The sequence below is a fragment of the Streptomyces syringium genome, assembly GCF_017876625.1.
GTDB classification, from domain to species: Bacteria; Actinomycetota; Actinomycetes; order Streptomycetales; family Streptomycetaceae; genus Streptomyces; species Streptomyces syringius.
The window spans coordinates 1,830,133-2,291,505 of sequence record NZ_JAGIOH010000001.1 but is presented as its reverse complement, the minus strand read 5'-3'; the positions used below and the strand labels follow the sequence as shown (position 1 = coordinate 2,291,505).

The window sequence follows — 461,373 nt, the reverse complement described above, 5'->3', positions numbered from 1 at the left end:
GAGGAACGGCTCGCTCACGGCCGCGGCGTTGCAGCGGTTGTGCGTCCCCTCGTGGACCAGGGCCTCCGCGAGCCGTACCGGACCGGGCAGCCCGGCACGGGTCGGCGAGAGACGTCTGCGGTTGATCAGAACGGCACCGTGCACGGTGAAGTCGGTGTAACCGTCGATCGCCATGCCGTCCAGCAGCGCCACCTGGGCGACCACCGTCCGCAGTTCACCGAGCATCCGCGGCCACACGGTGCCCAGCAGTCCGAGCGCGTCCGCCAGGACGGCCCGGTCGGCCGCGGACCACGCCCCCGGTGAGGCGGTGACCGGCTGCCCGTCCGCCGCCGTGCGGTCCGGCAGCCGGGCCAGTGCGCGCGCCAGGCTGCGGGCGAGGTGCGGGTGATCCGCCGGGTCCACGGGGTCGAGCGGTTCCGCCGCCGGGCTCCGCGGCGACGGCCGGGCCGGCCCGCCGGTAGGGGCGGACCGCCGCTCGCGCTGTGCGCGGTGCACCGCCTCCACGGCCGCGGGGTGCGGGGGAATCGTCCATCCGGCAGCAGGCTCCGGCAGTCCGGCCGCCGTCGCGGCCTTCAGCAGGAGGCGCCGCAGGGCGTCCTGGTCGTCCCGGGCCGAGGAGCGGTCGGGCTCGACGTCCAATCCTGGTCCTCTCGCCGGGATGTCGTGGGCAGCGGCCGGCCGGGTGGCTGCCGGCAGGCCGCCGGAGTACGGCCGTGGTGTGCCGTGCTCAGTCCTCGAACGGTATGTCGATCATCAGCGCGAATTCGGGGAGTTCCTCGGCCGGTACTTCCTCGATCTCCACGATGTCCTGGGGCATGTTCACTCCCTGAGTAGTGAAGGGGGTCGCGGTCGCGGGTGCACCGGCGCACCGGCACATCCGCTTGTCATCGTGCAGCCCGGAGGCGGTGATCGCCATGGCGCGCGGGCGGCCGGACCGGTCAGGGGCCCGATTCTCGGCCAACCTTCCGCCGGCCGCTCCGCCGGGTGAGTTCACAGGGGCTTGTGTGCCATGAGGGAGAAGGACAGCGGCACGGAGGGGATGTCGTCGGGAAGGTGCCACCACCCGTCGTCCCGCTGTTCCAGGAAGGGGAACATGGGCCAGGCCACGAACGGCCGTTCATGGAGGTGGCCGATGGCGAGCCCGGCGGCCACCAGGGACGTGACGATGGCCCCCATGCCGTGCCCCCAGCAGTACTCCCAGCCGTCCGCGTCGGTGCCGGGGGCCGCGTGCGGCCTCCGGTAACGCCAGCGCAGCGGCTCGCCGGGGCTGAAGTACCCGTGCCGGGCGCACAGTTCGCGCGCGTCCGCCCGCTGGTCGAAGAGCCAGGCGGTGGGGTGCGCCTCGAAGAGGTGGAAGCGTCCTCCCGGGGCGGTGAACCGGGCGACGATCTCCGCCCACCTCCCCAGGTCGGGCAGCCACCCCAGGGTGCCGTGCGACATGTAGACGACGTCGAACGTCCCGTCCAGGTGCTCGGGGAGGTCGTAGACGTTCGCGCACACGAAGCGGGCCGAGGGCGCGATGGCCCGGGCCAGGGAACGCGCGGTCGCGGTGCCCTCGGCGGAGAAGTCCACCCCCGTCACCCGCGCGCCGAGCCGGGCCCAGGAGAGGGTCCGCACCCCCATGTGACTCTGCAGGTGCAGCAGCGTGCGGCCGGACACGTCCCCCACCTCGTCGCGCTCGACCCGGTGGACGCGCACGCCGCCGCGCCGGAAGCCGTCGAGGCCCGAGCGGGCGGAGGCGGCCTTCCGGGGGGTCCAGCTCTCCCACTGCCGCCGGTTCTCCGCCATGTAGACGGCGGGGTCCTCGGCCACGGCCCGCTCCCTGCCGGTCACGCCGGACGTTCGTACACGGAGATGTGGAAGGCGCTCGCGGAGGTGAAGGGGGCGCCCGTCCAGTCCGCCCAGCGCTCGCGCGGCCGCAGCCCCGCCAGCCGGGCCATCAGATCCAGCTCGGACGCGGCGGCGTAGCGGAAGGACACCGTCGTGCGGTGCATCTCCACACCTCCCGCCGCCCCGCTCGCCAGGACGATGTAGTGGGAGCGGTAGCGCTGCTCGGCCCGGTCCATGTCGCGGAAACGCAGGACCGTTTCACCGCCGCGGGTGGACAGCACCTGGCCGTCGGCCGGCGCGCCCTGCGCGCCCGAGGAGAGGGCTTCGGGGACATGGGCGTCGAGGACGAACAGACCGCCGGGCCGCAGCAGCCGGGCCGCGTGCGCGAAGCAGTCCACTTGGGCGTCCTGGGTGGGCAGTTCGGCGAAGGCGCCGTTGACGACGTACACGAGCGCGTAGGGGCCCCTCGCGTCCGCGGTCCGGAAGTCGCCGAGGGTGACGGGGATGTCCCGCCCGCCGGGCTTGGCGCGCAACTGCTCGACCATCGCGGGTGAGATGTCGACGCCGTGCACCTCCACCCCTCGCGCGGCCAGGGGCAGGGCGACCCGTCCGGTCCCGATGCCCAGTTCCAGGACGGGGCCCGGACCCGCGGACTTCGCGAGCCCGGCCAGGGCCCCGGCCGTGTCCTCGGTGACACGGTCGGAGGGGGCGAACCAGGAGTCGTAGCGGGTGGCGAAGGCGGTGTAGTCGGGCGGGCCGGAACCGGTCATCTTCGGGCCTCCTCAAGGGATGCGGGCGGGTCAGCCGAGGGGGTGCGGCAGTGCGTCCGGTGTTCCGCCGTCGCCCGACGGCAGCGGCCGCGTCCCGGGGGCGATCAGCCGGAGCACCGTGACGCCCTCGGCCCGGATCCGCGGGGTGTCCGTCTCCACCAGCAGGACGTCCTCACCGGTGTACGCGGCGAGCGCGGCCGGACCGTCGTCCGGCCCCGCCCCCGAGGGCACCGCCGGCGACCGCGGGCGGTCCAGCCAGTGGCCCAGGCTGTCCTGGCGGTGGAACGTCCACAGCGCGTGCTCCAGCGCCGAGCGGGGCGGAGTCCGGCCGCCCCACCGGTCCCAGGTACGGACCGCGGCGGGGCTGGTCATGCTCCACCGGACCATCAGCGCCTCGTAGGCCGCGCTCACCACGGCCGACGCGCGGTGGCGTGCGGGAGCGCACCGGGCGCCGAAGCTCTGTGCCGTGCAGTCGCCGGCGTGCACGCACACCACGGCGCAGACCGTCCCGCCGGGTGCGGGCAGCGACAGCACCGTGGCGCGCTCTCCCCGCCGCTGAAGTACCTCCCGCACGGGGGAAGGGAGATCGGCCGGAAGCGCGGGCGCCGCGTGCGGGGCGGGCGCACCGGGCTCGTACCAACTGCGGCGGATCAGGTCGCGTTCGAGGATCTCCCGGGCCGCGTGGCCGGCGGCCTCCCTCCGGTCGGGGTGGGCGCCCAGACCCGTGGAGCCCGCCCCGGCCCACGCCGCGCAGCCCGCGGGCGGCCGGTGCCGGAGGTACACCGCGCCCGCCGGGACCAGCAGCTCCTCGCCCGTGAGCAGGGACCGGGCCGTGACCCACAGGCCGCGCGCCGCACGGTCGCCGGTGGAGCCGGAGAGCGCGGCCGGGTCGAGGGCGGGCACACCGCGCCGTCGCCAGTCCTCGTAGGAGCCCAGCCACCGCGCGGCGCTCTCGGCCCGCCGTCCGGCCAGGATGTTGCCCATCCGCTCCAGCAGCTCGCCCCGGGCCCGCCGGGCCACGTCGGTACGGTCGTCCCCCGCCGCGCCGCCCACGATGACGTCGGTTCCGCTCGCGCCCGCGCCGCCCGCCGGGCCGAACTCCGCCGACCGCGCGGCGGTCCGCGCGAAGACGACGCCCGGACTCTCCGCGAACGGCGTGAACACCTGCGGCTCCCAGCGGCGCACAGGGGCGTGCCCGAGCGTGGACATCGCGCCTCCCGGCACCGTCCGTGCGAGTTCCCTCGTCGCCACGATTGGACCAAAGGCCCCGGCCGCGCACAACGGTGCGTCCGCGGCTCCCGCGGCGTGAACGGGCGGCTGGTGACGCCCCGTTGAAGGAACCGCGGGAGTGGGGCACGGTGAGAGCAGCCGGTCCGGCCCAGGGCGTGCCGGAGCCGCGCGTCCCGTCCATCCGCCGAGGAGGCCGACCGTGACAGCCGACGGCACCGACCGGCCCCGTCCCGCGCCGCCCGCCCCCTCGCACCGCACGAAGCCGAAGGTCTTCGGCATCGGCCTCTCGCGCACCGGCACCACCTCACTCACCAGCGCCCTGCACACCCTGGGCTTCGACGTCGTCCACTACCCGGCCGACCCCGCCACCTACGCGACCCTGCTGGCCGGCACCGCCCGCTTCCCGCTGCTCGACCGGTACGACGGGATCACCGACATCACCGTCGCGCACTGCTACCAGGACCTGGACCTGCTGTGGCCGGGGGCGAAGTTCGTCCTCACCGTCCGCGAGGAGGAGAGCTGGCTGCGCTCCTGCCGGAAGCACTGGGAACGGCCCGTCGAGAGCAAAGCGCACCGAGGGCAGGGCTACGTCGACCTCCAGCGCTTCCTGCGGGCTGCGGTGTACGGCTGCCACGCCTTCCACCCCGAACGGTTCCGCCGGGTCGTCCGGCGGCACGCCGCCGAGGCGGCCCGCCACTTCGCCGGCCGGGACGACGACCTGCTGGTGCTCGACATCGCCGCCGGCCAGGGGTACGAACGGCTCGCCCCCTTTCTCGGCGTGCCGGTACCGGACGAACCCTTCCCGCACCGCAACCGGACGGCTGCCGACGGGAATCCGCACTAGGAAAGGACCACCGTGCCCCTTCCCCCCTTCGCCACCGACCCCGAGGCGAAGATCGACGCGGAAGGCGACGTCTACGTCGTCTCCTTCCCCAAGTGCGGCCGCACCTGGCTGCGGGTCCTCATGGCCAAGGCCATCTCGGAGGCGCGCGGGATCCCCATGGAGGTCTGCCGGGACCTGACGCTGACCGACTACAGCGCGGTCGACTCCGCCGTCCCGCGCATCGTCTACTGGCACGACGACTTCGTCGCCTGGCGCACCCCGGCCGAGCTGTCGTGGAACAAGGACTTCTACCACGACCGGAAAGTCGTCCTCCTGGTCCGCGACATCCGGGACACGGCTGTCTCCCGCTACTTCCAGCGGACCCACCGCAAGAAGCCCCCGTACGACCGGGGGATCGGGGACTTCCTGAGCGAGGAGGAAGGCAGCGTCAAGACCTGCCTGACCTTCTGGAACATCTGGCACGCCCGGCAGGACGTCCCCGCCTCGTTCCTGCTCACCTCCTACGAGAGGCTGACGGCGGACACCGCCGGGGAACTCGGGCGCGTCCTGGAGTTCTGCGGCCTGCCCCCGGCCGGTGAGGAGACCCTGCGCACCGCGGCCGCCTTCGCGGACTTCAAGGCCATGCGCGCCATGGAACTCTCCGACGCGCTGGGCACCGACAGGCTGCGCCCCACCATCCCCGGGGACCCCGACTCGTACAAGACCCGCCGCGGTGTCATCGGCGGATTCCGCGACTACCTCACACCCGAGCAGATCGACTACGTGGACGACGTCACGCGCCGGATTCTCGCACCGCAGTGGCAGCCCGCGGCCTTCGCGGCGGACGCAGCTCCGCACCGCCTCGACCCGACGCCGTGACCGGCCTGCCCAGCAGCCGTACCTCCGGCAGCAGCAGCAGCGGCAGCACCGCCAGCAGGGTGATCAGTACCGCGCCCAGGCCCAGCGTCTCCCGCAGCCCGAGCACCCGGGTGGCGGGGGACGCCGCCAGGTAGCCGAGCGGCACTGTCACCGCCTGGCCGAAAGCCGAGTACGCCGTGACCCGGCCCAGCCGGTCCGGGGGGATCACGTCCTGCAACAGCCCCGTCCACACCGTCGTCGACAGCGACGCCGCGGCTCCGGCCGCCGCCGCGGCCAGGACGAGACCGGCCGTTGCGGTGTGCAGTGCCATCGCCGCCGGCGGGACCGCCATGACCGCGGTGCCGGCGCAGGCCACCACCCCCACGCCGCGCGGCCGCCACCACAGCGCCACGGCGGAACCGCCGACCATGCCCGCGGCGAAGCCGGACATCACCAGGCCCCAGGCGCCGGCGCCGCCCAGGGCACGCTGCCCGTACACCGGCCCCAGGAGCTGGTAGCCGGCCATCCACACCGGGAGGACCAGAGCCGACTGCCACGTCATGACCACCAGCCAGCGCCGCGACCGGAAGTCGGCCCATCCGTCGCGCAACTGACACCGGAACGCCGTCCGGGGCGCGGGCGCGGCACCACGGACGGCCAGCGGCGCGAGCAGGACCGCCGCGCCGGCGAACGACAGGGCGTCGCAGGCGATGACCGACGGCGGCCCGGCGGTCACCACCAGCGCCGCGCCGACCGCCGGCCCGCCCACCCGCGTCACGGTCTGCCCCAGCCTCAGCAGCGCGTTCGCCGCGGGCCGCGTCCGTGCCGGAACGATGTCCGCCAGGAGGCCCGAGGACGCCGGCATGAAGAACGCCGAGGCCGCCCCGCACACCGCCGCCAGCAGCGCCAGCTGCCACAGGCGGGCGAGGTGTGACCACAGCAGCAGTGCGGCACCCGCCTGGGCGGCCGCGGAGACGGTGTTCGCGGCCACCATGATCCGGACGCGCGGCCACCGGTCCGCCGCCACGCCGCCGAAGAACAACAGCAGCGCCTGCGGAAGCGTGCCGCACGCCAGCACCAGCCCCAGACCGCCGCCTTCCCCCTCACCGGGCAGCCCCAGCACGGCGAACGCCAGGCCGATCGGCGCGATCGCCCCGCCCGACCAGCTCAGCAGACGAGCCCCGAAGTGCACACGGAAACGCGGCACGGCCAACGGCGCCCACGCCTGGCGAGCCTTCCCCCGCACAAGCCCGGCCCCTTCCCACGGTCTCGACCGGCCCGTCCCCGGCCCTCCTTAGCGATCAACGAACCAGGGGGCACGGCGACATGGCTTGTGGGGTCGTGGAGGGCTTCGGGTCAGGGGCCGGGACGGCGGCTACGCCGCTTCCACCACATCCGCGCCGCGCGCGGCGCGCATGCGCATCGCGTGCTCGTCCGTCCGCTCGTCGTACGACATCAGCTTCGGCAGCGTCAGGGCCAGCAGCCCCACCGAGGCGACGCACGCCAGACCGCCCGCCCACACCGAGGTGCGGACGTTCGTCAGGGTGGCCATGCCGCCCGCGCGGACCTGGCCGAGCTGCGGGCCGACCGAGTACGAGAGCAGTTCGATGCCGGCGAGGCGGCCGCGCAGCTCGTCCGGGATCGTCTGGTCCCAGATCGCCGAGCGGAAGAGTCCGCTCACCATGTCGCAGCCGCCGGCCACGGCCAGGAACACCAGCACCAGCCAGATGTTGTGCATCCCGCCCGCCAGCGCCATCGCCAGCCCCCAGCCGGCCGCCGCCAGCACCACCATCCGGCCGTGCCGGTGGATGCGCGACACCCAGCCGCTGGTCAGGCTCACCACGAGCGAACCGACCGCACCGGCCGCGTACATCAGGCCCAGCGCCCAGGGGGCGTCCAGGTCGTCGGCCAGGAACGGGTAGATCGCGGTGGGCATGGCGAAGAACATCGCCGCCATGTCGACCGCGTACGTACCGAGCAGCTCCTTGCGGCGCCACGCGTAGCGCGCGCCCTCCATGACGCCGCGCAGCGACGGCTTGTCGGCGTCGTGGGAGGCGGGCGAGGCGGCGAGGCCGACGGTGAGGGCGAGCGAGACCGCGTAGGACACGATGTCCAGGACGTACGCCCAGGGCAGCCCGGCGAAGGCGATGATCACGCCGGCCAGGGACGGGCCCGCGATGGCGCCGATCTGCCAGCGCATCGAGTTCAGGGCGATGGCGGCGGGCAGCTGCTCGTGCGCGACGATGCGCGGCACGATCGCCTGCAGCGCCGGGCGCTGGAGCCCGGTCAGCGCGCTGACCAGCGCGGCCACCACGTACAGGGGCCAGACGAGGGGGTGCGGCAGCAGGGTGTTGAGCAGCAGGATGCCGGACAGGACACCGAGTCCGGCCTCGGTCCACAGGATCAGCTTCCGCCGGTCCATGGCGTCGGCGAGCGCGCCGCCGTGGAGACCGAAGACGATCAGCGGCACGAGTTCGACCGCGCCGACGGCGCCGACCGCGAGCGCCGAACCGGTCAGCTCCTTGAGCTGCAGCGGTACCGCGATGAAGGTCAGGGAGCTGCCGAGGACCGTCACCAGCCCCGCCAGCCACAACCGGCGGAAGTCGGGGGAGGCGTGCCAGGGGGTCAGATCGGGCAGCAGGGCGCGCAAGCCACCGGAGGAGGGCTCAGCGGGCCCAGCGGGCTTTGCGGGCCCAGAGGGCTTTGCGGGCCCAGAGGGATCGGCGGGAGCGGCGGACGCCGGAGGTTCGGAGGGGGGATCGTGCTCGGTCACGGGGGACCATGGTCCACGCCAGGACGTTGAGGAGCAAACGAGTATTCGACTCGTCACTACCAGCGGGTCGGCGGCGGTGCGGAGAGCTGCTCCGCGAGCCGGGCGAGCCGGTCGAGGAAGCGGTGGCGACCACGCGGCGCGGGCGGCGCGTTCTCCCCGGCGGCGGCGCTGACCAGGTGCTGGACGGTGTCGAGATCGAGCTCCGCCGCGGCCGGCACGGGCAGCGCGTCGTGCGCGAGCGCGCGCAGGTCGCGGCCCTCGTCGCCGCCCGCGCCGTCCAGGGCGAGCACGGTCGCCCCGCCGCGCCGCGCGTCGTGCACCCGCTCCAGCAGACCCTCGCCGGGCTCCTCGGCCGTCACCACCAGCAGCGTCTCGCCGCGCCGCGCGGCCTCCAGCCGGCCGAGCCCGACCGCGAGATGCGCGGGGACGCCGTCCGGTACCCGGTGCCGGACGAGCGTGGGGGACAGCTCCGGCAGCCCGGACCAGGCGGCCTCGTCGTCCAGGTGCGCGGCCAGGTGCCACGGCTCGTACCGCGGGCTGCCGACGAGGAGCAGCCCGCCGCCGTGCCGGGTGACCGAGGTCCGTAACGTCCCCGCGAAGTGACGTGTGGTGCGCAACCACTCGGTCCCGGCGAGCGCTTCGCGCAGCAGCGCGACCCGTACGGCGTCCATGCGCCCGCATCCTGCCGCAACCGTCGCGCGGGCAACGCGCGTTACGCGGGTCCTCACCCGTAAGGGCGGCACGGCCCGGACGCGGCGTCCGGCCGTGCACACGCCCGTGACGTGCGTGACGGCGGGGGTGCCGGGCGGCCGGCGGAGCCCGGCGCGGGCCCCGCGCTGAGCCGGATTCCCCCCACCGCGGCGGTGGCCTTCCGGCGGATTCCGCGCCGCCCCGCCGACCCTCGCCGGAGGCGGAACGGCAGCGTGACAGTATCGCTGTCATGACTACTCCTGATGACGTGAAGAAGGCCCCCGCCAAGGACCCTTGGGACCTGCCCGACGTTTCCGGCCTCGTCGTCGGCGTGCTCGGCGGCACCGGTGACCAGGGCCGCGGCCTCGCCTACCGGCTGGCCAAGGCCGGCCAGAAGGTGATCATCGGTTCCCGCGCCGCCGACCGGGCGCAGACCGCCGCCGAGGAGCTCGGCCTGGGCATCGAGGGCGCCGACAACGCCGAGTGCGCGCGCCGCAGCGACGTCGTGATCGTCGCCGTGCCGTGGGACGGCCACGCCAAGACCCTCCAGTCGCTGCGCGCGGACCTCGTCGGGAAGCTCGTCATCGACTGCGTCAACCCGCTCGGCTTCGACAAGCAGGGCGCCTACGCCCTCAAGCCCGAGGAGGGCAGCGCCGCCCAGCAGGCCGCCGCCCTGCTGCCCGAGTCGCGCGTCACCGCCGCCTTCCACCACCTGTCCGCCGTGCTGCTCTCCGACCCGGAGATCGCGGAGATCGACACCGATGTGATGGTGCTCGGCGAGAAGCGGGCCGACACGGACATCGTCCAGGCCCTGGCCGGCCGCATCCCCGGCATGCGCGGCGTCTTCGCCGGGCGGCTGCGCAACGCCCACCAGGTGGAGTCCCTGGTCGCCAACCTGATCTCCGTGAACCGCCGCTACAAGGCGCACGCGGGCCTGCGGGTCACCGACGTCTAGGGCGTGACCGGCGTGCCGGGGCCCGTGAGCCCGCCGGCTGATCCACGAAGATCCGCCGGACGGGCCCCGGGCCGCCCGGGGGCGCGGGGGACACCTGGGAGATAATGGGCGGGATCCACGCACACGCGTCCGCCGGACCAGGAGCCGCCCCCATGCCCCGCCTCGCCCTCTACGCCCTCGCCGTCTGCGCCCTCGCGCTCGCGGCGGCCGTCGTCTCCTTCGCGCGGGGCAGCTGGCTCGGCGTCATCTGGATCCTGCTGCTCGGCGTCTCGTCGAACATCGCCTGGTACTACGTGCGCAAGGAGAAGAACGACCGGGCCGCCGAGCAGGCCGGCAGCGCGGGGTGAGTGGTCTCACAGACCGACGTCGACCGAGGTGAGCGGCGGGATGTCCGGCGTTCCCTGCCAGAAGCGGAACAGCTCCTGGCCCCAGTAGGTGTCCCACTCGGTCACTCCCAGGCCGCGCAGAATCGCGTCGATCATGTCGAAGAAGGCGTGGTTGACCCCGGGGATCCAGAGGAAGCCGAAGACCGCGATCAGGCCGAACGGCGCGAAGGGCTCCACATGCCGCCGCAGCTTGTGCGACAGCCACGGCTCGATCACCCCGTAGCCGTCCAGGCCGGGCACCGGCAGGAAGTTCAAGATCGCCGCCGTCAGCTGGAGCAGGGCCAGGAAGCCCAGCGCGTAGCGGAAGTTGTCCGGCACCCCGTCCAGGGCGTCCAGCCAGAACGGCGCGCTGACCACGGCCGCGAACAGCACGTTCGTCAGCGGGCCCGCCGCCGAGACCAGGCTGTGCTTCCAGCGCCCCCGGATGCGGTGCCGCTCGATGAACACGGCCCCGCCGGGCAGGCCGATCCCGCCCATGATCACGAAGATCACCGGCAGCACGATGCTGAGCAGCGCGTGCGTGTACTTCAAGGGGTTCAGGGTCAGATAGCCCTTGGCGCCGATCGAGATGTCCCCGCCGTGCAGGGCCGTGCGCGCGTGCGCGTACTCGTGGAGACAGAGCGAGACGATCCAGCCCGAGACGACGAACAGGAAGACGGCGAAGCCGGGGCTCGCCGAGAAGTCCGTCCACACCGCCCATATCGAGACCGCCATGATGGCGACGAGGGCGAGGAAGACGGGGCTCACACGCGCCTCGCCGCGGGTCGCTGTGGATGCCATACCTGATGCTCCTGTGATTCGGGGTGGTACCGCCGGGGCGGTGGAGGACGCGGCCCGGGGCGTACGAACGTACCGGGCGACGTTACTTGCTCGCCCCGGCGTGGCGTACCGCCTTGTACGCGCCGGGTGAGAATGGGTCCGTGCGCTATGGCATTCTCGGCACCACCCAGGCCCATTCCGCCGACGGCCGGACCACCGCCCTCGGCGGCTCCCGGCTGCGCGCCCTCCTCGCCGCGCTGGCCCTGCACCCCGGCCGGCCCCGGCCCGCCGAAGCGCTGATCGACGAGGTCTGGGGGGCCGCGCCGCCCGCCGACGCCCAGGGCGCGCTGCAGGCGCTCGTCGGACGGCTGCGGCGGGCGATCGGTCACGAGGCGGTGGACCTCGTGGCCGGCGGCTACCGGCTGCGGGCCGAGCCCGACGACGTCGATCTGCACCGCTTCCGCCGGCTCGCCGACGAGGGGGCCCGCGCCCTCGACGACGGCGACCCGGCCAAGGCCGCGGTCCTGCTCGACGACGCCCTCGCGCTGTGGCGCGGCCCGGCCCTCGCCGACCTCCCGGACTCCGGGGCCCTGGCCGTCCGCCACGAGGCCCGCCGCCTCGACGCCCGCCGTCACCGCGCCGCCGCGGCGGTCGCCCTCGGCGACGCGGCGGCGGTCCTGCCCGAGCTCGCCGACCTCTGCGCCGCCCACCCCCTGGACGAACCCCTCCAGGCCCTCCGTCTGCGTGCCCTGCGCGCCGCGGGCCGCCCGGCCGAGGCCCTCGCCGCGTACGAGCGGATCCGCACCTCGATAGCCGACCGGCTCGGCACCGACCCCGGCCCGGAGCTGCGGGCCCTGCACACCGAACTGCTGACGCCCGAGCCGCTGCCCGAGGCGGCTGCCGAGGGGGAGCCGACGCGGGGCGGGGCGCGGCGCGTCGCCGGGCCCGGTGCGGGAGCGGACCCGGGACCGGGCGCCCGCGAAGCGGCGACGCCCGGCGGGGCCGGCGGGGCCGGCGGCGCCGAGGCCGCCGAGCCCTCCGGCGCCGGGACGCCCGTACCGGCACCGCCCGTGCTCCCGCCGCCCGGCAATCTGCGCGCCCGGCACACCTCCTTCGTCGGCCGGGAGGAGGAGCTCGCCCTGATCCGGGGAGACCTGGCGCGGTACCGGCTCGTCACCCTGCTCGGGCCCGGCGGGGCCGGGAAGACGCGGCTGTCGCAGGAGGCCGCCGAGGCCGCCGCGCGGGCGGACGGGGCCTGGCCCGACGGGGTGTGGTTCGCGGAGCTCGCGCCCGTCGACGACGGCGGCACCGTGCCCGAGGCCGTGCTGACCGCGCTGGGGGCCCGGGAGACCGTCGTGCGGGGCACCGCCGCCGAGGGGCTGCGGGCCGCGACCGACGCGACCGCGCTCGACCCGGCGGCCCGGCTCGCCGAGCACTGCGCGCACCGCCGCATGCTGCTCGTCCTCGACAACTGCGAGCACGTCATCGACGCCGCCGCCCGGCTCGCCGAGTCGCTCCTCGCCCACTGCCCCGGCGTCACCGTCCTCGCCACGAGCCGCGAACCGCTCGCCGTGCCCGGCGAGTTGGTCCGGCCCGTCGAGCCCCTGCCCGACCCCGTCGCCCTGCGGCTCCTCGCCGACCGGGGCGCCGCGGCCCGCCCCGGCTTCCTGCTCGACGACGACCCCGCGGCGTGCGCCGAGATCTGCCGCCGCCTCGACGGCCTGCCGCTCGCCATCGAACTCGCCGCCGCCCGGCTGCGGCTGCTCACCCCCCGCGGCCTCGCCGACCGCCTCGACGACCGCTTCCGGCTGCTGACCTCCGGCAGCCGCACGGTCCTGCCGCGCCAGCAGACGCTGCGCGCCGTCGTCGACTGGTCGTGGGACCTCCTCACCGGCCCCGAGCGCGCCGTGCTGCGCCGGCTGTCGGTCTTCGCCGGCGGCTGCGACCTGTCCGCCGCCGAGGAGGTCTGCGCGGCCGACGGCCCCGACGCCGTCCACGGCCGGGACGTCGCCGCCCTGCTCGGCTCCCTCGTCGACAAGTCGCTGGTGGTCGCCGCGCCCGCCGCCGACGGCCAGATGCGCTACCGGCTGCTGGAGACCGTGGGGGAGTACGCCGCCGAGCGGCTGGACGAGGCGGGGGAGCGGGCCGCGGCGGAGCGACGGCACCTGGTCGCCTACCGCGAACTGGCCCGTACCGCCGACCCGTTGCTGCGCGGCCCCGAGCAGCGGGTCTGGCTGGAGCGGCTGGAGCGGGAGCACGACAATCTGCGGACCGCGCTGCGGCACGCCGTCGCGGCGCGGGACGAGCACGAGGCGCTGTGCCTGGTGCTGTCCCTGGGCTGGTTCTGGCAGCTGCGGGACCACCGGACCGACGCCCGGACCTGGGCCGAGGCGGCGGCCGCGCTCGGCCCCGACCCGTTCGCGGCGCCCGTCGCCCCGGCCCCGCCGCTGCTCGTCCCGTGCACGGCGGCGCCGCCGCCGATGCCGCCGGACCTGCTGGAGGAGGCCCGGCGCGGGGTGCGGCTGGTGGCCATCTCCAACATGGAGAGCGACATGCGGGTGTTCGAGGACCCCCGCATGCAGACCAGGCTGCGCGGCATCGTCGAGGCCTACGGGGGCGGGCAGCCGCAGAACTGCCGCGTCCCGGGCATGGCGTGGATCTACGCGGCCCTGCTGACCGGTCACGCCGACAACCTCTACGCGATGATCGACGACGGGGTGGAGCGCTGCCGCCGGCTCGGCTACGACTGGGAACTGGCCAACGCCCTCCAGCTGCGCGCCAAGCTCTTCAACGACAGCGCGAACCGTTCCGCGCAGGGCAGCCGGGACGCCGACGAGAGCCTGGAGATCTTCCGTCGTATCGGTGACTCCTGGGGCGTGGCCGAGGCGTTGTCCGGGCGCGGCGAGGCACGCGAACGGCGCGGTGAGTACGAGCTGGCGGCGGAGGACTACCGGGAGGCCATCGACAGCGTCCGGGAGCTGGGCTCGACCGCCATGGTGCCGATGCTGCGCGGCCGTCTCCTCGAGGTGCGCACGGAGGCGGGGCTCGTCGACGCGGAGGAGGTCAGGCGCACGCTCCACGAGATCATCGGCGAGGCGCAGCGGGTCAGCCCCGACGCCGCTCTCTTCGCCCGGCTCCAGCTCGGCGTGCGGCTCGCCCAGTACGGTGACACCGCGGCGGCGCGCGAGGTCCTCGAAGCGCTGGAAGCGGAGTTCGAGGGCCGGGCCATCGAGATCCTCGCGAGCACGATCTGCGGGCTGGTCGCCTGGGTCGACACCCTTCAGGGCCGCCCGTCCGAGGCGCTGCCGAGGCTGCGCAGGGCGCTGGTGCACGGCGCCGAGCCCCTGTCCCAGCTGATCGCACCGCACCTGGTGATGGTGCAGTTGCTGTACGCCGCCCACGCCCATGTCGCGTTCGGCGGCGAGGATCACGCGCTGACGGCGGCCCGGCTGCTCGGCGCCAGTGTCGCGCTGCGCACCCCGGGCGTCCATGTCGCGTCCATCGAGCGGGAGGTGCGGGCGGCGACGGAGGCCGCGGCGCGCGCCGCCCTGGGCGACATCGCGTACGAGCGCGGGTACGCCGAAGGCGGCGGCCTCACGCTGGAGGAGGCCACCGCCCTCGTGTGACGCGCCCCCGGGACGCCCCCGGCACCGCCGGGCCCGGCCGTGCCGCTCAGTTGGTCTTGTTGCGGAACTTGGAGATCGCGATCGGCGCGGTCACCAGGGTGATGGCCGCGGCCCAGGCCAGCGTCATCCACACCGAGTCGGCCACCGGGCCGCCGTTGATGAGATTGCGGGAGGCGTCGGCGAGGTTGGACAGCGGGTTGTAGTCGGTGAACGTCTCCAGCCAGCCCGGCATCTTCTGCGTCGGTGCGAAGATCGAGCTGCCGAACTGCAGGGGCATCAGGACGATCATGGCAACCCCCTGGACGGCCTGCGCGGTCTTCAGGGTCAGACCCAGCAGAATGAAGATCCACATCAGTGAGGCGCCGAAGACCATGGCGAGCGCCACCGCCGCGAGCAGGTGCAGCACCGAGGTGCTGATGGTCAGGCCCAGGATGAAGCCCATGACCAGCAGGATCGTGGTCGCGATGAGCATCCGCCCGACCTCGACGACGATCTTCGCGATGAGGACCGACGACCGGGCTATCGGCATCGTCCGGAAGCGGTCCATCACCCCCTTCTTGAAGTCGTCGTTGACCCCCGTGCCGACGGCCATGGCGATGTTCATGCCCATCATCGCCATCAGGCCCGGCACGAGATAACTGACGTACTGCTGCTCGTTGCCCTTGCCGGCGATGTTGCCGCCGAAGACGTAGGTGAACAGCAGGATGAAGATGATCGGCATCAGCACGGCGTCGAACATCGACTCCGGGTCCTGCTTGATCTGGAGCAGATTGCGGCGGGCGAGGGCCCCGATGTGCCGCACATTGGCCCGCAGGCCGATCCGGCCCTCGCCGGCCGGCGCCTTCACGGGCGCCTGAATCGTCGCCGCGCTCATGCCGCGACCTCCTGGAGTTCGTCGGTACGGTCCTGCGGCGCGGTGCTGTCGGAGGTCTTCTGGCCGGTGACGGCCAGGAACACCTCGTCGAGGCTGGGCAGATGGGTGCTGATGCCGGCGATGGCGAAGCCCCGCTCGCCCAGCAGCCCGATCACGGCGGTCAGCTGCTCGTCGCTGACGATCGGGACGTTGACCACGCCCTCCGCCGCGTCGGCGGTCGCGCCGGCGATGCCGTCCAGCCCGGCCTGGGCCACCGCGCCCACCATCCGGGGCAGTTCGGCCGGGTCCGCCGGGCGGATCTGCAGGGTGCGCCCGCCGACCTTCGCCTTGAGCTCGTCGACCCCGCCGCCGGCGATGACCCGGCCGCGGTCGATGACGGTCAGCTCGTCGGCGAGCTGCTCCGCCTCCTCCATGTACTGCGTGGTGAGCAGCACGGTGACACCCTCGGAGACCATCCGCCGGACCTCTTCCCACACCTCATTGCGCGTGCGGGGGTCGAGGCCGGTGGTGGGCTCGTCCAGATAGAGCACCGACGGCAGGCCGATCATCGAGGCGGCCAGGTCGAGCCGGCGGCGCATACCGCCCGAATACTGCATGGCGGGCCGCTTGGCGGCCTCCGTGAGCGAGAAGCGCTCCAGCATCTCCGCCGCGCGGCGCCGGGCGTCCTTGCGGGAGAGGTCGAGCAGCCGCCCGATCATGTAGAGGTTCTCGGTGCCGGACAGCTTCTCGTCGACCGAGGCGTACTGCCCGGTCAGGCCGATGACCCGGCGCAGCTGCCGGGGCTGGGACACCACGTCGTAGCCCGCGACGCGGGCGCTGCCCGCGTCGGGCCGGATCAGGGTGGACAGGACTCGCACGAGCGTGGTCTTGCCCGCGCCGTTGGGGCCGAGGACTCCGAGGACGGTGCCCTCGCGCACGTCCAGGTCGACCCCGTCGAGGGCTTTGGTCTCGCCGTAGTGCTTGACCAGCCCCCGGACCTCTACGGCGTTCCGGCCGCTTCCAGGGATGTCGTTTCGCGTCATGGAAACCACAGTGCCAGGGGGCACTGACAGCGCGCCGATATTTAATCGACAGCCCGCCGACACCTCGCCGCTCGCGGTGTCCTCAAGCGCCGGACGGGCTGCTGTGCTGTGTCCTCAAGCGCCGGACGGGCTTTCAAGCCCGTCCGGCGCTTGAGGACCCGGGTCCGGGGCGGAGCCCCGGTCTAGTGGAAGGCGTGCTCCTCCGCCGGGTACAGCCCGCCGACCACGTCGGCCGCGAAGGACTTCGCCGCGCCGCCGAGCACCTCGCGCAGATTCGCGTACTGCTTGACGAAGCGCGGCACCCGGCCCGCCGTCATGCCCGCCATGTCCGTCCACACCAGCACCTGGGCGTCGCACTCCTGGCCGGCGCCGATGCCGACCGTCGGGATGTGCAGCGTCCGGGTGACCTCGGCGGCCAGCTCGGCCGGGACCAGCTCCAGGACGACCGCGAAGGCGCCCGCGTCCTGGACGGCCTTGGCGTCGCGCAGCAGCTGCTGCGCGGCCTCCTCGCCACGGCCCTGCACGGGGTAGCCGCCGTAGGCGTTGACGGACTGGGGGGTGAGGCCGATGTGGGCCATGACGGGGATGCCGGAGCGGACCAGCAGGTCGATCTGGTCGGCGGAGCGCTCGCCGCCCTCCAGCTTGACCGCGCCGACGCCCGCCTCCTTCACCAGCCGGGTGGCGTTGCGCAGCGCCTGGACCGAGCCCTCCTGGTACGAACCGAAGGGCAGGTCGCCGACGATCAGGGCGCGCTTGGTGCCCCGTACGACGGCGGCCGAGAGAAGAGCGATCTCGTCCATCGTGACGGGCACGGTGGAGTCGTAGCCGAGGTGACAGTTGCCCATGGAGTCACCCACGAGCAGGACGGGGATGCCGGACTCGTCGAAGACCGAGGCGGTCATCGCGTCGTAGGCGGTGAGCATCGGCCACTTCTCGCCGCGCACCTTGGCTGCGGCGATGTCGCGGACGGTGACGCGCCGGGAACTCGTACCGCCGTACAGCGCCTTCGGGTTGGCGGGGCTGCTGTCGGGCCGGTTCTCGGCTTTCGAGGCATGCGTCATGGCAATGGCTCCTGTGAAGTGTCTCGAGGCGCCCTCACGGCGTCCCCGGATCACCTCCCATGCTGACACGCCGCACGCGGGCGGGGAAGGGAACCCCCTGCGCTGGTTGCCGGGCCCGGCGGCGGGCACCCGTTCGCAAAGACTTTCCAATACGAGACGGTCTCGTATCGAAAAGGTTTATGGTGGTGTGCATGGCAGCTTCTGGCGACCCCGCCCCCTCCGGACCTCCCGGCCCCTCCGGTACCCCCGGCGCGGCACCGCCCCGCCGGGTCCCCGAGGCGGTCCACCGCAGACGCTGGGCGATCCTCACCGTCCTGCTGTTCAGCCTGCTGATCGTGGTGCTGGACAACTCGATCCTCAACGTGGCGATGAAGACGATCGCCGCACCCGCCCCCACCGGACTCGGCGCGACGCAGAGCCAGTTGGAGTGGGCGATCAACTCCTACACCCTCGTCTTCGCCGGGATACTCTTCACCGCGGGCCTGCTGGGCGACCGGCTCGGCCGCAAGAAGGTGCTGCTCTTCGGCATGGTCGTGTTCGGCATCGGCTCGGTGCTCTCCGCGCTGGCCGGCTCGCCCGGCGAGCTGATCACCTTCCGCGCGGTGATGGGCTTCGGCGGTGCCTTCGTGATGCCCGCGACCCTCGCCATCATCATGAACGTCTTCGAGCGGGACGAGCAGCCCAAGGCCATCGGCATCTGGGCGGGCGCGGTCGGCCTCGCCATCGCCATCGGCCCGGTCACCGGCGGCATCCTGCTCGAACACTTCTGGTGGGGCTCCGTCTTCCTCGTCAACGTGCCCATCGTGATCGTCGGTCTGATCGCGATGGTGCTGCTCGTCCCCGACTCCAAGGACCCGAAGCCCGGCCGGCTCGACCCGGTCGGCGTGCTGCTGTCCGTCGTCGGCCTGGTCCTGCTGGTCTACGGCATCATCAAGGGCGGTCAGCTCGCCGACTTCTCCGACCCCGAGGTCTTCGGCACGGCCGGCGGCGGTCTGCTCGTCCTCGTCCTCTTCGTCCTGCACGAGCGGCGCAGCGCGCACCCCGCCATCGACGTGCGCTACTTCCGCAACCCGGCCTTCTCGGCGGCCGTCACCTCCATCGCGCTGGTCTTCTTCGCGCTGATGGGCACGACCTTCTTCATCGTCTTCTACACCCAGAGCGTGCGCGGCTACAGCCCGCTGGAGAGCGGCCTGCTGCTCCTGCCCATCGCCGTCGCCCAGATGTTCTTCGCCCCGCGGGCCCGGCTGGTCGTGGAGCGGTTCGGCGCCCGCGTGGTGTGCACCGTCGGCATGCTGCTGGTCGCCGCGACCACGGCGGGCTTCCTGCTGCTCGACCAGGACACCCCGATCTGGGTCCTGGAGGTGCTGTTCTTCTTCCAGGGCACCGCGATGGCGCACATCATGCCGCCCGCCACCGTCTCGATCATGCAGTCGCTGCCGCGTGAGAAGGCCGGCTCGGGCTCCGCCGTGAACAACACCTTCCGGCAGGTCGGCGGCGCGCTCGGGGTCGCCGTGCTCGGCTCGCTGCTCTCCACCACCTACCGCGACGGCATCTCCGGCACGCTCGACGACGTCCCCGGCCTGTCGGACTCCGCCCGGCACGCGGCGGGCGAGTCCATCGAGGGCACCCTCGGCCTCGCCGAGAAGCTGGGACCGTCCGGCAAGGCGCTGGTCGGCCCCGCCCAGGACGCCTTCATCCACGCCATGCACATCACCGTCACCGGCGCCTCTGCCGTCGCCCTGCTCGGTGCGGCCGTCGTCGCGCTGTTCCTGCCGGGCAAGGCGGCGGCCGCGGCGGCCGGCCGGTCCCGGCCGGAAGCCGAGAAGGAGCAGGCGGGAGCGGACGCGTGAACGGGCACGTCGAAGGAAAGCCGGGGGAGGGCGTGAGCGCGGTCGCCGAGCGGCGGGGACGCCCCCGCAATGCCGCCGTCGACACCGCCGTCATCGAAACGGTGCTGCGGCTGCTGGAGGAAGGCGTGACCATCGGCGATCTGTCGATGGAGCGGATAGCCCGCGAGGCGGGCGTCGGCAAGGCCACCGTCTACCGCCGCTGGGCCGGCAAGGAGGCGCTGATGCTCGACGTCATGCGCTCCCTCGACAACGTCCGGCAGCCCCCGGCCGCCGGGGAGTCGGTCCGGGACGACCTCGTCACCATGCTGGAGTTCATGCGCCGCCGCGGCCTCGCCAAGCGCTCCTCGGCGCTGCTGCGCACGGTCGTCGCGCAGATGCAGGCGCAGCCGAAGCTGTGGAAGGAGTACCACGACACCGTCGTCACGGCCCGCCGCGAGGCACTGCTCGCCGTGCTGCGCCGCGGCACGCTCACCGGGGAGATCCGCGCCGACCGGGACCTCGATCTGCTCGCCGACCTGTTCGTCGGCCCGATGCTCACCCGGGCGATGCTCCACGAGTGGAAGGAGATGCCCGAGGGGCTGGCGGAGCAGATCGTCGACACCGTCCTGGAGGGCGCGCGGCCGCGGGGTGAGCGAGCGGGGGAGCGCCCGGCTCGGAGCTGACCCTGCTCGCGGTCGGGCCCGACCGCGGGGCGCGGCGAATATGCCCGTTGTGTCACAGCAGGCCCGCACAGCCGCTCGACAGGAACCCGGGCGGGCCAAGCCCTCGTCCTCCAGACCGGCTCCCCTGCCAGGGGCGCCGCGGAGAAACCCGGCCCACGGTGATCACTTATCGTCAGGTGGCGGGGACGCAGCAGCTGAAGAGTTAAGGACGACGGATGTCGCAGGCGTACATGGAGGAGACGGGCCACGACGGGCCGGGCCCGGAGCGCACCGGATCCAGGTTCGAGCACTTCGTGAGCCAGTGGCGGGACCGGGATGTCTGGCGGCGCGGACTCGTCGTCGCCGCCTTCGCCGCCCTGCTCGGGCTGCTGATGCTCTTCCACTCCGGGCTCCCCAACCGCGTCGGCAACCTCGGCAGCCTCACCGAGACCTTCCTCCCCTGGCTGGGCCTCGGCATTCCGGTGCTGCTCGTCCTCGCCGTGCTGCGCCGGTCGGCGACCGCCCTGGTCGCGCTGCTGCTGCCCATCGTCGTCTGGGCGAACCTCTTCGGCGGGCTGCTCAGCGACAAGTCGGGCAAGGGCGGCAACCTCACGGTCGTCAGCCACAACGTCAACGCCGAGAACCTCGACGCGGTCGGCACCGCCCGCGCCGTCGCCGCCTCGGGCGCCGACATCGTCGCGCTGGAGGAGCTCAGCGACGCCTCCCGGTACGAGCGGGCCCTGGCGGGCACCTACAAGTACCACTCCGTGCAGGGCACCGTCGGGGTGTGGAGCAAGTACCCGCTCGCCGATGCCCGGCCGGTCGACATCCACATGGGCTGGACGCGCGCCCTGCGGGCCACCGTCAACACTCCCCAGGGCCCCGTGGCCGTCTACGTCGCGCACCTGCCTTCCGTGCGGGTCAAGTTCAACGCGGGCTTCACCGCCGGCCAGCGCGACAACAGCGCCGAGGCGCTCGGCCAGGCCATCGCGCGGGAGCCGGTGCGCAAGGTCGTCCTGCTCGGCGACCTCAACGGCACGATGAACGACCGCTCGCTCGCGCCCATCACCTCGCAGCTGCGCTCGGCACAGGGCGCGGCGGGCGACGGCTTCGGCTTCAGCTGGCCCGCGAGCTTCCCCATGGCCCGCATCGACCAGATCATGGTGCGCGGCATGGACCCCGTCTCGGCCTGGACCCTCCCCGAGACGAACAGCGACCACCTGCCGGTGGCCGCCCGGGTAAAGATCTGACCAGCTGTTCACCTTTCCGTCAGGGGCGGGAACATTTGGTCCGAGAGGCTTTGTTCCGGAAGGGAACATCCTCTGAAAGGTCTTCCATGCCCCTGGCGCTGCTCGCCCTGGCGATCTCCGCGTTCGGCATCGGCACCACCGAGTTCGTGATGATGGGCCTGCTGCCCAATGTCGCCGACGATCTCGGCACCTCGGTGCCCACCGCCGGATACCTGGTCTCCGCCTACGCCCTCGGCGTCGTCATCGGCGCCCCGCTGCTCACGGCACTGGGCTCGCGCATCCCGCGCAAGCGGATGCTCGTCCTGCTCATGGGCCTCTTCACCATCGGCAACCTCGCCTCCGCGCTGGCCCCCTCCTTCGGGCTGCTCGTCGTGGGGCGGGTGCTGGCGGGGCTGCCGCACGGCGCGTTCTTCGGCGTCGGGGCGGTGGTCGCCGCCCGGCTGGTGGCCGAGGGACGGCAGGCCCGGGCGGTCGCGACGATGTTCCTCGGCCTGACGGTCGCCAACATCGTCGGCGTCCCCAGCGCCACCCTGCTCGGCCAGCACCTCGGCTGGCGCGCCACGTTCCTCGTGGTCGCGGGCATCGGGCTGGTGGCGATGGCCGCGCTCACCCTGCTCGTCCCCCAGCTCCCGCGCGAACGGCACGGGGGCCTCGGCCAGGAACTGCGCGCCCTCGGCGACCGGCAGGTGCTGCTCGGGCTGCTCACCGCGGTCTTCGGCTTCGCCGGGGTCTTCGCGGTCTACAGCTATCTCGCGTCGATGATGACCGAGGTCACGGGCTTCTCCGAGACCTCCGTCACGCTCGTCCTCGCCCTCTTCGGCATCGGCATGACGCTCGGCGCCCTCGTCGCCGGCCCGCTCACCGACCGGGCGCTGCGACCCACGCTCTACGGGTCGCTGGCCGCGCTGGCGGCCGTGCTGGTCCTCTTCGACTTCACCGTGCACGTGAAGTGGGCGGCCCTCGCGACGGTCGTCGTCCTCGGCGCGGTCGGCTTCATGACCACGACGCCGCTGCAGATGCTCGTCATGAACAAGGCCCGGCACGCCCCGACCCTGGCCTCGGCCTCCAACCACTCGGCCTTCAACCTCGCCAACGCCGGCGGGGCGTGGCTCGGCGGCGTCGCCATCGCCGCGGGCTGGGGCTGGACCTCCCCGACCCTGGTGGGCGCGGTCCTCGCGGTGATCGGCCTGGCCATCGCGGTGACGGCGGGACTGCTCGACCGGGGCGGCCCGGGTGCGTCCCGGCTGGTCGCCGCGGGCAGCGAGCGGATGCCGGAGGGGGAGCGCGTCGGCTGACGCGGCCCCCCACGCGGGGCGGACACCCGTGCGGGATGCGCATCCGTGCGGTGGCCGGGGACGGCGTCGGCTCATGGGTGGGCCGGCCACCCCACGACCCCCGAGGGGCGGTCGCGGCGCGCCGCCCTGCCTGCGCCGCCCCGGGTGCATCCCGGCTGACGCGGTCACCCGCGCGGGGCTGTCGGGAGGACGGCGTCGGGCCGGGCGGCCTCGCGGCCCGGCCGAAGGCGGTGCGCGGCCCGCCGCGCCCTGCCGTTCCCGGCGCCCTTCGCTCAAGCCGACCGCACGGGCCTCGCCGGCCGCCAGACGTTCTCGATGACGAACGAGACCATCGTGCCGCCGTGGCGGCTCGGCTCCACGGCCCAGGCGTCGGTGAGCAGATCGACGAGCAGCAGTCCCCGCCCGCGCGGGTCGTCGTCACGCGGCTGCCGTAGCCGGATCCCCTCCGGCGGTCCGCCGCTGTGGACGTCGACGCGCAGGCCGTCCCGCACCCGCCACCAGTCGACACGGACCTGCCGGGCGCCGTCCCCCTCGGCACGCTCGACGTGGTCGACCGCGTTCGTGACCAGTTCGGAGACCAGCAGGACGCAGTCGTCCACCGGGAAGCCCAGGCCATGGGCGCCGGTGAGCTCGCGGAACAACCGCCGGACCAGGGCGACCGACTCCGGCACCGCCTCCACCGTGATGCAGCCGAGCGGCTCCGGTCTCACGCCGGTGCCGACGATGCTGGCCACGCGCGCCATGCCGCCTCCCCTGATCGGTGCGATGCACCCACCTGCACCCACGGGAACGTCTCTAGACAACTTCCAGTGAAGCGGGCATCTCTAGAGATGTCAACGGTGGCCCCGCGCCTCACTTTCCCGCCGCACGCCGCCTAGGGTGGTCTCTAGAGATGACGGGGGTCGTCTTCGAGGAGAGCACGAGGAGGCGCGCAGTGACCGAGCCGAAGTACCGGCGGATCGCCGCCGCGCTCAGGGACGCCATCGCCGCGGGCGAGTACGGCCCCGGCGACCGGCTGCCCGGTGAGAACGACCTGATGGCCGCCCATGGCGTGGCGCGCATGACCGCCCGCCAGGCCCTCGGTGTCCTCCAGGGCGAGGGCCTCGCCGAGGCCCGCAAGGGCGCCGGGGTGTTCGTGCGGACCGCCTCCCCGCTGCGCAGGCTGAGCATCCAGCGGCTCGCCCGGCGGCAGTGGGGCTCGGGGCACTCCGTCTGGGCCGCGGACGCGGCGGGCCGGGACCTGGTCGTCGACCAGGTCGCCGTCGACGAGCAGCCCGCCCACCAGCGCATCGCCGCCGTGCTCGACGTCGCGCCCGCCGCCCCCGTGTGCGTCCGCCGGCGCCGCTACGTCCTGGACGGCGAGCCCGTCATGATCTCCACCTCGTACCTGCCCACCGCGCTGGTCGCGGGCTCGCCCATCACCCGGCCCGACACCGGGCCCGGCGGTACGTACGCCCGCCTCAAGGACCTGGGGTACGAGCCCGTCCGCTTCCGCGAGGAGATCCGCTCCCGGATGCCCACCGCCGAGGAGGTCAGCCGCCTCGGCCTGCCGGGCGGCACCCCGGTGATGCTCGTCTGCCGCACGGCGTTCACCGCGCGGGGCGACGCGGTCGAGGTCAACGAGATGGTCATGGACGCGAACGCCTATGTGCTGGAGTACGACTTCGAGGCGTAGGCGCGCCCGCGCCCGTGCCCCGCTGACCGGTCAGCCGACGACGGTCCGGTAATGGGTGGTCAGCCGCCCGTCCTCCGCAAGGATGTGGAAGGCCAGCGCGGGCGGCTGGTCGAGGTGGACGTGGGCGGCGGGCCCCTCCGGGTCGCCGTGCCGCTCCCAGGGGAGCCGGAGCGTGGAGACGACCCCGGGAGCCACCAGCAACGGCCGCCCCGCGAAGGTGGTCGCCGCCGGGGTGTGGGCGTGTCCGCACACGAAGCCGGCGATCTGCGGCCGGCGCTCCACGAGGGCGGCGAGCCGCTCCTGGCCGAACTGGCGGATGCCGTCGACGAACGGCGTGTGCAGCGGCACCGGCGGGTGGTGGAAGCCGACCAGCGCGGGCAGGCCCACCGGGGCCCGGCCCAGGACGCCGTCCAGCCAATCCAGCGTCTCGTCCTCGAGGAAGCCTTCGTCCTTGCCCGGCACCGAGGAGTCGCACAGCGCGATGACGCAGCCGGCGGTGTGCAGCACTTGGTTGACCGGCGCCCCCGAGCCCGGCTGCCCCAGCAGGAACTGCCGGAACGCCGTGCGTTCGTCGTGGTTGCCGGGGCAGACCAGCACCGGGTGCCGGGATACGAGCAGTTGACGAGCCTGTTCGTACTCGGCCGCACGGGCGTGGTCGGCGATGTCCCCGGTGACGAGGACGGCGTCCAGGTCGCAGGGGAGCCGTTCCAGATAGTCCATGACGGCCCGGGTGCGCTCGGCGCTGCGCCGCCCTCCGTCGAGGTGGATGTCGCTGAGGTGGGCGATGATGATCACCGTTGTGGTCCCTTCTTCGCGTGGTACGGATCTGCGCGGGGCGCCCCTCCGCCCGGCGCCCCTCACGAACCTAGAGGGCGACCGGACCATGGTTAAGATCCACTTTCATGCCGAAAGACTGGTCCGGTTCCCGCCTCGACCTCCACCTCGACATCGACGTGGCGGGCGGGCGGCGGTCCGGCCTGGAGGCAGCCCTGCGCGCGGCGGTCCGGGAGGGCCGGCTGGCCGCCGGGACACGGCTGCCGTCCACCCGTGGGCTGGCCCGCGAGCTCGGGCTGTCGAGGGGCACGGTCAGCGCCGCCTTCGGCCAGCTCACCGAGGAGGGCTACCTGACCACGCGCCCGGGCTCGGGCACCACCGTGGCCGACGTACCCTCCCGCGCCGTACTCCCCGCCCGGCACCGGGAACCCGCCCCCACCGCCCCCCGCCACGATCTGCGCGCCGGACTCCCCGACGTCAGCGCCTTCCCCTCCCGGGCCTGGCTCGCCGCCACCCGCCGGGTGCTCGCCCGGGCCCGTCCCGAGGTCTTCGGCGCCGGGGACCCGCAGGGCCGGATGGAGCTGCGTGCCGCTCTCGTCGACCACCTGGGCCGCACCCGCGGCGTGATCACCACCCCGGACCGGGTCGTGATCACCTCCGGTCACTACCAGTCCGTGAGCCTGCTCGGCGGCGTGCTGGCCGCGAACGGCACGAGCGCCGCGGCCGTGGAGGACCCCGGCCACAACCTCTACCGCGAGGCCGTCCGCCGCGCCGGGCTCACCGCGCTCCCCCTGCCGGTCGACGGCCAAGGGGCCCGCGTCGACGCCCTGCCGCGGAGCGCCGGCGCGGTGTTCCTGACACCCTCCCACCACTACCCGACCGGTGTGCCGCTGCATCCGGGCCGCCGGCAGGCCGTGTGCGGGTGGGCGCGCGCCACGGGCGGACTGATCGTGGAGGACGACTACGACGGCGAGTTCCGCTACGACAGACAGCCCGTGGGCGCCCTGCAAGGCGTCGCCCCCGACCACGTCGTCTACTGCGGCACCGCGTCCAAGACGCTCGGTCCCGCGCTCCGGCTGGCCTGGCTGGTCCTGCCGCCCCACCTGGTGGCACCCGTCGTGCGGGCCAAGCGGGAAGCCGATCTGTACACCGAGACCCTGGGCCAGCTCGTCCTCGCCGACCTGATCACCACGCACGCCTACGACCGCCACATCCGCGCGGCCCGTCTGCGGTACCGCGGGCGCCGCGAACTCCTCCTCGACCGGGTCGCCGCCATCGGCGGCCTCACCGCCCACGGGGTCCCGGCCGGGCTGCACGCCCTGGTCACCCTCCCGGCGGACGGGCCCGCCGAACACCGGCTCCTGGCCGCCTGCGCCCGCCACGGGCTCGCCCTGCGCGGCCTCTCCGAACTCCACCACGACCCCGCGGGCCGCCCCCAGGGCCTGCTGATCGGCTTCGCCGCCCCGTCCGACCGCGCCTACCCGCGGGCCCTCGACGTGCTGTGCGGCGTCCTGGCCCGGTCCATGCCGGGCCAGGGCCTGACTCCCTGAACCCTCGCGCCCGGCGCGATGTCGGTGGGGCGCGTCACACTGGGGGTATGTGCCGCAGCATCAAGACGCTCAGACCGCCCATGACCCCCGAAGTGGGCGAGGAGGACATCAGGGCGGCCGCCCTGCAGTACGTGCGCAAGGTGTCGGGCTTCCGGGCGCCGGCCGCGCACAATCAGGCGGTCTTCGACGAGGCCGTGGACGCGGTGGCCGATGCCACCGCGCGCCTGCTGGACGGGCTGGTCGTGAAGTCCGGCCCGGCCCGCGCCTGAGCTCCCGTCAGACGCGCCCGCGTCGGACGCGCCTCAGACGTGCTCCCGCCAGGCGTTCGTGATCGGCAGCCGGCGGTCCTTGCCGAAGCCCTTCGCGGAGATCTTCGTGCCCGGCGGGTACTGCCGGCGCTTGTACTCCGCCGTGTCCACCAGCCGCAGGATCCGCGTGACCAGTTCCGCGTCGAAGCCCGCCGCGATGATCGCGTCCCGGCCCTGGTCGCGGTCGACGTACAGCTCCAGGATCCGGTCCAGCACCGGATAGTCCGGGAGCGAGTCCGTGTCGACCTGGCCGGGGCGCAGCTCGGCGCTCGGCGGCTTGGTGATGGAGTTCTCCGGGATCGGCGGGGTCTCGCCGCGCCCCTCCGCCGCCTGGTTGCGCCATCGGGCGAGGCGGAAGATCAGGGTCTTGTAGACGTCCTTGATCGGGCCGTACGCGCCGACCGAGTCGCCGTAGAGGGTGGAGTACCCGCAGGCCAGCTCGGACTTGTTGCCCGGCGCGAGCACGATGTGGCCCTCCTGGTTGGAGAGGGCCATCAGCAGCGTGCCGCGCAGCCGCGACTGGAGGTTCTCCTCGGCCAGACCGGTCAGGCCCAGCGCACCCATGTACGCGTCGAACATCGGGCCGATCGGCACCGTGCGGAAGTTCAGGCCGGTGCGCCGGGCGAGGTCCTCGGCGTCGCCGAGGGAGTGGTCGGAGGAGTAGCGCGACGGCATCGCCACGCCGTGCACGTTCTCCGCGCCGATGGCGTCACAGGCGAGGGCGGCGACGAGCGCCGAGTCGATGCCGCCGGACAGGCCGATGATGACGCTGCGGAAGCCGTTCTTCACGACGTACGCGCGCAGGCCCTCCACCAGCGCCTTGTACACCTCCTCCTCGTCGCCCAGCCGGGGCGCGAGACCGCCCGGCGTCTCCGGCTCGTACGCCGGGAGCGGCTCGGCCGAGAGGGTGACGTGGTCGATGCGCAGCCCGTCGTCCACGACACCGGAGGGGGCCTCGGCCGCGGCGGCCGGCAGGTCGAGGTCGATCAGCACGCAGCCCTGTTCGAACTGCGGGGCACGCGCGACGATCTCGCCGTCGCGGTCCACGACGATCGTGTCGCCGTCGAAGACCAGCTCGTCCTGGCCGCCGGTCATCGCGAGGTACGCGGTCGTGCAGCCCGCTTCCTGGGCGCGCTTGCGCACCAGCTCCAGCCGGGTGTCGTCCTTCTCGCGCTCGTACGGGGAGGCGTTGATCGACAGCAGCAGCCCGGCCCCGGCGGACCGGGTCGCGGGCACCCGGCCGCCCTCCTGCCACAGGTCCTCGCAGATCGCGAGCGCGACGTCGACGCCGTGCACCCGCACCACGGGCAGCGTCTCACCGGGCACGAAGTAGCGGAACTCGTCGAAGACGCCGTAGTTGGGAAGGTGGTGCTTGGCGAAGGTCAGGGCGACCCGGCCGCGGTGCAGCACGGCGGCGGCGTTGCGCGGGGCGCCGGCGGGCTGGCCGAAGCGGACACTGCCCTGCTCGCTGCGGTCGAGATAACCGACGACGACGGGCAGCTCCCCGAGGCCCTCGGCGGCGAGGCGCGCGGCGAGCGCGCGCAGCGCGGCCCGGCTGGCCTCGACGAAGGAGGACCGCAGTGCCAGGTCCTCGACGGGGTAGCCGGTCAGCGCCATCTCGGGGAACGCCACGAGATGGGCGCCCTGCTCGGCGGAGTGCCGGGTCCAGTGGACGATCGTCTCGGCGTTCCCGGCGAGATCGCCGACGCGGGAGTCGATCTGGTTCAGGGCGAGACGAAGTTGAGGCACGCCGTTCAGTGTAATCGTCTGTCTGACGCAATGTGGGGTGGAGCGCGGCCGGGCCTGCGGCCGGCAAAGGGGACGGAGTGCCCGCCCGGTTCGGTGTTGCCGCCCTGATCGCTCTTGGGACCGCCGCGGCGGCAGGCGACGGCCGCGGGCCCGCCGGGGGGCGAGGTCCTTCCCCTGTCGGCGAGACGGGTACTGAGGTTCGGGACAGGCCGTCCGCGCCGGCGGTGTGCGCGTCGGCGCGGACGGGCGGTGCCGCCGCTACTTCCGGTAGCCGAGGAGCGTCATCATCCCGGACTCCGCGTGGTAGACGTTGTGGCAGTGGACCATCCACCGGCCCGGGTTGTCGGCGTCGAAGTCGACCGCCAGCCGCCGCCCCGGCAGGACGATCGCGGTGTCCTTGCGCGGCCCCCGCCCGGGCAGGGCGAAGGTGTGTCCGTGCAGGTGCATGGGGTGCCACATCTCCGTGTCGTTGACGAAGACCAGCCGGACCCGCTCACCCGACCCCACCAGGTAGCGGGGCTCCGGCGTGTACTTCCTGCCGTTGATCGCCCAGTCGTACTTCGCCATCGAGCCCGTCAGCCGGAGCGTGATCGTACGGTCGGGGCGGCGTTCCCCGAGCGCGACGGAGCGGTCGGCCCGCAGCCGGTCGGCGGTGAGCGGCGCGGCCTCCAGCTCCTTGGGGCGTACGTCGGCGTCCGGCGCCGCGCCCCCGCCGGTGCGCAGGAGCGCCAGCGCGGACCGCTTCTTGCCCTCGGCCAGCGCGGTCAGCGGGAAGACGCCGTCCTTCACCTCGACCAGCACGTCGTACCGCTCGCCCATGCCCAGCAGCAGCGCGTCGGCCTGCCGGTGCTCGACGGGGAAGCCGTCGGTGTGCGTCACCGTCATACGGTGGCCGCCGAGGGCGACCCGGAAGGCCGTGTCGCCACCGGCGTTGACGAACCGGATCCGCACCCGGTCGCCGGGCTTCGCCGTGAAGGTCTCCGGGTCCTCGGGCGTGCGGCCGTTGACGAGGTAGTGCGGGTAGGCCACGTCGCCCGCGTCGCCGCCGAGGAGCGGGCTGGTCGCGCCCATCATCATCCGGGACGGGCCGGAGGGGGAGGGGGACGGCTCGGCGGACGCCGCCCTCTTCGAGGCCCTCGATGTCATCGACATGTGCGACATGTCGTGCCCGCCGTGGTCCATGCCGCCGCTGCCGCCGCCGTGGTCCATGCCGCCCATGCCCCGGCTCAGCTCCGCGAGCACCGCGTCCGGCGTGCTGCCGTCCACCCCGTCGACCCAGTCGTCCAGGACGACCACCCACTCCTTGTCGTACGCCAGCGGCTCCTTCGGGTCCTCGACGATCAGCGGCGCGTACAGCCCCCGGTCCTGCTGGGTGCCCGAGTGCGGGTGGAACCAGTACGTGCCCGGGTGGGCGACGGCGAAGCGGTAGTCGAAGGACGCCCCCGCCTTGACGGGCCGCTGGGTGACGCCCGGCACGCCGTCCATGTCGTTGCGCAGCGCGAGTCCGTGCCAGTGCAGGGACGTGGGTTGCGGAAGGTGGTTGGCGAGGGTCACCGCGAGCGTGTCGCCCGCGGTGACGCGGATCTCCCGGCCGGGCAGCCGGTCGCCGTACGCCCAGGTGGTGACGGTACGGCCGCCGAGGTCGAGCCGGGTCGGCGTGGCCGTCAGGGCGATCTTCCGTACGGGGCCGCCGCCACGCTTCGCCTCGGCGGCGGCGACCTCCTTCCCGTCCGGGGAGACCAGGTCGGCGGTGGGCGCCGGTGCGGCGGAGGAGCCGCTGTCCGAGCCCTTCGAACAGGCGGTGAGCAGGCTGCCGCCGGCAGCGGCGATGCCCGCGCCGAGGACGGCGCGGCGGGTGGTCGTGCGCATGGGAGTGCACCTCGTGAGGTTGTCGGTCGGGTACGGGTGGGAGCGCGTCCGCCGCCTGCGGGGGAGCAGGGGCGGGCCGCGGCTCTACACGCGCAGGACCGACAACCGGGCGAGGGCTTTGTGACGGGGTGGCGGTATGGGCCACAGGGTGCGCAGGAGGAGGGCGCGGGCCGCGGGGGCGGCCGCGCCGGACCGGCGGCGGAAGGCGGCCAGGCCGAGGAGGAGGGCGACGGCCCAGCCCGCGGCGAGCACGGCGAGACAGACCGACATGGGGTCCATGCCGCTGTGCGGCGGGGCATCGGTACGGGGCGCGTCGGCCGCCGGGTCGGCCACCGCGGCCGGTGCGGTGTCGTCGGCCCGGGTGTGCGCGGCGTGGGCCGGCATCGTGTCGGCGGGCATCGCGTGTGCCGGCATCGCGTGGGCGGCGGACCGGGCCGCTGCCGGGCCGGGCTGCGCCGAGCCGTGCTCGCTCGGGTGACCGAGGGTGTGCATGGTGATGATGCCGAGGAGGAGCGCGGCGAACAGCAGCAGCCGGCCGCACCACGCGGTGGCCTTCCGCCGTTCGTCCATCACGAGCCTCCACCGCCCCGGAAATCCTCGCCCGCACCCTACCCCCTCGGGGTATCGGCGGCCGACGGGAGGGTGACGGATGTGCGCGGAGGGGGTCCAAGGCCTGATTATGGGGCGATTCGATTTCCCCCTCCAGTTCCCCTCTCATTTTCATTTTCTCGCACGGCCCGAAGGACGCTCCACCCATGACCCTCACGGAACCGGCCCGGGAGACCCCCGCCGCCGGGGCCCCTTTGACCCCGTCCGCCCCGCAGGCGCAGCAGTTCATCTCATGGGTGACCCTCGCGATGATGACGACCGCCTCGGTCGCGAACCTGCGGCCCTCCCCGTCCATGGCGCTGTACGGGCTGGCCGCCGTCTTCCTCTACCTCGTCCCCGCCGTGGTCTTCCTGCTGCCCACGGCCCTGGTCTCGGCCGAGCTGGCCTCCGGCTGGACCGGCGGGGTCTACCGCTGGGTGAGCGAGGGGCTGTCCAAGCCGCTCGGCTTCCTGGCCGTCTGGTGCCAGTTCGCCATGACGATCGCCTACTACCCGAGCCTGCTCGCCTATGTGGCGAGCACGTTCGCGTACGTCATCGATCCGAGGCTCGCCGACAACGGTCTCTACGTCGCCGTCGTCATCGTCGTCATCTACTGGGCGGGCGTGTTCGTCTCCTCGCGCGGCACCAAGGCGGTGGCGGGGCTCGCGGGCATGGGGCTGGTGATCGGCACGCTGATCCCCGGCGTCGTCCTCGTCGTCCTCGGCCTGGTCTTCCTCGCCCAGGGCAACCCGTCGGCCGCCCCCATGGACTCCGGCCACTTCCTCCCGCCGTGGACCGGGCTGGCCAGCCTGGTGCTGATCGTGGGCAACTTCCTGTCCTACGCGGGCATGGAGATGAACGGCGTGCACGTCGCCTCGCTGCGCGAGCCCGGCAAGCAGTTCCCGCGCGCGGTCTTCGCCGCCACCGGTCTCGTTCTGCTGATCTTCATCCTCCCGGCGCTGGCCATCAGCTGGGTCATGCCGGGGGAGGACCTCAGCCTGACGGCCGGAGTGATGCAGGCGTTCCAGGGCTTCTTCGACCACTTCGGCGTGGGCTGGCTCACCAAGGTCGTCGGCGTGCTGCTGGTCGCCGCCGCGCTCGGCGGCATGCTCACCTGGCTGGCCGGGCCGGCCAAGGGACTGCTGATGGTCTCCCGCCAGGAGGGCTATCTGCCGCCCGTCCTGCAGAAGCTCAACCGGCGCGGCGTGCCGATGAACATCATGGTCGCCCAGGGCGCGCTCACCACCCTGATCGCCCTGCTCTACGCGTTCATCCCCGATGTCTCCAGCGCCTACTGGATCTTCTCGGTCATCACCACGCAGATCTACCTCGTCGTCTATCTGCTGATGTTCGCCGCCGTCGTCCGGCTGCGGCGCACCCAGCCCGACCGGCCGCGCGGCTTCCGGGTACCGGCCGTGCGGCTCGTCGCCGGCGTCGGCTTCGTGGCCTCCGTCGCGGCCATGTGCATCGGCTTCGTACCGCCGGAGCAGTTCGGCGGCGGCCCGCTGTGGCGCTATCTCCTCACCGTCGGCGGCGGCCTGCTCGTCCTCGGCCTCCTGGCGCCGTTGGCGTTCCTGAAGCTCCGCAAGCCGCATTGGGTGGCTCCGGAGCATCGCGCGTAGGCCTGTGCCGGCGGTTCTCCGGCTGCGGACCCTGGGGTGTGCACCTCCGCTGCGCGGCGGTGTCCTCAATCGCCGGACGGGCTTGATGTGGCTGAGCTCAGCCGAGACCAGCCCGTCCGGCGATTGAGGACGCGCCCGCAGGGCGCCCGCCGCCGCAGGCGGCACAGACAGCCCGCAGCCGCAGAATCGCCCGACCGGCCCAGGTACGGTCATCCCAGGTCAAGGATCCGCTCCACGACCCGCGCCCCGCGCCCACGCGGCGGTGTGAACGACGAACCTCCAGGGGGCGACGGGGATGAAGCGGCCACCAGGGCGCATGCTGCGGGTCGGCGGAGTGCCGCTGCACGTACTGCGCGAGGGCTCCGGACCGGTGTGCGTGCTCAGCGCAGGGCTCGGCATGGGCTGGTTCGACTGGGAGCCCGTCGTGCCGCTGCTCACCGAGCACCGCACGGTCGTCCGCTTCGACCGCCCCGGGCTGGGGTTCAGCGCACCGCCCGTCGAGCCGCCCACCGCGGTGGGCGAGGCCGCCCGCATAGCGGGCGTCCTGGACGCGCTGGACCTGCCCGGCCCGGCGACGGTCGTCGGGCACTCCCTCGCCGGGTTCCACGCCGAGGCGTTCGCCCGGCTGCACCCGGAGCGCACGGCCGGGATCGTCCTCGTCGACGGCAGCGTGGAGGAGGACGTCCGGCCCATCCCGGCCCGTGAGCTGCGCACCGCCGCCGCCCACGCGCGCGGTCACGCCGTCGCCGCCACCGGGCTGCCCCGTGCCCTGGGCCCCGCCCTGCGCCGGCTGGCCGTCCGGGTCTCCTCCGTCAAGCGCCACGACCCCGCCCCCGACGAACTGGTGCGCCGCACCTACGGCACCGGCCGGGTGGCCCGTGCCCTGCTGATGGAGAACGCCCGCTACTACGACGTGGCCGCCGAGCTGGACGAACTGCGGGCCCTGCACCCGCTGCCGCCGGTGCCGGTGACCGTCCTCGCGGCCTCCCCGGGCACCGGCTCCTGGCTGGAGCGCCGCTGGCTGGAGCGCCAGCGCGCCCTCGCGGACCGCCTCGACGCCCGCTTCGAGGCGGTCGCCCCGGCCGGTCACCTGGTCATGTTCGACCGGCCCCAGTCCATCGCGGCCGCCGTCCTCGCGATGCCGCCCGTACGGGCCTGAGGGGCGTCACGGAGTCAGCGCCGTCCGCAGCCCCTCGGCCAGGGGCACGCACGGGCCGAACGGCAGCCGGCCGACCGCGCTCGTCCACGCGGGGTGTGCGGCCTCGGCGACCTTTCCCGGGTTCAGCACGGACGCGCCGCCCAGGGTGCGGGCCACCGTCAGCGCCAGGCGCACGGGGATGTGGACGACCCGCGGCGGGCGTCTGCCGAGCACCTCGGCGGCGGTGGCCCCGATGTCGTCCCACAGGTGCTCGACACCGTCACTGACGTGGTAAGTCGCGCCGGGCACACCGGAGTCGGCGGCCGTGAGCAGTGCGCGGCACAGGTCCTCGACGTGGAGCAGCGAGTAGTGGCGCGGGCCCGGCCGGCCGACGGCCGGGAGCAGCCCGGCGCGTACGGCGGTGGCCAGGCGCGGCAGGAACTCGCGGTCGCCCGGCCCGTAGACGATCGGCGGGCGGACGACCACGGCGGGCACCCGCCCGGCGCCCCCGCGCAGGGCGAGTTCGCCGCCGAGCTTGCTGCGGCCGTACGCGGAGACCGGGGCGGGCGCATCGTCCTCGTGACGCCGCCGCCCGGGGCCGACGGCGGCCAGCGACGAGCAGTAGACGAGCCGCGGCGGCTCCGGCCGGGCGGCGACGGCGGCCAACAGCCGCTCCGTACCGACGGTGTTGACCATCGTGTAGAGGCGCGGGTCGGCGGCCTTGGTGACCCCGGCGAGATGGATGACGCGGTCGACACCCCGCACGGCCGCCGCCAGTCCCTCACCCGTGACGAGGTCCCCGCGGACGGTCAGGGACCCGAAGACGCGCCCGTCGCGGCGGACGAGGGCGGTGACGTGGTGGCCCCGCTCGAGCAGGTGCCGGGCCAGATGCCTGCCGATGAAGCCGGTGGCCCCGGTGATCAGGTACCTCACCGCTTGTCGCCCCGCCCGCCGGGCGCCGTCGCGGCGCCCGTCCGCCGCGGTGTGTCGTTGATGTCTGGCATGTTGCCCTTCGGCCTCCGTCGGGTGATGGTTCAGGGTGAGGGGCGGCCCCCGGGCCCGAGGCCGTGCGCCCACGCCGCAAGGGGGGCAGGGAGGATCCGCACCCGCAGCCTGCCCCGGCCGGTCCGTTCGCCGCCGGACCATCGGGCCGTTTCACCCGCCCGTGGCGCTCGTGTCGCGTTCGACGGCCCGCTTCTATAGGGTCACGGCGCCGCGGGGCCGGTGCTCGCCGTAGGTCACCGGCGGCTACGGAACGTAGGGCGGGGGAGTGCGGGCCGATTGCGGGTCGACCAAGATCAGGGCGTGTCCCACAATGGAGACAAGTCGCACGTGCTCCGGGGTGCTCCACGAGTACCCGGGGCGCGGGCGGACGGGCAGTATGGGGAGAGAGCGGTACACCCAGGTGACGCGGGACGTTCAGACGCCTGTACGCAACGCGGTCGAAACCGTGTGGTGGGATGCTCATGTGCCCCCGTGCTCCGCGGCCTGGGAGCAGGGGGCCGAACCGGCGAGGATTGGTGGAAATGGATAAGCAGCAGGAGTTCGTGCTCCGCACCCTCGAAGAGCGCGACATCCGCTTCGTGCGGCTGTGGTTCACCGATGTGCTCGGCTATCTGAAGTCGGTGGCCGTGGCACCCGCCGAGCTGGAGCAGGCCTTCGACGAGGGCATCGGCTTCGACGGATCGGCCATCGAGGGCTTCGCCCGGGTGTACGAATCCGACATGATCGCCAAGCCGGATCCGGGCACCTTCCAGATCCTGCCCTGGCGCGCCGAGGCCCCCGGCACCGCCCGCATGTTCTGCGACATCCTCATGCCGGACGGCTCGCCCTCCTACGCCGACCCGCGCTATGTCCTCAAGCGCATCCTCGCCAAGACCTCCGACCTCGGCTTCACCTTCTACACCCACCCCGAGATCGAGTTCTTCCTGCTCAAGGACAAGCCCGTCGACGGCACCCGCCCGGTGCCCGCCGACTCCTCCGGCTACTTCGACCACACCCCGCAGAACGTGGGCATGGACTTCCGCCGCCAGGCCATCACCATGCTCGAATCGATGGGCATCTCGGTCGAGTTCAGCCACCACGAGGGCGCCCCCGGCCAGCAGGAGATCGACCTGCGCTACGCCGACGCGCTCTCCACCGCCGACAACATCATGACGTTCCGCCTCGTCATGAAGCAGGTCGCCCTGGAGCAGGGCGTGCAGGCCACCTTCATGCCCAAGCCGTTCTCCGAGTACCCCGGCTCCGGCATGCACACCCACCTCTCCCTCTTCGAGGGCGACCGGAACGCGTTCTACGAGTCCGGCTCGGAGTACCAGCTCTCCAAGGTCGGCCGGTCCTTCATCGCCGGACTGCTGCGGCACGCCGCCGAGATCTCGGCCGTCACCAACCAGTGGGTGAACTCCTACAAGCGCATCTGGGGCGGCTCCAGCCGCACCGCGGGCTCCGGCGGCGAGGCCCCCTCGTACATCTGCTGGGGCCACAACAACCGCTCGGCACTGATCCGCGTCCCGATGTACAAGCCCGGCAAGACCGGCTCGGCCCGCGTCGAGGTCCGCTCCATCGACTCCGGCGCCAACCCCTACCTGACCTACGCCGTGCTGCTGGCCGCGGGCCTGAAGGGCGTCGAGGAAGGGTACGAACTCCCCGCCGGCGCCGACGACGACGTCTGGGCGCTGTCGGACGCCGAGCGCCGCGCCATGGGCATCGAGCCGCTGCCGCAGAACCTCGGCGAGGCCATCGAGCTCATGGAGCGCAGCGAGCTGGTGGCCGCAACCCTCGGCGAGCACGTCTTCGACTTCTTCCTGCGCAACAAGAAGCAGGAGTGGGAGGAGTACCGCTCCGAGGTCACCGCCTTCGAGCTGCGGAAGATGCTGCCGGTGCTGTAGGCACGGGTTCGGGGTTCGGCGGGGCGAGCGGACGAGAGGGTTGTCGATGACGGTGCCGCAGGGGCGTCGCAGCAGCGCGTACACCCGGCTGCTGAAGTACGGCTTCACCGACGCGGCCGCCGCCGAGCGGCTGCTCGACGCCCCCGAGCTGGCCGCCGTCCGGGACGACACCGCGCTCCTCGACGCACTCGGGGCCACCGCCGACCCCGACCTCGCGCTGCACGGGCTCGTCCGGCTCGTGGAGGTCCTCCAGGCGCGCGACCCCGGCCGGCGGCAGGCGTTCCTGGACACCCTCGCCTCCGCCAAACCGCTGCGCGACCGGCTGCTGGGCGTGCTCGGGGCGTCCGAGGCGCTCGGGGACCACCTCGTGCGGCACCCCGACGACTGGCACGCGCTCGTCACCTACGAGGCGGCCGATCTGCACCCCACCACACCGGAGTTCGAGAAGGCCCTCGCCGAAGGGGTGCGCGGCGAGCGCGGCGCCGGGCTCGCGCCCGCCGACGCGCTGCGCGCCGCCTACCGCCGGGCCCTGCTGGCCATCGCCGCCCGCGATGTCTGCGGCACCACCGACGTCGCCCAGACCGCCGCCGAACTCGCCGACCTGGCCACCGCCACGCTGCGCGCCGCCCTCGACATCGCCGAGCGGGAGCAGCCGGCCGACGCCGCGGCCTGCCGGCTCGCCGTCATCGGCATGGGCAAATGCGGCGGCCAGGAGCTGAACTACGTCTCCGACGTCGACGTCATCTTCGTGGCCGAGGCCAGGAGCGGCACCGCCGAGGGCATGGCGGTGCAGGCCGCCACCCGGCTCGCCTCCCGGATGATGCGGGTCTGCTCCGACGTCACCCCCGAGGGCACCATCTGGCCCGTCGACGCCAACCTCCGCCCCGAGGGCCGCAACGGTCCCCTCGTGCGGACCCTCTCCAGCCATCTCGCCTACTACCAACGCTGGGCCAAGACCTGGGAGTTCCAGGCCCTGCTCAAGGCCCGCCCGGTGGCCGGCGACCTCCAGCTGGGCCAGGAGTACGTGGACGCCGTCGCCCCCCTGGTGTGGCAGGCCGCCGAGCGCGAGAACTTCGTCACCGACGTCCAGCAGATGCGCCGCCGCGTCGTCGCGAGCATTCCCGCCACCCAGATCGACCGGGAGCTGAAGCTCGGCCCCGGCGGGCTGCGCGACGTCGAATTCGCCGTCCAGCTCCTGCAGTTGGTGCACGGCCGCGGTGACGCGACCCTGCGCGGCGGCAGCACCCTCGGCGCGCTGGCCGCGCTCGCCGCCGGCGGCTACGTGGGCCGGGCCGACGCCGCCTCCCTCGACGCCGCGTACCGCTTCCTGCGCACCATGGAACACCGCATCCAGCTCTACCGGCTGCGCCGCACCCACCTCGTCCCCGAGGAGGAGGCCGATCTGCGCCGCCTCGGCCGCTCCCTGGCCCGGACCTTCCAGTGGCCGAGCGGCAAGGAGCCCGTCGACGAGCTGGGCAAGGAGTGGAAGCGGCACGCCCGCGAGGTGCGGCGGCTGCACGAGAAGCTCTTCTACCGGCCCCTGCTGGACGCCGTCGCCCAGCTGGAGCCCGGCGAGATCCGGCTCAGCCCCAAGGAGGCCGGCCACCGGCTGGAGGCCCTCGGCTACGCCGACCCGGCCGCCGCGCTGCGCCACCTGGAGGCCCTGGCCTCCGGCGTCAGCCGCAAGGCCGCCATCCAGCGCCATCTGCTGCCCGTGCTCCTCGGCTGGTTCGCGGACTCCGCCGACCCCGACGCCGGACTGCTCAACTTCCACAAGGTCTCCGACGCGCTCGGCAAGACGCCCTGGTACCTGCGGCTGCTGCGCGACGAGGGCGCGGCCGCGGAGAACCTCGCCCGGGTGCTGTCCGCCGGGCGGCTCGCCCCCGACCTGCTGCTGCGCGCCCCCGAGGCCGTCGCCCTGCTCGGCGACCCCGAGGGGCTGCGACCGCGCGGCCGGGAGCCGCTGGAGCAGGAGGTGCTGGCCGCCGTGGGCCGCGCCGAGGACGCGGAGGCGGCGATCGTCGCGGTGCGCGGCGTCCGGCGCCGCGAGCTGTTCCGCACCGCGGCCGCCGACATCATCGGCGCGTACGGCGGGGCCGGCCCCGACTCCGGGGCGCACGCCGCCGAAGAGCACGGCTTCCGCGCGTACCGGGCGGGCGAGGCGGTGGGCGCCGGTCCGCGCGCGGCCGTCGACACCGTCGGCAAGGCCGTCTCCGACCTCAACGCCGCCACCATCGCCGGCGCGCTGCGCGCCGCCGTCCGCGCCGAGTGGGGGGACACCCTCCCCACCCGCATCGCCGTCATCGGCATGGGCCGCTTCGGCGGGCGCGAACAGGGCTACGGCTCGGACGCCGACGTGTTGTTCGTGCACGAGCCACGGGACGGCGTCAGTGACGAGGAGGCCGCCAAGGCCGCCCACGCCGTCGCCACCGAGATGCGGCGCCTGCTGCAACTGCCGACCGCCGACCCGCCGCTCCTCGTCGACGCCGATCTGCGGCCCGAGGGCAAGACCGGGCCCATGGTGCGCACCCTCGCCTCGTACGCCGCCTACTACCGCCGCTGGTCGCGGGTGTGGGAGAGCCAGGCGCTGCTGCGCGCCGAGCCCGTGGCGGGCGACGCGGAACTGGGCGCGCGGTTCGTCGACCTGATCGCCCCGCTGCGCTACCCCGCCGAGGGGCTGGGCGAGGACGCGGTGCGCGAGATCCGCCGGCTCAAGGCCCGCATGGAGACCGAGCGGCTGCCGCGCGGCGCCGACCCGACGACGCACACGAAGCTGGGCCGGGGCGGGCTGTCCGACGTGGAGTGGACGGTGCAGCTGCTGCAGATGCAGCACGGCTGGGCGGAGCCGGGGCTGCGCACGACGCGCACCCGCGAGGCACTCGCGGCGGCCTGCGCGGCGGAGCTGCTGAGCACGGAGGACGCCCGCATCCTCGACGAGGCGTGGGTGCTGGCGACCAGTGTCCGCAACGCCGTCATGCTGGTCCGGGGCCGCCCCGGGGACACCTTCCCGGGCGATCCCCGCGAGCTGGGCGCCGTGGGCCGCTACCTCGGCTACGAACCGGGGCACGTCGGGGAGATGCTGGACGACTACCGTCGTACGACGCGACGGGCCAGGGCCGTCGTCGAGGAGCTGTTCTACGGGGCGTAGGCCTGGCCGGCCAGCCGGTCTTGGTCTTGGCGGGCATGCGTCCGCCTCTGCCGGCCGTGGCGTGCGCACCACCGCTGCGCGGCGGTGTCCTCAATCGCCGGACGGGCTGCATCTTGCAGCCCGTCCGGCGATTGAGGACAAAGCTGGTAGGGCTGACGCTAGCGCCGCGTCGACGCGTCGGCGGCCGTCACATGACGGGTCAGCCGGTGCGGGAACGCCCGGTACCAAGCGTAGGACAGGCCGAAGCCGAAGGCGAGGCAGAGCAGACCGCCCACCGCGTCCAGCCAGAAGTGGTTGGCCGTCGACACGATGACGACCAGGGTCGCGACCGGGTACAGCAGGCCCAGCACCCGCACCCAGACCGCCCGTGCCAGCAGGGCGATGGTGATGCCGCACCACGTCGACCAGCCGATGTGCATCGACGGCATCGCCGCGTACTGGTTGGACATGTCGGCGAGATTGCCCGAGGCCATCGAGCCCCAGGTGTGGTGCACCACGACCGTGTCGATGAAGCCGCCGCCGTTCATCAGCCGTGGCGGAGCGAGCGGATACAGGTAGTAACCGAGCAGGGCCACACCCGTGGTGGCGAACAGGATGAGACGCGCGGCCGCGTACCGCCCGGGATGCCAGCGGTACAGCCACACCAGCACACCGATCGTCAGCACGAAGTGCAGCGTGGCGTAGTAGTAGTTCATGCCCACGATCAGCCACGTCACCGAATTCACGGCGTGGTTGACGGTGTGCTCCACCGCGATGTGCAGGGACTGCTCGGCCTGCCAGATCCAGTCGGCGTTGCGCAGGGCGGCGGCCCGCTGCTCCGGGACCGCGTTGCGGACAAGGGAATACGTCCAGTAGCTCACCGCGATCAGCAGGATCTCGAACCACAGCCGTGGCCGTCGCGGTGAGCGCAGACCCGCCAGGACGCGCCGGTCCGAGGACGGCCGCTCCAGGCTCTCCCCGCTGGGTGGCAGGGTGGCCGTCCGGCCTTCCGCGGTCCTCACTGTCGCTTCACCCATAGGGAAACAGTCTGCCAGATAGCCGCCGGGCGCAGATCATCCCCAAGTCTGGTCTTCCCCGCTTTGCGTACTCTTCGTGACGGTCGTCCCGGAATCGCGACGAGGCCCTGGTACAGAAGCCGTTGAACCCCGAACCACCAATTCCGGGAGGAAAACGAACTCGCTGTGCGGGGCCGGGGTGCCGCCGATCTCCTCCAGCAGCGCCCGCACGGCCGCCTGGCCCATCGACTGGACCGGCTGCCGGATCGTGGTCAGCGGCGGATCCGTGAAGGCGATGAGCGGCGAATCGTCGAAACCGACCACCGAGACGTCGCGCGGCACCTCCAGCCCGTGCTGCCGGGCCGCCCGCACCACGCCCAGCGCCATCATGTCGCTCGCGCACACCACGGCCGTGCAGCCGCGGTCGATGAGGGCCGCGGCGGCCGCCTGGCCGCCCTCCAGGGAGAACAGCGAATGCTCCACCAGCCGCTCGGCCTCGGCCTCCGCCACCCCGAGCTGCTCGCGCATGCTCAGCAGGAACCCCTCGATCTTCCGCTGTACCGGCACGTAGCGCTTGGGCCCCAGCGCGAGACCGATGCGCCGGTGGCCCAGTGCGGCCAAATGGGTGACGGCGAGCTTGACGGCCGCACGGTCGTCGGGGGAGACGAACGGCGCCCGCACCTTCGAGGAGAAGCCGTTGATCAGGACGAACGGCACGCCCTGGCCGCGCAGCCGCTCGTAGCGCTGCATATCGGCGGAGGTGTCGGCGTGCAGCCCGGAGACGAAGATGATGCCCGCGACCCCCCGGTCGACGAGCATCTCCGTCAGCTCGTCCTCCGTCGAACCGCCCGGGGTCTGCGTCGCCAGCACCGGGGTGTACCCCTGGCGGGTCAGCGCCTGCCCGATGACCTGGGCGAAAGCGGGGAATATCGGGTTGTCCAGTTCGGGGGTGATCAGACCGACCAGCCCCTCGCTGCGCTGCCGCAGCCGCACGGGCCGCTCGTAGCCCAGCACGTCGAGCGCGGCCAGCACGGACTGGCGGGTGGAAGCGGCGACCCCAGGCTTTCCATTGAGGACGCGGCTGACGGTTGCTTCGCTGACACCCGCCTGGGTCGCGATATCGGCTAGCCGGGCGGTCACAGGACTGGACCTTACCCGTCGCATCTCAGACTGCCCACCAGACGCATGAGTCGGAAGGCACCCGCACCGTGCCCCCGGTGAACTCGAGGGCGGCGGTGGCGAGCACCGGGCGGCCCGGCACGGGCAGTTCCGCCTCGGCCTCGCCCGTGTTGAGCGTGCACACAAAACCCGGACGGGAGAACGCCAGCACCCCCTCGGGCGCCTCCAGCCAGGTCATCTCCCCGTCGCCGAGCCCCGGCAGCTCATGGCGGAGCGCCAGCGCCGAGCGGTAGAGCTCCAGCGTCGAGCGCGGGTCGCCCGACTGCGCCTCGACCGACAGCCCCCGCCACTCGGCGGGCTGCGGCAGCCAGCTGCCGCCCGGCCCGAAGCCGTACGGCGCCTCCTCGCCCGACCACGGGAGCGGCACCCGGCAGCCGTCGCGGGTGCCGTCCTGGCCGTTCCCGCGGAAGAACGCCGGGTCCTGACGGACCTCGTCCGGCAGCTCCACGACCTCCGGCAGCCCCAGCTCCTCGCCCTGGTAGACATAGGCGGAGCCGGGCAGCGCCAGCATCAGCAGCGCCGCGGCCCGGGCCCGGCTGCGGCCCCGCTCGCCACCGCCGTAGCGGGTGGTGTGCCGCACCACGTCGTGATTGGACAGCACCCAGGTCGTGGGCGCCCCGACGGAGCAGGTGGCGGCCAGCGACTCGTCGATGACGGTCCGCATCGCGTCGGCGCCCCACGCGCAGGTCAGGAACTGGAAGTTGAACGCCTGGTGCAGTTCGTCCGGGCGTACGTACAGCGCGAGCCGCTCGGAGGTCGGCGCCCAGGCCTCGGCCACTCCGATCCGCTCGCCCTCGTAGGAGTCCAGCAGCCGCCGCCAGGAGCGGTGGATCTCGTGCACCCCGTCCTGGTCGAAGAACGGCAGCACCTGCGCGCCGATCAGCTTCGCCTGCTCCTTGCGGCCGATGTCCGGCAGCCCCGGCGCCTTGACCATGCCGTGCGCCACATCGATCCGGAAACCGTCCACGCCCAGATCCAGCCAGAACCGCAGGACCGAGTCGAACTCCTCGCGGACCTCCGGATTGTCCCAGTTCAGATCCGGCTGCTCGGGCGCGAAGAGATGCAGGTACCACTCGCCCGGGGTGCCGTCCGGGCCCACCGTCCGGGTCCACGCCGGACCGCCGAAAACCGACTCCCAGTCGTTGGGCGGCAGCTCGCCGACCGCGCCCTTGCCCGGCCGGAAGTGATAGCGCTCGCGGGCCGTCCCCCCGGCCCGGTCCGCGAGCGCCGCCTGGAACCACACATGCCGGTCGGAGGTGTGGTTGGGAACGATGTCCACGATGACGCGCAGCCCCAGCCGGTGCGCCTCGCGGACCAGGTCGTCGGCGTCCGAAAGATCCCCGAACAGCGGGTCCACGGCCCGGTAGTCCGCCACGTCGTAGCCGCCGTCGGCCTGCGGCGAGGCGTAGAACGGCGTCAGCCACACGGCGTCCACCCCCAGCGAGGCCAGGTGCGGCAGCCGCTCGCGGATCCCCCGCAGATCACCGATGCCGTCGCCGTCACTGTCGGCGAACGAGCGCACGTACACCTGGTAGATGACGGCGCTGCGCCACCACTTTTCCGGCCGGCGGGCGGCGGGTACGGCGGCGTCGCGGACGGAGGGCGCGAGGTCCTGGGTCATGTACTTCCCTATCGGGTGGGCCCAACCAAGGGGGCTGCGATGCGTAAGGCGATGCGGAGGAGCTGTGCGGAGCTGTGCGTAAGAGCGGTGCGGGAACGGTGCGTGAGAGCCGTGCGGACGTACGCGAGCGAGTCGGCGAGCAGGGGTACGAGCGAAAGTGGTACGAACTGCTCAACGCGCGGTCACGCGACCGGTGACGGATGGAATCAGCCCTTGGTGCCGCCCGCGGTCAGTCCGGCGACCAGGTGCTTCTGGGCCAGGAAGAAGACGAGCCCGGCGGGCACGGTGATGAGCACCGCGGCGGCCGTCATCAGGCCCCACTCCGCCTTCTGCTGGCCGACGAAGGTCTGCAGGCCCACCGCCAGGGTGTAGTGCTTCTCGCTGCTCATGAACTGGGTCGCGAAGGCCACTTCGCCCCAGGCGGTGATGAAGGAGTAGAAGCCGGTGACGGCCAGGCCCGGCCGGGCGAGCGGCAGGATCAGCCGCCAGAACGTGCCGAACGGGCTCAGTCCGTCGACCCGGCCCGCCTCGTCGATCTCGGCCGGAATCGTGTCGAAGTAGCCCTTGAGCATCCACGCGCAGAACGGCACCGAGATCGAGCAGTACGTCAGGATCAAGCCGGTGTAGGAGTCGAGCAGTTCGAGCCGGCCGAGAATGTTGTAGAGCGGCACGATCAGCACGGCCATCGGGAACATCTGGACGACCAGGAAGGTCCACATCAGCGGCCGGTGGCCGGGGAAGCGCATCCGGGAGACGGCGTAGCCCGCGGTCGCGGCGACGAGCACGCCGAGCACGGTCGCGCCGAGCGCGATGATCACGGAGTTGCCGAACCAGGTCAGGAACTCGGTGTTCTTCAGGATGTGCGTGTAGTTCGAGAGCTCGAAGCCGACGAACTTCGTGGGCTCCTGCCAGCCGTCGCGCCCGCGCAGGGAGACGAAGACGACGAACAGGACGGGGAAGACCGAGACCAGGGACGCGACGACCAGCGCCGTGTGCAGGGCGACGGACACACCGCGCGAGCGCTCACCGCGCACGCGGGACTTCACGGGTCCGGTGGTGCCGGAACTCATCGCGCTCATCGCACAGACTCCTGTCGGGAAAGCATCCGGCGGTAGAAGACGGCGAAGACCAGCAGCAGCGAGAGGATGAGGATGCCGTAGGTCGCCGAGCCCGCGTAGTCGCGTACGCCCTGGAAGGCGAGCCGGTAGGAGTAGGTCACGAGGATCTCGCTCTCCGAGCTCGCGCCCTGCCCGATCAGCAGGTAGATCACCTGGAACATGTTGAACGTCCAGATGACGCCGAGCAGGATCACCGTGCCGCTCACCGGCCGCAGCCCGGGCAGCGTCACATGGCGGAACCGCTGCCAGGGCGTCGCCCCGTCCATCTCCGCGGCCTCGTGCAGCTCGGCGGGTATCGACTGGAGACCGCCCAGGATCGCCACCATCATGAACGGCACGCCCAGCCACACGTTGACGGCGACGGCCGACAGCTTCTGCAGCGTCTCGTCACCGAGCCAGTCGACCGGCCCTGCTCCCAGCTTGGCGAGAAAGGCGTTCAGGACGCCGTACTTCTCGTTGAAGATCAGCCGCCAGGAGAACGTGGCGACGAACGCGGGCACCGCCCACGGCAGGATCAGCAGCACCCGGTACAGCGAGCGGAACCGCATCTTGCGGTTGAGCAGCAGCGCCAGCCCGAGGCCGATCGTGTAGTGGAGGAAGACGCAGGACGCGGTCCATACGACGGTCCACGTGAGCCGGGAGTAGAAGTGGCCCTCCTGGCCGGAGAGCACCTTCCAGTAGTTGTCCAGGCCGACGAACTGGTACGTCGACGGAATGTGGTTGACGCCGATCGTCCGGCCGATGTTGGCCTCGTTGGCGTCGGTGAAGGACAGATAGATGCCCCGGCCCAGCGGATAGCCGACCAGCACGGTCAGGACCACGACCACCGGCAGCACCATCGCCCAGGCGTACCAGTGGGTGTCGAACGAGCGCCTGGCGCGGGTGAGCAGGCCGGGCCTGCGCACCTGTCCCTCGGGCGGGCTTCCGGTCTCGGAAACGGCTGTGGTCATGGCTCGGCGGCTTTCCTCGGGGAGGGAGGGGTTCGAGAAGAGGGAGAAGAGAGAGGGGAACGCGACCGGTCCGGCCGGCCGGGGGCGTCGTCGGAGCGCCCCCGGCCGCACCGGAGTACCTGGAGGGCGGGCCGCCTACTCCTGGATCGCGTAGTCCTTCAGGAGCGCGGACTTCCAGGCCTTGGCCGTGGCGTCCAGACCCGCCTTCGGGTCCTCCTTGAGGGTCAGGATCTTGGTGTAGTGCTGGAGCCAGTCGGTGAACAGGTCGCCGCCCTGGGGAATCGCGGGCCGCGGGTGGGCCTTGTCCAGCGCCCGGTAGTAGGCGTCGCGCACCGGGTCCGACAGCACGGCCTTGGTGTAGGCGGACTTACGGGTCGGCAGCACACCGATGGTGGTCGACGCCGTCTCCTGCTGGGCCGCCTCGGTCATGAACTTGGCGAAGAGGTACGAGGCGTCGAAGTTCTTCGTGCCGGCGTAGACGACGAGGTTGTGCCCGCCGACCGGGGCGCCCGCCGTGCCGGTGGAACCGGCGGGGACGGCCGCGATGCCGAGGTTGTCCTTCGCCTTGTACGCCTCGCCGCCGAAGATCTCCTTGGTCGCCCAGGGACCGTCGATCAGCATGGCCAGCTTGCCGTTCTTGAAGTCCGTCTTGAGGTTGTTGTACCCGTCGGTACCGGCCGGCTTGGGCGCGGCGCCGGACTTCACGAGGTCGACGGCGGTCTCGATGCCCTTGCGGGAGGCGGCGTCGGAGATGGTGATCTTCTTCTTCTCGACGTCGACCATGTCGCTGTTCTCGCCGTAGAGGAAGGGCAGCGAGTAGTAGCTGTCGGGGTTGAGGCCGATGCCGGCCGTGCCCGTCTTGTCCTTGATCTTCTCCGCGGCCTCCTTGACCTCCTTCCAGTTCGTCGGCGGCTTGTCGATGCCGGCCTTCCGGAAGAGCTCCTTGTTGTAGAGCAGCCCGAGGGTGTCGGTGACCTGCGGGACGCCGTACGTCTTGCCCTGGTACGCGGCGTTCTTCAGCGGCCCTTCGAGGAAGTCGTCGGTCTTGTCGAGGGCGGGCGTGCCCGTCAGGTCCTTGAGGTAGCCGAGCTGGGCGAAGCCCGCGGTCCAGCCCACGTCGGAGCGGAGCACATCGGGGGCGCCCTGGTTGGAGGAGGCGGCCGTCTTGAACTTCTGCTGTGCCTGGTCGAAGGGCACGTTGACGTAATTGACCTTGATCTTCGGGTACTTCTTCTCGAAGTCCGCGACCAGCTTCTTGAACGTCGGTGCCTCATTGGTGGCGTCCGAGGTGTCCCACCAGGTGATGGTGCCGCTCACGCTGCTCGGATCGCTCGCCGCCTTGGAGCCGTCACCGGCGCCACCGTCGCTGTCACCGCCGCACGCGGTCGCGGTGAGGGCCAGCACGCCGACGAGGGCGGCGACCGATATGCCTCTTCGCATAGGGGATCTCCTCTTCAAGGAGGCCGACCTGTCGCGGGCGGCCCGAGCTGAGGAGGAAGCTAACAGGCTGCAATCTCTTGCGAAAGACCTTGCAAGAAGGAAACGGGGAGATTTCCGGGTCGTAACCTGACTGTGTCCAAAGGCTTGACCAGCGACGGGGCGGCTCGTACGGTCCAGTGCGCGGCAAGTGACCGCTGACGTGCGGGCGGCCTTGCAGCAAGAACCGCAAGAACCTTCATGGGCCTTACGGGCGCGGCGCGTTGCCCTCGCCAGGCCGTGTCCCACCGGCTTCCCCGCCTCGTGCTCCTCACCCCCCAGGAGAACCCATGGCCCCCACCGCCATGCCCACATCCCCACGCAGGGCCCTGTCCGCAGCCCTCGCCCTCGTCGCCGGCGCCCTGCTCTGCGCCCCTCCGGCCCGGGCGAGCGCACCCGGCGACCCGGCCGAAGGACCCGCGACGGCCGTCCTCTTCGAGTGGACCTACGACTCGGTCGCCAAGGAGTGCGCGGACACCCTCGGCCCCGCCGGCTACGGCTACGTCCAGGTCTCACCGCCCCAGGAGCACATCCAAGGTCCCCAGTGGTGGACCTCCTACCAGCCCGTCGGCTACCGGATCGCCGGCCGCCTCGGCGACCGCGCGTCCTTCGCCCGCATGGTCGGCGCCTGCCACACGGCCGGCGTCAAGGTCGTCGTCGACGCCGTCATCAACCACATGGCCGCCGGCTCCGGCACCGGCACCGGCGGCTCGTCGTATACGAAGTACGACTACCCCGGCACCTACCAGCGCCAGGACATGGACGACTGCACCGCGGTCATCACGGACTACCGCGACCGCGGCAACGTCCAGCGCTGCGAACTGGTCGGCCTCGCGGACCTCGACACCGGCGAGGAGTACGTCCGCGAGCGCATCGCCCGCTACCTCGACGACCTGCTGTCCCTCGGCGTCGACGGCTTCCGGGTCGACGCCGCCAAGCACATCGCCGTGGAGGATCTCACCGCGATCAAGGCCAAGTTGAGCAAGCCCGGCGTGTACTGGAAGCAGGAGACCATCTTCGGCGCGGGCGAGGCCGTTCAGCCCGATGAATACCTGGGCAACGGCGACGTCCAGGAATTCCGCTACGCCCGCGACCTCAAACGCGTCTTCCAGCACGAGCGGCTCGCCTACCTCAAGAACTACGGCGAGGGCTGGGGCTACCTCCCCACCGGCAAGGCCTCCGTCTTCGTCGACAACCACGACACCGAGCGCGGCGGCGACACCCTCAGCTACAAGGACGGCGCCGACTACACCCTCGCCAACGTCTTCATGCTCGCCTGGCCCTACGGCTCACCGGACATCCACTCCGGCTACGAATTCACCGACCGCGACGCGGGCCCGCCGAACGGGGGCAAGGTCACCGCGTGCTGGCAGGACGGCTGGAAGTGCCAGCACAAGTGGCCGGAGATCAAGAGCATGGTGGGCTTCCGCAACGCGGTACGCGGCACGGCGGTGACGAACTGGTGGGACAACGGGTCCCAGGCCATCGCCTTCGGCCGCGGAAACAAGGGCTACGTCGCCATCAACCACGAAACGTCCCCGCTGAGCCGCACCTTCCAGACGTCGCTGCCGGGGGGTGAGTACTGCGATGTGCAGAGCGGGCGCCGCGTGGCGGTGGGAGCGGATGGCCGCTTCGCGGCCACGATCGCGCCGAACACGGCGCTGGCACTGCGCGCCGGCGGAACTTGCCCCTGACCCCGGGGATCCGCCCCGGACCCCGGTCCTCAATCGCCGGACGGGCTGAGATTCAGCCCGTCCGGCGATTGAGGACAAAGGGGGCCTGGGGGCTCGCCCCCGGTTACGGGAAGGGGCGGGTCAGGGGAGAAAAACCACGTCCCAACGCCAGCCAAAGGAGCACGTTCCGTGAGACGCCTGGCCACCCTGGCCGCAGCAATCGCCCTGGCCCTACCCCTCCTCGGGACGGGCCCGGCCCAGGCCGCCGCCCCCACCCCCGCCGCCGGGGCCAAGGTCCACTGGATCGACAAAAACACCCTCGCCTGGCCCAAAAACCTCGGCAACCCCACCCACCCCCACCGCCTCACCCACGACCGCGGCAGCTTCGCACTCACCCCCCGGCCCGGCGGGCTGTCCGCGCAACAACGCGCGAAATACCCGCACCTGGCCGGCTACGACGCCTTCCGCGTCGACGCCCACGGCCAGGAGCGCACGGCCCTCACCGGCCGGCTCGTCGCCGAGACGGACGGCGTCGCCACCGGCGTGCAGATACCCGGCGTACTGGACGACCTCTACGCCGCCGCGGCCACCAAGGCCGAGCTCGGCCCCCGCTTCCGCGGCGGCCGGCCCACCCTCTCCGTCTGGGCACCCACCGCCCGCCGCGTCGCCCTGGAACTCGACGGCCGTACCGTCCCCATGCGACGGGACGCCGGCAGCGGCGTGTGGAGCGTCACCGGTGCACGCGACTGGGCCGCGAAGCCCTACCGCTACGCCGTCACCGTCTGGGCCCCCTCCGTGGGGAAGGTCGTCACCAATCACGTCACCGACCCGTACTCCACCGCCCTGACCGCCGACTCCACCCACAGCCTCGTCGTCGACCTCGCCGACCCCGCCCTCGCTCCCGAGGGCTGGTCACGGCTGCGCAAGCCGGCGGCCGTGCCGCTGCGCGACGCGCAGATCCAGGAACTGCACATCCGTGACTTCTCCGTCGCCGACCGCACCTCGGCCCACCCCGGCCGCTACCTCGCCTTCACCGACCGGTCCTCGGCAGGGATGCGGCACCTGCGGTCGCTCGCTGCCGCCGGTACCTCCTACGTCCATCTGCTCCCGGCCTTCGACTTCGGCACCGTCCCCGAGCGGAGCGCGGACCAGGCCACCCCCGACTGCGACCTCGCCGCCCTGCCCGCCGACTCCGAGCGCCAGCAGGAGTGCGTGGGGAAGACGGCGGGCCGCGACGCGTACAACTGGGGCTACGACCCGCTGCACTACACCGTCCCCGAGGGCAGCTACGCCTCCGACCCGGACGGGCCGCGCCGGACCCGTGAGTTCCGGCAGATGGTGCAGGGCCTCGCCGGAGCGGGGCTGCGGACCGTCATGGACGTCGTCTACAACCACACCGTGGCGTCCGGGCAGGACGCGAAGTCCGTTCTCGACCGGATCGTCCCCGGCTACTACCAGCGCCTCCTCGACGACGGCAGCGTCGCCACCTCCACCTGCTGCGCCAACACGGCGCCCGAGCACGCGATGATGGGCAAACTCGTCGTCGACTCCGTCGTCACCTGGGCGAAGGAGTACAAGGTCGACGGATTCCGCTTCGACCTCATGGGCCACCACCCCAAGGCCAACATCCTCGCCGTGCGCAAGGCCCTCGACGCCCTCACCGTCGACAGGGACGGCGTCGACGGGAAGGCCGTCGTCCTCTACGGCGAGGGCTGGAACTTCGGCGAGGTGGCGAACGACGCCCGCTTCGTCCAGGCCACGCAGAAGAACATGGCGGGCACCGGCATCGCCACCTTCGCCGACCGCTCCCGCGACGCGATCCGCGGCGGCGGCCCCTTCGACGAGGACCCCCGTGTCCAGGGCTTCGCCTCCGGACTGTTCACCGCCCCCAACGGCTCGCCCGCGGGCAGCCCCGACGAGCAGCGGGCCCGGCTGCTGCACGCCCAGGACCTCATCAAGGTCGGCCTCACCGGCCATCTCGCCGACTACCGCTTCACCGACTCGAACGGCCGGGACGTGCGCGGCGCCGACGTCGACTACAACGGTTCGCCCGCCGGTTACGCCGCCGCCCCCGGCGACGCCCTTGCCTACGCCGACGCCCACGACAACGAGTCCCTCTACGACGCCCTCGCCTACAAGCTCCCGCCCGCCACCCCCGCCGCCGAGCGGGCCAGGGCACAGGTCCTGGCCATGGCCACCGCCGGGCTCTCCCAGGGGCCGTCCCTCTCCCAGGCCGGCACGGACCTGCTGCGTTCGAAGTCCCTGGACCGCAACTCCTACGACAGCGGCGACTGGTTCAACGCGATCCACTGGGACTGCGCCGACGGCAACGGCTTCGGCCGCGGACTGCCGCCCGCCGCCGACAACCGGTCCAAGTGGCCCTACGCCCGGCCGCTGCTCGCCGACCCGGCCCTGCGCCCCGGCTGCGGGCCGATCCGGGCCGCCTCCGCCGCCTACCGGGACCTGCTGCGCATCCGCACGACCGAGCGGGCGTTCCGCCAGGCGACCACCGCCGACGTCCAGCGGACGCTGTCGTTCCCGCTGTCCGGCGCCGGTGAGACGCCGGGCGTCGTCACGATGCGGCTGGGGAACCTGGTCGTGGTCCTCAATGCCGCACCGCACGAGGCGACCCAGCGGATCGGGGCGCTCTCCGGGACGGACTACGCGCTGCACCCCGTGCAGGCGCGCGGCTCGGACCCCGTCGTCAAGTCCGCCTCGTACGCACGGGAATCGGGCACCTTCACGGTCCCGGGCCGCACGGTCGCCGTCTTCCGCCGGGGCTGACCGGCGCCGGGAGGCAGCAGAAGGGCGTCAGGACGGCTGCGGCGCGAGCGCGGCCAGCCGTCCGACCAGGTCCCCGAAGGGCCCGTCGGCGGGCTCGTCCCGCAGCACGCGGCGCAGCACGGCCGCCATGTCCTCGTCGTAGGCGGCGCTCACCGCCGTGAGGGCCGCGAAGTGATGGACGAGCTGCAACTCCAGCTCCGCACGGGCCACCGGGCAGCCGTCCAGCCAGAGCAGCGCCGTGGTCTCGGCCAGCGAGATCCAGGACCGGACGGCCAGCTCCAGGCGCGGCGCCGGGGCGCGTACACCCAGGTGCTCGATCATCTGCTCGTACGCGGCCCGGCGCACCCCGTCGATCAGGGCGTTCGCCCGGCCGGTGCCCGCCGCCGGGCCGCCGCGCATCAGCGCCGAGAACCCCGGCCCGTGGGTCTCGACGAAGTCGAAGAACCGCCGCATGACGCGCAACAGCCGGGCCCCCAGGGGGCCTTCGCGGGGCTCGTCGAAGAGGGAGGTCAGCTCCTCGGCGGCGCGGCCCAGGGCCGCCTCGTACAGGCTCTGCTTGCCGGGGAAGTAGTGATAGACCAGCGGCCGGGAGATGCCGGCCGCCTCCGCTATCTCGTCGATGGCGACATCGTCGGGGCAGCGCCTGCTGAAGAGGTCGAGCGCCACCGCGATCAACTGCTCGCGTCGCTGCTCGACGCCCATTCTGCGGCGCACCCCGGTCGTCATGCGGTCATCCTAATGCCGACGCGCGGCGGCCCACCGGGCGAGAAAGCCCGGTGGGCCGCGGGGCGGGCGCCGCTCACCGCAGAGTCGTGAGCTTCTTCCCGGCGGTGGTCAGGGCGCTCAACTCGGCGTGCGCGCCCGCCCGGGCCGGGACGGCCAGCAGGGCGCCGCGGGTGCTGCCGCGCACCCCGCCCGTCGCGGTGACGGAGGCGACGTCGTCGCTGCCCGCCGCCAGCGCGTACCAGGCACCGGCCTTCGACTTCCACAGCACGCCCGCCAGGACGTGCGGATCGCGGGCCCCGCACGCGGCGGAGTCCTCGGCGCGGGCGACGACCGTTCCCGGCGCGCCGGGCCGGGCACCGGGGACCTGGAACTGCGCCTGCACCCGGCTGCCCGGGCCGCGCCACGTCTCGGCCCGGACGCACAGCCAGGCCGCGCTGCCCGCGCCGCCGGGCAGCGGCTGCGTGGCGAACTGCCAGGCGTTCACCGACCGGACGCCCTGTGAGCGGACGGTCTGCAGATGGCAGGCGGAGTGCGCCCAGCCGGCCAGCGCCCGGTCGCCCGCCACATCGCGGGGGGAGCCGGGGGCGCCGACGGTGAGCCGGGCGGGGACCAGCTCACCGAGGTCGGTCACCAGCCGGCCGCCGAGCCGCAGCGCGGGCCAGGCGCGGCAGCCGCCGGCCGGGGCGGGGCTGGGCATCGCGTCGGTCACGCCCTCGGCGTCCCGGTGCAGCGGCCGCCCGGCGCCCGTCGGTGCGAGCAGATCGCGCACGGCCGCGTCGGTCACCCAGGGAGCTGTCAGATAGCGGACGTTGCCGTCGGTGCGGCCGACGACGACCGCGGTGGAGGTGTCGGCGTCCGCCGCGTCGGTGCGCGCGAAGTCCAGCGCGGCGGCACCGGCCTCGCCGCTCCTGGCCTCCGCGTAGCGCACCAGGCGCAGCCCGTCGTGGAGCAGCACGACGGCCGCCGCGTCGACCTCGCCCGCGTACAGCAGCTGGGGCGGCCCGGAGGCCGGGCCGACGGGGGTGCCGGGTGTCGCCGTGACCCGCACCGCGCGGCCCGGCCGGGCCCAGGCGGCGAGCGCCCGGCGCAGCAGCTCCCGGTCGCCCGTGCGGTCACCGCGGGCGGGCCAGGTGGCGAAGCCGGGGCGGTCCGCGCTCTTCCAGGCCGAGGAGGTGGCCTGGGTCAACCTGGCCGGGTCCAGGGCCGCTTCGGCCGCCGCGTTCTGCGCGTACGGGGGCGCGGCGGCGCCGTCCCGGCCCCAGCCGTCACCGGGCAGGCCGAGGAGCGTGGCGCACACCACGGCCGCGGCGGCGGCCGCGAGCGCGGCCCGGGTGTGCTGGCGGCGGCGCATCAGATCCGTCGGCCGGGCCTGGAGGGAGCACGGGTCGAACTCCACCGACTCCAGCAGCGGGGTGTCGCGGCTGCCCGCCGGGGTGCGGACGCGGTCCGCCTCGGCGAGCGCCGCGCCCGGGTCCTCGACCCCGGCCGCGGACAGCACCCGCCGCACGTCCCGGTCGTCGGAGAGCTCCAGTCCGCGCAGGACGTACGCGGCCCGGCCGGGCCCGGACAGCGAGGAGAGCGCCTGGTCCAGGGCGAGTTCGTCGGCGCCGCCCGAGCGGGGGAACAGCCGCAGCCCCCACACCTGCGGCAGCAGCGGCGGGAGTTGGCCCGGGCGCGGCGGCTGCCAGCGGCCCCGCGGCCGCCCCGCGTCCAGCGCGGCCCGCAGCACCCGCTGGCGGACGTAGGTGTAACCGGGCTCGCTCGGCACGCCGTCGGTGCCACGCGGAGCCGGTACGGTCAGCTCCGAACCGCCCACCCGGTTGCGCGGCAGCGACCGCTGGACGAGCGCGTGCGCGGTCAGCACACGGCGGTTGCGGCCCAGGGCGGGCGGCAGCACCAGATACCCCAGCCGCACCAGGCGAGGGTAGTGCTCGATGAGCGCGGCCTCGGCCTGCTCGACGTCGACGGGGGCGATGGACCGGGGGCGGGGGGCTGTCGCTTGCTGCTCCACGATCCATAGAACGAGTGAATGGTGGGATGGTCACCTCACCCGTGCCGGGGACCGGCCGGGCGCCCGGGGCTGCTTCAGGCGACGTAGCGGGCGCGGATCCGGTCGACGGCGTCGTCGGGGACGCCGAGCCCGTCGCGGACGTACGCCTCCACATCGCCGTGCGTCCGGTACATCTCCTCCAGCGCCGCCGCGAGGTAGGCGGGGCGCACGCCCAGGATCGCGTCGGCGATGCCGGGGTCGCCGCCCGCCGCGGTGAACCGCTCGGTGATCGGCGCGAAGGCCTCGCGCACGGCCGGGTTGACGTCGAGGTACTCGCGTTCGGCCGTGGCCTCGTCCGCGCCGAGCAGCAGCAGGATCACGGTGGCCGCCCAGCCGGTGCGGTCCTTGCCGGCCGTGCAGTGGAAGAGCAGCGGGCCGCAGTCCGGCTCGGCGAGCGCGGACAGCAGCAGCCGGTAGGCGTCACAGGCGGCCTGGGAGGAGACGAAGGCGCGGTAGGAGTCGCAGAGCAGCTTCTCCGCCTTGCCGCCGCCGAGATGCTCCTCGGCCAGGGCGGGGCTGCCGAGCACCGACTCGATCCGGGCGGGCACCTGATCGCCCTGGACGGCGGCGGCGAAGGCGCCGGCCAGCACGTCCGCGACGATCAGCCGGGCGCCGTCCGGCACCCGGTCGGGCCGGTCGCGCCGCTCGTGCTCGGTGCGCAGGTCCACGACCGTGTGGATGCCGAGGGCCGCGACGGCCGGGTCGGCCATCGGGTCGAGGCGGTCCAGCTGGCCGGACCGGAGCAGCAGGCCGGGGCGGACGGCGGAGTTTCCGGCGAGCGCGATACCACCGAGGTCGCGGAGGTTGACGATGGTCGAGACATCGAACTGGTGTGGCATGCGCACGGCTCCTTTATCGGATATCTACCGATATTGTGACGAACAGTGGCCGAGCGCGCGACGCCGCCCCTGCCCATAGCCGACGCCGAGTGCCAGCGCGAGGAAATGCCCCAGGTCGGTGAAGTCGGGGCGATGAGCGCCACCGCGCAGCAGGGGGCGCGCGCCGAGCGCGAACAGCGCGGCGTACGCGCCTGTGCGCACCGGTCCGCGCGGCAGGGTCGTGGCGAGGGCGCCCACCACGGCGTTGAAGCCGTAGCTGGTGCCCACATCGATCGCGGACCGCGTGCGCGCCCCCGCCCGCGCGCCGCGCAGCACCCCGTACACCACCAGCGTCGCGCCCACGTGCCCGAACACGAAGGCCCCCGCCGCCCACCAGGCGCCGTGCGCGTACTCCGCGTAGCCCAGGACCGCCAGCAGGAGCAGCGCGTACGGCAGCTCCATCGGCTCCTCGACGACCAGCGCGCTGGTGGCGAGGGTGTGCCGGCGGCCGCCCCGCAGGTTGTCCACGTTCGTGGAGCAGTACCGCAGCACCCGGTCCCGGACGGCGGGCGTGAGCAGTCGCCCCATGGCGTACGCGCCGAGCTGCACGCCCCCCACGTACGCGGGCGCGAGGCGCGGCAGCCGCGGAACGGGCGGCCGCGCCCATCGGGGTGACGGTCCGGGGGCACCGAGCGCATCAGGGGAACGACTCATCCGGCCATGATCCGTGGTGGCCGCCCCGGCCGCCAGGAGTGCGGCCGAACCCGGCGCCGTTCCCTCAGCCCAGCCGCCAGCCGCTGAAGTACGCCGTCCCCCGCTCGCCGCTGCCGTCGTTGCCCGCCGTCATGAACAGCCCCACGTCCAGGTCCCGGGCCGCGCCCGGGACGGTGACGGACGCGACCGTCCGCCAGGTCGCGCCCTCGTCCGTGGAGCACTCCGCGGTGAAGCCGCCCGTGGCCGTACGGGTGAGACGGAGGTGCACGGGGGCCTTGAGGCCGGTGATGCGGCGGTAGCCGTCGAAGGTGCCGTCGCCGTTGGTGTCGTAGGACAGCACGACGCCTTCCGCCGGGGTGACGGCGAGATTGACCGCCCCCGGGGAGCGGCCCGCCAGGGTGTTGCGCACGATGATGCCCGTACGCGCCCAGCCGCCCGTGTCGGCCTGCTCGTCGACCCGGACCGTCGCCGACCCGCCCACCGCCAGGGCGCCCGGACGGTAGACCACGCCGAAGGCCTCCGTGCCCTTCCACAGGTCGTCGCCCGAGCCGTCGACGGCGAAGCGGTCGTCCCCCAATTGCCCGAAGACGGCGGCGTTGTCGGTGAAGGTCCGCCATCCGTCGGCGAGCGGGCCCGCCACGAACAGCGTGCCGGTCCGGGCGGTGCGGATCCGGCCTTGCCCCCGCGGCCCGTAGCGCGCGCTCGCCTCGTACGGCAGCGGCAGCAGCGGGCGCTCCAGCGGCCCGGCGGGCGCGGTGACGCTCCAGCGCGCCGTGCCCGTGGCGCCCGGCGCGAGGCGCTCCAGCGACGTGGGGCCCTGCGGGCGGGCCTGGAGGCCCGAGACGCCGAGGTCGACGCGGCCGGTGGCCCGCAGGCCGTTCACATTGGTGAGCGCGACGGTCAGCGTCGCACCCCCACCGGGCGGCACGGCGGCCGGGGCGGGCGACGTGGTCAGCGTCCCCTGGTACGGGGCGACGGCCAGGGTGTCGTGGACCCGCAGAGCCGTGCGGTACGGGTCGGCCACCGGACGCAGCGGGTACTCCTTGCGCTCCCGCGTCCACGGCTCCTCCACCGCGAACCAGTCCACGGCCCGCGGCGCCCGGTCCTCCCGCAACGCGTCCTCCAGCTCCTCCAGCCACCGCCGCCAGCGCGGCAGATAGAAGTCGCCCATCAGCCCGTGCCAGTCCCGGTTCGCGTACTCGTGCAGCTTGCCGCCGTCGGACGTGGCCCGGCCGCCCCACACCGTGATCAGCACCCGCGCCGTCCGCTCCAGCTCCGCCGCCTCCGCCGCGTCCGACCCCATCGTCCTTGCCGCCGCCGTCCACGGCCCGAGCAGGAAGTCCCGGTGGGCGCCCGCGATGTCGTCGGCCAGCCGCATCAGCCGCAGCCACAGCGCGGACAGCGCCCGGAAGGCCGGCAGGTCCTTACGGTCGTACGCGTTCCGCAACTGGGGGAGGAGCTGCCGGCTGCGGTGCGCCAGGGCCTGCCGGGCGACGTCGACCAGGTCGTAGCGGTACGCGTCACCGCCGCGCAGCCCGCCGGCGACGCCCAGCAGCCCGGTCAGCGCGGCGTCGAATCGCGACGGATCGTAGGACAGGGCGCTCGGGGCGTACTCGCCGGCGCGGTTGGCCCGCAGGTCCGGGCGGGCGGCGAAGAGACTGTCGTGGGGGTCGCTGCGCTCGGGCGCGCTCTGCCGGTAGGCGGTCTCGCCCAGCACGGCCCAGGCCTCCCGCGCACTGCGGTCGCCGCGCCCGTACCGCGCGTCGGCGTACGCGGCGAACCACCCCTGGCGGTCCGGGGCCGTCTCCTGCCAGGCCAGGTCGGTGAAGTACGCGAAGGCGGCCGGGTCGCGGTCGGCGGCCTCCGGCATGTACGCCGTGCCGGCCAGGGCGCTGCCGGGCTTGTCGCGCCACGCGAAGAACTTCTCGTCCCAGATGTGCGTCCGCGCCCCCAGCGTCGTCCGCCCGCCGAAGTTCGGTATCGAGCCGAAGGCGTACGGGGTGCCGCCCCAGTCCTTCTCCCGGTCGGTGACGGACCGGTAGCGGTCGGAGGCGCCGTCGACGATCAGCATCCTGCTCCGGTCGACCGCGCCCAGCAGCGCGGGCAGCGGATTGTCCTGCCAGCCGAGGATCACCCACGTCGCGTCCGGGTGCGCGGTGCGCAGCGCCCGCTCGACGCTCCGCGCGGCGTCCGCGACGGGCACACCGCCCGCGGTGCCGCCCTCGTGCAGCAGATCCATCTTGAAGTGCGCCGAAGGGCCGAGCAGTTCGGCCTGGTGTCGGTAGAACGACGCGGCGACCGCGGCGAACGGGGGAGTGCGCGGGTCGAGCCAGTCCGGGCGCTTGAAGCCGTGCCAGATGCCCTGCGGGACGACCCGGGCCCCCGGATTCCGCTCGGTGAACCCGTCGGGCACATGCCCGTAGTAGCCGGGGAAGACCGGCGCCATGCCCAGCTCACGCAGCCGGTCGGCGATGCGCCGCCCCAGCGCGGCGCGCCGGTCGATGAGCGCGGGGCTCAACGGGCCGCCGAAGCCGCTGAGGTTCTGCAGCAGCCACCACGGCTGGTGCGAGGGCGCGGGCAACCACGCCCGGGCCTCGGCGTCGCTGTACCCGAAGTCCATGAGGACCCGGTGGTAGACCGCCTCGTGCCCGGCGATCACCAGCACCTCGTTGCAGCCGTGCAGGGCGAGGACGTCGATCATCCGCTCCCAGTACGGCCAGTCCGCGTACGGGAAGGTGTAGCCGTCGTTGGTGTCGTTGAGCGCGAAGCGGTGCCGCAGGCGTGTCGACCGCGCCAGCGGCCGGGCCGGGGCGGGAAGGGTGCGCGGCAGCGCGGGCCGTCTCGCACGCCAGCCGAGATGGACCCGGCAGACGTCCCGCAGATACCGGTGCACCCCGGTCAGCAGCACCCCCGCACTGGTGCCCGCCACCTCGATCTGCCCCGCCTCGCCGGTGACCTCGAACCGCTCCTCGCCGCCGGTCAGTGCGCGCAGCAGGAACTGCTCCGCGTGCTCCCCGAGCAGCCGCTCCAGCGCGGCCCGCGCCGGGGCGACCTCGAACGGCCTCGCCGCTTCCCCGGCCGCCGCGGGGGTGAGGGCACCGACGGCGGCTCCCGCGCCGATCGCTCCGGCGGTACCCAATAACAGGCGTCTCGACAGATCGGACATGGCGCTCCCCAGTGTGCGAATGCAACAACGGACGCATGCGCAGCGCACGGTAACTGCCGTTACGGGGCACAGCAATGGGGTGCGCGATGGCTTTGTGCGGTGTCGTCGGCACCTCCGCTGCGGTGTCCTCAAGCGCCGGACGGGCTTGCTGTGCTGTGTCCTCAAGCGCCGGACGGGCTTGATGCGGCTGAGCTCAGCCAAAACCAGCCCGTCCGGCGCTTGAGGACGCGCCCGCAGGGCGCTCGCCGCCGCAGGCGGCAGAGGCAGCCCGCCGTCAGCAGGACAACCCGCCCCGGTCGAGGTACGCCAGTACGGCCAGCACCCGGCGGTTGTCGTCATCGGACGGCGACAGCGCCAGCTTGGCGAAGATATTGGAGGTGTGCTTGGCGACGGCCCGCTCGGTCACGAGGAGCTGCGTGGCGATCGCCGCGTTCGACCGCCCCTGCGCCACCAGCTCCATCACCTCGCGCTCCCGCGGGGTCAGCTTCCCCAGCGGCTCGTCCCGCGAGCGCCGCGTCAGCAACTGCGAGATGACCTGTGGATCCATCGCCGTACCACCCGCCGCCACCCGCCGGACGGCGTCGACGAACTGGTCCGCGTCGAAGACCCGGTCCTTCAGCAGATACCCGATCCCGCCACTGCCGTCGGCCAGCAGCTCCCGCGCGTACAACTGCTCCACGTGCTGCGACAGCACCAGCACCGGCAGCCCCGGCGTCCGCCGCCGCGCGGCCAGCGCGTACTGCAATCCTTCGTCGGTGAACGACGGCGGCAGCCGGACGTCCACGACCGCCACATCGGGCTTCAGCTCCACCAGCGCGCGGCCCAGCTCCGGCCCGCTCTCCACCGCCGCGGCGATCTCGAAGTCGTACGCCTCCAGCAACCGGACCAGCCCGTCCCGCAGCAGGAACAGGTCTTCGGCGATGACGACGCGCACGCGAACTCCACGATCGACGAGAACGAACGCCCCCATCGTCGCCGATGCCGTTCCCCCACGGCACTTGGGGCCGGGCCGTCACGAGAGGACGCAGGGGATCTCCATCGTGACCATGGTGGGCCCGCCGGCCGGACTGCTGACGGCCAGGACGCCGTCGAAGGCACCCAGCCGGCGCTCGACGCCGAGCAGCCCCGTACCGGCGGCGACGCTCGCGCCGCCGCGGCCGTTGTCGGTGACGGCGATGCGCAGCGCCCCCTCGGCGTGGTGCGCGTCGATCCACACCCGGTCCGCGCCCGAGTGCTTGGTCGCGTTCGTGAGCACCTCGCTGACCGCGAAGTACGCGGCAGACTCCACCGGTTCCGCCGCACGGCCCGCCAGCTCGACATCGACCTCCACGGACAGCGGCACACGCAGCGCCAGAGCCCGTACCGCGTCGGCGAGACCACGCTCGGCGAGGACCGGCGGGTGGATGCCGCGGACGAGGTCGCGCAGCTCGGTGAGGGCCTCGGCGGAGTCGGCGCGGGCGGCGGCCAGCAGCCGCTTGGCCTGGGCCGGGTCCTTCTCGACCAGCGCCTCGATCGTGCCGAGGCTCATGCCCATCGCCACGAGCCGGGCCTGCGCGCCGTCGTGCAGATCCCGCTCGATGCGGCGCAGCGCGGCGGCCGAGTCGTCCACCACGTCGTGCCGGGACTCGGTGAGGTGATCGACGCGCAGGGCGAGTTCCCGCTCACGGGTGGGGCGCAGCAGCGGCTCGGCGAGGAGGAAGTGGGCGCGCAGCAGGGCCGGGCCGGTGAACAGGCCGACGACGCCCAGCGTCACCCCGGCCGCCGCCGCCAGGTAGGCGGTGTCCTGGCCGGTGACGGGCACGAAGAGGAACCAGAAGGTCCCGTCGGTCCGGACGAGCGGCTTCCACACCCCGCTCGCCACCACCACACCCCACGGCGCGTACAGCAGCATCGCGGCCGGAAGCAGCGCGAGCACCGCGCCGAGCGTCATGTCGACCAGCAGCCACTGGAGATCGCGCCAGGTCGCCTTGTCCTTCAGCAGCGCCGAGCACAGCTCGACCTGCCCGGCCACCCCACCGCGCCGCGCGGGCAGCGGCCGCCGGTACGGGGTGGGGATGCGCACCCCCGCCCACTCGGCGGCCTGGACGCGGCGCAGATCGGCGAACGCCCGCACCGCGCCGAGCACGACCGGGGTGGTCAGCACGCCGATCCCCAGCAGCATGAAGCTGATCGACACCACCGCCAGCGTGAACAGCACCACCGACCCCACGATGCCGAAGACCGCGAGCCACAGCCCCCGGACCCCGGCCAGCAGCGCACTGCGGACCCTCATCTGTTCCGTCTCCCCGCATCCGTCCCCGGGGCCCGGCCCTCGCGCCCCGCCCCAGTCTGCGCGCGCGGGACCTGCCGGTCACTGGCGCCACCCGGCGGGCCGATGGTGTAGCCGGCACCACCCCCTCGCCCGCCCCGGGGACGAAGCCGACGCGGGCTCAGAAACCGATCGGCGGCGCGTACTTGTAGCCCACGCGGCGGACGGTCACGATCGACGCCCGGTGCTCCGCCCCCATCTTGCGGCGGAGCCGGGCGACGTGGACATCGACGGTACGGCCGTCGCCCACGTGACCGTAGCCCCAGACGGTGGTCACCAGCTGGTCGCGGGTGTGCACCCGGTGCGGGTGCGCGACGAGGTGGGCCAGCAGCTCGAACTCCAGGTACGTGAGGTCCAGCAGCCGGTCCGCGACCCGCGCCGTCCGCTGCTCGGGGTCGATGCGCACCAGCGCGTCCCCGTGCGTGGCGGCCGTGGGGGCCTCGGGGGCCGGCTGCTCGGCCGGTACGAGCACCAGATAGCCGACCATCGGCGGCTGGCCCGGCAGGTTCGGCACCGTGTGCGGCGGGGCGGGCAGCCAGGTGGCCCCGGAGTGCAGCAGCTCGGCGACGGGCGGCACCTCGTCCGGGGCGACGGCCCGCAGTCGATGGCGGTGCGCGGCACCGACGGCGGCCGGGACTCCGGTGGGAACGACGGCCGAGGAACCGACGGTCGCCGGGGCGGCGGAAGGGGACGCGGCCAGGGTTCGGAGGTTCGTCATGGAGAGCTCAGCTCTTTCGCGCGAGAGACCGTCGAGGGGTCGTGCTGATGCGCGGGGCCGTTGGCCGGAACTGATGACCGGCGGCTGACTTCGACGTGGGGGTCAGCGGGAGGAGTGGGCCTGCGCGGAGGTCGCGCGGCAACACACTCGGTCGAAGTCGTGGTGCTGACGGGAAGGCCAGAAGGGCTCGAGGTCGCTGCGACCCGTCGCGGTGTTCTGATAGCTGGCCATGCCCCCTATTGAAGCATGACCTGCGACGGGGCAGCAGAGCCCTCCGGCACTCCATACGGAACCTTGGTGATCGGCGGGCGGCCGACCGGGGTCCGGCGAAAAGCGGAACGTGCGGCTCAGTACGTGGGCAGCCGCTTCCGCCAGTCCAGCGGCTCGATCTCTATCGCCTGGCCCGGGTCGCCGTCCCACACCACGCCGAGCCCCGCCTCGACGAGCGCGGCCGCGACCTCACGGCCGATCGAGGCGGTGTCGTCCTTGCCGTCGGCGCCGTCGGCGTCCTCACCCGTGCCGTGGTGGACGCCGTACCGCAGACACAAGGCGCCGCCCTCGACGGCCCGTTCGGTGTCCTGGTAGTGGAAGAAGACGAACCCGCGGTCACCCTCGGCCGCCTCCGCACCGATCTCCGCCAGGCCGCAGTTCCCGCAGCAGGTGAAGTGCATACGGGCGGTGATGCCCTGCTCCGCCAGCGCGGCGAAGGCGGTCTCGACCCGGTCGGCGTCCGTCACCTCGGGCCACGACGCCTGCTCGGCCAGCCGCTCGCGCCACAGCGGACCCACGATCCCGCGCGCCGCGGCCACGGACACCGGGGTGTCGCCGTCCTCGTAGAAGTAATCGGACACCGCTTCCGCGATCTCACCCGGCAGCTCGAAACCGCTCCGGACCAGCACCCCGGCGTGCTCCTCGGCCTCCTCCCGCAGCTCGGGGTCGAGGGCGTCCGCCGCCCGGGCGTCGGCCTCGTCGTCGAAGTCGTCCGTGGCATCCGTTGCACCCGTGGCATCGGTCGCCGAGCCGCCGTCCCCCTCCTCGTCCTCTTCCTCCGCGGAGAAGTCCACCTGCTCCCAGTCGTGCCCGCCGGTCCAGCCGTCCTTCTCCAGGGCCCAGCCCACGAACACCGCCACGACATCCTCGACGTCGGTCATCCGCGCCGCGAAGTGCCGCTCCTGCGAGCCGTCGCGGTACTCCACCTCGTAGGCGCCACCGCGCTCGTGCCAGGTCTGGATGTAGTAATCGGCGTCGCCGGACGTCCGCTCGACCACCGCGAACCGGTCGTCCTTCCCGCCCAGCCGGCCGATCACGGTGGCCAGCTCCTCGGCGGTGATCCCCGAAAGGACTTCGCCGGGCTCGGTGTTCACGGTGATGGGCAGCATGGGTCCCCCTCGCTTTGAGGGCCGCTCATGATCAGCAGCCCACGTAGGAGCATCCTGACATCCCCCACTGACAGTTCCGGCCACGAGGCCCCGGCCCGTGTGCACGGGCCGGGGCGGTGGGCCGGGTGGGGCCGACGGCTCAGCCGGCGCTGCCGACGACGGGGTAGTGGTCGCTGAGGTTCGTGTACGTGTACTGCTTGCCCCAGCTGGAGACGGTCCACGGCGCGGACGACTCCTTGACCACGTCGTTCCCCCACGTCGCGGGCCGCGCGTGGCCGTTGCGGTGGAGGACGTAGTCGAGGTCCTCGCGCCCGTCCGTCGGGTAGCGGTAGGCGGCGATCGAGTTGTCCTTCGTGTCGAAGGAGTACGGGTGGCCCGTGCGCGCGGTCGTGGGGGCGAGGTCGCCGTCGGCGAGCATCGACCGGTACTCCGCGCTGTGCGAGTCCACGTTCAAGTCGCCCGCGACCATGACCTGTTCGCCCGCCGGGATCTTCTTCGCGTCCAGGAACGCGTCGATCTGCCGGAACTGCTTCGCGCGGTCGGCGGCCGCCTCACCCGCCTCGCAGCCGCTGTCCGTCGACTGCGCGTGCGTGCCCACCAGGTGGACCTTGGTGCCGTTCACGTTCAACACCACATACGCAAAGCCCTTGTTGGACCACCAGTCCGCACCGCAGGCGTCATGGAAGATGACCTGCTCCTTGCGGACGATCGGCCACTTGCTGAGCACGGTGACGCCGCCGTCCTCCGGCGTGGTGGTGGAGTAGTCGCCGCCGGTGGCGTCCCAGCCGTCCTTGCTCCGCCCGACGACCGGGGTCTGGTACGGGTACTGGCCGGCCGCATCGGCCTTGAGCGCGTCGGAGGCGCCGTTGTCGAACGCCTCCTGGAGCACGACGACGTCGTTGCCCTTGAAGAAGCCGGCGGCGGGTATCGCCTTGGCCCGGTGGTCCTGGCCCCAGTTCGGGTAGAGGCCCTTGTCGAACAGGAAGGTGTTGTAGGTGAGCACCTTCACCTCCGGCACGGCGGCGTCCGCCGGAGCGGCGGAGGCCCGAGCCGTCTGCGGCAGGCACACGACGAGCGCGGCCGAGGCGAGCGCGGCGGCGAGGGCGGAGGACTTCGTGAACGGCACTGCGTCTCCCTGTGGGGTGGGGGCCCTGGGCGGCTGGGATCCGGATGGGACACCGGTGGGGTGTCGAGCCGTCGACATCCCATCAGCCGCACTTACTTCCAGGTAACCCCCAGGTGATCAATTCACCTATGGAAGCCGTCGAATTCCCCTCGGCGTCACATCGCTCACCATTTCCCCACAGCTATCCCGCTGTTCCGTCGCGTCGCCATCCCTTCGGAGCTATCCCTTCGGAGCTATCCCTTCGGAAAGCTGAACCCGTACCCCTCCTGCTTGAACCAGGGCAGCAACTGCTCCAGCGCCTCCATGGACTGCGTACGGTCCCCGCCGCCGTCGTGGAGCAGCACGGTGGGCCCGTTGGGCAGCTGCTCCTTCACGGACCGGACGATGCTCGCCGTACCGGGCCGTTTGTAGTCGCTGGGGTCGACGCTCCAGCCCAGACTGCGCATGCCGTACGCCGCGGCGATCTGCCGGCTCGCCGGGGTGAACGCGCCGCCGGGGGCGCGGTAGTACCAGATCTTCTCGTTCCCGGAGGCCTCGTCGATCATCCTCTTCGCGTCGAGGATCTCCTTCGACTGGTAGTCGACGGCCTTCTTGTCCATGGCGACGTCGTGGCTGACGGAGTGGTCACAGAGCCGGTGCCCCGCCGCGACGATCTTCTTGACCAGATCCGGGTGGGCCTTCGCGTTCGGCCCGGTGACGCAGAAGGTGGCCTTCACGTCGTACTTCGCGAGCAGCTCCAGCGCCTTCGGGGTCCACCTCGGGTCGGGCCCGTCGTCGAGGGTGAGGGCGACGACCTTGCCGCTGTCCTCGGCCTCCCGGACGAGGTCCATGTTCACCTTCGGCGCGGGCAGCGAGGGGTCCGGCGTGGAGGTCTGGCCGGGCTCGGGGGTCCGCAGCGGCGCCGGACCGGACGGACGACGGCTCTCGGCGGCGCCCGCCGAAGTATGGAAGGAGAGGGCGACCACACTCGTCAGCGCGGCCGCTATCGCCGTCGCGGACGCGATCATGCCGGCACGCTTCATTCGTACCCCCCGGATTTTGTTGTTTTCCTTTTCCGTCATGTGGCTGCCCAATCCGTGCATCTCGTACGCCTCTTGCCCCTTCGAGGCAAACATGGGAAAGGAGGGGAAAAGGGGGTAGTCATCATTCCGTCACGGAATGGGTACCGGGGCATCATCAATCGGGCCAAAACCCGTTCCGTAAGGGCTACGGTGTCCTGATGGTGCGTGTGCGAGAGATGACGGAAGCCGATATAGAAGCCGTCTCCGGGATCCGGGTGACGGGATGGCAGACGGCGTACGCGGGCGTGGTCCCGCAGCCGTACCTGGACGCGATGACGGTCGAGGACGATGCCCGGCAGCGCAGGGCGTGGTTCACGCGCTCGCGCGGCCAGGCGCTGGACCTCGTGGCCGTCGACGACGGTGCCGGACCGGTGGGTTGGGCGAGCCTGGGGCAGTACCGGGGTGAGGGCGAGGAGCGGCCGGGGGAGCTGTACGCCCTCTACGTCCGCCCGGACGTGATCGGCACGGGAGTGGGCCGGCTCCTGCTCCAGGAGGTGCACCGGCACGCGGCGGCCCGCCGGTTCGACAGCATGCTGCTGTGGGTGCTCCGCGACAACCCCCGCGCCCGCCGCTTCTACGAAACGGCGGGCTACACGGCTGACGGGGCGGTGCAGAGCGATCCGTACGGCGAAGTGGAACTCACCGAGGTGCGCTACAGACGGCCCCTGTGACCCTTTCCGCCTTAACGCGCGGATTCAACGCGCGGACCGGGTGAGCGCATCCCGTACGGCCTCCTCGGTGCGCGCCACCACGGCCGAGCCGTCGTCCGCGGTGATGATGGGCCGCTGGATCAGCTTGGGATGCCGCGCGAGCGCCGAGATCCACCGCTCCCGCGCATCCGCCTCGCGCGGCCAGTCCTTGAGCCCGAGCTCCTTCGCCTCGGCCTCCTGCGTCCGCGTGATGTCCCAGGGCTCCAGCCCGAGCCGGTCGAGGACGGCGCGGATCTCGTCCTCGTGGGGCACGTCGTCGAGGTAGCGGCGCACGGTGTAACCGGCCCCCTCGGCATCGAGCAGCTTGATCGCGCTGCGGCACTTCGAACAGGCGGGATTGATCCAGATCTCCATGCCGACCACGGTATCGCGAGGGCCATGAAATACCGTCTGAGCTGGGGCGATTGTCAGTGCCAGGCACTAAAATGGGGGGTGTTGAGAAGGGCGCAGACGCCCCCTGTCAGGAGGAAGCCGATGCCCATAGCCACACCTCTTCCGAACCTGCCCAGTGTTCCCACCCTGCCCAAGAAGCGCCTGCCCGCCGGGCACCCGCGCACGTGGTACGAGTCGCACAACCGCCGGCTGAAGGCGATGCGCCTCGCCATCGCGCTGCTCCACTCCGGCGTGTACCGCCCCGAGCAGGCGGACAACCGCAGGATCCGCAGGGTCGCCGCCAAGATCGGAGTGCACACGCCCTCCAACACGACCTGCCGCATGGTGCGTTCGCTCATCCCGCGCGAGGAAAACCGCTGACCGCTGAGGTCCGCTGTGCGTTGATCGGCCCTTGCCCGCCGGAGGGGCAAGGGCCGAGCCGGGTGTCGCTCAAGGACACCCCTCGCTGAACTTCACCGCTTCGAGCCGCACGGGCTGCCCGTCCAGCTTGGCGCCCGCCGCAGGGTCCTGCGCGCAGACCTGCCAGTTGGACTCGACAAGGACCATGCGGCCGCTGCCGGAGGCGTCCTTCACCGTGAGGCTCGTCGAGCTGTCGAGGGCTTCCCGCGCGACCTTCACGGACTTCCCGGTGAACCCGGGCATGGTGCCGCCGGCCTTGGAGGGCGGGCGCTCGCCCGAGTCGTCCTTCGCCGGACAGTCCTCGGTGAGCTTCACCGCGCCGAAGTCCACCTTGGTGTCCGTCGCCCGGGTCCCGGGCGCGGGGGTCTGCGAGCAGACCTTCCAGTTCCGGTCGAAGGCCTGCGCACGACCACGGCCGAGCGCGTCGTGCGAGGCGAGATGACGGAAGCCCGCGGACTGCGCCTGGTCCTGCGCGGACTGGAGCCCCTTGCCTGTGAGATCGGGGAGAACGGCGGTGTCGCTGCCACCCTTGGCCTGTGCGGGTTTCGTGGCGGTGTCGGAGCCCTCGCAGGCAGTCAGCGTGAGCAACGCCGCCGCGGCGAGGAAGGCGAGGACCGAGCGGGTACGCATGGTGCCCCATCATGCGTGAAGAAAGCGCGACGCGGGGGGAAATGGCGAAGGTGTCTCCGGGGCGCGGGCTCCTGGGTAAAGAGCCCTCGGACGGCCATGCCGCGGGAGTAGCGTGCGGGTCCCGATTCGCAGGGACCGTGCCGCAGGGGGAGAGCCAACCGTGCAACAGCCCTACCCGCATCCGTACGCCGTGCCACCGCCCCGGCCCAGGCCGAAGTGGCAGCACCCGGTGCTGATCATCAGCCTCCTCGTCTTCCTGCCGCCCGTCGGGGTCTTATGGGTGTGGCTGAGCCGCTGGCCGAGACGCAAGAAGATCGTCGCGACGGTCCTGTCGCTCCTGTGGTTCGCGCTGATGCTCGCCTCCGATCCACCGGCCGAAGGCAAGAAGACGGACGCGGCCCCGAAGCGGGTGACGGCGGTGACGAAGCCGAGCGCGAGCCCGACGCGATCGCCTTCGCCGGAGCCGTCCCCTTCGCCTTCCCTTTCCCCTTCTCCGACCCCGAAGTCGACGCCTACCGAGAGCCCGAAGCCGAAGCCGCTGGTTCGAGCGGTGGACAGGCGCTGGACGTCATGCGAAGCGGCGTGGAAGGGCGGCGTGCCGCGCGACTCGGGCCTGACGCGTGACGAGCACCGGGGATACAGGTCGGCACTCGACGCGGACGGCGACGGCCATGCCTGCGGCGGCGACTACCCGGAGGTTCCGGAGGAACCGGAGGAGGAGCCCACGGTGGCCGACGACAGCGGGGGCTCCTCCGGGGGCTCGTCGGGTGGCTCGTCCGGTGGTGGCAGCGCCTACTACAGCAGCTGCGCGGCAGCCCGCGCCGCCGGCGCGGCCCCGATCCACCGAGGCCAGCCGGGCTACCGCGCGGGCCTGGACCGCGACGGCGACGGAGTCGCCTGCGACAGGTGACGAGCGGACGCCGCAAGAGTCTCGCAGCCGACAAAGAGGGCACCTTCGTGTCTCAGCTTCCGGCGGACCAATTGCCCTCTTTGGCGAACACCTCGTCGAAGATCTGCCGCACGCGTTCCTGCTCCTGTGCTGAGACCGAGCCCCTGCGGCGCTCGTAGTCAGCCAGGTACCCGTCCAGGAGCCGACCTCGCAGCTTACGCTCGCGCCGTGATGAACGCGGAGATCTCACGCCTGCCCATCATCCTGCAGATTGGATCTCCCAACAGAGTGCAACGAGGCAGCCAGGATCCGGCAGACTTCAACTCGGTGCCCCTGGTCGCAGCCTTCCAGAAGCCGCTCCAGGCATCGAAGCACCGCCATGTCCCGCCCGCAGCGCGTGATGACACCCAAGGCCGCGCACGCCGACACTCCGAGCACCAGCACAGACAAGCTCATGAGCCGTAGTGCTTCCTGATGCGCTGAGCAATCTTCTCCCCCTCGCGCCCGTAGAAGCACGAACCGTGGCGATTCAAGATCACTGTGCGATCGCCGAGATGAGCAGAGTAACGAGAGATCAACTCGATCGCTCTCTCTCGTGGCAAACCGTCAGCGAAGCCGTGAGCCAAGAGGTTCGCGCAGAGGGTTTCTACGGTGTCACCGCAGCACCACTCGATGACAAGATCGCCGGAGTGATGCGTGTAGCAGTTGGCGAACCCGTGTGGTTTCGCTGTCCTGTTGACCAACCCAGGCCAGCGCAGAATTCGACTCAACAGCACATCGCGTACCCGCAGGTCCACGATTGCTCTTGAGTCCGCCCACTCCGCAGCCTCCTGCCTTTCGTTTCGAGTGAGGACGCCGGGTACTCGCTTCCATAGAAGCACCTCGCCATCGCGCGCGGACGGCAGACGCATGGCGCCGTGATCGGCCCGCATTACCGTGACCTGCGCCGAGCTGAGCGCGTCGTGGAGAGCCACCCGCCTGTTGCTCCCCCGGATGCGAAGCCCGGGGACTCCGCGAATGCCTCCATAGAAGTGATCGAATCGTGGGAGGAGCTCACGGAGAACCTCGTTTGCCATATTGGACTCTAAGATCAGCTTCAAGCCTTGATTCTCTGGTTGCGCTTCTTCCACGCCAAGGAGGGCGCCATTGAGCTGACGATCCTGGAAGCTGCTTGCCAACACATGGGCCACGTGCGCTTCCAGGCGGCTCTGCTGCGGGTTGGGGGAGTCCTCGACAGAGGACCCGAGATAGACATTGGCCTGCTGCGCCAGTCTGGAAGCAGCCGAGAGCGTGAGTGACGTCTGGGCACGGATCTTCTTGGCCAGACGGTTGGTGTTGCGTGACCTGGACACACGTCGCCCCTTCCACTTGCCGCCCGGCGACGACAGGAGAGACAGATCGGATGTCCTGATGCGTACTGACTGCCAACTGCGGGTGACTCTCAAGAGCCCACTGCTCGCCCCGGCGCCGGGACCGGATATAGCGAGACACGCTGCCGCAGCAGCGTTGAGCTCACGGTACATCACCATTGCTCCAGCGAGACGGTGAACTTGACGGTTCCATGCCGGGCGGATGTGCCGCGATGCCCTGCCGACGCGGGTACGACGGCGTTCGATCCGAGCCGTTCAGTCCCCGGGGTCACAGACCCCTGCCGAGTACGCGGCGTGCCAGGAGCTCTCCGGTACAGGGCTGAGCGCCGCATACCTCGGCCGGGCCGGTGCGATCCACATGGCTTGTTCGCGACCTCCTCTGCGATGGACGGGAACGGTACATTTCGCAGCCATGAGGGGGATTCGGTCGTACTGGGGGTTCCTGGCAGCTGCTCTATTGGTTGTCGTATGGGGCAAGGGCGGGGCCTGGCAGATTATCTTCGTTCTGTCATTGGCGGTCAGCGCATGGGCGTTGTTCCAGGTGCCTGTGTGGTGTGGGGCCGTGAACCGCGACGGGCGCACGTACTGCCGAGAGAACGCTTCTGGGCTCTTGATGGGATGCAGGCGCCGCCAGCACCGGTGGCAGAAGCTGAAGATGGTGGTGGCACGTAGCAAGGCCGGTGATGTCTCGCGCGCGATCTTTCCAACCGCAAAAGACAAATTCGCAGCGTTCATTGCGGTTGGCGGGCTGGCGTCAGCCATCGCGGCTGTTGTGGTACCTGTGATCGTGGACAAGGGGTAGGGAGCCGAGGGCCCCGAAGGTCGGGTTGGACGCGGAGAAGCACTGAGCCCCGCCAGGGCCCGATGGACAATGGCGGGGCTCAAGGAGCGCTGTGCAGCTCTGGCGGCCCCCGACTTCCGGCTCTCAGCGCGCACGAGGGAGGAAGCGGTGGGCGACCAGCGAAAGGAGTCAGGAGCCCGCAGGCCAGAGGCCCTTCAAGGGGCTTCCTCCCCGAGTCACCCGACCACCGGAATTAGAAGTCGAAGTACAGGTTGGGAACCCGTCTGGCCTGCACTGATGCCCCTCTTGCGTGCGGGTCGGTGCGCAACCAGTGCACCGTGGGAAGTGCTTAGAATTTGCTACCGGGCGGCCTTGGCGCACGGTGAGTTGGTATGGGGGACAACCCTGATACGGGCGTCCTCCAAACGGACACTTGTTTTGCGGCGGGTGCTGGGATCCCAAAATTCGACCCGGTCGCCGGACTGCCCGAAGATCACCACCGGATGGTTGTGAGGAGGCGGAGTCCCGTAGTACGGCGCTTCGGAAGAGATCGGCTCCACACACGCGTACTCGGCTCTCACACCGAAGTACTCCGGAATGTCCCGGCCGGTCACGGCGAGCGCGCGGTTCTCCGCGCCACTGCGTGCCGCGGTGATAAGGATGACCAAACTGAACATCAGGCCCATGCCGATGCCCACGGCAATCGGTGCCCAAGACAGCCACTGCCCCTGGACCCGCAGGGAGGGCGTGAGAAACCGCATCCACCCCATGAATGCTACTGGCAGCAGTGACGCAGCGACGAACACGCACAGCACCCAGAGCCCCGCCTGAAGGTCGCCCATCCCGATCCTCTCCGCTGCAGGGCGCACCCCGAACGCCGACAGGTACGCGCGCTGCACGAGCGTCCCGAGCCAGGGCACCAGGGGAACCATGAGAGGCACTGCCAGTGGGACGAGCCACGGCACTGCGCGGTGTGTCGGGGTACGCCGTATCGCCAGTACCGTGCCGCTCAACAGGTAGCCGACGATCAAGATCACGAGTGAACCGCCGACCGACGGATTGTCCGCGCCGATTGCGGGCCAGAGCCCGGCGCCGAGCAGGCCGATCGCCGCCAGGGTGACTGCGAGCGCCAGAAAGGCGAGGGCGTGCCAGCCCTGAGGCCCCGCCGGTCTGTCGATCTGATGGACGTCAGGGTCTAGCCGCCGTGCTTCGAGCGGGTGGTGCGACAGTGCAGCCCGGGCGGCACGTCGGGTGCGCGCCAAACGGCGTGCCCTGGGCTCATCGAGTTGGGTTGGGACGCGGACGAGCCGGACGGTGCCTGCGTGCGGATCGTGTCCACCGGTCCTGTAGGCCACGTGGAGTGCGTGGACCAGCCAGCGGCTCACCGGTCCACGCCTGCCCCGCAGATGCCACTCGATCTGTGGCTTCTGGATGCCCTCGACCAGTGTGGCGTCCAGGCAGTGTAGAGAGAGTTCGGCGTTCTGGGTCAGTGTGTCCAGGCTTGCGACCGCCTGTTGCACCGCTGTCTCGCGGACACCCCGGATCCGGATCTCGATTATGCGCAGCGTCCAACCCGCGTCCGGGGTTGCTGTGGTCTCACCGGCCAGCGGCTCGCGTACGGGCCAGCCCATTGCGTCGCACACCTGCTGGAGCAGGTTCAGCTCCTCGGGGCGGTCCAAGACCTGAGTGATGGTATGTATGCGACGGTTGAAGGGGAGCCCGAGCGTCACGACCGGCCCGCCGGGGCCAGGGTCAGGCTGTGAGGTGGAAGCCGGTTGGGCTGAACCCGTTGTGGAAGTCGGCGTGCTCATAGGGGAATTCTGCCGTCAAGGCCGCCGCCACATCCCCTGCCAGCTCCTGACCAAAGCCGGCGCCTGCCAAGAACTCGATACCGCCGAGCGCCCTGCCGAGGTCCTTACCAGGCGCATCACCACCCAGCCGAGCAGACGCAGTCAGGCAGCCACGTCCGCCGTGTGTCCGCGGCCTACGGCCACAGCGGTGGGCCCAAGGCCTGAAGGCCGCGAGCGATACCGGTAGCGGACAACAGTGGCGGAGGTGCCATGAGGTACCTCCGCCACCGTGTCACTTGGTTCAGGCAATCAGCTCTGTGACCTGCATGAGAAGGTCGGTGTTCGCCTTCACGTCGTGTCCAAGGGACAGGGGCTGCCGGGGGAGCTCGCCGAGGAGTTCGAGCAGGGGTTTTGTGCCGGGAATGTCGTCCGGGAGCAGGCCGAAGACATCGGGATACCGGTCCTCGGTGCCGACGGTGAAGAAGTCGCCGGCGCTCACCCTGCGGTCCTCGTCGAGAAGGGCAGGTTCAGCGCCGGGAGTGATCCGGGGGAAGAGGATGCGGGCGGCGTGTCCTTCGGTGGCCAGGGTCAGGCCGAGCCAGGTCGCGAGTTGGTCGGGGAAGAACTGCGGCTTGAGCTCCTTGCCGGACTCCTTCCACAAGGGTGTGCGGCTGCCGGAGTGGAGGGCGTCGGTGACCATCTGGTGCTGGGTGGGGTGGAGCTGTTCGCCCTCTTGGACGCGGTCGCGGACCTGGTCGTACCAGCCGAGGGCATCGAGAAGGCCCAGGCCGATGGCGGCGGCCGAGGGCCAGGGCAGGACCCGCAGCCGGTCCCCGTCGGGGCGGATGAAGACGCGGTCGTTGGCCAGCAGCTGCCAGCCCGCCCGGGCCAGCAGGAGGGCGGTGGTGGTCTTCCCGGCGCCCTTGTCGCCCAAGGTCAGCACGGCCTGCCCGTCGCGGACGACGGCGGAGGCGTGCAGGATCGACCAGCCGTCGGCCAACAGCCGGCCGCGAACGACCTCGCGGGCGAGACGGGCAGCGGCCAGAGCGACGGGGATGTCCTCGCAGCCGTAGATGTGCAGCGGGCCGCCGGGCTCGGCCCGGTAGGCGGTCTTGTCCTCGCGCTGCGAGGCAAAGACCGTGCCCTCATCGTCCCGGCCCAGGAGCATCCGGGAGCTGGCGTAGACAGTCTCTTCGCCGGAGCGGTCGGCCACCTGCTGGGCGATCTCGGTGACCCTGCCCGGGTTGACGTCGGCGATCACCTGAGGGCCGTCGTCCTCGGTGGTGCTGGTGGCGCTCCACCAGGGGCCGAAGTAGCGAAGGGCCCATTCGGTGACCACCGTGCTGTTGCTGGTGACGGTCGCGGCCTGGGTAGCCGTGGCGATGCGGGTAGCGGTCCTGGTCACTGCGGTTTCTCCTTCCCGTGAGTGTCATGCGGGGACGTACAGGCGGGCCAGCGGCTGATAGGCGTGGCGGAGCTTGGCGTCAACGGTGGCCAACTGCCCGGCCTCGGCGGGATCAAGGCCGGGGAGGCACACGGTTGGGGATCCGGCGGTGAAACGCAACGGGATTCCCCTCCACCGGCCCTCGTGGTTGACGGACAGTTCCACCACCCTCGCCGAAGGGCGGCGATCACCGCCTCGGCCCGCGTTGATCCGCCGGGGCCGGTCGGACAACTCCTCGCGGACGTGCCGCTGCGGCACCGACTCACAACCACCGCCCGGTCACCGTGCCCCGGAGCACGACTGAGCCCCGTCGCTGTCCCATGGGACAGCGACGGGGCTCAGTCGCACTTCGTGATTTCGACGAGACACCAGAAGGCGTCCCGGGTCAGAGGCCCTCAATGGGCCTCTTCCCGGTCGTCGAACCGTGTTCTTAGATGTCGAAGTACAGCTCGAACTCGTGCGGGTGCGGACGCAGCTGCATCGGCGCGATTTCGTTCGTGCGCTTGTAGTCGATCCAGGTCTCGATCAGGTCGGACGTGAAGACGCCGCCCGCCTGGAGGTACTCGTTGTCGGCCTCGAGGGCCTCGAGGACCGCCGGGAGGGAGGTCGGGACCTGGGGGACGCTCGCGTGCTCGTCGGGGGCGAGCTCGTAGAGGTCCTTGTCGATCGGCTCGGCCGGCTCGATCTTGTTCTTGACGCCGTCGAGGCCCGCGAGGAGGAGGGCCGAGAAGGCGAGGTACGGGTTCGAGGACGGGTCCGGGGCGCGGAACTCGACGCGCTTGGCCTTCGGGTTCGAGCCCGTGATCGGGATGCGCATGGCGGCCGAGCGGTTGCGCTGGGAGTAGACCATGTTGACCGGGGCCTCGAAGCCGGGGACCAGGCGGTGGTAGGAGTTCACCGTCGGGTTGGTGAAGGCCAGCAGCGACGGGGCGTGCTTGAGGATGCCGCCGATGTAGTAGCGGGCGGTGTCGGAGAGACCCGCGTAGCCCTGCTCGTCGTAGAAGAGCGGCTCGCCGCCGGTCCACAGCGACTGGTGGACGTGCATGCCCGAGCCGTTGTCGCCGAAGATCGGCTTCGGCATGAAGGTCGCGGTCTTGCCGTTGCGCCAGGCGACGTTCTTCACGATGTACTTGAAGAGCATCAGGTCGTCGGCCGCGGCGAGCAGCGTGTTGAACTTGTAGTTGATCTCCGCCTGGCCGGCCGTGCCGACCTCGTGGTGCTGGCGCTCGACCTGAAGGCCGGCCGCGTCCAGCTCGAGGGAGATCTCGGCGCGCAGGTCGGCGAAGTGGTCGACCGGCGGGGCCGGGAAGTAGCCGCCCTTGTAGCGGACCTTGTAGCCGCGGTTGTTCTCCACCGCACCGGTGTTCCAGGCGCCGGCCTCGGAGTCGATGTGGTAGAAGGACTGGTTCGCGCTGGTCTCGAAGCGCACGTTGTCGAACACGTAGAACTCGGCCTCGGGGCCGAAGTACGCGGTGTCGGCGATGCCCGTGGAGGCGAGGTACGCCTCTGCCTTCTTCGCCACGTTCCGCGGGTCACGGCTGTACTGCTCGCCGGTGATCGGGTCGTGGATGAAGAAGTTGATGTTGAGCGTCTTGTCCTTGCGGAAGGGGTCGAGGCGTGCGGTCGACAGGTCCGCGCGAAGCGCCATGTCGGACTCGTGGATGGCCTGGAAACCGCGGATCGAGGAGCCGTCGAACGCCAGCTCCTCGGCCGGGTCGAACGCCTTCGCCGGGATCGTGAAGTGCTGCATCACGCCGGGCAGGTCGCAGAAGCGGACGTCGACGAACTTGACGTCCTCGTCCGCGATGAACTTCTTGGCGTCGTCGCCGTTCTGGAACATCCAACTCCTCCTAGCCCGGCCGAGAGCGGTCGGGGTTGCTTCGGTGGCGCAGTCCATGTGCGGGTGACGCGCTGGGGCCGACCCTAGAGAGACGGGATTTCCCAAGCATGACCCATTTGTTTCGCCGAGGTTAACCGGAGCGGGGCCCTCTCACGGCGGGGACAGGCTGACGGCCGACCCGGGCCGAAAGGAACGTATGCGGTCGCAGTACCGTGGACGGGTGGACAACAGGCAAGCAATCGGCTCGTGGCTCTCGGGTCCCCGCGCCGCCGCGGAGGAAATGGGCGTCGAATTCGGCTACCGGGGCGAAGGCCTCGGGCTGCCGGAGAAGGGACCCGGGTCCGTCGCCCCGCTCGGGCGGCGTTTCGGGGCCATCTTCATCGACTGGGCACTGTGCATGCTCATCGCCTACGCGTTCCTCGCGGACGGCGAACCCCAGCGGGCGGGCAACTGGGCTGTGCTCATTTTCGTCCTGCTCAGCCTCCTCACCGTCGGGACGGTCGGCTGCACTCCCGGCAAGCGCCTGCTGGGCCTGCGGGTCGTCGGTGAGGACGGCGGGCGGCTCGGCCTGCCCCGGGTGCTGCTGCGCAGCGTTCTCCTTGCCATCGTAATCCCGGCGGTCATCTGGGACCGGGACACCCGCGGTCTGCACGACCGGCTCGCCCGTGCCGTCCAGGTGCGGATCTGATCCCAGACCCCGGAAGGCAACGCAAAAGGGCGGGGCGGGAACCGAAAGGTTCCCGCCCCGCCCTTTTGCGTGTAAAGACCCTCAGCGGCCCTTCGGCATCCGCATGCCCTTCGGCATCGGACCCTTCGGGATGGGCATGTTGCTCATCAGGTCGCCCAGCGCCCGGAGGCGGTCGTTGACGACCGTCACCTGCGCGCCCGGCAGCACCCGCGGCAGCTTGAGCATCGTGGTGCGCAGCTTCTTGAGCGGCACCTGGCCCTCGCCGTCGCCCACGACCACGTCGTGCACCGGCGTGTCCGCGACGATGCGCGCCATGCGCTTCTTCTCGGCCGCCAGCAGGGTCTTGACCCGGTTCGGGTTGCCTTCGCCGACGAGCACGATGCCCGCCTTGCCGACAGCCCGGTGGACGACGTCCTGGCTGCGGTTCATCGCCACCGCCGGAGTCGTCGACCAACCACGGCCGATGTTCTCCAGCACTGCCGCCGCCGCTCCCGGCTGGCCCTCCATCTGCCCGAAGGCAGCACGCTCGGCCCGTCGCCCGAAGACGATCGCCATCGCGAGGAAGGCCAGCAGGAAGCCCAGGATGCCGAGGTAGACCGGGTGGTCGATCAAGAAGCCGATGGCGAGGAGTACACCGAAGGTGACAATTCCCACAGCCGCGACGACAAGACCGACCTTCGAGTCGACCTTCTTGGTCATCTTGTAGGTCAGGGCGATCTGCTTCAGTCGCCCGGGGTTCTCGGATGTTTCCTTCCTCGCCATGTAGCGAAGTTTACGTGGCCTGCGGACCCGGGGCGGCCACGGCCTCCAGTACGTGCTGAGCCTCGCGTCGGTCCTTGGCCCGACGACGGTCCTCGAGCACCGCGGTCCAGGCGTTCCTACGGGCGGTGCGCTGGCCCCCGCGCAGCAGCAGACCCTCCAGGGCGCGCAGGGCGCCGGTGACGGACGGAGGTCGTACGGAGAGCGTGGCGGGAAGGGCGGAAGGCGGTGCGGAAGCGGCGCGTACGGTCGCGGCCTGCATTGGCGAAGTCCCCTCGGAAAACGGAAGTGGGAATGAGGCGCGGGGGGCTGGGTGCTGCTGTGGGTGCTTCTATCGTTACGGAACGGTGTTACCAATGGATGACCTGTTGGTCAAACACCTATGAAACGTTGACGCGGCCCGCACCGCCCCGCGCTCTTGCGGGGGGTGCGGGCCGCGTTGTACGGCATGCCGGGGGAGGGGTCGGGTGGTCAGACGGCCTGCGTCGACGCGACCGTCTCGCGCCGCTCGATGGCCTGCTGGAAGAGCCGGCCGGCGCGGTAGGAGGAGCGGACCAGCGGCCCGGACATCACACCGGAGTAGCCGATCGCGTCGGCCTCGTCCTTGAGCTCCACGAACTCCTGCGGCTTCACCCAGCGCTCGACGGGGTGGTGCCGGGGGGAGGGGCGCAGGTACTGGGTGATGGTGATCAGCTCGCAGCCCGCCTCGTGCAGATCGCGCAGCGCCTCGCTGACCTCCTCACGGGTCTCGCCCATGCCCAGGATCAGATTGGACTTGGTCACCAGGCCGGCCTCGCGGGCCTTGGTGATGACCTCCAGCGAACGCTCGTAGCGGAAGCCGGGGCGGATGCGCTTGAAGATCCGCGGCACCGTCTCGACGTTGTGCGCGAGCACCTCGGGGCGGGCGGAGAAGACCTCGGCCAGCTGCTCGGGCACCGCGTTGAAGTCGGGGATCAGCAGCTCGACCTTGGTGTGGCCGCCCTCGCGCTCCGCCGTCATGGCGTGAATCTGGCGCACGGTCTCCGCGTACAGCCAGGCGCCGCCGTCCTCGAGGTCGTCGCGCGCGACGCCGGTGATGGTGGCGTAGTTCAGGTCCATGGTGACGACGGACTCGCCCACGCGGCGCGGCTCGTCGAGGTCCAGCGCCTGCGGCTTGCCCGTGTCGATCTGGCAGAAGTCACAGCGCCGGGTGCACTGGTCACCGCCGATGAGGAAGGTGGCCTCGCGGTCCTCCCAGCATTCGTAGATGTTCGGACAGCCGGCCTCCTGGCACACGGTGTGCAGGCCCTCGCTCTTCACGAGGTTCTGCATCTTGGTGTACTCGGGGCCCATCTTCGCCCGGGTCTTGATCCACTCGGGCTTGCGCTCGATGGGGGTCTGGCTGTTCCGGACCTCCAGGCGCAGCATCTTGCGTCCGTCGGGTGCGACAGCGGACACGTCCGGCTCCCTACGACTTCGATTCTTCGGCGGACACCAGGGTACGCCCGTTAATTGTGCGTCTTTACGTGCAGACCAACCTGGGGAGACCGGGGGCCATTCCCCGGACTGATCCCAGCGGGTTCTCCGACCGCCGCTCCGGGCGGTCGTCGAGGGGCCCGACCCCCGTCGTCACACCGCCCGCGGCAGGGGTTCCGCCGACTCCAGGATCTCCCGGAGGTGCTTCTCCACCACCGGCAGGACCTCGGCGACCGGTACCTGCCGGCCCAGCTCGTTGGAGAGCGAGGTCACGCCCGCGTCGCGGATGCCACAGGGCACGATCCGGTCGAACCAGGTGTTGTCGGGGTCACAGTTCAGCGAGAAGCCGTGCATCGTCACGCCCTTGGCGATGCGGATGCCGATCGCGGCGAGCTTGCGGTCCTCCCGGCGCTGGCCGGCGTTGGACGGGGCGTACTCCGGGCCGTTCAGCCGGGGGTCGAACTCCTCGTCCGTCAGCCGCGGGTCGAAGTCCAGGCTGAGGCCGCCGAGAGCCGGGCGGTCGGCCACCGGGTCGCCCAGCACCCACACCCCGCTGCGGCCCTCGATCCGGGTGGTCTCCAGACCGAAGTCGGCGCAGGCGCGGATCAGCGCCTCCTCCAGGCGCCGCACGTGCGCGATGACGTCCACCGGGCGCGGCAGCTTCAGGATCGGGTAGCCGACGAGCTGACCCGGGCCGTGCCAAGTGATTTTTCCGCCACGATCGACATCGATCACAGGAGTGCCATCCAGGGGGCGCTCGCTGTCCTCCGTGCGCCGTCCCGCGGTGTAGACCGCCGGGTGCTCCAGCAGCAGGCAGGTGTCCGGGAGCTCGTCCGCGAAGCGGGCCGCGTGCACCCGTCGCTGCTCCTGCCAGGCCTCCTGGTACTCGACGGCGTCCGCTCCGAAGCCCAGGTGGACAAAGCGCAGCTCACTCACGGCAGCTCCTCTTCGAACCATTTCGAACCTTGCGTGGTCTGTCTCGGTGTTCCCGCGCCGTTTCCCGCGCCCCTGCAACTGTACGGCCGGGGTCCGGCAAGCCTGCGGGCGGCCGACTCCGGGAGTGGTCCGGGCACCCCCAAGATCGACCCGGACGGCCCTCCGGGCGTATTTGATCTGTCCTCACACGATCGGATGAATGCGGGGCGAAGGTGGCGATCGGGGCGGCGGACGACGCTAAATTCACGCCGTTCCAGAGGGCGATCAGGGAGACCGGCAGGCTGATGACGGAACGACCCCCACAGCGCATCCCCAACCGTCAGCTCGCCGCGCTCATCGCGGAGGCCGGCTTCTCCAACGCGGGGCTCGCTCGTCGTGTCGATCAGTTAGGGCTGGAGCACGGCCTTGACCTGCGATACGACAAGACATCCGTCACCCGGTGGCTGCGCGGGCAGCAGCCGCGCGGCACGACCCCGGCGCTGATCGCCGAGGTCTTCACGCGACGGCTCGGGCGACGGCTGTCCGCGCAGGATCTCGGGCTCGACGCGTGTGCGCCGGTGTACGCCGGTCTCGAATTCGCCGCGTCACCCGAAGAGGCCATTGACATCGTCAGCGGGCTCTGGCGCAAGGACTCCGGGAGCCATACCGAGCTCCGGAAGATCGCGTTCACCCCCGCCGGGCTGGTGGTGCCCAGCCGCGACTGGCTGATCGGCCGGGCGGACGAGCGCGTGGCCCGCGGCGGCCCGCCGCCCGCGGCGGACACCGCCCGGGTGCCCCTCCAGGCGCGGGGCGCGCCGCCCCGCCAGCGGAGCGCCGAGCGTGGGCCGGGCGGCCGGGTCTCGATGGGCGACATCGCGGCCCTGCGGTCGGTGGGCGAGCTGTTCCGCACCCTCGACCACGCCTACGGTGGCGGCCACGCCCGCCAGGCCCTGGTGCGCTATCTGGAGCACGAGGCCGAGCCGATGCTCCGCGGCACCTACGGGGAGGCCATCGGCCGGCGGCTGTTCGCGGCGGCCGCGGACCTCACCCGGCTCGCGGGCTGGACGTCGTACGACATCGCCGCCCACGGGCTGGCGCAGCGGTACTTCGTCCAGGCCCTGCGGCTGGCCCAGGCCGCGGGCGACCGGGCCTACGGCAGCTATGTGCTGGTCACCATGAGCCGGCAGGCCGTGTACCTGGGACACGGGCGCGAGGCGGTGCAGCTCGCGCGGGTGGCGCAGCAGGGCGTGGGCTCCGGCGCACCGCCCGTCGTCCAGTCGCTGCTGCACGCCGTGGAGGCGCGCGGACACGGCGTGCTCGGCGAGGTGCGGGCGTGCTCGGCGTCGCTCGCGCGGGCCGAGCGGGCCCTGGAGACGTCCCGGCCGGGTGACGACGTGCCGTACTGGGCGCGCTTCTTCGACGAGGCTCAGCTCGCGGACGAATTCGCCCACTGCCACCGCGATCTCCAGCAGTACCGCGCGGCGGCGCAGCACGCGGAGCGCTCGCTCCAGCTGCGCAGCGCCTCCTACGCCCGCAGCAGGCTCTTCTGCAAGGTGGTGCTGGCCTCGGCCCGGCTGGGCCTCGGCGAGCTGGAGCAGGCATGCGCGCTCGGTGTGGAGGCGGCGCAGCAGGGCGCCGAGATGCGCTCGGTCCGGGCGCTGGAGTACATCCGCGACTTCGAGCGGCGCCTGGAGCCGTATCGCGATGCCGCTCCGGCGCGGGCGTACCGGGAGAAGGTGGCGGCTCTGTAACGGTCGCCGTCCGGCGGTGTGCGCACCACCGCTGCGCGGCGGTGTCCTCAATCTCCCCCAGCTACCGCTGGGAGGTGCCCCCAGCGGGCTGCTGTGCTGTGTCCTCAATCGCCGGACGGGCTTATATAAGCCCGTCCGGCGATTGAGGACGCGCCCGCAGGGCGCCTGCCGCCGCAGGCGGCAAAGACGGGCCGCAGTCGGCACGACGGCCCGTAGCCGGGATTCGCCGCCAGGCCTACGCCTACGCCACCTGCAAGGTCTGCGCGTCGAAGTCCGACCGGATGCCGAAGTCGCGGAGCACCGCGTGGGCGGCTCGGCGGCCGGAGTGCAGCGCGCCCTGGACGGTGCTGGTGTCGCGGTGGTCACCGCAGACGTACAGGCCGTCCAGGATCCGCACCGGGCGGCGTACGTCGTGCGGCGCGGGCATCGCCGGGACCGCGTCCGGGTCGTGGTGGGCGGCGAGGAGCCGCCAGCCCGTGGTGGACGTGCCGTAGACGCGGGCCAGCTGGGCGCGGGCCGCCCGGTCCAGCTCGGCGACGGGCAGCCCGGCGGCTGCTCCGAGCACCGTCGAGGTGATCAGAGGCCGGCCGTCGGGGGCCCGTGAGGGGTCCACCTCGCTGGCGACCGTGGTGTGCGCGACCGGGCCCCGGCCGGTGGTGAGGATGAGCGACGCGTCGCGCAGCGGCGGTGCGTCGGCCGTGTGGTGCAGCACCGTCACGGGGTGGAAGTCCGGCAGCCGCAGGCCCGGGATCAGCTCGGCGGCGGCGCGGGCCCCGGTGGCCACGATCACCGAGCGGCAGCCGATCTCCCCGTGCTCGGCCGTGCTGACGGAAGTGGTGCAGGCGGCCTTGGCGTGGATGTTCGTCCGTACCGTACCGGGCGGCAGCGCCGCCGCCAGCAGCTCCGGGACGCTGTCCGCGCCGCCCGCCGGCAGACACAGCCGGCCCCGCGCGTAGCCGCGCAGGACGAGGTCGGCGCAGCGGCTGGAGGTGGTCAGGTCCGGGTCGCACAGCAGGGACGTCAGCAAGGGGCGCAGGAAGCCCTCGACCGTACGGGCCGGCAGGCCGCGGGTGGTCAGGGTGTCGGCGGTGGGCCGGTCGGGCCGGGCGAGCATCCGGTTGGTGGACAAGGTGGCGAGCCGGGCCAGCGCCGCGCCGAGCCGGGCCTGGTCGAGGCTTCCGCCGCGCGGTGCCCGGGCGGCCGTGGCGAAGGCCCGCGCGGTGGTGAACGCGCGCCGGGCACCACGCGGTTCGCCGGTGCGCTGGTTACGGCCTCCGCTGTGGACGAGCACACCGGGGGTGAAGGGACGCAGGGCGAGGGCGCCGAGCCCGGGGGCCAGCAGTTCGGGGAAGGAGGTATTGAGCAACTGGCCCGTGCGGTCGAGCCGGAAGCCGTCGACCGTATCGGTCGTCATCCGGCCGCCCACGTACGGAGCGGCCTCCAGGACCGTGACGGTCACCCCGGCGCTGGTGAGCTGATGAGCTGCCGAGAGACCGGCGAGGCCGGCTCCGACGATGACGACGTCAGCGTGCTGTGCGGTGTCGCGTGCGCTGCTGAGCACGTGCCCTCCCGGGATCGGTCCGCTCACTCGGGGGCCTGATGCCCTCAACGGGCGGCGGGGAAGCGCGAGTTTGCCTCGACCGTAGAGAGAAATTCGGTCAATAACAGTCGCGCACAAACAGGGCACGGTCGCACAGCGGTCGCACGCCGCACAGTCCGCTGCCCGGACCCCCGTTCAGGAACTCTGAGCGCGCCCGGGCTCACACCGGTGGCCCGCGCCGGTGTTCCGCCAGGTAACGGCCGTGCGGAGCGGTCCAAACGTCAGCGTGGAGCCGTCAGCGCCGCCCGCAGCGCCCCCTCGATGTCCGGGAAGGCGAAGTCGAAGCCGGAGTCCAACAGCCGCCGGGGCAGCACCCGCTGACTGGCCAGGACATCCGTGGACAGCTCGCCCAGCGCCAGCTCGAGCGCGGGGGCGGGCACGGGGAACGGGGTCGGGCGGCGCAGGACGCGGCCCATGGCCGCCGTCACCTCGCGGTTGGTGACCGGGTCCGGCGCGGTGAGATTGACGGGCCCCGACAACCCCGGGGTGTCCAGAAGGTGGCGCAGCGCGGCGATGTGGTCCCGCAGGGCGATGAAGCTCCAGTACTGGCGGCCGCTGCCCAGCCGTCCCCCGAGGCCCAGCTTGAAGAGCGGGAAGAGCCGGCCCCACGCGCCGCCGCCCCGGGCCACGACCAGCCCGGTGCGGGCGAACACCGTCCGTACGCCCGCCTCCACGGCCGGGCCGGCCGCCGCCTCCCACTCCTGGCAGAGATCCGCGAGGAAGCCGTGGCCGGGGGCCGTGGCCTCGTCGACGGCCCGGTCGCCGGTGTCCCCGTAGATTCCGATCGCGCTGCCGCTGATCAGCACGCGCGGCGGGGCGGGGAGGGCGGCGAGGGCCTCGGCGAGCGTGGCGGTGCCCAGCACCCGGCTGTCGCGGAGCTCCCGCTTGTAGGCAGCGGTCCACCGGTGGTCGCCGATGCCCGCGCCCGCCAGGTGCACCACGGCCTCGCACCCGGCGAGGCCGCCGGTGTCGACCCGGCCGCCCTTCGGGTCCCAGGTGACCTCGCCCTCCCGCCGCGGCGGCCGGCGTACGAGCCGCACCACCTGGTGGCCGTCCGCCTCCAGGGAGCGCAGGAGTGCCGTGCCGATGAGCCCGGTCGAGCCGGTGATCGCGATCCGCATGACGCCCATCCTGCACGGAATTCCGGGCAGGGGGTGGGTACCCGGCCGGGTGCGTGGCACAGTGATCGCATGCCCGAGCCGGTCATCCGCCCCGCCACCCACGATCCTCGTGGCGGAATCGGAGTCCGCCGCCCCCCGGCTCGTCGGCTGTCTCCGGCTCGCCCCCGCGCGGCCGTGGCCCGACCGGGGTCTTGCCGCCTGCGGCGGCGGGCGCCCTGCGGGCGCGTCCTCAATCGCCGGACGGGCTTATTCGAGCCCGTCCGGCGCTTGAGGACACAGCGCAGCAGCGTCCGCTCACCTGCTCCGCCGGACAGCGCCTACGCCCTGAACCGGTCCCACAGCCTGGGGAACCGTTCCTCCAGCACCGCCTCGTCCTCCAGGTCGAACGGCGAGCCCATCGGCTCGGCCGGGGCGCTCGGCAGCCCCAGGTCCGGGGTCTGTGCCCCCGTCAGCTGCTCGTACGCCTCGTCCGCCGCGTAACCCAGGTCCTCCGCGTCGCCGTCCACCTCTTCGTCGAACTCGTCGAGGAGTTCCGCGAGGTTGTCCGGATCGTGCACCGCGCCCTCGAAGACCTCGCGGCCCTGGCCGATGAGCCAGCAGCGGAAATAGTCGAACGCGTCATCGCTCGCGCCGTTCAGCAGTACGGCGGCCGCGCCCCACAGATCCCAGAGGTACGCACGGTTGTAGCGCGCCTCGAAGTGCCGGGCGAAGTCCACCACGCGGTCGGGGTCGAGCTGCACCAGCCGCTCGACCAGCAGGTCGGCCTGATCCTCGGCGTCACCGCCGGCGGCCTCGCGCGTGCTGTCGACCAGCTCCCAGAACTCCGTCTCGTCCATCACGCCACCAGCATCGGGCCTGGCACCGGGCGGCGCACGCGGAGCGGAGCGGATGCGGCCGTGTCGTTACGTCCGGCTCGTAGGCCCTCGGCCGTGCCCCGGGTGACGGAGGGGGGCGGGGGGAGGGGAGACGACGGGGACACGGCAGGGGCGCGGGAGGAAACGCCGGGAAAACAGGACGGAAGGTGTCGGGTATCGCTGACAGGGTCGTCCTGACGGAGAACGGCGGAACGAGAGGACCAAGACGTGCAGTCGCAGAGTGCGCAGGCCGGAGACCTGACGGGCAGGATCGCGCTCGTCGCGGGCGCGACGCGGGGAGCGGGCCGGGCGATGGCCGTGGAGCTGGGCCGGGCGGGCGCCACCGTCTATGTGACCGGCCGCAGCACGCGGGCGGGGCGCAGCGAGGTGGACCGGCCGGAGACCATCGAGGACACCGCCGAGCTGGTGACGGCGGCGGGCGGCACCGGCATCGCCGTCCCCACCGACCATCTGGAGCGCGAGGCCGTGAAGGCCCTCGTCGAGCGGATCGACGAGGAACAGGGGCGGCTCGATGTGCTGGTCAACGACGTCTGGGGCGGCGATCACCTGATCGAGTTCGACACCAAGGTGTGGGACGTGGACCTGGACAAGGGGCTGCGGATGCTGCGGCTCTCCGTCGAGACGCACGCCATCACCAGCCATTACGCGCTGCCGCTGCTGATCCGCCGGCCCGGGGGACTGGTGGTCGAGGTGACCGACGGGACGGCGGAGTTCAACAAGACCTACCGTGGCAATCTCTTCTTCGACCTCGCCAAGAACGCCCCGATCCGGATGGCGTACGGCCTCGCGCAGGAGCTGAAGGAGCACGGCGGCACCGCCCTCTCGATCACTCCGGGCTTTCTGCGCTCGGAGGAGATGCTCGACCACTTCGGGGTCACCGAGGCCACCTGGCGGGACGCGATCGAGAAGAGCCCGCACTTCGCCATCGCGGAGTCCCCGGTGCTCATCGGCCGGGCCGTCGCCGCGCTCGCCGCGGACCCGGACAAGGCGCGCTGGAACGGCGCCTCCCTCTCCAGCGGCGAGCTGGCCGAGGTCTACGACTTCGACGACGCGGACGGCTCTCGGCCGGACTGTTTCGCGTACTTCAAGGACGTCGTCTTCGGGGGGAAGGAGGCGAGCGCGGAGGAGTACCGCTGAGACGTGCCCCGCGGGGCCCTTCCCCGGCCCCGCCGTCCCTTCCCGTAACCGGGGCTCCGCCCCGGGCCCCGGTCCTCAAGCGCCGGGCGGGCTGGATGTCCCCCGCCGCCCGGCGTACAGCGCCGCGCCCCTCGCCGCCGCCTCCGCGCAGCGGGCGCGCAAGTGCGGCGGGCCCAGCACCTCCGCCTCCGGGCCGAGGGCGAGCAGCTGCTCGTACGCGACGTCGAGGCTCTCGACGGGCAGGGTGACGGTGATGCGCCCCTGCCCGTCCGGGCCGGCCGCCTCGGCGAGGGACTCCCGCGCGGCCGCACGGTCCATCGCGTACGGCAGCCGACGGACGCCCTCGGGGGTGAGGCGCAGCTCCACCCGCTCGCGCAGCAGCGACCGGGTGAACTGCGCCGCCCGCTCGTCCCAGAACGCGGGCAGGTCGAAGTCGTCCGCGCGTGCGAAGCGCTGCTCGCCGACGGCGACCGCCGTGAAGCGGTCCACGCGGTAGACCCGGTGGTCGCCGTCCGCCCGGGCCGCCAGGTACCAGACGCCCGCCTTCAGGACGAGCCCGTACGGCTCCAGCTCCCGCTCCACCTCGGTGTCCGACCGGAGGTAGCGGGCGGTGATCCACCGGTCGTCCCACACGGCGTCCGCGATGGCGGGCAGCAGCTCGGGGGGTTCGGCGGGCTGCCACCAGCCGGGGGCGTCGAGGTGGAAACGCTGGGCCGCGCTCGTGGGGGCGTCGCTCAGCTCGGGCAGCAGGGCCGCCGAGACCTTGAGGCGGGCGGCGGAGGCGGCGTCCGCCAGGCCCATCTCGCGCAGCGCCGACGGCACCCCGGACAGGAACAGCGCTTCGGCCTCGGTGCGGCCCAGACCTGTAAGGCGGGTGCGGTAGCCGCCGATGAGGCGGTAGCCGCCGGTCCGGCCGCGGTCGGCGTAGACCGGGACACCGGCTTCCGACAGGGCCGACACGTCCCGTGCGACCGTGCGCTCCGAGACCTCCAACTGCCGCGCCAGCTCGGCACCCGTCATCGAGGGCCGGGACTGGAGCAGCAACACCATCTTGATCAGCCGGGCCGCTCGCATGAGGACATCATGGCGGCCGGTACTGACAGTGAGGACAGGACCCGTGCGCCGGCCAGGGCAACGGATGACGTACGGGTTCCTGTCCTCACCCTTGAGCTGCGCCGTGTCACAGGACAGGGCGGCATGGCGCAGCTCAGTTCAGGGGGTGGGGTGATGCGTCCCGCGGAGACGATACGCCCCTGATCGATGATCGATCAATGCCGGATGCAGGAAAGTTTCCCACGATCACGGGGGTGGGCACGAAGGCGGGCCCGGAGGTGGCCCGGAAAAGGGCCCGCACAGGGCCGGGAAACGCCCGCTCAGACCCGGGGCGCGCAGCTCAGCACATGGGTCCGCAGCAGCTCGCCGATCCGCGGATCGCGCCGCCGGAACGCCGCCACGATCTCCGCGTGGTCCTCCGCGTGCGCGCGCGGCTCCGGGCTCAGCCAGCGGATCGAGAGGGTGGTCCACACCTCGATGCCCAGCGACTCCCAGGTGTGCAGCAGGACGGAGTTCCCCGCGGCCTTGACGATCTCGCGGTGGAAGGCCACCGTGTGCCGCACCTGCGCCTCGCCGTCGCCGGCCCGGTCCGCCTCGTACAGCGCGGCCACCTCCGGCTCCAGGGCCGAGACGTCCTCGGCCAGGACGGGGGCGGCCAGCTCGGCGGCCACCTGCTCCAGGCCCGCCCGCACCGGATAGCTCTCCCGCAGATCGGCGGCGGTCAGATCGCGGACCCGGACGCCCTTGTTGGGTGCCGACTCGATCAGCCGCAGCGACTCCAGCTCGCGCAGCGCCTCACGCACCGGCGTCTGGCTCACCAGCAGCTCCGCCGCGATCCGGCGCTCGACGATCCGCTCACCCGGCTGCCAGCGCCCGCTGACGATCCCTTCGAGGATGTGCTCGCGGATCTGGTCGCGCAGCGAATGGACGACGGGTGGGGCCATGGGTGACGTGCTCCTCGGGCGGGCGAGCGGTGGCTCGTAGCCCCATTATCGCGGCAGTACGGGCAGCCGGGGACATGCGGGGCAGGGCGGGCACGGAGAAAGGGCGCGGCCCCGGCTCGTACGGATACGAAGACCGGGGCCGCGCCCTCGAGGCAGCTGCCTCATGAGACTCAGAGACCGATCTCGGCCTCGAACTCGGCAGCCTCCAGGAGCTGCTTGACCGTGGTCAGGTAGCGGGCCGCGTCGGCGCCGTCCACCAGACGGTGGTCGTAGGAGAGCGCCAGGTACGTCATGTCGCGGATGGCGATGGTCTCGCCGAGCTCCGGGTGGTTGATGACCACCGGGCGCTTGACGGTCGCACCGATACCGAGGATGCCGACCTGGTTCGGGGGCACGATGACCGTGTCGAACAGCGCACCGCGCGAGCCGGTGTTGCTGATCGTGAAGGTCGCGCCCGACATGTCGTCCGGGCTGATCTTGTTGGTGCGGACCTTGCCGGCCAGCTCCGCCGTCTTCCGGGCGATACCCGCGATGTTGAGGTCGCCGGCACCCTTGATGACCGGGGTCATCAGGCCCTTCTCGGCGTCCACCGCGATGCCGATGTTCTCGACGTCGTGGTAGGTGATCGTGCCCTCGTCGTCGTTGATCCGGGCGTTGACGACCGGGTGGGCCTTCAGCGCCTGGACGGCGGCCTTGACGAAGAACGGCATCGGGGACAGCTTGACGCCCTCACGGGCGGCGAAGGCGTCCTTGGCCTTGTTGCGCATCCGCATGATCTTGGTGATGTCCACCTCGACCACGGAGGTCAGCTGAGCCTGACCGTGCAGCGCCTTCATCATGTTCTCGCCGATGACCTTGCGCATGCGGGTCATCTTGACCGTCTGACCGCGCAGCGGCGACGCCTCGACCGCGGGGGCCTTCGGCGCGGCGGCAGCGGCGGCCGGCGCCGGGGCGGCGGCGGCCTGCTTGGCGGCCTCGGCGGCGGCGACGACGTCCTGCTTGCGGATGCGGCCACCGACGCCGGTGCCCTGGACCGTCGCCAGGTTGACACCGTTCTCGGCGGCGAGCTTGCGCACCAGCGGCGTGACGTACGCGCCGTCGGCCTCGGCACCGGAGACCGGGGCGGCCGGAGCAGCCGGGGTGACCGGGGCGGCGGGAGCGGCCGGCGCCGGGGCGGCGGCGGGCGCGGCGGCCTGGACCGGAGCAGCCGGGGCTGCGGCGGGGGCGGCCTGGACCGGAGCGGGAGCCGGGGCGGCCGGAGCCGGGGTGGGCTCGGGCTGCGCGACCGGAGCCGGCGCCGGAGCCTCGGCCGGGGCGGCCGGGGCGGGGGCGGCGGCAGCGGCCGGAGCGGCACCCGCGACACCGATGACGGCGAGCTTGGCGCCGACCTCGGCGGTCTCGTCCTCACCGACGACGATCTCGAGCAGGGTGCCCGCGACCGGAGCCGGGATCTCGGTGTCGACCTTGTCGGTGGAGACCTCGAGCAGCGGCTCGTCGACGTCGACGCTGTCGCCGACCTCCTTGAGCCAGCGGGTGACGGTGCCCTCGGTGACGGACTCGCCCAGCGCGGGGAGCACGACCGGGGTGCCCTCGGCGGCACCGGCGGGAGCCGCCGGAGCGGCCGGAGCCTCTTCGGCGGGCGCGGCCGGGGCCGGGACCTCGGCGACGGGCGCCGGGGAGGACTCGACCTGGGCGGCCGGGGCCTCGGCGGCGGCCGGGGCCGGCTCGCTCGGGGCGCCGGAGCCGTCGTCGATGATGGCCAGCTCGGCGCCGACCTCGACCGTCTCGTCCTCGGCGACCTTGATGGAGGCCAGGATGCCGGACGCGGGGGCCGGGATCTCGGTGTCGACCTTGTCGGTGGAGACCTCGAGCAGCGGCTCGTCGACCTCCACTCGCTCACCCTCGGCCTTGAGCCAACGGGTGACGGTGCCCTCGGACACGCTCTCGCCGAGCGCCGGCAGGGTTACGGAAACCGCCATGGTTGCGGTTGCTCCTTACGAATAGTGCGGATGGTCTAGCGCCCGGACTTAGTCGTGCGAGTGCAGCGGCTTGCCGGCCAGGGCCAGGTGGGCCTCGCCAAGGGCCTCGTTCTGCGTCGGGTGCGCGTGGATGAGCTGCGCGACCTCGGCCGGCAGCGCCTCCCAGTTGTAGACCAGCTGGGCTTCGCCGACCTGCTCACCCATACGGTCGCCGACCATGTGGACGCCGACGACAGCACCGTCCTTGACCTGGACGAGCTTGATCTCGCCCGCGGTCTTGAGGATCTTGCTCTTGCCGTTGCCCGCGAGGTTGTACTTCAGGGCGACGACCTTGTCCGCGCCGTAGATCTCCTTGGCCTTGGCCTCGGTGATACCCACGGAGGCGACCTCGGGGTGGCAGTACGTCACCCGGGGCACGCCGTCGTAGTCGATCGGCACGGTCTTGAGACCAGCCAGTCGCTCCGCTACCAGGATGCCCTCGGCGAAGCCGACGTGCGCGAGCTGGAGCGTCGGGACGAGGTCACCGACGGCCGAGATGGTCGGCACGTTGGTCTGCATGTACTCGTCGACCAGGACGTAGCCGCGGTCCATCGCGACGCCCTGCTCCTCGTAGCCCAGGCCCTGCGAGACCGGGCCGCGGCCGATGGCGACGAGCAGGATCTCGGCCTCGAACTCCTTGCCGTTGGCCAGGGTGACCTTGACGCCGTCGGCGGTGTACTCGGCCTTCTCGAAGAAGGCGCCGAGCGAGAAGTTGATGCCGCGCTTGCGGAAGGCGCGCTCGAGCAGCTTGGAGCTGTTCTCGTCCTCGACCGGGACGAGGTGCTTGAGGCCCTCGACGATGGTCACGTCGGTGCCGAAGGACTTCCACGCGGAGGCGAACTCGACGCCGATGACGCCGCCGCCCAGCACGATCGCGGACTTCGGCACGCGGTCCAGGACCAGGGCGTGGTCCGAGGAGATGATGCGGTTGCCGTCGATCTCCAGGCCCGGCAGCGACTTCGGCGTGGAGCCGGTCGCCAGCAGGACGTGGCGGCCCTGGATGCGCTGGCCGTTCACGTCGACGGAGGTCGGGGACGACAGACGGCCCTCGCCCTCGATGTAGGTCACCTTGCGGGAGGCGACCAGGCCCTGCAGGCCCTTGTACAGGCCGGCGATCACGTCGTCCTTGTACTTGTGGACGCCCGCGATGTCGATGCCCTCGAAGGTGGCCTTGACACCGAACTGCGCGGCTTCACGAGCCTGGTCCGCGATCTCACCGGCGTGCAGCAGCGCCTTGGTGGGGATGCAGCCGTTGTGCAGGCAGGTGCCGCCAAGCTTGTTCTTCTCGATCAGGGCGACGTCCAGACCCAGCTGCGCTCCGCGCAGGGCAGCGGCGTAACCGCCGCTACCGCCTCCGAGGATCACTAGGTCGAAAACGGTGCTGGCGTCGTTCGCCACGTCACGTCCTCCATGCATGGAATACGCCGGAGCCGGTCGTCGATGACCGGGCGGCGGCTGTTGTTCGGCCGCTTTTGCTTCGGCCCTGGGTCAATGGGGCCCTGTCCTGCCGAGACAACATCTTCGCACTTGTTGACGGACGGCGGGACGCCGGGCCGGGCTGTGGGGCGACGGATGCGTCACCTTCACGGGTTACTCGCGCGTACGAGTGTGTGGATTTCGTTAAGGGCGAACGAACGCCCGGCGACCCCGAGCGGAACACGCCCGGGGTCGCACGGATGTGCGAATGGCTCAGCCGAGGTCGCCCGCGGCGGTGCGCTCCGCGAGCCGCACCAGGGTGCGCACCGAGGATCCGGTGCCGCCCTTCGGGGTGTAGCCGTACGGGGCGCTCTCGTGGTACGCGGGGCCCGCGATGTCCAGGTGGGCCCAGGTGATGCCCTCGCCCACGAACTCCTTCAGGAAGAGGCCCGCCACCAGGCCGCCGCCCATCCGCTCGCCCATGTTGGCGAGGTCGGCGACGGGGGTGTCCATGCCCTTGCGCAGCTCGGCGGGGAGCGGCATCGGCCACGCCTGCTCGCCGACCTCCTCGGCGATCTCGTACAGCGACGTGCGGAACGCGTCGTCGTTGGCCATGACGCCGAACGTGCGGTTGCCGAGCGCGAGGACCATGGCGCCGGTGAGGGTGGCGACGTCCACGATCGCGTCGGGGTTCTCCTCCGAGGCCCGGGTGAGGGCGTCGGCCAGGACCAGCCGGCCCTCGGCGTCGGTGTTGAGTACCTCGACGGTCTTACCGCTGTACATCTTCAGCACATCACCCGGGCGGGTGGCGTTGCCGGACGGCATGTTCTCCGCGAGGGCCAGCCAGCCCGTGACGTTGACCTCCACGCCGAGCTTCGCGGCGGCCACGACCGAGGCGAAGACGGCGGCGGCGCCGGCCATGTCGCACTTCATGGTCTCGTTGTGGCCGGCCGGCTTCAGGGAGATGCCGCCCGAGTCGTAGGTGATGCCCTTGCCGACCAGGGCGATGGTCTTCTTCGCCTTGGCGTGGGTGTAGGCGACCCGCACCAGGCGGGGCGGGTTGAGGGAACCCTGGCCGACGCCCATCAGGCCGCCGTAGCCGCCCTTGAGCAGCGCCTTCTCGTCCAGCACCTCGACCTTGAGGCCGTGCTCCTTGGCGGCGGCCTGGACGGCCGCGGCGAAGGACTTCGGGTGCAGGTCGTTGGGCGCCATGTTCACCAGGTCGCGGGCGCGGTTGACCTCTTCGGCCACGGCGACGGCGCGCTCGACGGCGGCCTTGGCCGCCTTGTCACGGGGCTTGGCCCCGAGGACCGCCACCTCGGCGAGCGGCGCGCTCTTGTCGGCGGCCTTGGCGTCGCCCTTCTTGGCGGAGCCGTTGCCGTTGCCGCGGTAGGCGTTGAAGGAGTACGCACCGAGCAGCGCACCCTCCGCGACGGCCGAGACGGCCTCCGCGTCGTCGACCGGCAGGGCGAACGCGGCCTTCTTGGTACCCGACAGCGCGCGGGCCGCGACACCGGCGGCGCGGCGCAGCGCCTCCTCGTCGTAGCCGTCGCCCTTCGCGGGGACGTCACCGAGGCCGACCGCCAGCACGAGGGGGGCCTTGAGGCCGGACGGAGCGGGGAGCTTGGTCACTTCGCCCTCGCCGCCCGCGGCGCCGAGGGTCTCCAGAACGGCGGCCAGCTTCCCGTCGAACGCCTTGTCGACGGCTTCGGCGCCGGGTGCGACGACGGGGCCCTTCGGGCCCTTCGCCACACCGACGACGACGGCGTCCGCGCGCAGCGTCGCCGCACTGGATGTGCTGAGAGTCAGAGCAGTCACGGTGGTTGGGTCCCTACTTCCGTTGAGTTTTGACGGCCGGGGGGTGGGCGGCCGCACCCTGCGCATCGTATGCGGCACGCCCGCGCCGCCGGGGTCCGGGCCAGCCGGGCACGCGCGAGCGTATCCCCGCCGGGCCGCGACGGGTTCGCCCGTGACCGCACCGATTTGCCGGATCCGCCGGCCGCCGGGGCCGGCGTACGTCGGACGGGGAGGGAACAACGGCGGTGACGCGCCTGTTCCGGCCCCGCGTCCGCCCGGCCGGCGCGGCGCGTCAGCCGAGCGCCAGCGCGAGCAGCGCGACCGTCGCCGACGTCTCGGCCAGGGCGCCGAAGACATCGCCGGTGACGCCGCCGAAGCGCCGCGTGCAGTGCCGCAGCAGCAGTTCCCCGCCGGCCAGGGCGGCCAGCGCCGCGGTACCCGCCCGCGCCGCCTCGAACGCGAGGGCGTACGGGCCCTGGTGCGGTTCCTCGTACGTGCCGAGGAGCGCGCCCGCCGCCGCTGCCGCGCACACGGTCAGCGCCGCGACCAGCAGCGCCGAGCGCCCGGACACCACTCCCGCGACGGCGGCCCCGAGCCCCTCCGGCCGCGCCGGGGGCACCCCCGCACGGGAGGCGAGGGTCAGGGCGCAACGCGCGGCGAGGGCCGCGACCAGCGCCGCGAGGGCGCCGCGCGCCCAGCTCCCGCTGTACAGCTCGTGGAGGGCGGCCACTTGGCCCAGCAGGGTCAGCAGCAGGGTGACGACGCCGAAGGGGCCGATGTCCGACTGCTTCATGATCCGCAGCGCGTCGGCGGCGGGCTTGCCGCTGCCCAGCCCGTCGGCGACATCCGCGAGACCGTCCAAGTGGAGCCCCCGGGTGAGCACCGCCGGCACCGCCACCGTGGCCACCGCGGCGAGCATCGGCCCGGCGCCCAGCAACAGGAACAGCGCCCCGGCCAGAGCCGCGAAACCGCCCACGACCAGGCCCGCCAGCGGTGCCGCCAGCATGCCGCCGCGGGCCGCCGGGCGATCCCAGCGGGTGACGCGCACGGGCAGCACGGTGAGTGTGCCGAAGGCGAAGCGGAGGGCATCGCCGGGCGTCGCGGGGGCGGGCCGTGCCCCTCCGGGGTCAGGTCTCGTGTCGGTCATCGCGGGCAGGGTATCCCGCCCGCCTGGGGCAGTAGGTTGCCGATAGGGCACGTATCGGGAGCGGGAGTCATGGGTCACTGGTTGGGCCGCAACATCGTCGAACCGGGCAAGCTGCCGCTGCTGCTCGCGCTCACCGCGTTCGTGATGACGTTTCTGGTCACCCGCGTCATCACCCGGCTGATCCGGGCCGGCAAGGGCCCCTTCCGCAACGTCAGCGGAGGCAGCGGCCTGCACGTCCACCATGTCGTGCCGGGCGTCGTGCTGATGGTGGTTGGCGGCTTCGGCGCGGTCGCCGCGGGCCGGCACGGCTTCGCGGCGGCGGTCTGCGCCGTGCTCTTCGGCACCGGCGCCGGCCTGGTGCTGGACGAGTTCGCGCTCGTCCTGCACCTGGACGACGTGTACTGGACGGAACAGGGCCGCAAGAGCGTCGAGATCGTGGTGCTGACGGCGGCTCTGGTGGGGCTGGTGCTCGCCGGCTCCTCGCCGTTCGGGGTCAACGAGCTGACCCCCGACGAGCTGCACAACCGCGGCCTCGTGGGGACCACCGTCGGCATCAACTTCCTGATCGCCCTCTTCGCCCTGGTCAAGGGCAAGCCGCGGATCGCACTGATCGGGGTGCTGGTGCCGTTCGTCGCGATCGTCGGCGCGGTGCGCCTGGCCCGGCCGGGCTCACCGTGGGCCCGGCGCTTCTACCGCCACCGGCGGCGCGCCCTGGCCAAGGCCCGGGCCCGTGCCCAGCGGCACGACCGGCGCTGGGAGGCCGTGCGCAACCGGCTTCACGACCTGGTCGCGGGCGCCCCGGACCGCTGACCGCCCTTGGGCGTGTCCGTGAAGTCATGCCCGGCTCGCGATGCCCCGCCCGCTACCGCTGGGGGTACCCCCAGGCACGCGCGCTCGCCGCGTTGCCGGGCTCGCCCGAGTGCGTCCAGTGCGAGGGCGACCCTCCGCCTCGCGAGCGCACGCACCATGCGCCGCGGGCCCCGCCCTTCGGGCGTACGCCGCGACGTCGCGGGCCCACCCGCGTCCCGGTCCCGGTAGTCGTCCCGCCGCGGCTTGCGCCGCCGCAGCGCCTCCTCCGCGCCGCACAGCACCAGCATCGCGGCCACGGCGGCCACATGCTCCTTGCCCGCCAGATTGGGCTTGACGACGGCCTCGCCCACCATGGCGAGCACCACCAGCGCGCAGGTGAACCAGGCGCGGTAGCGCCAGGTGACGTACACCGCGAGCCCGACGACCGCCGCCGACGGGCCGGTGTCGATGACCTTGGCCGCCTCCGGCGGCAGACCGAGGACGGAGTCGGGGCCGATGTGGATGGCCAGCCGGGCGTACATCGTGCCGGCCAGCGTGGCCACGTACGCGACGGCCAGCGTGCGCCACTTGCCGAGGGCGATCTCGGCGATGCCGAAGACGATCAGCACCTGGGCCAGCGCCCCCCACACCGGCAGGTCCAGCGCCGGGACGAACAGCGACAGCGGCGTGCGCAGCAGCGCCAGCCACCAGGGCAGCCGCGCCTGCACCGAGCCGAGCTTCTGGACCGGCTCGAAGCCCCAGGGCTGGTTCTGGACGATCTGGAAGACCGCGGTGAGGGCCACGGCCGCCAGGGTCATGGGAACGGCCCCCAGCCGCTTGGCGACCAGCGCGTCCCGGACGGTGCCGACCAGCGGACCCCACTCGGTGCGCGCGGCGCGGCGCAGCGCCGCGCGGTTCATCGCCGGCTCTCCAAGTGCTTGCGGTTGAGCCACTTGGGGAGGCCCGGGGCCTCGAGGAAGCCCTCGGCCCGGGCGCTGGAGACGCCGATCCGCAGCAGGTCACTGCTCTTCTCGAACAGCATGAACCGAGGTTCCCAGATGGGGCGGTATTTCGCATTTGCTCGGTACAGCGATTCGATCTGCCACCAGCGGGAGAAGAAGCTGAGCAGCGAACGCCACGCCCGCAGCACGGGACCCGCCCCGAGCTTCGAGCCGCGCTCGAAGACCGACCGGAACATCGCGAAGTTCAGCGACACCTGGGTGATGCCGAGCCCCTTGGCCTGCTGGAGCAGCTCGATGACCATGAACTCCATCAGGCCGTTCTCCGACTGGCGGTCACGCCGCATCAGATCCAGCGACAGCCCCTCGGGCCCCCACGGCACAAAGCTGAGGACCGCGCGCGGTTCACCCTGGCCGTCGCGGCATTCGAGCATCACGCAGCGCCCGTCGTCCGGGTCGCCGAGCCGGCCCAGCGCCATGGAGAAGCCGCGCTCGGTCTCCCCGTCGCGCCAGTCGTCGGCGCGCAGCAGCAGCTCGGCCATCTCCGCCTCGGGGATGTCCTCGTGACGCCGGATCCGGACGGTGTAACCGGCGCGCTTGACCCGGTTGTAGGCCTGGCGGACCGTGCGCATGGCGCGCCCGTCGAGGGTGAACTCGGCGGTCTCCACGATGGCCTCGTCGCCGATCTCCAGGGCGTCCAGGCCGTGGCGCGCGTAGATGGTGCCGGCTTCCTCGCTCGCCCCCATCACGGCCGGGATCCAGCCGTGCTCGCGCGCCTCGGCCAGCCACGGCTCGATGGCGCCGGGCCAGGCCTCGGGGTCGCCGATCGGGTCACCGGAGGCCAGCGACACCCCGCCGACTACGCGGTAGGTCACGGCCGCCTTGCCGGTGGGGGACCAGATGACGCTCTTCTCGCGGCGCAGCGCGAAGTAGCCGAGCGAGTCGCGGTCGCCGTGCTTGTCGAGCAGGGCGCGCAGCCGCGCCTCGTCCTCGGGGGTGAGCGGATCGGTGGCCCGGCGGGCGCGGAAGGCCGCGAAGACCACGAGGAGCAGCAGCACCATGCTCATCACGTTGATGAAGACGTCGACCCAGCCGGGGATGGAGATGCCCCGGTAGCTGCTGTCGTCGGCGGCCAGCGAGACCAGCCGCATGACGCCGTAGTGCCAGCGGTCGAGGAAGGTCGAGCGGTAGTCGTCGGTCGCCTGATTGGTCGCGGTGACCAGCAGCGCGGCGATCAGCGAGGTGACCAGCAGCCCGCCGGCGGCGACGGCCGAGGCCAGCTTGGGGTTGGCCCGGTCGCCCTTGGCGTAGAACTCGCGGCGGCCCACCAGCAGCGCGACGACGAACGCGGCGGTCGCCACCAGCGAGAACCAGTTCAGCGGGTGCCGGTTGAACTCCCGGAAGAACAGCGCGACGGCCAGGATCGCCAGCAGCACCCCGGACAGCACGAGGTTCAGGATCCACGAGGCGCGCTTGCGCCGGCGCAGGGTGACCGCCATGACCCACGACCACAGCGCCGACGCGAAGCCCGCCGTCAGCAGATAGGGAGTGAAGAACTCCTCCACGTTGTGCCGGCGGATGTCCGCGCCGAACGACACCCAGACGGCGCTGAGCAGGTTGACGAACGTCACGGCACGCAAGTACCACACCGCGAACGCGGCGGCGCGTCGTGGCCGGGCGCCGCTACGGGCGCCGTCCTCCGGAGTCACGCGGACTTCTCCCATGAAAAGTGAGCATATGGGGCACCCTCTACGGGGAAGTCCGAAGCGCGACGACGAGGTCGGTCAGGTGCGCTCGGGGAGTTCCGCCGCCAGGGCCGCGGCCGCCTGCACCAGTGGCAGAGCGAGCAGCGCCCCTGTCCCCTCGCCCACACTGACGCCGTGGTCGAGCAAAGGGTTGAGCGCCATCCGGTCGAGCGCCTTCGCCTGCGCCGGATCGCCGCTCGCCTGCCCCGCCAGCCACCAGTCGGGGGCCCGGAACGCCACCCGCTGGGCGACCAGGGCACACGCCGCGGAGACGACGCCGTCGAGGATGACCGGGGTGCGCCGCACGGCGCTCTGCAGCAGGAAGCCGGTGATCGCCGCGAAGTCCGCGCCGCCGCTCGCGGCCAGCAGCTCCAGCTGGTCACCGAGGACCGGCCGGGCCCGGCGCAGCGCGTCCCGGATCGTGGCGCACTTGCGCATCCACGCCAGGTCGTCGATACCCGCGCCGCCACGGCCGGTGACCACGGAGGCGTCGGTGCCGCACAGCGCGGCGATCAGGGTGCCGGCCGCCGTGGTGCCGCCGACGCTCAGGTCGCCGAGCACGACGAGATCGGTGCCGGAGTCGGCCTCCTCGTCGGCGATCGCCATCCCGGCGCGGAAGGCGGCCTCCGCCTCCTCGGCGGTCAGCGCGTCCTCGATGTCGATCCGGCCCGAACCGCGCCGCACCCGGTGGCGGGTCACGTCCTCGGGCAGCTCGGCCGGGTCGCAGTCGAGCGACATGTCGACCACCCGCAGCCCCGCGCCCAGCCGCCGGGCCAGGATCGCCGCGCTGCTCTCACCGGCCAGGGCGGCCCGTACGAGCTCCACGGCACCGCCCGCCGGGCCGCCGGAGACCCCCAGCCCGGCGACCCCGTGGTCACCGGCGAAGACCAGCAGCCTGGCCCGCTCGACCGGCTTGACCGGCACGGCTCCCTGCGCGGCGGCGAGCCACTCGCCCAGCTCGTCCAGCCGCCCCAGCGACCCGGGCCGCGGGCCGATCCGCTCCCGCCGTTCCTCGGCGTCCCGCCGCACGCCGGAGTCGGGCCGCTCGATCAGCGTGGCGAAGTCATCAAGATTCAGACCGCTCATCCGTCGAACATTACCTGTCGGGGACAGTGGATCTCCGGCTGCGGGCCGTCTTGCCGCCTGCGGCGGCGAGCGCCCTGCGGGCGCGTCCTCAAACGCCGGACGGGCTTGATTTCGGCTGAGCTCAGCCAAAACCAGCCTGTCCGGCGTTTGAGGACACCGCCGCGCAGCGGAGGTGCGTTCGACACGGCCCGCGGGGCAGCCCTACGCCCCCGCCGCTGCCCGCAGCGGCAAGGACGCCCTCACCCGGAAGCCCGGGGCGCCGCGTTCGCGGGGCCCCGCCTCGCAGCTGCCGCCGAGGGCGGCCGCCCGCTCGCGCATGCCGATCAGGCCGTGGCCCCCGTGGTCCGCGCCGGCGGGGGCCGCACCCGTCGTGAGGTCGGTGCGGCCGGCGCCGTCGTCGAGGACGGTCAGCAGGAGGCTGTCCGGGGCCCGCAGGAGGGCGACCTCGGCCCGGGCGCCGGGACCCGCGTGCTTGTGGACGTTGGTCAGGGCTTCCTGGAGCACGCGGTAGGCGGCCAGGTCGACGGCGGCCGGCAGCGGCCCCACGACGTCCGCCGCCCCGGCGGCGCCGGTGGCGGTGGCCGGCCCGTCGGGCAGGGTGGAGGCCGCGGCGACGTCGACGCGCAGCCCCACCCGGGCGAAGCCGTCGACGAGCTGGTCGAGGACGCCGAGGCCCGGGGCGGGCTCGGTGGGCGCCTCCGGGTCGCCGTGCTGGCGCAGCAGGCCCACGGTGGCACGCAGCTCCCCCAGGGCCGAGCGGCTGGCCTCACGGACGTGCGCGAGGGCCTCCTTCGCCTGGTCGGGGCGGCTGTCCATGATGTGCGAGGCGACCCCGGCCTGGACGTTGACCAGCGCTATGTGATGGGCGACGACGTCGTGGAGCTCGCGGGCGATGCGCAGCCGCTCCTCGGCCACCCGGCGGCGGGCCTCCTCCTCACGGGTGCGCTCGGCCCGCTCCGCCCGCTCCTCGATCGCCGCGATGAAGGCCCGCCGGCTGCGCACGGCGTCGCCCGCGGCGGCGGCCATGCCGGTCCAGGCGAACAGGCCGAGGTTCTCCTGCGCGTACCAGGGGCGGACGCCGAAGAACATGACGGTGCCGGTGAGGACGGCGACGGTCACCGCGGCGATCCGCCAGGCGGTGGGCCGGTCGGTGCGGGCGGCGACGGTGTAGAGGGCCACCACGGCGGCGAGCGCGATCTGCGTGTGCGGCGGGTCGTCCCCGGTGATGACGGTCTCCAGCAGGGTGAACGCACAGGTGAAGGCGAGGACGGCACGCGGCATCGGGCGGCGCAGGACCAGGCCCGCGCAGGCGAACAGCGACATCACGACGAAGTAGGGCCCCGGCCGGTGCGCCGAGGCGTGCGGGCCCACGTACGCGCCGAGGAGGACGATCGTGAGGACGGCGGCGGCGAGGGCCGCGTCGGCGGCATAGGGGTGCGCGCGCAGCCAGCGGTGCGGGCGGGCGAGACCTGTGGTGGCGAGGGAGGTCATCGAGGGTCCCATCAGGAGGGCCCGGTGCCGGCGCGTCCCGCGGGACGTCCGCGGCCCGATCCCGCCGCGCCCCCGTCCCTGGGAGGGGACGGGGGCGCGGGGAGGTGCCGGAGTGTGCCGGGGCCGCTTCGGCCGGACGAGCGGGGGCGGACCGGGAGCCGGGAGGTCAGCCGGGGATGAGACCGTCGTCGCTGAGCATCTCGCGCACCTCCGACAGGGAGGCGTCGGGCGCGGGCAGAATCAGCTCGGAGGGCTCGAGGGAGTCGTCGGGCAGCGGATCGCCCAGCCGGCGAACGGCGTCGAGCAGCGCGCCCAGCGTGCGGTGGAAGCCCTCCTCGTCACCGCTCTCCATCTCGGCGAGCAGCTCGTCGTCGAGCGTGTTCAGCTCCACGAAGTGGCTGTCGGCCAGCTTCAGCTGCCCTTCCCCCATGATCCGCACGATCATGACGGTCTCCCTCGGTCGGGTGCGGTGCTTAACCAGTGGCTTACCGGGTGTCCTACTGCTTGTCGAACCGCGGCTGGTCCTGGGTCGTCTGCGGCCGCCCGGCCGCACCGCCCTCGATGGCCTGCTGCCCGGCGCTGGTCCCGCCCGCCAGCTCCGCCTTCATGCGCTGGAGCTCCAGCTCCACGTCCGAGCCGCCCGAGAGGCGGTCCAGCTCGGCGGTGATGTCGTCCTTGGCCGTGCCCGTCGGGTCGTCGAGGGCACCCGAGGCGAGCAGCTCGTCGATGGCACCGGCGCGCGCCTGCATCTGCTGGGTCTTGTCCTCGGCGCGCTGGATGGCCATGCCGACATCGCCCATCTCCTCGGAGATGCCCGAGAAGGCCTCGCCGATCCGGGTCTGGGCCTGGGCGGCGGTGTAGGTGGCCTTGATGGTCTCCTTCTTCGTGCGGAAGGCGTCGACCTTGGCCTGCAGACGCTGCGCGGCGAGGGTGAGCTTCTCCTCCTCGCCCTGGAGGGTCTGGTGCTGCGTCTCCAGGTCGCTGACCTGCTGCTGCAGCGCGGCCCGCCGGGACAGCGCCTCACGCGCCAGATCCTCACGGCCGAGCGCCAGCGCCTTGCGGCCCTGGTCCTCCAGCTTGGACGACTGGCCCTGCAGCTGGTTCAGCTGGAGTTCCAGACGCTTGCGGGACGTCGCCACGTCGGCGACTCCCCGGCGTACCTTCTGGAGCAGCTCGAGCTGCTTCTGGTACGAGTAGTCAAGGGTCTCGCGCGGATCCTCGGCCCGGTCCAGGGCCTTGTTGGCCTTCGCGCGGAAAATCATCCCCATACGCTTCATGACACCGCTCATGGGCCTCGCGCGCCCCCTTCTGACGGACTTTTCGGCTCCGGCACATCTCTCAGAACCCACAGTACGGGCCCTGCTTCCATTACCGCACTGTTCGGGCCCGGATGCGCTCCTCCTCCAGGACGATCACAAGGTCGCCGCCCTCCGGCGCAAGGAGTAGACGTACCCCCGGGAAGCGGTCGGGGGCCCGCCGGGGAGCCGCCGGGGGAGCCACGGGGAGCACCGCCGTTGCCGGATCGTTCCCCATGGGGCTGGGGTACACACCTGGATACCCGTACCCTTGGGTTTTGTGTTCCGAAGCCGTTCGAAGGATGAGCAGGCCGCCGCCGCCAAGGTGACCGCGGACCAGCCCCAGCAGCCCCGTGACCCGCAGGCCCCCAAGGGCCGCCCCACCCCCAAGCGCAGCGAGGCGACCTCGCAGCGCCGCAGCCTGGCCGGTACGCCGACCAATCGCAAGGACGCCGTCAAGCGTCAGCGCGAGGCCCGGCGCGCGGACCTGGCCAAGCAGCGCGAGGCCCTCGCCAGCGGGGACGAGCGCTTCCTGCCCGCCCGCGACAAGGGCCCGATCCGCCGCTTCGCGCGCGACTTCGTGGACTCGCGGTACTCCGTGGCGGAGTTCTTCCTGCCGCTCGCCGTGGTGATCCTGATCCTCAGCATGATCAACAAGGGTGACTTCCAGTCGCTCGTGCTGCTGCTGTGGCTCGTCGTGATCCTGCTGATCGTGATCAACTCCGTGATCACGGCCATGAGCCTCAAGCGTGCCCTCAAGCAGCGCTTCCCCGACGAGAACCTCCGCGGCGCGGTGCCGTACGCCCTGATGCGTACGCTCCAGATGCGCCGGCTGCGTCTCCCGAAGCCGAAGGTCAAGCGCGGGGAGCGGCCCTGAGCGCCCTGTCGGGCTTCGGCGGCGGTGCGCAGGGCTGGCTGAGCGGTCTCGGCGGGTTACGGAACACCGTCCGCCAGGAGCTGGTGGCCCGCCAGCTGGACGAGCAGATAGCCGCGCGTTTCCCGGTCGGCCGACGGCTGCGCGTGCTCGACGTGGGCCTCGGCCAGGGCACGCAGGCACTGCGGCTGGCCCGCGCCGGCCATGAGGTCACGGGCCTGGAGTCCGACCCGCGCATGGTGGCCGCGGTCCGCGAGGCGCTGGCCGCCGAGCCCGAGGGCATCCGCGAGCGGGTGCGGCTCATAGAGGGCGACGGCCGGGACACCGGCGCGCACTTCCTCCCGGGCGCCTTCGACATCGTGCTCTGCCACGGCGTCCTGATGTACGTACCGGAGCCGGACCCCATGCTCGCCGGCCTCGCCCGGGTGCTCGCGCCGGACGGCCTGCTCTCGCTGGTCGTCCGCAACGCGGACGCGCTCGCGCTGCGGCCGGGGCTGAGCGGGGACTGGGAGGGCGCCCTGGCGGCCTTCGACTCGCCCGCCTACACCAACCGGATCGGCCTGCGCGCGCGGGCGGACCGGCTGGAGACCCTGACGGCGACCCTCGCCGGGATCGGCGCACCCCTGCATGCCTGGTACGGCGTGCGTGTCTTCACCGACCAGGCGCCGGACGATTGCCAGCCGCCCCCGGCCGAGGAGCTGGAGCGCGTCCTGGCCGCGGAGGACCGTGCCGGGCGCACCGACCCGTACCGCCGGGTCGCTGCGCTCTTGCACCTGTGTGGTGTCCGGGGTTAGCAAAGCGCCGGACGGGCTGCTGTGCCTTGTCCTCAAGCGCCGGACGGGCTGCTGTGCCTTGTCCTCAAGCGCCGGACGGGCTTGGCGGCTGAGCTCGGCCAAAACCAGCCCGTCCGGCGATTGAGGACACCGCCGCGCAGCGGAGGTGCGGGCGCCCCCGCTCCGGCGCGAGCCGGTCAGGCGTCCGCGGCCGCGCGCAGGCTCATCACGTAGATCTCCGTGTCGTCCTCGAAGAGCGTCACCCGCTCCGCGCCGCCGTCGAGCAGTTCCTTCCAGACCTCGCCGATCCAGGACTCCGCGTCCCCTTGCGTGGTGAACTCCTCCGGCTCCACCGCGGGTGACGTCTCCGTCCCGTCGGCCTTCTCGAACCGCCACGACCACACCATGTCCGCCTCCTGAGTTCTGCCTGCGTTCCTCAAGTGCCACGTGCTGTGCAACGCAGCCTAACGGTCCGTAAAGGACGTGAAAGGGTGAGCCCCGCGCGCCCGTCGCGCGGGGACGCGAGACGATCGACCTGTGGAACTGACTCTGCTCGGCACCGGAGCCCCCGACGGGCTGCCGCGCCCCGGCTGCCCCTGCGCGTCCTGCGCCACCGCCGTCGGCGACGAGGCGCGGGCCGCGACCGCGCTCCTCGTCGACGGGGCGCTGCTCCTGGACCTCACCCCGGGGCCCGCCTTCGCCGCCGCCCGGGCGGGGCGGTCGATCGCCGGGGTGCGGCAGGTGCTGCTCTCGCATCCGCACGACGGGCCCGCCGTGGAGTTCCCGGCCGGGCTGCCCGCGCCGGGGCGGGTGCCGGACGGCCGTGAGCTGGCGGTGATCAGCGGGCACCGGGTCCGGGCGATGGCCCTGGACGCGCCGGGCACCGGATACGAGGTGACGGGCCCGGAGGGCGAGCGGCTGCTCTATCTGCCGCCGGGGGCCTCCCCGGCGGGGCTCGCGCCGCTGGGCTCCCCGGGCCCGTACGACATGGTGCTGCTCGACGTCCTCGGCCGGCCGGACGCCCTGGCCCGGCTGCGGGAGACGGGGGCGGTCGGCGCGACGACGGACGTGCTCGCCGTCCACCTCGACCACGACGTGCCGCCGGGCCGTGAGCTGCACCGCAGGCTGGCGGCGCTCGGGGCGCGGACCGTGCCGGACGGCACGACGCTCGTGGTCGGCGACTACCACGCGGTGCCGGATCTGCCCCGGCGGACGCTGGTGCTGGGCGGGGCCCGATCGGGCAAGTCGGTGGAGGCCGAGCGGCGGCTGGAGGGGTTCCCGGACGTGGTCTACGTCGCCACGGGCGGCACCCGCGAGGGCGACCGGGAGTGGGCGGCACGGATCGCCCTGCACCGCGAACGCCGGCCGGGCTCCTGGCGCACGGCCGAGACCTGCGACCTGGTGCCGCTGCTGGCGGAGGACGGCCCGGCCCTGCTGATCGACTGCCTCGGGCTGTGGCTGACCGGCGCGATGGACTCCGTGGAGGCCTGGGACGACGCCGTCTGGGCGAACGGCGGCGCGCGGGCCCTGGCCAAGCGCGTCGCGGAGCTGGCCGCGGCCGTCCGGGCCACCCCCCGCACGGTCGTCCTGGTGAGCAACGAGGTCGGCTCGGGCGTCGTCCCGGCCACCGCTTCCGGCCGTCGCTTCCGCGACGAGCTCGGCCGGCTGAACACCGCGGTGGCCGCCGAGTGCGAGCACGTCCTGCTGGTGGTGGCGGGCCAGGCGCTGCCGCTGCGCGGCTGACCCCCAACTCCGCCCGGAGCCCCGGCATCTGACGGGCACGACGCTGCGTAGGCTGGGCGCATGACTGTGCCCAGCGGCGACCGGCCCGTACGCCCCATCCGAGTCCTGCTCGCCGACGACCAGGCACTGCTGCGCAGCGCGTTCCGGGTGCTGGTGGACTCGGAGCCGGACATGGAGGTGGTGGGGGAGGCCGCGGACGGGGCGCAGGCGCTCGAACTCGCCCGTTCCCAGGCCCCCGACGTGGTCCTGATGGACATCCGGATGCCCGGCACCGACGGCCTCGCCGCGACCCGCGCGATCTGCTCCGACCGCGCTCTCGCGGAGGTGCGGGTGGTGATGCTGACGACGTTCGAGGTCGACGAGTACGTGGTGCGGTCGCTGCGCGCGGGCGCCTCGGGGTTCCTCGGCAAGGGCGCGGAGCCGGAGGAGCTGCTGGCGGCGATCAGGATCGCGGCGGCGGGGGAGGCGCTGCTGTCACCCGCCGCGACGAAGGGGCTGATCGCGAAGTTCCTGGCGCAGGGCGGGGAGTACGACGGCCCGGCCGGTTCCACCGTGCGGCTCGACGTCCTCACCGGGCGGGAGCGCGAGGTCCTGGTCCAGGTGGCGGGCGGGCTGTCCAACGACGAGATCGGCGAGCGGCTGACGGTCAGCCCGCTGACCGTCAAGACCCATGTCAACCGTGCGATGGCCAAGCTCGGCGCCCGTGACCGGGCGCAGCTGGTCGTGATCGCGTACGAGACGGGGCTGGTGCGGCCGCGAGGGGACTGAGCCGTGCCCTCGGGGGCCGGACGGGCTTCGAGCCCGTCCGGCCCCCGAGGACGGCAACCGCTACGGAAGCGCCAGCATCCGCTCCAGGGCCAGCTTGGAGAAGCTCGCGACCTCGGGGTCGACCTCGATCCGGTTCACGACCTTGCCGTCCGCCAGCGACTCCAGCGCCCACACCAGGTGCGGCAGGTCGATGCGGTTCATGGTCGAGCAGAAGCAGACCGTCTTGTCGAGGAAGACGATCTCCTTGCCCTGGTCGGCGAAACGGTTCGCGAGCCGGCGGACCAGGTTGAGCTCGGTGCCGATGGCCCACTTCGACCCGGCCGGGGCGGCCTCCAGGGTCTTGATGATGTACTCCGTCGAGCCGACGTAGTCCGCCGCCGCCACGACCTCGTGCCGGCACTCGGGGTGCACCAGCACGTTGACGCCCGGGATGCGCTCGCGCACGTCGTTGACCGAGTCCAGCGAGAAACGGCCGTGCACGGAGCAGTGGCCGCGCCACAGGATCATCTTCGCCGCGCGCAGCTCCTCGACGGTCAGGCCGCCGTTCGGCTTGTGCGGGTTGTACAGCACGCAGTCGTCCAGGGACATGCCCATGTCGCGGACGGCGGTGTTGCGGCCCAGGTGCTGGTCGGGGAGGAAGAGGATCTTCTCACCCTGCTCGAAGGCCCAGTTCAGCGCCCGCTCGGCGTTGGAGGAGGTGCAGATCGTGCCGCCGTGCTTGCCGGTGAAGGCCTTGATGTCGGCCGAGGAGTTCATGTACGAGACCGGGACGGTCACGTCGGCTATGCCGGCCTCGGTGAGGACGTCCCAGCACTCGGCGACCTGTTCGGCGGTGGCCATGTCGGCCATCGAGCAGCCCGCGGCCAGGTCCGGCAGGACGACCTGCTGGTCCTCCGTGGTCAGGATGTCCGCGGACTCGGCCATGAAGTGCACACCGCAGAAGACGATGTACTCGGCGTCGGGCCGGGCGGCCGCGTCGCGCGCGAGCTTGAAGGAGTCCCCGGTCACATCCGCGAACTCGATGACCTCGTCGCGCTGGTAGTGGTGGCCGAGCACGAAGACCTTGTTGCCGAGCTTCGCCTTGGCCGCGCGGGCGCGCTCCACCAGGTCCGGGTCGGACGCCGCCGGCAGATCGCCGGGGCACTCCACACCGCGCTCGCTGCGGGGGTCGGACTCACGGCCGAGCAGCAGGAGGGCGAGGGGCGAAAGAGAAGGAGCCTGGACATCCAAGGGTTGGGCGGTGGTCACGACACGCACCCTTTCTGTTCTGCGGACGGCCGATCCGGCCTTGTCGTCAAGTTGACGCTATCTATCATAACTGCTTCACGTCAGTTTGACGATGACGATCGCGTCGATGTGACGCATTCCCGATCCGGCGGGCTGTGTGCGAGCATGAAAGACGGAAGTCAGAAGTCCAGGCCCGGAATGAATCCGCGGCCTCGCCGGTTGCAGCCGACGGCAAGCAGTCCGCACCGAACCCGGGAGTGAAGCAGATGTCCGTTCAGGACGAGAAGACCACTGTGAGCGACGGCATCCTCCTGTCCGACGCCGCCGCCGCCAAGGTCAAGGGCCTGCTCGAGCAGGAAGGCCGCGAGGACCTCGCGCTGCGCGTCGCCGTTCAGCCCGGTGGCTGCTCCGGCCTGCGTTACCAGCTCTTCTTCGACGAGCGCTCGCTCGACGGTGACGTGGTCAAGGACTTCGACGGCGTCAAGGTCGTCACCGACCGGATGAGCGCCCCGTACCTGGGCGGCGCCTCCATCGACTTCGTCGACACCATCGAGAAGCAGGGCTTCACGATCGACAACCCGAACGCCACGGGCTCCTGCGCCTGCGGCGACTCGTTCAGCTAGTCGGGCCGGGCCGGGCACCCCGGTCCCCAGCCGTACGTACGAAGGCGGCGCCCCCATCGCGGGGGCGCCGCCTTCGTACGTACGGGTCCGGAGCTACTTCGCCTGCTTCTCCGCCACGCGCTCGCCGCTCTTGGCGTCCACGACCTTCCGGTCCTCCAGCGGCTCCTCCAGCGTCACCGTCTTTTCGAACGACTTCGCCATCATCACGCAGACCTTGCCGGGCTCCTTCTCCGTGCCCGTGATCTTCACCTCCACCTCGTCCGAGGACTCCTCGGCGGAGGCGGAGAAGTCACTGCACACCCCGCCCCAGAAGCGCAGGGTGAGCTTGTCGCCGTCCACGGTGTAGGACTCCACCGGCAGCGGTCCGGACTTCGGCGGGACGGACGACGGCTTTCCGGTCGGGCCGTCGGGGCCGGCGCCGGCTTGGCGATGAACTTCGGGTCCACCGCCGGCTGGGCGATCGTGATCGTGCCCTTCTTGTCCGCCTTGTCGGTGCCGGGCTGCTGGACCTGGAAGAGCCACGACGGCACCAGCGCCTGCCGCCCGCCCACCGAGTGCGTGGCCAGCGCGAACGAGGCGCCGCGCACCAGCGCGGGCTCCCGCTGCTTCGTCGCCCCGGGGTCCGTCTCCGGGCACGGCGGGGTCGGCTGCACGGCCTTGTCGCCGCTCTCCCCGTCCTGCCCGTCCGCCCCGTCCTTGCCGTGCGGGACCGCCGACGCGCAGCCGCCGATGACGACCCGGCCGGTGCCGCCGCCCTTGTTCAGCTCCTTGAGCGCCTCCGCGGCCGTGATCAGCGGGTACGTGGCGCCCTTCTTCGGCATCTGGAGCGCTCCGCTGCCGCCCACCAGCTGCGCGTCGGCGCCGACCTTCAGACTGGTCTGCCAGCCGTAGGTGGGCACACCGCCGAGCACCGGCTCCGCCGTGACGGTCCGCACGGCCCCGAAGAGCCCGCTCGCGTCGATCTTGGCGTCGTCCTGGCCGAGCTCCTTGAGCACGGGAGCGGCCGCCTGCTTGGCCTTGTCCTCCGACACGGGCCCCTCGGCGCCGTCCGAGGGCGAAGGGGAACCGCCGTCCCGGAAGGACGGGCACGGCTTCGACGCCGTCGTCCCCGAGGGGTCGGCGCCGGACAGCTCCATCGTCTTCTCCGGCCCTCCGCCCGACGGCGGCACACAGGGCTTGCCGCCCGGGATGCCGTACCGCGAGAACGACCAGTTGCCCGGCCCCGTCCGCTGCACCTGAAGGGTCGGCCCGGCCGCGTCCGGCGTGCCGCCCACCTGCCACACGTCCTTCTCCAGCCGGGGTGTGCCCGACACCTTCAGCACCTTCGCCAGGGCCGCCACCTCGCTCCGGCCGACCTCGCGCCCCGGCAGATGGACGGCGGCGGTCCGCGGCCCGTCGGGCAGCTTCCCCTCGGCCCGGTACCGGACGCCGTTCGGGTCGGGCTCGCCCACCGCGATGCCCCGGGTGGGGCCGCTGCCCCCGCCCGCCCGGCCGTAGCCGTCCAGGGCGAGCGGCGCCGGGGCGCCGTTCTCACCGGGTGTGCCGGGCGGGCTCGCGTCCTTGCCGTCGGCCGCGGTGGTGGCCCAGTACGCGCCGCCGCCACCGGCCAGCAGCACCGCCGCCGCCACCGATACGACCGCCAACGGCGAATGCTTCCGCCGGCGCTTGCTGTCGGGGGTGCCGCCTTCGGTGCTCACCACATCGCTCCTTCGCTCCGCTCAATGTGTGTACTGCGCCATCCCCCGTGAGGGGGACGCCGCTTGGACGGAACACAGGAGCGAGCGGTTCCACGAAGCCTTCCGGGCGGCCCCGGGAGCCGTCAGTCGCCGTAGTCCGACATGCCGTCGATCAGCCGTGCGGAGGCGACGGGCACCGCGACGCCGTGGATGCGCGACGGCGGTACGGGCGCGGACGCGGGGGCCGGGGTGCTGCTCGTCCAGTGCGGTGCCATCGCCGCGCAACAGCCGCGCAGCTCCGCCAGCGACTCGGGATCGTTCGCGGAAGTGAGAGTGACGTCCTTCACAGGGTTCGGCATACCCGCACCGTAAGCACCGTACGGCACACGGAGAAAGGCCTACTATTTGGTAATTTTGGCCGCTCAGTGGCTTGAAACGAGCACGGCGACGGTATCCGGACCCGGTAGCGTGGTGTGGCTCTTCTTGTTTTTCTCCTTATGTCACCTCGCCCCGCAGGGAGCAGACCAGCCGTGCGTATCGCAGTCACCGGCTCCATCGCCACCGACCACCTGATGACTTTCCCCGGCCGCTTCGCCGATCAGCTCGTGGCGGACCAGCTGCACACCGTTTCGCTGTCCTTCCTCGTCGACGAGCTCGACGTCCGCCGGGGCGGCGTCGGCCCCAACATCTGCTTCGGCATGGGCGTGCTCGGTCTGCGCCCGGTGCTGGTCGGCGCCGCCGGCCAGGACTTCGCCGAATACCGCGCGTGGCTCGACCGGCACGGCGTCGACACCGCGTCGGTGCGGATCTCCGAGGTCCTGCACACGGCCCGCTTCGTCTGCACGACGGACACCGACCACAACCAGATCGCGTCGTTCTACACCGGCGCGATGAGCGAGGCCCGCCAGATCGAGCTGCACCCGGTCGCCGAGCGGGTCGGCGGGCTCGACCTCGTCCTGATCGGCGCGGACGACCCCGAGGCGATGCTGCGCCACACCGAGGAGTGCCGCACCCGTGCCATCCCCTTCGCGGCCGACCCCTCCCAGCAGCTCGCCCGCCTGGAGGGCGACGACATCCGCCTGCTGATCGAGGGCGCCACGTACCTGTTCACCAACGAGTACGAGAAGGCCCTGATCGAGTCCAAGACGGGCTGGACGGACGCCGAGGTCCTCGCCAAGGTCGGCACCCGCGTCACCACCCTCGGCGCGCGCGGCGTCCGCATCGAGCGCACCGGCGAGCCCGCCATCGAGGTCGGCTGCGCCCAGGAAGAGGCCAAGGTCGACCCGACGGGCGTCGGCGACGCCTTCCGCGCGGGCTTCCTCGCGGGCCTGACCTGGGAGCTCTCCGTCGAGCGCGCCGCGCAGCTGGGCTGCATGCTCGCGACGCTCGTCATCGAGACCCTCGGCACCCAGGAGTACGAGCTGCGCCGCGGCCACTTCATGGACCGCTTCGCCAAGGCGTACGGCGAGGACGCGGCCGCCGAGGTCAAGGCTCACCTGGCGTAACCCGGGGCTCCGCCCCGGACCCCGGTCCTCAAACGCCGGACGGGCTGCAATGCAGCCCGTCCGGCTGCGCCCTAGACGCGACGCCGCACCACGTACGCCGCGCCCCGCTCCGCCGGGCGCTCGCCCACGTACTCCTGGTCCCGCATCGCGCACCACGCCGGGATGTCCAGCCGGGCCGCCTCGTCGTCGGACAGCACCGTGACCAGGCCGCCCGTCGGCACCTCGCCGATGACCTTCGCCAGCTCGATCACCGGGATCGGGCACCGCTTGCCGAGCGCGTCCAGGACCAGCTCCGGGGTACCGCCGGCCGCGGCCGGGGCCCCCGTGGGCGCACCCAGCTGTTCCCGCACGGACGACACCACCCGGGGCAGCACCTCCAGGAAACCCTCGACGTCCTCCTCGGTCGTGCCCGTCGGCAGCGACACCCGGATGTTGCCCTCCGACAGCGCCCCCATCGCCCGCAGCACATGGCTCGGGGCCAGCGTGCTGGAGGTGCAGGAGGAGCCGGAGGAGACGGAGAAGCCGGCCCGGTCCAGGGCGTGCAGCAGGGTCTCACCGTCGACATACAGACACGAGAAGGTGACCAGATGCGGCAGTCGCCGCTCCGGGTCGCCGACGACCTCGACGTCCGGTACGAGCTGTGGCACCCGCTCCCGGATCCGGTCCACCAGAGCCCGCAGCCGGGCCCCTTCGGCCGCCGCCTCCTGCCGTACGGCCCGCAGTGACGCGGCCGCCGCGATGATCGCGGGCAGGTTCGGGAAGCCGGGCGCCCGGCCCGACTCCCGCTCGTCCGCCGGCCCCCGCGCGGCGAACCGCACGCCCTTGCGCACGGCCAGCAGGCCCACCCCCGACGGCCCGCCCCACTTGTGCGCGCTCGCCGTCAGCAGGGACCAGCCGCCGGTGACCGGACCCCAGCCGAGCGACTGGGCGGCGTCCACGAGCAGCGGCACCCCCGCCGCCCGGCAGGCCTCGGCCACCTCGGCCACCGGCTGCTCCGTGCCCACCTCGTGGTTGGCCGACTGCAGCGCGGCCAGCGCGGTGTCCGGGCGCAGCGCCGCCGCGAACGTCCCGGGCTCGACCCGGCCCGTACGGTCCACCGGGACCTCGGTGACCGCGCCGCCCGCCGCCTGGAGCTCCGCCGCGCTCTGCAGCACGGCGGAGTGCTCGACGGCGGACACCGCCAGATGGCGGCCCACGCGCCGGCGGCCCGCGAGCGCCCCGGCGATCCCGTCGTGCAGGGCGCGGGTACCCGATGGGGTGAAGACGAGCTCGTCGGGCCGGCAACCGACGGCCTCCGCCGCGGCCTCGCGCGCGGCGTCCAGCAACAGCCGGGCCCGGCGGCCCTCCCGGTAGAGCCGCGCCGGGTCGGCCCAGCCCTCGTCGAGGGCGGCGAGCAGCGCCTGACGGGCGACGGGGTGCAGGGGGGCGGCGGACGCGGTGTCGAAGTAGGGCACGTGAGGAACGCTAACGCGCGGCGCGGCGGAAGCCGCGCTGCGGCGAGGAAGCGGCAGCCCCCGCCGGGGGAGCCTCTTCCCGTGGTGTCACCCGTGCACACGTGTGCGGAATGCGCGCCGGCCCCGTCCGCGGCCGATGGGACGGGGGGCCGGGGTGGCGGTCACCGGGCCTGCGGTGGGTCTCGCGCGCCCGCCACACCCGCCACCCCCGCACGGCCTCCGGCATCCGCTCCGTCGGTGACGCAGCCGCAGGTCGCGGCCGTCTGACGGTCCTCCAGATGGCCCACGGAGCCCCAGATTCCATCCCTTCGGGGAGTGACCCGGCGCGTTGGGCACCCTCCCCGCGCGACCCCAAATAGCGTCCAGTAGGGTTTGGTCCGCATAAACATCCAAACCCCTGCCCGCAGCGGGCCGGCGACCGACCCGAGACGGCCGCAGCCGGCCGCACGGGCGAGACTCTCGGGAAGGCGCTACGTGAGTCCCAACGGCTCCGACCGCTCGTCGCGGCGCCCGGTGCGGCGGAAGCTGCTGCAGGCGCTGGCCGCGGGCGCTGTCCTTGCGACCGCCACCGGTTGCACATCGAAGGACTTCCCCCGCCTCGGAATGCCCACTCCCGTCACGGAAGAGGCGCCGCGGATCCTCTCCCTGTGGCAAGGCTCTTGGGCCGCCGCCCTCGCGGTCGGCGTTCTGGTGTGGGGCCTGATCATCTGGAGCGTCATCTTCCACCGGCGCAGCCGGAGCAAGGTGCAGGTCCCTCCGCAGACCCGGTACAACATGCCCATCGAGGCGCTGTACACCGTGGTCCCGATCATCATCGTCTCGGTGCTCTTCTATTTCACCGCGCGCGATGAGAACAAGCTCCTGACCAACCCCGAGAAGCCGCAGCACGTCATCAACGTGGTCGGTTTCCAGTGGAGCTGGGCGTTCAACTACATGGAGAACGTCGACGGCAACGCCGCCACCCCGGCCAAGCCGCTCCGCGAGAACAAGGAGCTGGACGCGATCCCCGACCGGTTCCTGAAGAAGGCACCGGCCGGCGCCGAGGGCGTCTACGACGTCGGTGTCCCCGGTGACCGGAACCCGCAGAACAACAACCCGGGCCCCACGCTGTGGCTGCCCAAGGGTGAGACGGTCCAGTTCATCCTGACCTCGCGGGATGTCATCCACTCCTTCTGGGTGGTGCCCTTCCTGATGAAGCAGGACGTCTTCCCGGCGCACACCAACAGCTTCACGGTGACTCCGAACAAGGAGGGCACCTTCATGGGCAAGTGCGCCGAGCTCTGCGGCCAGGACCACTCCCGGATGCTCTTCAACGTCAAGGTCGTCTCTCCTGAGCGTTACCGGGCGCACCTGAAGGAGCTGGCGGCAAAGGGCCAGACCGGCTACCAGCCGGCGGGCATCGCGCAGACCCCTCACGCGAAGAACGCGGAGACCAAGAACAAGTGAGCATCCTCAACGAACCCCAGGGTGCCGCCGCCGCGACAGCCACGGCAGCACCGCCCGTACGCCAGAAGCAGCCCGGCAGTAATGTGATCAAGTGGCTCACCACCACTGACCACAAGACGATCGGCACGCTGTACCTGGTCACGTCGTTCGCGTTCTTCTGCATCGGCGGCGTGATGGCGCTCCTCATGCGCGCCGAACTCGCCCGTCCCGGCACGCAGATCATGTCGAACGAGCAGTTCAACCAGGCGTTCACGATGCACGGCACGATCATGCTGCTGATGTTCGCGACGCCGCTGTTCGCCGGATTCGCGAACTGGATCATGCCGCTGCAGATCGGCGCGCCCGATGTGGCGTTCCCGCGGCTGAACATGTTCGCCTACTGGCTCTACCTCTTCGGCTCGCTGATCGCGGTGGCCGGCTTCCTCACCCCGCAGGGTGCCGCCGACTTCGGCTGGTTCGCCTACACCCCGCTGTCGGACGCGGTCCGTTCGCCGGGTGTCGGCGCCGATATGTGGATCATGGGTCTGGCCTTCTCCGGCTTCGGCACGATCCTCGGTTCGGTCAACTTCATCACCACGATCATCTGCATGCGCGCGCCCGGCATGACGATGTTCCGCATGCCGATCTTCACGTGGAACGTCCTGCTGACCGGTGTCCTGGTCCTGCTGGCCTTCCCGGTGCTCGCCGCCGCGCTGTTCGCCCTGGAGGCGGACCGTAAATTCGGTGCGCAGATCTTCAACCCGGCCAACGGTGGCGGACTGCTCTGGCAGCACCTCTTCTGGTTCTTCGGACACCCAGAGGTGTACATCATCGCGCTGCCGTTCTTCGGCATCATTTCCGAGGTCATCCCGGTCTTCTCCCGTAAGCCGATGTTCGGCTACATCGGTCTGATCGCCGCGACGATTTCGATCGCCGGTCTGTCGGTGACGGTGTGGGCGCACCACATGTACGTCACCGGTGGTGTGCTGTTGCCCTTCTTCTCCTTCATGACCTTCCTGATCGCGGTCCCGACCGGTGTGAAGTTCTTCAACTGGATCGGCACCATGTGGAAGGGCTCGCTGTCCTTCGAGACCCCGATGCTGTGGGCCGTCGGCTTCCTGATCACCTTCACCTTCGGTGGTCTGACCGGCGTCATCCTGGCCTCGCCCCCGATGGACTTCCACGTCTCCGACTCGTACTTCGTGGTCGCGCACTTCCACTACGTCATCTTCGGCACCGTGGTGTTCGCGATGTTCTCCGGCTTCCACTTCTGGTGGCCGAAGTTCACGGGCAAGATGCTGGACGAGCGCCTGGGCAAGATCACCTTCTGGACGCTGTTCGTGGGCTTCCACGGCACGTTCCTGGTGCAGCACTGGCTGGGTGCCGAGGGCATGCCGCGTCGCTACGCGGACTACCTCGCGGCCGACGGCTTCACCCTGCTGAACACCATCTCGACGATCAGCTCGTTCCTGCTCGGTCTGTCGATGCTGCCCTTCATGTACAACGTGTGGAAGACCGCGAAGTACGGCAAGAAGGTGGAGGTCGACGACCCGTGGGGCTACGGCCGTTCGCTGGAGTGGGCGACGTCCTGCCCGCCGCCGCGGCACAACTTCCTCACCCTGCCGCGGATCCGGTCCGAATCCCCGGCGTTCGACCTGCACCACCCGGAGATCGCGGCTCTCGAGCTCGAAGAGAACCTCTCCGCGGATGACAAGGCCCTCGCGGGTGGCAAGGAGGCCGGCAAGTGAAGATCCAAGGACGGATGTTCATCTGGCTCGCCGTCTTCATCCTCGCCATGGCGGCCGTCTACGGCGTGTGGTCGAAGGAGCCGGTCGGTACCACGGCGCTGTTCATGGCCTTCGGCCTGAGCATCATGATCGGCTACTACCTGGCGTTCACCGCGCGCCGGGTGGACACCGGTGCCCAGGACGACAAGGACGCGGACGTCGCGGACGACGCCGGTGAGCTGGGCTTCTTCGCCCCGCACAGCTGGCAGCCGCTGTCCCTGGCCGTCGGTGGCGCGATCGCCTTCCTGGGCGTCATCTTCGGCTGGTGGCTGATGTACTTCGGAGCGCCGATCATCATGATCGGTCTCTTCGGCTGGGTGTTCGAGTTCTACCGCGGCGCGGACCAGAACCAGTAGGTTCACCGCACGTCGGCGATCGGGCCCCGCACACCTCGGTGTGCGGGGCCCGATCGCGTTTGCACCCGTTCGGAGTCACCCCGCGAGCCCCGCCTGGCGTTCCTCCCTACCGTGGTGACCATGAGCCACTCACCTCGACGCCGCACGGCGCTCGCCTGCGCCATGCTGGCGATTCCCGTGGCGCTGGGGGCCGCCGCGTGCGGCGGCTCGTCCAACCCCCTGGCCGCCAAGCCCTACGACGCCACCCGGAACGTGTCCCTCACCAGTGCCCGGGAAGGCAAGCCGGCCGACCCGAGCAAGCCGCTGGAGGTACGGGCCGAGCACGGTGACAAGATCACCGACGTCACCGCGACGGACGCCGCCGGGCGGTACGTCAAGGGCGAGCTGGCAGCCGACGGGTCCAGCTGGCACAGCACCGGCGCGCTGTCCGCCGGCGCGCACTACACCGTGCGCGTCAGCGTGGAGGACGAGGAGGGGGCCCAGGGGCGCCGGACGCTCGGTTTCGACACCAGCGCGGCCGACCGGCTGCTGCGCGTCACCTTCGGCCCGCAGAAGGGCACCTACGGCGTCGGACAGCCCATCACCGCCGAGCTCAGCGCCCCCGCCCCGGACCCCGCCGCGCGGGCCGTCATCGAACGCACCCTGCGCGTCGACTCCACCCCCGCCGTCGAGGGCGCCTGGCACTGGGTGGACAACCGGACGCTGCACTACCGTCCGCGCGAGTACTGGCCCGCCCACGCCACCATCGACGTGCGCTCCGGCCTGAACGGCATCAAGGTGGGCGCCGGTCTCTACGGCGGCCCCTCCACGCCCCTGAGGATCACCACCGGCGACCGCATCGAGGCCGTCACGGACGCGAGCGCGCACTACATGACCGTGCTGCGCAACGGCCAGCAGATCCGGTCCATCCCGGTGACCACCGGCAAGCCCGGCTTCGCCACCCGCAACGGGGTCAAGGTGATCCTCGGCCGGGAATCCTTCGTACGGATGCGCGGCACCAGCATCGGCATCGCGGAGGGCAGTTCGGACTCCTACGACCTGCCGGTCCACTGGGCCACCCGGGTCACCTGGAGCGGCGAGTACGTGCACGCCGCCCCCTGGTCCGTGGGATCGCAGGGGGCGGACAACGTCAGCCACGGCTGCACGGGGATGAGCACCGACAACGCCAAGTGGTTCTTCGACACCGTCAAGGTCGGCGACATCGTGAAGGTCATCGGCAGCACGGGGGAGACGATGACGCCGTTCGACAACGGCTTCGGCGACTGGAACATGCCCTGGGAGACATGGCGCAAGGGCAGTGCCCTCGTGGCCGGGAAGCAGGACGGGAGCAGCCCCGCCGATGCGGCCCGCCTGCGACCGAGGGTGTGACCGAGGGCGCAGGCGGCGGCGGGCCCCGCTGGGCCCGCCGGGGCCTGCGGGCGTGCCCTCAGCCCCGGGCCTCCTGCACCGCCGGTTCGGCGCGCAGCAGCCCGGCCAGGGCGTCGGCGAACGCCACCGGGTCCACCGGGTGCGTCACCACCGCCTCCGCCCGGCTCCAGGTGGCCAGCCAGGCGTCCTGCGGGCGCCCGATGAGCAGCAGCACGGGCGGGCAGCGGAAGACCTCGTCCTTGAGCTGCCGGCAGACGCCCATGCCGCCGGCGGGGGCCGTCTCGCCGTCCAGCACGCACACGTCGATGTGCCGCTCGTCCAGGGTCTTCAGGACGGCGGGCAGGGTCGCGCACTCCACGTACTCCACCGGCGGCACATCGGCCGCGGGACGCCGTCCCGCGGCCAGCCGCACCTGCTCCCGGGTGCCCGCGTCGTCGCTGTAGACCAGCACCGTGGCAGTCGGCTGCATCGTTCCTCCAGGCTCATGAACAGGCTCGTGAACAGAAGTGCGGACAAGCGTGCGGGCGGATTCCCGGGGACGGGCGCCACCTGGCGGATGCTACTCCGCGAGCGCCGCGCCGGAGGAGGGGTCGGCATCGGGGAAGATCGGCCGGACGTGCCGTCAGCACCGGTCGCGACGGGGCTCGCGGAGCCCTGCGGAACGTCTGCTTCCCCCCTTTGGGGGACGCTCGCAATGGGCCGTACGAGCAGGGCATACGCTCTTGACACACCGAACGGCACCCCCCGGAGTGAGCGCGAGATAAGGGACCGACATAATGTCGGTCGTGGCGACAGCAACAGCAGTAGATACCGGGCACGCGCACCCCTCGGTCAACCGACCGAACCTCACCAGCGTCGGAACCATCATCTGGCTGAGTTCCGAGCTGATGTTCTTCGCGGCCCTCTTCGCGATGTACTTCACCCTGCGATCGGTGATGGGCGCCGACCATTGGAAGGAAATGGCGGACAGCCTGAACCTTCCGTTCTCGGCGACCAACACCACGATCCTGGTGCTCTCCTCCCTCACCTGCCAGCTCGGTGTCTTTGCGGCCGAGCGCGGCGACGTGAAGAAGTTGCGCACATGGTTCGTGGTCACCTTCGTGATGGGTGCCATCTTCATCGGCGGCCAGGTCTTCGAGTACACCGAACTGGTCAAGAAGGACGGGCTCTCGCTCTCCTCCGACCCGTACGGCTCGGCCTTCTACCTGACGACCGGCTTCCACGGCCTGCATGTGACGGGCGGTCTCATCGCCTTCCTGCTGGTCCTGGGCAGGACGTACGCGGCCAAGAGGTTCACCCACCACCAGGCGACGGCGGCCATCGTCGTGTCCTACTACTGGCACTTCGTCGACGTGGTCTGGATCGGGCTCTTCGCCACGATCTACTTGATCAAGTAATCGGTCCCGCACCGGACCAACAGTCCAGCATCGACGCAGAAGATCCTGACACCGGGGTAATCCGTGAAAAAGCTCTCCGCACGACGACGCCATCCGCTGGCGGCGGTCGTCGTCCTACTCTTCGCGCTGGCGGTAACTGGGGGGCTGTACGCCGCGTTCGCGCCCGCGGACACGGCCAAGGCCGATGACACCGCCCAGTCCCTTGCCATCGAGGAGGGCAAGAAGCTCTACTCCGTGGGCTGCGCAAGCTGCCACGGCACCGGCGGTCAGGGCACCACCGACGGCCCGAGCCTGGTCGGCGTGGGTGCCGCGGCCGTCGACTTCCAGGTCGCCACCGGCCGCATGCCGCTGCAGCAGCAGGGCGCCCAGGCGCCCAAGAAGAAGGCGATCTACTCGCAGGCCGAGATCGACCAGCTCGCCGCGTACATCGCCTCGCTCGGCGCCGGCCCCTCGGTTCCGTCCAAGAGCCAGTACAGCCCGGACGGCGCGGACATCGCCAAGGGTGGGGAGCTCTTCCGTACGAACTGCGCCCAGTGCCACAACTTCACCGGCAAGGGTGGCGCTCTCTCGAACGGCAAGTACGCCCCGCCGCTCGACGATGTCGACCCGAAGCACATCTACGAGGCCATGCAGACCGGCCCGCAGAACATGCCTTCCTTCCCCGACACCACGATGACGGAGAAGAACAAGAAGGACATCATCGCGTACCTCGACACGGTCAACAGCAGCAAGTCGGAGAGCCCGGGCGGCCTCGAACTGGGTGGGCTCGGCCCGGTCAGTGAGGGTCTGTTCGCGTGGATCTTCGGTCTGGGTGCGATGATCGCCGTCGCCATCTGGGTCGCGGCCCACACCGCTAAGGCCAAGAAGTCATGAGTAGCCAAGACATTCCAGAAGAGAACCTGCCGAGCACGCAGGGCGACGCGCACGCCACCGCCGTAGCCGTCGCGGGCGACCCGTTCGCCGACCCCGGCCTGCCGCCGCACGAGCACCGCATCCAGGACATCGACGAGCGGGCCGCCAAGCGCTCCGAGCGCGTGGTCGCGTTCCTGTTCGTCCTGTCGATGCTGGCGACCGTCGGCTTCATCGCCTCGTACGTGACCCTGCCGGTCGACAAGATCGTCTACATCTTCCCGCTCGGTCACATCAGCGCGCTGAACTTCGCGCTGGGCATGACCCTCGGTGTGGCGCTGTTCTGCATCGGCGCGGGCGCGGTCCACTGGGCCCGCACCCTGATGTCCGACGTCGAGCACGCCGACGAGCGGCACCCCATCGCCGCCGAGCCCGAGGTCAAGGCCAAGGTCCTGGCCGACTTCAAGCAGGGCGCGGAGGAGTCGACCTTCGGCCGGCGCAAGCTGATCCGCAACACCATGTTCGGCGCGCTGGCCCTGGTGCCGCTCTCCGGTGTGGTGCTGCTGCGCGACCTCGGTCCGCTGCCGGGCACCAAGCTCCGCAAGACCGCCTGGTCCGCGGGCAAGATGCTGATCAACCAGAACACGAATCAGCCGCTGCGCCCCGAGGACATCCAGGTCGGGTCCCTCACCTTCGCCATGCCCGAGGGCATGAAGGAGGAGGACCACGACTTCCAGAAGGAGATCGCCAAGGCGTCCCTGATGATCGTCCGGCTCCGTCCGGAGAACATCAAGGACAAGCAGGAACTCGACTGGTCGGCCGACGGCATCGTCGCGTTCTCCAAGATCTGCACGCACGTCGGCTGCCCGATCAGCCTGTACGAGCAGCAGACGCACCACGTGCTCTGCCCGTGCCACCAGTCGACCTTCGACCTCGCCGACGGCGGACGAGTGATCTTCGGCCCGGCCGGTCACGCGCTTCCGCAGCTGCGGATCAAGGTCAATGACAAGGGCTACCTTGAGGCCATGGGCGACTTCGCCGAGCCCGTCGGTCCTGCCTACTGGGAGCGCGGATGAGTACTTCAACAGCTGACAACCAGCGCAAGGCGCCCGCCGGTGAGCGGATGGCCGACTGGGCGGACGGCCGACTGGGCATCTACGGCCTGGCCAAGGCCAACATGCGCAAGATCTTCCCGGACCACTGGTCCTTCATGCTGGGTGAGGTCGCGCTCTACAGCTTCATCATCATCATCCTCACGGGTGTGTATCTGACGCTGTTCTTCCACCCGAGCATGAACGAGGTCGTCTACCACGGCTCGTACGTCCCCATGCAGGGCATGCGGATGTCGGAGGCGTTCCAGTCGACGCTCAACATCAGCTTCGACGTCCGTGGCGGTCTGCTGATCCGGCAGATCCACCACTGGGGTGCGCTGATCTTCCTCGCGGCGATGTTCGTGCACATGATGCGCGTCTTCTTCACGGGTGCCTTCCGCAAGCCGCGTGAGGTCAACTGGCTGTTCGGCTTCCTGCTGTTCGTGCTGGGCATGTTCACCGGCTTCACCGGCTACTCCCTGCCGGACGACCTGCTCTCGGGCACCGGCGTCCGCTTCATGGAGGGCGCGATCCTGTCCGTGCCGATCGTCGGTACGTACATCTCGTTCTTCCTGTTCGGCGGCGAGTTCCCCGGCTCGGACTTCGTGCCGCGGTTCTTCTCCATCCACGTTCTGCTGCTGCCGGGCATCATGCTCGGTCTGCTGGTGGCGCACCTGATCCTGGTGTTCTTCCACAAGCACACCCAGTTCCCCGGCCCCGGCCGGACGAACAAGAACGTGGTCGGCATGCCGCTGCTGCCGGTCTACATGGCCAAGGCCGGAGGCTTCTTCTTCCTGGTCTTCGGTGTGATCGCGGCGGTCTCCGCGATCGCGACGATCAACCCGATCTGGGCGATCGGCCCGTACCGGCCGGACCAGGTGTCCACCGGCGCGCAGCCCGACTGGTACATGGGCTTCTCCGAGGGCCTGATCCGTGTCATGCCGGGCTGGGAGATCAACCTCTGGGGCCACACCCTGGTCCTGGGCGTCTTCATCCCGCTGGTGATCTTCCCGCTGGTCCTCCTGGCCATCGCGGTCTACCCGTTCATCGAGTCCTGGGTGACCGGCGACAAGCGGGAGCACCACCTGCTGGACCGCCCGCGCAACGCCCCGACGCGCACCGCGTTCGGTGCCGCCTGGATCAGCGTGTACTTCGTGCTGCTGATCGGTGGTGGAAACGACCTGTGGGCCACCCACTTCCACCTCTCGATCAACGCCATCACCTGGTTCGTCCGGGTCGGCTTCTTCGTGGTGCCGGTACTGACCTTCATCGCCACGCGCCGGATCTGCATGGGTCTCCAGCGCCGCGACCGGGACAAGGTGCTGCACGGACGCGAGTCCGGCATCATCAAGCGCCTGCCGCACGGTGAGTTCGTCGAGGTCCACGAGCCGCTGTCGCAGGAGGCCCTGCACACCCTCACCGCGCACGAGCAGCCCAAGCCGCTCGAGCTCGGCCCCGAGGTCGACGAGAACGGCGTGAAGCGCAAGCTGAGCGCCACGGAGAAGCTCCGCGTGAAGCTCTCGAAGGGCTTCTACGGCGAGGGGACGCACATCCCCAAGGCCACCGCGGAGGAGTACCAGGAGATCACCAGCGGCCACGGCCACCACTGATCCCCGTCCGACCGATCACTGATCGCCACGGCAAGAGCCCCGTCCATGCGCTGGACGGGGCTCTTCGCCGTCCCCGCTCCTGGATAGGCTGGACCCGCGAACACCGCGAACACCGCGGCATCACGGATTCGACCACCAGGAGCGTGGACCATGAACGTTGTGACCCCGGCAGGCGGCGACAGCGCGACGGCCCGCACCTGGCCGGGTGTGCTCGACGCCCTCCTCGCCGGTGTGGACCTGAGCGCGGACGACACCGCCTGGGCCATGGACCGGATCATGCGCGGTGAGGCGACCGACGCCCAGATCGCGGGCTTCGCGGTGGCGCTGCGCGCCAAGGGCGAGACGGTCGCCGAGATCTCCGGTCTCGTACGGACCATGTACGCGCACGCCAACCTCATCGAGGTGCCCGGCCCGAGCGTGGACATCGTCGGCACGGGCGGCGACGGCGCCAAGACCGTCAACATCTCCACCATGTCCGCGATCGTCGTGGCCGGCACCGGCGCGAAGGTCGTCAAGCACGGCAACCGCGCCGCCTCCTCCGCGAGCGGCGCCTCGGACGTGCTGGAGAAGCTGGGCGTCAATCTGGACCTCACCCCGCGCCGGGTGGTGGAGGTGGCCGAGGAAGCCGGCATCACCTTCTGCTTCGCGGTGAAGTTCCACCCCGCCCTGCGCCATGTGGCGCCCGCCCGCCGCGAGTTGGGCATCCGCACCACGTTCAACGTGCTCGGCCCGCTGACCAACCCCGCGCGGGTCAAGGCCCAGGCGACCGGCGTCGCCGACGCCCGGATGGCGCCCATCCTGGCCGGCGTCCTCGCCGAGCGCGGCGCCTCCGCGCTCGTCTTCCGCGGCGACGACGGGCTGGACGAGCTGACCACCACCGCGACCTCCCAGGTGTGGATCGTCGGGGGCGGCGAGGTGCGCCGCGAGGCCTTCGACCCGCGGGACGTGGGGATCGACCTGGTGCCCGTGGAGGCACTGCGGGGCGCGGACGCCTCGTACAACGCCGATGTCGCCCGGCGGCTGCTGGACGGCGAGACCGGCCCCGTACGGGACGCGGTGCTGCTCAACTCGGCGGCGGCGCTGGTTGCCCTGGAGCCGACCGGCGCCCCGCTGGCCGAGCAGATCACGGCGGGCCTCGCGAAGGCGGCGGAGTCGATCGACTCGGGCGCGGCGAAGCGGGCGCTGGAGCGGTGGGTCCTGGCCAGCAACGGTTAGCCTGGCCGGCGCGCGTCGTCGGCGGTGGGCCGTCTTGCCGCCTGCGGCGACGGGCGCCCTGCGGGCGCGTCCTCAATCGCCGGACGGGCTGGTTGTGGCCGAGCTCGGCCACAACCAGCCCGCAGGTTCCGCCATCCGGACGCCCATACCGCGCGAAGATCGGCTGTGCCATACTCTTCGCCAGGTCACGAGTGACAGCGACATAGGCCCCGGCCCGCTGTCCGGCAACCCTCCTTCCGTGGCGGGGTGCCCCGGGTGATGACCGGGTCGCAGACAAGAGGTCTGCGGCAAGCGCGGATCCCTCGCCAGGGATCCTGGTCGTCGAGGGAGCTTCTTCCGTGATGCAGCGAATGCGATAGGGCCTACGGCCCGTTTCCCGTGAACTCCGCGCGCCTTGGCGCGCGCTGGAGTTCGGTTTCCCGCACGCCGGTGACGCCTTCCCGTGTGCGTATCCGCAATCCCCCCTGTCTGCAGGAGAATTCGCCATGTCCGCATGCCCTGTTGCCGCCACGGCCGCCACCGACACCGCCACCATCGAGGCCCCCGCCGACGCGCCCCTGCCGGTCCTCGGCCACGACGTGCGGGTGCCGCTCGTCACCGGGGGCGAGGTGCCGTACGCGGCGCTCGACTACGCGGCCAGCGCCCCGGCGCTGCGGCGGGTGTGGGACGACGTCGCCGCGTACGCGCCCTACTACGGGAGCGTGCACCGCGGGGCCGGTTACCTCTCGCAGCTGTCGACCGACCTGTTCGAGAGCAGCCGGGCGGACGTGGCTGCCTTCCTCGGCTGCCGCCCCACCGACCAGGTCGTCTTCACCCGCTCCACCACCGACTCGCTGAACCTGCTCGCGGCCGTCGTTCCGGCCGGCACCCGGGTCTTCGTCTTCGAGACCGAGCACCACGCCTCGCTGCTGCCGTGGGAGCGGCGTGAGGACGTCGACGTCACCTATCTCGACGCGCCGCGCACCCCGGGCCAGGCGGTCCGGACGCTGGAGGAGGCCCTCGCCGCACGCGAGCCGTACGGTCCGGCCCTGGTCTGTGTGACCGGTGCGTCCAATGTGACGGGTGAGCTGTGGCCCGTGCGGGAGCTGGCCGCCGCCGCGCACGCGCACGGCGCCCGGATCGTGCTGGACGCCGCGCAGCTGGCCCCGCACCACCCGGTGGACGTCGCGGAGCTGGACGTCGACTGGGTCGCCTTCTCCGGGCACAAGCTGTACGCGCCCTTCGGCGCCGGTGTACTGGCCGGGCGCGCGGACTGGCTCCAGGCCGGCGAGCCGTATCTGGCGGGCGGCGGAGCGAGCCGCAAGGTCGCGCGGCGCGACGGGGGCGGGGTGGACGTCGAGTGGCACGACACCGCGGCCCGGCACGAGGCGGGCTCGCCCAACGTCATCGGGGTGTACGCCATCGCTGCGGCCTGCAAGGCGCTCACGGAGGCCGGTTTCGAGCGGCTCGTCGCGCGCGAGCAGCGGCTCGTCGAGACGGTACGGGCGGGCCTCGCGGAGGTGCCCGGGGTCAAGGTGCTCTCGCTGTTCGGCGACGACGCCCCGCGCGTGGGGGTCATCTCCTTCGTCGTGGAGGGCTGGAACAGCTCGCACTTCGCCGCGGCGCTCTCCGCGGAGTACGGGATCGGGGTCCGCGACGGGCTCTTCTGCGCGCACCCGCTGGTGCGGACGCTGCTGGGGGACGACTCCCGCGAGGCGGGGGAGTGCGGTGCGCCGGACGGCGCCGCGGGTGAGGGCCCGCAGCTCAACGCCCTCCGCGTCAGCTTCGGCGCGGGCACGCCGGACGAGCATGTCGAGCGCTTCGTGACGGCGGTGGGGGAACTGGTCCGGGACGGTGCGCGGTGGTCCTACCGGACGGAGGGTGGGCGCTGCGTTCCCGCGTAACCGGGGCTCCGCCCCGGGCCCCGGTCCTCAATCGCCGGACGGGCTCATTCAGCCTGTCCGGCGATTGAGGACAAACGAACTACGAGTCGAGGCCGATCGCGAAGGCCGCTTCCAGGTCGTGGCTGGAGTACGTGCGGAACGCGATGTGCGTCTCCGTGGAGGCCACGCCCGGGACCTTGCTGATGCGGCCGGGGATGACGTCCGCGAGGTCGTCGTGCCGGGCCACCCGCACCATGGCGATCAGGTCGTGCGCGCCGGTGACCGAATAGACCTCGCTGACGCCCTCCAACGCGGCGATCTTCTCGGCGATCTCGGGGATCCGGTCCACGTCGGTCTTGATGAGCACGATCGAAGTGATCACGGCTGGCTCCTATCGGGGGTCCCGGGGTCGCCCCCGGGAGCGGGCGACTCCTCGCGGGACCTGGCTGCGGCCTTCACTCTATCCGCAGGTCCGCAGCGGGCCCACGCGCAGACGAAGCCGAGGCAGAAGCCCATCACGTGGGCCAGGTAGGCCACTCCGGGGCGGTCGCCCGCCGTGCGCGCGGCGAGCCATTGCAGCGCGAACCAGAAGAGCAGCACTGCCCACGCCGGAAACCGCAGGGGCAGAAAGAAGAGGAACGGGAAGAGGCTGGTGACACGGGCCTTGGGGAAGAGATAGAGGAACGCACCGAGCACCCCGGAGATCGCCCCGGACGCGCCGACGAGCGTCTGGGCGGAGTGGGCGTGCACGGCCGCGTAGCCGAGCAGCGCCAGATAGCCCGTGGCGAGATAGAAGAGGACGAAGGGGATCCGGCCCAGTCGTTCCTCCGTCATCGCGCCGAAGACGTAGAGGAAGAGCATGTTCCCCAGCAGGTGCAGCCAGTTGCCGTGCACGAAGAGGGCGGTGAACGGCGTGCACAGCTCCGAGGTCGGGCCGAGCCACAGCTCCTCGGGCACCACGCCCCAGCGCCCGAAGTAGGTGGTCTGCGCGGCGATCAGCTCGGCGCCGGTGCCATAGGAGGCGTTGAAGCCCGAGGCGGGGCCGAGGAGGAAGACGACGCAGCAGATGCCGAGGAGGGTGTAGGTCATCACGGGGGTCGGCACGCGGGTCGCACGGGCACCGTCACGGGGGCCGGGGAATGCCGCCTTTCCGAGACGTACTACCTTTCCGATCATGGTCAGATCATTGCGTACCGTGCGCAACCTGCCCAGAGTGCCTCGCCGGGCCGTCCGCGCGGGCCTGCGCACCGCGTCGCGAGACCGGCAGGCCGTAGGGTTACGGGGAAGACACTCCCGCGGTTCGACGACGCGGCCCGCCCGGGGGCCGCGGCAGCAGACGACGAGGACGGACGACACGATGGGTGTTCCCCAGCCGACAGCCGAGACCCGGTGGCGCTGCACGCTGTGCGGCAATCTCACCCGGTTCGACGTGACCCGTTCGACCAGGGCCGTCGAGTACGTCCACCTCGACCTGGCGGGAGAGCCGAACGTGGAGGAGCGCGAGGTGGTCAGTGAGACCATCGAGTCCGTGCGTTGCCGTTGGTGCAACGCGGTCGACCAGATCGAGCTGGTGGACCGGCCGGGCGCGGGCGCCTGAAGAACGGGAGCGTTGAACGGTGGTGGAGCACACAGGCGGCGAGGCGGCCGGTGACGCCGGCGGGGCCGACGGTGTTGCCGAGGTGCTCGACCGTCCGCTGCCCGAGGGGATCAGGCGACGGGTCGTCGGGCTCGTCGCGGAGGCGTTCGGCGGGCTGACGGTCGCCGAACTGCCTCCTCAGCTACGGCAGTACGCCCGGTTCACGCCGAGCCGGCGGGCCAAGTTCGCGGGCAACGCCATGGCCGCCGCGGTGGAGAACGACGCCGTCTTCCGGCAGCGCATCTCCGCCCGGCTGCGCGAGGGCGGGTCCGAGCTGGCCGAGGCGCTGGACGCCGGGTCCCCGCCGGCCGCCGCCGACCCGGAGGACGTGGCGGCCATGGCCTATGTGCTGCGGCCGCTCGGCTGGGTCAAGCTGGTCACCGCGGCCGGCGAGGAGGCCCAGCGGGCCGGCGCCGAGCGGGCGGGCCAGGAGGCGCAGCGCGAATTGCGGCAGCTGCGCGAGGAGCTGGCCGCCGCGCGCGCCGAGGCCCGTACGGAGTCCGACCGGGCCCGCGCGGAGCTGGACGCGGTGCGCAAGGAGGCCGAGGCCGCGCAGCGCAAGCTGCGCAGCGCGGTCAGCGACGTGCGGCGCGGCGAGGCGGCCCTGCGCAAGGCGCAGGCCGAGCTGGAGACCGTGCGTGCGGCCGCCGCGGGCGAGAAGACGGCTGCCTTGGGCGAGGCGCGGCGGCTCAAGGCGCGGCTGGCGGAGGCCGAGTCGGCGCTGGAGGCGAGCCGCCGTGCGGTGCGCGAGGGGCGCAGCGTGGAGGACATGCGGCTGCGGCTGCTGCTCGACACCGTCCTGGACGCGGCGCAGGGCCTGCGGCGCGAGCTGGCCCTGCCGCCCGCGTCGGTGCGCCCGGCGGACACGGTGGACGCGGTGGAGCCGGGCCGGATGACGCCCAAGGACATCGCCAACCGCGCGCTGTCGGAGACCGATCCGGCGCTGCTGGACCAGCTGCTGGCGCTGCCGCAGGCCCACTTGGTGGTCGACGGCTACAACGTCACCAAGACCGGCTATCCGACGATGCCGCTGGACAAGCAGCGGCTGCGGCTGCTGGGCGGGCTCGCGATGCTGGCCGCGCAGACGGGCGCGGAGATGACGTGCGTCTTCGACGGCGCCGAGCTGGCCGCACCGGTGCTGCTCGCGCCGCCGCGCGGGGTGCGGGTGCTGTTCAGCAAGGCCGGGGTGACGGCGGACGAGCTGATCCGGCAGCTGGTGCGTGCCGAGCCGCCGGGCCGGCCGGTGGTCGTGGTCTCCACGGACCGGGAGGTGGCCGACGGGGTCGCGAAGGCGGGCGCGCGGCCGGTCGCATCGGCCTTGCTGCTCAAGCGACTTGCGCGTACCTGAGCGTGGGGCGGCCGTCACCTACTGTGTCATCTTCGTAAAAGATGCGTCGACGGCCGGAATTTTTCGCAGCAGAGTTTGAACGGACTGCGGGAAGGTCACTAAGGTCGGGCCTCGAACCTTCGCGCGGTTGTTCATCCATTCGGGGTGACGGCGAGGGTCCCGCCGAGCCCGCGGAGCCTGCGCGGTAGGCGGCCCCAGGAAAAGGAGCTCGTCTCCGTGGCGTCCCACCGTCGACCCAAGCAGCCGGGCCGCGCCCGCGTGACCGTGCTCACCGCGACCGCCGCGGCGGCCGTCGCCCTCTCGGCCCAGGGCGCGCACGCCGATCCGCAGGCGTCCAAGCAGGACGTCAAGTCGAAGGTCGACAAGCTCTACGAGGAAGCCGAGCAGGCCACCGAGAAGTACAACGGGGCCAAGGAGAAGCAGGACAAGCTGGACAAGCAGGTCAGCGACCTCCAGGACAAGGTCGCCCGCGGCCAGGAGGAGCTCAACAAGCTCCGCAACAGCCTCGGTTCGATGGCCACCGCGCAGTACCGCACCGGCAGCATCGACCCCTCCCTGCAACTGCTGCTGTCCTCCGACCCGGACAGCTATCTGGAGCGGGCCTCCACGCTCGACCAGCTCACCACCAAGCAGGCGGAGACCCTCCGTCAGATAGCCGGCAAGCAGCGCACCCTGAAGCAGGAGCGCCAGGAGGCCGCCGACAAGCTCGCCGACCTGGAGTCCACGCGCAAGGCGCTGGGGGACAAGAAGAAGGAGATCCAGGGCAAGCTTTCCGACGCCCAGGAACTCCTCAACACCCTCTCGGCCAAGGAGAAGGCCGAGGTCACGGGCGAGGACAAGGCGCAGGAGGGCAAGGACGCCGCCGACCGCGCCAACCGCTCCGGCGGCAGCCGCACGGACCCGGGGGGCTCGGGCAAGCCCGTGCCCGAGTCGCAGCGCGCCGGCGGTGCGCTCGGTGCCGCACAGGGCAAGATCGGCTCCCCGTACGTCTGGGGCGCGACCGGCCCCAACTCCTTCGACTGCTCCGGGCTGACCTCCTGGGCGTACTCGCAGGCGGGCGTCACCCTGCCCCGTATGTCGCAGGACCAGGCGAACGCCGGCACCCGCATCTACGACCAGGGCTCCCTCAAGCCCGGCGACCTGGTGATCTTCTACGGCGATCTGCACCACGTCGGCCTGTACGCGGGCAACGGCCAGGTGCTGCACGCCCCGAAGCCGGGCGCCAACGTGCGCTACGAGGCCATGGGCAACATGCCCTTCCAGTTCGGGGTGCGCGTCGGCTGACGCCCCCACCGGGGCTCCCGGCCGCTCTCCCGCGACCCTCATGAGCCCCACCCGCACCCCGGGTGCGCCCCAGGCCCGTCCTCCGCGGCGGGCCTGAGCGACACACCGCCCTTTCGGGCGAATCCCGGAACCCTCCGCTGACTCCACGCCCCGCCGGTGACCTGCGTCTCCGGCGGGGCGTCGCGTTTCCCGCCCCGCGCGGTCTTTGAACCCGGGGTGATCGCGCCGCTACTGTCTGGCGCGCGGTGCCCCGCTGTCGTACGCCCGACCCGGGCGGCAGGGGCCGCACACAGTGAAAGGGAGTGCGGCTTCCCGTGGCGTTCCATCGCCGTCCCGCGCCGACCGGTCTCAACCGGTCCGTCCGGGTCACCGTCCTGTCCGCCGCCATGGCCACCGCGGCCGCCGCTCTGTCGGCGGCACCCGCGGACGCCCGGCCCGGCGAAGGGACGGACGGTGGCAACCGGGCGTCCGGGACGGTGAAGGCACAGGTCGACCGGCTCTACGAGGAAGCGGAGCGGGCCACCGAGAAGTTCAACGCCGCCGACGAGCGCACCGACGGCCTGCGCGAGCGGGTGGAGCGGGCCGCCGACCGGGTCGCGCGCGGCCAGGAGCGGGTCAACCGGCTGCGCACCGCCCTCGGCATGATCGCCACCGCGCAGTACCGCAGCGGCGGCACCATGGACCCGGCCATCGAGCTGCTGCTGTCCTCCGACCCCGACGGCTATCTGGAGCGGGCCGCCACCCTCGACCGCGTCACCGGCCGTCAGGCCGACCAGCTGCGGACCCTCCAGGGCGCACAGCGCGAACTGCGCCAGGAGCGGGCCGAGGCCGCCCGGATCCTCGAGGACCTCGAGGCCGGCCGCCGGGCCGTCGTACGGCACAAGCAGGAGGTCGAGCGGAAGCTCGCCACGGCCCGCAGGCTGCTGAACTCGCTGCCCACGGCGGACCGGGAGGAGTACGGCCGCGCGTCGCGCTCCGACCGCGGCGACGGTGTCCTCGCCGCCGCGCTGCCGAGCCTCGCCCCCACCTCCTCCCGGGGCGCTGCGGCCGCCATGGCCGCCCGCTCCGCCGTCGGCTCCCCGTACGCCTGGGGCGCCACCGGCCCGAGCGCCTTCGACTGCTCGGGGCTCATGCAGTGGGCGTACGGGCGCGCGGGCGTGGGCCTGCCGCGCACCTCGCAGGCACAGCGGAACGCCGGCCGGCACGTCTCGCTGTCCGAGGCCCAGCCCGGCGACCTGGTGATCTACCGGGCCGACGCCAGCCACGTGGGCATGTACGTGGGCAACGGGCAGGTCGTCCACGCCCCCTACCCCGGTGCCCGGGTCCGCTACGACCCGGCCAACATGATGCCGATTTCCTCCGTCACCCGGCCATGAGCGCGCCCTGAACGCCTGCCACCCGCCCGGCGGCTCGTACGATGCGGGGCGTGACAGGGCGACAGCGGTGGGGCGGAAGACGCGTGGCGTGCGGCCTGGCGGTGGTCCTGTTCGGCGCCCAGGCCCTGACCGGCTGCGGGCCGATGGGCTCCTCGGCCGGACCGGACGCCGACGACAGATCGGTGCAGCGGCTGCTGGACCGGTGGGCCGACGCGCTGCGCGGCCGTGACGAGGCCGCCTTCCTGGCCGCCGTGGACCCTCGGGCGACGGGTTACCGCGCCGCGCGGCAGCGGGTGTTCGACCGGATCGAGGACGTACCGCTGGCCGACTACGGCTACCGGCTGGTGCGCCGGGGAGGCTTCGCCCCCGCGCCCGGCGACGGCCACCGCGTCGCCGTCGAGGCCGAGCTGCGCTACCGGATCGCCGGCTACGACACCGCGCCCGTCACGGCCCCCGCGCGGCTGACGCTCGTCAAACGCGGCGGCCGCTGGTACGTCGCCGCCCAGGACGACCGTGACGGCGGCCGGCAGCTGTGGGAGCAGGGCACGGTGACGGTCGTGCGCGGCGCGCACAGCCTCGTCCTCGGCGTCGGCCAGGACCGGGGGCGGCTGCGGGCCCTCGCGGGCCTCGCCGACCGCGCGGTGCCGGCTGTGAGCGCGGCCTGGCGGGGGAAGTGGGCGGGGCGGGTGGTGGTCGAGATGCCGGCCTCGCTGGACACCATGGCGGCCCTGCTGGGGGCGCCCGCCGCCGGCTACCGGGGCATCGCGGCGGTCACGACGGGAGAGGTCGGTGGCGCCGGTGCCGCTCCGGCCGACCGGATCATCGTCAACCCCGAGGCGTACGGCGTCCTCGGCGACTTCGGCCGCCGCGTGGTGCTCACCCACGAGACCGCCCACGTCGCCACCCGCGCGCTGACCTCCCCGGCCACCCCGTTGTGGCTCTCCGAGGGCTTCGCCGACTGGGCCGCCTACCGCGACACCGACCGCACCCCGCGCCAGGCCGCCCCCGAGCTGGCCCGCGCCGTCACCGGCGGTGAGCTGCCGCGGCGGCTGCCCGAGGACGGGGAGTTCGGCTTCGCGGGCGAGTCCGGGCGGCTGGCCCGCGCCTACGAGGAGGGCTGGCTGGCCTGCCGCATGATCGCCGACGAGTGGGGCGAGGAGAAGCTCGTCGCCTTCTACCGCGCGGTGGGCGGGCACAGCCGACGGGCGGGCGCCGTCGAGGACGCCCTGCGCGACGTGCTCGGGGTGAACCTCGTCGACTTCACCGCGCGCTGGCGTGCCTATCTGGAGGCCGCGCTCGGCTGACGCCGCCCGGCCCTCACTTGGCGACCAGCGCCGACGACCGCTCGGCGGGCGGTTCGGGCGTCCCGGTCGGACCCGCCTCGGTCACCGTCTCCCGCCACAGCCGGGTGCACGAGAGCAGGGTCGCCACGACCAGCAGCAGATTGCGCAGCGTCAGCGTCGTCACGCCCAGCTTGTCGCTGGCCACGACGTGCGAGAACCAGATGGGGAACTCGAGCTGGGTGAGCGGCGCCGCCAGCAGCACCAGGGCGACGGGCAGCCCCTGCCGGGTCGTCCGCATCGTCATGCACACCGCCGCCAGGCCGATCAGCCAGATCAGGTACTGCGGGCTGATCACCCGGCTGGTGGTGGTGAACAGCAGCACGGCGGCGAAGGCCGCGTCGTAGGGCGTGCACGCCGTGAACCGCCGCGCCCGCACCCGCCACAGCAGCAGCCACCCGAAGGCCAGCACGCTCAGGCCCAGCGCCAGCCGGCTCATCGTGCGGACGTACGGGCCGAGGAACTCCACCGAGCCGTAGTGCAGCCGCGCGTGGCCCTCCCAGCCGAAGTGCCGCCCCAGATGGAAGACCAGCGACCCCAGCGACTCGATCTCCGTGCCCCGGTCGCGCTGGAAGGTCAGGAACGCCAGTGCCCCCGGCATCGCCACGGCGAAAAGCAGCCCCAGCACGAGCCCCGTGAGCAGCGCGGCACCCCAGGCGGAGCGGGTGCGGCGGCCGCGCGGGGTGCCGACGAGCAGCAGCACCGGCCAGACCTTCAGCAGCGCCCCGAAACCGGCGAGCGCCCCCGAGAGCCGGGCCCCGGCCGGGCGCGCCGCGGCCAGCAGCGCCGCGACGGACACGGCGGTCACCATGACGTCGTAGCGGGCGTAGACGATCGGGCCCAGCAGCGGCACCCCGGCCACCCACACCCACACCCCCGCCCGGCTGCGCCTGCCGCCCCGCACGGTGAACAGCAGCATCGCGAAGACCAGCACGTCCGCCAGGAAGCACATCAGGAAGAACGCCGGCGCGTAGTCGAGGAACGGCAGCAGCCCGGGGGAGAGCACGGCCAGCGCCGCGGCCGGCGGGTACTGCCACGTCACGTCGTCCAACGGGAAGGTGCCCGTCTTCAGCACCCCGTACCAGCCCTGGTAGATCACCTCGATGTCGATCCCGACGTCCGATCCGGGCAGCACCCACACCCGGAACACGCACAGCAGCAGAACGGCCCGGGTGACGGCCCACACCACGATCGAGAGCCGCAAGCCAGTGCCCGCCATGATTCACCTCGTCCATTCACGGTCCACGCACGGTTCACGATCCACGCACGTCCCTACACGCTCCGTCACTCCAAGGCATGATGGCCGGTCGAGGCGGCCCGCGCGCGGTGACGTGGCGGGACGAAGGTCCAGAGGCACCCCGGCGGCGGCCGGGGGAGCACCCGGTACTGTCGGGGCGCGATGTCACGGCCCCAGGCCACCAGCCGAGCGACCCCCAGCCGAAAGACCCCCGTGCACAAGACCCTGATCGTCACCAATGACTTTCCGCCCCGGCCCGGCGGCATCCAGGCCTTCCTGCACAACATGGCGCTGCGCCTGGACCCGGCGGACGTCGTCGTCTACGCCTCGACGTGGAAGCGCGGCCGGGAAGGCGCCGAGGCCACCGCGCGCTTCGACGCCGAGCAGCCCTTCGAGGTCGTCCGCGACCGCACCACGATGCTGCTGCCCACCCCCCGGGTCACCCGCCGCGCCACCGCGCTGCTGCGCGAACACGGCTGCACCTCCGTGTGGTTCGGTGCCGCCGCGCCGCTGGGCCTGATGGCCCCCGCGCTGCGCCGCGCCGGGGCCCGGCGGCTGGTCGCCACCACCCACGGGCACGAGGCGGGCTGGGCCCAGCTGCCCGCCTCCCGGCAGCTGCTGCGCCGGATCGGCGAGGGCACGGACACGATCACCTATCTGGGGGAGTACACCCGCTCCCGGATCGCCGCCGCGCTGACGCCCGAGGCGGCCGCGCGGATGGTCCAACTGCCGCCCGGCGTGGACGAGAAGACCTTCCACCCGGCCTCCGGCGGCGACGAGGTCCGCGCCCGCCTCGGGCTCGCCGACCGCCCCGTCGTGGTGTGCGTCTCCCGCCTCGTGCCGCGCAAGGGCCAGGACACCCTGATCGAGGCCATGCCGCGGATCCTCGCGGCGGTCCCGGACGCGGTGCTGCTGATAGTCGGCGGCGGGCCCTACGCGAAGGACCTGCGGGCGCTCGCCGAGCGCACCGGCGTCGCCCACGCGGTCCGCTTCACCGGGCCCGTCCCGTGGGAGGAGCTGCCCGCCCACTACGGCGCCGGCGACGTCTTCGCCATGCCCTGCCGCACCCGCCGCGGCGGCCTGGACGTCGAGGGGCTCGGCATCGTCTACCTGGAGGCGTCGGCGACGGGTCTCCCGGTGGTCGCGGGCGACTCCGGCGGCGCCCCCGACGCCGTCCTCGACGGCGAGACGGGCTACGTGGTCCGCGGCGGCTCCGCCGAGGAGTCCGCCGACCGCGTCATCGCGCTGCTGGGCGACCCGGAACTCAGGCGCCGCATGGGCGAGCGGGGCCGCGCGTGGGTGGAGGAGCGGTGGCGCTGGGACCTCTTGGCCGACCGCCTGCGGAAACTGCTTTAAAGGCCGGGCGGGCTCGATAAATCGAGCCCGCCCGGCGATTGAGGGCAATCTTCAAAAGCGCACCGCTACGCGTGGTAAATCGCTTCGATCTCCCCCGCGAAGTCCTTCGCCACCACATTCCGCTTCAGCTTGAGCGACGGCGTCACATGCCCGGAATCCTCGGTGAACTGCGCGGGCAGGATGCGGAACTCGCGTACCGACTCCGCCTTGGAGACCGCCGCGTTGCCGTCGTCCACGGCCTTCTGCACATCGGCCAGCAGCTCGGCGTCGTCGGCCAGCTCCGAGGGCGTCGTGCCGGCCGGGCGGCCGTGCTCCGCCAGCCAGCGCGGCAGGAAGTCCTCGTCGAGGGTGATCAGCGCGCCCACGAACGGCCGGCCGTCGCCGACGACCATGCACTCGGCGATCAGGGCGTGCGAGCGGATCCGGTCCTCGATCACCGCGGGCGCGACGTTCTTGCCGCCCGCCGTCACGATGATCTCCTTCTTCCGGCCGGTGATCGCGAGGTAGCCGTCCTCGTCGAGCGTGCCCAGGTCGCCGGTGTGGAACCAGCCGTCGGAGAGCGCCTCCTTGGTGGCCTGTTCGTTGTTCCAGTAGCCCGTGAACAGGTGCTCGCCGTGCAGCAGGACCTCGCCGTCGTCGGCGATGCGGACCACCGAACCCGGCAGCGGCTGCCCGACCGAACCGATCTTCTGCCGGTCCCAGGGGTTGAAGGCGGTCGCGGCACACGTCTCGGTCAGGCCGTAGCCCTCCAGGACCGTGAAGCCGATGCCGCGGTAGAAGTGGCCGAGCCGCTCGCCCAGCGGCGCGCCGCCGGAGATCGCGTGGGTGGCCCGGCCGCCCAGCACCGCGCGCAGCTTGCTGTAGACCAGCTTGTCGAAGATCTTGTGCTTGATCCGGAGGCCGAACGACGGCCCCGCCGGGGTGTCCTGCGCGCGGCTGTAGGCGATCGCGGTGTCCGCGGCCCGGTCGAAGATCTTGCCCTTGCCGTCCGCCTGGGCCTTGGCCCGTGCGCCGTTGTAGACCTTCTCGAAGACCCGCGGCACGCCCAGCACCAGCGACGGCCGGAAGGACTGGAGGTCGTCGGTGAGATTGCGGATGTCGCTGACGAGGCCCAGCCGGATCGGGGCCATCACCGAGGCGATCTCGACCAGCCGCCCGAAGACATGGGCGGCGGGCAGGAAGAGCAGCACGGACGAGTCACCGGTGCGGAAGAGCGGCTTGAGCCGCTCGACCACGTTGCCGCACTCGGCGAAGAAGCTGCGGTGGGTCAGCACACAGCCCTTCGGGCGGCCGGTGGTGCCCGAGGTGTAGACGATGGTGGCGGGGGAGTCGGCGGTGGCGACGGCGCTGCGCTCGTCGACGTCCTCGTCGGTCAGCTCCTCACCCGCCGCCCGCAGCCGGTCGAGCGCGCCGCGCTCGATCTGCCAGATGTTCGCGAGGTCCGGCAGCCGGTCCCGGACGGACTCCACGGCGGCCTCGTGCGCGGGGGACTCCACCAGGCAGGCCACGGCACCGGAGTCGCCGAGGATCCACTGGATCTGCTCGGGCGAGCTGGTCTCGTAGACGGGCACGGTCACGCCGCCCGCGCTCCAGATGGCGAAGTCCAGCAGCGCCCACTCGTAGCGGGTGCGGGACAGCAGGGCGACCCGGTCGCCGGGGCGGATGCCGGAGGCCATCAGACCCTTGGCGGCCGCACGGACCTCCGCCAGGAACTGGGTGGCGGTGACGTCCTGCCACCGGCCGTCGACCTTGCGCCCTATGACGGCGACGTCAGGATGCTGCGCGGCGTTGCGGCGGATCAGATCCGTCAGGTTTCCGTCCGCGGGGACCTCGTACAGGGCCGGAAGGCTGAACTCGCGCAAGACTGCTGCTCCTCGTCGGGCGCCGGCGCCGCCGCGTCTTCGAGGGGCGCTGCGTCGGCTGCGGTCCATGATCAGGCAAGGGGGGTATTGGACTGCCCGGACGTTACCCACCGGTACGGCTATTCGAATAGGGGTCGCGTCCAGATGTTCTATGCGTCACATGCCACGGGACTGCTGTCCGAACCCTAGCCCCTAGCTTTGGTAACCCGGAAGTAACCGCAGGTCGGGGCCCTTCCGAAGGCCGGGCCGCACGCCCTAGGGTGATCCGCATGCGAGGTGGCTTCAGGATTCACGTGGTCAGCGATGTGCACGGCAACAGCGAGGCCCTCGCCCGGGCGGGCGACGGCGCCGACGCCTTGGTGTGCCTGGGGGACCTGGTCCTCTTCCTCGACTACGCCGACCACTCGCGCGGCATCTTTCCCGAGCTCTTCGGCGTCGAGAACGCCGACCGGATCGTCGAGCTGCGCACGGCCCGCCGCTTCGAGGAGGCCCGTGAGCTGGCCCGGCGCCTGTGGGACGGGATAGACCGCGACTCCGCCGTCGAGAAGGCGGTGCGCGGACAGTACGCGGAGCTCTTCGCCGCCTTCCCCACCCCCACCTACGCGACCTACGGCAACGTCGACATCCCAGGACTGTGGCCTGAGTACGCCCGGCCCGGCACGACGGTCCTCGACGGCGAGCGGGCGGAGATCGGCGGCCGCGTCTTCGGCTTCGTCGGCGGCGGCCTCCGGTCGCAGATGCGCACCCCCTATGAGATCGACGACGAGACGTACGCGGCGAAGCTCGCCGCCCTCGGCGAGGTCGATGTGCTCTGCTCGCACATCCCGCCCGACGTGCCCGAGCTCTGCTACGACACCGTCGCCCGCCGCTTCGAGCGCGGCAGCTCGGCGCTGCTGGAGACGATCAAGGCCACCCGGCCCAAGTACGCCCTCTTCGGCCACGTACACCAGCCGCTCGCGCAGCGGATGCGCATCGGCGACACCGAGTGCGTCAATGTCGGCCATTTCGCGTCGTCCGGTACTCCGTGGGCACTGGAGTGGTGACCGGCCGCGCGATGTAGCCTTCACCGGCAGGCACACGAGGCACATGAGGCAGCGGGACCCCGGTACGGAGGAGCCACGGCGATGGCGGAACACACCAGCTCGAGCATCACGATCGAGGCGGCCCCGGCCGAGGTCATGTCGGTGATCGCCGACTTCGACCGCTACCCGGAGTGGACCGGCGAGGTCAAGCAGGCCGAGGTCCTCGCCAAGGACGAGCAGGGCCGTGCCGAGCAGGTGCGCCTGGTCCTCGACGCGGGTGCCATCAAGGACGACCACACGCTGGCCTACAGCTGGCCCGCCGACAATGTGGTGAGCTGGTCGCTGGTCAAGTCCCAGATGCTGCGTCAGCTCGACGGCTCGTACAGCCTGGCCCCCGTGGCCGGCGGCGCGCACACCGAGGTGACGTACCAGCTCACGGTCGACGTCAAGATCCCGATGCTCGGGATGATCAAGCGCAAGGCGGAGAAGGTCATCATCGACCGCGCCCTCCAGGGCCTCAAGGAGCGCGTCGAGAGCGGCGCGAAGTCCTGACCCGGCCCGGCCCGGCGGGGCGGGCGGCCTCAAGGACGTCCGGCCGCCGCCGCGCCGGCCGCGTAGAACCATGCACCTCATTGCCGGAGGCTCCTCCTTGCGTACGGTCCTCGTCACCGGTCCCGGCGGCGCGGGCCGCACCACCACCGCGGCGGCCACGGCGCTCGCCGCCGCCCGCCAGGGGCGGCGCGTGCTGCTGCTCACCTCCGACCGCGGCCCCGCCCCCGAGGCCGTCCTCGGCGTCGCGCTGCCCGCACCGCCCGTGGGAGACGGGAGCCCCGCGCCCTGGGGGCCGCCCGTCGAGGTCGCCCCCGGCCTCCGGGCCGCCCGGATCGCCGTCGGCGAACACTTCCGCGACCGGGCCCGGGAGCTCCAGGACCGCGGCGCCTCCCTCTTCGACCTGCTCGGCGCCACCCCGCTGGACGCCGAGGAACTCACCGAACTCCCCGGCGCCGAACCCCTCGCGATCCTCACCGCCCTGCGCGCCGCCCACACCGGCGACGCCCCCTGGGACCTGCTCGTCGTCGACATGCCGCCCGCGCCCGGGACCATACGGCTGCTCGCGCTGCCCGAGCAGCTGCGCCGCTATCTGCGCCGGCTGCTGCCCCCCGAGCGGCAGGCCGCCCGCGCGCTGCGCCCGATGCTCGCGCAGCTCGCCGGGGTGCCCATGCCCGCGCAGCGGCTGTACGAGACCGCCGAGCGCTGGGAGGCTGAGCTGGCCGCCGTGCAGCGGGTGATCGAGGCCAGGAGCACGACCGTGCGCCTCGTCGTCGACCCCGGGCCGGTCGCCGCCGAGGCCGTGCGCGTCGCCCGTGCCGGACTCGCCCTCCAGAGCTGCCGGATCGACACCCTCGTCACCAACAGACTGTTCCCCGAGGCGCCCGGTGCCGCCGGGGACCCCGGCGGCACAGCCGGCTCCTGGCTCGCCGGGCTCGTCGACGAGCAGCGCACCGCGCTGAAGGCGCTGCGCGAGGAGTTCCTCGTCGACGCCGTCACCGTCTGCGAGCTGCCGCACCTCGGCCGGGGCCCGCGGGGCACCGGGGATCTCGACGAGCTGGCCGGCCGTGCCCGGTCGACCGCCGTCGGCGGGACCGGGATCGTCGAGGGCGACGGCCTCACCGACGAACTCGACGGCTGGGCCGGCCCGGACGCGGACGGATACGGCAGTGCCGAGGAGCCCGAGGCCTGGTCGGTGGAGGACCGCATCGCCGTCGACGGCGTCCTCGTCTGGCGGCTGCCGCTGCCCGGCGCCCACCGCGAGGGACTCGACCTGGTCCGCCGGGGCGACGAGCTGATCGTCGGCGTCGGACCGTTCCGCCGCGTCCTGCCCCTGCCGTCCGCGCTGCGCCGCTGCACCGTCTCCGGCGCCGCGCTGCGCGACGGCGCCCTCTGCGTCCGTTTCACCCCCGACCCCGGCCTCTGGCCGCGGAGCAGCTGAACGGCACTACGCCGTTCGGGTAACGTCGAAGGAAAATCCAGCCGCAGGAGTCCGCCATGAGCGAAGCCACCGAGCGCCCCGACACCGACGGGGCGGCCGACCACGACGCCTGGGAGCGGGCCTGCGCCGAGGACCTCGCCGCAGAGAAGGCCCGGCGCCGTGCGGAGTACGGACAGGGCCCGGCCACCGGCACCGCCGCCGAGGAGCTGCGCAAGCTCGTCGACGCCGTCGCCGACAAGGTCGCGGGGCTCCAGCTGCCGCTCGCCGGGGCGGCCGCCCAGGGCGCAGTGCAGCAGCTGATCACCCAGGCGAAGGCGGTCGTCGAGCCCGTCATCGAGCGCAACCCCGACGTCTTCGACCACCTGGCCTCCGCGGGCTCCGAACTGCTCGCCGCCTACCGCGCCGCCGTCCAGGGACAGGAGGGCCGCTGGACCCGGGGCGAGCGCCCGGGCTCCGCGCCCACCGACCGTCCCGGCACGGCCCGTGACACCCCGCCCGGCAAAGGCGACGAAGCGGCCGGCGGGACCGAGCGCATCGACCTGGACTGACCTGGCCCTCCGGTACGGTGGGCCGTGGCGGGGTTCGAGCGAATAACTGAGGGATACATGGGACTCACCATCGGCGTCGACATCGGCGGCACGAAGATCGCGGCCGGCGTGGTCGACGAAGAGGGCAAGATCCTCGCGACCTGCAAGGTGCCCACCCCCCCGACGCCCGAAGCGGTCGTCGACGCCATCGCGGACGCGGTGCGCACGGTCAGCGTCGGCCACGACGTCGAGGCGGTCGGCATCGGTGCCGCGGGTTACGTGGACGACAAGCGGGCCACCGTGCTGTTCGCCCCGAACATCAACTGGCGTCACGAGGCCCTCAAGGACAAGGTCGAGCAGCGCGTCGGCCTCCCGGTCGTCGTCGAGAACGACGCCAACGCCGCCGCCTGGGGCGAATACCGCTTCGGCGCCGGCCAGGGCCACGACGACGTCATCTGCATCACCCTGGGCACCGGCCTCGGCGGCGGCATCATCATCGGCAACAAGCTGCGCCGCGGCCGCTTCGGTGTGGCAGCGGAATTCGGCCACATCCGGGTCGTCCCCGACGGCCTGCTGTGCGGTTGCGGCAGCCAGGGCTGCTGGGAGCAGTACGCCTCCGGGCGCGCGCTCGTCCGCTACGCCAAGCAGCGCGCCAACGCCACCCCGGAGAACGCCTCGATCCTGCTGGGTCTCGGCGACGGCACGGTCGAGGGCATCGAGGGCAAGCACATCAGCGCCGCCGCCCGGCAGGGCGACCCGGTCGCCATCGACTCCTTCCGCGAGCTGGCCCGCTGGGCGGGCGCGGGCCTGGCCGACCTGGCCTCGCTCTTCGACCCCTCCGCGTTCATCGTCGGCGGCGGTGTCTCGGACGAGGGCGACCTCGTCCTCGACCCCATCCGCAAGTCCTTCAAGCGCTGGCTGATCGGCGGCCAGTGGCGCCCGCACGCGCAGGTGCTCGCGGCGCAGCTGGGCGGCAAGGCCGGGCTGGTCGGCGCCGCCGACCTGGCCCGTCAGGGCTGACGACACCGCCCGAGAGGGCTGATCACACCTTGTAGCACCGTTGGAGCAACAGGAGAGTGGCGATGCTCGCGGACCTGCCCCCGTCCCGTACCGAAGGCGACGGCTCGGCCGTCGTCCGTGTGCTCAGCTACAACATCCGCTCCATGCGTGACGACACGGGGGCGCTGGCCCGGGTCATCCGGGCCTGCGCCCCCGATGTCGTCTGCGTCCAGGAAGCGCCGCGCTTCTTCCGCTGGCGCAAGGCGGCCGCCCGCCTCGCCCGCACCTCCGAGCTGGTGTACGTCACCGGCGGGGCCACCGCCTCCGGCCCGATGATCCTGTCCTCGCTGCGCGCCACCGTGGAGCGCACGGAGGACGTCCTGCTGCCCCGCACCCCCGGACTGCACCAGCGCGGCTTCGCCACCGCCGTGCTCCGCTTCGGCCGGGCCCGGCTCGGGGTCCTCAGCTGCCACCTGAGCATGAAGGACAGCGAGCGCTACGGCCAGGGCAAGCTGCTCCTCGACCGGCTCGCCTCCCTCGGCGTCCCGCACGCCGTCGCGGCGGGCGACCTCAACGACCGGCCCGACGGGCGTACGTTCGGTCTCCTCGCGGACGCCCTCCAGGACGGCTGGGCCACCAAGCCGTGGGGCCGCGAGCACACCACCCGGCTCGGCGACCCCCTCCAGCGCATCGACGCCGTCTTCGCGACGGAGGGCGTCGAGGTGCTCGGCTGCGGCGTCCCGATGGGGCTGCCGGGGATCGCGGAGCGGGATCTGCGGGCCGCCACGGATCACCTGCCGGTGTTGGCGGCTGTGCGGGTGCCTGCGGTGTAGCCGCGGGCTCCGGCCCCGGACCTGGCTTGTCCTGCCGCCTGCGGGCCGTCCTTGCCGCCTGCGGCGGCGGGCGCCCTGCGGGCGCGTCCTCAAACGCCGGACGGGCTGGATTTATCCAGCCCGTCCGGCGATGGGAAAACCTTCACACGACCGCGCCGCGTCCCGGGTCGTCGTCCTCGTCGTCGTCGCCGTCCTTCATGCGCAGCACCAGCGTGGCGAAGCCGCCGAGGAAGCCGCCGACGCCGAGCGTGGTCATCCACCACGTCAGCTCCTGGCGCAGCAGCACCATGACCAACAGCAGCAACGGTCCGCCGAGCACGGCGATCCAGGCGAAGCGGGCGGTGACGTCGCCGGTCGGGAGCGGCGGCGGCTCCGGCGGGACGAAGTGGCCCTCGTCCGCGTCGTCACTGCCGTCCTTCTCGCCCTTGCCGTCCTTGCCGCTCTCGGCTGCCGGCTCGGGCCAGTCGCGGGGGCCCACACCGGGGGCGTAGACGATGAAGCTGCCCGGACGGTCCGGCTTCCCCGGGGCGGCCGTGGCGGTCCTGGTCGTCCCGTCCCGGTCGTCACCGGAGGGGTCCGGCCCGTCGGAGGCCCCGGAATCCTCGGCCCCGTCCGGAGTGCCTGGGTCCTCGGCCCGCTCGCGGTCGTCGAGCTCGTCCGTGACATCGCCGGAGGCGGGCCAGCGGCCCTTGGCCGGGTCGGGCTGTTCGCCGTACGCGGCGACGAGCTCCGCCCAGGCCGCGTCCTCGTCCAGCGGGTCGCGGCTCTCGTCGCGGCCGGCGTCGCGCTCAGCCACGGGTGGCCGTCCCCTCCTTGCCGGCGTGCGCGTCGGCACCGGCGCTGAGCCGGTTGATGAACGCGTACGTGTCCTTGAAGATCAGCTCGGCGTCGTGGTCCAGGGTGGCCACGTGGCGGCTGCGCTCCAGCAGCCGCTCGGTGACGTCCCGGGAGGAGACACGGGCCAGGATGCGCGCCGAGTCGGCGGCGGGGACGACACGGTCGTCGGGGCTGTGCAGCAACAGCAACGGCTGGGTGACCTGCGGAAGTTCGATATCGACCAGACGGAAGAAGCGGCGCAGCGAGTGCGCGGCGTGCAGCGGCACCCGGCCGTAGCCGACCTCGGCCGCGCCCGGCTTCGCGATGTCGCTGGCGATACCCTTGGTGGTGCGCATCAGATGGCGCGCCACGGGCAGCGCCCTGGCGGCGAGGCCGTGCACCTTGTTCCCGGGATTGACCACCACGACGCCGCGGACCGCGTCACCGTGCAGGGCCGCGAGCCGCAGCGCGAGCGCCCCGCCCATCGACAGGCCGCACACGAAGATCTCGGAACAGTGCTCACGCAGCGACCGCAGCTCGCGGTCCACCTCCGCGTACCAGTCCTGCCACCCGGTGAGCTGCAGGTCCTGCCAGCGGGTGCCGTGGCCGGGCAGCAGGGGAAGCGACACCGTCAGGCCGCGTTCCGCGAGATAATCGGCCCAGGGCCGTACGGACTGCGGGGAACCGGTGAAGCCGTGACACACAAGGACGCCGACCTCTCCGCCGACGTGGCGGAACGGCTCGGCGCCGGGGAGGAGCGGCACCGGGATCTCCGATCGATGGAACGGGAAAAAGGGGTCTGGCCCTCAGCGTACGCGGAGCGCCGCACGGCGGGTAGGCAGGTTAAGGTCTCCTCGTCACTACAGGAGGTTCTGGGTTGTTCTACGGCGCTATGAAGCTGTCCATCGGCGGGTCGCTGAAGCTTGCCTTCCGGCCGTGGGTGGAGGGCCTGGAGAACATCCCGGCCGAGGGGCCCGCGATCCTGGCGAGCAACCACCTGTCCTTCTCGGACTCCTTCTTCCTTCCCGCGGTGCTCGACCGGAAGGTCACCTTCATCGCGAAGCAGGAATACTTCACCTCCCCCGGGGTCAAGGGGAAGCTGACGGCCGCCTTCTTCAAGGGCGTCGGCCAGCTCCCCGTCGACCGCTCGGGCGGCCGCGGCGCGGGCGAGGCCGCGATCAAGAGCGGCATCGAGGTGCTGGAGCGCGGTGAGCTGTTCGGCATCTACCCGGAGGGCACCCGTTCCCCGGACGGCCGTCTCTACCGCGGCAAGCCCGGCGGGCTCGCCCGGGTGGCGCTGCTGTCCGGCGCGCCCGTGATCCCCGTCGCGATGATCGACACGGAGAAGGTGCAGCCGCCCGGGAAGGTGCTGCCGAAGATGATCCGTCCGGGCATCCGGATCGGTGAGCCGCTCGACTTCAGCCGCTACCACGGCATGGACGGCGACCGCTTCATCCTGCGCTCGGTGACCGACGAGGTCATGTACAAGATCATGGAGCTGTCCGGCCAGGAGTACGTCGACATCTACGCGACGGCGGCCAAGCGGCAGATCGCGGAAGAGGCCAAGCGCAAGGCCGAGGAGGAGAAGGCCGCGAAGGCGGCCGGACTCGACAAGGCCGGCAAGCAGCCCGAGGCCTGAGCGCCCGGCGGGGGGTCGGTTCGATGACTCAGGGGACACACGTGCCACCGGGCATATCGCGCGCACCGGTCGGCAAGCGCCCGCGGGCCGTGCGCATGTCCGTGGAGCTGCCGCTGTGGCGCGCCCTGACCGGCTACCGGATCATCACCCTCGGCTACGCCCTCGCGCTCTTCTTCCTCAACTACCGCGAGTACGCGCACCCGCTCGGCGCCGCCCTCTACATGGGCGCGCTCACCGTATGGATGCTGCTGACCTGGAACCGGGTCACGGCACCCGAGCGGTGCACCAAGCGGTTCCTGACCGCCGATCTCACCATCGCGCTGGCCGGCATCCTGCTCACCGCCGTCATCGATTCCCCCGAGCGCATCGCGAGCGGCGCGGCCACCCTGCCGTCCATCTGGGCGGGCGGCGCCGTGCTGGGCTGTGCCATCAAGGGCGGCTGGCGCTGGGCGGCCGTCGGCTCGACCCTCGTGGCCGTCGCCAACCTCGTCGAGCGCGGCGGCGCCGCCCGCGACACGATCCACAACGTGCTGCTGGTCTGGGTCTCCAGCATCGCCATCGGCTACATCGTCGAGGTGGCCCGGGCCAGTGAGCGCACGCTCGCCCGCGCCCTCCAGATCGAGGCGGCGACCCGCGAGCGCGAGCGGCTGGCCCGCGACATCCACGACGGCGTCCTCCAGGTGCTGGCCATGGTGCAGCGCCGGGGCGCCGCGATCGGCGGCGAGGCCGCCGAGCTGGGCCGGATGGCGGGCGAGCAGGAGATCGCGCTGCGCACCCTCGTCGCCGGCGGCCTGCTGCCCCCGCAGCGCTCGGCCGCGCAGCTCGCCGAGGACGCCGAGCTGGTGCGGACGGTCACCCCCGCCCCGGCCCCCGCGCCGACGGGCCCCTGCGACCTCGCGGGGCTCCTCGCCCCGTACGCCGGGGCCGCCGTCTCCTTCGCCGGGCCCGGTACGCCCGTCCTGCTGGAGGCGTCCGCCGCGGCGGAACTGGCGGCGGCCGTCGGTGCCGCGCTGGACAATGTGGCCAAGCACGCCGGTGACGGCGCGCGGGCCTGGATCCTGCTGGAGGACGAACCCGGTGAGGTGATCGTCACTGTGCGGGACGACGGCCCGGGCATCGCCGAGGGCCGGCTGGCGGACGCCGAACGGGAGGGGCGGATGGGCGTCGCGCTGTCGATCCGCGGCCGGCTGCGGGACCTGGGCGGCAGCGCGGAGCTGCTGTCCGTGCCGGGGCAGGGCACCGAAGTCGAACTGAGGGTTCCGCGCGCGGGCGCGTGAGCCGAACCGCAAGGGAAGGCGCCGGGGGAAACCAACCCGGTGGGGTGACGAGCGATGAGTGAAGTCCGATGAGTGAAGAGCAGGCCGTACGGGTCATGGTGGTCGACGACCACCCCATGTGGCGGGACGCGGTCGCCCGCGACCTGGACGCCGCCGGGTTCGACGTCGTGGCCACCGCCGGGGACGGCCCGCAGGCGGTCCGGCGCGCCCAGGCCGTGGCCCCCGACGTCCTCGTCCTGGACCTCAATCTGCCCGGTCTGCCCGGCGTGGCCGTCTGCAAGGAGTTGGTCGGGGAGAACCCCGCGCTGCGCGTCCTGGTGCTCTCCGCCAGCGGCGAGCACGCGGACGTCCTGGAAGCGGTGAAGTCCGGCGCGACCGGCTATCTGCTGAAGTCGGCCAGCACGGACGAGCTGGTGGACGCCGTGCGCCGGACCGCCGTCGGCGACCCCGTCTTCACCCCGGGGCTGGCCGGACTGGTGCTCGGCGAGTACCGCCGGCTCGCCTCCGACCCGGCCCCCGCCGCCCCCGACGAGCCGAAGGCCCCCCGGCTCACCGACCGGGAGACCGAGGTGCTGCGCCTGGTCGCCAAGGGCCTCTCCTACAAACAGATCGCCGAGCGGCTGGTTATTTCCCACCGCACGGTGCAGAACCATGTTCAGAACACCTTGGGCAAGCTCCAGTTGCACAACCGCGTGGAGCTGGTGCGCTACGCGATAGAGCGAGGTCTCGACGACGCCTGACCCTCCGCGGCCGGGCGTACCCGGCTGAAGGGAAGGTGTCATGCGGGTCGGAGTACTGACCGGTGGCGGTGACTGCCCCGGGCTCAACGCGGTCATCCGCGCCGTCGTCCGCAAGGGCGTCCAGCGTTACGACTACGAATTCCTCGGCTACAAGGACGGCTGGCGCGGGCCGCTCCAGGGCGCGGCGACGCGCCTCGACATCCCGGCCGTGCGCGGCATCCTGCCGCGCGGCGGCACCGTGCTCGGATCGTCGCGGACCAATCCCTTCAAGGAAGCGGACGGCGTCCGCCGGATCAAGGACAACCTCGCCAAGGACCGGGTGGACGCCCTGATCGCCATCGGCGGCGAGGACACCCTCGGCGTCGCCGCCCGGCTCTGCGCCGAGTACGGCATCCGGTGCGTCGGCGTCCCCAAGACCATCGACAACGACCTCTCCGCCACGGACTACACCTTCGGCTTCGACACCGCCGTCAACATCGCCACCGAGGCCATCGACCGGCTGCACACCACCGCCGAATCGCACATGCGCGTCCTCGTCGTGGAGGTCATGGGCCGGCACGCGGGCTGGATCGCCCTGCACTCCGGCATGGCAGGCGGCGCCAACGTCATCCTCGTCCCCGAGTACCGCTTCGACCTCGACGAGGTGTGCGGCTGGGTCACCTCCCGCTTCCGCGCCAGCTACGCCCCGATCGTCGTCGTCGCGGAGGGCGCCATGCCGAAGGACGGCGACCTCGTCCTCAAGAACGCCGCCGCGCAGGACGCCTTCGGCCACGTCCGGCTCTCCGGGGTGGGGGAGTGGCTGGCGGGTGAGATCGAGCGCCGCACCGGTAAGGAGGCGCGCACGATAGTGCTGGGCCACGTCCAGCGCGGCGGCACCCCGAGCGCGTTCGACCGGTGGCTGGCGACCCGGTTCGGGCTGCACGCGATCTCCGCGGTGCGGGACGGCGACTTCGGGACGATGGTCGCGCTGCGGGGCACGGACATCGTGCGGGTGCCTCTCGGGGAGGCGACGGCTCGGTTGAAGACGGTGCCGGCTGATCGGTACGAGGAAGCGAAGCTTTTGTTCGGCTAGGGGTTGGCTCCGGCTACCGCCGGTGCCGAAAGATCGCCCTCAATCGCCGGGCAGACTCCAAGGAGCCTGCCCGGCGATTGAGGGCAACAGGTGGGCGAGCCCCTCAGACCAGCACCGACGCCAGCAGGTCTGCCACGATCGTCGCGCCGTTCAGGGTCAGTACCGACTCCGGGTGGAACTGGACCCCCGCGAAGCCGGGGCCGCGGATCGCGTGCACCTCGCCGGAGGCGTCCCGGCTGACCTCCACCCGGTGCATGGCCAGCTCCGCCTCCGTCGTCTCCCCGCAGCGCGCCGTGAACGTGTTGTAGAAGCCGACCGTCTCCGGGCGCCCGAAGAAGTCGATGCGCTGCTGCGCTCCCTGGGCCGGGTCCGTCTTGCGGACGATGTCCAGGCCCAGCTCCGCCGCGAGCAGCTCGTGGCCCAGGCACACTCCCAGCACCCCGTGCCGGTGCTCGCGCAGCAGGTCCGCTGCCAGCCCGCGCAGCAGCCGCATCTTGGGGTCGGCCGCGTCCGACGGATCGCCGGGACCCGGCCCCAGCACCACGGGCCCCTCGTGGCGCAGCGCCGCGTCCCGCAGGCCCGGCTCGTCGTAGCGGCGCACGGTGACGGTCAGCCCCGAGGTGCGCAGCAGGTGCGCCAGCATCGCCGTGAAGGTGTCCTCGCCATCGACGACGAGCGCGTGCCCCGACAGCTTCGCCGTCGACGACGTGGTCTGCATGCGCAGCCAGAACGGTGCCAGGTCCGCGCGCCGGGCGTCGAGCGCGGCCCGTACCCGAAGGTCGTCACCGAGCCGGGCCCCGGGCCCCGCCGGCGCGGATCCCCGCGCGTCGCGGACGCCGAGCGCGGCGAGCACGCCGGCGGCCTTGGCGTGCGTCTCGGCGACCTCGCCGGCCGGGTCGGAGTGGCGTACGAGCGTGGCGCCGACCGCCACCCGCAGCCGGCCGCGCCGGTCGATGTCGGCGGTCCGGATGAGGATCGGCGAGTCGAGCGTCTGCGCGCCCGCCGCGTCGCGGCCGATGAGGGCGAGCGCCCCCGCGTAGTAGCCGCGCCCCTGCGGCTCGTACCGCCCGATGACCCGGCAGGCGTTCTGCACCGGCGAGCCCGTCACGGTCGCCGCGAACATCGTCTCCCGCAGCACGTCCCGCACATCCAGCGAGGAGCGCCCGCGCAGTTCGTACTCGGTGTGCGCGAGATGGGCCATCTCCTTGAGCCGGGGGCCGACGACCACGCCGCCCATGTCCCCGACCGTGCACATCATCTTCAGCTCCTCGTCCACCACCATGGACAGCTCCTCCACCTCCTTGCGGTCGTGCAGGAAGGCCAGCAGCCCCTCGGGCGTCGGGCCCTCGGCGGGGTAGCGGTACGTGCCGCTGATCGGGTTCATCACGACCGTCCCGCCCGACATCCGGACGTGCACCTCCGGGCTCGCCCCCACCAGCGTCCGGTCGCCCGTGTGCACGACGTACGTCCAGTACGCGCCGCGCTCGCCGGCCAGCAGCCGCCGGAAGAGGGCCAGTGCGTCGGCCGCCCCGAAGCCGTGGATCTCGCCCTCGAAGGTCCGCCGGATGACGAAATTGGCCCCTTCGCCCGTCCCGATCTCGTCCTCGATCACCCGCTCGACGATCCGCGCGTACTCCTCGTCGCTCACGTCGAAGGCCCCGCCGTCGACCCGTACCTCGTGCGCGGGCAGCGCGGCGAGGACCTCGGCGAGCGGCAGTTCGTACGACTCCTCGGGCCGCAGCACCAGCAGGGGCGTCCCGTCGTCGGTGACCTCGAAGCCGCGCTCGCGGATCTGCCGGAACGGCACGAGCGCGAGCGCGTCGTGCGCGGGGCCGCCCCCGGCGGGGGCACCGGACGGCAAGGGGATGCCGGTGAGGCGTCCGGCCTCGCCCACCGGGCCGATCAGCAGCTCGACGCGGTCCTCCCCGGCGCCGTGCGGGCGGCCGGGGGTGCGGCGGCGCAGCAGGGCGAAGGGCGGGCAGGCGGGGTCGGTCAGCCGTGCGAGGAGAGCGGAGGTGTCGGGCATCTGGGGAGTTCCTTCCGGTGCGAGGAGGGAACGGCCCGTGGAACACGGAAGGCCGCCCCTCGGGGCGGCCTTCGCGGTGAGTGTGCTGCTACGCGCGATCAGTGGGCCGCCTGAGAGCGGTCCACCACCAGTTCCGGTTCATCGGCGCGAGCATGTGGCGCACCCTACCGGAACCCCGACATCCGAGTGGGGAGCGTCTCAGATGTCGGTCCCGGCGGATGGACAGATGCATCGACCCCGTAATGTTGGAGTGTGACCGTGAACGCTGAACTCCACGCCGGTGGCAACACCTGGCGCTCCCTGCCCGCGGCGCAGCAGCCTGACTGGCCGGATCAAGAGGCTCTGCGCGATGTGATCGCCGAGCTCGAGTCCTATCCGCCGCTCGTCTTCGCGGGCGAGTGCGACCAGCTGCGTCACCGCCTGGGAGCCGTCGCCCGTGGTGAGGCGTTCCTGCTCCAGGGCGGCGACTGCGCCGAGGCCTTCGACGCCGTCGGCGCCGACCAGATCCGCAACAAGCTGAAGACGCTCCTGCAGATGGGCGCGGTGCTGACCTACGCCGGGTCGGTGCCCGTCGTGAAGGTCGGCCGCATCGCCGGCCAGTACAGCAAGCCCCGCTCCAAGCCGACCGAGACCCGCGACGGCGTGACCCTGCCGACCTACCGCGGCGACTCCGTCAACGGCTTCGCCTTCACCCCCGAAGCCCGTACGCCGGACCCGCAGCGGCTGAAGCGGATGTACAACGCCTCCGCCTCCACCCTGAACCTGGTCCGCGCCTTCACCACCGGCGGCTACGCGGACCTGCGCCAGGTGCACGCCTGGAACCAGGACTTCGTGAAGTCGTCCCCCTCCGGCCAGCGCTACGAGGCGCTCGCCCGCGAGATCGACCGCGCGATGAACTTCATGAACGCCTGCGGGGTGGACCCGGAGGAGTTCAAGACGGTCGAGTTCTTCTCGTCGCACGAGGCGCTCGTCCTCGACTACGAGTCGGCGCTGACCCGTGTCGACTCGCGGACCGGCGATCTGTACGACGTCTCGGGCCACATGGTGTGGATCGGTGAGCGCACCCGGCAGCTCGACGGCGCGCACATCGAGTTCGCGTCGAAGATCCGCAACCCGATCGGGGTGAAGCTCGGCCCGACGACGACGCCCGAGGACGCGCTGACCCTCATCGAGCGGCTCGACCCCGAGCGCGAGCCGGGCCGGCTCACCTTCATCACCCGTATGGGTGCCGACAAGATCCGGGACAAGCTCCCGACGCTGGTCGAGAAGGTCACGGCGTCCGGTGCGCAGGTCGTCTGGATCAGCGACCCGATGCACGGCAACACCTTCGAGGCGGCCTCGGGCCACAAGACCCGCCGCTTCGACGACGTGCTCGACGAGGTCAAGGGCTTCTTCGAGGTCCACAAGAGCCTCGGCACCCACCCGGGCGGCATCCACGTCGAGCTGACCGGCGACGACGTCACGGAGTGCGTGGGCGGCGGCGACGAGATCTTCGTCGACGATCTGCACCAGCGCTACGAGACGGCGTGCGACCCGCGCCTCAACCGCAGCCAGTCCCTGGACCTGGCGTTCCTGGTCGCGGAAATGTACCGGGACCAGTAGGAACCCGGCGGAACGAAACAGTGGGGCGCGGATCGAAGTGATCCGCGCCCCACTGCGTTGTTAATCCCCGACCGGGCCGGGTAAGGTAAGGGTAACCTTATTGATCAACCCGGTGAGGCGGTGAACCGCGTGTACGTCTGCTCATGCTTCGGGATCACCGAGCAGCAGGTGCGCGAGCACGCGGACCGCGGGGCGTGCACGCCCCGCCAGATAGCCTCCGTGAGCAAGGCCGGCACCGACTGCGGCAGCTGTGTCCGCCGCATCCAGGGCATTCTCGGGCGTGGCGCGTGCCCCCGCCGTGAGCTCGCCGATCAGGGCGACCCGGAGGTCCTCAGCGCCGAGCTGACCGCGATACCCGAGGCGCAGGCGGCCTGACTCAGCTGTCCGGCTGCTCGATCAGCTGGGCGAGGTACAGCGGCTCGCCGAGCTTCTCGACCAGGTCCAGCTGGGTGTCGAGATAGTCGATGTGGCTCTCCTCGTCCTCGAGGATCGACTCGAAGATGTTCGCCGAGGTGATGTCGCCCTTGGCCCGCATGACCTCCACGCCGCGCTTGAGGCGGTCGATGGCCTCGACCTCCACCTGCCGGTCGGCCTGGAACATCTCGGTCACCGTCTGTCCGATCCGGACGTGGAAGAGCCGCTGGTAGTTCGGCAGCCCGTCCAGGAACAGGATCCGGTCGGTCAGGATCTCCGCGTGCTTCATCTCGTCGAACGACTCGGCCCTGGTGTGCTTCGCGAGCTTGGGCCAGCCGAAGTTCTCCTGCATCTTCGCGTGCAGGAAGTACTGGTTGATGGCCGTCAGCTCGGCAGTCAGCTGCTCATTGAGAAATTCGATGACCTCGGGGTCGCCCTGCATTGCAGAGGCTCCTTCCAAGAGGATGGCTGGCAGGTAGGCCGCATCCTCGCACCGCCCTTCGAAAGCGTCCAGTAAGTGCACACTTAGTGGGAGTTGCCCCAATAGCGGAACCCCTGGTCATCACCACACCGGAAGGTCTGACACCATGGACCCATGGGTCAGTCGGAAAGCCGCAAAGGGGAACAGCTTCAGCTGCCTCCGGGGCAGCGTCTCCAGCGCGGCTGGCCGGTGACGCACTACGGACCGGTGCCGAAGTTCAAGGCCGACCGCTGGGAGTTCCGCGTCTTCGGTTCGACCGCCGACGGTGACAAGCGCTGCTGGAACCATGAGGACTTCTCCGCCCTGCCGTATTCGACGGTCGTCGCGGATCTGCACTGCGTCACGAAGTACAGCATGCTCGGCGCCGAATGGGGTGGGGTTTCGGCCCGGACGATCCTCGAACTCGCACCGCCCGCACCCGAGGTCACGCATGTGATGGTGTGGGCCGAGTACGGTTTCAGCTCAAATCTGCGGCTTGCCGATTTCACCGCGGAGCAGACCATTTTCGCCACCCACAAGGACGGCGAACCGCTCACCGCCGAGCACGGCTTCCCGGTCCGCCTCGTCGTACCGCACCTGTATGCCTGGAAGGGCCCGAAATGGGTGCGCGGCGTCGAATACATGACCGCCGACCGCCGGGGCTTCTGGGAAGAGCGCGGCTATCACAACGTCGGCGACCCCTGGCGCGAGCAGCGCTACTCCTACCAGGAGGAACCCGGCGACGGCCCGGAGCTGTGACGTTCTCCGGCCCGCCCGGCGTTCGAGGACACCGCCTGTCCGAGGACACCGCCTAGCCGGCGCAGCCGTCCCGTAGCTCCTTCAGCCGCGCCACGTCCGCGGCGTGCCCCTCCTTGCCGCCCGGCGTCTCGATCGTCAGCGGCACCCCCTCGGTCGCCGGATGCGTGAACAGCTCCGCGAAGGGCTCGGCGCCGATATGGCCGGAACCGATGCTCTCGTGCCGGTCCCGGTGCGCGCCGACGGCCTCCTGGGAGTCGTTCGCGTGGATCAGCCGCAGCCGGCCCCCGCCCACGACGGAGACCAGCTCGTCGAGCGTCTGCTTCATCCCGCCGGTCTCGGCGAGGTCGTGACCCGCCGCGAAGACATGGCAGGTGTCCAGGCAGACCCCGAGCTTCGGATGGTGCTCCAGCGCCTCGAAGTACGGGCCGAGATCCGCCACCAGCGAGCAGAGCGAGGCACCCTGACCGGCCGTCGGCTCCAGCAGCAGCCACGGGTCGTCGTCATGGGTCAGCTCGTCCAGCAGCGGCAGCAGCCGCTCGTGGACCTGCGCCAGGGCCTCGCGGCGCGGCCGGCCGCCGGTCGCCGAGCCGGTGTGCACGACGACGCCGCGCGCCCCGATCGCCCGCCCCCGGCGCAGCGAGTGCCGCATCGACTCCACGGACTTCTCCGCCGTCGCCTCGGTGTGCGACCCGAAGTTGATCAGGTAGGGGGCGTGGACGAAGACGGGGAGGGACTCGGCCGCGCAGGCGGCACGGAATTCCTCGTCCTGCCGGGCGTTGCCGGACGGGGTCGCCCAGCCGCGCGGATTGGCGACGAAGACCTGCACGGCCTCGGCGCCCATCTCCCGGGCGTACGGCAGACCGACCTTGGCCAGCCCGCCGGCCACCGGGATATGGCCGCCGACGGGATTACGGGCGCGGGGGGAGAGCATTTCGTTCATGGTGCCGCTCATGGACTGGGGCATGGCTCAGAGACCGCCCTTGAGGCGGATGGTGATGGTGTCGCCCTTGGGGGCCTTGTCGCCGCCCTTGACCGACTGGCCCTCGACCGAGTCCCGGGGGAAGAGGAACGGCCGGTCCACCTTCACCGCGAAGCCCGCGGCCGTCAGCGCCCTCTTGGCATCGGCCTCACTGCGGCCGGTGACGTCGGGGACCTCCACCATCTCCTTGCCCTTGGAGACCGTGATGGTGACGGTGTCGCCCTTGGCCGCCCGCTCGCCCCTGGCGGGGGACTGGCCGGCCACCGCGCCCTTCTCCTTGTCCGAGAAGACGGGGTCGTCCGCGACCTTCACCTTGAAGCCACGGCCCTCCAGCGCGGAGGTGGCGTCGCCGATGGACAGCCCGCTCACGTCCGGCACGTCCAGTGCCTCGCCCTTGCTGACGGTCAGGGCGACGGCCGTGCCCGGCCGGCGCTCCACGCCCGGCTGCGGGTCGGTCGCGAGCACCGCGTCCTGCGGGGTCTCACCGCTGAACTGCCGGCCGACCTCGCCGACCGTCAGCCCCGCGGCCTCGATCTTCCGCTTCGCGGCACCGAAGGGCATGCCCACGACATTGGGCACCTCGGCCCGGGCGGGGCCCTTGGACAGGACGATCGTCACCTTGCCGGTGTTGCGGATGCGTCCGCCCGGCCCGGGGTCGGTGGAGATGACGTGACCGCGCTCGATCGTGTCGCTGACGTCCTCCTTGACCTTCACCCCGAGACCGGCCGCGCGCAGCTCCTGCTCGGCCTTCTCCCGCGTCATGTCCAGGACGGCCGGGACCTTCGTGAACTGGCCGGAATTGATGTACCAGACACCCGAGCCCGCCAGCACCAGCAGCACGGCGGCGAGCACGCCGATCAGCCCCCACCGGGGCCTCGGCCGGCCGGGGCGCGGCGCGTCGCCCGGCGGCACCGGCGGCGGAGGCGGCGCGGGCACGTGCTCCAGCCGCGTGGTGTGGTTGAGCTGGTCGTCCGGGGCGGGCGCGGGCGGCGCCGCGGCGGTCCGCGGGATCACGCTCGTACGGTCCTCGGAACCGACGTGGTCCGGGCCCGGCGCCGCGTCGCGGCCGTCGGCCGCGGCCTGCGGCGGCACCACGTCCAGCTGCTCGTCGGACAGGCTCTCGCGCACCCCGCGGACCAGCCCCAGCAGCGCGATCGCGTCGGCCGGGCGCAGCCGCGGGTCGCGCGCGGTCGCGGCGGCCACGAGGGCGTCCAGCTCGGCCGCCAGCCCCGGCACGGCCGCCGACGGCGGCGGCACGTCCTCGTGGAGGTGCCGGTAGAGGACCTGGGCGGGGGTGCTGCCGGTGTGCGGCTTGGCGCCGGTGAGCATCTCGTAGAGGACGACGCCGCAGGCGTAGACGTCCGCGCGGGTGTCGGCGGTGCCCTGCTCCAGCTGCTCGGGCGCGAGGTACGACACGGTGCCCAGCACGGAGTCGCTGTTGGTCGTGGTGTTGGTGTCGACGGCCCGTACGAGCCCGAAGTCGGCGACCTTGACCCGGCCGTCGTCGCCGATCAGCACGTTCTCCGGCTTCATGTCCCGGTGCACCAGCCCGGCCAGATGCGCGGCGCCGAGCGCTGCCAGCACGGGCTCCGCGATGTCGAGCGCGGCGCGCGGCTGGAGCGCCTTGCGCTCGCGCAGCACGTCGCGCAGCGTGCACCCGGCCACGTACTCCATCGCCAGATAGACGTAGACGCCGTCGGTGCCCTGGTCGAAGACCCCCACCACATTGGGGTGGTCGAGCCGTGCCACGGACTTGGCCTCACGGATGAAGCGCTCCACGAAGGCCTCGTCGGCGGCGAGGCCGGGATGCATCACCTTCAGCGCGAGCACACGGTCGAGCCGGGTGTCGACGGCCCGGTAGACCGTGGCCATGCCACCGACGGCGATCCGCGCCTCGACGCGGTAGCGGCTGTCGAGCACGTGCCCGACGAGCGGGTCCCCCAGGGTCGTATCCACGGCATACGAGTCTACGAGCCACGACGGGCAGGTCGAACGCGGTGCGCCTGCAGGGGGTATCCGCAGCCGAACAGTGACATTGGGCAGGCTGCGCTGTGGCTTGCCGCCGTTACGGGTGGCACGCCTTGTCCGGGCCGCCCGTCGTCCGGGGCCGGGGCCCGGGGCGGAGCCCCGTCAGAACGCCGGGCGCTCCGGGTCCAGTCGTGCCAAGCCCTCCGCAGGAGAAGACGCCTCGGCGAAGTGGCGGCGGGGGATGCGGCCCGCCCGGTGGGCCAGGCGGCCCGCGTGCACCGCGTGGCGCATGGCCTCCGCCATCAGGACCGGCTCCTGGGCGCGGGTCACGGCCGAGGCGAGCATCACCGCCGCGCACCCCAGCTCCATCGCGAGCGCCGCGTCGGACGCCGTGCCCGCGCCCGCGTCGAGGATCACCGGGACCCCGGCGCGCTCCGTGATCAGCTGGAAGTTGTGCGGGTTGCGGATGCCGAGGCCGGAGCCGATGGGCGAGCCCAGGGGCATGATCGCGGCGCAGCCGGCGTCCTCCAGCTTGCGGGCGAGGACCGGGTCGTCGTTGGTGTACGGCAGGACGGTGAAGCCTTCGTCCACCAGGATCTCGGCGGCGTCCAGCAGCTCGATCGGGTCGGGCAGCAGGGTGCGCTCGTCGGCGATCACTTCGAGCTTGACCCAGTCGGTGCCGAGTGCCTCACGGGCCAGCCGCGCGGTGAGGACCGCCTCGCCGGCGGTGAAGCAGCCCGCCGTGTTCGGCAGCACGCGGATGCCGTGCTTCTCCAGGACGGAGAGCACCGAGCCCCGCACACCGGCGTCCAGCCGGCGCATGGCGACCGTGGTCAGCTCGGTGCCGGAGGCGAGCAGTGCGCGCTCCAGCACGTCGAGGCTGGGAGCCCCGCCCGTTCCCATGATCAGCCGGGAGGAGAACGCGGTGCCCGCGATGGTGAGCAGATCGTCTGCCATGGGGCGGATCAGCCCCCCTGCACGGCGGTGAGGACCTCGACGCGGTCGCCGTCGCCGAGCGTCGTGGCGGGCCACTGGCCGCGGGGGACGACGGTCTCGTTGACGGCGGCGGCGACGCCCGCGCGCGCGGTGGTGAGGGCGGCCACGAGGCCGTCGAGGGTCAGCCCCCGGGGGACCTCGCGGTGCTCGCCGTTGACGTGGATGCCGACGTTGGCCGCGGGGCTGTCGGTGGGGTCGGTGGGGTTCATGCGGGCAGCTCCTGGAGCGCGTTCGAGAAGCGTCGGGGGGAGAAGGGAAGGGCCGTCTCGGGCAGCCGGCCGGTGGTCAGCACCTCGGCCATCACCTCGCCGGTGAGCGGGGTGAGCAGAATGCCGTTGCGGTGGTGGCCGGTGGCCGTGAGCAGGCCGGGCAGCTCGGTCGGGCCGAGCAGGGGCGCGTTGTCGGGCGAGCCGGGGCGCAGCCCGGCGCGGGTCTCGACCAGGGGCAGCTCGGTGATGCCGGGCACCAGCTCGTGGGCGTCGCGCAGCAGCTCGTACACACCGCCGGCGGTGACGGTGGTGTCCCAGCCGAGCTCCTCCGTCGTGGCGCCGACGACCAGCTCGCCGTTCTCGCGCGGCACCAGATAGACGGGGCCGCCGCGGACGACCGCCCGGACGGTCCGGGAGAGGAAGGGCGCGTACGGGCCGGGGACCCGCAGCCGCAGGATCTGGCCCTTGACCGGGCGGACCGGGGGCAGGACGTGCTCGGGGATCCCCGCGAGACGGCCGCTGTGACTGCCCGCGGCGAGCACGGTCGCCCCGGCGGCGACTCGGGTGCCGTCGGCCAGACGAGCCCCCGTGGCGCGCTCGCCCGTGACGTCGACGCGGACCGCCTCCGCACGGTGGAAGCGCACCCCGGCCCGCTCACAGGCGGTGAGCAGGGCCTTCGCGAGCCGCCGGGGATCGGTCTGGTGATCGCCGTCCACCCGCACACCGCCGCTCACCCCCGGTGCGAGCATCGGCTCCAGCCGACGGCACTCCCGCCCCGTCAGCCACTGCGCGTCCAGCCCGGACCGCTGCTGGAGGGCGTGCAGCTCCCGCAGATGGGCGCGGTCGTCGGCGTCGAGGGCGACGGCGAGCGTGCCGCAGGCGCGGTAGCCGGTGTCCTGGCCGCTCGCCTCCTCCAGCTCGGCCGTGAACGCCGGATAGCGCCGCGCGGAGGCCAGATTCAAAGCGAGCAGCCGCTGCTCGCCGTGGTGCAGCTCCGTGACGGCGGCGAGCATGCCCGCCGCGACCAGGGCCGCGCCGCCGCCCGGCGCGGGGTCCGCGACGACCGTGCGCAGACCGCGCTGCGCCGCGCGCCACGCCGTGACGAGACCGATGACACCGCCGCCGACGACGAGCACGTCGCAGACGGTGTCCGACGGCGTGCCCCGGCCCCCGGGCATGGTGGAAGACGCGTGCATGGGCGTCCAGCCCCTCCCTTCGCCGGCATGACCCGGATCAGGTTCGTACGGTCGGAGGCCGTCCAGCCTCCCTCTCAGCCCGGTCGTCCGGGCTCCCGCGAGTGCTTTGCACGGCCACCCTAGTACGCGCCGCGAAAGGACCGGAAGGGCGGCCGGACGGGGGGAGCCTCGCACCGTTCGGCGGCCTCCGGCGGCCAAACATGGTGACGCTGTGTCAGACGTCTCCGTACCCGGTGCTCCGGTACGGCCCGGCCGCAGCCCTACAGTGATCGGGTGAGCGAGCACGGGAAAGCAGCGAAGACCTCCACCGAGGAGCGGGTCGTCATCGTCGGCGCCGGGATGGCCGGGGTGCAGACCGCCGTCGCCCTGCGCGAGCAGGGCTGGCGCGGCGCGATCTCCGTCCTGGGCGCCGAGCCCCACCAGCCGTACGACCGGCCGCCGCTCTCCAAGGCCGTCCTGCTCGGCAAGGCGGAGGGGTCGGCCTTCGAGGTGGACTTCGCGTCGCTCGGCATAGAGCTGGAACTCGGCCGGGAGGTCACCGGCCTGCGCGCCGACGAGCACCTGCTGGAGACCGGGACCGGGCCCGTGCCGTACGACGTGCTGGTCATCGCCACCGGCGCCGAGCCCCTCGCCCTGCCCGGCAGCGAGGACGTGCCCGGCGTGCACCTGCTGCGCACCCTGGACGACGCCGAGCGGCTGCGCCCGGTGCTGGCCCGGCAGCACGACGTCGTGGCCGTCGGCGCGGGCTGGATCGGCGCGGAGTTCGCGACCGCCGCGCGCGAGGCGGGCTGCCGGGTGACGGTCGTGGAGGCCGCCGAGCTGCCGCTGGCGGGCGCCATGCCGCCCGAGGTCGCCGTCCACATGTCCCGGTGGTACGCCGACAGCGGAGCCCGGCTGCTGACCGGTGCGCGCGTGGCCGCCGTGGAACCGGGCGCGGTGCTGCTGGCCGACGGCACCCGGCTCACGGCGGACGCCGTGGTCGTCGGCATCGGCGCGCGGCCCGCGACCGGCTGGCTGGCCGGCTCGGGCATCGCGCTCGCGGCGGACCACTCCGTCGTCACCGACGACCGGCTGCGCACGTCCCTGCCCGACGTCTACGCCGTCGGCGACTGCGCGTCCTTCCCCTCCGCCCGCTACGGCGAGCGGCTGCTCGTGCACCACTGGGACAACGCGCTCCAGGGCCCCCGGACCGTCGCCGCGAACATCGTCCACGGCCCGGCCGAGAGCCCGGTCTACGACCCGGTGCCCTACTTCTGGTCCGAGCAGTTCGGCCGCTTCGTGCAGTACGCGGGCCACCACGCGGCCGCCGACGAGCTCCTGTGGCGCGGCGACCCCGACAGCGCCGCCTGGACGGTGTGCTGGCTGCGCGCGGGCGTCCTGGTGGCTCTGCTGGCCGTGGGCCGGCCCCGCGACCTGGCCCAGGGGCGCAAGCTCATCGAGCGCGGCGCGGCCCTCGACCGGGCGAAGGCCGCGGACGCGTCCGTGCCGCTGAAGTCCGCCGCTCTGTGACGTGCCGTTCGCCTGTCCGGCGGATCGCCGGACAGGCTTGTCCGGACGCGGCTCGGGTCAACCCGGCTACCCACTGTCAGTCCTAGATGGCAGGCTTGTCCCGTGACCGAGATTGACGCAAAGATCGATGCTCTCGTCCCCGCCTGGCTCAACCTCCCCGACATCGCCGAAATTCTCGATGTCGAGGTGACGCGCGTCCGGCAGCTGGTCAAGGAAGGCCAGCTGATCGCCGTGCGCCGTGGCGAGAACCGAGTGCTCCAGGTGCCCGCCGACTTCGTCGGCGAGGGCAAGGTCGTCAAGGGCCTGGCCGGGACCCTGACGCTGCTGCGGGACGACGGCTTCAGCGACGAGGAAATGCTGGAGTGGCTGTTCACCCCGGACCCGACCCTGCCCGGGACCCCCGCGCAGGCGCTGCGCGAGAATCGTGGCACGGAGGTGAAGCGCCGCGCCCAGGCGCTCGCCGTCTGACGCGCCCGTAGGCGCCGTAGACGCGAAGTGAAAACCGTCCGGCGTACGGGCACGGGAGCCTCCCGTGCCCGTACGCCGCCGACCCGGGGGGACCCACCACATGTCCGTCACCGCACGCGAGCGGCTCGCCGACGCCCGGCTGTATCTGTGCACCGACGCCCGCAAGCGCCAGGGCGACCTGCCGGAGTTCCTGGACGCCGTGCTCGGTGACGGAGGCGTCGACATCATCCAGCTGCGCGACAAGGGCATGGAGGCGGGGGAGGAGCTGGAGCACCTCGCCGTCTTCGCCGAGGCGGCCCGCCGCCACGGCAGGCTCCTCGCGGTGAACGACCGCGCCGACGTCGCGCACGCCGTCCGCTCCGACGTCCTGCACCTCGGCCAGGGCGATCTGCCGGTGCCGGCCGCGCGGGCCGTCCTCGGCGACGACGTACTGATCGGCCGCTCCACCCACGCCGAGGCGGAGGTGGCCGCCGCGGCCGCCGAGCCCGGCGTCGACTACTTCTGCACCGGCCCGTGCTGGCCGACCCCGACCAAGCCCGGCCGGCACGCCCCGGGCCTCGACCTCGTGCGCTACGCCGCCGCCCTTCAGCCCGAGGGGGCCGGGCGGCCCTGGTTCGCCATCGGCGGCATCGACGCCGGCAATCTGGACGAGGTGCTGGACGCCGGCGCCCGCCGGGTCGTCGTGGTGCGCGCCATCACCGAAGCGGACGATCCGGGCGAGGCCGCGGCCCGGCTCGCGAAGCGCGTGCGCGATTACGCCGGGTAACCCCACGGCGTGTGACCAGCGGCGCGACCGGCCCCGACGGTCATGGACTGCCCACGATATTTCCACGGAATGTCCAAGGTGTGGACAGTGGTCGGGCGAAAAGGGCATATCGAAAACGATGGTTGGGGCCTCCGTCGCACCGCTGGTTAACTTGCCGGTATGGCCCTTGGCACTGCTTCCACCAGGACAGACCATGCGCACACAGTGCGTGAGCTACTCGCCCGCGGCGAGCGGTCGTATTCGTTCGAGTTCGCGGCCCCGAAGACCGAGAAGGGCGAGCGGACGCTGTGGAACGCCATTCGCCGCATCGAGGCCGTCGCCCCCACGTTCGTCTCCGTGACCTATGGTGCGGGCGGCTCCTCCCGTGAGGGCACCGTGCGGGCGACCGAGCGCATCGCGACCGACACCACCCTCACCCCCGTCGCGCATCTGACGGCGGTCAACCACTCCACGGCCGAACTCCGCAACGTCATCGGCCAGTACGCCGACGTCGGCATCCGCAACATGCTCGCCCTGCGCGGCGACCCGCCCGGCGACCCCATGGGCGAGTGGGTGCGCCACCCGAAGGGCATCGATTACGCCGCCGACCTGGTGCGGCTCATCAAGGAGTCCGGCGACTTCTGCGTCGGCGTCGCGGCCTTTCCCGAGATGCACCCGCGATCCACCGACTGGGAAACCGATATCGGGCACTTCGTGGACAAGTGCCGCGCGGGTGCGGATTTCGCCATCACCCAGATGTTCTTCTACCCCGAGGACTATCTGCGGCTGCGTGACCGCGTCGCGGCGGCGGGATGCGACACCCCGATCATCCCCGAAATCATGCCCGTCACGAATGTGCGCCAGATCGAACGATTCGCACAGCTCAGCAACGCGGCGTTCCCGCCGGATCTGGCGGAACGGATCCTCGCGGTCAAGGACGACCCGGCGGCTGTACGCTCGATCGGGATCGAGTACGCCACGCAGCTGTGCACTCGGTTGATGGCCGAGGAGATTCCCGGGCTGCATTTCATTACCCTGAACCACTCCACGGCGACTCTGGAAATCTACGAGAATCTGGGACTGCACCAGCGGTCCTGACGGCCGGCCCGCGAACGGCGGCCGCACGAGAGGGGCGTTAATGGGCTGGACGGTCCTCTACATCGCGTTCGGCGTCGTCGCGCTCTGGCTGCTGGGCGAGGTGCTGCTGCAGTACAAGGCGCGGTTGCGCTGGCGGCTCCTCGCCTTCGTCGGCTTCCTCGGTGTGGTCGTGGGCGTGCTCATCCCCTCCGTGGTGGTCATCGGGGTGGGCGCGATCGCCTTCGCCATCGGGCAGACGTATGTGACGCTCTCCTTCCGCCGCGGCTTCTCCACCGGCTGGGCCATCCGCCGCGGCAAGGACGACGCCGGGGACGGCAAGGAGCCCGGCGCCGGGCCCGCCGGCGCGGAGAAGACCCGGGCGGGCCGCCGACGCCGGGGCGGTCCCGCGGCCCCCCTCGCCGAGCCGACCCTCGAGGTCTCCGGTCTCGAGGTCCACCCGGTCCCCGAGGCCGACCAGGGCCCGGCCCTGCTGCCCAACGCGGCCCACCAGCCCGCCCCCGCGGCGTCGGAGGAGGCCGCCCCCGGCCCGTACGGCGGCTACGGCGACACCACCGGCTACGACCAGGGCCAGGACACGAGCGTCTTCGGCACCTACGACCCGTACGGCGGTCAGCCCCCCGGCGCCCCCGGCGCCACCGCTCAGGGCGATCAGAGCGGCCAGGGCGCCTATGCCGGCCAGTTCGACTACGGGCAGGGGCAGTACGCGCCCTACTCCGACCCCTACATCGGCAACCGTCAGCAGTCCTACGACACCTACGAGGGCTACGGACAGCAGGACGTCTACGCCCAGCAGCAGTACGGCACGGCCGCGCCCGCCGGCTACCCCCTCGACGCCTACGGAATGCCGCAGCAGTACGACATCGACACCCCGCCCGGCGGTGTCTGGGTGCCGCAGCAGCGCGACAACGACACCCCGCCGCCGCCCCCCGGGCAGCAGCCGCCCTACCCCGAGCAACTGCCGGGCCACGGCTACGACGGGCAGCCCTACCGCTACTGACGCACGGCCGACCGCCCGCCTCGCCTCTCCCACCCGCCCCGGCGGGTGCGAGAGGCGCTGCTCATTGCGAGCCGCGCCAGTCGGCTCCGGACACGATGAGACCGGCGACCAGCGCCCCGGACATCCCGGCGTGGGCGAGCCCGCCGCCGGGGTGGGCGAAACCGCCCGCGAGATGAAGGCCGGGCACGGCCGTCGCGTTGCCGGGGCGCAGGAAGCGGCCGTCCGCGCCCGCCAGTACCGGCGCGGGCACCCCGCCACCCTCGGCCCCGAGGGCCGCTTCCGTATCGGCCGGGGTGCGGACCTCCCACCACAGCAGCCGCTCCCGCAGCCCCGGCACCGCCGCCGCGGCGGCGTCGATCATCCGGTCCGCGAAGCCGTCGGCGATCGGCCCGTCGGTCCAGTCGACGCGTCCGTGCGGGGCGACCGTGGCGCTGAGCGTGACGGCCTCGTGCCCGTCGTCCGGGCGGGTGGCCGGATCGTCCGGGCGCAGCACGGTCACCGTCGGCCGGTAGTCCGCCGGGCCCGAACCGGAACCGGACACGGAACCCGCACCGTGCCCTCCGGCCGGCCGGTCGTCGTCGCCGAAGACGGCCGCCAACTCCGCCGCCCGGTCGCCGGTGTGCACCACCGTGCGGTGGACGACGCCTTCGGGCCGGGCCCCGCGCAGCGCGAGGAAGACCGTGAACCTGCCGGGCGGCACCGGGGACCGGGGCGTCGCGGCCGCGCCCGGCGCGATCCTCGCCAGCTGCCCGGGCGCGACCCCGGCGACCACCAGATCCGCCTCGACCACGCTTCCGTCGGCCAGCTCCACACCGGCGGCGCGCCCGTCCTTCTCCAGCAGCCGGGCCACCTCCGACCCGAAGTGGAATTCCACCTTGCGGGCCCTGCACCGCTCGTACAGCGCGTCGGCGAGCGCCCGCACGCCCCCGCTCACATACCAACTTCCGAAGGTCTGCTCCATGTAGGGCAGCACGGTCGCGCTCCCGGGGGCGCGGCGCGGGTCCAGCCCGTACGCCAGGGCGTGGCTCTCCAGGAGGGCGGCCAGCCGTGCGTCCCCGAGCTCCCGCTCCGCGACGGACGCGAGGGTGACCGGGCCGCGCCGGCGGAACAGACCGCGCTTGCGCACCGCGGGGTAGGGATCCTCGCCCAGGGCCGTGCGGTCCTCGCGCAGCGGCTCCTCCAGCAGCGGCCGCCGGGTCGCGTCCCAGACCTCGCGCGCCCGGTTGACCAGGTCGCTCCAGCGCTCGCCCGCGCCCGGCCCGATCGCGTCGTCCAGGGCCTGGACGACCCCGGCACGGGAGGCGTTGGGCAGCGAGACGTCCGTGCCGTCCGCGAAGACGTGCCGGCTCGCCGGGTCGACCTGGGACAGGCCGACGCATCGCTCCAGCGGCTCCTTGCCCGTCTTGACGAACAGGTCGCGGTAGACGGCGGGCAGATGCACCAGCCCCGGCCCCGTGTCGAAGACGAAGCCGTCCCGGTCGAGGCGGCCCACGCCGCCCCCGTGCGTCGCCGCGCGCTCGTACACCGCTACCCGGTGGCCCGCGACGGCCAGCCGGGCGGCGGCTGCCATCGCGCCCATCCCGGCGCCGATCACCACAATCCGTGCCATGCCAGTGACTGTATCCGGCGGCACCGACACCTTCCCTCCCCGGCCGCCCGGCACCTGCCGCCGTGCATGAACGCTCAGGCGTGAGTACACGTACTCAGTACCGGAGATGAGTAGCTGCGCGGATGGGAGGGGGCCCGCTCGGAAGGAAGAGTGGTGCCCACGGAAGAGCCGGAACTCCGGACCGCCGACACGGGGCGGCGGAACGGCGCGACGGCTCGGCCGTGACGGGGGAGAACCGGGTCTCCACGGGGGAAACGCGGAGGCCCGGGGAGCACGGGGGGGGAAGTACGGGGGAAGTACGGGGGAACACTGTTCCGGTGCGGGCCGAGGGGGATCGGACCGCACCGGAACAGCGCCGTTTCCGCCCGTTTCCTTCTTGTCCGGGGCCGCTTCCGTCAGCGGCCGGCGCCGCCCACCCGCCCCTGCAGCAGCCGTGACAGCGCCGAGTGCACCTCCTCGACCGACCGCTCGGGCTGGTACGACTGCCAGTCCAGGGCCGCCACCAGCACCATCCCGAACAGCGCCGAGGCCGTCAGCGGCACATCGATCTCCGGGCTCAGCTCACCGGCGGCGACGGCCTCCCGCAGCACGGACTCGATGACCGCGATCGCCTTCTGCCGCACCTGCATCAGCGTCGACTGCCAGGCCCGGTTGGTGCGCCACAGCTCGGCCACGTACAGCTGGGTGAGCGCCGGATAGCGCGAGATGAAGTCCAGCCCGGCCCCGATCATCGCGTCCAGCGCGTCGACCCTGCGGCCGCCGCGCTCGGCGCTCTCGTCGGCGGCCCGCTGCAGGGAGTCGGCCAGCAGCTCGATGCCGTGCCGCAGCAGCTCCTCGAACAGCACGGACTTGCTGGCGAAGTTGTAGTAGACCGTGCCCTTGGCGACCCCGGCCCGTTCGGCGATCTCGTCCACCGTGGTGGAGGAGAAGCCCTGCTCGGCGATGAGGGTGACCGCCGCCTCGAAGAGCTTCCGCCGGGTGTTCTGACGGCGCGTACCGCTGCTGTCCATGGGGATGATTCTCCCTGCCGACGACGTGCCGTTGCTCACAGGGCCCACGCGGCTCACAGGCTCAGCTCCGGGTGCAGCCGGTCCACCGTCCAGACCTGCTTGCCCCGGGCCGTCCACGCGGTGAGCGCCAGCGCGCCCAGTGTGAACGCGGCCAGCACGCCGCAGGCCTGCCACACCGGGGCCGGGCCGCCCCCGGTGATGAGGTGGCGCAGCCCGTCCACCACGTAACTCATCGGCAGGAAGGGGTGGACGGCGTTGAAGAACCCCGGGCTGGTCTGCACCGGATAGGTGCCGCCCGCCGACGTCAGCTGGAGCATCAGCAGGGCCAGGACGAGAATGCGCCCGGCCGGACCGAAGCGGGCGCCCAGCCACTGCACGATCGCGGCGAAGCACGCCGTGACCAGGACCAGGAAGCCCATCGTGGCCGCGGCGCGCGGCAGTTCCAGCCCGAGCAGCCAGTGCAGCACGGCCAGCAGCGCGCCGGCCTGGAGCACCCCGATCGCGGCGACCGGCAGCCAGCCCGCGAGGGCGATCCGCCAGCCGCCCGCACCGATGGCCAGGGCCCGTCGGTTGAGCGGCTGGATCAGCATGTAGGCGACCATCGCGCCCACCCAGAGGGAGAGCGGGATGAAGTAGGGCGCGAAACCGGTGCCGTAGTTGGCCGCCTTGTGCGTGGCCTCGGAGGCCAGCGCGACGGGGTCGGCCATCACCCGGGTGCGGGCGTCACGCTCCTTGCCGCCGTAGTCGGGGATCCGGTCCACGCCGTCCCGCAGCCCGTCGGCGAGTTCGGCGGAGCCGTCGGAGAGCTTGAAGATGCCGCCCCGGAGGGTGCCCGCGCCCTCGCGCAACTTCCCGATCCCGTGGTCCAGATCGCCGGCGCCCGCCTTGGCGGTGCCGAGTCCGCTGTACAGCCTCCCGGCCCCGGAGTGCAGCGCCCCGGCGCCCTCGGCGACCTTCCGCGCGCCCGCGTCGAGGGCGTTGACCTTGCGCACGGCACCGTCGATGTCCCGGGCGAGGTGCGGGGCCTCCTCGGCGAGCCGCACGGCGTAGGTGTGGAGGGCATCCAGGGTGCCCGGCAGCCGGTCCAGTGCGCCGTTCTCGTTGTGGACGAGGGCGCTCAGGGCCGCGGCGCCGTCCGCCGACTTCTCCGCGGCGAACACCGCCTTCCGCAGCTCCGGGCAGACGGCGTCGGGGGCGGCCGGTGCCGCCGTCCCGCACGACTTCTCGTACGCGGCGGACAGGGCGTCCGCGGCGCGGCGGCTGCTCTCGGCGAGACGGGCGGCGGTGGCGGGGGAGGGCAGGTCGTCCAGGTGGTCCCGCAGCGTCTTCGTCTCCCTGGCGACGACGCGGGCGGTACGGCCGATCTGCTCGGCGTTCTCCTTGACGAAGGCGCCCTCCTCGGCCGCGGCGCCGTTGACCTTGTCGGCCAGTTGCCGGGTGCCGTCCGCGATCTTCCGCGCGCCCGTGGCCAGCTCCTGGGACCTGGTGTCCAAGGTGCCCGCCCCGGTGTGCAGTTCGTCCACGCCCTCCCGGAGGTCGCCGCTGCCCTTCTTCGCGTCGGCCAGCCCCTTCTGGAGGTCCCCGGCGCCCTTCTCGGCCCTGCCGATCCCGTCGTCGAGCTTTCCCGCGCCCTCCGCGGCCTTCGCCGTCCGGTCGTGGAGGGCGGAGAAGGAGACGAAGATCTTGTCGTAGAAGGACCGGGAGGTCCTGCGGGAGGCGGCTGCCCGTACCTCGGAGAAGACCGTGCGGGAGATCTGGCCGACGATGTAGTTGTTGGAGTCGTTCGTGCGCACCTGGAGCGCGCCCGTCCGCGGAGTCCGGCCCGAACTGGAGGCGACCTGTTCGCTGAAGTCGGCGGGAACGGTCAGCGACAGGTAGTACGTGCCGTTCTCGACGCCCTTGCGCGCCGCCTCGGCGCTCGTCTCGTGCCACTGGAACGACTTGCTGTCGCGCAGTCCCTTGGCGATCGTGTCGCCCGCGCCGATCCTGTGACCGTCCACGGTGGCGCCCCGGTCGGCGTTGACCAGCGCCACGGGCACCTTGTCGAGGCGCCCGTAGGGATCCCAGAAGGACCACAGGTACAGCGCGCCGTAGAGCAGCGGCAGCAGCAGGAGCGCGACGAGCGCCGCGCGGGGGAGCCTTCCCCTGCCGAACCGCCTCAGCTCAAGCGCGGCCAGTTTCGGCGAGCGCATCTGCCGCGTCCTCCTCCTCGCAGGTGTCCGCTCCGGCTCCGGTGTCCGTTCCGGCGTCGCGGCGGGCGGTCGAAACGACGACCGTGGCCTCGGGCGGTGCCGTGCCGCACACCGCGAGCACGGTCGTCCCGGCGTCGGCGACCGACCGCAGCAGCGCCCACGCGCGCGTGCGCTCCGCGTCCGAGAGCTTGAGATCGGTGTCGTCCACGGCGAGCAGCCGTGGCCCGGCGATCAGCGCGAGGGCCACCGACAGCCGCAGCGACTCCAGCCGCTTCAGGTCCCGTACGGCCGTGCGGTCGCCTTTGGGCAGGGCCGCAGGGTCCAGCCCGGCGGCCGCCAGCGCCGCCTCGACGCGGGCCTTGGCCTCCGCCGTCCGCTCGGCGCGCGGCCGCAGCAGACCGCGCAGCGGGCCGCCGAACCGGCGGCGCAGCAGGGCGCGTTCGCGCAGGTGCTCGGCGACGGTCAGCGAGGTGTCGAGCTCGGCGACGCCGGGTACGTGCGCGAGAGCGCTGATGCGCCGGACCGCCGCCATGTTCCCGCGGTGCGCGCCGCGCCCCGTCCCGGACAGCGGCAGCCCGGCGACCTCGGCCCGGCCGGCACCGGCCCGCATCCGGCCGGTGAGCGCGAGCAGCAGACAGGTGCGGCCCGAGCCGGAGGGGCCCTCGACGGCGACGAGCGCGCCGGGCGCGGCCGTGACGTCCACGTCGCGAAAGGCCCAGCCGCGGGGCCCCCGGACGCCGAACCCCTCGGCTCTGACGGCGGCCCCGGGCGGGGCGTCGGTCGGCGGAGCGCTGTTCACACGAACCTCCCGTACCAGAAGCCGCACTGACCGGTCAGTGCAAAAGCATGGGGTGGCGGACCCCGCGACCGTCAACCGCGGACGGATGTTTTCGGCCGCGCCTTCGGCCCCCACCGCCCGCGACCGAACGTGCCAACTGCCCCCGCGCACGGTGTTCGTGCAGGTCAGGGCGATTGTCAGTGGTGTGCCCCACGATGGGGGCATACGGCGGCTCCGCCCGCGTGCGGACCGCCCCCGACGAAGGAGGTTCGTCATGGCCGGTAGCGCGAGCGACGTCCGTCCCGTCCCGCCCCTCCAGCCCGTCCCGCCCGTCCCGCGCCGCACGGTGACCCCGCCCGCGGCCCTCGACCTGCTCGACCAGGCCCGGCATGGGCTGGCGGAAGCCGCCACGCTGCAAGCCCCGCACGAGCGGTACGCCACCGCGCACCTCGCCGCCCTGCGCACGGCCGCCGCCGTCCTCGCCGTGCGCGGCCGCCCCGAGACCTCCGAGCGGCGTCGCCGGAGGATCCGCAGCGCCTGGGAGGTCCTGCCGGAGGTCGCCCCCGAACTGACCGAGTGGAGCGCCCTGTTCGCGTCCGGCGCCCCCCGCCGGGCCCGCGCGGAGGCGGGCATCCGCTCCGCGGCGAGCCGCCGTGACGCGGACGATCTGCTGCGGGACGCCTCGGTCTTCCTCCGGCTCGTCGAGCGGATGGTGGTGCTCCAGCCGAAGTTGCCGCTGGAGCAGCCCGACCGCACGGCCCGGCCCGTCCGCCCGGCGCTGCCCCGGCAGCCGGCCGCCGAGCGCGACCGGGCGGGCTGACGCGGGCCCGGCCCCCGGTCGCGGTGGCCCCGCCGGGCGCGGGCGCGAGGGTTGTGTGGCCCCGCCGCCCCGCCCATTAGGCTGGGCACCGCCGAACAGTCCTTCGTCGCCGCCGCCGAGCCGGCGGCGGCACCGCGCCGAGGAGCCACCCGCCGTGTCAGACCCGCTGCGCCCGAGGGCGTCCCTCCGTACCGCCGTGGTCTGGGAGGTCCTGCGGGACGCCCTCGACCGCCGGGCCAAGGCCGTCGGCGGGGACGCCGCGGGCGAGCTCGAGGTCCTCGACACCGGTGGCGGCTCCGGCTACTTCGCGGTGCCCCTCGCCCGTCTCGGACACCGGGTCACCGTCGTCGACCCCAGCCCCAACGCCCTGTTCGCCCTGGAGCGCCGGGCCGCCGAGGCCGGGGTCGCCGACCGGGTGCGCGGGGTCCAGGGCGACGCCCACGGCCTGTTCGACGTGGTCGAGCGCGGCGGCTACGACGCCGTCCTGTGCCACGGCGTCCTGGAGTACGTCGACGACCCCGCCGAGGGCATTCGCAACGCCATCGACGCGCTCCGCCCGGCCGGCACCCTCAGCCTGCTGGCGGCGGGCCAGGGCGGTGCCGTCCTCGCCCGGGCCCTCGCCGGTCACTTCACCGAGGCCCGGCAGATCCTCTCCGACCCGGCCGGCCGCTGGGGCGACGGCGACCCGGTCCCGCGCCGCTTCACCGCCGACCAGCTCACCGAGCTGGTCACCGACGCCGGGCTGGCCGTCAGCTCCGTGCACGGCGTGCGGGTCTTCGCCGATCTGGTGCCCGGAGTACTCGTCGACACCGAGCCCGGAGCCATCGACGCGCTGCTCCAGCTGGAGGCCGCGGCGGCCGAGCTGCCCGCCTTCCACTCCGTGGCCACTCAGCTGCACGTCCTGGCCGAGCGTGGCTGACCGCAAGCGGTAGGTCACAGGCCACCCGATCAGCCCGTTCGCCCCGTATGATCGGTGCACACCGTCCGGCATGGCGGATCGGCGGGCAGGGAATGTACGTCCCGACGTCATCGATCGCCACACCACATCGGTGGGCGGATTGGCGCAGAGGGGCGGGTTTCACGGGGGCGATTCCCTGCCTATCCTGAAAGGGTCGCACCCCGGTCGCCCCCCGCGACCGACGAGTAGGAGGACTCCGTGCCGCTCTCGGAGCACGAGCAGCGCATGCTCGAGCAGATGGAGCGAGCGCTGTACGCCGAAGATCCCAAATTCGCCACAGCGCTCGAGGGCAGCGGCCTGCGCACGTACACCCGGCGACGGGTCTACCAGGCGGTCGCGGGTTTTCTGGTGGGCATCGCGCTCCTCATGGCCGGAATGGTCGCCCAACAGATCTGGATCAGCGTGGTGGGGTTCCTCGTCATGCTGGGATGTGCCGTGCTCGCGGTGACGGGGTGGCGCAAGGCGCCCAGGCCCGGAGCACAGGCGGGACCCGCCGCGATGGGCGGGGCACCCCGGCGGCAGGCCCGACAGCGCCGTACCGTGATGGACCGGATCGAGCAGCGCTGGCAGCGCCGCCGTGACGAACAGGGCCACTGAGCCCCGCATTTCTCCTGGGCGCGCGGAGCGCTTCGCAGACGGCAGGGGCCGGGACATCGTGTCCCGGCCCCTGCCGCTTGTCGTCCCGCTGCCCGTCCGCCGCCTGCGGCGGCAGCGCCCGTCCGGCGCGTCCTCACCCGCCGGAAGGGCTCGATGAAGCCGCTCAGCTCAGCCCGCTGTCCGTTCAGCCCCGCTGCCGCGAGAGGCGCAACGCGCCGCCCGCCCGACGCCACACCGCCACGATCCGCCCGCTCCGCAGCCGCTCCAGCGCGGCCGACCAGCGTCGCGAACACGCCCACGCCACACGGGCGGCCGAGCGCGGAGCCAGCACGGCCCGCAGCCGTGCCCCCCGCCCCGCCGCCGCGCGCAGCCCGGCCCGTACCGTCTCGACCTCGGCCGCCAACGCCCCGGCCGGGCGGGGCGTCGGCGCGTACAGCGCCTGCTCCACCGCGGTGGCCACCCGGACGGCGGACTCGGCCGACGGGCCGTCCAGCGCGCCGGCCCGTACGATCCGCGCCGCCGCCTTCCGCGGGGTCTGCGCGTCGTCCGGCAGGATGCCGTAGTCCCAGGCGGAGTCGGTCAGCTCCCGCCAGGCCGCCAGCGTCCGCTCCACGGTCTCCGCCGGATCGTCGTCCGGCAGCACCGCCGGGCTCACCGGCCGACCGCCCGGCCCGGCCGTTTCGGCCTCTTCGCCGGGGCCACGCCGACTCGCGTCCGCGGGGCGCAGCCGCCGGGCCCGTACCCGTCGGCGCCACAGCATCGGCAGCACGGGCAGCAGGAGGACCACCAGCGCGGCCACCACGACGGCCGTCACCGTGCCCGCCGGCGGCCCGTCGTCGGTCGCGCCGCCGCCCGGCTGCTGGGCGAGGGCCGGGCAGCCGTCGGCCTTCTTCAACTGCCCGGTGCATTCGTCATCCGGCCTGGTCGGCGCCGACGGCGCGGCGGACCGGTCGGGGCGCGCGGAGGGCGCGCCCGGGTCCGACCCGGCGGGCGTCTCGGCGACGGTGTACTCCGGCGGGGTGCCGCGGCTCGGCGTGGGCTCGAAGCGCGTCCAGCCGGCGCCCTCGAAGTACAACTCGGGCCAGGCGTGCGCGTCCTTGGAGCCGACCGACATCGAGCCGTCCGCCTGCGGGGTGCCCGGGGTGAAACCGACCGCCACCCGCGCGGGGATGCCCAGCGTCCGCGCCATGGCCGCCATGGCGAAGGAGAAGTGGACGCAGAAGCCCTCCTTGGCCTGGAGGAACCTCGCGATCGCGTCGGGTCCGCTGCCCGAGCGCACCTCCGTGTCGTAGCGGAAGCCGCCGTCGACCGCGAACCACTCCTGGAGCTTCACGGCCTGCTGGTACGGGTTCGCCGCCCCGGCCGTCACCTTCCGCGCCGTCCGCGCCACCACCGCCGGCACCGAGCCCGGCACCTTGGTGTACTCGCGCAGCAGCCGCTGCGGGGGCGCGGGCGCGGCGGCCAGCTGGGCCGCCGTCGGCTCCACCAGCAGGCTCGTCACCTGATAGCGCGCGCCCCGGGTGGTCTGCGCGTGGCCGCCTACCACCATCCGCCCCTCCGGCTCGTACCGCCACCGGCCGCCGATCCGCACCTGCTCGGCCGGATAGGGGAGGGGCAGATACGTCTGCGCGTACGAACCGGAGGCCGCGACGGAGGTGTTGACCGGGCCCGTGCGCACCCCGGGGGCCAGTCCGGCGGGGGTGGGCAGCGGGTCCGGCACCTCCGTGACGGGGCGGCCGGGGGAGGTGCGCCAGGTCGAGCCGTCGAACTGGTCGAGCGTGACGATGCGCAGATACAGGTCCCCGGTGTTCTGCGTGGAGGTGCGATAACGCAGCACCTCGCGGTTCTCCGGCTGCCGGAGGCTGTCCTGGAGGGCGACCAGCGGGCTGACCGCGCCGGTCCCGCCGCCCGTGCCGCCCTCGCCGGGGCTCTGGCCGTGCGCCTGGAGCAGCCCGCTGTCCATCGTCGGCAGCACGGCCGGCACCAGCAGGGCGATGCCGAGCGCGAGCGCCCCGATCCGCCGGCCCGTACGGACCGGCGCGATGGCGGACCCCTGGCCGGGGCCCAGCGGATGCGCCGCCGGGCCCGGCCGGGCACCGCCCCCGCCGAAGACCCGGCCCCACTGGGCGAGCCGGTCGCGGCCCTCGGCCAGGAGCAGCAGCAGATAGCCGGCCGCCGCGGCCAGGAACCACAGCCAGTCGGTGCCCTCCGCCAGCCCGGCGGCCACCGAGTACAGCGCGAGCAGCGGCAGCCCGGCCGGCGCGGCGCTGCGGTACGTGACCGCCAGCGCGTCCACCACCAGGCCGATCACCAGCACCCCGCCGACCAGCAGCAGCCGGATGGCCGTGGTCGTCGGCGCCGGGATGGCGTACCGCCCGACGTCGGACGCGCCCTCCCGCAGCAGCTGTCCGAACTCCTGGAAGACCTCCGGGCCCGGCAGCAGCCCGCCGATCGCGTGCGCCCGCGCGAAGACCACGGTGAGCAGCAGCAGCGCCACCAGGGCCTGCACCGCCACCGTCAGCGCCCTGGCCAGCGGTACCCGGCGGGCGAGCACGCCCACCGACGTCTGGACGGCCAGCAGGAACGCCGCCTGCACGATCCACACGGACCGGTCCACCAGGGGCAGCAGCGCACCCGCCGCCGCCAGCGTGGCCGCCGCCGCGCACACCGCGAGCCGGATTCCCCCGCTCATGACCTGCCTCCCGCTGTGCCGCTCCAGCCGCCCGTCGTCCCGCCCGCCGTGTCGAGCGGGCCCGGGGCCGGGCCGGCGGAACCCGCCAGCCGCCACAGGTCCGCCAGCGGCGTGCCCGGGGTGACGGGCAGCGCCGTCCACCCGGCCTCCCGCAGCATGCGCAGCCGCCGCTCGGCGTCGAACCCCGCCCCGGGGCCCTGGCCCCCTCGGCCGGGCGGGTCGTACGCCCACGCGGCGGGGTCCAGGACGAAGGCGACCGCCGTCACGCCGCGCTGCCGCATCCGCCCGGCCAGCACCGTCTGCTCCTCGTCCAGCTCGCCGAAGAACGCCACCAGCAGCCCGCCGGCACCGCCGCGCAGGGTGTCGTGGGCGGCGGCCAGCCCGGTCTCCCCGGAGTGGTCCACCACTGCGAGGGTGTCCAGCATCAACCCGGCCGCGTCCGCGGAGTCGTGCGCGGAGCCGCCGTACCCGCCGGTGCCGTCGGGGCCGGGCACCGAGCTCCCGGTGTCGGTCAGCAGCCGCACCGAGAAACCCCGCTCCAGCAGATGGACCGCCGCGGAGGCCGCCCCCGACACCGCCCATTCGAAGGGGGAGTCGGGCCCGGCGCCCTCGTAGGCGGTGCCGCGGGTGTCCAGCAGCACCGTGCAGTGCGCCCGGTGCGGTTGCTCCTCGCGGCGCACCATCAGTTCGCCGTAGCGTGCGGTCGAACGCCAGTGCACCCGGCGCAGGTCGTCGCCGTGGCGGTAGCCGCGCGGTATGACGTCGTCCTCGCCGGCCAGCGCGAGGGAGTGGTGCCGGCCGTCGCCGTAGCCCGCCGCCTCGCCGCCGAGCCGCACGGGCGGCAGCGGCTCCACGCGGGGCACGACCGTCAGGGTGTCGAAGGCGCTGAAACCCCGGGTCAGCTCGCACATCCCGAACGGGTCCGTCAGCCGCAGCTGCAACGGCCCCAGCGGATAGCGCCCGCGCAGATCCGAGCGGACCCGGTAGGACACCTCGCGGCGGCCGCCCGGCTCGATCCGGTCCAGGACGAAGCGCGGCCGCGGCCCCAGCACGTAGGGCACCTGGTCCTGGAGCATCAGCAGCCCGGTGGGGAGCCGCGAGACGCTGTCGATCCGCAGGTGCACCCGCGCCTCGGCGGTCGCGGGCACCCGCGACGGCGAGAGCCGTCTGCTGCCGGTGACCCGGTGCCGGGTGCGGTGCAGCACGATCACACAGACCACGGGCAGCACGGCCAGCAGCAGGCCCACCCGCAGCAGATCCGACTGGCCGAGCACATACGAACACCCGGCGGCGGCGACGCCCGCCGCCAGGAAGGAGCGGCCACGGGTGGTCAGCCCGCTGAACGCCGCCCACAGGCCGCTGCGCGCGGCCCCCCTCGCCCCGGCCCCCGCCGGGCCTCGCGAGGGGGCTCCCCCGGATGACATCACAGCCTCCGCGCCCCCGGGGGCTGGTGGGCGGGCGGTGGCGGCTGACGCCACGCCTGCGCCGACGGATCGGGCACCGGGGTCCGCTGGAGGATGTCGACGACGACCTGCTCGGCCGTGCGCCGGCCCAGCTGCGCCTGCGCGGTGGGCAGCAGCCGGTGCGCGAGCACCGGCACGGCCAGCGCCTGGACGTCGTCGGGCAGGGTGAAGTCCCGGCCGGCCAGCGCCGCGGCGGCCTTGGCGGCGCGCAGCAGGTGCAGCGTCGCCCGCGGCGACGCCCCGAGTCTCAGATCGGGGTGCTGCCGGGTCGCGCCCACCAGGTCCACCGCGTACCGCCGCACGGACTCGGCGACGTGCACCGCCCGGACCGCCTCGACGAGCTTGACGATGTCGTGCGCGTGCGCGACGGGCTGGAGGTCGTCCAGCGGCGAGACGCCGCCGTGCACGTCCAGCATCCGCAGCTCGGCCTCCGGGTGCGGATAGCCGATCGAGACCCGCGCCATGAAGCGGTCGCGCTGCGCCTCGGGCAGCGGATAGGTGCCCTCCATCTCGACCGGGTTCTGCGTGGCCACCACCATGAACGGGCTGGGCAGCTCGTAGCTGTGCCCGTCGACGGTGACCTGGCGCTCCTCCATCGACTCCAGCAGCGCCGACTGGGTCTTCGGCGAGGCGCGATTGATCTCGTCGCCGATCACGATCTGGGCGAAGATCGCACCGGGCTTGAACTCGAAGTCCCGCCGCTGCTGGTCGAAGACGCTCACGCCGGTGATGTCGGACGGCAGCAGATCCGGCGTGAACTGGATGCGCCGCACCGAGCAGTCGATGGACCGCGCCAGCGCCTTGGCGAGCATGGTCTTGCCCACCCCGGGCACATCCTCGATCAAGAGGTGCCCCTCGGCGAGCAGCACGGTCAGCGAGAGCCGTACGACCTCCGGCTTGCCCTCGATCACACCCTCCACCGCTCTGCGGACCCGCTCCGCTGTGGTGGTCAGATCGCTGAGGCTCGCTCGTTCGTCATAGGTCGTCACCCGGCCCTCCTCGGCCCTTCCCCGCGCTCCTGACGGAGCGGGGGATTCCCCAGTCCGAGCCGGGCCCGTGGGTACGGACCGGCCCTCCCCAAAACGTGTCCGCCGCGCCCCCGCCGGTCGCGGGGGCGGGCGCCACGTACGCATTCTCGCCGCTCAGGCGGTGTTGCGTCACCGCCTGTGGACAATCAGCGCTGCGGGTCGATCTCGCGCAGCAGACCCGTCGTCACGTCGAAGACGAACCCGCGCACGTCGTCGGTGTGCGGCAGGAACGGCGAGGTGCGGACCCGCTGCATGGACTGCCGGACATCCTTGTCGAGGTCCTTGAACGCCTCCACCGCCCACGCCGGGCGCTGCCCGACCTCCGCCTCGATCTCGTGCCGGAAGTCCTCGGTCAGGTTCAGCAGACCGCAGCCGGTGTGGTGGATCAGCACCACCGAGCGGGTGCCGAGCGCCCGCTGGCTGATCGTCAGGGAGCGGATGATGTCGTCGGTGACCACACCGCCGGCGTTGCGGATGGTGTGGCAGTCGCCGAGCTCCAGGCCGAGCGCGGCGTGCAGGTCGATACGGGCGTCCATGCAGGCCACCACGGCGACCTTCAGCACGGGACGGGCGTCCATGCCCGGGTCGACGAACGCCGAGGCGTACTTTGCGTTGGCCTCGACCAGACGGTCGGTGACCGTCTGGTCGGAGTGGTCGCGGTCGGAGGTCGGCTGCGAGGGCTGAGACGCGGATATCGACATATGCACGAAGGTAGTCGGCCAGCGGCTGATCGGCCCGCTATAAGGGAGGGCAAACATCGCCAACGCGGCTTCTGTGAGGTAAGCCACAGGCCGGACGCCCCTGCCGCCGTACGGGTGAGTGCGCCCCCGGCCCGGCCCGGTCACGGCGTCCTCACCCCCGCCCCGACCCGTTCCCGGCGCGTTCTCCCGGCCGCGCCCCAGGCCGGGCCGGGACGCGCTGGCCGGTTGATTGACCGAAGGGACGAGTGGACTAAAGTGGCGCGAAGTGGGAGGCCTGACGCTCCCCTTGGAACCGAAAAACCCGCACGTGCGCGCCGCGTACGTACCCCTCGGCCTCCTCCCGCTCCCCGGTCGCCCGACACCACTTCCCCGGTGCCGGACCGGCCGCTTCCCCTTCGAGCGGGCGGGGACCCGGGGATGCGTACGCCCGCGGACCTCCCCGGACTCTCAGAAGGGCGCATGAGCAGCAACGCGCGACACGTCCCCGTCATGCTCCAGCGTTGCCTGGACATGCTCGCCCCCGCTCTCGCCGAGCCCGGCGCGGTCGTCGTCGACTGCACCCTCGGCGCCGGCGGCCACAGCGAGGCGCTGCTCACCCGCTTCCCCGAGGTCCGGCTCGTCGCCCTCGACCGCGACCCCACCGCCCTGGCGCTCGCCGGGGAGCGGCTCGCCCCCTTCGGCGACCGCGCCACGCTGGTGCGCGCCGTCTACCACGAGCTCCCCGAGGTGCTGGAGAAGCTGGGGATCCCGCGCGTCCAGGGCGTCCTCTTCGACCTCGGCGTGTCCTCCATGCAGCTCGACGAGGCCGACCGCGGCTTCGCCTACGCCCAGGACGCCCCGCTGGACATGCGGATGGACCAGACGACGGGACTCAGCGCCGCGGAGGTCCTCAACACCTACGCCCCCGGCGAGCTCGTGCGGATCCTGCGCGCCTACGGCGAGGAGAAGCAGGCCAAGCGGATCGTCAGCGCCATCGTCAAGGAGCGGGCGAAGGAGCCCTTCACCAACAGCGCCCGGCTCGTCGAGCTGATCCGTGACGCGCTGCCGCAGGCCGCCAAGCGCACCGGCGGCAACCCCGCCAAGCGCACCTTCCAGGCCCTGCGCATCGAGGTCAACGCGGAGCTGGCCAGCGTCGAGCAGGCCATCCCCAACGCCGTCGCCGCCCTCGCGGTCGGCGGCCGGATCGCCGTGCTGTCCTACCAGTCGCTGGAGGACCGCATCGTCAAGCAGGTCTTCGCGGCGGGCGCCGCCAACACCGCGCCGCCCGGGCTGCCGGTCGTCCCCGAGCGCTACCAGCCGCGCCTGAAGCTCCTCACCCGCGGCGCCGAGCTGCCCACCGAGGAAGAGATCGCCGAGAACCGCCGGGCCGCCCCCGCCCGGCTGCGCGGCGCCGAGCGCATCCGCGAGGACGCCCCGTGACACCGGCTGCCCGCGGCCCGGGCGCGCGCCTGATCCGGCTGCTGCCCGCCGGAGCCGTCGGAGCGAAGCGGACCCCCTTCGTCCTGCTGGTCGTGGTGCTGCTCGGCTCCGGGCTGCTCTCGCTGCTGGTGCTCAACTCCTCGCTCAACCAGGGCTCCTTCGAGCTCAGCCGGCTCCAGCGCAAGACCACCGAGCTGACCGACGAGCAGCAGGCGCTGCAGCAGGAGGTCGACCAGCTCGCCGCCCCGGACGCCCTGGAGCGCCGCGCCCGCGAGCTCGGCATGGTCCCCGGCGGCAGCCCCGTCTTCCTCGACCCGGACGGCACCGTCCACGGCGCCCCGTCCCCGGCCGCCGCCGACCCCGCCTCCCTCACCACCCCGCTGGAGGCGGCCACCCCGCCCCCGGCCCCGGCGGCCCCCGCCCCGCCGCCGCTCCCGGTCCCGGTTCCCGTCCCCGAGGCCCCCGCTTCCCAGGTGCCCCAGGCTCCCCAGGTCCCCGCCCCCGACGCCCGTACGGCAGTGAAGACCGTTCCGACCACCGGCAGGTGACGCAGTGCCGCAAACCCCCGGGGTACGGCCCCCGCGCTTCTCGCAGGCCCACCCGGCCGCCGGGCCGGCCGGGCCCCCGGCCGCGCACCCGCGGCGGCCCCGGAGGGTGAGCGCGGCATGACGGCCCCCCGCCGCCCCCAAGGGCCCCGCGACCCCCGCAAGCGCGTCCCCGGGCCCGCCCGCCCCGCCCCCCGGCCCGCGGGCTACCGCGGCGGCGCCCGGCCGCTGCGGCTCGGCAGCCCCCGGCCCCGGCTGCGGCTGGTCGGCGCCGGGCTCACGCTCGTCCTGCTGGTCTTCACCGTGCGGCTGCTCCAGGTGCAGGCCGTGGACGCCAGTGCCTACGCCGCCAAGGCGAACGTCAACCGCTACATCCCCGTCACGCTGGCCGCCGAGCGCGGCGCCATCACCGACCGGGCCGGCATCGACCTCGCCACCACCGTCGACGCCTACGACATCACCGCCGCCCCCGACCTGCTGACCCCCGAGCGGATCAAGACGCCCGACGCGGCCCGCCAGGCCGCCGAGCTGCTCGCCCCCCTGCTCGCCGAGCGGCCGGCGGAGCTGGAGCAGAAGCTCACCGCCAACCCCAAGTCGAAGTACGTCGTGCTCGCCCGCCGGCAGTCGCCCAAGGTCTGGAACAGGATCAAGGAGCTCAAGAAGACCGTCGCCGACCGGGCCAAGGCCAAGCAGGGCGCCGACGTCCTCGCCGGCGTCAACCGCGAGTCCCACAGCAAGCGCGTCTACCCCAACGGGGACCTCGCCGCCGGGATACTGGGCTTCGTCAACGCCGAGGGCCGCGGCGGCGGCGGCATCGAGGCCCAGCTGAACAAGGAGCTCGCCGGCAAGGACGGCAAGCTCGTCTACGCCCAGTCCGGCGGCCGCCAGGTCCCCACCGGCGACCTCAAGGAACAGCCCGCCGTGCCCGGCTCCGACGTCGAGCTGACCATCGACCGCGACATCCAGTGGGCCGCCCAGAACGCCATCGCCGAGCAGGTGAAGGAGTCCGCCGCGGACCGCGGCTACGTCGTCGTCCAGGACACCCGCAGCGGCGAGATCCTGGCCATGGCCAACGCCCCGGGCTACAACCCCAACGACCTCGCCCACGCCGACGGCAACGCCATGGGCAACGCCGCGCTCCAGGACGCGTACGAGCCGGGCAGCGTCAGCAAGGTGATGACCATCGCCGCCGTCCTGGAGGAGGGCAAGGCCACCCCGGCCACCCATGTCGAGGTGCCGAACCGGCTGCCCCGCGCCGACCGGGCCTTCGCCGACGACATCGACCACGCCACCTGGCACCTCACCCTCAACGGCGTGCTCGCCAAGTCCAGCAACATCGGCACGATCCTCGCCGCCGAGCAGCTCGGCAAGGACCAGGCCCAGGCCAACCGCGTCCTCCACTCCTACCTGCGGAAATTCGGCATGGGTGCGCCCACCGGCCTCGGCTTCCCGGGCGAGACGCCCGGCATCCTCGCCCCGCCGCACAAGTGGAGCGCCTCCCAGCAGTACACGATCCCCTTCGGCCAGGGCCTCTCCCTGAACGCCGTACAGGCCGCGTCCGTCTACTCCACCATCGCCGGCGGCGGCGAGCGGGTGCAGCCCACGCTCGTCCGCGGCATCAAGGGCCCCGACGGCCGCTTCACCCCCGCCCCGGCCCCGCCGCGCACCCGCGTGATCAGCGAGCGGACCGCCAAGACCCTGTCCACCATGCTGGAATCCGTCGTCGACGACCGGGAGGGCACCGGCACCAAGGCGAAGATCCCCGGCTACCGCGTCGCGGGCAAGACCGGCACGTCCAACCGGGTGGATCCGCAGACCGGCCGCTACCACGGCTACACCGCCTCCTTCGCCGGATTCGCCCCCGCCGACCAGCCCCGGATCACCGTCTACTGCGCCATCCAGAACCCCACCGAGGGCAGCTATTTCGGCGGCCAGATCTGCGGCCCCGTCTACAAGAAGGTCATGGAGTTCGCGCTCAAGACCCTCCAGGTGCCGCCGTCCGGCACCCAGCCTCCGCGGCTGCCGGTGAACTACGGCGACCGCTGAACCGGGGGCGGCCGTGACGACGATCACTGTGGATCCGGGGAACCGCGACCCGGCGCGCCCCTCGCTTCGCGGCCGGGCGGGTGCGCCCGGTACGCTCACCGCCGTGCCCCACGCTGATCAGTCCCACACCAGCCCCACGGACGCCCCCGCCATGTACCCGGGAGCGCCCCGCCCCACCCAGGTCCGCCCCGCGCCGCTCGCGGAGCTCGCCGGTCAGCTGGGCATCGCCGCCACCCCTGACGCCGCGGCTGCCGACGAGGCCCCCGCGACCGTCATGGTCACCGGCATCACCCACGACTCGCGGGCCGTGCGCCCGGGCGACATCTACGCCGCCCTGCCCGGCGCCCGCTTCCACGGCGCGGACTTCGCCGCCCAGGCCGCCGGGCTCGGCGCGGTGGCGGTGCTGACCGACCCGTCCGGCACCGACCGCGCCCGGGCCGCCGGCCTGCCCGTCCTCACCGTCGACGACCCGCGCGGCCGCATGGGCGCGCTCGCCGCGACGATCTACGGCGAGCCGGGCCGCGACCTGCTCCAGATCGGCATCACCGGCACCTCCGGCAAGACCACCACCGCCTACCTCATCGAGGGCGGCCTGAAGGCCGCCGCCGGCGCGTCCGGGGGCCTGACGGGCCTCATCGGCACGGTGGAGTCCCGGATCGGTGACGAGCGCATCAAGTCCGAGCGCACCACGCCCGAGGCGACCGACCTCCAGGCGCTCTTCGCGGTCATGCGCGAGCGCGGCGTCCGCTCGGTGGCCATGGAGGTCTCCAGCCACGCCCTGATGCTCGGCCGCGTCGACGGCTGCGTCTTCGACGTCGCGATCTTCAACAACCTCAGCCCGGAGCACATGGAGTTCCACTCCGGCATGGAGGACTACTTCCAGGCCAAGGCCCGGCTCTTCACCAAGGCCCGCAGCCGCCTCGGCGTCGTCAACCTCGACGACGAGTACGGCCGCCGCCTCGCCGAGGGCGCCTCCGAGGTCCCGGTCATCACCTTCTCGGCGGAGGGGCACCCCGACGCCGACTGGCGCGCCACGGACGTCCGCGTCGGCCCGTTCGACTCCGACTTCACCGTCCTCGGCCCCGAGGGCCGGTCGATCACCGCCCGGGCGCCGCTCGCCGGCCCGTTCAACGTCGCCAATGCCCTCGCCGCCATCACCGCGCTCGTCGCCGCCGGCATCGACCCGCAGACCGCCGCCGACGGCGTCGCGGCCGTGCCCGGCGTGCCCGGCCGGCTGGAGCGCGTCGACGCGGGCCAGCCCTACCTCGCCGTCGTCGACTACGCCCACAAGACGGACGCCGTCGAATCGGTTCTCCGCGCCCTGCGCAAGGTCGGCAAGGGCCGGATCCACGCCGTCCTCGGCTGCGGCGGCGACCGCGACCGGACCAAGCGCGCCCCGATGGGCGCGGCCCTGGCCCGGCTCGCCGACACGGCCGTACTGACCTCCGACAACCCCCGCTCCGAGGACCCCCTCGCGATCCTCGCCACCATGCTCGCGGGCGCCGCCGAGGTGCCCGTCCACGAGCGCGGCACGGTCCTCCTCGCGGAGGAGCGGGCCGACGCCATCGCCGCCGCCGTCGCCCGCGCCGAGCCGGGTGACACCGTCCTCGTCCTGGGCAAGGGCCACGAGCAGGGCCAGGACATCGCCGGAGTGGTCCGCCCCTTCGACGACCGCCAGGTGCTGCGCGAGGCCATCGAGGCCGAGCGACTGCGCCTGTCGACCAAGCACCGGAACGACCAGGGATGACAGACCGCCATGCGCGCACAACCCTCCCCACGGAAGCCCTCCCGAACGGCCGGAGGTAAATCTCAGTGATCGCTCTGTCTCTCGCCGAGATCACCGCCATCGTCGGCGGGCAGCAGCACGACATACCGGACCCGGGCGTCGCCGCCGACGGCCCGGTCGTGATCGACTCCCGTGACGTGCGGCCCGGCAGCCTCTTCGCGGCGCTGCCCGGGGAGAACGTCGACGGCCACGACTACGCCGAGCGCGCGGTCGCCGCGGGCGCGGTGGCCGTACTGGCCGCCCGGCCCGTCGGCGTGCCCGCCATCGTCGTCGAGGACGTCGTCGCCGCCCTCGGCGCCCTCGCCCGCGCCGTCGTCGAGCGGCTCGGCACCACCGTCGTCGCGCTCACCGGCTCGGCCGGCAAGACCAGCACCAAGGACCTGATCGCCCAGCTCCTGGAGCGCCTCGGCCCGACCGTGGGGCCGCCCGGCAACTTCAACAACGAGATCGGCCTCCCGCTGACCGCGCTGCGCGCGCAGGAGAGCACCCGCCACCTCGTGCTGGAGATGGGCGCCCGCGGCGTCGGCCACATCCGCTACCTCGCCGAGCTCACCCCGCCGCGCATCGGCCTCGTGCTGAACGTCGGCACCGCGCACATCGGCGAGTTCGGCGGCCGCGAGCAGATCGCCGTGGCCAAGGGCGAGCTGGTCGAGGTGCTGCCCACCGCGGCGGAGGGCGGCATCGCCGTGCTCAACGCCGACGACCCCCTCGTCCGGGCCATGAGCACCCGCACCAAGGCCCGTACCGTCCTGTTCGGCGAGGCCGACGACGCGGACATCCGGGCCGAGAACGTCCGCCTCACCGCGACCGGACAGCCCGCCTTCACGCTTCACACACCCACCGGGTGCGGGGACGTGACCATGCGGCTGTACGGTGAGCACCACGTGTCGAACGCGCTCGCCGCCGCCGCCGTCGCCCATGAGCTGGGCATGCCCGCGCAGGAGATCGCCACCGCGCTCTCCGAGGCGGGACAGCTCTCCCGCTGGCGGATGGAGGTCACCGAGCGTGCGGACGGCGTGACGATCGTCAACGACGCCTACAACGCGAACCCCGAATCCATGAGAGCCGCGCTGCGCGCGCTGGCCGCCATGGGTCAAGCCGCCACGGCGAAGGGGGGCCGCACGTGGGCCGTGCTCGGTCAGATGGCCGAGCTCGGCGAGGACTCACTCGCCGAGCACGACGCGGTCGGGCGGCTCGCCGTCCGGCTCAACGTCAGCAAGCTCGTGGCAGTCGGGGGCAGGGAAGCGGCCTGGCTGCAAATGGGTGCCTATAACGAGGGTTCGTGGGGTGAGGAGTCGGTGCACGTGTCCGACGCGCAGGCGGCGGTCGACCTGTTGCGCAGCGAGCTGCGTCCGGGAGACGTCGTGCTGATGAAGGCGTCCAGGTCGGTCGGCCTGGAGCGGGTCGCGGCCGCGCTGCTCGCGGCCGATGGTGAGGTCTCCGGCTGATGAACCAGATCCTGTTCGCGGGTGTCATCGGCCTGCTGCTGACCCTGGTCGGCACCCCGCTGCTGATCAAGTTCCTGGCCCGCAAGGGCTACGGCCAGTTCATCCGTGACGACGGCCCGCGCGAGCACCACAGCAAGCGCGGTACGCCCACCATGGGTGGCATCGCCTTCATCCTGGCCACGCTCATCGCGTACGCCCTGACCAAGGTCATCACCAGCCACGAGCCGACGTTCTCCGGCGTGCTGGTGCTGTTCCTGATGGCGGGCATGGGCCTGGTCGGCTTCCTCGACGACTACATCAAGATCGTCAAGCAGCGGAGCCTGGGCCTGCGCGCCAAGGCCAAGATGGCCGGCCAGCTCATCGTCGGCATCGCCTTCGCGGTCCTCGCGCTGCAGTTCGCGGACACCCGGGGCCAGACCCCGGCCTCCGACAAGCTGTCCTTCACCCAGGACTTCGGCTGGTCCGTCGGCCCCGTGATCTTCGTGGTCTGGGCGCTGTTCATGATCCTCGCGATGTCGAACGGCGTGAACCTCACCGACGGTCTCGACGGCCTCGCCACCGGCGCCTCCGTGATGGTCTTCGGCGCCTACGTCTTCATCGGCACCTGGCAGCACGGACAGTCCTGCGGCAACCCGCTGACCGCCGGCGCCGCCTGCTACGAGGTCCGCGACCCGCTCGACCTCGCCGTCGTCGCCTCCGCCCTGATGGGCTCCTGCTTCGGCTTCCTGTGGTGGAACACCTCGCCCGCCAAGATCTTCATGGGTGACACCGGCTCGCTCGCCCTCGGCGGCGCCCTCGCGGGACTGGCCATCTGCTCCCGCACCGAGCTGCTGCTCGCCCTCCTCGGCGGTCTGTTCGTCCTCATCACGATGTCCGTCGTGATCCAGGTCGGCTCGTTCCGCCTCACCGGGAAGCGCGTCTTCCGGATGGCCCCGCTCCAGCACCACTTCGAACTCAAGGGGTGGAGCGAAGTCCTTGTGGTGGTCCGCTTCTGGATCATCCAGGGCCTCTGCGTGGCCGTCGGTCTCGGACTCTTCTACGCCGGATGGCTGGCCATCAAGTGACCCCCACCACCTCTTCCGCCGCCCAGGAGTGGGCCGGTCGGCACATCACCGTCGCCGGCCTCGGCGTGAGCGGCGTCAGCGCCGCCCGCGCCCTGGCCGGCCTCGGCGCGCGGGTGACCGTCGTCGACGGCGGTGACAGCGCCACCCACCGAGAGCGCGCCGCCGAGCTGGAGCGCGAGGGCATCGCCGTCCGCCTCGCCGACGCCGACACCCTGCCCCCGGGCACCGGACTGGTCGTCACCTCACCGGGCTGGAAGCCGGGGAGCCCGCTCTTCGCCGCCGCCGCCGAGGCCGGCGTGGACGTCGTCGGCGACGTCGAGATCGCCTGGCGGCTGCGCGGCGCCCGCGGCGAGCAGGCGGCCCCCTGGCTCGCCGTCACCGGCACCAACGGCAAGACCACCACGGTCCAGATGCTCGCCTCCATCCTGGAGGCCGCCGGACTGCGCACCGTCGCCGTCGGCAACATCGGCACCCCGATCATCGACGTGGTGCTCGCCCAGGGCCGCGACGGAGCCGAGCCGTACGACGTGCTCGCCGTCGAACTCTCCAGCTACCAGCTGCACTGGGCGCCGTCCGTGCGCGCCCACTCCGCGGCCGTGCTCAACCTCGCACCCGACCACCTCGACTGGCACGGCTCCATGGAGGCGTACGCCGCCGACAAGGGCCGCATCTACGAGGGCAACGAGATCGCCTGCGTCTACAACGTCGCCGATCCCGCCACCGAGCGCCTGGTCATGCAGGCCGACGTCGAGGAGGGCTGCCGGGCCATCGGCTTCACCCTCGGCACCCCCGGCCCCTCCGAGCTCGGGGTGGTCGACGGCATCCTCGTCGACCGCGCCTTCGTCGAGAACCGCCGGGAGCAGGCGCAGGAGCTGGCCGAGATCTCGGACGTGACCCCGGCCGCCCCGCACAACATCGCCAACGCCCTCGCGGCGGCGGCCCTGGCCCGCGCCTTCGGCGTCCCGGCCACGGCCGTACGGGACGGACTGCGCGCCTTCCGGCCCGACGCGCACCGCATCGCCCACGTCGCCGACGTCGACGGCGTCGCCTACGTGGACGACTCCAAGGCCACCAACACCCACGCCGCCCAGGCGTCCTTGGCGGCCTACGAGTCGATCGTGTGGATCGCGGGCGGCCTCGCCAAGGGCGCCACCTTCGACGGCCTGGTCAGCGCCTCCGCGCGGCGGCTGCGCGGCGTCGTCCTCATCGGGGCCGACCGGGAGCTGATCCGCCAAGCGCTGGCGCGACACGCCCCCGATGTGCCGGTGGTGGACCTCGACCGGACCGACACTGGGGCGATGGCGGCGGCGGTCCGGGAAGCGGCGCGGCTCGCCCGGCCCGGGGACACCGTCCTCATGGCCCCGGCGTGCGCCTCGATGGACATGTTCGTCAACTACAACAAGCGCGGCGAGGCCTTCGCCGAAGCGGTCCGGGAACTGGCCTCCGGCCGACACCCGGAGGAGTAGCCGCCGGGACCCCCGCGGCGCGGGCCGGCGGCGCAGGAGACCAGCGGAGGGGACACCCGGATGCACGCCGACGACACCGCGCGCCCCGGGGGCGCACCGGGCGGCCTGTGGGCCCTGCGCGGGGCCCCCGCCCGGCCCCGGCCCCAGCGCTCCCCCCGCCCCGCACGGATCCGCGCGGGGGGCTCGCGGCCGCCCGGGCGGCGGCCGTCCGGCAGCGGGCTGCGCGCCCTGCACGCCCGCGTGAAGCGCGCCTGGGACCGCCCGCTGACCGCGTACTACCTCGTCCTCGGCGGCTCCCTGCTGATCACCGTGCTCGGCCTGGTGATGGTCTACTCCGCGTCCCAGATCAAGGCCCTGCAGAACGGCCTGGCGCCCAGCTTCTTCTTCCGCAAGCAGCTGCTGGCCGCCGCCATCGGCACCGTCCTCCTGCTGGCCGCCGCCCGGCTGCCCGTCAAACTGCTGCGGGCGCTGGCCTACCCGCTGCTGGCCGGGTCGCTCTTCGCGCTCTGCCTGGTCCAGGTGCCCGGCATCGGGGAGACCATCAACGGCAACACCAACTGGATCTCCCTCGGCGGGCCCTTCCAGCTCCAGCCCAGCGAGTTCGCCAAGCTCGCCCTCGTGCTGTGGGGCGCCGACCTGCTGGCGCGCAAACAGTCCAAGAAGCTGCTCACCCAGTGGAAGCACCTCCTGGTGCCCCTGGTGCCCGTCACCTTCCTGCTGCTCGGCCTGATCATGCTGGGCGGCGACATGGGCACCACCGTCGTCCTCACCGTGGTCCTGCTCGGCCTGCTGTGGGTGGCGGGCGCCCCGACCCGGCTCTTCGCGGGGATCTTCGGCGTCACCGCCGTGCTCGCCGCGCTGTTCATCAAGACCAGTGCCAACCGCATGTCCCGTCTCGCCTGCATCGGCGCGACCGAACCGGGCACCGACGACCGGTGCTGGCAGGCCGTGCACGGGATCTACGCCCTCGCCAACGGCGGCTGGTTCGGCGCGGGACTGGGAGCGAGTGTGGAGAAATGGGGCGAACTCCCCGAGCCCCACACGGACTTCATCTTCGCCATCACCGGTGAGGAACTCGGTCTCGCGGGGACGCTGTCGGTACTCGCCCTCTTCGCGGCTCTAGGCTATGCGGGTATCCGCGTGGCCGGACGCACGGAGGACCCCTTCGTGAGGTACGCAGCGGGAGGTGTGACCACCTGGATCACGGCGCAGGCCGTGGTCAACATCGGTGCGGTGCTCGGCTTGCTGCCGATCGCCGGTGTCCCCCTGCCGCTGTTCTCCTACGGGGGTTCCGCCCTGCTGCCGACCATGTTCGCCATCGGACTGCTGATCGCCTTCGCGCGCGACGAGCCCGGTGCGCGGGCAGCGCTCGCCATGCGGCAGCCTGGGGTGAGATGGAAGACGATGAGACGGCGCGTCAAGAAGCGACCGTCCGGAGAGCGGTGAATTTCGGTGCATGTCGTACTCGCCGGCGGGGGGACCGCCGGCCACATCGAGCCCGCGCTCGCCCTCGCGGACGCCCTGCGCAGGCAGGACCCGACCGTGGGGATCACGGCGCTCGGCACGGAGCGGGGCCTGGAGACCCGGCTCGTGCCCGAGCGGGGCTATGAACTGGGGCTGATCCCCGCCGTACCCCTGCCCCGTAAGCCCACGCCCGAGCTGATCACCGTCCCGGGGCGGCTGCGCGGCACCATCAAGGCCGCCGAGCAGATCCTGGAGCGGACCAAGGCCGACTGCGTGGTGGGCTTCGGCGGCTATGTGGCGCTGCCCGGCTATCTGGCCGCCAAGCGGCTCGGCGTGCCGATCATCGTCCACGAGGCCAACGCCCGGCCCGGCCTCGCCAACAAGATCGGCTCGCGCTACGCCGCGTCCGTCGCGGTGAGCACCCCGGACAGCAAGCTGCGCAACGCCCGCTACGTCGGCATCCCGCTGCGCCGCACCATTGCCACCCTCGACCGGACCGCGGTCCGGCCCGAGGCGCGCGCGGCGTTCGGGCTCGACCCCAACCTGCCGACGCTGCTGGTCTCCGGCGGCTCGCAGGGCGCCCGCCGGCTGAACGAGGTCGTCCAGGCGGTCGCGCCGATGCTCCAGCGCTCCGGCATCCAGATCCTGCACGCGGTCGGCCCGAAGAACGACCTGCCGCACGTGGACAACATGCCCGGAATGCCGCCCTATATCCCGGTACCGTATGTGGACCGGATGGACCTCGCGTACGCCGCGGCGGACATGATGCTCTGCCGTGCGGGCGCGATGACCGTCGCCGAGCTGTCCGCCGTCGGGCTCCCGGCCGCCTACGTCCCGCTGCCCATCGGCAACGGCGAACAGCGGCTCAACGCCCAGCCGGTGGTCAAGGCGGGCGGCGGTCTGCTGGTCGACGACGCCGAGCTGACCCCCGAGTGGGTCCAGAGCCATGTGCTCCCGGTGCTCGCCGACCCGCACCGGCTGTACGAGATGTCCCGCGCCGCCTCCGAGTTCGGGCGCCGGGACGCCGACGAGCTGCTCGTCGGCATGGTGTACGAGGCGATTGCCGCACGCAGGGCCCGCTGACGGCCCGTAGGAGCAGGAGGCGGGGAGCGTGGCCGGACCGACGACCGCCCGGCGCGGTGGCGGCAAGAACGGCAAGCCGCCGCGTTCGCGGCAATCGCCTCGCCCGCCCCGCTCCGGCGGGCCGCCGGGCAAGGCGAAGGCGCGCCGCCCCCGCCTCCGGCTCCGCCCGCGCCGGCGCAGGCTGCTCGGCTGGGCGGCCGTCACCGTGGCTCTCGGTGCGGCCGCCGGCTGGGCGCTCTACGGCTCCAGCTGGCTGCGGGTCACCCATGTGGAGGTCAGTGGCACCGCCGTACTGACGTCCGGTGAGGTCCGCCGGGAGGCCGACGTCCCGTTCGGCGACCCCCTCGCCGCCGTCGACACCGACGCCATCGCGGACCGGTTGCGCGACCGGCTGCCGAGGATCGAGAGGGTCGAGGTCGAACGTTCCTGGCCGCACGGAATCAGTCTCAAAGTGACCGAGCGGCAGCCGAAAGCCGTCCTCGAAAAGGGCGGGAAGTTCATCGAAATCGACGGTACGGGCGTGCGGTTCGCCACAGTCGATCAAGCCCCGAAGGGGGTGCCCCGGCTGACGATGGCGGCCGAGGACTCGGCCGGTACCCGTCGGTTCGGCCCCGAGCGGCTCGAACGGGAGGCGGTCCGGGTCGCCGTGGACCTGCCCCCCGCCGTCCGCCGGGACACCCTGGCGATCCGCGTACGCTCGTACGACTCCATCACCCTGGAACTGACGGGCGGTCGGACGGTCGTCTGGGGGAGTGGTGAACGGGGGGACGCGAAGGCCCGTACGCTCACGGCATTGCTCAAAGCCGCCCGGGGTGCGGACCACTTCGACGTCAGCGCTCCCGGGGCTCCCGCGGCGTCGGGGAGTTGACGCGGATCCGGGCCCGCCAGCACCCTGGTTGGCTACGACTATGGGTGATCACATAGGGTGAAAAGAAAAACGGGAGGTTCGGCGTGTTCATTGAACGCGCACCGCTTGTCGACTTAGTGTCCTGTTCAGAGAACCCAGACAACAGTGACACCGGTAACCCTAAACTTCAACGTTAGGGTTCGGGTCGGCATTGAGAACCGCCCCCAGGCATACGTAACTCGAGGCGAGAGGCCTTCGACGTGGCAGCACCGCAGAACTACCTCGCAGTCATCAAGGTCGTCGGTATCGGCGGCGGTGGCGTGAACGCCATCAACCGGATGATCGAGGTCGGTCTCAAGGGCGTCGAGTTCATCGCGATCAACACCGATGCGCAGGCTCTCCTGATGAGCGACGCCGACGTCAAGCTCGACGTCGGCCGGGAGCTCACCCGCGGCCTCGGCGCCGGCGCCAACCCCGACGTCGGCCGCAAGGCCGCCGAAGACCACCGCGAGGAGATCGAGGAGGTCCTCAAGGGGGCCGACATGGTCTTCGTGACCGCGGGCGAGGGCGGCGGCACCGGCACCGGTGGCGCCCCCGTCGTCGCCAACATCGCCCGCTCGCTGGGCGCCCTGACGATCGGTGTGGTCACCCGCCCGTTCACCTTCGAGGGCCGCCGCCGCGCCAACCAGGCGGAGGACGGCATCGCGGGGCTGCGCGACGAGGTCGACACCCTCATCGTCATCCCCAACGACCGACTGCTGTCCATCTCGGACCGTCAGGTGAGCGTGCTCGACGCGTTCAAGTCGGCCGACCAGGTGCTGCTCTCGGGTGTCCAGGGCATCACCGACCTGATCACCACCCCGGGCCTGATCAACCTCGACTTCGCCGACGTCAAGTCCGTGATGTCCGAGGCCGGCTCGGCGCTCATGGGCATCGGCTCGGCGCGCGGCGACGACCGCGCGGTGGCCGCCGCGGAGATGGCGATCTCCTCGCCGCTCCTGGAGGCGTCCATCGACGGCGCCCGCGGTGTGCTGCTCTCCATCTCCGGCGGCTCCGACCTCGGTCTCTTCGAGATCAACGAGGCGGCGCAGCTGGTCAGCGAGGCCGCGCACCCCGAGGCCAACATCATCTTCGGCGCCGTCATCGACGACGCCCTCGGCGACGAGGTCCGGGTCACGGTCATCGCGGCAGGCTTCGACGGCGGCCAGCCGCCGGCCAAGGGCAGCCGCGACAAGGTGCTCGGCTCCTCCTACGGCGGCCGCGAGGAGAGCGCGCCGGCCACGTCGGCCCCGAGCCGGCCGGCCGAGCGGTCCGAGCCGTCCCGCCCGTCCTTCGGCGGACTCGGCAGCGTGACCCCGCGCACCGAGGAGCCGGTCCCGTCCGACCCGAGCCCGGTCAACGAGATCCCGGCGCCGCCGGTCTCCTCGCCGCAGGTCCCGCCGGCCCGTCCGTACCAGGACTCGACCGCCGAGGAACTGGATGTTCCCGACTTCCTGAAGTAGACCGGCGGCAGCGAGTGAGCGGCCCCCAGTGATAGGGCAACAGCACGCAGTGACATCCGAAGAGCACGCGAGCGGCGCGCACTTCGCCTTCACCGACAGGTGGGGCGGGGTGAGCGCCGCTCCGTATGACGAGCTGAATCTCGGCGGCGCGGTCGGGGACGACCCCGCGGCCGTAGCGACCAATCGCGAGCGGACGGCGAAGGCACTCGGCCTCGACCCGGCCGCGGTGGTCTGGATGAACCAGGTGCACGGCCGGGACGTGGCCGTGGTCGACGGGCCGTGGCACGGCTCCGGTTCCACCGCCCCGATCCCGGCCGTCGACGCGTTGGTGACCGCCCGCCGGGGTCTCGCCCTCGCGGTGCTGACCGCGGACTGCACCCCCGTTCTGCTCGCGGACCCCGTCGCCGGGGTCGCGGGAGCGGCCCACGCCGGACGCCCGGGCCTGGTCGCGGGAGTCGTCCCGGCGGTCGTCGAGTCGATGACCGCGCTCGGCGCGGAACCCGACCGGATCGTCGCCCGGCTCGGCCCCTCGGTCTGCGGACTCTGCTACGAGGTGCCCGAGGAGATGCGCGCCGAGGTCGCGAAGTCGGTGCCCGAGGCCTGGGCCACCACCCGCCAGGGCACCCCGGCGGTGGATGTCGCGGCCGGGGTCCGGGCCCAACTCGCCCGGCTCGGCGTTCAGATCAGCGGACAATCTCACATTTGCACGCTGGAGTCGAAGGACCATTTCTCGTACCGCCGCGAGCGCACCACGGGGCGACTCGCGAGTTATGTCTGGTTGGACGCCGAGCTGTGACGGACCGTAGAACGCAACTGGCCCAGAACCTGGCGCAGGTGGAGGAACGTATCTCCTCCGCCTGCGCGGCCGTCGGCCGCGAGCGGGAGGAGGTGACCCTGATCGTGGTCACCAAGACCTACCCCGCGAGCGACGTCCGGCTCCTCGCCGAGCTGGGTGTCCGTCACGTCGCGGAGAACCGCGACCAGGACGCGGCCCCCAAAGCCGCCGAATGCTCGGATTTGCCCCTTAGCTGGCACTTCGTCGGTCAGCTGCAGACCAACAAGGTCCGGTCCGTGGCGAATTACGCTGATGTGGTGCAGTCGGTTGACCGGCTCAAGCTGGTCAACTCCCTCTCCGCGGCGGCCGTCCGGTCCGGTCGTAAGCTCGACTGCCTGATTCAGGTGGCACTTGACGCCGAGTCGGGACAGACCGGGCGGAAGACGGCGGATCGCGGCGGCGCCGCGCCGGACGAAGTGGCGGCGCTCGCCGACGCTCTCGCCGAAGCCGAAGGGCTGCGGCCGGCCGGGCTGATGACGGTCGCTCCGCTCGTCGGACCATATGCGGGACGGCAACGGGCCGCCTTCGACCGGCTGATGGAAATCGCAACGGACCTGCGCTCGGCCCATCCTGCTGCGAACATGGTGTCAGCAGGGATGAGCGCGGACCTCGAGGATGCCGTTGCTGCCGGGGCGACACATGTACGTGTCGGCACAGCGGTACTCGGAGTCCGACCCAGGCTCCGGTAACGTCGCCAAGAAGTCGGACCACAGCAGAAAATATGGTCATTACCGTCAAAAGACGGACAGACCAAGTGGATCCAAGGCGCCCGTTGGCGGAGCCGATCCACCACAGAGCGGAGGACGCAGAGAATGGCCGGCGCGATGCGCAAGATGGCGGTCTACCTCGGCCTCGTGGAGGACGATGGGTACGACGGCCCGGGGTTCGACCCCGACGACGAGTTCGAGCCCGAGCCGGAACCCGATCGGCGCCGGCAGCAACACCAGCCACAACAGACGCAATCGGACGAACCGGTTCGAGTCGCCCAGCCCCCTGCCCAGCGCGAACCCGCTCCGCTCGTAGCGGAAACGGGACGACCCGCGCGAATCGCCCCCGTGGCGTCCATCACACCAGAACGCCACTCTTTGGAGAAGAACGCACCGGTGATCATGCCCAAGGTTGTGTCCGAGCGGGAGCCCTACCGCATCACGACATTGCACCCCCGGACCTACAACGAGGCCCGTACCATCGGGGAACACTTCCGTGAGGGCACCCCGGTGATCATGAATTTGACGGAGATGGACGACACCGACGCGAAGCGACTTGTCGACTTCGCCGCCGGTCTGGTCTTCGGTCTGCACGGGAGCATCGAGCGGGTGACGCAGAAGGTGTTTCTGCTGTCTCCTGCTAACGTCGATGTCACGGCGGAGGACAAGGCCCGTATCGCAGAGGGCGGGTTCTTCAACCAGAGCTGAGACGCAACACCGGGCAAACCGGGTGAAACGGCCAACAGGCCGAGTACGGGCAAGGGGAGAGGGAAGCGCGGGAGATGGACATCGCACTGCAGGTGATCTACATCGCGCTGTATTGCTTCCTGGTTGTGCTGATCTTCCGATTGGTGATGGATTACGTCTTCCAGTTCGCCCGCTCATGGCAACCCGGTAAGGCGATGGTGGTCGTTCTGGAGGCCACCTACACTGTCACCGATCCGCCACTCAAGCTTCTGCGGCGGTTCATTCCGCCGCTGCGTCTCGGGGGCGTGGCGCTCGACCTGTCCTTCTTCGTATTGATGATCATCGTCTACATCCTGATCGCCGTCGTCAGGCGGGTGTTGGTGTGAACGATACGGTCTTGCCGGTTGCCGACGACTACGTTGAGGTGAAGAAGAGATGCCGTTGACCCCCGAGGACGTGCGGAACAAGCAGTTCACGACCGTCCGTCTCCGAGAAGGCTATGACGAGGACGAGGTCGATGCCTTCCTGGACGAGGTCGAGGCCGAACTGACCCGTCTGCTGCGGGAGAACGAGGACCTGCGCGCCAAGCTGGCCGCGGCCACGCGGGCCGCCGCGCAGAACCAGCAGCAGGGAATGCGCAAGCCCGAGCAGCAGGACCAGCGACCGGGCGCTCCGGTGCCCGCCGCCATATCCGGACCGCAGCCGGTGCCGCAGCAGCAGCAGATGGGCGGCCCGCCGCAGCTTCCGGGCGGTGCCCCGCAGCTGCCGGCTGGCCCCAGCGGTCACGGCCACGGCCCGCAGGGTCCCCACGGTCCGGGTCCCATGGGACAGAACGGTCCGATGGGCGGCCCCATGGGCGGTCCGATGGGACAGAACGGTCCCATGGGGCAGAACGGCCCGATGGGTCAGAACGGCATGGGTCAGAACGGTCCCGGTCCCATGGGCCAGGGCATGGGCCAGAACGGCCCGATGGGCGGCCCCGGCCAGCAGATGCAGCAGCAGGGCCAGGGTCCGGGCGGCGACAGTGCCGCTCGTGTGCTCTCGCTCGCGCAGCAGACCGCCGACCAGGCGATCGCGGAGGCCCGTTCCGAGGCCAACAAGATCGTCGGCGAGGCACGCAGCCGCGCCGAGGGCCTGGAGCGGGACGCCCGCGCCAAGGCCGACGCGCTGGAGCGGGACGCGCAGGAAAAGCACCGCGTCGCGATGGGCTCCCTGGAGTCCGCTCGCGCCACGCTGGAGCGCAAGGTCGAGGACCTGCGCGGCTTCGAGCGCGAGTACCGCACCCGGCTGAAGTCCTACCTGGAGAGCCAGCTGCGCCAGCTGGAGAACCAGGCGGACGACTCGCTCGCCCCGCCCCGTACCCCGGCGACCGCGTCGCTGCCGGCGGCCCCCTCGATGAGCGGGTCCATGGCCTCGGCCGGTGCGGGCATGGGTGGCCACAGCATGGGCGGCAACCCGTCCATGGGCGGCCACGGCGGTGCGACGGGTGCCCCGTCGTACGGCGGTCAGCAGCAGATGTCCCCGGCGATGACGCAGCCGATGGCACCGGTCCGGCCGCAGGGCCAGCAGCCGATGCAGCAGGCTCCGTCCCCGATGCGCGGCTTCCTGATCGACGAGGACGACAACTAAACGCTCGGCGCCACGCGTCGGCAAACAACGGGCCGGGCCCGGGACTTCATGTCCCGGGCCCGGCCCGTTTTTCGTCGCCGCCCGCCCGCCGTGCGCATCGCGGTACGACAAAACCCGGTGTGCCGGGGGGCCTTGGCCCCCGGCACACCGGGTCGGGTCGTCAGGCGGCAGGCGCCGCCCGGGAGTTACGCCTTACGGAGGCGGAACGTCAGGCCGAGGCCCTCGTCCTCGAACGACTCGCCGTAGGAGTCGTCGCCCTCGCCCTGGGCGAAGTCGAGCGCGAGGACCTCGTCCGCGATCAGGCCCGCGTGCTCGGCCAGCGCCCCGGCCGTCTCGGCGTCCGGCGCGGACCAGCGGACCGCGATCCGGTCGGCGACGTCCAGGCCGCTGTTCTTACGGGCCTCCTGGATCAGCCGGATCGCGTCACGGGCGAGACCGGCACGACGCAGCTCCGGGGTGATCTCCAGGTCCAGCGCCACGGTCGCACCCGAGTCGGAGGCCACCGACCAGCCCTCGCGGGGGGTCTCGGTGATGATGACCTCGTCGGGGGAGAGGGAGACGTCCTCCCCCTCGACCACCACCGAGGCGGTGCCCTCGCGCAGGGCCAGCGACAGCGCGGCGGCGTCCGCCTCGGCGACGGCCTTGGCCACCGCCTGGACGCCCTTGCCGAACCGCTTGCCCAGGGCACGGAAGTTGGCCTTGGCCGTGGTGTCGACCAGCGAACCGCCGACCTCGCTCAGCGAGGCCAGGGACGAGACGTTCAGCTCCTCGGCGATCTGCGCCCGCAGCTCGGCGCCCAGCGACTCGAAGCCGGCGGCCGCGACCAGCGCGCGGGACAGCGGCTGACGGGTCTTGACGCCCGACTCGGCGCGCGTGGCGCGGCCGAGCTCGACCAGGCGCCGCACGAGCAGCATCTGCTGGGACAGCGTCGGGTCGATGAGGGCGGTGTCCGCCTTCGGCCAGGTGGAGAGGTGGACCGATGCCGGGGCCTCGGAGTCGACGGGCACGATCAGGTCCTGCCACACCCGCTCGGTGATGAAGGGCACCAGCGGGGCCATCAGACGGGTGACCGTCTCGACGACCTCGTGCAGCGTGCGCAGCGCGGCCTTGTCGCCCTGCCAGAAGCGGCGGCGCGAACGCCGCACGTACCAGTTGGACAGATCGTCCACGAAGGAGGACAGCAGCTTGCCGGCCCGCTGGGTGTCGTAGGCGTCCATGGCCTGCGTGACCTCGTCGGTCAGCGCGTTGAGCTCGCTGAGCAGCCAGCGGTCCAGCAGCGGCCGCTCGGCGGCGGCCGGGTCGGCGGCGGACGGCGCCCAGCCCGAGGTCCGGGCGTACAGCGCCTGGAAGGCGACCGTGTTCCAGTAGGTGAGGAGCGTCTTGCGGACGACCTCCTGGATCGTGCCGTGCCCGACGCGGCGCGCGGCCCACGGGGAACCGCCGGCCGCCATGAACCAGCGGACGGCGTCGGCGCCGTGCTGGTCCATCAGCGGGATCGGCTGGAGGATGTTGCCCAGGTGCTTGGACATCTTCCGGCCGTCCTCGGCGAGGATGTGGCCGAGGCAGACGACGTTCTCGTAGCTCGACTTGTCGAAGACGAGTGTGCCGACCGCCATCAGGGTGTAGAACCAGCCGCGCGTCTGGTCGATGGCCTCCGAGATGAACTGCGCCGGGTAGCGCTTCTCGAAGATCTCCTTGTTCTGGTACGGGTAGCCCCACTGCGCGAACGGCATCGAACCGGAGTCGTACCAGGCGTCGATGACCTCCGGCACGCGGACGGCGGTGTGCGAGCAGCCGTCGGCGGTGCAGGTGAAGGTGACGTCGTCGATGTACGGGCGGTGCGGGTCCAGTGCGCTCTGGTCGGTGCCGGTCAGCTCGCCGAGCTCGGCCAGCGAGCCGACGCAGGTGAGGTGGTTGTCCTCGCAGCGCCAGATGGGCAGCGGGGTGCCCCAGTAGCGGTTGCGGGAGAGCGCCCAGTCGATGTTGTTGTTCAGCCAGTCGCCGAAGCGGCCGTGCTTGACCGACTCGGGGAACCAGTTGGTCTTCTCGTTCTCCTCGAGAAGGCGGTCCTTCACGGCGGTGGTGCGGATGTACCAGGACGGCTGCGCGTAGTAGAGCAGCGCGGTGTGGCAGCGCCAGCAGTGCGGGTAGCTGTGCTCGTAGGCGATGTGCTTGAAGAGCAGACCGCGCTCGGAGAGGTCCGCGACGAGCTTCTCGTCGGCCTTCTTGAAGAACTCGCCGCCGACGAGGGCGAGGCCCTCCTCGAAGGTGCCGTCCGGGCGGACCGGGTTCACGACCGGCAGGCCGTAGGCGCGGCAGGTCTTGAGGTCGTCCTCACCGAAGGCGGGGGCCTGGTGGACGAGGCCGGTGCCGTCCTCGGTCGTCACGTACTCGGCGTTGACGACGAAGTTGGCGTCCTCCAGCTCGACCAGGTCGAACGGGCGGCGGTAGGCCCAGCGCTCCATCTCGCGGCCGGTGAAGGACTGGCCGGTGGCGGTCCAGCCCTCGCCGAGGGACTTCTCCAGCAGCGGCTCGGCGACGACCAGCTTCTCGTTGCCGTCGGTGGCCACGACATAGGTGACGTCCGGGTGTGCGGCGGCGGCGACGTTGGAGACGAGCGTCCACGGGGTGGTCGTCCACACCAGCAGCGCCGCCTCGCCCGCGAGCGGGCCGGAGGTCAGCGGGAAGCGGACGAAGACGGACGGGTCCACGACCGTCTCGTAGCCCTGCGCCAGCTCGTGGTCCGACAGGCCGGTGCCGCAGCGGGGGCACCAGGGGGCGACGCGGTGGTCCTGGACCAGCAGCCCCTTGTTGAAGATCTCCTTCAGCGACCACCACACGGACTGCACGTACGCGGGGTCCATCGTGCGGTACGCGTCGTCCAGGTCGACCCAATAGCCCATGCGGGTGGTCAGCTCGGTGAACGCGTCGGTGTGGCGGGTCACGGACTCCCGGCACTTCGCGTTGAACTCGGCGATGCCGTACTTCTCGATGTCCTGCTTGCCGTTGAAGCCCAGCTCCTTCTCCACCGCCAGCTCGACCGGCAGGCCGTGGCAGTCCCAGCCGGCCTTGCGGCCGACGTGGTAGCCCTGCATGGTGCGGAAGCGGGGGAAGACGTCCTTGAAGACGCGGGCCTCGATGTGGTGCGCGCCCGGCATGCCGTTGGCGGTCGGGGGGCCCTCGTAGAAGACCCACTCGGGGCGGCCCTCGGACTGCTCGAGGGTGCGGGCGAAGACCTTGTTCTCCCGCCAGAAGTCGAGCACGGCGTGCTCGAGGGCGGGTAGGTCGACCTGGGCGGGCACCTGGCGGTACTGCGGCTGCGGATTCATCTGGGTCTGCCTCCGGCGGAACGTCATTGCGCTGTCGCGCTCTCCGTCGGAGGGACGAGAGCCACTCGCTCCCGCGGTACCACCCTCCTTGGCCGCAGGCAGCACGCCTGTGGCCCCCTCATTGGGCCGCGACACCGGTTCTACTGACCCCGCGGGGCGTTCTTCCGGCGGCTCGGGGGTGATCTTCACACCGCGCACACCTCCGGGCTCGCACCGTCCCCGGATCGCTCATGGCTGCGTGCGGCGCTACTCGTCCCTTCCACGCCTTTCGCTGCGCCCAGTGTAAAGGGCCACACCGAGGACGGCCGACCGAATTTCCCCTGCCGGCCGCGGCCCGCCGATTACAGGGCCGGGTGCGGGGCACAAGGGTTGAGACCGGCGTGGCCCGTTGCCGCGTGCCCGGAGCCGATTTATCGTTCCGGCACGATTCGCGCGCAAGATCATAAAATGTGAAGGGGTCGCGGGCCATGGTGGCGAAGAAGTCCGTGAAGACGGCCGCACCGGCCAAGAAGGCCGCGCCCGCGGCCGGGAAGACCACCAGGACCGCTCCCGCTCCGGCCACCGCCAAGAAGGCCGCTCCGGCCAAGAAGGCCGCCCCCGCGAAGAAGGCTCCGGCCAAGAAGGTCGCAGCCACGAAGGCCCCGGCCACGAAGGTCCCCGCCACGAAGGCCGTAGCCAAGAAGGCGACGACGAAGACCGCACCGGTGAAGAAGACCGCGACCGCGAAGGCCGCGCCTGCGAAGGCCGCCAAGAAGACGATCACCAAGGCTGCGTCCAAGACCGCGGCCAAGACCACGGCCAAGACCACGGCCAAAACCGCCGACAAGGCCGCGACCAAGACCCACACCACGGCCAAGGCCGCGACCAAGATCTCCACCAGGGCCGCGGCCGAGAAGGCCGCGCCCGCCGAGGCCACGGCCGTACAGGCCGACCCGGCCGTTCAAGCCGCGCGAGCGGCATCCGCCAAGAAGACGGGAGACAGGACGGTGGCCGTGAAGAAGACCATGAGCGAGGCGCAGGCCGGGACGACGGTGCCGGGGGCCCGGGCGGGCGCCGCGGAGGCCGGGGCCCTCGCCGTACGCCCCGGCGAGGAGCCCTGGTCGCCCGAGGAGGTGGCCGAGGCCCGGACGGACCTGCGGGGCGAGGTCCTCCGGCTGCGGACCGAGATCGAAGCCGCCCAGGAGGCGATCAGCGGCCTGATGCGCGACTCGGGCGACGGCGCGGGCGACGACCAGGCCGACACCGGCACCAAGAACATCACCCGCGAGCACGAGCTGGCCCTGGCCGCCAACGCGCGGGAGATGCTGGAGCAGACCGAGCGGGCGCTGGAGCGGCTCGACGCCGGTACGTACGGGATCTGTGAGAACTGTGGCAATCCCATCGGGAAGGCCCGGATGCAGGCCTTCCCGCGGGCCACGCTGTGTGTCGAGTGCAAGCAGCGTCAGGAACGTCGCTGACCGGGCGCCCACGCCGTGCCGTACCCTCGACCTCAGCCAGGCAGGGCCCTGGCGTGGGACGACGTCGAGGGACTCACGTGACAGAGGCGGAACAGGCCACCGGTATGCCGGAGGGCGCCGACGGGGCCGGAGAGGCGACGGCCGGCGAGAACAGCGCGGCCAAGGGCAAGCGGCGGATCGGCGTGCTCGTCTCGGTCGCCGCTTTCGCCTACCTGCTCGATCTGCTCAGCAAGCTCCTCGTGGTGGCCAAGCTGGAGCACCACGATCCGATCCAGGTGTTCGGCACCTGGCTCCAGTTCAACGTGATCCGCAACCGCGGCGCGGCCTTCGGTATCGGCGAGGCGATGACCATCGTCTTCACCGTGATCGCCACCGCCGTGATCGTGGTCATCGCGCGCCTCGCCCGCAAGCTCTACAGCCTGCCGTGGGCCATCGCGCTCGGCCTGCTGCTCGGCGGCGCCTTCGGCAACCTCACCGACCGGCTCTTCCGGTCCCCCGGCGGCTTCGAGGGCGGGGTGGTGGACTTCATCGCCCCCGCGCACTTCGCGGTCTTCAACCTCGCCGACTCCGCGATCGTCTGCGGCGGCTTCCTGATCGTGATCCTCTCCTTCCGCGGCCTGGACCCGGACGGCACCGTCCACACCGACGACTGACCGCCTGCCGCACGCCCGGCGGCCCGGTCCCGGGCGGACCGGGGCCGCCGCCGCCCGGGACGGGCGTTCGGGCGGGTCCGGCCCGTCCGGCATACTCGACGGGTGAGCACCATTCCCGAGATCCGCGCCCTTCCCGTCCCCGATGGCCTCGAAGGCGAGCGCGTCGACGCCGCCATCGCCCGCATGTTCGGTTTCTCCCGCACCAAGGCGGCCGAACTCGCGGCCGCGGGCAAGGTCCAGCTCGACGGAGCCGAGGCCGGGAAGTCCGACCGGGTCACCGGCGGGGCCTGGCTGGAGGTCGAGATGCCCGCCGCGCCCGCGCCGGTGCAGATCGTCGCGGAGCCCGTGGAGGGCATGGAGATCGTCCACGACGACGACGACATCGTCGTGATCGTCAAGCCGGTCGGCGTCGCCGCGCACCCGAGCCCCGGCTGGACCGGTACCACCGTCATCGGCGGTCTCGCCGCCGCCGGCTACCGCATCTCCACCTCGGGCGCGTCCGAGCGCCAGGGCATCGTGCACCGCCTGGACGTGGGCACCTCCGGCCTGATGGTCGTCGCCAAGTCCGAGCGCGCCTACACCCTGCTCAAGCAGCAGTTCCGCGAGCGCACGGTCGACAAGCGCTACCACTCGCTGGTCCAGGGCCACCCGGACCCGATGAGCGGCACCATCGACGCCCCCATCGGCCGCCACCCCAACCACGACTACAAGTGGGCCGTCACCGCCGAGGGCAAGCCGTCGGTGACCCACTACGACCTCATCGAGGCGTTCCGGGCCGCCAGCCTCCTCGACATCAAGCTGGAGACCGGCCGTACGCACCAGATCCGGGTGCACATGGCCGCGCACCGGCACCCCTGCGTCGGTGACCTCACCTACGGCGCCGACCCGACCCTCGCCAAGCGGCTCGGCCTCACCCGGCAGTGGCTGCACGCCATGCGGCTCGGCTTCGAGCACCCCGAGGACGGGCGATGGGTGGAGTTCGAGAGCGCCTACCCCGAGGACCTGCAGCGGGCCCTGGACATCGTGCGCGCCGAAAGCTCGTGAGCCGGGACGCCCCCTGCGTCATCCGCCCGGCGGGCCCGGCGGAGCTCGCCGACTGCTTCGCCGTGCGCCGTGAGGTCTTCGTCGTGGAGCAGCGGATCCCGGAGGCGGAGGAGATGGACGCGTACGACGCCGACGCGGTCCATCTCCTGGCCACCGGCCCGGCCGGTCCCCTCGGCACGGTGCGCTTCCTGCACGGCGGGCCCGCCCGGCGGAAGTACGCCCACGCCGGCGTCGACGACGACACCACGGCCGTCCTCGGCCGGCTCGCGGTCGGCGGCGCCGCCCGGGGCACGGGCCTCGGTGCCGCGCTCGTGCGGGCGGTGGAGGACGAGGCCCGACGGCTGGGCCTGGCCCGGGTCTACCTCGAGGCACAGACGCACGCCCTCGGCTTCTACGAGCGCCTGGGGTACGCCGCGTACGGACCGGAGTTCGACGAGGGCAGCGGCATCCCGCACCGGGCGATGACCAAGTCGCTCTGAGGTGCGATCCGGATCGCACTGAGGCGCCGAAAGGCGCCCGGCATCATGGGGTTTGCCCCGTTCCATGGCAGGCTGGGGCCTGAACGTCTGTTCCCCACCCGCCCGGAGGGCCTCCGTGGACCAGCTCGCCCTGCTGTTCGTCCTGCTCATCGGGGCCGTGGTCATGGTGCCGCTCGGGGACCGGCTGGGGCTGCCGTCACCGGTGCTGATGACCCTGGGCGGGATCGCCCTCGCGCTGCTGCCGTTCGTGCCCAACGTGGACATCCCCCCGGAGTTCATCCTTCCCCTCGTGCTGCCGCCCCTGCTCTACGCCTCCGTGCAGCGCACCTCCTGGCGGCAGTTCGCGGCCAACCTGCGGCCGATCTTCCTGCTCGCCGTGGCGCTCGTCTTCGTCACGACCGCCGCCGTCGCGGCCGTCGCGGGCGCCATCGTGCCGGGCCTGCCCATCGCCGCCGCCGTCGCGCTCGGCGCGCTCGTCGCCCCGCCCGACCCCGTCGCCGCCACCGCCGTCGCGGGCTCCCTCGGGCTGCCCCGCCGCCTGGTCTCCATCCTGGAGGGCGAGGGGCTCTTCAACGACGTCACCGCCATCGTGCTCTACCACGTGGCCATCGCCGCGGCCGTCAGCGGCAGCTTCTCGCTGCCGAAGGCCGTCGCGGAGCTGGTGCTGTCCGCCGTGGTGGCCCTGGCGGTCGGGCTGGGCCTCGGCTGGGCGGCGAAGAAGCTCATGGACGTCCTCGGTGACGCGACGCTCCAGATCGGGCTCACCCTGCTGGTGCCGTTCGTCTCCTACGTCCTGGCCGAGGAGTTCAAGGGCTCCGGCGTGCTCGCCGTGCTCGTCACCGCGCTCTTCCTGGCCGAGTACGCCACGGACCCCGACGACGTCCTCGGACGGCTGGCCGGGCACACCTTCTGGGAGGTCGTCGACACCCTCGTCACCGGCGTCGCCTTCGGGCTCATCGGCCTGGAGCTCCACAACGTCTTCCACGTCGCCTCCGGCCGCTGGGGCGAGATGCTCCGGACGGGAGCCGTCGTCGTCGCGGTCGTCATCGGTGTGCGCCTGCTGTGGCTGCTGCCCGCCGCGTGGCTCGCCAAGAAGCTGCACCGGCGCAGGGACTACGACGAGGAGATCCCGATGAGCTGGCGCGAGACGGTCGTGATGTGGTGGTCCGGGATGCGCGGCGTCGCCTCCGTCGCGCTCGCCCTCGCCATCCCGCTGCGCACGGACGACGGCTTGCCCTTCCCCGCCCGCGACGAGATGCTCTTCATCGCCTTCGCCGTCATCGTCGCCACCCTCGTCGTCCAGGGGCTCACCCTGCCCTGGCTGGTCAAGCGGCTCGGCGTGGAGTCCGACACCGATGCCGAGCGGGAGCTGTCCCGGCAGCTCGCCGTGCGTGTCTCCAAGGCCGCCAAGCGCCGGCTCAAGGAGATCGAACAGGACGAGGACCTCCCCGAGGACCTCGTCGAACAGCTCCACCGGCGGGCCTACGAGGTGGGCGCCCGGATCAGCCCCGACATGGTGGACGAGGAGCGCCGCGAGGCCCACGCCCAGCGCGTCGAGCGGATCCGCACCGTCCAGCGCATCCAGAACGAGATGCTCTCCGCCGCCCGGCACGAGGTGCTGGCCGCACGCAGCGAGCCCGGCGCCGACCCGGAGGTCGTCGACCGGGTGCTGCGCCACCTGGACGTCCGGAGCCTGCGCGGCTAGCGCCTCCTGGGGTGCACCTCCGCTGCGCGGCGGTGTCCTCAATCGCCGGACGGGCTGGTTGTGGCTGAGCTCAGCCACAACCAGCCCGTCCGGCGATTGAGGACGCGCCCTCAGGGCGCTCGCCGCCGCAGGTGGCACACGCGGCCCGCAGCCGAAGCCGCCGGACCACACGCCCTAGTTCATCCCCGGCCCCGGGCCGATGTCGTCCGCCGTGGGCGGGGCCTGCCGGCGGGAGGGGGCCTCGTCCAGGCCCGGTGCCGGCGCGGTGTTGATGCGCGGCAGCGCGTACGGATGCTCCCGCCGGAGCCACTCGATGAGCTGTTCGCGCACCAGGCAGCGCAGCGTCCAGATGTCGTCGGCGTCCTTGGCCGTCACCAGCGCCCGCACCTGGATGGTCGAGGGCGTGGTGTCGGTGACCACCAGGCCCCAGGCCCGCTCGTCCCACTCGTGGCTGCTCTTGAGCACGTTGTGGAGGTGGTCGCGCAGCAGGTCTATCGGGGTCGAGTGGTCGAGGTGGAAGAACACCGTGCCCGTCATCCGGGGGTTGCCGCGCGACCAGTTCTCGAACGGCTTGCTGGTGAAGTACGACACCGGCATGGTGATCCGCCGCTCGTCCCAGGTGGTGACCACCAGATAGGTGAGCGTGATCTCCTCGACCTTGCCCCACTCGCCGTCGACCACGACCGTGTCACCGATACGGACCAGGTCGCCGAAGGCGATCTGCAGCCCGGCGAAGAGATTGCCGAGCGTGGACTGGGCCGCCACACCGGCCACGATGCCGATCACACCGGCCGACGCCAGCATCGACGTCCCCACGGTCTTCATCGCCGGGAAGGTCAGCAGCATCGCCGCCACCGCCACCACACAGACGGCGGCCGCGACGATCCGCTGGATCAGCGTGACCTGGGTGCGCACCCGGCGCACCCGGGCCGGGTCCACCGCGTGCGCGGCGTAGCGGGCGTACGTCGACTCGACCACGGCGGTGGCCACCCGGATCACCAGCCAGGCACACGCGCCGATCAGCACCAGGGTCAGCGTCTGGCCCACTCCGGCCTCATGCCCGTCGGCCACCCCGGAGGACTCGTAGCTGCCGCGCAGCAGCGCCGCGCAGAGCACCAGGCGCACCGGCAGCCGGCAGCGGCCCAGCAGGCCCCACAGTGGCATCTCGGGGTGTCGGGCGGCGATCCGGTTCAGTATCTGGTCGGCCACCCAGCCGACGACCGCCGTGATGAGCACCGCCCCACCGACGACGATGATCGGACGCAGCACGTCCTCCATGGACACGTGTGGCTCCTTCCGGCCTGCGGGTCCTCGCTGCTCTCCGGTGGGCGTCCTCCCGACCGTAACTGGCACGATGGGGGCACGCGATCCACCCGTAAGGAAGTGACTCCAGTGGCGTCCCCTACCACGATTGTCCTGTTTCATTCAGCCTTCGGGCTGCGGCCCGCGGTGCACGCCGCCGCCGAGCGCCTGCGCGCCGCCGGTCACGAGGTGCACGTTCCGGACCTTTACGACGGCCGGACGACGGACACCGTCGAGGACGGCATGAAGATCAAGGACGAGATCGGCCAGGAGGAGCTGCTGCGCCGGGCCATCACCGCGGTCGCGCCGCTGTCCGACCGGGGACTCGTCTACGCGGGCTTCTCGCTCGGCGGATCCATCGCGCAGAACCTCGCGCTGGGCGACGAGAAGGCGCGCGGCCTGCTGCTCCTGCACGGCACCTCCGACCTCGCCGAGGACGCGTCCGTCGACGAGCTGCCCGTGCAGCTGCACGTCGCGGACCCGGACCCGTTCGAGCCGCACGACTGGCTCAACGCCTGGTACCTGCGGATGCAGCGGGCGGGCGCGGACGTGGAGGTCTACCGCTACGCCGGGGCCGGGCACCTGTTCACCGACCCCGAGCTGGCGGACTACGACGCGGAGGCGGCCGAGGCCGCCTGGAAGGTCGCGCTCGGCTTCCTCGACGGCCTCGGGGAGTAGAGCCTCTCTCCAGGGGCCCTAGCCCGCGGGCGTCTTCACCCGCTCGACACGCTGGGTGCCCGTGCGGGTCCGGTAGGAGCGGGACCAGGAGGACGTGGCCTTCGGGTCCTTCTTGTCGGACAGCACGTAGTAGTCCATCTGGGCGTGCTCGGTGGTGATGTCGAGGACGCCGTAGCCGTGCGAGTCCATGTCGAGCCACTTCACATGCCGGTTGGCGGCCTTGATCGCGGTGGCGGCGGCGAGGGAGACCGTGTGCGGCGGCACGTGCAGCAGGTCGTCGATGTTGTCCGAGGTCACCGAGGTGACCACGAACTCGGTGGCCACGGACGGCGATATCGGGTACGTCGCGGCCGTGCGGGGCACATCGTTGGCCCAGGCCATGTGGATGTCGCCGGTGAGGAAGACGGTGTTGCGGATGGCGCGGTCGGCGAGGTGGGCGAGCAGCTCGCGCCGGTCGTCGGTGTATCCGTCCCACTGGTCGGTGCTGATCGTGAGGCCGCCCGTGGGCAGCCCGAGCAGCTTGGCGAGCGGCTCCAGCAGATGGGCGGGCAGGGCGCCGAAGGCCACCGGGGAGATCATCACGGAGTTGCCGACGAGGCGCCAGGTGGTGTCGGACGACGCCAGGCCCGCCTTGAGCCAGTCCAGCTGGGCCCGGCCGGTGATGCTGCGCTCGGGGTCGTCGACCGCGCCGCCCTTGGCCTGCTGCGAGCGGAACGAGCGCAGGTCCATCAGATGCAGATCGGCGAGCTTGCCGAAGCGCAGCCGCCGGTAGGTCGTGCCCTCCATGGACGGGCGGACCGGCATCCACTCGAAGTAGGCCTGCTTCGCGGCGGCCATGCGCGCGGCCCAGTCGCCCTCCGCGCCGGGCGTGTGGTTCTCGGCGCCGCCCGACCAGGCGTCGTTGGCGAACTCGTGGTCGTCCCAGATGGCCACGGTCGGGTGCGCCTGGTGCAGCGCCTGCAGATCGGGGTCGGTCTTGTAACGGCCGTGGCGGACGCGGTAGTCGGCCAGGCTGACGATCTCGTGGGCGGGGGAGTGCGGGCGCACGGTGTACTTCGCGGCGGGGTAGGTGCCGGTCCCGTACTCGTAGATGTAGTCGCCGAGGTGCAGCACCGCGTCCAGGTCTCTTCGCCCGGCGAGATGGCGGTACGCGGAGAAGTGGCCCGCTTCCCAGTTGGCGCAGGAGACCACGCCGAAGCGGACGCCCGCGGTGGCCGCGTCGTGGGCGGGGGCCGTGCGGGTGCGGGCGACGGGGGAGACGGCATCGCCGGCGGTGAAGCGGAAGTGGTAGTCGGTGGCCGGACGGAGGCCGCGGACATCGGCCTTGACGGTGTGGTCCGTCGCGGCCGTCGCGGTGGCCTTGCCGTGCGCGACGACGTGGGCGAAGGCCGCGTCCTCGGCCACCTCCCAGCGGACCTCGACGTCCGGCCCCAGCCCCGAGCCGGGAACGGCTTCGGGGGCGGGCGTGACCCGCGTCCACAACAGGACACCGTCGGGGAGCGGGTCGCCGGAGGCGACGCCGTGCAGGAAGCCGGTGGCCGCGGTGGCCCGGGCGGCGGGGGCCGCGGCGGGCGCGGGCACGGCGGGCCGCGCCTGGGCGGCGGGGGCGGTGGCCAGGGGCAGCAGGGCCGCGGTGGTGGTGGCGGCTACGGCCGTGACGGCCGTGCGGCGCGATATCGGGTCAGATGAGGTCACGGACCGTCATATTACTTTCCGGTAAAACCGGAGGTAAGGCCATGGGGCGGACGGACTCCAAGAGTTCGCCCGCCCGTCGGCCCGGCGACCACGGATCATTACCGTGGCCGCCGGTACGCGGCTACTTCTTCAGCGCCGCGTCCACCAGCGAGTTGAACTCCTGGGGCGAGCCCGGGGCGCCGCCGCCCGCGCCCGTCAGCTTCTCGCCATTGAGCTTGAAGGTGGGCGTGCCCGTGACGTCCTTGGCCTTCTTGAAGTTGTCGGCGACGGCCAGGGCCCACTTGTCGTAGGTGCCCTTCTCGACGGCGGCGTCGAAGTCCTTGTTGCCCTTGAGCTCCTTGACCGACTGGGCGATCTCGATCAGCTTGGCGTCGTCGGAGTAGGCGTCGTCCGTCTCCTGCGGGTGGTTCTTCTTGTCGAAGAGCGCCTTCTTGTACTCGAGGAAGACGTCCGGGCCGACGTTCAGCGCCGCGCCCAGCGCGCTCAGGGCGTTGCGCGAACCGGAGCCCGCGATCTGCGGGTTGTCGTCGAGGAAGGCGCCCATCGTGAACTGCGCCTTGTACTTGCCGTCCTTGATGTCCTTCAGGATGGTGTCGCCCGTGGCGGCCTCGAAGTCCGCGCAGATCGGGCAGCGCATGTCCTCGAAGATCTCGAGGGTGTTCTTCGCGTCCTTCTTGCCGATGACGATCGTGGTGCCCTTGTCACCGGTGGTGTTGGCGGGCTGCTTGTAGTCCGTCTTGTCGGACGCGGCCTTCCACGCCTTGGCGGAGACCTTGTTGTTCTTGCTGCCGTTGGTCATGTTGGTCACCGCGTAGCCGATGCCGCCGGCTATCGCGAGCACGACGACGATCGACCCGGCGACGACGAGCTGGCGGCGCGTCTTGTCCTTCTTGGCCTGCCGCTCCCGCTCGGCGCGCAGCCGCTCGCGGGCGGCCTGCTTGTTCTGCTGGTTGTTGCGGTTGCTCATGAGGTCTTCTCCGGGTGATGAACGTACGAATGAAGGGGAACGCTGGTGCTCAGGCGACTGCCGGGCACAGGGGCGGACCGCGTCGCACGACGGAGTGGACGAGCAGGGGCAGCGAGCGGGGCACGCGCGCGTGGCGCACGGGCCGCGGGCCCGCGCCCGCGGGGCGCGCGAGAGGGGCCACTGCGGCGAAGACCAGCAGCAGGGGGCGGAAGGCGAGGCCCGCGACGGCGCGCAGCAGCCGGGCCAGCGCCACCTCGCCGCGGCGCAGCCACGCGGCGGCCAGCAGACCGACCGCGATGTGCCCGGCGAGCAGCAGCCACGGGGTGGCGGACCCCGCCGCGGGGACCGCGGGGAGCGGGCCGGTGCCGCTCCGGGCGGCCATCCTGGCCAGCGGGGTGCCGAAGTCGCCGCCGCGGCAGACCAGATCGACGCCCATCGAGCGCAGCGGGCCCGCGATCGGACCGCCCGCCCGGCCGTAACAGGTGTGCTGCCCGGCGGTGAAGACGGTGTCGGCCGCCAGCTCCAGGGGGACGAGGAGGGCGGCGATCTGCCCGTAGCCCCGCTCCCGGCCGGCCAGCGCGTAGGCGATCGTGAAGAACGCGGCGGCCAGCACGGCGACCGTGGACAGCGGCAGCGGCATCCGCGAGAACAGCACATGGGAGGCGGCGGACAGCGTGAGGCAGAAAGCCGTGAAGAGCGCCGCGCGCAGTGCTCTCAGTCGAACTCCCGTCCCCTCCATGAAGCCGAAGTTTGCCACGATCGTGGGTATGTGTCGTGTCAAGATTCGGCATCGACGGCGGGGACGGGACACCCCGGGGGAAGGGTCAGGACTTCAGCGCGGCGTCGACCACCTTGGTGTACTGCTCCGGGGTGATCGGGACGTTCTTGCCGTCCGTGGTCAGCTTCTTGCCGTCGAGCTTGAGCGTCGGGGTGCCGGTGACGTCCTTGGCCTTGTCGAACTCGGCGGACACCTCCAGCGCCCACTTGTCGAAGGTGCCGTCCTCGACGTTCTTGCGGAACTCCGCGTTGTCCTTGAGCGCCGGGACCTCGTTCGCGATCTTCAGCAGGACGTCGTCCTTCGCGTAGTCGTCCTTCGTCTCCTGCGGGTGGTTGGCCTTGGCGTAGAGGGCCTTGTTGTAGGCGCTGAACGCCTCGGGGCCGACGTTCAGGGCCGAGCCGAGCGCGCTCAGCGCGTTCTTCGAGCCGTCGCCGCCGAAGTTGCGGTCGAGGAACGTGGCGACGTGGTACGAGACCTTGTACTTGCCGTCCTTGACGTCCTTGTCGACCGTGCCGCCGACGTTCTGCTCGAAGACCGAGCAGATCGGGCAGCGCATGTCCTGGTAGAGGTCCAGGGTGTGCTTGGCCTTCTTGTCGCCGATGACGATCTCGGTGCCCTTGTCGCCGGCGGTGTTGGCGGGCTTGACGAGCTCCTTCTTCGCCGCCGCCGCCCAGTCGGAGTCCGTGCCCCCGCCGAGCTGGGTCACGGCCACGGCGATGCCCGCCACGACCGCCAGGACCGCGGCGACCGCCCCGCCGACGACGAGCTGGCGGCGTGTCTTGTCCTTCTTGGCCTGCCGCTCCCGCTCGGCGCGCAGCCGCTCGCGGGCCGACTGCTTGTTCTCCCAGTTGTTGCGCTTGCTCATGATCCGACTTCTCCGTGCTGTCCGTGCTGTCTGCGTAAGGGATCCGTACCGCTCAGGCGGGGGCGAGACCGGGCGGGGGACCGCGACGCACGACGGAGTGCAGAAGCAGGGGAGGGGCGAGCGGCACGCGCGCGCGCCGCACGGCCCGTACCCGCGGGCCGCCGGGGCGCGCGAGGGGGGCGGCCGTCGTGACGGCCAGCAGCAGGGGGCGGAAGGCGAGGGCCGCGACGGCGCGCAGCAGCCGGGCCAGCGCCGCTTCGCCGCGCCGCAGCCAGGCGGCGGCGAGCAGCCCGACCACCACGTGCGCCGCGAGCAGCAGCCAGGACGCCGTGCCCGGGCCGCCCGCGGGGGCGAACGGCCCGTCGACCCCGCCACCGCCGCACAGCGCGGTGAGGGCGCCCGGCACGGGCCGTCCGTCCGTGCCGTAGCAGGTCCGCTGCCCGGTGGTGAAGACGGCGTCGACCGCCAGCTCCAGCGGCACGAGGAGGGCGGCGATGTGCCCGAAGCCCCGCTCCCGGCCCGCGAGCGCGTAGGCGAGCGCGAAGACGGCGACGGACGCCGCGGCGACGGCTCGCAGGGGCAGCGGCGTGCCGGACAGCAGCACATGGGAGGCCGCGGACAGCGTCACGCACAGCGCTGTGAACAGCGCCGCGCGCAATGCCCGCAACCGTGCCGCCGAAATGTCCATGACTGACAAGTCTGGCACGGTCCGCGATAAAGGGGGACTAAGCCCCTCATCAGGGGCCGGAACGGCCGGTAGGGCCCGAATCGCCCCAGGGCCCCGCGGGCGGAGCCCGCTGCGTCCTACAGGCCCGGGATCCGGCCGTTGCGGAAGAGGTCCACGAAGATCTGGTGGTCCGCGCGGGCCCGGGCGCCGTAGGAGTGGGCGAAGTCGACGAGCAGGTCGCCGAAGCCGTCCTCGTCGGCGGCGATCACGGCGTCGATGGCCCGCTCGGTGGAGAAGGGGACCAGCGAGTGGCCGCTCTGGTCGTCGGCCGCCGCGTGCATGGTGGCGGTGGCCCGGCCCAGGTCGGCCACGACGGCCGCGATCTCGGCCGGGTCGTCGATGTCCGACCAGTCGAGGTCCACCGCGTACGGGGAGATCTCCGCGACCAGCTGCCCGGCCCCGTCCAGCTCGGTCCAGCCCAGCCACGGATCGGCGTGGTCCTGGAGGGCGCGCTGCGAGATGACCGTGCGGTGGCCCTCGTGCTGGAAGTAGCCGCGCACCTCCGGGTCGGTGAGGTGCCGGGAGACCGCCGGGGTCTGCGCCTGCTTCATGTAGATGACGACGTCGTTCTCCAGGGCGTCGCTGTTGCCCTCCAGGAGGATGTTGTACGAGGGCAGGCCGGCGCTGCCGATGCCGATGCCCCGGCGGCCGACCACGTCCTTGACGCGGTAGGAGTCGGGGCGGGCCAGGCTGGTGTCGGGGAGCGTCTCCAGATAGCCGTCGAAGGCGGCGAGGATCTTGTAGCGGGTCGCGGCGTCCAGCTCGATGGAGCCGTCGTCCGCCAGGAAGCGGCGCTCGAAGTCGCGGATCCCGGTCATCGTGGACAGCAGCCCGAAGCGGGTCAGCGAGCGGGCCTCGCGCAGCGCGCCCAGCAGCGGGCCCTCGGCGGTGTCCAGGGTGAAGGGCGGCACCTCGTCATTCTTGGCGCCGGTGGCCAGCGCGTGGATGCGCTCGCGGTAGGACGCGGCGTAGACGCGCACCAGCTCGGTGATCATCTCGTCGCTGAGCGCCTTGGTGTAGCCGATCAGGGCGATGGAGGCGGCGAAGCGCTTGAGGTCCCAGGTGAAGGGGCCGACATAGGCCTCGTCGAAGTCGTTGACGTTGAAGACCAGCCGGCCGTTGGCGTCCATGTACGTGCCGAAGTTCTCGGCGTGCAGATCGCCGTGTATCCACACCCGGCTCGTGCGCTCGTCCAGATACGGGCCGGTGGCGCCCTCCTCGTGCTCGCCGGACCGCGCCAGGTCGGCGTAGAAGAGGCAGGCGGTGCCACGGTAGAAGGCGAAGGCCGAGGCCGCCATCTTGCGGAACTTCACCCGGAAGGCCGCGGGGTCGGCCGCGAGGAGCGTGCCGAAGGCGGTGTCGAAAACAGCGAGTATGTCCTCGCCGCGCTGCGTGGCCCGGACGTGCTCGAGCGCCATCGCTGGTCCTCCTGGTGGGGGCACCCCAGCGGTAGCCGGGGGAGGGTCGTGAAACGGACAGGCGTCCTGCCGCTCTCAACGAGCGAGGCTACCGGCGCGTGCCCGCGATTGTCGGTGGGGGCCGGTAACCTTCAAAGCTGTCTCCCCCCGCTGTCGCCGACCGTTCGCCGGAGGTCTTCCACCGTGACCAAGCCGCCCTTCACGCACCTGCACGTACACACGCAGTACTCCCTGCTGGACGGTGCCGCGCGGCTGTCGGACATGTTCAAGGCCTGCAATGAGATGGGCATGACGCACATCGCCATGTCCGACCACGGCAACCTGCACGGTGCGTACGACTTCTTCCACCAGGCCAAGAAGGCGGGCGTCACCCCGATCATCGGCATCGAGGCGTACGTGGCGCCCGAGTCGCGGCGCAACAAGCGACGCGTCCAGTGGGGCCAGCCGCACCAGAAGCGCGACGACGTCTCCGGTTCGGGCGGTTACACCCACAAGACCATCTGGGCGGCGAACAAGACCGGTCTGCACAACCTCTTCCGGCTGTCCTCCGACGCGTACGCCGAGGGCTGGCTGACGAAGTGGCCGCGGATGGACAAGGAGACCATCTCCCAGTGGTCCGAGGGCCTGATCGCCTCCACCGGCTGCCCCTCCGGCGAGGTGCAGACGCGGCTGCGCCTCGGCCACTTCGACGAGGCGCTCAAGGCCGCCTCCGACTACCAGGACATCTTCGGCAAGGGCCGCTATTTCCTGGAGCTGATGGACCACGGCATCGAGATCGAGCGCCGGGTCCGCGACGGCCTGCTGGAGATCGGCAAGAAGCTCGGCATCCCCCCGCTGGTCACCAACGACTCCCACTACACCTACGCGCACGAGGCGAGCGCCCACGACGCCCTGCTCTGCATCCAGACCGGCAAGAACCTCTCCGACCCGGACCGCTTCCGGTTCGACGGCACCGGCTACTACCTGAAGTCGACGGACGAGATGTACGCCATCGACTCCTCCGACGCCTGGCAGGAGGGCTGCGCCAACACGCGCCTGGTCGCCGACCAGATCGACACCGAGGGCTGGTTCCAGGAGCGGAACCTGATGCCGAAGTTCGATGTGCCCGAGGGGCACACCGAGGTCAGCTGGTTCCGCGAGGAGACCATGCGCGGCATGGCCCGGCGCTACCCCGGCGGCATCCCGGAGGACCGGCTCAAGCAGGTCGAGTACGAGATGGGCATCATCATCGAGATGGGGTTCCCCGCGTACTTCCTCGTGGTCGCCGACTTCATCATGTGGGCCAAGAACAACGGCATCGCGGTCGGCCCGGGCCGGGGCTCGGCGGCCGGTTCGATCGTCGCGTACGCCATGGGCATCACCGACCTCGACCCGATCGAGCACGGACTGATCTTCGAGCGGTTCCTCAACCCCGAGCGCATCTCCATGCCCGATGTCGACATCGACTTCGACGAGCGCCGGCGCGGTGAGGTGATCCGGTACGTCACCGAGAAGTACGGCGCCGACAAGGTCGCCATGATCGGTACGTACGGCAAGATCAAGGCGAAGAACGCGATCAAGGACTCCGCCCGCGTCCTCGGCTACCCCTACGCGATGGGCGACCGGCTCACCAAGGCGATGCCGGCCGATGTCCTCGGCAAGGGCATCGACCTCAACGGCATCACCGACCCGAGCCACCCGCGCTACGGCGAGGCGGGCGAGATCCGGGGGATGTACGAGAACGAGCCGGACGTCAAGAAGGTCATCGACACCGCGAAGGGCGTCGAGGGCCTGGTCCGCCAGATGGGTGTGCACGCGGCCGGTGTGATCATGTCCAGCGAGACGATCACCGACCACGTCCCCGTCTGGGTCCGGCACTCCGACGGCGTGACCATCACCCAGTGGGACTACCCGAGCTGTGAGTCGCTCGGCCTGCTGAAGATGGACTTCCTCGGCCTGCGCAACCTCACGATCATGGACGACGCCGTCAAGATGGTGAAGGCCAACAAGGGCGTCGACATCGACCTCCTGGCCATCCCGCTGGACGACCCCACCACCTACGAACTGCTCTGCCGCGGTGACACGCTCGGCGTCTTCCAGTTCGACGGCGGCCCCATGCGCTCGCTGCTGCGCCTGATGAAGCCCGACAACTTCGAGGACATTTCCGCCGTCTCGGCCCTCTACCGGCCGGGCCCGATGGGCATGAACTCGCACACCAACTACGCCCTGCGCAAGAACGGCCAGCAGGAGATCACTCCGATCCACCCGGAGCTGGAGGAGCCGCTCAAGGAGGTCCTGGGCGTCACCTACGGCCTCATCGTGTACCAGGAGCAGGTGCAGAAGGCCGCGCAGATCATCGCCGGGTACTCGCTCGGCGAGGCCGACATCCTCCGCCGCGTGATGGGCAAGAAGAAGCCCGACGAGCTGGCGAAGAACTTCGTCTTCTTCAAGGAGGGCGCCAAGAAGAAGGGCTTCTCCGACGAGGCCATCCAGGCCCTGTGGGACGTGCTGGTCCCCTTCGCCGGATACGCGTTCAACAAGGCCCACTCCTCGGCGTACGGCCTGGTCACCTACTGGACCGCCTACCTCAAGGCCAACTACCCCGCCGAGTACATGTCCGCCCTGCTGACCTCGGTCAAGGACGACAAGGACAAGTCGGCGACGTATCTCAACGAGTGCCGTCGCATGGGCATCAAGGTGCTGCCGCCCAATGTCAACGAGTCCGAGTCGAACTTCGCCGCCCAGGGCGACGACGTGATCCTCTTCGGCCTCACCGCCGTCCGCAACGTCGGACAGAACGTGGTGGACTCGATCATCCGCTGCCGCAAGTCCAAGGGGAAGTACAGCTCCTTCCCCGACTTCCTCGACAAGGTCGAGGCCGTCGTCTGCAACAAGCGCACCGTCGAATCGCTGATCAAGGCCGGCGCCTTCGACGAGATGGGCCACACCCGCAAGGGTCTCACCGCGCACTACGAACCGATGATCGACAATGTCGTCCAGGTCAAGCGCAAAGAGGCGGAGGGTCAGTTCGACCTCTTCGGCGGCATGGGCGAGGCGGACAGCGACGAGCCGGGCTTCGGGCTCGACGTGGAGTTCTCCGACATCGAGTGGGAGAAGTCCTACCTCCTCGCGCAGGAGCGCGAGATGCTCGGCCTCTACGTCTCCGACCACCCGCTCTTCGGCATCGAGCACGTCCTGAACGACAAGGCCGACGCCGCGATCTCCCAGCTCACCGGCGGTGAGCACGCCGACGGCGCGATCGTGACCATCGGCGGCATCATCTCCGGCCTCCAGCGCAAGATGACCAAGCAGGGCAATGCCTGGGCCATCGCCACCGTCGAGGACCTGGCCGGTTCGATCGACTGCATGTTCTTCCCCGCCACCTACCAGCTGGTCTCCACCCAGCTCGTCGAGGACGCCGTCGTCTTCGTCAAGGGGCGGCTCGACAAGCGCGAGGACATCCCCCGTCTGGTCGCCATGGAGCTGATGGTCCCCGACCTGTCCAACGCCGGGACCAACGCCCCCGTGATCATCACGATCCCCACGGTCAAGGTCACCCCGCCGCTGGTGGAGAAGCTCGGCCAGGTCCTCACCCACCACCGCGGCTCCACCGAGGTGCGGATCAAGCTCCAGGGCGCGCGCAAGACGACCGTGCTGCGCCTGGACCGTCACCGGGTGACACCGGACCCGGCGCTCTTCGGCGACCTCAAGGTGCTGCTCGGCCCCTCCTGCCTGGCGGGCTGAGCGGATCGGGCCGGGCCTGACCGGGGTGCCACCGGGACAGGCTGACAATTCCGTCATATGGCAACGTGGGGCGCGCCCGGGTCAACCGGACGCGCCCCACTCGCACTTCAAGGCGCCGGGCCGGTTCCGGCCGGACGGCCCGCGGTCGCCCGCCCGCGTGCCCCGCCCGGCGGTCCGGCGGCCGCTCAGTTGTGACCGAAGCGCTTCTGGCGGCCCTTGCGCGCCATGTCCCCCGGGGTCACCTGGGACTGCCGCTGATCGGCCCGGTCCTCCATCGAGGAGCTCTTCGCCTGCTGCGTACCGCGCTCGGCCGCACTGCTCTTCTGCTGCTCCCGGTTCTGCTTCCTGTTCTTGGCCATGCTGCTGTGCCTCCAAGTCGGGGTTGCCCCCCGCCGAACACACTGGCACGCGCCGGCGAACCGTGCATTTCGGGTAATTACCGTGCGTGATAGATGCACTTATCGATCTGTGCCCGTATCCGCCACGCCGATGATCCAGTTCGGACTGATAACCCCCGTGCGGTCGGGCAGACTCCAAGGAAAGCCAAGGCAAACCAGGGGCACGACCGTGCCGGGGGGCGACCGCACTTCTGGACTGACAGAAAACTGACAGAAAGAGGGTGGAACGTGGACCGCTGCGTCGTCCTGGTGGACGCCGGCTATCTGCTGGGCGCCGCCGCGAGCCTGCTGGCCGGGGAACCCGCCCGGTCCCGCATCACCGTCGATCACGCGACCCTCATCCAGGGGCTGCGCGAGCGGGCCGAGGCCGAGACGCAGCGCCCGTTGCTGCGGATCTACTGGTTCGACGGTGCCCCCGACCGGGTGCCGCAGCCCGAGCACCGCAGGCTCCGCGTCATGCCCCGGGTCACCGTCCGGCTGGGGGCCCTGACCCGCAGCGACGGCCGGTGGGCCCAGAAGGGCGTCGACGCGGCCATGCACGCCGAGCTCACCGAGCTGGCCCGCAACCGTGCCTGTTCCGACATCGTGCTCGTCACCGGCGACGGCGATCTCCTCCCGGGCCTGATGTCCGCCAAGGAACACGGCGTCGCCGTCCACCTGTGGGCCGTCCAGGCCGCCGACGGCGACTACAACCAGTCCGAGGACCTCGTCGCCGAAGCCGACGAGCGCCGCGTCCTGGACCGCACCTGGATCACCCGGGCCGTCCGCGCCAAGGAACTCACCGGCATCTGCGCCCCGCAGCCCGCGCCGCGCCCCGAGATCGCCGCGATCCTCTCCGCGCCGCTCCCCGAGACCGCGGCGGCCGCCGCTGCCGCCGCCGCGAGCCGCGCGGCCGAGGCCCGCCCCGACCGGCGCAACGGCACCCGGCCCGCCACCCCCGCCGAGCCCTGCCCCGACACCTGCCCCGAGTCCGAGCGCGGCTCCGAGACCCCCGGCAGCAAGGGCGTGCCCACCCCGAAGGACCTCGCCGGCCTCGCCCGCGGCCTCGCCGGACCGGCATCCCAGAACGGCGGGGACCGGCCGGGCCAGGCCGCCGGGCAAGCGGGCCAGGGGACAGCCCCCGCCCCCAACGCCACCCTCCGCTGGTCCTCCGACAAGGGCTGGGTCGAGCGCGGCGCCGGAAACGGCCTGGGCGAACCGCCCGAAACTGCCTCCCTCCCCATGCTCGCCCAGCTCACCAGCGCCGAGCAGCGCTGGGCCGACCGGGAGGAGGACATCACCACCGTCGGCGGCGACCCCTTCGAGGTCGGCCAGGTCTTCGCCCGCCGCTGGACCGAGCGCCTCACCGACTCCGTCCACCTCCAGCACCTCTCCACCGAGTACCCGCGCATCCCGCACCGCATCGATGGCGAGCTGCTGCGGTACGCGGCCCGCTTCGGGCTGCTCGCGCACAAGGACGACCAGATCGACGAGCACGACCGCTATGCGATCCGGGCGGGATTCTGGCGCGAGATCGACGCGCGCACGGCGGCAGAGCACGCCCCGGCCGGGGACTGAGCCGGAAAACGTCCCGGGGCTCCTTCCCGCCGTGACGGCGACCACCCGCGGGGCCGGGGACCGGCGGGCGGAACGTACCCCGGGTGCGCCACCCCGAAGCAAGCCGCGGGCGCCGGAGCGCGTACCCTCATAGCTCGTGAGGATGGGCGCGAAACAGGCGGAGCGGGGCTCCCCAGGGCGGGCGACGGACGACGCGGTGTGCACCGTGCGCGGCCTGGTCAAGACCTACCCCGCCGCGCGCGGCCGGCGGGGCGCCCCCGGCGCGGCCGCCGTGCGGGCCTCCGACGGCATCGACCTCGACGTCCGGCGCGGCGAGATCTTCGGACTGCTCGGCCCCAACGGCGCCGGCAAGTCCACGCTCGTGCGCCAGCTCACCGGTCTGCTGCGGCCCGACGCGGGCAGCGTCGACCTGCTCGGCCACGACCTCGTACGCCACCCCGAGCGCGCCTCCCGGCTCGTCGGCTACCTCGGCCAGGAGTCCACCGCGCTCGACGAGCTGACGGTGTCCCTGGCCGCGGAGACCACCGGGCGGCTGCGTGGCCTCGCCCTGCGCGACGCCCGCGCCGAGCGCGACGCCGTCATCGACGAGCTGGGCCTCGCCCCGATCGCCGGGCGGCCGCTGAAGAAGCTCTCCGGCGGCCAGCGCCGGCTCGCCTGCTTCGCCGCGACCCTCGTCGGGGAACGGCCCGTGCTCGTCCTGGACGAGCCCACCACCGGCATGGACCCCGTCGCCCGCCGCGCCGTCTGGGCCGCCGTCGACCGGCGGCGCGCCGAGCGCGGCGCGACGGTGCTGCTCGTCACCCACAACGTCATCGAGGCCGAGACCGTCCTCGACCGGGTCGCCGTCCTCGAACGCGGCCGGATCATCGCCTGCGACACCCCCACCGGCCTCAAGGAGCTCGTCGGCGACGAGGTCCGCGTCGAACTCGTCTGGCGCGCCGAGCCCCCGCTGGACATCCCCGAGGTCGCGGCGCTGCGCGACGCGGCCCACGAGTCGGGCCGCCGCTGGTCGCTGCGGCTCGGCCCCGCCGAGGCGCGGGCCGCCGTGGCCGCCGTGACCGGCGGCCCCGCCTTCGCCGCACTCGACGACTTCACGCTGGCCACCCCGAGCCTGGAGGACGTCTATCTGGCGCTCGGCGGCGACCGCACGGAGGGACTGGTGAAGGGGTGACCCATTCATGACGGGCCACTGGACCGGACCGAACAGGAGCTGTGCCGGGTGACTGCTGTATCCGCAGAGGTGGTGTCCGGCCGGGCCGGAGCCGAGGACCCGGCACGCTCCGAGGACCGCGCCCGCCCCTGGTCCGACGGCGACGGTGACGGCGCCGCCCCGCTCGCTCCCCGGGCGCGGCTGCTGCCCGCCCTGGTCGCCGTGTACCGGGCGCAGCTCTCGCGTGCCCGGGTGGCACGGATCCCGCTGCTGTTCGTCGCGACGTTCCAGTCCGTCGGGATCATGGTCCTGATGCGCGGGGTCGTGGACGGCGGGGACGAGGCGCGGGCCGTGGTCGCCGGGTCCAGCGTGCTGGTCGTGGCGTTCGTCGCGCTGAACCTCCTCGCCCAGTACTTCGGGCAGCTGCGCGCCAGTGGCGGCCTCGACCACTACGCGACCCTCCCGGTGCCGCCCGCGGCCGTGGTGCTGGGCGCGGCGGCGGCGTACGCGTCCTTCACCGTGCCCGGCACGGCCGTCACGGCGGTCGTCGGAAGCGCGCTGTTCCATCTGCCGATGACCCACCTGTGGGTGCTCGTCGCGGTGATCCCGCTGGCCGGGGCGGCCCTCGCCGGGCTCGGCGCGGCGCTCGGGCTGCTCGCGCCCCGGCAGGAGCTGGCGACGCTGTGCGGCCAGTTGGGCATGTCCGCGGCGCTGCTGCTCGGCGTGCTCCCGGCCGCGCACCTGCCCGCCCCCATCGGCTACGCGCGCGATCTGCTGCCCTCCACCTACGGTGTGGAGGCCCTGGCGCGGACTTTCGACGAGCGGCCCGACTGGCTGCTGGTGGCCGCGGACCTCGGGGTGTGCGCCGCCGTGGGCGTGGTCTCGCTGGCCGTCGCCACCTGGGCGTACCGCCGGGCGGCCGTGCGGTGACGCGCCGCAGCGGCGGTCCTGCCGCCGACGGCACGTCGTCGACCTGGCACGATGGCAAGGTGACCGCACCGCTGACGCCGCACGAACCCCCGCACGACTCCTCGCACGATCCCTCGCAGGTCCCGCCGCACGGGCTCGTGCACCGGGAAACCGCCGACGGGGCTGCCGACGGGGCCGCCGACGGCCCGGGGCTCCACGTCGAGCTGCGCCAGGCCGCGGTCGTCGCCGCGGTGGTGAGCGTGGCCGGGGTGCTGCTGGGACTGCTGTGGGTGTGGCTGGCGCCGCGCGTGCCGCTGATCTCGGACGGCAAGGCCGTCTACCTCAAGGCCACCGAGGGCGAGCAGGCGATCGGCGCGGACGGCACGTTCGTGCTGCTGGCGGTGGGCTTCGGCGCGGTGAGCGCGGCCCTGGTCTTCTGGTTCCGCCGCCGCGGCGGGATCCCCCTCGTCATCGGCCTGGCGCTCGGCTCGCTGCTCGCGTCGGCGATCGGCTGGCGGCTGGGGGTGTGGCTCGGCCCGAGCTCCGATGTGGCCGCGAGCGCCCGGGCCGCCGGCCGGGGCGTGGTCTTCGACGCCCCGCTCCGGCTGGCCGCCAAGGGGGCGCTGCTGTTCTGGCCCCTCTCCGCGATGGCCGTCCACCTCGGCCTGACAGCGGCGTTCGGCCCCCGCGACCCCGAACCGGACTGGGCCGCGCCCGGCCTTCCGCCGAAGCCGTAGCGCCCTGCGGGCTGCCGGTGGCGCCCGCACCACCGCTGCGCGGCGGTGTCCTCAATCGCCGGACGGGCTTGATTTCGGCTGGGCTCAGCCCTTCCCGGCCCGTCCGGCGATTGAGGACGCGCCCGCAGGGCGCCTGCCGCCGCGGTTCGGCCCGCCCGCCGCAGGCGCCCCGCGCTACGCCGGACGCCTTCCATGGTTCGCGCGGTTCTTCTTCAGACGCCAGCGGCGCTTGCGGGTGCGCTTCGACATGAGCGGTCCCCTCCCTGGGCGGGACGCGCGTACGGCGGCCCGCCCCTCGGTCGTAACGGAGGGACGCGCAACAGTCCAGGCCCACGGCAAGAAGCGCGGGAGCGTACGGGTGGCTCAGGGGCGGGCGATCGGCGCGAGCACCGCGCCCGTCAGCGCCGCGAGGTCGTCGGGCGACAGCTCGACCTCCAGCCCGCGCCGGCCCGCCGAGACACAGATCGTCGGATACGTCCCCGCCGAGGCGTCCAGCGCCGTCGGCAGCCGCTTGCGCTGGCCGAGCGGCGAGATCCCGCCCCGCACGTACCCCGTGGTGCGCTCGGCGGCCGCCGGGTCGGCCATCGCCGCCCGCTTGCCGCCGACCGCGGCCGCGAGGGCCTTGAGGTCGAGCGAACCGGAGACGGGCACGACGGCCACGGTCAGCACGCCGTCCACCTCGGCCACCAGGGTCTTGAACACCCGGCTCGGATCGATGCCGAGCGCCTCGGCGGCCTCCTCGCCGTAGGAGGGGGCGGCCGGGTCGTGCTCGTAGGCGCGCACGGAGAAGACGGTGCCCGCCTTCTCCAGGGCGACGGTCGCGGGCGTGGCACCGGACTGCTGCTTCCTGGCCTTCTTCGCCAAGGCCGACCCCTTCCGCTGGTGATCCGCTGCTGACTCGCCGGAGAACCGCCGGGGTTCCGCCGGGCTCAGTTGGGGCTCGTCGGCCGCCGGGTGAGATCCGTGGCCGGGAGCGACGGGAGCTTAGCGATCACCGCGGTCTCCGCGCGCAGCAATTTCAGCTCCGCCGCCAGCCGGGCCGCCGTGTCCGGGGCCTCCAGCAGCCGCTGCTTGGCCGGGGTGTCCAGCACCGCCGCGGCCGCCACCAGATAGGACAGCACCGACGGCTCGCCGGGCAGGTCCGCCTCCCCGTTCAGTGAGCGCTCGCGCGCCCCCGCCAGCCGCTTCTGGTAGGCCCGGAACGCCCGCACGACACCGGAGGCCAGCGCGCCCGCCTCCTCGCCCTGCTCCTCCTCGATGGTCTCGACCTCACCCGTCAGATACGGGCCCGAGGCGTCGACGGACAGCAGCCGGAAGCGGGTGGTGCCGGTGGCCAGCACCTCGTACGTGCCGTTCTCGCGCTCGCGGATCGTCGCCGCGTCCGCCGTGCAGCCCACCAGGTGGAACGCCTTGATCGGGTCGGCGCCGAAGCCGGAGGCCGGTCCCGGCTCCGGGCGGGCGCCCTCGGGCAGACCGGGCGCGCTGGGCGCGACCTCGCTGCCGTCGCGGATGGCGACGACGCCGAAGCGGCGCGGCTCGTCCTCCGGCAGGGCCGACAGGTCGCGCATCAGCGCACGGTACCGCTGCTCGAAGACGTTCAGCGGGAGGACGAGTCCCGGGAACAGCACCGAGTTCAGCGGGAAGAGCGGAAGGCGCGCGGTGGTCACAGCCGGTAAGCCTAATGGCCCCGGACGGCGGCGAAGGCGGCCGGGATTTCCCCGGGCCGCGGTTTCACTGACGGCGCAGCAACCGGGAGGCCCCGGCGGCGACCGTGGTGGCCAGCACCCAGCCGAGCAGGATCAAGGCCGTCACCACCCACTGGGCGGCCCCGACGGGTTTCCAGAAATTGCCCTGCCCCAGGTCGATGACCGGCAGCAGCAGATCCAGGGTGTACAGCACGGGACTCCAGTCCGGCCCCTCGCCGTCCTTCAGGGGCGCCACCGGGCGCCAGGTGAAATACACGGTGCCCAGCGCCCACAGCACCGCCATCCACACCGCGGCCCGCCCGGGGCGGTAGCCGTACGCCACCGTCCAGTCCTGGAGGTACCCCCACGCCTTGCCGGCCAGCGGCAGCGTCTCGCGTCTGCGGCGCTGCTTGGCGAGCAGCACCGCGCGCGCGTCCGCGTCCTCACCGCTGGCCCGCAGGGCGCCCGCCAGCCGCTCGTACGGCTCCGGGGCGTACTCCGGGGTGGCGGCCGCCACCCACTCCAGCCGGCGGGCCAGCGGGAAGTGGCCGAGCGGTATCAGGTGCTCGTAGAAGAACCCGGCCATCACCAGGCCCCCGGGCCCCGGCCAGCTGTCCGCCCGGTCGACCAGATTGGCCACCCGCGCCCCCGACAGCACCACCCGCCCGCGCTGCTGCCGCTCGGCGAGGAAACGCAGCTCGGGCGTCTGGACGCGGCGCAGCGAAAGCTCCTGGTCCGACTCCATCACGAAGCGGGCCTGGCTGAGGTCCACCGCGTCGCCGAACCGCCCGTCGTCGAGCCGCACCCCGCCCTGGCACTCGAAGCTCTGCAGACGGGTGCCGTGCTCGGGGGTGTTGGTGATGCCGTACGGGGGAGTCGCGGCGGTGAAGGGGGAACCGCTCACGCCGGCCGCCGTGAGATAGAGGGTGCGCTCCACGGTCAGCTGCGGGGCGTTGAAGGCGCGCCGCCCGAAGGGGTTGTTCAGCGAGCTGCCGCGCAGGCTCAGCGAGGCGCCTATCTTCGCGCCGCGCATGCTCAGCTCCCCGTCGGAACGCATCATCTCGGCCTGGAGGTCCTGCCCGACGGTCAGCCCGTCCGCGGCGATGGACAGCCCGCGCCGGTCCCGGCGCACCATCATCTGGTTGAGCAGCAGATCCGACCCGATGTGCGCGTCCGTCAGCCGGATGCCGCTCGGGATGATGCAGCGCGGCAGATGCAGATCGCCCTCGGTGGTCAGCCGGGCGGCCTCCAGCCGGGGGATCGCGCAGCCCACCAGCCGCAGGGTGGTGAAACGGCTCTCCGGTAACAGGATCTGCTGCTCGAAACGGCAATTGTGCATCTCGACATACGGGACGACCGTCCCGCCCGAGAGATCCAGCGTGCCGGTGACGTGCACGCCGTTGAGCTTCAGGGCGCAGACCCGGCCCGGCTGGGCGGGCGGGCCGTCCAGGAGCAGCAGGGCGACGACCCGGGCGCGCACACTGCGCTCGGGCCCCCAGGTGTGCGGGCCGGTCGGGTCGTTGCGCTCGGGATAGGGGGTGCGCAGATCGTGCGTGCTGCCATTGCGGAACGCCTGCCACATGCCCCACTCGGCGGTGGTGAGATCGAGCCCGGTGGGCGGTTCGCCGTCACGTGGCTCGGTCACGGCCGTTTCCCTCCCGTCACCTGTACCACTTGTACAGGTCCCCATTCCCGCTCTGTGCCCGCTTGAACGCCGATAGTGATGATCAACTGTTCTTCGGGCACCCGTCAACGGCGAACGGCCCCGACGCGACGTATCACTGAGTGGTACGGCGCGCCGTGTGCCGGGACGGGTCTGAGACAATTGGCGGTGTGATCTCCCGAATCGATCTGCGCGGTACCGCCTCGGGCGTCGACCGCGACCTGCTGCCCCGAGCCGAACTCGACGTCGAGGCCGCCCTGGAAAAGGTGCGGCCCATCTGCGAGGACGTGCATCATCGCGGCACCGCGGCCCTGATCGACTACGCGGAGCGGTTCGACGGCGTCCGGATCGACCGGGTGCGCGTCGCCCCCGAGGAGATCACCGGCGCCCTCCAGCGGCTGGATCCCGCCGTCCGGGCCGCGCTGGAGGAGTCCATCCGCCGCGCCCGCATCGTCCACCGCGAGCAGCGGCGCACCGACAGGACGGTCCAGGTCGTCCCCGGCGGCACCGTCACCGAGCGCTGGGTCCCGGTCGAGCGCGTCGGGCTGTACGTGCCCGGCGGCAATGCCGTCTACCCCTCGTCCGTCGTGATGAACGTCGTCCCCGCGCAGGAGGCCGGCGTCGCCTCGCTCGCCGTCTCCTCGCCGCCGCAGAAGGACTTCGGCGGTCTGCCGCACCCCACGATCCTCGCTGCCTGCGCCCTCCTCGGCGTTGACGAGGTCTACGCTGCCGGCGGCGCCCAGGCGATCGCCATGTTCGCCTACGGCACCGACGAGTGCCGCCCCGCGCAGCTGGTCACCGGCCCCGGCAACATCTGGGTCGCCGCCGCCAAGCGCCTGCTCAAGGGCCGTATCGGCATCGACGCCGAGGCCGGCCCGACCGAGATCGCGATCCTCGCCGACGACACCGCCGACGCGGCGCACGTCGCCGCCGACCTGATCAGCCAGGCGGAGCACGACGTGCTGGCCGCCGCCGTCCTCGTCACCCCCTCCGAGGCGCTCGCCGAGGCCGTCGAGACCGAGCTCAAGACGCAGGTCGCTGCCACCAGGCACCAGGAGCGGATCACCGAGGCGCTCGCCGGCCGCCAGTCCGGCATCGTCCTCGTCGACGACCTCGACCAGGGCCTCGCCGTCGTCGACGCCTACGCGGCCGAGCACCTGGAGATCCAGACCGAGAACGCCGCCGCCGTCGCCGCCCGGGTGCGCAACGCCGGGGCGGTCTTCGTCGGCCCGTACGCGCCGGTCTCGCTCGGCGACTACTGCGCCGGCTCCAACCACGTCCTGCCCACCGGTGGCTGTGCCTGCCACTCCTCCGGCCTGTCCGTGCAGTCCTTCCTGCGCGGCATCCACGTCGTCGACTACACCCGCGACGCGCTCGCCGAGGTCACCCACCACGTGGTCACCCTCGCCGAGGCCGAGGACCTGCCCGCACACGGAGCCGCGCTCAAGGCGCGGTTCGGCTGGAAGGTGCCGAAGTAAGTGACCGGCAATCCCACCACGTCCCCCTGGGACGACCTCCCCGTCCGGGACGAACTGCGCGGCAAGTCGCCCTACGGCGCGCCCCAGCTCGACGTGCCCGTCCGCCTGAACACCAACGAGAACCCCTACCCGCTGCCCGAGCCCCTCGTCGCCCGCATCGCCGAGCGCGTCACCGAGGCGGCCCGGCACCTCAACCGCTACCCCGACCGGGACGCGGTCGAGCTCCGCACCGAGCTGGCGAAGTACCTCACCCGCACCGCCGGACACGAGGTCGGAACCGCCAACGTCTGGGCGGCCAACGGCTCCAACGAGGTCCTGCAGCAGCTGCTCCAGACCTTCGGCGGCCCCGGCCGCACGGCGATGGGCTTCGAGCCCTCGTACTCCATGCACGCCCTGATCTCGCGCGGCACCGGCACCGGCTGGACCGCCGGACCGCGCACCGCCGACTTCACCATCGACGTCGACGCGGCCGTGCGGGCCATCGGCGAACAGCGGCCCGACGTGGTCTTCATCTGCTCCCCGAACAACCCCACCGGCACCGCCGTCGACGCCGGCACCGTCCTGCGGCTCTACGACGCCGCGCAGGCGGCGAAGCCCTCGATCGTGGTCGTGGACGAGGCCTACGGCGAGTTCAGCCACCACCCCTCGCTGCTGCCGCTCATCGAGGGCCGCCCCCACCTCGTGGTCTCCCGGACCATGTCCAAGGCCTTCGGCGCGGCCGGACTGCGCCTGGGCTATCTGGCCGCCCACCCCGCCGTGGTCGACGCCGTCCAGCTCGTCCGCCTGCCGTACCACCTGTCGTCCGTCACCCAGGCCACCGCCCTCGCGGCCCTGGAGCACACCGATACGCTGCTCGCCTACGTCGAACAGCTCAAGGCCGAGCGCGACCGCATCGTCACCGAGCTGCGCGCGATGGGCTGCGAGGTGACGGAGTCCGACGCCAATTTCGTACAGTTCGGACGCTTCGAGGACAGCCACGCGGCGTGGCGGGCCATCCTCGACCACGGCGTCCTGGTCAGGGACAACGGCGTACCGGGCTGGCTGCGGGTCACCGCGGGCACCCCGGCGGAGAACGACGCGTTCCTCGACGCGGTACGTGCCATTCGCAAGGAGACAAACCGATGAACCGCGTGGGCCGCGTTGAGCGCACCACCAAGGAGACGTCCGTGCTCGTCGAGATCGATCTCGACGGCACGGGGCAGGTCGACGTGTCGACAGGCGTCGGCTTCTTCGACCACATGCTCGACCAGCTCGGCCGGCACGGCCTCTTCGACCTCCGGGTCAAGACCGACGGCGATCTGCACATCGACACCCACCACACCATCGAGGACACCTCCCTCGCGCTCGGTGCCGCCTTCAAGCAGGCACTCGGCGACAAGGTGGGCATCTACCGGTTCGGCAACTGCACCGTCCCGCTGGACGAGTCCCTCGCCCAGGTCACCGTGGACCTCTCCGGCCGCCCGTACCTCGTGCACACCGAGCCCGAGAACATGGCACCGATGATCGGCGCCTACGACACGACGATGACCCGGCACATCCTGGAGTCCTTCGTCGCGCAGGCCCAGATCGCTCTGCACGTCCACGTGCCGTACGGGCGCAACGCCCACCACATCGTGGAGTGCCAGTTCAAGGCCCTCGCCCGCGCCCTGCGCTACGCCAGCGAGCGCGACACGCGCGCGGCTGGAATTCTCCCGTCTACGAAGGGCGCGCTGTGAGCGACGCACGCGCGGCCACCGGCCCGCAGATGACCCTGATGCCCGCACCGCTGCGCCGCGCGGGCGGAGAAGCGAACGGAAAGACACTGTGAACGGCCTCTCGACCATCCTGATCGTCGTGGGCCTGTTCCTCGTCGGCGGGATCATCTCCTTCGCCAAGCAGGGCATGCCCAAGGGCCTGATCGTGCTGCTCGGCATAGCGTCCGCGATGTGCCTGGTGGCCGGTGTGCTGCGACTGCAGGGGGTCTGGGAATGAGCGACCGCAAGAAGGTCGTCGTCTTCGATTACGGATTCGGCAACGTCCGCTCCGCCGAGCGTGCCCTCGCGCACGTCGGCGCCGAGGTGGAGATCACCCGCGACTACGACCGGGCGATGACCGCCGACGGGCTGCTCGTCCCCGGCGTCGGCGCGTTCGACGCCTGCATGAAGGGCCTGCGCGCCGCCCGCGGCGACTGGATCGTCGGGCGCCGGCTGTCCGGTGGCCGGCCCGTGATGGGCATCTGCGTCGGCATGCAGATCCTCTTCGAGCGCGGCATCGAGCACGGCGTCGAGACCGAGGGCCTGGACGAGTGGCCCGGCACGGTCGAGCCGCTCAAGGCCCCCGTCGTGCCGCACATGGGCTGGAACACCGTCACCCCGGCGGCGGACTCCCGGCTCTTCGCGGGCCTCGACGCCGACACCCGCTACTACTTCGTGCACTCCTACGCCGTGCGCGAGTGGGGCTTCGAGATCACCGCGGACCACATCCGGCCGCCCCAGGTCACCTGGGCCACGCACGGCGAGCCGTTCATCGCCGCGGTGGAGAACGGACCGCTGTGCGCGACCCAGTTCCACCCCGAGAAGTCCGGCGACGCCGGCGCCCAGTTGCTGACCAACTGGCTCGCCACCCTCTAGCCCTGCCGCCCCTGCTGACTAGGAACATGCCTTGAGCGCCAACCGCCTCGAACTCCTCCCGGCCGTCGATGTCCGTGACGGCCAGGCCGTCCGCCTCGTCCATGGCGAGTCCGGCTCCGAGACGTCGTACGGCGACCCGTTGTCCGCTGCCCTCGCCTGGCAGCGGGCGGGCGCCGAGTGGCTGCATCTGGTGGACCTGGACGCCGCCTTCGGTACCGGCGACAACCGTGCGCAGGTCGCCGAGGTCGTCCGTTCGATGGACATCAAGGTCGAGCTGTCCGGCGGCATCCGCGACGACGCCTCGCTGGCCGCCGCCCTCGCCACCGGCTGCACCCGCGTCAACCTCGGTACCGCCGCCCTGGAGAGCCCCGAGTGGGTCGCCAAGGTCATCGCCGAGCACGGCGAGAAGATCGCCGTCGGCCTGGACGTCCGGGGCACCACCCTGCGCGGCCGCGGCTGGACCCGCGACGGCGGCGACCTGTACGAGACCCTCGCCCGGCTGGACGCCGAGGGCTGCGCCCGCTACGTCGTGACCGACATCGCCAAGGACGGCACCCTCCAGGGCCCCAATCTGGAGCTGCTCCGGGGCGTCTGCGCGGCCACCGACAAGCCGGTCGTCGCCTCCGGTGGCGTTTCGTCCCTTGACGATCTGCGGGCGATCGCCACTCTGGTACCGGAGGGCGTCGAAGGTGCCATCGTCGGCAAGGCGCTCTACGCCAAGGCGTTCACCTTGGAAGAAGCCCTGGAGGCAGTGTCCGTATGACCGAATCCCCAGCCCCGCGGCGCGTGCAGACAGACAGCTCCTGGGAGGAGTCGATCGGCTTCGCACGTGCCGTGGCGGCGGGGGACCGGGTCCTCGTCGCCGGGACGATGCCGCTGGTGCACGGCGTGCTGCAGGGCGAGGGCGATCCGTACGAACAGACGCTCACGGCCTTCGGCAACGCGCTCGCCGCGCTGCGCGAGTTCGGCCTCGGCGTCGAGTCCGTCATCCGCACCCGCATGTATCTGACCCACGCGCGGGACGTGGACGCGGTCGGCCGCGCCCACAAGGAACTCTTCGACGCCGTACGGCCCGTGGCGACCCTCGCCGTGGTCTCCGGCTTCGTCGACTCGCGCGTCCTGGTCGAAGTAGAAGTAGAAGCTTACCGAGGAGCATTGAGCACATGACCCTGGCGGTCCGAGTCATCCCCTGCCTGGACGTGGACAACGGCCGGGTCGTCAAGGGCGTCAACTTCCAGAATCTGCGCGACGCGGGCGACCCGGTCGAGATGGCCAGGATCTACGGCGAGGAGGGCGCCGACGAGCTGACGTTCCTCGACATCACCGCCTCCTCCGGCAACCGCGAGACGACCTACGACGTGGTGCGCCGCACGGCCGAGCAGGTCTTCATCCCGCTGACCGTGGGCGGCGGCGTCCGCACCGCCGACGACGTCGACAAGCTGCTGCGGGCCGGCGCCGACAAGGTCGGCGTCAACACCGCGGCCATCGAGCGGCCCGAGCTGATCCGGGAGATCGCCGAGCGCTTCGGCCGTCAGGTGCTGGTGCTGTCCGTGGACGCCCGCCGCACCCCGTCCGGCAGCTTCGAGGTCACCACGCACGGCGGCCGGCGCGGCACGGGCCTGGACGCCGTGGAGTGGGCCCACCGGGCGGCCGAGCTGGGCGCCGGCGAGATCCTGCTGAACTCGATGGACGCCGACGGCACGCAGAGCGGCTACGACACCGAAATGATCACGGCGGTGCGCCGGCACGTCACCGTCCCCGTCATTGCCAGCGGCGGCGCCGGCAAGCTCGCGGACTTCGCCCCGGCCGTCGAGGCGGGCGCGGACGCGGTCCTGGCCGCGTCGGTCTTCCACTTCGGCACGCTGCGCATCCCGGAGGTCAAGTCGGCCCTGCGCGACGCGGGGCACCCCGTGCGCTAGGCGCGCTGTCTTTGTCCTCAATCGCCGGACGGGCTGAATTTTCAGCCCGTCCGGCGATTGAGGACGCGGGTCCGGGGCGGAGCCCCGGTTCCGGGAAGCGGCGGGTGGGGGAAAGCCGCTCGCTGATCACGGCGATCCGCCGGACAGGCACTAGTCCCGGATCAGCAGGACCACCGCCCCCGCCACCACCGCCAGCGCGATCGCCGCCACCCCGTACGCCGGCCGGTTCGCCCGCAGTACCGGCAGGTAGCGGTCCACCGCGTACCGGCCCGGTCCCGTCAGCGCCAGAGCCGTTGCCGCCAAGGCGACCAAAAGGGTGAATTCCACTCCCTTCGGGAGGAAAAATCCGCCGTCCCAGGTCACATCCAGCGCATTGATCATCGTGCCCAGCACGGCGGCGGCCGCCAGTGGGGTGAGCAGGCCCAGGGCGAGCCCCAGGCCGCCGAGTGTCTCGCTGAGCCCGGCGATGACGGCCATGGTCCTGGGGGCCGGGTAGCCGACGTCGCCGAAGCCCTGCGCCGTCCCGTCGATACCGGGACCGTTGAACCAGCCGAAGAGCTTCTGCGTGCCGTGGCCCACCATGATGATGCCGAGCATGAGGCGCAACAGCAGCAGCCCCAGCGAGACGCCGGCCGGTGGCAGTGCGGCCGCACGGTCGCCGGGAATGCGGGTTCTGCGGGCGAAAGCCATGGCGGGAACCTTTCTTCGAGACGGTGTCCGAGTCGGTGTCCGGGCCGGCCCCCCGAGGCCTCAGATTCCCAGTTTCGCCTCGAGCAGCTTCGCCTGCGCGTCCTTGTCGCCCTCCAGCTCGACCCGGGCGGCGTCCTGGCGGCCGAAGACGAAGAGGGTCAGTTCGCCGGGCTCCCCGGTGGCCGTGACCACCGGCGTGCCGCGATGGGCCACCGCCGTACGGCCGTCGGGCCGCCGCAGCACCAGACCCACCGGCGACCGGCGGCCCAGCATCCGCGCCATCCGCTCGACCCGGCTCCACAGCGCGTCCGAGAAGACCGGGTCGAGCACCCGCGGTGTCCACTCCGGCTGCGCGCGGCGGACGTCCTCGGTGTGGATGTAGAACTCGACGGTGTTGGCGGCCTCGTCGACCTGCTTGAGGGCGTACGGCGACAGGCGCGGCGGGCCCGTACGGATCAGCTGGAGCAACTCCTCGTACGGCTTCGCGGCGAACTCGGCCTGCACCCGCTCCAGACGGGCGGCCAGTGGCTTGAACACCAGGCCCGCCGCCGCGTCGGAGCGGCGCTCGCGGACCACGACGTGCGCCGCGAGATCACGGGTCCGCCAGCCGTCGCAGAGCGTCGGAGCGTTCGGACCCGCCGTCTCCAACAGGTCGGCGAGGAGGAGGCGTTCGCGCTGGGCGTGGGTTGACATGCCGTCAGCCTACGACCGTCACCTCGGCAGTGCCATGGCGCCGCGCCTGCCCCCGAGCCCCCACCGGCCCTCAATCCGGCAGCGGTGCGGTCAGTTTCGCGCCACCCCGGGCATTGCTGAGGGTGATCGTGCAGGACAGCTGGTTCTGCCCGCGGTCGTAGGTCGTCTTGGCGGGCATCAGCGTGTACGAGTAGTAACGGCGGCCGTCGGCTATGGAGCGCACGCGCTTCTCCGCCTCGGTGCCGCACAGCTCCACGGCCTTCTCCTGGATGTCCCGCTGCGTGGCGAACGTGCCCGTCAGGGTCTCGTTGGCCACCACCTCGCCGTCGTGCGCGCCGTCGCACGACCGCGTCTCCACCCTGGTGACGCCGCTGCTCAGCGCCGGGTGGTCGTAGCACTGGCCGGGCTTGAGGACCACGTAGGGCACCTGGCGCGGCAGGGAAGGCAGGCTCGGGCCGGCCGAGCTGCCGCCGTCCACCGCGCCGCCCTCGCCCGGGGAGAGGCCCGTGGAGTCCTGGGACGCCGAAGGGAGCGCCGACGGTGAGGCGCTCGGCGAGGACGTCCCCCGCGCGGCCGGCTTGTCGTCCTTGTCGCCGCTCCGCGAGAGGATCACCCCGCCGACGGCCAGCCCCACCACCAGCACCGAGGCCACCACGATCGCGGCGACCTTCGCGCCATTGCCGCCGGAGGGCGGCGGGGGCGGCGGCATGGGAGGCGCGAACTGCCCGTACTGCTGCCCGAAGCCCGGCTGCCCGCCGTACGGCTGCTGGGCGCCGTACCCCGGCTGCCCGTAGGGCCGGCCCGGCTGACCGGGCGCCCCCTGCGGGACCTGCTGCCCGTAGGGCTGGCCGAAACTCTGCGGTGGGCCGAACCCACCACCGTCGCCGGGCGATCGGGGTGTGTTCGGCGGAGGCGGAGAGGTCATGGGCGAAGCATGCCGCATGCCACTGACAGCCCGGCCAGTGGGTTACGGCAACCCCGGCGCGAAGCGGCAGAATGGCCACATGACCGGCAACGCCCTCCCCAGCAACCCCACCGGCCCCCGTTCTCCCGGAGCACCGTCCGAAGCAGTGTCCGGAACACCGTCCGGATCCGGCCGTCTGGACCCCGCCATCGCCGCCCGCCTCAAGCGCGACGCCAACGGCCTGGTCCCCGCCATCGCCCAGCAGTACGACACCGGCGAGGTGCTCATGCTCGGCTGGATGGACGACGAGGCGCTCCACCGCACCCTCACCACCGGCCGCTGCACCTACTGGAGCCGCAGCCGCCGTGAGTACTGGGTCAAGGGCGACACCTCCGGGCACGTACAGCATGTCAAGTCCGTTGCCCTGGACTGCGACGCGGACACCCTCCTCGTCAAGGTCGACCAGGTCGGCGCCGCCTGCCACACCGGTGACCGCACCTGTTTCGATGCCGACGTCCTGCCCCTGGCCAAGTAGGCTCCGCTGCCATGGCTGCCACGACCTCAGGCGTCCCGGCCCCCCGCGCCGCGACGACGGGTACCACCACCCCCGACGCCGACACCTTCCGCATGCTCGCGAAGGACCGTCGGGTCATCCCGGTCACCCGACGCTTCCTCGCCGACGGCGACACGCCCGTCGGCCTCTACCGCAAGCTGGCGGCCGAACGGCCCGGCACCTTCCTGCTGGAATCCGCCGAGAACGGCCGCACCTGGTCCCGCTACTCCTTCATCGGTGTCCGCAGCGACGCCACCCTCACCGTCCGCGACGGGCAGACCCACTGGCTCGGCACCCCGCCCGTCGGCGTCCCCACCGAGGGCGACCCGCTTCAGGCGCTGCGCGACACCGTGGCGGCCCTGCACACCCCGCGCGACCTCATAGAGGGTTCCGGGCTGCCGCCCTTCACCGGCGGCATGGTGGGCTACCTCGGCTACGACATCGTCCGCCGCCTCGAGAAGATCGGCGAGCTGGGCGAGGACACCCTCGGGCTGCCCGAGCTGACGATGCTGCTCACCTCCGACCTCGCGGTGCTCGACCACTGGAACGGCACCGTGCTGCTGATCGCCAACGCGATCAACCACAACGACCTCGACACCGGCATCGACGAGGCCTACGCCGGCGCCGTCGCCCGGCTCGACGCGATGGCCGCCGACCTCCACCGGCCCACCCCCACCAGCCCCACCGTCCTGCCGCCCTCCGAACTGCCCGAGTACACCGCCCGCTGGGGCGGCGCCGACTACATGGCGGCCGTCGAGGACATCAAGGAGCGCATCCGCGCGGGCGAGGCCTTCCAGGTCGTGCCCTCCCAGCGCTTCGAGACCCCCTGCACCGCCTCCGCCCTCGACGTCTACCGGGTCCTGCGGGCCACCAACCCCAGCCCGTACATGTACCTCTTCCGCTTCCCCCACGAGGACGGCGGCGCCTTCGACGTCGTCGGCTCCAGCCCCGAGGCACTCGTCAAGGTCGAGGACGGGCACGCCATGGTGCACCCCATTGCGGGCACGCGCCCGCGCGGGGCGAGCCCGCAGGCCGACGCCGCGCTCGGCGACGAACTCCTCGCCGACCCCAAGGAGCGCGCCGAGCACCTGATGCTCGTCGACCTCGGCCGCAACGACCTGGGCCGGGTGTGCGAGCCCGGCAGCGTCGAGGTCGTCGACTTCATGTCGATCGAGCGCTACAGCCATGTGATGCACATCGTCTCCACGGTCACCGGACGCCTCGCCGCCGGCCGGACCGCCTTCGACGTGCTCACCGCCTGCTTCCCCGCCGGCACCCTCTCCGGCGCGCCCAAACCGCGCGCCATGCAGATCATCGAGGAGCTGGAGCCCGCCCGCCGCGGGCTGTACGGGGGCTGCGTCGGCTACCTCGACTTCGCCGGCGACTCCGACACCGCCATCGCCATCCGCACGGCGCTGCTGCGCGACGGCACCGCCTACGTCCAGGCGGGCGCGGGCGTCGTCGCCGACTCCGACCCCGCCGCCGAGGACGCCGAGTGCCGGAACAAGGCCGCGGCCGTGCTCCGTGCCGTCCACACCGCCAATCGGCTGGCCGCCGGCTAGGGGTCGGCGGATCTTCGCCCTGCGGGCCGTCTGTGCCGCCTGCGGCGGCGAGCGCCCTGCGGGCGCGTCCTCAATCGCCGGACGGGCTTGATTCAAGCCCGTCCGGCGATTGAGGACGCAGCACAGCAGCCCGTCCGGCGATTGAGCCGCCACGGCCGGCCAGGCCCCCGCGTTGGGGTCCGGCGCCCGGGCGGGGGATAGTGGTAACCGTGAGCGCAGCCGTTCCCCACCCCCGCCCCGTAGCCCAGCCCGCCCCGCGCACCGGCAGCGGCGCCAGACGCAGTGTCGGCGCCGCCCTGCTCTTCGGCGCGCTCGGCGCGGCACTCGTCCTCCTCTCCGGCGGCCGCACCTGGGCCGAGGGAACCGCCGCCGTGGCCCAGGGCAGCGTCGTCCGGCAGGCCACCGGCCAGGACGTCAGCGGCCTGCCCGGCGCGCTGGCCATCGTCGGTCTCGCCGCCCTGGTCGCCGTCTTCGCCGTCCGCGGCGCCGGCCGGATCGCCGTCGCCGCGCTGCTCGCCCTGAGCGGCGCCGGGGTGATCGCGGGCGCGCTCGGCGGTGTCTCCGACACCGCAGCCCTGGAGGAGAAGGCGAGCAAGATCGGCGGCCTCACCGACGGCGCCATCGAGAACGTCACCCACACCGCCTGGCCGTGGGTGGCCTTCGCCGGCGGCGTGCTGCTGCTCCTCGCCGGGCTGCTCGCCCTGCGCTACGGCCGCCACTGGCCCGCCATGTCCGGCCGCTACGAGCGCGACGGCACGCCCCGCCCGCGCCGCGCCCGCACCGCCCCCGATCCGGACCGCCCCGAGGAGCTGTGGAAGGCCCTCGACCGCGGCGAGGACCCCACCGGCGAAACCACCGGGGACACCTCCCGGAAGTAGCCGGGACAGACACGCCCACCCCAGCTCAAGGCAGCCCCGGCCGTCGGGGACAATGGCATCGAGCGTTCTCTCTGCGCCCGCAGGCGCGATACAGCAACGAGGAGTCATACTCATGTCGGGTAGCAGCCACGGACACACTCCGGCCGCCTGGACCGGTGTCATCATCGCCTTCATCGGCTTCTGCATCTCCGGCGCGTTCACGGTGATGGCCAAGCCCATGGGCTTCTGGGCCGGGATGATCGTGATCGCCCTCGGTGGCGTCGTCGGCATGGCCATGCGGGCCGCGGGCCTCGGCCAGACCCGCAAGCGCCCCGCCGCCCCGCAGTCGCACGCTCAGACGCAGGGCTGACCTCCGCCTCGTCCCACGCAGAACTTCTCGCCGCCGCCCGGCACCACGGGCGGCACCCGCGGGCGCCCATGGCGCGGCCCGGGCCCGTACGGCTGTCCGTACGCGGCCCTGAGCTGCGCCTTCGTCGTTCCCGGGGGAGACTCGACAGGGTGAGGGACCACGCGAGCCGTCCTCGGGATCCAGCAGCACCCGGCGCCACCCTGCCGACCGGGCAGCCCCGGCAGCCCCTGCCGCCCGAGCCCCTGACGCAGCGCCTCGCCGCCCCGCTCGGCGTCGCGGCGGCGCTCGCCGCGGCCGCCGTCTATGTCGCTGCCGTGGACCCCAACGAGCCCGGCCACTACCCGGCCTGCCCGCTGCTGCGCCACACCGGGCTGTACTGCCCCGGCTGCGGCGGGCTGCGCGGCGTCCACGCCCTCGCCCACGGCGACCTGGCCACCGCGCTCGGCGCCAACGCCCTGGCCGTCGCCGGCTACGCCGCCTTCGCCGTGTTCTGGGCCGGGTGGCTGGTCAGGGCCCTGCGGGCGGCCCCCGCCGCCCCCACCGCCTCCGCCAGGGGTCCCCGCCACGGTCTCTGGTGGGCCCTGGGCGGCCTCGTCCTGCTCTTCACCGTCGTACGGAATCTGCCGTTCGGGTCGGCACTGATCCCATGAATGTCCACCTGGCGGGACCTGCGTCAACCGGATGCGAGTCCTTCGCCCTCCGGCAAGTACCATCGCAAGTCCTGGTGGGGTGAATTCCAGCCGCCAGCCCAGACCATCCGAGTCCGGAAGGGGGCCGCTCGCGTGAGTGTGCTCGACGAGATCATCGACGGTGTCCGTGCCGACCTCGCGGAGCGGCAGGCGCGCGTCACCCTCGACGAGCTCAAGCAGCGGGCCGCCAAGGCCCCGCAGGCCAAGGACGGCGTAGCGGCCCTCAAGGGCGAGAACGTCACCGTGATCTGCGAGGTCAAGCGTTCCAGCCCCTCCAAGGGCGCGCTCGCCGCGATCGCCGACCCCGCCGGCCTCGCCGCGGACTACGAGGCGGGCGGCGCGGCCGTCATCAGCGTGCTGACCGAGCAGCGGCGCTTCGGCGGCTCGCTCGCCGACCTGGAGGCCGTCCGGGCCCGGGTCGACATCCCGGTCCTGCGCAAGGACTTCATCGTCACCGCCTACCAGCTGTGGGAGGCCCGCGCGTACGGGGCCGACCTGGCGCTCCTGATCGTCGCCGCCCTCGAGCAGGAGGCCCTGGTCTCCCTCATCGAGCGGGCCGAGTCGATCGGCCTCACCCCGCTGGTCGAGGTGCACGACGAGGAAGAGGTCCAGCGCGCGGTCGACGCCGGCGCCCGGATCATCGGCGTCAACGCCCGCAACCTCAAGACCCTCGAGGTCGACCGCGACAACTTCGCCCGCGTCGCGCCCGAGATCCCGGATCACATTGTCAAGATCGCCGAGTCCGGGGTACGCGGCCCGCACGACCTCATCGCCTACGCCAACGACGGCGCCGACGCGGTGCTCGTCGGCGAGTCCCTGGTCACCGGCCGGGACCCGCGCGGCGCGGTCGCCGACCTCGTCGCCGCCGGCGCGCACCCCGCCCTCCGGCACGGCAGGGGCTGACCCCTCCCATGATCCGCCGCCGCAGCCGTCCGGGGCCGAGCACGCACTCGGCCCCCGTCGGCATGGCGGCGTACGCGCGACTCGCCCGCGGCTGCCGCCCCCGCGGCTGCCGCGCGCCCGCCCGCCGGGTCCACGGCCGCCGGGTGCGCTACCACATCGGCTGTGAGCCGGGCCAGACCAACGGCATGCGATGGCGTCGCCCCACCTTGCGCACGACGACGGACCGCACCCACCGCACCACGGCCTAGCCGCGGCGCGGAAGCCGCGGTCGGTGGTCGTCCTCTCCGCATAGCGTGATGCCCGTCCATCGAGACCTAGCGGGGCCCGCGGGCCCCGACTGAGGAGTACGTCGGATGTCGTCTGACTTCTTCATCCCGGACCCGGAGGGTCACATCCCGAGCCCCGAGGGCTACTTCGGCGCCTTCGGTGGCAAATTCATCCCCGAGGCGCTCGTTGCCGCCGTCGACGAGGTCGCCGCGGAGTACGAGAAGGCGAAGGCGGACCCCGCCTTCGCGGCCGAGCTCAATGAACTGATGGTCAATTACACCGGTCGGCCCAGCGCCCTGACCGAGGTGGCGCGCTTTGCCGAACACGCGGGCGGCGCCCGGGTGTTCCTCAAGCGCGAGGACCTCAACCACACCGGCTCCCACAAGATCAACAACGTGCTGGGCCAGGCGCTGCTCACCAAGCGCATGGGCAAGACCCGGGTCATCGCCGAGACCGGCGCCGGACAGCACGGCGTGGCCACCGCCACCGCCTGCGCGCTCTTCGGCCTGGAGTGCACCATTTACATGGGCGAGGTCGACACCGAGCGCCAGGCGCTCAACGTCGCCCGGATGCGGATGCTCGGCGCCGAGGTCGTCGCGGTGAAGTCCGGCAGCCGCACCCTGAAGGACGCCATCAACGAGGCGTTCCGCGACTGGGTCGCCAACGTCGACCGCACCCATTACCTCTTCGGCACCGTCGCCGGCCCGCACCCCTTCCCGGCGCTGGTCCGCGACTTCCACCGGGTCATCGGCGTCGAGGCACGCCGCCAGATCCTGGAGCGGACGGGCCGCCTGCCGGACGCCGCCGTGGCGTGCGTCGGCGGCGGGTCCAACGCCATCGGCCTCTTCCACGCCTTCCTGCCCGACACCGGCGTCCGGCTGATCGGCTGCGAGCCGGGCGGCCACGGCGTGGCGAGCGGCGAGCACGCGGCCACCCTCACCGCCGGCACCCCCGGCATCCTGCACGGCTCCCGCAGCTACGTCCTCCAGGACGAGGACGGCCAGATCACCGAGCCGTACTCGATCTCCGCCGGGCTCGACTACCCGGGCATCGGCCCCGAGCACTCCTACCTCAAGGACCTCGGCCGCGCCGAGTACCGCGCCGTCACCGACGACGAGGCCATGGAGGCACTGCGGCTGCTGTCGCGCACCGAGGGCATCATCCCCGCGATCGAGAGCGCGCACGCGCTCGCGGGCGCCCTCGACCTCGGCAAGGAGCTCGGCCCGGACGGCCTCGTCCTGGTCAACCTCTCCGGGCGCGGCGACAAGGACATGGACACCGCCGCGCGCTACTTCGGGCTGTACGACAACGACGCTGCGGGGGCGAAGTGATGGCGGGCAACATCGAACTGCTCAGCTCCGTACTGGCCACGGCCAGGGCCGAGGGGCGCGCCGCGCTCGTCGGCTACCTCCCGGCCGGCTTCCCGACCGTGGACGACGGCGTCCGGGCCATCACCGCCATGGTCGAGGGCGGCTGTGACGTCGTCGAGGTCGGGCTGCCGCACAGCGACCCGGTCCTGGACGGCCCGGTCATCCAGACCGCCGACGACATCGCCCTGCGCGGCGGCGTCAGAATCGTCGACGTGATCCGCACGGTCCGCGAGGCGCACGCCGCGACGGGCGCCCCGGTGCTCTGCATGACCTACTGGAACCCCGTCGACGCCTACGGTGTCGAGCGGTTCGCCGCCGACCTCGCCGAGGCCGGGGGAGCGGGCTGCATCCTGCCGGACCTGCCGGTCGAGGAGTCCGAGGTGTGGCGCAAGGCCGCCGAACAGCACGGCCTGGCCACCGTGTTCGTCGTCGCGCCCAGCAGCCGCGACGAGCGGCTCGCCAAGATCACGGCAGCGGGCAGCGGCTTCGTCTACGCGGCCTCGCTGATGGGCGTCACCGGCACCCGCGCGTCCGTCGGGCTGGAGGCCGAGGAACTGGTGCGGCGCACCCGCGCGGTCACCGAGCTGCCCGTCTGCGTCGGACTCGGTGTCTCCAACGCCCGGCAGGCCGAGGAGGTCGCGCGGTTCGCCGACGGCGTCATCGTCGGATCCGCCTTCGTGAAGCGGTTGTTGGACGCGCCCGACCTGGAGACGGGCCTGGCCGGAGTGCGCGCACTGGCGGGTGAACTCGCCGCGGGCGTGGCGGGGCGCGCGTAATCCGTTTGAAGGAAAACGAGGCCGGGGGCGCGCATGGGCGCGCCCCCGGTTCGTTGTAGCGGGATGTGAGCCAGAAGAACAGCGACGGAAAGCGCAGCGCCCGTGAGCGGCTGCAGGAACAGCGTCAGAGGGAGGAGTCCCGCGCCAAGCGCAAGCGGGCCCTGATCGCCGGGGCCGTGGTCGTGGGCGTCCTGGGCATCGCGGCCGGGGTCGGCGCCCTGGTGGCCAATGCCGGCAAGGACGAGAAGGAGAGCGCGGGCCCGCCCGTCCAGCCGCAGGGCGCCATGGGCAAGGACGCCGTCACCATCCCGGTCGGCAAGCCCGCCTCCAAGTCCACCCTCACCGTCTACGAGGACTTCCGCTGCCCCGGCTGCGCCCAGTTCGAGAACGGCTTCCGCGACACGATCCACGCCCTGGAGGCCAAGGGCCGGCTGAAGACCGAGTATCACCTCGTCACACTGATCGACAACAACCTCGGCGGCTCCGGCTCGCTCAACGCGGCGAACGCGGCGGCGTGCGCGCAGGACGTGGGCAAGTTCTCCGCCTACCACGACCTGCTCTACAAGAACCAGCCCGCGGAGACCGACGACGCCTTCGGCAAGAAGGCCCGTCTGCTGGAGCTGGCCCGCCGGATCCCGGGCCTGGACTCCCCGGCCTTCCGCACGTGTGTGAACGAGGGCACCCACGACAGCTGGGTGAAGAAGTCCCACGAGGCCTTCGGCAAGTCCGCCTTCCACGCCACCCCGACCGTCCTCCTCGACGGCAAGAGCATCTACGGCGACCAGGCCAACCCGCTCACCCCCGAGAAGCTGCGGCAGATGGTCGCGGGCGCGGCCAAGAACTGAGGCGGCCACGGGCCCCTGCGGGCCGCTCCCGGCGGAGGTGAGGGCTCCTGTGACGCCGGGCGGCCGGAGGGCCGTTACGCAGCCGTTGCGCCGGGTGGGTTGCCGGGGCCGCGTCCCGGCAAGGTAGCGTCGGTGCTGCCATGGACATCGCTTACATTCCCAGCCCGTCGACCGGTGTGATCCACCTCGGACCGGTCCCGCTGCGCGGCTATGCCTTCTGCATCATCATCGGCGTCTTCGTCGCCGTCTGGCTCGGCAACCGGCGTTGGATCGCGCGCGGTGGGCGGACCGGGACGGTCGCCGACATCGCCGTGTGGGCGGTGCCCTTCGGGCTCGTCGGCGGCCGCCTCTATCACGTGATCACCGACTACGAGCTGTACTTCGGTGAGGGGCGGAACTGGGTCAACGCCTTCAAGATCTGGGAGGGCGGGCTCGGCATCTGGGGTGCCGTCGCGCTCGGCGCGGTGGGCGCCTGGATCGGCTGCCGACGCCGTGGGATCCCGCTCCCGGCGTGGGCGGACGCGCTGGCGCCCGGCCTCGCGGTGGCGCAGGCCATCGGCCGCTGGGGCAACTGGTTCAACCAGGAGCTGTACGGCAAGCCCACGGACCTGCCGTGGGCGCTCAAGATCGACGCGGACCCCGCCATCGGGCGGATCGCTGGGACGTACCACCCGACGTTCCTGTACGAGTCGCTGTGGTGCCTCGGCGTCGCGGCGCTGGTGATCTGGGCGGACCGCCGGTTCACGCTCGGCCACGGCCGGGCCTTCGCCCTGTACGTCGCCGCGTACACGGCGGGCCGCTTCTGGACCGAGTACCTGCGCGTCGACGACACCCACCACGTGCTGGGCCTGCGGCTCAACGGCTGGACCTCGATCGTCCTGTTCCTCGCCGCGGTCGTCTACATGATCATCTCTGCGAAGCGACGGCCCGGCCGGGAGACCGTGGTGGAGCCCGCGGCCGCCGACGACGGCCCCGACGCCGCGTCCGTCAAGGCGGAGAAGGCCGAGAAGGCCGAGGGTGCCGCCGGGAAGCCGGCTCCGAAGCTCGTCAAGGAGCTGCCCCGCAAGCCGGTCAAGAAGCCCGGTGAGAAGCCCTCGGGCGCCCCCGCCGCCCCTTCCGGGGACGCTTCCGCCCCCGCCGCCGGCGACGCGTCGGCCGACAAGCCGGGCAAGAAGCTCTGACCCGAGACGTCGTCACCCCCGAGGGCCGCCGGACCGCCAAGGTCCGGCGGCCCTCGGGCATTTCCCGGTAATTTTTCCGGGCCTCCCGCGTTTGCGCAGGTCAGAGAGGTAAGTTCGGCCTTCCTTGCTAGCGGATCATCGCAATTCGTGCGTACCTTCGACTCATTGGGGGGCGGGCGGCAGGCCCTCCCCCGGGGAAGGGAGCACGAACGAAGATGTCTGTCCTCGATACGGCAGAGGCACCGCACATAGCGCACCGCGACAACCACACGCACCGCGATGTGAACGGTGGCTGGCTGCGCCCCGCGGTCTTCGGGGCCATGGACGGACTGGTCTCCAACGTCGCCCTCATGACGGGCGTCGCGGGCGGCTCCGCCTCTTCGCAGACGATCGTGATCACCGGGCTGGCCGGGCTCGCGGCCGGTGCCTTCTCCATGGCGGCCGGTGAGTACACCTCGGTCGCCTCCCAGCGCGAGCTGGTGCTGGCCGAGCTGGACGTGGAGCGGCGCGAGCTGCGCAAGCACCCCGCCGACGAGCTCCAGGAGCTCGCCGCGCTGTACGAGTCGCGCGGCGTCGAGCCCCGCCTCGCGCGGGAGGTCGCCCGGCAGCTGTCCGCCGACCCCGAGCAGGCGCTGGAGATCCACGCGCGCGAGGAGCTCGGCATCGACCCCTCCGACCTCCCGTCGCCGACGGTCGCTGCCGTCTCGTCCTTCGGCTCCTTCGCCCTGGGTGCCCTGCTGCCCGTCCTGCCGTATCTGCTGGGCGCCACCCAGCTGTGGCCCGCGGTGCTGCTCGCCCTGCTGGGGCTGTTCGCCTGCGGTGCCGTGGTGGCGCGCGTGACGGCGCGGTCGTGGTGGTTCAGCGGGCTGCGCCAGCTGCTGCTGGGCGGGGCCGCGGCGGGTGTGACGTACGTCCTGGGTATTGCCTTCGGCGCCACCTTGGGGTGATGCTTTATGCGCGCAGCCGCATAACATGCGGGTAACCTCGCTGTTTCAAGTCCGCGCGGTCCGGGCATAGACCGGAAGCGCCGCAGGCAATGTCGCCACCGGCTGCGCCGACGTCCGGTACGGGCCGGGCCGGGTGTTCCCACCACTCCAGGGACACCCCGCCCCGCGCACACGGTGTCCACATGGTGGAACGAAGTAGCCCGCTTTTCGAGAAGCGGGCCATCCTGTAACCTGCACCAAATTCTTTCGCAGAGGGCCAACGTCGTCCCTCGGCACCGCAAATGCCATGACGACGACGGGAGAGCCGATGCGCCCCTTTTTTGCCGCATCCCACCCCGCCCAGCAGGGGATGTACGACCCGCGCAATGAGCACGACGCCTGTGGCGTGGGCTTTGTCGCGACCCTGACCGGCGAGGCGAGCCATGCGCTCGTGGAGCAGGCCCTCACCGTCCTGCGCAATCTGGAACACCGCGGCGCCACCGGCTCCGAGCCCGACTCCGGCGACGGCGCGGGCATTCTTATGCAGGTCCCCGACGCCTTCCTGCGCGAGAGCGTCACCTTCGACCTCCCCGAGGCCGGCGCCTACGCCGTCGGCATCGCCTTCCTGCCCGCCGATGCGGACGGGACGGGCCCGCAGGCCGACGCCGCCGTCTCACAGATCGAGACCATCGCCGCCGAGGAGGGCCTCACCGTCCTCGGCTGGCGCGAGGTCCCCGTCGCCCCCGAGCTGCTCGGCAACGGCGCCCGCGCCACCATGCCCGCCTTCCGGCAGCTTTTCGTTTCGGGCCAGCACAGCGTTTCGGACGGCAGGAGCGAGGGCGTCGCCCTCGACCGCAAGGCCTTCGTCCTGCGCAAGCGCGCCGAGCGGGAGGCCGGTGTCTACTTCCCCTCCCTCTCCGCCCGCACCATCGTCTACAAGGGCATGCTCACCACCGGGCAGCTGGAGCCGTTCTTCCCGGACCTCTCCGACCGCCGCTGCGCCACCGCCATCGCCCTGGTGCACTCCCGGTTCTCCACCAACACCTTCCCCTCCTGGCCGCTCGCCCACCCGTACCGCTTCGTCGCCCACAACGGCGAGATCAACACGGTCAAGGGCAACCGCAACTGGATGCGGGCCCGCGAGTCCCAGCTGGCGAGCGAGCTGTTCGGGGACCGGGACCTGGCGCGGATCTTCCCCGTCTGCACCCCCGACGCCTCCGACTCGGCCTCCTTCGACGAGGTGCTCGAACTCCTCCACCTCGGCGGACGCTCACTGCCGCACAGCGTGCTGATGATGGTCCCCGAGGCCTGGGAGAACCACGCCTCCATGGACCCGGCCCGGCGCGCCTTCTACCAGTACCACTCCACCCTGATGGAGCCCTGGGACGGCCCGGCCTGTGTCACCTTCACCGACGGCACCCTCGTCGGCGCCGTCCTCGACCGCAACGGTCTGCGCCCCGGCCGCTACTGGGTCACCGACGACGGCCTCGTCGTCCTCTCCTCCGAGGTCGGCGTCCTCGACATCGACCCCGCCAGGATCGTCCGCAAGGGCCGCCTCCAGCCCGGGAAGATGTTCCTCGTCGACACCGCGCAGCACCGCATCATCGAGGACGACGAGATCAAGGCGGAGCTCGCCGCCGAGCAGCCCTACGCCGAATGGCTGGAGACCGGCCTGATCGACCTGGCCGACCTCCCCGAGCGCGAGCACATCGTGCACACCCACGCCTCGGTCACCCGCCGCCAGCAGACCTTCGGCTACACCGAGGAAGAGCTGCGCGTCATCCTCGCGCCCATGGCCAAGTCGGGTGCCGAGCCCATCGGCTCGATGGGCACCGACTCGCCCATCGCCGCCCTCTCCGAGCGCCCCCGGCTGCTCTTCGACTACTTCACCCAGCTCTTCGCGCAGGTCACGAACCCGCCGCTGGACGCCATCCGCGAGGAACTGGTCACCTCGCTGATCTCCTCCCTCGGCCCGCAGCGCAATCTGCTGGAGCCGACCGCCGCGTCCTGCCGCAGCGTCACCCTGCCCTTCCCCGTCATCGACAACGACGAGCTGGCCAAGCTCATCCACATCAACGCCGACGGCGACCTGCCCGGCCTCAAGGCCGCCACCCTCTCCGGCCTCTACCGGGTCAGCGGCGGTGGCGAGGCACTCGCCGCCCGGATCGCCGAGATCCACGCCGAGGTCGACGCCGCCATCGAGGACGGCGCCCGCCTGATCGTCCTGTCCGACCGGCACTCCGACGCCGAGCACGCACCGATCCCCTCCCTGCTGCTCACCTCCGCCGTCCACCACCACCTCATCCGTACCAAGCAGCGCACCCAGGTGGGCCTGCTGGTCGAGGCCGGTGACGTCCGCGAGGTGCACCACGTCGCGCTGCTCGTCGGCTACGGCGCCGCCGCCGTCAACCCCTACCTGGCGATGGAGTCCGTCGAGGACCTGGTCCGGGCCGGCACCTTCCTGCCCGGCATCGAGCCCGAGACCGCCATCCGCAACCTCATATACGCCCTCGGCAAGGGCGTGCTGAAGGTGATGTCCAAGATGGGCATCTCCACCGTCGCCTCCTACCGCGGCGCGCAGGTCTTCGAGGCCGTCGGCCTCGACGAGACCTTCGTCGACACCTACTTCCACGGCACCGCCACCAAGATCGGCGGCGCCGGACTGGACGTCATCGCCCAGGAGGTCGCGGCCCGCCACGCCAAGGCCTACCCGGCCACCGGCATCGCCGCGACGCACCGCCGACTGGACATCGGCGGCGAGTACCAGTGGCGCCGCGAGGGCGAGCCGCACCTCTTCGACCCCGACACGGTCTTCCGCCTCCAGCACTCCACCCGCTCCCGGCGCTACGACATCTTCAAGCAGTACACCGAGCGCGTGAACGAGCAGGCCCAGCGGCTGATGACCCTGCGCGGGCTGTTCTCCCTCAAGACCGACCGCACCCCCGTGCCCCTCGACGAGGTCGAGCCCGTCAGCGAGATCGTCAAGCGCTTCTCCACCGGCGCCATGTCCTACGGCTCGATCTCCCGCGAGGCCCACGAGACCCTCGCCATCGCCATGAACCAGCTGGGCGCCAAGTCCAACACCGGCGAGGGCGGCGAGGACCCCGACCGCCTCTACGACCCGGCCCGGCGCTCCAGCATCAAGCAGGTCGCCTCCGGCCGCTTCGGCGTCACCAGCGAGTACCTCGTCAACTCCGACGACATCCAGATCAAGATGGCGCAGGGCGCCAAGCCCGGCGAAGGCGGCCAGCTGCCCGGCCACAAGGTCTACCCCTGGGTCGCCAGGACCCGGCATTCCACCCCCGGCGTCGGCCTGATCTCCCCGCCCCCGCACCACGACATCTACTCCATCGAGGACCTCGCCCAGCTCATCCACGACCTGAAGAACGCCAACCCCGCGGCCCGTATCCACGTGAAGCTGGTCTCCGAGGTCGGCGTCGGCACGGTCGCGGCGGGCGTCTCCAAGGCCCACGCCGACGTCGTGCTGATCTCCGGTCACGACGGCGGCACCGGCGCCTCCCCGCTGACCTCGCTCAAGCACGCCGGCGGCCCCTGGGAGCTCGGCCTCGCCGAGACCCAGCAGACCCTGCTCCTCAACGGCCTGCGCGACCGCATCGTCGTGCAGACCGACGGCCAGCTCAAGACCGGCCGCGACGTGATCATCGCCGCTCTCCTCGGCGCCGAGGAGTTCGGCTTCGCGACCGCCCCCCTGGTCGTCTCCGGCTGCGTCATGATGCGCGTCTGCCACCTGGACACCTGCCCCGTCGGCATCGCCACCCAGAACCCGGTGCTGCGCGAGCGGTTCTCCGGCAAGGCCGAATTCGTCGTCAACTTCTTCGAGTTCATCGCCGAGGAGGTCCGTGAACTCCTCGCCGAGCTGGGCTTCCGCACCCTGGAGGAGGCCGTCGGCCACGCCGAACTCCTCGACACCGCCAAGGCCGTGACCCACTGGAAGGCCCAGGGCCTGGACCTGGCCCCGTTGCTGCACGTGCCCGAGCTGCCCGCCGGCGCCGTCCGCCACCGGGTCACCGAGCAGGACCACGGCCTGGCCAAGGCCCTCGACAACGAGCTGATCAAGCTGTCCGCCGACGCCCTCGCCGCCCGGTCCGCCGAGGACGCCCAGCCCGTCCGGGCCCAGGTCGCGATCCGCAACATCAACCGCACCGTCGGCACCATGCTCGGCCACGAGGTGACCAAGAAGTTCGGCGGCGCGGGGCTGCCCGACGACACCATCGACATCACCTTCACCGGCTCCGCCGGCCAGTCCTTCGGCGCCTTCCTGCCGCGCGGCGTCACCCTGCGCCTGGAGGGCGACGCCAACGACTACGTCGGCAAGGGCCTCTCCGGCGGCCGCGTCGTCGTCCGCCCCGACCGCGGCGCCGACCACCTCGCCGAGTACTCCGTCATCGCCGGCAACACCCTCGCCTACGGCGCCACCGGCGGCGAGATGTACCTCCGCGGCCGCGTCGGCGAACGGTTCTGCGTCCGCAACTCCGGCGCCACCGTCGTCGCCGAGGGCGTGGGCGACCACGGCTGCGAGTACATGACGGGCGGCCGGGCCGTCGTCCTCGGCGAGACCGGACGCAACTTCGCGGCCGGCATGTCCGGCGGCGTCGCGTACGTCATCGACCTGGACCCCCACAACGTCAACAAGGAGCTGACCGCCGCCGTCGACACCCTCGACGCCGACGACCAGCGGTGGCTGCACGACGTCGTGCGCCGCCACCACGAGGAGACCGCCTCCACCGTCGCGGCCAGGCTCCTCGCCGACTGGGACACGGCCGTGACCCGCTTCAGCAAGGTCATCCCGGCCACCTACAAGGCAGTGCTCGCCGCCAAGGACGCCGCCGAGCGAGCGGGGCTCTCCGAGACGGAGACCCACGAGAAGATGATGGAGGCGGCGACTCATGGCTGACCCCAAGGGCTTCCTGACCACCGGCCGCGAGGTCGCCCGTACCCGCCCCGCCGGCGAGCGCGTCAAGGACTGGAACGAGGTCTACGTCCCCGGCTCACTGCTGCCGATCATCAGCAAGCAGGCCGGGCGCTGCATGGACTGCGGCATCCCGTTCTGCCACAACGGCTGTCCGCTCGGGAATCTCATCCCCGAGTGGAACGACTACGCCTACCGCGAGGACTGGCAGGCGGCCAGCGAGCGGCTGCACGCCACCAACAACTTCCCCGAGTTCACCGGCCGGCTGTGCCCCGCGCCGTGCGAGTCCGCTTGCGTGCTGGGCATCAACCAGCCCGCCGTCACCATCAAGAACGTCGAAGTCACCATCATCGACAAGGCCTGGGACTCCGGTGACGTCACCCCGCAGCCGCCCGAGCGGCTGTCCGGCAAGACCGTCGCGGTCATCGGCTCCGGCCCGGCCGGCCTCGCCGCCGCCCAGCAGCTGACCCGGGCCGGCCACACCGTGGCCGTGTACGAGCGCGCCGACCGCATCGGCGGTCTGCTGCGCTACGGCATCCCCGAGTTCAAGATGGAGAAGCGGCACATCAACCGCCGTATCGAGCAGATGCGCGCGGAAGGCACCAAGTTCCGTACGGAGGTGGAGATCGGCCGCGACATCGACGCCGCGAAGCTGCGCAAGCGCTACGACGCCGTCGTGATCGCCGCCGGTGCCACGACCTCCCGCGATCTGCCCGTCCCCGGGCGCGGCCTCAAGGGCATCCACTTCGCCATGGAGTACCTGCCCGTCGCCAACAAGGTGCAGGAGGGCGACCTGACGGTCTCCCCGATCAGCGCCGAGGGCAAGCACGTCGTCGTCATCGGCGGCGGCGACACCGGCGCCGACTGCGTCGGCACGGCCCACCGCCAGGGCGCGGCCTCCGTCACCCAGCTGGAGATCATGCCCAAGCCGGGGGAGGAGCGGAACCCCGGCCAGCCCTGGCCCACCTTCCCGATGCTCTACAAGGTCACCAGCGCGCACGAGGAGGGCGGCGAGCGGGTCTACTCCGTCTCCACCACCCACTTCGAGGGCGACGAGGACGGCAACGTCCAGTGGCTGCACCTGGTGGAGGTCGAGTTCACGGGCGGCAAGCTCGAGCAGAAGCCCGGCACCGAGCGCCGCATCCCCGCCCAGCTCGTCACCCTCGCCATGGGCTTCACCGGCACCGACCGCGAGAACGGCCTCGTCGAGCAGTTCGGCCTGGAGCTGGACGAGCGCGGCAACATCGCCCGCGACGGCGAGTACGCCACGAACGTCCCCGGCGTGTTCGTCGCCGGTGACGCCGGCCGCGGCCAGTCGCTCATCGTCTGGGCCATCGCCGAGGGCCGCTCCGCGGCCCGCGGCGTGGACCGCTTCCTGACCGGCACCAGCGCCTTGCCGGCTCCGGTCCGCCCGACGGACCGCGCGCTGACGGTCTGACGCGGCCCGACTCCCGGCGGCTTTCGGCCCGCCGGGCCCCACACACGCGGCACCCGCCTTTCCCCGACCGGGGGCGGGTGCCGCGCTCTTTCCGGGACTCAGCCCCCGACGAGCACGGGGCAGGCGACGGGCCCCCGTGCCCCTCGTCAGCCCGCCGGTTCCCGGGCCACCAGATCCCGGAACTCCACGCGCGCGTCCTCCGTGTAGACCCCCACGTTCCCCTTCAGCAGCGGGCGTTCGCGGTCCTCGAAGGCGACCAGGCCCCGGCCGTCGACGCTGACCTCCATCCGGGCCCCCCGCTGGGCGACCCGGACGTCGGACCACGAGCCGATCGGGTACTTCCCGCCCCCCGTCGCCAGGAAGCGCTGGCCCCCGGGATAGGCGGGGTCGCGCTTGCCCAGTTCCCAGCCGTTCGGCTTGAGGGTGATGTAGTAGAAGTGCTCCGGGTCGGTGTAGGCCCAGACCAGCCACGGCACCTCCCACGGATTGGGCCGCGGCACGCGCAGTTGGGCGACCGTCCGCATCCTGGACCGGAAGTCCACGTCCGTGTACACCGCGGTGGAGACGATCAGCCCCGCGTGGGTCTCCTCGGGCACCCGGGACGGCATGGGGGACAGGGTCAGGGCGTCGTCGCTGCCCACGTTGTCCCCGTGGCCGTCGAACACCGACCGCCACGGGCCGTGGACCGAGCCCTCGGCCCACGGCCGGTCCGGTGCGTCGTCACCGCCTCCCCACAGCCCGGCCACCGCGAAGGCGGCGCCCACGAGCACGGCGGCGGCGAGCAGGGTGAGACCGAGGAGCCGGTGAACTCTCGTCATGCCGTCGAGTATGACCCCGGACCGTCGGGCCGACTGGCGATCAGCGGACCCGACGGCGGTTCCGTTTCCGCGTCCGCCCCGAAGTCCTCGGCGAGTTGGGCCACGATCCGGTCGGTGGCGTGCCCGTCCCCGAAGGGATTGCCGGCGGTCGCCATCCGCTCGTACGCCTCCGCGTCATCCAATAGGTGGATGGCCGCGTTGAGGATGACTTCCGGCTCGGTGCCCACCAGCCGTGCCGCGCCCGCCTCCACGGCCTCGGGCCGCTCGGTGGTCGTCCGCAGGACCAGGGCCGGCTTGCCGAGGGACGGTGCCTCCTCCTGGATGCCGCCGGAATCGGTCAGGACGAGGTCGCAGGCGGCGAGGGTAGCGGAGAAGTCGAGATAGCCCAGCGGCTCGACGACGCGGATGTTCGGGTGGTCGGTCAGCTCCGGGAGCAGCGCGTCACGGACGGCCGGGCTCTTGTGGAGCGGCACCACCATCTCCACGTCACCGCGGTCGGCGAGCCGTCGCATGGCCTTGCCCATGGCCCGCATCTTGTCGCCCTGGTTCTCCCGGCGGTGCAGGGTGAGCAGGGCCCGCCGCAGCCCGGTGCGGAAGAGGTTGTTCCCGGTGCCCTCCTCCAGCACCCACAGCAGGTTGTCGATGACGGTGTTGCCGGTGGTGAACACCTGGGTGGCGGGGACGCCCTCGGCGGTCAGGTGCCGGGCGGCGCGGGGCGTGGGCGCGAAGTGCCAGCGGGCGAGCCGCCCGATGAGCCGGCGGTTGGCCTCCTCGGGGAAGGGGTTGTCCAGCACCCCCGTGCGCAGCCCGGCCTCCACGTGGGCGACGGGGATGTGTTCGTAGAACGCGGCGAGCGCGCCGGTCAGCGCGGTGGTGGTGTCGCCCTGGACGATGACGAGGTCCGGGCGGTGCTCGCGGACGACCTCGCCGAGGCCGTCGACGAGGCGGGCCGTCAGTTTCGACAGCTCCTGCCGGTCGCGCATCACGTCGAGTTCCGTGCGCACCTCGACCCGAAGGAGGTCCAGCATCTGGTGCAGCATCTCGCGGTGCTGGCCGGTGGTGACGACGATGGGGTCGAAGAGCGGGGAGGCGGCCATGGCACGGGCCACGGGCGCCAGCTTGATGGCTTCCGGGCGGGTGCCCAGTACGAGCATGGCCCGTACGGGCGCGCTGATGATGTTCGGGGACATACGGTCTCCCTAGGCAGGGTGGTGACTGCGGGCGGATGTCGGGCGGTGGGTGCGCGCGGCGCCGACGTGCACGGAGTCGATACGCGTGGGGTCGACGTGCGCGGGGCCGGGTGTCTGTCCGGCGGGTCTCCGGGTGGCAGGTGCCACCGGTGCCGGGCGTCGGGAGCCCGCGAAGAACCGCCGGACAGGCCCTAGGTGCGCGCGGTCTTGAGCCAGGTCTGCTTGCCGGTGAGCATCCGCCACAGGCCCATCCATCCGGCGGCGAACCAGATGTAGCCGTAGAAGATGAAGACGTGCGAGAGCAGGATCGCGCGCAGCAGCCCGAGGTCGCGCTCGCGCCGGTGGTAGACGAACCCGTACGCGTACGCCGCCGTGAAGGACAGGACGTACGGCCCGAGGATCCACATCGGGGAGATCAGCGGGTGTCCGGCCTGGACGGAACCGACGACGGTGCCGGCCGTGGCGACGAGGAAGGACAGCGGCAGCAGTGAGGTGAGCAGGATCAGCACCGGGCTGGAGAGGTGGTAGAGCAGGTCCAGCGCGGGCCGGGTGGGGATGTCGCGCAGGATCGTCGGCACCAGCCCCGCCGACTGCAGATGGCCCTGGAACCAGCGGGACCGCTGGCGCACCAGACGGCGTACGTCGAGGACGGCCTGCTGGGAGACCGCCGCGGCGGTGCAGTGCTGATTGGTCCAGCCGTGCGCGATCAGCCGCACCCCGAGGTCGAGGTCCTCGGTCAGGGAGTCGCTCCACGGGCCGCTGCCGTCCTCGCCCATGAGGCTGTCGAGCGCGGCGAGCCGCATGAACTGGCCGTTGCCGCCCATGCCGACGCTGCCGATGTAGCGGCGGGCCTTCTGGAAGATGTCGCCGTAGATCACGAACTCCATGTCCTGGAGCCGGGCGAGCAGGCCCTTGTCCCGGTTGTACATCCGGACACCGATCTGGGTGCCCCCGGTACGCGGGTTGTCGAAGAAGGGGTCGACCGACTGGACCACGTGCTGGTCCAGCCGGCCGTCCGCGTCGACGACGCAGACGATGACGTCGCGCGGGTCGTGGCCGTCGAGGATGCCCGACTCGCGGAGGTGGCGAATGCCGTTGTTGAGAGCCGCGCCTTTTCCTTTACGGGCGTCCGGCAAATGCCGCTGGAGCAGATGGACCCGCTCGGGGTCGGCGGCCCGCGCGATGGCGGCGGTGCCGTCGTCCGAGGCGTCGTCGATGACCAGGGCGATGAATTTACCGGCTGGCAGGGCAGTAATGCGGGCGAGGCTCTCGGCGAGCACCGTCTCCTCGTTCAGACAGGCGAGGAGAAAGATATAGAAACGCTCCTCCCGGGGACCGCGTTTGCGTCGGATTCGGCGTCTGGAGAGAACGAAGAGCGTGGTGTTGTAGCCGCCGGCCATCACGATGATGGCAATGCTGGCCCAGATGAGGATTTCGGAGATCATGACCGTTCACCGAGATTTCGCACGGCGAACCACAGTTTGACCGATATAAGAGTCAGCGCGATCGCGCAGTAGAGCAGGAATCCGGCCCCGGCGGCTTCCTGCAGTCCCCGGGCAAAGGGGATGCCCGGCAGCGCCTCAGGAGCCGCCGTCAGCCCGGCCATAGGCAGGACTGTCCCCAGAGCGGGTTTTCCGTACATGGGTTCCCCCCCATTTTTCGCCTCGCTTGAGGCGTGCGCAGGGAAAGTATCAGACTCAACCGGTCTTCTTGTCGGACTTGGTGGGAGTTGTTTGAACGGAATCTCAAATTCTCCGGACCTAACGGTTATTAGGCCTGCTGAGGCGAGTGTGTGACGGATGTGATCTATGGTCTGTACCAATCCCGCTGTCGGGAAATGAAAGCTCTGGATCGGTGTTGTCTATTGACACCGGTCAAACCTCACAAGAAGAATCTGTCAACTGTCGGGCCTCCGAACTCCCGGAGGTGGCGGCAAGGGTTCGTGAAAGAGGGGGGAACCGCACGGTGAGGAAAATGAGAAGGAGATCGGGGATTTCCCGGATCTCCATCGTCTTCGTGATTGTCGCCGCCCTATGGGGCGGCATAGCGCTTTCCGGCGCACAAGCGGCAAAGGACCCGGGTGACCGCCGGTGGCCGCAGCATCTGAAGGGCATCAACCCGGTGTCGCTGTCCGGCCCCAAAGCCGCGGAGCTGAAGGCCTGGGCCAAGGCCCGCCTCGCCAACGACAAGAAGCGCCGCGCGGGCACCCTCGCCGTCCGGCCCGCCGAGCCCACCGAGCCCACCGTGCCGACCGCACCCGCCAAGCCCGCGGCGGGGCCCGTGGCGCGGCCCGTGGACAGGCCCGCCATCACTCCCGCCGTCAAGCCCGTCGTCAATCCCGCGGCGCGGCCCACGAGTTCGTCCGGGGCCACCACCACCCGCACCGCGCTCTTCACGAAGCCGGCCGCTCCCGCCAAGGCGGTGACGCGAGCCGTCCAGGCCGCCGTCCCCGCCGGGACCACGGCCCTCGTCCTGTACGACACGGCAGGCCCCTACGGGCACCTCGGTGAGCTGTACGCGATGGCCGCGGCCAACCTGGCCGGCCACTTCGGCACCGTCACCGCCAAGCCCGTCTCCGCCTACACCCGCGGCATGGTCGAGCAGTACACCGCCACGGTCTACCTCGGCTCCACCTACTACGGTGGCTCCATCCCCGACGCGATTCCCGCCGCCTTCTACCAGGACGCCCTGGCCACCAGCCGGCCCGTGACCTGGATCGGCGACAACATCTGGGGCATGGCCAACGCCGTCGGCGTCTCCGCCTTCCAGCAGGCCTACGGCTGGGACCCCACCAACTCGTACTACGAGCAGGGCGGCACCGTCGGGCGGATCGACCGCGTCGACTACAAGGGCCAGCGACTGACCCGGAAGATCCCGACCGGCTTCGACAGCGGAGTGCTGCACCCCGCCCTCTCCACCGGCCCCGGCTTCCCCCAGGTCACCCAGCTCGCCGAGGCCACGGACGCCATCTCCGGCGACACCAGCCCGTGGGCGATCCGGTCCCGCAACCTCACCTACGTGGGCGAGATCCCGTTCAGCTACGTCTCCGAGACCGACCGCGTCATCGTCTTCGAGGACCTGCTCTTCGACGTGCTCGCCCCGCAGACCGCCGAGCGGCACCGGGCCTTCGTCCGGCTGGAGGACATCAGCCCCGAGGCCGACCCGGCCCAGCTGCGGACCATCGCCGACTACCTCCACTCCGCGAAGGTCCCCTACGGGATCAACGTCATCCCCGTCTACACCGACCCCAAGGGCGCCTACAACAACGGCGTACCCAAGACCTCCACCCTGGCCCAGCGCCCCCAACTCGTCGCCGCCATCAAGTACATGCTCGAACGCGGCGCGGTCCTGATGAACCACGGCAACACCCACCAGTACGGCAACGTCGCCAACCCGTACAACGGCGTCACCGGCGACGACTTCGAGTTCTTCCGCGCCCACGTCGACGCCGGCGACAACGTCGTCTACGACGGGCCGGTCCCCGAGGACTCCACCGTCTGGGCCCAGAGCCGCATCACCGCGGGCCTCGCCGCCTTCACCGCCGCGGGGCTGCCCAGGCCCACCCTGTGGACCACCCCGCACTACGCCGCCTCCGCCACCGACTACCGCGTCTTCGGCAAGAACTTCTCCGCCCGCCTCGAACGGTCGCTGTACTTCGCGGGCACGCTGAGTGGCGGCACCGTGAATCCCGGCCGGTACATCGGCCAGTTCTTCCCGTACGCGGTGAAGGACGTCTACGGTACGACCGTGCTCCCCGAGAACCTCGGAAACTACGAGCCCGAGCCGTACAACAACCACCCGGCCCGGCTGCCCGCCGACCTGATCAACTCCGCCAAGGCCAATCTGGCGGTGCGGGACGGCGTGGCCAGCTTCTTCTACCACCCGTACTTCGCGGTGGGCCCGCTCAAGCAGACGATCGAGGGCATCCGCGCCCTCGGCTACACCTTCGTCGCCCCCGCGGACCTCAGCCAGTGAGTGCGAAGAAGGGGACGGCCGCCCTGCTGGCGGCGGCCGTCCTCTTCCTCGCCGCGTGCCAGTCCGACGGCACGGCCGGACGGGACGCGCCCACCGGCCGGGCGACCGCCCGCGGCGGAACACCCGACGCCAGGAAGGTGAGCGGACTGCGCGGCATCACCCTCCCCTCGTGGAACACCGACGACTACAGCAGCCCCGAAGCCGCCGGCTATCTGCGGCAGATCGCGGCCACCGGCGCCCGCTGGGTGACCTTCACCCCCACCTGGTACCAGGGCCGTGTCACCGACTCGAAGCTGCGCACCACGGACGAGACCGCCGACGACGACAGCCTGCGCCACATCATCGGCCTCGCCCACGCCGCCGGCCTCAAGACGATGCTCAAGCCGCACGTCGACCTCGTGCGGGGCGGCGACCGGGCCGGGATCCGGCCCCGCGACCCCGACGCCTGGTTCGCCGCGTACGAGCACTTCATCACCCACTACGCGCGCCTGGCCGCCGACACCGGCGCCGAGCAGCTCGCGGTCGGCACCGAACTCGCGGGCACCTCCGGCGACGGCCCGCGCTGGCGGCGGGTCATCGCCGCCGTCCGCGAGCGCTACCGCGGCCCGCTCACCTACGCCGCCAACTACGACGAGTACCAGAAGGTCCCCTTCTGGAAGGACCTCGACGTCATCGGCATCGACGCCTACTGGCCGCTGGCCGGCAAGGCCACCGCCGACCCCGCGCGGCTGCGCCGGGCATGGCAGCCGATCATCGGGGAACTGGAGGCTTTCGCCGCCCGCCGGGACCGCAAGATCCTCTTCACCGAGGCCGGTTACGTCAGCCAGCGCGGCACCACCACCGCCCCCTACTCCTGGACGATCAGCAAGCGCGCGGGCGAGGACGAACAGGCCGCCGCCTACGAGGCGCTGCTGTCGGCCTTCGACAAGAAGCCGTGGTGGGCCGGGGTCTGCTGGTGGATGTGGGACGACTGGCCCGACAGCGGCGAGACGGCCGAACGGCTCGCCTACACCCCGCACGGCAAACCCGCCGAGAAGGTGCTGCGCCGCTGGTGGTCGCCCGCCGGCCCGTCCGGCGACCGGGGGTGACGGCCCGTCGAGTCTGACGCCGGCTCGGGACAGCCCGGCACGCTCGCCGCGCTGTCGCAGACGTCCGGGCGTGCCCGTCACGGGACGGCCCTCCGCCGTGCGGTCGCGTGCCCGGATGCCGCTCGCAGGTCCGCCAAGGCCCGCCGCACGGCACTACGTATCGCAGTCCAGCACCGTGCGGCACAGCCCGCACCGCGCGCGCAGCCGTCCCTGGACCGGCAGCCGGATGCGCTGGTGGCACGTCGGGCAGGGAAAGCTGACGCGCGGCGGGTCATGGCCCTCGAAGGCGTAACCCTCGGCAGCCGAACCGCGCGCGGTACGGCGGTCCCGGGTGTAGCGGTGGCGGCCGAGCCGCCCGGCGGCGGCGAGCGGCGGGCGCCGCTCGTCCCGGCGCGCCCGGGCCAGGCCCTTGGTGTACGCCTCGTACGCCTGCGGGCTGGTGAACCAGGGGGAGGGGTCCTCGTCGAAGACCAGCGCGCGCTTGGCGAGGACGTAGCCGAACTCCTCCGGGGTGAGATAGCCGAGCTTCTGCGTCGAGACCGAGGACTCGCGGTAGGCGTCGAGCAGCAGCCAGCCCGCGCCGAGATAGGCGGCCGCGGTGTCCGTGAGGATCTCGTTGTCGCGGGTGCCGGGGAAGGCGAGGTCCAGGCGGTGCAGATAGACGTGCATCACCTCGTGCGCGAGGGCCGCGCCGATGTCCTCGCGGTGGGACTTGAAGCGTGAGTTGAGCTCGATGAAGTACTCGGGCCCGGCGGCGAGTTCGATGCTGCCCGCGTGCCGCATCTCACGGAACGAGACGATCATCCGGGCATCGGGCAGTCGCAGATGCCGCACCATCGCGCCGGCGACGCGCTGCACCCCCAGATACGGGTCCTCGTCGGCCGAGAAGGCCACGTCGACGGGGAGCACGCTCGCACCGAAGGTCCGCACCGTATCGGGGGAGAGCCGCTTGTACAGCGCGGTGATCGCGGTGCGCACGGTCTCGAGGTGCGGGAATCCGTGCTCGATCTCGATGTCCGACCCCACCCCGTGCCCCCCGCCGTCAGGTCCACCGGCCCTGTCCCACTCTACGGGCGGGGGCTCCGCACGGAAGGGGACGCAGCGAGACCTGCCCGAGACGGCTGCGCCCGAATGTGACCGCATGAGACTGGCTGAGACCGGACCTGACTGAACTCGACTGGCCGAAAGGCCACCCTTGTTGCTGCTGTCACACGCCCTCATAATCGCACCGCGCTCCGAAAGGGCATGTCCGGATATCGGATTGACATGATCCTGACAATGATCCCGGTGGGAGCGCAACCTCCCACGAAAGGAAGCACGTTGCGCAATTACCTCAAGGCGTTCAAGAGAGCGGCAGCGGTCGGTGCGGTCGCCCTCGCCGTGTTCAGCCTCCAGCCCGGCAGCGCGCAGGCGGCCCCGGACCCGGGCCCGAGCCCCACCCCCGGTGTCGTCGGCGGCACCCGTGCCCAGCAGGGCGAGTTCCCGTGGATGGTGCGGCTGTCCATGGGCTGCGGCGGTTCCCTCTACACCAAGCAGATCGTCCTCACCGCCGCGCACTGCGTGAGCGGCAGCGGCGCGAACACCTCGATCACCGCCACGGCCGGTGTCGCGGACCTCAACTCCACCTCGGCGATCAAGGTCAAGTCGACCCGGGTCCTGCAGGCCCCCGGCTACGACGGCCAGGGCAAGGACTGGGCGCTGATCAAGCTCGCCAAGCCCATCGACCTCCCCACCCTCAAGACCGCCGACACCGACGCGTACAACTCCGGCGACTTCACCATCGCCGGCTGGGGCGCCAACCGGGAGGGCGGCAGCCAGCAGCGCTACCTGCTCAAGGCCACCGTCCCCTTCGTCGACGACGCCACCTGCAAGAACGCCTACAGCAACCTCGTCGACGACGAGGAGATATGCGCCGGGTACCTGCAGCAGGGCGGCGTCGACACCTGCCAGGGTGACTCCGGCGGTCCGATGTTCCGCAAGGACAACGCGGGAGCCTGGGTCCAGGTCGGCATCGTCAGCTGGGGCCAGGGCTGCGCGCGCCCCGGCTACCCCGGTGTCTACTCCGAGGTGAGCACCTTCGCCGCCGACATCCGCAGCGCCGCCGCGAGCCTGGGCGGCTGACCCCGCACCAACCCCGCTGACCTGGTGTTCCAGGGCGCTCGCGGCCTCGTCGGCGAGCCGCTGCCCGAGCACCGGGTACGACGTGAGACGGCCCGCCCGCGCGACTTCGGTATGACGCGGACGGGTCCTCCTCATCCTTTCGGCCGAGGTGGGACGGGCCGAGAATGGGTCGGACAGTCGAGGTGTGGGACGGATAAATGTCCGTAACGTGAGGGGCGTGGTGCGGCGGCTGCCGAAAGGCGACCGGAACCGGCGTGATCCTCCGGAGCCCGGCACCGCGGTCCGAGCCGTACGAACGGAAGGCACTCCGTGTCCGCCCAGTCCCGCATCGTCGCCGTCACCGTCCTCACCGCAGCCACCGGCGCGGTGCTCTGGCCGGTGGCCGGCGCCTTCGCGGCGGACAAGGACCACCGGCCCGCCGCCCGCACGGTCACCCAGCAGGTGCTGCTGCCCGACGGCAGCCGGGCACGCCTGCACTCCGGCAGCGCCGGCGCGAGCGTCGACGTGATCTCCCGCGGCACGCGGCGGACCCTCGACGCCACCCGCCCGGCGGCCGACGCGGGCCGCCTGCACCTGCGGATCCTCGGCGGCGACGGCACCCACCCCACCCTGCGTGCCGCGCTCGACGGGTCCCGGCTGACCCACTACTACGACTTCGCCTCCGGCTCCCTGCGCTACACGCCCGACGGCTCCGACCTGGACCGTCCCGCCGCCACCGGCGACACGCTGAAGGACTACCGGCGCGGTGCCAGGACGGCCGCGGCCCCCGCGACCCACGCCGCCCCGGCCGGCGACGCGACCCGCGCCGACCTCCGCACGGAGCGTCACACGGACGCGAGCGGCGATCACGCGGACAGCCGCACGGGCAGCCGCACGGACGACAGTGAGAACGGCGCCGCGGTCAGCGGCAAGGACGACGGCACGCAGCACGGGACGCGCCTCGCCACCTCCAGCAACCCCGTCAAGCGCGTCGTCCAGGCCGGCGCGGCCATCAACGGCCGGCACGACATCGGCGCCCCCGCCCTCGCGGGCGCCGTCCTGCTGACCCTCGGCGGCGGGGCGTACGCCGTCCGCTTCGCGGTCCGCCGCTCCGGCCGCGCCGACGCCTGAGCCGGGCCCGTCCTCCGCGGCCACGCTGCGGTTGCGGCACCACGACGCCCCCGGTGACATGGAGGGACCGCCCCGGCCCGGGGCGCGCACCCTTCCGGCACCGACGACCCATCACACCCGAGCGGGCGGCCTCCCCGCGTACCGACCGGCACGCGAGCCGAACGCAGGCAGAACGCAGGCGAAACGCAGGCAAGGGGACAGCATGGCGATCACCGTGGTCATCGCGGACGACCAGGAAATGGTCCGCACCGGCTTCCGGATGATCCTGGAGAGCCAGCCCGACATCGACGTCGTCGCCGACGTCGTGGACGGCGAGGCCGCGCTGGCGGCCGTCGAGGAACACGAGCCCGACGTGCTGCTCCTCGATATCCGCATGCCCAAGCTGGACGGCCTGGAGGTCACCCGCCGACTCTCCGCCCTCGCCGCCGCGCACCCCGAGCGCCGCCGGATTCCGCGCATCGTCATCGTCACCACCTTCGACCTCGACGAATACGTCCACACCGCCCTCCGCAACGGCGCCTCCGGCTTCCTCCTGAAGGACGCCAGCCCCGCCATGCTCGTCGAGGCCGTCCACGCCGCCGCCGTCGGCGACTCCCTCATCTCGCCCGCCATCACCGTCCGGCTGTTGCGCGACATGGCCCCCGGCGCCACGGCGAGCCCGGCCCGGCAGCCGTCCGAGCCGCTCACCGAACGCGAGGCGGACGTCGTCCGCTGTCTGGCACGCGGCGCCACCAACGCCGAGATCGCCTCCGAACTGTTCGTCTCCCTGTCCACGGTGAAGACCCACCTGGCCAATGTGCAGCTCAAGCTCGACGCCCGGAACCGCGTCGAGATCGCGGCCTGGGCCTGGGAGAGCGGGCTGGCCACGGGCGGCTCATGAACACAGTGGCCGGGTGGGCCGCCCGGCACCCCCGGCGCGCGGTGGTCGCGAAGGCGGCCCTCGGGGCCTTCCTGCTCTTCCTCGTCGGCTTCGAGTCCGTCACCCTCGCCCGGCAGCCCAGCCCACCGCACGCCGTGGTCCTGGCCTCGGGCGTCGCCGTCTGTCTGTGCGCCGTCCCCTACGGCTGGATCCCGCTGGAGGTACGGGCCGCCGTCGCCGTCGCGGTCTCCTGGGGCACCACCGTCGCCCTCACGGCCGGCCCGCACCCGACCGTCGTGTGGGGCATGGGCGAGGCCATCGCCCTGCTCGTCCTGCTGACCGCCGTCGTCCAGCGCTCCACCACCCAGAAGGCCGCCGTCCTCGGCCCGATGCTTGCGACCGCCTGCGTCGCCGCCCCCATGCGCGACCTCCACCCGGGCCGCTTCACTGCCCTGTTCGCGGTGCTCACCGTCGTCGTCGGCACCTACTCCCTGCTGCTGCGCAACCAGTCCGGGCAGCGGGTGCGCGACCTCGCGGCCGTGCGCACCGCCGAACGGCTCGAACTCGCCCGGGAACTGCACGACCTCGTCGCCCACCACGTCACCGGGATCGCCGTGCAGGCCCAGGCCGCCCGCTTCACCTCCCTCGACGGCCGGGCCGCCGCCGCGGCGTTCCAGCGGATCGAGACCTCGGCGAGCGAGGCCCTCGGCGCGATGCGACGGCTGGTCGGTGTCCTGCGCGAGGGCGACGCCGAGACCGAACCCGTCGCGGGCCTGCCCGAGGTGCGGGCCCTGACCGAGGCGTTCGCCCGCACCGGCCCGCCCGTCGTCCTCTACATCGAACAGGGCATGGAGTCCTGGATCCCCGGGGAGGTCGCGGCGGGCGTCCACCGCGTCGTCCGCGAGGCCCTGACCAACATCCGCAAGCACGCCGCCGACGCCACGGCCGTACGCGTCGGGGTGCGCGGCGTCGCCGAGGGCGTCGAGCTGCGCGTCGCCGACGACGGCAAGAGCGCGGCCGGGCTCGCGGAACAGGCCCGGGGCGGCGGCTTCGGCCTGGTCGGCCTCAGCGAACGGGCCAAGGCCATGGGCGGCCGGCTGCACGCGGGCCCCGCGCCGGAGGGTGGCTGGGAGGTCACCGCCCTCTTCCCCCTGGACCGACGCCCGACCCCTTCGTAGGGCCCCGCACGCGGGCGGCCGTTCGCCCCGGGCTCAATCCGCCCTGGGCTCAAACCATTTGGGTGCGGCTCCGTGATCATTAACGTCATCCCCATGGACATCACTCACGTCACCCCGGACATCCGGATGCTGCGCTTCGCCGTCGGCCAGGCCTACGCCGTGCGGCTGCCCGACGGCTGGGCCCTCGTGGACACCGGCATCGCCGGATCCGAGGGGGACATCCTCGACGCCCTCGCCGGCCTCGGCTGCGCCCCCGGCGACCTGCGCGAGATCGTGCTCACCCACAGCCACGGCGACCACACCGGCTCGGCCGCCGCCCTCGCCGCAGCCACCGGCGCGCGCGTGCTGGCCGGCGCCGCCGACGCCCCGGTCATCCGTGGCGAGGCCCCCGAACCGCCGCCCGTCCTCCTCGACTTCGAAGTCCCCCTCCACGCGTCCATCACCCCCCATGTCCCTCCGGCCCCGCCGTCCCCCGTCCACCGCGAGCTCGTCGACGGCGACACCCTGGACTGGGGCCAGGAAGCGCGGATCGTCCACGTCCCCGGCCACACGGCGGGCAGCGTCGCCGTGCACCTCCCGGCGGCCAAGGCGCTGTTCACCGGCGACACCATCGCCTCCCACGAGGGCGCCGCGATACTCGGCATCTTCAACGTCGACCGGGAGCGGTCCATCGCCTCCTTCCGGCGTCAGGCCGCCCTCGACATCGAAACCGCCTGCTTCGGCCACGGCGACCCGATCGTCCAGGGCGCCGGCGACGCCCTGCGCGCCACCGCGGCGAACCTGCGCTGACTCTCCGGGGGGCCGTCGGCCCCCCGGTCAGCCCTGCCCGTCGGCCTTCAGCTCCTGCCCGTAGCAGAGGCAGAACGGATGGCCCGCAGGGTCGGAGAACACCCGGAATCCGGACCGCTCACCCCCGCTGTCGTGGAGGAACGTCGCCCCCAGCGCGATCACCTCACGCTGCGCCCGCTCCATGTCCTCGATCGTGGGAACGTCGAAGTCCAGATGCATCTGCTGCGGATGGTCGGGATCCGGCCAGCGCGGCGGCCGGTGGTCCTCAGCGAGCTGGAAGGCGATCCGACGGCCGTCCTCGGCGGTCAGCCACACCCACTCCGGGTCCTTGTCGTCGACCCGCCAGCCGAGGATCCCGGCGTAGAAGGCCGCCAGCGCGGCCGGGTCCGGACAGTCGATGACGGTGCACTGAAATTTCGCGATCATGCGGTGATCCTGCCCGGTCCGGGCCGATTGTCCACGCACCCGGGCCACCCGGCCCGCATTTGTCCAACAGCCGCTCTCTTTTGTCCATGGTCCCACCTGCCACTACCGCCCCACGGTGTCGGTACTTCGTCGCGAGCCGTCCCAGTGCCGCGACCCGCGACGTGACATGGCCCAACGGCGTACGGAGGAGCGAGCAGCGTGGATCCGGAAGGCGTGCAGACACCGGCGGAGCCCCGAGACACCACCGGCCCCAGCCGACGGGCCGTCGTCGTCACCACCGCACTCGCCGGCCTCGGCACCGCCCTCACCGCCGCCGGCGCCGCCCACGCCCGCACCCCGGGCGGGACCACCCTGCGCTCCACCGCGCTGGAGGTACGGCTCGACACCACCTTCCCCCGCATCCTCTCCTACACCGACCGCGCCACCCGAGCCGTGCTGTACGGGCAGGAGGACCCCGTCACCTCGCTGCTCATCGACGAAACCCCGCACACCCCGGACGTCACCCTCGCCCTCGCCCCCTCCGGCGACCTGGCGACGTACGCCCTCGCCTTCAGCGGCGGCACCCGGATCACCATCGAAATCAAGGTCAGCGACCGGCGGGTGGACTGGCGCGTCACCCGCATCACCGACACCGCCGCCCTCCGCGTCGGCACCCTCCGCATCCCCGGGCTGGCGCTGCTCGCCGTCCGCAGCACCCAGCCGGGCGCGACGCTCCTCGCCGCCCGCGTCGAGCTCGACAAGGACAAGAGCGGCGACACCCTCATCGAGGTCACCGCCGACACCCCCGCCGAACCCGCCCCCACCGGCTGTGCGTACGCCGTCGTCAGCACGGACCTGCTCGCCGCCGCCCTCGAGACCAACACGGTCTGGGACACCCCCGACCGCGCCACCGCCTGGGAGAACGGCCGCCTGTGGCGGCAGACCGTGAAGCGCCCCGGCCACACCGAGACCCGCATCGGCTGCGGCCAGTGGACACACCGGGCCGCCACCGCACCCGTCGAGGCCACCGAACCACTGCCCTACGCCACGGTCGTCCTCACCGGCGACCGCAACGGCGACGGCAAGGTCGACTGGCAGGACGCCGCCATCGCCCTGCGCGACATCATGGTCAACCCCCTCGGCGCCGACGAACAGCACCTGCGGGTCGTCCCGCACATCGCGTTCAACTTCGCCAGCCAGGCCACGAACCCCTTCCTCACCACCCTCGACAACGTCAAACGGATCTGCCTCGCCACCGACGGGCTGCGCCAGTTCACCCTCCTCAAGGGCTACCAGTCCGAGGGCCACGACTCCGCGCACCCCGACTACGGCGGCAACCACAACCACCGCGCCGGCGGGCTCGACGACCTCAACTCCCTCGTCCGCGCCGGGAAGACCTGGCACAGCGACTTCGCCGTCCACGTCAACACCACCGAGTCCTACCCCGTCGCCCACGCCTTCTCCGAGACCCTCGTCGACAAGAACGACCGGCAGTGGGACTGGCTCGACCAGTCCTACCGCATCGATCCCCGCCGCGACCTGGTCTCCGGCGACATCGCCCGCCGCTTCCGGCAACTGCGCGACGAGACCGACCCCGCCCTGAACACCCTCTACATCGACGTCTTCCGGGAATCCGGCTGGAACTCCGACCGCCTCCAGCGTCATCTGCGCGACCAGGGCTGGCAGATCACCACCGAATGGGGCCACGGCCTGGAACGCTCCGCCCTGTGGGCCCACTGGGCGTGCGAGACCGACTACGGCCCCGACACCTCACGCGGCATCAACTCCCGGCTCATCCGCTTCGTCCGCCACCACCAGAAGGACGTCTTCGCCGACAAATGGCCCCTCCTGGGCACCGCCAAACTCGGCACCTTCGAAGGGTGGCAGGGCAGGACCGACTGGGCGCCGTTCTACCGCCGCATCTGGACCGAGAACCTGCCGGCCAAATACCTCCAGGCCTTCCCCGTCCACACCTGGGAAGAGCACCGCATCACCTTCGCCGGCCCGACGCACACCACCGTCACCTCCCGGCCCGGCGGGGACGGCACCCGCCGGATCACCACCGACGGCCGCACGGTCTACGACGGCGACACCTACCTCCTGCCGTGGGAACCACGGGAAGCCACCGACCCCGCCAAGCTCTACCACTACAACCCCCGGGGCGGAGCCACCACCTGGACCCTGCCCCGAGGCTGGGCCGGACTGAGCAGCGTGGTCCTGCACCGCCTCACCGACCAGGGCCGCGCCGACCCCCTCGACCTGCCGGTGCACGACGGAAACATCACCGTCCACGCCGCACCGGACCAGCCGTACGTCCTCACCCGCGAGCGGGCCCGCACCCGCCGCGACCCCGCCTGGGGCGAGGGCACCTCCCTGCGCGACCCCGGCTTCAACTCCGGGACCCTGGACGCCTGGACGGTCACCGGGCCCGCCGCCGTGGCCCTCGGCGAACGCGGCGAGTGGGAACTCGTCATCGGCGCCGGCCCGGCGGCCACCGTGAGCCAGCGGGCCGCCCGGCTGAGGCCCGGCACCTACGCCGCGTCCGTACAGGTCGAGGTCGGAGCGAGGGCGGGGGAGCGGCGCCGGGCGGCCCTGCGCGTCCGCACGGCCGACGGGATCACGGCGGTGAACTGGACGGACACCTCCACCGCCGGCAACCACATGGCGGCGGACCGCAAACACGGCACCCGCTACCAACGGATGTTCACCCACTTCACCGTGCCCCGCGGCGGGGGAGCCGTGACGCTGTCCCTCACGGCCGCCGCGGGCGGGGCCCGGGTCCGCTTCGCGAACGTACGGATCGTGGCCGTGCAACGAGGGCGCCGCACCCCCACGCACGGCACCCTCGTCCACGAGGACTTCGAGCACGTACCCCAAGGGTGGGGCCCGTTCGTCAAGGGCGACGCGGGCGGAGTCACCGACCCGCGCACCCACATCGCCCAACGGCACGCGCCCTACACCCAGCGCGGCTGGAACGGAAAGGCCGTCGACGACGTCATCGACGGCACCCAGTCCCTCAAATCACGCGGCGAGAACACGGGCCTGGTCTACCGCACCGTCCCGCACACCGTCCGCTTCACCCCTGGACACCGCTACCGGGTGGCGTTCCGCTACGAGAACGAGACGGCCGGCCAGTACGCCTGGATCACAGCCGTCGACGAACCCGCCGCGCGGGAACTCACCCGCACGCCCCTGCCCGTCGCCACCCGGCCCACCACCCACACCCACGAGTTCACCGCACCGCGGACGGGCGAGGCATGGGTGGGCCTGCGGAAGGTGGGCGACAGCGGGACCGCGGAGTTCGTCCTCGACGGCTTCACCGTGCACGACCTCGGCCAACAGCCCCCCACAGGGCCCGCCCCGGTGGTCACCGCCACCGGCCGGTGATCACCGGGGAGAACGGGCACCTGTGCCCCCGCGCTCCCGTTCACCGGCGCCCGCCGCCGTGCCGGACCACGCCTTCCGGCCGATCGCGCCCGCCCTCTGGCGGGCGAGGGGCCCATCGGCGAAGATCGGCGCTGCGTGCGACGAACCGGCAGCGGAAAGGAGGCCCCGGACGCGTGTACCACACCTGGATGCGGTACTTCACGCCCGGCCCGGTCCACCACCGGCTCGGACTGGTCTGCCTCGGCGTCGGCCTCCAGCACGGCGCCCTCCCCGCCGTCGGACCCCGCACCCTCGACCACCACGTCGCCGTCGTCATCAGCGCCGGGACCGGCTGGCTGCGCACCCCCGACGGCCGCGCCCTGCCCGTCACCGCCCCCGCACTCCTGTGGCTCAGCCCCGGCGTCCCGCACCACTACGGCGCCGGACCGGACAACGGCTGGGACGAGAGCTTCGTCGACTTCACCGGCCCCGCCGTCACCGCCTACACCGAACTCGGCCTCATCGAACCCGACCGGCCTCTCGTCCCCCTCACCGAGACCACCGCCGCCCGCGCCGCCATCGCCCGCATCGCCCGCGCCGCCCACCGCGGCAACCCCCTCCTCGAAGTCGAGACCTCCGCCGCCGTCCACGAACTCCTCGTCGCCCTCCACCGTGCCCGCGCCGACCTCGGCGGCGACGGCGAACCCGTCCTGCGCGCACTCGCCCGCGACGCCTTCCTGCCGCTGTCCGTCACCGAACACGCCGCCCGGCACGGCATGACCCCCGCCGCGCTGCGCTCCGCCGTGCGACGCGGCGCCGGGTGCAGCCCGAAGGACTACCTCCTGGCCATCCGCCTGGGCCGCGCCAAGGAACTCCTCGCCGCCACCGAACTGCCCGTCTCGGCCGTCGCCCGCCGCGTCGGCTACGACGACCCGGCCTACTTCAGCCGGCTCTTCACCCGCCGCGTCGGCACCGCCCCGGTACGGTTCCGCGAGCGCCAGGGCCGCAGCGTCCCCGGCGGCTGGAGCCGGCGGATACCCGACCCGGAGCACCCACCGGTCACCGGACCCCTTCCGCCCGCATAGGGTCGGTGGACATGACCGACAGTGCCAACAGCTTCAGCGGTGCCCCCGGCACCGACGACGAGTCCGTACGCGCCGAGCTGGGCCGGCTGCGCGACAGCATCGACAACATCGACGCCGCGGTGATCCACATGCTCGCCGAGCGGTTCAAATGCACCCAGCAGGTCGGCCACCTCAAGGCCGCCCACAAACTCCCGCCCGCCGACCCCGCCCGCGAGGCCCGGCAGATCACCCGGCTCCGCGAACTGGCCGAGAACGCCAAACTCGACCCGGCGTTCGCCGAGAAGTTCCTCAACTTCATCATCGCCGAGGTCATCCGCCACCACGAGACGATCGCGCGGGCGTAAGCCGCGCCACGCGCGGTGTCCTCAAGCGCCGGACGGGCTGGAAACAAGCCCGTCCGGCGCTTGAGGACAAGGCACAGCCAGCCCGTCCGGCGCTTGAGGACCGGGGCCCGGGGCGGAGCCCCGCAACGGCGCGCACCCCCCAGCACCCCGGCCAAAACCCCATAGGCCGGCGCCCAGCGATACGGCAGCATGACCCCATGCCCGTACTCACGCGCGACGAAGCGCAGACCCGAGCCCGACTCCTCGACGTCCACCGCTACGGGATCGACCTCGATCTCACCCGCGGCGACGAGCACTTCGGCTCCACCACCGTCATCCGCTTCACCGCGCGCGAAGCCGGCACCACCTTCGTCGAGGTCCGCCCCGCGGCCCTCCACCGCGCCACCCTCGACGGTCACGCCCTCGACGTCGGCACGCTCGACGACAACCGGCTGCCCCTCACCCTCACCCCCGGGGACCACGAACTGCGCGTCGAGGCCGACATGCGCTATTCCCACACCGGCGAGGGCATGCACCGCTTCACCGACCCCGCCGACGGCGAGACCTACCTCTACACCCAGTGCTTCCTCGACGACGTCCAGCGCGTCTTCGCCGCCTTCGACCAGCCCGACCTCAAGGCCGTCTTCGACGCGACCGTCACCGCCCCGCCGCAGTGGACCGTCCTCGGCAACGCCCTCGCCACCCGCGTCGGAGCCCCCGCCGACGGCCGCTGGCAGCTCGCCACCACCGCCCCCTTGAGCACCTACTTCGTGGCCTTCGCCGCCGGCCCCTGGCACACCGTGCGGACCGAGCACGCCGGGCTGCCCTTCGCGCTCCACTGCCGCCGGTCCCTCGCCCCCCACCTCGACACCGACGCCGAGGAACTCTTCGACATCACCCGCCGCTGCTACGACCGCTACCACGAGATCTTCGACGAGCCCTACCCGTTCGACTCCTACGACCAGGCGTTCGTCCCCGAGTTCAACGCCGGCGCCATGGAGAACCCGGGCCTCGTCACCTTCCGCGACGAATTCGTCTTCCGCTCCGCCGTCACCGACACCGAGCGGCAGACCCGCGGCATGGTCATCGCCCACGAGATGGCCCACATGTGGTTCGGCGACCTCGTCACCCTCCAGTGGTGGGACGACATCTGGCTGAACGAGTCCTTCGCCGAGTACATGGGCTACCAGGTCCTCTCCGAGGCCACCCGCTTCACCGGTACGTGGACCGACTTCGCCGTCGCCCGCAAGAGCTGGGGCTACGACGCCGACCAGCGCCCCTCCACCCACCCCGTGGCCCCCGCCCCCGACGCCGTCCGCGACACCGCCTCCGCCCTGCTCAACTTCGACGGCATCTCCTACGCCAAGGGCGCGAGCGCCCTGCGCCAGCTCGTCGCCTGGCTCGGCGAGAAGGACTTCCTCGCCGGCATCAACGACCACTTCGCCCGCCACCGCTTCGGCAACGCCACCCTCGCCGACTTCATCGACTCCCTGGCCCGCGCCACGGGCCGTGACGTCCACGCCTGGGCCGACAGCTGGCTGCGCACCAGCGGCGTCGACACCCTCACCCCCCGCATCACCGAGGACAGCGCCGCAGGCGACCTTGGTGCGGGCGGAGCCGGCGGCACGACCGGCTGGCACCTCGACCTCCACCACGACGGCACCCGCCCGCACCACCTCGCGATCGGCCTCTACGACCACGCCCCCGACGACCCCCGGGCCCTCGTGCGCCGCGACCGCGTCGAAGCCGACCTGCCCGCCGGCGGCGGCACCCGCACCCTCACCTTCACCGGCCCCCGCCCCGCCCTGCTGCTCGTCAACGACGGCGACCTGACCTACGCCAAGGTCCGCCTCGACGCCGGCTCCTGGGACACCGCCCTGCGCACGCTCTCCGGACTGCCCGACCCCGTCGCCCGCGCCGTCGTCTGGAACGCCGCCCGTGACATGGTCCGCGACGGCGAACTGGCCCCCGCCGCCTACCTGGACGCCGCCCGCGCCCACATCCCGCACGAAACCGACATCGCCATCGCACAGGCCGTCCTCGGCTTCGCCCGCACCCAGATCGCCGACCGCTACCTGCCGGCCACCGACCGCCCCACGGCCCTCGCCACCCTCACCGACCTCGGCCACGACCTGCTGCGCCGCACCGACGGCACCGGCCGGGCCGACGCGCAGGGCCTCCGGCTGATCGCCGTCCGCGCCCTCATCGACAGCGCCACCGCCCCCGGCACCCTCCAGGACTGGCTGGCCGCGGGCACCGTCCCCGGCGGCCCCGCCCTCGACCCCGAACTGCGCTGGCGCACCCTCGCCCGCCTCGCCGTCCTCGGCGCCACCACCCCCGACGCCATCGACGCCGAACTCGCCCGCGACCCCAGCGCCACCGGCCAGGAGGGCGCCGCCCGCTGCCACGCCGCACTCCCCGACGCCACCGCCAAGGCCACCGCCTGGCAGGCGATGTACCCCGGGCACCCCGGCGAGGACCGCGCCGACGCCGCCGCACCGGCCGAACCGTCCGGTGCGGCCGAACCCGCGGAGCTGTCTGAGCCTTCGGAGCTTTCCAATTACCTCTTCACCGCGACCGCCCAGGGCTTCTGGCAGCCCGAACAGCTCGACCTCCTGCGCCCCTACCGCGCGCGCTACTTCCCCGCCGCCGTCACCGTCGCGGCCCGCCGCGGCCCCGCCCTCGCCATCGCCGCCGGCGTCCACGGCTTCCCCCAGCCCCTGGTCGAGGCCGAGACCCTGCGCCTCGGCGAAGCCTGCCTGCGCGACGCCGACCCCACCCCCGCCCTGCGCCGCAAACTCGCCGACCAGCTCGACGACCTGCGCCGCGCCCTGAAGATCAGGCAGGCCTCCACGGAGGACGACACCCCGGTACGGGCGTAAGCGCCCGCGCGCGCGGCGCACCGGGGGCCGCCGGAAGCACCCCGGAAAACGACGAGGCTCCCGCACCCCCCAAGGGGGTACGGGAGCCTTGGCCGGTTGTCTCGACGGTCAGGCGCGCTTGTCGGTCGCGGCGTCCGACGGCTGGGCCGTGCGCAGCTCCTCCAGGAAGCGGTCCACGACACCGCTCTCGCGGGCGAAGTCCGTGACCGGCTCGCCGACGATGCGGCCCGACAGATCGGTGGCCAGTACGCCGACCTGCTGACGCAGCTCGGCCTCGGCGACCGCACGCTCCGCGTCGATCACCGCGTGACCCGCGGCGATGATCTCGTCGCGCTGACGCTGGCCCTCGGCCCGCAGCTCGGCGATGATCGCCGTGCCCTGCTCGACCGACTCCTGACGCAGCCGGGCGGCCTCGTGCCGCGCCTCGGCCAGCAGCTCCTGGTACTCGGCGTGGACCCGCGCGGCCTCGGCGCGCGTCTCCTCGGCCTCCTCGAAGCGGCCGTCGGTGGCCTCCTCACGCTCGGTGAGGACCTTGTTGATCCGGGGCAGGATCACCTTCGCCATCACGGCGAAGAGGATGAAGAAGAGCGCCAGCCCCAGGATGAGCGGCGCGAGCTCGGGCTTGAGCGGACCGACGTCGATAGCAAGTTTCATGGCCATGGGGTGCAGATTAGTCGAAGCCGAGCCCCGAGTCCGCTTCGCACCCCTCTAGCAGATCCCACCGGCCCGCACCCCAGGGCGGTACCACCATCGGGCGAAACCCCGAGGCCCCATGGTCACCGAGTGTGCGACGCCAGTAACTTGAGGCGATTAGCCCTGCCCGGACCAGCCGGACCATGTGATAAGCCGACCCAAAAAGGGGCACACCCATGCCTGCGCCCGGCGCCGACCAGACCCCCGCACCGCTGGCGGGCGGCACCGAAGGACCCCGCGCGCTGCGCCCCCTGCTGGAGACGGTCCTGCACGCCCTCGGCCAAGGCGCCACCGCCCGCGGCGGACCCTTCCCGCCCGGCGGCCCCGACGCCGTCACCGCCCGGCTGCGCACCGCCCTCGGCCCCGCCCTCCCCGAGCACGGCACCGGCGCCCACGAAGCCCTCCGCACCCTCGTCCGGGCCCTCGCCGAAGGCTCCGCCGACCCCGCCGACCCGCGCTGCGCCGCCCATCTGCACGGCCCGCCGCTGGCCCTGGCCGCCGCCGCCGACCTCGCCGCCGCCGCCCTCAACCCCTCCCTGGACTCCTGGGACCAGGCCCCCGCCGCCTCCGCCCTGGAAATCCTCACCACCCGCGCCCTGGCCGCCCTCGTCCACCCCGCCGGCCCGGCCCCCGACGCCCTCGTCACCACCGGCGGCACCGAGTCCAACCAGCTCGCCCTGCTCCTCGCCCGCGAAGCCGCCCGCGCCCGCTCCGCCGACCCCCTGACCGTCGTCTGCGGGGCCAACGCCCACCACAGCGTCCACCGCGCCGCCTGGCTCCTCGGCCTGCCCGCCCCGCAGACCCTGCCCACCCCCGCCGGCGTCCTCGACCCCGCCGACCTCGCCGCCGCCCTCGACGACCGCCACGGCGCCCCCACCCTCGTCGTCGCCACCGCGGGCACCACCGACACCGGCCGCATCGACCCGATCCCCAAGCTCGCCGACCTCTGCGACGCCCACGACACCCCCCTCCACGTCGACGCCGCCTACGGCGGGCCGCTCCTGTTCAGCGACACCCTCCGCCCCGCGCTCGACGGCCTCGACCGCGCCCGGACCGTCACCCTCGACCTCCACAAACTCGGCTGGCAGCCCGTCGCCGCCGGGCTCCTCGCCGTGCCCGACACCACCTGGCTCGGCCCCCTCGCCCACCGGGCCCCCTACCTCAACCCCGCCGACGACATCGAGGCCGGCCACCCCGACCTCCTCGGCCGCTCCCCGCGCACCAGCCGGCGCCCCGACATCCTCAAGATCGCCGTCACCCTCCGCGCCCTCGGCCGCCGAGGTCTGGGCGACCTCGTCGAGCGGGTCTGCGCCACCGCGCAGCTCCTGGCCGACCGCATCGAGGCCCACCCCGCCTTCGAGCTCCACGACCGCCCCACCCTCAGCACGGTCCTCTTCCGCCCCACCGGCACCGACGACCGCACGCTCGCCGACATCAGACGCCGCCTCCTGGACCACGGCACCGCCGTCCTCGGCCGCGCCACCACCCCCGAGGGCCTCTGGCTCAAGGCCACGCTCCTCAATCCCCACACCCGCCCCGACGACCTCGACGCCCTGCTCGACCTCGTGGAAGGCCACACGCCCCGATGACCAATCCTCCGCCCCCCGCCACCGCCCCCGACCAGCCCTTCGACCTCGCGGGCATCGGCATCGGCCCCTTCAACCTCTCGCTCGCCGCCCTCGCCCAGTCGCTCCCCGACCTCCGCACCGCCTTCTACGACCAGAACCGCGTCTTCCAGTGGCACCCCGGGCTGCTCATCGACGACACCACCCTCCAGGTGCCCTTCCTCGCCGACCTCGTCACCCTCGCCGACCCCGCCAACCCCTGGACCTTCCTCAACTACCTCAAGGCCCGCGAGCGCCTCTACCCCTTCTACTTCGCCGAGCGCTTCCACATCCAGCGCGCCGAATACGACGCGTACTGCCGCTGGGTCAGCGAATCCCTTCCCGGACTCCACTTCGGCCACCAGATCGACGCCGTCCGCTGGAACCCCGAGCGCGCCCTCTTCGAGATCGACTACACCCGGCTCGACACCGACGGCGAAGCCGAGGCCCTCGGCCGCAGTTACGCCCGCAACCTCGTCCTCGGCGTCGGCACCGCCCCCTACGTCCCCGACCCCCTGCGGCCCCTCGTCGACGCCCCCGCCGTCCCCGTCATCCACTCCGCCGACTACCTCGACCACCGCGAGCGGCTCCTCGCCGCCGACCACATCACCGTGATCGGCGCGGGCCAGTCGGGCGCCGAGGTCTTCCTCGACCTCCTCCGCAACCGCCCCGCCGGCCGCGAGAAGCTCCACTGGCTCGCCCGCAGCCCCTCCTTCGCCCCCATGGAATACAGCAAGCTCGGCCTCGAGCACTTCACCCCCGACTACACCCGCTACTTCCACGCCCTGCCCGAGTCCGTACGGGACCAGGCCCTGCCGCGCCAGTGGCAGCTCGACCGGGGCGTCGCCGCCGACACCCTCGCCACCATCCACGACGAGCTCTACCGCCGCAGCCTGCACGGCGGCTGGCCCGACACCGTCCTCACCCCCGGCGTCTTCGTCCGCACTGCCGGCCGCGTCGGCACCACCCGCGTCGAACTCCACCTCGAACACGCCCAGCAGGGCAGCCGCTCCCGCCTCACCACCGACGCCGTCGTCCTCGCCACCGGCTACCGCGAGCGCCGCGTCGACACCCTCCTCGCCTCCCTGGACCCCTATATCCGCCGGGACTCCGCCGACCGCCCCCGCATCGACGAGCAGCACCGGCTCGTCCTCGACCCCCACGTCAAGGGCGCCGTCCACGTCCAGAACGCCGAACGCCACACCCACGGCGTCGGCACCGCCGACCTCGGCCTCGCCGCCTGGCGCAGCGCCCTCATCCTCAACTCCATCACCGGGAAGACGGCCTACCCCCTGCCCGAGCGCACCGCCTTCACGACCTTCGGGCTGGAGCCGCGGCCCCAGACCCGTCCGCAGCACAGGACCCCGGAGAACCGGCGCACCATCCCGCGCCAACTGCCCGTTCACTGACGGCGGCGCGGCGTCCCGAGGCACCGGCGGCCCGCCAGGGCGCCTTTCGGCCACTGGCGGAAGGGGACCGGTCGCGTTTGGACGGGCGGTGGCCGAGGAAGGACAGTGAACTATGAGCATGCTTGATGAAATCCGGGCAAGACTTGACTGTCGCGGCAGTTGTGGCAGAGGAGCCGGGGGGGCGTCGCGCGTGAGCCCGTCGCTGTTCATCAAGATCTGCGGGCTGCGCACCGCCGAGGACGTGGACACCGCGGTCGAGGCCGGAGCCGACGCGATCGGCTTCGTCTTCGCCGACAGCCCGCGCCAGGTGGACGCCGCCACCGCGGGGAAGCTGGCCCGGCGGGTCCCCGAGCACGTACTGACCGTCGGCGTGTTCCGCCGACAGCCCGTGGCGCAGGTGCGGGACCTCGCGCTGGCGAGCGGGGTCCGCTCCGTACAACTGCACGGCGACGAAGGCCGTGACTACTACGACACCTTGCGGCCGCAGGGGTGGACGCTGATCCGTGCCACCTCCTCCGCAGACGGGCGGACCCCCCGCTGCGGCGAGCTGGGGGAGGACTACCTCCTGCTCGACGCCCCCGACCCCGGCGCGGGCCTGCCGTGGAACTGGGCCGACGACCGCTTCACCCCGCCCACCGGACGCTGGCTCCTCGCCGGCGGACTCGACCCGGAGAACGTGCGGCGGGCCGTGCGCACGATCGCGCCGTGGGGCGTGGATGTCTCCAGCGGAGTGGAAGCCCGTCGAGGCATCAAGGACCCTGCTCTGATCAGGGAGTTCATCCAAGCCGCCCGCTCGGCGGAATGACCGGGGGCCGCTTCGGACCTGTCTTGATCCAGCACCAACTCGACTGTGTGGCTGTAGACTTCAGCCACCGGTAAGCGGCCACCATCCGCCTGCCCACTTACGGGCGAACTCATCCCCTCGCGTCCCCTCGACGCTGCGTACCGTCCCCCTGTCGGCCACTGAAAGCACGTGCGCGCGTTCTCAGCCGATGCGGCAATGCCGCCTCGTATCGCTCCTTATTCGGAATCGGCGCTCCCGGTTCTGAACCGGCACATGGATCTTCTTAAAGCCTTGTGTTCCCGGGCCGGACACTGATAAATCTGTATTTCAGCACCCCAAGATCTCAAAACAAGATCATCTATGGCCAGAGATCTTGCGCGACCGGAGAGTGAGGGTACGTGACCACCGCAAACTCCTGTAAATTGACCCACTGTTGGGTCAACGAGATCGACCTCAAAGCGATAGCCGACCAGGTAGGCACCCCGGTCTTTATCTACAGCGAAGCCCAGATCTTAAAGAACGTCGGCCGCATCCAGGACGCCGCCAAAGCCGTAGGGCTCGACTCCCGAGTCGAATTGTATGTCCCCTTCTTCCCGAACTCTAATCCACATGTATTGAAGCCGCTCCAGCAGATGGGAGTCGGCCTGCTTCTGCAACTGCCCAGCGAATACCGGATCCTGCGCGAGTACGGATTCGACAAGTTCATCGTCTCCCCGGGTCACGTCTCCGACGAGGAGATCGGTTTCTGGGACCAGGCCGGCTATCCGACCTTCCTCTCCAGTCTCGACGAGGTCGCCTACTCGCTGCGGACCGACGCCCCCACCATCAGCGCCCGCATCGACAGCCTCGACTCCGGCAAGCCCGGCATCAAGTACAGCGAACTGAAGCGCCTCTCCGACCTGCTCGAGCAGTACGGCCGCGAACTCGAATGCTTCGAGGTCTACTGCGGCAGCGGCAACTCGCGCGACGAGATGATCAGCGTCATCGAGAAGCAGTTCGAGATCTTCAAGACGCACTTCCCCCACGCGAAGTCCATTAACTTCGCCGGCGGCCACGGCTTCGTCTACGAAGCCTGGGACGAGACCACGAAGCACTTCGACTGGAACGAATACTTCAAGGCGCTCCGCGAAATCGCGGACCGCATGGAGATCCCGGACCACGTGAAGTTCCTCTTCGAGCCCGCCCGGGACGTACTCGCCGACACCGGCGCCCTCCTGCTCGGCGTCAAGCGCAACGTCATCACCAACGCCGTCGGCAGCCTCGTCGTCACCGACGGCTCGCGCATGCTCATGCCGTCCGCACAACTGCGGGACCGCCGCCACAACGTGGTCTTCCTCGACGCGGACATGAAGGAAATCCCCCTCGCCGACGACGCGGACGGCGTCTCGGCAGCACTCCGCGGCCGCAGCATCCTGCGCCACGACTACATCCTCCCCGGCGAATACCGGGTGCCCGCCGGGGTCGACGCCGACAGCCACCTCGTCATCCTCGACGTCGGCGCCTACTGCGCCACCCAGCACATGGAATTCCTCAACATCCCGCCGGCCGCCGAAGTACTCGTCGACACCACCGGCACGGCACACCTCGTCACCTCCCGCGGCGACGACCTCGACAAGTGGCGCAACCTCCTCGCGGAGAAGAAGGAACTCAAGCGCTGAAGCAGAGCGGAGCGCCGGGGGAGAACACCCCCGGCGCCCGACGCTTCCCTCCTTCACCCGTGAATTCCCCAGCGAGGAGCACCCGCATGCAGTCCCCGACGCCCGACGCCCCGGCGCAGGACATCCCCTCACCGCACGACGCCACCGACCCGATCACCCTGTTCGGCCAATGGCTCGCAGCAGCCGAAGCCGCCGAGATCAACGACGCCAACGCCATGGCCATCGCCACCGCCGGCACCGACGGCCTGCCCGACGTGCGCATGGTGCTGCTCAAGGGCTTCGACGCGGACGGCTTCGTCTTCTACACCAACACCCAGTCGCAAAAAGGCACCGAACTCCGCGACAACATGCAGGCCGCAGGCGTACTGCACTGGAAGTCCCTGCGCCGGCAGGTCCGCTTCCGCGGCCCCGTGGAGCCCACCACCGCCGCCGAGGCCGACGCCTACTTCGCCTCCCGCCGACGCGACAGCCGCCTCGGCGCCTGGGCCAGCAGGCAGTCCCGCCCCCTGGCCAGCCGCGCGGAACTCGAAGAAGCCGTGGCCCGCGAAGCCACCCGCTTCCCCGACGACGTACCGCGGCCGCCTCACTGGTCCGGCTACCGCATCAGGCCGCTGTCCATCGAGTTCTGGACGGACAGGCCGTTCCGTCTCCATGACCGACTCGTTTTCAGGAGAGACAAGCCGGAAGGCGACTGGAACACCACACGGCTCTACCCGTAAGGCAATCGAGGAAAGTTCACATGTATTTCACGCACGCTGATTCGGTCTGGACCGCTCACCCGACCCTGCACGCCCTGACGATGGTCATCGACAACGTCCGCGGCATGGAGAGCGACCCGGAGAGGCTCAAGAAACTCACCCCGAAGGTCGAAGAACGCCTGGCCTCGGGAACCGAATCCGAGATGCCCGCCATCGCCTCCTGGCGGGAAGCGTTCTCGAAAATGGGGCTGAAGCCCACCCAGTACCGGTGCGCCTCGGAAGCACTGCTCAGGCGGTACCGCAAGGACCGCAGCATGCCGAGCTTCCACCCGCTCGTGGACTACCTCAACTTCGCCTCGATGGCCTCCGCCATCCCCATCGCCGCATTCGACTGCGCGAAGATCTCGGAAGGCATCACCGTCCGCCACGCCGACGGCACCGAGACCTACGAGACGTTCCAGGGCGACATCGAGAACCCCCTGCCGAACGAGGTCGTATTCGCCGACCCCGACAACCACGCGCACTCCCGGCGCTGGACCTTCCGGCAAAGCGCCCGGTCCGTCGTATCGGCACAGACCGACCGCGTACTGATCGTGGCCGAGGCCCATCACGACGCCGCTCCACAGGACATCGACGCGCTCGAACACGAGCTGAAATCCGGGCTGACCGAAGCCGGCGTGCACATCACCGGCGCCCTGCGGATCAGCACCGTGGAGCGCCGACTGGAATTCTGATACGTGTGTGAGGAGACCCTCTGATGTCCACACCCGGCAACATATGTCGACCTGACCCGACCGACGGGCTCGAAACGGTACGGCGCGCCATCGCCGACGCCTGCACCCGAGCCCGCCGCGATATTGCGTCGGTGACCCTCGTCGCCGCCTCGAAGACGGTCCCCGCGGACACCATCGAGCAGACCGTCCTGGCCGGTCACACGGTCTACGGCGAGAACCGCGTCCAGGAGGGCAAGGCCAAATGGCCGGACCTCCGGGCGCGGTTCCCCGAGGTCGAACTGCATCTGATCGGGCCACTGCAGTCCAACAAGGCCCGGGAAGCGGTGGCGCTGTTCGACGTCATCCACTCCGTCGACCGCCCCGGCCTCTGCGAGGCCCTCGCCAAACAATGCGAGAAGCAGGGCCGCCGGCCCAAGCTGTTCGTCCAGGTCAACACCGGAGCCGAACCGCAAAAGGCGGGCGTCCTGCCCGACGACGCCGATGGCCTGCTGACCACCTGCCGCGAAACCTACGATCTCGACGTCGTGGGCCTCATGTGCATTCCCCCGGCCGGCGAACCGCCGGAGCCGCACTTCGCCCAGCTCGCGAAGATCGCCGCCCGCAATGGCCTCGACTGCCTGTCCATGGGCATGAGCACGGACTACGCGTCGGCCATCGAATTCGGCGCCACACACGTACGCGTGGGCAGCGCGATATTCGGCGCACGGGCATACGACACCCGCTGACACCACCCGCCGAAGAGCCCTGGCACGACAGCCGCGTACCGCAACGGAGAACCACATATGACCCGCCCCAGCCGCTACGACATCCTTTTCGAACCGTTGAGGATCGGCCCCGTCACCGCCAAGAACCGCTTCTTCCAGGTACCCCATTGCAATGGCATGGGACGTGCCTTTCCCAGTTCGATGGCCGCGATGCGGGGAGTGAAGGCCGAGGGCGGCTGGGGCGTCATCTGCACCGAACAGTGCGACGTGCACTACTCCGGAAACCACCAGCGGGAACTCCGCCTCTGGGACGAGAAGGACATCCCCTACCTCGCCCGCGCCACGGGCCTCATCCATGAACAAGGGGCCCTGGCAGGGGTCGAGTTGGTGCACAACGGCTCCCACGTCGGCAATCTGGAGAGCCGCGCGATACCGATCGCCCCCAGCCTGCGGCCCACCCGGGGCGTCTTCCCGGCCACCGCCCGCGCCATGGACAAGAACGACATCCGTGCCGCCCGCCGCTGGTACCGCACCGCCGCGATCAACGCCCGACGCGCCGGCTTCGACATCATCTACGTCTACGCCGGCCACGACATGACGCTGCCCATCCACTTCCTCTCCCGCCGCCACAACCACCGCACCGACGAATACGGCGGCAGCCTCGAGAACCGCGCCCGCTTCCTGCGCGAACTGGTCGAGGACGCCAAGGAGGCCGTCGGCGACACCTGCGCGGTCGCCATCCGCTTCGGCGTCGACGGACTCATGGGCGCCGGCGGCGACGAGGACGAGGGCCGCGACGTCGTCGAGATGCTCGCGGAACTCCCCGACCTGTGGGACGTCAACCTCAGCAACTTCGACTACGACGGCAGCACCTCACGCTTCAGCGACGAGGGATACCAAGAGCAGTACATCAAGTTCGTCAAAAGCGTCACCAGCAAACCCGTCGTCGGCGTCGGCCGCTTCACCTCGCCCGACACCATGGTCTCCATGATCAAGGGCGGCACCCTCGACTTCATCGGCGCCGCCCGCCCCTCCATCGCCGACCCCTTCCTGCCCCACAAGATCGAGGAAGGCCGCTTCGACGACATCCGCGAATGCATCGGCTGCAACATCTGCGTCGCCGGCGACCGGGCCGGGGTGCCCATGCGCTGCACCCAGAACCCGACCATGGGCGAGGAATGGCGCCGCGGCTGGCACCCCGAACACATCCCGCCCAAGGACACCGACGACACCGTCCTCATCATCGGCGCCGGTCCCGCCGGCCTCGAAGCAGCCCGCGCCCTCGGCCAGCGCGGCTACAGCGTCATGCTCGCCGACCGCAGCCGCGAACTCGGCGGCCGTGTCAACCGCGAATGCCGCCTGCCCGGCCTCGGCACCTGGGCCCGCGTGCGCGACTGGCGCCTCACCCAGCTCCGCAAGATGCCGGGCGTGCAACTCCTGCCCGACAACGAGATCACCGGCGACATGGTCCTCGAAGCCGAGTCCTCACTCATCGCCATCGCCACCGGCGCCACCTGGCGCGCCGACGGCGTCGGCCGCTACCACAGCGACCCCATCGCCGGCCTCGGCCGGATCCCGGTCTTCACACCGGACGACATCATGGACTCCCGCCTGCCCACCGGCCGCGTCGTCCTCTTCGACGACGACCACTACTACATGGGCAGCGTCATCGCCGAACGCCTCGTCGAACACGGCTGCGAGGTCACCTTCGTCACGCCCGAGAGCACCGTCTCGGCCTACACCCAGTTCACCGCCGAACAAAAACGCGTCCAACGACGCGTCATGGAGAAGTGCGCGAACGTCCGCACCGCCACCGCACTGCGCCGCACCGAAGCCGGCACGGCCCACCTCTCCTGCGTCTACACCGGCCGTGAGACCACCGTCCCCGCGGACGCCGTCGTGGTCGTCACCGGCTCCACCCCGCGCGACGAGCTCTACACGGACCTGCAGGGCCGCGACGAGAGTGCCCTCACCGCCGCCGGTATCCGCCGCGTCGTACGCCTCGGCGACTGCCTCGCCCCCGGCATCATCGCCGCCGCCGTCCACAGCGGCCACCTCTTCGCCCGCACCCTGAACACCGCGCTCACCGACCGGACACCCTTCCGGCGCGAGAACGTCGAACTCGGCTGGGACCAGCCCCTGCCCGCCACCGGCGACGACCCCCTCACCCCGAGCGGCGTATTCGGCTGAAACACCACGCCCGACCGACCCGCTCCATGACAACCGCCGCACACCGACGCACCATGGCCCCGACGACCGATGACGCCGGGGCGCAGCGCATCGTGCCGTCGGAATCGGGGCCCGCCCCAAGGAGAAGCCCATGGAAGATTTCAAGGCCCTGATCGGCAAGGTCGCGACCGGCGCCACGCTCACACTCGAGGAGTCCGCCCGGGCCTTCGACCGGATGATGACGGGCGAAGCCACCGCCTCGCAGATGGGCGCCCTGCTGATGGCGCTGCGCATGCGCGGCGAGACCGTCGAGGAGATCACCGGCGCCGTCACCACCATGCGCTCCCAGATGCTCACCGTCGACGCGCCCCCCGGCGCCATCGACCTCCTGGGCACCGGCGGCGACTCCTCCGGCTCCTACAACATCTCCACCTGCGCGGCCCTCATCGTCGCCGGAGCCGGCGTCCCCGTCGCCAAACAGGGCAACCGGGCCCTGTCCTCACGCTGCGGCGCCGCCGACGTCCTCGCCGCCCTCGGCGTCCGCGTCCACCTCGCCCCCGACGCCATCGAACGCTGCCTCGCCGAAGCCGGGATCGGCTTCATGTTCGCCCCCGACCACCACCCCGCGCTCAAGCACATGAGCCCCACCCGCATCGAGCTCGGCACCCGCACCATCTTCAATCTGCTCGGCCCCCTCCTCAACCCCGCCGGCGTACGACGACAGATGGTCGGCGTCTACGCCGCGCACTGGGTCGAACCCATCGCCCAGGTCCTGGGCAAACTCGGCTCCGTACGCGCCTTTGTCGTCCACGGCTCCGACGGCCTCGACGAGATCACCACCACGGGCCCCACCACCATCGCCTCCCTCGACCACGGCACGATCCGCACCTTCGAGGTCACCCCGGAAGACATGGGCCTCGCCCGCGCCACCCCCGACATGCTCAAAGGCAGCGACGCCGAAGGCAACGCCGAAGCCCTCCGCGGAGTCCTCCAAGGAGAGAAGGGCCCCTACCGCGACATCGCCCTCTTCAACGCGGCCGCCGCACTCGTCGTCTCCGGCCGCGCCGAAGAACTGCCCCACGGCATCGAACTCGCCACCAAGTCGATCGACACCGGAGAAGCCCACCGCCGCCTCGACCGACTGATAGCCGTCTCGAACGCCTGAGCAACCCCCGCGGAACACGGCCCGAACCCACGAGAGGACCCCGACATGACCGACATCCTCACCAAGATCGAAAGCTACAAGCGCGAAGAGATCGCTGCCGCCAAGCGCACCCGCCCCCAGACCACCCTCGAAAAGGAAGCCCAGGCCGCCCCCGCCCCCCGCGGCTTCCTCACCGCCATCGAACGCCGCCTCGCCCAGGGCGACTACGCCCTCATCGCCGAAATCAAAAAAGCGAGCCCCTCCAAGGGACTCATCCGCGCCGACTTCGACCCGCCCGCCCTCGCCACCGCCTACGAAGCCGGCGGAGCGGCCTGCCTCTCCGTACTGACCGACACCCCCTCCTTCCAAGGAGCCCCCGAACACCTCGCCGCCGCCCGCGCCGCCACCGCGCTCCCGGCCCTGCGCAAGGACTTCATGTTCGACCCCTACCAAATCGTCGAAGCCCGCGCATGGGGCGCCGACTGCGTACTGATCATCCTCGCCGCCGTCGACGACGCCACCGCCAAGGACCTCGAGGACACCGCCCACGACCTCGGCATGGACGTCATCCTCGAAGTCCACGACGGCACGGAACTCGACCGGGCACTGGCGCTGCGCTCCCGCCTCATCGGCATCAACAACCGCAACCTCAAGACCTTCGAGACCACCCTCACCACCAGCGAGACCCTCGCCCCCCGCGTACCCGACGGACGGGTGATCATCGGCGAAAGCGGGGTGGCCGGCCCCTCGGACCTCGCCCGCCTCGCTAAGGTCGGCATCTCGACCTTCCTCGTCGGCGAGAGCCTCATGCGCAACGAGGACGTCGAAACGGCGACCCGGGCGCTACTCGCCCAGGGTTGACATATCAGCAATAGAGGAGCGCCGCCCATGAGCATCGAATTCTTAGTCACCTCATTCATCGTCACCGCGTCCCCCGGCACCGGAGTCCTCTACACCCTGGCCACCGGCCTCTCCCGAGGATTCCGCCCGAGCATCGTGGCGGCATTCGGATGCACCCTGGGCATCGTCCCCCACATGGCCGCCACCATCATGGGACTGGCGGCACTCCTCCAGGCCAGCGCCCTCGCCTTCCAGATCTTCAAATACCTCGGCGTCGCCTACCTCCTCTACGTCGCCTGGAGCACCCTCCGCGAAAGCGGCACCCTCAAGGTCGAAGAGGAAAACGGCACGGGCACGGCCCCCTCCGCCACCAAAGTCACCGTCACCGGCGTACTGATCAACATCCTCAACCCGAAGCTGACCATCTTCTTCCTGGCATTCCTGCCCCAGTTCGTCAGCACCGACGAATCCAGCCCCGTCATGCGCATGCTTGAACTGAGCCTTGTCTTCATGCTGATGACCTTCGTCATCTTCGTCGGCTACGGCCTGCTCGCCGCCGCCGTCCGCGACCACGTCATCTCCCGCCCCAAGGTCCTCACCTGGATGCGCCGCACCTTCGCCGGAGCCTTCGTCGCCCTCGGCGCGAAACTCGCCTTCACCAATATCTGACGCCCGAACCCCCTGCCCCACACCGAAGCGGCCCCACTGACAGACCGTGCGTCAGTGGGGCCTCGGCCTGCGACAGGGCCGCATCCGGAAAATTACGACGGTATCTCCCACTTCAGCTGAGCCGGCGCCGACGCAGGACTTCCCGTGTACTTCGTCGTGTACGCGGGCGCCTTCCCGTAGTCATCGCCCCCGGCACCCAAATACCAGCCGTTCCCCTCGTTCTTCACCAGCTTGGTGCTCGCGTCGTACGACCACTTCAGCTCCGGGGGAGCAGCCGCCGGATCCCCCGCATACTTCGCCGTGTACGCGGGCGCCTTGGCGGAGGAGCCACCACCACTACCGAGATACCAACCGTTCGCCTCATTCTTCACGAGCTTCGTGGCCGGGTCGTAGGACCACTTCAGATTGCCGGGCGCCGACGCGGGCTCACCCGTGTATTTCACCGTGTACGTCGGGGCCTTGGCCGAGGACTTCTCACCACCGCTGTCGAGATACCACCCCGACCCCTCATGCTTGATGGGCTCCGGGGCGGCAGCGGTATGCCCCACACCAGGGGCCAGGACCACCAGGGACGCGGCAGCCGCAAGGATCACGGACCGACGGGCGAGCGGGTGCACGAGCGGGTGCACTGGCATGGTTTCAGTTCTCCTGCCGTTTCGGCGCGTGGCTTCGAGAAAGCGAACGGTGCGCCCCAGAAACGTACTGTCCCGCAATCAGCACGAGCGAGTGTTCGTTGGCGCACCCACCGGAAACGTTCCACCGCCGGTTCACCCACGGACATACGGCTCAGCCGGACGTCCAGCGGCGCCGCCACCCGCTCGAAACACCCCGCCCACGCCCGAGGGCGGCGCCGCCCGTGATCACCGCTCCACGCAGCACGAACGGCCCCGCCCCCGCACCACCACCTCAGAACACCGGCACACCATCCCGCGTCAGCTTCCAGTCCACCGAAGCGAACCGCGCCACATCGATCGCCCCCTGCGCCTTCACCCACCCGATGATCGTGTTACGAATCTCCTCGGAATTCGCCCACACCTGCTTCGCACCCGCCACATGCGGGAAATTGCCGCCACCACTCGCCCGGTAGTTGTTCACCGCCAGCACAAACTGCGCCGCATCATCCAACGGCTTCCCCCCGAACGACAGATTCACAATCCGCGAACCCGGCTCCTTCGCGATGTCGATCTCGTACGCCAGACCACTCACCGCGTCATAGTTGTAATCCGGAATGCTCTCCGCGTTCGTCAGCTTCGCCGGATCCACCGGAGCACCCGCAGCGGTCCGCACGTAATAACGCGCCGAGAACTCCAGATACGCCCGCAGCTGCGCACCCGTCAGCACCCGCGCCTCCAGCGTGTTCTCGAACGGATACAACCCCGCCACCTCGCGGATCGTCACCTTCCCCGCCGGCACCGCAGCCGTCCGCGAGAAGCACGACGCCTGCGACAACACCGGCAGCGACGCGTACGCCGTCCCCGCCAGCGCCGACTTCACGGTCTCCGCCTGCACATGGTTGATGAAATCGATGATCGGCGTGTCCTTCACCGGCGCCTCGGCCGCCCCCATCGCAGCCGACGACGTACCGATCACCTGATTCACATACGCCACGACCTTCTCGTGCTCATCACGCAGCAGACCCGTGATCTTCCGGTCCTCGGCCACCGTATTGGAATTCAACACCTTCGCCGACACCGACTCGACCTGCCAGCACCCCTTGCCCCACACCAGCTCGAAGTCGAACAACGTCAACCGCTGCCCCCACTTCAGCGGCTCCGACAGAACAACCTGCTTCCCCGACTTCTTGTTCGTCACCCGGTACTCCGGGATCTCCGTATGCGCATGCCCGACCAGAATCGCATCGATGCCCGGCACCTGCTCCGCCACCAAAGCCGCCGCATTCTCGATGTGCGGCAACTGATCCCCGTACGACGACGTACCGCTGCTCCCCGAATGAGCCGACACGATCACCACATCCGCACCCATCGACCGAAGCCTCGGCACCCACTTCGCCGCCTGCTCCTCCAGCCCCGGGAACGTCATCTTCCCCTGCACATTCGCCTTGTCCCAGATCGCGATCCCGGGGTTCGTCAGCCCCAGCACCGCCACCTTCACATCACGACCGTGCGGCGTACACACCCGCTTCATCACATACGGCGCGAACGCCGGACGCAACGTCTTCGCATCCAACGCATTGGCACCCAGCAACGGAAAATCACACTGCTTCTCGAACTTCCGCAGCACCGGAATCCCATAGTTGAACTCATGGTTGCCGAGCGCCGCCGCGTCATACCCGATCGCGTTCATCGCCTGCGCCATCGGATGCACCGGACCACCGACCCGCGTGATCGGATCGACCTTCGCGTAGTAGTACGACAACTGCGTACCCTGAATCGTGTCACCCGCGTCGATCAACAGCGTATTCCGCCGGCCCTTCTCCTTACGGACCTGCTCCACCAACGTCGAGATCTTCGCCAGACCCACATCGTTGTGCGCCTTGTCATCGAACTCGGCATCGGTGAAATAGTCCCAGTTGAAGACATTGCCATGCAGATCCGTCGTGCCCATGACGGTGAACGCGTACCGCTTCTTCCGCCGATCCCGGTGCCCGAAATCCTGAGCCTCCGCCGGCCCGGCAGCCGCAGCCCCCGCCAACGCGACCCCCGCACCCGTCGCGGCGGTACGCCCCAGGAACTTCCTACGGTTGAGCGGCATCTCTTCTCCCCATCAGTGACGGCCGAAACCTCGGCAAACAGCACAACGCGCGTAGATTCTGACCCAGCCCGCCACACCCAGGACAGACCCCCAAGGTTGCGATCCGGTGACTCCCCAGTAGGCGCCCGCCACACCGGCCACCCACGCCACCCACCTGAGACGCTGACCCCATGACGACACCACCGGCGCCCCTCCCGTACGGCACCCCCGACACCCCCCGACTCGCCGTCCGAGGCGAAGCCCGCCTCGAAGTCGACCCCGAAATCGCCCGCCTCGGAATCACCGTCAGCTCCCGCGGCACCGACCGCCGCACCGCCCTCGCCGACCTCACCCACCGCAACAACCAAACCCTCGAACTCATCAAGTCCTACGGCCAAGCAATCGAACAACTCGAAACCGGCTCCTTCACCATCACCCCCCAACTCACCGACAAAGGCCGCCACGAACGCATCCGCGCCTACCACGGCACCGTCCACCTCACCGCCACCCTCAACGACTTCACCGCCCTCGGCGAACTCACCACCCGCCTCGCCGACCTCGACCTCACCCGCGTCGACGGCCCCTGGTGGGCCCTGCGCCCCGACTCACCCGCCCACCGCGAAGCCCGCCAACAAGCAGTTCGGGAAGCAGTACAGCGCGCCCGCGAATACGCCGGAGCACTCGGCGCCGAACTCGTCGCCGTCGTCGAACTCGCCGACATCGGCGCCGAGAACGCGACCCCCGCCGGTCTCCCACCCGCACCCGGCGGAATGATGCGATCAGCCGGCTACGGAGGCGAAGCACCCGCCCCCGCCCTCGACCTCGAACCCCAGCGCCAATACGTCTACGCCCAAGTCAACGCCCGGTTTACGATGACCCGCCCCGCCCTCTGACACCCCCGCGCGGGGGAGACCCGGGACCGCCCGCGACGCTCATCGGAGCACCCCCGCGCACGTTTCACTAATTGTCAACAACCTTTCGCCCAAACGCCGTTGGACTGTCGCGGACACCCAATTGTCTACCCGCCGGTAAGTCATAAGCTCGTGCCATGCGCCGAGCAAAAATCGTCTGCACACTGGGCCCCGCCACCGACTCGTACGAGCAGATCAAGGCACTCGTCGAAGCCGGCATGGACGTCGCCCGCCTCAATCTCAGCCACGGCACCTACGCCGACCACGAGACGCGCTACGAGCGGGTACGCAAAGCCGCAGAGGAAACCGGCCGCAACGTCGGCATCCTCGCCGACCTTCAAGGCCCGAAGATCCGCCTCGGCACCTTCCGCGAAGGCCCTGTACTCCTTGAACGCGGCGATGACTTCACCATCACCGTCGACGACGCCGAAGGCGACCGCCACATCTGCGGCACCACCTACCCCGGCCTCGCCGCCGACGTCACCAAGGGCGAACGCATCCTTGTCGACGACGGTCGCGTCACCCTCGAAGTCACCGAAGTCGACGGTCCCCGCGTCAGGACCATCGTCATCGAAGGCGGCATGGTCTCCGACCACAAAGGCCTCAACCTCCCCGGCGTCGCCGTCTCCGTCCCCGCCCTCTCCGACAAGGACGTCCACGACCTCCGCTGGGCCATCAGGACGGGCGCCGACATCATCGCCCTCTCCTTCGTGCGCAGCGCCCACGACATCGAGGACGTCCACCGCATCATGGACGAGGAAGGCTGCCGCCTCCCCGTCATCGCGAAGATCGAAAAACCGCAGGCCGTCGCCAACCTCGACGACATCGTCGCCGCCTTCGACGGCATCATGGTCGCCCGAGGCGACCTGGGCGTCGAGATGCCCCTCGAAACCGTGCCCCTCGTCCAGAAGCGCGCCATCAAACTCGCCAAGCGCAACGCCAAGCCGGTCATCGTCGCGACCCAGATGCTCGACTCCATGATCGATGCATCCCGCCCCACGCGCGCGGAGGCCTCCGACGTCGCCAACGCCGTCATCGACGGCACGGACGCGGTCATGCTTTCGGGTGAGACCAGCGTCGGCAAATACCCCGTCGAGACTGTGAAGACGATGGGCCGCATCGTCCGGGCGGCCGAGGAGGACGTCCTCGCCAAGGGCCTGCCGCCCCTGACCGAACGCAGCAAGCCCCGCACCCAGGGCGGTTCGGTGGCCCGCGCGGCGGCGGAGATGGGCGACTTCCTCGGCGCGAAGTTCCTGGTCGCCTTCACTCAATCCGGTGACACGGTCCGCCGGCTCTCCCGCTACCGCTCACCGATCCCGCTGCTGGCCTTCACCCCGGAGCCGGCGACGCGGTCGCAACTGAACCTGACGTGGGGGGTGGAGACCTTCCTCGGCCCCATGGTCCAGACGACGGATGAGATGGTCGACCAGGTCGACGAATACCTGCTGCGGATCGGGCGCTGCCGGAAGGGCGACATGGTCATCATCACGGCGGGCTCACCGCCCGGGGTGGCGGGCACGACGAACCTGGTGCGGGTGCATCACATCGGGGAGGAGGAGTAGGTCAGTACTTGGGCCCGATGTGGGCGTCCATGAGGGCGACGGAGTTCTTGCGGGCGACGGATATGTTGAACGGGTCCTTACCGCGCCGCGTCATCGTCCATTCGACGCCGACGATGTCGAGGGCATCGGCGTAGAGGGAGAGGATGTCCTCGGACTTGTTGGTGAAGAAGTACCGGGGGTACTCGTAGCGCTTGCGCTCGCCGCCGACGAGGCGGGTGGTCCAGTTGGTGATCCGGCAGCCGTCGGAGTGGATGAGCCCGCGTATGAATTCCCAGGGGTACTCCTCCACGATGGCTTCCTGCCAGGGTTCGAGCGCGATGAGCCGCTCGTGCTTTTTGCCGGGGCCGTGCTGGGGGAACAGGCAGGGCCAGTGCTTACTGGTGCTGGTGACCATGACACAGCCTTGCTTGCGGACGGTGCAGACGCTGTTCGCCGGGCGTACGAGTCTCATGGCGTCGCGGCAGGAGTCGATGAGGCCGGGCCAGGCATCCGCGCACGCGATGCGTAAGGCGTAGACGCCTCTCCGGCCGAGGCTGAGGCAACCGTCGCCCAAGTACAGGCCGAGCAAGTAGGCGTATGCGGCGCGATCTTGTGGGGGTTGCGGGTCGGCACCGCACATCGAGCACTCGGTTGAGCGAGTGAGAGGTTCGATCCTCGCTTGCCACTCGCGTATCGCGGACCGGGATATGCCGGTCTGCTTGCTCACGGAGTTGAGGCTGTGGCCCTGGCTGACGAGCGCGAGTGCGCGCTTGCGCGTATCGAGGTCGTACATGCCGACGAGCTTGGCTGAGCCGCTGCCGTCATGGACCTAATCGAAGCTTTGTTCATCAAGGCGAGTGAAGATCGCCAACCGTTGCGGATTTCAGGCGACCTTCGAATCGAAGGTGAAGTACCCCGGGTCGGACTCGAACCGACACTGGATGGGTTTTGAATCCATTGCCTCTCACCAATTGGGCTACCGGGGCCTTGCAATCCAAGGGAAGTATATACCCCTCCGGTGCTCAAACATACAGGACTAGGTACGCTCGTGGGGCACCACCTGTCCTATCGAGGAGTCCCGTGACCGCCGCCGAGCCCCAGCCGCCTGTCGACGACGAGCAGCCGCACACCCCTCCCCACACGACCCGTGTCGTCATCGCCGAGGACGAGGCCCTCATCCGTCTCGATCTCAAAGAGATGCTCGAAGAAGAGGGGTACTCCGTCGTCGGTGAGGCGGGCGACGGCGAGACCGCCGTGGCGCTGGCGCGGGAGCACAAGCCGGACCTGGTCATTCTCGATGTGAAGATGCCCGTGCTCGACGGGATCTCCGCCGCCGAGCGGATCGCCGCCGAGTCCATCGCGCCCGTCCTGATGCTCACTGCCTTCTCGCAGCGCGAGCTCGTCGAGCGGGCGCGGGACGCCGGTGCCATGGCCTACCTCGTGAAGCCGTTCAGCAAGAGCGACGTCGTGCCCGCCATCGAGATGGCGGTCTCGCGGTTCACCGAGCTGAAGGCCCTGGAGCAGGAGGTCGCGGACCTTTCGCAGCGGCTGGAGACACGCAAGCTCGTGGACCGGGCGAAGAGCGTTCTGCAGACGCAGTACGGGCTGACCGAGCCTGCCGCGTTCCGCTGGATCCAGAAGACGTCGATGGACCGTCGGCTGTCGATGCAGCAGGTCGCCGAGGCGGTCATCGAGGACGCCCAGGAGAAGCAGAACAAGCAGTCGGCTCCCAAGGACTCCAAGGAGCAGTAGTCCCGCAGCGCGCTGTACGAAGGGCCCCGTCCGATGCCGGACGGGGCCCTTCGCCTATCAGTCCTCGCCCAGATACGCCTTGCGCACGGACTCGTCGTGCAGCAGATCGGCCCCCGTGCCGGACAGCACGATCTTGCCGATCTCCATGACATGGCCCTGGTCGGCGAGGGAGAGCGCGGCCTGTGCGTTCTGTTCGACGAGCAGGATGGTCGTGCCGGAGGCCTTGAGTTCGGTGATGGTCTGCATGATCTTCTGCATCATGATCGGGGAGAGGCCCATGGAGGGCTCGTCGAGCATGAGCAGCTTGGGGCGGGACATCAGGGCGCGGCCCATGGCGAGCATTTGTTGTTCGCCGCCGGAGAGGGTGCCGGCGGCTTGTTTGGCGCGTTCGCCGAGGATGGGGAAGAGCTCGTAGACGCGCTGGATGTCGTGGGTGATTCCGGCGGTGTCCTTGCGGAGGAACGCTCCGAGCTGGAGGTTTTCGGCGATGGTGAGCCGGGGGAAGATGTGGCGGCCTTCGGGGGAGTGGGCGAGGCCGCGGGCGACGATCTGGTGGGCGGGGACTCCGGTGAGGGGGGTGCCGTTGAAGCGGATGGTGCCGGCGAGGGGTTTGAGGAGTCCGGAGAGGGTGCGCAGGGTGGTGGTTTTCCCGGCGCCGTTGGTGCCGATGAGGGTGACGACCTGGCCGGCTTCGACGGTGAAGGAGATGCCTTTGACGGCTTCGATCTTGCCGTAGGCGACGCGGAGGTCGTCGACTTCGAGGAGGGGGGTCATGGGGTTTCCTCCGGGAGGTCGGCGCGGGCGTCGGCGTGGGCTTCGGCGGCTTCGACTTCGGCGAGTTCTTCCTGGCCGGGTGCGCCTTCGAAGGGGGTGCCGAGGTAGGCGGCGATGACGCGTTCGTCGGCTTGGACGGCGTCGGAGGTGCCTTCGGTGAGTTTTTCGCCCTGGACGAGGACGGCGACGCGGTCGCAGAGGTTGAAGATGAAGCGCATGTCGTGCTCGATGACGAGGACGGCGATGCCTTGGTCGCGGATGGCGCGGACGAGGGCTTCGGTGGCGCGGGTCTCCTGGGGGTTCATGCCGGCGGTGGGTTCGTCGAGGAGGAGGAGGCCGGGGTCGCTGGCGAGGGCGCGGGCGATTTCGAGCTTGCGTTGTTCGCCGTAGGGGAGGTTGCGGGAGAGGTGGTCGGCTTTGGCGGCGAGGCCGGTGAAGTCGAGGAGTTCCATGGCGCGGTGGGTGGATTCGCGTTCGGCTTTTTTGAAGCCGGGGCCGCGGAGGAGGGCGGAGAAGAGGCCTTCTTTGGTGCGGGTGTGGCGGCCGACGAGGACGTTTTCGAGGACGGTCATGTTGGCGAAGAGGCGGATGTTCTGGAAGGTGCGGGCGATGCCGGCTTGGGTGACGAGGTGGGGTTTGGGGGGTAGGACGGTGTCGCGGTAGGTGACGGTGCCTTCGGTCGGGGTGTAGAGGCCGGTGAGGCAGTTGAAGAAGGTGGTTTTTCCGGCGCCGTTGGGGCCGATGAGTCCGACGATTTCGCGTGGGTGGACGGCGAGGTCGACGGAGCGTACGGCGGTGAGTCCGCCGAAGCGCATGGTGACGCCGGTGGCGTGGAGGACGGGGTGGGTGCCGTCGGGGGCCGGGGTTGTGGTCGGGCTGGTCGTCATGCCGGTCACGCCTCCGCCTTGGTGACGCCGACTGCCCCGTCGGGGAGGCCTCGTTCGGGTACGTCGAGTTGGTCGGTCTCGTGGAATTCGAGTTGTTTCCGGCGGTCGGCGACCATGCCTTCGGGTCGGAAGCGCATGAGGAGGACGAGTGCGAGGCCGAAGAGCAGGAGTTGGTAGTCCTGCATGAATTCCATTTTGTTCGGGATGAGGTAGAGGAGTGCGGCGCCGATGACGGGGCCGCTGATGGTGCCCATGCCGCCGAGGATGACGGCGGCGAGGAGGAAGGCGGAGTTGGGGGGTACGGTCCCGGCGAATTGGTAGCTGTCGGGGGTGGTGGTGGTGATGACGTGGGCCTGGACGGTGCCGGCGAGTCCGGCGAGTGCGGCGCCGAGGGCGAAGGCGAGGAGCTTGAGCCGGAAGGCGTTGATGCCCATGGCGGTGGCGGCGGTCTCGTCCTCGCGGATGGCGACCCAGGCGCGGCCGATGCGGGATTCGGCGGCGCGGCGGAAGACGAGGACGACGACGGCGGTGGCGAGCAGCATCAGCAGGTAGTAGTTGCCGAAGCGGCCGATGGGGACGCCGAGGATGTCGTGGGTTTCGCCGAATTTGAAGCCGAGGATTTCGAGGTCGGGGATGTTGGGGATGCCCATGGAGCCGTTGGTGACGTCGGGGCCGGTGGTGCCGTTGAGGTTGAGCATGGTGATGCGGAAGATCTCGCCGAAGCCGAGGGTGACGATGGCGAGGTAGTCGCCGCGCAGGCGGAGGGTGGGGGCGCCGATGAGGACGCCGAAGACGAGGGAGGCGCCGATGCCGGTGAGGACGGCTGCCCAGAAGGGGAAGTGGACGCCGAGGGCGGATTCGGGGGAGCCGGAGACGAGGGCGGCCGCGTAGGCGCCGACGCCGAGGAAGGCGACGTATCCGAGGTCGAGGAGGCCGGCGAGGCCGACGACGACGTTGAGGCCGAGGGCGACGGTGGCGAAGATCAGGATGCTGGCGGCGAGGTTGGTGTAGGTGTCGTTGGTCTGGGTGAGGGGGAAGCAGGCGGCGGCGATGAAGGCGGCGGCGAGTGCGATGTTGCGGTGTTTGGCGGTGAGGTGGCTGAGGCGGGTGGTGAGTCCGGCGCGGCCGAGGGCGGCGATGGTGAAGCAGGTGAGGATGAGGTAGCCGACGAAGAGTTCGCCGTATTCGGTGTCGATGCCGTAGGTGAAGGCGTAGAGGCCGGTGGCGTAGGCGGCGGCGATGATGAGGATGTCGGCCCAGGTGGGGAGTTCTTTGGGGCGGGGTGGCCGGCCTGTGGTGAGGGTGTGGCGGAAGCGGTTCCAGGGGGTGGGGGGTTTGGTGCCGCCGCGGTCGTCGTAGGGGCGGTCGGCGGGGAGGGCGAGGGCGCCGGTGAGGGTGAGGAGGGTGGCGAGGGCGGCGAGGTAGGCGCCGGGTTCGAGGTGGGCGAGGCCGCCGAGTTGGGTGGTGATGGCGGCGAGGGTGTACCAGGTGGTGGCGAGGGTGCCGAGGGTGAGGAGGAGGGTGGGTGCGGTGGTTCCGGCGGGGGTGAGCCAGCGGAGGCCGCGGGGGCGGTAGGCGGTGAGGGCGTGGAGGAGGGTGAGGATGCCTCCGGTGAGGGTGATGTTCTGGAGGCCGCCGGGGTAGCCGGTGACGGTGAGGTTGCCGGGGAATGCGGTGGTCCAGGTCCAGGCGAGGAAGGTGGAGAGGATGGTGAGTGCGGCGCCGGTGATGGTGGTGATGCGGGCGATGTTGGTAGGGAGGGGTATGAGTGAAGTGGCGTCCCTTGAAGGGGCCTTGGCGGTCATGGGTATCACGCCCGATCCGCGACGCGTTCGCCGAGCAGGCCTTGTGGCCGTAGCAGCAGGACGAGGATGAGGAGGACGAAGGCCCAGACGTCCTTCCAGGACCCGCCGCCGAACTGGGTCATGCCGGGGATCTCCTCGATGTAGCCGGTGGCGAGGGCTTCGGCGACGCCGAGGACGACTCCGCCGAGCATGGCGCCGTAGATGTTGCCGATGCCGCCGAGGACGGCCGCGGTGAAGGCTTTGAGGCCGGTGATGAAGCCCATCCGGAAGTCGATCTGGCCGTATTTGAGGCCGTGGGCGACGGCGGCGATGGCGGCGAAGGTGGCGCCGATGGCGAAGGCGATCACGATGATGCGGTCGGTGTTGATGCCCATGAGCTTGGCGGTGTCGGGGTCCTGGGCGGTGGCCTGCATGCCGCGGCCGGTGCGGGTCTTGGCGACGAACAGGCCGAGGGCGATCATGCACAGGGGGGCGGCGATGAGGAGGAAGATCTCGCCGCGTTGGACGGTGGCGCCGAGGACGTCGATGGCGTCGCCTTGGAACTGGGGGAAGACGCGGGCCTTCTTGGCGTCGGGGTACCACTTCCAGATGGCTTGCTGGAGGGCGATGGACAGGCCGATCGCGGTGATGAGGGGGGCCAGCCGGGGGGCGCCGCGCAGGGGCCGGTAGGCGAAGCGTTCGGCGGCGACGGCGATGGCGCCGGAGGCGAGAATGCCGCCGATGATCATGAGGGGGAGCGCGAGCAGCAGGCCGGTGCCGTCGGGGAGGACGAGGTAGGCGGTCAGTGCGCCGAAGCCGCCGACCATGAAGATCTCGCCGTGGGCGAAGTTGATGAGCTGGACGATGCCGTAGACCATCGTGTAGCCGATCGCGATGAGTCCGTACATCGCGCCGAGGATGAGTCCGTTGGCCAGCTGTTGCGGCAGTTCGTGCACCGCCGGGCCTCCGTGGTGGGAGAAGGGGTACTGGGCCGGTCGGGGCGGGCCGTGCGGGGTGCGGGTGGTGTGGTCCCGCACGGCCCGGGGCTGTCGACGGGTGGTGCCGGGCGGGGCGGTATCAGCCCTTGTACTCCGCGCTGTGGCGGGCTTTCCAGGTGGTTCCGTCGACCTGGTAGGCGGTGATCATGGTGTTGGTGGTGTCGCCGTATTTGTCGAAGGAGACGGGGCCGGAGACGCCGTCGAATTTCACCTTGTTCAGGGCTTCCACGACCTTGGCGCGGGCGTCGGTGGGCAGCTTGCCGCCGTTGTCGGTGACGGTGGCTTTGACGGCTTGGATGATGGCCCAGGCGGCGTCGTAGGCGGTGCCGCCGTAGGCCTCGTAGGCGTCCTTGTAGCCGGCGGCCTTGTAGTCGGCGATGAACTTCTTGGCGGAGTCGAGTTGTTCGACGGGCTTGCCGACGGAGGTGGCGTAGTCGCCGGCGGCCTTCTTGTTGAGGTTGATGTAGTGGGGGCTGTAGAGGGCGTCGCCCCCGAGGGTGGGTGCCTTGACACCGCCGTCCTTGAGCTGCTGGCTCAGCGGTGCGGCGGCGGGGTATTCGCCGCCGTAGAAGACAAGGTCGGGGTTTGTGGTCTTGGCCTTGGAGACGATGGCCTTGAAGTCGCGGTCCTCGGGGTTGACGTGTTCGGTGCCGACGACTTTTCCGCCGAGGGAGGTGAATTTGGCGGCGAAGGCGGCGGCGAGGCCGACGCCGTAGGTCTTCTGGTCGTCGATGACGTAGACCGTCTTGGCTTTGATCTTTTCGTAGGCGTACTGGCCGCCGAAGGCGCCTTGTACCTCGTCGGTGGTCGAGGTGCGGAAGTAGGTGGTGAATTGGCGCTTGCGGTTGTTCTGCTTCCAGTCCTTGCCCTGGGTGAGGTCGGGGGTGGTGTTGGCCGGGGATATGAGGGCCATGTTGTTGGCCTGGGCGACCTGTTGCATGGACTGGGCGACGCTGGAGTTGAGCGGTCCGACGGTGGCGACGACGTTCTTGTCACCGGTGAGTTTGGTGGCGTTCTGCTGGCCGGAGGTGGGCTGGCCCTGGTCGTCGAGGGCCTTCATCTCGAAGGTGACGCCGGGGACCTCCTTGGCCTTGTTGGCGATCTTTATGGCGAGTTCGGTGGAGTTCTTTATGCCTTGGCCGAGTGGGGAGAGGTCGCCGGTCAGCGGGGCGTCCACGCCGATCACCACGGTGGTGTTCTTGCTTCCGCCGGCGTCACCCCCTTTGTCGTCGCGTGATCCGCAGGCGCTGAGGGTGAGGGCCCCGGTGGTGAGCGCGGTGGTGAGGATGAGCAAGGAACGGTGTCGCACGGTGCTTCCTTTCCCTGGCGAGGCCCCCTCTGCTGAGGTGCCGTTCGCTTGCCGGGCGGCGTGGTGGAGGCGTGCCTGATGTGCGAAACCGCCCGGCGGGGTGGTAACTGGCCGTGACTCTAGGGGTGGGCGGCGATCTGGGGCAGAGGTGCTGACGATGATGTGACTGTCTTGTTATGACGAAGGTCACTCGGGGGTGTCCGTGTAGCGGAATTGACCGGATGATCGGTGCGTATCGGGTGATAACCGTTGTCCGGATATTGTGAAGGTGCAGTTCCGCTAAGGAGTCGGCAGCGCCTTGGTGGCCGATGCGGCGGGGGCGGCCGGCTGCGCTCACGAAAGATCGTCGGCGGGCGGGCGGGGCGGAGTGGATCTCCAGGCCACGCGGCGCCGGAATGTCACGCACCGTTACGGAATTTCGCGACTGGCGCGGGCGGGAGGGGGCGCACCTCCGCTGCGCGGCGGTGTCCTCAATCGCCGGACGGGCTGGATGTGGCTGAGCTCAGCCACATCCAGCCCGTTGGCTCCAGGGGAAGGTCAGTCCTGGGCGCCGGCCTCAAGGCCGGTCGGACGCGGTGTCGTTGTCACGGATGAGGCAGGTGAGGCGCGCGGTGCACACCCGCTTGTCCTGGTCGTCGGTGATGACGATCTCGTACGTGGCGGTGGAACGGCCGCGGTGGACGGGGGTGGCCACGCCCGTGACCATGCCGGAGCGCACGCCGCGGTGGTGGGTGCAGTTGAGGTCCACGCCGACGGCGAACCGGCCCGGCCCGGCGTGCAGCATGGCGCCGACCGAGCCGAGGGTCTCGGCGAGCACGGCGGAGGCGCCGCCGTGCAGCAGCCCGTACGGCTGGGTGTTGCCCTCGACGGGCATGGTGCCGACGATGCGTCCGGGGGCCGCCTCGACGACGGTGACGCTCATGCGCTCGCCGAGGTGCCCGGCGGAGAACAGGGCGGCCAGGTCGAGGCCGCTGCCGGCCCACTCGTCCAGGATCTCCTGCGGGAACGTGGTCGTGCTCTGCTCGCCCATGCGTCGCGGCTCCGATCGTCCTTGGTGGTCACGGTGTGCACCACGTGTTCAGATGATCCGTCCTACCAGGTCGCCCGGTCCGCGCTCAGGCCGGGTCCGCCGGTTCGAGCCTGATGACCAGGGACTTGCTGGCGGGGGTGTTGCTGGTGTCGGCCGTGTGGTCCAGCGGGACCAGGACGTTGGTCTCCGGGTAGTACGCGGCGGCGCAGCCGGGGGTGGTGGGGTAGTGGACGACCCGGAAGCCGGGGGCCCGTCGCTCGGTGCCGTCGGTCCACTCGCTGACCAGGTCGGCGTACGCGCCGTCGGCGAGGCCGAGGGTGCGGGCGTCGTCGGGGTTCACGAGGACGACGCGGCGGCCGTTCTTGATGCCGCGGTAGCGGTCGTCGAGGCCGTAGATGGTGGTGTTGTACTGGTCGTGGGAGCGGAGGGTCTGCAGCAGCAGCCGGCCCTCGGGGGCCCGGGGGTATTCGACGGGGGCGGCGGTGAAGTTGGCCTTGCCGGTCGCGGTGGGGAAGCGGCGTTCGTCGCGGGGGGCGTGGGGCAGGGTGAAGCCGCCGGGGCGGGCGACGCGGGCGTTGAAGTCCTCGAAGCCGGCCACGACGCGGCTGATGCGGTCGCGGATCGCCCCGTAGTCCTGCTCGAACTCCTCCCACGGGGTGGCGCTTTCGGTGCCGAGGACGCGGCGGGCGAGGCGGCAGACGATGGCGGGCTCGGAGAGCAGGTGGGGGCTCGCGGGTTCCAGGCGGCCGCGGGAGGCGTGGACCATGCCCATGGAGTCCTCGACGGTGACGAATTGGTCGCCGCCGCTCTGCCGGTCGCGCTCGGTGCGGCCGAGGGTGGGCAGGATCAGGGCGCGGGCGCCGGTGACGACGTGGGACCGGTTGAGCTTGGTCGAGACGTGGACGGTCAGCCGGGCGCGCCGCATGGCGGCTTCGGTGACCTCGGTGTCGGGGGAGGCGGCGACGAAGTTGCCGCCCATGGCGAAGAAGACCTTCGCGTCACCGTCGCGCAGGGCGCGGATGGCGCGGACGACGTCGAGGCCGTGCTCGCGGGGCGGGGCGAAGCCGAATTCCTTCTCGAGGGCGTCGAGGAAGGCGGCGGAGGGGCGTTCGAAGATGCCCATGGTGCGGTCGCCCTGGACGTTGCTGTGGCCGCGGACGGGGCAGACGCCGGCGCCGGGGCGGCCGATGTCGCCGCGCAGCAGAAGGAGGTTGACGACTTCCTTGATGGTGGGGACGGCGTGTTTGTGCTGGGTGAGGCCCATGGCCCAGCACACGACGGTGCGCCGGGAGGCGAGGATCATGCGGAGTGCTTCTTCGATCTCCTCGCGGCGCAGTCCGGTGGCGCGCAGGGTCTCGTCCCAGTCGGCGGCGCGGGCGGTGCGCTCGTATTCCTCGAAGCCGTGGGTGTGTTCGCGGATGAAGTCGGTGTCGAGTGCGCCTTCGGTCTCGAGGACGAGGCGGCCGAGGGTGCGGAAGAGGGCCTGGTCGCCGCCGAGGCGGATCTGGAGGAAGAGGTCGGTGAGGGGGGTGCCGCCGCCGGCGAGGCCGCGGGCGTTCTGCGGGTTCTTGAAGCGCTCCATGCCGGCTTCGGGCAGCGGGTTGACCGTGATGATCTTCGTGCCGCCGGCTTTGGCCTTTTCCAGGGCGCTGAGCATGCGGGGGTGGTTGGTGCCGGGGTTCTGTCCGGCGACGATGATCAGGTCGGCCCGGTAGAGGTCTTCGAGGAGGACGCTGCCCTTGCCGACGCCGATGGTTTCGGTGAGGGCGGAGCCGGAGGACTCGTGGCACATGTTGGAGCAGTCCGGCAGGTTGTTGGTGCCGAACTCGCGGGCGAAGAGCTGGTAGAGGAAGGCTGCTTCGTTGCTGGTGCGCCCGGAGGTGTAGAAGAGGGCCTCGTCGGGGGAGTCGAGGGCGTGGAGTTCCTCGGCGATGAGGTCGAAGGCGCGCTCCCAGGTCACCGGTTCGTAGGCCGTGGCGCCTTCGGCGAGGTACATGGGGTGGGTGAGCCGGCCCTGCTGGCCGAGCCAGTAGCCGCTGCGGGTGGCGAGGTCGGCCACGGGGTGGGCGGCGAAGAAGTCGGGGGTGACGCGGCGCAGGGTCGCTTCCTCGGCGACGGCCTTGGCGCCGTTCTCGCAGAATTCGGCGGCGTGGCGTTTGTCCGGCTCGGGCCAGGCGCAGCCGGGGCAGTCGAAGCCGTCCTTCTGGTTGACCTTGAGGAGGGTGAGCGCGGTGCGTCGCACGCCCATTTGTTGCTGCGCGACGCGCAGGGTGTGGGCGATCGCGGGCAGCCCGGCGGCGGCGTGCTGCGGGGCGGCGACGTCGGGTGCGTCCTGGACGGGATCGCCTGTGGGCGGCTTGCCTGCCATCTCGCTCCCCCTTGAGCGGGTCGGTGTGTACGTGATTCGTACGGGGTCGATCCTGTCACGGCCCGCTGACGGACCGCTGACAGCCCGCTGCGGGGGCGGGCGTGTGGCCGGGATTGTCAGTGGGCCGTGGCAGGATCGGGGGCGTGGCAGCAAAGGCATCGAAGACGAACGAGACGACCGGCACCGAGGCAGTGGAGGGAGGCCGTCCGCGTCTGCTCCTGATGGACGGGCACTCCATGGCGTATCGCGCGTTCTTCGCGCTGCCGGCGGAGAATTTCACGACGTCCGGCGGTCAGCCGACGAACGCGGTGTACGGCTTCGCGTCGATGCTGGCCAATACGCTGCGTGACGAGCGGCCGACGCATTTCGCGGTGGCGTTCGACGTGTCGCGCAAGACGTGGCGGTCGGAGGAGTTCCCGGAGTACAAGGCGACGCGTTCGAAGACGCCGGACGAGTTCAAGGGGCAGGTCGATCTGATCGGCGAGCTGCTGGACACGATGTCCGTGCGGCGGTTCGCGGTGGACGGTTTCGAGGCCGATGACGTCATCGCCACGCTGGCCACCGAGGCGGAGGCCGAGGGGTTCGACGTTCTGATCGTCACCGGTGACCGTGACTCGTTCCAGCTGGTCAGTGACCGGGTCACGGTGCTGTATCCGACGAAGGGCGTCTCGGAGCTGACGCGGTTCACGCCGGAGAAGGTCGAGGAGAAGTACGGCCTGTCGCCGCAGCAGTATCCGGACTTCGCGGCGCTGCGCGGTGACCCGTCGGACAATCTGCCGGGTATCCCGGGTGTGGGGGAGAAGACCGCCACCAAGTGGATCACCCAGTTCGGGTCGTTCGCCGAGCTGGTGGAGCGGGTCGACGAGGTCAAGGGCAAGGCCGGGCAGAACCTCCGTGATCATCTGGAGGCCGTCAAGCTCAACCGCCGGCTCACCGAGATGGTGCGGGACGTGCAGCTCTCGACCCGTCCGGAGGAGCTGTGCCGTGCGGCGTACGACCGGCTGGCGCTGACGACGTTCCTGGAGCGGCTGGAGATCCGTAACCAGGGTCTGCGGGACCGGCTGCTGGCGGCGGACCCGGGTGCGGAGCAGGCCGAGGAGGCCGCTCCGGCCGCCGGGGCCGAGGTGGACGGTGTGGTGCTGGGCGCGGGGGAGCTGGCGCCGTGGCTGGCCGAGCACGGCGCTGCCCCGTTGGGGCTGGCCATGGTCGACAGCTGGTCGCAGGGCAGCGGCCGGGTCGCCGAGATCGCTCTGGCGACGGGTGAGGGCCCCGCGGCCTGGTTCGATCCGTCGCAGGTGGACGAGGCCGATGAGCGGGCGTTCGCCGCGTGGAGCGCGGATGCCGCCCGGCCCAAGGTGATGCATGACGCGAAGGCCGCCATGCGGGTCTTCGCCGAGCACGGCTGGTCGGTCGCGGGCGTCACGATGGACACCGCGCTGGCCGCTTATCTGGTCAAGCCGGGGCGCCGTTCGTTCGCCCTGGACGCGCTGTCGGTGGAGTATCTGGGCCGTGAGCTGGCCACGGCCGCCGCGGGCGACGGCCAGCTGGCCTTCGGTGCCGATGAGCAGGCGGAGGCCGACGCCCTCATGGGCCGGGCCCGTACGGTCCTCGATCTCGGTGAGGCCTTCACGGGCCGGCTGAAGGACGTGGGCGCGGCGGAGCTGCTCACGGATGTGGAGCTGCCGACGAGCGCGCTGCTGGCCCGGTTGGAGCGGGCGGGTATCGCCGCGGACCGGGGCTGGCTGGAGCGGATGGAGCAGCAGTTCGCGGGCGCGGTGCAGCAGGCGGTGAAGGAGGCGCACGCGGCGGCGGGCCGTGAGTTCAATCTGGGTTCGCCCAAGCAGCTCCAGGAGGTGCTGTTCGGCGAGCTGGGCCTGCCGCGGACGAAGAAGACCAAGACCGGGTACACGACGGACGCGGACGCGCTGGCCTGGCTCGCGGCCCAGACGGAGAACGAACTCCCGGTGATCATGCTGCGGCACCGGGAGCAGTCGAAGCTGCGGTCCACGGTCGAGGGCCTGATCAAGGCCATCGCTCCCGACGGGCGCATTCACACGACGTTCAACCAGACGGTGGCGGCGACGGGCCGGCTGTCCTCCACGGACCCCAATCTGCAGAACATCCCGGTGCGGACGGACGAGGGCCGGGCCATCCGCCGGGGCTTCGTGGTGGGTGAGGGTTTCCAGGAGCTGATGACGGCCGACTACAGCCAGATCGAGCTGCGGGTCATGGCGCATCTGTCCGAGGACGCGGGTCTGATCGAGGCGTTCGCGTCGGGTGAGGATCTGCACACCACGGTTGCCTCGCAGGTCTTCGGTGTCGCCAAGTCCGAGGTCGACCCGGAGATGCGCCGCAAGATCAAGGCCATGTCGTACGGCTTGGCGTACGGGTTGTCGGCGTTCGGTCTGTCGCAGCAGCTGAACATCGCGCCGGACGAGGCGCGCAGGCTGATGGACACGTTCTTCGAGCGGTTCGGCGGGGTGCGGGACTATCTCCAGCGGGCCGTCGAGGAGGCCCGTGCCACGGGTTACACGGAGACGATGCTGGGCCGTCGCCGCTATCTCCCGGACCTCAACAGCGACAACCGTCAGCGTCGTGAGATGGCCGAGCGGATGGCGCTGAACGCCCCGATCCAGGGCACGGCCGCCGACATCGTGAAGATCGCGATGCTGCGGGTGGCGGAGGCGCTGGAGGCCGAGCGGCTCACGTCGCGGATGCTGCTCCAGGTGCACGACGAAATCGTGCTGGAGATCGCTCCGGGCGAGCGTGAGCGGGTGGAGGAGCTGGTCCGCCGCGAGATGGCGGGGGCCGTCGAGCTGCGCGCGGCGCTGGACGTGTCGGTCGGTGTCGGCGGGGACTGGGAGTCCGCGGCGCACTGACGCCCCTTCCCCGGCGTGCGTTCACCGCCCCCTTGCCGCACTGCGGCAAGGGGGCGGTGGTGTGTCGGGGGCCAGGGGGCCGCCGGTGGGGGAGTCGCCTCGTCGGCAGGTGTTCTCATCCGCGCCCGGCGTTGCTACGGTGCCCGCACCTCTTTTCCCTGACGCCCCATCAGCTTCCGGGAGGCCGAGCATGCGCGCACTGGCCGCCGCGGCCATCGGACTGGCCGCCGCCCTCGCGCTCGTCTTCACCCTCACCGCCGTCGGCCCGCCCGACGGCGAGACCTCGCCGAAGCCCCTGCTGACCTCCCCTCCCGCGCACCCCTGACCGGGAGGCCCCGCCATGCGCCGCAAAGCGAGCCTGGTCCTCCTCGCCCTCGCCGTCTTCTTCGCCGCCCTGTCGCCGCTGCTGCGCTGGTACGCCTTTCCCCGGCTGGCGAAGGTCCCCGCCGGGCGCTATCAGGCGGTCGTCACCGAGGCGAAGGACGCCACCCTCGTCGACTACGCCACCCTCGAACCCAAGAAGGTCTCCAAGGTCACCGTGATCCAGACCCTCAAGGGCAATGTCGAGCAGGCCAGGAAGGTCAAGAAGGAGACCGGCCGCGACGCCGTCGTCTGGGACACCCTCACCTACATCGCGGGGCCCGACGGAAAGATGGTCTCCCGGATCCCCGAGCGCTATGTCTTCGACGGACACACCCAGCAGCCCGTGCACGCGGGCGGCGAGCACGTCGACGGCACCCCCGTACGCCGTGAGGGCATCGCGTACAAGTGGCCCTTCCTCGTCGAGAAGCGGGACTACCGGTACTTCGACATGCAGACCCGCACCTCCGCGCCCATTCACTACCAGGGCACCCGCACCTACCGCGGGATGGAGGTCTACTACTTCGAGCAGACCGTCCCCTGGACGAAGGTCCCGCTGCCCCGGACGCTGCCGCTCGGCATCAGCCCCGACACGGTCCGGCAGCTCGGCCTGGAGAACTGGTACACCACCACGCGCATGTTCTGGGTCGAGCCCACCACGGGCGCCCCCGTCAACGCCGAGGAACGCCACCACACCCAGATGCGCTGGACCGGCCACCCGGAGAAGAAACCGATCACCGCCTTCGCCGGTCATGTGAAGCTGCGCCCGGACTACGCCGACGACACGGCCCGGCTCGTGAAGTCCCAGCGGCAGCTGGTCCTGCTGCTCACCACGTACCTGCCCTGGGGCTTCGTCGCCGTCGGCGTCGTGCTGCTGGCCCTGTCCGTCGCCCTCGAAGCCCGCTCACGCCGCCCCGCCCCGGGCGGGGCGACACATCCGCGGTGAGATCGTCGTGCGTTTGCCGGGCAACGGGCACAGGATGGAGGGAAACCCGAAGCGCCGGGCCCCCGGCGGGGGCACGCCGACCAAGGAGGCTCACCGTGAAGGAGAGTCCAGAGGAGAAGTCCACCGCATCCAGGCCCCGGCAGCTCTACACCGGGGGAGAGCGGCCGTTCGACCCCGAGGACCTGGTCATGGCATCCGGCAGGGACGTCACGCCGGAGCGGGTCGAGGCCGCCAAGCGCCTCATGGAGGAACAGGGCTCCGCCGCCATCGAGAGGTATCTCCCCTGACCGCCCGCCCCCAGGGGCGAGCCGGCCCCCGCCCTCCGGGCTTCACCCCCGCGCCTACGCGCCGGACCGACGAGCGTTCGTCCGGCGCGTAGGCGCGGCCGTGGACGGGTCCTCCGGCCACGGATGCCGGGGATAGCGGCCCCGCAGCTCGGCCCGTACGGACCGGTAGCCGTCCTGCCAGAACGACGCGAGATCCGCCGTGACGGCCGCCGGGCGACCGGCCGGCGACAACAGGTGCACGAGGACGGGGACGCGCCCGCCCGCCAGCCTCGGCGTCTGCTGCCAGCCGAACAGCTCCTGGAGCTTGACCGCCAGTACCGGCTGCTCACCCCCGTAATCCACCCGCACGCGGGAGCCGCTCGGCACCTCGATCCGCTCGGGGGCCAGCTCATCCAGGCGGGCGGCGTCGCCCGTCGCCCACGGCAGAAGCCGCTCCAGCGCGGTGCCGGCGTTCACCCGCTCCAGATCGGCCCGCTTGCGGGCCCGGCCCAGATCCCAGCCGAGCCAGTCGTCCGCGCTCTCCAGCAGGGCCGCGTCGGACACGTCCGGCCACGGTGCCCCCAACGCGCCGTGCAGGAACGCCAGCCGCTGCCGGAGGCCGACCGCCTCAGGCGTCCAGCGCAGCAGTCCCAGCCCCTCACGCCGCAGCCCTTCCCGCAGGGCCGCCGCGACGCGCTCCGGGTCGGGAGACGACAGCGGACGCTCGGCCAGCTCCAGCGCCCCCAGCCGCTCGACGCGACGCGCCACCACATCGCGCCGCTCCTCGGACCAGACGATCTCCTCGCCCCGGTCGTGGAGCGCCGCGGCCGCCTCCCGGGCGGTGCCCTCGTCGATCACCGCGCCGAGCCGCACGCGCGCCGACGCGGCCGTGACGGGCCGGTCCGCCACGGCCACCGCGAGCCAGCGCGCGCTGCGCAACCGCGACCCCTCGCCCAGCTCCGCACCCGTCCCGGACGCCATGAGATACGCCCCTTCCCCCCGCGCCCGCGCCACCCGCTCCGGAAATGCCAGCGCGGCGATCAGCCCGGCCACGGCGTCGTCGGTACGGGGAGCGCCCGTGGCCGCAGGGTCCTCACCGGTGGCGGGCCCGTCCGGCCCGGCGCCTCGGGCCGCGCCTTCCAGCCGCCGGGCCTCGGCACGCCACCGGGCGGCGTACGCGTCGCCGCCGCGCCGCGCCGAGCGCCACGCGGCCGCCAGATCGTCCCCGTACTCCCGCGGCGGCTCCTCGCTCAGCAGCGCGACCACCTCCGCGGCCCGGCGCGCACCCACCTCCCGCGCGCCGTCCAGCAGGGCACGCGCCAGCCGCGGGTGCAGACCCACCCGGGCCATCCGCCGACCGCGCGGCGTCGGCCGGCCGTCCGCCGAGACCGCGCCCGTGGCCACGAGCACGTCCCGTGCGGCGGCCATCGCACCGGACGGCGGCGGGTCGAGCAGCGCCAGGCCCGACGCGTCCGGGTCGCCCCAGCACGCGACCTGCAGCGCGAACGCCGTCAGGTCCGCCACCGTGATCTCCGCCGCCGGGAACCTGGGCAGCCGCGCGTCGTCCGCCTCCGCCCAGCAGCGGTACACCGCGCCCGGCGCCTCGCGCCCCGCCCGCCCCGCGCGCTGCCGGGCGGAGGCCCGGGACGCCCGTACGGTCGTGAGCGCGCTCAGCCCCCGCGCGTGGTCCGTGCGCGGCTCCCGCGCGAGTCCGGCGTCGACCACGACGCGCACCCCGGGCACGGTCAGGCTCGACTCCGCCACCGAGGTCGCCAGCACCACCCGCCGGCCCCCCGAGCCGCCCGCCAGCACCGCGTCCTGCACGGCGGCCGGAGCACGGCCGTGGACCTGGAGCACCTCGGCGCCCAGGGTCTCGGCCCCGCCCAGCCGCCCCGCGACCCGCGCGATCTCCCCGACACCGGGCAGGAAACACAGCACGTCCCCCTCCCGCTCGCGCAGCGCCCGCCGCACCACGCCCGCGACGTGCTCCAGCAGGGCGGGGTCCACCCGCATGCCGTGCGGCGGCCGGACCTGCCGCTCCGGCGGGGCCCACACCACCTCCACCGGATGGGAGACGCCCTCCGCCTGAACGACCGGCGCGCCGCCGAGCAGCCGCGCCCAGCCCTCCGCGTCGGTGGTGGCGGAGGCCGCGACGAGCCGCAGATCCGGCCGGAGGGCGGCCCGGACGTCGAGGAGGAAGGCGGCCGAGGTATCGGCGTCGAGATGCCGTTCGTGGCACTCGTCGAGGACGACGACGTCGACGCCGGCCAGCTCGGGGTCGCGCTGGAGCCGCTGCAACAACACGCCCGTCGTGACCACCTCGACCACGGTCCGCGGCCCGACCCGGCGCTCCCCGCGCACCGTGAAGCCGATGCGCCCGTCTGCCGGGCCCCCGGCCCCGCCGCCCGGCACGGTCTCGCCGAGCAGCCACGCCATGCGCCGCGCCGCGGCCCGCGCGGCGATCCGGCGCGGCTCGGCGACCAGGACACGCCGGACGGGCGCGGCGGGGCCCGAACCGTCGGGGTCCGTGAGTTCGGCGAGCCCGGCGAGCACGAGCGGCACCAGCGTCGTCTTGCCCGTCCCGGGCGGTGCGCACAGCACGGCCACGCCGTGCTCGTCCAGCGCCCGGGCGAGCGCGGGCAGCACGGTCCGTACGGGGAGGCGGTCGAGGGCTTCGGTGCGGATCACACGGCCCAGTCTCGCCCAGCGGCGCGCACGGCCGGGCCCCGGGCTTCCCCCTGTCCCTCTTCCCCCTGGGCCTAGTCCCGCTCGCAGACGAAGATCGCCGTGCCCGGGATCAGGTTGCCGCGCAGCGGGGACCAGCCGCCCCACTCCTGGTTGTTCCAGGCGGGCCATTCCGGTTCGACCAGGTCGATCAGGCGGAAACCGCCGGCGACCACGTCGCGTACCCGGTCACCGAGGGTGCGGTGGTGCTCCACATAGACGGCCCGGCCGGTTTCGTCCTGTTCCACATAAGGGGTGCGGTCGAAGTAGGAGGCCGCCACCGACAGGCCCTCGGGGCCCGGCTCGTCCGGGAACGCCCAGCGGATGGGGTGCGTGACGGAGAAGACCCACCGGCCGCCGGGGCGCAGTACCCGCCGTACCTCCCGCATCACCCGTACCGGGTCGGCGACGAAGGGCACCGCGCCGTAGGCCGAGCACGCGAGGTCGAAGGAGCCGTCGGCGAAGGGCAGCGCGCCCGCGTCCGCCTCCACCAGGGGGACGTCCCCGCCGATGCGCAGGGCGTGCTGGAGCTGGCGGTGGGAGAGGTCGAGGGCCACCGGGCGGGCGCCCTGGGCGGCCAGCCAGCGCGAGCACTGGGCGGCGCCCGCGCCGATCTCCAGGACGTCGAGGCCCTTGAGGCCGTCGGCCGGGCCCAGCAGCGCCGCCTCGGTCTCGTCGAGGCCCTCCGGACCCCAGACGAAGCGGTCGTCCCCGAGGAAGCCGCCGTGCTCGCTCTGGTACTCGTCCGCGTTGCGGTCCCACCAGCCCCGGCTGGCCCGGCTGCTCTCCGCCTCGTCGCTCTCCCGCCGTGTCGCTTCCGGCTCGTATTCATGGATCATTTCGACCGTGGCGCCCTTGGCAGTAGTCTCTTCGTCTTCACCCGAGCGGGAGCTACGGGCTGCGGCGGGGCCTTCGTGGCCTCGCGACACATGAGTTGTGCCGGTTATGGGGTGTTTCATCCCGGGTGTGCGCCTTCGCGCATTGACCCTGTCCGGCTGCCCCCGTATGCTACAAGTTGCGCTGCGGGCCTGCGCGCCTCAGACCTAGCAGGCCGCGCTCGCACTTGTTGTATGTCCCCTCGGTTGTCGAGGTGCTCCCGGTGTCTTCGGATTCGTCCGAAGCCCTCGGATCAGGCACCTCCAAGGCTGTCCGGCTTCGGCGGTGCGATACGGGCTCTCGGCGTAGCAGTACCTACGACTCACTGTCCGTACCGGAGCCCTTTCCCACATGACGAGCAGCACCGAGACCACCGCCACCACTCCGCAGGTTGCGGTCAACGACATCGGTAACGAGGAAGCCTTCCTCGCCGCGATCGACGAGACGATCAAGTACTTCAACGACGGCGACATCGTCGACGGCGTCATCGTGAAGGTCGACCGGGACGAGGTCCTGCTCGACATCGGTTACAAGACCGAAGGCGTCATCCCTTCCCGCGAGCTTTCGATCAAGCACGACGTCGACCCGAACGAGGTCGTCAAGGTCGGCGACGAGATCGAGGCCCTGGTTCTCCAGAAGGAGGACAAGGAAGGTCGTCTCATCCTGTCCAAGAAGCGCGCTCAGTACGAGCGTGCCTGGGGCACGATCGAGAAGATCAAGGAAGAGGACGGGATCGTCACCGGTACCGTCATCGAGGTCGTCAAGGGTGGTCTCATCCTCGACATCGGCCTCCGTGGCTTCCTCCCGGCCTCCCTGGTCGAGATGCGCCGCGTCCGCGACCTCCAGCCCTACGTGGGCAAGGAGCTCGAGGCCAAGATCATCGAGCTGGACAAGAACCGCAACAACGTGGTCCTGTCCCGCCGTGCCTGGCTGGAGCAGACCCAGAGCGAGGTCCGCCAGACCTTCCTCACGACCCTGCAGAAGGGCCAGGTCCGCTCCGGCGTCGTTTCCTCGATCGTCAACTTCGGTGCGTTCGTGGACCTCGGCGGCGTCGACGGTCTCGTCCACGTCTCCGAGCTCTCCTGGAAGCACATCGACCACCCGTCCGAGGTTGTCGAGGTCGGCCAGGAAGTCACCGTCGAGGTCCTCGACGTCGACATGGACCGCGAGCGTGTCTCCCTGTCGCTCAAGGCGACGCAGGAAGACCCGTGGCAGCAGTTCGCCCGGACCCACCAGATCGGTCAGGTCGTCCCGGGTAAGGTCACCAAGCTCGTTCCCTTCGGTGCGTTCGTGCGCGTCGACGAGGGCATCGAGGGCCTGGTCCACATCTCCGAGCTGGCCGAGCGCCACGTGGAGATCCCGGAGCAGGTCGTCCAGGTCAACGACGAGATCTTCGTCAAGGTCATCGACATCGACCTCGAGCGTCGTCGCATCAGCCTCTCGCTGAAGCAGGCCAACGAGTCCTTCGGTGCCGACCCGTCCGTGGTCGAGTTCGACCCGACCCTGTACGGCATGGCCGCGTCCTACGACGACCAGGGCAACTACATCTACCCCGAGGGCTTCGACCCCGAGGCCAACGACTGGCTCGAGGGCTACGAGAAGCAGCGCGAGGAGTGGGAGCGCCAGTACGCCGAGGCGCAGCAGCGCTTCGAGCAGCACCAGGCGCAGGTCATCAAGTCCCGCGAGGCCGACGAGCAGGCCGCGGCCGAGGGCGCTGCCGCTCCGGCCGGTGCCTCCTCCTCGACCGGCGGCGGCAACGTCTCCGGCGGTTCGTACTCCTCGGAGTCGGCCGACAACTCCGGCGCCCTGGCGTCGGACGAGGCGCTCGCCGCGCTCCGCGAGAAGCTCGCCGGCGGCCAGAGCTGAGGCTCTGACCGGCAGCAGCTGACAGCTGACTGAAGTAAGGCCCGTTCCCCTTGGGGAGCGGGCCTTACTGCATGTCCGGGGGCCCTGCGGGGCGAGGCCCGGAGCATGCGGGACAGGGCACGGCCGGTCCGCTGTCTGCCTGCTCCCCCTGATTACTCCTGATGCCTCGTCAACCTCATGAGGCGGTCCCGGTCTCTTGACGACCCGTCTCTTCCTCCGGGACAGGGGGGGCGGACGGGAATGAGCCGGACCTCCACGGGCGTTCCCTGGTACGGAACATGAGGAGGAACGGTCACTGTGTTGGATCCGCAGGGTTTGTACGAATGGGAGCCCAAGGGGCTCGCCGTGGCCGACCTGGCCCTGGCCCAGGACACGGCCGGTCTGGTCATGCTCTACCACTTCGACGGCTACATCGACGCCGGTGAGACCGGCGAACAGATCGTCGAGCGGCTGCTGGACGGCCTGCCGCACCAGGTCGTCGCCCGCTTCGACCACGACCGGCTCATCGACTACCGGGCGCGCCGCCCCCTGCTCACCTTCGAGCGGGACCACTGGAGCGCCTACGAGACGCCGAAGATCGAGCTGTACCTGGTGCAGGACGCGACCGGCGCGCCCTTCCTGCTGCTGACCGGCCCCGAGCCGGACGTCGAGTGGGAGCGGTTCGCGGCGGCTGTCCGGCAGCTGGTGGAGCGGCTGGGCGTGCGGCTGTCGGTCAACTTCCACGGCATCCCCATGGGCGTCCCGCACACCCGGCCCGTCGGTATCACCCCGCACGGCAACCGCACCGATCTGATGCCCGGTCACCGTAGCTACTTCGACGAGGCCCAGGTGCCCGGCAGCGCCGAGTCGTTCGTCGAGTACCGCCTGGCGGAAGCCGGCCACGACGTCCTCGGCGTCGCCGCCCACGTCCCGCACTACGTGGCCCGCTCGCCCTACCCGGATGCCGCGCTGACCGCCCTGGAGGCGGTCACCGCCGCCACGGGCCTGGTCCTGCCGAACGCCGCGCACGCCCTGCGGACCGAGGCCCTGCGCACCCAGGAGGAGATCGAGCGGCAGATTGCCGAGGGGGACGAGGAGCTCGTCGCGCTCGTCCGGGGCCTTGAGCACCAGTACGACGCGGTGGCCGGCTCCGAGACGCGCGGCAATCTCGTCGCCGAGCCGGTCGAGCTGCCCTCGGCCGATGAACTGGGCGCGGAATTCGAGCGCTTCCTCGCCGACAGGGAGGGCGACGGCGGCCGTTGACGGCCGGGCCGATAGCGTGGGGCCCATGCTGAAGGTGGGCCTCACGGGCGGTATCGGGTCGGGCAAGAGCGAGGTGTCGCGGCTTCTCGCGGCGTACGGGGCGGTGATCGTCGACGCCGACCGCATCGCGCGGGAGGTGGTCGAGCCGGGCACGCCCGGACTGGCCGCCGTCGTCGCCGAGTTCGGCCCCGGCGTCCTCGCGGCCGACGGCGCCCTCGACCGGCCCAAGCTCGGCGCGATCGTCTTCGCCGACACCGGCCGGCTCACGGCGCTCAACGCCATCGTGCACCCCCTCGTCCGCGCCCGCTCCGCCGAGATCGAAGCGGCGGCGGCCCCGGACGCCGTCGTCGTCCACGACGTCCCCCTCCTCGCCGAGAACGGCCTCGCGCCCCTCTACGACCTGGTCGTCGTCATCGACGCGGCGGAGGAGACCCGCCTCGACCGCCTCGTCCGGCTGCGCGGCATGACGCTCGAGGAGGCCCGCGCCCGGATGGCCGCCCAGGCGACCCGAGAGGAGCGGCTGGCCGTCGCCGATCTCGTCATCGACAACGACGGCCCGCTCGAAGCGCTGGAGGCACAGGTCGCGAAGGTCTGGGCGGACCTGCTCGCACGGTCGGCGCACCCCACCGCATAGACGCTGCCGCCGCGAGGGCTTCCCTACCGGCGCCTCGGCTTGCGGACGGACTCATGAGGCGGGACGTTCCGGTTGCGGACGGGCTCATAGGGCGGGACGTCCCGGCCCGGCTGGTAGTGCGGGCCCTGGCGCATGTGCCGTATCACCATGATCAGATCGGTGGCGGTCACCGCGATCAGCACCGCGCAGGCGATCGCCCACCCGGGCTGCCCCGCCGCCGCGAAGAGCACGGTCCCCGCCACGGCCCAGAGCAGCCCCCACAGGGCCAGCCCGCAACGCAGCCGCAGTGGACTCCGCGCGGTCACCGGTTCGCTGCCCGTACGCATGGCACTCATCTCCCACTCCCCAGGATCCACCCGGCGCGGGCGACGCGGAAGAACCGGACGTTCCGGGGCGATGCGCGGTCGGCTGAGGCCGCCGACGGCGGCGGACCGGGGATGTCAGTGCCTCTCCGTAGACTCGGTCCGTGTCGTGGACGAGTGCCGTGGAAGTCCGGCGATCACACGATCAGGGCGGCGGCGGGTGGCACGAGACGGGCGAGGTGATGGGCGGGTGGCACAGGCACTGCCCTCGCGGGCACGGTCCGGCCACGGCCCGGCCGGGCCCGGGGCATCGCGGACCGAGCCGCTGGCGCGCTGCGCCGCGGTGCTGCTGCCCGCCGACCCGCCGAGGGCCACCACGGTCGCCTTCTGGCGCCCGGACGGTGGCCCCCTGCCGGAGACGACGGGCACACCCGGCGGGGACCCGACGGGGACGCCGCCCGCCGAGCTCACGGTCGTGCGCCCCCACGGACGCGGTGTCCGGCGGCACACCGTGCCCGCCCTCGTGCTGCCCCTCGACCAGGCCGTGCCGCTCCTCGCCCGGGCCCGGCACGACCCGTGCGCCCATCCGGCGGCCGCGTGCTGGGGAGCGGCCGTGCTGCACGCGATGGGCCTCGTCGCGCGGGGCCGCTTCCGCCCGGGACTCACCCCGGCCGGGCACGACGCCTGGCAGGCCGGCCCGCTGGACGCCGACGACCTCGCACACCTCCGGGCGATCGCCGCCGCCATGCCGCCCGAGGCCCACGCGGTGCCCCTGCCCGGCTCCGGCCCGCTGCGGCTGCCCGCCCCGGAGACGCTGGTGCGGGAGCTGCTCGACGCCGTCACCGACCGTCTGCCGCGCACGCCCGCCGCCGCCCACGCGGCCGGAGACCTCTACGCGGCACCGGGCCGCCCATCCCGCCCGCCCGGCTCACCGGCCCTGAGCGCTTGGTGCGCCGAGGCCGCGACCGGTGCCGACACCGGGGTGCGGATCTCACTGCGCCTGGACCTGGGAGCGCACGACCTCGACGAGGAGGGCGGTCACGCGACGGTCGTCGTGCAGGTCCACAGCCTGGTCGACCCGACCCTGCTCACCGACGCGGCCGAGCTGTGGGCGGGGCGGGCGGGAGAGCACTTCGGGGCGCGCAGCCGCATCGACACGGTCCTCGCCCTGCGGCGCGCGGCCCGCCTGTGGCCACCGCTCGCCCGCCTGCTCGACCGGCCCGTGCCCGATGTCCTGCCCCTCGCCGAGGACGAGCTGTACGAGCTGCTGGGGCCCGTCGCGCGGCGCCTGTCCGCCGCGGGCATCGCCGTGCACTGGCCCCGGGAGCTCGCCCGTGGGCTGACCGCCACGGCGGTCGTCCGGATGGCACCGGGCACCGCGTCCGACGAGCCCGCCTTCTTCGACACCGCGCGGGCCCTGGAGTTCAGCTGGCAGCTCGCGCTGGGCGGGGCACCGCTCACCGAGCAGGAGATGGACGCCCTCGCGGAAGCGCACCGGCCCGTGGTGCGCCTGCGTGACCAATGGGTGCTGGTGGACCCCGCGCTGGTCCGCAAGGCGCGCGCACGTCACCTCGGCCGGCTCGACGCCGCCGAAGGCCTGTCGGTGGCCCTCACCGGCACGGGCGACATCGACGGCGAGCGTACCGAGGTCGTCCCCACGGGAGCGCTCGCCGCCCTCCGCGACCGGATCACCGGCCAGGCACAGCCGGTGGTCCCGCCGCCCGGGCTGCACGCGACGCTGCGCGACTACCAGCTGCGCGGGCTGGCCTGGCTGGACCTGATGACCTCGCTCGGCCTGGGCGGCTGCCTCGCCGACGACATGGGCCTCGGCAAGACCGTCACGCTCATCGCCCTGCACCTGCACCGCGCGTCGCGGTCGGCGGGCACGATGCCCCCGACCCTGGTGATCTGCCCGGCCTCCCTCCTCGGCAACTGGCAGCGCGAGATCGAGCACTTCGCGCCCGGCGTCCCCGTCCACCGCTTCCACGGCACCGGCCGGGCCCTGGACGCGATGACGAGCGGCTTCGTCCTCACCACCTACGGCACGATGCGCACCAGCGCCGCCCTGCTCGCCGAGCACCCCTGGGGCCTGGTCGTCGCGGACGAGGCACAGCACGTCAAGAACCCGTACTCCCGGGCCGCCGTCGCCCTGCGGACCATTCCCGCGCCCGCCCGTGTCGCCCTCACCGGCACCCCCGTGGAGAACAACCTCTCCGAGCTGTGGGCGCTCCTGGACTGGACCACCCCCGGCCTGCTCGGCTCCCTGAAGAACTTCCGGGCCCGCCACGCCCGCGCCATCGAGAGCGAGGACCAGGGCGAGCGGGAGGAGGCGGCCGAGCGCCTCGGCCGACTCGTGCGGCCCTTCCTGCTGCGCCGCAGGAAGTCCGACCCCGGCATCGCCCCGGAGCTGCCGCCGAAGACGGAGACCGACCACCCGGTCCCGCTGTCGCGCGAACAGGCCGCGCTCTACGAGGCGGTCGTGCGGGAGACCCTCACGCACATCGAGGAGGCCGCGGGGATGGCACGCCGCGGCCTGGTGATGAAGCTGCTCACCGATCTCAAGCAGATCTGCAACCACCCGGCCCAGTATCTGAAGGAGGACGCCGCCCGGCTGACGGGGCGTTCGGGCAAGCTGGAGCTGCTCGACGAGCTGCTGGACACGATCCTCTCGGAGGACGGTGCCGTCCTGGTCTTCACCCAGTACGTCTCGATGGCCCGCCTGCTCTCCGCGCACCTCACGGCGCGCGGCGTGCCGTCCCGGCTGCTCCACGGAGGCACGCCGGTCGCCCGGCGCCAGGAGCTGGTGGACGAGTTCCAGTCCGGCGAGGTGCCGGTGTTCCTGCTGTCGCTGAAGGCGGCCGGCACGGGCCTGAACCTCACGCGGGCGGGTCATGTCGTGCACTACGACCGCTGGTGGAACCCGGCGGTCGAGGAGCAGGCCACCGACCGCGCCTACCGCATCGGGCAGACGCAGCCGGTCCAGGTGCACCGGCTCATCGCCGAGGGCACGGTCGAGGACCGGATCGCCGAGATGCTGGAGAGCAAGCGCGCGTTGGCCGACGCGGTGCTGAGCGGCGGGGAGTCCGCGCTGACCGAGCTGAGCGACGCCGAGCTCGCCGATCTGGTGGCCCTGCGGAGGCCGGCATGACCGGCGCCACGTCCTGGTGGGGCCGCGCGTGGATCGAGGCCCTGGAGACCATGTCCCTCGACGAGGGCCGCCTCTCCCGGGGCCGTTCGTACGCCCGCGGGGGCCATGTCCGTGACATCACGGTCGCTCCCGGCCGTGTCACGGCGCGGGTCGAGGGCAGCCGCTCGCGCCCGTATCGCACGGGCATCGGGCTCCGCACGCTCTCCGACGACGACTGGGACCGCTTCCTGGACGCCGTCGCGGACCACCCGGACCACCTCGCGGCACTCCTCGACAAGGGCATGCCGCACGCGCTGGCCGACGCGGCCACCACCGCGGGCGTCCGGCTGCTGCCCGGCCCCGGTGATCTGTCCCCGCACTGCACCTGCCCCGACCGCGGCCACCCCTGCAAGCACGCGGCCGCCCTCTGCTACGAGACGGCCCGGCTGCTGGACGGTGACTTCTTCCTGCTGCTGCTGATGCGCGGCCGTGACGAGCGGGAGCTCCTCGACGACCTCGCCCGCCGCAACGCCGCCCACGCGGCCCGGGAAGCAACCGCCCCGCCCACCGGGGTCAGCGCCCGCGCGGCGCTGTCGGCCGAGCGACGCCCGCCGCTCCCTCCGCCGTTGCCCGTGCCCGCCCACCTCGGCCGGCCGCCGGCGCTCCCCGACGCGGAGGGCCTGCCGCTGGACCCGGACCTCCTCGAATTCCTCGCCGCGGACGCGGTCTCCCGGGCCCACGCCTTCCTCACCACCGGCGGCACGCCCTTCCCGGACCTCACCCCCTGGCAGGACGCGGTGCGCCTGGCCGCCGCCCACCCCACCTCCGGCCTGACCGCCTCCACCCGTGCCCTCTACCGCGCCCTCGCGGCGGGCACCGGCCGCACCCCCACCGACGTGGCCCGCGCGGTGGCCGCCTGGCGCCAGGGCGGCCCGGAGGGCCTGTCCGTCCTCGAAACCCCCTGGGACCCCCCGGCCGGCCCCTTCGACCGAGCCCGCTCCACCCTCACCGCCGCCGGCCTCCCCCCACTCCGCCCCCGCCACAACCACCTCACGGACGAAGCCCGCGGCATCCAGCTCCGCTACGGCCACGACGGCCGCTGGTACCCCTACGAGGCCGACCCCCCGGCCCCCGTCCCCGTCTGGTGGCCGACGGGGGCGGCCACCGAGGACCCGGTGAGCGCACTGGTGGACCTGATGGAGGCGTCGGCGGCGTAGGGGCCGGCTCGGCGTACGGGCCGGGGAGGAGCCCTCAGAAGAGGGGCTCGGGCAGGACTCCTTCGAGGGCCAGCAGGTCGCGCTTGGTCTCCAGGCCCGGGCCGAAGCCGCCCAGGCCGCCGTTGCTCTCGATGACGCGGTGACAGGGCACCACGACGGGCAGCGGGTTGCTGCCCATGGCCACGCCCACCGCGCGTGCCGCGCCCAGCTCGCCCACCCGGTCGGCGAGGTCCTGGTAACTGGCCAGGGTGCCGTAGGGGACGTGGGCGGCCAGCTCGCGCAGTACCCGGCGGTTGAAGCCCGAGGTCAGCGACCAGTCCAGCGGGACGGAGAAGGTCCGCAGGCGGCCGTCGAAGTACGCCGTCAGCTCAGCCGTCGCCGTGGCGAGGACCTCGTGCGCCGCACAGGGCGGCGGGGGCGGTGGGAGGGGGCCGGAGCCGAGGCGGCGGGTCAGCCGGGCGACCGTGCCGGCCGCCGTCGCCGCGTCGGCGTGGAAGGCCACGCACAGCAGGCCCTTCTCCGTCGCCGCGAGTCCCAGGGGGCCGACGCGGGTGGCGACCGTGGTCCAGGCCCACGCCGGGGGCCCGGTCGGCGTCACCCGCCCGGCATCCGCCACATCGGTCACGTCCGTCACTTCGGTGTCCGTCACGCGTCCAGCGTAGAACGGACACTCCTCGCGACGGCCCGGCATGCCCCTACAGCGGGCCCCCGCCGCCCATGGCCGAGATGATGCCGGATTCCTCGTCGAGCGCCTCCTCCACCACGTGCGGCGCGTTGCTGATGATGCCGTCCACCCCCAGGCGCGCGAGGGCCACCGCCCGCCGGCCGTCGTCGACGGTCCACGCCGAGACCGTCAGCCGCTTGCCCTGCGGGCCCTTCAGCGCGTGGACCGCCCTGACCCAGTCGGCGGTGACGCTCTTGTGGTTGGGGTTGATCTGGTCGACGAACTTCGCGTACGAGGGGAGGTCCGCGGCCTTCGGGGCGCCGAGGAAGCCCGTCCTCACGTCCGGGCGGAGCCGGTGGAAGGCCTTCAGGGACTTCGCGTCGAAGCTCTGGACGACCAGCCTGCGCGCCACGTGCCGCCGGTCGAGCCAGCCCGCCCGGCGCAGCTCCGTGACCAGCTGCTCCTCGATGCCCGGGTAGAGGCCGGGCTCCTTGGCCTCCAGCAGCAGCTTCTGCTGGTTGTGGTCCACCCGCCGGAGGTAGCTGCGCAGCGTGGGCACCCGCTCGCCCTTGAAGCGCCGGTCGAACCAGCTGCCCGCGTCCAGCTTCTGGATCTCGGCGAGCGTGAAGTCCGCGACCTTCCAGGGCGCACGGCGCGGATAGCGCTGTTCGACATCGGTCGTCCGGGCCAGGGAGGTGTCGTGCATGATGATCAGGGCGCCGTCCTTGGTGCGCTGGACGTCGTTCTCCACCCATTCGATACCCAGCGCGGCGGCTCTGTCGATCGACGCCAGGGTGTTCTCCGGGGCCTCGACCGGTACCCCCCGATGGGCGATCGCGTAGGTGTTCAGCGGGGCGACGGCCCCGGCGGGCTGCGCCGCGGCCGGGCCGGCGAGGAGCAGGGCGGGCAGGGACAACCCGAGAATCGCGCTGGTCACGGTGGAGACGGGGCGGATGCGCATAAAGGGGCTCCTCGCGGCGTCTGGGATCGCGGACGCGGTGGCGTCCAGGCCCTGTGTCTACGGAAAAGATGTACAGAAGACAAGTACGCGATCGCGCCGCGCCGGACACCCGGAGCCGGAGACCTTTGCCGGCTCTTCGCCGCCCGTTCGCCTGGAAAACGGGGGCCGAACGACCGGAGCCCGGCCGTTGTCAGTGGTGGGCCGTACGGTGGTCTCATGCGGCCCGTATCAAAGATCGAACGCACGGTGGCGCCCTTCGAGGTCGTCAGTCCCTTCCAGCCCAGCGGTGACCAGCCCACGGCCATCGCCGATCTGGAGCGGCGCATTCGCGCCGGTGAGAAGGATGTCGTCCTCCTCGGGGCGACCGGCACCGGCAAGTCGGCGACCACGGCGTGGATGATCGAGAAACTCCAGCGGCCGACGCTCGTCATGGCGCCGAACAAGACCCTCGCGGCCCAGCTCGCCAATGAATTCCGCGAGCTCCTGCCGAATAACGCGGTCGAGTACTTCGTCTCGTACTACGACTACTACCAGCCCGAGGCGTACGTCCCCCAGTCGGACACCTACATCGAGAAGGACTCCTCGATCAACGAGGAAGTCGAGCGGCTGCGCCACTCCGCGACGAATTCCCTGCTCACCCGGCGCGACGTGGTCGTGGTGGCCTCGGTCTCCTGCATCTACGGCCTCGGTACGCCCCAGGAGTACGTGGACCGCATGGTCCCGCTCAAGGTCGGCGAGGAGATCGACCGGGATCAGCTGCTGCGCCGCTTCGTGGAGATCCAGTACACGCGCAACGACGTGGCCTTCACGCGCGGCACGTTCCGGGTGCGCGGCGACACCATCGAGATCTTCCCGGTCTACGAGGAGCTGGCCGTCCGGATCGAGATGTTCGGTGACGAGATCGAGGCGCTCTCCACGCTCCACCCGCTCACCGGCGAGGTCATCTCCGACGACCGGGAGCTGTACGTCTTCCCCGCCAGCCACTACATCGCCGGCCCGGAGCGGATGGAGAAGGCCGTCGCGGGGATCGAGGCCGAGCTGGCGGAGACCCTCGCCCGGATGGAGAAGCAGGGCAAGCTCCTCGAGGCCCAGCGGCTGCGCATGCGCACCACGTACGACATCGAGATGATGCGCCAGGTCGGCTCCTGCTCCGGCATCGAGAACTACTCGCTGCACATGGACGACCGTGAGCCCGGCTCCCCGCCGAACACTCTGATCGACTACTTCCCCGAAGACTTCCTGCTGGTCATCGACGAGTCGCATGTCACCGTCCCGCAGATCGGCGCGATGTACGAGGGGGACGCGTCCCGTAAGCGGACCCTCGTCGAGCACGGCTTCCGGCTGCCGTCGGCCATGGACAACCGGCCGCTGAAGTGGGAGGAGTTCGTCGAGCGCATCGGGCAGACCGTCTACCTCTCCGCGACCCCGGGCAAGTACGAGCTGTCCCGCGGCGACGGCTTCGTCGAGCAGATCATCCGGCCCACCGGTCTCGTCGACCCCGAGGTCGTCGTCAAGCCCACCGAGGGGCAGATCGACGACCTGGTGCACGAGATCCGCACCCGCACGGAGAAGGACGAGCGGGTCCTGGTCACCACGCTGACCAAGAAGATGGCCGAGGACCTCACGGACTACTTCCTCGAGCTGGGCATCGCCGTGCGCTATCTGCACAGCGACGTCGACACGCTGCGCCGCATCGAGCTGCTGCGCGAGCTGCGCGCCGGTGAGTACGACGTCCTGGTCGGCATCAACCTGCTGCGCGAGGGTCTCGACCTGCCCGAGGTGTCCCTGGTCGCCATCCTGGACGCCGACAAGGAGGGCTTCCTGCGCTCGGGGACGTCCCTGATCCAGACCATCGGCCGCGCGGCGCGCAATGTCTCCGGTCAGGTCCACATGTATGCCGACAAGGTCACTCCGGCGATGGAGAAGGCCATCGAGGAGACCAACCGCCGCCGCGAGAAGCAGATCGCGTACAACAAGGAGCGGGGCATCGACCCGCAGCCGCTGCGCAAGAAGATCGGTGACATCGTCGCCACGATCGCCCGCGAGGAGATCGACACGCAGGAGCTGCTGGGCTCCGGCTACCGCCAGGCCGAAGGGGGCAAGGCCCCCGTCCCCACGGCCGCCGCCGGCAAGGCGGGCGCCAAGACGGCCAAGGGCAGGGGCAAGGCCAAGGCGGTCGTCGCGACGGACCGGCCCGCGGCGGAACTGGCCCAGCTCATCGAGGACATGACGGACCGCATGCGGGCGGCCGCGGCGGAGCTGCAGTTCGAGGTCGCCGCCCGGCTGCGCGACGAGGTGGGCGAGTTGAAGAAGGAGCTGCGGCAGATGCGCGAGGCCGGCCTGGCCTGACGGGCCCTGACGTGGCCTGATGGGAGCTGACGGGCCCTGACGCGGCCTGACGGGACGGCCACCGGCCGGCCGCGTCGGCGGAAGATGTTGCAAGACCGCCACAAACCCTCCTCGGGTGTGCTCGCGACCGGTGACAGTGCATAGGGTCGTGGGAGGAGACCGCGCCGAGCGCGCGGTCACGGGGCAACACGAGAGAAAAACGAGAAGGGACTGCGCGTGACGGTCAACTTGTCCAAGGGTCAGGGCATCAGCCTGCAGAAGGCCGACGGGGGCACCCTGACCGCGGTACGGATGGGGCTGGGCTGGCAGGCCGCCCCCCGCCGCGGACTGTTCGGGTCGCGCACGAGGGAGATCGACCTCGACGCGTCGGCGCTGCTCTTCGCCGACAAGCAGCCCGTCGACGTGGTCTTCTTCCAGAAGCTGGTCAGCGACGACGGCTCGGTGCGGCACACCGGCGACAACCGCGTCGGCGGCGCGGGCCAGGGCGGCGACGACGAGGCGATCCTCGTCGACCTCCAGCGCGTCCCCGTCCACATCAACGAGATCGCCTTCACGGTGAACTCCTTCACCGGCCAGACCTTCGGCGAGGTGCAGAACGCGTTCTGCCGCCTGGTCGACGAGACCACCGGCCAGGAGCTGGCCCGCTACACCCTCGACGGCGGCGGGCAGTACACCGCGCAGATCATGGCGAAGGTGCACCGCGCGGGCAACGGCTGGGCGATGACGGCCATCGGCACCCCGGCCAACGGCCGGACCTTCCAGGACCTCATCCCGGCGGTCCAGGCGAGCCTGTAGGGCTCGGCGGCACCACAGTCAGCGGTAGGACCGGGCCCGGCGGAGACAGCTCCGCCGGGCCCGCTTGGTACAGACGAGCGCGGCGCGACGAGCGCGCGACACAACAAGGGGGAACGGCGATGACGGCCGAGCTGACGCGGGGGCAGAACCACCCGCTGCCCGAGACCCGCCTGGAGATCAGGGTTTCGGCGGGCACTCCGGTGGTGGCGGGAGCCACCCTCGGTGACGCGGACGGCAAGGTCGCCGACGCCGCGTGGGTCGCGCACCCCGCCTCACCCCAGCTCCCCGGCCTTGAAGTGTCCCGCCAGGCGGCCGCGGACCACCGGCTGGCCGTCGATCTGGACGCCGTCCCCGAGGCCGTCCACCGCGTCAACGTGCTGCTCGCCCTGCCGGCCGGAGGGGGCGGCCCGGCCCGCTTCGGCGACATGGCGGCGCCCTTCCTCGCCGTCACCTCGCTGGAGGGCGCCGAGGTCGTCAGCTACACCATCACCGACCTGGACGCGGAGTCGGCCGTCGTGGCCCTGGAGCTCTACCGCCGGCAGGGCGCCTGGAAGGTGCGGGCCGTCGGCCAGGGCTACGCGGGCGGTCTCGCCGCGATGCTCGCCGACCAGGGGCTGCCCCGGGCGGCCGAGACGGCCAAGGCCATCGACGAGGCCGTCGCCGGGGGCATGGCCCGCGCCGTGGCCCCGCCGCCGCCCCGCCGGGCCCAGCAGGAGGGCGCCGCGCGCCGCGCGGCCCAGTCCGGCGGGAGCGCCATGGACGCCGGCCGGGCGCCCGTACGGCCGGGCCACGACCCGGAGGCGCCCGCCCCCGGCGACGGTCTCGCGGGCGGCCCGGCGGCGCAGCAGCCTCCGGCCGCGGGCGGCCCCGTCAGCTACCAGCACCCCCGCCGCCGGACGTCGACGCCGCCGGAGCCCGCGCCCGCCGCCCCGTCGGCCGAGCCGGGGCAGCCCGCCCGGCCCGTGGCGGGTGACGCCAGTGGCTGGACGATGAACGAGCGGCTCTACAACCAGGTCTGGGGCATGTTCGAGGACCTGGCCCGCACCACCGCCGCGTACCGCAGCGCGGTCGACTTCGCCGAGTCCCGCCTGGAGCAGGAGCTGGACCGGGTGCTCTCCGACCCGCGCACCCGGGTCGGGCCCGCCGCCGACGCCGCCCGGCAGGAGGCGCGCGCCAAGCAGGACGCGCTCGTCGAGCAGGCCCGCGCCGCCCTCGACCGGGACCTCGCCCAGCTCGCCGCCGAGTCCGAGGTCGTCGAGCACGCCCTGCCGCCCGCCTTCGCCCGCTGGGACAGCCCGGTCTGGCAGGGCTACCAGGTGCCGCTGGAGACCCCGATGGCCCTGCGCGTGGGCGATCTGCGCCTGCCGGAGCGTACGAATCTGCGCATCCCCATGCTGGTGCGACTGCCGTTGGAGCGCGGGCTGTGGATCGACAGCGGCCGCTCGGACGGCACGGACGCCGGCCTGGTGGACTCCGCCGAGCTGCGCCGGCTGGCCATGGACACGGCGGTCGCGCACGCCGCGCGGCTGCTGGCCGTCTACCCGGTCGGTGACCTCACGGTGCACGTCATCGATCCGGCGGGATCGGCCGGTGCCGCCCTGGCGCCGCTGCTGGAGTCCGGGGCGCTGAAGGAGCCTCCGGCGGCCGGGGCGCAGGGGGTGACCGCGCTGCTGGCGCGGCTGACGCGCCGCGTCGACCTGGTGCAGATGGCGGTCCGCAGCGGGGCCGTCGACTCCCTGCCGCCGGACCTCGACGTCGCCGAGCAGCTGCTGATCGTCAATGACTTCCCGCACGGTTTCGACGACCGGGCCGTCACCCAGCTGCGCTACCTCGCGGACGAGGGCCCGGCCGTGGGGGTGCACTTGATGATGGTGGCCGACCGGGAGGACTCCCGGGTGTACGGGCCGGTGCTCGACCCGCTCTGGCGTGCCCTGCTGCGGATCACCCCGGTGCCCTCCGACCACCTCGCCGATCCCTGGGTGGGTCATGCCTGGACCTACGAGCCCTCGCTCGTGCCCGCCGGGAGCGAGGTGCTGCGGCAGGTGCTGTGGCAGGTCGGCCAGGCCCGGCGGGCGTATGGGATCTAGCGCCCCGCTTTACTCAGCAAACACCGTCTGACCTGGGGTTTTGGGGGTTTCTTTACTATTTCTTGGGCCTTCCTGTACTGTTTTTTGTACGGAGGAGGCCCCGTGGACTGAGCGCGGGCGGACGTTCCTCCGGCAGCGACGACGCTGGTAGTTGCCGTACAGAGTGCCGGAGGAACAGTGGACGTTTCCCTGACCCTGTGGGTGCTGACCATTCTTGGTCTGTGCGCCCTCATCGCCGCCGACTTCTTCATAGGGGGCCGCAAGCCCCATGAGGTCTCCATCAAGGAGGCCGGGATCTGGACCGCGGTCTGGATCGCCCTCGCGGGACTCTTCGGGCTGGGGCTGCTGTTCTTCGGCGGCGGCCAGCCGGCCGGTGAGTTCTTCGCGGGCTTCATCACCGAGAAGTCCCTGAGCGTCGACAACCTCTTCGTCTTCGTCCTGATCATGGCGAAGTTCGCCGTTCCGCCGATCTACCAGCAGCGCGTGCTCATGGTCGGTGTGCTGATCGCCCTCGTCCTGCGGGCCGGTTTCATCGGGGCGGGCGCGGCGATCATCGCCAACTTCTCCTGGGTCTTCTACATCTTCGGCGCCTTCCTCATCTGGACCGCCTGGAAGCTCATCCAGGAGGCGCGCGCCGACGCGGAGGAAGAGGAGTTCGAGGAGAACCGCTTCCTGAAGCTCGTCGAGAAGCGCTTCCCGTCCACCGACAAGTACCACGGCACCAAGCTGTTCGTCGTCGAGAACGGCAAGCGCCTGATGACCCCGATGCTGATCGTCATGCTGGCGATCGGCACCACCGATGTGCTCTTCGCCCTGGACTCGATCCCGGCCATCTTCGGCCTCACCCAGGACCCGTACATCGTCTTCACCGCCAACGCCTTCGCCCTCATGGGTCTGCGTCAGCTGTACTTCCTGATCGGTGGCCTGCTGCGGAAGCTGGTCCACCTCTCCTACGGGCTGTCGATCATCCTCGGCTTCATCGGCGTCAAGCTGGTGCTGCACGCCCTGCACGAGAACGGCGTCGGCGTCCCCGAGATCAGCATTCCGGTCTCGCTCGGCGTCATCTGCGCGGTGCTGGTCGTCACGACCGTCACCAGCCTCTACGCCTCCAAGAAGCAGGAGCCGGCCGATGCGGCGGAGCCGGCCGAGGGCAGCGACAAGGACAGCGACAAGGACAACAGCCTGGTCTGAGGGCCTCTCCGCCGTGGCTTCGGCTGCGGCCCCGGCGGGCTGGTCGTGGCCGAGTTCAGCCACGACCAGCCCGTCCGGCGTTGAGGACGGCCTGCCGGGCCCTACGCCGTCGCGTACTCCGCGGCCGGACCGGGGGCCGCCGGCGCCGGGCGGGTGTCGGGCAGCAGCGCGAAGCAGCCGAGGCTCAGCAGGGCGATCGCGGTCAGATAGCCGGCGACCCCCCAGGGCGGTCCGCTGCCCTGGGACGCCGCGGTCGCCACGATCGGCGTGAGGGCACCGCCCAGGACGCCCGCCAGGTTGTAGCCGACGGCCGCGCCCGTGCAGCGCACCCGGGGCTCGTAGAGCTCGGGGAGATAGGCCCCGGTGACGGCGAACGTGGCGGTGAAGGCCAGCATCGCGACGATGAAGCCCACCAGCATCAGCACCGGCCGGCCGGTCTGCAGCAGCGCCACCAGAGGGACCATCCACAGCGCCATGGCGGCGCAGCCGATCAGGCACAGCGGGCGGCGCCCGTAGCGGTCGCCGAGCAGGGCGGCCAGCGGAGTGGCCACGCCTTGGGCGGCGACCGCGACCATGATGCAGGCGAGCATGACCGTGCGGTCGACGTGGAGCGTCTCGGTGGCGTAGGCGAGCGACCAGGTCGTGACCGTGTAGAAGACGGCGTAGCCCGCCGCGAGCCCGCCGGCGGTCAGCAGGACGAGCCGCCAGTGGCCGCGTACGAGGTCGGCCAGCGGCAGCGAGGCACGGGTCTCCTTGGCGGCCAGCTCCTGGAAGGCCGGCGTCTCGCTGAGCTGGGTGCGCAGCAGCAGTCCGGCCGCCGCCAGCAGCCCCGCCGCCCAGAACGGCACCCGCCAGCCCCAGGACAGGAACTGCGCGTCGGTGAGCGTGGCCGACAGGGCGAGCGTCAGGCCGTTGGCCAGGACGAAGCCCACGGAGGGGCCGACCTGCGGGAAGCTCGACCACAGGACCCTGCGGTGGGCGGGCGCGTGTTCCGCGGTCAGCAGCACCGCGCCGCCCCACTCGCCCCCCAGCCCGATGCCCTGCACGAAGCGCAGGACGAGCAGCAGGACGGGGGCGGCGATGCCGATGCTGTCGTAGGTGGGCACCAGGCCGACCGCGACCGTTGCCACGCCCGTCAGGAGCAGGGACGCGATCAGGACCGGCCGCCGCCCGTGACGGTCGCCGATATGGCCGAAAAGGATGGAGCCGAGCGGGCGGGCGATGAACCCGACGCCGAAGGTGCCGAAGGCGGCGAGCGTGCCGATCAGCGGTGAGACGGTGGGAAAGAAGAGCGGGCCGAGGACGAGCGCCGCGGCCGTGCCGTAGACGAAGAAGTCGTAGAACTCGATGGCGGTACCGGCCAGCGAGGCAGCCGCCAGCCGGAACATGGACGGTGAACTCTGGGAACGGTCTCGTTGCATGTAATGCCCAACTTCCATGGAGATGGCAGGCAACGGGGCGTGGGGGAGCGCGGCGCGGGGCGCGGCGGATATCGGCCGGTCCGTCGGAATGCCGGCGGTATCCGCCCCTCCGCCCCCGTCCCGGCCCGGCGCCGCCTCCCCCTGGCGGTACCTCCGCGCTGCCGCCCCCTCGGGCAGCGCAGAGTGGTAAGGACCGGCGGCCCATGGCCGCCGGTCCTTACCGTTCAACGTTGTTCACTTGCCCGGCCGACCGGCCGGGGCGGCGTCACCAGCCGCGCTCGCGCCATTCCGCGAGGTGCGGGCGCTCGGCGCCCAGCGTGGTGTCGTTGCCGTGGCCCGGGTAGACCCAGGTCTCGTCGGAGAGAGCACCGAAGATCTTGGTCTCGACGTCGTCGAGGAGATTGGCGAACGCCTTGGGGTCGTCGTGCGTGTTGCCCACGCCGCCGGGGAAGAGGCAGTCGCCGGTGAAGACGTGCGCGTGGCCGTGCGGGTCGTCGTAGACGAGCGCGATGCTGCCCGGCGTGTGGCCGACGAGGTGGCGGGCCGTCAGCTCCACCCGGCCGACCCGGATGGTGTCCCCGTCCTCGACGAGCACGTCCGTCGGTACCGGGATGCCCTCGGCGTCGTAACGGCCCGCGTGGGTACGGGCGCCGGTGGCGGCCACCACCTCGGCCAGTGCGCCCCAGTGGTCGGCGTGCTGGTGGGTCGTCACCACGGAGGCGATGCCGCTGTCGCCGATCAGGGCGAGCAGGGTGTGCGGCTCGGCGGCGGCGTCGATCAGCAGCTGCTCGTCCGTCGCCCGGCACCGCAGCAGATAGGCGTTGTTGTTCATGGGACCGACCGCGACCTTGGAGATCATCAGATCGGCCAACTCGTGTACATCCGCAGGTCCGCCGACCTCTACCGCTCCGCTGTACGTCATGGGATCACCCTATAGCGGAGGAAGAGCGGGCAGCGGAGCGCCACCGGTTTCGAGATCCGAGCCGTCGCACCGTCCTGCGAGCCAGCCCATCAGGGCCGCCGGAGGGCCGGAGACGGAGACGGGCTCGCCCTCGAGCCGGCCGGTGGACCACTGCTTTCCGCCGTTCCCGCCGGTCGCCTTCAGCCTCAGCGCGGGGACGCCGGGGTTGCCGGTGAAGCGCTCACTGAGGAAGTCGATCTCCCGGGCGGTGAACTCCTCGGGCAGATCCGTCAGTTCGTAACCGATGCCGAGGTCGACGTGGTGCAACTCCACCTCGATGAGACGGCGGAAGGGGACGCGCGCGGCGGAGTCGGTCACGCCGTTGCGCATCTCGATCGTGCGGCTCCAGTCCGCGGGCACGTCGGCCGTCCGCAGGAAGCGGGCGGAGCTGTCGCGCAGGTCCGCGAGCTGCACCTCGAGCGGACGGGGTGCGTCCCGCTCGATGTCGGCATCGCGGGCCTCGCCGCTCACGTACATGGGACGGCCCTCCAGGACGTTCACGAGGGCGTCCGCGTTACGGGCGAGATGGGCCAGGACATGGCCACGGGTCCAGCCGGGAAGCCGTGACGGCTCGGCGACGGCCGCGTTGTCCAGGTCGCCGATCGCGGAGAGCAGCCGGTCGGTGGCCTCACGTACAGCGGCGAGGTCGTGCACATGATCAATCATGCCGCCGACGATAGCCGGGCCACACCTTCGGGTGAAGGTGTCCGATCCCGCCCCTAAATCGAATGTACGTGCTATATGGTCGGGAGCGCCGCTGACGACACCGCGGGGCCGCGCCGATCCGGTGGCCGGCCTTCGCCCGACCCTCGCTTGTCAGTGGCCCCCCGTACTCTGGATCGAGGGGCGGTGACTCTCCCCGCAGCTCCTCGGAAGCTCCCCCGGAGCCGACTCTCAAGAAAGGTGCCGACCGGCGTGGCAGACCGTCTTATCGTCCGTGGCGCTCGCGAGCACAACCTCAAGAACGTCTCGCTCGACCTTCCGCGTGACTCCCTCATCGTCTTCACCGGACTTTCGGGGTCGGGCAAGTCGTCCCTCGCGTTCGACACGATCTTCGCCGAGGGGCAGCGTCGCTACGTCGAGTCGCTCTCCTCCTACGCACGCCAGTTCCTGGGCCAGATGGACAAGCCCGATGTGGACTTCATCGAGGGCCTGTCCCCGGCCGTCTCCATCGACCAGAAGTCGACCTCGCGCAACCCGCGCTCGACGGTCGGCACCATCACCGAGGTCTACGACTACCTCCGCCTGCTCTTCGCCCGCATCGGCAAGCCGCACTGCCCCGAGTGCGCGCGGCCCATCTCCCGGCAGTCGCCGCAGGCGATCGTCGACCGGGTGCTCGAGCTGCCCGAGGGCAGCCGCTTCCAGGTGCTCTCGCCGCTGGTGCGCGAGCGCAAGGGCGAGTTCGTCGATCTCTTCTCCGACCTGCAGACCAAGGGCTACAGCCGCGCCCGGGTCGACGGCGAGACGATCCAGCTCTCCGAGCCGCCCAAGCTCAAGAAGCAGGAGAAGCACACCATCGAGGTGGTCGTCGACCGCCTCACCGTCAAGGACAGCGCGAAGCGTCGTCTGACGGACTCGGTCGAGACCGCGCTCGGCCTCTCCGGCGGCATGGTCATCCTCGACTTCGTCGATCTCGCCGAGGACGACCCCGAGCGTGAGCGGATGTACTCCGAGCACCTCTACTGCCCGTACGACGACCTGTCCTTCGAGGAGCTGGAGCCGCGCTCCTTCTCCTTCAACTCGCCCTTCGGCGCCTGCCCGGACTGCACCGGCATCGGCACCCGCATGGAGGTCGACCCGGAGCTGATCGTCCCCGACGAGGACAAGTCCCTCGACGAGGGCGCGATCAACCCCTGGTCCCACGGCCACACCAAGGACTACTTCAGCCGCCTGGTCGGCGCCCTGGCCGACGAGCTCGGCTTCCGCATGGACATCCCCTGGGCGGGGCTCCCGCAGCGGGCCAAGAAGGCGCTGCTGCACGGCCACAAGACGCAGATCGAGGTCCGCTACCGCAACCGCTACGGGCGCGAGCGGGCGTACACCACGTCCTTCGAGGGCGCGGTGCCGTTCGTCAAGCGGCGGCACTCGGAGGCGGAGAGCGACTCCAGCCGCGAGCGCTTCGAGGGCTATATGCGCGAGGTGCCCTGCCCGACCTGTGAGGGCACCCGGCTCAAGCCGATCGTGCTCGCGGTCACCGTGCAGGAGCGGTCCATCGCCGAGGTCGCCGCGATGTCGATCAGCGAGTGCGCCGACTTCCTCCGGGACATGAAGCTCACCGGCCGCGAGAAGAAGATCGCCGAGCGGGTGCTCAAGGAGGTCAACGAGCGGCTGCGGTTCCTGGTCGACGTCGGCCTGGACTACCTCTCGCTGAACCGGGCCGCGGGCACCCTCTCCGGTGGCGAGGCCCAGCGCATCCGGCTCGCCACCCAGATCGGCTCCGGCCTCGTCGGCGTGCTCTATGTGCTGGACGAGCCGTCCATCGGCCTGCACCAGCGCGACAACCACCGTCTGATCGAGACGCTCGTGCGCCTGCGCGACATGGGCAACACCCTGATCGTCGTCGAGCACGACGAGGACACCATCAAGGTCGCGGACTGGGTCGTCGACATCGGCCCGGGCGCGGGCGAGCACGGCGGCAAGGTGGTGCACAGCGGCCCGCTGAAGGAGCTGCTGGCCAACAAGGAGTCGATGACCGGGCAGTACCTCGTCGGCAAGAAGTCCATCGCCATGCCGGAGACCCGGCGGCCGGTGGACCTCGACCGCCGGCTGACGGTGCGCGGCGCCCGCGAGAACAACCTCCAGGACATCGACGTCTCCTTCCCGCTCGGCGTGCTCACGGCCGTCACCGGTGTGTCCGGGTCGGGCAAGTCGACGCTGGTCAACGACATCCTCTACACCCACCTGGCCCGTGAGCTGAACGCGGCGCGGACCGTCCCCGGACGGCACACGCGCGTCGACGGCGACGACCTGGTGGACAAGGTCGTGCACGTCGACCAGTCGCCCATCGGCCGTACGCCGCGCTCCAACCCGGCCACGTACACCGGCGTCTTCGACCACGTCCGCAAGCTCTTCGCGGAGACGATGGAGGCGAAGGTCCGCGGCTATCTGCCCGGCCGCTTCTCCTTCAACGTCAAGGGCGGCCGCTGCGAGAACTGCTCCGGCGACGGCACCATCAAGATCGAGATGAACTTCCTGCCGGATGTGTACGTGCCGTGCGAGGTCTGCCACGGCGCGCGCTACAACCGGGAGACCCTGGAGGTGCACTACAAGGGCAAGTCCATCGCCGAGGTGCTGGACATGCCCATCGAGGAGGCGCTGGACTTCTTCGAGGCCGTGCCGACCATCGCCCGCCACCTGCGCACGCTCCACGAGGTCGGGCTCGGGTACGTCCGGCTCGGGCAGTCCGCGCCGACGCTCTCCGGCGGCGAGGCCCAGCGGGTGAAGCTCGCGAGCGAGCTGCAGAAGCGATCGACGGGCCGCACGGTCTATGTGCTCGACGAGCCCACCACCGGGCTGCACTTCGAGGACATCAGCAAGCTGATCAAGGTGCTGTCCGGGCTGGTCGACAAGGGCAACAGCGTGATCGTCATCGAGCACAACCTCGATGTGATCAAGACGGCGGACTGGGTCGTCGACATGGGCCCGGAGGGCGGCAGCGGCGGCGGACTCGTCGTCGCCGAGGGCACCCCGGAGGAGGTCGCCTCCGTCCCCGGCAGCCACACCGGAAAGTTCCTGCGTGAGCTGCTGGGCGACCGCGTGAGTGACGCGGCGGTGACCAAGGCGCGCGGCAACGGCGGCCGGAAGGCCCCGGCGAAGAAGAAGACCGCGGCGGCCGCGGCTTCGAAGACCGGGGTCGCGAAGGCGACGGTCACGACGGCGGCCGCGTCCGCCAAGAAGGCCGCGGCGAAGAAGACGACGGCCAAGGCGGCTGGGGCGAAGAAGGCCACGACCGCCAATAGGACGGCCACGCGGGCGCGCCGCGCCTGAGCGCGGCCGGCTCACGTTACGAGGCGGCAGGCGCCCTGCGGGCGCGTCCTCAAGCGCCGGACGGGCTGGATGTGGCTGAGCTCAGCCACATCCAGCCCGCAGGGCCCGTTCACATGATCCGCCGGACAGGCCCGAGTTCCGCCGCGTACGGCGGCTGCGCCCCCGCCCGGGAGCAGGTGATCGCCGCCGCGCGGGCGGCGAAGGCCAGGATGTCGAGCCAGTCCGCCCCGGTCAGCTCCGCCACGGCGGCGGGCGACAGTGCGCCGTGCGCCGCGAGGCGGTGCAGCAGCGCGGCGTTCACCGTGTCGCCGGCGCCGATCGTGTCCACCAGCCCGCCCCCGACCGCCGCCGCGGGCACGGAGTGCCGCTCCCCGCCCCGGGTGAGGACGGACAGTCCCGCCGCGCCGTCCGTGACGACCACCGCCGCCGGTCCCGCCGCCAGCCACTCCCGTGCCGGACCGCCCAGCCACCCGGCGTCCTCGACGGACAGCTTGAGCAGGGACACCTGGGGCAGCCAGGAGCGGAAGCGGGCCCGGTAGGCGTCGGCGTCGGGGATCAGACCGGGCCGGATGTTCGGGTCCAGCAGGGTGAACACCCCCCGCCCCGCCTCGCGCCGCAGCAGCGCCTCGTACGCGCTCGCCCCCGGCTCCAGCACCAGCGAGCAGGTTCCCAGGCACAGGGCCGAGGTCCCGTCCGGCAGCGGCCCCGGCAGCTCGAACAGACGGTCCGCCGTGCCGTCGGCGTAGAAGTGGTAGCCCGCCGACCCGTCCGCGCCGACGGCCGCCACCGCGAGCGTCGTCGGCTCGGGGCCCCGCCGTACCGACGTGACGTCCACCCCCGCCGCCCGCAGGCCGTCCAGCAGGGCCTCGCCGAAGCCGTCCGTCGACACGCGGGAACAGAAGGCCGTCGGGGTGCCCAAGCGGCCGAGTGCGACCGCCGTGTTGTACGGGCCGCCGCCGCGCCGCGGCAGCAGTGCCGGCAGGTCGCCGTCACCCCCGGCACCGCCGGGCACCAGGTCGATCAGGGCTTCTCCGGCTACGACGATCACAAGAGGCGTCCTTTCCGATGCCGACGCGGCAGGACGGCACGAGGCCGATACGGGCACCCCAGCCTGCCACGTCGCAAGCGGACGAAAGGGTGCCGGTATCGTCGGGGCGTCCTCTTCGCAGCTCAGCCGTTGGAGCCTCCATGACCAGCCAGCCAGCCTCCCGCCGTACCGTGCTGCGAGGAGCGGCGCTGGCCGGTGCCGCCGGGCTCGGCGCCGCGGCCTGCGGGGGCGGCGAGTCGGCGCCCAAGGGCCCCCCGACACCCACCGCCCCGGTGGACCTCGGCGCGCCCTCGGCGGTCCCGGTCGGCGGCTCGCGGCTCTACCGTGAGCAGCGGCTGGTCGTCACCCAGGCCGCCAAGGGTGAGTTCAAGGCGTTCAGCGCGGTGTGCACGCACGCGGGCTGCGTGGCCGACAAGATCGAGGACGGCAAGATCCACTGCCCGTGCCACGGCAGCCTCTTCGACGCCGCCACCGGCAAGGTCCTCCAGGGCCCGGCGGGCGCCCCGCTGCCGGCCGTCCCCGTCAAGGCCGCCGACGGCAAGCTGATCGCGGGCCCCGACGCCTGACGGGCAGAGCCGTGCCCGCACCACCGCTGCGCGGCGGTGTCCTCAAACGCCGGACGGGCTGCAATGCCTCACGCCCAGTCCCAGGCGATCCCCAGGATCCCCGGGCGCACCCCCTGTTCCACCAGGTGCACCCCGCGGTGCCGCCCCGCCAGCGTCAGTTCCTGCTGCCCGGTGCGGGGCGCGCCGGCCGAGGCCTGGGTGAAGCGGCGGCAGCGGACCGGCAGGGCGGCGGCGTCGAAGCGGACCTGGAGCACGTACTGTCCGCCCGCGAAGCTGAACCCGCGGACGTACTCACCGCTCGTACCGGCGGTGCCGTCGTCGAAGCCGTAGCCGAAGACGTAGGTGTCCCCGGCCCGCAGGCGTACGTCGAAGAGCAGCTCGGCGGCGAGGACGCCCGACGCGGCGTGCCACCGCACCCGTCCGACCCGGCAGTTGTCGAACGCCCGCACGGTCACCCGTTCGGGGTCGCAGCCGGTGTCGCCGCGGTGGAAGGCCAGATAGCGGTCCACCCCGTCGCGGTGCGCCCGTACGACGTGGTGGGAGTCGCGGCTCCGCAGCTCACGCCGGTCGCCGATGAGGACCCGTTCCAGATGGCAGACGGTGTGCAGCCCGCCGTCGGCCGGTGACTCCAGCTCCGCGAGCAGCCGCTCCACCGCGCGCGGGCCCTCCACCAGGGAGCGCAGCGACCGCGCCGCCGGCCGTCCGGACTCTTCGGCGGCCGAGGGGGCCAGCAGCCGGGTCAGGGACTCGGCGGGCAGCTCCAGGACCTCCTCCAGCATCCGCACCGCCCGCAGCGACTCCGGCCGTCTCGGCCGCCGGGCGCCCTGCTGCCAGTAGCTGAGGCTCGTCAGCCCGACCTTCACCCCGCGCTGCGCGAGCCGGTGCTGCACCCGGTGCAGCGCCAGGCCCCGTACCGTCAGCGCCGTCCGCAGGGCAAGATGGAACGGGCCCGAGTGCAACGCCCGCGCGAGTTCCGCCTCGGCCGCCTCGGCCTGTATGCCGCTCCGCTCCATCCGCCGCTCCTTAGTGAATATTCACGAGCGGTGGAGAGATCTCGGGTCGCCGGGACCGCCGTGATCCTCCTGCGTGGGCACGGGCCGTTCACTTCCGGTTCGAGCTGTTCACACCGCTGTCTCACTTCGCATTGAAGCTGGTTGACCGCTCACCGACAACACCTTGATGCTCCCCTCAGCGTCCGGACGCGCTCCTCCACCACAACCCCCCGCCACGGGAGGAACGCCATGACCCGTGCCTCGGCACAACCGAAACCGACCCGCACACGCGGCAGACGACTGACCGCGCTCGCCCCTCTCTCCGCAGCCACCCTCATCGCCTCCGCGCTGCTCGCCGTCCCCACCACGGCGAGCGCGGCGACCGGCGACGCGACCGGCCTGCGGGCGAGCAAGAAGCTCGACATCACCATGCAGGCCCAGCAGAAGAGCAATTGGTGCTGGGCCGCCTCCGGGAACACCATCGCCACCTGGTTCGGCCGCACCTACAGCCAGAACCAGTTCTGCAACGCGGCCTTCAACCGGCAGCAGGGCACCGAGTGCCCCAACAACCAGGCCACCCTGGGCCATGTGCAGACCGCGCTGCGCTGGGCGGGCATCAGCCCCGGTTCGTACGTCACCGGATGGCTGCGCTACCCGACCGTGCAGACCGAGATCAACGCCAACCGGCCCATCGAGACCCGCATCCAGTGGTCCTCCGGCGGCGGGCACATGCACGTCCTGTACGGCTTCGACGACGCCAAGAGCTGGGTCTACTGGGGAGACCCGTGGGGTTCCAACAGCCGTTACAACTGGGCCTCGCACGACTGGTACGTCAACAACAACGAGTTCTCCTGGACCCACTCGCTCTACCGGATCGGGGCGTGAGGTCATGATGAACACCTCGAAGAGCACCGTGCGGAACACCGCGGCCCGTGCGGCGGCCGCGGGTGCCCTCACCGCGGCCCTCCTCGGCCTTGCCCCGCTCGCCCACGCGGCCCAGGCCCCGGCGGCCCCCACACCGCCGCCGGCCCCCGCGGTCGCCGCCGCCCACGACGCGGCGTCGGCCCCGGCGACCCTCGACACCCTCTCCCGCTTCTTCGCCCGGGACGGCGCCGTCGCCCCGGCGAAGGCGAAGCCGAGGATCGAGGGGAGCACCGTGCCCGTCTACACGCTCGCCCGGGAGTTCGTGGCCGGTAAGGCGGGTGCCCCGGTCGCCTCGCTCGACTTCCTCGCCAGCAAGGCCGTCTCGGCCGACGGGCGGAAGGCCTCGGTGTGGACCGCGCGGACCGGGGACGCCTGGAAGGTCGTCAACATCGCCACCGGCGACGACGAGACGCGCTACGCGGCCGAGGGCAGCGCGCGGCTCGGCGGCGGGACCGTCTTCCGTGAGCCCCAGATCGACGCCTGGTACGTCCAGCGCGGCGATCGCGTGCTGCCGCTCGACCCGGACGCCACCCGGGCGATCGGCGCCAAGGGGACCACCCTCGACCGCTACCGGGACCGCGTCCGGGCGGCGTACGGCGACAAGCTGCCCGGCTCCGCCTACGCCAAGAAGGGGCAGGCGGGCGGCTACGGCGAGCAGGACGCCCCCGCCGGTGCCCGGGAGGAGACCCGGGCATCGGCGGAGGACGGCGGCAGCGGTCCCCTCGGTGCGGCCTCGGCGGCGACGGCCGCGGGGGCGCTCGTCGCCCTCGGCGCCGTCGCCGTGGCGGGCCGCAGACTGCGCCGCCGCTGACGGACCGCCGACGCGGAATCGTTTCACCCCGGGCCCCGGCACATCTCCCGCCGCCGGGGCCCGGCCAGGGCCCGCTCCCCGGATCCCCGGGAAGCGGGCCCGTGGTGCGCGCCGGGGGCGGCTGGGCGACCGCGTTGTCACTGCCCGCAAGTAGGGTGTGTGACATGGCCGACCCCAGCAGCTACCGACCCAAGCCGGGACAGATCCCCGACTCGCCGGGGGTCTACAAATTCCGTGACGAGCACGGCCGGGTGATCTACGTCGGGAAGGCGAAGAGCCTGCGCCAGCGGCTCTCCTCGTACTTCCAGGACCTCGCCGGGCTGCACCCGCGCACCCGCACCATGGTCACCACGGCCGCCTCCGTCGAATGGACCGTGGTCTCCACCGAGGTCGAGGCACTCCAGCTCGAATACTCCTGGATCAAGGAGTTCGACCCGCGGTTCAACGTCAAGTACCGCGACGACAAGAGCTATCCCTCGCTCGCCGTCACGATGGGCGAGGAGTTCCCGCGCGTCCAGGTCATGCGCGGACCGAAGAAGAAGGGCGTGCGCTACTTCGGCCCCTACGCCCACGCCTGGGCGATCCGCGAGACCGTCGATCTGATGCTGCGGGTCTTCCCCGTACGGACGTGCTCGTCCGGGGTGTTCAAGCGCTCCGCCCAGATCGGCCGCCCCTGCCTCCTCGGCTACATCGGCAAGTGTTCCGCACCCTGCGTCGGCCGCGTCACCCCCGAGGAGCACCGCGAACTCGCGGACGACTTCTGTGACTTCATGGCCGGCCGTACCGGCACCTACCTCCGCCGCCTCGAACAGCGGATGCACGAGGCCGCGGAGGAGATGGAGTACGAGAAGGCCGCCCGCCTCCGCGACGACCTCGAAGCACTCCGCCGCGCCATGGAGAAGAACGCGGTGGTCCTCGCCGACGCCACCGACGCCGACCTCATCGCCGTCGCCGAGGACGAGCTGGAGGCCGCCGTGCAGATCTTCCACGTGCGCGGCGGGCGGGTGCGCGGCCAGCGCGGCTGGGTGACCGACAAGGTCGAGGCCGTCGACACGGCCGGCCTGGTCGAGCACGCCCTCCAGCAGCTGTACGGGGAGGAGAAGGGCGACTCGGTCCCCAAGGAGGTCCTCGTCCCCGCCCTCCCCGACCCGGCCCTGCCCGTCACCCAGTGGCTCACCGAGCGCCGCGGCGCCCGCGTCGATCTGCGCATCCCCCAGCGCGGCGACAAGAAGGACCTGATGGCCACGGTCCAGCGCAACGCCGGACAGGCCCTCGCCCTGCACAAGACCAAGCGCGCCTCCGACCTCACCACCCGCTCGCGCGCCCTGGAAGAGATCGCCGAAGCCCTCGGGCTCGACACCGCGCCGCTGCGCGTGGAGTGCTTCGACATCTCCCACCTCCAGGGCCAGGACGTGGTGGCCTCCATGGTCGTCTTCGAGGACGGCCTCGCCCGCAAGAGCGAGTACCGCCGCTTCCAGATCAAGTCCTTCGCCGGCCAGGACGACGTGCGGTCCATGCACGAGGTCATCGGCCGCCGCTTCCGCCGCTATCTCGCGGAGAAGCAGAAGACGGGGGAGTGGGAGGAGCGGCCCGAGGGCGCCGCCGAAGGGGCCCCGGAAGACGCCATCGAGGGGTTCACCGGAGGTGCCGTCCCCGCCGAGGGCCGGGAGGACGACGGCCGTCCCAAGCGGTTCGCCTACCCGCCGCAGCTCGTCGTCGTCGACGGCGGCCGGCCGCAGGTCGCGGCCGCCAAGCGGGCGCTGGACGAGCTCGGTATAGAAGACGTCGCCGTGTGCGGCCTCGCCAAGCGCCTCGAAGAGGTCTGGCTGCCCGACGAGGAGGACCCCGTCGTCCTGCCGCGCACCAGCGAGGGCCTCTACCTCCTCCAGCGCGTCCGCGACGAGGCACACCGGTTCGCCATCTCCTACCAGCGCAGCAAGCGTGCCAGGACGCTGAAGGCCGGGCCCCTCGACGCCGTCGCCGGCCTCGGCGACACCCGCAAGCGGGCCCTGATCAAGCACTTCGGCTCGGTCAAGCGGCTGCGCGCCGCGACGATCGAGCAGATCTGCGAGACCCCCGGCATCGGGCGGAAGACGGCCGAGACGATCGTGGCCGCCCTTGCCGCCTCGGCCCCCGCCCCGGCGGTCAACACCGCCACGGGCGAGATCATGGACGGGGCCGAGGAATGATGGGCACGGTCCCCCGACGCCCCGGCTCCGGACGCGCCGGAGCACGACGCTCGGAGTTTGGGCCTTGGGCACCTCAAGGCCGCAGTATGGAAGACGGAGCCGCGCCCGCGGCGCCGTCAGCGGAACGGGGGAAGACAGCATGAACGGCACCGACGGAGACGGAGCACAGGTGAGTACGGGCACGACGGCGGATGCGGCCGGCGAGACAACGGGAATCCCCGAGCTGGTGATCATCTCCGGCATGTCGGGGGCGGGCCGCAGCACCGCCGCGAAGTGTCTGGAGGACCTCGGCTGGTTCGTCGTGGACAACCTGCCGCCCGCCCTGATCCCCACCATGGTGGACCTCGGCGCCCGCTCCCAGGGCAACGTGGCCCGCATCGCCGTGGTCGTGGACGTCCGCGGCCGGCGCTTCTTCGACAATCTGCGCGAGTCCCTCGCGGACCTGGCCGCCAAGAAGGTCAAGCGCCGGGTCATCTTCCTGGAGGCGTCCGACGACGCCCTGGTGCGCCGCTTCGAGTCCGTGCGCCGGCCGCACCCGCTGCAGGGCTCCGGCCGCATCGTCGACGGCATCGCCGCCGAGCGCGACCTGCTGCGCGAGCTGCGCGGCGACGCCGACCTCGTCATCGACACCTCCAGCCTCAACGTCCACGAGCTGCGCGCCAAGATGGACGCCCAGTTCGCCGGCGAGGAGGAGCCGGAGCTGCGGGCCACCGTCATGTCCTTCGGCTTCAAGTACGGCCTCCCGGTCGACGCCGACCTCGTGGTGGACTGCCGCTTCCTGCCCAACCCGCACTGGGTCCCGGAGCTGCGCCCCTTCACCGGCCTGAACGAGGAGGTCTCGGGCTACGTCTTCAACCAGCCCGGCGCCAAGGAGTTCCTCGACCGCTACACCGAGCTGCTCCAGCTCATCGCCGCGGGCTACCGCCGTGAGGGCAAGCGCTATGTGACGATCGCGGTCGGCTGCACCGGCGGCAAGCACCGGTCCGTCGCCATGTCGGAGAAGCTCGCCCACCGCCTCGTCTCGGAAGGCGTCGAGACCGTCGTCGTCCACCGGGACATGGGGCGCGAGTGACCGGCCGTACCTCCCGGCTGCGCCGCGTACGCCGACTCGTCCCCGGCCGGGCCCGCGGCCGTGAGGGCCGGGCGTACACCGGTGCCCAGCCCAAGGTCGTCGCCCTCGGCGGCGGCCACGGGCTGTCCGCCTCGCTCGCCGCGCTGCGCCGTATCACCGGCGACCTGACGGCCGTCGTCACCGTCGCCGACGACGGCGGCTCCAGCGGCCGGCTCCGCGATGAGCTGGGCGTCCTGCCCCCCGGTGACCTGCGCAAGGCCCTCGCCGCGCTCTGCGGGGACGACGACTGGGGCCAGACCTGGGCCCGGGTGATCCAGCACCGCTTCGCCAGCGAGGGCGACCTGCACGGCCACGCCGTCGGCAATCTGCTGATCGTCGCCCTCTGGGAGCAGCTCGGCGACCACGTCAGCGCCCTGGACCTGGTCGGCAAGCTGCTCGGCGCGCACGGCCGGGTGCTGCCCATGTCCGCCGTCCCGCTGGAGCTCCAGGCGCTCGTCCGGGGCCACGACCCGGCCGAGCCCGACACCATCAGCACCGTCCGCGGCCAGGCCACCGTGGCGCTCACCCCGGGCGACGTGCAGTCCGTGCACGTCGTCCCGGAGGACCCGCCCGCGGTGCCCGAGGCCGTCGAGGCGGTGCTCGACGCCGACTGGGTGGTGCTCGGCCCCGGCTCCTGGTTCTCCTCCGTCATCCCGCATCTGCTGGTCCCCGAGCTGCTCCAGGCACTGCAGGAGACCAAGGCCCGCCGGGTCCTGTCGTTGAACCTCGCACCGCAACCCGGCGAAACAGATGGCTTCTCCCCGCAGCGTCATTTGGAGGTTTTGGCCCGACACGCCCCTAAACTCGCCCTGGACGTGGTGCTGGCCGACGAGGCCGCCGTGCCCGACCGGGAAAGCCTCACCGACGCCGCCAAGCGGCTCGGGGCAACGGTCGAGCTGGCGCCGGTCGCCTCCCCCGACGGCTGCCCGACGCATGACCCGGAGCTGTTGGCCGCCGCGTACGACCGTATTTTTCGGATGCATGGAAGGATCGGCCCATGGCGATGACGGCAGCGGTGAAGGACGAAATCTCCCGGCTTCCCGTCACCCGCACCTGCTGCCGGAAAGCGGAGGTCTCGGCGATCCTGCGGTTCGCGGGCGGTCTGCACCTGGTCAGCGGGCGCATCGTGATCGAGGCGGAGCTGGACACCGGGATCGCGGCCCGGCGGCTGCGCAAGGACATCCTGGAGATCTTCGGGCACGCTTCCGACCTGGTGGTGATGGCCCCCGGCGGGCTGCGCCGCGGCAGCCGGTACGTGGTGCGGGTGGTGGCGGGCGGTGACCAGCTGGCGCGGCAGACCGGCCTGGTCGACGGCCGCGGCCGGCCGATCCGCGGGCTGCCCCCACAGGTCGTCTCCGGCGCCACCTGCGACGCCGAGGCCGCCTGGCGGGGCGCGTTCCTCGCTCACGGCTCGCTCACCGAGCCCGGCCGCTCCTCGTCCCTGGAGGTGACCTGCCCGGGCCCCGAGGCGGCGCTCGCGCTGGTCGGCGCGGCCCGTCGGCTGCAGATCGCGGCCAAGGCGCGCGAGGTGCGGGGCGTCGACCGGGTCGTCGTCCGGGACGGTGACGCCATCGGCGCGCTGTTGACCCGGCTCGGCGCGCACGAGTCGGTGCTGGCCTGGGAGGAGCGGCGGATGCGCCGCGAGGTGCGGGCCACCGCTAACCGCCTGGCCAATTTCGACGACGCCAATCTGCGCCGCTCGGCGCGTGCCGCCGTCGCCGCGGGCGCCCGGGTCCAGCGGGCCCTGGAGATCCTCGGCGAGGAGGTGCCCGAGCACCTCGCCGCCGCGGGCCGGCTGCGCATGGAGCACAAGCAGGCGTCCCTGGAGGAGCTGGGCGCCCTCGCGGACCCGCCGCTGACCAAGGACGCCGTCGCCGGCCGGATCCGACGGCTGCTCGCCATGGCCGACAAGCGCGCCCAGGACCTGGGGATCCCCGGCACCGAATCGAATCTGTCGGACCTCTCCGACCTCTCCGAGGAGATGGCCGAGGGCATGGTCGGCTGACCACTCAGACTTCACAGCTGACCACTCAGACTTCGCAAAAGGACCGCCCCGGCACCCATGAGGGTGTCGGGGCGGTCCTTTGTGCGGGCAAGGACGCGCGGCCCCGGGGAGGGCGACGCAAAAGGCGTCATTGACATGATCATGAAGGGTTATGAGTCTGGCGGCCACGTACCGAAGTGACGGACAACAGCAAGGGGGGCTCATGCGACGCAGGGCGGGATCGGTCCTCATGGTGGCTTCGCTGTTCCTCGGCGGGCTCGCCGCGACGCCCATGGCACACGCGCGACCATCCACTCCAGCGGCCCCGCGGGCGGACGACGGCCCACTTTCCGTATGGACCGCACGGGTCACCGCCGACCGGGTCCCGCTGCTGCTCGCGGCGGGCATCGACGGCCATGAACTGGGCGAGCGCATCACCGGCGGCAAGGCCGTGCCCGTGGAGCTCCACCTCACCGGCGCACAGGCCCGCGAACTGCGCGGCCAAGGCGTGGACCTCACCGAGAGACGCGTCCCCGAGGCCGTCCGCGAGCGCACCGAGGCCGCCGGCGACGGCGTCTTCCGCCCGTACAGCGGGAAGAACGGACTGCAGCAGGAGATCAGGGACACCGGCCGGGCCCACCCGGACCTGACCAAGGTCGTCAGCATCGGCAAGACCGTGCGCGGCCAGGACATCCTCGCCATGAAGGTGTCGAGGAACGCGGCGAAGAGCCCCGACGGCGCCAAGCCGGCGGTGCTCTACATGTCCAACCAGCACGCCCGTGAGTGGATCACGCCGGAGATGACCCGGCGCCTGATGCACCACTACCTCGACCGCTACGGCAAGGACGAGCGGATCACCCGGATCGTGGACTCCACCGAGGTGTGGTTCGTGCTGTCCGCCAACCCGGACGGCTACGACCACACCTTCGCCGGCCCCGCCACCCGGCTGTGGCGCAAGAACCTCCGCGACAACAACGGCGACGGGAAGATCACCGCCGGCGACGGCGTGGACCTCAACCGCAACTTCTCCTACAAGTGGGGCTACGACAACGAGGGCTCGTCACCGCGCCCGGCGTCCGAGACCTACCGCGGCCCCGCGCCCGCCTCCGAGCCGGAGACGCAAGCCATCGACGCCTTCGAGAAGCGCCACCGCTTCCGCTACGCCGTCAACTACCACTCGGCCGCCGAGCTGATCCTCTACGGCGTCGGCTGGCAGGTCGCCACCCCCACCCCCGACGACGTCCTCTACCGGGCTCTCGCCGGTACCCCCGGCAACCCCGCCATCCCCGGCTACCGGCCGCAGCTCTCCTCCGAGCTCTACACCACCAACGGCGAGGCCGACGGCCACGCGGGCAACGTCAACGGCACCATGATGTTCACCCCCGAGATGTCGACCTGCCAGACCGCCTCCAAGGTGGACCCGGGTGACCGCTGGAACCCCGCCGACTGCCGGTCCGGCTTCACCTTCCCCGACGACGAGAAGCTGATCCAGCAGGAGTTCGCCAAGAACATCCCCTTCGCCCTGTCCGTCGCCGAGACCGCCGGCCGCGGTGACCGCCCCGCCTCCGCCGTCGGCCTGGACGCCCCCGACTTCACCCCGCACGCCTTCACCACCTCCTACGCGCGCGGCGGCGACCAGAGCGTCGCCGTCACCGCCCGCCGGAGCGTCCGCGACAAGCACCTGAACTACCGTGTGAACGGCGGACGTACGCACACCGAGGAGCTCGAGGCCTGGGACGGCGGCGACCGCTACGGCGGCGAGGACAACATCCGCTTCGACCAGTACCGCGCCACCGTCGAGGGCGTCCGCCCCGGCTCCACCGTCAGCGTCTGGTTCACCGGCCGCACCCGCGAGGGCGAGCGGACCGCGAGCGAGCCCTTCACGTACACCGTGGCCCGGACGCCCCGCGCCGACACCCTGGTCGTCGCGGACGAGGGCGGCAAGGAGGCGGCACGCGACGCCGCCCTGTACGCCAAGGCCCTGACCGACAACGGCCGCGGGGCCGTCGTCTGGGACGTCGCCGAGAAGGGCGCGCCCCCTGCCCTGGGCGTGCTCGGGCACTTCGACACGGTGCTCTGGTACAGCGGCACCTCCCGCCCCGACGGCGCCACCCTGCTGGCCGTACGCGACTTCGTCAACGAGGGCGGCAAGCTGATCACCGCCGGGGTGCGGGCGGGCGGCAGCTCGCGGGTCGGCGAGGCCGACACCGACGACTTCGCCCAGTACTACCTCGGCGCGGGTGCCCGCACCCTGTTCGACCGGCCCACGCGCTTCACCGGTGCCGGTGAGCTCACCGGCACCACCGCCGCCCTCGGCACCGCCGGGGGCCCGTTGGCAGGGGCCGGTGCCTACCGGCCGATCTCCGAGGAACTGCCGCCCGACGCCTTCCCGCAGTTCCGCAGCGCGGCGGCCGGTGAGTACCGCTCTTCGGTGACGGAGAGTGACGGTCGTGGAGTGCGGGCCGGCGGCGCCGCCGCCGTCACGACCCGGGACACCGTCGTTCTGGGCTTCGGTCTTGAACACGTGTCCGACCCGCGCGAGCGAGCCGGACTGGTCGGTGCCGCTTTGCGTGCCATCGGCGGCTGACCTGCAGTTGAGCGTGGTTGAGCACGCCTGAGCGCGCCCGAAAGCACCCGCCGCCAATGTCACGTACGACCCCTGTTAGAGGTAGGGTCGGGGGTGGTCGGGGACATCCCATACAGCTCGCCGGCGTCCAGACCGGCAAACCAACGAGGAGATCGGTTCGTGACGATCCGCGTAGGCATCAACGGCTTTGGCCGTATCGGTCGTAACTACTTCCGCGCACTGCTGGAGCAGGGTGCGGACATCCAGATCGTCGGTGTCAACGACCTGACCGACAACGCCACCCTTGTCCACCTGCTGAAGTACGACACCATCCTGGGTCGTCTGAAGCAGGAGGTCAGCCACACCGACGACTCGATCACCGTCGGTTCCATGACCTTCAAGACGATGGCCGAGCGCGACCCCGCCAACCTGCCCTGGGGCGAGCTCGGCGCCGACATCGTCATCGAGTCCACCGGCATCTTCACCAAGAAGGCCGACGCCGCGAAGCACCTCGCGGCCGGCGCCAAGAAGGTCCTGATCTCCGCGCCCGCCAAGGACGAGGACATCACGATCGTCATGGGCGTCAACCAGGACAAGTACGACGCGGCCAACCACCACGTCATCTCCAACGCCTCGTGCACCACCAACTGTGTGGCGCCGATGGCCAAGGTCCTCGACGAGAGCTTCGGCATCGTCAAGGGCATGATGACCACGGTCCACGCGTACACCAACGACCAGCGGATCCTGGACTTCCCGCACTCCGACCTGCGCCGCGCCCGCGCCGCCGCGGAGAACATCATTCCGACCTCGACCGGTGCCGCCAAGGCCACCGCCTTGGTCCTCCCGCAGCTCAAGGGCAAGCTGGACGGCATCGCCATGCGCGTCCCGGTCCCGACCGGCTCGGTCACCGACCTGGTCCTCGAGCTCGACCGCGAGACCAGCAAGGAAGAGATCAACGCCGCCTTCCAGAAGGCCGCCGAGGGCCAGCTCAAGGGCATCCTCGAGTACACCGAGGACGCGATCGTCTCCTCCGACATCGTGAACTGGCCGGCCTCCTGCACCTTCGACTCCTCCCTGACCATGGTCCAGGGCAACCAGGTCAAGGTCGTCGGCTGGTACGACAACGAGTGGGGCTACTCCAACCGCCTGGTCGACCTGACCGTCTTCGTCGGCGAGCAGCTCTGATCGCTCCCTGACAGCACTGTCAAGGGCACCGAGATGAAGTAGGGGACGGGGCTCGTGCGACGCTATGGCGCGTCGCACGGGCCCCGTCCTATGACTGTCCCCCAGCTATCGCTGGGAGGGGCCCCGATCACGGAAGTCACCGGAGTCACTGCATGAAGACGATCGACGAACTCCTCCAGGACGGCATCGAGGGCAAGCGGGTCTTCGTCCGCGCCGACCTCAACGTGCCCCTCGAGGGCACCACCATCACCGACGACGGCCGCATCCGTGCGGTCGCCCCGACGATCGCCAAGCTCGCCGCGGCGGGCGCCAAGGTGATCGTCGCCTCCCACCTGGGCCGTCCCAAGGGCGCCCCGGACCCCCAGTACTCCCTCGCCCCGGCCGCGACGCGGCTCGGCGAGATCCTGGGCAAGAGCGTCTCGTTCGCCACCGACACGGTGGGCGACAGCGCGAAGGCCACCGTCGCCGCACTGGCGAACGGCGAGGTCACGCTGCTGGAGAACCTCCGCTTCAACGCGGGCGAGACGAGCAAGGACGACGCCGAGCGCGGCGCCTTCGCCGACGAGCTGGCGGCCCTGGCCGACCTGTACGTGGGCGACGGCTTCGGTGCGGTGCACCGCAAGCACGCCTCGGTCTTCGACCTCCCGGCGCGCCTTCCGCACGCCGCCGGCGATCTGATCGCCACCGAGGTCGGCGTCCTGAAGAAGCTCACCGACGAGGTGCGGCGTCCCTACGTCGTGGTGCTGGGCGGTGCCAAGGTCTCCGACAAGCTGGGTGTCATCGACAACCTGCTGGAGAAGGCCGACCGCATCCTCATCGGCGGCGGCATGTCCTACACCTTCCTCAAGGCCAAGGGCCACGAGGTGGGCATCTCGCTGCTGCAGGAGGACCAGATCCCGGTCTGCCTGGAGTACCTGGCGCGGGCCGAGAAGCGCGGCGTGGAGTTCGTCCTCCCCGTCGACGTCCTCGTCTCCGCCGACTTCCCGGACCTGAAGACCAAGGCCCCGGCCAACCCCGAGCTCGTCGCCGCGGAGGCCATCCCGGCCGACAAGGAGGGCCTGGACATCGGCCCGAAGACCCGCGAGCTCTACGCCGCGAAGCTCGCCGACGCGGGCACGGTCTTCTGGAACGGCCCCATGGGTGTCTTCGAACACCCCGACTACGCCAACGGCACCAAGGCCGTGGCGCAGGGTCTCCTCGACAGCCCCGCGTTCACCGTCGTCGGCGGTGGCGACTCGGCCGCGGCCGTGCGCACCCTGGGCTTCGACGAGAACGCTTTCGGCCACATTTCGACCGGTGGCGGCGCGAGCCTCGAATACCTCGAGGGCAAGACGCTCCCCGGCCTCGCAGCACTGGAGGACTGAACCAACGTGAGTGACCGTACCCCGCTGATGGCGGGCAACTGGAAGATGAACCTCAACCACCTCGAGGCCATCGCGCACGTCCAGAAGCTCGCCTTCGCCCTCGCCGACAAGGACTACGACGCGGTCGAGGTCGCCGTCCTGCCGCCGTTCACCGACCTGCGCTCCGTGCAGACCCTGGTCGACGGCGACAAGCTGAAGATCAAGTACGGCGCCCAGGACATCTCGGCGTACGACTCCGGCGCGTACACCGGCGAGATCTCCGGCGCGATGCTCTCCAAGCTCAAGTGCGCCTACGTGGCCATCGGGCACTCCGAGCGCCGCCAGTACCACGCCGAGACCGACGAGGTCTGCAACGCCAAGGTCAAGGCCGCCTACCGGCACGGGCTCACCCCGATCCTGTGCGTCGGCGAGGGCCTGGACGTCCGCAAGGCCGGCAACCAGGTCCAGCACACGCTGGCCCAGGTCGACGGCGCCCTGAAGGACATCCCGGCCGAGCAGGCCGAGTCGATCGTCATCGCCTACGAGCCGGTGTGGGCCATCGGCACCGGCGAGGTCGCGACCCCCGAGGACGCCCAGGAGGTCTGCGGGGCGATCCGCGGCCGCCTCGCCGAGCTGTACAGCCAGGAGCTGGCCGACAAGGTCCGCATCCAGTACGGCGGCTCGGTCAAGTCCGGGAACGTCGCGGCGATCATGGCCAAGCCCGACGTCGACGGCGCGCTGATCGGTGGCGCGGCGCTGGACCCGGACGAGTTCGTCAAGATCGTCCGGTTCCGGGACCAGTAAGGGAACGGGACCAGGGGCGGCCGCCGAGGCCGCCGCTATGACGACGGGTGCTCCGCGGCGTACCCTGTCGGGGCCGGGACCGGCGTTTTCACGCCGCCCGGCCCCGCACGTTCTACCGTCCGAGAGATTCTTCAGTCCGAGAGAGTTGGTCAAGCCGTGGTCATGGGGTTCTCGATCGCCCTCATCGTCTTCAGCCTGCTGATGATGATGCTGGTGCTCATGCACAAGGGGAAGGGCGGCGGCCTGTCCGATATGTTCGGTGGCGGTATGCAGTCCTCCGTCGGCGGCTCCTCGGTCGCCGAGCGCAACCTCGACCGCATCACCGTGGTCGTCGGTCTGCTGTGGTTCGCGTGCATCGTGGCGCTCGGCCTGCTGATGAAGCTCGATAGCTGACGCACCGTCGTCGGCTCGGCCTATCATGGGGCTCGCGTCCTTGCGGCCGGGCTGTAACTCCTGGCACTGGACGCGCGTTGGGCCTTACGTAGACTGGGGCGCCCGCCGCGGAGCTTCATCTCGTCGCTTCGCAGCACCATCACGCAGGGAGTTACGACCGTGGCAAGTGGCAACGCGATCCGAGGAAGTCGGGTCGGAGCGGGGCCGATGGGGGAGGCCGAGCGGGGCGAGTCCGCGCCGCGCCTCCGCATCTCCTTCTGGTGCTCGAACGGGCACGAGACGCAGCCGAGCTTCGCCAGCGACGCGCAGGTGCCGGACACGTGGGACTGCCCGCGGTGTGGCTTCCCTGCCGGTCAGGACCGGGACAACCCGCCGGACCCGCCGCGTACCGAGCCGTACAAGACACACCTCGCGTACGTCCGTGAGCGGCGCAGCGACGCCGACGGCGAGGCGATCCTGGCGGAGGCGCTCGCCAAGCTCCGCGGCGAGATCTGAACAGCGGCACCGAACACGTCAAGCGGCCCGGCCGCGCACTCCCGCAAGGGTGCGCGGCCGGGCCGTCGTCGTCCGCCCGCTCCGCCGAGGACCGCGCCGGGAGTGGGCGGACACCTCATACCGAAGCCTGATCAATTAGGTTGGAGGATGGCGGGGCGGCTACGAGAAGAAGTGGGCTGATGTCCGAGATGAACACAGAAGGCCGGAGCAGGCTCGACCAGACGCCTGAGTGGAACGCGTTGGCCAAGCACCGGGAAGAATTGGGGGAGGTGCACCTGCGGAAGCTGTTCGCCGACGACTCCTCGCGAGCGGAGCGCTATGCGCTCTCCGTCGGTGATCTGTACGTCGACTACTCCAAGCACCTGGTCACCGACGAGACCCTGCGCCTGCTGCGCGAGCTGGCGGCCGCGACCGGGGTGGCCGAGCTGCGGGACGCCATGTTCCGGGGCGAGAAGATCAACACCACCGAGGGCCGCGCGGTGCTGCACACCGCCCTGCGCGCCCCGGAGTCCGCCGTCGTGGAGACCGACGGCGTCAACGTCATCCCCGCCGTGCACGCCGTATTGATGAAGATGCAGGTCTTCGCCGACCGGGTGCGCTCGGGGGGCTGGAAGGGCCACACCGGAAAGCCCATCAAGAACGTCGTCAACATCGGCATCGGCGGTTCCGACCTCGGCCCCGCGATGGCCTACGAGGCGCTGCGCGCCTACACGGCACGGGACATGACGTTCCGTTTCGTCTCGAACGTCGACGGCGCGGACCTGCACGAGGCCGTGCGGGACCTGGACCCGGCCGAGACGCTGTTCGTCATCGCCTCGAAGACGTTCACCACCATCGAGACCATCACCAACGCCACCTCCGCCCGCAACTGGCTGCTGACCGGCCTGGGCGCCGGCGAGGAGGCCGTCGCCAAGCACTTCGTGGCGCTGTCGACGAACGAGGAGAAGGTCGCCGAGTTCGGGATCGACCCGACCAACATGTTCGAGTTCTGGGACTGGGTCGGCGGTCGCTATTCGTACGACTCGGCCATCGGCCTCTCCCTGATGCTCGCCATCGGCCCGGACCACTTCCGCGAGATGCTGGCCGGCTTCCACCTGGTCGACGAGCACTTCCGCTGCGCGCCGCCGGAGGAGAACGTCCCGCTGCTGCTCGGACTGCTGGGCATCTGGTACGGCAACTTCCACGACGCCCAGTCCCACGCGGTACTGCCCTACAGCCACTACCTGTCGAAGTTCGCCGCGTATCTGCAGCAGCTGGACATGGAGTCCAACGGCAAGTCGGTGGACCGCGACGGCAACCCCGTCAACTGGCAGACCGGCGCGGTCGTCTGGGGCACCCCGGGCACCAACGGCCAGCACGCCTACTATCAGTTGATCCACCAGGGCACGAAGCTGATCCCCGCGGACCTGATCGGCTTCGCCAAGCCCGTGGACGACCTGCTGCCGGGCCTGGTCGGCCAGCACGACCTACTGATGGCGAACCTCTTCGCCCAGGGCCAGGCGCTCGCCTTCGGCAAGACCCCGGAAGAGGTCGCGGCGGAGGGCGTCCCGCAGGACCTGATCCCGCACAAGACGTTCAAGGGCAACCACCCGACCACGACGATCCTCGCGAACGAGCTGACGCCGTCGGTGCTGGGGCAGTTGGTCGCGCTGTACGAACACAAGGTGTTCGTCCAGGGCGCGGTGTGGAACATCGACTCCTTCGACCAGTGGGGCGTCGAACTCGGCAAGGTCCTCGCGAAGCGGGTTGAGCCCGCTCTGGTTGAAGGAGCGGAGGTGCCGGGGCTGGACGCGTCCACGGCGGCGCTGGTCGCGCGCTACCGCTCGCTGCGCGGGCGCTAGACCGGATCCTCGGCCCGCGGGGCGCCTGTGCCGCCTGCGGCGGCGGGCGCCCCGCGGGCGCGTCCTCGATCGCCGGACGGGCTACTGTGCTCTGTCCTCAATCGCCGGACGGGCTTATAAGCCCGTCCGGCGATCGAGGACACCGCGCGCAGCGCGGTCAGGGGGCCGGGGCGGAGCCCCGGTCACAGCAGCCCGTCAGGACGTCGCCGGAGGATACAGCTCCCGCGGAAGGCGAGCCGCGGCGGCAGCGTCCAGCAGCCACAGCGTGCGGCTGCGGCCGTACGCCCCCGCGGCGGGGGCCTGGATCTCACCCGCACCGCTCAGCGCGAGCGCCACCGCGTTCGCCTTGTCCTCGCCCGCCGCGAGCAGCCACACCTCGCGGGCCGCGCGAATCGCCGGCAGGGTCAGCGAGACCCGGTTCGGCGGCGGCTTGGGCGCGCCCCGGACGCCGACCACCGGGCGCTCGGTCTCCCGCACGGCCGGCAGTTCGGGGAAGAGCGAGGCCACGTGCGTGTCCGGGCCGACGCCCAGCAGCAGGACGTCGAAGGCGGGCACCGGGCCGTGGTCCTCGGGCCGGGCCGCCGCGGCGAGCTCCGCCGCGTAGGCCTCGGCGGCCGCGTCCACGTCGTTGCCGTACGGGCCGCCCGCCGGCGGCATCGCGTGCACCCGGGCGGGGTCCAGCGGCACCGAGTCCAGCAGCGCCTCGCGCGCCTGGGTCACATTGCGCTCGGGGTCGCCGTCCGGGAGGAACCGCTCGTCGCCCCACCACAGGTCCAGCCGCGCCCAGTCCACCGCGTCCCGCGCGGGCGCGGTGGCGAGGGCCGCGAGCAGCCCGTTGCCGTTGCGCCCGCCCGTGAGGACGACGGAGGCCGAGCCGCGGGCGGCCTGGGCGTCCACGATCTTCGTGATCAGCCGGGCCGCCGCGGCCTGCGCCATCAGCTCCTTGTCCCGGTGGACGACGATCTGAGGAGCACTCACTTGCCCGCCGCCTTCTTGCCGGACGCCTTCTTTGCGGGGGCGGGGGCGCCGTCGGAAGCGGCACCGTCGGAAGCGGCCGGAGCATCAGCGGCATCCGGAGCATCAGCGGCATCCGGGGCCGCCTTGGCCGCCTTCGGCGCCGCGGCGGCCGACTGCGTGCCCGACTGCGCGGCCGGCTCGGAAAGCCGCTCGACGCCGTACTTGATCGCCGCCTCGTAGGTGGTGTCCGGGTCGAGCCTGCGCAGCTCCTCCGCGAGGAGCTCCGCGGTGTCGCGCCGGTTGAGCGCGACGGCACGGTCCGGCTGGCCGGGCATGCAGAGGGTGGCCAGGGTGCCGTTGGGACGGTCCAGGACGATCGGGCCGTTCCCGGTCTCCAGCCGCACGGCGGTCAGGCCCGGGCCCTCCGAGACGGTCCGCTTCACCGGGATGCCGAGACGGTCCGCGAGCCACATGGCCAGCAGCTCGCCGCTGGGGTTGTAGCCCTCGCCCTCGACCTCGGCGGAGAGGACGTCGACCTGCTGCTGGTCCAGGGCGGCCGCGAGCATCGAGCGCCACGGCGTGATCCGGGTCCAGGCCAGGTCGGTGTCGCCGGGCGTGTAGTGCGCGGCGCGGGCCGAGACCTCCGCGAGGGGGTCCTCGGCGGCGTAGGTGTCGGTCACCCGGCGCTGGGCGAGCGCGCCCAGCGGGTCCTTCTCCGGGTTGACCGGGGCGCCCACCGGCCACCAGACGACCACGGGGGCGTCGGGCAGCAGCAGCGGCAGCACGACCGACTGGGCGTGGTCGATGACGTCGCCGTACAGCCTCAGGACCACCGTCTCGCCGGTGCCCGCGCTGGTGCCGACCCGGACCTCGGCGTCGAGGCGGGCCTTGGCACGGTCGCGCATCGAGCGGCTGACCCGCTTGATGACGACGAGCTTGCGCGAGGGGTGCTCGCGGGACGCCTCGTTGGCGGCCTTGAGCGCGTCGTAGGCGTGCTCCTCGTCGGTGACGATGACCAGGGTGAGCACCATGCCGATGGCGGGGGTGCCGATGGCGCGGCGGCCCTGGACCAGCGCGTTGTTGATCTTGCTGGACGTGGTGTCCGTGAGGTCCATCTTCATGGCCGCCGCCAGCTCCGTCCGTCTCGTGCGAGCATCTCGTCGGCCTCGTCCGGGCCCCAGGTGCCGGCCTGGTAGGACGCGGGCTTGCCGTGCTTGTCCCAGTAGCGCTCGATCGGGTCGAGGATCTCCCAGGACAGTTCGACCTCCCGCAGCCGCGGGAAGAGGTTGGCGTCGCCCAGCAGCACATCGAGGATGAGCCGCTCGTACGCCTCCGGGCTGGACTCGGTGAAGGACTCGCCGTAGGCGAAGTCCATCGAGACGTCCCGGACCTCCATCGAGGTGCCCGGCACCTTGGAGCCGAACCGCAGGGTGACGCCCTCGTCCGGCTGCACCCGGATCACCAGGGCGTTCTGCCCCAGCTCCTCGGTGGCGGTGTGGTCGAAGGGCGAGTGCGGGGCGCGCTGGAAGACGACCGCGATCTCGGTGACGCGGCGGCCGAGCCGCTTGCCCGTGCGGAGATAGAAGGGGACGCCCGCCCAGCGGCGGTTGTCGATCTCCAGCTTGATCGCGGCGTAGGTGTCGGTCTTCGACTGCGGGTCGATGCCGTCCTCTTCGAGGTAGCCGACGACCTCCTCGCCACCCTGCCAGCCGTGCGCGTACTGGCCCCGCACTGTGTTCTTGCCGAGGTCCTTGGGCAGCCGCACGGCGCCGAGCACCTTGGTCTTCTCCGCGACCAGCGCGTCCGCCTCGAAGGAGGCGGGCTCCTCCATCGCGGTCAGCGCGAGCAGCTGGAGCAGGTGGTTCTGGATGACGTCGCGGGCGGCGCCGATGCCGTCGTAGTAGCCGGCCCGGCCACCGATGCCGATGTCCTCGGCCATGGTGATCTGCACGTGGTCGACGTAGGACCGGTTCCAGATCGGCTCGAAGAGGGTGTTGGCGAAGCGCAGCGCCAGGATGTTCTGGACCGTCTCCTTGCCGAGGTAGTGGTCGATGCGGAAGACCGCCTCGGCCGGGAAGACCTCGTGGACGATCCGGTTGAGCTCCTGGGCGCTGGCCAGGTCGTGCCCGAAGGGCTTCTCGATGACGGCGCGCCGCCAGGAGCCCTCCTTCTGGTCGGCCAGGCCGTGCTTCTTCAGCTGCTGGACGACCGTGGGGAAGAACTTCGGCGGGACGGACAGGTAGAAGGCGAAGTTGCCGCCCGTGCCCTGCGCCTTGTCGAGCTCCTGGATGGTGTCCTTGAGGGTCTCGAACGCCTCGTCGTCGTCGAAGTCGCCCTGGACGAACCGGCAGCCCTGCACCAGCTGCTGCCAGACCTCCTCACGGAACGGCGTGCGCGCGTGCTCCTTGACCGCGTCGTGCACGATCTGGGCGAAGTCCTCGGTCTCCCAGTCGCGACGCGCGAAGCCGATGAGGGAGAAGCCCGGCGGCAGCAGACCGCGGTTGGCCAGGTCATAGACGGCAGGCATCAGCTTTTTACGGGACAAATCGCCCGTGACGCCAAAGATGACCAGGCCCGACGGCCCCGCGATACGCGGGAGCCGTCGGTCCTGAGCGTCACGCAGCGGATTGCTGCTTGTGCTCAATTCACGCCTCCGGAGCGAGGCGCTTGAGCTCCGCCTCAGTGGACTTCAGCAGGTCGTTCCACGACGCCTCGAACTTCTCGACGCCCTCGTCCTCCAGGAGCTGCACGACGTCGTCGTACGAGATCCCGACCTTCGCCAGCGCGTCGAGCTCGGCCTTGGCCTGCTCGTACGTGCCGCGCACGGTGTCACCGGTGATCTGCCCGTGGTCGGCGGTGGCCTCCAGGGTGGCCTCCGGCATGGTGTTGACCGTGTTCGGGGCGACCAGGTCGTCCACGTACAGCGTGTCCTTGTAGGCCGGGTCCTTGACGCCGGTCGAGGCCCACAGGGCGCGCTGCTTGTTGGCGCCGGACTTCTCCAGGGCGGCCCAGCGGTCGGAGGAGAAGACCTCCTCGTACGCCTGGTAGGCCAGGCGGGCGTTGGCGAGCGCCGCCTTGCCGCGCAGCTCCTTGGCCTCCGCCGTGCCCAGCGCGTCGAGGCGCTTGTCGATCTCGGTGTCCACGCGGGACACGAAGAAGGACGCGACCGAGTGGATGAGCGACAGGTCCAGGCCCGCGGCCTTGGCCTTCTCCAGACCGGTCAGGTAGGCGTCCATCACCGCGCGGTAGCGCTCGAGGGAGAAGATCAGCGTCACATTGACGCTGATGCCCTTGCCGATCACCTCGGCGATGGCCGGCAGGCCCGCCCGGGTCGCCGGGATCTTGATGAGGGTGTTCGGGCGGTCCACCAGCCAGGCCAGCTGCTTGGCCTCGGCGACGGTGGCGTGGGTGTTGTGTGCCAGGCGCGGGTCGACCTCGATGGAGACCCGGCCGTCCTGGCCGTCCGTCGCGTCGAAGACCGGGCGCAGGATGTCGGCGGCGTCGCGGACGTCCGCCGTGGTGATCATGCGGATGGCCTCTTCCACGGTCACCCCGCGCACGGCGAGGTCGGCGAGCTGCTGCTCGTAGCCGTCACCGCTGGAGATGGCCTTCTGGAAGATCGACGGGTTGGTCGTGACGCCCACGACGTGGCTCTGGTCGATGAGCTCGGCCAGGTTGCCCGACGTGATGCGCTTGCGGGACAGGTCGTCCAGCCAGATCGCGACGCCTTCGTCGGAGAGGCGCTTGAGTGCGTCTGTCATGGGGATTGCATCTCCTACTGATTGTGTGCGGGCGTCAGCGGCGGTTGGCGTCGGCGTGCTCGACCGACTCGCGCGCGGCGGCGACCACGGCCTCGGTGGTCAGGCCGAACTCGCGGTAGAGCACCTTGTAGTCGGCGGAGGCGCCGAAGTGCTCCAGCGAGACGATCCGGCCGCTCTCGCCGACGTAGCGGTACCAGGTCAGACCGATGCCGGCCTCGACCGCGACCCGCGCCTTGACGTCGGGCAGCAGCACGCCGTCGCGGTACGCCTGGTCCTGCTCCTCGAACCACTCGACGGACGGCATCGAGACGACCCGGGTCGGGATGCCCTCGGCCTGGAGGACGTCACGCGCCTCGACGGCCAGCTGGACCTCGGAACCGGTGCCGATCAGGATCACCTGCGGACGGCCGCCCTCGGCCTCGAACAGGACGTAGCCGCCCTTGGCGACGCCCTCGTTGGCCTCGTAGGTGGGCACGTTCTGGCGGGTGAGGGCCAGGCCGTGCGGCGCCGGGTTCGTGGTGTGACGCTTGGTGATCTCGCGCCAGGCGATCGCCGTCTCGTTGGCGTCGGCCGGGCGGACCATGTTCAGGCCCGGGATGGCGCGCAGCGCGGCCATGTGCTCGACCGGCTGGTGGGTCGGGCCGTCCTCGCCGAGGCCGATGGAGTCGTGCGTCCACACGTAGGTGACCGGCAGCTTCATCAGCGCGGCCAGGCGCACGGCCGGGCGCATGTAGTCGGAGAACACCAGGAAGGTGCCGCCGTAGATACGGGTGTTGCCGTGCAGCGCGATGCCGTTCATGGTCGAGCCCATGGCGTGCTCACGGATGCCGAAGTGCACCGTGCGGCCGTAGGGGTTCGCCTCCGGCAGCGGGTTGCCCTCCGGGAGGAAGGACGACGACGCGTCGATGGTCGTGTTGTTCGAGCCGGCGAGGTCGGCGGAGCCGCCCCACAGCTCGGGGATCACGCCGCCCAGCGCCTTGAGGACCTCGCCCGACGCCTTGCGGGTCGCGACGTCCTTGCCGGCGGGGAAGGACGGGATCGCCTTCTCCCAGCCGTCGGGCAGCTCGCCCGCGTTGATCCGGTCGAAGTCGGCGGCGCGCTGCGGGTTCGCCGTGCGCCACTCCTCCAGCCGCTTGCTCCACGTGGCGTGCGCCTCGCGGCCGCGGTCGACGACCGTGCGGACGTGGGCGAAGACCTCGTCCTCGACCTGGAAGGTCTGCTCGGGGTCGAAGCCCAGCACCTTCTTGGTCGCGGCCACCTCCTCGTCGCCCAGCGCCGAGCCGTGCGAGGCCTCGGTGTTCTGCGCGTTCGGGGCGGGCCAGGCGATGATCGTGCGCGCGGCGATGATCGAGGGGCGCTCGGTCTCCGCCTGCGCCGCCTTCAGCGCCGCGTACAGCGCCTGGATGTCGAAGTCGCCGTTCGGGGACTGCTCGATGCGCTGGACGTGCCAGCCGTACGCCTCGTAGCGCGCGAGGACGTCCTCGGAGAGCGCCGTGGCGGTGTCGCCCTCGATCGAGATGTGGTTGTCGTCGTAGAGCGCGACGAGGTTGCCGAGCTTCTGGTGGCCGGCCAGCGAGGACGCCTCGGCGGAGATGCCCTCCTCCAGGTCGCCGTCGGAGACGATCGCCCAGATGGTGTGGTCGAAGGGCGACTCGCCCTGCGGGGCCTCCGGGTCGAACAGACCGCGCTCGTAGCGGGCGGCCATGGCCATGCCCACCGCGTTGGCGATGCCCTGGCCCAGCGGGCCGGTGGTGGTCTCCACGCCGCGGGTGTGGCCGTGCTCGGGGTGGCCCGGGGTCTTGCTGTCCCAGGTGCGGAACGACTTCAGGTCCGCGAGCTCCAGGCCGTACCCGGCCATGAAGAGCTGGATGTAGAGCGTCAGGCTCGTGTGGCCGGGGGAGAGGACGAACCGGTCGCGTCCGGTCCAGTCGGCGTCGCTCGGATCGTGCCGCATCAGCTTCTGGAACAGCAGATAGGCGGCGGGCGCCAGGCTCATGGCCGTGCCGGGATGGCCGTTACCGACCTTCTGTACGGAATCCATGGCCAGGACGCGAGCGGTATCGACGGCCCGCTGGTCCAGTTCGGTCCACTCGAGGTCTGTGGTGGTCGGCTTGTTGCTCACCCTCGGTCAGGGCTCCTCTCCACATGTGCGATTGCCGGGGGCGGTATTCCGCCACGACGCGGCGCTGTCGAGCCTACCCCCGCTGGGACGCGCATTTTTTCGACGTACAGTCGGCTGCCCGACCGTGTGCCCGGGCAACCCGATCCGGATGGCAAAGATTCCCGTCATGGGTGCGACGGCCATGGCACCAGCCTGCCGGGGAGTGCGCCCGGCCGCCTCCCGAACGCTTCCGTTCTGTCGTCCTCCGCGGAATTCCCGTGGGTGTTCGAGAGGTTTTCGACAGCCGCCCCGGGCCCGGCGCCAGGACCCCCGGCCGGTGCGGCGGGGACTCAAGATCGGTTGCGGGGCCTGGCCCGTGACGGCGAGAGGGGCCTCCAACACGACCCACCCCGGCGGAGGGCGGAGTACCCCCTACGTCTAGAGTGGCGTGGTACGCGCAAGTCTTTCCCGGGTCCGCGTACCCGGATGTGCTTGCTGGCCTTATCTCTGTCAGGGGTGTGCGTGACGGCCGTCGAATCCCGTCCTGCGGGTGGGGGTACCTCCCACGCCCTCAAGGCTGTGGGGGAGCTCGCCGAGAGCCCCCGCCACCGGCCGTTCGGGGCCCGTGTCAAGGCGTTCGTTGCGTTGACCAAGCCCCGCGTCATCGAGCTGCTGCTCATGACGACCGTGCCCGTGATGTTCCTCGCCGCGGAGGGCGTGCCCGACCTGTGGCTGGTCCTGGCGACCTGCATCGGCGGCTATCTGTCGGCGGGCGGCGCGGGCGCCTACAACATGTACATCGACCGCGACATCGACGCGATGATGGACCGCACCTCGCAGCGGCCGCTGGTCACCGGCATGGTCTCGCCGCGTGAGTGCCTGGTCTTCGCCTCGGCGCTGACCGTCGGGTCGACGGTGTGGTTCTGGTACCTGGTCAATCCGCTGTCGGCGATGCTCTCGCTCGGTGCCTCGCTGTTCTACGTCGTCGTCTACACGATGATCCTCAAGCGGCGTACCGCGCAGAACATCGTCTGGGGCGGCATCGCGGGCTGCATGCCGGTCTTCATCGGCTGGTCCGCGGTCACCAACTCCGTCTCCTGGGCCTCCCTCGTCCTCTTCCTCGTCATCTTCTTCTGGACGCCGCCGCACTACTGGCCGCTGTCGATGAAGGTCAAGGACGACTACGAGCGCGTGGGCGTCCCGATGCTGCCGGTCACCGCGGGCAACAAGGTGGTGGCCCGCCAGATCGTCCTCTACAGCTGGGTGATGGTCGGCGTCTCCCTCTCGCTCCAGCCGCTCGGCTACACCAGCTGGTTCTACACGGTCGTCGCGGCCGCGCTCGGTGCCTTCTGGCTCAAGGAGGCGCACGGCCTCCAGGCCCGCGCCAAGGCGGGGATCACGGGCGCGAAGCTCAAGGAGATGCGGCTGTTCCACTGGTCCATCACCTATGTCTCGCTGCTCTTCGCCGCCGTCGCCGTGGATCCCTTCCTTCATTAATTACCGGCCGGTAGCATCCTGCTCATGGCAGAGACCCTCACGCAGGCCGAAGAGACCGTGAACGACGCCAGGGCGGCCCGCAAGGCCGCCCGGCTGGCCCGGCAGATCAGCGCGTTCGCCAAGAGCCACGGCGGCGGCGCCGAGGGCCAGCTCGCGCACATCGGCCGCGGCGCCACCCGGATCGCCCTCGTCGGCACCAATGGCGAGTGGGGCAACCTCGTCGCTCCCTCTTTCGAGATCGCCCGGAAGGCCGTGGAGATCGCCGGGATCACCCTCCAGGACGACTTCGACGGCGAGATGGCGGCCAAGGTCCGCACCGGCCCGTACGAGTGGTCCCGCATGGCCGGCCTTCAGCTCGGCGGCCCCGCCAACGGCTGACGTCCGCACCGGCCGCCGGCCCGACCCGGCACACGGCGCCCACCAGGCGGTTCCCTTGCCGTCATAACTGACGGGCGACTCGCCCGTTAAACCCCTCGGAAGCGGCCCCTCGGGCGCCGCGCGGGCGGGGTCGGGCGACCGGGACGGGGTGGGCGCGAATGGTATACGGCATGCCGCCGCTCGTCGATCAGTACAGCCACGGCGCCGTCCACGGCGAACTGGGCCTCGGGGCGTTCGAGACGCATCTCGCGGCGGCCGCCGGTTCCACCGGCGCGGCCCCCCGCGGGACGACCTTCTTCGACAGCCGCGCGGGCCTCGCCGTGCGCCGCTGGTGCCCGCCCCTGCTCGGCCTCGAACCGCACTGCGCGCCGGTCCGCTATCTGGCCCGCCGCCGTGAACTGGGCGCCTACCGGGCCGGTCATCTGCTGCTGCGCGGCGCGGGCATCGGGACGTTCCTGCTGGAAGCCGGGGTGCCCAGCGACCTCACCTCCGCCGAGGAGCTGGCGGGCGCCGCCGACGGCCGCGCCCACGAGGTCGTCCGCCTCGAACCGCTCGCCGCGCAGGTCGCGGACACCTCCGGCAGCGCCGACGCCTTCGCCGCCTATCTCGCCGAGGCGCTCTACGCCGCCGCCCAGAACGCCACGGCGTTCGCCTCCGGGGTCACCTCGTGCGAGGAGGCCCCACCCGGCCCGGACGAGGTCCGCAGGGCCGCCGACCACTGGCTGCGCACTCGCCGCAGGGGCTCCGCCCCCGGCGGGCCCCTCCTCGACCGTCATCTGCTGTGGAGTGCCGCCGCCACCGGACTGCCCGTCCAGCTGCACTGCCCAGACCCCCGGCGGCTCGTCCCCTTCCTGCGGGCCACGGCCGGCCTGGGCACGGATCTGGTGCTGCTGCCCGACCCCTGGCACCACCGGCAGGCGGCACAGCTCGCCGCGGTCTTCCCGCACGTCTACGCGGACGTCGGGGCCCGCCCCGAGGAGACGCTGCGCGAGGCGCCGTTCGGCAAGCTGCTGTTCTCCACCGGGGCACGGGCGCTGGCGGAGCTGTACGTGGTGGGCGCCCGGCTGTTCGTCCGGGCCATGGAGCGGCTGATGGGCGACTGGGTCGCCGACGGCTGGTGCCGGCGCGCCGAGGCGGGGCGCATCGCCTCGCTCGTCGCGGCCGGCACCGCCCGCAGGGTCTACCGGCTGGACGCGGCGGCGGGCTGACGGGCTTCGGGCCCGCCGGAGGGGGCGGGCACCGTGGCGAGCAGCTCACCGCGGTCCCGCAGCGACAGGGAGACCCGGAGCACGGCGATCCACACCAGGCACGAGCCGAGCATGTGGGTGCCCACGAGGAGCTCGGGGGAGTCATTGACGTACTGCACGAAGCCGATGGCGCCCTGGAGCATCAGCACGCCGAACAGCTCCGCCACCCTGCGCCGCGCCACGGCCGGTGCCTGCACGGCCCGCAGGACGAACCACAGGGCGATGACCAGGCCGAGCACGACGCAGACGAGGTCCACGTGCAGCTGGGTGATCTCACGGACGTCCAGCGGGATGCGGTGCACGTCCTTCTTCGCGTCGCCCGCGTGCTTCCCCGAACCCGTCACCACCGTGCCGACCAGGATCAGCAGGGCGGTCGTGACGACCAGCACCCAGCCGAGCTGCCGCACCGGGCGGGCCACCAGGTCGCGCGGCTCCTCGTCGCCCTCGCATGCGCGGCGCCACATCACCACCGCGACCGTCAGCAGCGCGGTGGCCGCCAGGAAGTGCGAGGCGACGATGTAGGGGTTGAGGCCCGTCAGCACCGTGATGCCACCGATGATGCCGTTGCCCGCCACGAGCCAGAACTGCGCCCAGCCCAGCCGGGTGAGGCTGCGGCGGCGCGGGGCACGCGCGCGTGCCGCCGTGATGGCCAGGCCCACGACCGCGCACAGCACGTAGGTCAGCATGCGGTTGGTGAACTCGATGACGCCGTTGATGCCCATCTCGGGCGTCGGCGTCAGGCTGTCTTCGGTGCAGGTCGGCCAGGTCGGGCAGCCGAGCCCGGACTGGGTGAGCCGGACCGCGCCGCCCGTCACGACAATGATCACGCCCATCACGACGCAGGCGAAGGCGGCCCGCCGGACGAAGCGGTCGGACGGCTGCCAGCGGTCGGCGACGAGCTGGAGGGGGTTCAGCGTTTTCGGCACGGAAGCCATCGTAAGGGCCTGCTTGTGCATGGATTCACGAGGGGGGTGCGTGGCGGATTGTCCGCTGGCGAATGCGCTGGTCACGGTCCGCGCGGGCTGCCCGGCGGGCCGACGCGGGGGCTATTCCCAGCGGAAGAGGCGCGCCGCCGCGCCGAGCCCGAGGACGGCCCAAACGGCGAGGATCCCCAGATCGCCCCAGGGCAGGCCCGCGCCGTGCTGGAGGACGTCCCGCAGCCCGTCGGACAGGGCGGAGATCGGCAGCAGTTCGAGCACGGCCCGGGCGCCCGCCGGGAACTTGTCCATCGGCACGATCACCCCGCCGCCGACCAGCAGGAGAAGGAAGACCAGATTGGCCGCGGCCAGGGTCGCCTCGGCCCGCAGCGTGCCGGCCATCAGCAGCCCGAGGCCCGAGAACGCCGCGGTACCGAGGACGAGCAGCGCGAGCACGGAGAGCGGGTTGCCCTGCGGCGACCAGCCGAGCGCGAAGGCGATCACCGTCAGCAGAGCGATCTGGAGGATCTCGGTGACCAGCACCGAGCAGGTCTTGGCGGTCATCAGCCCCCAGCGCGGCAGCGGGGACGCGCCGAGCCGCTTGAGCACCCCGTAGCGGCGCTCGAAGCCCGTCGCGATGGCCTGCCCGGTGAAGGCCGTGGACATCACGGCGAGCGCGAGGACGCCGGGGGCCAGGAAGTCGACGGCCTCGCCCTCGCCGGTGTCGATGATGTCGACGGCGCTGAAGAGGACCAGCAGGAGGGTGGGGATGACGACGGTCAGCAGCAGCTGCTCGCCGTTGCGCAGCAGCATCCGGGTCTCCAGCGCGGCCTGCGCGCGGATCATCCGGGCGAGCGGCGCCGCGCCGGGCTTCGGGACGAAGGTGCCGGTGCCCGTCTCCGGGCTCGTCCCCGGGGTCGTGTCGGTGCTCATGCCCGCAGCTCCTTGCCGGTCAGCTCCAAAAAGACGTCCTCCAGGGTGTGCCGCTCGACCGCTATGCGGTCCGGCATGACCCCGTTCTGCGCGCACCAGACGGTGACGGTGGCGAGCAGCTGCGGGTCGACCTTTCCGGTGACCCGGTAGGTGCCGGAGGTCAGCTCCACGGCGGCGGAGTCGGCGGGCAGGGCCTTGAGGAGCGAGGCCAGGTCCAGGCCGGGCCGACCGCTGAACCGCAGGGTGTTCTCCGCGCCGCCCCGGCACAGCTCCTCGGGGCTGCCCTGGGCGATGACCTTGCCGCCGTCGACGATGGCGACGTCGTCCGCCAGCTGCTCGGCCTCGTCCATGTGGTGCGTGGTGAGGACGACGGTGACGCCGTCCGCGCGCAGCTCGCGGACGAGATCCCAGGTCGCGCGGCGGGCCTGCGGGTCGAGGCCCGCGGTCGGCTCGTCGAGGAAGACCAGCTCCGGGCGGCCGACGACGGCCATGGCCAGCGCCAGGCGCTGCTGCTGGCCGCCGGACAGCCGCCGGTAGGCCGTGCGCCCGCAGGAGCCGAGGCCCAGGCGCTCGATGAGCGAGTCGACGTCCACGGGGTGGGCGTGCAGGGACGCGGTGTGGCGCAGCATCTCCTCCGCGCGCGCCCCGGGGTAGACCCCGCCGCTCTGCAGCATCACGCCGATCCGTGGCCGCAGCGCGGCGGAGTCGGCGACCGGATCGAGGCCGAGCACCCGGACCGTGCCGGCGTCGGGGCGGCGGTAGCCCTCACAGGTCTCGATGGTGGTGGTCTTGCCGGCCCCGTTGGGGCCGAGCACGGCGGTGAGGGTGCCGGTGGCGACGGACAGGTCGAGCCCGTCCACCGCGGTCTTCGGGCCGTACCGCTTGACCAGATGGTGGATCTCGACCGCGAGCTCTCGGCCGGGGGGCCGGGGATCGTCCCCCGGGAAGGCGCTGCGCATGCCCGGAAGTCTACGAACCCCGGGACGGTCCGGACCCCGGCGGGGGCCGTGCAATGCCTGACGGGGTGGCGGTTAGGTAACCCTTAGTGATCAAAACCACCGCCGCGCGGAGAGGGTGAGGCTTGTCCCCTCTCCGGTAATTACGCAACAATGGTGTTGTGAAATACGCGGGCGAGGTTCCCCAGGACCCCGCGGCCGAGGCGGCCGCAGGGGCCCAGGCCCCTGCGCACACGCCCGCGCGGGACGACCAGCGCGCGCACGACGACCAGCGGGGCACCCGCAATCGCGTCGCCCGGTCCATCCTCGATCACGGTCCGTCCACCGCGGCCGAGCTGGCCCAGCGGCTGGAGCTCACCCAGGCGGCCGTACGCCGCCACCTCGACACCCTCCTCGCCGAGGGCGTCGTGGAGCCCCGGGAGAAGCGCGTCTACGGCGCGCGGACGCGCGGACGCCCCGCGAAGATGTTCGCCCTCACCGACTGCGGCCGGGACGCCTTCGACCAGGCCTACGACAAGCTCGCCGGAGACGCTCTGCGCTGGATCGCGCAGGCAGCCGGCGGCGGTGAGATGGGCGAGGCCGCCGTGGCGGCCTTCGCCCGCGCCCGGATGACCGCCCAGGCCGAGGGATACCGGGCCGCCCTCGAGGCCGTCGCCCCCGAGGAGCGGACGGAGGCCCTCGCCAGGGCATTGACCGCCGACGGGTACGCTGCTACAGCGCGTAGCGCACCGGTCGGCGAACAGCTTTGCCAGCACCACTGCCCGGTCGCCCATGTCGCCGAGCAGTTCCCCCAGCTGTGCGAGGCGGAGACCGAGGTCTTCTCCCGCCTGCTCGGGACTCATGTGCAGCGTCTGGCCACCATCGCCCACGGCGACGGTGTGTGCACGACGTTCATCCCCAAGACCACCACAGCATCCACCAGCACGGCCGGGAGGAACCCCGCATGACACTCCCCACGGAGACTGCTCACCCTGAGCTCGAGGGTCTGGGCACGTACGAATACGGCTGGGCCGACTCCGACGCGGCCGGCGCCGCGGCCAAGCGCGGCCTCTCCGAGGAGGTCGTCCGCGACATCTCGGCCAAGAAGTCCGAGCCGGAGTGGATGTTGAAGCTCCGCCTCAAGGGCCTGCGGCTCTTCGACAAGAAGCCCATGCCGACCTGGGGCTCGGACCTCACCGGCATCGACTTCGACAACATCAAGTACTTCGTGCGCTCCACCGAGAAGCAGGCCGCTTCCTGGGAGGAACTGCCCGAGGACATCAAGAACACCTACGACAAGCTGGGCATCCCGGAGGCCGAGAAGCAGCGCCTCGTCGCCGGTGTCGCCGCCCAGTACGAGTCGGAGGTCGTCTACCACCAGATCCGCGAGGACCTGGAGGAGCAGGGCGTCCTCTTCCTGGACACCGACACCGCGCTCAAGGAGCACCCGGAGATCTTCCAGGAGTACTTCGGCACGGTCATCCCCGTCGGTGACAACAAGTTCGCCTCGCTGAACACCGCCGTGTGGTCCGGTGGCTCCTTCATCTACGTCCCGCCGGGCGTCCACGTCGACATCCCGCTCCAGGCCTACTTCCGTATCAACACGGAGAACATGGGCCAGTTCGAGCGGACGCTGATCATCGTCGACGAGAACGCCTATGTGCACTACGTCGAGGGCTGCACCGCCCCGATCTACTCCTCCGACTCGCTGCACAGCGCTGTCGTGGAGATCATCGTCAAGAAGGGCGGCCGCTGCCGCTACACGACCATCCAGAACTGGTCGAACAACGTCTACAACCTGGTCACCAAGCGCGCCGTGGCCTACGAGGGCGCGACCATGGAGTGGGTCGACGGCAACATCGGCTCCAAGGTGACGATGAAGTACCCCGCCGTCTACCTGATGGGCGAGCACGCCAAGGGCGAGACCCTGTCCATCGCCTTCTCCGGCGAGGGCCAGCACCAGGACGCCGGCGCCAAGATGGTCCACATGGCGCCGAACACCTCCTCCAACATCGTCTCCAAGTCGGTGGCGCGAGGCGGTGGCCGCACCTCCTACCGCGGCCTCATCGAGATCGGTGAGGGCGCCCACGGCTCCAAGTCGAACGTGCTCTGTGACGCCCTGCTGGTGGACACCATCTCCCGCTCGGACACCTACCCCTACGTCGACGTCCGCGAGGACGACGTCTCCATGGGACACGAGGCGACCGTCTCCAAGGTCAGCGACGACCAGCTGTTCTACCTGATGAGCCGCGGTCTGACCGAGTTCGAGGCCATGGCCATGATCGTGCGCGGCTTCGTCGAGCCGATCGCCCGCGAGCTGCCCATGGAGTACGCCCTGGAGCTCAACCGGCTGATCGAGCTGCAGATGGAAGGCGCGGTCGGCTGACGCCGGCACCGCACCACCACTCCAGCAGCGAACCCTTTGTGACAGGAAGAGAGCACGACGACAGCCATGGCTGAGAACACTCCCGCCGGCAGCACGACCGACGGCGCCATCCAGGTGGGCGGGCCGAAGCAGCCCATCGACGCCCGGGTCAGCGCCCCCGCCTCGTACGACGTGGCGGACTTCCCCGTGCCGCACGGCCGCGAGGAGGAATGGCGGTTCACCCCGCTGGAGCGCCTGCGCGGTCTGCACGACGGCACGGCGGTGGCCGACGGCGGCGGCGTCAAGGTCGAGGTGACGGCCCCCGAGGGCGTCACCGTGGAGACCGTCGGCCGGGACGACGTCCGCGTCGGCAAGTCCGGCAAGCCGGTCGACCGGGTCGTCGCCCAGGCGTACAGCTCCTTCGAGAAGGCCTCGGTCGTCTCGGTGCCCAAGGAGACGGTCCTCGCCGAGCCCGTCCGCATCACCGTGCACGGTGAGGGCGGCGTGGCCTTCGGCCACCAGGTCGTCGAGATCGGCGCCTTCGCCGAGGCCGTCGTCATCATCGACCACACTGGTGACGCCACCCTCGCCGCCAACGTCGAGTACCTGATCGGTGACGGCGCCAAGCTGACCGTCGTCTCCGTGCAGGACTGGGACGACTCCGCGGTGCACGTCGCCCAGCACACCGCGCTGGTCGGCCGCGACGCCTCCTTCAAGTCCGTGATCGTCACCTTCGGCGGCGACCTGGTCCGGCTGCACCCCCGGGTCGTCTACGCCGCCCCCGGCGGCGAGGCCGAGCTGTACGGCCTGTACTTCACTGACGCGGGCCAGCACCAGGAGCACCGGCTCTTCGTCGACCACGACACCCCGCACTGCCGCAGCAACGTCGCCTACAAGGGCGCGCTGCAGGGCAAGGACGCGCACGCGGTCTGGATCGGTGACGTGCTCATCCGCGCCGCCGCCGAGGGCACGGACACCTACGAGCTCAACCGCAACCTCGTCCTCACCGACGGGGCCCGCGTCGACTCGGTCCCCAACCTGGAGATCGAGACCGGCGAGATCGTCGGCGCCGGCCACGCCTCGGCGACCGGCCGCTTCGACGACGAGCAGCTGTTCTACCTGATGGCCCGCGGTATCCCGGCCGACGAGGCGCGCCGCCTGGTCGTCCGCGGCTTCTTCGCCGAGCTGGTCCAGCAGATCGGCGTCGCGGACGTCGAGGAGCGCCTGCTCACCAAGATCGAGGCCGAGCTGGGGGCGTCCGTCGCATGACCACCGAAGCCACCTTCGTGCGAGCCTGTGGGCTGAGCGAGCTGGAGCCGGACACGCCCAAGCGGGTCGAGCTCGACGGCACGCCGGTCTCCATCGTGCGCACCGAGGGCGAGGTGTTCGCGATCAACGACATCTGCTCGCACGCGAACGTCTCGCTGTCGGAGGGCGAGGTGGAGGACTGCGCCATCGAGTGCTGGCTGCACGGCTCGAGCTTCGACCTGCGCACCGGTGAGCCGTCCGGACTGCCCGCCACGCGCCCCGTCCCCGTATACCCCGTAAAGATCCAAGGGGACGACGTGCTCGTCTCCGTCACCCAGGAGTCCTGAGTTCCCCATGGCAACGCTTGAGATCCACGACCTGCACGTCTCCGTCGAGGCCGAGAACGGCCCCCGGGACATCCTCAAGGGCGTCGACCTGACTGTGAAGCAGGGCGAGACCCACGCCATCATGGGCCCCAACGGCTCCGGCAAGTCGACCCTCGCCTACTCGCTGGCCGGTCACCCCAAGTACACGATCACCGGCGGCACCGTCACCCTCGACGGTGAGGACGTCCTGGAGATGAGCGTCGACGAGCGCGCCCGCGCCGGCGTCTTCCTCGCCATGCAGTACCCGGTCGAGGTCCCCGGTGTCTCGGTCTCCAACTTCCTGCGCACCTCCGCCACCGCGATCCGCGGCGAGGCCCCCAAGCTGCGCACCTGGGTGAAGGAGGTCAAGTCCGCCATGGAGCAGCTCCAGATGGACCCGTCCTTCGCCGAGCGCAACGTCAACGAGGGCTTCTCCGGTGGTGAGAAGAAGCGCCACGAGATCCTCCAGCTCGAGCTGCTCAAGCCGAAGATCGCGATCCTCGACGAGACCGACTCCGGCCTGGACGTCGACGCGCTGCGCCAGGTCTCCGAGGGCGTCAACCGCGTCCGCGAGACCGGTGAGGTGGGCACCCTGCTGATCACGCACTACACCCGCATCCTGCGCTACATCAAGCCCGACTTCGTCCACGTCTTCTCGAACGGCCGCATCGTCGAGTCCGGCGGCGCCGAGCTCGCCGACAAGCTGGAGAACGAGGGCTACGAGGCGTACCAGACGAAGGGCGGCGTAACCGCGTGACAATACTGCCGGGCCTTCTCGACACCGAGGCGATCCGTAAGGACTTCCCCATTCTGGACCGTACGGTCCACGACGGGAAGAAGATCGTGTACCTGGACTCCGCGGCGACCTCGCAGAAGCCGCGGCAGGTGCTCGACGCCCTGAACACGTACTACGAGCGGCACAACGCCAACGTCCACCGCGGGGTCTACACGATCGCCGAGGAGGCCACGGAGCTGTACGAGGGCGCCCGCGACAAGGTCGCCGCCTTCATCAACGCGCCGAGCCGCGACGAGGTGATCTTCACCAAGAACGCCTCCGAGTCGCTCAACCTCGTGGCCAACATGCTGGGCTGGGCCGACGAGCCCTACCGCGTGGACCACGACACCGAGGTCGTCATCACGGAGATGGAGCACCACTCCAACATCGTGCCGTGGCAGCTGCTCGCGCAGCGCACGGGCGCGAAGCTGAAGTGGTTCGGCCTCACCGACGACGGCCGGCTCGACCTGTCCAACATCGACGAGATCATCACCGAGAAGACCAAGGTCGTCTCGTTCGTGCTGGTCTCGAACATCATGGGCACGATCAACCCGGTCGAGGCGATCATCCGTCGCGCCCAGGAGGTCGGCGCGCTCGTCGTCGTCGACGCCTCCCAGGCCGCCCCGCACATGGTGCTGGACGTCCAGGCGCTGCAGGCCGACTTCGTGGCCTTCACCGGTCACAAGATGTGCGGCCCGACGGGCATCGGTGTGCTGTGGGGCCGCCAGGAGCTGCTGGAGGACCTCCCGCCGTTCCTCGGTGGCGGCGAGATGATCGAGACCGTCTCGATGCACTCCTCCACGTACGCCCCCGCGCCGCACAAGTTCGAGGCGGGTACGCCCCCGATCGCCCAGGCCGTCGGCCTCGGCGCCGCGGTGGACTACCTGACCGCGATCGGCATGGACAACATCGCCCGCCATGAGCACGCGATCACCGAGTACGCGGTCCGCAGGCTCCAGGAGGTCCCCGACCTCCGCATCATCGGCCCCACCACGGCCGAGGACCGCGGCGCGGCGATCTCCTTCACGCTCGGTGACATCCACCCGCACGACGTGGGCCAGGTCCTCGACGAGCAGGGCATCGCGGTCCGGGTGGGCCACCACTGCGCGCGGCCCGTCTGCCTGCGGTACGGAATTCCCGCGACCACGCGAGCGTCTTTCTACCTGTACTCCACCCCCGGTGAGGTCGACGCACTGATCGAGGGCCTGGAGCACGTCCGGAACTTTTTCGGTTAATGGACTCTGTGGCTGAGGGCTGATTCGTGAAGCTTGATTCGATGTACCAGGACGTCATCCTGGACCACTACAAGCATCCGCACGGGCGGGGCTTGCGGGACGGCGACGCCGAGGTGCACCACGTCAACCCGACGTGCGGCGACGAGATCACGCTGCGCGTGCGGCTCTCCGGCGAGACCATTGAAGACGTCTCGTACGAGGGGCAGGGCTGCTCGATCAGCCAGGCCAGCGCCTCCGTGCTCAACGAGCTGCTGGTGGGCAAGGAGCTCGCCGAGGCGCGTCGGATCCAGGAGACCTTCCTGGAGCTGATGCAGTCCAAGGGCAAGCTCGAACCGGACGACGCGATGGAGGAGGTGCTGGAGGACGCGGTCGCGTTCGCCGGTGTCTCCAAGTACCCGGCGCGCGTGAAGTGCGCTTTGCTGAGCTGGATGGCGTGGAAAGACGCCACGGCGCAGGCACTGAACGAAGGCGCTGAAGGGAAGACGGCATGACCGACAACGTAGAGACGACGACGAAGCCTGCCTCCGAGGAGGAGGTGCGCGAGGCGCTGTACGACGTGGTCGACCCCGAGCTGGGCATCGACGTCGTCAACCTCGGCCTCATCTACGGCATCCACGTCGATGACGCCAACATCGCCACCCTCGACATGACGCTGACGTCCGCGGCCTGCCCGCTGACCGACGTCATCGAGGACCAGGCGAAGTCGGCGACCGAGGGCATCGTCAACGAGCTCCGGATCAACTGGGTCTGGATGCCGCCGTGGGGCCCGGACAAGATCACCGACGACGGCCGGGAGCAGCTCCGCGCGCTCGGCTTCAACGTCTGATCGACGCCTGACCGCCGGCTGTGGCCGGCCAGGGCTCCGATCGCCGTTCTCCAGCAGCCCGCCACCTGATGCGTCAGGTGGCGGGCTGCTGCTGTGTGGCGGGACCGATCCGGGACGGCGCCGTTGCGTACGGTCGTACACAACGATATGTACACTCGTACGCATGATGTACGTGACCCTCGCCGGAGCGATCCTCGCCGAGATCCTGGCCACCACCGCCATGAAGTTCAGCGACGGCTTCAGCAAGCTGTGGCCCTCCCTCGGCACGGTGGTGGGCTATCTCGTCGCGTTCGCGCTGCTCTCCCGGACGCTCAAGGCCATGGACATGGGCACGGCCTACGCCATCTGGGCGGGAGCCGGCACCGCGGTCGTCGCCGCCATCGGCATGCTCTTCCTGGGCGAGGCGGTCACCGCCGCACGTATAGGGGGAGTGCTGCTGGTCATCGCCGGTGTCGTCGTGCTCAACCTCGGCGGGGCGTCCCACTGATGGCCCGCCGCTACGACCCCGAGCGCCGTGACCGCATCGTCGACGCCGCGATCACGGTGGCCGCCGAGCGCGGCATCGCGGCCCTGAGCCACCGGGCCGTCGCCGCCGCAGCCGATGTGCCGCTCGGCTCGACCACGTACCACTTCAAGACCCTCGACGACCTGCTGGTCGCCGCGCTGCGCCGGACGGCGAGGGCCTGGCTGGACGGCATGGCGGAGTGGGAGCGGGGCCTGGCGGCGGACGTCTCCCTGGCCGAGGGGCTGGCCGGGCAGATCGGCGAGTGGCTCGCGGGCGACCGCGCGCGCCTGGAACTGGAGTACGAGCTGTACCTCGCCGCGCTGCGCCGCCCGGCCGTGCGGCCGATCGCCGCCGAGTGCGTGGAGGAGATGGTCGCCCTGATCCGCCGGCGCACGGCCGACGAGGGGACCGCACAGGCCCTCGTCGCGTTCCTCGACGGTCTGATGATCCAGATCCTGATCACCGGGCGGCCGTTCGACCGCGCCGAGGTCCTGGCGGCGCTGCGCGCGATGACCGGCTGACGGGCCCGCCGCCGGCGGGAACGGCGGACCGGTTCGCGTGGACCGGCCGTGTCCGGTTAGGTTTTCGACCATGACCGACGCAGTAGCTTCCCGTAACACCGGCGCCGTCGCCGCCGGCCTTGCCACGATCACCGAGGACGGGACCGTCCTCGACACCTGGTTCCCGGCCCCCGAGCTGGTCGCCGACCCCGGCCCGGCCGGGACCGAGCGGCTGAGCGCCGAGCGCGCCGCCGAGCTGCTGGGTGCGAGCGCCCCCAAGGCGCTCGGCCCGGATGCGCGCCGCGGCGTCGAGGTGGTCGCCGTCCGTACGGTCATCGCCTCGCTCGACGACAAGCCGCTCGACGCGCACGACGCCTACCTGCGGCTGCACCTGCTCTCCCACCGCCTGGTCCAGCCGCACGGCCAGAACCTGGACGGCCTCTTCGGCCTCCTCGCCAATGTCGCCTGGACCTCGCTCGGCCCCGTCGCCGTGGACCGGGTCGAGGCCGTGCGCCTGAACGCCCGGGCCGAGGGCCTGCACCTCCAGGTGACCAGCATCGACAAGTTCCCGCGCATGACCGACTACGTCGCCCCCGTCGGCGTGCGGATCGCCGACGCCGACCGGGTCCGCCTCGGCGCGCACCTCGCGCCCGGCACCACCGTGATGCACGAGGGCTTCGTCAACTTCAACGCCGGCACGCTCGGCACCTCCATGGTCGAGGGCCGCATCAGCGCGGGCGTCGTGGTGGGCAACGGCTCCGACATCGGCGGCGGCGCGTCCACGATGGGCACCCTCTCCGGCGGCGGCAAGCAGATCATCTCCATCGGCGAGCGCTGCCTGCTCGGTGCAGAGTCCGGCATCGGCATCGCGCTCGGCGACGAGTGCGTCGTCGAGGCGGGCCTCTACGTCACCGCGGGCACCCGCGTCACGCTGCCGGACGGCGAGGTCGTCAAGGCGCTGGAGCTCTCCGGCGCCAGCAACATCCTCTTCCGCCGCAACTCCACCTCCGGTGCGGTGGAGGCCCGTCCGCACAAGGGCACGTGGGGCGGTCTCAACGAGGTCCTGCACGCGCACAACTGAGGTTCCGAACCGGGGCTCCGCCCCGGACCCCGGTCCTCAATCGCCGGACGGGCTTGGTGATCAGGCCTGTCCGGCGATCGTGCTTTCGTAGGCCTTCAGCAGGGCCTTCGTCCGGTCCGGGGACGCCGCCCGCAAGGGCATCCGCATCGGCCCGCCCGGCAGGCCCAGCGCGCCCAGCAGCGCCTTGGCCGTGACCGTGCCCGGCAGGCCGGCGGCCATCATCAGCTCGATCAGCGGCAGCGCCCGCTGGTGCAGCGCCGTCGCCTCGGCGGTGTGCCCGAGGTCGAAGGCGTCCAGGGCAGCGGCCAGCACGGGCCCCGCGACATTGGCGACCGTGCTGACGTAGCCCGTGCCACCGACCGCGCGCAGCGGAAGGTTCAGCTCCTCAGAACCGGCGTAGTAGGCGAGGCCGGTCGCCGCGATGACCTTCGCGCTGCCCAGCAGGTCGTTCGCGCAGTCCTTGACCCCCGCGACGCGCGGGTGCTCCGCCAGTCGCAGCATGGTGTCGGGCTCGATGCGGGTCCCCGTGCGGGCCGGGATGTCGTAGACCATCACCGGCACCCCGACCGCGTCCGCCACCATACGGAAGTGCTCCGCGACGTCCTCCTGCGGCGGCCGGCTGTAGTACGGCGTCACCACCAGCACCCCGTGCGCCCCTGCCGCCTCGGCCGCGCGGGCCAGTTCGACGGTCTGCCGGGTGTCGGCGGACCCCACACCCGCCGTGATCCGCGCCCGGTCGCCCACGGCCTCGGCCACCGCGGTGACGAGCGCGGTCTTCTCCGCGGCGCCGGTCGTCGGCGACTCGCCCGTCGTGCCGTTCAGCACGAGCCCGTCGCAGCCGCCGCGCGTGACGAGGTGGTCGGCGAGCTCCTGCGCCCCGTCGAGATCGAGGCGCCCGTCGGCGTCGAAGGGGGTGACCATCGCGCAGACGGTACGGCCGAAAGGGCTGGTGGGCATCGTGGCACTCTCCAAGCGGTCGGTGTTCTCCGCCGGATTGTCAGCCCCTTCGTCCGTACAGGTCTATTTAATTGTCCTGCTGGTTACCGTTGAGTATTTCTACTGAGTGGTGTCACGGCTTCCAGCGCAGGACCTGCGGGTCGTGGTCGCTCGCCTGGTCCGCGAACTCCGCGTTGATGTGCACGATGTCGTAGTCGACGGAGCGTACGTGGCGGCTGGTCAGGATGTGGTCCAGCACCTGGGAGCTGCCCTGGAAGACATAGCCGTAGCGCTCCTTGCGCGGCAGCCGGTCGACGAGGTCGGTGAGGGCGCCGCCGGAGGTGAGGGCCTTGACGGCGGGGGAGAACTGGTAGTCGTTGAGGTCGCCCGCGACGATCACGTTCGCCCGCTTGTCGGCCGCGAGGAGCTGCTTGACGAAGGTGTTGACGGCCTTCGACTGCTCGATGCGCTGCACCTCGGAGGTGCGGGCCGGGGGCTGGAAGCGGCTGTCGAGTCCCTGGTCGCCGCCCTTGGAGTTGAAGTGGTTGGCGACGACGAAGACCGGGTGGCCGCGGAAGGAGAACTCGCCGACCAGCGGCTTGCGGCTGTTCTTCCAGGCCTCGTTGGCCGGGTCGATGCGGCCGGGCGAGGCCGAGAGCTTCGCCTTGCCGCCCTCACGGGTGACCGTCACCGGGGTGGTGGCGTCCCCGCCGGGGATCTCGGTGAAGGAGACCCGCGCGGGGTTGTAGAGGAAGGCGGTACGGATGTTGCCGCCCGGCTGGCCGCCGTCCTGGCCGTTGACCGGGTTGATCTGCTGCCACCGGTACGCGGGCCCACCGGCCGCCGCGATGGCGTCCGTGAGCTTCTTCAGCGTCTGCCCGGCGTCCACGACGCCCTTGTCGGTCGTGCCGTCGTCGTCCTGGACCTCTTCGAGGGCGACGATGTCGGGCGAGGCGAGGTTGTGCACCAGCGCAGCCGCCAGCCGGTCGAACTTCGCCTGCGGGGTCCTGGGGGAGAGGTTCTCCACGTTGTACGTGGCGACGGCCAGCTCGTCGCTCTTCTGCTTGCGCGTCGTCTCGCGGGTGAGCCCCCGGTCGGCGAGCGTCCCCAGCTCGGTCGCCTGGAGGGTGTAGCCGCCGAAGTTGTTGTAGTCCAGCGGACCGGCCGTGGTGCCGGTCAGCGAGTCACCGACGTTCGCGACCGGGAACGGGCGCTGCGTGTACGGGATCAGCGAGGCCACCTTGACCCGGCCGACGCCCGGGGCACGGTAGGAGCTGTAGAGCGAGCCGCCGCGCGCGGTGCGGTCGCGATGGGTCTCGGCGGTGATCCACAGTTCCTTGTGCTCGTTGGTCGCGGCCACCACGGGCGCGTCCTTGACCGAGACCCGCATGCCCTCCAGCGACTCGTAGCGGTCCAGGGCGTAAGCGTTCGGCTTCAGCCGCAGGCCCTCGATGGAGCCGCCGCCCGCGCTCGGGGCGTACCGGTCCGGCACGGTGGAGGGGCGCAGCGCGAACGCGGCGGGCAGCGCGTTGCCCGAGGAGTGCACGGTCCACGACGCCTTGGAGAGCTGGGTGACCGACTGCAGGCCCGCCGACTCCCCGCCCGGGTAGTACTCGGTGACCGCGCCGGAGACCGTCACCGCGTCGCCGACGGCGAGCGCCGGGGTGTCCTTGCCGGTGAAGACGAAGATCGCCTCGCTGGTCGCCGGGTCGCTGTCGGCCTTGGGGTCCTGGAACCAGAAGCCGCGCGCGGAACCGAAGGCCCGTACGGCCGTCACGACGCCGGGGACGTCCGTGACCTGCTGGCCGGCGAGCGGGGAGACGCGGGTGCTGCCCTGGATGTCGTGGATGCGGATCTCGGCGGCGCTCGCCGACTGCGGGACGGCGAGCAGCCCGGCGGCGAGCGCGGCGGCTATGACGGAACCGACGGTCGCGGTTCTGCGCAGGGGACGAGCAGTGGGCACGGTGGCCTCCGGGTCGTGGTGTGAGGGGTGAAAAAGAGGGTGGTGCGGGTGCCGAATGTGCGAAACGCAACGGTGAATCGGGGCGCCCGAGCGGGCTGTGACGCGAGAATCAAGATCTACGCGCGTCAAAGTCTTGCGTGATCAGGCCAGTTGTCAAGGTTTCCGTAGGTAACCGTCGGCCGGCGGATCCGTGAACCGGTCGGCATGGTGCGAAACCCGTCTAGGCTTGGGCACCGCGCCCGGCCGACCCGATCCGGCGCGGCCGTCACGACGAGGAGATGACCCCCCTGATGTCCGGAGACCGCCCGACCATGCCGCCGGTGCGGCTGCACACCGACGCCGAACTCGCGCGTGACGCGCTCTCCGCGCCGCTGTTCGCCCGCGCCGCGAAGCTCGCCCGCTGGGCCGGCGAGGGCACCCCGGTCGGCGCGGGCGGCGAACTGCTCGCCGAACAGCTGCTCACCGCCACGAAGCTGCTCGGCCTGGAGGGCGAGGAGGACGGCACCGCCTACGCCGCCGAGGCATGGCAGCTCGCGCTGGACACCGGGCTCGTGGACTTCACCGAGGACCCGGACACCGACGACGACGCGGACGCGGACCAGCCGTCCGCCACCGCGAGCGCGGGCGAGGAACTGGCCACGCTCACCTCCGGCAGCCCCCAGGACGTCCTCGACCTCTGGCTCGGCGGCCTGGAGACCGTGCTGGCCGACGCGGCCGCCCCGGACCTGGGCGATCTGGTCGACCAGCTCGCCGAGACCGGACCGGACGGCGAGCTCGACCTCGACGCCCTCGACTGGAACCCCGAGGAGGAGGCCGACTTCCTCGACGGCGTCCTCGGCAACCTCTACCTGCTGACCGCGCTGGGCGAGGGCGGGCCCGACCGGCCCGTACCGCTGCCGGCGCTCGCCGCCTCCATGATCGTCCCGGACGACATGGACGAGCCCACCGACGACATCCTCGAAGAGGTCTCCGACGCGATGATGCGGCTGGACGACCAGTTCCGGCTGCTCGCGCCGACCGGCCTGGTGGAGTACCAGCCCGTCGACGAGGCCCTCATCGAGGAGATCGACGGCGAGGGGCACATCCGTGAGTCCGTCGACGGCGTGACCTCCGACGTCCCCGAGGAGGAGGACGTCACTCGCTACGGCATGGTCGCCCTCACCCCGCTCGGCGTCTTCGCCGTCCGGGCCCGGATGCTCGACGCCGGCATCGACGCCCCGGCCGTCGGCGACCTCGCCGACAAGGACGCGGGCACGCTCCTCGCGGCGCTCCCCGGCCACCCCGGGGAGGCCGCCCGCGCCGAGGCCGAGGCCTGGCTCGCCCGCCGGGCCCCGCAGGACGCCGCCCGTGAGCTGCTCGCCGCCGCGCGCGGCGACGACCTGGACGCCCCGCAGCGCCGGCTGGCCTGCCAGCAGACCCTCTCGCTGGTCGGCGCGGAGGCCGAGCCCGCGCTGCGCGAGGTCCTCGACGACCCGCAGCTGGGCGGCCTCGCCCGGGTCTGGCTGGCCGAGCACGGCGCCACGGACATCCCCGAGCCGGGCGAGACGATGGTGTTCTGGCTGACCGTGGACACGATCGCGGCCCAGCTCGCGGCCGAGGGCGACTCGGAGGAGCTGCGCGGCCTGGTGGAGAGCCTGGTCGGCCGGCACAGCGGCTTCTTCGACTCGGCCTGGCGGGTGGACCACCCCGCCACGGCGGACGTGCTGGAGGCCATGGGCCGGCTGCACCCGGACAAGAAGGTGGCCAAGGAGGCCCGCAAGGCGGCCTTCAAGGCGCGCTCGCGCGGCTGAGCGCTCGCGCGTACGCCGCCCGGTCTCTTCGGAGCCCGGACGGCGGATCGTTCGAAGTCCTGCGCGTGCGCTCACTCCTGAGGGGGAGTGAGTGAGGCGGAATGACCGATGCCGTACGGCCTTGTCCGTACGGCATCGGATTGGTCCATGGATGACGGCTCGTGTTCATCTCCTGTTCGGTGGGGAGAGGGAACGTAAGCGCCGCCCCCGGGGCGCACCTCGTGCGAGCTTTCCCCCCAGGGGCACAGAGCGACGACCCGGCCATCCCTGGAGACGAAGATGACCATCAGCCGCAGAGACTTCGCCAAGCGATCCGCCTACACCGGCGCGGGGGTCGCCCTCGTCGGCAGCGCCGGGGTCCTCGCCACCGCGCCCGGCGCGCTGGCCGCGGACGCCGCGGGGGAGACCGGGGCGGACGACGCGGCCGAGCTCGGCCGCCGCAAGCTCGGATACGGCCCGCTCGTGGCCGACCCGAAGGGGCTCCTCGCGCTGCCCGCCGGATTCTCCTACCGGGTCATCACCCGTACGGGCGTCACCAAGCTGGAGTCCGGCGAGCCCACGCCGTCCAACCACGACGGCACGGCCGCCTTCGCCGGCTCACGCGGCAGCATCCTGCTGGTCAACAACCACGAGCTGGGCGGCGCCCGCACCAAGTGGCCGCACCCGGTGCCGCTCGCGCCGGGGCTCGTCTACGACCCCGCCGCGGCGGGCGGCTGCACGGTCGTCGAGGTCGCGGGGCGCGGGGGCCACGTGGCCGAGTGGGTCGGCATCGCCGGTACGTCCACGAACTGCGCGGGCGGCAGCACCCCTTGGGGCACCTGGCTCACCTGCGAGGAGACCGAGGACAAGGCCGGCAAGAACGGCATGACCAAGGACCACGGCTATGTCTTCGAGGTCGACCCGAAGGACCGGCGCGCGGGCCGCGACCCGAGGCCCATCAAGGCGCTCGGCCGCTACGCCCACGAAGCGGTCGTCGTCGACCCCAAGCGCGGTCACCTCTATCTGACCGAGGACGCCTCCGGCCCCAACGGGCTCTTCTTCCGCTGGACCCCGCCGCAGGGCTTCCAGCACGGGCGCGGCCGGCTGCGCACCCTCGCCGACGAGGCGGGCAGCCTGGAGGCGTTCAAGTGCTTCGACTCCGGCGGCCGTTTCGTCGACGACCTCTCCCGGGCCACCGAGACCGGCACGGTCTACGGCGTGGACTGGGTGGAGGTGCCCGACCGCGACGCGAAGAGCGTCTCGGTGCGCAAGCAGTTCAAGGACGGCGAGGTCACCCGCGCCCGCAAGCTCGAGGGCATGTGGTGGGGCGACGGCGGCGTGTACGTCGTGGCCTCCTTCGCCCGCGAGGAGAGCCCCGCCCCGCACGACGGCCAGGTGTGGTTCTACAACCCCCGCCGCCGCACCCTGACCCTGAAGGTCCGCTTCGGCGTCAACGCGAGCCCCGAGCGCGACGGCGCCCTCGACGGCCCCGACAACATCACCGTCTCGCCCTACGGCGGCCTGGTCATCGCCGAGGACGGCAACGGCGTCCAGCATCTCTTCGGCGCCACCGACGACGGCCGCACGTACCCGATCGCGCGCAACGAGCTCAACATTGGCAGCGCGGACAAGCCGGAGTACAGCGAGTTCACCGGGGTGACCTTCTCGCCCGACGGCCGCACGCTCTTCGCCAACCTCCAGGACCCCGGCATCATGCTCGCCATCACCGGCCCGTGGCGCCGCCAGGGCACACGCGGCTGACCGGCCGGCCCGGGGAATCCTGAGCGGTCACCGCTGTTGAAAGGGAGGTGACCCTCAAGCTCTCCGTCCTCGACCGCTCCCGCACCCGGCAGGGGCACGACCCGGGCGAGGCGCTGCGCGACACCGTGCGGTTCGCGCGGCGCGCCGAGGAGCTCGGCTACCACCGCTTCTGGGTGTCGGAGCACCACAGCGTGCCCGGCGTGGCGGGCTCGGCGCCCACGGTGCTGGCGGCGGCGGTCGCGGCCGCCACCTCCCGCATCCGCGTCGGCACGGGCGGGGTGATGCTGCCCAACCACCGGACGCTGGTGGTCGCCGAGCAGTTCGGGGTGCTGGAGTCGCTCTTCCCCGGCCGCATCGACATGGGCCTCGGCCGGTCCGTCGGCTTCACCGACGGCATCCGCCGGGCGCTGGGCACCGACAAGGAGGCGATGGCGGACTTCGGCGACCAGCTCGCGGAGCTCGCGGCCTACTTCACGGACGGCCCGCGGCCCCACCCCGGGGTCCACGCCCGCCCCGCCGAGGGCCTGCGCGTCCCCGCCTTCGTCCTCGCGGGCGACTCGGGCGCCGACGTCGCCGCATCGGCGGGGGCGGCCCTGGTCATCGGCGGCCTCCAGGCCGAGGACCGGACACGGTCCGCCATCGACCGCTACCGCACGGCCTTCCGCCCCTCGGCCTGGCGCCGCCACCCCTACGTCGTGCTCGCGGGCAACGTCGCCGTCGCCGGGACCACGGAGGCCGCCCGCCGCCTGCTGATCCCGGAGGCCTGGGCCCTGGCCCACTCCCGCACGCACGGCGTCTTCCCGCCCCTGGCCCCCGCCGAGGAGATCGAAACGCTGCTCGCGGGGGCGAGCGAGCGGGAGCGCGGCTTCTACGAGGCGGGCCTGCGCGGCCACGTCTTCGGCACGGAGGACGAGGTCGCCGCCGCGCTGGAGACGCTGATCGCACGCAGCGGCGCGGACGAGCTGCTGATCACCACCAGCTCCTACGACCGGGAGGCGCTGCTGGACTCGTACGGGCGGCTGGCGGGGCTGGCGGGGCTTGCCGCCGGCGGACCGGAACGTGTGGACAGCGGGCTCGGCCGGGTCGCGTAGGGCTCTATCCAAGGAATCGGCACCGCCTGCGGCTGAGCTTCACCGAGGGAGTGTGGGGACGGGGGACAGCCGCGCATGCCGGGCGAGCCGGAGGAAGGCCGGGTGGTACCCCACGCCGGGAACTTGTACCACCCACGGCGGATCACCATCTCCGGCCACCGCCGCTGTACATCAGTGGGTCGGCTGACAACCCCCGCGGTACCGGCGAAACCACCCGTACCCGTACCACCAGTGCGAACGACCGACAATCCCCCTGGTCGGCTTCGGCCGGCGCCAGCATGCTGCGAAAGATGGGGGACACCTTCGAACCACACGTATGCCTCGGCTGCGAAACCGCCGGGGGCTCGGTCACCGAACGCGGTCTGCCCTTCGGCCCGCTCTGCGAAGCGTGCTGGACCGGCGTCCAGAACACCATCGACAACAAGCAGGCATTGGACGAAGGGGCCACGGCAACCCCGCCCCCCTCGCCCTCCACCTGTCGGGACTGCGAGCTCGACCAAGACCGCTACGAATCCGGATACGGGCGCTGGGTCCTGCTCGAACCCCGGTACGCGCCGCCTGCCTACTCCGTCCCCGTCGGCCACCGTTGGATCGTCCGAGCGGACGGCCGGGCCGTCAATGTCGGGGATGCCGCGCTTCCCCGAGGAGCCGTCTGCCGGATTCCGCACCGGCTCGTCTGCCCGTGCGGTGCCCGACTCCCCGACGACACCCCGAGAGCACTGGTCGTGCTCCGCGACCTCAACCGGGCCGTCGTCGCCCGCGTCTTTCCGCACGACGGCCCACCGGCCACCGGAACGGGCTGAGATGACGGAAGGGCCCCGGATCGCCGGCGGCGTGAGCCGACCGCGGTCCGGCCCCTTCCGCCCGCAGCGCCCTACAGCGCTCCGGCCCCGGGCTTGACCAGGTCGCGGACCGTGCGGGACTTCACGTACTCGCCGATGGCCGTCATCTCCCACTCACCGGAGAACTGGCGGATGAACTTGCACATCAGCACGCCCGTCTTCGGCTCGGCGCCGGTGAGGTCGAAGCGCACGAGCTCCTCGCCGGTCTGGGCGTCCATCAGCCGGCAGTAGGCCTTGGCGACCTGCGTGAACTTCTGCCCGCTGAAGGAGCTGACCGTGAAGACCAGGCCGGACACCTCGGCGGGCAGACCGCCCATGTGGACGGTGATGACCTCGTCGTCACCCGAGCCCTCGCCGGTGAGGTTGTCACCGGAGTGCTGGATCGCGCCGTTCAGGATCTGGAGCTTGCCGAAGTAGCAGGCGTCGATCATGTTGCGGCTGGGGCCGTAGGCGATCACGGAGGCGTCGAGGTCGATGGCCTTGCTGCCGTAGGCGGGCTCCCAGCCGAGGCCCATCTTGACGGACTGGGTGAGCGGGCGGCCGCCCTTGACGAGGGAGACCGTCTGGTTCTTCTGGAGGCTGACCCGGCCCTTGTCGAGATTGATCTTCCCCGGGGCCGCGGGGGCCGGGGGCGCGGCCGGTGCCGGCGGGGCCACCGGCGGGGCCTGCACCGGCGGGGCGACGGGCGCGGCCGGGGCCTGGACCGGAGGCGCCGGGGCGGCCACGGGTGCGGGCTCCTCCACGCTCACGCCGAAGTCGGTGGCGATGCCGGCCAGGCCGTTGGCGTAGCCCTGGCCGACCGCGCGCACCTTCCAGGCGCCCGCCCGCCGGTACACCTCGACGGTCACCAGAGCCGTCTCGGGACCGAGCCGGGGCGGGGTGAAGGTCGCGATGACGCTGCCGTCGTCCGCGCCGCGCACCGTCGCGGTGGGCTCGGTGCCCGCGAAGGTCGCGCCCGGGGCGTCCAGGCTGGCGGTCACCACGATCTTGTCGATGTCGGCGGGGACGGCCGTGGTGTCCACGGTGATCGAGTCGCCCGTGCCGCCCGCCGCCGCGCGGTGGGTCACGCCCGGTCCATTGGGCTGGTTGTAGAAGACGAAGTCGTCGTCGGAGCGCACCTTGCCGTCGGCGGTGAGCAGCAGGCCCGACACGTCGAGCCGCACGGGGGCGGTGACGTCCACCGTCACGCGCGCGACGGAGAGAGGGATGTTCGAGCCGGGTGTCATAGCGGTCATGTCCCGGGTAACGAGTGACCGGGCTTTGCGGTTCCATTACCCGTCGAGCGCCCGTCCGCGGAGCCCGGCCGGACGGCCGTCCGCCCTCAGCGGGGGGTGACGAAGCCGCACTCGTAGGCGGCGATGACCGCCTGTGTGCGGTCGCGTACGCCCAGTTTGGCGAGGACCCCCGCGACATGCGTCTTCACGGTCGCCGGTCCCACCGCGAGCCGGTCGGCGATCTCCGCGTTCGACAGGCCCGTCGTCATCAGGCGCAGCACCTCTGCCTCGCGCTCCGACAGCCGCGCGCGGAGCGCCGCGGCCGCGTCCCGTGCGGTCCTGGCCCCAGCGTACTCGGCGGCCAGGGCGCGCACGGCGGCGGGGAAGAGCAGCGAGTCGCTGCGGGCCACCAGCCGGACGGCCGAGACGAGCTCGTCCGCGTCCGAGCGCTTGAGGAGGAAACCGCTGGCTCCCGCGCGCAGCGCGTCGTAGACGTAGCTGTCGTTCTCGAAGGTGGTGACGACGATGACGCGCGGCGGCTCGGCCATCGTGGCCAGCACCTGCTCGGTGGCGCGGATGCCGTCGATCTGCGGCATCCGGACGTCCATCAGCACGACGTCGGGGCGCAGTTCCCGGATGACCGACACCGCCTCCGCGCCGGTCTCGGCCTCGCCGACGACCTCCAGGTCCGGCTCGGCGCCCAGGATCGCGCGCAGGGCGGTACGCACCATCCGTTCGTCGTCGGCGATGACGACGCGCAGCGGGCGGGCGGGGGTGCTCATCGGACGCCACCTCCCAGCGGCAGCCGCACGGCCAGCCGCCAGGTGCCGTCGGCCGCGCCCGAGGTGCTGGCGCCGCGCAGCAGCCGGGCGCGCTCGGCTATGCCGGTCAGTCCGCGGCCGCCGCCGGGGCGGCCCCGGGTGCTGCCGGACTCCGGGGACACGGGGTTCTCCAAGGCGACCTCCAGGTCGTCGTCGTGTACGGCGATCCGCAGCCGCACGGGGACCTGCCCCGCGTGGCGCAGGGCGTTGCCCAGCCCTTCCTGCACGATGCGGTACGCCTCGCGGGAGACGACCGGTGGCACCTTCTCCAGCGCGGTGGACGCGGTGAGGGTGACCTCGCAGCCCGCCGCGCGGGTACGGGCCAGCAGGGCGTCGAGATCGGCGAGGGTCGGCGCGGGCGCCGCGGAGGCGGGTCCGTCCTCGCGCAGCAGCCCGAGCACGGTGTCGAGTTCGCCGACGGCCGCGCGCGTGGTCTCCTCGATCGCGGCCAGCGCCTGCCGGGCGAACTCCGGGTCGGCGTCGAGGACCCGGCGCGCGGCGCTCGCCTGCAGCGTCACCGCGCTCAGGGCGTGCCCGACCGAGTCGTGCAGCTCGCGCGCCAGCCGGTTGCGTTCGGCCAGCCGCAGGGCGTGCCGCTCGGCGGCGGCGAGCCGGTCCGCCGCCGTCGGCCCGAGCAGCACCGGCGCCCAGCGGGCCAGCAGCGCCCCCGCCGCCCAGGACGTGCCGATGACGAGCGCGAGCAGCGCGAAGCCGGCCAGCGGGGCCAGCAGCAGCCCGGCGCCGTCGAAGTACTGGGTCCAGACCATCTGCTCGACGCGGGGAGAGGACCCCCACAGGGGCAGCGCGATCAGCACCAGGGCCGCGGGGGGCGCGGACAGCGACATGCCGCTGACGACGCCGCCGGCCGCCAGGTGCAGGGTGTACCACCCGGCCGTCCGCCCGCGCGCGGCCCATGAATCGCTGGGACGCGTGGCCAGTTCGGCGCCCCGTGTGGCGCACAGCGCCCGCGCGGCGGCGGACTCCAGCGGCCGCACGAGCGGGAACAGGGCGGTCACGGCGGCCGGCACGAGGGCCACCGCCAGGGTGATGAACTGCCAGGAGGCGTCGACCAGCAGGAAGGTGTCGTTGCCGGAGTAGAGCACCGACAGCACCACGTTGGCCAGCAGGAAGTACGGCATCAACAGCGCGCCGCCGAGGAGCAGATGCACCCAGCGCAGCCAGGCGCGGCGGCCCAGTGTCGCGCCCGCGAGGCGCCGGAGGGCGGCCGTCATGCGGCACGGCCGTCGGCGGCGAGCGCCGGCAGTCCGATGATCATCCGTACAGGGTAGGTGACGGGTGCCGACGGGATGCCGCCCGCCGCCGGTGTCCAGGGGCCCATCGCGTGGCTCATGGGGTCAAGGATGGTGCGGCACGGCCACCTGCCGCCTCGCCCGGCATGACGATCCGCCTCCGCCATTTGGCGGAAACGGCTCTCGTCCGCGCCGGGTTCAGGAGCGGCGGGTGGCGTGGTCGTCACGGCGTCCGCCGCGCCTCAGGTCGTGGTTCCGTACCGGTCGTACCGTGTGCTCTGCCGAGTGGGACATACGACCAGAATTCCGCGGCGCGCGCCTTCGCACGTCGGCCTGATCGGCAGACTGTTCCGGCCGTTCTCGGCCGGAAGACGGAGAGCCTTCTCCTGCTCACGCCCCGGCCGTCTCTCCCCGCGCCCTACGCGAGTCGGAGCGCCGGCTCCTCCTCAGGGGCGGCGCATCAGTCCTTCGCACCCCTGCCCGCCCTGTGCGCCAGGGCCGCACAGGCGACGGTCGTCACCACCCCGGCAGCCAGGAATCCCCCGTGGGACCGCGCGGACAGCACCGACCACCGCGACTGCGCGGACAGCAACGAGCCGGTGCTCAGCCAGGATCCGACCGAGATCACCGAAAGGGCGGAGCCGATCGAGCCGAACGACAGGGCGCTGCCGACCGAGCCGACGGACAGGACGGACCCGACCGAGCCGATGGAGAGCACCGAGCCCCGCGAGCCGATCGACAGCACGGAGTCCTGGGACCACAGGGACAGCGAGTGAGCGCGTTTGGCCATGCGCCGATCGTAGGACGCGCCGCCCGCGTCTAGGGCGTACGGCGGGCGATCAGCTGCAGGCTCAGGTCCGTGTGGCCGTCCAGGGTCGGCGTCCGGCGCCGCTCCTCGGTCTCGACGGTGAAGCCGTGCCGGCCGAGCAGCGCGTGGAAGCTCTCCGGCGACTGGTGCACGAACACCCCGCCGTCGTCGATCCGGAAGATGCCGTACGCCCCGGTCTCCCGTTCCTGCGCGCGGTACCGGCCCACGCTGCGCTCGTCGGTCTGGAGCGGCACGTCGCTGATGTACAGCACCCCGCCGGGGCGCACGAGCCGCCCGACCTCCGCGACGGCCCGCTCCCGGTCCTCCGCGTCGGGGATGGACGTCAGCACGGCGAACAGCAGCGCCGCGTCGAACGCCCCGTCCGCGAACGGCAGCGGCGGCTCCTCGAAGTGCGTGATGCGCAGCTCCGGATGCTCCTTGCGCCCCCGGTCGACCAGCGCCGCCGAGGGCTCCGCACCCCGCACATCGCGATACCCCCGCTCGGCCAGCTGCGCCAACAGCCGCCCGTAGCCACAGCCGTAGTCCAGGATGCGGTCGTCGGCGGAGAAATACCGGGAGAGCAGCTCCGGGTCGAGCGGGTGGGTAAAGGTGCGCGCGGCCCCGGTGGTTTCCCAGTACTCGCCTGAATCATGGGAGAGCGTCATACCCGCACGCTAACCGGAACGGTGCGCGCATGGTCCGGCTTGACACCATTCGGCGAATCGGGTGAGCGATTCGGCGTCGCCGCGCTTCAACCGGCGCAGCGTGGCCGCGTCTTCACGCACCCATGCGTGCTCCCGGGTGTGCTGGGGCGCGATCCGGCGAGCGGTTTTGAGAGATGCGAAGGCATCATCGGGGCGTCCGGCCCACAGCTGGGCCCGCGCCAGCTCGATGTAGAACCCCGAGCGGCGCTCCTCGGGCAGGTTACTCGGAGGCGCCCACTCGCGGGCCACGTCGAGGGCTCGGCGTGCGTGGTCGTTCCCGAGACCGACGGCCACGCTCACCTCGTGAACGCGTACGGACGTGGGGCCGAACGCGGTTCCCTGGTAGACGGCTTCCGGAACCCGGTCGCCGAGGGCGCGGGCCGTGGTGAGGTGGTCTTCGGCCGCGCTCACGTTCCCGGTCCGGCCCGCGATGACCGCAGCCCGCATGTGCAGCGCGCCCCGGGCGGCGATGGACTCGGCATTGCTCGGGGCGGGGGACGCGTCGATGGCGGTCTCCAGCGCACGGAGGCCCTGGGTGTGGGCCCGGGCCGCAAAGTACGTCTCGGTACGCACGTACGCCACGGTGGCCTCCAGAAGGGAGTCTTCGGCCTGCTGTGCCGCCCAGCGCATCAGGTCGATCAGCCGGGCGGACAGGTCACGGGCACCGTATTTGTAGGCGACCGCGTCGGCGGTGCGATAGGCGCCGACGAGCAGACCCGCGGCTTCCCGCCGCCCGCTGCCCGACTCGGTCAGCAGCGCGCGGGAGAGCTCGGCGAGCAGGCACGGGATCTGTCGGGCGATCCGCACGTACTGGGCACGGAGCCGCCAGTCCATCGCTTCGTCGACGGCGGCCCGCAGTTCGCTCAGGGGACGCACGGGGCCGTCGTCGGGCATGTCATAAGTGGCGATGACGGCCGACAGCCGGGGCATGGCCCGGTGCACACGATCGTTCGAGTGCTCACCGGGCGGCAGAAGCTTGGCGGGGTCGATTCCGAGGGCGTCGGCGAGGGCTTCGAGGACGCTGTCGCTCGCACCGCGTTCGTCGCGCTCCAGCTTGCGGACAGTACCGAGTGCGAGGAGGGCCGCGTCGGCGAGCTGCCGTTGGGTGAGGTGGGCGACGCGCCGGTAGTAGGCGATACGCCGGCCCACCCCTCGGTGCGAAGCTGTGGTCATACGGGCTCCGTTCGGGGATTCGAGCGGCCGCCCCGCCCTGCCGTCGCCGGGTCCTACGGTGTCAGAAGAGCGGGCAGTTCGGCCAAGGAATCGATACGCCAGTCCGCGGCGGCGGCTTCGGGGCCATCGGCCCAGAAATGTCCGTACGGGCCGCGCCGCAGGTGCGCGGTGCGAAGTCCGGCGGAAGAGGCGGGTGCGATGTCGTTCTGGGGATGGTCGCCGACATACAGAGTCCGCTCGGGCGCGGTGTTCGTGAGGGTGATGACGCGGGCGAAGAATTCCGGATCGGGCTTCGCCACGCCCCACTCCGCAGAGGTGGCAATCACGTCGGCCGGTAGACCGAGGGAACGCAGCAGTTCACCGGCGCGTACGCTCTGGTTTCCGGCGACGACGACACGCAGGCCCGCCTCCCGGAGGGCCGAGAGGGCGGGCCTCACATCGGGATAGAGGTCACTGTCGTCGAGCCGTTCACCGTGGCCCGCCGCTTCGCGGGCCCGGTGCTCGGCGTCGATGCTGATGCCGGGGCGAGCGAGGCGGATCGCGTCGGCGTTGTCGCGTCCCTGGGCGACGACGGCCCCGACCAGTGCGGAGAGCGTATGGCGTGGGACACCGAGCCAGTCGGCCCAGGAATTCCAGCCACGATCATCCTTGATGAGGGTTTCACCGACGTCGAATGCCACTGCCTCGATCATGCGGATGAGCCTACGGACTCCCCCGTATGGCGGACAGGCGGTCGCGCCCGGCCGACGGTCCGCCGGGGAATGGTCGTACACCGGTCACCAGCGCCGTGTCGCCCCTGCTCGCCGGAGCCGCCCGTGCACGTGGTGCACCGCTTCGCGTAGCGGGTCGGCGTCGGTGAGGCGTTTCCATGGCTCCCCACCTCTCTCGTCGCCGTCGCTGCCAGGCAGGACCCATGTCCGGTCACCCACGTATCGGCCTGGAGGCGGGGCGAGGAGCGGCCATCCGGCGGCGTGCACCAAGACCCCCTTGACGCCGGCCAGCCGGTACGCGGTGCCGATGGGGAGCAGGATCCACGTGGCCCGCTCCATTCCACTGACGAGATGAGGCCCGACATGCATGGAGAACTCCGCCAGTTCCCTCATGGCGCTGCGGGCCAGCTCGAAGTCCACCTCGACGAGGTCCCATACGCGGCCCGTGTGCAGAGGCACCAGTTCACCCAGACGCCAGGTGGCCAGGGCGGCCGACGGAGAGCGGGCCGCTCTGGACATCCAGTCCGTGACGGCGCTCCTCGCCGTGTGATCTGGCTGGGGCGAGCCGCCGCCCGGCGTGGGGTTCTGTGGTGCTGCTGAGGTCATGACTGTTTCCACCTGCCGTCGCCTGTCGTGGACAGACAGATGGTGATCCCCCGCGAACCGCACAAGTACCCCGGCCAGGGGCACTGCCCCCGTTCCCGGCGAGGGCACCGGTGGCCAAACCCCGCGTACTGCCCATGGACGGGCAGAACGGCACCCCGCATAGTGGGTGGATGGAGAGCTTGGCACGTGCCCACTTCTCACCCGAGACGACCTATCTCAACACCGCGTCCACCGGTCTCGTCCCCGCCCGCGCCGTCACCGCCATGACCTCGGCCGTCGAGGCCGCCGCCATCGGGCGGCCCGTCGTGGGGGAGGGGTTCGCGGCGGTGGAGGACGCCCGGGGGTCCTTCGCCCGGCTCGTCGGGGTGCCCGCCCGGCAGGTCGCGGCCGGCGGGTCGGCCGCCGTCTATTGCGGATTGATCGCCCAGTCCCTGCCGGCCGGAGCCGAAGTGCTCGTCGCCGAAGGCGACTTCGCTTCGCTCGTCAACCCCTTCCACGTCCGCCGCGACCTTCACCTGCGCACCGCGCCGCTGGAGAAGCTCGCCACGGAGGTCCGGCCCGATACGGCGCTCGTCGCCGTCAGCGCGGTCCAGTCGGCGGACGGGCGGATCGCCGACCTCGACGGGATCGGCGCGGCCGCCCGGGCGCACGGCGCCCGTACGCTGATCGACGTCAGCCAGGCACTCGGCTGGCTGCCGTACGACGCGGGCGCGCACGACTTCACCGTCGGGGTCGGCTTCAAGTGGCTGCTGTGCCCGCGCGGCGTCGCCTTCCTCGCCGTGCCCGAGGACCTCGGCGGGCTCACGCCCGTCTTCGCCGGGTGGGTCGCGGGGGAGGAGCCCTGGAACAGCTGTTACGGGCCGGTGGAGCGGCTGGCCGAGTCCGCGCGGCGGTTCGACGAGAGTCCCAGCCTCTTCTCCTATGTCGCCGCCCGTGACAGCCTCGCGCTCATCGAGGAGTTCGGCGTCGAGCGGATCCACGGACACAGCCGCGCCCTCGCCGACCGCTTCCGCGCCGGGCTCGACGCGCTCGGCCGCCGGGCCGTGCCCGCCGACGGCTCCGCGATCGTCGCCGTCCCCGGGCTCGGACACGCCGCCGAGCGGCTCACCGACGAGGGCATGCCGGTCAGCGACCGGGCCGGGAACCTCCGCGCGGCGTTCCACCTCTACAACACCTCCGCGGACGTCGACCGGCTGCTGGAGGCGCTCGCCCGCCGCTGAGCGCGCGACGGGTACGGCCCGTGCGCCCACCGCGCACGGGCCGTACCCGTCGGTCCGGCGATACCGGCCGTACCGATGACGTCCGCTCAGCGCACCGGCGTGAAGTCCCGCGCCCCGATGAAAGCGGGCCGGGGCGCCGGCGCCGCGAAGGGCGGGCCCGCCACGTTCTCCACGCTGTTGAAGACGATGAAGACGTTGCTGCGCGGGAAGGGCGTGATGTTGTCGCCGGACCCGTGCATGCAGTTGCAGTCGAACCACGTCGCCGTGCCGGCCGGGCCCGTGAACAGCTTGATGCCGTGCTGCGCGGCGAGGTCCGTCAGGGCCTCGTCGGACGGCGTGCCCGCCTCCTGCATCCGCAGCGACCGCTTGTAGTTGTCCTCGGGCGTCTCGCCCGCGCAGCCGAGGAACGTCCGGTGCGAACCGGGCATGATCATCAGCCCGCCGTTGGTGTCGTGGTTCTCGGTGAGCGCGATCGACACCGACACCGTCCGCATGCCCGGCAGCCCGTCCTCGGCGTGCCAGGTCTCGAAGTCCGAGTGCCAGTAGAAACCGGAGGCACCGAAGCCGGGCTTGACGTTGATCCGCGACTGGTGGACGTAGACGTCCGAGCCGAGGATCTGGCGGGCTCTGCCCACCACCCGGGGGTCGCGCACCAGATTCGCGAAGACCTCACTGATCCGGTGGACCTCGAAGACCGACCGGATCTCCTGCGACTTCGGTTCGACGACGGCCCGCTCGTCGGCCCGTACCGCCGGGTCGGCGATCAGCCGGTCGAGCTCGGTGCGCAGGACCGCCACCTCGTCCGGGTCGACGAGCCCGTCCACCGTCAGGAAGCCGTCGCGGTCGTAGTCGCGCAGCTCGGCGGGCTCGAACGGGCCGGGGGTGCCGGGCGCGGACCACACCACCGGGTCGAGGCGCGGGACCGACACCTCGTGGGTGCCGCGGGTGGGGTACCGGTCGATGACCGTGGCCATGGTCAGCCCTCCTCCGTCAGCAGCGGGTAGACGCCGTTCTCGTCGTGGTCCTCCCGCCCGGTGACCGGCGGGTTGAAGACGCACACGCAGCGGAAGTCGGTCTTCGGGCGCATGGTGTGCCGCTCGTGGCCGTCGAGCAGATACATCGTGCCCGGCGTGATCCAGTGCTTCTCACCCGTCTCGTCGTTGGTGAGTTCGGCCTCGCCCTCCACACAGAGCACCGCCTCGATGTGGTTGGCGTACCACATCGACGTCTCGGTGCCCGCGTAGAGCGTGGTCTCGTGCAGGGAGAAGCCCACCCGCTCCTTGGCGAGGACGATGCGCTTGCTCTCCCAGGTGCCGGACGCGGCCTTGACGTGCCGGTCGGTGCCCTCGATGTCCTTGAAGGATCGGACGATCACGGTGGTGGTGCCTTTCTCTCGGGTACGTCGGGTCTCTCAGGTACGGGGAAGGGGCGTCAGGCCGTCTCGCGGACCGCCCGGGCGAGGACGCGCAGCCCCTCGTCCAGCTCGTCGGGCGAGACGGTCAGGGCGGGGAGGAGCTTGACGACCTCATTGCGGGGGCCGGACGTCTCGATGAGCAGCCCGAGTTCGAAGGCGCGGGCCGCGACGGCCGAGGCGCGGTCCGGGTCGCCGAACTCCAGGCCCCAGACCAGACCGCGGCCGCGGTGGCTGGTCTCCAGGCCGGGGTTTTCGGCGCGGATCGCGATCAGCGCCTGCTCGATCTGCTCGCCTCGGACGAGGGTCTGCTTCTCCAGCTGCCCGTCGGCCCAGTAGGTGTCCAGGGCCGCGGCGGCGGTGACGAAGGCGGGGTTGTTGCCGCGGAAGGTGCCGTTGTGCTCGCCCGGCTCCCACACGTCCAGCTCCGGGCGGAAGAGGGTGAGCGACATCGGCAGCCCGTAGCCGCCGATGGACTTCGACAGGGTCACGATGTCCGGGGTGATGCCCGCCTCCTCGAAGGAGAAGAAGGCACCGGTGCGGCCGCAGCCCATCTGGATGTCGTCGACGATCAACAGCATGTCGCGCCGCTTGCACAGGTCGGCCAGGGCGCGCAGCCATTCCGCGCGGGCCACATTGATGCCGCCCTCGCCCTGCACCGTCTCGACGATCACGGCGGCGGGGGTGTTCAGGCCCGACCCCTGGTCCTCCAGCAGGCGCTCGAACCACAGGAAGTCCGGGACCTGGCCGTCGAGGTAGTTGTCGAACGGCATCGGCGTGCCGTGCACCAGCGGGATGCCCGCCCCCGCCCGCTTGAAGGCGTTGCCGGTCACCGCCAGTGAACCGAGGGACATGCCGTGGAAGGCGTTGGTGAAGGACACGATCGCCTCGCGCCCCTTGACCTTCCGCGCCAGCTTCAGCGCCGCCTCCACGGCGTTGGTGCCCGTCGGCCCGGGGAACATCACCTTGTACGGCAGGTCACGCGGGCGCAGGATGTTGTCCTGGAAGGACTCCAGGAAGGCACGTTTCGCCGTCGTGCCCATGTCGAGGCCGTGCGTGATGCCGTCCCGTTCCAGGTAGTCGATCAACGCCCGTTTCAGGACGGGGTTGTTGTGCCCGTAGTTCAGTGCCCCGGCGCCGGCGAAGAAGTCCAGGTACCGGTGGCCGTCCTCGTCGAAGAGGTAACTGCCCTGGGCGCGGTCGAAGACCGCGGGCCAACTGCGGCAATAGCTGCGGACCTCCGACTCCAGGGTCTCGAAGACACTGAGTGCGGGCGGGGTGATGGTCACGGCGTACTCCAAGCGGTGTGAGGGGATGTGCGGGCGGGGCTGTCAGGCCGCGAGCGGGCCGGCGAGCGGGCCGATGCGGTGCAGCACCTCGGGCTCGTGCCCGCTGCCCGGGAAGAGGCGGTCGTCGAAGAGGACCTCGCGCTCGACACCCGTGCGGTGGCGCTCGGCGAACGAACCGAACAGCCGGTTCGAGGCGGTGTTGCCGGGCGTGATCGTGGTCTCGACGGCACGCACGTCCCGTTGTGCCGAGACGCGTGCGACGAGGCCGTCCAGCAGCGCGGCGGCCAGCCCCCGGCCCCGGTGCGGCCGGTCCACCGCCACCTGCCAGACCACGAGGGTGTGCGGGCGGTCGGGGCGCAGATAGCCGGTGATGAAGCCGACCGGCTCCCCGTCCCCGTCGCGCGCCACGACGGAGGTGGCGGCGAAGTCGCGGCACCACAGCAGATAGCTGTACGAGGAGTTGAGGTCCAGGGCCTCGGAGTCGCGGGCGATGCGCCAGATCGCTGCTCCGTCCTCGACGCGCGGTGCGTCGAGAACCAGGCCCTCCGGCATTTCCCGGAATTCGCCGGGGCCACGTACGAGGTCTGTTTGTGCGGCTGCATGTGCGGCGGTCATGGGGATCGAATTTACCCAGGTAAATCGAAAAATGCATCGGCGGACGGGGTTACCCGAAAGGGGGTCCCCGTGTTATCGCGCGGGGCGCAGGCGCGCGCGATGCACCCCGACAGTGGGGTGATTTGGTCGGTAGTATCCGGATAAGGCGGGCAGATTGTGGGGTCTGTCACAACGGCTCGGGGCATGTCGGGGTGCTCTCCCATTCACGTTGGGGAAGCAATAAAATCCCTGCGTTTAGGGTCGTGGAAAGCGGGCATGAGAATGGCGGGAAGGTGTCGCAAAGGGAATTCGGGAAAAGTGCCCGAGAATTCGGAAAGCATGATGGCGGCCGCCGGGGGCGAAGTGCGGCGCGGCGTCGGCGCACGGGCGCCGGCCGGCCCGCGGGGCCCTTTCGCGCCGGGGTGGGGCCGGGCTCGTACCGCGCGGCCCCCGGCTCGTACAGTGCCCTCCATGAGCGACGGCGATGTGCTGCACATCAAGGGGCGGGTGCTGGTCGGAGCGGACCCGGACAGCGGGGTGCGCGACGAGCTGTGGGTGGTCGGCGGGAGGATCACCTTCGACCGGCCGGCGGGGGCGCGCGACGTCACCACGGTGGAGGGCTGGGCGCTGCCCGGCCTCGTGGACGCGCACTGCCACGTGGGACTCGACGCCCACGGCCCGGTCGACGAATCGACCAGCGAGAAACAGGCGTTGACCGACCGGGACGCGGGCGCGCTGCTGCTGCGCGACGCGGGCTCCCCGTCCGACACCCGCTGGATCGACGACCGCGAGGACCTGCCGCGCATCATCCGCGCGGGCCGCCACATCGCCCGTACGCGCCGCTACATCCGCAACTACGCCCATGAGATCGAGCCCGCGGACCTCGTCGCCTACGTGGCGCGCGAGGCGCGGCGCGGCGACGGCTGGGTCAAGCTCGTCGGCGACTGGATCGACCGCGAGACGGGCGATCTGTCGTCGTGCTGGCCGCGCGGCGAGGTCGAGGCCGCCATCGCCGAGGCGCACCGGCTGGGTGCGCGGGTCACCGCGCACTGCTTCGCCGAGGAGTCGCTCGCCCCGCTGGTGGAGGCGGGCATCGACTGCATCGAGCACGCGACCGGGCTGACGGAGGAGACGATCCCGCTCTTCGCCGAGCGCGGCGTCGCGATCGTGCCGACCTTGGTCAACATCGCGACCTTCCCGCGCCTCGCCGAGGGCGGCGAGCGCAAATTCCCGCGCTGGGCCGACCACATGCGCCGGCTGCACGCGCGCCGCTACGAGACGGTCCGGGCGGCCTACGACGCGGGCATCGAGGTCTACGTCGGTACGGACGCAGGCGGTTCGCTCGCCCACGGTCTGGTGGGGCAGGAGGTCGGCGAGCTGGTCAAGGCGGGCATCCCGGCGTCCGCCGCGCTCTCGGCGGCCTCCTGGGGTGCCCGGGAATGGCTGGGCAGGCCGGGGCTGACGGAAGGCGCGTCGGCGGATCTCGTCGTCTACGGCGCGGACCCGCGCGCGGACGTCCGTGTCCTGGGGACGCCGAGCCGGGTGATTCTGCGGGGGCGCGTGGTCCGGTAGGCCTGTGCAGCTCCGCTGCGCGGCGGTGGCCTCAATCGCCGGACGGGCTTATTCAAGCCCGTCCGGCGATTGAGGACGCGCCCGCAGGGCGCCCGCCGCCGCAGGCGGCAAGACGGCCCGCCGTCGGCAGGACACCCCGCAGGTCGCCCAGAACCGAACGCGAAAGCGAAACGCACTCGTTCGGTTGAACTGGCGTCCGGTGACTGTCCGTTCACCCTTCGGTGCGACAACCATGACGGAGTCGAGGCCGTCGGCGCGCGATGTCCCCCATTGGCGCGCCGACGGCTCCATTCTCCCGTGGGGGTTCCACACACGTGTCCAGCACCACCAGTTCCACCTTCGGCATGCCCGTACGCAGGCTCACCGCCGTAGCCGCGACCATCACCGTCACCGCCCTGGCCGCGGCCCCCGCGTACGCCACCGGTGCCGTCGGCGACCACACCGCTCTCACCCGCACCATCACCGGCGACGGCACGGCCGACGCAGCCGTGCTGCGCACCGCGCTCGACGTCGCCCTGCTCGACAAGACCGTCCACGTGCCGCTCACCGCCTCGCTCAACGAGGTCCGCGCGCCCGGCAACGCCTCGAAGACCGCGCTCGGCGTCACCCTGGCCGGTGTCGAGCAGGGCAGACCCGTCAACCTCCTGCGCGCCGAGGCCGCCACCGCCCGCGCCACCGCCGACGGGCGCGCGGCCCAGGGCTACGCCAACCTCCTCCGTGCCCGGGTGCACGTGCCGGGGCTGCCGCTGCTCTCCCTCGTCGAGGTCCAGCAGGTCACCTCGAAGGCCGTGTGCGAGACGGGGAAGAAGCCGGTCGCCACGTCGAATCTGCTCGGCTCCGTCACGGTCCTCGGCAAGAAGGTCACGGTGAGCACGGCCGGTACGACGAAGGTCACGGTGCCCGGCGTCGGGGAGGTCCGGCTCGATCTGTCCAGGACGGTGACCACCTCCCGTACGGCCGCCGCGACGGCACTCGGCCTGAGGGTCTCCATCAACCCGCTGAAGCTGAACGTCGCCGAGGTCGAGGGACAGGTGACCCTCGCCCGGGCCGGCTGCCGTACGCCCAAGGGCCCCGTGGACCGGTCGACGCCGAGCGGGCCCGCCGCCACCCCGGACCACGGCGGCACGGACACCAGGACACAGACGGGAGCCGACGCCAAGCCCGTCGGGCACAACCTCGCCGAGACCGGCGGCAGCTCCGCCACGCCGTACGTCGCGGGCGCGGCAGGGCTCCTCGTCGTCGCGGGCGGCGGCACGCTGATCGCCACCCGCCGCCGCGCGGCCCGCAGGGAGGGCTGAGCCGCCCCGGCCAGGGAAGGGCGGGCGGGCCGGTCAGAGGTGGGCGGTCAGCAAGTCCCGGAGCTCGGCGTGGGTCATCGGTCCCGCGCCGCGCGCCGCCACCTCGCCTTCCTTGAGGAGGACGACGGACGGGGCCCCGGTGACGCCGTACCGCTTGGTCGCCTCCGGACAGCGGGTGATGTCGATCTTGACGGCCGTCAGGGCGTCCGCGTGCTCCTCGGCGATCAGACCCACGACGAGGTCCATGGCCCGGCATGCCTCGATCGCCTTCGGCCACGTCCCGGAGAAGTAGGCGAGGACCGGGCCGTCGACCGCCCGGAGGACGAAGTCGACCTCCTGGTCCTCCAGTGGCTGATGAACGCGCCTCGGCATCGGAGCTCCTGACCTCGTGATCGGCGTATCTGGGGCACCATCATGCCTGCGGCACGCGGAGCCGATCAGGGAAGGCGGTCCCCGCTCGGCTGGGGCGGGCGCTCGCACGGCGGAGGATCGCCCTCGTACCGGGCGTACTCGGGCGACTTTCGACAACGAGCGGGCGTGCCGGGCGTCCGGAGCCCGCGTAGATCCGCCGGGCAGGCCCTAGCGGTCGGCCAGCGCCGTCGCCAGGGCCTCCGTGAAGCGGTCCGTGGTCGCCCGGTCCCGGACGGCCAGGCGCAGATAGTCCGGGCCCAGCCCGGGGAAGGTGTCGCCCCGTCTGACCGCGAAGCCCAGCCCCCGCAGCCGGGACCGGACCGCCGCCGCGTCCGGCAGCCGGAGCAGCAGGAACGGCCCGGCCGCCGGACCGCACACGGACACCTCCGTGAACTTCGCCAGCCGCCCTTCCAGATAGGCCCGGTCGGTGGCGATCCGGTGCGCCGCGCTGGTGGCCTCGGCGAGTGCCGGGGCAGCGCTGCACACCTCCGCGGCCGCCAGTGCCGGCGTGGACACCGGCCACAGCGGCTGCGCCCGCTCCAGCCGGGCTATGGTGCCGGGCGAGGCCAGCACGTAGCCGATGCGCAGCCCCGCCAGGCCCCAGGTCTTGGTGAGGCTGCGCAGCACGATCAGCCCCGGCAGGTCCGTACGGGACGCCAGGGACTCCTCCTCGCCCGGCACCGCGTCCATGAACGCCTCGTCCACCACCAGCGTCCGCCCCGGGCGGGCGAGCTGGGCCAGGGACTGCGCCGGGTGCAGCACGGACGTGGGGTTGGTGGGATTGCCGACCACCACCAGGTCCGCGTCCCCCGGCACCGCCCGCGGATCCAGCCGGAAACCGTTCTCCGGGTCCAGCAGCACCCGTTCCACCGTGTGCCCGGCGTCGCGCAGCGCGGCCTCCGGCTCGGTGAACTGCGGGTGCACGACCACCGGCCGGCGCACGTCGAGCGCCCGGGCGAGCAGCACGAACGCCTCCGCCGCACCCGCCGTCAGCAGCACCCGCTCCTCCGGCAGCCCGTGCCGCGCGGCCACCGCGCGCCGCGCCGCCCGCCCGTCCGGGTACGCGGCGAGCCCGTCCAGCGACGCGACCAGACGCTCCCGCAGCCACACCGGGGGAGTGCCGGAACGGACGTTGACCGCCAGGTCCGTCAGTTCCGCCCCGCCGCCCCGCACTTCGGCGTCACCGTGATGACGCAGATCGGGTTCCGTGGATGTGTGCATGGCCTTGGGCCACCTTTTCGCCTGGTGCGGATCGGTACGGGGGAGACGCGAGGGGCTCCGGCCGGTACTGGCTGGTACGGGCAGGACCGTCCAACGTTACTGACGACGGCCGAAGGCCCGTCAACCGGGTCCGTCCAACAGCGAGGACGACGGGGAGGACGGCGAGGGCGACGGCAGAGGCCCCGGGCCCGCGACCGCGCACGTGACCCGCGCCGACTTCCGCTTGCCCACGACCAGCACCCCGCCCGGTCCGGCGGCCAGCAGCGCGGCGGCCTCGGCCACCGCCGGCGTCCCCACGGCGGCGAGCACGGCCGCCGACGGCCGGGGCACCGGCACAGCGGCCAACTCCCCCGCCCCGTACGCCAGCAGCGGCACCCCCAGCCGCTCCGCCGCCGCCACCAGCCCCGGCTCGCCGGCCTTCGCGTCCGCCGTCGCCAGCGCGACGACCTCTCCCGGGACCCGCTCCGCCTCCGCCAGCGTGCGCACGATCAGCGACAGCACCTCCTCGGCACCCGCACCACGGCGTGCCCCCACCCCCACGGACAAGCGCCCGGCGCGGCCCTCCCGAGCCGGCGTCACGGGCGTGGCAGGCCTGCCACGAACCGCTCCGCCGTACCGGGCGCGCCCGCCCAGTGCACATGCAGATACGACGCGTGGACCCCGCCCGACGCGAAGCCCTCGACGCGGCGCTCCGGGGCGGTGAACCCCCACGCGGGCGTGTCGCCCGCACCCGGCTCGATCACCGTGCGGTGGAACTCGTGACCGCGCACCCGCGTCCCCGCAGCGGCCAGCGGATTGTCCGCGATCGCCACGGCCTCGCGATAACCGAGGGTCAGGCGCTCCGACATCCGCGCCTCGGCCGGCAGCACCCCGCACATCGGCTTCCCGTCGAGGGACCGGGAGAGATACAGCAGTCCCGCGCACTCGGCGGCCACCGGCGCCCCGCTCGCCGCCAGGTCGGCCACGGCCTTGCGCAGCGGCTCGTTCGCGGACAGCTCCGGGGCGTACATCTCGGGGAAGCCGCCGCCGATGACGAGGCCGGCGGTGCCGGGGGGCAGCTTCTCGTCCCGGAGCGGGTCGAAGGTCACGACGTCCGCGCCCGCGGCGGTGAGCAGCTCCGTGTGTTCCGCGTACGAGAAGGTGAACGCGGCCCCGCCCGCCACGGCGACGACGGGGCGCGGGCCGCTCGGCTGCCCGCCGTCGGGCGGGCACGACGCCGTCGGGTCCCAGGCCTGCGCCGTCAGCGCGGGCGCGCTGCGCGCCAGCGCCAACAGGGCTTCCAGGTCGCAGCCCTCGCGGACCCGGTCCGCCTGGGCGGCCACCGCGTCGAGGGCCTCGGTGCTGCGCTCGGCGACCGGCACCAGGCCCAGGTGGCGGCTCGGCGTGTGCACGGCCGGGGCGCGCCGCAGCGCGCCCAGCACCGGGACGCCGGACTCGTCCAGCGCCTCCCGCAACAACCGCTCGTGGCGGTCCGAGCCGACCTTGTTGAGGATCACGCCCGCGACCCGCACCTCCGGGTCCCAGGACGCGAAGCCGTGCACCAGCGCCGCCACCGAACGCGACTGCGACGACGCGTCGACGACCAGCACCACCGGCGCCCGCAGCAGCTTCGCCACATGGGCCGTCGACGCCAGCTCGCCCTGGCCGCTGGCACCGTCGAACAGGCCCATCACGCCCTCGACCACCGCGAGATCGCAGCCCGCCGCCCCGTGCAGGAACAGCGGCTCCACCTGCCGGGGACCGCACATATAGGCGTCCAGATTGCGGCCCGGGCGGCCCGTCGCGAGCGTGTGATAGCCGGGGTCGATGTAGTCCGGGCCGACCTTGTGCGGGGACACCGCCAGCCCGGCGTCCGCGAAGGCCCGCATCAGCCCGGTGGCGACGGTCGTCTTCCCGCTGCCGGAGGCCGGGGCGGCGATGACCAGACGGGGGATGCGCGTACTCACCACTCGATGCCCCGCTGGCCCTTCTGACCGGCGTCCATCGGGTGCTTGACCTTCGACATGTCGGTCACCAGATCCGCGAAGTCCACCAGCGCCTGCGGGGCGTTGCGACCCGTGATCACGACGTGCTGCGTGCCGGGGCGGTCGCGCAGCACCGAGATCACCTCGTCCGTGTCGATCCACCCCCAGTGCATCGGGTACGCGAACTCGTCCAGCACGTACAGCTTGTACTTCTCCGCCGCCAGGTCCCGCTTGACCTGCTCCCAGCCCTCGCGGGCCTTGTCCTCGTTGCTGAGCTCGCCCTCCTTGGCGTCGCGCTGGATCCACGACCAGCCCTCGCCCATCTTGTGCCAGTCGACGCTCCCGCCCTCGCCCGAGGCGCCGAGCACCCGCAGCGCGTTCTCCTCGCCGACCTTCCACTTCGCCGACTTCACGAACTGGAACACCCCGACGGGCCAGCCCTGGTTCCACGCCCGCAGCGCCAGCCCGAACGCGGCCGTCGACTTGCCCTTGCCGATGCCGGTGTGGACGAAGACCAACGGCCGGTTGCGGCGCTGACGTGTGGTGAGCCCGTCGTCGGGTACGACACTCGGCTGTCCCTGTGGCATTACGCGGCCCTCCTGGAGTTCGTGTTCGTTACGGTCCTGACCAGCGCGGAGACGCTGTCCGCGCGCAGCTCGTCGAGGGTCACGACCGGTCCGCGCAGCTCGCGGCCCAGCTCGCCCGCCAGCCCGAGCCGCACCGGCCCCGACTCGCAGTCGACGACCACCGACGCCGTGCCCTCGCCCGCCAGCATCCGTGCCGCCCGCGTCGCCCGGACCAGCGGCTCGGGGCCGCCCGTGGCCCGCCCGTCGGTCACCACGACCAGCAGCGGCCGCCGCGACGGGTCCCGCAGCCGCTCCAGCCGCAGCACCTCGTGCGCCTGGAGCAGCCCGGCCGCCAGCGGGGTGCGGCCACCGGTCGGCAGCTTCTCCAGCCGCGCCGCGCCCGCCTCCACCGACGACGTCGGCGGCAGCGCCACCGCCGCGCCCGACCCCCGGAAGGTGATCATGCCGATCTTGTCGCGGCGCTGGTACGCGTCGAGCAGCAGCGACAGCACCGCGCCCTTGACCGCGCCCATCCGCTTACGGGCCGCCATCGAACCGGAGGCGTCCACGACGAACAGCACGAGATTGCCCTCGCGGCCCTCGCGCACCGCCTCCCGCAGATCGTCCCGGCGCACCACCAGGCCCGGCCCCGAACGGCCGCGCGCCCGCTGATGCGGGGCCGCGGCCTGCACGGTCGCCGCCAGGTGCAGCTTGGACAGGGCGCCCCGCGGGCGGCGCGCCCCCGTGGTCCGGCCGTGCGCGGTGCGCGCCCGGGAGCGGCGCCCGTCGGCGCCCTCGCCGAGCCCGGGCACGTCGAGCTTGCGCGTCCGGAACGGCTCGGCGGCCCCCACGACGGCACTCTCGCCGCCCTCGGCCCGACCGGTCCGGTCGTTCTGGTCGCTGTGACCGGCTGCCGGGTCCGGCTGGGTGCTCGGAGTGCCCTCGGGGGCGGCCGACGGCTCGCCGGGGGAGTCGTCCCGCGTGGGCTCCTCCCGCTGTTCCGGGACGTCCGGTGTGCCCTGCTGCCCGTCCTCGGGACTCTCACCGCCGCCGGGACCGCCGTCCGGGCCGTCGTCGGGGCCGCCGTCCGGGTCCTCCGGCTCGGGCTCCGGCTCGTCCTCCTCGAACTGCCGGAGGATCTCGTCCAGCCGGTCCTCGTCCAGCCCCGGCGCGTCGAAGGGATTGCGCCGGCGCCGGTGCGGCAGCGCCAGCAGCGCTGCCTGCCGGACGTCCTCGGCGGTCACGTCCGTGCGCCCCGCCCAGGCGGCGAGCGCCGTCGCCGTCCGCGCGGTCACGATGTCCGCGCGCATGCCGTCGACCTCGAACCCGGCGCACACCGCGGCGATCCGGCGCAGCGCGCCGTCACCCAGCCGCACGCCCGGCAGCAGCGCGCGGGCGGCGGCGATCCGCTCGCGCAGCGCGTCCTCCTCGGCGGCCCACTTGGCGGCGAACGCCGCCGGGTCCTCGTCGTAGGCGAGCCTGCGGCGCACGACCTCGACCCGCTCGTCGGTCTCCCGCGAGGCCGCGACCTCGACGGTCAGCCCGAAGCGGTCCAGCAACTGCGGCCGCAGCTCGCCCTCCTCGGGGTTCATCGTCCCGACGAGCAGGAAACGGGCCGCGTGACGGACGGAGACACCCTCGCGCTCGACGTAGGAGGAGCCCATGGCGGCGGCGTCCAACAGCAGGTCGACCAGGTGGTCGTGGAGGAGATTGACCTCGTCGACGTACAGCACGCCGCGGTGCGCGTCGGCCAGCAGGCCCGGCTCGAAGGCCTTCACGCCCTCCGACAGGGCCCGTTCGATGTCGAGCGCGCCCACGAGCCGGTCCTCGGAGGCACCGACCGGCAGTTCGACCATCCTGGCGGCGCGCGCGCCACCGGCCGCGCGGTCGCCGTCGGCGTGCGGGCCGTCGGGGCAGGCGGGATCGGGCAGGGCGGGGTCGCAGGAGAAGCGGCAGCCGGTGACGACGTCGACGGCGGGCATCAGCGCCGCGATGCCGCGCACCATCGTGCTCTTGGCGGTCCCCTTCTCGCCCCGGACGAGCACACCGCCGATCGACGGCGAGATCGCGTTGAGCAGCAGACCCAACCGCATGTCGTCCATTCCGACGACCGCGGTGAACGGGTAGGTGGCCGAGGCCATCAGCGGGTACCCCCTTCAAGGGCTTCAAAGGAACGACTCTGGTCGGGCGCCTCGGCGGCGGCGGTCTCCGGCGTGGTGTCCGCCGCGCCGTCCGAGGGTTGTGCGGGGACGGCCGGCTTCCCGTCCGCGGGGGCGTCGGCGGGGTGCGCGGGCGCACCGGGCGGGACGAACGGCAGCCCGGCCGGCACCCCCTGCTCGATCAGCCGCAGCAGCGCGTCCGTGTCCGCGTGCCGCTCGATCAGATCACCGAGCCGGTCCAGCTGTTCCTCGCGCAGGGCCGCGAAACTGGTGTCCGGCGCCGGGACGAAGGACCGGCCCGCCGCGTCCGCCACGCGCCGCAGGAACGCCCGGCGGAAGCCGTCGCTCTCCAGCGAACCGTGCCAGTGCGTACCCCAGACCGAACCCACCCGGCAGCCGTCCAGGCCGCGGCCATGGCCGTCGGAGACGAACGCTTCGTCCCCGCCGGTCACCTCCGCGACGCCGTGGTGGATCTCGTAGCCCTCCACGCGCTCGCCGAGCGCCTCGCCGACCGGGCGCTCCAGCGTCTTCTCCCGGGCGAACCGCACCCGCACCGGCAGCAGCCCGAGGCCCTCGACCGTGCCGGCCCGGGACTCCACGTCGTCCTCGATGCGCTCGCCCAGCAGCTGGTAGCCGCCGCAGATGCCCAGCACCGGCCGCCCCTCGGCGGCGCGCCGCTTCAGCGCGTCCGCGAGCCCGCGCTCCCGCAGCCAGGCCAGGGCCTTCACCGTCCCCCGGGTGCCCGGCACGATGACCAGGTCCGCGTCGGCCAGCTCTTCCGGGCGGTCCACGAAGCGCACGATCACGCCCGGCTCCGCGGCCAGCGCGTCGACGTCCGTGAAGTTCGACATCAGCGGCACCGCGCACACCGCGACGCGCAGCACGTCCGCGCCGTGCGGCGGGGCCACCACCGACTCGCGCACCGCGCCGCGCATCGAGACCCGCAGACCGTCTTCCTCGTCGATGCCGAGGCCGTGCGCGAACGGCAGCACGCCCACGGTCGGCCGGCCGGTGAGGTCCCGCAGCATCTCAAGGCCCGGCTCCAGGAGCGTCACATCGCCCCGGAACTTGTTGACCATGTACCCCGCGATGTGCGCCTGGTCCTCGCGGGACAGCAGCGCCGTCGTACCGAAGAAGGACGCGAAGACCCCGCCCCGGTCGATGTCGCCGACCACGACGACCGGCAGCCGGGCCGCCCGGGCGATGCCCATGTTGACGATGTCCGTGCGGCGCAGATTGATCTCGGCGGGACTGCCGGCGCCCTCACAGATCACCGCGTCGTGCGTACGCCGCAGCTCCTCCAGACACTCCGTCACCGTCCCGAGCAGCGCCTCCCGCCGCCCGCCGTACAGGGAAGCACCCGACGACCCCTCAGGCGCCCCGGGCCCCCCGAAGTACCCGCGCGCGCTGAGTTCGCCCACCGGCTTGCCCAGCAGCACCACCTGGCTGCTGCGGTCACTGCCGGGCTTGAGGAGCACGGGGTTCATCAGGGCGCTGGGCTCGACGCGGGCGGCGGCGGCCTGCATGGCCTGCGCCCGGCCGATCTCGGCGCCCTCGCGCGTCACGAACGAGTTCAGCGACATGTTCTGCGCCTTGAAGGGCGCGACCTTGACGCCCTTGCGGACCAGCCACCGGCAGATCCCGGCCGTGACCACGCTCTTGCCCGCGTCCGAGGTGGTCCCGGCCACCAGCAGGCCCCCGCCCAGCGGGCCCGTGGGCCCGCTCCTGTCCGCTGTCACCGGTTCCTCCTGTGCTGCGTGGGAGCTATGACCCGTTGTGTGATCCGTAGTGCCGTCCGTACCGTCCGTACGGGCCGGGCGGCCGCCGGAAGTCTGCCCAGGGCGCGCCCGGTCGGCGCACCGCTCGTGGAGCGCGTCGCGGCCCGCGCGCCGGTGACGGCGTACCGCCCGGCGATCGCGACCCCGAGGGCCAGCAGCGACACCCGGCGCGAGAGCCGTACCGCGCGCTCGATGTCGGCCGCCCGGACCGGGCGCAGCTCCGCGCCCAGGACGGGACGGTGTTCGACGCGGCCCGCGTAGGCGAGGGTGCCGCCCAGCCGGACGCCGAGCGCACCGGCGAAGGCGGCCTCGACGGGGCCCGCGTTGGGGCTCGGGTGCCGGGCGGCGTCGCGCCGGGCCACCCGCCAGGCGCCGCGCGGGTCGGGGCCGGCCAGGACGGCGAGGGCGGCGGTGAGCCGGGCGCCGGGCCAGCCGACGACGTCGTCGAGACGGGCCGAGGCCCAGCCGAACCGCCGGTAGCGCGCGGACTTGTGGCCGACCATCGCGTCCAGGGTGTTGACCGCGCGGAAGCCGACGAGCCCGGGCACACCGCCCAGGGCGCCCCAGACGAGGGCGCCCACGACGGCGTCGGAGGTGTTCTCGGCGACGGACTCGACGACCGCCCGCGCGATCTGCTGCGCGTCCAGCGACTGCGGGTCACGGCCGCACAGATGCGGCAGCCGCTCCCGGGCGACGTCCAGGTCCCCCGCGGCCAGGGCACCGCCGACGGCCCGGGCCTCCCGGCCCAGGGAGGTGCCGCCGAGCACGGCCCAGGTGGCGGCGGCGGTCAGCGCGATGTGCGCGCGGGGGGAGTTCCGTACGGCACGGGTCAGCAGAGCGGCGCCCGCGGCGCTGCCGCCCGCGCACACCAGGGTGTGCAGGGCGCCGTAGCCGCGGTGGTCACGCCACAGCCGTCGCTCGACGCCTTGCGCGGCGCGCCCGAAGGCGGCCACGGGGTGGCCGCGGCGGGGATCGCCCACGAGGAGGTCGCCGAGGAAGCCGAGCGCGGCACCGGACGCGAAACCGACGTGATCGGCACGCATCGGATCAGACCGCCGTCACGCCTCGGAGGGGTGCACGGAAGACGGAAGGAGGGGGTGTGGGGCGGCAGCCGGGCATCGCGATGTGTCCTCACTCAGGGTCCGCGCCCTGGTTCGACGTGACCGGCGACCAGAGTCTCCTGGCTCCCGGATCGGCGCCGCCCCCGGTCTTCCAGCTCGCGTCGGCGAGCCGTGACCCCTATGGACCCACGGGGTGGGGGAGCGCTCCCCGGTGACAGTGGCGGGACCGCGCCGGACTCGCACCGGCTTCCTCTTGCTGTCGCCGTTTGGCCCCGGAAGTCCACCACGGCCCGGGAACGGCCGTCAACTCACGTTTGACCTGCGGCCATGGCCGCCCCGGGCCGTGGGTGGACCGTCGTCGGCGGACGATCAGGCGACGATGAGGTAGATGCCGTACCCGACAGCCGCCGCGCACAGCGCGAAGCAGGCGTACGCGCCGGTGCGCGCCACCGTGGTCGGCGCCGTGGTGGCCGCCGCCGCGCCGGCGGCGCCGTCCCCCGCGCCCTGGGGCTTGCGGGACGTGCCGACGATGCCGAGGGTGAAGACGCCCACCATCGCGACGGTGACGACGAGGCTGACGCCGAAGACCTGGCCGAGAGATGCCCAGTCGATGTTCATTAGCGTTCTTCCTTAAGGCTGGCTGGTCCGGCGTCAGCCGGTCGCGGCGGCCGGGGTGCGCTCGGGCTCGCGGGGAGCCGAGGCGGCCCGGTCCGGGAGGAGCCCGGCCGGCGGCGGGGCGACGGCCTGGAGGGCGGCGGTGACGACACCGGCGGGCTCGGCGTGCTGGCCGTCGAGCTCGTTGACGTTGTCGTGGGTCACGGGCTTGCGGCGCGAGGCCAGCCAGATCGCGCCACAGGCGGCGACGGCGAGCACGGCGACGGTGGCGACGCCCCAGTCGCCCCGGTCGGCGAGGAGGGCGGCACCGGCGCCGACGAGGCCGGCGGCCGGGAGGGTCAGGCCCCAGGCGGCGATCATGCGGCCGGCGGTGGACCAGCGCACCACGCCGCCCTTGCGGCCCTTGCCCGCACCCATGACGGCGCCGGAGCAGACCTGGGTGGTGGAGAGCGCGAAGCCGATGTGGGAGGAGGCCAGGATGGTGACGGCGGCGCCGGTCTGGGCGGCGAAGCCCTGCGGCGGCTGGATGTCGGCGAGGCCCTTGCCCAGGGTGCGGATGATGCGCCAGCCGCCGAGGTAGGTGCCGAGCGCGATGGCGATGCCGGCGGAGGCGATGACCCACATCGGCGGGTCGGCGTCCGCGCCCAGCGCGCCGCCGGAGATCAGGGCGAGGGTGATGATGCCCATGGTCTTCTGGGCGTCGTTGGTGCCGTGGGCGAGGGAGACCAGGGCGGCCGAGGCGATCTGCCCGGCGCGGTAGCCCTTGGCGCTGGCCTCGGGGTCGGTGTCGCGCGCCAGGCGGTAGGTCAGCCGGGTCGCGAGCACGGTCGCCAGGCCGGCCACGACCGGGGCGACGACGGCGGGGATGAGGACCTTCATGACGACGGCGTCACCGTGGACGGCGTCCGTGCCCACCGAGGCGATGGTCGCGCCGATCAGGCCGCCGAACAGCGCGTGCGAGGAGCTGGAGGGAAGGCCCGCGAGCCAGGTGAGCAGGTTCCAGACGATCGCGCCGACCAGTCCGGCGAAGATGATCTCCGGCCGGATGCCTGATTCGTCGACGATGCCCTTGGAGATCGTCGCCGCGACCTCCACGGACAGGAACGCGCCGACGAGATTCAGCACGGCCGACATGGCCACCGCGGTCTTGGGCTTGAGCGCCCCGGTGGAGATGGTGGTGGCCATGGCGTTGGCCGTGTCGTGGAAGCCGTTCGTGAAGTCGAACACCAAGGCCGTGACGATCACGATCCCGATGAGAAGCGTGATGTTTTCCATTCACCCAGGCAATCAGCTCGATGGTCAGGTACGCGGCGACCGTAGGGACCCTGGGTGAACGGAAGGTGAACTGGAACGGACCGAGCAGTGACGCCAACCGGAGGCGGATAACGATGACAGCGACCGAAGACCGGATAGCCGACCCCGGGGAGATCCCGCGGACATGGGCGGACGTGGTCACCACGGCCCGTCGCACCACCTCGGAGGGGCTGGTGGTGGGCACCTCCGGCAACGTCTCCGCACGGGTCGGCGATGTTGTTCTTGTCACTCCCTCAGGGGTCCCCTACGACCGGCTCGGCCCCGGCGACGCCGTCGGCGTCGACCTCGACGGCCGACAAGTCCTCGGCGAGCTGACCCCCACCAGCGAGCTGCCCATGCACCTCGCCGTCTACCGTGCCACCGACGCCCGGGCGATCGTGCACACCCACGCCGTCCACGCCACCGCCGTCTCCACCCTCGTCGACGAGCTGCCGCTGGTCCACTACATGGCGGCGGCCCTCGGCGGCCCGGTCCGGGTCGCCCCCTACGCCCTCTACGGCACCGAGGAACTGGCCGGCCACCTCCTGGCCGCCCTCGACGGACGCACCGGTGCCCTGCTGCGCAACCACGGCACGGTCACCTACGGCAGCACCCTCGACCAGGCGTACGACCGCACGGCCCAGCTGGAATGGATGTGCCGCCTCTGGCTGACCGCCGCCACCGTTCCCGGCCACACCCCGACGCTGCTGACCGGAGCCCAGGTCGCCGAGGTCGCCGGCAAACTCCGCGGCTACGGACAGCGCTGACCCCCGCCCCGGCGCCCACGGCGGCCCGAAGCCGCCCACTGGCCGGGGGCGCCGGGGCCCCACACACTGGAAGGGATGCGCCCGCGTACAGCGGCGGCCCCTCTCCTGACGGCCGCCACGACCGTACTCGGTGCCGGAGCGGCCGCCCTGGCGGCCGGACGGTACGCGAGCGACGCCGCCCTCAAGCCCGCCCCGGGCCGCCCGCCGCCCGGCGAACCACAGCTGACGGTGCACGCCACCGGGGACGGCACGGTCACCCTCACCCGCAGCCTCGCCAGCGAGCGCCCCGGTACGTACGGACTGGTCGCGCGCGGCCTGCACGCCGTCGTCGGCCCCGTCGTCGGGGAGGAGCACCCCGCCGACTGCGTCGTACGCCGCCTGGAGCGCGTCACCCATGGCATGGTGCTGCCGGGCACGCGCGCGTGGCTCACGCCGCAGGTCTACTCCGGCAACCCGCGCGACGCCCTCGGCCTCGACCACGCCGACGTCGAGGTGCCCGGCGAGCTCGGGCCGCTGCCCGCCTGGTTCGTGCCCGGCCCCCGCGACACCTGGGTGATCACCGTGCACGGCATCGGCACCACCCGCGAGCACCCCATGGTCGTCATGCCCTTCCTGCGCGCCCTGCGGGTCCCCGTCCTGGACGTCGCCTACCGGGGCGACCCCGGCGCCCCCCGCCCGAGGGACGGAATCAGCCGTTTCGGCGCCGCGGAATGGCGTGATCTCGACGCGGCCATCCGCTACGCCCTCCGCTACGGCGCGCGCCGCGTCGTCCTGCACGGCTGGTCCACCGGCGCCACCATGGCCCTGCTCGCCGCCCTGGACTCCGCGCTGTGCCACCGCGTCGTGGGCCTCGTCATGGACTCGCCCGTCCTCGACTGGCCCCTGCTGCTGCGCTCCTTCGCCGCCACCCGGGTCCCCGCCGCGCTGCTCCCGCTCGCCGTACGGGCCGCCGAGGGCCGCACGGGACTGGCCCCGGGCGGACTGATCACCGCCACCGACCCCGCCCGGCTGACCGTCCCGGCCCTGCTCGTGCACGGCCCCGGCGACACCCTGGCGCCCTGGGAGCACTCCCGGGCGCTCATCGCGCGCCGGCCGGAACTGATCCACCCGCACACCGTCCCGCACGCCCCGCACGCCGCGATGTGGAACGCGAACCCCGTGCGCTACGAAGAGGCACTGCGCCGCTTCCTGACCCCCTTGCTCTGACTTGCTCTGCCTTGTTCTGACCGAAAACGAGGGACGGGAGGGCGTCGAGAGGCCCCCGTGACGTCCCCTACGACCGGACGCGAAGATTCCGTACCGCCGGTTACCGGCCCTGAACGGCCGGATAGTTGATCCCGATTGGGTTTTCGGAGCGTCAACGGCAAGACTGCTCCTGTGACGTCCCGTACTCCGCGCGACTCCCGGCTCAGACTGGTCCCCCGACAGCCGATCGCCGCTGCCCGCCGGGCCGTGGCGAATCGCGGCTCCCGACCGGCGCCCCGCCCGCCCGCGGGCACCCCGGCGCCGACGGAACTCGCCCGGCAGGCCAGAGGCGGCCTGACCGGTGCCGTCCGGCTGGCCCGCTGGGTGGCCGCCGAATGCGGCCGCGGCACCTCGCTGCGGCCCGGCGAGGCCGGCGGGCTCTGCGACGACACGGCCGGGCGGGCCGCCGACGCGCTCGGGCTCACCGACCGGCAGGTGCGGGCCGACTGGGACCGGGCCCGCCTCGCCGGGCTCGTCGAGCTCCACGGCGACACCGCCCGCCCCGGCTGGCGGCTGCAGGCCTGGGACCGGGACGACAGCGCCGTGCTGCGCGGCTGGGTCGCCCTCTTCGACGCCTGGTCCCTCGCCCACCCGGAACCCGCCGGGACGGACCCGACCATCGCCGCCGAGGTCGTCGAGGCCGCCCCGCAGCTGCTGTCCGTCATGCACCTCTCGGCGGGCCCGGTCTCCGTCGCGATGCTCCTCGACATCCTCCAGCAGCGCGTCGCCGAGATCCGCGCCGAGCGCTGCGAGGTCCCCTACGGCAACCCCGCCGTGCCCTGGCCGCAGCCCGCACCGCCCGCACCGGGCGAGGGGGACCCGCTGGCCGGGCTGCTCGACTGGGCCCTCGAAGGGCTCGCCTCGGTCGGGGCACTGGTCATGCGGGACGGGCAGGACGCGCCACCCGCGGCCCGCGGCGACACCCGCGAAGCCCTCCTGACCCCCCTCGGCAACTGGGCGGTCTGGGTCAAGCTCGAGCGGATCTGCGTCGCCGCCCAGAGCCCCGCCGGGAACATCGAGCTGTCGGCGGAGGCCATGCTGCGCGGCTGCGCCGACCTCACCCCCGGCCCCGCCCGCGCCGAATACCGGGCCTGGCTCGCCGCGCGGCCCGTGCGCAGCGCCGTCCACGATCTGCTGGAGGCGGCCCGCGGCGACGACGCGCTGGTCCGCGGGCTCGCCTTCGAGGCGCTGCGCGCGGTGGGCGCGCCCGCCGAGCCCGCCGTGCGTGCGGCGGCCCTGGAGCCGTGCGTGCGGCCGTACGCACTGCTGTGGCTCGCCGAGCACGAGGGGCACGACCCGGAGGAAGCGGCCGCCGAGGTCCTCACCCGGGAGGAGGCGACCTGGCTGTGGGTGGACACCGCCGCCGCCGTCGCCGATCACGGCGAGAGCCGGCTGCTCGTGCGCCACCTGGACTCGGCCGTGCAGGGCACCGTGCCGGGCCTCCTGGACGAGATCCGCGCCGTGGGCCACCCCCGCACCGTCCAGGTACTCGTCGCCCTCGCCGCGGCCCACCCGGACCCGGCCCTCGCCAAGGCGGTACGCCGAGCCGCGTTCCAGGTCCACCGGGGCGGGGCGTAGGCCTGTCCGGCGGATCTTCAAACGCCGGACGGGTTTGATGTGGCTGAGCTCAGCCGAATCAAGCCTGTCCGGCGTTTGAGGACGCGCCCGCAGGGCGCCCGCCGCCGCAGGCGGCAGGACGGCCCGCAGGCGGTAGGGCGCCCCCTAGCCACCCGCGCCGAACGGCGCATACGTCCCGAAGCTCCAGACGTTCCCCTCGGCATCCTTGGCCAGATAGTCGGCCAGATAGTCCCGGGACCCGTAGTCCTGGTCCGTGGGCGGCATCAGGATCTCCGCACCGTGCTCGACGGCCCGGCGGTGGTGGGCGTCGGTGTCCTCGACGAGCACATAGACGCCGGTCGGCCCGCCCTCCGCCATCGCCTCGGCGAACACGCCCTTGCGGCCCTTGGAGCCGAGCATCACCATGCCGTTGCCGTAGGTGAGCTCGGCGTGCAGCACGGTGCCGTCCTCGCTCTCGTAGACGGCGGCCGCGGTGAAGCCGAACGCCTCGGTGAGCTGCTTGATCGCCGCCTTCGCGTCCCGGTACAGCAGCGTCGGGTAGAGGGTCGGCGGGCCCGTGGGGGCACTTGCCATGACGATCACTCCTCGGGTGTCGCGGTGACCGGGTGACCGGTCCGCGGTGACCGGGGGCCCGGTCGTCGCGGGGCCGTCCACCCCGAGTATCGATGAATCACCCCATATCCGCCCCTTTCGTCGCCCGCCCGCGGACGGCCCCCGCCCGGGCGCCGTAGAAATCCGGCTTGCGCGACACCGCTAGACTGGTCGTATGGCTTTCCTCCTCGTGCATTAGACGGCGTCATCGCGACCCAGCCCGTCCCCACCGCCGTCCCATCTGCCCTGGAGTAGTCCCCCGTGATCACCGCCTCTGGCATCGAGCTGCGCGCCGGCGCACGCATCCTCATCGAGAACGCCTCGTTCCGCATCGCCAAGGGCGACCGCATCGGCCTCGTCGGCCGCAACGGCGCGGGCAAGACCACCCTCACCAAGTGCCTCGCGGGTGAGGGCGTCCCCGCCGCCGGCACCATCGCCCGTTCCGGCGACGTCGGCTACCTCCCGCAGGACCCCCGCACCGGTGACCTCGACGTCCTCGCCCGCGACCGCATCCTCTCGGCGCGTGAGCTGGACTCGGTCCTGCGCAAGATGCGGGAGAACGAGGAGCGGATGGCGAACGGCAAGGGCGCCACCCGCGACAAGGCGATGAAGAAGTACGAGCGCCTGGAGACGGAGTTCCTGACCAAGGGCGGGTACGCCGCCGAGGCGGAGGCCGCGACCATCGCCGCCGCGCTCGGACTGCCCGACCGGGTGCTCGGCCAGCCGCTGCACACCCTCTCCGGTGGTCAGCGCCGCCGCGTCGAGCTGGCCCGGATCCTCTTCTCGGACGCCGACACCCTGCTCCTCGACGAGCCGACCAACCACCTCGACGCCGACTCCATCGTCTGGCTGCGCGACTACCTCAAGACCTACCGCGGTGGCTTCATCGTCATCTCCCACGACGTCGACCTCGTCGAGACCGTCGTCAACAAGGTCTTCTACCTGGACGCGAACCGCTCGCAGATCGACATCTACAACATGGGCTGGAAGCTCTACCAGCAGCAGCGCGAGGCCGACGAGAAGCGCCGCAAGCGCGAGCGCCAGAACGCCGAGAAGAAGGCCGCGGCCCTCAATTCGCAGGCCGACAAGATGCGCGCCAAGGCCACCAAGACCGTCGCCGCGCAGAACATGGCCCGGCGCGCCGAGCGGCTGCTGTCCGGCCTGGAGGCGGTACGGGTCTCGGACAAGGTCGCCAAGCTGCGCTTCCCCGAGCCCGCGCCCTGCGGCAAGACCCCGCTGATGGCGGAGGGCCTCTCCAAGTCCTACGGCTCGCTGGAGATCTTCACCGACGTCGACCTGGCCATCGACAAGGGCTCCCGCGTCGTCATCCTCGGCCTCAACGGCGCCGGCAAGACCACCCTGCTGCGCCTGCTCGCCCGCGCCGAGAAGCCCGACACCGGGCAGGTCATCGAGGGCCACGGCCTGAAGATGGGCTACTACGCCCAGGAGCACGAGACGCTCGACCCCGAGCGCACGGTCCTGGAGAACATGCGTTCGTCCGCGCCGGACCTGGACCTCGTCGAGGTCCGCAAGACGCTCGGTTCGTTCCTCTTCTCCGGCGACGACGTCGACAAGCCGGCCGGTGTGCTCTCCGGTGGCGAGAAGACCCGTCTCGCGCTGGCAACCCTGGTCGTCTCCTCCGCCAACGTGCTGCTCCTGGACGAGCCCACCAACAACCTCGACCCCGCCAGCCGCGAGGAGATCCTCGGCGCCCTGCGCACCTACAAGGGCGCGGTCATCCTCGTCACCCACGACGAAGGGGCCGTCGAGGCCCTCGAGCCCGAGCGGATCATCCTGCTGCCGGACGGCGTCGAGGACCTGTGGGGCCCGGACTACCGCGACCTGGTCGCGCTGGCCTGATCCACTGCGTATGGATCATTCGGCCGACACGTGATCCTTCATCTGAGTGAGTAGGGCTCGTACCACCATGGCGCCCGGCACTCCGGCGCACGCGCTGCCCCGGGTGTCGGGCGCCGTTCGCGCCGGTGGTGACGAGGCCCCTTCTGACCTGCCTCTTCGCCGCACCACCCGTACGGTCGTACGGGTGCGGATGTTCGGAATCAGCCGCTCCGAGGCCCTTCAGCGCTGGAAATCGCGCAAACCTCCTGCCATCGACCTTGCCGAATGGGTGGCCAGGAGGCCGCCTAGGGGTGATCATGAGAGACAAGAGCGCATCTCCCATGAGGAGGCACGGGTGGCCGAGACTCTGAAGAAGGGCAGCCGGGTAACCGGCGCCGCGCGCGAAAAGCTCGCGGCAGACCTGAAGAAGAAGTACGACTCCGGTGCGAGTATCAGGGCGCTGGCCGAAGAGACCGGTCGCTCCTACGGCTTCGTCCACCGGATGCTCAGCGAATCCGGCGTGATCCTGCGAGGTCGCGGCGGAGCGACGCGCGGCAAGAAGGCCGCCTCGGCCTGACGTCGCGCACCATGGGGCACCGTCGTTGTGGGCAGTGCCACCCGGTCGGTCGAGCAGTCGACCGGGTGGTTACTGTGCAGTCAACTTAACTGTGACTGCGGCTGGTTCGGAGGCCCCCATGACTGCCCCCAAGACTCTGCTCGACCAAGACGGCGTACAGCTCACCGTCGATGACGCGGTAGCCACCGTCACGCTCGCCAACCCCGCCAAGCGCAACGCCCAGTCGCCCGCGCTGTGGCGGGCACTGGCCGAGGCGGGACGGCTGCTGCCGGGCAGCGTGCGGGTCGTGGTCCTCCGCGGTGAGGGCAAGTCCTTCTCCGCGGGCCTCGACCGGCAGGCCTTCACGCCCGAGGGATTCGACGGTGAGCCGTCGTTCCTGGACCTGGCGCGCGGCTCGGACGAGGCGCTGGACGCCGAGATCGCCACCTACCAGGAGGCTTTCACCTGGTGGCGGCGGAACGACATCGTCTCCATCGCGGCCGTGCAGGGCCATGCGATCGGTGCGGGCTTCCAGCTCGCCCTCGCCTGTGACCTGCGGATCTGTGCGGACGACGCGCAGTTCGCGATGCGTGAGACCAGCCTGGGCCTGGTGCCCGACCTCACCGGCACGCACCCGCTGCTGTCGCTGGTCGGCTACGCCCGCGCGCTGGAGATCTGCGCCACGGGCCGCTTCGTGCACGCCGAGGAGGCCGAGCGCACGGGCCTCGCCAACCTGGTCGTCCCGGCCGCCGAACTCGACGCTGCCGCCCAGGACCTGGCCGCGGCCCTCCTCGCCGCCCCGCGTGACGCGGTCGTCGAGACCAAGGCCCTTCTGCGCGACGCCGCCGGCCGCGGCTACGACGACCAGCGCACGGCGGAGCGGGCGGCCCAGGCCCGTCGGCTGCGTGACCTGGCGGGCCTGGGGGAGTAGGGACAGGCGTCAGCGTGCCGTTCCCCCGACCGGGTCGACGGCCGTCACCACGACGGCGACCGTGACCGGGCCCGGGGCGCCGTCGGCCGTCGCCACGGCGACGGCCTCGCGGACCGCCGCGGTGACGTCGAGGGCGCACCTGCCCTCCGTCACCGCGATCTGCACCTGCGTATGACGGCCCGGCTCCTCGTCCGTACGGTCCCGGACCCGCACCGCCTGGGCCGGGCCGCCGAGCACCGGTGCGAGCCGGGCCACGCCCGGCACGGCCCGCACCACCCGGGCGACGGGGCTGTCGGCGTCCGTACCGGGCTCCGCGTCGGCCGGGCGCTCCGGCGCCGCCACGGCCCCGGCGCTCCCGACGGCCTCCGGGCCGTCGAGCAGCGCCGTCGCCCGGAGATCCACCGCGTCGAGGTCCAGCCCGAGCGTCTCCACCCCCGCCGACCACAGGGCACCGCGCAGCCGGCCCGCCACGGCCGGCAGCGGCTCGTCCACCGTGGCCGCGAAGTCCGCCGTCAGGCGCAGCGGCCCCGCCGGGAGGGCGCTCGGCGGGGCCGGGACCGTCGCGGGCACCGCTGTGGCCGGATCGGCGAGCGCGAGCCGGACCGTGCCGAGCCGGACCCCCGGCAGTGCGGCCGAGGCGGCCCGGCGCAGGGCGCCCACCGCCGCGTACTCCGTGATCCAGGCGCCGTCCGCCGCGCCGCCGAGCGGCAGCAGCCTGCCGAGCCCGAGTTGCTGCCGTACCGCCTGTGTCAACCCGTCCGCGGCCACCGTCACTCCCGAAGTCCGTCGTCAGCGGGACCAGCCTGCCGTACGGACGGGCCGGCGGCCGGGTGAGCCACCCGAATGGCGGGCTCGTGCCGCCCGTTCACCTCTTCGCCGGAGCGGTCCCGGCCGACCGCGCTTAGGGTGGCAAGTGGACCGGCGAACGTTTTTCCTTCCCCGCGGGAAAGAGGCGATTGACGATGACCGACACCGCACAGCGCAACCGGCCGGAGGGCTCGGGCGGCCCCGGTGGCTCGGCCAAGGAGCCCAAGGCCGCACCGGCCGACCGCGGCCGGACGACCATCGCCGACGGCGTCGTGGAGAAGATCGCGGGACTCGCGGCCCGTGACGTGGTCGGCGTCCACGCGATGGGCAGCGGCATCTCCCGCACCTTCGGTGCCGTACGCGACCGGGTGCCCGGCGGCGCCAAGTCCGTCAGCCGCGGGGTGAAGGCCGAGGTCGGCGAGGTCCAGACGGCGCTCGATCTGGAGATCGTCGTGGATTACGGCTTCGCCATCGCGGATGTGGCCCGCTCCGTGCGGGAAAACGTCATCGCGGCGGTGGAGCGCATGACCGGCCTGGAGGTCGTCGAGGTCAACATCGCCGTGAGCGATGTCAAGCTGCCGGACGAAGAAGAGGACGAGCCGGAGCCGAGGCTCCAGTAGGGAGCGGACGATGAACATGGCCGTGGTCGGCCTGATCGCCGGCATGGGACTGGGCTTCGCCGGGTACTTCGGCGGTTTCGGTGCGTTTTTGCTGGTGGCGGCCTTGGGCGCCATCGGGTTCGTGGCAGGCCGGTTCCTGGACGGGGATCTGGAGCCGGGCGACCTCTTCCGGACGAGGGACCGTGAGGGACGACGGTAGTGGAGCGTTCGGCGCGGCGAGGGGTGCGGTGAGGACGCGTGGTGGAACCGGCTGAGCGCGGTGCGACCCACATCGCCGACCGGGTGGTCGCGAAGATCGCCTCCCAGGCCGCACGGGAGGCGCTGAGCGCCGAGGCGGCGGACGCCCACGCGCCCCCGCACGCGTCGGTGGTCGTCCGCGACGACTCCGCCCGCGTGCGGGTCTTCGTGGAGCTGGGCTACCCCTCCGACATCGGCGCCCAGTGCGGCGCGGTACGCCGCCGGGTCGTCGAGCGGGTGCGGGGGCTGGTGGGCATGGAGGTCCCGGAGGTGGCGGTCACGGTGGAGCGGCTGCACTCGCCGCAGACGCTGGGCGCGGGCGCGGAGCGGGTCCGATGAGCGGCCCGGAGCCGGGTGGCGGCCCCCCGACGCTGGAGAAGAGCGCCGCCGAGGGCGACGGGGCGGCCGCCGCGCAGGCCCCCGACGACGGTGGCCGCGCCGGGCGCTTCTGGTCGGCGCGCAGACTGCCCGCCGCCCTCGTCGCGCTCGTCGTGGTGGGCGGCGCCGGGGTGCTCCTCTACGACGTGGCGGCGGTCCGGACGGGCCGCCCCGCCATGGGCTGGCGCCGGCGCCTCGCGCGCGAGCTGGCCACCCGCCCCCTCGACGACCCCCGGGTGATCTGGCTCGCGGCCGCCGCCGTGCTGCTCGGTCTGTGGCTGCTCGTCCTCGCCGTGACACCGGGCCTGCGCGGGGTGCTGCCGATGCGGCGCGACACCCCCGACGTACGGGCCGGCATCGACCGGCGGGCGGCCGCGCTGGTGCTCCGCGACCGGGTCATGGAGGTCTCCGGCGTACAGTCCGTACGGGTCGACGTCGGCCGGCACCGGATCAGGACCCGGGCGCTGTCCCACTTCAGGGACCTGGAGGAGGTGCGGGCGGACGTGGACACGGTACTGGCCGACGGGGTACGGGAGTTGGGGCTCGCCCGGCACCCGCGGCTGTCGGTCCGGGTGAGCCGCCCGGTGAAGAAATGAGCGCGCGATGCTGAGGACCGTCAACCGGGTGCTCGTGGGACTGGCGGGCGTGGTGCTGCTGGGGCTCGGCGCCGCCGTGCTGATCGGCGCCCTGGACCTGCAACGGCACGTCACCCTGCCGTCCGCATGGCCCTTCGACGGGCCGCGCGATGTGCTGCTCGCCCGTGCCGACCGCCGAAAGTGGCGGTCGGAGGGCTGGTGGTGGCCGGTGGTCATCGCCGCCCTCGCCCTCGCCGTGCTGCTCGCCCTGTGGTGGCTGCTCGCACAGCCGCGGCGGCGCCGGCTGCGGGAGGTGCTCGTCGACAGCGGTGACGGAGAGGGCGCGCTCGTCCGCGGCCACGCCCTGGAGAGCGTGCTGGCCGCCGAGGCGCAGTCGCTGGACGGGGTCGACCGGGCGCACGTCACCTTGAGCGGGAGCCGTACGGCACCCGAGGCCCGCGTGGGTCTGACCCTGGCACCGCACGCCGCCCCCGCCTCCGCCCTGCACCGGCTGTACACCGAGGCCCTGACCCACGCCCGGGTCTCCGCGGGCCTGGTCCGGCTTCCGGCGGAGGTCCGGCTCCGGGCGGTCCGGCACCGCGCGGAGCGGGTCGGCTGAGGCGAAGGGGACCTCCACCGCCCGAGCCCCGGCTCAGTCGTTACGGATGTCGGGCCGCTCGCACCCCTCCGCGCCGAGGAGCAGCGCGCTCGTCACCAGACCGATGTGACTGAACGCCTGCGGGTAGTTGCCGAGCTGCCGCCGGGCCACGGGGTCGTACTCCTCGGAGAGCAGACCGAGATCGCTGCGCAGGCTCAGCAGCCGTTCGAACAGGCGCCGGGCCTCCTTCCGCCGGCCGGTCAGATACAGGGCGTCGACCAGCCAGAAGGAACAGACGAGGAAGGTCCCCTCATTGCCCGGCAACCCGTCGACGGGCTTGCCGTCGATGGTGTAGCGCCGGACGAGCCCTTCGTGGGTCAGGTCCCGGCGGATCGCGTCGACCGTGCCGACGACGCGGGGATCGTCGGGCGGCAGGAAGCCGACGCGGGGGATGAGGAGGGTGGCCGCGTCGAGCTCGGAGGATCCGTAGGACTGGGTGAAGGTGCCGCGCTCGGGGTCGTAGCCTTTCTCGCAGACCTCGCGGTGGACCTCGTCCCGCATCTGCCGCATCCGGGTGAGGTCGCCCTTGAGCTTCGGGTCGTGCTCCAGGATGCGCACGGCCCGGTCGGCGGCGACCCAGGCCATCACTTTGGAGTGGACGAAGTGCCGGCGCGGGCCGCGCACCTCCCAGATCCCTTCGTCGGGCTCGCGCCAGTGCTTCATGAGGAACTCCATGAACACCCGCAGGACGCTCCACGCGTGCGGCTTGGCGTTGAGCCCGCCCCGGCGGGCGACGTAGAGGGAGTCGATGACCTCGCCGTAGACGTCGAGCTGGAGCTGGTTGACGGCGCTGTTGCCGACCCGTACCGGGGCGGACCGCTCGTAGCCCGACAGCCACGGCAGCTCCGTCTCGGGCAGCCGGCGCTCGCCCGCGACGCCGTACATGATCTGGAGGTCGGCGGGGTCCCCGGCGACCGTGCGCAGCAGCCAGTCGCGCCACGCGGCGGCCTCCTCGAGATAGCCGACCGAGAGCAGCGCGCCGAGGGTGAGGGTGGAGTCGCGCAGCCAGCAGTAGCGGTAGTCCCAGTTGCGGACGCCGCCGATGTCCTCGGGCAGGGAAGTGGTGGGGGCCGCGACGATGCCGCCGGTGGGCCCGTAGGTGAGGGCCTTGAGAGTGATCAGCGAACGCATCACCGCGTCCTGGTACGGGCCCTGGTAGCGGCACCGGCAGGCCCACTCGCGCCAGTCCTCCAGGCTGTGCCGCAGGGACTCGTGCGGGTCGATGAGATCGGGGCGGGCCTCGTGCGAGGGGTGCCAGGTCAGCACGAAGGCGACCGTGTCCCCGGCGTCGACGGTGAACTCGGAACGGGTGCTGAAGCCCTTGCCGAAGGTCCGCACGGGCGGTTCGCTGCGCAGCCACGCCGAGTCGGGCCCGGCGACGGCGACCCGGTGACCGTCGGCCCGGCGGACCCAGGGGACGACATTGCCGTAGTCGAAGCGCAGCCGCAGCACGCCCAGCATGTCGACGGAACCGCTGACGCCCTCGACGATGCGGACGATGTCGGGGGCGCGGTGGCGCTGGGGCATGAAGTCGGTGACCTTGACGGTGCCGGTCTCCGTCTCCCAGACGGTCTCCAGGATCAGGGAGTCCTCGAGATAGGCACGCCGGGTGCACGGCCCGGCGCCCCGGGGGGCCAGCCGCCAGTGGCCGTTCTCCTCGTCGCCCAGGAGCGCGGCGAAGCAGGCGGGCGAGTCGAAGCGGGGCAGGCAGAGCCAGTCGATGGATCCGTCGCGACCGACCAGGGCGGCGGTCTGGAGATCGCCGATGAGCGCGTAGTCCTCGATGAGTGGTGCCACGCGAAGCGTCTTCCCTGATCACGGGGGACCTACTCCGGGGCTACTCCGCGAGGGAGGCGGGATCCGAGAGACAGGCCCTAGGCGACGGCGGCGGCCTCGGCGCTGGGCCCGTCGGCCGCCTTGGCGGCCTCGGCGGCGCGGTCGCGTCGCTCGCGGCGGACGAGGATGAACCAGCCGACGGGCACGAAGCCGGAGAACAGCCACCACTGGACGGCGTAGGCCATGTGCGGGCCGATCTCGCTGTGGTCCGGGGCCGGGACGGGCTTCGGCTGCCCCTTGGCGACGGGCCCCACGAGTTCTACGTAGCCGCCGAGGAACGGCCGGTGCTGCGCCTTGGCCCGCTGCTCGCTGCTGATCAGCATGACCTGGCGGTCCGGCAGGCCCTCGGTGTCCTTGATGCCGCTGCCGGTGTTCTCGTCGGCGCGCAGCCGGCCGACGACCGAGACCTTGCCCTTCGGCGCCGGGGGGATGTGCGGGAGCTTCGTCAGATCGCCGTTGGCGGGGATCCAGCCGCGGTTGACGAGGAGGGCCGGACCGCTGTCCGGCACCAGCGGGGTGAGGACGAAATAGCCCTGGTTGCCGTCGGAGTCGGTACGCAGCCGGACGACGACCTCGCCCTTGGTGTCGTACGTACCGCTCGCGGTGATCCGACGCCAGACGTCGTCGTGCGGCACGGGGCGGCCGGGTGCAGCGAGCCGGGTGACGGGGACGGGGTCGGCGGCGAGGCTCTGGGCGACCTGGTCGTTCCGGGCGACCCGGTGCTCATGGCGGTGGTACTGCCAGAAGCCCAGCTTGATCATCACCGGGATCAGGGCGAGCCCCACGAGCGTGAGGATCACCCATTGCCGGGACAACAGGAAGCGATACACACATTTGACGGTACCTGGCGTGGTTCGCCCCCCGGTCATCGGGTGCCGCCGCCGTGCCGTCCGGCCTCGCGCGCCGTGACCGGGGTCCGCCGTCGCCCGACAGGTGCTAGGAGCCGCCGGACGTACCGGGGGCCGGGGTGACGTGCAACAGCAGCTGCATGAACGCCGCCTCGTCGATCACCGGGGTGCCGAACGAACGGGCCTTGGTGGTCTTCGACGTGGGGGAGTCGGGGTCGTTGGTGACCAGCAGGCTGGTGAGGCGGGAGACGCTCGTGGCGATGTGCAGCCCGGCGTCGATGGCACGGTCCTCCAGCAGCTCGCGGTCGATCGAGGTGTCACCGGAGAACGCCACCCGCATGCCCTGAATGAGCTGTTCGCCCGGTTCGTAACGTCCTGGGTTGGGGTACGGGCACGCGGGCCGCTTACGGCTCGCCCGCCAGGTCGACTGCCGGTAGGACGGCTGATAGCCGACGGTGGCCGGGCGCGCGGGCCCGTCGGACCACTCGGTCAGCGGCTGGCAGGCCAGCAGCGGCAGCCGCAGCCCGGCCTGTGCCGCCAGCCGCAGGCTGGGCCGGAACGCCTCCGCGAGCACCCGCGCGTCGTCCAGCGCGTGGTGCGCGCGCTGCTGCACGACGCCGTAGTGCGCGGCGAGCGACTCCAGCTTGTGGTTGGGCAGCGGCAGCCGCAGCTCCTTGGAGAGCGCGATGGTGCACAGCCGTTGACGCACGGGCGCGGTCGCCCGCGCGCGGGCGAACTCACGGGCGAGCATCGACCAGTCGAAGGCCGCGTTGTGCGCGACGAGGACCCGGCCGTCGAGCCGCGCGGCCAGCTCGCCGGCGATCTCCGGGAAGAGTGGCGCACCGGAGAGGACTTCGGTGGTGAGGCCGTGGATCCACACCGGCCCGGGATCGCGCTCGGGATTGACCAGCGTGTACCACTGGTCCTCGACCTGGCCTCTGGCGTCCAGCTGATAGACGGCGGCCGACACTATCCGGTCGTCCCGGGCGAGCCCGGTGGTCTCCACGTCGACGACCGCGTATCCGTCGGGATACGCGGTCGGCCACGGGGTCGGCGATTCGGCGGCGGCGCGGTCTTCGAGCATGGTCACAGAGAATACGGGCCCGCACTGACAGCGCGGGCCCGGCCCCGGACCCGTAAAGTCCCCGCCGATGTGACGTGTTCCACTCCGTTCGAGGTCGGGTCGGAGCCGGGCCGGGGCCGGCCGGGGCCCGTCCCCTGCGCCTCCGTCACCCGGACGGTGGACTGCCGGCCGCGGCCGACGGCCCGCCGACGCCGGCCCCCGCCGCTCCGCTCCCACCGGTGCCACGCCACGGGATCCTCGGGTAACACTGACCGGTACCCAACGGTAACAACCCCTAGCGGCACGGCCCGTGGCGCGTTTATGGTGCGGCCATGCCGCACCTTCCCGATGTCGTGTTGTGGTCCATACCGGCCTTCGTCCTGCTCACCGCGCTGGAGTTGGTGAGCTATCGGCTGCACCCCGCCGAGGAGAGCGGCGCCGCGGGGTACGCCGCGAAGGACGCGGCGACCAGCATCGGCATGGGGCTCGGCAGCCTGGCCTTCGACGCGCTGTGGAAGATCCCGATCGTCGCCGTCTACGCGGGGATCTATGAACTCACGCCGCTGCGCGTACCCGTGCTGTGGTGGACGCTGCCGCTGATGCTGCTGGCCCAGGACTTCTTCTACTACTGGTCGCACCGCGGGCATCACGTCGTGCGGATCCTGTGGGCCTGCCACGTGGTGCACCACTCCAGCCGGAAGTTCAACTTCACCACCGCGCTGCGCCAGCCGTGGACGTCGCTGACCGTGTGGCCGTTCTACGTGCCGATGATCGCGCTCGGCGTGCACCCGGCGGCGGTGGCGTTCTGCTCGTCGGCGAACCTCGTCTATCAGTTCTGGGTGCACACCGAGCGGGTGGGCAGACTGCCCCGGCCCTTCGAGTACGTCCTGAACACGCCGTCCCACCACCGGGTGCACCACGCCTCCCAGGGCGGCTATCTGGACCGCAACTTCGGCGGCATCCTGATCGTCTGGGACCGCCTCTTCGGCTCCTTCGTGCCGGAAGGGGAACGTCCGGTCTATGGCCTGACAAAGAACATCGACACCTACAACCCCTTGCGCGTCGCCACGCACGAGTACGCCGCCATCGCCCGCGATCTGCGGGCGGCACAGGGCTGGCGTGAGCGGGCCGGGCGGGTGTTCCGGGGGCCGGGATGGCAGCCGGCCCGGCTGTCGCCCACCAAGGACGAGGCCCCCACCGGGGATGTGCCGCCCACCGGGGACGTGCCGCCCGGCGGCGCCCAGGCGCCCGGGTCCCGGGCCGCCGCCCCCGAGCGCGTCGCGTGAGACGGCTCCGCACGCCCCGCGCACTGCTGATCGCCTTCGCCGCCGTCGCCGTCGTCCACCTGTGCGCGCTCGCGGCCGGCGTCCCTGCCGTCGCGCAGGTCACCAAGCCCGTGCTGATGCCGCTGCTCGCCGCCCGTGTCGTCGCCCTCGGCGGACCCCGGCTGCTCGTCGCCGCGCTGCTGTTCGGGTGCGGCGGCGACACGCTGCTGCAAGTCGGCGGCGACACCGTCTTCCTGCTGGGCATGGGCTCCTTCGCGGCCGGGCACGTCTGCTACCTGGCGCTGTTCGCCCGGCACGGGGCGGCGGGCGGGGTGCGTGCGTACGCTCTGGCGGGTGCGTACGGGGTCGCCTGGCTCGGTGTCGTGCTGGTGCTGTGGCCGGACCTGGAGGCGGGGCTGCGGCTGCCCGTCGCCTGTTACAGCCTGCTGTTGACCGCGATGGCGTGCGGCGCGACCCGCGCGGGGGTGCGGACGGGTGCGGGCGGTGCGCTGTTCCTGCTGTCGGACACGCTCATCGCCGGCGGCATCGCCGAGTGGCCGCAGGCACCCGCCCCCCAGTTCTGGATCATGCTCACCTATCTCGCCGCCCAGTACCTGCTGACGGAAGGGCTGTCGCGGCCCAAATCCCCCCGGCCCGGTCGGGGGCAGAGCCCGGGGGACGGAAGCCGGGGAGACGGAAAGGGCCGGGCCGCGTGGCGCGGCCCGGCCCCTGTCGCTCACCGTCCGGATCAGTCCTGGACCGCGTCCAGGGCGTCGACGATGCCGTAGCCGTAGAAGCTGTTGACGTGCTGGGTGCCGACGCAAGTGGCGTCGATCTTGCCGTCACCGTCGGGGTCGTACGCGGTGGGGCAACCCGGGTTGTCGGCCTGGGCCTTCAGGAGCCACTGGAGCTCCTGCGGGCTCGACTTGGGGTGCGTGCTCTTCAGCAGCGCCGCGACACCGGCCACGTGCGGGGCGGCCATCGAGGTGCCCTGGAGGTAGGCCCAGTCACCGCCGGGCATCGTGGAGAGGATGCGACCGTCCTTCGCGGGCAGTCCGGGCACCTGGTAGCGGTCGCCGCCGGGGGCCGCCACGTCGATCTGGCCCTGGCCGTAGTTGGAGTAGTACGACTTCAGCGACTTGACGCCGGTGGCCGCGACGGTGACGACGCCCGGGAGCTGGGCCGGCACGTCGAGGCACTTGGAGGGGTCTATCTTCCGCGGCAGCGGCTTGGTGTCATTGGGGCTGGTGGTGTCGGTGATCTCCTTGGCCGCCAGGTCGTGCGCGGAGTTGCCCGCCGAGGCGATGTTGATCGTGCCCTTGTCCTGGGCGTACCGCGCGGCCCGGCCGACCGATTCGCGGATCGCCTTCTGGTCCGGGTCGTCGTCGCAGTTGTAGAGCCACGGGTCGACGTAGTAGCTGTTGTTCGTCACGGCTATGCCGTGGTCGGCGGCGAAGACGAACGCGCAGACCACGCTCTCCGCGTAGAACAGCGAGGTCTTGTCCTGGCTGACCTTGATGCCGGAGACCTTCACGCCGGGCGCGACGCCGGCCACGCCGACGCCGTTGCGGGCGGCGGCGATCGAACCGGCCACGTGCGTGCCGTGGTAGTCCTCCGCCGGGTCGAACGGGCGCCAGGCACCGGGACGGGTGTCCGCCTTGCCGGTGACGCAGCTGGCCGACTGGCTCCGGGAGAAGTTCGGCTTCAGGTCCGGGTGGGTGTCGTCCACGCCGGTGTCGATGACGCCGACCGTGACGTTCCTGCTGCCCGGGTTGACCTTCGCGGCCTTGTCGGCCTTGATGGCGGCGAGGTCCCACTGGAGGCCCTCCAGCGGCTCCGCGCCGGCGGTGGCCGAGCGGGCCGCGCTCTGGGCGACGGCCTTCGGCAGCTTCACCTTCTCGGGCTTGCCGACATCGGTGGTGGTGGCGGGGGCGAGCGGCGCCGTGCGGGTGGCGCCCGCGGAGGTCACGCCCGGCACCGCGCGCAGGGTCGCGCCGAACTCGGGGTTCTTGGAGTGGGCGACGATGACGCCGATGCGGTCGTAGGCCGCCACGATGGTGCCACCCGCCTGGGTGACGGCCTTCTTCACCTTCGCGACGGTGCCGCGGGCGGTGTCCGTGTTGACCACGTACGACAACTGCGGGCCGTCCGTGGTGACGGGGGCCTGTACCGCGAACGTGCCCTGAGGGGCCGCGGTGGCCGCGCCGGGCAGAAAACCGAGCGACGCGGTGAGCGCCAGTCCGACGGGGACGGCCAGCAGGGCGTGACGCCGTCTGGAGCGCAGATGAGCCATGGGTTCTCCACATCATCCGTAAAACCACCCGGGTGCAGGCCGCACGCGGACGGGTACATGACGAGTGAAGCTAGCGCCGATCTCCGGCCCCCGGCAATGAATTCCTGGAACTAAGAGCGGGAGACATCGTCATGCCGCCGTAGTGCCGAGCCCGGTGACGTGATGTCAGATGGTGGAGGCGGAACCGGAGCCCGTTCCTCAGGAAAGGCTGCCCGTTCCTTCAAGGAGAGATGCCCGGATCCTCAGGAAGGGATGCCCGGACCGCGCAGCGTGTCGATGCTCAGCGGCGGCAGCGGCACCCGCGGCCCGTACCAGCGGCCGGCCGTCGGGATGGCGGCCGGCCGGCCGGTCCGCACCGCCGCTATCGGCTCCGTCAGCCTGACGATTCCGAACGGGCGCCGGCCGGGCGGCGGCGGGGGAGGGGGCGGCGCAGTGCTCACATCAGGGTCAACGACACGGCGGGCGGCCGGTATTGCCTCACACGGCGGCTGATGTCAAATTCGCCGATCACCCCTCTGTCGCAATACCACGGCACCCCTCTACGATGCGTGATTCGGATCACAAGCTCGGATCACCTTCTGGATCACCGCTGACGGCTCGCGCCTCGCACCCCCTCGTCAGGAGAGACCGTGGACACCGCACCAACCATCACCCAGGAGCCGGACGAACCCGGTTGCGCCGACCGCTTCACCAAGGTCCAGTCGAGCGCCGAATTCGGTGAACTGCGCCGGTCCCACCGGTCCTTCGCCTTCCCCCTCACCGTGGCCTTCGTCGCCTGGTACCTGCTGTACGTCCTGCTCTCCAACTTCGCGGGCGATTTCATGGGCACCACCGTGGTCGGCAATATCAACATCGCCTTCGTCTTCGGGCTGGCCCAGTTCCTCACCACCTTCCTCATCGCCTGGTGGTACTCCCGGCACGCCGCCGCGAAGATCGACCCCAAGGCGGAGGCCCTCAAGGCCGGTCTGGAGGCCTCGAAGTGAGTGCCGTCATGACCGCTGTCAGTAGCGGAATCGGTTCCGCCGCGGGCGCCGACCCCGCAACGGGGCTGTCCCTGGCACAGCCGCTCGCCGCCGCGGCCGCCAGTGACCACCGCACACTGATCATCACGTTGTTCTCCGTCTTCGTCGCCGCGACCCTCGCCATCACCGTCTGGGCGGGCCGGCAGACGAAGGACGCCACCGACTTCTACGCGGGCGGCCGGTCCTTCACGGGCTTCCAGAACGGCCTGGCCATTTCCGGCGACTACATGTCCGCCGCGTCCTTCCTCGGTATCGCCGGCGCCATCGCGCTCTTCGGCTACGACGGCTTCCTGTACTCCATCGGCTTCCTCGTCGCCTGGCTGGTCGCCCTGCTGCTCGTCGCCGAGCCGCTGCGCAACTCCGGCCGCTTCACCATGGCCGACGTGCTCGCCTACCGCCTGCGGCAGCGGCCCGTACGCACCGCCGCCGGCACCTCCACCATCGTCGTCTCGATCTTCTATCTGCTCGCCCAGATGGTCGGCGCGGGAGCGCTCGTCGCGCTGCTGCTCGGCGCCACCGGCGAGGGCTCCAGGCGCTGGATCATCGCCCTGGTCGGCGTGGTGATGGTGCTCTACGTGACCATCGGCGGAATGAAGGGCACGACCTGGGTGCAGATCGTCAAGGCCGTTCTGCTCATCGCGGGCACCTTGCTCATCACCGTCCTCGTGCTCACCAAGTTCAACTGGAACATCTCCACTCTTCTCGGTGAAGCGGCCAAGGAGAGCGGCAAGGGCAGGGCCTTCCTCGAACCCGGTCTCCAGTACGGCAAGGACGGCACCTCCAAGCTCAACTTCATCTCGCTCGGTATCGCGCTCGTCCTCGGCACGGCCGGTCTGCCGCACATCCTGATCCGCTTCTACACCGTGCCGACCGCCAAGGCCGCCCGTAAGTCGGTGAACTGGGCGATCGGCATCATCGGTGCCTTCTATCTGATGACCATCGCCCTCGGCTTCGGGGCCGCCGCCCTGGTCGGCCCCAAGAAGATCATCGCGTCGAACGAGTCCGGCAACACCGCCGCGCCGCTGCTCGCGCAGGAGATCGGCGGCGGCGCCGGCTCCACCGGCGGCGCGATCCTGCTCGCCGTGATCTCGGCCGTGGCCTTCGCGACGATCCTTGCGGTGGTCGCGGGGCTCACCCTCGCCTCCTCGGCGTCCTTCGCCCACGACCTGTGGGCCAATGTCATCCGCAAGGGGAAGACCAGCGAGAAGGAGGAGATCCTCACCGCGAAGTTCGCGGCCGTCGCCATCGGCGCGGTCTCCATCGTGCTCGGCATCTTCGCCCACCGGCTCAACGCGGCCGCCCTGGTCGCCCTCGCCTTCGCGGTCGCGGCCTCCGCCAACCTCCCGACGATCCTCTACAGCCTCTTCTGGAAGCGCTTCACCACCCAGGGTGCCCTCTGGTCGATCTATGGCGGACTGATCTCCTCCGTCACCCTGGTGATCTTCTCCCCGGTCCTCTCCGGCAATGAGAAGGCGCTCTTCCCCGGCATGGACTTCGACTACTTCCCCCTCGCCAACCCGGGCCTGGTCTCCATCCCGCTCGGCTTCCTGCTCGGCTGGCTGGGATCGCTGCTCTCCCGCGAGGCCCCGGACGCGAAGAAGTACGCCGAACTGGAGGTCCGCTCCCTGACCGGCTTCGGAGCGCACTGACCCACCCCGCCACCACGGCCCCTCCCCGGACCCGGTCCGTACGCCCGCGTCAACGAACTGTTGAAGGCCGAGGCCATCGCGTACGCTGCGGAACAATTGAACGAACTACCGTTCCAGTCCCGGGAGGGGCCCTGCCGTGCTCATCGACACCTACGGTCGCGTGGCCACGGACCTGCGCGTCTCCCTGACCGACCGGTGCAATCTGCGCTGCACCTACTGCATGCCCGAAGAGGGACTGCAGTGGCTCGCCAAGCCGGACCTGCTCACCGACGACGAGATCGTCCGCCTCGTCCGCATCGCCGTCACCGACCTCGGCGTCACCGAAGTCCGCTTCACCGGCGGCGAGCCCCTGCTCCGCCCCGGCCTCGTCGGCCTCGTCGAGCGCTGCGCCGCGCTCACCCCCCGCCCCCGGCTGTCCCTCACGACCAACGGCATCGGCCTCGGGCGCACCGCCGCGGCGCTCAAGGCGGCGGGGCTGGACCGCGTCAACGTCTCCCTCGACACGCTGCGCCCCGAGGTTTTCGCGACCCTGACCCGGCGCAAGCGCCACCAGGACGTGCTGGACGGCCTCGCCGCCGCCCACGCCGCCGGGCTCACCCCGGTCAAGGTCAACGCCGTCCTGATGCCCGGCCTCAACGACGACGAGGCGCCCGACCTGCTGGCCTGGGCCGTCGAGCACGACTACGAACTGCGCTTCATCGAGCAGATGCCGCTCGACGCCCAGCACGGCTGGAAGCGCGACGGGATGATCACCGCCCAGTCCATCCTGAGCAGCCTGCGCACCCGTTTCGACCTCACCCCGGAGGCCGAGGACGAGCGCGGCGCCGCGCCCGCCGAGCGCTGGCTCGTCGACGGCGGCCCGGCCCGCGTCGGCGTCATCGCCTCCGTCACCCGCCCGTTCTGCGCGGCCTGCGACCGCACCCGGCTGACCGCAGACGGCCAGATCCGCACCTGCCTGTTCGCACGGGAGGAGTCGGATCTGCGCGGAGCCCTGCGCTCCGGGGCCCCGGACGCGGAGATCGCCCGGCTGTGGCGACTGGCGACCACGACCAAAAAAGCCGGCTCGGGCCTGGACGACCCCGCCTTCCTCCAGCCGCAGCGCCCGATGTCGGCGATCGGGGGGTGAATCCAGCATTTCACCGGGTAATTGCCGGGCCAAAGCCCGGCTTATCGGTGAGTGCGCTTTTATCGGCGAAGCCTAATGGTGAGGGGACGCCTCCCACTCCTCCAGCGTGACCACGTCTTTGAGAAAACCGCGCAGATCCAGAAAGTTGGACAGATGTTCGCGGTGTTCGTCGCAGGCGAGCCAGGTCTTGCGTCGCTCGGGGGTGTGCAGCTTGGGGTTGTTCCACGCCAGCACCCACACCGCTGCGGCACGGCAGCCCTTGGCGGAGCAGATCACGGCAGTATCAGGGGAGTTCACCCCCCAGACTGTAATCAAGCCCGGCCGGACATGGCGACGCCGGGCAGCCACGGGGGGAGCCGCCCGGCGTCGGTCTGTCGCTCCGACGGGGGATGCGGAGCGCTTACGAAGTATGTCACGGGGTGCCTGTCATAGGGCACCGAACCACATGATTGATCTGAGCTTTTCTTGAGCTTTGCAGACGACCCGGCGGACTGTTTTTCGGGCCCGCCGTATCAGCCGTGGTCACGGCCTTGATCAGCCCGCCCGGAAGGTTTTGCTTCCGGAGCGGATTCCGCAGGGGGGTGTGTCGGACCTGACATCAGCACCGGGCGGGTCGGCGCCGGAACGAACGTTCCGGGCAGCGAAGGGGCGTTCTCCCGGCCCGCGTTGGCGATCACCACGGCCACATAGGGCAGCACCGCGCCCAGGACCAGCGTTCCGATGGCCACATGGCGCTCGATATTCCACAGCACCACGGTGAGTATCACGGAGAGGGTGCGGATGAGCATCGAGATCACATACCGACGCTGACGGCCCCGCACGTCCTCCGCGAGACCCTGCCGAGCCCCGGTGATCCGGAATACCGCCGTACCACCGTGCTTCCGCATCATGTTCCACCATCCGCCCACTGTGCCGACGGCCCCCGTGTCCAGGACCTCTTCAACGTTACGCCGCGCCCACCCGCGCGACGAGAGCGGGTGCCCGCCCACCGCGCGCCCCGCCCACCACCGTCGCCGCCATACGCCGTACAGGCGGCTCCGACGTGCGCCGTATGGGTGGCGGCCCCAGAATGGCGGAGCACGCCACATCGCGCTTCGAAGGAGGCGACATGAGCTGGTTGTGGGCCATCATCGTCGGTCTGGTCCTGGGCCTGATCGCCAAGGCGATCCTGCCGGGCAAACAGCAGATCCCGCTCTGGCTGACGGTCATCTTCGGCATGATCGGCAGCGTTCTCGGCAACTGGGCGGCCACCGGACTGGGCATCAACGAGACCAAGGGCGTCGACTGGGGCCGGCACCTGCTCCAACTCCTCGGCGCGGTGATCGTCGTCGCGGTCGGCGACCGGTTGTGGGTCGGGATGCGCGGCGGAGGCGGCCGACGGGCCGCCTGAGCGGGCGGGCCCCGAGCGGGTCCAGGCGGGGAAAGCCGAGGGCGGCCGTGCGCCGCACGGCCGCCCACGGCCTGTCTTTACTGATTCGGCTGAGGCCGGCCAAAACCAGCCCGTCCGGCGCTTGAGGACACCGCCGCGCAGCGGAGGTGCACCCCACGATCCGCCGGACAGGCCTAGCGCAGCTCCGCGATCTTCCGCCCGGCCTTGAGGTACACCGTGACCTCCGCACCGGAGGTGCCCAGCTTCGCCAGCGTCTCACCGACCACCTCGCCCAGCGGGCGGATCGCCTCGGCCTCGGCGAGCACGATCGCCTCCTGGCCGGCGGCCGACTCCACGACGAGCCGCAGCCCGTTCTGCTTGGCGACCCGGCGGGCCGCCGAGGCGCTGGGCTGGAACCCCAGCACCTTGCTGAGCACGGTCGTCGCGGCCTCGGCGCCGTGCTCCGCCAGCTCCACCACCGGCAGCGTCCCGACGTCGGTGAAGCTCTTCTTCGAGAACTGCGCGACGAATCCGGCGCGCGCCGACATCGCCGCCTCGACGCCGTACAGCGCCGCCACGACCTCGCCCGCGAGGACCTTCTTGAGGTCCATCGGGTGCAGCGACTTCTCCTCGATCCGGCGGGTGGCCGCCGCGATCTCGGCGTCCGTCCACTCCGTCCAGGCCCGCAGGTACGGCTCCATCAGCCGGTCCGGCACGGACATGATCTTGCCGAAGACATCGTCGGCGGTGGCGCTCAGGCCGACGTAGTTGCCCTTGGACTTGGACATCTTCGCGCCCGTACCGTCCGTGCCCTCGATCAGCGGCATCGTGACGACGAGCTGCGGCTTCTGGCCGCGCAGCTCCATGAGCTTGCGGCCCATCTGCAGATTGAGCAGCTGGTCGGCGCCGCCCAGCTCGACGTCGCAGTCCAGCGCGACCGAGTCGAGGCCCTGCGCGATCGGGTAGAGCAGCTCCGACATGGTCAGGCCGGAGCCGGCGGCCAGCCGGGTGCGGAAGTCCTCGCGCTGCAGCAGCTGCGAGACCGGCACCTGGGCCATCAGCCCGAGCAGCTCGGGGAAGGTGTAGGGCGCCAGCCACTCGCTGTTCTGCCGGAAGCGGACCTTCTCGAAGTCGAAGAACGGCCGCACCTGCTCACGGTAGCCCGCGAGGTTCGCCGCGATGTCGTCGTCGGTCAGCGGCGGACGCTCCGCCGTACGGCCCGTCGGGTCACCGATCTTGGCGGTGAAGTCACCGATGAGCAGCGTGACGTCATGCCCCATGCGCTGGAAGCGGCTGAGGACGATCATCGGCACGGTGTGCCCGAGGTGCACATCGGCGGCCGTCGGGTCGATGCCCAGCTTGACGTGCAGGCCCTTGCCCGCCGCCCGCCGCTCCTCGATGCGCTGGGTCAGCTTCTCCACGCCCGGCAGCACCTCGACGGCACGGGCGGCGATCAGCTCGGCCTGCTCCTGTGCCGACAGATCCGTCAGGTCGAGATAGCGCCGCGAGCCCGTCTCCGTGAGCAGCCGCTGGACGGTCTGGTCGGAGGAGAGGTCCTGCGCGAGGATCTCGCTGGCGCGGGCGACGGATTCGCCGAGGCGTGTCATGACGTTCCTGAGGATCGAGGGGACTGACGGGAAAGAAGGGGTAAGGAAGGAATCGTTGAAGGGACGGGGGCCAGTCTATTCGGGTCCGTCCGGACCGGCCCCGCCCCCTCGCGGTCACACCCCCTGGCTCACGGAGCTCATGTTGAAGTCCGGGATCCGCAGCGCGGGCATCGCCGCCCGGGTGAAGTAGTCGCCCCACTCGCGCGGCAGCGTCGGCTCGGTGCGTCCCGCCTCGGTGGCCCGCCCGAGCAGGCTCACCGGGGACTCGTTGAAGCGGAAGTTGTTGACCTCGGCGGTGACCTCGCCCTTCTCCACCAGATACACCCCGTCCCGGGTCAGCCCGGTCAGCAGCAGGGACGCCGGGTCGACCTCGCGGATGTACCACAGGCAGGTCAGCAGCAGGGCCGGCCCGTCGTGCCCGCTCGCCGCGACCATCTCCTCCAGCGAACGGGTGCCGCCCGCGTCCAGGACCAGGTTGTCGATGAACGGCGTGACCGGCAGATCCGTCAGCCCGGCGCTGTGGCGGGTGGTGAGCAGATGCTCCAGCACCCCGTCCCGGATCCAGTCCGTGGCCTCCAGCGGCAGACCGTTGTCGAAGACCGACGCGTCGTCGCCCGAACTGCTCGCGAGCACGAACGGCGCGCACTCCAGCCCCGGCTCCCGCGGATCGCTGCGCAGCGTCAGGGGCAGGCCCGACAGCTTCTCGCCGACCCGGGTGCCACCGCCGGGCCGGGAGAAGACCGTACGGCCCTCCGCCGCGTCCCGCGCCGCCGCCGACCACTGCTGGTAGACCAGCAGATCGGCGACGGCCGTCGGCGGCAGCAGGGTCTCGTACCGCCCGGCGGGCAGCTCCACCCGCCGCTCGGCCCAGGCGAGCCGCCGCGCCAGCTCGGCGTCCAGCGCCGCCGGGTCCACGTCACGGAAGTCCCGGGTGGCCCGCCCGGCCCAGGCGGAGCGCGACCGGTCCGGGGACTTGGCGTTCACCTCCAGGGTGCCGGTGGGCTGGTCGTGGCGGAGCCGCAGCCCGGCGGACGTGCCCACGTAGCTGGAGACGACCTCGTGGTGGGCGAAGCCGTAGAGCTCGCGGGCCTCGGAGCGGGCACGGGCGAAGGACTCACCGAGCGCCGGGGCGAAGGCGTCGAACACCGCCGAGGAGGTCTCGGCGGGCGCCTCGGTGAAGGCGGGGGAGTGCGGTACGCCGCTGACCAGCGGCTGGGCGTCCTCGGCCGGCCCCGCGTCCCGGGCGGCGGCCTCGGCGGCCCGTACCAGCGGCTCCAGCTCGGCGGCCGTGACGGCCGAACTGGACACGACGCCCGAGGCCGTGCCCTCGGTGCCGTCGACGGTCGCGATCACGGTGACGCTGCGGCCCCGGGTGACGCCGTTGGTGGTGAGCGCGTTGGCCGCCCAGCGGAGATTGGCCGTCGACCGCTCGGACGCGATCACGACGCAGCCGTCGGTGCGGGACAGCTCCAGGGCACGCTCGACGATCTCGTGCGGCTTGTTCTGACGAGGACTCATCGGCGGCCCTCCTGCGGGGCGTTCGCGCCGCGGCCCGGAGGGCGACCCCCGGGCCCCCGGCCGATTCCGTGCTGTCGGCTCATCGACCGGCCTCCTGTGCAGGTCAGGCGGTGTTTCACGGTCTACCCTCGATCCCTGTTCATACGGGTTGAAACCGGACCGTACGGGGTCTGGTGACGCCTTCGTATCGACGTTGGATCAGAGCCTACTGAGCGCAGGGCGTCCTGACCGAGGGACCGAAGCAGCTGACGAGGATCCGTCAGGTGGTGCGGATGTACCGGATGCCGTCGCCGAGGTCCGCGTTGTCGGCCAGGGGGGTCAGACGCAGAGGGGTCCCGGCGGCGGTGATGGTGTGGGGGATGAGGCACAGCGGGTCGTTGTAGCCGATGACGATGGTGCGGTCGGTGCGGTTCTTGACGGAGCGGGCGGTCATGAGGCGCGCGGGCGCGTCCGCTGACGGCTTCACGATGCGGGTGCACTCGACGAGCGCCGACTTGTAGACCGTCTTCTCCCCGCGGAAGCCACGTTCGGACCAGAAGCAGATGTTCCCCGAGGTGCATTCGTCGTGCGCGACCTGGCGGCCGTGTCCGTGTCCGTGTCCGCCCGTGCCGTCGGCGGCGGTGGCGGGTCCGGCGAGTCCGAGCAGACCGGCGGCCGCCAGGACCATGGCCGACGTGGCGATGCGCTGAAGCATGCAGTCTCCCTGAAGTACGGGCCGGGGCTCCCCGGCCGCTGAGTTCGTACGCTTAACCACTGAGATGCATGGCGGTTACGTAGCGCCAGGGCCGGTCAACCGCTGGGATGGCATCTGAGCGAGCGCATTGACGGGAAGACCGGACCGTCACGGTCGCGTCCGCGCCATGGGCGGCACCGCTGCCGCACCGCTGGGACTGCCGGGTGGGGGCAACCGCACCGATGCCCCCACCCCCTCGCGGCTAGCCCTCGTCGCAGATCAACAGGCTCAAGCCACTGTTCTCGATGCTGGCACCGAACGTCAGCCGGGCCTCGTGGCCTTCCGTAAGGTCCATGACTTGCAGGTCGAGGAGCACCATCCTCACCACCTCCCTTCCTGCCGATTCCGAACGGGCCGGACTCGGGATGAAGTCGCCCCGCTTCATGGTGGCAACGGCCCGCGGTCCCCCACAGGCGTGAGCCCCCGGCGGTTGGCGCGCGGCACCGCACCACCGTGCTGTCGTGTCGACCTGGTGCAGACTCCGGCGGTCGGCTGCCCCCCCGAGCGGACGCCCCGTCAGGAGTGGTCGGCCTCGTTCGAGGTGTTCAGGATGTTCACCCCTTGGAAGAGGGCCGAGGGGCACCCGTGGGACACGGCGGCGACCTGCCCGGGCTGGGCCTTTCCGCAGTTGAACGCGCCGCCCAGGGCGTAGGTCTGCGGGCCGCCCACGGCCGCCATCGAGCCCCAGAAGTCCGTCGTGGTCGCCTGGTACGCGACGTCCCGCAGCTGCCCGGCCAGCCGACCGTTCTTGATCCTGAAGAAGCGCTGTCCGGTGAACTGAAAATTGTAGCGCTGCATGTCGATCGACCACGACCGGTCACCGACGACGTAGATCCCGTTCTCGACGCCGGAGATCAGCTCCTGCGTCGACGGGCCGTCCGGCGCGGGCTGCAACGACACGTTCGCCATGCGCTGCACGGGCACGTGTGAGGGCGAGTCGGCGAACGCGCACCCGTTGGAACGCTCGAAACCCGTGAGCTTCGCGATCCGCCGGTCCAGCTGATAGCCCGTGAGGACGCCGTCCTTGACCAGGTCCCAGGACTGCGTGGCCACGCCCTCGTCGTCGTACCCGATGGTCGCGAGGCCGTGCTCGACGGTCCGGTCACCGGTCACGTTCATGATCTTCGAGCCGTACTTGAGCGTGCCCAGCTGGTCGAAGGTCGCGAACGAGGTGCCCGCGTACGCCGCCTCGTAGCCCAGTGCCCGGTCCAGCTCGGTGGCGTGACCGATCGACTCGTGGATCGTCAGCCAGAGATTGGAGGGGTCCACCACCAGGTCGTAGGAGCCGGCCTGCACGCTCGGCGCGCGCATCTTCTCCGCCAGCAGCGACGGCATCTCGGCCAGCTCGGCGTCCCAGTTCCAGCCGGTGCCCGTCAGATACTCCCAGCCCCGGCCCACCGGCGGCGCGATGGTGCGCATCGAGTCGAACTCGCCCGTGGTCGGGTCCACGGCCACCGCCGTCAGCTGCGGGTGCAGCCGCACCCGCTGCTGGGTGGTCGTCGTGCCGGCGGAGTCCGCGTAGAACTTGTTCTCCTGCACGGTCATCAGGGTCGCGTCCGCGTGGGCCACCCCGTCCGCCGCCAGCAGTCGCGCACTCCACTCGGCGAGCAGCCCGCTCTTGTCCGCGTCGGGCACGTCGAAGGGGTTGATCTCGTACGAGGAGACCCAGGTCCGCTCCTCGTGCACCGGCTCGTCCGCCAGCTCCACCCGCTCGTCGGAGCCCGCCGCCGCGATCACCTTCGCCGACAGCTTCGCCATCGCGACGGCCTGGCTCGCCACCCGGGCCGCGGCATCCATCGTCAGATCCACGCCCGACGCGAACCCCCAGGTCCCGCCGTGCACCACCCGTACCGCGTAACCCAGGTCGGTGTCGTCGGACGTACCGGCGGGGCGGGCGTCACGCAGCCGCCAGGAGGCGGTGCGCACCCGCTCGAAGCGGAAGTCCGCGTGCTCGGCGCCCAGCGCGCGGGCGCGCGCGAGCGCCGCGTCGGCCAGGGGGCGCAGGGGCAACGCGAGAAATGATGCGTCGATGGAATGGGGCACAGGGTCCTCCCGATGGTCGTCGACGAGAATCATGCCGTCCGTCGGCGGTCGCGCGCAGCGCGTTGTCGCTGACGCGGGTCGGGGTGGGGGTGCCGGCGCGCACCCGACGACGGCCGCCGCGTCCGCGTGACCGTGTTCCTGTCACCGTGTTCCTGTCACCCGGGTGGCCCGCCTGTGGTCGTCCCCGGCCTGGCGGCGTGGTGGCGTGGAGGAAGGCCGGCGTCGGTCGGTCAGAGATGCGCCGACGCTCCAGGCGTACGTCGACAGGAGTAGTCATGTCGGTCATGTCCTTGCACCGGAGCCGGGTCGTGGCGCTGGGCTGCGCGGTGGCCGTCACGGCCTGCGTCCTGTCCTGGGCCGGCGCGGCGACGGGCCTCACTCCCGGCGTGCTGCCCGCCCCGCAGCTGAAGGTCGGCAAGGCGCAGGCGGATCTGTGCCCGACCGCTGCCGCCGCCAAGGCACTGGCCGATCAGCGGGTGACACTCGGTGCCAGGAGCCCGGCGGTGATGGCCCACGTCAACGGCCGGACGTGCGTGCGCCTGCCGATGACGCGGGGCGAGTTCGCGTTGGACCTCAGCGCGGGATCGGTACCGGCTGACGGCGGCATCACCTTCACGAAGTCCACGGGCCGCAGTCTGACCTTCACGGACGTGGAGTTCGACTTCGGCATGCGCAAGGTCATCGGGAGGGCCACCATCGAGGGTGCTCCGGCCGGCAAGGCTCGTCGGCAGCCGGTCGAACTGCTCACGCTGGAGTTCCAGTTGAACAAGACCAAGATCGACCTCGCCAAGGGCACGGCGGAGGGGGCCGCGGCCCTGGGGCTGGGGCCGGGCGGGGACAGCGCGCTCAAGGAGGCCTTCGGCACCGGCCCGCTGCCTGCCCGGGGCACGGTCTTCGACGCCACCGCCGGTGGTGGCGTGACCCAGGCGGTGCGGGCGTTCTCCCACGCCTTGATGCTGTGACCGGCATGGTTGGCGGTGTCCGGGCTCCGGCAGCCGGGGGCACCCTGGCTGTCGAAGAACGAGTCCCGGACGACATCCGGGTGGAGATCCCGCCGCGGTACTGCCCACTGCCCTGCGCCGTGCACCCGGACGCCGACGGCCTGAACGCCCGGGCGGCGGCCTGGGTGAACGGGTACGGCCTGTGCCGGGACGGGGTGCAGCGGGCGCGGATGACCGGCAACGACTGCGGGGGCTTCTACGGGCGGATCTTGCCCCGGGCGCCGGCCGGTCGGCTTCAGATCGCCGTGGACTGGTGCGTGCTGATGTTCGCCTTCGACGATCTGCATTGCGACGAGGGACCTGCCAGCATGCGCGCCGACGACTTCGCCGACTTCGCCACGCGCCTGCTGCGCGTGCTGGGAGCACCGGGAGCACCGGGAGCACCGGGAACGGCTCCGGACGGAACCGTGGACCCGTTCCTCGCGGCGGCGGGCGACCTGGCGGTGCGTTGCCGTGCGCAGGGCACGCCGGTGCAGGTCAGACGCATGGTCGAGGGGCATCGCGGCTGGTTCCGCGGCGTGCTGTGGGAGTTCGGCTGCCGTCTGCGAGGCCGTACGCCGTGGCTCGACGACTACGCGCGCATGCGGCAGCACACCGCGGCCGGCTCGGCGACTTTCAGCTGGGCGGAGGTCGTCGACGGCGAGGAGATTCCGGAGCGGGAAATGGCGTCGCCGGCGGTGCGGGCGTTGCGGGAGCTGGCCTTCACCACGGCGGCTTTCGACGATGACCTGTTCTCCTACGGCAAGGAGCGGTGGCTGGCCGCACGCAGCGAGCACAGCAACGGGTGCCGGCTGAATCTGGTGGACGTCCTGATCGAGGAGCGGTCCTTGTCCCTGGCGGAGGCGATGGAGGAGGCGGTGGCGCTGAACAACCGCCTCACGGCCCGGTTCGTGCGGCTGCGCGACCAGGTGTCGCCCGGGGCGAGCGAGCCGCTGCGCCGGCATCTGGAGCATCTGTCGGCGCTGATCAGGGGCAATCTGGAGTGGGGCCTGCGCGCGGGGCGCTACACCGACCCCGACGGTCGCCATCCCGGCGCTGTGGTCACCACCGGTTCCCTCACCGAGACGGCCCCGCCGGCCGGGCCGCCGGGGATTCCGTCCGTGTCGTGGTGGTGGGACCGGCTGTAGGGCGTTGCGGGGCAGCCTTCAGCGGCTGCTGCGAGGGGTGAAGATCAGACCGACGCGACCGCGAGGCGGCAGGGCCACGGCCAGCCGGGGGCGGGGATCGCCGGACACGTGCACGTCGTAGCGGCTCAGCACGGTGGCCAGGACGAGCACCGACTCCATGGCGAAGAACGCCTGCCCCACGCACTGGTGGACGCCGTCCCCGAAGGGCAGATAAGCCAGCGGATCCGCTCGCGCACGGCTTGCCTCTCGAACCGGCCGGGATCGAAGCGCTGCGGATCGGGCCAGAACTCGGCCAGCCGGTGCGTGAGGTAAGGAGAGATGACCAGCGTGGTACCGGCCGGCACGGACACCCGGCCCACCATGTCGTTCTCCCTGGCAACCCGGGGGACGGCCCAGGCCATCGAGTACAGCCGCATCACCTCGGCCATCACCTGCTGGGTGAACACCAGCTTCCGTACGTGCTCGGGCCGCGGCGGCCCGCCGGCCAGCACCTCGTCCGCCTCTTGGCGCACCCCGGCCACGACGGCCGGATGCCGGGCCAGCACCGCCCAGGCCCAGGTGAGCGTGAGAGCGCTGGACTCAGAGCCGGCCACGAAGAGCGCCACGATGTCCCGACTGACATGCTCATCACTCAGCGGCCGGCCGTCGGGCCCTCTTCCCCGTAGCAGGCCGCTCATCAGATCCGCGCCGTCACAGTTGCCGCTGCCGTCGTCCTGTCGGCGCGCCTTGTCGATGACAGGCAGAAGCATCCGGTCGATGGTGCGGGTCGCCCGCAGGAACGCCCGGTCCCCGGGCATCGGCACCCGGTCCGGGACGAAGGGCATCGCCATGCGCCACAACAACGAGCCCAGCGCCGTGGCCACTTCCCCGCCCAGCCGGTCGCACTGCGCGGCGCTGACACGGCAACCGAAGAAGACGGGGTTGATGACCCGGTGCACCAGCCGGGTCATCTCCGCCACCGCGTCCACGGGCCGGCTCACCGCCCGGTCGGCGAGCTCCTCCACGGCCTGCTCGACGGAGTCGGCGATCACCTGTCCCGTCCGCTGCAGATATCCGCCCGACATGCCCTGACGAAGAATGTCGCGACTGGCCAGCCACCCCGGCCCCTCCCCGGCGATGCCCCGACCGGTCAGCGGCCCCAGCGCGTCCCACATCGCGGCCCCGCGAACGTAGTTCTCCGCCCTGTCCCGCAACACGTGCCGCACATGATCAGGATGCGTGACCAGCAGCGGCCGAAAAGGCCCCAACCCCAACCGCACCACCGCCCCCTGCGCCTGCCGCCCAACCCCCTCCACCAGCCCCAGTGGGCCCCCTCTCACCAACTGGCTCAGAACACGGTGAAGGGGCACGTCATGGACTCGATCGAGGGTGGGTGGGGGCATCAACGACTGCCTTTCGCCTCCGAACCGGGGCCGGGGGGCGCCCGAAAGGTGATTACTCCGTGCGGCTGGGTCAGATCTCGCCGGATATGAGGCTTTGGCGGAATGCTGCCCACTCGGGGGCGTGGAAGCGGAGGGGGGTTCTGCGGGTGTCCTTGGAGTCGCGTATCGCGACGGTGCCGTTGGCCAGGTCGGCGACTTCGACGCAGTTGTGCTCCGGCCCGCTGGCAGAGGACTTGCGCCATTCGGCATGGGAGAGGTCGCAGGCGTAGAGATCCGACGTGGAGTCATTCACTTTCTGTGCCCTTCTTCCATCTCGGCGATCCGCGCGAGCGAGTCCTCCGCCGACAGGGCAGCGGCACGGATGCGGTCGAACGCCTTGGCGAAGGGAATCGCGTCGTCGCCCTCAACGTACGTCGCGCCGCAGAGGTTCTCCAGTAGCACAACGTCCGGAGTTGGAGCCGGAAAGGCGGCGACAGTGAACCCGCCCGCCATGCCTGGATGAAGGGCAGAGGCCAGCGGTACCAGCTGGAAGGTGACGTTGGGCATGTCTGTGGTGTCGAGCAGCCTGCGGAGTTGTTCCCGCATCGTGGCGGGACGCCGGGCGAAGCGCTGGTGGAGCGCGGCCTCATGAACGACGGCGCAGAGCTCAAGCGGCTTGTCATGGCGGGTGAGTACGGATTGCCGGGCCAGCCGGAGTTCGGCGAGGGCGGCGATCTCGTGCGGGGCGCGGGAGGTGGTCGCGCCGGTCATGGTCTCCCGCGCGTACGCAGCGGTCTGAAGGAGGCCGGGGATGAGCAGGGGTGACCATTCGTAGATCTGCTCGGCATCGGATTCCAGGGAGACGTAGTCGGCGTAGGAGGCCGATACGAGCCCGCTGTAGGTCTGCCACCAGCCCTTCTTGCCGGCGTCCCTGGCCAGGTTCTCGAGAGCGGCCGACATTTCCGGATCGTCGACTCCGTACAGTTTGAGCAATGTGGCGACATCCCCAGGGCGGATGGACTGGGCCGCATTCTCGATCTTCGACATCTTCGGGCCGATCCAGCCCATGGCGCCGGCAGCCTCGTCGAGTGTCAGCCCGGCTGCTTTGCGCAGCCGCTTGAGCGTTCCGCCGAGACGTCGGCGGCGGACGGTGGGGACCACGGGAGAGTTGGGCATACGCCGAGTTTTGCACCGCAACCCCGCGCACAAGTAAGCCTGTTGGGAGGTATTCACTCGTTCGGGCCGAAAGCTTGCTACCTCATACAGAAAGGGTCCACCATCCAACCTGCCGCCACTCATGGTCAGGTTGCGACCGCGTGGCGTCACCGCATCCGACCCACGCGGCTCACGCCGCAGGCAGGAGGCGTCATGCGCGCCACAGTCGATGTCAACGCACTCTCAACCCCCGGTTACTACCGGCGGGCGCGCCCGCGAGGGTTCGCCGTCCATCTCAACGTCACGGAAGAGCATCTTCGCCGCGTACGCGAGTTGACGGTCAGGACCCTGACCAGGTTCGGGGTCGGCGACGAGACCGTGGAAGCGGCCCGGCTCGTCGTCTCGGAGCTCGTGGGGAACGCGGTCCGGGTGTGCGGGGACTTCGTCCCCGTCGTCGTGGAGGTGGACGTCATGCCGCCCGGGGTGGCGGTGAACGTCCATGACCCCGAACCGCTGCGCATGCCCAGCCGCAAGGACGTCGCCCCGGACGACGGTGCGGCCGAGTCCGGGCGCGGGCTGATCCTGCTCGACCTGCTGGCTCCGGAGTGGCGGGTGTTCTGGTCGCCGATCGGCAAAATGATCTGCTGCCGGGTGCCTCGATGCGATCGCGGGCACGGTTGATGCGGGACGCGAGGGCGATCCGCCCGCTGCTCACGGCAACCGCCGCCGTCCTGGGTGTACTCGCGTTCCGGCTGGTACGCACGTCGGACCGACTACTGGCGGCGGCGCGTAGGAGCGACGACCGCCGACGGCGCACCCCCCAGGACCACGCCCCGAGCCCGCCGCGCTCCCACCGGCCACCTGACCTGGTACTCCTGCCCCATTGCTCACCGCGCGACGGATCCTCGCCGGGCTGACGACCGTCGGCGACGGACCTTGGTAGCAAGTTCCCCATCGCGGATCAATGTGGCTTACGACACGTCGACGGGCGAGTCTTATCGGGGGATATGAAGGCTCAAGTCCCCTTCCAAAGTTGTAGACCACATGGTCGGTTTTACTCTACGTTCACTCCTCAAGACCTTTACGTGTCTTCACGTTCGGCTCTGGGGAGGGCTGGGGGGATGTTTCGTCGTGCGCGCATGCGCGCATTCGGTGGCGCCATCGCTTGCGGAGTGGGTTTGGCCCTGACCGTGGGATTGGTGCCGGAAGCAGCAGCGGATCAAGCGTTACCCGGCCCGTCCCGGGCTCACAGGGATGGACCGGACAGCACGCCGAGGGTGTCCTCCGAAGAGGAGGCGCTGGCGCAGGCAAAGCGTTCGGGCAAGAACGTGGAGGTCGCCTCGCAGCGCGGGGAGACCAGGGACGTCATGGCCACGCCCCAGGGGTCGCTGGAGGCGCGGGAGTATTTACGTCCGGTGCGGGCGCGGGTGAATGGCGAGTGGAAGCCGGTGGACACCACACTGGCGAAGAGCCCCGACGGTACGGTCGCGCCGCGTATCACCACCGTAGGGCTGAAGTTCTCCGGCGGTGGCGACGCCGCGCTCGTGGAGCTGGACCGCGCCGGCCGCAAGCTCGCGTTGTCGTGGCCATCCAAGCTTCCGGCCCCGCGACTGGAAGGCGACACCGCCACCTACGCCGATGTCCTGCCGGACGTCGACTTACGGGTGGCCGCCCAGGTGGACGGCTTCACCCAGTTACTGGTGGTGAAGTCGGCCAAGGCGGCGGCGAGCCAGGAACTGGCCCAGCTGCGGCTGAAGATCAACGCGGAGGGCGTCGCGGTCCAGGAGACCGCGCAGGGCGGCCTGACGGCCGTTGACCAGGGCGCGGGTGGCGCGGTGTTCGAGGCGCCGACGCCGATGATGTGGGACTCCAGCCCGGGGCCCGCCCCCGCGAACAAGACGGCTCGTACCGCCGCTGCCGCCCGGAGTGCCGCCGGGCGCGGTGCAGGCGAGGAAGCAGGCCCGGGGGAGTCGGGCAAGCTGGCACCGGTCGGCGTGGACGTGCCCGCCGGCGGGCGGGAGCTGGTGCTGACGCCGGACAAGAAGGTGCTGACGGGGGCGGACACGGTCTACCCGGTGTTCATTGACCCGCAGTGGTACTCGCCCCGGTCCTCGGCATGGACGGTGGCGTCGCGGTACTGGTCGAGTTCACCGCAGTGGAAGTTCAACGGCGAGAGCACTGCCGGCATGGGCTACTGCGACTGGCGCAACTGCAAGCCCGAGGACACCAAGCGCCTCTTCTACCAGATCCCGACCTCGCGGTTCGCGGGCAAGACGATCCTGTCGGCGGAGTTCGTGGTGCCCGAGACCTGGGCGGCCTCGTGCGAGAAGAAGGGCGTTCAGCTGTGGCGGACGAAGGACATCTCGTCCTCCACCACCTGGGACTCGCAGAGCGCCTCCGGGTTCTGGATCAAGAAGCTGGCCGAGTACGACTTCGCGTACGGCTTCGAGGGCTGCGCGAGCGGTGACGGCGAGTTCAAGGTCCTGGACCTGGTCAAGGAAGCGGCGTCGAAGTCATGGTCCTCGCTGACCTTCGGCATGAAGGCCTCGGACGAGGACGACCCGTACGCCTGGAAGCGGTTCTCCGACCGCGCGTATCTGCGGGTGCAGTACAACCAGCCCCCGTCCCAGGTCGCCATGTCGCAGCTGGCGATGGAGTACGGCGGAGCCTGCAAGATCCCGGAGAAGGCGGCCCATGTCCGCAGCCTCGGGCAGGTCTACGCGAACGACGTCAAGGACCCCGACGGTGACGACATCGCCGTGGAATTCCAGGCGGAATGGGACGCGGGCGACGGCAAGGGAACCATCGCCCGCTGGAAACCGGGACTGACGACGTTCAAGAAGTCCGGGTCGGACTTCTCCATGAGCCTGCCCTCCACGATCACGGTCAACACGCCCGTGAACTGGTACGTACGCGCCTACGACCGCCAGGGCTATTCCCCCTGGTCGTACGCGGGATCACCCAGCGGCTGCTACTTCGTCCGCGACCCCAAGACGCTGCCCGCACCCAAGATGACCTCGGCCGACTACCCGGAGTCGAAACCGGGGGCCGCCGAGGACCCGTGGTTCGACGGGGTCGGCAGGTACGGCACGTTCACCGTGGGCCCGGCCACCAAGGACATCACCAAGTACATCTACGGCATCAACGGTGACGCGACGCCGAAGAACACCCTCACCACGTCGGAGGGGGCCGCGCGGGCGATCAAGGCCCTGCCGGGCCGTCCAGGGCTGAACTTCGTGACCGTGCAGTCCCTGGACGCCGCGGGCAACATGAGCGAGCCGTACACCTACCGCTACAAGGTCCGCTCCGGCCAGCCGGAACGTGCGGTGTGGGCGATGGACGACGCCCCTGACGCCACGCAGGCCCAGGGCTCCACCCCTGCCCGTACCGCCGAACTGCACGGCGGCGCGACCACCGGCGCCCAGGGAGTGATGGGCAGCGCGCTCTCCCTGAACGGCACCGACGGGTACGCGGGCACCGACATCCCGGTGGTGGACACCACGGGCGGCTTCACGGTCTCCGCGTGGGCGAAGCTGTCGAAGAAACCCGGCCAGGTCGCGGCCGTCGCCACCCAGCCGGGCAATCACACACCGGGCTTCCAGCTGTACTACTCCGTGGACTACGACCGCTGGGCCTTCAGCCAGATCGCCTCCGACACCGCCGGAGCTCTGCCGGTGCGGGTGATGCAGAAGAAGCCCGGCGGCGCGAAGCCGGGGGAGTGGGCCCACCTGGTCGGCGTCTATGACAGCGGGGACACCGAGCTGCGGTTGTTCGTCAATGGCCAGCTGGAAGCCACCGCCGAGTACAAGACCCCCTGGGACGCCCGCCGAGGACTGCTGATCGGCGCGGCCGCCGCCAACGGCAAGCCGACCGACTTCTTCCCCGGCCAGATCGACGAACTGGAGATCTTCAACAAGCCGGCCTCCACGAACGAAGTGTCCCGCCTCTACGCCAAGGAACACATCCGCGGCCCCGGCCGGCCCGCCCGCGCGATCTTCCCGCTCGACGAGGAGTCCGGCGCCAAGGAGGTCACCGGCCACGCGGACGTGATGCCGGCGGTCTTCCACGGCGGCCCCAAGCCGGGCACGGAAGGCGCCGACGGCAAGGCCCTGTCGCTGGACGGCGTGGACGACTACGCCACGGTGGACGCTCCGCACTTCAACACCATGGGCAGCTTCGCGATCTCGGCCTGGGCCCGGCTGCCGAAGGACAAGCCCACGCACACCTCGGTGATCCTCACCCAGGCCGGAGCCAACGCCAGCGGCGTCGAGCTGTACTACTCACCGACACACGACAGATGGGTGCTCAACCAGCACACCAAGGACACCCCCGACGCCCCCTCCAACAAGGTCGTCCAGAGCACCGGACCCGCCCCGCAAGGAGGCGAGTGGACCCACCTGGCCGGTGTCCGCGACATCGTCGCCGACACCCTGACCCTGTACGTCAACGGCACAGCAGCCGGCACCGTCCCCCTGAGCACCCCCTGGTACGCCGACCGGCAGCTCCAGATCGGCGCGGGAGCGTACGGAGCCAAGCGGGAGAACTTCTTCCCCGGCGAGATCGACGACGTACGGATCTACGACCGCCCCGCCTCCGCGGCCGAGGTTCAGCAGCTCTTCAAACAGCGGGCACTGGTCAAGGGCCGCTGGCAGTTCGATACCGCGCCGGGAACCCCGGCGGTCTCGCCGGACGCCCTGACCGACAAGGGCGCGGTACGCCACGACATGACGCTCGCGGGCAAGGCCACGATCGGCGCCGGGCGCGTCGACCAGGGCAGCCTGAAGCTCAACGGCGTGGACGCGGCCGCCTCGACCAACGGCGTCCCCGTCGACACCAGCGGCAGCTTCACGGTGACCGCCTGGGCACAGCGGGTGGCAGACAAGCCGGGCCGCGCCATGACGGTGATGAGCGCGGAGGGGAAGTACCAGAACGCGTTCACTGTCCGGTATGTGCCCGGCCCCAAGGGGCCGGGCGACGGGAACAGCACCGAGGGCCTCGGTAGCTGGCAGGTGACCATGCCGGGGAAGGACGCGGAGAAGGACGTCACCGTCTCGACGGTGGAAAACCACGCGCCCGACGACGTCGAGGGCTGGAACCATCTGGCACTGGTCTACGACGGGTTCGCCAATGAGCTCCGTCTCTACGTCAACGGTGCGTTGGAAGAGTTCGTGTGTCCTACCGCTGATGGTGTGCAGAACGACGGGTCGGTCTGCACCAACCGTGCCGCTCTGGCCGACAACGCGGTGAGCTTCAACGCCGCCAAGTCTCTCCACGTCGGCCGAGCCATGGTCAAGGGAACGGCCGACGAGTACTGGTCAGGTCAGGTCGACGACGTATGGGCATTTCAAGGAGCCCTGACCGAGGCGCAGGTCAAGGACCTCGCAGCGGGAACGCACGGTCGCCCCACACAGGTGCCCAACGGCTGACCCGCCGGGGCCCGGGGCCAGAAGGCCCCCCGGGCCCCGGCCCTCAAGCCGCAGTCGCAGAACTTTCCGCAGCTCCACACGTGCCGCAAGGCGCGCTGTGACGCATCAGCGAGGGATGACGAGGGATGAACGGCAAGGCCAGAACACGTATGTCGGCGTGGCAGAGACGCGTGGCGCTCACGGTGTCCACGGTCCTGGTGGGCGCCCTCCTGCAAGGCGTGGGATTCCCGGCAGCCGCCGCCGACGGCAGCCTGCCGGGCGCGCCGGGGGCGGGTAAGCCCGTCGAGGGCGGAACAGCCGACGTCAAGCCACGCAAGCTCGACCGGTCGCCCCGGACACCGGAGAAGGCCCCCAAGGCCGATTGGGCCGAGGGCGGACGGGCTGTCGTCGATCTCTCCGGATTGGCGGGGAGAGGCGGGGACAAGAGTGGCCACACGCTCACCGCCGACGGCCTGCCGGTGAGTCTCCTGGCCGCCCCGCCGAGCACCCGCCAGGGCAAGGGATCGAAGGCAGCGCCGGCCGAGGCCGTCCCGACGGGCAAGGCCGAGGTGCGAGTCCTGGACCGTGAGGTCGCTGAGCGCGCCGGAGTGGACGGGCTGCTGTTCACCGTCACGCCCGAAGCTCACAAGGCGGGGACGAGGGGAACGTCTGGTGATGCCGGAGTACGAGTGGACTACTCCAGGTTCGCCCAAGCATTCGGCGGCGGTTATGCCTCCCGGCTCCAGTTGGTTGAACTTCCCGCTTGTGCGCTCACTTCTCCGGGCAAGCCAGCATGCCGTAGGGGCAAGCCTGTGGGCGCGAAGAACGACACGGAGAAGCAGACGCTGACCGCCCACGCGGTGACGCTGCGCTCAGGGGCGGCGACCGTGCTCGCTGCTGCCCCGGCGGCCTCCGGGGAAAAGGGCGACTACAAGGCCACGTCTCTGTCGCCATCGTCGACGTGGAAGACCGACCTGAACTCCGGTGCCTTCAGCTGGTCGTACAACATCCCGGTTCCTGACGTCCCCGGGGGGCTGAAGCCGAACATCGGACTCGGGTACTCCTCGTCCGCGATCGACGGGCGGACGGGAAACACCAACAATCAGTCCTCCTGGGTGGGAGACGGCTTCGACCTGTGGCCGGGCTTCATCGAACGCCGCTACAAGCCCTGCTCCGAAGACGACGTCAAGAACGCCGACGGAAACAAGCCCGGTGACCTGTGCTGGGCGTACGACAACGCCACGATCTCCTTCAACGGCAAGGCCGGCGAACTGGTCCCCGCAGGGGACAACCAGTGGAAGCTGAAGAACGACGACGGCACGAAGATCGCCCGTCTGACGGGCAGCGAGCACGACAACGGCGACAACGACAACGAGTACTGGCGCCTCACCGCCCCGAACGGGACCCGCTACTACTTCGGCTACCACAAGCTGAACGGCTGGGCGAAGGGCAAAGACACTACAGACTCCACCTGGACCGTCCCCGTCTACGGCAACAACGCAGGCGAACCCTGCCACAAGGACGCCTTCAAGGACTCCTGGTGCCAGCAGGGCTGGCGCTGGAACCTGGACTACGCCGTCGACCGCCACGGCAACGCCGTCGGCTACTACTACGGCAAGGAGACCAACGCCTACGGCCGTAACCTCGAGGCCAAGGACGACACCACCTACACCCGCGGCGGGTACCTCAAGCGGGTCGAGTACGGACTGAAGTCCGCCGACCTGTATGCCAAGCCGTTGGCGAAGGCCGACTTCACCAACGCCGAACGCTGCCTCCCGCAGGACAAGGACAAGGTGACCTGCTCGGAAGACACGATCGACGACAAGAAGGCCTACTGGTACGACACCCCGTGGGACCTGAACTGCAAGGCGGGCACCGAGTGCGACAAGGGCCGGCTCTCACCGTCGTTCTGGACTCGTAAGCGCCTGACCGACATCACCGCCAGTGTGCTGAAGAGCGATGGCACATACGCGCCCGTCGACTCGTGGAAGATCGGCCATCGCTGGGGCATGGCCGACACCGACTACCAGCTCCTGCTGGATTCCGTGCAGCACACCGGCCAGTCCGCCAGCCCGGCCATCACCCTGCCGAAGACCACGTTCGCCTACACCCAACGCCCCAACCGCCTCGACAAAACCGGCGACGGCAAGGCCCCCTTCATCAAGGAACGGCTGTCCACGATCGCGGACGAGGGCGGCGGCCAGACCGATGTCACCTACTCGACCCCCGTCTGTGACTGGGGGAAGCTGCCCACCCCTGAGTCGAACACCACCCGCTGCTTCCCGCAGTACCTCAGCGGTGCGGGCAGTGAGGACCCGACCCAGCAATGGTTCAACAAGTACGTGGTGGACTCTGTCACCGCCACCGACCGCACAGGTGGCTCACCCAACCAGGTCACCCGCTACTACTACCTCGGCGACGCGGCCTGGCACTTCGATGACGACGACGGTCTGACCAAGGAGAAATTCAAGACCTGGTCAGGCTGGCGCGGCTACGGACATGTGCGTGTCCAGACCGGTGGTCAAGGTGCCGGTGCCATGAAGTCCCAGGAGGACAGCTACTTCCTGCGGGGCATGGACGGCGACAAGAAGGCGACCAGTGGTGGCACCAAGAGCGTGAACATCACCCTCGGCAAGGACGAGGGTGACCCCATTACCGACCACGAGTCCGCAGCAGGCTTCCTGTACAAGACAGAGAGCTACTCGGGCCCGGACGGAAAAATACTCGCGAAGACCGTCAGCCGGCCCTGGCATCACGAGACCGCGAAGAAGGCCCGCTCCTGGGGTACCGTCACCGCGAACTTCACCGGCACTGAATCGGCACGGACATCGACGTCGCTCGACGACGGGGCCGGTGTGAAATGGCGCCAGACCGCGACCGCGAGCGTCTTCGACACCACGACCGGCCGGGCCAAGCAGGTCGACGATTACGGAGACACCTCCACCACGGCCGACGACCGTTGCACCCGGACCACTTACGCGGACAACGCCGACGAGAACATCCTCTCCCTTCCCTCGCGCGTGGAGACGCTAGCCACGGCTTGTGACACCACAGTCGTCGACCGGTCCAAGGCGGTCCTCTCCGACGTTCGCACGGCCTACGACGGTGGCGCCTATGGCGCTAGCCCGACCAAGGGTGACGCCACCAGCGTGGCCACCCTCAAGAAGCACGACGGCAGCCAGGCGACGTATCTGGAGTCCGGCACCACCGTCGACAGCTATGGCCGACCCCTGGCCGTTACCGACCTGACCGCCGACGTCGTCTTCGATCTCGCGGGCAAGCAGCTCTCGACCACCAAGCGGAGCGATGGCCGCACCACTACTACGGCCTACGCACCGGACAACGGATTCCCCACCACCGTCACCACGACCACGCCCCCCTCGAAGGCCGGGGACGCGACCACCGCGCAGACCACGAAGACGACCGTGGATCCGCTGCGCGGCCAGCCGGTGACCAAGTGGGACGCGAACAACAAGCGGACCGACTTCGTCTATGACGCGCTCGGCCGCTCGACGAAAATCTGGTTGGCCAACCGCGCCAAGGCAGCGGGCGGCGCACCGAGCTACGAGTTCACCTACACGATCACCGATGGCAAGCCCGTCAGCGTCGGTACCAGGACCCTCAACAACAAGTCCGGTCAGCTCACGTCCTACACCCTCTACGACGGCTTCCTGCGGCCACGCCAGACCCAGGCCCCCGGCCCGGACGGCGGTCGTCTGCTCACCGATACCTTCTACGACGACCGCGGTCTGATGGCCAAGACTTTCGCCACCTACTACGCGCAAGGTGCCCCCGCTACCGCGCTCTTCGCGCCGGACGATGCCCTCAAGGTGGAATCCCAGACCTGGAACGCCTACGACGGGCTGGGTCGTGTCACCGAGAGCAAGCAGATCGCGGGCAACAGCGAGGTGGGGAAGCCCCTGGCTACCACCCGCACCCTCTACGGTGGTGACCGCACCACCGTCATTCCTCCGGTCGGCTCCACCGCCACCACGACCGTGATCGACGCCCGAGGCCAGACGAAGGAACTGCACCAGCTCCGCAGCCGCAGCACCGACGCGGACGCCGATGTCACGCGTTACAGCTATACACCCGCGGGGAAGCTGGCCGAGGTCACCGACCCAGCGGGCAACTCCTGGTCGTACAACTACGACCAGCTCGGCCGCCAGACCTCTGCCAGTGACCCCGACAAGGGCACCACCACCAGCAGCTATGACGACCGCGGTCAGTTGATCTCCGTCAGCAACGCCCGGAAGAACAAGAACACGCTCTTCTACGGCTACGACAATCTCGGCCGCAAGACGGACATCCGCGAAGGCTCCGCCACCGGAAACAAGCTCGCTGAGTGGACTTACGACACCGTCACCAACGGCAAGGGCCAGATCGCCTCGGCCACCCGCTACGTGAACAACAACGCCTATACGACCCGCGTGGAGGAATACGACTCCCTGAACCGGGCAACCAGCACGAGCACGGTCGTCCCCGCGAACGAAGGTGCCCTGGCCGGCACGTATGTCTCTCGAACCGCATATGACCCCTCCGGTACCGTCCAGAGCCAGACCTTCCCTCCTGCTGGCTCTCTGCCCGGCGTCGCCGTCGTCTACATGTACGACGAGACCCTGCGGTCCGTGCAGGCAGGCACTTCCGACGGGCTGAAGGGGGAGATCAGCAGCTACAGCCTCACCGGCAAGCCGCTCCAGTCGCGACTCAGCCACAACGGCGGCAAGGTCACCCAGATAACCAACGGCTATGAGTGGGGCACCCAGCGCCTGGCCAACACCAGGGTCGACCGCCAAGACGCCCGCGCCGCCGACAAGGCCGCCACGTACACCTACGACGAGACCGGCAATGTCCGCGCCGTCTCCGAAGTGGCTCCCGACGGCACTGATACCCAGTGCTTCACCTACGACTACCTGCGCCGCGTCACCGACGAGTGGACCCAGTCCGCCGCCAGCTGCGCGGGTGCCCCGATCGGCAATCTGATCGGAGGCTCGGCCCCGTACTGGAACTCCTACACGTACGACAAGACCGGCAACCGACTCACCGAGACCCGGCACGACGTCGGCGGCAACACGTCCAAGGACACTAAGCGCACCTACACCTACCCCGCCGCCGGCAAGTCCCAGCCGCACACGCTCACCGCGGTGGAGACGACCGGACCGACGGGCACGGCCAAGGACTCCTACGCCTACGACCAGACCGGCAACACCACCGCCCGCACGCTCGGCGGTGACACCGAGGCGCTCGACTGGGATGTCGAAGGCCACCTGGCGAAGGTCACCGAGTCCAAGGACGACAAGGTTGCCGAGACGACCTCGTACGTGTACGACGCAGAGGGCCAGCGCCTCATAGGCCGCACCGATACGGAGACCACTCTCTACCTCGGCGCCACCGAGATCACCCTCGCCAAGGGCTCCACCAAGCCGAAGGCCACCCGTTACTTCGACCTGGGCGGCGTCCAGGCTGTCCAGAACGACGACGGCACCGCGTCTTTTGTCATCGGCGACCACCTCGGCACGGGCCAGCTCGCGATTGACACGGCGACGACGTCGGCGACCCGACGCCGCACGACCCCCTTCGGTAACCCGCGAGGCGAACAACCGAAGAACTGGCCCGGCACGAAGGGATTCATCGGTGGCACGACGGACACGACCACTGGCCTGACCCACCTCGGCGCTCGCGAATACGACCCCACAACGGGCCGCTTCATCAGCGTCGACCCGGTCATGGACCTGTCGGACCCCCAGCAGAACCATGGCTACAGCTATGCGAACAACAACCCGGCTACTTTGTCCGACCCTTCGGGACTGCGTCCTGACGGTGCTTGTGGTGGAGCGGGTGCATGTAGGACGAACGACAAGAAGAAAGAGGTCCCGGTCTGGGAGACGTGGGAATACGACGGGGACGGCTGGGAGTGGGGGACGTCGTCGAGCGTAACGAGTAAACCCTGGGAGGAGGACGGTGTTGAATACACCAGGACGGAGTGGTTCGGAAATCAGGGGAATTACTATTCCTACGCAACGACGGTAGATAAGTGGACGCGGCCTGAGAAAAGCGGACCCTCGGTTGCCTCCATTTTTGCCTCCATCGTGAAGAGTGTGGCTCTTCCCGATACTGGCGCGTGGAAGGACTGCTTTCACGGTTCGGTATCGGGTTGCGGGTGGGCGGCGACCGACTTGCCGAGCCCTCTCAAAGCGGCGAAAGCGCTGAAGGTTGCCAAGAACCTCAAGGGGTTGAAGAGGGCTGAGGAGGCGGCGAAAAACTGCCATAGCTTCCTCCCCGGCACGGCCGTTCTCCTGGCCGATGGCACCAGTAAGAATATCGAAGATGTCGTGATAGGCGACAAGGTCCTTGCGACCGATCCGGAGACAGGTAAGACGACCGAGCGGGAAGTCGTCGCGAGTATCGTCACGGAAGACGACAAGGAATTCACCGACCTCACGGTGAAGACCAGTCAAGGCGAAGCCAGCCTCATCGCCACCGACACGCACCCCTTCTGGGATGCCGGCCAGAAGAAGTGGGTCGACGCCGGCGAGGTCACTTCAGGTACGCGGCTGCACGCTCCGAACGGTGACACGGTCGAGGTGACGGCAGTGCGTCACTTCCGCAAGCAGCAACGTACCCATGACCTGACCGTCAAGAGAACGCACACGTACTACGTGCTCGCGGGTGAAACCCCAGTTCTGGTCCACAATGCTAAGTGCAAGGTCGTGGCAGAGAACGATGCAGGTCGCTTTGGAGACCTCAATCCAGGTCAAGTGGGTGACGGATTGGAAGCCCATCACATGCCGCAAGACGGTCTTGGATTTCTTGCCAGAAACGAGGGTGGGGCGATCGTGATGAAGCAGGGGGATCATGCGCTAACGAGGACTTACAAGTCTTTGGGCCGCGCCACAAAGGCAGCTGAGAGTGGTATGCCGTTCCGCACTGTCCTTGCTCGGGATATCTGGGACTTGCGTCGAATAGGGCAGCAGCAGTACGGGGACCCAAGTTACTTCAATCCGGGAATTCAGGGATTGCTGGGATATTATCGAAGGGTAGGAATGCTGTAGTAGTGTGAGCGGGACTGCGGTGCTGGAGAATTCCACCTGCGCCGCAGTCCCGCTTGGATGGCGAGGTCGGCGCCGCCCCATGGGCCGTATGCCAGTGCTCTGCTATGGTGGTGCGATGCGCGATTCTACTGATTTGCTGCAGCAGATAAGTGAAGACCGAGAGCTCGCGGTACTTCTTGCCGATGTCTTTGAATTTGATATCAGGCGCAAGGTGGATGGTGAATCTACAAGGCTGGCTTCAGGGCTCCCGCTCGAAGGTATTGCTGGAGATTTTACGGGTGGCATGTTCTATCTGTGTGGGACTCCAGACCTGTGCCGACCTGTGTTGTATGCGAGTTCGGAAGGCGACGCTGGAATTATCGCGACCGACTTGAGTGAGGCTCTCGCGCTGGTGGCTGGATTTCCGTACTGGAGGGACTGTTTGAAGTATTCTGCGGGTGGGGACTTGAGTGCCATGGAATCGGCGACAGCTTTTCTCTGTCACGACATGATGGAAAATTGTCCGACGATTGGTGCTGAGCAATATCGCGTTGCCGCGGCGCTTGGCCTGCCCCTAGAGCCTCCCTTGGTATTGGTGGCCCGCCTCCATGCAGCCGTGAAGAGCGCAGGTCCAGATTTCGCTTTTATCGATGAAACTGGTGAATATGGCAGTCTGTTTGGCCCATTTCCGCCTAGTCGTAATCAATTTTGGCGGTAGATAACCTCGTTCAGGCCTCATGGCATCAAGCGTGCGTCTTGGGACGGTTAGCGACGACGAACCTGATGACTTGTCGGGTGCGGCGCGTGCAAATGGTGACCGGAAGTCGGTCTCACCTCCGCCCGGCCAGCTCTGACAACTACCTATCATCACCAGGTGAAGCCTTTTTCTCGCTGGCTGGTCAGCGTTCCTACAGTTGTCGTTCTGCTTGCGTCTGCTGGCTGCGGGGCTGACGGCAGTGCTCACATCGCCGTTCCGGATCCAGCTCCGCCGGAAGAGCAGGCTCGACTCTGCCGCGAACTGCACAAAAAGCTACCTGCAACCGTTGATGGGAAAGAGCGGCGATCCGTTTCCCCTGAGTCGGAATTCACTGCAGCCTGGGGGAGCCCGCCAATTTCGCTGCGTTGCGGAGTGAGGCGTCCATTGGTAGTCACGGAGGGATACAAGTACTACAGGCCCCAATCTCCGACGATTGAGATCAACGATGTTGAGTGGCTTCCCGAAGAGCAGTCGGACGGGAGCCTGCGTCTGACGACCTCAAAGCGGACTGCCTGGGTAGAGGTGACGGTTCCTGCGAAGTACACCGGCCCCACTGGTGAATTCAGCATGCTCGTCGACCTCTCTGACGCGGTCAGAAAAATCGTTCCCTTCGGATATATCCAATAGGGGCTCGCCCCTCGGCGGCCACTCCAGCGCGTGAGTAAGCGTCTTCCGTCCTGTGTCGTGGGGATGAAGTGGCCTGGTCGGCAGGCGTGTCGGTGGCATGGCAGAGCCCCCATGTCGTTGGGGCGTTGATCGCACTCGACACCGGTGCCAAAGGGTTCTGTTGGTTCCGTATCCTTCTTTGCTCGATGCCCCGTATGGGCTGGACAGAGGCTTGGGTGCTTCAAACAGGTTCTTCCTGCGCTGGCGCATTTCGGATGCGATCGTGATACGGCGGGGCGAACGCACCCGGGGCGATTGCTGCCCTTGGCAGGCGGTGCAAGCGACAACCGCGCCGAGGCAACACGGAAACCCGAGCCCTACCCTTCGGTGCGTCCGAGCCCGTCCGCGCTCGGGGCCGCCGACGCTCGCCCGCCCGGGGTCCGGCGGCCCCGCCGGCATCCTGCCGACGCCCCCGCCGACGCCCCGCCACCCCGCTTCTGTAGAGATCCAACAGCGACTGCCAGTCCCCCCTGTCGCAGGTCGAGTGTCTCTTCGGGGACCTCTACCGATACGTTTCGGTGTAGTCGAGCACGACCTATGCATATGGAAACGGAAGGGTGATCCTTTGAGCCGCTCGGTTCTCGTCACCGGAGGAAACCGGGGCATCGGCCTCGCCATCGCCCGTGCCTTCGCGGAGGCCGGCGACAAGGTCGCCTTCACCTACCGGTCGGGTGAGCCGCCGGCCGAGCTCATCGACCTGGGCTGCCTCGCCGTGAAGTGCGACATCACGGACCCCGAGCAGGTCGAGCAGGCGTACAAGGAGATCGAGGAGAAGCAGGGCGCGGTCGAGGTGCTGGTGGCCAACGCCGGCGTCACCCGCGATCAGCTGCTGCTGCGCATGTCCGAGGAGGACTTCACCTCCGTGGTGGACACCAACCTCACGGGCACCTTCCGCGTCGTCAAGCGCGCCTCGAAGGGCATGCTGCGCGCCCGCAAGGGCCGTGTCGTGCTGATCTCGTCCGTCGTGGGCCTGCTGGGCTCGGCGGGCCAGGCGAACTACGCCGCCTCCAAGGCCGGGCTGGTCGGCTTCGCCCGCTCGCTCGCCCGCGAGCTGGGCTCCCGCAACATCACGGTCAACGTCGTCGCCCCCGGCTTCGTCGACACCGACATGACCCGCGTGCTCAGCGACGAGCAGCGGGAGAGCATCACGAAGCAGGTTCCGCTCGCGCGCTACGCGCAGCCCGAGGAGATCGCCGCCTCGGTCCGCTTCCTCGCCTCCGACGAGGCCGCATACATCACTGGAGCCGTCATTCCTGTCGACGGCGGATTGGGCATGGGTCACTGAACGTCATGAGTGGAATCCTCGCAGGCAAGCGCATCCTGGTCACGGGCGTCCTCACGGAGTCCTCGATCGCCTTCCAGGCCGCCAAGGTCGCCCAGAACGAGGGCGCCGAGGTCATCCTGACCGGCTTCGGGCGGCTCTCGCTCGTCGAGCGCATCGCCAAGCGGCTGCCCAAGCCCGCCCCGGTCATCGAGCTGGACGTCAGCAACCAGGAGCAGCTCGACGGGCTGGCCGACAAGGTCCGTGAGCTCCAGGGCGACGACGCCCGTCTCGACGGCATCGTGCACTCCATCGCCTTCGGTCCGCAGGGTGCCTTCAACTTCCTGGAGGGGAGCTGGGAGGACGTCTCCACGGCCGTCCAGGTCTCGGCGTACTCCTACAAGTCGCTGGCCACGGCCCTGCTGCCGCTGATGCCGCAGGGCTCCGCGATCGTCGGTCTGACCTTCGACGCGCAGATCGCCTGGCCGAAGTACGACTGGATGGGCGTGGCCAAGGCGGCCCTGGAGTCCACCAACCGCTACCTCGCCCGCGACCTCGGTCCGAAGGGCATCCGCTGCAACCTCGTCTCGGCCGGCCCGATCAAGTCGATGGCCGCCAAGTCCATCCCGGGCTTCGAGGAGCTCGCGGACGTGTGGAACCACCGCGCCCCGATCGGCTGGGACCTGGCCGACCCGGAGCCGGCGGGCCGCGGCGTCGTCGGTCTGCTGTCCGACTTCTTCCCGCGCACCACGGGTGAGATCGTCCACGTCGACGGTGGCGTGCACATGATGGGGGCCTAGCCCCGGCTGACGGCGTACCAAGGCCGTGTGACCCGTCCCCCGGACGGGTCACACGGCCTTCGCGTTCCCCCGAGTCGAGAACCGCGCCCACCGCCCGCACACTGGGAGGAACCGGGATGTTCCCGGCGCACCGTGGGGAGGAGGTACGGGCGTGCGTACACCCATCCGCCGCACCGCGGCACTGCTGCTCACCGCCGCCGCCCTCGCCGGCTCCCTCGCCCCCATGGCGGCCGCGGCCCCCGCGGAGCCCCAGGAGGCCGAGTGCCGCACCCGGATACACGGCTCCCGCGCCACCGCCGTCTGCTTCAACGGGCACGCGCGCCCCGACCGCGTCCAGCTGCACGTCGAGTGCGCCCGCTGGTGGGACCCGGACATGGACACCGCCCCGGTCACCGTCGACCCCGCCCGCCATGCCTCCCTCGCCCAGCGCTGCTGGCTGGAGATACGGCACGCCTGGGTGACGCACACCCCGGGCTGACAGCCCGCTCAGGGCCCGGCGGCCCCGTCGGCCCCCTGACGGCAGCCGAACGGATGGGCACCCGCCTCGGCCGACGCCGTCGCCTCGTCCCGGTCCCTGATCGCCGCCACCAGCCGCGCGTGGTCCGTGTGCGCCTCCGGCCGCAGCTCGGGGCCGACGTCCGCGCGCAGGAAGTCGCGGACCACCGAGCCCAGGTCCGCGTACAGCTCGGCCAGCACCTCGTTGTGCGCCGCCGCGACCACCGCCGAGTGCAAGGTGGCGTCGGCCTCGACGAACCGCTCCGCGTCCCCCGAGTCCCAGGCCCGCTCGCGGCGCTCCAGCAGCGTGTCCAGCTGCCGCAGGTCCGCCTCCGTGCGGCGCTGGGCCGCCAGCCCCGCCGCCTTCGTCTCCAGCGCGCTGCGCAGCTCCGCCACGTGCAGCGGATCCGCCTGGGCGAAGCGGCGGCGCATCACGCCGGCCAGTTCGCTGGTGGCGGCCACATACGTCCCCGAGCCCTGCCGGATGTCCAGCAGCCCGTTGTGCGCGAGGGCGCGCACGGCCTCGCGCACAGTGTTGCGGGCCACCCCGAGCTGCTCGACCAGCTCGGGCTCGGTGGGAATGCGCGAGCCGACCGGCCATTCACCGGAGGTGATCTGGTTCCGGAGCCCGGCGATCACCTGGTCGACGAGCGGGGAGCGCCGGGGCGAGTTCAGTGGCATGGAATTCCGTTTCGACGATTCATCCCATGATTCTATGATGGTCTTCATGGCACCCATGGCAGACGAAGACCGCGCGGCGGCCGACACCGCCGCACCCACCCGTACCACCGCACGCAGACCGGCGGCCGAAGCCGCGCCGGGGCCGGGCGTCGGGGGCAGGCAGCGTCTCCTGCTGATCGTGGGGCTCGTCATCGCCGCCCTCAACCTCCGGCCCGCCATCACCAGCCTCGGCCCGCTGATGAAGGAGGTCCGCGACGACCTCGGCATGAGCGGCACCCTCGCCGGGCTGCTCACCTCCGTGCCCACCCTGTGCTTCGCGGTCTTCGGTCTCGCCGCGCCCCGGCTGGCCCGCCGCTGGGGCCCGGCCGCGGTCGTCTGCGCCGGCATGGTGGCGATCACCGCCGGTCTCGCGGTCCGGCCGTACGCGGGCGGCACCGCCGGCTTCCTCGTGCTCAGCGCCCTCGCGCTGGCCGGCATAGCCGTCAGCAACATCCTCATGCCCGTGATCGTCAAGCGCTGGTTCCCGGACCGGGTGGGTCCGACGACGGGCATCTACTCCATGGCCATGTCCGCCGGCACCTCCCTCGCCGCGGCCGCCACCGTGCCCATGACCGATGCCCTGGGCGGCAGTTGGCGGCTCGGCCTCGGCATCTGGGCGCTGCTCGGCGCCGCCGCGGCCCTGGTCTGGCTCGCCGTCGCCCGCAGCCGCACGGCCCGGACGACGAACGCCGCCGACAAGCCGGCCACGCCGGGCGCCGGCACCGCGCCCGCCGGTACCGCCGTGCGCATCACCCGCAGCCCCACCGCCTGGGCCCTGGCCGTCTTCTTCGGCCTCCAGGCCACCGGCGCCTACATCACCATGGGCTGGATGCCGCAGATCTTCCGGGACGCCGGGGTCTCCGCCTCCACCGCCGGGGTGCTGCTCGCCACGACCATGCTGATGGGGGTGCCGCTCTCCTTCGTGCTGCCCCGGCTCGCGGCCCGGCTGCCCCACCAGGGCGTCCTCGTGCTCGTCCTCGCCGCCTTCGGTCTGACCGGCTACACCGGGCTGTGGCTGGCCCCGGCCGCCGGCGCCTGGGCCTGGGCGCTGCTGCTCGGCGTCTCCAACTGCGCCTTCCCGCTGGCCCTGACGATGATCGGGATGCGGGCGCGGTCCGGCGCCGGCGTGGTACGGCTGTCCGCCTTCGCGCAGAGCACCGGCTATCTCCTCTCCATCCCCGGCCCGCTGCTCGTCGGCGCCCTCTACGAGCGCACCGGCGGCTGGGACCTGCCGATCGCCCTGATGGCCGCCCTGATGGTGCCTCAGGCCGTGGCGGGCGTGCTGGCCGGCCGCGACCGGACCGTCGAGGACGAGACCGGGGCCGCCGCCCCGACCGCGTGAGCGGGTGCGACACTGGTGCCATGAGCGTGCTCGACCCGAACCCCAAGAACGGCCAGAAGACCCTGGTCACCATCCTCGGCGTGATGCTCGGCATCACCGTCGTCATCGGCGTCATCGCGACGCTCGCCTCGCCCTGACACCACCGCCTCGGCACGGACGCGCGGCGCCCGCGCGTCCCGCCGATGGTGGTGCTGGCCCCACCGTCCCCTAGGGGGCCAGTGTCAGGGGTAAGTGGGTGGCTCACCGGATGGGGGCCCGGCGCCCGTCTCCGTAGGTTCTTAGTACACCGCGACGAGGCGGTGCACCGAACCGCTCGGAGGCGATCCCATGTCCGCCGGTACGCGACCCAGGACACCCGGCACCACCGCGCAGACGCGTCTGCCGTGGTGGGCGCTCGCGCTGCCCGCCGTCGGCTTCGTGGCGCTGTTCGTCCTGCTGGCCTCGCCCGCCTCGGCCGACACCGGTTCCACGGCCTTCGCCGAGGGCACGGTCTCCCGCGCGGTGGAATTCGTCCGGCACGCCCTGCAGAGCTGAGCCGGGCGGGGCTGGGGTACCCCCTCGGGGCAAGCCTCCCAACACCCCGCGCCTCGCCGTCCGTTTCATGCGAAGCTGGAAAACATGAGCGCCGAACCGACCCGCAGGATTGTTCTTCTCCGGCACGCCAAGGCCGAGTGGTCCGACGATTCCGACCATGAGCGCCCGCTCGCGGAGCGCGGCCGCAAGGATTCCCCGGTCGCCGGGCGCCGGCTCGCCACCGCCGGCATCATCCCCGACCTGGCCCTCTGTTCGACCTCCGTCCGCACCCGGGAGACCTGGAAGCTCGCCGTCCACGAGCTGCCCCAGCGCCCGCGCACGGTCTATGAGGACCGGCTGTACGAGGCCTCCCTCGGCGAGCTCATCGCGGTGATCAACGAGACGTCCGACGAAGTGGCCGACCTGCTGCTCGTCGGGCACAACCCCGGCATGCACGCCCTGGCCGACGCGCTGGCCGGCGAGGCCGAGAGCGACCTCCTGCCCCGGCTGAACCGCTCCGGATTCCCCACCGCCGCGATCGCGGTGCTCACCTTCAGCGGGCCCTGGAAGAGCGTCGAGCACGGCAGCGGCAAGCTGGTCGCGTTCTGGCCGCCCCACGAGTAGGCCTGCCGGCCGGGCGTAGGTGTGCGTCCTCGGGGCGCCCTCTGCGGGCGGGGCTGGATGTGCCGCCTGCGGCGGGGCGCCCTGCGGGCGCGTCCTCAAACGCCGGACGGGCTTGTTGTGTCCGAGCTCGGCCACGACAAGCCCGTCGGGGCGTGGGGTGTGCGTCCTCGGTCCGTCCTCCGCGGACGGGGCCGCGTGTGCCGCCTGCGGCGGGGCGCCCTGCGGGCGCGTCCTCAAGCGCCGGACGGGCTGGAATCGGCTGAGCTCAGCCGAAGCAAGCCCGTCCGGCGCTTGAGGACACCGCTCACTCGTGGTCGTGGGTGTTCGCGGCCTCGACCTCTTCGCGGGTGACGCCCAGCAGATACAGCACGGTGTCCAGGAACGGCACGTTCACGGCGGTGTGCGCCGCCTCGCGCACCACGGGCTTCGCGTTGAACGCCACGCCCAGACCCGCCGCGTTGAGCATGTCCAGATCGTTCGCGCCGTCCCCGATCGCCACCGTCTGTGAGAGCGGGACCCCCGCTTCGGCGGCGAACCGGCGCAGCAGCCGGGCCTTGCCCGCCCGGTCCACGATCTCGCCGGTGACCCGGCCGGTCAGCTTGCCGTCGACGATCTCCAGGGTGTTCGCGGAGGCGAAGTCCAGCCCCAGCCGCTCCCGCAGATCGTCCGTGACCTGGGTGAAGCCGCCGGAGACGACACCCACCTGATAGCCGAGCCGCTTCAGCGTCCGGATCAGCGTCCGGGCGCCCGGCGTGAGCCGGACCTCCGCGCGCACCTTCTCCGCCACCGACGCGTCCAGCCCCGCCAGCAGCGCCACCCGGGCGTGCAGCGACTGCTCGAAGTCCAGCTCGCCCCGCATCGCCCGGGCCGTCACCTCCGCGACCTCGGCCTCGCAGCCCGCGTGCGCCGCGAACAGCTCGATGACCTCGTCCTGGATCAGCGTCGAGTCGACGTCCATCACGACCAGGCGCTGCGCCCGACGCTGGAGCCCGGCCGCCACGACCGCCACATCGACACCGAGCGCGGCCGCCTCGGTGGCCAGCGCGGTGCGCAGCGCCTCCGTCCCGGCGCCCGAGACTGCGAACTCCACCGCCGTCACGGGGTACTTGGCCAGCCGGAAGATACGGTCGATATTGCCGCCCGTACCGGTGATCCGGGCGGCGATGGCTGCCGTCGACTCCGCCGTGAGCGGGTGACCGAGCACGGTCACATGGGAACGGCCCGTGCCGCGCGGCCGGTTGTCGCCCCGGCCGGAGATGATCTCCGCCTGGAGCCGCAGGGACTCCGCCCAGCTGTGCACGGTCGCCCGCAGGCCGCCCTCGGCGCCGGGGCCTCCCTCGGGGGCGGTCACCAGGACGCACAGGGTGATCCGGCCCCGGGTGACGATCTGCTCGATGTCTATGACATCCACGGCGTAGGCGGCGAGGGTGTCGAAGAGCCCGGCGGTGATGCCCGGCCGGTCCTTCCCGAAGATCTTGACGAGGAGGGTGGGGTCGTCGTCGCCGAGTGCGGCGGGAGTGCCAGGCGGGGTCTGCGATGCGCTCATGGTGACCCCTACGTTATCCGGCGCCGCTCCGGACCCGTACACGTGTCCCGGGGACCGGACAGGGGGCGAGCGGACAGGGGGCGAGGGCCGCCGGTCCGTACCGCTCGGCGTCCGTACCCCCGGGCGTCAGCGCCGCCGCCCGGGCACCCCCGGCGGTGGCGGCTCCTCCGGCGGCGTCCCGAACGGCCGCCCGTAGCGGGGCCGGGGGCGGGGCGGCAGCGGCGGCTGCCCCGTCTGGGTCTGCGTCTGGGCGCCCGGATCGCCCGCGCCGGGGTACCGGGGCGGCGGGTCGCCTACGACCGGCCGCAGATAGGGATTGGTGTCCCCGCGCGAGGGACGGTACGCCGACGAGGGGTTGTACGGCCCCGGCAGCCAGGCCGGATCGGGGTACGCGCGGGCCGCGCCCGCCCCCGGCGCGCCCGTGGTGGCCCGGAGCCCGGCCGCGCCCGTGGCCAGGGCCAGCAGCGCCCCGCCCGCCCCGGCGCCCGCGCCCCACACGGCGCCCAGCACCAGCGCCACGGGGACGTTCCCGCTCAGCTCCAGCCCCGCCCCGAAGGCGTCGAAGCCGAGCACCGACAGGCTCGCGTCCGCCTTCACCCGGGTCAGCAGCACCAGCAGCGGCAGCACGAGCGCCGAGGCGAGAGCGAGCCGCAGCGCGCACCGGGCCGCGAAGCCCACCGGACCGGTCCGGCCGCGGGGCGTGCGGACCGCGGTCAGCAGCCCGGCCGTGAGCATGAGCAGCGCGCACGCCACGGTCAGCAGCCACACCCGGCTGTCGAACTCCGCGAGCCGGCCCACCGTCACCGTCTCGTCCGCGCTCATCCCCAGCAGCTCGTCGAGCGGGGCGGGCAGCACCTGGGTGAGCGCCCCGCTGGCCGAGCCCCGCCAGGGGACGAGCAGTCCCAGCGGCACCCCCAGCCAGACCCCGTTCGGCGCGCCGAGCAGGGCCGCCCCCAGCACCCGCCGCGGATGGCCGTCGCCCGTCGCCGCGTACGCGGCCGCGGCGAGGCCCGCGCCGACCGCCAGCACCAGCACGGCGCACAGCGCGGAGACCGCCGGGCGCACGGCGCGGTCCACCGCGCCCCAGCCGCGCGGCAGCGGTGCCCGGCGCGAGACCAGCAGCGCGATCACCAGGACGGCGAGCACCCACAGCGCTCCGGCCAGCAGTGAGGGCCCGGTCCGCACACTGAAACCGACCGCCGCTTTGGCGCCCGCCAGGTCGGCGAGCCGGTCCGGCAGGCCGCCGCCGATGTCGCCGAGGCCGGGTATCTCCAGATGCGGGCCCCCGCCCGGGCCGCCGCCGAGGCCGAGCTCCTTGCCGTCGATGGTGACGGTGTCCTCGCCCGCCCAGGCGAGACCGGCGAGCAGGAGCAGAAAGAGCCCGGCCACCGCGACCACCCGGGCGAGGAGCTCGGCCGGGCGCGGGGTGCCGCCGGCCGCCCGCAGCGACCGG

At 71.7% G+C, this 461,373-nt stretch carries 404 protein-coding genes, 1 tRNA gene, 2 pseudogenes and 3 riboswitches (2 of these 410 cut by a window edge); of the genes and pseudogenes, 223 read left to right on the top strand and 184 right to left on the bottom strand.

Translation table 11 applies throughout. From position 1 onward, the window contains the following. The 4 genes from JO379_RS10070 to JO379_RS10055 all read right to left on the bottom strand — a co-directional run. On the bottom strand, positions 1-639 hold the 5' portion of the coding sequence (locus JO379_RS10070; RefSeq protein ID WP_165451522.1) for an aKG-HExxH-type peptide beta-hydroxylase. Its footprint begins 345 nt before the window's first position; only the first 639 of its 984 coding nucleotides appear in the window; its start codon is at positions 637-639; its stop codon lies off the left edge, out of view. A gap of 351 nt (positions 640-990) precedes the next feature. Then, positions 991-1,833, bottom strand: a complete 843-nt coding sequence (locus tag JO379_RS10065) for a class I SAM-dependent methyltransferase (protein ID WP_130877474.1) — start codon at positions 1,831-1,833, stop codon at positions 991-993. Beyond that, positions 1,830-2,600 carry a class I SAM-dependent DNA methyltransferase gene (locus tag JO379_RS10060; RefSeq protein WP_209514649.1) on the bottom strand — a complete coding sequence of 257 codons (771 nt, stop codon included), beginning with the start codon at positions 2,598-2,600 and terminating at the stop codon, positions 1,830-1,832. Before JO379_RS10060 ends, JO379_RS10065 begins: the two co-directional genes overlap by 4 nt. Before the next feature lie 30 nt (positions 2,601-2,630). Then, positions 2,631-3,809, bottom strand: coding sequence for a YcaO-like family protein (locus tag JO379_RS10055; protein ID WP_209514647.1), 1,179 nt, complete (start codon positions 3,807-3,809; stop codon positions 2,631-2,633). A 220-nt stretch (positions 3,810-4,029) separates the two neighbouring features. Here JO379_RS10055 and JO379_RS10050 point away from each other — a divergent pair, with 220 nt between their 5' ends. Both JO379_RS10050 and JO379_RS10045 read left to right on the top strand, forming a co-directional pair. Continuing rightward, positions 4,030-4,674 carry a sulfotransferase family protein gene (locus JO379_RS10050; RefSeq protein ID WP_209514646.1) on the top strand — a complete coding sequence of 215 codons (645 nt, stop codon included), beginning with the start codon at positions 4,030-4,032 and terminating at the stop codon, positions 4,672-4,674. Between the two features lie 12 nt (positions 4,675-4,686). After that, entirely contained in the window at positions 4,687-5,532 is an 846-nt protein-coding gene (locus tag JO379_RS10045; RefSeq protein ID WP_130877470.1) for a sulfotransferase domain-containing protein, read from the top strand. On the opposite strand, the gene JO379_RS10040 is transcribed toward JO379_RS10045, so the two are convergent. The 3 genes from JO379_RS10040 to JO379_RS10030 all read right to left on the bottom strand — a co-directional run bounded on the left by JO379_RS10040 (position 5,447) and on the right by JO379_RS10030 (position 8,955). Beyond that, positions 5,447-6,757 carry an MFS transporter gene (locus JO379_RS10040; protein ID WP_209514644.1) on the bottom strand — a complete coding sequence of 437 codons (1,311 nt, stop codon included), beginning with the start codon at positions 6,755-6,757 and terminating at the stop codon, positions 5,447-5,449. The genes JO379_RS10045 and JO379_RS10040 overlap by 86 nt on opposite strands. A 129-nt stretch (positions 6,758-6,886) precedes the next feature. Further along, entirely contained in the window at positions 6,887-8,161 is a 1,275-nt protein-coding gene (locus JO379_RS10035; RefSeq protein WP_245381430.1) for an MFS transporter, read from the bottom strand. Positions 8,162-8,340: 179 nt separating this feature from the next. Continuing rightward, positions 8,341-8,955: a hypothetical protein gene (locus tag JO379_RS10030; protein WP_130877467.1), complete on the bottom strand. Its 615-nt coding sequence runs from the start codon at positions 8,953-8,955 to the stop codon at positions 8,341-8,343. A gap of 269 nt (positions 8,956-9,224) precedes the next feature. On the opposite strand from JO379_RS10030, the gene npdG reads away from it, so the two are divergent. Next, positions 9,225-9,929: an NADPH-dependent F420 reductase gene (gene npdG, locus JO379_RS10025; RefSeq protein WP_130877466.1), complete on the top strand. Its 705-nt coding sequence runs from the start codon at positions 9,225-9,227 to the stop codon at positions 9,927-9,929. A gap of 152 nt (positions 9,930-10,081) precedes the next feature. Continuing rightward, complete coding sequence (locus JO379_RS10020; protein ID WP_130877465.1) at positions 10,082-10,276, top strand: hypothetical protein; 195 nt, start codon at positions 10,082-10,084, stop codon at positions 10,274-10,276. Between the two features lie 6 nt (positions 10,277-10,282). Here JO379_RS10020 and JO379_RS10015 read toward each other — a convergent pair whose 3' ends face one another. Further along, entirely contained in the window at positions 10,283-11,095 is an 813-nt protein-coding gene (locus JO379_RS10015) for a site-2 protease family protein (protein ID WP_209514639.1), read from the bottom strand. Between the two features lie 140 nt (positions 11,096-11,235). On the opposite strand from JO379_RS10015, the gene JO379_RS10010 reads away from it, so the two are divergent. Beyond that, positions 11,236-14,700, top strand: coding sequence for an AfsR/SARP family transcriptional regulator (locus tag JO379_RS10010; RefSeq protein WP_209514637.1), 3,465 nt, complete (start codon positions 11,236-11,238; stop codon positions 14,698-14,700). Positions 14,701-14,746: 46 nt separating this feature from the next. On the opposite strand, the gene JO379_RS10005 is transcribed toward JO379_RS10010, so the two are convergent. From JO379_RS10005 to panB, 3 genes are all read right to left on the bottom strand, one after another. Continuing rightward, a complete protein-coding gene (locus JO379_RS10005; RefSeq protein ID WP_209514636.1) occupies positions 14,747-15,574 on the bottom strand; it encodes an ABC transporter permease in 828 nt (275 codons plus the stop codon). Continuing rightward, entirely contained in the window at positions 15,571-16,596 is a 1,026-nt protein-coding gene (locus tag JO379_RS10000) for an ATP-binding cassette domain-containing protein (RefSeq protein WP_130877461.1), read from the bottom strand. The genes JO379_RS10005 and JO379_RS10000 overlap by 4 nt, the downstream gene beginning before the upstream one ends. A 182-nt stretch (positions 16,597-16,778) precedes the next feature. Next, the gene (panB, locus tag JO379_RS09995) at positions 16,779-17,657 is read right to left on the bottom strand and encodes a 3-methyl-2-oxobutanoate hydroxymethyltransferase (RefSeq protein WP_130877460.1); all 879 of its coding nucleotides are present in this window, start codon (positions 17,655-17,657) and stop codon (positions 16,779-16,781) included. A 191-nt stretch (positions 17,658-17,848) separates the two neighbouring features. Between panB and JO379_RS09990 the strand changes: the two genes are divergently transcribed. The 4 genes from JO379_RS09990 (at position 17,849) to JO379_RS09975 (ending at position 22,693) form a co-directional block, all read left to right on the top strand. Continuing rightward, a complete protein-coding gene (locus tag JO379_RS09990) occupies positions 17,849-19,507 on the top strand; it encodes an MFS transporter (RefSeq protein WP_130877459.1) in 1,659 nt (552 codons plus the stop codon). After that, positions 19,504-20,169 carry a TetR/AcrR family transcriptional regulator gene (locus JO379_RS09985; RefSeq protein WP_130877458.1) on the top strand — a complete coding sequence of 222 codons (666 nt, stop codon included), beginning with the start codon at positions 19,504-19,506 and terminating at the stop codon, positions 20,167-20,169. The genes JO379_RS09990 and JO379_RS09985 overlap by 4 nt, the downstream gene beginning before the upstream one ends. A gap of 215 nt (positions 20,170-20,384) precedes the next feature. Next, a complete protein-coding gene (locus JO379_RS09980; protein ID WP_130877457.1) occupies positions 20,385-21,398 on the top strand; it encodes an endonuclease/exonuclease/phosphatase family protein in 1,014 nt (337 codons plus the stop codon). A gap of 86 nt (positions 21,399-21,484) precedes the next feature. After that, positions 21,485-22,693 (top strand): MFS transporter, encoded by a 1,209-nt coding sequence (locus JO379_RS09975; protein ID WP_209514634.1) that lies wholly within the window; start codon positions 21,485-21,487, stop codon positions 22,691-22,693. Between the two features lie 272 nt (positions 22,694-22,965). Here the strand turns inward: JO379_RS09975 and JO379_RS09970 are convergent, their stop codons facing one another. Continuing rightward, positions 22,966-23,436 carry an ATP-binding protein gene (locus JO379_RS09970; protein ID WP_209514632.1) on the bottom strand — a complete coding sequence of 157 codons (471 nt, stop codon included), beginning with the start codon at positions 23,434-23,436 and terminating at the stop codon, positions 22,966-22,968. Positions 23,437-23,585: 149 nt separating this feature from the next. On the opposite strand from JO379_RS09970, the gene JO379_RS09965 reads away from it, so the two are divergent. After that, complete coding sequence (locus tag JO379_RS09965; RefSeq protein ID WP_209514630.1) at positions 23,586-24,368, top strand: GntR family transcriptional regulator; 783 nt, start codon at positions 23,586-23,588, stop codon at positions 24,366-24,368. Positions 24,369-24,398: 30 nt separating this feature from the next. Here JO379_RS09965 and JO379_RS09960 read toward each other — a convergent pair whose 3' ends face one another. Next, positions 24,399-25,163: a metallophosphoesterase gene (locus JO379_RS09960; protein WP_130877453.1), complete on the bottom strand. Its 765-nt coding sequence runs from the start codon at positions 25,161-25,163 to the stop codon at positions 24,399-24,401. Between the two features lie 107 nt (positions 25,164-25,270). Between JO379_RS09960 and pdxR the strand changes: the two genes are divergently transcribed. Both pdxR and JO379_RS09950 read left to right on the top strand, forming a co-directional pair. Further along, positions 25,271-26,692, top strand: coding sequence for a MocR-like pyridoxine biosynthesis transcription factor PdxR (pdxR, locus tag JO379_RS09955; RefSeq protein ID WP_209514626.1), 1,422 nt, complete (start codon positions 25,271-25,273; stop codon positions 26,690-26,692). Between the two features lie 47 nt (positions 26,693-26,739). Beyond that, positions 26,740-26,961: a DUF2277 domain-containing protein gene (locus JO379_RS09950; RefSeq protein WP_209514623.1), complete on the top strand. Its 222-nt coding sequence runs from the start codon at positions 26,740-26,742 to the stop codon at positions 26,959-26,961. Positions 26,962-26,994: 33 nt separating this feature from the next. Here the strand turns inward: JO379_RS09950 and JO379_RS09945 are convergent, their stop codons facing one another. The 3 genes from JO379_RS09945 to JO379_RS09935 all read right to left on the bottom strand — a co-directional run bounded on the left by JO379_RS09945 (position 26,995) and on the right by JO379_RS09935 (position 31,188). After that, positions 26,995-28,749: an NAD+ synthase gene (locus tag JO379_RS09945; RefSeq protein WP_209514621.1), complete on the bottom strand. Its 1,755-nt coding sequence runs from the start codon at positions 28,747-28,749 to the stop codon at positions 26,995-26,997. A 258-nt stretch (positions 28,750-29,007) separates the two neighbouring features. After that, entirely contained in the window at positions 29,008-30,618 is a 1,611-nt protein-coding gene (locus tag JO379_RS09940; RefSeq protein ID WP_130877449.1) for a multicopper oxidase family protein, read from the bottom strand. A gap of 84 nt (positions 30,619-30,702) precedes the next feature. After that, the gene (locus JO379_RS09935; RefSeq protein ID WP_209514620.1) at positions 30,703-31,188 is read right to left on the bottom strand and encodes a hypothetical protein; all 486 of its coding nucleotides are present in this window, start codon (positions 31,186-31,188) and stop codon (positions 30,703-30,705) included. Positions 31,189-31,373: 185 nt separating this feature from the next. On the opposite strand from JO379_RS09935, the gene gadC reads away from it, so the two are divergent. Together gadC and JO379_RS09925 are read left to right on the top strand one after the other, a co-directional pair. Next, positions 31,374-32,828, top strand: coding sequence for a glutamate/gamma-aminobutyrate antiporter GadC (gene gadC / locus JO379_RS09930; protein WP_130877447.1), 1,455 nt, complete (start codon positions 31,374-31,376; stop codon positions 32,826-32,828). Positions 32,829-33,123: 295 nt separating this feature from the next. Next, the gene (locus JO379_RS09925) at positions 33,124-33,987 is read left to right on the top strand and encodes an alpha/beta fold hydrolase (protein ID WP_207303882.1); all 864 of its coding nucleotides are present in this window, start codon (positions 33,124-33,126) and stop codon (positions 33,985-33,987) included. A gap of 6 nt (positions 33,988-33,993) precedes the next feature. Here the strand turns inward: JO379_RS09925 and JO379_RS09920 are convergent, their stop codons facing one another. Next, a complete protein-coding gene (locus JO379_RS09920; protein ID WP_209514618.1) occupies positions 33,994-34,899 on the bottom strand; it encodes an NAD-dependent epimerase/dehydratase family protein in 906 nt (301 codons plus the stop codon). 593 nt (positions 34,900-35,492) lie between these two features. Here JO379_RS09920 and glnA2 point away from each other — a divergent pair. Together glnA2 and JO379_RS09910 are read left to right on the top strand one after the other, a co-directional pair. Next, positions 35,493-36,854, top strand: coding sequence for a gamma-glutamylpolyamine synthetase GlnA2 (gene glnA2 / locus JO379_RS09915; protein WP_209514616.1), 1,362 nt, complete (start codon positions 35,493-35,495; stop codon positions 36,852-36,854). A gap of 46 nt (positions 36,855-36,900) precedes the next feature. Further along, complete coding sequence (locus JO379_RS09910) at positions 36,901-40,002, top strand: bifunctional [glutamine synthetase] adenylyltransferase/[glutamine synthetase]-adenylyl-L-tyrosine phosphorylase (protein WP_209514615.1); 3,102 nt, start codon at positions 36,901-36,903, stop codon at positions 40,000-40,002. A gap of 158 nt (positions 40,003-40,160) precedes the next feature. Here JO379_RS09910 and JO379_RS09905 read toward each other — a convergent pair whose 3' ends face one another. From JO379_RS09905 to JO379_RS09880, 6 genes are all read right to left on the bottom strand, one after another. After that, entirely contained in the window at positions 40,161-41,018 is an 858-nt protein-coding gene (locus JO379_RS09905) for a phosphatase PAP2 family protein (RefSeq protein ID WP_130877443.1), read from the bottom strand. Between the two features lie 36 nt (positions 41,019-41,054). After that, the gene (locus tag JO379_RS09900; protein WP_130877442.1) at positions 41,055-42,137 is read right to left on the bottom strand and encodes a LacI family DNA-binding transcriptional regulator; all 1,083 of its coding nucleotides are present in this window, start codon (positions 42,135-42,137) and stop codon (positions 41,055-41,057) included. A gap of 25 nt (positions 42,138-42,162) precedes the next feature. Continuing rightward, entirely contained in the window at positions 42,163-43,797 is a 1,635-nt protein-coding gene (locus JO379_RS09895; RefSeq protein WP_209514614.1) for a glycoside hydrolase family 13 protein, read from the bottom strand. Between the two features lie 206 nt (positions 43,798-44,003). After that, positions 44,004-44,876, bottom strand: a complete 873-nt coding sequence (locus JO379_RS09890; protein ID WP_130877440.1) for a sugar ABC transporter permease — start codon at positions 44,874-44,876, stop codon at positions 44,004-44,006. Then, positions 44,873-45,865, bottom strand: coding sequence for a carbohydrate ABC transporter permease (locus JO379_RS09885; RefSeq protein WP_207303881.1), 993 nt, complete (start codon positions 45,863-45,865; stop codon positions 44,873-44,875). The genes JO379_RS09890 and JO379_RS09885 overlap by 4 nt, the downstream gene beginning before the upstream one ends. A 135-nt stretch (positions 45,866-46,000) precedes the next feature. Beyond that, on the bottom strand, positions 46,001-47,305 hold the full coding sequence (locus tag JO379_RS09880; protein WP_130877439.1) for an extracellular solute-binding protein: 1,305 nt from the start codon (positions 47,303-47,305) through the stop codon (positions 46,001-46,003). 326 nt (positions 47,306-47,631) lie between these two features. On the opposite strand from JO379_RS09880, the gene JO379_RS09875 reads away from it, so the two are divergent. Next, positions 47,632-49,035, top strand: coding sequence for an alpha-amylase (locus tag JO379_RS09875; protein ID WP_209514613.1), 1,404 nt, complete (start codon positions 47,632-47,634; stop codon positions 49,033-49,035). A 168-nt stretch (positions 49,036-49,203) separates the two neighbouring features. Beyond that, positions 49,204-51,798 carry a pullulanase-type alpha-1,6-glucosidase gene (gene pulA, locus JO379_RS09870; protein ID WP_209514612.1) on the top strand — a complete coding sequence of 865 codons (2,595 nt, stop codon included), beginning with the start codon at positions 49,204-49,206 and terminating at the stop codon, positions 51,796-51,798. Between the two features lie 27 nt (positions 51,799-51,825). Here pulA and JO379_RS09865 read toward each other — a convergent pair whose 3' ends face one another. The 11 genes from JO379_RS09865 to JO379_RS09815 form a co-directional block, all read right to left on the bottom strand. Beyond that, complete coding sequence (locus JO379_RS09865) at positions 51,826-52,524, bottom strand: TetR/AcrR family transcriptional regulator (RefSeq protein WP_130877436.1); 699 nt, start codon at positions 52,522-52,524, stop codon at positions 51,826-51,828. A 73-nt stretch (positions 52,525-52,597) separates the two neighbouring features. After that, positions 52,598-54,535, bottom strand: coding sequence for a hypothetical protein (locus tag JO379_RS09860; protein ID WP_130877435.1), 1,938 nt, complete (start codon positions 54,533-54,535; stop codon positions 52,598-52,600). Positions 54,536-54,609: 74 nt separating this feature from the next. Beyond that, the gene (locus JO379_RS09855; protein WP_372449062.1) at positions 54,610-55,419 is read right to left on the bottom strand and encodes a tyrosine-protein phosphatase; all 810 of its coding nucleotides are present in this window, start codon (positions 55,417-55,419) and stop codon (positions 54,610-54,612) included. A gap of 18 nt (positions 55,420-55,437) precedes the next feature. After that, on the bottom strand, positions 55,438-56,106 hold the full coding sequence (locus JO379_RS09850; RefSeq protein WP_245381427.1) for a rhomboid-like protein: 669 nt from the start codon (positions 56,104-56,106) through the stop codon (positions 55,438-55,440). Between the two features lie 64 nt (positions 56,107-56,170). Next, positions 56,171-59,272 (bottom strand): alpha-N-acetylglucosaminidase, encoded by a 3,102-nt coding sequence (locus JO379_RS09845; RefSeq protein WP_209514611.1) that lies wholly within the window; start codon positions 59,270-59,272, stop codon positions 56,171-56,173. Between the two features lie 274 nt (positions 59,273-59,546). Beyond that, positions 59,547-60,206 carry a LuxR C-terminal-related transcriptional regulator gene (locus JO379_RS09840; RefSeq protein ID WP_209514610.1) on the bottom strand — a complete coding sequence of 220 codons (660 nt, stop codon included), beginning with the start codon at positions 60,204-60,206 and terminating at the stop codon, positions 59,547-59,549. A 78-nt stretch (positions 60,207-60,284) separates the two neighbouring features. Beyond that, positions 60,285-61,544 (bottom strand): sensor histidine kinase, encoded by a 1,260-nt coding sequence (locus tag JO379_RS09835; protein WP_209514609.1) that lies wholly within the window; start codon positions 61,542-61,544, stop codon positions 60,285-60,287. A gap of 157 nt (positions 61,545-61,701) precedes the next feature. Next, positions 61,702-62,298 (bottom strand): winged helix-turn-helix domain-containing protein, encoded by a 597-nt coding sequence (locus JO379_RS09830; protein WP_209514608.1) that lies wholly within the window; start codon positions 62,296-62,298, stop codon positions 61,702-61,704. 347 nt (positions 62,299-62,645) lie between these two features. Next, a complete protein-coding gene (locus JO379_RS09825) occupies positions 62,646-63,677 on the bottom strand; it encodes a DUF6891 domain-containing protein (RefSeq protein ID WP_209514607.1) in 1,032 nt (343 codons plus the stop codon). 139 nt (positions 63,678-63,816) lie between these two features. Next, on the bottom strand, positions 63,817-64,803 hold the full coding sequence (gene sph / locus JO379_RS09820) for a sphingomyelin phosphodiesterase (RefSeq protein ID WP_242625998.1): 987 nt from the start codon (positions 64,801-64,803) through the stop codon (positions 63,817-63,819). Positions 64,804-65,036: 233 nt separating this feature from the next. Beyond that, positions 65,037-65,810 carry a polysaccharide deacetylase family protein gene (locus tag JO379_RS09815; protein ID WP_245381426.1) on the bottom strand — a complete coding sequence of 258 codons (774 nt, stop codon included), beginning with the start codon at positions 65,808-65,810 and terminating at the stop codon, positions 65,037-65,039. Positions 65,811-66,022: 212 nt separating this feature from the next. Here JO379_RS09815 and JO379_RS09810 point away from each other — a divergent pair, with 212 nt between their 5' ends. After that, on the top strand, positions 66,023-66,535 hold the full coding sequence (locus JO379_RS09810) for a GNAT family N-acetyltransferase (RefSeq protein WP_209514605.1): 513 nt from the start codon (positions 66,023-66,025) through the stop codon (positions 66,533-66,535). 24 nt (positions 66,536-66,559) lie between these two features. Here the strand turns inward: JO379_RS09810 and JO379_RS09805 are convergent, their stop codons facing one another. After that, positions 66,560-66,928 (bottom strand): ArsC/Spx/MgsR family protein, encoded by a 369-nt coding sequence (locus tag JO379_RS09805; RefSeq protein ID WP_130877427.1) that lies wholly within the window; start codon positions 66,926-66,928, stop codon positions 66,560-66,562. A 120-nt stretch (positions 66,929-67,048) separates the two neighbouring features. On the opposite strand from JO379_RS09805, the gene JO379_RS09800 reads away from it, so the two are divergent. Next, positions 67,049-67,327, top strand: a complete 279-nt coding sequence (locus tag JO379_RS09800) for a hypothetical protein (RefSeq protein ID WP_130877426.1) — start codon at positions 67,049-67,051, stop codon at positions 67,325-67,327. 69 nt (positions 67,328-67,396) lie between these two features. Here the strand turns inward: JO379_RS09800 and JO379_RS09795 are convergent, their stop codons facing one another. Continuing rightward, on the bottom strand, positions 67,397-67,996 hold the full coding sequence (locus tag JO379_RS09795; RefSeq protein ID WP_130877425.1) for a hypothetical protein: 600 nt from the start codon (positions 67,994-67,996) through the stop codon (positions 67,397-67,399). Between the two features lie 160 nt (positions 67,997-68,156). On the opposite strand from JO379_RS09795, the gene JO379_RS34090 reads away from it, so the two are divergent. Next, the gene (locus tag JO379_RS34090) at positions 68,157-68,906 is read left to right on the top strand and encodes an excalibur calcium-binding domain-containing protein (protein WP_372449061.1); all 750 of its coding nucleotides are present in this window, start codon (positions 68,157-68,159) and stop codon (positions 68,904-68,906) included. A 431-nt stretch (positions 68,907-69,337) separates the two neighbouring features. On the opposite strand, the gene JO379_RS09785 is transcribed toward JO379_RS34090, so the two are convergent. After that, positions 69,338-70,237, bottom strand: coding sequence for a hypothetical protein (locus tag JO379_RS09785; RefSeq protein WP_307841936.1), 900 nt, complete (start codon positions 70,235-70,237; stop codon positions 69,338-69,340). A 430-nt stretch (positions 70,238-70,667) separates the two neighbouring features. Between JO379_RS09785 and JO379_RS09780 the strand changes: the two genes are divergently transcribed. Beyond that, positions 70,668-71,057 (top strand): hypothetical protein, encoded by a 390-nt coding sequence (locus tag JO379_RS09780; RefSeq protein ID WP_209514604.1) that lies wholly within the window; start codon positions 70,668-70,670, stop codon positions 71,055-71,057. Positions 71,058-71,395: 338 nt separating this feature from the next. Here JO379_RS09780 and JO379_RS09775 read toward each other — a convergent pair whose 3' ends face one another. The 3 genes from JO379_RS09775 to glnA all read right to left on the bottom strand — a co-directional run bounded on the left by JO379_RS09775 (position 71,396) and on the right by glnA (position 76,110). After that, positions 71,396-72,715, bottom strand: coding sequence for a hypothetical protein (locus JO379_RS09775; protein ID WP_209514601.1), 1,320 nt, complete (start codon positions 72,713-72,715; stop codon positions 71,396-71,398). 412 nt (positions 72,716-73,127) lie between these two features. Continuing rightward, positions 73,128-74,231, bottom strand: a complete 1,104-nt coding sequence (locus JO379_RS09770) for a phosphoenolpyruvate carboxykinase (ATP) (protein ID WP_209514599.1) — start codon at positions 74,229-74,231, stop codon at positions 73,128-73,130. 469 nt (positions 74,232-74,700) lie between these two features. Beyond that, on the bottom strand, positions 74,701-76,110 hold the full coding sequence (gene glnA / locus JO379_RS09765; RefSeq protein ID WP_130877418.1) for a type I glutamate--ammonia ligase: 1,410 nt from the start codon (positions 76,108-76,110) through the stop codon (positions 74,701-74,703). 220 nt (positions 76,111-76,330) lie between these two features. Between glnA and JO379_RS09760 the strand changes: the two genes are divergently transcribed. Further along, positions 76,331-76,798 (top strand): RDD family protein, encoded by a 468-nt coding sequence (locus tag JO379_RS09760; protein ID WP_130877417.1) that lies wholly within the window; start codon positions 76,331-76,333, stop codon positions 76,796-76,798. Positions 76,799-76,879: 81 nt separating this feature from the next. On the opposite strand, the gene JO379_RS09755 is transcribed toward JO379_RS09760, so the two are convergent. The 4 genes from JO379_RS09755 to lipB form a co-directional block, all read right to left on the bottom strand. Beyond that, a complete protein-coding gene (locus JO379_RS09755) occupies positions 76,880-77,560 on the bottom strand; it encodes a DUF4191 domain-containing protein (protein WP_130877416.1) in 681 nt (226 codons plus the stop codon). Between the two features lie 10 nt (positions 77,561-77,570). Continuing rightward, a complete protein-coding gene (locus JO379_RS09750) occupies positions 77,571-77,819 on the bottom strand; it encodes an SCO2195 family GlnR-regulated protein (RefSeq protein WP_130877415.1) in 249 nt (82 codons plus the stop codon). A gap of 209 nt (positions 77,820-78,028) precedes the next feature. Beyond that, positions 78,029-78,994 (bottom strand): lipoyl synthase, encoded by a 966-nt coding sequence (gene lipA / locus JO379_RS09745; protein ID WP_130877414.1) that lies wholly within the window; start codon positions 78,992-78,994, stop codon positions 78,029-78,031. Positions 78,995-79,165: 171 nt separating this feature from the next. After that, positions 79,166-79,948 (bottom strand): lipoyl(octanoyl) transferase LipB, encoded by a 783-nt coding sequence (gene lipB, locus JO379_RS09740; protein WP_130877413.1) that lies wholly within the window; start codon positions 79,946-79,948, stop codon positions 79,166-79,168. 284 nt (positions 79,949-80,232) lie between these two features. Between lipB and JO379_RS09735 the strand changes: the two genes are divergently transcribed. Next, entirely contained in the window at positions 80,233-81,678 is a 1,446-nt protein-coding gene (locus tag JO379_RS09735; RefSeq protein WP_130877412.1) for an NsdA family TPR-like regulatory protein, read from the top strand. Between the two features lie 241 nt (positions 81,679-81,919). Here JO379_RS09735 and JO379_RS09730 read toward each other — a convergent pair whose 3' ends face one another. From JO379_RS09730 to JO379_RS09720, 3 genes are all read right to left on the bottom strand, one after another. Continuing rightward, positions 81,920-83,239, bottom strand: coding sequence for an NAD(P)/FAD-dependent oxidoreductase (locus JO379_RS09730; RefSeq protein WP_209514597.1), 1,320 nt, complete (start codon positions 83,237-83,239; stop codon positions 81,920-81,922). A 260-nt stretch (positions 83,240-83,499) separates the two neighbouring features. Beyond that, positions 83,500-84,399, bottom strand: a complete 900-nt coding sequence (locus JO379_RS09725; protein WP_209514595.1) for a TIGR01777 family oxidoreductase — start codon at positions 84,397-84,399, stop codon at positions 83,500-83,502. Between the two features lie 317 nt (positions 84,400-84,716). Continuing rightward, positions 84,717-85,235 (bottom strand): DUF4240 domain-containing protein, encoded by a 519-nt coding sequence (locus tag JO379_RS09720; protein WP_130877837.1) that lies wholly within the window; start codon positions 85,233-85,235, stop codon positions 84,717-84,719. A gap of 246 nt (positions 85,236-85,481) precedes the next feature. On the opposite strand from JO379_RS09720, the gene JO379_RS09715 reads away from it, so the two are divergent. Beyond that, positions 85,482-86,411, top strand: coding sequence for an SDR family oxidoreductase (locus tag JO379_RS09715; protein ID WP_207303880.1), 930 nt, complete (start codon positions 85,482-85,484; stop codon positions 86,409-86,411). 75 nt (positions 86,412-86,486) lie between these two features. On the opposite strand, the gene JO379_RS09710 is transcribed toward JO379_RS09715, so the two are convergent. From JO379_RS09710 to JO379_RS09685, 6 genes are all read right to left on the bottom strand, one after another. Then, positions 86,487-87,485 carry a helix-turn-helix transcriptional regulator gene (locus tag JO379_RS09710; RefSeq protein WP_130877409.1) on the bottom strand — a complete coding sequence of 333 codons (999 nt, stop codon included), beginning with the start codon at positions 87,483-87,485 and terminating at the stop codon, positions 86,487-86,489. 299 nt (positions 87,486-87,784) lie between these two features. Continuing rightward, positions 87,785-88,408, bottom strand: coding sequence for a GntR family transcriptional regulator (locus JO379_RS09705; RefSeq protein ID WP_130877408.1), 624 nt, complete (start codon positions 88,406-88,408; stop codon positions 87,785-87,787). Positions 88,409-88,578: 170 nt separating this feature from the next. Then, positions 88,579-90,387 carry a 2-oxoglutarate dehydrogenase, E2 component, dihydrolipoamide succinyltransferase gene (gene sucB / locus JO379_RS09700; protein WP_130877407.1) on the bottom strand — a complete coding sequence of 603 codons (1,809 nt, stop codon included), beginning with the start codon at positions 90,385-90,387 and terminating at the stop codon, positions 88,579-88,581. Positions 90,388-90,435: 48 nt separating this feature from the next. Then, the gene (lpdA, locus tag JO379_RS09695; protein WP_165451518.1) at positions 90,436-91,824 is read right to left on the bottom strand and encodes a dihydrolipoyl dehydrogenase; all 1,389 of its coding nucleotides are present in this window, start codon (positions 91,822-91,824) and stop codon (positions 90,436-90,438) included. Positions 91,825-92,115: 291 nt separating this feature from the next. Next, positions 92,116-93,660 carry a leucyl aminopeptidase gene (locus tag JO379_RS09690; protein WP_130877405.1) on the bottom strand — a complete coding sequence of 515 codons (1,545 nt, stop codon included), beginning with the start codon at positions 93,658-93,660 and terminating at the stop codon, positions 92,116-92,118. Positions 93,661-93,931: 271 nt separating this feature from the next. Beyond that, positions 93,932-94,786: an adenosylcobinamide-GDP ribazoletransferase gene (locus tag JO379_RS09685; protein ID WP_209514594.1), complete on the bottom strand. Its 855-nt coding sequence runs from the start codon at positions 94,784-94,786 to the stop codon at positions 93,932-93,934. Between the two features lie 69 nt (positions 94,787-94,855). Here JO379_RS09685 and JO379_RS09680 point away from each other — a divergent pair, with 69 nt between their 5' ends. Beyond that, on the top strand, positions 94,856-95,596 hold the full coding sequence (locus tag JO379_RS09680; RefSeq protein WP_130877403.1) for a hypothetical protein: 741 nt from the start codon (positions 94,856-94,858) through the stop codon (positions 95,594-95,596). Between the two features lie 182 nt (positions 95,597-95,778). Here the strand turns inward: JO379_RS09680 and JO379_RS09675 are convergent. From JO379_RS09675 to JO379_RS09650, 6 genes and pseudogenes are all read right to left on the bottom strand, one after another. Continuing rightward, positions 95,779-96,495: pseudogene (locus JO379_RS09675) on the bottom strand (hypothetical protein); the annotation flags it as partial. Then, positions 96,492-98,258 carry a phosphatidylglycerol lysyltransferase domain-containing protein gene (locus JO379_RS09670; RefSeq protein WP_209514593.1) on the bottom strand — a complete coding sequence of 589 codons (1,767 nt, stop codon included), beginning with the start codon at positions 98,256-98,258 and terminating at the stop codon, positions 96,492-96,494. The pseudogene JO379_RS09675 and the gene JO379_RS09670, both read right to left, overlap by 4 nt. 60 nt (positions 98,259-98,318) lie before the next feature. Continuing rightward, on the bottom strand, positions 98,319-99,365 hold the full coding sequence (locus JO379_RS09665) for a nicotinate-nucleotide--dimethylbenzimidazole phosphoribosyltransferase (RefSeq protein ID WP_130877401.1): 1,047 nt from the start codon (positions 99,363-99,365) through the stop codon (positions 98,319-98,321). A 201-nt stretch (positions 99,366-99,566) separates the two neighbouring features. Next, positions 99,567-100,856, bottom strand: a complete 1,290-nt coding sequence (locus tag JO379_RS09660) for a sensor histidine kinase (protein ID WP_130877400.1) — start codon at positions 100,854-100,856, stop codon at positions 99,567-99,569. Between the two features lie 166 nt (positions 100,857-101,022). Further along, entirely contained in the window at positions 101,023-101,301 is a 279-nt protein-coding gene (gene pspAA, locus JO379_RS09655) for a PspA-associated protein PspAA (RefSeq protein ID WP_130877399.1), read from the bottom strand. A 52-nt stretch (positions 101,302-101,353) separates the two neighbouring features. After that, positions 101,354-102,133 carry a PspA/IM30 family protein gene (locus JO379_RS09650; RefSeq protein WP_209514592.1) on the bottom strand — a complete coding sequence of 260 codons (780 nt, stop codon included), beginning with the start codon at positions 102,131-102,133 and terminating at the stop codon, positions 101,354-101,356. Between the two features lie 298 nt (positions 102,134-102,431). Here JO379_RS09650 and JO379_RS09645 point away from each other — a divergent pair, with 298 nt between their 5' ends. Together JO379_RS09645 and JO379_RS09640 are read left to right on the top strand one after the other, a co-directional pair. Next, positions 102,432-103,028 (top strand): DUF3043 domain-containing protein, encoded by a 597-nt coding sequence (locus tag JO379_RS09645; RefSeq protein ID WP_130877397.1) that lies wholly within the window; start codon positions 102,432-102,434, stop codon positions 103,026-103,028. 38 nt (positions 103,029-103,066) lie between these two features. Continuing rightward, a complete protein-coding gene (locus JO379_RS09640) occupies positions 103,067-103,819 on the top strand; it encodes a class I SAM-dependent methyltransferase (RefSeq protein ID WP_130877835.1) in 753 nt (250 codons plus the stop codon). A gap of 176 nt (positions 103,820-103,995) precedes the next feature. Here the strand turns inward: JO379_RS09640 and JO379_RS09635 are convergent, their stop codons facing one another. Next, a complete protein-coding gene (locus JO379_RS09635; protein WP_130877396.1) occupies positions 103,996-104,205 on the bottom strand; it encodes a glycosyltransferase family 25 protein in 210 nt (69 codons plus the stop codon). A gap of 130 nt (positions 104,206-104,335) precedes the next feature. Between JO379_RS09635 and JO379_RS09630 the strand changes: the two genes are divergently transcribed. Then, positions 104,336-105,541, top strand: coding sequence for a bifunctional adenosylcobinamide kinase/adenosylcobinamide-phosphate guanylyltransferase (locus JO379_RS09630; RefSeq protein WP_209514591.1), 1,206 nt, complete (start codon positions 104,336-104,338; stop codon positions 105,539-105,541). A 60-nt stretch (positions 105,542-105,601) separates the two neighbouring features. Further along, entirely contained in the window at positions 105,602-106,309 is a 708-nt protein-coding gene (locus tag JO379_RS09625; protein ID WP_130877395.1) for a response regulator transcription factor, read from the top strand. A 60-nt stretch (positions 106,310-106,369) separates the two neighbouring features. Here JO379_RS09625 and nadA read toward each other — a convergent pair whose 3' ends face one another. Then, positions 106,370-107,557: a quinolinate synthase NadA gene (gene nadA / locus JO379_RS09620; protein WP_130877394.1), complete on the bottom strand. Its 1,188-nt coding sequence runs from the start codon at positions 107,555-107,557 to the stop codon at positions 106,370-106,372. Positions 107,558-107,802: 245 nt separating this feature from the next. Between nadA and JO379_RS09615 the strand changes: the two genes are divergently transcribed. Beyond that, complete coding sequence (locus tag JO379_RS09615) at positions 107,803-108,159, top strand: HesB/IscA family protein (RefSeq protein WP_130877393.1); 357 nt, start codon at positions 107,803-107,805, stop codon at positions 108,157-108,159. Positions 108,160-108,252: 93 nt separating this feature from the next. Here the strand turns inward: JO379_RS09615 and JO379_RS33880 are convergent, their stop codons facing one another. The 3 genes from JO379_RS33880 to JO379_RS09605 form a co-directional block, all read right to left on the bottom strand. Beyond that, a complete protein-coding gene (locus tag JO379_RS33880) occupies positions 108,253-108,414 on the bottom strand; it encodes a hypothetical protein (RefSeq protein ID WP_307841935.1) in 162 nt (53 codons plus the stop codon). Further along, positions 108,405-109,856, bottom strand: a complete 1,452-nt coding sequence (locus JO379_RS09610) for a hypothetical protein (RefSeq protein ID WP_307841934.1) — start codon at positions 109,854-109,856, stop codon at positions 108,405-108,407. The genes JO379_RS33880 and JO379_RS09610 overlap by 10 nt, the downstream gene beginning before the upstream one ends. Positions 109,857-109,978: 122 nt before the next feature. Next, positions 109,979-110,194 (bottom strand): hypothetical protein, encoded by a 216-nt coding sequence (locus JO379_RS09605; protein ID WP_130877391.1) that lies wholly within the window; start codon positions 110,192-110,194, stop codon positions 109,979-109,981. 171 nt (positions 110,195-110,365) lie between these two features. Between JO379_RS09605 and JO379_RS09600 the strand changes: the two genes are divergently transcribed. Then, positions 110,366-111,340, top strand: coding sequence for a carbohydrate kinase family protein (locus tag JO379_RS09600; RefSeq protein ID WP_130877390.1), 975 nt, complete (start codon positions 110,366-110,368; stop codon positions 111,338-111,340). Positions 111,341-111,411: 71 nt separating this feature from the next. Here the strand turns inward: JO379_RS09600 and JO379_RS09595 are convergent, their stop codons facing one another. Next, on the bottom strand, positions 111,412-112,794 hold the full coding sequence (locus JO379_RS09595; protein ID WP_130877389.1) for a cysteine desulfurase/sulfurtransferase TusA family protein: 1,383 nt from the start codon (positions 112,792-112,794) through the stop codon (positions 111,412-111,414). 474 nt (positions 112,795-113,268) lie between these two features. On the opposite strand from JO379_RS09595, the gene ctaC reads away from it, so the two are divergent. The 4 genes from ctaC (at position 113,269) to JO379_RS09575 (ending at position 117,730) form a co-directional block, all read left to right on the top strand. After that, positions 113,269-114,240: an aa3-type cytochrome oxidase subunit II gene (gene ctaC, locus JO379_RS09590; protein WP_130877388.1), complete on the top strand. Its 972-nt coding sequence runs from the start codon at positions 113,269-113,271 to the stop codon at positions 114,238-114,240. Continuing rightward, positions 114,237-115,967, top strand: a complete 1,731-nt coding sequence (gene ctaD, locus JO379_RS09585) for an aa3-type cytochrome oxidase subunit I (protein WP_130877387.1) — start codon at positions 114,237-114,239, stop codon at positions 115,965-115,967. Before ctaC ends, ctaD begins: the two co-directional genes overlap by 4 nt. Further along, complete coding sequence (locus JO379_RS09580; protein WP_130877386.1) at positions 115,964-116,362, top strand: cytochrome c oxidase subunit 4; 399 nt, start codon at positions 115,964-115,966, stop codon at positions 116,360-116,362. The genes ctaD and JO379_RS09580 overlap by 4 nt, the downstream gene beginning before the upstream one ends. Positions 116,363-116,482: 120 nt before the next feature. Next, complete coding sequence (locus JO379_RS09575; RefSeq protein WP_209514590.1) at positions 116,483-117,730, top strand: L,D-transpeptidase; 1,248 nt, start codon at positions 116,483-116,485, stop codon at positions 117,728-117,730. Positions 117,731-117,788: 58 nt separating this feature from the next. Here JO379_RS09575 and JO379_RS09570 read toward each other — a convergent pair whose 3' ends face one another. After that, positions 117,789-118,199, bottom strand: coding sequence for a DNA-binding transcriptional response regulator (locus tag JO379_RS09570; protein ID WP_130877384.1), 411 nt, complete (start codon positions 118,197-118,199; stop codon positions 117,789-117,791). Between the two features lie 307 nt (positions 118,200-118,506). Here JO379_RS09570 and ctaE point away from each other — a divergent pair, with 307 nt between their 5' ends. From ctaE to JO379_RS09540, 6 genes are all read left to right on the top strand, one after another. Next, positions 118,507-119,127 (top strand): aa3-type cytochrome oxidase subunit III, encoded by a 621-nt coding sequence (gene ctaE, locus JO379_RS09565; RefSeq protein ID WP_130877383.1) that lies wholly within the window; start codon positions 118,507-118,509, stop codon positions 119,125-119,127. Positions 119,128-119,190: 63 nt separating this feature from the next. After that, positions 119,191-120,000, top strand: a complete 810-nt coding sequence (gene qcrC, locus JO379_RS09560; protein ID WP_130877382.1) for a cytochrome bc1 complex diheme cytochrome c subunit — start codon at positions 119,191-119,193, stop codon at positions 119,998-120,000. Beyond that, positions 119,997-121,052 (top strand): cytochrome bc1 complex Rieske iron-sulfur subunit, encoded by a 1,056-nt coding sequence (qcrA, locus tag JO379_RS09555; RefSeq protein ID WP_130877381.1) that lies wholly within the window; start codon positions 119,997-119,999, stop codon positions 121,050-121,052. The genes qcrC and qcrA overlap by 4 nt, the downstream gene beginning before the upstream one ends. Beyond that, positions 121,049-122,677 (top strand): cytochrome bc1 complex cytochrome b subunit, encoded by a 1,629-nt coding sequence (gene qcrB / locus JO379_RS09550; protein ID WP_130877380.1) that lies wholly within the window; start codon positions 121,049-121,051, stop codon positions 122,675-122,677. The genes qcrA and qcrB overlap by 4 nt, the downstream gene beginning before the upstream one ends. 150 nt (positions 122,678-122,827) lie before the next feature. Further along, a complete protein-coding gene (trpD, locus tag JO379_RS09545) occupies positions 122,828-123,892 on the top strand; it encodes an anthranilate phosphoribosyltransferase (protein ID WP_209514589.1) in 1,065 nt (354 codons plus the stop codon). A 183-nt stretch (positions 123,893-124,075) separates the two neighbouring features. Next, positions 124,076-124,192: riboswitch (SAM riboswitch) on the top strand. A 185-nt stretch (positions 124,193-124,377) separates the two neighbouring features. Continuing rightward, entirely contained in the window at positions 124,378-125,775 is a 1,398-nt protein-coding gene (locus JO379_RS09540) for an aminotransferase class V-fold PLP-dependent enzyme (RefSeq protein WP_209514587.1), read from the top strand. A 79-nt stretch (positions 125,776-125,854) separates the two neighbouring features. Here the strand turns inward: JO379_RS09540 and JO379_RS09535 are convergent, their stop codons facing one another. Both JO379_RS09535 and JO379_RS09530 read right to left on the bottom strand, forming a co-directional pair. After that, positions 125,855-126,136, bottom strand: coding sequence for an Lrp/AsnC family transcriptional regulator (locus tag JO379_RS09535; RefSeq protein ID WP_130877377.1), 282 nt, complete (start codon positions 126,134-126,136; stop codon positions 125,855-125,857). Then, the gene (locus tag JO379_RS09530) at positions 126,133-126,930 is read right to left on the bottom strand and encodes a rhomboid family intramembrane serine protease (RefSeq protein WP_130877376.1); all 798 of its coding nucleotides are present in this window, start codon (positions 126,928-126,930) and stop codon (positions 126,133-126,135) included. The genes JO379_RS09535 and JO379_RS09530 overlap by 4 nt, the downstream gene beginning before the upstream one ends. Positions 126,931-127,111: 181 nt before the next feature. Between JO379_RS09530 and JO379_RS09525 the strand changes: the two genes are divergently transcribed. From JO379_RS09525 to JO379_RS09505, 5 genes are all read left to right on the top strand, one after another. Continuing rightward, positions 127,112-127,351: a hypothetical protein gene (locus JO379_RS09525; RefSeq protein WP_130877375.1), complete on the top strand. Its 240-nt coding sequence runs from the start codon at positions 127,112-127,114 to the stop codon at positions 127,349-127,351. A 19-nt stretch (positions 127,352-127,370) separates the two neighbouring features. Continuing rightward, a complete protein-coding gene (locus JO379_RS09520; protein WP_130877374.1) occupies positions 127,371-128,738 on the top strand; it encodes an NYN domain-containing protein in 1,368 nt (455 codons plus the stop codon). 216 nt (positions 128,739-128,954) lie between these two features. After that, complete coding sequence (locus tag JO379_RS09515) at positions 128,955-130,022, top strand: C40 family peptidase (protein WP_130877373.1); 1,068 nt, start codon at positions 128,955-128,957, stop codon at positions 130,020-130,022. A gap of 314 nt (positions 130,023-130,336) precedes the next feature. Then, positions 130,337-131,398: a C40 family peptidase gene (locus JO379_RS09510; RefSeq protein ID WP_130877372.1), complete on the top strand. Its 1,062-nt coding sequence runs from the start codon at positions 130,337-130,339 to the stop codon at positions 131,396-131,398. A 41-nt stretch (positions 131,399-131,439) separates the two neighbouring features. Continuing rightward, the gene (locus JO379_RS09505) at positions 131,440-132,702 is read left to right on the top strand and encodes a hypothetical protein (protein ID WP_130877371.1); all 1,263 of its coding nucleotides are present in this window, start codon (positions 131,440-131,442) and stop codon (positions 132,700-132,702) included. A gap of 13 nt (positions 132,703-132,715) precedes the next feature. Here the strand turns inward: JO379_RS09505 and JO379_RS09500 are convergent, their stop codons facing one another. Beyond that, positions 132,716-133,957: a glycosyltransferase 87 family protein gene (locus tag JO379_RS09500; RefSeq protein ID WP_130877370.1), complete on the bottom strand. Its 1,242-nt coding sequence runs from the start codon at positions 133,955-133,957 to the stop codon at positions 132,716-132,718. 231 nt (positions 133,958-134,188) lie between these two features. Here JO379_RS09500 and JO379_RS09495 point away from each other — a divergent pair, with 231 nt between their 5' ends. After that, positions 134,189-135,331 (top strand): glycosyltransferase family 4 protein, encoded by a 1,143-nt coding sequence (locus JO379_RS09495; protein ID WP_130877369.1) that lies wholly within the window; start codon positions 134,189-134,191, stop codon positions 135,329-135,331. A gap of 65 nt (positions 135,332-135,396) precedes the next feature. On the opposite strand, the gene JO379_RS09490 is transcribed toward JO379_RS09495, so the two are convergent. Continuing rightward, positions 135,397-137,193 (bottom strand): AMP-dependent synthetase/ligase, encoded by a 1,797-nt coding sequence (locus JO379_RS09490; protein WP_209514585.1) that lies wholly within the window; start codon positions 137,191-137,193, stop codon positions 135,397-135,399. A gap of 269 nt (positions 137,194-137,462) precedes the next feature. On the opposite strand from JO379_RS09490, the gene JO379_RS09485 reads away from it, so the two are divergent. From JO379_RS09485 to JO379_RS09460, 6 genes are all read left to right on the top strand, one after another. Continuing rightward, positions 137,463-138,236, top strand: a complete 774-nt coding sequence (locus JO379_RS09485) for a metallophosphoesterase family protein (RefSeq protein ID WP_130877367.1) — start codon at positions 137,463-137,465, stop codon at positions 138,234-138,236. 81 nt (positions 138,237-138,317) lie between these two features. Beyond that, entirely contained in the window at positions 138,318-138,767 is a 450-nt protein-coding gene (locus JO379_RS09480) for an SRPBCC family protein (protein WP_130877366.1), read from the top strand. A 97-nt stretch (positions 138,768-138,864) separates the two neighbouring features. After that, positions 138,865-140,205: an ArsA family ATPase gene (locus tag JO379_RS09475; RefSeq protein WP_209518614.1), complete on the top strand. Its 1,341-nt coding sequence runs from the start codon at positions 138,865-138,867 to the stop codon at positions 140,203-140,205. A 56-nt stretch (positions 140,206-140,261) separates the two neighbouring features. Beyond that, the gene (locus tag JO379_RS09470) at positions 140,262-140,753 is read left to right on the top strand and encodes a DUF5304 domain-containing protein (RefSeq protein ID WP_130877365.1); all 492 of its coding nucleotides are present in this window, start codon (positions 140,262-140,264) and stop codon (positions 140,751-140,753) included. Positions 140,754-140,810: 57 nt separating this feature from the next. Continuing rightward, complete coding sequence (locus tag JO379_RS09465; RefSeq protein WP_130877364.1) at positions 140,811-141,752, top strand: ROK family glucokinase; 942 nt, start codon at positions 140,811-140,813, stop codon at positions 141,750-141,752. A gap of 62 nt (positions 141,753-141,814) precedes the next feature. Further along, entirely contained in the window at positions 141,815-142,564 is a 750-nt protein-coding gene (locus JO379_RS09460) for an endonuclease/exonuclease/phosphatase family protein (protein ID WP_209514583.1), read from the top strand. A gap of 142 nt (positions 142,565-142,706) precedes the next feature. On the opposite strand, the gene JO379_RS09455 is transcribed toward JO379_RS09460, so the two are convergent. Both JO379_RS09455 and JO379_RS09450 read right to left on the bottom strand, forming a co-directional pair. Continuing rightward, positions 142,707-143,360: a hypothetical protein gene (locus JO379_RS09455; RefSeq protein ID WP_209514581.1), complete on the bottom strand. Its 654-nt coding sequence runs from the start codon at positions 143,358-143,360 to the stop codon at positions 142,707-142,709. Then, positions 143,353-144,144, bottom strand: a complete 792-nt coding sequence (locus JO379_RS09450; RefSeq protein WP_130877361.1) for an alpha/beta hydrolase — start codon at positions 144,142-144,144, stop codon at positions 143,353-143,355. The genes JO379_RS09455 and JO379_RS09450 overlap by 8 nt, the downstream gene beginning before the upstream one ends. Before the next feature lie 128 nt (positions 144,145-144,272). On the opposite strand from JO379_RS09450, the gene JO379_RS09445 reads away from it, so the two are divergent. The 4 genes from JO379_RS09445 to JO379_RS09430 all read left to right on the top strand — a co-directional run bounded on the left by JO379_RS09445 (position 144,273) and on the right by JO379_RS09430 (position 148,108). Further along, the gene (locus tag JO379_RS09445) at positions 144,273-145,019 is read left to right on the top strand and encodes a lysophospholipid acyltransferase family protein (RefSeq protein ID WP_207303895.1); all 747 of its coding nucleotides are present in this window, start codon (positions 144,273-144,275) and stop codon (positions 145,017-145,019) included. 95 nt (positions 145,020-145,114) lie between these two features. Beyond that, entirely contained in the window at positions 145,115-146,296 is a 1,182-nt protein-coding gene (macS, locus tag JO379_RS09440) for a MacS family sensor histidine kinase (RefSeq protein ID WP_209518613.1), read from the top strand. Positions 146,297-146,364: 68 nt separating this feature from the next. Further along, positions 146,365-147,036: a response regulator gene (locus tag JO379_RS09435; RefSeq protein WP_130877359.1), complete on the top strand. Its 672-nt coding sequence runs from the start codon at positions 146,365-146,367 to the stop codon at positions 147,034-147,036. 40 nt (positions 147,037-147,076) lie between these two features. Then, on the top strand, positions 147,077-148,108 hold the full coding sequence (locus JO379_RS09430; RefSeq protein ID WP_130877358.1) for a 6-phosphofructokinase: 1,032 nt from the start codon (positions 147,077-147,079) through the stop codon (positions 148,106-148,108). Positions 148,109-148,211: 103 nt separating this feature from the next. Here the strand turns inward: JO379_RS09430 and JO379_RS09425 are convergent, their stop codons facing one another. Beyond that, positions 148,212-150,134, bottom strand: a complete 1,923-nt coding sequence (locus JO379_RS09425; RefSeq protein WP_209514580.1) for an anthranilate synthase family protein — start codon at positions 150,132-150,134, stop codon at positions 148,212-148,214. 252 nt (positions 150,135-150,386) lie between these two features. Between JO379_RS09425 and JO379_RS09420 the strand changes: the two genes are divergently transcribed. Continuing rightward, entirely contained in the window at positions 150,387-151,736 is a 1,350-nt protein-coding gene (locus tag JO379_RS09420; RefSeq protein ID WP_130877356.1) for a class II 3-deoxy-7-phosphoheptulonate synthase, read from the top strand. A gap of 120 nt (positions 151,737-151,856) precedes the next feature. Beyond that, positions 151,857-152,111, top strand: a complete 255-nt coding sequence (locus tag JO379_RS09415) for a (2Fe-2S)-binding protein (protein WP_130877355.1) — start codon at positions 151,857-151,859, stop codon at positions 152,109-152,111. A 1-nt stretch (position 152,112) separates the two neighbouring features. Here the strand turns inward: JO379_RS09415 and bfr are convergent, their stop codons facing one another. Continuing rightward, positions 152,113-152,592 (bottom strand): bacterioferritin, encoded by a 480-nt coding sequence (bfr, locus tag JO379_RS09410; RefSeq protein WP_130877354.1) that lies wholly within the window; start codon positions 152,590-152,592, stop codon positions 152,113-152,115. Positions 152,593-152,745: 153 nt separating this feature from the next. Between bfr and JO379_RS09405 the strand changes: the two genes are divergently transcribed. Next, positions 152,746-153,369 (top strand): sulfite oxidase-like oxidoreductase, encoded by a 624-nt coding sequence (locus JO379_RS09405; RefSeq protein ID WP_130877353.1) that lies wholly within the window; start codon positions 152,746-152,748, stop codon positions 153,367-153,369. Positions 153,370-153,421: 52 nt separating this feature from the next. Here the strand turns inward: JO379_RS09405 and JO379_RS09400 are convergent, their stop codons facing one another. The 5 genes from JO379_RS09400 to thiO all read right to left on the bottom strand — a co-directional run bounded on the left by JO379_RS09400 (position 153,422) and on the right by thiO (position 158,717). Further along, the gene (locus JO379_RS09400; protein WP_245381420.1) at positions 153,422-154,321 is read right to left on the bottom strand and encodes a deoxyribonuclease IV; all 900 of its coding nucleotides are present in this window, start codon (positions 154,319-154,321) and stop codon (positions 153,422-153,424) included. Between the two features lie 15 nt (positions 154,322-154,336). Continuing rightward, positions 154,337-156,304 carry a Stk1 family PASTA domain-containing Ser/Thr kinase gene (pknB, locus tag JO379_RS09395; RefSeq protein WP_209514579.1) on the bottom strand — a complete coding sequence of 656 codons (1,968 nt, stop codon included), beginning with the start codon at positions 156,302-156,304 and terminating at the stop codon, positions 154,337-154,339. Positions 156,305-156,478: 174 nt separating this feature from the next. Further along, positions 156,479-157,273, bottom strand: coding sequence for a thiazole synthase (locus JO379_RS09390; RefSeq protein WP_130877351.1), 795 nt, complete (start codon positions 157,271-157,273; stop codon positions 156,479-156,481). Between the two features lie 8 nt (positions 157,274-157,281). Beyond that, entirely contained in the window at positions 157,282-157,521 is a 240-nt protein-coding gene (thiS, locus tag JO379_RS09385) for a sulfur carrier protein ThiS (RefSeq protein ID WP_130877350.1), read from the bottom strand. Beyond that, on the bottom strand, positions 157,518-158,717 hold the full coding sequence (gene thiO, locus JO379_RS09380) for a glycine oxidase ThiO (protein WP_130877349.1): 1,200 nt from the start codon (positions 158,715-158,717) through the stop codon (positions 157,518-157,520). The genes thiS and thiO overlap by 4 nt, the downstream gene beginning before the upstream one ends. Continuing rightward, positions 158,715-158,826: riboswitch (TPP riboswitch) on the bottom strand. It overlaps the preceding gene by 3 nt. Positions 158,827-159,056: 230 nt before the next feature. Here thiO and JO379_RS09375 point away from each other — a divergent pair. From JO379_RS09375 to JO379_RS09355, 5 genes are all read left to right on the top strand, one after another. After that, entirely contained in the window at positions 159,057-160,226 is a 1,170-nt protein-coding gene (locus JO379_RS09375) for an NAD(P)/FAD-dependent oxidoreductase (protein WP_245381937.1), read from the top strand. 102 nt (positions 160,227-160,328) lie between these two features. Further along, positions 160,329-160,694 carry an Rv2175c family DNA-binding protein gene (locus JO379_RS09370; RefSeq protein ID WP_130877347.1) on the top strand — a complete coding sequence of 122 codons (366 nt, stop codon included), beginning with the start codon at positions 160,329-160,331 and terminating at the stop codon, positions 160,692-160,694. A gap of 100 nt (positions 160,695-160,794) precedes the next feature. After that, positions 160,795-161,460: a thiamine phosphate synthase gene (thiE, locus tag JO379_RS09365; protein WP_130877346.1), complete on the top strand. Its 666-nt coding sequence runs from the start codon at positions 160,795-160,797 to the stop codon at positions 161,458-161,460. 159 nt (positions 161,461-161,619) lie between these two features. Continuing rightward, positions 161,620-162,537, top strand: coding sequence for a methylenetetrahydrofolate reductase [NAD(P)H] (gene metF / locus JO379_RS09360; RefSeq protein ID WP_130877345.1), 918 nt, complete (start codon positions 161,620-161,622; stop codon positions 162,535-162,537). 40 nt (positions 162,538-162,577) lie between these two features. Continuing rightward, entirely contained in the window at positions 162,578-163,534 is a 957-nt protein-coding gene (locus JO379_RS09355; protein WP_209514577.1) for a hypothetical protein, read from the top strand. Between the two features lie 61 nt (positions 163,535-163,595). Here the strand turns inward: JO379_RS09355 and JO379_RS09350 are convergent, their stop codons facing one another. The 4 genes from JO379_RS09350 to JO379_RS09335 all read right to left on the bottom strand — a co-directional run bounded on the left by JO379_RS09350 (position 163,596) and on the right by JO379_RS09335 (position 169,144). Continuing rightward, entirely contained in the window at positions 163,596-165,143 is a 1,548-nt protein-coding gene (locus JO379_RS09350; RefSeq protein WP_209514576.1) for a phytoene desaturase family protein, read from the bottom strand. Between the two features lie 395 nt (positions 165,144-165,538). Beyond that, a complete protein-coding gene (locus JO379_RS09345; RefSeq protein WP_130877342.1) occupies positions 165,539-166,153 on the bottom strand; it encodes a TetR/AcrR family transcriptional regulator in 615 nt (204 codons plus the stop codon). Positions 166,154-166,206: 53 nt separating this feature from the next. Beyond that, the gene (locus JO379_RS09340) at positions 166,207-168,345 is read right to left on the bottom strand and encodes a YhgE/Pip family protein (protein ID WP_209514575.1); all 2,139 of its coding nucleotides are present in this window, start codon (positions 168,343-168,345) and stop codon (positions 166,207-166,209) included. After that, on the bottom strand, positions 168,317-169,144 hold the full coding sequence (locus tag JO379_RS09335; protein WP_307841931.1) for an ATP-binding cassette domain-containing protein: 828 nt from the start codon (positions 169,142-169,144) through the stop codon (positions 168,317-168,319). The genes JO379_RS09340 and JO379_RS09335 overlap by 29 nt, the downstream gene beginning before the upstream one ends. Before the next feature lie 253 nt (positions 169,145-169,397). Here JO379_RS09335 and JO379_RS09330 point away from each other — a divergent pair, with 253 nt between their 5' ends. The 3 genes from JO379_RS09330 to JO379_RS09320 all read left to right on the top strand — a co-directional run bounded on the left by JO379_RS09330 (position 169,398) and on the right by JO379_RS09320 (position 171,498). Beyond that, positions 169,398-169,943 (top strand): SAV_6107 family HEPN domain-containing protein, encoded by a 546-nt coding sequence (locus tag JO379_RS09330; RefSeq protein WP_209514571.1) that lies wholly within the window; start codon positions 169,398-169,400, stop codon positions 169,941-169,943. Positions 169,944-170,097: 154 nt separating this feature from the next. After that, entirely contained in the window at positions 170,098-170,862 is a 765-nt protein-coding gene (locus JO379_RS09325) for a methyltransferase (RefSeq protein WP_130877338.1), read from the top strand. Between the two features lie 237 nt (positions 170,863-171,099). Further along, positions 171,100-171,498: an SCO2097 family morphological protein gene (locus JO379_RS09320; protein WP_130877337.1), complete on the top strand. Its 399-nt coding sequence runs from the start codon at positions 171,100-171,102 to the stop codon at positions 171,496-171,498. 184 nt (positions 171,499-171,682) lie between these two features. Here JO379_RS09320 and JO379_RS09315 read toward each other — a convergent pair whose 3' ends face one another. From JO379_RS09315 to JO379_RS09300, 4 genes are all read right to left on the bottom strand, one after another. Next, positions 171,683-174,190 (bottom strand): transglutaminaseTgpA domain-containing protein, encoded by a 2,508-nt coding sequence (locus JO379_RS09315; RefSeq protein WP_209514569.1) that lies wholly within the window; start codon positions 174,188-174,190, stop codon positions 171,683-171,685. Next, positions 174,187-175,614, bottom strand: coding sequence for a DUF58 domain-containing protein (locus tag JO379_RS09310; protein ID WP_209514567.1), 1,428 nt, complete (start codon positions 175,612-175,614; stop codon positions 174,187-174,189). Before JO379_RS09310 ends, JO379_RS09315 begins: the two co-directional genes overlap by 4 nt. Then, complete coding sequence (locus JO379_RS09305) at positions 175,614-176,642, bottom strand: AAA family ATPase (protein ID WP_130877334.1); 1,029 nt, start codon at positions 176,640-176,642, stop codon at positions 175,614-175,616. The genes JO379_RS09310 and JO379_RS09305 overlap by 1 nt, the downstream gene beginning before the upstream one ends. Positions 176,643-176,827: 185 nt before the next feature. Beyond that, positions 176,828-177,382: a beta-class carbonic anhydrase gene (locus tag JO379_RS09300; RefSeq protein ID WP_130877333.1), complete on the bottom strand. Its 555-nt coding sequence runs from the start codon at positions 177,380-177,382 to the stop codon at positions 176,828-176,830. Between the two features lie 459 nt (positions 177,383-177,841). Between JO379_RS09300 and rsmH the strand changes: the two genes are divergently transcribed. The 16 genes from rsmH to JO379_RS09220 all read left to right on the top strand — a co-directional run bounded on the left by rsmH (position 177,842) and on the right by JO379_RS09220 (position 195,910). Continuing rightward, positions 177,842-178,801 carry a 16S rRNA (cytosine(1402)-N(4))-methyltransferase RsmH gene (gene rsmH, locus JO379_RS09295; protein WP_209514565.1) on the top strand — a complete coding sequence of 320 codons (960 nt, stop codon included), beginning with the start codon at positions 177,842-177,844 and terminating at the stop codon, positions 178,799-178,801. Next, a complete protein-coding gene (gene ftsL, locus JO379_RS09290) occupies positions 178,798-179,349 on the top strand; it encodes a cell division protein FtsL (RefSeq protein WP_130877331.1) in 552 nt (183 codons plus the stop codon). The genes rsmH and ftsL overlap by 4 nt, the downstream gene beginning before the upstream one ends. A 117-nt stretch (positions 179,350-179,466) precedes the next feature. After that, positions 179,467-181,392, top strand: a complete 1,926-nt coding sequence (locus tag JO379_RS09285; RefSeq protein ID WP_130877330.1) for a peptidoglycan D,D-transpeptidase FtsI family protein — start codon at positions 179,467-179,469, stop codon at positions 181,390-181,392. 13 nt (positions 181,393-181,405) lie between these two features. Then, positions 181,406-183,139, top strand: coding sequence for a UDP-N-acetylmuramoyl-L-alanyl-D-glutamate--2,6-diaminopimelate ligase (locus tag JO379_RS09280; protein ID WP_130877329.1), 1,734 nt, complete (start codon positions 181,406-181,408; stop codon positions 183,137-183,139). Between the two features lie 65 nt (positions 183,140-183,204). Then, on the top strand, positions 183,205-184,626 hold the full coding sequence (locus tag JO379_RS09275; RefSeq protein ID WP_130877328.1) for a UDP-N-acetylmuramoyl-tripeptide--D-alanyl-D-alanine ligase: 1,422 nt from the start codon (positions 183,205-183,207) through the stop codon (positions 184,624-184,626). Next, positions 184,626-185,690, top strand: coding sequence for a phospho-N-acetylmuramoyl-pentapeptide-transferase (mraY, locus tag JO379_RS09270; RefSeq protein WP_130877327.1), 1,065 nt, complete (start codon positions 184,626-184,628; stop codon positions 185,688-185,690). The genes JO379_RS09275 and mraY overlap by 1 nt, the downstream gene beginning before the upstream one ends. Continuing rightward, the gene (gene murD / locus JO379_RS09265; protein WP_209514563.1) at positions 185,672-187,156 is read left to right on the top strand and encodes a UDP-N-acetylmuramoyl-L-alanine--D-glutamate ligase; all 1,485 of its coding nucleotides are present in this window, start codon (positions 185,672-185,674) and stop codon (positions 187,154-187,156) included. Before mraY ends, murD begins: the two co-directional genes overlap by 19 nt. A 60-nt stretch (positions 187,157-187,216) precedes the next feature. Continuing rightward, entirely contained in the window at positions 187,217-188,602 is a 1,386-nt protein-coding gene (gene ftsW / locus JO379_RS09260) for a putative lipid II flippase FtsW (protein WP_242625992.1), read from the top strand. A gap of 6 nt (positions 188,603-188,608) precedes the next feature. Then, positions 188,609-189,703: an undecaprenyldiphospho-muramoylpentapeptide beta-N-acetylglucosaminyltransferase gene (murG, locus tag JO379_RS09255; protein ID WP_209514562.1), complete on the top strand. Its 1,095-nt coding sequence runs from the start codon at positions 188,609-188,611 to the stop codon at positions 189,701-189,703. Positions 189,704-189,731: 28 nt separating this feature from the next. Continuing rightward, the gene (locus tag JO379_RS09250; protein WP_207303878.1) at positions 189,732-190,571 is read left to right on the top strand and encodes a cell division protein FtsQ/DivIB; all 840 of its coding nucleotides are present in this window, start codon (positions 189,732-189,734) and stop codon (positions 190,569-190,571) included. A 239-nt stretch (positions 190,572-190,810) separates the two neighbouring features. Continuing rightward, the gene (gene ftsZ / locus JO379_RS09245) at positions 190,811-192,052 is read left to right on the top strand and encodes a cell division protein FtsZ (protein WP_130877324.1); all 1,242 of its coding nucleotides are present in this window, start codon (positions 190,811-190,813) and stop codon (positions 192,050-192,052) included. 28 nt (positions 192,053-192,080) lie between these two features. Next, complete coding sequence (gene pgeF / locus JO379_RS09240) at positions 192,081-192,848, top strand: peptidoglycan editing factor PgeF (protein WP_130877323.1); 768 nt, start codon at positions 192,081-192,083, stop codon at positions 192,846-192,848. Further along, positions 192,845-193,576 carry a YggS family pyridoxal phosphate-dependent enzyme gene (locus JO379_RS09235; protein WP_209514560.1) on the top strand — a complete coding sequence of 244 codons (732 nt, stop codon included), beginning with the start codon at positions 192,845-192,847 and terminating at the stop codon, positions 193,574-193,576. The genes pgeF and JO379_RS09235 overlap by 4 nt, the downstream gene beginning before the upstream one ends. Positions 193,577-193,699: 123 nt before the next feature. Further along, the gene (locus JO379_RS09230; RefSeq protein WP_130877828.1) at positions 193,700-194,302 is read left to right on the top strand and encodes a cell division protein SepF; all 603 of its coding nucleotides are present in this window, start codon (positions 193,700-193,702) and stop codon (positions 194,300-194,302) included. 74 nt (positions 194,303-194,376) lie between these two features. Next, positions 194,377-194,667 (top strand): YggT family protein, encoded by a 291-nt coding sequence (locus JO379_RS09225; RefSeq protein ID WP_130877321.1) that lies wholly within the window; start codon positions 194,377-194,379, stop codon positions 194,665-194,667. 49 nt (positions 194,668-194,716) lie between these two features. After that, a complete protein-coding gene (locus JO379_RS09220) occupies positions 194,717-195,910 on the top strand; it encodes a DivIVA domain-containing protein (RefSeq protein WP_130877320.1) in 1,194 nt (397 codons plus the stop codon). Positions 195,911-196,095: 185 nt separating this feature from the next. Here the strand turns inward: JO379_RS09220 and ileS are convergent, their stop codons facing one another. After that, complete coding sequence (gene ileS, locus JO379_RS09215) at positions 196,096-199,239, bottom strand: isoleucine--tRNA ligase (protein WP_209514557.1); 3,144 nt, start codon at positions 199,237-199,239, stop codon at positions 196,096-196,098. Positions 199,240-199,706: 467 nt separating this feature from the next. On the opposite strand from ileS, the gene JO379_RS09210 reads away from it, so the two are divergent. From JO379_RS09210 to JO379_RS09190, 5 genes are all read left to right on the top strand, one after another. Then, a complete protein-coding gene (locus tag JO379_RS09210; protein WP_209514555.1) occupies positions 199,707-200,696 on the top strand; it encodes a TraR/DksA family transcriptional regulator in 990 nt (329 codons plus the stop codon). Between the two features lie 77 nt (positions 200,697-200,773). Next, the gene (gene lspA / locus JO379_RS09205) at positions 200,774-201,349 is read left to right on the top strand and encodes a signal peptidase II (protein ID WP_130877317.1); all 576 of its coding nucleotides are present in this window, start codon (positions 200,774-200,776) and stop codon (positions 201,347-201,349) included. A gap of 102 nt (positions 201,350-201,451) precedes the next feature. Continuing rightward, entirely contained in the window at positions 201,452-202,393 is a 942-nt protein-coding gene (locus tag JO379_RS09200; protein WP_209514553.1) for an RluA family pseudouridine synthase, read from the top strand. Continuing rightward, positions 202,390-202,872: a GNAT family N-acetyltransferase gene (locus JO379_RS09195; protein ID WP_242625990.1), complete on the top strand. Its 483-nt coding sequence runs from the start codon at positions 202,390-202,392 to the stop codon at positions 202,870-202,872. The genes JO379_RS09200 and JO379_RS09195 overlap by 4 nt, the downstream gene beginning before the upstream one ends. 115 nt (positions 202,873-202,987) lie before the next feature. Continuing rightward, entirely contained in the window at positions 202,988-204,577 is a 1,590-nt protein-coding gene (locus JO379_RS09190; protein WP_130877314.1) for a Na+/H+ antiporter, read from the top strand. A 174-nt stretch (positions 204,578-204,751) separates the two neighbouring features. Here the strand turns inward: JO379_RS09190 and JO379_RS09185 are convergent, their stop codons facing one another. Next, the gene (locus JO379_RS09185) at positions 204,752-205,855 is read right to left on the bottom strand and encodes a mechanosensitive ion channel family protein (RefSeq protein WP_130877827.1); all 1,104 of its coding nucleotides are present in this window, start codon (positions 205,853-205,855) and stop codon (positions 204,752-204,754) included. Between the two features lie 114 nt (positions 205,856-205,969). Here JO379_RS09185 and JO379_RS09180 point away from each other — a divergent pair, with 114 nt between their 5' ends. Further along, positions 205,970-206,557 carry a dienelactone hydrolase family protein gene (locus JO379_RS09180; protein ID WP_209514551.1) on the top strand — a complete coding sequence of 196 codons (588 nt, stop codon included), beginning with the start codon at positions 205,970-205,972 and terminating at the stop codon, positions 206,555-206,557. An 18-nt stretch (positions 206,558-206,575) separates the two neighbouring features. Here JO379_RS09180 and JO379_RS09175 read toward each other — a convergent pair whose 3' ends face one another. The 6 genes from JO379_RS09175 to JO379_RS09150 form a co-directional block, all read right to left on the bottom strand. After that, entirely contained in the window at positions 206,576-208,252 is a 1,677-nt protein-coding gene (locus JO379_RS09175; protein WP_130877312.1) for an alkaline phosphatase D family protein, read from the bottom strand. A gap of 121 nt (positions 208,253-208,373) precedes the next feature. Next, the gene (locus JO379_RS09170) at positions 208,374-209,219 is read right to left on the bottom strand and encodes a thioredoxin domain-containing protein (RefSeq protein ID WP_130877311.1); all 846 of its coding nucleotides are present in this window, start codon (positions 209,217-209,219) and stop codon (positions 208,374-208,376) included. A gap of 49 nt (positions 209,220-209,268) precedes the next feature. Beyond that, positions 209,269-209,958, bottom strand: coding sequence for a hypothetical protein (locus JO379_RS09165; protein ID WP_209518608.1), 690 nt, complete (start codon positions 209,956-209,958; stop codon positions 209,269-209,271). A gap of 85 nt (positions 209,959-210,043) precedes the next feature. Continuing rightward, positions 210,044-210,862: a thioredoxin domain-containing protein gene (locus JO379_RS09160; protein WP_130877310.1), complete on the bottom strand. Its 819-nt coding sequence runs from the start codon at positions 210,860-210,862 to the stop codon at positions 210,044-210,046. Between the two features lie 52 nt (positions 210,863-210,914). Then, on the bottom strand, positions 210,915-211,550 hold the full coding sequence (locus JO379_RS09155; RefSeq protein WP_130877309.1) for a hypothetical protein: 636 nt from the start codon (positions 211,548-211,550) through the stop codon (positions 210,915-210,917). Between the two features lie 116 nt (positions 211,551-211,666). Further along, complete coding sequence (locus JO379_RS09150; RefSeq protein ID WP_130877308.1) at positions 211,667-213,007, bottom strand: DUF2252 domain-containing protein; 1,341 nt, start codon at positions 213,005-213,007, stop codon at positions 211,667-211,669. 183 nt (positions 213,008-213,190) lie between these two features. Between JO379_RS09150 and dnaE the strand changes: the two genes are divergently transcribed. Then, a complete protein-coding gene (gene dnaE / locus JO379_RS09145; RefSeq protein WP_130877307.1) occupies positions 213,191-216,730 on the top strand; it encodes a DNA polymerase III subunit alpha in 3,540 nt (1,179 codons plus the stop codon). A 185-nt stretch (positions 216,731-216,915) separates the two neighbouring features. On the opposite strand, the gene JO379_RS09140 is transcribed toward dnaE, so the two are convergent. Further along, the gene (locus JO379_RS09140; protein WP_165451514.1) at positions 216,916-217,089 is read right to left on the bottom strand and encodes a hypothetical protein; all 174 of its coding nucleotides are present in this window, start codon (positions 217,087-217,089) and stop codon (positions 216,916-216,918) included. Positions 217,090-217,356: 267 nt separating this feature from the next. Between JO379_RS09140 and JO379_RS09135 the strand changes: the two genes are divergently transcribed. The 4 genes from JO379_RS09135 to JO379_RS09120 all read left to right on the top strand — a co-directional run bounded on the left by JO379_RS09135 (position 217,357) and on the right by JO379_RS09120 (position 221,481). Further along, the gene (locus JO379_RS09135; RefSeq protein ID WP_207303877.1) at positions 217,357-218,685 is read left to right on the top strand and encodes an NYN domain-containing protein; all 1,329 of its coding nucleotides are present in this window, start codon (positions 217,357-217,359) and stop codon (positions 218,683-218,685) included. A gap of 142 nt (positions 218,686-218,827) precedes the next feature. Then, positions 218,828-219,856, top strand: a complete 1,029-nt coding sequence (locus JO379_RS09130; RefSeq protein WP_209514550.1) for an ABC transporter ATP-binding protein — start codon at positions 218,828-218,830, stop codon at positions 219,854-219,856. A 48-nt stretch (positions 219,857-219,904) separates the two neighbouring features. After that, entirely contained in the window at positions 219,905-220,765 is an 861-nt protein-coding gene (locus tag JO379_RS09125; RefSeq protein WP_130877305.1) for an ABC transporter permease, read from the top strand. Between the two features lie 59 nt (positions 220,766-220,824). Next, positions 220,825-221,481, top strand: coding sequence for an ABC transporter permease (locus JO379_RS09120; protein WP_130877304.1), 657 nt, complete (start codon positions 220,825-220,827; stop codon positions 221,479-221,481). 174 nt (positions 221,482-221,655) lie between these two features. On the opposite strand, the gene JO379_RS34335 is transcribed toward JO379_RS09120, so the two are convergent. From JO379_RS34335 to JO379_RS09105, 4 genes are all read right to left on the bottom strand, one after another. After that, complete coding sequence (locus JO379_RS34335) at positions 221,656-221,730, bottom strand: 50S ribosomal protein bL37 (protein ID WP_430542707.1); 75 nt, start codon at positions 221,728-221,730, stop codon at positions 221,656-221,658. 114 nt (positions 221,731-221,844) lie between these two features. Beyond that, the gene (gene ybaK, locus JO379_RS09115) at positions 221,845-222,345 is read right to left on the bottom strand and encodes a Cys-tRNA(Pro) deacylase (RefSeq protein ID WP_209514548.1); all 501 of its coding nucleotides are present in this window, start codon (positions 222,343-222,345) and stop codon (positions 221,845-221,847) included. Positions 222,346-222,410: 65 nt separating this feature from the next. Continuing rightward, the gene (locus JO379_RS09110; protein ID WP_130877302.1) at positions 222,411-223,148 is read right to left on the bottom strand and encodes an LON peptidase substrate-binding domain-containing protein; all 738 of its coding nucleotides are present in this window, start codon (positions 223,146-223,148) and stop codon (positions 222,411-222,413) included. Positions 223,149-223,212: 64 nt separating this feature from the next. Beyond that, positions 223,213-224,811 carry an oxidoreductase gene (locus JO379_RS09105; RefSeq protein WP_130877301.1) on the bottom strand — a complete coding sequence of 533 codons (1,599 nt, stop codon included), beginning with the start codon at positions 224,809-224,811 and terminating at the stop codon, positions 223,213-223,215. Positions 224,812-224,999: 188 nt separating this feature from the next. Between JO379_RS09105 and hisD the strand changes: the two genes are divergently transcribed. The 8 genes from hisD (at position 225,000) to hisF (ending at position 230,835) form a co-directional block, all read left to right on the top strand. Further along, on the top strand, positions 225,000-226,307 hold the full coding sequence (hisD, locus tag JO379_RS09100) for a histidinol dehydrogenase (protein ID WP_209514546.1): 1,308 nt from the start codon (positions 225,000-225,002) through the stop codon (positions 226,305-226,307). Beyond that, a complete protein-coding gene (locus JO379_RS09095; protein WP_209514544.1) occupies positions 226,308-227,432 on the top strand; it encodes a histidinol-phosphate transaminase in 1,125 nt (374 codons plus the stop codon). It abuts the gene before it with no gap. Beyond that, positions 227,429-228,022, top strand: coding sequence for an imidazoleglycerol-phosphate dehydratase HisB (gene hisB, locus JO379_RS09090; RefSeq protein WP_130877298.1), 594 nt, complete (start codon positions 227,429-227,431; stop codon positions 228,020-228,022). The genes JO379_RS09095 and hisB overlap by 4 nt, the downstream gene beginning before the upstream one ends. 88 nt (positions 228,023-228,110) lie before the next feature. After that, on the top strand, positions 228,111-228,278 hold the full coding sequence (locus tag JO379_RS09085; RefSeq protein ID WP_165451513.1) for a CG2302 family histidine operon protein: 168 nt from the start codon (positions 228,111-228,113) through the stop codon (positions 228,276-228,278). Further along, complete coding sequence (hisH, locus tag JO379_RS09080; protein WP_130877297.1) at positions 228,275-228,916, top strand: imidazole glycerol phosphate synthase subunit HisH; 642 nt, start codon at positions 228,275-228,277, stop codon at positions 228,914-228,916. Before JO379_RS09085 ends, hisH begins: the two co-directional genes overlap by 4 nt. 31 nt (positions 228,917-228,947) lie before the next feature. Beyond that, entirely contained in the window at positions 228,948-229,679 is a 732-nt protein-coding gene (priA, locus tag JO379_RS09075) for a bifunctional 1-(5-phosphoribosyl)-5-((5-phosphoribosylamino)methylideneamino)imidazole-4-carboxamide isomerase/phosphoribosylanthranilate isomerase PriA (RefSeq protein ID WP_130877296.1), read from the top strand. Beyond that, positions 229,676-230,083: a RidA family protein gene (locus tag JO379_RS09070; protein WP_130877295.1), complete on the top strand. Its 408-nt coding sequence runs from the start codon at positions 229,676-229,678 to the stop codon at positions 230,081-230,083. Before priA ends, JO379_RS09070 begins: the two co-directional genes overlap by 4 nt. Next, a complete protein-coding gene (gene hisF / locus JO379_RS09065) occupies positions 230,080-230,835 on the top strand; it encodes an imidazole glycerol phosphate synthase subunit HisF (RefSeq protein ID WP_130877294.1) in 756 nt (251 codons plus the stop codon). Before JO379_RS09070 ends, hisF begins: the two co-directional genes overlap by 4 nt. A gap of 150 nt (positions 230,836-230,985) precedes the next feature. Here hisF and JO379_RS09060 read toward each other — a convergent pair whose 3' ends face one another. The 3 genes from JO379_RS09060 to JO379_RS09050 form a co-directional block, all read right to left on the bottom strand. Further along, positions 230,986-231,525 carry a DoxX family protein gene (locus JO379_RS09060; RefSeq protein ID WP_130877293.1) on the bottom strand — a complete coding sequence of 180 codons (540 nt, stop codon included), beginning with the start codon at positions 231,523-231,525 and terminating at the stop codon, positions 230,986-230,988. A 60-nt stretch (positions 231,526-231,585) separates the two neighbouring features. Further along, positions 231,586-232,218, bottom strand: coding sequence for a TIGR03085 family metal-binding protein (locus JO379_RS09055; protein WP_130877292.1), 633 nt, complete (start codon positions 232,216-232,218; stop codon positions 231,586-231,588). A 70-nt stretch (positions 232,219-232,288) separates the two neighbouring features. Further along, positions 232,289-233,143 carry a septum formation family protein gene (locus JO379_RS09050; RefSeq protein ID WP_130877291.1) on the bottom strand — a complete coding sequence of 285 codons (855 nt, stop codon included), beginning with the start codon at positions 233,141-233,143 and terminating at the stop codon, positions 232,289-232,291. 145 nt (positions 233,144-233,288) lie between these two features. Between JO379_RS09050 and hisI the strand changes: the two genes are divergently transcribed. From hisI to JO379_RS08980, 14 genes are all read left to right on the top strand, one after another. Further along, positions 233,289-233,657, top strand: a complete 369-nt coding sequence (hisI, locus tag JO379_RS09045; protein WP_209518606.1) for a phosphoribosyl-AMP cyclohydrolase — start codon at positions 233,289-233,291, stop codon at positions 233,655-233,657. An 11-nt stretch (positions 233,658-233,668) separates the two neighbouring features. Then, on the top strand, positions 233,669-235,237 hold the full coding sequence (locus tag JO379_RS09040) for an anthranilate synthase component I (RefSeq protein WP_130877290.1): 1,569 nt from the start codon (positions 233,669-233,671) through the stop codon (positions 235,235-235,237). Between the two features lie 209 nt (positions 235,238-235,446). Further along, positions 235,447-236,115: a TIGR02234 family membrane protein gene (locus JO379_RS09035; protein WP_209514542.1), complete on the top strand. Its 669-nt coding sequence runs from the start codon at positions 235,447-235,449 to the stop codon at positions 236,113-236,115. A gap of 112 nt (positions 236,116-236,227) precedes the next feature. Then, a complete protein-coding gene (locus JO379_RS09030) occupies positions 236,228-236,464 on the top strand; it encodes an HGxxPAAW family protein (RefSeq protein ID WP_209514541.1) in 237 nt (78 codons plus the stop codon). A 149-nt stretch (positions 236,465-236,613) separates the two neighbouring features. Then, positions 236,614-237,114 carry a DUF2752 domain-containing protein gene (locus tag JO379_RS09025; RefSeq protein WP_372449060.1) on the top strand — a complete coding sequence of 167 codons (501 nt, stop codon included), beginning with the start codon at positions 236,614-236,616 and terminating at the stop codon, positions 237,112-237,114. 132 nt (positions 237,115-237,246) lie between these two features. Further along, entirely contained in the window at positions 237,247-238,056 is an 810-nt protein-coding gene (gene trpC / locus JO379_RS09020; protein WP_130877286.1) for an indole-3-glycerol phosphate synthase TrpC, read from the top strand. A gap of 8 nt (positions 238,057-238,064) precedes the next feature. Continuing rightward, the gene (gene trpM, locus JO379_RS09015) at positions 238,065-238,304 is read left to right on the top strand and encodes a tryptophan biosynthesis modulator TrpM (protein ID WP_242625988.1); all 240 of its coding nucleotides are present in this window, start codon (positions 238,065-238,067) and stop codon (positions 238,302-238,304) included. Positions 238,305-238,409: 105 nt separating this feature from the next. After that, complete coding sequence (trpB, locus tag JO379_RS09010) at positions 238,410-239,654, top strand: tryptophan synthase subunit beta (protein WP_130877285.1); 1,245 nt, start codon at positions 238,410-238,412, stop codon at positions 239,652-239,654. Continuing rightward, positions 239,654-240,469 carry a tryptophan synthase subunit alpha gene (gene trpA, locus JO379_RS09005; protein WP_130877284.1) on the top strand — a complete coding sequence of 272 codons (816 nt, stop codon included), beginning with the start codon at positions 239,654-239,656 and terminating at the stop codon, positions 240,467-240,469. The genes trpB and trpA overlap by 1 nt, the downstream gene beginning before the upstream one ends. 65 nt (positions 240,470-240,534) lie before the next feature. After that, positions 240,535-241,314 carry a DsbA family protein gene (locus JO379_RS09000; RefSeq protein WP_130877283.1) on the top strand — a complete coding sequence of 260 codons (780 nt, stop codon included), beginning with the start codon at positions 240,535-240,537 and terminating at the stop codon, positions 241,312-241,314. Between the two features lie 140 nt (positions 241,315-241,454). After that, complete coding sequence (gene lgt, locus JO379_RS08995) at positions 241,455-242,495, top strand: prolipoprotein diacylglyceryl transferase (RefSeq protein WP_209514540.1); 1,041 nt, start codon at positions 241,455-241,457, stop codon at positions 242,493-242,495. A 215-nt stretch (positions 242,496-242,710) separates the two neighbouring features. Then, on the top strand, positions 242,711-243,442 hold the full coding sequence (locus JO379_RS08990; RefSeq protein WP_130877281.1) for a VIT1/CCC1 transporter family protein: 732 nt from the start codon (positions 242,711-242,713) through the stop codon (positions 243,440-243,442). A 286-nt stretch (positions 243,443-243,728) separates the two neighbouring features. Next, positions 243,729-248,336 carry a glutamate synthase large subunit gene (gltB, locus tag JO379_RS08985; RefSeq protein WP_245381417.1) on the top strand — a complete coding sequence of 1,536 codons (4,608 nt, stop codon included), beginning with the start codon at positions 243,729-243,731 and terminating at the stop codon, positions 248,334-248,336. After that, positions 248,329-249,789, top strand: coding sequence for a glutamate synthase subunit beta (locus tag JO379_RS08980; protein ID WP_130877280.1), 1,461 nt, complete (start codon positions 248,329-248,331; stop codon positions 249,787-249,789). Before gltB ends, JO379_RS08980 begins: the two co-directional genes overlap by 8 nt. 146 nt (positions 249,790-249,935) lie before the next feature. On the opposite strand, the gene JO379_RS08975 is transcribed toward JO379_RS08980, so the two are convergent. The 4 genes from JO379_RS08975 to JO379_RS08960 all read right to left on the bottom strand — a co-directional run bounded on the left by JO379_RS08975 (position 249,936) and on the right by JO379_RS08960 (position 253,403). After that, positions 249,936-250,607, bottom strand: coding sequence for a LamG domain-containing protein (locus tag JO379_RS08975; RefSeq protein WP_130877279.1), 672 nt, complete (start codon positions 250,605-250,607; stop codon positions 249,936-249,938). Then, positions 250,604-251,797 (bottom strand): non-hydrolyzing UDP-N-acetylglucosamine 2-epimerase, encoded by a 1,194-nt coding sequence (gene wecB / locus JO379_RS08970; RefSeq protein WP_209514539.1) that lies wholly within the window; start codon positions 251,795-251,797, stop codon positions 250,604-250,606. The genes JO379_RS08975 and wecB overlap by 4 nt, the downstream gene beginning before the upstream one ends. A 191-nt stretch (positions 251,798-251,988) precedes the next feature. Next, positions 251,989-253,242 carry a glycosyltransferase gene (locus JO379_RS08965; protein ID WP_130877277.1) on the bottom strand — a complete coding sequence of 418 codons (1,254 nt, stop codon included), beginning with the start codon at positions 253,240-253,242 and terminating at the stop codon, positions 251,989-251,991. After that, positions 253,239-253,403 carry a hypothetical protein gene (locus tag JO379_RS08960; RefSeq protein WP_209514537.1) on the bottom strand — a complete coding sequence of 55 codons (165 nt, stop codon included), beginning with the start codon at positions 253,401-253,403 and terminating at the stop codon, positions 253,239-253,241. Before JO379_RS08960 ends, JO379_RS08965 begins: the two co-directional genes overlap by 4 nt. 368 nt (positions 253,404-253,771) lie before the next feature. Between JO379_RS08960 and JO379_RS08955 the strand changes: the two genes are divergently transcribed. Further along, complete coding sequence (locus tag JO379_RS08955) at positions 253,772-255,772, top strand: DUF2334 domain-containing protein (RefSeq protein WP_209514534.1); 2,001 nt, start codon at positions 253,772-253,774, stop codon at positions 255,770-255,772. Continuing rightward, complete coding sequence (locus JO379_RS08950; protein ID WP_209514532.1) at positions 255,769-256,860, top strand: glycoside hydrolase family 113; 1,092 nt, start codon at positions 255,769-255,771, stop codon at positions 256,858-256,860. The genes JO379_RS08955 and JO379_RS08950 overlap by 4 nt, the downstream gene beginning before the upstream one ends. 153 nt (positions 256,861-257,013) lie before the next feature. On the opposite strand, the gene JO379_RS08945 is transcribed toward JO379_RS08950, so the two are convergent. Then, positions 257,014-257,886 carry a hypothetical protein gene (locus JO379_RS08945; protein ID WP_130877274.1) on the bottom strand — a complete coding sequence of 291 codons (873 nt, stop codon included), beginning with the start codon at positions 257,884-257,886 and terminating at the stop codon, positions 257,014-257,016. A 294-nt stretch (positions 257,887-258,180) separates the two neighbouring features. On the opposite strand from JO379_RS08945, the gene JO379_RS08940 reads away from it, so the two are divergent. The 5 genes from JO379_RS08940 to JO379_RS08920 all read left to right on the top strand — a co-directional run bounded on the left by JO379_RS08940 (position 258,181) and on the right by JO379_RS08920 (position 262,917). Continuing rightward, a complete protein-coding gene (locus JO379_RS08940; protein WP_242625986.1) occupies positions 258,181-258,981 on the top strand; it encodes a S1 family peptidase in 801 nt (266 codons plus the stop codon). Between the two features lie 309 nt (positions 258,982-259,290). Continuing rightward, the gene (locus JO379_RS08935; RefSeq protein ID WP_209514530.1) at positions 259,291-260,091 is read left to right on the top strand and encodes a hypothetical protein; all 801 of its coding nucleotides are present in this window, start codon (positions 259,291-259,293) and stop codon (positions 260,089-260,091) included. Between the two features lie 202 nt (positions 260,092-260,293). Then, on the top strand, positions 260,294-260,971 hold the full coding sequence (locus JO379_RS08930; protein WP_130877271.1) for a response regulator: 678 nt from the start codon (positions 260,294-260,296) through the stop codon (positions 260,969-260,971). Next, positions 260,968-262,128 (top strand): sensor histidine kinase, encoded by a 1,161-nt coding sequence (locus JO379_RS08925; RefSeq protein ID WP_130877270.1) that lies wholly within the window; start codon positions 260,968-260,970, stop codon positions 262,126-262,128. Before JO379_RS08930 ends, JO379_RS08925 begins: the two co-directional genes overlap by 4 nt. Before the next feature lie 93 nt (positions 262,129-262,221). After that, positions 262,222-262,917, top strand: a complete 696-nt coding sequence (locus tag JO379_RS08920) for an MBL fold metallo-hydrolase (protein ID WP_130877269.1) — start codon at positions 262,222-262,224, stop codon at positions 262,915-262,917. Positions 262,918-262,944: 27 nt separating this feature from the next. Here the strand turns inward: JO379_RS08920 and JO379_RS08915 are convergent, their stop codons facing one another. Continuing rightward, positions 262,945-263,343: a VOC family protein gene (locus JO379_RS08915; protein ID WP_130877268.1), complete on the bottom strand. Its 399-nt coding sequence runs from the start codon at positions 263,341-263,343 to the stop codon at positions 262,945-262,947. Between the two features lie 198 nt (positions 263,344-263,541). Between JO379_RS08915 and JO379_RS08910 the strand changes: the two genes are divergently transcribed. The 4 genes from JO379_RS08910 (at position 263,542) to pepN (ending at position 270,978) form a co-directional block, all read left to right on the top strand. Further along, positions 263,542-266,709 (top strand): endo-alpha-N-acetylgalactosaminidase family protein, encoded by a 3,168-nt coding sequence (locus JO379_RS08910; RefSeq protein WP_307841928.1) that lies wholly within the window; start codon positions 263,542-263,544, stop codon positions 266,707-266,709. A gap of 173 nt (positions 266,710-266,882) precedes the next feature. Next, positions 266,883-267,773 carry a helix-turn-helix transcriptional regulator gene (locus JO379_RS08905; protein WP_130877267.1) on the top strand — a complete coding sequence of 297 codons (891 nt, stop codon included), beginning with the start codon at positions 266,883-266,885 and terminating at the stop codon, positions 267,771-267,773. A gap of 11 nt (positions 267,774-267,784) precedes the next feature. Further along, a complete protein-coding gene (locus JO379_RS08900) occupies positions 267,785-268,117 on the top strand; it encodes a chorismate mutase (protein ID WP_130877266.1) in 333 nt (110 codons plus the stop codon). A gap of 197 nt (positions 268,118-268,314) precedes the next feature. Further along, the gene (pepN, locus tag JO379_RS08895; protein ID WP_209514528.1) at positions 268,315-270,978 is read left to right on the top strand and encodes an aminopeptidase N; all 2,664 of its coding nucleotides are present in this window, start codon (positions 268,315-268,317) and stop codon (positions 270,976-270,978) included. A 108-nt stretch (positions 270,979-271,086) separates the two neighbouring features. On the opposite strand, the gene JO379_RS08890 is transcribed toward pepN, so the two are convergent. Beyond that, on the bottom strand, positions 271,087-271,638 hold the full coding sequence (locus JO379_RS08890) for a F0F1 ATP synthase subunit B (protein WP_130877264.1): 552 nt from the start codon (positions 271,636-271,638) through the stop codon (positions 271,087-271,089). Between the two features lie 209 nt (positions 271,639-271,847). Between JO379_RS08890 and JO379_RS08885 the strand changes: the two genes are divergently transcribed. From JO379_RS08885 to JO379_RS08835, 11 genes are all read left to right on the top strand, one after another. Then, the gene (locus JO379_RS08885) at positions 271,848-273,260 is read left to right on the top strand and encodes a pyridoxal phosphate-dependent decarboxylase family protein (protein WP_209514526.1); all 1,413 of its coding nucleotides are present in this window, start codon (positions 271,848-271,850) and stop codon (positions 273,258-273,260) included. Beyond that, positions 273,257-274,684 (top strand): lysine N(6)-hydroxylase/L-ornithine N(5)-oxygenase family protein, encoded by a 1,428-nt coding sequence (locus JO379_RS08880; protein ID WP_130877262.1) that lies wholly within the window; start codon positions 273,257-273,259, stop codon positions 274,682-274,684. Before JO379_RS08885 ends, JO379_RS08880 begins: the two co-directional genes overlap by 4 nt. Before the next feature lie 190 nt (positions 274,685-274,874). Then, positions 274,875-275,489, top strand: coding sequence for a phosphoribosylanthranilate isomerase (locus JO379_RS08875; protein ID WP_207303875.1), 615 nt, complete (start codon positions 274,875-274,877; stop codon positions 275,487-275,489). A gap of 401 nt (positions 275,490-275,890) precedes the next feature. Beyond that, entirely contained in the window at positions 275,891-277,126 is a 1,236-nt protein-coding gene (locus JO379_RS08870) for a hypothetical protein (RefSeq protein WP_207303874.1), read from the top strand. Between the two features lie 86 nt (positions 277,127-277,212). Beyond that, positions 277,213-277,845, top strand: a complete 633-nt coding sequence (gene pdxH, locus JO379_RS08865; protein ID WP_130877260.1) for a pyridoxamine 5'-phosphate oxidase — start codon at positions 277,213-277,215, stop codon at positions 277,843-277,845. Between the two features lie 20 nt (positions 277,846-277,865). Beyond that, a complete protein-coding gene (locus JO379_RS08860) occupies positions 277,866-278,558 on the top strand; it encodes a B3/B4 domain-containing protein (RefSeq protein ID WP_130877259.1) in 693 nt (230 codons plus the stop codon). Between the two features lie 23 nt (positions 278,559-278,581). Beyond that, positions 278,582-279,283: a YggS family pyridoxal phosphate-dependent enzyme gene (locus JO379_RS08855; RefSeq protein ID WP_209514525.1), complete on the top strand. Its 702-nt coding sequence runs from the start codon at positions 278,582-278,584 to the stop codon at positions 279,281-279,283. A gap of 57 nt (positions 279,284-279,340) precedes the next feature. Continuing rightward, a complete protein-coding gene (locus JO379_RS08850) occupies positions 279,341-281,452 on the top strand; it encodes an oxidoreductase (RefSeq protein ID WP_209514523.1) in 2,112 nt (703 codons plus the stop codon). 130 nt (positions 281,453-281,582) lie between these two features. Continuing rightward, the gene (gene trpD, locus JO379_RS08845) at positions 281,583-282,596 is read left to right on the top strand and encodes an anthranilate phosphoribosyltransferase (RefSeq protein WP_130877256.1); all 1,014 of its coding nucleotides are present in this window, start codon (positions 281,583-281,585) and stop codon (positions 282,594-282,596) included. A 45-nt stretch (positions 282,597-282,641) separates the two neighbouring features. After that, a complete protein-coding gene (trpC, locus tag JO379_RS08840; protein WP_130877255.1) occupies positions 282,642-283,436 on the top strand; it encodes an indole-3-glycerol phosphate synthase TrpC in 795 nt (264 codons plus the stop codon). A 27-nt stretch (positions 283,437-283,463) separates the two neighbouring features. Further along, complete coding sequence (locus tag JO379_RS08835; RefSeq protein WP_130877254.1) at positions 283,464-284,084, top strand: LysE family translocator; 621 nt, start codon at positions 283,464-283,466, stop codon at positions 284,082-284,084. 92 nt (positions 284,085-284,176) lie between these two features. Here the strand turns inward: JO379_RS08835 and JO379_RS08830 are convergent, their stop codons facing one another. Together JO379_RS08830 and JO379_RS08825 are read right to left on the bottom strand one after the other, a co-directional pair. Then, a complete protein-coding gene (locus JO379_RS08830) occupies positions 284,177-284,719 on the bottom strand; it encodes a hypothetical protein (RefSeq protein WP_130877253.1) in 543 nt (180 codons plus the stop codon). 271 nt (positions 284,720-284,990) lie between these two features. Continuing rightward, entirely contained in the window at positions 284,991-286,796 is a 1,806-nt protein-coding gene (locus JO379_RS08825; protein ID WP_209514521.1) for a bifunctional metallophosphatase/5'-nucleotidase, read from the bottom strand. A gap of 170 nt (positions 286,797-286,966) precedes the next feature. On the opposite strand from JO379_RS08825, the gene JO379_RS08820 reads away from it, so the two are divergent. Then, positions 286,967-287,668, top strand: a complete 702-nt coding sequence (locus JO379_RS08820; protein ID WP_209514519.1) for an SIMPL domain-containing protein — start codon at positions 286,967-286,969, stop codon at positions 287,666-287,668. Between the two features lie 155 nt (positions 287,669-287,823). Beyond that, positions 287,824-289,248 (top strand): pyruvate kinase, encoded by a 1,425-nt coding sequence (pyk, locus tag JO379_RS08815; RefSeq protein WP_130877250.1) that lies wholly within the window; start codon positions 287,824-287,826, stop codon positions 289,246-289,248. A 1-nt stretch (position 289,249) separates the two neighbouring features. On the opposite strand, the gene JO379_RS08810 is transcribed toward pyk, so the two are convergent. Both JO379_RS08810 and JO379_RS08805 read right to left on the bottom strand, forming a co-directional pair. Further along, the gene (locus JO379_RS08810; RefSeq protein WP_130877249.1) at positions 289,250-290,020 is read right to left on the bottom strand and encodes a helix-turn-helix domain-containing protein; all 771 of its coding nucleotides are present in this window, start codon (positions 290,018-290,020) and stop codon (positions 289,250-289,252) included. Between the two features lie 118 nt (positions 290,021-290,138). Beyond that, a tRNA-Leu gene (locus JO379_RS08805) sits at positions 290,139-290,213 on the bottom strand. Positions 290,214-290,307: 94 nt separating this feature from the next. Here JO379_RS08805 and JO379_RS08800 point away from each other — a divergent pair. Further along, positions 290,308-290,979, top strand: a complete 672-nt coding sequence (locus JO379_RS08800) for an ANTAR domain-containing response regulator (RefSeq protein ID WP_130877248.1) — start codon at positions 290,308-290,310, stop codon at positions 290,977-290,979. Between the two features lie 57 nt (positions 290,980-291,036). On the opposite strand, the gene JO379_RS08795 is transcribed toward JO379_RS08800, so the two are convergent. From JO379_RS08795 to JO379_RS08765, 7 genes are all read right to left on the bottom strand, one after another. Continuing rightward, a complete protein-coding gene (locus JO379_RS08795) occupies positions 291,037-291,753 on the bottom strand; it encodes an ABC transporter ATP-binding protein (RefSeq protein ID WP_130877247.1) in 717 nt (238 codons plus the stop codon). After that, positions 291,750-292,640, bottom strand: coding sequence for an ABC transporter ATP-binding protein (locus JO379_RS08790; RefSeq protein WP_130877246.1), 891 nt, complete (start codon positions 292,638-292,640; stop codon positions 291,750-291,752). The genes JO379_RS08795 and JO379_RS08790 overlap by 4 nt, the downstream gene beginning before the upstream one ends. Positions 292,641-292,645: 5 nt before the next feature. Next, positions 292,646-294,445: a branched-chain amino acid ABC transporter permease gene (locus tag JO379_RS08785; RefSeq protein ID WP_209518598.1), complete on the bottom strand. Its 1,800-nt coding sequence runs from the start codon at positions 294,443-294,445 to the stop codon at positions 292,646-292,648. A gap of 5 nt (positions 294,446-294,450) precedes the next feature. Then, the gene (locus JO379_RS08780) at positions 294,451-295,380 is read right to left on the bottom strand and encodes a branched-chain amino acid ABC transporter permease (RefSeq protein ID WP_130877820.1); all 930 of its coding nucleotides are present in this window, start codon (positions 295,378-295,380) and stop codon (positions 294,451-294,453) included. Between the two features lie 121 nt (positions 295,381-295,501). Continuing rightward, positions 295,502-296,716: a branched-chain amino acid ABC transporter substrate-binding protein gene (locus JO379_RS08775; protein ID WP_209518596.1), complete on the bottom strand. Its 1,215-nt coding sequence runs from the start codon at positions 296,714-296,716 to the stop codon at positions 295,502-295,504. A gap of 571 nt (positions 296,717-297,287) precedes the next feature. Next, complete coding sequence (locus JO379_RS08770; protein ID WP_130877244.1) at positions 297,288-297,761, bottom strand: PaaI family thioesterase; 474 nt, start codon at positions 297,759-297,761, stop codon at positions 297,288-297,290. 85 nt (positions 297,762-297,846) lie between these two features. Beyond that, positions 297,847-300,129 carry an FdhF/YdeP family oxidoreductase gene (locus tag JO379_RS08765; protein WP_209514517.1) on the bottom strand — a complete coding sequence of 761 codons (2,283 nt, stop codon included), beginning with the start codon at positions 300,127-300,129 and terminating at the stop codon, positions 297,847-297,849. A 221-nt stretch (positions 300,130-300,350) separates the two neighbouring features. Between JO379_RS08765 and polA the strand changes: the two genes are divergently transcribed. The 4 genes from polA (at position 300,351) to JO379_RS08745 (ending at position 304,601) form a co-directional block, all read left to right on the top strand. Further along, positions 300,351-303,008 (top strand): DNA polymerase I, encoded by a 2,658-nt coding sequence (polA, locus tag JO379_RS08760; protein WP_209518594.1) that lies wholly within the window; start codon positions 300,351-300,353, stop codon positions 303,006-303,008. 190 nt (positions 303,009-303,198) lie between these two features. Then, positions 303,199-303,333, top strand: a complete 135-nt coding sequence (locus tag JO379_RS08755; protein ID WP_130877241.1) for an SPW_0924 family protein — start codon at positions 303,199-303,201, stop codon at positions 303,331-303,333. A 15-nt stretch (positions 303,334-303,348) separates the two neighbouring features. Next, a complete protein-coding gene (pgfA, locus tag JO379_RS08750; RefSeq protein ID WP_209514514.1) occupies positions 303,349-304,314 on the top strand; it encodes a cell envelope lipid trafficking protein PgfA in 966 nt (321 codons plus the stop codon). Positions 304,315-304,409: 95 nt separating this feature from the next. Next, positions 304,410-304,601: a hypothetical protein gene (locus tag JO379_RS08745; protein ID WP_130877239.1), complete on the top strand. Its 192-nt coding sequence runs from the start codon at positions 304,410-304,412 to the stop codon at positions 304,599-304,601. 54 nt (positions 304,602-304,655) lie between these two features. Here the strand turns inward: JO379_RS08745 and hrpB are convergent, their stop codons facing one another. Next, positions 304,656-307,268, bottom strand: coding sequence for an ATP-dependent helicase HrpB (hrpB, locus tag JO379_RS08740; protein ID WP_209514512.1), 2,613 nt, complete (start codon positions 307,266-307,268; stop codon positions 304,656-304,658). Positions 307,269-307,339: 71 nt separating this feature from the next. After that, positions 307,340-308,143, bottom strand: a complete 804-nt coding sequence (locus JO379_RS08735; protein ID WP_209514510.1) for a class I SAM-dependent methyltransferase — start codon at positions 308,141-308,143, stop codon at positions 307,340-307,342. A gap of 388 nt (positions 308,144-308,531) precedes the next feature. Between JO379_RS08735 and rpsA the strand changes: the two genes are divergently transcribed. The 3 genes from rpsA to coaE all read left to right on the top strand — a co-directional run bounded on the left by rpsA (position 308,532) and on the right by coaE (position 311,922). Further along, the gene (gene rpsA / locus JO379_RS08730) at positions 308,532-310,046 is read left to right on the top strand and encodes a 30S ribosomal protein S1 (RefSeq protein WP_130877236.1); all 1,515 of its coding nucleotides are present in this window, start codon (positions 308,532-308,534) and stop codon (positions 310,044-310,046) included. A gap of 297 nt (positions 310,047-310,343) precedes the next feature. Then, positions 310,344-311,288: a PAC2 family protein gene (locus tag JO379_RS08725; protein WP_130877235.1), complete on the top strand. Its 945-nt coding sequence runs from the start codon at positions 310,344-310,346 to the stop codon at positions 311,286-311,288. 25 nt (positions 311,289-311,313) lie between these two features. After that, a complete protein-coding gene (gene coaE, locus JO379_RS08720; protein ID WP_130877234.1) occupies positions 311,314-311,922 on the top strand; it encodes a dephospho-CoA kinase in 609 nt (202 codons plus the stop codon). 23 nt (positions 311,923-311,945) lie between these two features. Here the strand turns inward: coaE and JO379_RS08715 are convergent, their stop codons facing one another. Continuing rightward, a complete protein-coding gene (locus JO379_RS08715; RefSeq protein ID WP_130877818.1) occupies positions 311,946-312,248 on the bottom strand; it encodes a DUF6343 family protein in 303 nt (100 codons plus the stop codon). 70 nt (positions 312,249-312,318) lie between these two features. On the opposite strand from JO379_RS08715, the gene JO379_RS08710 reads away from it, so the two are divergent. After that, on the top strand, positions 312,319-315,372 hold the full coding sequence (locus JO379_RS08710) for an SCO1167/SCO6262 family helicase (protein WP_209514508.1): 3,054 nt from the start codon (positions 312,319-312,321) through the stop codon (positions 315,370-315,372). Next, positions 315,369-316,568, top strand: a complete 1,200-nt coding sequence (locus tag JO379_RS08705) for an SWIM zinc finger family protein (RefSeq protein WP_209514506.1) — start codon at positions 315,369-315,371, stop codon at positions 316,566-316,568. The genes JO379_RS08710 and JO379_RS08705 overlap by 4 nt, the downstream gene beginning before the upstream one ends. A gap of 34 nt (positions 316,569-316,602) precedes the next feature. On the opposite strand, the gene JO379_RS08700 is transcribed toward JO379_RS08705, so the two are convergent. Both JO379_RS08700 and JO379_RS08695 read right to left on the bottom strand, forming a co-directional pair. Beyond that, positions 316,603-317,217, bottom strand: coding sequence for a methylated-DNA--[protein]-cysteine S-methyltransferase (locus JO379_RS08700; protein WP_372449059.1), 615 nt, complete (start codon positions 317,215-317,217; stop codon positions 316,603-316,605). A gap of 46 nt (positions 317,218-317,263) precedes the next feature. After that, positions 317,264-318,193: a glycerophosphodiester phosphodiesterase gene (locus tag JO379_RS08695; RefSeq protein WP_130877230.1), complete on the bottom strand. Its 930-nt coding sequence runs from the start codon at positions 318,191-318,193 to the stop codon at positions 317,264-317,266. Positions 318,194-318,409: 216 nt separating this feature from the next. Between JO379_RS08695 and uvrB the strand changes: the two genes are divergently transcribed. The 4 genes from uvrB to JO379_RS08675 all read left to right on the top strand — a co-directional run bounded on the left by uvrB (position 318,410) and on the right by JO379_RS08675 (position 324,615). Next, entirely contained in the window at positions 318,410-320,542 is a 2,133-nt protein-coding gene (gene uvrB / locus JO379_RS08690; protein WP_130877229.1) for an excinuclease ABC subunit UvrB, read from the top strand. 216 nt (positions 320,543-320,758) lie between these two features. Continuing rightward, a complete protein-coding gene (locus tag JO379_RS08685) occupies positions 320,759-321,337 on the top strand; it encodes a TerD family protein (RefSeq protein ID WP_130877228.1) in 579 nt (192 codons plus the stop codon). Positions 321,338-321,456: 119 nt separating this feature from the next. Then, a complete protein-coding gene (locus JO379_RS08680; protein WP_130877227.1) occupies positions 321,457-323,424 on the top strand; it encodes a TerD family protein in 1,968 nt (655 codons plus the stop codon). A gap of 177 nt (positions 323,425-323,601) precedes the next feature. After that, a complete protein-coding gene (locus tag JO379_RS08675) occupies positions 323,602-324,615 on the top strand; it encodes a TerC family protein (protein ID WP_130877226.1) in 1,014 nt (337 codons plus the stop codon). A 101-nt stretch (positions 324,616-324,716) separates the two neighbouring features. On the opposite strand, the gene JO379_RS08670 is transcribed toward JO379_RS08675, so the two are convergent. From JO379_RS08670 to JO379_RS08660, 3 genes are all read right to left on the bottom strand, one after another. Further along, a complete protein-coding gene (locus JO379_RS08670; protein WP_130877816.1) occupies positions 324,717-326,003 on the bottom strand; it encodes an MFS transporter in 1,287 nt (428 codons plus the stop codon). A 298-nt stretch (positions 326,004-326,301) separates the two neighbouring features. Next, entirely contained in the window at positions 326,302-326,958 is a 657-nt protein-coding gene (locus JO379_RS08665) for an MBL fold metallo-hydrolase (RefSeq protein WP_130877225.1), read from the bottom strand. Between the two features lie 9 nt (positions 326,959-326,967). Then, positions 326,968-327,663: a maleylpyruvate isomerase family mycothiol-dependent enzyme gene (locus tag JO379_RS08660; RefSeq protein ID WP_209514501.1), complete on the bottom strand. Its 696-nt coding sequence runs from the start codon at positions 327,661-327,663 to the stop codon at positions 326,968-326,970. A gap of 249 nt (positions 327,664-327,912) precedes the next feature. On the opposite strand from JO379_RS08660, the gene uvrA reads away from it, so the two are divergent. Beyond that, positions 327,913-330,984, top strand: a complete 3,072-nt coding sequence (uvrA, locus tag JO379_RS08655; RefSeq protein ID WP_209514499.1) for an excinuclease ABC subunit UvrA — start codon at positions 327,913-327,915, stop codon at positions 330,982-330,984. A 109-nt stretch (positions 330,985-331,093) separates the two neighbouring features. On the opposite strand, the gene JO379_RS08650 is transcribed toward uvrA, so the two are convergent. Next, entirely contained in the window at positions 331,094-332,032 is a 939-nt protein-coding gene (locus JO379_RS08650) for a carbohydrate kinase family protein (RefSeq protein ID WP_130877222.1), read from the bottom strand. Between the two features lie 140 nt (positions 332,033-332,172). Between JO379_RS08650 and JO379_RS08645 the strand changes: the two genes are divergently transcribed. Beyond that, positions 332,173-332,598: a Rieske (2Fe-2S) protein gene (locus JO379_RS08645; RefSeq protein ID WP_130877221.1), complete on the top strand. Its 426-nt coding sequence runs from the start codon at positions 332,173-332,175 to the stop codon at positions 332,596-332,598. A 68-nt stretch (positions 332,599-332,666) separates the two neighbouring features. Here JO379_RS08645 and JO379_RS08640 read toward each other — a convergent pair whose 3' ends face one another. Beyond that, the gene (locus tag JO379_RS08640; RefSeq protein WP_130877220.1) at positions 332,667-333,611 is read right to left on the bottom strand and encodes a hypothetical protein; all 945 of its coding nucleotides are present in this window, start codon (positions 333,609-333,611) and stop codon (positions 332,667-332,669) included. A gap of 228 nt (positions 333,612-333,839) precedes the next feature. Here JO379_RS08640 and JO379_RS08635 point away from each other — a divergent pair, with 228 nt between their 5' ends. The 13 genes and pseudogenes from JO379_RS08635 to pgi all read left to right on the top strand — a co-directional run bounded on the left by JO379_RS08635 (position 333,840) and on the right by pgi (position 349,236). Further along, on the top strand, positions 333,840-334,475 hold the full coding sequence (locus JO379_RS08635) for a papain-like cysteine protease family protein (RefSeq protein ID WP_130877219.1): 636 nt from the start codon (positions 333,840-333,842) through the stop codon (positions 334,473-334,475). 7 nt (positions 334,476-334,482) lie between these two features. Continuing rightward, complete coding sequence (locus tag JO379_RS08630; protein ID WP_130877815.1) at positions 334,483-335,325, top strand: hypothetical protein; 843 nt, start codon at positions 334,483-334,485, stop codon at positions 335,323-335,325. Between the two features lie 164 nt (positions 335,326-335,489). Further along, a complete protein-coding gene (gene uvrC, locus JO379_RS08625) occupies positions 335,490-337,514 on the top strand; it encodes an excinuclease ABC subunit UvrC (RefSeq protein WP_209514497.1) in 2,025 nt (674 codons plus the stop codon). Between the two features lie 139 nt (positions 337,515-337,653). Continuing rightward, on the top strand, positions 337,654-338,586 hold the full coding sequence (gene rapZ, locus JO379_RS08620) for an RNase adapter RapZ (protein WP_165451511.1): 933 nt from the start codon (positions 337,654-337,656) through the stop codon (positions 338,584-338,586). Continuing rightward, entirely contained in the window at positions 338,583-339,632 is a 1,050-nt protein-coding gene (locus tag JO379_RS08615; protein ID WP_130877217.1) for a gluconeogenesis factor YvcK family protein, read from the top strand. Before rapZ ends, JO379_RS08615 begins: the two co-directional genes overlap by 4 nt. Then, entirely contained in the window at positions 339,623-340,630 is a 1,008-nt protein-coding gene (gene whiA, locus JO379_RS08610) for a DNA-binding protein WhiA (RefSeq protein WP_071964484.1), read from the top strand. Before JO379_RS08615 ends, whiA begins: the two co-directional genes overlap by 10 nt. 202 nt (positions 340,631-340,832) lie before the next feature. Beyond that, positions 340,833-343,103, top strand: a pseudogene (locus JO379_RS08605) (M14 family metallopeptidase); the annotation flags it as partial. A 252-nt stretch (positions 343,104-343,355) separates the two neighbouring features. Then, the gene (gene gap, locus JO379_RS08600) at positions 343,356-344,360 is read left to right on the top strand and encodes a type I glyceraldehyde-3-phosphate dehydrogenase (protein ID WP_130877215.1); all 1,005 of its coding nucleotides are present in this window, start codon (positions 343,356-343,358) and stop codon (positions 344,358-344,360) included. A 152-nt stretch (positions 344,361-344,512) separates the two neighbouring features. Beyond that, entirely contained in the window at positions 344,513-345,724 is a 1,212-nt protein-coding gene (locus tag JO379_RS08595; protein WP_130877214.1) for a phosphoglycerate kinase, read from the top strand. A 6-nt stretch (positions 345,725-345,730) separates the two neighbouring features. Next, positions 345,731-346,507 (top strand): triose-phosphate isomerase, encoded by a 777-nt coding sequence (gene tpiA, locus JO379_RS08590; protein WP_130877213.1) that lies wholly within the window; start codon positions 345,731-345,733, stop codon positions 346,505-346,507. Positions 346,508-346,669: 162 nt separating this feature from the next. Further along, the gene (gene secG / locus JO379_RS08585; RefSeq protein ID WP_184730779.1) at positions 346,670-346,900 is read left to right on the top strand and encodes a preprotein translocase subunit SecG; all 231 of its coding nucleotides are present in this window, start codon (positions 346,670-346,672) and stop codon (positions 346,898-346,900) included. A 159-nt stretch (positions 346,901-347,059) separates the two neighbouring features. After that, on the top strand, positions 347,060-347,395 hold the full coding sequence (locus JO379_RS08580) for an RNA polymerase-binding protein RbpA (RefSeq protein ID WP_003957010.1): 336 nt from the start codon (positions 347,060-347,062) through the stop codon (positions 347,393-347,395). A 188-nt stretch (positions 347,396-347,583) separates the two neighbouring features. Further along, complete coding sequence (pgi, locus tag JO379_RS08575; protein WP_209518592.1) at positions 347,584-349,236, top strand: glucose-6-phosphate isomerase; 1,653 nt, start codon at positions 347,584-347,586, stop codon at positions 349,234-349,236. 195 nt (positions 349,237-349,431) lie between these two features. Here pgi and pgl read toward each other — a convergent pair whose 3' ends face one another. Genes pgl through tkt form a run of 5 tightly spaced genes read right to left on the bottom strand, consistent with a single transcriptional unit; the run spans position 349,432 to position 356,076 of the window. Then, entirely contained in the window at positions 349,432-350,214 is a 783-nt protein-coding gene (gene pgl, locus JO379_RS08570) for a 6-phosphogluconolactonase (protein WP_130877212.1), read from the bottom strand. Continuing rightward, positions 350,211-351,314, bottom strand: coding sequence for a glucose-6-phosphate dehydrogenase assembly protein OpcA (gene opcA, locus JO379_RS08565; RefSeq protein ID WP_130877211.1), 1,104 nt, complete (start codon positions 351,312-351,314; stop codon positions 350,211-350,213). The genes pgl and opcA overlap by 4 nt, the downstream gene beginning before the upstream one ends. Further along, complete coding sequence (gene zwf / locus JO379_RS08560) at positions 351,311-352,837, bottom strand: glucose-6-phosphate dehydrogenase (protein ID WP_130877210.1); 1,527 nt, start codon at positions 352,835-352,837, stop codon at positions 351,311-351,313. Before zwf ends, opcA begins: the two co-directional genes overlap by 4 nt. A 1-nt stretch (position 352,838) precedes the next feature. After that, complete coding sequence (gene tal, locus JO379_RS08555) at positions 352,839-353,954, bottom strand: transaldolase (RefSeq protein ID WP_130877209.1); 1,116 nt, start codon at positions 353,952-353,954, stop codon at positions 352,839-352,841. A gap of 34 nt (positions 353,955-353,988) precedes the next feature. Continuing rightward, positions 353,989-356,076 carry a transketolase gene (gene tkt, locus JO379_RS08550; RefSeq protein WP_130877208.1) on the bottom strand — a complete coding sequence of 696 codons (2,088 nt, stop codon included), beginning with the start codon at positions 356,074-356,076 and terminating at the stop codon, positions 353,989-353,991. A 501-nt stretch (positions 356,077-356,577) separates the two neighbouring features. Between tkt and JO379_RS08545 the strand changes: the two genes are divergently transcribed. The 3 genes from JO379_RS08545 to JO379_RS08535 all read left to right on the top strand — a co-directional run bounded on the left by JO379_RS08545 (position 356,578) and on the right by JO379_RS08535 (position 359,138). Further along, a complete protein-coding gene (locus JO379_RS08545; RefSeq protein ID WP_372449058.1) occupies positions 356,578-357,552 on the top strand; it encodes a heme o synthase in 975 nt (324 codons plus the stop codon). A 24-nt stretch (positions 357,553-357,576) separates the two neighbouring features. Then, positions 357,577-357,930: a hypothetical protein gene (locus JO379_RS08540; RefSeq protein WP_130877206.1), complete on the top strand. Its 354-nt coding sequence runs from the start codon at positions 357,577-357,579 to the stop codon at positions 357,928-357,930. Positions 357,931-358,100: 170 nt separating this feature from the next. Continuing rightward, a complete protein-coding gene (locus tag JO379_RS08535) occupies positions 358,101-359,138 on the top strand; it encodes an amidohydrolase family protein (protein ID WP_242625981.1) in 1,038 nt (345 codons plus the stop codon). Here JO379_RS08535 and JO379_RS08530 read toward each other — a convergent pair. The 3 genes from JO379_RS08530 to JO379_RS08520 all read right to left on the bottom strand — a co-directional run bounded on the left by JO379_RS08530 (position 359,111) and on the right by JO379_RS08520 (position 361,986). Then, entirely contained in the window at positions 359,111-360,103 is a 993-nt protein-coding gene (locus JO379_RS08530) for a COX15/CtaA family protein (protein ID WP_130877204.1), read from the bottom strand. The genes JO379_RS08535 and JO379_RS08530 overlap by 28 nt on opposite strands. 120 nt (positions 360,104-360,223) lie before the next feature. Then, entirely contained in the window at positions 360,224-361,027 is an 804-nt protein-coding gene (locus JO379_RS08525; protein ID WP_130877203.1) for an ABC transporter permease, read from the bottom strand. Beyond that, positions 361,024-361,986: an ABC transporter ATP-binding protein gene (locus JO379_RS08520; protein ID WP_209514494.1), complete on the bottom strand. Its 963-nt coding sequence runs from the start codon at positions 361,984-361,986 to the stop codon at positions 361,024-361,026. Before JO379_RS08520 ends, JO379_RS08525 begins: the two co-directional genes overlap by 4 nt. Before the next feature lie 158 nt (positions 361,987-362,144). Here JO379_RS08520 and JO379_RS08515 point away from each other — a divergent pair, with 158 nt between their 5' ends. The 11 genes from JO379_RS08515 to dapD all read left to right on the top strand — a co-directional run bounded on the left by JO379_RS08515 (position 362,145) and on the right by dapD (position 370,862). Continuing rightward, positions 362,145-362,930, top strand: coding sequence for a helix-turn-helix transcriptional regulator (locus JO379_RS08515; protein WP_130877201.1), 786 nt, complete (start codon positions 362,145-362,147; stop codon positions 362,928-362,930). Next, on the top strand, positions 362,927-364,348 hold the full coding sequence (gene sufB, locus JO379_RS08510) for a Fe-S cluster assembly protein SufB (RefSeq protein ID WP_130877200.1): 1,422 nt from the start codon (positions 362,927-362,929) through the stop codon (positions 364,346-364,348). The genes JO379_RS08515 and sufB overlap by 4 nt, the downstream gene beginning before the upstream one ends. Before the next feature lie 66 nt (positions 364,349-364,414). Further along, the gene (gene sufD / locus JO379_RS08505) at positions 364,415-365,596 is read left to right on the top strand and encodes a Fe-S cluster assembly protein SufD (protein WP_130877199.1); all 1,182 of its coding nucleotides are present in this window, start codon (positions 364,415-364,417) and stop codon (positions 365,594-365,596) included. Beyond that, positions 365,593-365,922 carry a non-heme iron oxygenase ferredoxin subunit gene (locus tag JO379_RS08500; protein ID WP_130877198.1) on the top strand — a complete coding sequence of 110 codons (330 nt, stop codon included), beginning with the start codon at positions 365,593-365,595 and terminating at the stop codon, positions 365,920-365,922. Before sufD ends, JO379_RS08500 begins: the two co-directional genes overlap by 4 nt. Positions 365,923-365,929: 7 nt before the next feature. Then, positions 365,930-366,697: a Fe-S cluster assembly ATPase SufC gene (gene sufC, locus JO379_RS08495; RefSeq protein WP_130877197.1), complete on the top strand. Its 768-nt coding sequence runs from the start codon at positions 365,930-365,932 to the stop codon at positions 366,695-366,697. Continuing rightward, positions 366,694-367,950 (top strand): cysteine desulfurase, encoded by a 1,257-nt coding sequence (locus tag JO379_RS08490; protein ID WP_130877196.1) that lies wholly within the window; start codon positions 366,694-366,696, stop codon positions 367,948-367,950. The genes sufC and JO379_RS08490 overlap by 4 nt, the downstream gene beginning before the upstream one ends. A gap of 26 nt (positions 367,951-367,976) precedes the next feature. Next, positions 367,977-368,441, top strand: coding sequence for a Fe-S cluster assembly sulfur transfer protein SufU (sufU, locus tag JO379_RS08485; RefSeq protein WP_130877195.1), 465 nt, complete (start codon positions 367,977-367,979; stop codon positions 368,439-368,441). Beyond that, on the top strand, positions 368,438-368,776 hold the full coding sequence (locus tag JO379_RS08480; RefSeq protein ID WP_130877194.1) for a metal-sulfur cluster assembly factor: 339 nt from the start codon (positions 368,438-368,440) through the stop codon (positions 368,774-368,776). Before sufU ends, JO379_RS08480 begins: the two co-directional genes overlap by 4 nt. A gap of 163 nt (positions 368,777-368,939) precedes the next feature. Beyond that, positions 368,940-369,263: a DMT family transporter gene (locus JO379_RS08475; protein ID WP_209514493.1), complete on the top strand. Its 324-nt coding sequence runs from the start codon at positions 368,940-368,942 to the stop codon at positions 369,261-369,263. Further along, positions 369,263-369,802: a TetR/AcrR family transcriptional regulator gene (locus tag JO379_RS08470; RefSeq protein WP_209514492.1), complete on the top strand. Its 540-nt coding sequence runs from the start codon at positions 369,263-369,265 to the stop codon at positions 369,800-369,802. Before JO379_RS08475 ends, JO379_RS08470 begins: the two co-directional genes overlap by 1 nt. Positions 369,803-369,872: 70 nt before the next feature. Then, positions 369,873-370,862 (top strand): 2,3,4,5-tetrahydropyridine-2,6-dicarboxylate N-succinyltransferase, encoded by a 990-nt coding sequence (dapD, locus tag JO379_RS08465; RefSeq protein WP_130877191.1) that lies wholly within the window; start codon positions 369,873-369,875, stop codon positions 370,860-370,862. Positions 370,863-370,922: 60 nt separating this feature from the next. Here dapD and dapA read toward each other — a convergent pair whose 3' ends face one another. Next, positions 370,923-371,819, bottom strand: a complete 897-nt coding sequence (gene dapA / locus JO379_RS08460; RefSeq protein ID WP_209514491.1) for a 4-hydroxy-tetrahydrodipicolinate synthase — start codon at positions 371,817-371,819, stop codon at positions 370,923-370,925. A 112-nt stretch (positions 371,820-371,931) separates the two neighbouring features. Beyond that, positions 371,932-373,761 carry a DUF8508 domain-containing protein gene (locus JO379_RS08455; RefSeq protein ID WP_130877189.1) on the bottom strand — a complete coding sequence of 610 codons (1,830 nt, stop codon included), beginning with the start codon at positions 373,759-373,761 and terminating at the stop codon, positions 371,932-371,934. Positions 373,762-374,051: 290 nt separating this feature from the next. Between JO379_RS08455 and JO379_RS08450 the strand changes: the two genes are divergently transcribed. The 4 genes from JO379_RS08450 (at position 374,052) to JO379_RS08435 (ending at position 379,185) form a co-directional block, all read left to right on the top strand. Then, a complete protein-coding gene (locus JO379_RS08450; RefSeq protein WP_209514490.1) occupies positions 374,052-375,551 on the top strand; it encodes a hypothetical protein in 1,500 nt (499 codons plus the stop codon). A 279-nt stretch (positions 375,552-375,830) separates the two neighbouring features. Further along, positions 375,831-377,291, top strand: coding sequence for an alkaline phosphatase PhoX (locus JO379_RS08445; protein WP_130877187.1), 1,461 nt, complete (start codon positions 375,831-375,833; stop codon positions 377,289-377,291). Between the two features lie 47 nt (positions 377,292-377,338). Further along, complete coding sequence (locus JO379_RS08440; RefSeq protein WP_209514488.1) at positions 377,339-378,382, top strand: MsnO8 family LLM class oxidoreductase; 1,044 nt, start codon at positions 377,339-377,341, stop codon at positions 378,380-378,382. A gap of 290 nt (positions 378,383-378,672) precedes the next feature. Next, positions 378,673-379,185 (top strand): DUF6083 domain-containing protein, encoded by a 513-nt coding sequence (locus tag JO379_RS08435; RefSeq protein ID WP_209514486.1) that lies wholly within the window; start codon positions 378,673-378,675, stop codon positions 379,183-379,185. Between the two features lie 71 nt (positions 379,186-379,256). On the opposite strand, the gene JO379_RS08430 is transcribed toward JO379_RS08435, so the two are convergent. From JO379_RS08430 to JO379_RS08395, 9 genes are all read right to left on the bottom strand, one after another. Beyond that, positions 379,257-380,459 carry a TerD family protein gene (locus JO379_RS08430; protein WP_130877184.1) on the bottom strand — a complete coding sequence of 401 codons (1,203 nt, stop codon included), beginning with the start codon at positions 380,457-380,459 and terminating at the stop codon, positions 379,257-379,259. Between the two features lie 86 nt (positions 380,460-380,545). After that, the gene (locus tag JO379_RS08425) at positions 380,546-381,220 is read right to left on the bottom strand and encodes a response regulator transcription factor (protein WP_209514484.1); all 675 of its coding nucleotides are present in this window, start codon (positions 381,218-381,220) and stop codon (positions 380,546-380,548) included. After that, on the bottom strand, positions 381,217-382,491 hold the full coding sequence (locus JO379_RS08420) for a sensor histidine kinase (RefSeq protein ID WP_209514482.1): 1,275 nt from the start codon (positions 382,489-382,491) through the stop codon (positions 381,217-381,219). The genes JO379_RS08425 and JO379_RS08420 overlap by 4 nt, the downstream gene beginning before the upstream one ends. Then, complete coding sequence (locus tag JO379_RS33655; RefSeq protein WP_281066585.1) at positions 382,488-382,610, bottom strand: hypothetical protein; 123 nt, start codon at positions 382,608-382,610, stop codon at positions 382,488-382,490. Before JO379_RS33655 ends, JO379_RS08420 begins: the two co-directional genes overlap by 4 nt. 359 nt (positions 382,611-382,969) lie before the next feature. Continuing rightward, positions 382,970-383,299: a hypothetical protein gene (locus JO379_RS08415; protein WP_130877181.1), complete on the bottom strand. Its 330-nt coding sequence runs from the start codon at positions 383,297-383,299 to the stop codon at positions 382,970-382,972. 29 nt (positions 383,300-383,328) lie between these two features. Further along, a complete protein-coding gene (locus JO379_RS08410) occupies positions 383,329-383,982 on the bottom strand; it encodes a class I SAM-dependent methyltransferase (protein WP_209514480.1) in 654 nt (217 codons plus the stop codon). A 9-nt stretch (positions 383,983-383,991) separates the two neighbouring features. Next, positions 383,992-385,194 carry a helix-turn-helix domain-containing protein gene (locus tag JO379_RS08405; protein ID WP_130877179.1) on the bottom strand — a complete coding sequence of 401 codons (1,203 nt, stop codon included), beginning with the start codon at positions 385,192-385,194 and terminating at the stop codon, positions 383,992-383,994. A gap of 53 nt (positions 385,195-385,247) precedes the next feature. Beyond that, on the bottom strand, positions 385,248-385,886 hold the full coding sequence (locus JO379_RS08400) for an HAD family hydrolase (RefSeq protein WP_130877178.1): 639 nt from the start codon (positions 385,884-385,886) through the stop codon (positions 385,248-385,250). A gap of 84 nt (positions 385,887-385,970) precedes the next feature. Continuing rightward, the gene (locus JO379_RS08395) at positions 385,971-386,510 is read right to left on the bottom strand and encodes a hypothetical protein (RefSeq protein ID WP_209514479.1); all 540 of its coding nucleotides are present in this window, start codon (positions 386,508-386,510) and stop codon (positions 385,971-385,973) included. 134 nt (positions 386,511-386,644) lie between these two features. On the opposite strand from JO379_RS08395, the gene JO379_RS08390 reads away from it, so the two are divergent. Beyond that, the gene (locus JO379_RS08390; protein ID WP_209514476.1) at positions 386,645-387,730 is read left to right on the top strand and encodes an aminotransferase class V-fold PLP-dependent enzyme; all 1,086 of its coding nucleotides are present in this window, start codon (positions 386,645-386,647) and stop codon (positions 387,728-387,730) included. Positions 387,731-387,816: 86 nt separating this feature from the next. On the opposite strand, the gene thpD is transcribed toward JO379_RS08390, so the two are convergent. From thpD to ectA, 4 genes are read right to left on the bottom strand one after another with little or no spacing between them, the layout of a single operon-like run. After that, positions 387,817-388,704: an ectoine hydroxylase gene (gene thpD, locus JO379_RS08385; protein WP_130877176.1), complete on the bottom strand. Its 888-nt coding sequence runs from the start codon at positions 388,702-388,704 to the stop codon at positions 387,817-387,819. Positions 388,705-388,706: 2 nt separating this feature from the next. Next, positions 388,707-389,105 carry an ectoine synthase gene (locus JO379_RS08380; protein WP_130877175.1) on the bottom strand — a complete coding sequence of 133 codons (399 nt, stop codon included), beginning with the start codon at positions 389,103-389,105 and terminating at the stop codon, positions 388,707-388,709. A gap of 56 nt (positions 389,106-389,161) precedes the next feature. Then, the gene (gene ectB, locus JO379_RS08375) at positions 389,162-390,430 is read right to left on the bottom strand and encodes a diaminobutyrate--2-oxoglutarate transaminase (protein WP_130877174.1); all 1,269 of its coding nucleotides are present in this window, start codon (positions 390,428-390,430) and stop codon (positions 389,162-389,164) included. A gap of 42 nt (positions 390,431-390,472) precedes the next feature. After that, positions 390,473-391,045 carry a diaminobutyrate acetyltransferase gene (gene ectA / locus JO379_RS08370; RefSeq protein ID WP_209514475.1) on the bottom strand — a complete coding sequence of 191 codons (573 nt, stop codon included), beginning with the start codon at positions 391,043-391,045 and terminating at the stop codon, positions 390,473-390,475. A 450-nt stretch (positions 391,046-391,495) separates the two neighbouring features. Between ectA and JO379_RS08365 the strand changes: the two genes are divergently transcribed. Both JO379_RS08365 and JO379_RS08360 read left to right on the top strand, forming a co-directional pair. Continuing rightward, the gene (locus tag JO379_RS08365) at positions 391,496-392,596 is read left to right on the top strand and encodes an amidohydrolase family protein (RefSeq protein ID WP_209514473.1); all 1,101 of its coding nucleotides are present in this window, start codon (positions 391,496-391,498) and stop codon (positions 392,594-392,596) included. A 344-nt stretch (positions 392,597-392,940) separates the two neighbouring features. Next, positions 392,941-393,894: an SCO1860 family LAETG-anchored protein gene (locus JO379_RS08360; RefSeq protein ID WP_165451530.1), complete on the top strand. Its 954-nt coding sequence runs from the start codon at positions 392,941-392,943 to the stop codon at positions 393,892-393,894. A 33-nt stretch (positions 393,895-393,927) separates the two neighbouring features. Here JO379_RS08360 and JO379_RS08355 read toward each other — a convergent pair whose 3' ends face one another. The 10 genes from JO379_RS08355 to JO379_RS08310 form a co-directional block, all read right to left on the bottom strand. Beyond that, positions 393,928-394,266 (bottom strand): thioredoxin family protein, encoded by a 339-nt coding sequence (locus tag JO379_RS08355; protein WP_130877171.1) that lies wholly within the window; start codon positions 394,264-394,266, stop codon positions 393,928-393,930. 207 nt (positions 394,267-394,473) lie between these two features. Further along, complete coding sequence (gene cobC / locus JO379_RS08350; RefSeq protein ID WP_207303872.1) at positions 394,474-395,526, bottom strand: Rv2231c family histidinol phosphate aminotransferase CobC; 1,053 nt, start codon at positions 395,524-395,526, stop codon at positions 394,474-394,476. Positions 395,527-395,646: 120 nt separating this feature from the next. Next, entirely contained in the window at positions 395,647-396,066 is a 420-nt protein-coding gene (locus JO379_RS08345; RefSeq protein WP_209519039.1) for a cobalamin biosynthesis protein, read from the bottom strand. Positions 396,067-396,101: 35 nt separating this feature from the next. Then, a complete protein-coding gene (locus tag JO379_RS08340; RefSeq protein WP_209514472.1) occupies positions 396,102-397,475 on the bottom strand; it encodes a cobyrinic acid a,c-diamide synthase CobB in 1,374 nt (457 codons plus the stop codon). Beyond that, on the bottom strand, positions 397,469-398,077 hold the full coding sequence (cobO, locus tag JO379_RS08335) for a cob(I)yrinic acid a,c-diamide adenosyltransferase (RefSeq protein WP_130877167.1): 609 nt from the start codon (positions 398,075-398,077) through the stop codon (positions 397,469-397,471). Before cobO ends, JO379_RS08340 begins: the two co-directional genes overlap by 7 nt. Further along, complete coding sequence (locus tag JO379_RS08330; RefSeq protein ID WP_130877166.1) at positions 398,077-400,197, bottom strand: putative cobaltochelatase; 2,121 nt, start codon at positions 400,195-400,197, stop codon at positions 398,077-398,079. The genes cobO and JO379_RS08330 overlap by 1 nt, the downstream gene beginning before the upstream one ends. Then, a complete protein-coding gene (locus tag JO379_RS08325) occupies positions 400,197-401,921 on the bottom strand; it encodes a cobyric acid synthase (RefSeq protein WP_209518590.1) in 1,725 nt (574 codons plus the stop codon). The genes JO379_RS08330 and JO379_RS08325 overlap by 1 nt, the downstream gene beginning before the upstream one ends. 29 nt (positions 401,922-401,950) lie before the next feature. After that, on the bottom strand, positions 401,951-403,036 hold the full coding sequence (locus tag JO379_RS08320; protein WP_130877165.1) for a cobalamin biosynthesis protein: 1,086 nt from the start codon (positions 403,034-403,036) through the stop codon (positions 401,951-401,953). A gap of 131 nt (positions 403,037-403,167) precedes the next feature. After that, positions 403,168-403,306, bottom strand: a riboswitch (cobalamin riboswitch). A 117-nt stretch (positions 403,307-403,423) separates the two neighbouring features. Continuing rightward, complete coding sequence (locus tag JO379_RS08315; protein WP_209514471.1) at positions 403,424-403,672, bottom strand: hypothetical protein; 249 nt, start codon at positions 403,670-403,672, stop codon at positions 403,424-403,426. Positions 403,673-403,705: 33 nt separating this feature from the next. Continuing rightward, entirely contained in the window at positions 403,706-404,944 is a 1,239-nt protein-coding gene (locus JO379_RS08310) for an inorganic phosphate transporter (RefSeq protein WP_130877163.1), read from the bottom strand. Positions 404,945-405,057: 113 nt separating this feature from the next. On the opposite strand from JO379_RS08310, the gene JO379_RS08305 reads away from it, so the two are divergent. The 3 genes from JO379_RS08305 (at position 405,058) to JO379_RS08295 (ending at position 408,552) form a co-directional block, all read left to right on the top strand. Continuing rightward, positions 405,058-405,729, top strand: a complete 672-nt coding sequence (locus JO379_RS08305) for a class II aldolase/adducin family protein (RefSeq protein ID WP_209514470.1) — start codon at positions 405,058-405,060, stop codon at positions 405,727-405,729. Between the two features lie 75 nt (positions 405,730-405,804). Continuing rightward, positions 405,805-406,935 carry an alpha/beta hydrolase family protein gene (locus JO379_RS08300; protein ID WP_209514469.1) on the top strand — a complete coding sequence of 377 codons (1,131 nt, stop codon included), beginning with the start codon at positions 405,805-405,807 and terminating at the stop codon, positions 406,933-406,935. 171 nt (positions 406,936-407,106) lie between these two features. Then, positions 407,107-408,552: a hypothetical protein gene (locus JO379_RS08295; protein WP_130877160.1), complete on the top strand. Its 1,446-nt coding sequence runs from the start codon at positions 407,107-407,109 to the stop codon at positions 408,550-408,552. 144 nt (positions 408,553-408,696) lie between these two features. On the opposite strand, the gene JO379_RS08290 is transcribed toward JO379_RS08295, so the two are convergent. Further along, a complete protein-coding gene (locus tag JO379_RS08290; protein ID WP_209514468.1) occupies positions 408,697-409,125 on the bottom strand; it encodes a VOC family protein in 429 nt (142 codons plus the stop codon). A 279-nt stretch (positions 409,126-409,404) separates the two neighbouring features. On the opposite strand from JO379_RS08290, the gene JO379_RS08285 reads away from it, so the two are divergent. The 3 genes from JO379_RS08285 (at position 409,405) to JO379_RS08275 (ending at position 412,469) form a co-directional block, all read left to right on the top strand. Continuing rightward, a complete protein-coding gene (locus JO379_RS08285) occupies positions 409,405-411,003 on the top strand; it encodes an ABC-F family ATP-binding cassette domain-containing protein (protein ID WP_130877158.1) in 1,599 nt (532 codons plus the stop codon). 334 nt (positions 411,004-411,337) lie between these two features. After that, the gene (locus JO379_RS08280) at positions 411,338-411,559 is read left to right on the top strand and encodes a helix-turn-helix domain-containing protein (RefSeq protein WP_030366669.1); all 222 of its coding nucleotides are present in this window, start codon (positions 411,338-411,340) and stop codon (positions 411,557-411,559) included. A 118-nt stretch (positions 411,560-411,677) separates the two neighbouring features. Next, on the top strand, positions 411,678-412,469 hold the full coding sequence (locus tag JO379_RS08275) for an enoyl-CoA hydratase/isomerase family protein (protein WP_130877157.1): 792 nt from the start codon (positions 411,678-411,680) through the stop codon (positions 412,467-412,469). Positions 412,470-412,478: 9 nt separating this feature from the next. On the opposite strand, the gene JO379_RS08270 is transcribed toward JO379_RS08275, so the two are convergent. Continuing rightward, on the bottom strand, positions 412,479-413,243 hold the full coding sequence (locus tag JO379_RS08270) for a hypothetical protein (protein WP_307841926.1): 765 nt from the start codon (positions 413,241-413,243) through the stop codon (positions 412,479-412,481). A 188-nt stretch (positions 413,244-413,431) separates the two neighbouring features. On the opposite strand from JO379_RS08270, the gene JO379_RS08265 reads away from it, so the two are divergent. The 5 genes from JO379_RS08265 to amaP are packed head-to-tail and all read left to right on the top strand — an operon-like array spanning position 413,432 to position 415,705. Then, on the top strand, positions 413,432-413,896 hold the full coding sequence (locus JO379_RS08265; RefSeq protein ID WP_130877156.1) for an Asp23/Gls24 family envelope stress response protein: 465 nt from the start codon (positions 413,432-413,434) through the stop codon (positions 413,894-413,896). Positions 413,897-413,906: 10 nt separating this feature from the next. Further along, entirely contained in the window at positions 413,907-414,095 is a 189-nt protein-coding gene (locus JO379_RS08260) for a hypothetical protein (protein ID WP_130877155.1), read from the top strand. A 41-nt stretch (positions 414,096-414,136) separates the two neighbouring features. Continuing rightward, entirely contained in the window at positions 414,137-414,472 is a 336-nt protein-coding gene (locus tag JO379_RS08255) for an Asp23/Gls24 family envelope stress response protein (RefSeq protein ID WP_130877807.1), read from the top strand. Then, positions 414,469-415,107 carry a DUF6286 domain-containing protein gene (locus JO379_RS08250; RefSeq protein ID WP_209514466.1) on the top strand — a complete coding sequence of 213 codons (639 nt, stop codon included), beginning with the start codon at positions 414,469-414,471 and terminating at the stop codon, positions 415,105-415,107. Before JO379_RS08255 ends, JO379_RS08250 begins: the two co-directional genes overlap by 4 nt. A 7-nt stretch (positions 415,108-415,114) precedes the next feature. Further along, positions 415,115-415,705, top strand: a complete 591-nt coding sequence (amaP, locus tag JO379_RS08245) for an alkaline shock response membrane anchor protein AmaP (RefSeq protein ID WP_209514464.1) — start codon at positions 415,115-415,117, stop codon at positions 415,703-415,705. Between the two features lie 33 nt (positions 415,706-415,738). On the opposite strand, the gene JO379_RS08240 is transcribed toward amaP, so the two are convergent. The 3 genes from JO379_RS08240 to JO379_RS08230 form a co-directional block, all read right to left on the bottom strand. Next, positions 415,739-417,541: a glycoside hydrolase family 15 protein gene (locus tag JO379_RS08240; RefSeq protein WP_209514463.1), complete on the bottom strand. Its 1,803-nt coding sequence runs from the start codon at positions 417,539-417,541 to the stop codon at positions 415,739-415,741. A 77-nt stretch (positions 417,542-417,618) separates the two neighbouring features. Beyond that, entirely contained in the window at positions 417,619-418,410 is a 792-nt protein-coding gene (locus JO379_RS08235; RefSeq protein ID WP_130877151.1) for an SURF1 family cytochrome oxidase biogenesis protein, read from the bottom strand. 106 nt (positions 418,411-418,516) lie between these two features. Continuing rightward, on the bottom strand, positions 418,517-419,512 hold the full coding sequence (locus JO379_RS08230; protein ID WP_207303871.1) for a DEDDh family exonuclease: 996 nt from the start codon (positions 419,510-419,512) through the stop codon (positions 418,517-418,519). Positions 419,513-419,823: 311 nt separating this feature from the next. Between JO379_RS08230 and JO379_RS08225 the strand changes: the two genes are divergently transcribed. After that, on the top strand, positions 419,824-420,777 hold the full coding sequence (locus tag JO379_RS08225) for a sterol desaturase family protein (RefSeq protein ID WP_130877149.1): 954 nt from the start codon (positions 419,824-419,826) through the stop codon (positions 420,775-420,777). Next, a complete protein-coding gene (locus JO379_RS08220; protein ID WP_209519037.1) occupies positions 420,774-421,544 on the top strand; it encodes a lysoplasmalogenase in 771 nt (256 codons plus the stop codon). Before JO379_RS08225 ends, JO379_RS08220 begins: the two co-directional genes overlap by 4 nt. On the opposite strand, the gene JO379_RS08215 is transcribed toward JO379_RS08220, so the two are convergent. Further along, positions 421,505-423,049, bottom strand: a complete 1,545-nt coding sequence (locus tag JO379_RS08215; RefSeq protein WP_130877147.1) for a S8 family peptidase — start codon at positions 423,047-423,049, stop codon at positions 421,505-421,507. The two genes, JO379_RS08220 and JO379_RS08215, sit on opposite strands and share 40 nt — an antisense overlap. Before the next feature lie 629 nt (positions 423,050-423,678). On the opposite strand from JO379_RS08215, the gene JO379_RS08210 reads away from it, so the two are divergent. From JO379_RS08210 to moaA, 3 genes are all read left to right on the top strand, one after another. Then, positions 423,679-424,032 carry a DUF485 domain-containing protein gene (locus tag JO379_RS08210; RefSeq protein ID WP_130877145.1) on the top strand — a complete coding sequence of 118 codons (354 nt, stop codon included), beginning with the start codon at positions 423,679-423,681 and terminating at the stop codon, positions 424,030-424,032. Positions 424,033-424,040: 8 nt separating this feature from the next. After that, positions 424,041-425,720 carry a monocarboxylic acid transporter gene (locus JO379_RS08205; RefSeq protein ID WP_242625980.1) on the top strand — a complete coding sequence of 560 codons (1,680 nt, stop codon included), beginning with the start codon at positions 424,041-424,043 and terminating at the stop codon, positions 425,718-425,720. Positions 425,721-425,856: 136 nt separating this feature from the next. Further along, the gene (gene moaA / locus JO379_RS08200) at positions 425,857-426,846 is read left to right on the top strand and encodes a GTP 3',8-cyclase MoaA (protein ID WP_130877144.1); all 990 of its coding nucleotides are present in this window, start codon (positions 425,857-425,859) and stop codon (positions 426,844-426,846) included. Between the two features lie 72 nt (positions 426,847-426,918). On the opposite strand, the gene JO379_RS08195 is transcribed toward moaA, so the two are convergent. Continuing rightward, a complete protein-coding gene (locus tag JO379_RS08195) occupies positions 426,919-427,143 on the bottom strand; it encodes a hypothetical protein (RefSeq protein ID WP_207303870.1) in 225 nt (74 codons plus the stop codon). A gap of 215 nt (positions 427,144-427,358) precedes the next feature. Further along, positions 427,359-427,733, bottom strand: coding sequence for a DUF3099 domain-containing protein (locus JO379_RS08190; RefSeq protein WP_130877805.1), 375 nt, complete (start codon positions 427,731-427,733; stop codon positions 427,359-427,361). A 221-nt stretch (positions 427,734-427,954) separates the two neighbouring features. Here JO379_RS08190 and JO379_RS08185 point away from each other — a divergent pair, with 221 nt between their 5' ends. Then, positions 427,955-428,236 (top strand): GlsB/YeaQ/YmgE family stress response membrane protein, encoded by a 282-nt coding sequence (locus tag JO379_RS08185; RefSeq protein ID WP_130877142.1) that lies wholly within the window; start codon positions 427,955-427,957, stop codon positions 428,234-428,236. A gap of 173 nt (positions 428,237-428,409) precedes the next feature. Here JO379_RS08185 and tyrS read toward each other — a convergent pair whose 3' ends face one another. The 5 genes from tyrS to JO379_RS08160 all read right to left on the bottom strand — a co-directional run bounded on the left by tyrS (position 428,410) and on the right by JO379_RS08160 (position 434,116). Then, a complete protein-coding gene (gene tyrS / locus JO379_RS08180; RefSeq protein WP_209514461.1) occupies positions 428,410-429,822 on the bottom strand; it encodes a tyrosine--tRNA ligase in 1,413 nt (470 codons plus the stop codon). 114 nt (positions 429,823-429,936) lie between these two features. After that, positions 429,937-431,340 (bottom strand): metallopeptidase TldD-related protein, encoded by a 1,404-nt coding sequence (locus JO379_RS08175; protein WP_130877140.1) that lies wholly within the window; start codon positions 431,338-431,340, stop codon positions 429,937-429,939. Between the two features lie 259 nt (positions 431,341-431,599). Then, positions 431,600-432,034 (bottom strand): peptidase inhibitor family I36 protein, encoded by a 435-nt coding sequence (locus JO379_RS08170; protein WP_209514459.1) that lies wholly within the window; start codon positions 432,032-432,034, stop codon positions 431,600-431,602. 241 nt (positions 432,035-432,275) lie between these two features. After that, on the bottom strand, positions 432,276-432,392 hold the full coding sequence (locus JO379_RS08165) for a SapB/AmfS family lanthipeptide (protein ID WP_209514457.1): 117 nt from the start codon (positions 432,390-432,392) through the stop codon (positions 432,276-432,278). 197 nt (positions 432,393-432,589) lie between these two features. Then, positions 432,590-434,116: a TldD/PmbA family protein gene (locus JO379_RS08160; protein WP_209514455.1), complete on the bottom strand. Its 1,527-nt coding sequence runs from the start codon at positions 434,114-434,116 to the stop codon at positions 432,590-432,592. 275 nt (positions 434,117-434,391) lie between these two features. Between JO379_RS08160 and JO379_RS08155 the strand changes: the two genes are divergently transcribed. Continuing rightward, positions 434,392-435,078, top strand: coding sequence for a hypothetical protein (locus tag JO379_RS08155; protein ID WP_209514453.1), 687 nt, complete (start codon positions 434,392-434,394; stop codon positions 435,076-435,078). Positions 435,079-435,083: 5 nt separating this feature from the next. Further along, a complete protein-coding gene (locus JO379_RS08150; RefSeq protein WP_245381893.1) occupies positions 435,084-436,244 on the top strand; it encodes a terpene synthase family protein in 1,161 nt (386 codons plus the stop codon). Positions 436,245-436,262: 18 nt separating this feature from the next. Here the strand turns inward: JO379_RS08150 and JO379_RS33650 are convergent, their stop codons facing one another. The 4 genes from JO379_RS33650 to JO379_RS08135 all read right to left on the bottom strand — a co-directional run bounded on the left by JO379_RS33650 (position 436,263) and on the right by JO379_RS08135 (position 438,781). After that, on the bottom strand, positions 436,263-436,424 hold the full coding sequence (locus JO379_RS33650; protein ID WP_307841924.1) for a hypothetical protein: 162 nt from the start codon (positions 436,422-436,424) through the stop codon (positions 436,263-436,265). Continuing rightward, positions 436,370-437,626, bottom strand: coding sequence for a cytochrome P450 (locus tag JO379_RS08145; protein WP_281066584.1), 1,257 nt, complete (start codon positions 437,624-437,626; stop codon positions 436,370-436,372). The genes JO379_RS33650 and JO379_RS08145 overlap by 55 nt, the downstream gene beginning before the upstream one ends. A 70-nt stretch (positions 437,627-437,696) precedes the next feature. Next, the gene (locus tag JO379_RS08140; RefSeq protein ID WP_209514451.1) at positions 437,697-437,918 is read right to left on the bottom strand and encodes a DUF397 domain-containing protein; all 222 of its coding nucleotides are present in this window, start codon (positions 437,916-437,918) and stop codon (positions 437,697-437,699) included. Further along, positions 437,915-438,781 carry a helix-turn-helix domain-containing protein gene (locus JO379_RS08135; protein WP_130877133.1) on the bottom strand — a complete coding sequence of 289 codons (867 nt, stop codon included), beginning with the start codon at positions 438,779-438,781 and terminating at the stop codon, positions 437,915-437,917. The genes JO379_RS08140 and JO379_RS08135 overlap by 4 nt, the downstream gene beginning before the upstream one ends. Positions 438,782-438,973: 192 nt before the next feature. Here JO379_RS08135 and JO379_RS08130 point away from each other — a divergent pair, with 192 nt between their 5' ends. The 8 genes from JO379_RS08130 (at position 438,974) to JO379_RS08095 (ending at position 455,158) form a co-directional block, all read left to right on the top strand. Beyond that, positions 438,974-439,441: an ATP-binding protein gene (locus JO379_RS08130; protein ID WP_130877132.1), complete on the top strand. Its 468-nt coding sequence runs from the start codon at positions 438,974-438,976 to the stop codon at positions 439,439-439,441. A gap of 440 nt (positions 439,442-439,881) precedes the next feature. Further along, positions 439,882-444,186 carry a LamG domain-containing protein gene (locus JO379_RS08125; RefSeq protein ID WP_245381412.1) on the top strand — a complete coding sequence of 1,435 codons (4,305 nt, stop codon included), beginning with the start codon at positions 439,882-439,884 and terminating at the stop codon, positions 444,184-444,186. 125 nt (positions 444,187-444,311) lie between these two features. Further along, a complete protein-coding gene (locus JO379_RS08120) occupies positions 444,312-451,217 on the top strand; it encodes a polymorphic toxin-type HINT domain-containing protein (RefSeq protein WP_209514447.1) in 6,906 nt (2,301 codons plus the stop codon). A gap of 115 nt (positions 451,218-451,332) precedes the next feature. Further along, the gene (locus tag JO379_RS08115; RefSeq protein WP_209514445.1) at positions 451,333-451,914 is read left to right on the top strand and encodes a hypothetical protein; all 582 of its coding nucleotides are present in this window, start codon (positions 451,333-451,335) and stop codon (positions 451,912-451,914) included. Between the two features lie 156 nt (positions 451,915-452,070). Next, a complete protein-coding gene (locus tag JO379_RS08110; RefSeq protein ID WP_307841922.1) occupies positions 452,071-452,580 on the top strand; it encodes a DUF3515 domain-containing protein in 510 nt (169 codons plus the stop codon). A gap of 604 nt (positions 452,581-453,184) precedes the next feature. Then, entirely contained in the window at positions 453,185-453,904 is a 720-nt protein-coding gene (gene fabG / locus JO379_RS08105; protein WP_130877127.1) for a 3-oxoacyl-[acyl-carrier-protein] reductase, read from the top strand. A gap of 5 nt (positions 453,905-453,909) precedes the next feature. Continuing rightward, on the top strand, positions 453,910-454,680 hold the full coding sequence (gene fabI, locus JO379_RS08100) for an enoyl-ACP reductase FabI (protein ID WP_130877126.1): 771 nt from the start codon (positions 453,910-453,912) through the stop codon (positions 454,678-454,680). A gap of 151 nt (positions 454,681-454,831) precedes the next feature. Then, positions 454,832-455,158, top strand: a complete 327-nt coding sequence (locus JO379_RS08095) for a hypothetical protein (RefSeq protein WP_130877125.1) — start codon at positions 454,832-454,834, stop codon at positions 455,156-455,158. An 8-nt stretch (positions 455,159-455,166) separates the two neighbouring features. Here JO379_RS08095 and JO379_RS08090 read toward each other — a convergent pair whose 3' ends face one another. Then, positions 455,167-455,856, bottom strand: a complete 690-nt coding sequence (locus JO379_RS08090) for a FadR/GntR family transcriptional regulator (protein WP_130877124.1) — start codon at positions 455,854-455,856, stop codon at positions 455,167-455,169. A gap of 55 nt (positions 455,857-455,911) precedes the next feature. On the opposite strand from JO379_RS08090, the gene JO379_RS08085 reads away from it, so the two are divergent. From JO379_RS08085 to JO379_RS08075, 4 genes are all read left to right on the top strand, one after another. Beyond that, positions 455,912-457,237 carry a CynX/NimT family MFS transporter gene (locus JO379_RS08085; protein WP_209518582.1) on the top strand — a complete coding sequence of 442 codons (1,326 nt, stop codon included), beginning with the start codon at positions 455,912-455,914 and terminating at the stop codon, positions 457,235-457,237. A 20-nt stretch (positions 457,238-457,257) separates the two neighbouring features. Continuing rightward, entirely contained in the window at positions 457,258-457,374 is a 117-nt protein-coding gene (locus tag JO379_RS33645) for an SGM_5486 family transporter-associated protein (protein ID WP_260420554.1), read from the top strand. A gap of 190 nt (positions 457,375-457,564) precedes the next feature. Continuing rightward, on the top strand, positions 457,565-457,771 hold the full coding sequence (locus JO379_RS08080) for a hypothetical protein (protein WP_130877123.1): 207 nt from the start codon (positions 457,565-457,567) through the stop codon (positions 457,769-457,771). An 84-nt stretch (positions 457,772-457,855) separates the two neighbouring features. Further along, the gene (locus JO379_RS08075) at positions 457,856-458,374 is read left to right on the top strand and encodes a SixA phosphatase family protein (protein WP_209514443.1); all 519 of its coding nucleotides are present in this window, start codon (positions 457,856-457,858) and stop codon (positions 458,372-458,374) included. Between the two features lie 304 nt (positions 458,375-458,678). Here JO379_RS08075 and serB read toward each other — a convergent pair whose 3' ends face one another. Together serB and JO379_RS08065 are read right to left on the bottom strand one after the other, a co-directional pair. Continuing rightward, positions 458,679-459,920, bottom strand: coding sequence for a phosphoserine phosphatase SerB (gene serB, locus JO379_RS08070; RefSeq protein ID WP_130877121.1), 1,242 nt, complete (start codon positions 459,918-459,920; stop codon positions 458,679-458,681). Between the two features lie 126 nt (positions 459,921-460,046). Continuing rightward, positions 460,047-461,373, bottom strand: the 3' portion of a protein-coding gene (locus tag JO379_RS08065) for a streptophobe family protein (protein ID WP_130877120.1). It continues 314 nt past the right edge of the window; only the last 1,327 of its 1,641 coding nucleotides appear in the window; the start codon falls outside the window, past its right edge; its stop codon occupies positions 460,047-460,049.

Bases quoted from the DNA above. Each gene is read 5' to 3' on its own strand.
- JO379_RS10060 (WP_209514649.1), bottom strand. From the start codon at position 2,600: ATGACCGGTTCCGGCCCGCCCGACTACACCGCCTTCGCCACCCGCTAC.
- JO379_RS10055 (WP_209514647.1), bottom strand. From the start codon at position 3,809: ATGTCCACGCTCGGGCACGCCCCTGTGCGCCGCTGGGAGCCGCAGGTG.
- JO379_RS10030 (WP_130877467.1), bottom strand. From the start codon at position 8,955: ATGGACGCCGTACGGGTCGCGCTGCTGCGCGAAGCGCTCGCCGGGACC.
- npdG (WP_130877466.1), top strand. From the start codon at position 9,225: ATGACTACTCCTGATGACGTGAAGAAGGCCCCCGCCAAGGACCCTTGG.
- JO379_RS10020 (WP_130877465.1), top strand. From the start codon at position 10,082: ATGCCCCGCCTCGCCCTCTACGCCCTCGCCGTCTGCGCCCTCGCGCTC.
- JO379_RS10015 (WP_209514639.1), bottom strand. From the start codon at position 11,095: ATGGCATCCACAGCGACCCGCGGCGAGGCGCGTGTGAGCCCCGTCTTC.
- JO379_RS10005 (WP_209514636.1), bottom strand. From the start codon at position 15,574: ATGAGCGCGGCGACGATTCAGGCGCCCGTGAAGGCGCCGGCCGGCGAG.
- JO379_RS10000 (WP_130877461.1), bottom strand. From the start codon at position 16,596: ATGACGCGAAACGACATCCCTGGAAGCGGCCGGAACGCCGTAGAGGTC.
- panB (WP_130877460.1), bottom strand. From the start codon at position 17,657: ATGACGCATGCCTCGAAAGCCGAGAACCGGCCCGACAGCAGCCCCGCC.
- JO379_RS09990 (WP_130877459.1), top strand. From the start codon at position 17,849: ATGGCAGCTTCTGGCGACCCCGCCCCCTCCGGACCTCCCGGCCCCTCC.
- JO379_RS09980 (WP_130877457.1), top strand. From the start codon at position 20,385: ATGTCGCAGGCGTACATGGAGGAGACGGGCCACGACGGGCCGGGCCCG.
- JO379_RS09975 (WP_209514634.1), top strand. From the start codon at position 21,485: ATGCCCCTGGCGCTGCTCGCCCTGGCGATCTCCGCGTTCGGCATCGGC.
- JO379_RS09970 (WP_209514632.1), bottom strand. From the start codon at position 23,436: ATGGCGCGCGTGGCCAGCATCGTCGGCACCGGCGTGAGACCGGAGCCG.
- JO379_RS09965 (WP_209514630.1), top strand. From the start codon at position 23,586: ATGACGGGGGTCGTCTTCGAGGAGAGCACGAGGAGGCGCGCAGTGACC.
- pdxR (WP_209514626.1), top strand. From the start codon at position 25,271: ATGCCGAAAGACTGGTCCGGTTCCCGCCTCGACCTCCACCTCGACATC.
- JO379_RS09950 (WP_209514623.1), top strand. From the start codon at position 26,740: ATGTGCCGCAGCATCAAGACGCTCAGACCGCCCATGACCCCCGAAGTG.
- JO379_RS09940 (WP_130877449.1), bottom strand. From the start codon at position 30,618: ATGCGCACGACCACCCGCCGCGCCGTCCTCGGCGCGGGCATCGCCGCT.
- JO379_RS09935 (WP_209514620.1), bottom strand. From the start codon at position 31,188: ATGGACGAACGGCGGAAGGCCACCGCGTGGTGCGGCCGGCTGCTGCTG.
- gadC (WP_130877447.1), top strand. From the start codon at position 31,374: ATGACCCTCACGGAACCGGCCCGGGAGACCCCCGCCGCCGGGGCCCCT.
- JO379_RS09925 (WP_207303882.1), top strand. From the start codon at position 33,124: ATGAAGCGGCCACCAGGGCGCATGCTGCGGGTCGGCGGAGTGCCGCTG.
- glnA2 (WP_209514616.1), top strand. From the start codon at position 35,493: ATGGATAAGCAGCAGGAGTTCGTGCTCCGCACCCTCGAAGAGCGCGAC.
- JO379_RS09910 (WP_209514615.1), top strand. From the start codon at position 36,901: ATGACGGTGCCGCAGGGGCGTCGCAGCAGCGCGTACACCCGGCTGCTG.
- JO379_RS09905 (WP_130877443.1), bottom strand. From the start codon at position 41,018: ATGGGTGAAGCGACAGTGAGGACCGCGGAAGGCCGGACGGCCACCCTG.
- JO379_RS09895 (WP_209514614.1), bottom strand. From the start codon at position 43,797: ATGACCCAGGACCTCGCGCCCTCCGTCCGCGACGCCGCCGTACCCGCC.
- JO379_RS09890 (WP_130877440.1), bottom strand. From the start codon at position 44,876: ATGAGCGCGATGAGTTCCGGCACCACCGGACCCGTGAAGTCCCGCGTG.
- JO379_RS09885 (WP_207303881.1), bottom strand. From the start codon at position 45,865: ATGACCACAGCCGTTTCCGAGACCGGAAGCCCGCCCGAGGGACAGGTG.
- JO379_RS09880 (WP_130877439.1), bottom strand. From the start codon at position 47,305: ATGCGAAGAGGCATATCGGTCGCCGCCCTCGTCGGCGTGCTGGCCCTC.
- JO379_RS09875 (WP_209514613.1), top strand. From the start codon at position 47,632: ATGGCCCCCACCGCCATGCCCACATCCCCACGCAGGGCCCTGTCCGCA.
- JO379_RS09865 (WP_130877436.1), bottom strand. From the start codon at position 52,524: ATGACGACCGGGGTGCGCCGCAGAATGGGCGTCGAGCAGCGACGCGAG.
- JO379_RS09850 (WP_245381427.1), bottom strand. From the start codon at position 56,106: ATGAGTCGTTCCCCTGATGCGCTCGGTGCCCCCGGACCGTCACCCCGA.
- JO379_RS09845 (WP_209514611.1), bottom strand. From the start codon at position 59,272: ATGTCCGATCTGTCGAGACGCCTGTTATTGGGTACCGCCGGAGCGATC.
- JO379_RS09835 (WP_209514609.1), bottom strand. From the start codon at position 61,544: ATGAGGGTCCGCAGTGCGCTGCTGGCCGGGGTCCGGGGGCTGTGGCTC.
- JO379_RS09830 (WP_209514608.1), bottom strand. From the start codon at position 62,298: ATGACGAACCTCCGAACCCTGGCCGCGTCCCCTTCCGCCGCCCCGGCG.
- JO379_RS09825 (WP_209514607.1), bottom strand. From the start codon at position 63,677: ATGCTGCCCATCACCGTGAACACCGAGCCCGGCGAAGTCCTTTCGGGG.
- JO379_RS09815 (WP_245381426.1), bottom strand. From the start codon at position 65,810: ATGATCGCGTCCGCGACGGCGATAGCGGCCGCGCTGACGAGTGTGGTC.
- JO379_RS09810 (WP_209514605.1), top strand. From the start codon at position 66,023: ATGGTGCGTGTGCGAGAGATGACGGAAGCCGATATAGAAGCCGTCTCC.
- JO379_RS09805 (WP_130877427.1), bottom strand. From the start codon at position 66,928: ATGGAGATCTGGATCAATCCCGCCTGTTCGAAGTGCCGCAGCGCGATC.
- JO379_RS09800 (WP_130877426.1), top strand. From the start codon at position 67,049: ATGCCCATAGCCACACCTCTTCCGAACCTGCCCAGTGTTCCCACCCTG.
- JO379_RS09795 (WP_130877425.1), bottom strand. From the start codon at position 67,996: ATGCGTACCCGCTCGGTCCTCGCCTTCCTCGCCGCGGCGGCGTTGCTC.
- JO379_RS09780 (WP_209514604.1), top strand. From the start codon at position 70,668: ATGAGGGGGATTCGGTCGTACTGGGGGTTCCTGGCAGCTGCTCTATTG.
- glnA (WP_130877418.1), bottom strand. From the start codon at position 76,110: ATGTTCCAGAACGGCGACGACGCCAAGAAGTTCATCGCGGACGAGGAC.
- JO379_RS09755 (WP_130877416.1), bottom strand. From the start codon at position 77,560: ATGGCGAGGAAGGAAACATCCGAGAACCCCGGGCGACTGAAGCAGATC.
- JO379_RS09750 (WP_130877415.1), bottom strand. From the start codon at position 77,819: ATGCAGGCCGCGACCGTACGCGCCGCTTCCGCACCGCCTTCCGCCCTT.
- JO379_RS09735 (WP_130877412.1), top strand. From the start codon at position 80,233: ATGACGGAACGACCCCCACAGCGCATCCCCAACCGTCAGCTCGCCGCG.
- JO379_RS09725 (WP_209514595.1), bottom strand. From the start codon at position 84,399: ATGCGGATCGCGATCACCGGCTCGACCGGGCTCATCGGCACGGCACTC.
- JO379_RS09720 (WP_130877837.1), bottom strand. From the start codon at position 85,235: ATGGACGAGACGGAGTTCTGGGAGCTGGTCGACAGCACGCGCGAGGCC.
- JO379_RS09710 (WP_130877409.1), bottom strand. From the start codon at position 87,485: ATGCGAGCGGCCCGGCTGATCAAGATGGTGTTGCTGCTCCAGTCCCGG.
- JO379_RS09705 (WP_130877408.1), bottom strand. From the start codon at position 88,408: ATGGCCCCACCCGTCGTCCATTCGCTGCGCGACCAGATCCGCGAGCAC.
- sucB (WP_130877407.1), bottom strand. From the start codon at position 90,387: ATGGCGGTTTCCGTAACCCTGCCGGCGCTCGGCGAGAGCGTGTCCGAG.
- JO379_RS09685 (WP_209514594.1), bottom strand. From the start codon at position 94,786: ATGACCGACACGAGACCTGACCCCGGAGGGGCACGGCCCGCCCCCGCG.
- JO379_RS09680 (WP_130877403.1), top strand. From the start codon at position 94,856: ATGGGTCACTGGTTGGGCCGCAACATCGTCGAACCGGGCAAGCTGCCG.
- JO379_RS09670 (WP_209514593.1), bottom strand. From the start codon at position 98,258: ATGGGAGAAGTCCGCGTGACTCCGGAGGACGGCGCCCGTAGCGGCGCC.
- JO379_RS09665 (WP_130877401.1), bottom strand. From the start codon at position 99,365: ATGAGCGGTCTGAATCTTGATGACTTCGCCACGCTGATCGAGCGGCCC.
- JO379_RS09660 (WP_130877400.1), bottom strand. From the start codon at position 100,856: ATGACCTCCCTCGCCACCACAGGTCTCGCCCGCCCGCACCGCTGGCTG.
- pspAA (WP_130877399.1), bottom strand. From the start codon at position 101,301: ATGATCGTGCGGATCATGGGGGAAGGGCAGCTGAAGCTGGCCGACAGC.
- JO379_RS09650 (WP_209514592.1), bottom strand. From the start codon at position 102,133: ATGAAGCGTATGGGGATGATTTTCCGCGCGAAGGCCAACAAGGCCCTG.
- JO379_RS09635 (WP_130877396.1), bottom strand. From the start codon at position 104,205: ATGGTGTGGTCGTGGCGGTTCGAGAAGGCCGACGGGACGGAGACGTCA.
- JO379_RS09625 (WP_130877395.1), top strand. From the start codon at position 105,602: ATGACTGTGCCCAGCGGCGACCGGCCCGTACGCCCCATCCGAGTCCTG.
- JO379_RS09615 (WP_130877393.1), top strand. From the start codon at position 107,803: ATGTCCGTTCAGGACGAGAAGACCACTGTGAGCGACGGCATCCTCCTG.
- JO379_RS09605 (WP_130877391.1), bottom strand. From the start codon at position 110,194: ATGCCGAACCCTGTGAAGGACGTCACTCTCACTTCCGCGAACGATCCC.
- JO379_RS09575 (WP_209514590.1), top strand. From the start codon at position 116,483: ATGAGCCACTCACCTCGACGCCGCACGGCGCTCGCCTGCGCCATGCTG.
- JO379_RS09570 (WP_130877384.1), bottom strand. From the start codon at position 118,199: ATGCAGCCGACTGCCACGGTGCTGGTCTACAGCGACGACGCGGGCACC.
- ctaE (WP_130877383.1), top strand. From the start codon at position 118,507: ATGTCGGTCGTGGCGACAGCAACAGCAGTAGATACCGGGCACGCGCAC.
- qcrA (WP_130877381.1), top strand. From the start codon at position 119,997: ATGAGTAGCCAAGACATTCCAGAAGAGAACCTGCCGAGCACGCAGGGC.
- qcrB (WP_130877380.1), top strand. From the start codon at position 121,049: ATGAGTACTTCAACAGCTGACAACCAGCGCAAGGCGCCCGCCGGTGAG.
- trpD (WP_209514589.1), top strand. From the start codon at position 122,828: ATGAACGTTGTGACCCCGGCAGGCGGCGACAGCGCGACGGCCCGCACC.
- JO379_RS09540 (WP_209514587.1), top strand. From the start codon at position 124,378: ATGTCCGCATGCCCTGTTGCCGCCACGGCCGCCACCGACACCGCCACC.
- JO379_RS09530 (WP_130877376.1), bottom strand. From the start codon at position 126,930: ATGATCGGAAAGGTAGTACGTCTCGGAAAGGCGGCATTCCCCGGCCCC.
- JO379_RS09525 (WP_130877375.1), top strand. From the start codon at position 127,112: ATGGGTGTTCCCCAGCCGACAGCCGAGACCCGGTGGCGCTGCACGCTG.
- JO379_RS09505 (WP_130877371.1), top strand. From the start codon at position 131,440: ATGCGGGGCGTGACAGGGCGACAGCGGTGGGGCGGAAGACGCGTGGCG.
- JO379_RS09500 (WP_130877370.1), bottom strand. From the start codon at position 133,957: ATGGCGGGCACTGGCTTGCGGCTCTCGATCGTGGTGTGGGCCGTCACC.
- JO379_RS09485 (WP_130877367.1), top strand. From the start codon at position 137,463: ATGCGAGGTGGCTTCAGGATTCACGTGGTCAGCGATGTGCACGGCAAC.
- JO379_RS09480 (WP_130877366.1), top strand. From the start codon at position 138,318: ATGGCGGAACACACCAGCTCGAGCATCACGATCGAGGCGGCCCCGGCC.
- JO379_RS09470 (WP_130877365.1), top strand. From the start codon at position 140,262: ATGAGCGAAGCCACCGAGCGCCCCGACACCGACGGGGCGGCCGACCAC.
- JO379_RS09465 (WP_130877364.1), top strand. From the start codon at position 140,811: ATGGGACTCACCATCGGCGTCGACATCGGCGGCACGAAGATCGCGGCC.
- JO379_RS09460 (WP_209514583.1), top strand. From the start codon at position 141,815: ATGCTCGCGGACCTGCCCCCGTCCCGTACCGAAGGCGACGGCTCGGCC.
- JO379_RS09445 (WP_207303895.1), top strand. From the start codon at position 144,273: ATGAAGCTGTCCATCGGCGGGTCGCTGAAGCTTGCCTTCCGGCCGTGG.
- macS (WP_209518613.1), top strand. From the start codon at position 145,115: ATGTCCGTGGAGCTGCCGCTGTGGCGCGCCCTGACCGGCTACCGGATC.
- JO379_RS09435 (WP_130877359.1), top strand. From the start codon at position 146,365: ATGAGTGAAGAGCAGGCCGTACGGGTCATGGTGGTCGACGACCACCCC.
- JO379_RS09430 (WP_130877358.1), top strand. From the start codon at position 147,077: ATGCGGGTCGGAGTACTGACCGGTGGCGGTGACTGCCCCGGGCTCAAC.
- JO379_RS09425 (WP_209514580.1), bottom strand. From the start codon at position 150,134: ATGCCCGACACCTCCGCTCTCCTCGCACGGCTGACCGACCCCGCCTGC.
- bfr (WP_130877354.1), bottom strand. From the start codon at position 152,592: ATGCAGGGCGACCCCGAGGTCATCGAATTTCTCAATGAGCAGCTGACT.
- JO379_RS09405 (WP_130877353.1), top strand. From the start codon at position 152,746: ATGGGTCAGTCGGAAAGCCGCAAAGGGGAACAGCTTCAGCTGCCTCCG.
- JO379_RS09400 (WP_245381420.1), bottom strand. From the start codon at position 154,321: ATGAGCGGCACCATGAACGAAATGCTCTCCCCCCGCGCCCGTAATCCC.
- JO379_RS09390 (WP_130877351.1), bottom strand. From the start codon at position 157,273: ATGGCAGACGATCTGCTCACCATCGCGGGCACCGCGTTCTCCTCCCGG.
- thiS (WP_130877350.1), bottom strand. From the start codon at position 157,521: ATGAACCCCACCGACCCCACCGACAGCCCCGCGGCCAACGTCGGCATC.
- thiO (WP_130877349.1), bottom strand. From the start codon at position 158,717: ATGCACGCGTCTTCCACCATGCCCGGGGGCCGGGGCACGCCGTCGGAC.
- JO379_RS09375 (WP_245381937.1), top strand. From the start codon at position 159,057: ATGGCCGGGGTGCAGACCGCCGTCGCCCTGCGCGAGCAGGGCTGGCGC.
- thiE (WP_130877346.1), top strand. From the start codon at position 160,795: ATGTCCGTCACCGCACGCGAGCGGCTCGCCGACGCCCGGCTGTATCTG.
- metF (WP_130877345.1), top strand. From the start codon at position 161,620: ATGGCCCTTGGCACTGCTTCCACCAGGACAGACCATGCGCACACAGTG.
- JO379_RS09355 (WP_209514577.1), top strand. From the start codon at position 162,578: ATGGGCTGGACGGTCCTCTACATCGCGTTCGGCGTCGTCGCGCTCTGG.
- JO379_RS09350 (WP_209514576.1), bottom strand. From the start codon at position 165,143: ATGGCACGGATTGTGGTGATCGGCGCCGGGATGGGCGCGATGGCAGCC.
- JO379_RS09345 (WP_130877342.1), bottom strand. From the start codon at position 166,153: ATGGACAGCAGCGGTACGCGCCGTCAGAACACCCGGCGGAAGCTCTTC.
- JO379_RS09340 (WP_209514575.1), bottom strand. From the start codon at position 168,345: ATGCGCTCGCCGAAACTGGCCGCGCTTGAGCTGAGGCGGTTCGGCAGG.
- JO379_RS09330 (WP_209514571.1), top strand. From the start codon at position 169,398: ATGGCCGGTAGCGCGAGCGACGTCCGTCCCGTCCCGCCCCTCCAGCCC.
- JO379_RS09315 (WP_209514569.1), bottom strand. From the start codon at position 174,190: ATGAGCGGGGGAATCCGGCTCGCGGTGTGCGCGGCGGCGGCCACGCTG.
- JO379_RS09310 (WP_209514567.1), bottom strand. From the start codon at position 175,614: ATGTCATCCGGGGGAGCCCCCTCGCGAGGCCCGGCGGGGGCCGGGGCG.
- JO379_RS09300 (WP_130877333.1), bottom strand. From the start codon at position 177,382: ATGTCGATATCCGCGTCTCAGCCCTCGCAGCCGACCTCCGACCGCGAC.
- rsmH (WP_209514565.1), top strand. From the start codon at position 177,842: ATGAGCAGCAACGCGCGACACGTCCCCGTCATGCTCCAGCGTTGCCTG.
- JO379_RS09285 (WP_130877330.1), top strand. From the start codon at position 179,467: ATGACGGCCCCCCGCCGCCCCCAAGGGCCCCGCGACCCCCGCAAGCGC.
- mraY (WP_130877327.1), top strand. From the start codon at position 184,626: ATGAACCAGATCCTGTTCGCGGGTGTCATCGGCCTGCTGCTGACCCTG.
- murD (WP_209514563.1), top strand. From the start codon at position 185,672: ATGGCTGGCCATCAAGTGACCCCCACCACCTCTTCCGCCGCCCAGGAG.
- ftsW (WP_242625992.1), top strand. From the start codon at position 187,217: ATGCACGCCGACGACACCGCGCGCCCCGGGGGCGCACCGGGCGGCCTG.
- JO379_RS09230 (WP_130877828.1), top strand. From the start codon at position 193,700: ATGGCCGGCGCGATGCGCAAGATGGCGGTCTACCTCGGCCTCGTGGAG.
- JO379_RS09225 (WP_130877321.1), top strand. From the start codon at position 194,377: ATGGACATCGCACTGCAGGTGATCTACATCGCGCTGTATTGCTTCCTG.
- JO379_RS09220 (WP_130877320.1), top strand. From the start codon at position 194,717: ATGCCGTTGACCCCCGAGGACGTGCGGAACAAGCAGTTCACGACCGTC.
- ileS (WP_209514557.1), bottom strand. From the start codon at position 199,239: ATGAATCCGCAGCCGCAGTACCGCCAGGTGCCCGCCCAGGTCGACCTA.
- JO379_RS09210 (WP_209514555.1), top strand. From the start codon at position 199,707: ATGGTGGCGAAGAAGTCCGTGAAGACGGCCGCACCGGCCAAGAAGGCC.
- JO379_RS09185 (WP_130877827.1), bottom strand. From the start codon at position 205,855: ATGGAGGACGTGCTGCGTCCGATCATCGTCGTCGGTGGGGCGGTGCTC.
- JO379_RS09170 (WP_130877311.1), bottom strand. From the start codon at position 209,219: ATGAGCAACCGCAACAACCAGCAGAACAAGCAGGCCGCCCGCGAGCGG.
- JO379_RS09165 (WP_209518608.1), bottom strand. From the start codon at position 209,958: ATGGAGGGGACGGGAGTTCGACTGAGAGCACTGCGCGCGGCGCTCTTC.
- JO379_RS09160 (WP_130877310.1), bottom strand. From the start codon at position 210,862: ATGAGCAAGCGCAACAACTGGGAGAACAAGCAGTCGGCCCGCGAGCGG.
- JO379_RS09155 (WP_130877309.1), bottom strand. From the start codon at position 211,550: ATGGACATTTCGGCGGCACGGTTGCGGGCATTGCGCGCGGCGCTGTTC.
- JO379_RS09150 (WP_130877308.1), bottom strand. From the start codon at position 213,007: ATGGCGCTCGAGCACGTCCGGGCCACGCAGCGCGGCGAGGACATACTC.
- JO379_RS09140 (WP_165451514.1), bottom strand. From the start codon at position 217,089: ATGGCCAAGAACAGGAAGCAGAACCGGGAGCAGCAGAAGAGCAGTGCG.
- JO379_RS09130 (WP_209514550.1), top strand. From the start codon at position 218,828: ATGGGCGCGAAACAGGCGGAGCGGGGCTCCCCAGGGCGGGCGACGGAC.
- hisB (WP_130877298.1), top strand. From the start codon at position 227,429: ATGAACCGCGTGGGCCGCGTTGAGCGCACCACCAAGGAGACGTCCGTG.
- hisH (WP_130877297.1), top strand. From the start codon at position 228,275: ATGAGCGACCGCAAGAAGGTCGTCGTCTTCGATTACGGATTCGGCAAC.
- JO379_RS09070 (WP_130877295.1), top strand. From the start codon at position 229,676: ATGACCGAATCCCCAGCCCCGCGGCGCGTGCAGACAGACAGCTCCTGG.
- hisF (WP_130877294.1), top strand. From the start codon at position 230,080: ATGACCCTGGCGGTCCGAGTCATCCCCTGCCTGGACGTGGACAACGGC.
- JO379_RS09060 (WP_130877293.1), bottom strand. From the start codon at position 231,525: ATGGCTTTCGCCCGCAGAACCCGCATTCCCGGCGACCGTGCGGCCGCA.
- JO379_RS09055 (WP_130877292.1), bottom strand. From the start codon at position 232,218: ATGTCAACCCACGCCCAGCGCGAACGCCTCCTCCTCGCCGACCTGTTG.
- JO379_RS09050 (WP_130877291.1), bottom strand. From the start codon at position 233,143: ATGACCTCTCCGCCTCCGCCGAACACACCCCGATCGCCCGGCGACGGT.
- JO379_RS09040 (WP_130877290.1), top strand. From the start codon at position 233,669: ATGGCTGCCACGACCTCAGGCGTCCCGGCCCCCCGCGCCGCGACGACG.
- JO379_RS09030 (WP_209514541.1), top strand. From the start codon at position 236,228: ATGTCGGGTAGCAGCCACGGACACACTCCGGCCGCCTGGACCGGTGTC.
- trpM (WP_242625988.1), top strand. From the start codon at position 238,065: ATGATCCGCCGCCGCAGCCGTCCGGGGCCGAGCACGCACTCGGCCCCC.
- trpB (WP_130877285.1), top strand. From the start codon at position 238,410: ATGTCGTCTGACTTCTTCATCCCGGACCCGGAGGGTCACATCCCGAGC.
- trpA (WP_130877284.1), top strand. From the start codon at position 239,654: ATGGCGGGCAACATCGAACTGCTCAGCTCCGTACTGGCCACGGCCAGG.
- lgt (WP_209514540.1), top strand. From the start codon at position 241,455: ATGGACATCGCTTACATTCCCAGCCCGTCGACCGGTGTGATCCACCTC.
- JO379_RS08990 (WP_130877281.1), top strand. From the start codon at position 242,711: ATGTCTGTCCTCGATACGGCAGAGGCACCGCACATAGCGCACCGCGAC.
- gltB (WP_245381417.1), top strand. From the start codon at position 243,729: ATGACGACGACGGGAGAGCCGATGCGCCCCTTTTTTGCCGCATCCCAC.
- JO379_RS08980 (WP_130877280.1), top strand. From the start codon at position 248,329: ATGGCTGACCCCAAGGGCTTCCTGACCACCGGCCGCGAGGTCGCCCGT.
- JO379_RS08975 (WP_130877279.1), bottom strand. From the start codon at position 250,607: ATGACGAGAGTTCACCGGCTCCTCGGTCTCACCCTGCTCGCCGCCGCC.
- wecB (WP_209514539.1), bottom strand. From the start codon at position 251,797: ATGTCCCCGAACATCATCAGCGCGCCCGTACGGGCCATGCTCGTACTG.
- JO379_RS08965 (WP_130877277.1), bottom strand. From the start codon at position 253,242: ATGATCTCCGAAATCCTCATCTGGGCCAGCATTGCCATCATCGTGATG.
- JO379_RS08960 (WP_209514537.1), bottom strand. From the start codon at position 253,403: ATGGCCGGGCTGACGGCGGCTCCTGAGGCGCTGCCGGGCATCCCCTTT.
- JO379_RS08955 (WP_209514534.1), top strand. From the start codon at position 253,772: ATGAGAAGGAGATCGGGGATTTCCCGGATCTCCATCGTCTTCGTGATT.
- JO379_RS08930 (WP_130877271.1), top strand. From the start codon at position 260,294: ATGGCGATCACCGTGGTCATCGCGGACGACCAGGAAATGGTCCGCACC.
- JO379_RS08925 (WP_130877270.1), top strand. From the start codon at position 260,968: ATGAACACAGTGGCCGGGTGGGCCGCCCGGCACCCCCGGCGCGCGGTG.
- JO379_RS08920 (WP_130877269.1), top strand. From the start codon at position 262,222: ATGGACATCACTCACGTCACCCCGGACATCCGGATGCTGCGCTTCGCC.
- JO379_RS08915 (WP_130877268.1), bottom strand. From the start codon at position 263,343: ATGATCGCGAAATTTCAGTGCACCGTCATCGACTGTCCGGACCCGGCC.
- JO379_RS08900 (WP_130877266.1), top strand. From the start codon at position 267,785: ATGACCGACAGTGCCAACAGCTTCAGCGGTGCCCCCGGCACCGACGAC.
- pepN (WP_209514528.1), top strand. From the start codon at position 268,315: ATGCCCGTACTCACGCGCGACGAAGCGCAGACCCGAGCCCGACTCCTC.
- JO379_RS08890 (WP_130877264.1), bottom strand. From the start codon at position 271,638: ATGGCCATGAAACTTGCTATCGACGTCGGTCCGCTCAAGCCCGAGCTC.
- JO379_RS08885 (WP_209514526.1), top strand. From the start codon at position 271,848: ATGCCTGCGCCCGGCGCCGACCAGACCCCCGCACCGCTGGCGGGCGGC.
- JO379_RS08880 (WP_130877262.1), top strand. From the start codon at position 273,257: ATGACCAATCCTCCGCCCCCCGCCACCGCCCCCGACCAGCCCTTCGAC.
- pdxH (WP_130877260.1), top strand. From the start codon at position 277,213: ATGCAGTCCCCGACGCCCGACGCCCCGGCGCAGGACATCCCCTCACCG.
- JO379_RS08860 (WP_130877259.1), top strand. From the start codon at position 277,866: ATGTATTTCACGCACGCTGATTCGGTCTGGACCGCTCACCCGACCCTG.
- JO379_RS08855 (WP_209514525.1), top strand. From the start codon at position 278,582: ATGTCCACACCCGGCAACATATGTCGACCTGACCCGACCGACGGGCTC.
- JO379_RS08850 (WP_209514523.1), top strand. From the start codon at position 279,341: ATGACCCGCCCCAGCCGCTACGACATCCTTTTCGAACCGTTGAGGATC.
- trpD (WP_130877256.1), top strand. From the start codon at position 281,583: ATGGAAGATTTCAAGGCCCTGATCGGCAAGGTCGCGACCGGCGCCACG.
- trpC (WP_130877255.1), top strand. From the start codon at position 282,642: ATGACCGACATCCTCACCAAGATCGAAAGCTACAAGCGCGAAGAGATC.
- JO379_RS08835 (WP_130877254.1), top strand. From the start codon at position 283,464: ATGAGCATCGAATTCTTAGTCACCTCATTCATCGTCACCGCGTCCCCC.
- JO379_RS08830 (WP_130877253.1), bottom strand. From the start codon at position 284,719: ATGCCAGTGCACCCGCTCGTGCACCCGCTCGCCCGTCGGTCCGTGATC.
- JO379_RS08825 (WP_209514521.1), bottom strand. From the start codon at position 286,796: ATGCCGCTCAACCGTAGGAAGTTCCTGGGGCGTACCGCCGCGACGGGT.
- JO379_RS08820 (WP_209514519.1), top strand. From the start codon at position 286,967: ATGACGACACCACCGGCGCCCCTCCCGTACGGCACCCCCGACACCCCC.
- pyk (WP_130877250.1), top strand. From the start codon at position 287,824: ATGCGCCGAGCAAAAATCGTCTGCACACTGGGCCCCGCCACCGACTCG.
- JO379_RS08810 (WP_130877249.1), bottom strand. From the start codon at position 290,020: ATGTACGACCTCGATACGCGCAAGCGCGCACTCGCGCTCGTCAGCCAG.
- JO379_RS08795 (WP_130877247.1), bottom strand. From the start codon at position 291,753: ATGACCCCCCTCCTCGAAGTCGACGACCTCCGCGTCGCCTACGGCAAG.
- JO379_RS08790 (WP_130877246.1), bottom strand. From the start codon at position 292,640: ATGACGACCAGCCCGACCACAACCCCGGCCCCCGACGGCACCCACCCC.
- JO379_RS08785 (WP_209518598.1), bottom strand. From the start codon at position 294,445: ATGACCGCCAAGGCCCCTTCAAGGGACGCCACTTCACTCATACCCCTC.
- JO379_RS08770 (WP_130877244.1), bottom strand. From the start codon at position 297,761: ATGGGCGAGCAGAGCACGACCACGTTCCCGCAGGAGATCCTGGACGAG.
- JO379_RS08765 (WP_209514517.1), bottom strand. From the start codon at position 300,129: ATGGCAGGCAAGCCGCCCACAGGCGATCCCGTCCAGGACGCACCCGAC.
- polA (WP_209518594.1), top strand. From the start codon at position 300,351: ATGGACGGGCACTCCATGGCGTATCGCGCGTTCTTCGCGCTGCCGGCG.
- JO379_RS08755 (WP_130877241.1), top strand. From the start codon at position 303,199: ATGCGCGCACTGGCCGCCGCGGCCATCGGACTGGCCGCCGCCCTCGCG.
- pgfA (WP_209514514.1), top strand. From the start codon at position 303,349: ATGCGCCGCAAAGCGAGCCTGGTCCTCCTCGCCCTCGCCGTCTTCTTC.
- JO379_RS08735 (WP_209514510.1), bottom strand. From the start codon at position 308,143: ATGATCCATGAATACGAGCCGGAAGCGACACGGCGGGAGAGCGACGAG.
- rpsA (WP_130877236.1), top strand. From the start codon at position 308,532: ATGACGAGCAGCACCGAGACCACCGCCACCACTCCGCAGGTTGCGGTC.
- coaE (WP_130877234.1), top strand. From the start codon at position 311,314: ATGCTGAAGGTGGGCCTCACGGGCGGTATCGGGTCGGGCAAGAGCGAG.
- JO379_RS08715 (WP_130877818.1), bottom strand. From the start codon at position 312,248: ATGCGTACGGGCAGCGAACCGGTGACCGCGCGGAGTCCACTGCGGCTG.
- JO379_RS08710 (WP_209514508.1), top strand. From the start codon at position 312,319: ATGCGCGGTCGGCTGAGGCCGCCGACGGCGGCGGACCGGGGATGTCAG.
- JO379_RS08705 (WP_209514506.1), top strand. From the start codon at position 315,369: ATGACCGGCGCCACGTCCTGGTGGGGCCGCGCGTGGATCGAGGCCCTG.
- JO379_RS08695 (WP_130877230.1), bottom strand. From the start codon at position 318,193: ATGCGCATCCGCCCCGTCTCCACCGTGACCAGCGCGATTCTCGGGTTG.
- uvrB (WP_130877229.1), top strand. From the start codon at position 318,410: ATGCGGCCCGTATCAAAGATCGAACGCACGGTGGCGCCCTTCGAGGTC.
- JO379_RS08680 (WP_130877227.1), top strand. From the start codon at position 321,457: ATGACGGCCGAGCTGACGCGGGGGCAGAACCACCCGCTGCCCGAGACC.
- JO379_RS08670 (WP_130877816.1), bottom strand. From the start codon at position 326,003: ATGTTCCGGCTGGCGGCTGCCTCGCTGGCCGGTACCGCCATCGAGTTC.
- JO379_RS08665 (WP_130877225.1), bottom strand. From the start codon at position 326,958: ATGACGTACAGCGGAGCGGTAGAGGTCGGCGGACCTGCGGATGTACAC.
- JO379_RS08660 (WP_209514501.1), bottom strand. From the start codon at position 327,663: ATGATTGATCATGTGCACGACCTCGCCGCTGTACGTGAGGCCACCGAC.
- JO379_RS08645 (WP_130877221.1), top strand. From the start codon at position 332,173: ATGACCAGCCAGCCAGCCTCCCGCCGTACCGTGCTGCGAGGAGCGGCG.
- JO379_RS08640 (WP_130877220.1), bottom strand. From the start codon at position 333,611: ATGGAGCGGAGCGGCATACAGGCCGAGGCGGCCGAGGCGGAACTCGCG.
- JO379_RS08635 (WP_130877219.1), top strand. From the start codon at position 333,840: ATGACCCGTGCCTCGGCACAACCGAAACCGACCCGCACACGCGGCAGA.
- JO379_RS08630 (WP_130877815.1), top strand. From the start codon at position 334,483: ATGAACACCTCGAAGAGCACCGTGCGGAACACCGCGGCCCGTGCGGCG.
- uvrC (WP_209514497.1), top strand. From the start codon at position 335,490: ATGGCCGACCCCAGCAGCTACCGACCCAAGCCGGGACAGATCCCCGAC.
- rapZ (WP_165451511.1), top strand. From the start codon at position 337,654: ATGAACGGCACCGACGGAGACGGAGCACAGGTGAGTACGGGCACGACG.
- whiA (WP_071964484.1), top strand. From the start codon at position 339,623: ATGGCGATGACGGCAGCGGTGAAGGACGAAATCTCCCGGCTTCCCGTC.
- JO379_RS08595 (WP_130877214.1), top strand. From the start codon at position 344,513: ATGAAGACGATCGACGAACTCCTCCAGGACGGCATCGAGGGCAAGCGG.
- secG (WP_184730779.1), top strand. From the start codon at position 346,670: ATGGGGTTCTCGATCGCCCTCATCGTCTTCAGCCTGCTGATGATGATG.
- pgi (WP_209518592.1), top strand. From the start codon at position 347,584: ATGAACACAGAAGGCCGGAGCAGGCTCGACCAGACGCCTGAGTGGAAC.
- opcA (WP_130877211.1), bottom strand. From the start codon at position 351,314: ATGAAGATGGACCTCACGGACACCACGTCCAGCAAGATCAACAACGCG.
- tal (WP_130877209.1), bottom strand. From the start codon at position 353,954: ATGACAGACGCACTCAAGCGCCTCTCCGACGAAGGCGTCGCGATCTGG.
- JO379_RS08540 (WP_130877206.1), top strand. From the start codon at position 357,577: ATGGCAGAGACCCTCACGCAGGCCGAAGAGACCGTGAACGACGCCAGG.
- JO379_RS08535 (WP_242625981.1), top strand. From the start codon at position 358,101: ATGCCGCCGCTCGTCGATCAGTACAGCCACGGCGCCGTCCACGGCGAA.
- JO379_RS08525 (WP_130877203.1), bottom strand. From the start codon at position 361,027: ATGAGCACCGACACGACCCCGGGGACGAGCCCGGAGACGGGCACCGGC.
- JO379_RS08520 (WP_209514494.1), bottom strand. From the start codon at position 361,986: ATGCGCAGCGCCTTCCCGGGGGACGATCCCCGGCCCCCCGGCCGAGAG.
- sufB (WP_130877200.1), top strand. From the start codon at position 362,927: ATGACACTCCCCACGGAGACTGCTCACCCTGAGCTCGAGGGTCTGGGC.
- sufD (WP_130877199.1), top strand. From the start codon at position 364,415: ATGGCTGAGAACACTCCCGCCGGCAGCACGACCGACGGCGCCATCCAG.
- JO379_RS08500 (WP_130877198.1), top strand. From the start codon at position 365,593: ATGACCACCGAAGCCACCTTCGTGCGAGCCTGTGGGCTGAGCGAGCTG.
- sufC (WP_130877197.1), top strand. From the start codon at position 365,930: ATGGCAACGCTTGAGATCCACGACCTGCACGTCTCCGTCGAGGCCGAG.
- JO379_RS08480 (WP_130877194.1), top strand. From the start codon at position 368,438: ATGACCGACAACGTAGAGACGACGACGAAGCCTGCCTCCGAGGAGGAG.
- JO379_RS08475 (WP_209514493.1), top strand. From the start codon at position 368,940: ATGATGTACGTGACCCTCGCCGGAGCGATCCTCGCCGAGATCCTGGCC.
- JO379_RS08470 (WP_209514492.1), top strand. From the start codon at position 369,263: ATGGCCCGCCGCTACGACCCCGAGCGCCGTGACCGCATCGTCGACGCC.
- dapD (WP_130877191.1), top strand. From the start codon at position 369,873: ATGACCGACGCAGTAGCTTCCCGTAACACCGGCGCCGTCGCCGCCGGC.
- dapA (WP_209514491.1), bottom strand. From the start codon at position 371,819: ATGCCCACCAGCCCTTTCGGCCGTACCGTCTGCGCGATGGTCACCCCC.
- JO379_RS08450 (WP_209514490.1), top strand. From the start codon at position 374,052: ATGTCCGGAGACCGCCCGACCATGCCGCCGGTGCGGCTGCACACCGAC.
- JO379_RS08445 (WP_130877187.1), top strand. From the start codon at position 375,831: ATGACCATCAGCCGCAGAGACTTCGCCAAGCGATCCGCCTACACCGGC.
- JO379_RS08435 (WP_209514486.1), top strand. From the start codon at position 378,673: ATGGGGGACACCTTCGAACCACACGTATGCCTCGGCTGCGAAACCGCC.
- JO379_RS08430 (WP_130877184.1), bottom strand. From the start codon at position 380,459: ATGACCGCTATGACACCCGGCTCGAACATCCCTCTCTCCGTCGCGCGC.
- JO379_RS08425 (WP_209514484.1), bottom strand. From the start codon at position 381,220: ATGAGCACCCCCGCCCGCCCGCTGCGCGTCGTCATCGCCGACGACGAA.
- JO379_RS08420 (WP_209514482.1), bottom strand. From the start codon at position 382,491: ATGACGGCCGCCCTCCGGCGCCTCGCGGGCGCGACACTGGGCCGCCGC.
- JO379_RS33655 (WP_281066585.1), bottom strand. From the start codon at position 382,610: ATGAGCCACGCGATGGGCCCCTGGACACCGGCGGCGGGCGGCATCCCG.
- JO379_RS08415 (WP_130877181.1), bottom strand. From the start codon at position 383,299: ATGGCCAAACGCGCTCACTCGCTGTCCCTGTGGTCCCAGGACTCCGTG.
- JO379_RS08410 (WP_209514480.1), bottom strand. From the start codon at position 383,982: ATGACGCTCTCCCATGATTCAGGCGAGTACTGGGAAACCACCGGGGCC.
- JO379_RS08405 (WP_130877179.1), bottom strand. From the start codon at position 385,194: ATGACCACAGCTTCGCACCGAGGGGTGGGCCGGCGTATCGCCTACTAC.
- JO379_RS08400 (WP_130877178.1), bottom strand. From the start codon at position 385,886: ATGATCGAGGCAGTGGCATTCGACGTCGGTGAAACCCTCATCAAGGAT.
- JO379_RS08395 (WP_209514479.1), bottom strand. From the start codon at position 386,510: ATGACCTCAGCAGCACCACAGAACCCCACGCCGGGCGGCGGCTCGCCC.
- JO379_RS08390 (WP_209514476.1), top strand. From the start codon at position 386,645: ATGGACGGGCAGAACGGCACCCCGCATAGTGGGTGGATGGAGAGCTTG.
- thpD (WP_130877176.1), bottom strand. From the start codon at position 388,704: ATGGCCACGGTCATCGACCGGTACCCCACCCGCGGCACCCACGAGGTG.
- ectA (WP_209514475.1), bottom strand. From the start codon at position 391,045: ATGACCGCCGCACATGCAGCCGCACAAACAGACCTCGTACGTGGCCCC.
- JO379_RS08365 (WP_209514473.1), top strand. From the start codon at position 391,496: ATGAGCGACGGCGATGTGCTGCACATCAAGGGGCGGGTGCTGGTCGGA.
- JO379_RS08360 (WP_165451530.1), top strand. From the start codon at position 392,941: ATGCCCGTACGCAGGCTCACCGCCGTAGCCGCGACCATCACCGTCACC.
- JO379_RS08355 (WP_130877171.1), bottom strand. From the start codon at position 394,266: ATGCCGAGGCGCGTTCATCAGCCACTGGAGGACCAGGAGGTCGACTTC.
- cobC (WP_207303872.1), bottom strand. From the start codon at position 395,526: ATGCACACATCCACGGAACCCGATCTGCGTCATCACGGTGACGCCGAA.
- cobO (WP_130877167.1), bottom strand. From the start codon at position 398,077: ATGCCACAGGGACAGCCGAGTGTCGTACCCGACGACGGGCTCACCACA.
- JO379_RS08330 (WP_130877166.1), bottom strand. From the start codon at position 400,197: ATGGCCTCGGCCACCTACCCGTTCACCGCGGTCGTCGGAATGGACGAC.
- JO379_RS08320 (WP_130877165.1), bottom strand. From the start codon at position 403,036: ATGCGTGCCGATCACGTCGGTTTCGCGTCCGGTGCCGCGCTCGGCTTC.
- JO379_RS08315 (WP_209514471.1), bottom strand. From the start codon at position 403,672: ATGAACATCGACTGGGCATCTCTCGGCCAGGTCTTCGGCGTCAGCCTC.
- JO379_RS08310 (WP_130877163.1), bottom strand. From the start codon at position 404,944: ATGGAAAACATCACGCTTCTCATCGGGATCGTGATCGTCACGGCCTTG.
- JO379_RS08305 (WP_209514470.1), top strand. From the start codon at position 405,058: ATGACAGCGACCGAAGACCGGATAGCCGACCCCGGGGAGATCCCGCGG.
- JO379_RS08300 (WP_209514469.1), top strand. From the start codon at position 405,805: ATGCGCCCGCGTACAGCGGCGGCCCCTCTCCTGACGGCCGCCACGACC.
- JO379_RS08290 (WP_209514468.1), bottom strand. From the start codon at position 409,125: ATGGCAAGTGCCCCCACGGGCCCGCCGACCCTCTACCCGACGCTGCTG.
- JO379_RS08275 (WP_130877157.1), top strand. From the start codon at position 411,678: ATGACTGCCCCCAAGACTCTGCTCGACCAAGACGGCGTACAGCTCACC.
- JO379_RS08265 (WP_130877156.1), top strand. From the start codon at position 413,432: ATGACCGACACCGCACAGCGCAACCGGCCGGAGGGCTCGGGCGGCCCC.
- JO379_RS08260 (WP_130877155.1), top strand. From the start codon at position 413,907: ATGAACATGGCCGTGGTCGGCCTGATCGCCGGCATGGGACTGGGCTTC.
- JO379_RS08250 (WP_209514466.1), top strand. From the start codon at position 414,469: ATGAGCGGCCCGGAGCCGGGTGGCGGCCCCCCGACGCTGGAGAAGAGC.
- amaP (WP_209514464.1), top strand. From the start codon at position 415,115: ATGCTGAGGACCGTCAACCGGGTGCTCGTGGGACTGGCGGGCGTGGTG.
- JO379_RS08230 (WP_207303871.1), bottom strand. From the start codon at position 419,512: ATGCTCGAAGACCGCGCCGCCGCCGAATCGCCGACCCCGTGGCCGACC.
- JO379_RS08225 (WP_130877149.1), top strand. From the start codon at position 419,824: ATGCCGCACCTTCCCGATGTCGTGTTGTGGTCCATACCGGCCTTCGTC.
- JO379_RS08215 (WP_130877147.1), bottom strand. From the start codon at position 423,049: ATGGCTCATCTGCGCTCCAGACGGCGTCACGCCCTGCTGGCCGTCCCC.
- JO379_RS08205 (WP_242625980.1), top strand. From the start codon at position 424,041: ATGACCGCTGTCAGTAGCGGAATCGGTTCCGCCGCGGGCGCCGACCCC.
- JO379_RS08190 (WP_130877805.1), bottom strand. From the start codon at position 427,733: ATGCGGAAGCACGGTGGTACGGCGGTATTCCGGATCACCGGGGCTCGG.
- JO379_RS08185 (WP_130877142.1), top strand. From the start codon at position 427,955: ATGAGCTGGTTGTGGGCCATCATCGTCGGTCTGGTCCTGGGCCTGATC.
- tyrS (WP_209514461.1), bottom strand. From the start codon at position 429,822: ATGACACGCCTCGGCGAATCCGTCGCCCGCGCCAGCGAGATCCTCGCG.
- JO379_RS08175 (WP_130877140.1), bottom strand. From the start codon at position 431,340: ATGAGTCCTCGTCAGAACAAGCCGCACGAGATCGTCGAGCGTGCCCTG.
- JO379_RS08170 (WP_209514459.1), bottom strand. From the start codon at position 432,034: ATGCTTCAGCGCATCGCCACGTCGGCCATGGTCCTGGCGGCCGCCGGT.
- JO379_RS08165 (WP_209514457.1), bottom strand. From the start codon at position 432,392: ATGGTGCTCCTCGACCTGCAAGTCATGGACCTTACGGAAGGCCACGAG.
- JO379_RS08155 (WP_209514453.1), top strand. From the start codon at position 434,392: ATGTCGGTCATGTCCTTGCACCGGAGCCGGGTCGTGGCGCTGGGCTGC.
- JO379_RS08150 (WP_245381893.1), top strand. From the start codon at position 435,084: ATGGTTGGCGGTGTCCGGGCTCCGGCAGCCGGGGGCACCCTGGCTGTC.
- JO379_RS08145 (WP_281066584.1), bottom strand. From the start codon at position 437,626: ATGCCCCCACCCACCCTCGATCGAGTCCATGACGTGCCCCTTCACCGT.
- JO379_RS08135 (WP_130877133.1), bottom strand. From the start codon at position 438,781: ATGCCCAACTCTCCCGTGGTCCCCACCGTCCGCCGCCGACGTCTCGGC.
- JO379_RS08130 (WP_130877132.1), top strand. From the start codon at position 438,974: ATGCGCGCCACAGTCGATGTCAACGCACTCTCAACCCCCGGTTACTAC.
- JO379_RS08125 (WP_245381412.1), top strand. From the start codon at position 439,882: ATGTTTCGTCGTGCGCGCATGCGCGCATTCGGTGGCGCCATCGCTTGC.
- JO379_RS08120 (WP_209514447.1), top strand. From the start codon at position 444,312: ATGAACGGCAAGGCCAGAACACGTATGTCGGCGTGGCAGAGACGCGTG.
- JO379_RS08115 (WP_209514445.1), top strand. From the start codon at position 451,333: ATGCGCGATTCTACTGATTTGCTGCAGCAGATAAGTGAAGACCGAGAG.
- fabI (WP_130877126.1), top strand. From the start codon at position 453,910: ATGAGTGGAATCCTCGCAGGCAAGCGCATCCTGGTCACGGGCGTCCTC.
- JO379_RS08090 (WP_130877124.1), bottom strand. From the start codon at position 455,856: ATGCCACTGAACTCGCCCCGGCGCTCCCCGCTCGTCGACCAGGTGATC.
- JO379_RS08085 (WP_209518582.1), top strand. From the start codon at position 455,912: ATGGCAGACGAAGACCGCGCGGCGGCCGACACCGCCGCACCCACCCGT.
- JO379_RS33645 (WP_260420554.1), top strand. From the start codon at position 457,258: ATGAGCGTGCTCGACCCGAACCCCAAGAACGGCCAGAAGACCCTGGTC.
- JO379_RS08080 (WP_130877123.1), top strand. From the start codon at position 457,565: ATGTCCGCCGGTACGCGACCCAGGACACCCGGCACCACCGCGCAGACG.
- JO379_RS08075 (WP_209514443.1), top strand. From the start codon at position 457,856: ATGAGCGCCGAACCGACCCGCAGGATTGTTCTTCTCCGGCACGCCAAG.
- serB (WP_130877121.1), bottom strand. From the start codon at position 459,920: ATGAGCGCATCGCAGACCCCGCCTGGCACTCCCGCCGCACTCGGCGAC.